The following is a 447979-nucleotide window of genomic DNA, read 5'->3' as shown; positions in this document are numbered from 1 at the left end:
CGGTGCGGGAGAAGCGGGGCGCGGGCGTCGGCTGCAGGGTGTCGTCCTTGGTGACGAAGACGCCGCGGGCCTTCAGGTGCGGGTGCTCCGCGGCCTCGCTCATCGGCAGGATGCCGGCCACGCACGCGTCGCTGCCCTCGAACACCTCGACCCACTCGGCCTGGGTTCGGGTGCGGAAGGTGTCGGCGAACAGCTGGCGCATCTCGTCGTACCGGTCGAGGTCGTACTGGCCGGGGACCACGTCCTCGACGCCGAGGAGCTTGATGAACGTCGCCCAGAACTGGGGCTCGAGCGCGCCGACGGACATGTGCCGGCCATCGCTGGTCTCGTAGAGGTCGTAGAACGGCGCGCCGCCGTCGAGCAGGTTGGCCGCGCGCTCCTCCTTGAACGTGCCGGCCCCGACGAACGCGGCCGTCATCGCGTTGAGGTGGGCGGTGCCGTCGACGATCGCCGCGTCCACCACCTGCCCCTGCCCGCTGACCTTCGCCTCGAGGAGCGCGGCCAGGATCCCGATGACGAGGTACGTCGAGCCGCCGCCGAAGTCGCCGAGCAGGTTGGTCGGGAAGTGCGGCTTGGTCTTGTCCTGCCCCAGGCCGAACAGCGCGCCGGTGATGGCGACGTAGTTCATGTCGTGCCCGGCGGCGTGCGCCAGCGGTCCGTGCTGCCCCCAGCCCGTCATCCGGCCGTAGACCAGCCGCGGGTTGACCTCCGCGAAGTCGTCCGGACCGATCCCGAGCCGCTCCGCCACCCCCGGCCGCATCCCCTCGACCAGGACGTCGGCGTCCCGCACCAGCTCCCTGATGGTGGCGATCGCCTCCGGGTCCTTCAGGTTCAGCGCCACGCTGGGACGGCCGCGGTTGAGGATGTTCTTGGCCCCGCCGGCGAGCAGCTGCCCGCCCGGACGCTCGACCCGGATGATGTCGGCCCCCAGGTCGGCCAGGATCATGCACGCGTGCGGGCCCGGCCCGATCCCCGCGATCTCCACGACCTTGACGCCCTTCAGCGGGCCGGTTCCCTGTCCCAGCTCTACCGTCATGCGGTTGATGATGACAGTTTTACTGTCACGTTTGTAGGGGGTCTCGGTGGGTGGTGGCGGGCCGGCCGTCGGTTCCGGGCACAGCGGTGAGTAGTCCACCGTTCCGGGCCGGCCACTGGTGGATCAGCCACCGGCGTACCGGCGTGTTGCGGCGACACGCCCGGGGGGCGGTGAGCTGTCCACCATCCGCGACGGCGAAACGGTGGACTGCTCACCGCCACCATGCCGGCCCACCCCACGTCCACAACGCATCCCCGCGAGCACGCCGTCCACAGGCCCCGCGCAAGCCGACCCGCGACTGTCCCACACGAGCTGCGATGGTCGGATGCGAGCACTTCCCGATCTCCTGCTACACGGTCCGTTCACCCGGGCGACCGCCCGCGAGCTGAAGGTCAGCGACCGGATGCTCGAGGGCCGTCGCTTCGTGCGGGTGCTTCCCCGGGTCTGGCGGCACCGTGACCATGTCATGACGGAGGAGGACTGGGTGCTCGCCGCCCGGCTCGCGCTGCCCGACAGAGCCCGCCTGACCGGCATCAGCCGCATCCAGCAGCTCGGCCTCGACTTCGGGCCACGACTGCCCGTTCGGTTCGTCGTCGAGGGCGACCTGCACCTCGCGCACCACGAGGTCTTCCTCCACCGGACCGTGCGGCTGCCACCGACCGACGAGGTCGGCGTGACCCCGGCGGCCGCCTACCTCGCCTACTGCGCCCGGGCTCGGGTGGTCGACGCGATCAAGGTCGGCGACTGGCTGCTGCGCCACGGGCACGTCACCCGCGACGAGATCCGTGCCCTCGCCGCAACCCAGCTGTGGCGCGACGGGGCGAACGAGGCGATCTGGGTCCTCGACCATCTCGACGGTCGGGCCCGGTCGCTCCCGGAGTCCGAGACCCGGGCCGTCCTGGTGTTCGCCGGTCTTCCGGTCCCCGAGGTCAACGTGGCAGTGCCGGTCGACGAGGACGTCGAGGTGGTCGTGGATCTCGCCTACCGCGTCTACCGGCTGCTGGTCGAGTACGAGGGCAGCCAGCACCAGGAGGACCGCGACCAGTACAACTCCGACATCGACCGCTACGCCGTGTTGCGGGACGCGAGCGCCGGCTACGGCTACGTCCAGGTCACCCACGAGAAGCTCCGGCACGCCCGCACGTTGGTTGGCGAGGTCTTCCGCGCACTGGTCCGCCGCGGGTACGACGGCCCACCGCCCACCTTCGACGGCCTCTGGCCCCTGCTCTTCAGCCGCCTGTCGACGGCTGTCGGCCCGCGAGAGCGTCCGTACTCCTCGGCCAGCGGTGAGTGATCCACCGTTCGCTCGGGCGATTCGGTGGGCAGCACACCGCCGTACCGGCGTTTCTCGCTGACGCGCCGCGCGGGCGGTGAGTCAACCACCGTTCGGGGGCGCAGAACGGTGGATAGCTCACCGCCCCCGGGGGCACGCACCGCCACCCCCCCCCCCCCCCCCGGCCCAGCGGGACGGCCCCTACAGCACCCGCCGCAGGAACTGCCGCGTCCGCTCCTCGCGCGGGTCGGAGAAGATCTCGGCGGGCGGGCCCTGCTCGAGGATCCGCCCCTGGTCGAGGAAGCAGACCTTCGTGGCGACCTCGCGGGCGAAGGCCATCTCGTGGGTGGCCAGGACCATGGTCATGCCGGCGGCGGCCTCGGCGCGGACGATCGCGAGGACCTCGCCGACCAGCTCGGGGTCGAGGGCGGCGGTGATCTCGTCGAGGAGCAGGACCTGGGGGCGGGTGCAGAGGGCGCGGACCAGGGCGGCGCGCTGCTGCTGACCGCCGGAGAGGCGGTCGGGGTGCTGGTCGACGTGCTCGCCGAGGCCGAAGCGGGTCAGCAGCTCGCGGGCCTGCGCCTCGGCCGCGGACCGCGAGATGCCGTGGACGCGGCGCGGGGCGAGGGTGCAGTTGTCGAGGACCGACAGGTGCGGGAAGAGGTTGTAGGCCTGGAAGACCATGCCGATCTGCTTGCGGACCTCGCGCGGGTCGACCAGGGGGTCGGAGATCTCGCGGCCCTCGAAGCGGATGACGCCGTCGTCGATCTCCTCGAGCAGGTTCAGGCAGCGCAGCAGGGTCGACTTGCCGGAGCCGGACGCGCCGATCAGGCAGACGACGTCGTGCGGCGCCACGGTCAGGGCGATGTCGTCGAGGACGACGCGGTCGCCGTACGACTTCCGCAGGCCGGAGACCTCCAGCAGCCCGGTCACAGCGCCCCCGCCCTCTCGCGCGCGAGCGCGCGGCGCCCGAGCCAGTCGGTCACGCGCGCCAGGGGGATGGTCATGGCGATGAACATCGCGGCGACCACGACGTACGGCGTGTAGTTGAAGAGGTAGCCGGTCGAGTCACGCGCGGCGAAGACCGCGTCGAACACGCCCACGATCGAGACCAGTGCGGTGTCCTTCTGCAGCGAGATGAAGTCGTTGAGCAGCGGCGGGGCGACCCGGCGCACGGCCTGCGGTACCACCACGAACCGCATCGACTGGGCGCGGCTGAGACCGAGCGCGGAGGCGCTGTTGAGCTGCGAGGGGTGGATCGACTCGATGCCCGAGCGGAACACCTCCGCGACGTAGGCGCCGTACGAGAGCACGAGGGCGACGCCGGCCCAGACGTACCGGTCGTTGGTCAGGCCCTGCAGCTCCAGGGCGGGTACGCCGAAGCCCAGCAGCAGGACCAGCAGCACGGTCGGGACGCCGCGGAACAGGTCGACGTACAGCACGGCCAGCACCCGCGCCGGCGTGAGCCACGGCGAGCGCGCGGTCCGCGCGAGCGCCACCGCCAGACCGAGCACGAGGATGAACACCTCGCAGATCAGGAACAGCTTGATGTTGATCCACAGGCCGTCGAGGATCGCCGGGAAGGTCTCCCGGGCGACCCCCGCGTCGAAGAAGGTCGAGCGCACCGTGGCCCACCCCGGCGACGAGGTCAGCCCCACCGCCACCGCCGCGAAGACCGCGACGGTGACCGCGGTGGCGATCAGCACCGACCGCCGGCGCAGCGACCGGCGGACCTGCCGGCGCTCGAGCTCCCGGGCGCTGGGCTGCCAGGTGCTCACTGGAGCTCAGGCACGTCCACGACGTCGGAGAGCCACTCCTGCTCGATCTCGTCGAGGGTGCCGTTCTCGCGCAGCGCGGCGAGGGCGTCGTTCACGCACGGCACCAGCTCGCTGCCCTTCTCGAAGAGCAGGCCGAACTCCTCGGTGTCGCCGACCTCGGGCTGGAACTGGCCGACGATGGTGGAGTCCTCGATCTCGACCGCGGAGATGTAGAACGCGGTCGGCAGGTCGGCGAGGACGGCGTCGATCTGGTCGTTCTGGAGGGCCTGCTTGGCGGCGTTGGTGTCCTCGAAGACGGCCGGGTCGGTGCCGGGCTCGATCACGTCGCGGATGGCGGTGAGCGAGGTGGTCCCGGTCTGGGCGCCGAGGCGCAGGTCCTTCAGCTCGGCCAGCGTGGTCGCGTTGGCGGCCTTGCTGCCCTTGAGCGCGACGACGGCCTGGGCGGCGGAGTAGTAGCCGTCGGAGAAGTCGACGACCTCGGCCCGCTCCGGGGAGATCGAGATCTGGTTGATGTCGAAGTCGAAGTTCTTCTCGCCCGGCGCGTACGACGTGTTGAAGGGCACCTTCACCCAGGTGACGTCGTCCTTCGCGAAGCCGAGCTCGTCGGCCACGGCGTACGCCACGGCGGACTCGAAGCCCTTCTCGTTGGTGGGGTCGTTGTCGGTGAACCACGGCTCGTACGCCGGGGAGTCGGTGCCGATTGTCAGCTGGCCGTCCGTCTTCAGCGCCAGGTCGTCGACGCCGCAGGCCTCGCCGCTCGCGCCGGAGTCGCCGGAGGAGTCCGCGGCGGAGTCGCTGTCGTCGACCGGCGCGCAGGCGGAGGCGGCGGCGAGGGTCAGCAGGACGGGCACGGCGAGGGCGGTACGACGCAGGCGCATGGAGGAATCGTAGGGCCGCAGGTCGGCACCTCGGGCCAGCCCTCCGGCACTTGAGGTGGAGGTCACGTCCCCACCGGACCGGCGAGCGTGGTCGCATGACGATCCTCCTGTCCGACCCGCGGGTCGCCGCGGTCCCGGTCCACGAGTGCGGCGAGCCGCTGGTCCGCCTCGACGCCGGCTTCGGCCCGGCGCGGGCGCTGGTGCGCGCCGGCCTCGCCGACCGCCTGGTCGCGGCCCGGCACGCGCTCCCACTCGGCGTCACGCTCCGAGTGGTCGAGGGCCACCGCTCGGTGAGCGACCAGCGGGCCATCATCGAGCGGTACGACGCCGAGGTGCGCGCGGCCCACCCGCACGCCGACGCGACCGAGCGGGCCCGCCTGGTGAGCCGGTTCGTCTCCCCCGTCGACGTCGCGCCGCACGTCGCGGGCGCCGCCGTCGACCTGACCCTGGTCGACGCCTGCGGGGACGAGCTCGACCTCGGCACGGCGATCGACGCGACCCCGGAGCAGTCCGACGGCCGGTGCTTCACGGCCGCGGCCGGCATCGGCGCCGACGCCCGGGCGCACCGCGACCTGATGGCGCGCGTGCTGGGCGGGGCCGGGCTGGTGAACTACCCGACCGAGTGGTGGCACTGGAGCTTCGGCGACCGCTACTGGGCGCTGGCGACCGGCGCCGCGGCGGCGTCGTACGGACCGCTCGACGTGGCAGTCGCGGCATGAGCGCCGTGGCCGCGACGACGTACGCCGCCCCGCGGGTGAGCGCCCCGCAGCTCGTCGTCGACCCCGCCGCGATCGCGGCCAACACCCGCCTGCTCGCCGCTCGCGCGACCGGCGAGCTGATGGCCGTGGTCAAGGCCGACGGGTTCGGGCACGGCGCCGTCACCGTCGCTCGCACCGCGCTGGCCAACGGCGCCACCGGCCTGGGCGTGACGAGCATCGCCGAGGGCCTCGCCCTGCGCGAGGCCGGGCTGCGGGCGCCGGTGCTGAGCTGGCTGAACCCGGTCGACGCCGACTTCGCCACGGCCGTGGCCGCCGATCTCGACCTGGCCGTCCCGAGCGCCGCACACCTCGACGCGGTCGTCCGGACGGCGCCCGGCGCCCGCGTCCACCTGCACCTCGACACCGGCCTCGCCCGCGACGGAGCGGAGCCGACCTCGTGGGCCCGCCTGTGCCGCACCGCCCGGCGGGCCGAGCAGGCCGGGCTGCTGACAGTTGTGGGCGTGATGGGCCACCTGGCCTGCGCCGACGAGCCCGGCCACCCGTCGAACGCGACCGGTCGGACCCGGTTCGCCTGGGGCCTGGAGACCGCCCGGGCGACCGGGCTGCGGCCCGTCGTACGGCACCTCGCCGCGACCGCGGCCACTCTCACCGATCCGCGCAGCCACCACACCACGGTGCGGGTGGGCGCCGGCCTGGTCGGCATCGACCCGTCGGGGAGCACCGAGCTGACCTGGGCGATGACCCTGAGCGCCCCGGTCGTGTCCGTCCGGCGGGTCCGCGCCGGGACGCCGGTCGGCTACGGCCACAGCTGGACCACGCCGCGCGCGACCACGCTGGCCCTGCTCCCCCTCGGGTACGCCGACGGCCTGCCCCGCGCCGCGTCGGGGCGCGCGGAGGTGCTGCTCCGCGGGCGCCGCTGCCCGGTCGTGGGCCGGGTGTCGATGGACCAGGTGGTCGTCGACGTCGGGGACGAGCCGGTGCTGGCCGGCGAGACCGCGACGGTGCTCGGCCCCGGCACCGCCGGCGAGCCGACCCCCGCCGACTGGGCCGCCTGGTCCGACACCCTCCCCCACGAGGTGGTCACCGGCTTCGGGCCGCGGATCACCCGCGGCACCGTCGTGTCGTCGCTGCGAGGCGTGCGATGACCCGCGTGGCCGTCATCGGCGGCGGCGCGAGCTGCGAGCACGACGTCTCGTTGGCCTCGGCCGCCGGCGTCGCGGACGCCCTCGAGGAGCGGTACGACGTCGTCCGCCTCACCGTCGGGCGGGCCGGCGAGTGGGAGGGCGGCCTCCCCGCCGCCGTGGCGCAGCTGCAGCGCTGCGACGCCGTGGTCCCGGTCGTGCACGGCCCGCTCGGCGAGGACGGCACCCTGGCCGCGCTCTGCGAGCTGGCCGGCGTGCCCTACGTCGGCTCCGGGGTCGGCGCCGGCGCGCTGGCGATGGACAAGTGGGCGACCAAGCTGGTGGCGAACGCGGTCGGCGTCGCCACGGCGCCGGGCGTGCTGCTCACGGCGGCCACCGCCGCGGCGTACCGGTTCACGCACCCGGTCGTCGTCAAGCCGGTCGCCGCCGGCTCCAGCCACGGCGTCTCCCTCGTCCGGACCGCCGAGGAGCTCGCGCCGGCGCTGGCCGCCGCGCTCGCGCTCGACGACCGCGTGCTGGTCGAGGAGCTCCTGGTCGGTCGGGAGATCGACGTCGCGGTCCTGCGGACGCGGGACGGGCTCGTCGTCTCGCCCGCCCTCGAGATCGTGGTGGACGGGCTCTTCGACTTCGACGCCAAGTACGGCGGGTCCGCCGACTTCCGGGTCCCGGCCGTCCTCGAGGACCCGGACCGCAAGGCGCTGGAGGACGCCGCCGTCGCGGTGTACGACGCCCTCGGCTGCGCCGGCGTGGCCCGCGTCGACTTCTTCTGGACCGCCGACGGTCCGGTGCTCAACGAGGTCAACACGATGCCGGGCTTCACCGAGCACTCGCAGGTCCCGCGGATGTTCGCCGCCGCCGGCCTCGCCTACGCCGACCTCGTCGACCTGCTGGTCCGGGACGTCCTGGCGTGAGGATCCAGGGCCTGGACCTGCTGAGAGGGATCGCCGTGGGGCTGGTGGTGCTCCGGCACGCCCTCCCCGACCTCGCGCCGGGCGCCGGCGTGGTCGGGGTGGTGATGTTCTTCGCGCTGTCCGGCCACCTGATCACCGGGGTGCTGCTCGGCGAGCTGCAGCGGACCGGGCAGGTCGACCTGCGGCGCTTCTACGTACGCCGGGCCCGCCGGCTGGTGCCGGCCCTGCTGCTCGTGGTGGCCGGGGTGGCGCTGGTGACCCTGCTGCTGGACCCCCTCGGCGACCGGTCGTCGCTGGGCAAGGACGTGCTGGTCGCCCTCACCTGGACCGGCAACCTCCCGCGCCTGACCCCCGACGGCGCGACCTTCCACCTGTGGACGCTGGCCACCGAGGAGCAGTTCTACCTAATCTGGCCGGCGCTGCTCGCCCTCGCGTTCCGGCGCCGGCTGGTGCTGGTGCTGCTGGTCGCCGCGACCGCCGTCTGCCTGGCGGCCTGCCTGGTGACCGTCCTCTGGCTGCACGCCGAGCCCGATCTGGCCTACGCGCTGCCGACCTCCTGGGCGGTCTGCTTCGTGATCGGCGCGGCGAGCCGGATCCTGTCGCCGCGGCTCGCCGTACCGTCGTGGGCGCCGGGGGCCGCGCTCGCCGGCCTGGCACTCCTGAGCGTGATTCCATTGCGGGGTCATGCGCTCACCTACCTCGTCGCCGGCCCGGCCGTCGCGCTGCTCACCGCCGTGCTGCTCCTCGCCTGGCGCGACTGGACCGACGTGACCGCGCCGACCCTGCGACCGCTGGTCGCCCTCGGCACGATCTCGTACGGCGCCTACCTGTGGAACTACCCGCTCACCCTCTGGCTGCGCCCGCACGGCGAGTACGCCGGCCTGCTCGCCGCGGCCCTGACCGTGCCGCTGGCGCTGCTCAGCTGGCACCTGGTGGAGAAGCGGTTCGCCCCCGCCCGCACCCTGGTCGCCGCGTGAACGAGCAGCAGTGGCAGCGCTGGCTGCCCGACGCCGCGCTCGGGCTCGCCGTCCTGGTCGCCGGGCTGGTGGAGGCCACGGGCCGCGACTACGTCACGACGTACCGCCCTGCCCTGGTGCTCGTCGCCCTGGCGATGGGCCTCGCGGTCGGCCTCAGCCGGGCGGCTCCGGCCGCCGCGCTGACGCTCGTCTGGGGCATGGGCGTGCTGCAGGTCGCCGGGAGCGTCGACCTGATGATCGTCGAGCTCGCCATCGCGGTGGTGGCCTTCGGCTGCGCCCGCTGGGGATCGACGGCGACCGTGTGGCTCAGCGCCCTGTCGATCCCGGCCGCCGCCGCCATCACGGTCGTCTACATCGGCCTCTTCGGACTCGGAGTCCTGGCGGAGAACGCCGGCCTGGAGACGCTGGTCCGGCAGAACTACAGCTACGACGACGCCTGGCAGGTCGCCGCGGCGATCATGGGGATGTCGCTGCTCGGCGTCCCGTGGCTGGCCGGCCTCGCCCTGCGGTACGTCGCCCGCGCGCAGTCCTCGCAGGCCTCCCAGGAGGTGGCCGAGGACGAGGCCGCCCGGGCCGTGCACGACCGCGAGCAGGCCGAGGAGATCGCCCGGCTCCGTGAGCAGCAGACCCGGCTGGCCCGCGACGTGCACGACGTCGTGGGGCACTCGCTGGCGGTGATCCTGGCCCAGGCCGAGTCCGCGCAGTACCTCCCCGACGCCGACACCCAGGCGCTGAAGAGGACGATGGAGACCATCGCGACCTCGGCCCGGGCCTCGCTGCAGGACGTCCGCCAGGTGCTGACCACCACCCAGCAGCCCGCTCCGACCCGGCCGGGCGGGCTGGACAGCCTGATCGAGGGCGTCCGGGCCAGCGGCCACGAGGTCGCCGCGACCGAGGTCGGGCAGGTGCAGCCGCTGCCGCCCGAGCTGCAGACGGTCGCCTACCGGGTCCTGCAGGAGATGCTCACCAACGCCATCAAGCACGGCCGCCGCGACGCGCCGGTCCGGGTCGAGCGGCACTGGCCGGACGGGTCGTGGGAGCACGAGCTGCGCCTCGAGGTCCGCAACGTCAGCCCGGCCCCCGACGAGACCCAGCCGCTGAGCGCCGTCGACGACGGCTCCGGCCAGGGCCTGGAGGGGATGCGCCGCCGCCTCGACTCGATCGGCGGCCGCCTCGACGTACGGCGGCGCGAGGAGCCCGAGGGGCCGACGTTTACGGTGACGGCGTGGATACCGGTGCGACCGACGTGACCGCAGACCCCGAGGGCATCCGGGTGCTGCTCGTCGACGACCAGGAGCTCTTCCGCGCCGGTGTGGCGGTGATCGTCGACGCCCAGGACGGCATGAGCGTCGTCGGCCAGGCCGGCGACGGCCTGGAGGCGGTCCGGCTGGCCGACGAGCTGCAGCCCGACGTGGTGCTGATGGACGTGCGGATGCCCGAGATGGACGGCGTCGAGGCGACCCGGCAGCTGTTCCTGCCCGACCGGGTCTCGCGCCGGGCGAAGCCGCTGCGGGTCGTGGTGCTGACCACCTTCAACCTCGACGACCGCGCCGCCACGGCCATCCGGTACGGCGCCAGCGGGTTCCTGCTCAAGGACACCACCCCGGTGATGCTGCGCGACGCGATCCGCACCGTGCACGCCGGCAACGCCGTGCTCGCCCCGCAGGACCTCTCGACGCTGCTCGACGGCCAGTTCCAGGCGGCGGCGCCGACGCCCGCGTCGTACCTCTCGCTGACGGAGAAGGAGCGCGAGGTGTTCGCCGCCGTCGCCCGCGGGCTCTCCAACACCGAGATCGCCGGGCTGGTCTTCGCCAGCGAGTCGACGGTGAAGACCCACGTGGGCGGGATCCTGCGGAAGCTGGCGCTACGCGACCGGGTCCAGATCGTCGTCTTCGCGCACCAGCACGGGCTGTCAGAGACGCGCTAGCGGATCTGACGTTGGTGGTCGAGCGAGCCGCGCGACTGAGGAACGAAGTCGCGGCCGGCGTGTCGAGACCCGTCAGTCCGTAGCAGCCCCGCCCATCGCACCGCCAGCACGCAGAGCGCGGCGGGCAGGACCAGCGCGAGGGTGAGCGAGGTGCCGGCGGCCAGCCAGCCGATCAGCGCCGGGCCGGCGAGCAGGCCGAGGTACCCGGCGCCGACGATGCGGGACATGATCACGCCGCCCCCGCCGGCCGACATCGCGCCGGCGGCGCTGAAGATCTGCGGGACGGTGCCGGACAGACCGAGGCCGAAGAGCGCCCAGCCGACCAGGGTCAGCGGCAGCGCCGGCGACAGCACGGCGACGAGCATCCCGGCGCCGGCGACCAAGGCGCCCCAGCGGACGACGGCCACCGCGCCGATCCGGGCGGTCACCCGGTCGGCGACCAGCCGGCCGGCGGTCATCGCGACGGCGAAGGCGGCGTAGGCCAACGCGGCCAGCGACCCGGCGTCGAGGTGGTCGCGGGCGTGCAGCGCGCTCCAGTCGGCCGCCACGCCCTCGGCCAGCATCAGCACGAAGGCGAGCAGGGCCAGCCCGACGATCCGCCGCGTCTCGGGAGGGACGACGGCCACCGGCTCCACGGCCTCGTCGGCCGCGGCCGCGTCGTACGGCGGCAGCAGGCCGGGCAGCGTGACCGCGGCGACCGCGGCCCCGGCGATCGCCGAGCCGGCCAGGTAGGGACCGAGCGGCACGTCCTGGCCGCGCGCGATCGCCCCCACCCCGGCGCCGATCGCCCCGCCGATCGACCAGCAGGCGTGGAACCCGGACATCAGCGGCCGACCGTGGGCCCGCTCGACCTGGACCGCGTGGGAGTTCATGGCCACGTCGAGCGCGCCGTTGCCGAGCCCGATGGCCAGCACGGCGAGGGCCAGCGTTCCGGCACCGGTCGCGAGCGACGGCAGCGTGACCGCGACCGCGAGCATCGCCACCGCCGTCATCGTGACGACCCGGCTGCCGACCCGGTCGACGGCCCAGCCGCCGACCTGCATGGAGACGAAGGAGCCGAGCCCGAGCAGCAGCAGGATGCTGCCGAGGCTGGCGTGGCTCAGCCCGGCCCGGTCCTCGACCTGCGGGATGCTCACCACCCACGAGGCGAGCAGGAAGCCGTTGACGCCGAAGGCCGCGATCACCGCGATCCGGGCGCGGAGGATCCGGGTGTCGGTCGAGGTCATGCCGCCACCACCCGGACGCCGAGCTCGTCGAGCCGGGCCGCCTCGTCGGCGGTGAGGACCTGGTCGGTCACCAGCACGTCGAACTCCCCCGGGTCGGCGAACCAGGCGAAGGCGGAGCCGCCCCACTTGCTCGCGTCGCAGACCAGCACCCGGCGCTCGGCGGCGCGCATCGCCGCCTGCATCACAGCCGCGTCGCCCAGGTCGAAGGCGGTCGCGCCGCGCAGGTCGAACCCGCAGGGCGAGACGACGGCGGTGTCGACCCGCAGCCCGGCGAGTGCGCGTTCGGTCATCGGCCCGACGAAGGACAGCGACCCGGGGCGCAGGTCGCCGCCGGGCACGGTCACGTCGAGGCCGTCCCGCCCGGCGAGCGCCTCGGCCACGGTGAGCGAGAGCGGGACGACGCGGTGCGGACCGGTCAGGCTGCGGGCCACCTCGGTGCCGGTGCTGCCGCTGTCGAGGATCACCGCCTCGCCGGGGGCGAGCAGGGCCGCCGCGGCGTGGGCGACGCGGTCGCGGCCGGCCGCGTTGGGGTGCGGCTGCGCGCCCGGCACGACGTCCACGCCGCGCAGCCCGGGTCGCCGGGCGCCGCCGTGCACCCGGCGTACGGCGCCGCGCTCGTCGAGCTCGGCCAGGTCGCGCCGGACGGTGGCCTCGGAGGCGCCCACCAGGGCGACCAGCTCGGCCACGGTGGCGCTGCCGGTGGCCAGCACCCGGTCGGTCAGGGCCTGCTGGCGCTCGTCGGTCCGCATGCCGCGACCTTAGACGCCATCTGATCGAACGGTCAAAGCGTGCGCGAACGCTCAGACCGAGCGGGTCACCCGTGCCGGGTTGCCGACCGCGATCACGCCCGCCGGCAGGTCCTTGGTCACCACCGACCCGGCCCCCACCACGGTGTCCGCGCCGATGGTGACCCCGGGGCAGACGATCACCCCGCCCCCGAGCCAGACGTTGTCGCCGATGGTGATCGGCTCGGCCGCCTCCCACTTGTCGCGCCGCGGCCCGGGCTCGACCGGGTGGGTCGGCGTCAGCAGCTGCACGTTCGGCCCGATCTGCACGTCGTCGCCGATCTCGATCCGGGCCACGTCGAGCGCGACCAGCCCGAAGTTCACGAACGTCCGGGCGCCGATGCCGATGTTGCGGCCGTAGTCGACGTACAGCGGCGGCCGGATCTCCGTCTCCGCGCCGATCGCACGGAGCAGCTCCACCAGCAGCTCGCGGCGCCGCGCGCCCTCCCGCGGCCCGGTCGCGTTGACCGCGGTCATCAGGTCGCGGGCGGCGTACGACGCCTCCTCCAGCTCGGGGTCGTCGGCGATGTAGGCGTCGCCCGCCTCCATCCGCTCGCGCATGGTCCGGTGGTCGCGCTCGTAGGCCGTCATGGGCCCGACGCTAGCGACTAGCCCGTGGACCGCGTCTGGGCGGCGATCGTCTCGGCGTACCACTGGAACGACCGCTTGGGCGTCCGGTCCTGGGTCTCCGGGTCGACGTGCACCAGGCCGTACTTCGAGCGCAGCCCGTCGGCGGACTCGAAGCTGTCGAGGAGCGACCAGTAGTAGTAGCCGCGCACGTCGACGCCGCGCTGGACGGCCTCGGCGACCGCCCGCAGGTAGACGTCGAGGTAGTCGATGCGCACCTGGTCGTCGACAACCCCGTCGGGGCCCGGCGGGATCGAGTACGACGCGCCGTTCTCGGTGATGATGATCGGCGGCAGCGCGGCCCGGAAGCGGGCGCGGAAGATGATCAGCCACTCGCGCAGCGAGTCGGGCACGACCGACCAGCCGGCGTCGGTGACCGGGTAGCCCAGCAGCGGCCGCCACTCGAAGGGGAGCAGCGCGTCCTCGCGGGTCGCGCCGACCCGCTGCGGGCTGTAGTAGTTGAGGCCGTAGAAGTCGAGCGGCTGGCGGATGGTGACCAGATCGCCGGGCTCGATGAACTCCTCCATCATCGGCGCCAGGTCGACGGGGTAGCGGCCGAGCAGCATCGACTCCAGGAACACGCCGTTCCAGATCGCGTCGAAGAGCTTGGACGCACCGACGTCGGCGGGGTCGTCGCTGGCCGGCCAGATCGAGGCGTGGTTGTTGGCGCAGCCCACGCTGGTCGCCCCCGCGCCCCGCAGCGCGATCGCCGCGCGGCCGTGGGCCACCAGCAGGTGGTGGGCGACGACGAGGGAGTCGAAGAGCATCTCGCGGCCCGGCGCCTGCTGGCCGAGCCCGTAGCCGAGGTAGGCCGCGTTCGCCGGCTCGCTGACCGGCACCCAGTGCTCGACCCGGTCGGCGTACCGCTCGCCCATGGCGGCGGCGTACTCGGCGAAGCGCTCGATGGTGACCCGGTTGAGCCAGCCGCCGTCGTCCTCGAGCGCCTGCGGGAGGTCGTAGTGGTAGAGCGTCACCATCGGCTGGATGCCGGCCTCGTTGAGGGCGTCGAGGAGTCGGTCGTAGTAGTCGAGACCCGCCTGGTTCCACGCGCCCGAGCCGGTCGGCTGGACCCGCGACCAGGAGATCGAGAGCCGGTGGCCGGTGACCCCGAGCCGCTTCAGCAGGTCGACGTCCTCGGCCCAGCGGTGGTAGCTGTCGGCAGCCACCGCGCACGTCGTGCCGTCGGCGACCTTGCCCGGCTGCTGCGCGAAGGTGTCCCAGATGCTCGGGCCCCGCCCGTCGGCGTCCGCCCCGCCCTCGACGGCGAACGCCGCCGAGCTGGTCCCGAACCGGAACCCTGGAGGGAGCACCGGGAACGTTCGACTTTCGGACTCTTCCCCCATGACACCATCATGGACGTGACGGTCGAGATCCGCCGGGCTTCCGCTCGTTTTACCGAACGTGCGTCAGGCCGGGCCACCCAGCACTCCTTCTCCTTCGGCAACCACCACGACCCGGAACGCCTGCGTTTCGGGCCCATGGTCTGCCACGACGACCACCTGCTGACGGCCGGTGAGGGCTTCGACACACATCGCCACTCGGGCGTGGCGATCGTGTCCTGGGTGGTGAGCGGCGGGCTCGCCCACACCGGCGTCGGCGACCCCCTGGTCGTGGCGCCCGGACAGGTCGCGGTCCTCCAGACCGGCGACGGCGTCGACCACCCCGCGGTCGAGCACAGCGAGGTGGCCGCCGAGCCGCGGACCCGGTTCGTGCAGGTCTGGCTGGCGACCGACGAGCCCCCCGCGCCGTCGTACGACGTCTCGACGCCGACGCTCCTGCCCGGCGCCCTGACCGAGGTCGCGGCCCCGCTGCCCGGCGCCCGGTTCTCGGTCGCCCGGCTCGGGATCGGCGACACCGTCGAGCTGCCCGCCGCCGGCCGCGTCCACGCGTACGTCGCCACCGGCGCGCTGACCCGGTCGTCGCTGGCCGAGCCGCTCGTCGCCGGCGACGCGTTCGAGATGGTCGACCATCCCGCGGTCTCCGTCACCGCTGCGGTCCCCACCGACCTGCTGGTCTGGGCCTTCGGAACACCCTCGCCGGTCGAGTAGTCCGCAAGGAACGAGCGGACGTCTCGAGACCCACCGACGGGTCTCGATACGCTCGCTGGCGCTCGCTACTCGACCGACGACACCGGCCGCCGGCGCTCGCTACTCGACCGACGACACCGGCCGCCGGCGCTCGCTACTCGACCGACGACACCGGCCGCTGGCGCTCGCTACTCGACCGACGACACCGGCCGCCGGCGCTCGCTACTCGACCGACGAGACCGGCCGGACGACCACCAGGGCGGCGGGCAGCACCTCGACCACGGCAACCGGGTCGGCGAGGGTCGGCAGGTCGCCGAGCGGCTCGCCGTCCGCGCCGACGGGGATGCCGCCGCGAGCGGTGCCGTGCAGCTCGACCCGGCGTCCGGTGAGCACCGTGACCTCGTCGAGCGCGACGTGGCCGCCGTCGTAGACCTTCGGCAGGGAGCGGACCAGCTCCAGCCGGGAGGCGGCCTCGATGACGACCACGTCGAGCAGGCCGTCGTCGACCGCCGCGGCGGGCGCGATCTTCATGCCCTTGCCGTAGTACGCCGAGTTCGCGACCACGACCGTGGCCGCGGAGAAGGCGTGGGTCGCACCGTCGACGGTCACCGAGAACCGCCCAGGCTGGTAGGTGGCCAGCGAGCGTACGGCGGCCCAGGGGTACTGCAGCTGCTTCGGCGTCCACCGCATCCGGTGCACGAGCGCGGCGGCGCGGGCGTCGACCCCGGCGTAGACGGAGCCGGCGACGACGCGGGTCGTCGTGCCGGGGACGGTCCAGCCGAGCAGGTCCACCGGCGAGGCCGGGCCGTGCAGCAGCAGCTCCGCGACGTCGGGGGAGGCGGTCGGCAGGCCGAGCATCCGCGCGAAGTCGTTGCCCCGGCCGGCGGGGAGCACGGCGAGGGTGCCGCCGGCGGCCGCGACCTGGCCGGCGAGGTGCGAGAGCATCCCGTCGCCGCCGACCGAGACGACCACGTCGCCGCGACCGACCGCCTCGGTGACCAGCTCGCCCATGGCCAGCGGCCCGGGCGAGTAGGTCACGTCGACCGTCGCCCCCGCGTCGCGCAGCAGCCGCGCGACAGGTACGACGGCCGCGGGCGCCGCCCCGCCCCCGGAGGCCGGGTTGACCAGGAACGTGAAGGAGCGCATCAGTCCACCAGCACCCCGGGGTTGAGGATGCCCGTCGGGTCGAGGTCGGCCTTGACCGCGCGCAGCACCGAGACGCCCAGCGCCCCGATCTCGGCGGCCAGCCACGGCTTGTGGTCGGTCCCGACGGCGTGGTGGTGGGTGATCGTCGCGCCGGTCGCGACCAGCGCGTCGCTGGCGGCCGCCTTCGCCGCCGCCCACTGGGCCAGCGGGTCGTCGGACTCCTGGGCGGCGACGGTGAAGTAGAGCGAGCAGCCGGTCTCGTAGACGTGCGAGACGTGGCAGAGCACCAGCGTCGAGGTCCCCAGGGACGCCACGAGCGCGGCCTTCACGTCGGCGTAGAGCCGCGGCACGTTCGACCAGAAGGTGGCCGTCTCGAGCGTCTCGACCAGCACCCCGACGTCGAGCAGCGAGTCGCGCAGGTACGGCGCGCGGAAGCGCCCCTCGACCCAGGCAGGACCCACACCGGCGTCGGCCGTCAGACCGCCGAGACCGGTCAGGACCCGCGTGACGGCGTCCCGCCTGGCCGCGACCGCCTCGGGTGTCCCCTCGTAGCCGGTGATCATCAGGCACCCGCCGTGCGACGAGTCGCCGATCGCGTCCGGCCGGGCCAGGTTGATCGAGGTCTCGGCCTCGTCGGAGAGCCGCAGCACGGTCGGCAGCAGCCCCGCCTGGGCGAGGGTCCGCATGGCGTCGCGGCCGGCCTCGAAGGACGGCCAGTGCCAGCCCTCGTAGACCTTCTCGGCGGGCAGCCGGCGGACCCGGACGGTCACCGCGGTGATCACGCCGAAGGCGCCCTCCGAGCCGAGCAGCAGCTGGCGCAGGTCGGGGCCGGCGGCGTTGGCCGGGGAGCTGCCGAGCGCGAGCTCGCCGCGCGGGGTGGCGGCGCGCAGCCCGACGACCAGCGCGTCGAAGCGGCCGTAGCCGGCGCTGGACTGGCCCGAGGAGCGGGTCGCGGCGAAGCCACCGATCGAGGCGTGCTCGAACGACTGCGGGTAGTGGCCGAGCGTCAGCCCCTCCGCCGCGAGCAGCGCCTCGGCCTCCGGCCCGCGCAGCCCCGGCTCGAGGGTGGCGGTCATCGAGGTGTGGTCGACGGCCACCAGCCGCTTCATCCGGACCAGGTCGAGCGAGACGACGCCGGCGTACCCCGCGCGCCGGGCGACCAGGCCGCCGGTCACCGACGTACCGCCGCCGAAGGGGACGACGGCGAGGTGGTGCTCGACGGCGAAGGCCAGCAGCGCGGCGACCTCGTCGTGGCCGTCCGGGCGGACCACCACGTCGGGGGCGTCGGACAGGTCGCCGGCCCGCTGCCGGAGCAGGTCGGGGGTCGACTTGCCGCGGGTGCGCAGCCGTCGTACGGCGTCGTCGGTGAGCACGTGCTCGGCCCCCAGCAGGTCCACGAGCCCGGCGAGCAGGGCGGGCGCCAGCCCCGACGGCGGTACGACGACCTCCGCCACGGCCGGGCGGTCGGTCAGGCCGAAGACCAGCTCGACCAGGTCCCGGGCGGCGTCGGGCAGCGGGGCGGCCTGGGCCGGGTCGCCCCAGCGGGAGGGGTGCATCTCAACCGTCATGCGTTACAATGTGACACATGACGTCACTTCGTCACAACCCCGAGTCGGCCGCCAGCCCCCGCGACGGCTACCTGGACGCCGCCCGGGCCTGCATCCTCGACGTCGGCTGGCGCCGCACGACCCTCACCGAGGTCGCGCGCCGGGCCGGGGTGTCGCGGATGACGATCTACCGCACCTGGTCGGACATGCCGCAGCTGCTGGGCGACCTGATGACCCGCGAGTGGACCGGGATCGTGGCCGGCACGACGGGGACCGAGGGGCTGGTCGAGCGGATGGTCGCCACCATCCGCGCGCTGCGCGAGAACGAGCTGTTCGTCCGCATCGTCGAGCTCGACCCCGAGCTGGTCCTGCCCTACCTGCTCTCGCGCCGCGGCCGCTCGCAGGACCTGATCCTGGCCATCGCCGAGGAGGCGATCACCGCCCGGCAGGCCACCGGCGACGTCCGGGCCGGCAACCCCACGGCGATCGCCCGCGCGCTGGTCCTCGCGGCTCACGGGTTCGTGCTCTCGGCCCACACGATGGTCGACGACCGGGTCGGGATGCGCGACCTCGACGGCGAGCTCGAGCTCGCCCTGACCCGGATCCTGCAGCCGTGATCACCCCGGGCCTCGAGGGAGCCCCCGACGAGGTCGACCTGGTCGTCGTCGGCCTCGGGGTCACCGGCGCCGGGGTCGCGCTCGACGCGGTCACCCGCGGCCTGAGCGTGCTCGCGGTCGACGCCCACGACCTGGCCTTCGGCACCTCCCGCTGGTCGTCCAAGCTGGTGCACGGCGGGCTGCGCTACCTCGCCAACGGCCAGGTCGCCGTGGCCCACGAGAGCGCGGTCGAGCGCGGCGTCCTGATGGAGGTCACCGCCCCCCACCTCACCCGCCCGATGCCGTACGTCGTGCCCTTCGACTCGAGCGTGGGCCGGCTGATGGCCGGCGTGACCCGGGCCGGCATGTGGGCCGGCGACGCCCTGCGCCGCGGCGCCCGCACCGACCACGAGACGCTGCCCAGGCCTCGGCGGCTGACCGCCACCGAGACCCTGCAGATGGCCCCGGCCCTGCGCCGGGCCGGGCTGCGCGGCTCGATGATGGCCTGGGACGGCCAGCTCGAGGACGACGCCCGCCTGGTCACCACGATCGCGCGGACCGCGGCGTCGTACGGCGCCCACGTCCGCACCCGGGCCCGCGTGCTGAGCGCGACCGGCACCCGCGTCGAGCTGCGTGACGAGCTGACCGGCGCCACCCGCACGGTCACCGCCCGGGCCGTGGTCAACGCCACCGGCGTGTGGGCCGACACCCTGGCCGCCGAGGTGACCCTGCGGCCCAGTCGCGGCACCCACCTGGTGCTCCGCGGCGACGCGGTCCCGGGCCTGCGCGCGGCCGTCTTCTGCCCGGTGCCGGCGGCCACGAACCGGTTCGTGATGGTCCTGCCCCAACCCGACGGCACCCTCTACGTCGGCCTCACCGACGAGCCGGTCGACGGCGAGGTGCCCGACGTCCCGGAGCCGACCGAGCCCGAGATCGGCTTCCTCCTCGACGTCGTCTCCGCCGCGTTCGCCCGGCCGCTGCACCGCGCCGACGTCGTCGGGGCGTACGCCGGGCTGCGGCCGCTCCTGCACGCCGAGGACGGCTCGACCGCCGACCTGTCCCGTCGGCACGCGGTGCTCACCGGGGCGTCCGGGCTGCTCACCGTCGTGGGCGGCAAGCTGACGACGTACCGCCGGATGGCCGAGGACGCCGTCGACGCCGCCGTCGCCCAGGCCGGTCTCGACGCCGAGCCCTGCCGGACGGCCCGGCTCCCGCTGCTCGGCGCCGCTCCGCGGCGGGTCCTGGCCGAGCTGGAGGAGCCGGTCCGGCTGGTCCGGCGCTACGGCACCGACGCCGCCCTGGTCCTCGCCAGCGCCCGCGAGGTCAGCGGGCTGGGCCACGAGGAGCTGCTCGCCCCGGTCGCCGACGGCGTGCCGGTGACGCTGGCCGAGCTGCTCTTCGGCGTGACCCACGAGGGGGCGGCCGACGTGGGCGACCTGCTCGACCGGCGCACGCGGGTCGGCCTGGTGGCGGCCGACCGGGCGCTCGCCGTACCCGCCGCGGAGCGGGCGCTGGAGATCTGCGCCGCGCACCGATGACTTTCGGGGTCGACCGCTGTCGGTAGGTGGAGGCAGACTGGACGACCGGAGGATGAGGTGCGATGACCACGATCAGCGAGCTCGACGACTTCCCCACGCTCACCGAGCGCTACCAGCGCGAGCTGCTGGCCCACTGCTACCGGATGAGCGGGTCGGTGCACGAGGCCGAGGACCTGGTCCAGGAGACGTTCCTGCGCGCCTGGAAGGCCTCGGCCGACTTCCAGGGCCGCTCGTCGGTCCGCACCTGGCTCTACCGGATCGCCACCAACGTCTGCCTGACCAACCTCGAGGGCCGCCCGCGCCGGCCCCTCCCGACCGGGCTCGGCACCCCCGACGCCGTCGCCGGCGACGCGCTCGAGGCCAACAACGAGATCGCCTGGCTGGAGCCGGTGCCCGACGCCGCGGTCGTGGTCGCCGAGCGCGACTCGATCCGGCTCGCCTTCGTCGCCGCCCTCCAGCACCTCCCGGCCCGCCAGCGCGCGGTGCTGATCCTGCGCGACGTGCTCCGCTGGAGCGCCGCCGAGACCGCCGAGGCGCTCGAGACCACCACCGCCGCGGTCAACTCCGCCCTCCAGCGCGCGCACGCGCAGTTCAAGGACCGCGGGCTGACCGAGGAGAGCGTCGAGCAGGACCTCAGCCCTGAGCAGCTGCGGCTGCTGGACCGCTACGTCGAGGCGTTCTGGCGCAAGGACATCGACCAGATCGTCAGCCTGCTGACCGCCGAGGCGGTCTGGGAGATGCCGCCGTTCACCGGCTGGTACGTCGGCGCCGCGACCATCGGCGAGCTGATCGCCACCGCCTGCCCGGGCGGCAGCTACGACATGCCGATGATCGCGACCTACGCGAACGGCCAACCGGCCTTCGGCCTCTACATGCGCACCCCGGACGGCCACTTCGTGCCCTTCCAGCTCCAGGTGCTCGAGCTGGACGGCGACCGGGTCCGGCACGTGCACGCGTTCTTCGACAGCTCGCTCTTCGCGAAGTGCGGGCTGCCGCTGGACCTGCCGGCCGACTACGAGCCCGCCCAGCTGCCCGTGGGCGCCAGCCGGGGTCCGGCTCCGCAGTGACCCCGCGGCTCGACGACGCCGTCGAGCTGCTGGACCGGTCGCTGGCCTACGCCAGCGGCGCGCTGACCGGCGTCTCCACGGTCGACCTGGACCGCCCGACGCCGTGCCACCGGTGGTCCCTCGGCTCGCTGCTCGCCCACATGGACGACTCGCTCGACGCCTTCCTCGAGGCCGCCGAGGGCGTCGTCGCGGTGGCCCCGCCCGCCCCTGCCCCGGACCGGGTCGGGACGCTGCGCGAGAAGGCCTGCGCCCTGCTGGGCGCCTGGGTCGGGCCCCGGCCCGGCGAGGTCCTGGTCGGCGACGCCGCCGTGGCCAGCCGGGTCCTGGTCGCCGCCGCCGCCCTCGAGATCACCGTGCACGGCTGGGACGTCGCCGAGGCCACCGGCTCGCCCCGCCGGGTGCCCGCCGAGCTGGCCGCGGGCCTCCTCGACGCGGCCGGCGCGCTGGTCGACGCCCGCGACCGCGGGGTCCGCTTCGGGCCCGCCTACGCGGTCCCCGGCGACGCACCCCCCGACGTACGGCTGCTCGCGTTCCTGGGTCGCCGCGGCGTCGTGAATGTGACGTAGCACCTGACTGGTCCACCTGGTCGGATCCGGCCGTTCCGGCCCGAGCGGCGCCCGGCATTCCTAGGCTCATGCCCATGCGCTCGCCCGAGGTGCCCGACGAGGCTGGTCTCGCCGGGGCCCTGGGCACGGCACTCGTGCACGTCCGGGCCGGCCGGATCCAGGAGGGTCTGGCGTCGCTGACCGTCCTGCGGGAGCACCCGGACGCCTCCGCGGACCCGATCGCCGCCAGCCTGATCGCCGCCAGCCTCATCGACTGCCGGCTCGCCCGCGGCGACCTGGCCGAGGCCATGGGCGTCGGGGTGACACTGGAGCCGCTGCTGGACCGCGCCGGTCCGGCCGGTGCGGTCGCCCACCACGCCCGCGGCGAGCTGGCGACCGCCCTCGGCGAGGCCGAGACCGCCGTCGAGCACTTCTTCGCGGCCGGCGAGCGACTGGCCGAGACCGAGCAGCTGGCCGATCCCGCGCTGGTGCCCTGGCGCGCGAGCGCGGCGGTCGCCCTGGTCCGGGTCGGCCGGCACCGCGAGGCGGTCGGGCTGGCCGAGGAGTGGCGCGGGGTCGTCGCGGCCTCCGGGTCGCCGTACGCCCACGCCCACGGGCTGCGCACCCTCGCCACCGTCGGAGTCGGCGGCGACCGGATCGTGCTGCTGCGCGAGGCCCGGGCCACCCTGACCGAGGTCGTGGCCGAGCGGCTCGCCGCCCAGATCGACACCGACCTGGCCGGCCTGCTCCTGCTGGACCCCGAGCGCGCCGGCGAGGACGAGGCGCGCCAGCTCCTCCGTTCCGCCGAGGAGTACGCCGGCCGCCAGGAGCTCTGGCCGCTCCAGGGCCGGGTACGACGCCTGCTCGACCGGCTGGGCGAGCAGCCTCGCCGGGTCCGGTCCGAGGCGATGGCCACCCTCACCGCGGCCGAGCGCCGGGTGGCCCTGCTGGCCGCCGACGGGCTGACGAACCGGCAGATCGCCGAGGAGCTGGTGGTGACCGTCAAGGCGGTCGAGTGGCACCTCTCGCACATCTACCGCAAGCTCGGGATCCCCTCCCGCTCCCGCCTCGCCGAGACGCTCGGCACCCCCGTCTGAGCCGACCGATCCGACGGTAAAGCACCACCATCGGGCTCGGGGGCGCATACTCGAGGTGATGACCACCTCTCCCGGGGCGAAGCGCAGACACCTCGCCAGCAGTCCGTTCAAGCCCGATCCCGAGCCTGTGATCGAGGAGTTCACGGTCGGTGACCGCGTCTCCCACGACTCCTACGGCCTCGGTCGGGTCACCGCGGTGCACGCGAGCGGGGTGACGGTCGACTTCGGTGACCAGACCCTGCACATCCGCAGCCCGTTCACCGGGATGTCCCCGCTCTAAGCGGCCTCGTCGCGCAGCGGGTGCGCGATCTCGTCGGCCGGCAACCGGGCGGCGACGGTCGCGACCACCGCCGCGACCCCGGGCACCAGCCCGGCGATCAGGAACGTCGTGCGCAGCCCGAGCAGCTCGCTGACCGGTCCGGCGAGGGCCATCGAGACCGGCATCAGGCTCACCGACACGAAGAAGTCGAGCGAGGCGACCCGACCCAGCAGGTGCGGCGGGACGCGGCGCTGCAGCAGCGTCCCCCAGATCACCATCGGGAACGCGAACATCGCCCCCAGGACGAAGGCCGCGACGACGACCACCCAGATCTCGGTCGCCAGCCCGATCACCACGAGCGGTAGGCAGCCGACGCCCCAGCCGACGTTCATCACCGTGAGGTAGCGCCGCGGCATCCGCAGCGAGGCCATGGTCAGCGAGCCCACCGCGCCGCCGATGCCGAAGGCGGCCAGCACCAGCGCGTGGTCGCCCGGACCGCCGCCCAGCTTGTCCTTGACCAGGAACGGCACCAGCACCTCGAGCGGGCCCATCATCGCCAGCACCATCAACGAGGCGAAGAGCAGCGTGGCGAGCAGCCACGGCGTCCGCACCAGGTAGCCGAACCCCTCGCGCAGGTCGCCCAGGACCGACCCGTGCGGGCCCTCCTCACGCCGGACCGGCGTCAGGGGCACCAGCGTCAGGGCGACGATCGCCGCCAGGCACGCGGCCGCGGCCACCCCGAGGGCCGCCCCGGAGGACGCCACGCCCACGACCACCCCGGCCACGCCGGGCCCGACCGCCTGGCCCACCGTGGGCCGGACCATCCCCTCGAAGCCGTTGACCGCCAGCAGGTCGCGCTCCTCGACCAGCGCGGGCAGCCAGGCGGAGTACGCCGGGTAGTAGAAGGCCATCGCCGCGCCGATCACGAACGACACCGCTGCGAGGTGCCAGACCCGGGTCAGGTCGGCCGTCGACAGGGCCGCCACCAGTGCCATGCCGGCCAGCTCGACGGCGGCCACGCCCAGCAGGACCAGCTTCTGCGGGACCCGGTCGGCGACCACGCCGCCCAGCAGCGCGGGGAGCAGCACACCGACGGCGCCGGCGGTCGAGACGAGCGACAGCTGGCCCGGGCCGCCGCCGATCCGGATCACCTCCCAGACCAGCCCGACGACCCAGACCCCGGACGCGAAGGTCGACAGCACCAACGCGAGCGCCAGGCGTCGGTAGCCGGGGCTCCGGAACGGCGTCAGCGCGCGCGGCAGGCTCCGCTCGGGCGCGTCGGTCAGCTGCTCGGTCATGTCGGGGAAGACCCTGCCACGACCGGACTCTCATCGGTCACCAGGACGACCTTCCCCAGGGCCCGGCGGCCCTCGAGGTCGGCGTGGGCGCGCGCCGCGTCCGCGAGCGGGTACGTCGACACCAGCGGCCGCCAGTCGCCCGCCGCGACCCGGTCCAGGGCCCGGGCGGCCAGCCCGGGGATCCCGCCCGGCAGCGCGGCCATCCGCGGGCCGAGGCTCCAGCCGACCGTCAGCCCGCGGGCGACCACGTCACCTGTGTCGAACCGGGTCGGGGCGCCCGCGCTGAACCCGAACATCACCTGGCGACCGCCCGGGGCGAGCAGCTCCAAGGCCGCGCGGCCGACCGCACCGCCGACGCCGTCGTAGACGAGGGTGACGGGGGTCAGGGCCTCCCTCCAGCCCGGCTCGGCGTAGTCGGCCACGGCGTCCGGCTCGAGGGCGGCGAGGGCCGCGACCCGGTCCGGGCCGCCGGCGGCGGCGACCACCCGGGCGCCCGCCGTACGGGCCGACTGCGCGAGCAGCCAGCCCAGGCCGCCCGCGGCGGAGAGCACCAGCACGGTGTCGCCGGCGCGCGGCGGCTCCAGCTCGACGACGCCGAGCGCGGTCCGGCCGGTGCCCACCGCCGCGACGGCGTCGGGGAACGGGACGTGGTCCGGTACGGCGAGCAACGTGCCCTCCGCGGTGACGGCCTGCTCGGCGTACCCGCCCGGGACCATGCCGAGGTGGGCAACCACCCGGCGCCCCAGCCAGGCCCCGTCGACGCCGGCGCCGACCCGGTCGACGACGCCCGCGACCTCGCGACCGGGGACGGTCGGCAGGTCGGGCGGCGGCATCGGCCCGCCGCTCTCGCCGCGACGCAGCGAGGTGTCGAGCAGGTGCACCCCGGCGGCCGCGACGGCGACCCGGACCTCGCCCGGGGCGGGCTCGAGGTCGGGGAGCTCGTCGAGGACGAGGTGGTCGGGCGGGCCGAAGGCGTGGAGCCGGATCGCGTGCATGAGCCGATCGAACAACCTCAAGTTAAGTTGAGGTCAAGCGAGCCAGCGCATCGAGCGGCCGTGCCCGTGCGTCCAGGCCACGGCCCGCCCGTCCACGCCGAGCACGAACGTCGCGCGCTCCTCGGGCACCGGAGGCCCGGTCGCCGTCACCCGGGGCAGCACTCGCTTGCCCTCGTTGCTCACCCAGCGGCAGGCGCCGTCGGCCACCAGGCCGGCCATCAGATCGTGGAATCGCTCGCGGTCCGGGTCCGTCAGGTAGGCGATCACCGCCGTGTGGAAGACCACCACCGGCCCGTACGACGACGCCTCCGCCACCAGCGCCGGCAGCTCCTCCAGCAGGTCGCCGGTGCGCAGGTCCGGCGGATCGGCCCGGGCCACCTCGATCGCCTGCTGCAGCTGGGCGCGGCGCGCGTCCTGCTCGGGCCAGACCAGCGTGGCCAGCCAGGCCATCGCGTCGGCGTCGGCGACGTCCAGCGGATGGAGGTCGACGCCGCCGCGCCAGGCGACCCGCGGCAGCTCGGCGGGCAGCGGCGCCGGACCGCGCACCCGGCAGCGCAACGCCGTCCCGGTCCCGGCCGCGACGGTCCCGTCCTCGGTCTCCCAGGCGTAGGACCATCGGTCCGGGTAGAGCACCAGCCCCGCGCTCGGCCCGACCTCCAGCAGCGCGACCGGCTCGACGATCCCCAGCGTCGCGAACGCGGGGACCAGGGTGGCCAGTCGGCCCACCTCGTTGGTCTGGGTACGGCGCTCGAGGATCGTCGCGCGGATCCGGCCGTCGTCGCCGAGCAGGGCGTCGCGCAGCGCGTCGTACGGGCCGGGGGCGGGGACGCCGTGCCAGCGGGCGGCGGCGAACACGAGGTTGGGCTGGGCCTTGCCGGGCGGCAGCGCGCCCAGCCAGGCGAGGACCTCGGGGTCGTCCGCGACAGCGGCCGCCCAGGCGCCGAAGCAGGCCGAGTCGGCGGCCGCGTAGCGCCCGAAGTCGGCGTACTGGTCGACCAGCTCTCCGTAGACGTCCACGAGGGCATCATCACGCCTGGCCGATTCGACTCGCGTGCGGGTCGCGGCCGTGTGACCATCTAGGCATGGCCTGGGGGGGCAGGAGCAGGACGACGGCTGCCGTCATGACGGCAGCGGTCCTCCTCGTCGTCGCCACCGGCTGCTCGAGCGAGGTCGACCGGGGGGCGGGCATCCGCAACGACCTCGCGACCCACGCGGCCGTCGCCGAGGTCCAGGTGGACGATCAGGGCGCCCACCTGGAGATCGGCCTCACCCCCGGGCTCGCCGAGGCCGCCGTCGTCGCGCTGGTCGCCGAGGTCGACCGGGTGACGGCCGAGCAGGGGGAGCCGTCGTACCTGCTGGAGCTCAGGGAGACCGACGCCCCCGACGTCCTGGCGGTCGACGAGGCCTTCGCCGCGGACGCGCGGGCGGCCGAGGTCGTCGCGGCCTGGCGGCGCTCGGCCGCTGCCTTCGTCGGCGAGACCCGGGTGACCTACGAGAGCGGCCGTACCACCGTGGAGGTCGCCTCGGGCGGCGGGCTCGCCCACGACGTCACCGAGTCCAGCCGGCTCCCGCTGCCGCCGCAGCCGGTGACCTGGCGCTACACGAGCGGCGCCGGGACCGTCGTCCTGGACGGGAAGGTGTCCGACGGCGACATCGACCTGGTCGAGCGGGTCCAGCGCGGCGTCTCCTCCCCCAGCCTCCCGCTCGCCGCCGCCAGCTGGCGGCTCGAGCGGGGCCGGTCCCAGGTCCGGCTCGACCTCGGGACCGACCTCGGCCCCGTCGCCCCCGCCGACGTCACCCCCGCCGCCTGGGGTGGCCGGATCGCCCCGCTCGCACGGAGCGGCGTCGCGGCCCTCGGCCGTCAGCGCCGCCCGGTCGTGGTCCGGCTGTCGCACCCCGTCGGCGAGCGCGCCGACGTCTTCGCCTGGTGGACCTCCGACCGCCCACCGGCCGACGGCCGGGACCGGCTCGCCCGGGGCTGGGACGCCTGGCTGGTGGCCCAGTCCCGAGCGATCTGATCGACCGGACCGAGCCCGCGGACTCGGCGGAGCCCGTCAGGCTCACTCGCGGGCGCGGCCGCGTTCTCGGAGGTAGCGCGCGGCCCGCTCCTGCGGACTTTCTCCCGGCGTCTCGGCTGCCCGCTGATCGGGCGTCGGCGCCTGGCTCGGCACGGCGGTCTCGTCGTCGGGGGTGGGCGACTCGCCGACCTGGAGGTGCCGGTAGAGCTCGGGGAACGCGACTAGCTCCTTGGGCCGTCCGGCAGCGGCCCGTGTTCACGTCATGACAGCTCCAGTCGAGTGGCAGTACCCCGCCTGAGAGCGAGACATGGATAGTTGTCGATGTTGATGTCTGGCCCTGTGGCGCGTCGTATCGACGTATGTCAACATTCACGTATGTCGAAGTCATCGCAGGACGAGTGTGGGCCGCTCACGGTCGACGGGCTGGCGTGCTGCGTGCCGCTGGCTCGGGAGCCCATCAGCGCCGACCAGGCCGCCGGAGTCGTAGCGATGCTGAAGGCCATGGCCGACCCCGCCCGGTTGCGGCTGCTGTCGCTGGTGCTCTCTCATGAGGGCGGCGAGGCGTGCGTGTGCGACCTGCTGCCGCACTTCGACCTGACCCAGCCGACCATCAGCCACCACCTGAAGGTCCTCCACGAGGCCGGGCTGCTGAACCGCGAGAAGCGCGGCACCTGGGTCTACTACATCGCCCGCCCCGAGGCGATGGCCGCGCTCGGCGCCCTCTTCGCCACCGGCAACCCGGCAAGTTCCGCAACGCCCCAGACAGAGATGGCGGGGGCGTCGGCATGAGCGACACCGTCCACGAGACCACCGGCAGCGGCGCCGACAGCCCGGTACTGCAACGCCTCTCGACCCTCGACCGATTCCTCCCGGTCTGGATCGGCGTGGCCATGGTCGTGGGTCTGGTGCTCGGCCGGCTCGTCGACGGACTCGACGACGCACTCGCCGCCGTCGAGATCGGCTCAGTCTCCCTCCCCATCGCCATCGGCCTGCTCGTGATGATGTACCCGGTCCTCGCGAAGGTCCGCTACGACGAGCTCGGCCACGTCACCGGGGACCGCCGGCTGCTGGCGACCTCCATCGTCCTGAACTGGCTGCTCGGCCCGGCGCTGATGTTCGCGCTGGCTTGGCTGCTGCTCCCGGACCTGCCGGAGTACCGCACCGGCCTCATCATCGTGGGCCTCGCCCGGTGCATCGCGATGGTGCTGATCTGGAACGACCTCGCCTGCGGCGACCGTGAGGCCGCCGCCATCCTGGTCGCGCTCAACGCCGTCTTCCAGATCCTGGCCTTCGCGGTTCTCGGCTACTTCTACCTCCAGGTCCTTCCCGGGTGGCTCGGCCTGGACCAGACCGACCTCGACGTGTCCATGTGGGGCATCGCGAAGTCCGTCCTGGTCTTCCTCGGCATCCCACTCGCAGCCGGGTTTCTCACCCGCACCCTGGGTGAGCGCGCCAAGGGCCGCGACTGGTACGAGACCACCCTGCTGCCCCGCATCGGACCCCTGGCGCTCTACGGGCTGCTGTTCACCATCGTCCTGCTCTTCGCGCTCCAGGGCGACACCATCACCAACCAGCCCCTCGACGTCGTCCGCATCGCCCTGCCGCTCCTGGTCTACTTCGCCCTCATGTGGGGCGGATCCATGCTCCTCACCCGGGCGCTCGGGTTCGACTACCAGCGCGCCACCGCCGTCTCCTTCACCGCCGCCGGCAACAACTTCGAGCTCGCCATCGCCGTGGCCATCGGCGTCTTCGGCGTCGCCTCCGGCCAAGCCCTCGCCGGCGTCGTCGGCCCCCTCATCGAGGTCCCCGTCCTCGTCGGCCTCGTCTACGTCAGCCTCTGGGCCCGCAAGTTCTACCCCGACTGCAGCACGATCCACTCCGCCGAGACCGACTCCTCAGGAGCGACCCGATGACCGACCCCACCAGCATCGACGCAACGGCTGGGCAGCCCGACGTACCCCAGGTCGTGTTCGCCTGCGTCCGCAACGGCGGCCGCTCCGTCATCAGCAGAGTCCTCACCGAGCACTACGCCGGCGGCCGCGTCCGGGCACTCTCCGCCGGCACCCAGCCCGGTGAGCACATCCACGCCGAGGTCGCCGACGTCCTCGAGAAGCTCGGCCTCGACACCTCCGGCGAGCAGCCCAAGCTCCTGACCCGCGACACCATCGCAACCAGCACCATGGCCATCACCCTCGGCTGCGGCGAGGAGTGCCCGTACGTCCCCGGCGTGAAGTACATCGACTGGCCCGTCGCCGACCCCGGCGGCCAGGACGAGGCCACCGTGCGCGCCATCATCGCCGACATCGACGGACGCGTCCGCGACCTGCTCGTCGACCTCGTCCCCGACATCGAACTCCCGCCGTCCGTCCTCGACCCAGCCTGATGAGAGAGCGGCTGTGACCGACAAGCCGAGCGTCCTGTTCGTCTGCGTCAAGAACGGCGGGAAGTCACAGATGGCCGCCGGCCTCATGCGGCACCTGGTAGGCGACCGCGTCCACGTCGACTCCGCCGGCACACGCCCAGGCGCCAATCTCAACGAGCTATCGGTGACGACCCTGCGCTAGATCGACGTCGACACGACCGGACGGAAGCCGAAGCCCGTCGCTCCCGCCCTCCTCAGAGCGGCCGACCTGGTCGTCATCCTGGGAGGCGAGGCCAAAGTCGAACCCGTCGACGGCACCCGCTTCGAGGTCTGGGAGACCGACGAACCGTCCGATCGAGGCATCGAAGGCGCTGAGCGCAGGCGTCTGATTCGGGACGACATCGCGACACGAGTGCGGCAACTCGCCCGCGAACTTGGGCCACTGAAGCAAGCCTGAGCTGCCGCCCCTCCACCGGTGAGGCCGACGACAAGGAACCACTTCGACCACGGTTCGACCCACCCAGAGCGCACCCTTCTGCCGCCGAGAGTGCGCGGTCCTGGCACCCTCTGAATCGAAGAGTCGCCGTGGAGGGTGCTTACGAGGGCTGGGTCTCCTGCTTGAGGAGCCCGATGAACTCATCAGCCATCTCCAGGTGCTGCACGAGCTTCAGCCGCCGCTTGCCAGCATCCTCTTGCACGGCTTTCAGCCGGGATCGCGCCTCATCGCGGACCTGCGAGGACACCTCGGCATCGCGTAGCGCCTCGATGTCGGTCATGGCTGCCTTCATCTCTTCCAGACTGAAGCCGAGTGGCTTCATGCGCCGAATCACCAGGATCTTCTCGACGTCGGTCTCGGTGTACAGCCGGAAGCCGCCATCGGTTCGTCCCGACGGGACCAGCAGCCCCACTTCTTCCCAGTGCCGGAGGCTGCGGAGCGAGAGGTCCGTGCGGGCCGCGACCTCTCCGATGTGCATGAAGCCGGTCGTCACCTCGTCTGTCGCCTGGACGCTTGTGGGGGCACCTTCAGAGCTGGATATGCCGTTCACCGTAGTCCCCCTCACTCTCTGACGACTACAACTCTAACCTCACGTAAGGGTAGAGTTGCACACAGACTTTCGCCGGCGACGACGCCAGCACGCGCACCATGGTCCCCCATCGCTCCCCCGATCGGACGATCCGGCGCGCCCCGAACACACCTACCCCTCTCTCGAACGGAGCACCCCTGCCTTGAGCGCGCCTGCACCTGCCCCTGCACCGCCGCACGTCCCCGACGACACCGTTCGGACCGCGCTACGCCGCCCGAAGCTGCTGCGCACCGAGGCTCTAGCCGGCCTCGTCGTTGCCCTCGCGCTGATCCCCGAGGCCATCTCGTTCTCGATCATCGCCGGCGTCGACCCGCGCGTCGGACTGTTCGCCTCGTTCACGATGGCGGTCGCGATCTCCTTCCTCGGCGGGCGCCCGGCGATGATCTCCGCCGCGACCGGCGCCATCGCCCTGGTCATCGCGCCGGTGATGCGCGACCACGGGTACGACTACCTCATCGCCACGGTGCTTCTCGGCGGGCTCATCCAGATCGTCCTGGCCCTGGCCGGCGTCGCGAAGCTGATGCGGTTCATCCCGCGCTCGGTCATGGTCGGGTTCGTCAACGCGCTGGCCATCTTGATCTTCGAGGCCCAGGTCGACCACATGCTCGACGTTCCGTGGGCGGTCTACCCGATGATCGCGGTCGGCATCGCCGTCATCGTCGGCTTCCCCCGGGTCAACAAGATCATCCCGGCCCCGCTCGTGGCCATCGTCGCCCTCACCGGGTTCACGCTGCTCGCGGCGATCGACGTCCCGAACGTCGGCGACGAGGGCGAGCTCCCCGACAGCCTCCCGTCGTGGTTCGTGCCCGACGTGCCGTTCAATCTCGACACGCTGCAGATCATCGCTCCCTACGCCCTGGCGATGGCACTGGTCGGCATCCTGGAGTCGCTGCTGACCGCCAAGCTCGTCGACGACATCACCGACACCCCCTCCGAGAAGACCCGCGAAGCGCTCGGTCAGGGCGCGGCGAACGTCATCACCGGGTTCTTCGGCGGCATGGGCGGCTGCGCGATGATCGGCCAGACCATGATCAATGTGAAGGCGTCCGGTGCGCGCACCCGGATCTCCACGTTCCTCGCCGGCGTCTTCCTGCTCATCCTCGTCGTCGGGTTCGGCGACATCGTCGCGAAGATCCCCATGGCGGCGCTGGTCGCGGTGATGATCATGGTCGCGGTCGGCACCTTCGACTGGCACTCCATCCAGCCCACGACTCTGCGACGGATGCCGAAGTCCGAGACGACCGTCATGGCCGCCACCGTCATCGTCACCGTGGCCACCCACAACCTGGCCATCGGTGTCGTGGTCGGCGTCCTGGTCGCCATGACTCTCTTCGCCCGCCGGGTCGCGCACCTCACCCAGACCCACCGCGAGCTTGTCGAGGACGCCCAGGGCCGGGGGACCGCGGTCTACCGGGTCACGGGCGAGCTGTTCTTCGCCTCGTCCAACGACCTCTACACCCAGTTCGACTACACCGAAGACCCCGACCAGGTCGTCATCGACCTCACCGACTCCCACATCTGGGACGCCTCCACCGTCGCCTCCCTCGACGCCATCACCACCAAGTACGAACGCAAGGGCAAGAGCGTCACCATCATCGGCCTCAACCCCTCCAGCGCCGACCGCCACGAGCGTCTCACCGGGCAGCTCGCCTCACACTGAGCATGACCGGGAACCGTCGCGATCTGCCGCGTCCCTCGGGAGGGTCTGCTCACGCGATGCTGGCGACGTGGTTGCTGGCAGAGGCGTCCGCGGCCACGTTGTACAGGACCCGGTTGATCTGTCGGTCGCCCGTCCGGGACAGCCGGTAGCGGACCTGATCGCCGGAGGAGGCTTCGATCGGCGCGGTGCCGTTCCACGACGCGACGTGCGCCTCGGACCGGAACCGGGCGCGGTCGCCGACCTCGACCAGCAACCTGGCGGCACACGTCGGCCCGATGACGTGCAGGTCGGGCAGGTCGGGCAGGCCGGTGCCGATGGGTGGTCACGAGCTCGGTCGGCTATGTGGTTCGCGGCCTTCGTCCGCGCGTAGACACGCCTGATTCCGGCGTGTTCGGGGCAAGGTCACGAAGCACCCCGCGTCCTGCGCGGATCGATCCGCGATGGGTACCTGACAGGTGATCGGTGAACCCGATCGCGGTGCGCCGGGAAGTCTGGTCGGCATAGTCCCGTCGACCCCTGGTGAAGTTCCCCGATGCCCATTCCCGCCCCGTCCCGCCACGAGCCTCCGGCTTCCACGCCGACAACGCGGTTGTTCTCCCGAGGCTCATTCCTCGAGCATTCCCGCATCGCGAGCGTGCTCCGTGCCGAGACCACGGGCGGGCTGCTCCTCCTCGCCGGCGCCCTGATCGCCATCGTCTGGGCCAACACCCCCTGGGCCTCGCTCTACGAGGACCTACGCGACCTGCGGATAGGCCCGTCCGCGGTTCACCTCGACCTCACCCTCGGCACATGGGCCGCTGACGGACTGCTGGCCATCTTCTTCTTCGTCGCCGGCCTGGAGCTCAAGCGCGAGTTCGTCTCCGGCGACCTACGCGACCCCCGCCGCGCCGCGCTCCCCGTAGCCGCCGCCGTCGGCGGGATGGCCGTCCCTGCCCTGATCTTCGTGCTGTGGAATCTCGGCCCCGACGGCGCACTGACCGGGTGGGCGATCCCGACCGCCACCGACATCGCCTTCGCCGTCGCTGTCCTCGCGGTCATCAGCACCCACCTGCCCAGCGGGCTACGCACCTTCCTGCTGACCCTGGCCGTGATCGACGACCTGTTCGCCATCACGATCATCGCGGTCTTCTACACCGACGAGCTCCAGCTCTCCTACCTTGCCCTCGCCCTCGTGCCGATCGCACTGTTCGCGCTGCTCGTACAGAAGCGGATCCGCACCGCCTGGCTGCTCGTCCCGCTCGCCGGCCTCGCCTGGGTGCTGGTCCACGAATCGGGTGTCCACGCGACCGTGGCCGGTGTCCTGCTGGGCTTCACCGTGCCGGTCATCCGCAGCGCGGCCGCAGGCGGACCCGACGCCGGACCCGGACTGGCCGAGCACTTCGAGCACCTCGTCCGACCCATCAGCGCCGGCATCGCAGTTCCCGTCTTCGCCTTCTTCGCCGCAGGCGTCACGGTGGGCGGCCTCGACGGACTGTTGGACTCCCTCCGCGACCCCGTCGCCCTCGGCATCGTCACCGGGCTCGTGATCGGAAAGACCATCGGCATCGCCGGCTCGACCTGGCTTCTCTCAACCTTCACCCGCGCCGACCTCGACGACGAGCTGTCCTGGCTCGATGTCATCGGCCTCTCGATGCTCGCCGGCATCGGCTTCACCGTCTCGCTCCTCATCGGCGAGCTCGCCTTCGGCACCGGCAGTGAACGCGACGACCACGTCAAGGTTGGCGTCCTCCTCGGATCCGTCCTGTGCGCACTCCTCGCCTCGATCCTGCTCCGCGCCCGCAACCACCACTACCGACGCATCTGCGAAGCAGAGAAGGTCGACGCAGACGCCGACGGCATCCCAGACCTCTTCGACGACCACCCCCGCCCCTCAACCGCAGACTGAACAGCGTCCGTCACGCACGCGTGTTCCAGTCGATCCCGGGGCTCCCCGCTGCCGGCATGCGCCCTCTCATGCCGCGATCCGCGCGCGTTGAAGTCCGACATGTGTGGCCGCGTCGCGACGACATCACCCCCGGTGCCCGGGTCACCTTTCACCGCATCGCCACTCCGACGACGACGGCAGCCAGGACCAAGCGCTGCTGACGAGTGGGGACGTCCTGGCTCTGTCGAGTCGTGATTCACGGGGACCGGGAGACCTCTGCCGTGGCGATCGAGCCACGTGCCAGATCGTGACGGGCTCTCCTCGGCGTTGACGTCGGGTCAGCCGGCCGGCAGGGCGACGTACGTCGTCTCGAGGTACTCCTCGATGCCCTCGAAGCCGCCCTCGCGCCCGAAGCCGCTGGCCTTCACGCCGCCGAACGGGGCGGCGGGGTTGGAGATCAGACCGGTGTTGATGCCGACCATGCCGTAGTCGAGCGACTCGGCCAGCCGGATGGTGCGGGACAGGTCGCGGGTGTAGGCGTACGACGCCAGCCCGTACTCGGTGTCGTTGGCCCGCGCGACCGCCTCCTCCTCGGTCTCGAAGGTGGTGATCGGCGCGACCGGCCCGAAGATCTCCTGGACGTTGATCGCGCTGTCGGCGGGCACGTCGAGCAGCACGGTCGGGGTGAAGAAGTAGCCCGGACCGTCGGGGGCCGAGCCCCCGGTGACCACCGTCGCGCCGTCGTGGACGGCGTCGGTGACGAGCTGACCGACCGACTCGACGGCCTTCTCGTCGATCAGCGGGCCGACGTCGACGCCGTCGTCCTGGCCGCGGCCGACCCTCAGGGCCCCCATCCGCGCCCCGAGCTTCTCGGCGAACTCGGCGGCGACCGAGGAGTGCACGAGGAACCGGTTCGCGGCGGTGCAGGCCTCGCCCATGTTGCGCATCTTGGCCACCATCGCGCCGGCGACCGCGGCGTCGACGTCGGCGTCCTCGAAGACCAGGAACGGGGCGTTGCCGCCGAGCTCCATGCTCACCCGCTGCAGCTGGTCGGCGGACTGGCGCACCAGCACCTTCCCGACCGCCGTCGACCCGGTGAAGCTGACCTTGCGCAGCCGGTCGTCGCCCTGCAGCGCCCGGCTGACCTCCGCCGCCCGCGTGGTGGGGACGACGTTCAGCACGCCCGCCGGGAGCCCGGCCTCCTCGAGGACGCCGGCCAGGGCCAGCATCGTCAGCGGCGTCAGCTCGGCCGGCTTGACGACCATCGTGCAGCCGGCCGCGATCGCCGGTCCGATCTTGCGGGTGCCCATCGCGAGCGGGAAGTTCCACGGCGTGATGAACAGGCACGGGCCGACCGGCTTCTTGATGGTCAGCAGCCGACTGCCGCCCGCCGGCGCCTGCATCCAGCGGCCGTGGATGCGGACCGCCTCCTCGGCGTACCAGCGGAAGAACTCGTTGCCGTAGGCCACCTCGCCCTTCGCCTCGGCGACGGTCTTGCCCATCTCGAGGCTCATCAGCTCGGCGAAGTCGTCGGCGCGGTCGGCGATCAGCCCGAACGCCGTGCGCAGGATCTCCCCGCGCTCGCGGGGCGCCGTACCGGCCCAGTCGGCCTGCGCGGCGACGGCCGCGTCGAGGGCTTCGACGGCGTCGGCGACGGACGCGTCGGCGACATCGGTGAGGACGCTGCCGTCGGCCGGGTCGAGCACGTCGAAGCGGCGGTCCTCGTCGGCCTCGCGCCACGCGCCGCCGATGAGGAGGCCCCGCTGGTGGGGGCTCAGGAGATCCAGTCCAGTCATGGTCCCCAGCCTGTCACCCGGCTGATCACCCGCACCAGTTCCAGGAAATCGATGACAGGTGTGGAGGCCCGTGGAACCATAGAGGAGTCGACTTCGGAGGGAGCACTTTGAAGGCGACCGAACCCCTTGCCGACCCCATGCGGCGAGGGGTTCTCCCTTGTCCGGGAACGGTCCCCACCGCCCCGGACGCCAAGAGGCGCGGGTCCCCGGTTCCTCACCGGGCACCCGCGCCTCTCGCTCGTCGTGGGGCTATTCCGGCGCAGCCGGCACCAGCAGCGCGGCGAGCTGGGTGCGGGAGCGCACGTCGAGCTTGCGGTAGATCCGGGTCAGCGTGGCCTCGACGGTCTTGACGCTGACGTAGACCCGCTCCGCGATCTCCCGGTTGCTGGCGCCCTGGGCGACCGCCCGCGCGATCCGCGCCTCGGTGTCGGTCAGCCGGTCCAGCGCGGGGTCGTCGCTGACGTCGGCGCGGGTCGGCTCCAGCTCGGCGCCGACCTGCTCGGCCCACGAGCGGGCGTGGAGGGAGACGAACAGGTCGCGGGCCTCCTCGAGCGCGGCCCGCGAGGCGGCCGCCCGGCGCCGGCGCCGTTCGAGGTGGGCGCGGCTGACCAGCGCCCGGCCGAGCTCGATGCGCAGGCCGACGTCGGCGAAGACCTTCGCGGCCCGGTCGAGCAGCAGCAGCGCCCCGTCGGCGTCGCCGCGGGCGTTGAGCAGCTCGGCCTCCGCGCGGTCGAGCTGGGCCGAGACCCCCTCGGTGCCGGGCCGGCCGTCCAGGCCGTGCCGGGCCTCGGCGACCAGGTCCTCGGCGTCGTCGAGCTGGCCGAGCCGGACCAGCGTCTCGACCAGCTCGGGCTGCCAGCGGTTGACGGTCGGATCGCCGATGCCGTGCGCGCGCTCGATGGACCGGATCCGGGTCAGCGCCTCCCGAGCGCCCTGGGCGTCGCCGGAGCGCAGCCGGGCCTGACCCAGGAGCAGCAGGTGTCGCTGGAGGTAGCGCGTGTCGCCGCGCTCCTCGGAGGCGAGCACCCCGCGCTCGGCCAACGTGCGGGCCGTGGACAGGTCACCGCCGGCCAGCTCGGCCAGGGCCTGGATGAACCAGCTGGTGTGCAGGTCGAGGGCGAACTCCTCACCGACCCGGGCCGCGCGGGCGGCGTACTCGAGCGCCTCGCGGCAACGGCCGGACCGGGCACCGACCTCGACCAGGCAGCGCAGCACGTGGACCTGGTCCATGCCGGCGCCGCGCTCCACCTGGGCGAGCATCGCGAGGTAGGCGGCCCAGGCCTCGTCGAGGCGGTCGTCGTAGAAGTCGAACCGGGCAGCCATGTAGGCGGGCGAGGTGTGCACGAACCCGGTGCTGCCGCCGCTCGTCCCGCTCTCGGCCAGGCGTACGGCGCGGTCGATCGGACCGCGGTGGTCGCCGCCGGTCCAGCGTCGCGAGACCGCCAGCGCGGTCAGGGCCACCGCGGAGCTCTCGACGTCGCCGGCCCGGTCCAGCAGCGTGACCGCCTGCTGGGCGCCGTGGGCCGCGGCGTCCGGACGCGACTCCATCAGCGCCACGCGCGAGCGCTGCAGCAGCACCATCGCCACCAGCCGGTCGTCGTCACCCGCGTCGGCGAGGGCCGCGGTGAGCACCTCGTCGAGCGCGGTCACGGGCGAGCCGGCGAGCTCCGGCAGAGCGAGCCGGACCCGCACCGTCTGGGCGGGGCTCGCGTTCGCCTCCAGGATCTCGGCCAGCGCCTCCTGGACGATCTCGACGTGGTTGCCGGGGGCCGCGGTCTCGATCGCCGAGGCCAGCCACTCCACACGCTCCTCGGCCAGCTCCACCGGCGCCCGGTCGGCGGCCAGCAGGTAGAGCTCGGCGGCGATCTCGCGGCCACCGGCCTCGGCCGCCTCGCGGGCGGCGACACCGAGCTCGCGGGCCAGGTCGTGGTCGGGCCGCGGGTCGGCGAGGGCCTGGTGACGGATCCGCTCCGCCTCGGTGGTGGCGACCGCGGCGAGCTCGCGGTGCAGCTCGCCCCGACGGTGCGCGGGAGTCAGCTCGGCGGTCACCGAGCGGAGCACCGTCGGCGTGAACCGCAGGGCGCCGTCGGTCCGGACGAGCACGCCGGCCTGCACCAGGCGTCGTACGTCGTCGTCGGCGGCGATCCGGCCCGCGCGCTCGAGCTGGCGCAGCGTCGGCCGGTGCAGCAGCGCGGCGTGCACCAGGGTCTCGCGCAGGTCGTCGGGCAGTGCCGCTACCCGGTCGCGCAGCACCCGCTCGATGCTCGCCGGCAGCGGGCTCGGCCCGCCGAGGAGGGTCGGCCGCTCCCGGATCGCGCCGCAGAGGGCCAGGGCCAGCGCCGGAACCCCGCCGGACTCGGCGTGCACCCGCTGCGCGACGTGGGCGGGCAGGCCGTGGCTGCCGAGCAGCTCGATCATCGTGGGCGCGTCGAGCGGAGGTACGTCGAGCGCGTGCAGGTCGGTCACGTCGATGCCGGTGCCGGCGTCCGGACCCACCGCGACGACCATCCGGACCCGCCCCGGCAGCCGCCGGCGGCTGTAGCCGAGGACGCAGGCCGACTCGGGGTCGAGCCACTGGACGTCGTCGAGGAGCACCAGCACCGGCCCGCGGCGCGAGACCACGTCGAGCAGGCCGTGCAGGACCGCGCAGAGCGACGACCGCATCTCGTCGGAGGAGTCGAGCCCCCCGAGGCCGGTCGCCAGCCGGTCGCGGGCCTCGTCGGGCAGGCTCGCGAGCAGACCCGGCGGCAGCTGGTCGACCAGATCGCGCAGTGCCGCGAAGGGCAGCGAGTGCTCGGCCGCCGCGCCGCTGGCCCGGAGCACCAGCGTCGTCCCCTCCTCGCGGGCCTCGGCCTCGAGGATGTCGAGCAGCGCGCTCTTGCCGATCCCCGCAGGGCCGTGGAGGGCGACCGGCAGTCCCTGCCCGAGGAGGTCGTGCACCTCCCCCAGCAGGTCCGGCCTACCCATCACCCGAGACATGGAACGACCACGGTACGTCCGCGCCTCCGGCCCCCGACAGGCGTGCGCCGTGTGAAATGGGCCCACCGGGGGTGGAAGGTTCCGGACCTCGCCGATAGTCGCTGACGTTCGGCAGGAACGGGAGCGGCAGGACGTCAGGGACTATCGCGCCGCTCGGAGGAACTCCTCCAGGATCGGGCCGGCGGTGCGGGAGCCGGACTCGCCGACCTCGACGAAGACGGCGACGGCCAGGTCACCCTGGGCGGCGATCATCCAGGCGTGGGTGCGGACCGGGTCGCTGCCGAACTCGGCCGTGCCGGTCTTGGCGATCGCGGCCGGGCCGGGCAGGTCGGCCAGGGCGCGGCCACTGCCGTCGGTGACGACGCCGCGCAGCATCCCCTTCAGGGCCTGGGCCTCGGCGGCGCTCAGCGGCTGGGCGCCGTCGGGCGCGCTCACCTCGACCGAGGGGACCAGCTGCGGGATCACCAGCGAGCCCCGCTGGACCGAGGCGATGACCGTGGCCATCACCATCGGCGAGGCCAGGACGGTGCCCTGGCCGATGGTGTTGGCCGCCGCCTCGGTCTCCGAGCCGGCCGCCTTCACGCTGCCGAGGAAGGCCGGGAAGCCCAGGTCGTGGTCGAGACCCATGCCGAGGGACACGGCGGCGTCGTAGAGGCCGGTGCCCCCGAGGCGGTCGGTCTGGGAGATGAAGGCGGTGTTGCAGGAGTTGGCCACCGCGGAGCGCAGCGGGATGCGCCCGGTCGCGCCGCTCGGGTAGTCGGAGTAGTTCTTGAACCGCTTGCCGTCGACCACGATCGTGGAGGTGCAGGGCACCCGGGTGTCGGGCGTCAGTCCGGCCCGCAGCAGGGCCAGGCTGGTGACGGTCTTGAACGTCGAGCCCGGCGCGAACTGGCCGAACGTCGCCATGTTGTAGCCGTCGGTGCCCGGCCCGTTGGCCGCCGCGAGGATCGCCCCGGTGCTGGGCCGGATGGCCACCAGGGCACTGGCGGGCCTCACGTCGGCGAGCAGCCCCTCGGCGGCCAGCTGCAGGTCGGGGTCGAGGGTCAGCTCCAGGGTGCCGCCAGTCCGGGCATTGGCACGGAACAGCTCGCGCTCCGCCTCGCCCTCCTCGCCGGCGTCCGTGACCGCACTGACCACCACACCGGGCTCGCCCTGGAGCAGGTCGTCGTAGCGGGACTGCAGCCCGGACAGACCGGCCTGGTCGCCGGCGGCGTACTTCTCCGGCTCGTCCTTGACCATCTCGGCGGTCACCTCGCCGACCGTGCCGAGGATCGGTGCGGCGAACTCACGGGTCGGCGCCAGCGGCTGCTCGTCCTGGACGGCCAGGACCGCGGGGTCCTGCTCGGCCAGCCGGGCCGCGGCCGCGGGGACGTCCTCGCGGCGGTAGGTGATCGCCTCCACGAACGCCGCGTCGCCGGCCTTCGCCACCTCGTCGGCGTACGACGCCGCGTCGATGTCGACCACGCGCGCCAGGCCCCGCGCGGCCTCGACGGCCTGGGCCTTCGGCACGGCCGACCGGTCGACGCCGAGTCGTACGACGGGCCGCAGCGTGACCAGGGTCTGCCCGCCGTCGCCGGTGATGTCGCCGCGCCGGGCGGCGATCGTCGTGGTGTCGAGCACCTCGCCCTCGGCCAGCGACGGCTCTACCAGCGTCGGCGACCAGGCCACCCGCCACTCGTCGTCGACCAGCTCCAGCGGCGCCTCCGTGGTGTAGGTCCACGGCTGGGCGCCCACCGGCCAGGACCAGGCGAGGGTCGCCGTCGACGCGCCGTCGGTCGCGTCGGCGACGTCCTCCACGGTGATCGTGGGCTCCACGTCGCCGAGCCCCTCCACCACCGAGGAGTACGACGCCGTCGCCTCCGCCGCCGTGGCGTCGGTGAACACCACCTGGGCCAGGTCGCCGCCGGCCAGGCCGGTGGCCAGGTCGGCCGCGGCCTGGTCGGGCTCGGGGTCCGCGAGCTGCTCGGCCACCTGGTCGCAGGAGCTGAGCAGCCCGGTCACCAGGAGCACGGCGGTCGAGGCCAGGAGCACGCGTCGCATGGCCCCTCTTCTACCAGCCGGCACCGACCGGACCGTGCTGCGGACGCCTCAGGGGTGTCGCCTCAGCCAGGCCTCGAGGTCGATGCCGTGACGTCGGGCGGCCCGCCTGGCCTGCTTCGTGCGCGGGTCGGGCTTGCGGAACGGCGCGACCCGCGTTCCCGCCGTCCGCGCGAGGGGAGCCGGGCTCGCGACCCCGGTGCGGGCGGCCGGCCCGGGTCCCCGCAGCAGCGGTCGCACCACGGGCAGCAGGCCGGCGGCGTGCCCCGCGCGGTTGGGGTGGTAGCTCTCGCCGACCGGCACCGAGAGCCCGTTGAGCCACGCGGGGTCGTCGCAGACGGCGTGCCCACCGAACCGCTTCGTGGGGTCGGCGAAGGCGAACCCGGCGGCCCGGGCCGCGGCGGCGATCCGGGCGTTGAGCAGGTCGCCGGTCGCGTTCAGCTGCTGCTGCTCGGCTCGGGTGAACCAGGTGCCGAGGTCGCAGTCGGTCCCCTGGAACACGCGCGGGTAGCCGACCACCACCACGCGGGCGCGCGGCGCCCGGGACCGGACCTCGGCGTACAGGGCGCGGAGGCGGGCCGGCAGGGTGTCGCGGATGAAGGCCCGCGCCCGGGCGACGGCGGGGTCGCAGTCGAGCAGCCACCACGGGGTCGCGCAGGTGGTCAGCACCCCCGCGAAGCCGGCGTCGTTGCCGCCGACCGAGAGGGTGACGAAGCGCGTCCGGCTGGTCAGGGCCGCCAGCTGCGAGGCGCGGACGTGGGCGATCGTCGCGCCGGAGCAGGCACGGAAGCGCAGCGTCCAGCCGCGCGCCTTCGCCAGCAGCGCCGGATAGGCGTACGACGACCGCTGGCAGTCGCTGCCGTCGAGGTAGCGGCCGGTGCCGACCCCCGACGCGTAGGAGTCGCCGAGCGCGGCGTAGACCGGCGGCGCGGCGGCCTCGGCCGGCGGCGCGGCGGTCAGGAGGGAGAGGAGCAGGCCGAGCACGAGCCCGGCGGTGGTGAGGGGACGGCGCACGAGCGACCTCCGAGATCCGGCGGCCGCCCCGATGCGGCCGCCGGATCACTGAAGCACTCGGCTCCGACGGCCGCCACCGACGTCAGCGCGCCTGGGGAGGAGCGCGGAACGGGTCCTGCTCGATGACCGCGTCGCGGTCGGCGTACCGGCGCTGCTCGCGGGTCTGCGCGGGCGCGTCGGCAGCTGCGTCGCGCCGTACGTCGGCGGTGACGCGGAGCCCGGAGCCAGTGAGCAGCGGGGCCACGAGCGGCGCGTAGCCGTCGGCGTGACCGGCGACGTTGGGGTGATAGCTCTCGTCGATCGGGCTCGAGAAGCCGTTCAACCAGGCCGGCTCGTCGCAGACGGCGTGGCCGGTGAACGCGGAGGTGGGATCGGCGAAGGCGAAGCCCGCGCCGGAGGCGGCGCTGGCCAGCACGCCGTTGAGCTGGTCGGCGGTCTGGTTCAACAGCGCCTCGTCCTCCGGGGAGAAGAAGGTGGCGGCGTTGCAGTCCTCGCCCATGAAGACCCGCGGGTAGCCGACCACTACGACCTGCGCCGCCGGGGCTGCGGAACGGATCGAGGAGTAGAGGCCGCCGAGCGCGCCGGGCAGGGTGCCGGACACGTAGGCCTGGGCCCCGGCCACCGCGCCCGCACAGTCGCTGGCCCACGCCGGCAGCGCGCACTCGGTCAGCACGTCGGCGAAGCCGGCGTCGTTGCCCCCCACGGAGATCGTGACGTACGACGTCGACCCGCTCAGCGCGTCGAGCTGCGTGCTCGCCACGTCGGGAACGGTCGCCCCCGAGCAGGCGCGCAGGTTGAGCGCCAGGTCCTGCGCCGCGGCGATCAGCCCGGCGTACGACGAGGTCGAGCGGCGGCACTCGCTGCCGTCGTCGAGGTAGCTGCGGGTGCCGAGGCCGGAGGAGTACGAGTCGCCGAGGGCGACGTACTCCTCACCGGCGGCGGAGGCGGGCGGTGGCGCCAGGGAGACCAGGGCGACGGTGGCGGTGAGGGACACGAGGGCGGGACCGAGACGGGGCACCGGTCGAACGTAGGACGGTGCCGCGCGCGCCCGGAAGGGCGCGGCGCGAGGACAAGGGGAACCCCTACGCGGCCGCCTCGACCAGGTCCGCGACGAACCGCTGGAAGTTGGGGCAGGTCGCGACGTCGTGGGCCCGGCAGGACAGCGCGTGCTCGGTCATCTCGCGCGAGCGCTCCATCTCGGCCATCCGCCGCGCGAGGTCGTCGAGGTGCGCCTGCAGCACCCGGTGCCGCTCGGGCGCGTCCGCGTCCAGGAGCACGGCGATCTGGTCGAGGCCCATGCCGGCGTCCTTGCTCCGGACGATCGTGGCGACCCGGGAGAGGTCGTCGATCCCGTAGCGCCGACGGCCCGCGCCGTCGCGCGCGGGCCGCAGCAGGCCGACGTCCTCCCAGTGCCGCAGGACGTGCGTGGCGAGCCCGAACTTGGCCGCCACGTCGCCGACCGACCAGGGTGTCCCCTCACGACTTGACTTCATGTTGACATGAAGTCACATCCTCGTTCCCATGACAACTCCTGAGCTCCTCGACCCCCCTGTCGACGTCGTCGTGATCGGCGGCGGACCCGCCGGCCTGCAGGCCGCCCTCACCCTCGGCCGGATGCACCGGACGGTCGTGCTCCTCGACTCCGGGGAGTACCGCAACGCCCCCGTCGAGCACCTGCACAACTTCGTCACCCACGACGGCCGCGACCCGGTCGAGTTCCGCGCCCTGGCCCACGCCGACCTGGCCGCCTACGACACCGTCGAGGTACGGCGCACCGCGGCCGCCGTGGTCTCGGAGGAGGACGACCTCTTCTGGGTCGAGCTCGCCGACGGCTCGGCCCTGACCGCCCGCAAGGTCGTGCTGGCCACCGGCGTCCGCGACACCCTCCCCGACAAGCCGGGCCTGACCGAGCTCTTCGGGACCGTGGCCGCGCACTGCCCGTTCTGCCACGGCCACGAGTTCGCGGGCCAGCACGTCGTGCTGCTCGGCGCCGGTCCGCACGCGCCCCGGATGGCGGCCATGCTCGGCCCGATCGCGGGCCGGCTGACCGTCCTCACCGACGGCGCACCGGTCGACCCGGAGATCGGGGACGCGCTGGTGGCCGCGGGCGTGGCGGTCCGGACCGAGGAGGTGGCCGGCTTCTGCCGCAGCGCCACCGGCGCGACCGTGTCCTTCGCGAGCGGCCCGGCCGAGGAGGCCGGCGGCCTCTTCGTCGCGACCGCCTTCGCGCAGTCCGCCCCCTTCGCCGAGCAGCTCGGCCTCGACCTGCTGCCGTCCGGCTGCGTCCGCATCGACGCCTTCGGCCGCACCAGCCGCCCCGGTGTGTTCGCCGCGGGCGACCTCGCCCACCTGGAGGAGCTGCCGATGCCGATGTCGGCCGTGCTCACCTCCGCCGCGGCCGGCCTGGTCGCCGGCGCGGCGGCGGTGCAGGAGCTGGCGGTCGGCTGACGGGACCCGTCAGCCGAACGAGAACGTCGCGGCGGCGACGACGACCAGCGTGTGCAGGAAGCTCGCCGTCAGCACGGCCGCCAGACCCAACCAGGGCAGGACGGCACGCCCCCGCGTCTCGAGGACCGCGACGACGGTCCCGACCACCAGGGCCGCCAGCACCACGAGCGGCAGGACCAGCTCGATCGCGGGCCCGCGCGCCGGGACCACGGACGGGGGCGCCACGGACCAGGCGAACCAGACGGCCGTGGCCGCGATGCCCAGCAGCGGCACCCCGACGTCGACGACCCGCCGTTCGCTGCTCACGCAGGCATGGTGGCAGAGATCGGCGGGCCTTCGCAGGCTCAGCGAGCCTTGTGGCGCGGCTTCCGGTCCGGGCGGTCGTCGTACGACGGGCGGCTGGTCGGGCGGGGGCCGTTGTCCTTCTGCAGCTCGATCAGCTTGCCGGAGATCCGGGTGCCGCTGAGCGCGTCGAACACGGTGCCGGGCAGGTCGGCCGGGAGCTCGACGAGCGAGAAGTCCGGGCGGATCTGGATCTGGCCGAAGTCGGCGCGGCGCAGGCCGCCCTCGTTGGCGATGGCGCCGACGATCTGGCGCGGCTCGACCTTGTGACGCTTGCCCACGTTGATCCGGTACATCGCCATCGGGACGTCGCTGCGCGCACCCCGGCGCTCGCGGGACGCGGACCGCTCGGGGCGCTCGCGCTCCTCGAAGCGGGGCTCGCGGATCGGCTTCTCGGCGGCGGGGTCGAGCAGCAGCGGCTCGTCGCCCTGGGCCACGACGGCCAGGGCGGCGGCGACGTCGGCCTCGGGTACGTCGTGGTGGCGGACGTAGTGGTCGATGATGTCGCGGAACCGCTCGATCCGGGCGGTCTGCTCCAGCGCCGCGGTGATCTGCTCGTCGAAGCGGGTGAGCCGGGTGACGTTGATGTCCTCCGGCGAGGGCAGCTGCATCTGGACCAGCGGCTGGCGGGTGGCCTTCTCGATGTGCTTGAGGAGGTAGCGCTCGCGCGGGGTGACGAAGGAGATCGCGTCGCCGCTGCGGCCGGCGCGACCGGTGCGGCCGATCCGGTGGACGTAGGACTCGGTGTCGGTGGGGATGTCGTAGTTGACGACGTGGCTGATCCGCTCGACGTCGAGGCCGCGGGCGGCCACGTCGGTGGCGACCAGGATGTCGAGCTTGGCCGCCTTCAGCTGGTTGACGGTCCGCTCGCGCTGGGCCTGTGCGACGTCGCCGTTGATCGCGGCGGCGCTGAACCCGCGGGCCCGCAGCTTCTCGGCGAGGGTCTCGGTCTCGCTCTTGGTGCGGACGAAGACGATCATCCCCTCGAAGTTCTCGACCTCGAGGATGCGGGTGAGCGCGTCGACCTTCTGCGGGTAGCTGACCATCAGGTAGCGCTGGGTGATGTTGGCGGCGGTCGCGGTCTTGCCCTTGACCGTGATCTCCTGCGCGTCGTTCAGGTACTTCTTCGAGATCCGGCGGATCTGCGCCGGCATGGTCGCGGAGAACAGCGCGACGTTCTTGTCCTCGGGCGTGCTGGCCAGGATCGTCTCGACGTCCTCGGCGAAGCCCATGTTGAGCATCTCGTCGGCCTCGTCGAGGACCAGGAAGCGCAGCTCCGACAGGTCGAGGGTGCCCTTGTCGAGGTGGTCCATGATCCGGCCCGGGGTGCCGACCACGATGTGCACGCCGCGACGCAGCGCGGACAGCTGCACGCCGTACGCCTGACCGCCGTAGACGGGGAGCACGTGGACGCCCTTGAGGTGGGCGGCGTACTTCTCGAACGCCTCGCAGACCTGGAGCGCGAGCTCACGGGTGGGGGCGAGGACCAGCGCCTGCGGCGACTTCTGGCGTACGTCGAGCCGCGACAGGATCGGCAGCGCGAAGGCCGCCGTCTTGCCGGTGCCGGTCTGCGCCAGGCCGACCACGTCGCGGCCGGAGAGCAGCGGCGGGATGGTCGCGGCCTGGATCGCCGAGGGCGTCTCGTAGCCCACGTCCTTCAGCGCGCGGAGCACGGCGTCGTCGAGGCCCAGGTCCGCGAAGGTGGTCTGCTGGGCGGGGGTCTCGACTGCTTGGTCCTCGGTGCTCACCCGTCAACGGTAGTGGTATACGCCTCAGCCGCCACCTTCGTGGTCGCGGTGGGCTGGGTCACGCGCCTCTCGCGCGCCCTCACTCCACCGTCACGGACTTCGCCAGGTTGCGCGGCTTGTCGATGTCCAGACCCAGGTGCAGCGCCGCGTGGTAGGCCAGCAGCTGCAGCGGGACGGTCAGCAGGATCGGGTCGAGCTCGCGCTCGTTGCGGGGCACGGCGATGCGCACCGCGTCCAGCTCGCCGAGGTCGACGTCCTCGTGGGTGACCACGACGAGCGGACCGCGCCGGGCCGCGATCTCGTGCAGTGCCCCGACGTTGCGGTCGGTCAGCTCGTCGCTCGGGACGACCGCGACGGTCGGCAGCGCCTCGTCGATCAGCGCCAGCGGACCGTGCTTGAGCTCGGAGGTCTGGTAGGCCTCGGCGTGCCGGTAGCTGATCTCCTTGAACTTCTGCGCCCCCTCCCGCGCGACCGGGAAGCCGCGGACCCGACCGATGAAGAAGAGGCTGTCGGCCTCGGCCAGGCGGGCGGCCGCGGCGGCCAGCTCCTCCTCCTGCTCGAGGATCTCCGCGATCTGGCCGGGCAGCCGGTTGAGGCCCGCGATCAGCCGCTTGCCGTCGGCGATCGACAGGTCGCGCACCCGGCCGAGCTGCAGGGCGAGCAGCGCGAACCCGACGAACATGTTGGTCAGCGCCTTGGTCGAGGCCACCGCGACCTCGGGGCCGGCGTGCAGGTAGATGCCGCCGTCGCACTCCCGCGCGATCGCGCTGCCGACGACGTTGACCAGTCCGATGACCCGGCCGCCCTTGCGCCGGATCTCCTGGACGGCGAGCAGCGTGTCGATGGTCTCGCCGGACTGGCTGACCGCAACGTAGAGGGTGTCCGGCTCGATGATCGGGTTGCGGTAGCGGAACTCGCTGGCCGCCTCGGCGTCGGCGGGGATCCGGGCCAGCTCCTCGACCAGCGAGGCGCCCATCTGCCCCACGTAGTACGCCGAGCCGCAGCCGAGGATCTTCACCCGGCGGATCGCCCGGGTCTCGCGCGGGTCCATGTTGAGCCCGCCGAGGTGGGCGGTGCCGAACCGCTCGTCGAGCCGGCCGCGCAGCGCCCGCTCGGTCGACTGCGGCTGCTCGTGGATCTCCCGGTGCATGAAGGAGCCGCCCGCGGCGTGCACGGCGTCGTTCGCGTCGTACGCCGAGGGGTCGATGTCGACGGTCCGGGCCAGGGTCGCGGTCGCCGTCAGGTCCTGGCGGTACGTCGTGAAGCCGGTCGCGGTCAGCGTGGCCATCTCGCCGTCGTCGAGGTGGGCGACGGTGGTCGTGTAGCGGACCAGGGCGGCCAGGTCGGAGGCGACGTGCATCTCCTTGTCACCGACGCCGATGATCAGCGGGCTGCCGTTGCGGGCCACCACGATCCGGTCCGGGAAGTCGGCGTGCACCACGGCGACGCCGTACGTGCCCTCGATCACGGCGAGCGCGTCGGCGACCCGGCCCTCGAGGGTGTCGGCGTCGGAGCGGGCGACCAGGTGGGCCAACACCTCGGTGTCGGTGTCGCTGACCAGGTCGACCCCGTCGTCGGCGAGGAGCTTCCGCAGCGCGGAGGCGTTGTCGATGATCCCGTTGTGGACGACGGCGACGTCGCCCTTGGTGTCGGTGTGCGGGTGCGCGTTGGCGTCGGTGGCCGGGCCGTGGGTCGCCCAGCGGGTGTGGCCGATGCCGACCTTGCCGGCGAAGCGCTTCGGCAGGTCCTCGGCGAGGTCGCGGACCCGGCCGGCCTTCTTGGCGACCTTCAGGGCGCTGCCACTCGCCCCCAGGACGGCGACGCCCGCGGAGTCGTAGCCGCGGTGCTCGAGGCGGGTCAGGCCCTCCAGGAGCAGCGGGGCCGCCTGCTGGGTGCCGATGTAGCCGACGATGCCGCACATAAAGAACCTCTTTCGGTGATCGAGTAGCGGCCGACGAAGGAGGCCGCGTATCGAGATCAGGTGTAGACGATGCGCCGCAGCTGGCGCTCACTGAGCTCGGGTGCGCCGACGACGCGATCGGCCAGCTCGGCCGCGATCTGCGCGAAGATCTCGGGGTTCTTCGCGCCGTACGTCTTCAGGTGCGCGTGCCGCCGCCGGACGTAGGCCTCCACCGGCTCGGCGTGGAACGCGACGACGTCCTCGACGACGCGTTCGGCCTCGGCAGTGGTGAGCCCGGTCGTGGCCACGAGGTGGGCGACCAGGTCCGGATCAGCGGGCACGACAGGCACTCTGACCATTCATCGGCACGTCGTGCAACTTCCTGCCCGAAATCGGGCAGGAATCGTCAGTTGTGGGTATTGGGTAGCCACCCTCCGACCGAGTGGGGGACCGGCGGTGCGCACACCCCGCTTCCAGGGTCGAAATGGAGGAGCGGGCACCAATTCTCGGCTCTTCTGGCTATCCGCGTGGGGATCGGGTACCTTAGGTGAACAGAAGATGAACAGGAGGTGTCCCATGAAGGAATCCACGATGACCGGCGAGCTCGAGATACACTGGATCTCCGTGCTCGGCCCGGACGGCCGGACCCGCATGGAGGCGCGCTGGCTGGTGGTCGGCGAGGCCGACGCGCTGGCTCCCCACGCCGCCTGACGACCCACACGTCCCACGCCGACGAGGCCGTGAACCCACCCGGGTTCACGGCCTCGTCGCACGTCCGCACGCAGAAGTTCCGAGAAAAGTCGGGTGCGAGGGAATAGATCCGGACGATGGTCCGGTTAGGGTGGTTGAACTTTGTACGACCCTCACCACCACCACCCAGGAGCACACCCGTCATGAGCATCTTCTCCCGCAAGCCCGCCGCTGCCGAGTCCGACTTCGACGCGGCCACCACCGCCGTCGACGACATCTCCGGCGACTACACGATCGACGCCTCGCACAGCCGGATCGGCTTCAGCGCCCGCCACGCGATGGTCACCACCGTCCGCGGCGCCTTCAAGGAGTTCGAGGGCACCGCCCACATCGACGCCGCCAACCCGGCCGCGTCGTCGGTCTCCCTGACCATCAAGACCGCCAGCGTCGACACCGGCTCCGCCGACCGTGACGGCCACCTGTCCTCGGCCGACTTCTTCGACGCCGCGGTCAACCCCGACATCACCTTCGTCTCGACCAAGGTCGAGAAGGTCGACGACGACACCTGGGCGATCACGGGCGACCTGACGATCAAGGGCATCAGCAAGCCCGTCACCGTCGCCTTCGACGAGACCGGCTCCGCCCAGGACCCGTTCGGCAACCTGCGCGTCGGCTTCGAGGGCGCCACCTCGATCAACCGCAAGGACTGGGACCTGACCTGGAACGCGGCGCTCGAGACCGGCGGCGTGCTCGTCTCCGAGAAGATCAAGCTCGAGTTCGACGTCTCGGCGATCAAGAACGCCTGACGCACTCCCGTTCTCCTGCTGACGGCCCGGCCCCTCTGGGGTCCGGGCCGTCGGCGCGTCCGGAGCAGCAAATGACCGCGCGCGATCGGCGGCACCTCGTCCACACTGGCCCGCATGTCCGCCGTACCGCCTGCCGTGCTGCCGGCCGGCCTCACCACCCGGCCCCTCGTCCCGACCGATGCCCGCGCCGTCTACGAGCTGATGGCCGCCCAGGAGCTCGCCGACATCGGTGAGGTCGTCATCGAGGAGGCCGACATCGTCTCCGACTGGGCCCGCCCCTCCTTCGACCTGACCGCCAGCGCCCTCGGCGTCCTCGACGGCGACCGCCTGGTCGGGTACGTCGAGGTGTCCGGCCGGGACCGCGGCGACGCCGCCGTCCACCCCGACGTGCGCGGGCGGGGCCTCGGGACGTGGCTCGCCCACCGGATGCAGGACCTGGCCCGCGGCCAGGGCTCGACCGTGATCGGCATGCCGGTCCCGGCCGGCTCCCCGGGGGACCGGCTGCTCGAGGAGCTCGGCTACCGGGTCCGCTGGACCAGCTGGGTGCTGCAGCTGCCCGAGGGCCGCACCGTCCCCGCGCGCGACCTGCCCGACGGGTACGTCGTCCGCGCGGCCACCGAGGCCGAGCACCGGGCCTGCTGGACGGTCGTCGAGAACGCCTTCCTGGAGTGGTCGGACCGCGAGCGCCAGTCCTTCGAGGACTTCGCCGCGGGTGTGATGCTCCGCCCGGGCTTCGCGCCGTGGCAGCTGCGGGTGGTCGTCGACCCGGCCGGCGAGGTCGTCGCGGTGGCGATCGTGTTCCTCGGCGAGGCGGCCGCCTACGTCGACCGGCTCGCCACCCGCCGCGACCGGCGCGGCCGGGGCCTCGCCCAGGCGTTGCTGGTCGACTCCTTCGCCGTCGCCCGCGAGCACGGCGCGACCCGCTCGGAGCTCTCGACCGACTCCCGCACCGGCGCCCTCGGGCTCTACGAGAAGGTCGGCATGGAGGTCACCTCCACCTGGGTGAACCGGGCGGTCGACCTGTGAGCGTCCCGTCCCCGTTCACGACCCGGCCGCTGACCCTCGACGACGCCGTCGCGGTCCAGGGCCTGATCGCCGCCGAGGAGTTGGTCGACCTGGGCGAGGTCGAGATGACCCTGGAGGACGTCCTGGCCGACTGGCAGCGGCCGTCGTACGACGTCGCGACGAGCACGATCGGCGTGCTCGACGGCGACCGGCTGATCGCGTACGGCGACCTCAGCGGGCCGGGGACCGCCTACGCGGCCGTGCTGCCGTCGTACCAGGGGCGTGGCATCGGTACGGCGATCGCGCGGTGGCTGCAGGCGGCCGCGCGCGAGCGGGGCTACGCCTCGATCGGCGCGCAGACGCCGGCGGGCAGCGCGGCCGACCGGCTGATGGCCGACCTCGGCTACACCGAGCGCTGGACGGCGTGGGACCTGGAGCTGCCGTCCGGAGCCTCGGTGGTCGCGCGGCCGCTGCCCGACGGGTTCACGATCCGCGACGCCGCTCCGGACGACCACGCCGCGACCTGGACGCTGGTCGAGGACGCGTTCCTGGAGTGGTCGGACCGCGAGCGGACGACGCTCGAGGACTTCGGCGCGCGGGTCTGGGGCCGGCCGGGCTCCGCCCCGTGGAACCTGCGGCTGCTGGAGAGCCCCGCCGGCGAGCTGGTCGGGGCCGTGCACGTGTTCCTCGCGGGCGGGGCGGGCTACGTCGCGCGGGTCGCCGTCCGCCCGGACCACCGGGGGCGCGGGCTCGCGCCGGCGCTGCTGGTCGACGCGTTCGCGCGGGCGCGGGCGCACGGGGCCGACCGGTGCTACCTGTCGACCGACACCCGGGCGGGAGCGCGGGGGCTCTACGAGAAGGTCGGCATGGTCGTCTCGTCCACCTGGATCAACCGGGCCCTGGAGTTGTAACGCGTTCTAGATTCGCCCCATGGCCACCAGCTTCGTCACCCGCTACGACCTGCGCGCCCCCGGCGCCACCCCCGAGCAGCGGCAGGAGCTGTTCGGCCGCGCGGTCGAGCAGGCGGCGTACGTCGACGCGCACGGCCACGACGCGATCATGGTGTCCGAGCACCACGCGGCCGACGACGGCTACCTGCCGAGCCCGCTGCTGGTCGCCTCGGCCTTCGCGGCCGTCACCTCGCGGGTGCCGATCACGGTCTCGGCGCTGCTGGTCAACCTCTACGAGCCGGTCCGGCTGGCCGAGGACGTCGCGGTGCTCGACCTGCTCTCGAAGGGCCGGGTCAGCTACACGCTGGGGCTGGGCTACCGGCCGGTGGAGTACGAGCTCTACGACCGGCCCTGGTCGACCCGCGGGCGCGACATCGAGGAGCGGATCAGCGCGCTGCTGTCGCTCTGGGCGTCCGGGGCCACCACGCCCGGGCCCTACTCGCAGCCGCACCCGTTCCTCTTCTACGGCGGCGGCTCCCCCGCGGCGGCCCGCCGGGCGGCCCGGCTCGGCCTGGGCTTCCAGCCGCAGCACGGCGACCGCGCGCTGAAGGACCTCTACGACGAGACCTGCCGCTCGCTCGGCCGCGAGCCCGGCTTCGTGCTGCGCGCCCCGGACGACGGCCCGGCCAACGTGTTCTGCGCCGACGACCCGGACGAGTTCTGGGAGCGCTTCGGCCACCACCTGCTGGCCGACGCGCTCGCCTACCAGGAGTGGCACGGCGAGGCCGGGTCGTACGTCGTCGACCACTCGCGCACGGTCGAGGAGATGCGCGCGGCCGGCGTCTACCTGGTCACCACGCCCGACGACCTGGTCGACCGGTGCCGTGCCGGGCTGCGGCTGGTCACCAGCCACCCGGCCTGCGGCGGGCTGCCCGCGGAGCCGTCCTGGGCGAGCCTGCGGGCGGTCAGCGAGACGGTGCTGCCGGCGGTGCCGGGCTGACCACCGTCGTCACCACGTCGGTCACCGACGGCCGGCGCGGGGTGGAGGAGAACCCGAAGCGCGGTGCCGGGTCGACCGGGGCGAGGGTGCCGAGGTCGACGCCGTCGAACGCCCCTCGCGCAGCGGTCAGTCGTCGCACGCCGGTGGCGCCGTAGTACTCCCGTCGCCCGCCGCCGGCGCTCCCCCGGGTGCGGACGCCGCGCAGCACCACCCGCGCCACCGGGTCGGTCACCGTGCACCACCAGGGAGCGGTGGCGATCCCTCGCGGCACCAGGCGGAGCAGCTGCCCCAGCAGCGTGGGACCGCCGATCGCGACCGTCAGGTCCAGCGAGTCCGACCGGACCGTCCACGATCCGTCCACCGCGCTCACCGCGAACGGCTCGACCCGCACCTCGTCGAAGGAGTACGTCGCCGCCACGAAGTCGGCCACCTCCCGGCTCGGCGCCAGCAGCACCCGGTGACCGGTTCCGGTCTCGACCATCGCGTCCGCGAAGGCGCCGTACGGCGACGTCGGCCAGCGGCCGACCACGACGCGGACGCCGGACGTCGTCCCGACGCCGGCGATGGCGCCCTCGAAGCGGGACCTCACGGGCTCCTCCGGATCTGTCGCAGCCGCGCGAACGGCAGCGGTGGCTGGGCGAGCGGGTTCTGGTCGGCGACCTCGTCCATGGCGTCGACGAGGTTGCGCAGGTTGACCACGAGCCCGCCGTACACCGGCCAGAGACGGGGCGCGGGCTGTGTCCGGGCGAGCTCATCGACGAGGCGGTCCAGGTCCTCCCAGGCGGCCAGCAGGGCGGAGCGATCGGCGCGGAGGAGGCCGTCGCCGACCTGGCGGAGGGCGGCGGCGTAGGCGTCGCGGAACCGGGGCTGCCACTCGGCCTCGTCGACCTGGTCGTAGGAGACGGTGCGGGCGAGGCTGCGGATCTCGGCCAGGGCCTGCTCCATCCGGCGCAGCAGCTGCACCCACTCACGCGGGTCGCGCAGCTCGCCGGCCCCGCGTCGCGGGTTCATCAGCGCGCTCTCGCGGGCCTGCCGCACCAGTGCCCAGGCCCGGTCCAGGTCCTCGTCGAGGCCACGGCTCCGCTCGACCCAGTCGGCGACCTCGTCGGCGCGGAAGCCGTGCTCGACCCCGTCGGCCATGTCGACCAGCAGCTGTCCGATCCGGCCGTCGAGCGCGTCCAGCGCCGCGATCGCCGTACGACGGCGCAGCGGCGGCCAGACCAGCGCGTTGACGACCAGTCCGACCGCGATCCCGATGCCGGTGTCGGCCAGTCGCTCGAGCAGCGCCAGGTCGTCGTCGGCGAAGCCGGTCGTGAGCACGATCAGCGCGGTGGCCGCGATCGTGGTGCCCTCCTCGCGCAGCCAGGCGACCGCGCCGATGACAAGCCCGACAGCGACCGCGAGGCCGACGGACACGGAGTCCAGGCCCAGCGAGGCACCGACCAGCCAGGCGACGACGACGCCGGCGACGGCGGCCACGACCTGGCGCAGCCCCTGCGAGAAGGTGCGGTAGACGGTGGCGTGCACGACCAGCAGCGCCGACCACGGGGCGAGGAACGACTGCGAGAGGTCGAGCACGTGGGTGGCGAGCACCCAGGCCACGACCACCGCGCCGACCGTCTTGACGAGCTGGGTGACGTCGGTCCAGAAGACGGGGTCGCGGAAGCGGTCGCGCTCGCGCCGCCGACGCGTCGTCCCGGCCTGGTTCATGTCACCGGATGGGTGCCCCCGAGATCGTCCGGGCAATCACCAGTCGCTGGATCTCCGAGGTGCCCTCGAAGATCGTGTAGATCTTGGCGTCCCGGGCCCAGCGCTCGACGGGGTACTCCCGGGTGAAGCCGTTGCCGCCGAGGATCTGCATGGCCTGCCCGGTCACCTTCACCGCGGTCTCGCCGGCCATCAGCTTCGACATCGAGCCCTCGGCGGCCTCGAACCGCTTGCCGGTCGCCGCCATCCAGGCCGCGCGCCAGACCAGCAGCCGCGAGGCGTCGATGGCGGTCTTCATGTCGGCGAGGGCGAAGGCGATGCCCTGGTTCTCGATGATCGGCTTCCCGAACTGCTCGCGGGTCCGGGCGTAGTCGAGCGCCACCTCGTACGCCGCCCGCGCGATGCCGACCGCCTGCGCGCCGACGGCGGGGCGGGTGCGCTCGAAGGTCGCCATGCTCGCGTTGCCTCCTCGTTCCCCGGTTCCTGAGGAGGCGAGGGACGAGCCGTCTCGAAGGGCGCGAGCGCGGGCCAGCCGGGCGTCGAGCTTCTCCTTGCCGCCGAGCAGGCACCGCCCGGGCACCCGCACCCGGTCGAGCACCACCTCGGCCGTGTGCGAGGCCCGGATGCCGTGCTTGTGGAACTACTGGCCCTGGCTGAGCCCCGTCGTCCCCGGCGGTACGACGAAGCTCGCCTGGCCGCGGGTGCGCAGCTCCGGGTCGACCACGGCCGTCACCACGTGGACGTCGGCGATGCCGCCGTTGGTGGCCCAGGTCTTGGTGCCGTTGAGGACCCACTCGTCGGTGGCCTCGTCGTAGGTGGCCCGGGTGCGCATCGCGCCGACGTCCGAGCCGGCGTCGGGCTCGGAGGAGCAGAAGGCGCCGAGCTTCAGGTCGCCCGGCTCGCCGTACATCTCAGGGATCCACTCGCCGACCTGCTCGTCGGTGCCGTTGGCCCGGACGCCGGCCGCGGCCAGCGACGTGCCGACGATGGAGAGGCCGATGCCGGCGTCGCCCCAGAAGAGCTCCTCCATGGTGACCGGGAAGCCGAGGCCGGTGGCGTCGAAGGCCTGGGTGGCCACGAAGTCGAAGGAGTAGAGGCCGATCTTGGCCGCCTCCTCGACGACCGGCCAGGGGAACTCCTCGCGCTCGTCCCACTCGGCCGCGGCCGGGCGGACCACGTCGGCGGCGAAGCTGTGCAGCCACTGCTGCAGCTCGAGGTGGTCGGGTCCGAGCTCGAAGGAGGGCGTCGTCATGACCGGACGGTAACCGGACCTGACCAGACCACGCTGCCGCCGGAACTAGAACAGGTTACCGTGACGCGCGTCACATGGGGACCCGGGGGGACGACCGAGGGAGCCACCGCATGTCCGACCACTCACTGTCCCGCCGCCGGGTCATCCAGGGGGCCGCCGCCGTCGGCGCGCTCGCCTGGGTCGAGGCGCACCGCATCCCCGCCGCGTCCGCGGCGCTGCCGACGCCGCCGGGCTTCCCCGCCGGCATCCCGCTCTTCCAGCAGGCCTACACGAACTGGGCCCGGGACATCGCCGTCGCCGGCGTGTGGACCTGTACGCCGGCCACGCCGGCCGACGTCGTGACGCTCGCGAACTGGGCCCGTTCGAAGGGCTGGCGGCTGCGGCCCAAGGGCAGCTCCCACAACTGGTCGCCGCTCACCCTGGCCGCGGACGGCAGCGACGCCCCGAACGTGGTCCTGGTCGACACCAGGACGAACCTGAAGGCGGTCAGCGTCGACACCGCGACCTCGCGGGTCCGCGCGCAGGCCGGCATCACGATGGAGGCGCTGCTCACCGCGCTCGAGGCCCAGGGCCTCGGGCTGACCGCGACCCCGGCGCCGGGCGACCTGACCCTCGGCGGCGTGCTGGCCATCGACGGGCACGGCACCGCGGTGCCGCGGACCGGCGAGGTGAAGCCGGCCGGCCACACCTACGGCTCGGTGAGCAACCTGGTCCAGGAGGTCACCGCGGTGGTCTGGGACACCGCGACCTCGTCGTACGTCCTGCGGACCTTCGCGCGCAGCCACGCCGACGCGGGCGCGCTGATGGCGCACGTCGGCCGGGCCTTCGTCACCGAGGTCGTGCTGCAGACCGGCGCCAACCAGCGGCTGCGCTGCCAGAGCTGGTTCAACATCCCCGCGACCGAGCTGTTCGCCCCGGCCGGCTCCTCGGGACGCACCGTGCAGAGCTACCTGAACAGCGCCGGCCGGATGGAGGCGATCTGGTTCCCCTACACGCCGAACCCGTGGCTGAAGGTCTGGAGCGTCGCGCCGTCCAAGCCGCTGCTGTCGCGGCAGGTGAACGCGCCGTACAACTACACCTTCAGCGACAACCTGCCGCAGTCGTTCTTCGACCTCGCCGGGGCGATCGTGTCGGGCAACCCCGGGGGTACGCCGGACTTCGGGCTGACCAACTACAACATCGTCGCGGCCGGGCTGGTGACCACGCTGACCTACGACATCTGGGGCTGGTCGAAGAACCTGCTGCTCTACGTGCGGCCCTCGACCCTGCGGGTGACGGCCAACGGCTACGCGATCCTCTGCAAGCGCGCCGACGTGCAGCGGGTGATCAACGAGTTCACCACCCGCTACCGCACCCGGCTCGCGGCCTACCAGGCGAGCGGCAAGTTCCCGATGAACGGCCCGGTCGAGATCCGGGTCACCGGCCTCGACCACCCGGGCGACATCGGGGCGACCCGGTCGCCGCAGCTCTCCGCCCTGCGGCCGCGGCCGGACCGCACCGACTGGGACTGCGCGGTCTGGCTGGACATCCTCACCCTGCCGGGCACGCCGTACGCCGACGACTTCTACACCGAGATCGAGTCGTGGGTGCTCAGCAACTACGCGTCGTACGCCGCCGTACGGCCGGAGTGGTCGAAGGGCTGGGGCTACACCGCGGCCGGGGCGTGGACGTCGAGCGCCGTCGTCGACACCGCCGTCCCCGCGGCCTACCGCGCCGGGCAGCCCAGCACCGACCGCTGGGACACCGCGATCGCCACCCTCGACCGGCTCGACCCGCACCGGGTGTTCACGAGCGACTTCGTGGACCGGCTGCTCTCCTGAGCCGCCGGCCCGAGCCGACCATCAGCGCCGCGCCGGCGGCCACGGCGAGGCCGGCCAGCACGAGCAGGCCGCGGCGGGGTCCGCCGGTGTCCGGGAGGGTGGCACCGGCGGGCGCGGCGTCCTGCGGCTGGGCGCTCGCCGATTCGCCCGGTCCGGTGGACGGCTCGGGCGACGGGTCGGCCGACGGCTCCTCGCTCGGGGACGGGGACGGCGTGGGCTCAGCCGGCGCGGCGATCAGCGCGAAGTCGAGCCCGCCCACCACCTCGCCCGCGGCGGTGATCGTGAAGTCGACGCTGGCCGGACCGTCGACGTCGAGGCCGTCCGGCGGGGTCACGGTCGCGGTGTAGCTGCCGGGCGGCAGCGCGCCGAGGTAGAAGCCGCCCTCGCCGTCGGTGGTCAGCGGGACCGGGGCGCCGGGACCGTCGACGGTCACCGTGGCGCCGGGCACCGGACCGTCCGGTCCGGTCACCGTGCCGGCCGCGGCGCCCGGGCGCGGCAGGACGAAGTCGACACCGGTCACGTCGGTCGTCGTGACGGTGACCGGCCGGGCTGCGACGGCGTCGTACCCCTCGGGCGGCTCGACGGCGACGGTGTAGCCGCCGGCCGGGAGTCCGGGGGCGGAGTAGCGGCCGTCGCCGTCCGTGACGACCGCGACCGCGGGGCCGCCGCCGAGCGGCGTCAGCACGACGCGGACCCCGCCGAGCCCGTTCCCGCCGCCGGTCACCTGTCCCGAGACCGACGGCAGCGCCTGCACGACGAAGTCCTGGCCGGTCACCGGCGTGGTCGCGATCTCGATGCCGGTGCGGGTCGTCCCACCCGGACCGGCGGCGTAGCCGTCGGGCACGGTCAGCACCACCTGGTAGCCGGTGCCGAGGGCGTTCTCGTCGACGAGGTAGGTCCCGTCCGGCCCGGTCGTGGTGGGCACCGAGCCGCCGCCACCGGGGCGCACCACGGTCACGGTCGCCCCGGCGACCGGGTTGCCGTCGGCGTCGCGGACCGTGCCGCTGATCGGCTGGGGAACGATCTCGCGGACCTCGAACTCGGCCCGGGAGTCCGTCGACCCGTCGTTCCCACGGTTGTCGACGACGTCCTCGACCGCGCCGGACGCCGAGCACGTGGCCGGCGGCGTGAGGCGGACGACGTACCCGTCCTGGGTGGCGAACTCGCCGAGGTCGTAGCTGCCGTCGGCGGCCGGACGAGTGGTCGCGAGCTCCTCGCCGTACGGCGAGACCAGGGTGAGCACGGCGTCCTCGACCGGGCAGCTCCGGCCCGGGGCCGAGACGTCGTCGACCCGACCGCTGATCGGCCGGGCCCGGCTCACGAACCAGGTCTGGTAGACGGGGAAGCCCGCGCGCCGGGTGAAGACGAAGGTCAGGCTGGAGAGGCGGACGTCGGGCTCGAACCAGCCGGACGCGCCGTCGGTGTCGAGGGCCGCGGGGTTGCCCGTCAGCGTGGAGGTGCCCGCGTTCCAGCTCGGCTGGTCGGTGCCGCCGGCGTGGTTGAACGTCCCCTGGAACCAGCCGTCGATGTCCGCCGCCGGTACGGCGCTGCCGTCCGCCGCGGTGGCCCGGACCCGCACCTGGTCGGCGTCGACGTCGCCCAGGACGAAGCCCCAGCCGGTGTCGGGCGTGGGGTGGTCGAAGCTGTAGGTCGTCGTCGACGGCGCGGTCGGGGTGTCCGCGCGCGGCCGCAGCACGAGGTACGGCGAGCCGAGGCTCGAGCCGTACTTCGCACCGGGCGGCGTGGTCGCCCGCAGGTAGGTGCTCGTCCCGGCGGCCAGCTGGACGTTGCCGCGCGAGTCGGACGCCACCGCCGCGGCCGGGAAGCCGGGGGAGCGCTGCTCCATCCGGGTCGTGTAGTCGTTGGACGACCCTGCGATCGGCGCCCATGCCGACCAGCGGTCCGTCATCGCGTGGGCCGGCGCCGCGGTCGCGACCACCAGTGCGGCCACGCACGCCAGCGCCGACGCGCCCCTCAGTTTCCGACGCCGAGTCATCGGTCCCCCCGCTCCGCCCGGCCGAGCGTCGGGCGATCCGAGGCTAACCCGAGCGGTCGCTATCCGAACAGGGTCAAGTCCGGGGCCGCACTCCGGTGAGGTGGCCGAAGACGACCAGGCGACGGTCGCTGTGGAAGAGGTCGGCGCAGGTGACCAGGGTGATCAGCCGGGTGGCCCCCGTCTCGGGCCCGGGCCCGGACGCGTCCGGATTGACCGGGCTGGCGGCGAGCACCCAGGAGGCGGTGAAGGGCAGGTCGAGGTCGTCCCCACCGGTGTCGAGCCGGTAGACGTAGGTGTGCGTGCGGGTCTCGACGAGGACCTCGTCGCCGGGTTCGAGGTCGGGGAGGTCGGCGAACGGCTCGCCGTGGGTCACCCGGTGGCCGCTGACGACGAGGTTGCCCTCCTCCCCGGGCTCGGCCCCGTCCTCGGAGCGGCCCAGCCCGCTCGCGAGCACGTCGTCGGACGTGCCGTCCAGGAGCGGCACCACCCAGTCCTCGCCCAGGGCGGGCACCCGGACCAGGGCGGTGGCGGTCCCGAGGTCGTCGACGCTGGCGGTGTCGGTCCCCGCGTCCCACGCTCCCCGGAGCTCGTCGGCCACGGCGTCGTGGCGGCGCTCGGAGACCCAGGTGGTGCCCCAGTACTGCCAGGCCACCCAGCCACCCAGCAGCACCCCGGCCACGAGCAGCACGAGGCCCGACCACCACGCCCAACGGATCCGGCTCACCGTCCCATCGTGCCCGGGAATCCCCGACCGACGCTTGACCTTGCCCCTGGGGTCAGGGTCGAGGGTGAGGTGTGAAGGAGGCAGGCATGCGGATCGGCGAGGTCGCCCGCGCGGCGGGCGTGACGGTGAAGGCCGTGCGCTACTACGAGTCGCTCGGGCTGGTCCGGGCCGACCGGCTGCCCAACGGCTACCGGGAGTACGACGACGCGCAACTGCTCCGGATCCGCGAGATCCGGACCCTCGGGGAGCTCGGTGTGACCGCGGAGCGCACCCGGCCGTTCCTCGACTGCCTGGCGTCGGGCGCCGCGTCCGGCGACGACTGCCCCGCCTCCCTCGACACCTACCGCGAGGCGATCGTCGACCTCACGTCCCGCATCGACCGGCTGGTCGAGCGGCGGGACGCGCTCGTCGTACGCCTCGCGGACGCCACCGCCCGCACCGCACCCGCCCCGCGCTGCGAGCTCGTCCCCGAGGAGATCCGATGACCACCCTGACCGACCTGCCCGCCGTGACCGACGAGACCTTCGCCCGGGAGGTGCTCACCGCCCCCGGAGCCACCGTCGTCGACGTGTGGGCCGCGTGGTGCGGCCCCTGCCACCAGCTGACGCCGGTGCTCGTCGACGTCGCGGCCGAGCTGGGCCTGCGGGTGGTCGCCCTGAACGCCGACGAGAACCCCGTGACCGCGGCCGAGCTGCGGGTGCTCGGGCTGCCGACCGTGCTGGTGGTCCGCGACGGCGAGGTGGTCGGGACGCTCGTCGGCAGCCGGCCGCGACGGGCCCTGCGCGAGCAGCTGGAGCGGGTCCTGGCACCGGCCTGAGCGGAGTTGCCGGCTCGGACGTGGCGGATCTCATCCCGTCCGGGGTCGCGCATTCGCGCGGAGTGTCCGAAAATGTTGGTTCCCCACCCGTTTTACTTCAATTCGAAGGAACCACCGTGTCGTCCGAGCTCAGCGCCGCCCTGCACGACTTCGCGGGCTCCGACCCCGCCGCCGCCGAGGAGCTCCTGGCCCTGATGACGCGGGTGCACCTCGAGCGCGGCTCCATCCTGTTCGCCCAGGGCGACCCGGGTGCCTCCATGTACGTCGTCGCCCGCGGCAGCCTGAAGGTCACCCGCGCCGACGCCCAGTCCCGCCCGACGATCCTGGCGGTGCTCGGCACCGGAGACGTGTTCGGCGAGATGTCCCTGCTCGACGCGAACGACCGCGACGCGACCGTCACCGCCGTCGCCGCGACGACCCTGCTGGAGCTGTCCCGGGCCCGCTTCGACGAGGAGCTCGGACGCCGGCCCGACCTGGTCCGGGCGCTGCTCGGCCACCTCGCCCGCCGGCTCCGCTCGTCCAACGACACCGTCTCCGACCTGGTCTTCGCCGACGTGCCGGCCCGGGTCGCGCGGCTCGTGGTCCGGCTCGGCGAGCGGTTCGGCGTCCCCGCCGAGGACGGCTCGCTGGTCGTCGAGCACCAGCTGACCCAGTCCGAGCTGGCCCAGCTCGTCGGGTCCGCCCGCGAGACGGTCAACAAGGCCCTGGCCCGGTTCGCGGCGCAGGGCTGGATCGACGTCCAGCAGCGGGTCATCACGATCCGCGACCAGGACCGGCTGCGCGCGTTCTCGTCCTGAGCCTTCCCCACCTGACATCTGTCATGGGGTTCTGCTGACGCCACGCACTACTGGGCGGCTCCCGGTGGCGTGAGGCTGGAGGCATGGACAACCACACGACACCCGCTCTGGAGATCCGCGGGCTCCGCCGTACCTACGGCACCGGCGAGTCCGCCTACGAGGCCGTCCGCGGCGTCGACCTGACCGTCGAGCGCGGCACGCTGCTCGCCCTGCTCGGCACCAACGGTGCCGGCAAGACCTCCACCATGGAGGTCGTCGAGGGCCTGGCCGCCGCGAGCGGCGGCTCGGTGCGCGTCTTCGGCCTCGACCCCGTCGCCGACCGCGCCGAGGCCCGGCGCCGTACCGGCGTGGTCCTGCAGGTCAGCGGCTTCTCCGGTGACCTCACCGTCGCCGAGACCCTGGAGATGGAGGCCGCCACCGTCACCGACCCGCGGCCGGTCTCCGAGGTCGTCGCGCTGGTCGACCTCGAGCACCGCGTCGACACCAAGGTCCTCTCGCTCTCCGGCGGCGAGCGCCGCCGGCTCGACCTGGCCTGCGCCCTGCTCGGGAAGCCCGAGCTGCTGATGCTCGACGAGCCCACCACCGGTCTCGACCCCGAGAGCCGGCGCCGGGTCTGGGAGCTGGTCCGGAACCTCCGCGACGAGGGCGCCGCCGTCCTGCTCACCACTCACTACCTCGACGAGGCCGAGGAGCTGGCCGACCAGATCGCGATCATGCACGCGGGCCGGATCGTCCGCGAGGGCACCCTCGCGGAGGTCGTCGGCCAGCAGCCGTCGACCGTCCGCTACACGACGCCCGACGGCGAGACCACCACCCTCGAGACCGAGGACCTGCAGACCACCCTCACCGAGGTGCTCACCTGGGCCGCGGAGCACGGCGTACGCCTCTCCGGGCTGGACGCCCGGCACGCCTCGCTGGAGTCCACGTTCCTCGCGATCGCGGGCACGCCCCGGTCCGATGACACCCCTGCCACCGACGCCAGCACCGACGACCTCGAAGGAGCCGTCCGATGACCACGATGACCTTCTCGTCCACCTCCCCCGCGCTTCGTCGTACGACGGGGCTGACCAAGGCCAACGGGCGGCTGATGCTGCGCAACCGGCTCAACCTGGCCTACGGGTTCGTGCTGCCGCTGCTGCCGCTCGCGTTCCTGCTCGTCGGCGACCGCGGCGATGTCGGCTCGGCCGGCATGGCGCTGGTCTCCGTCATCGTGATGGCCGCGCTCTTCCCCGTCTACTACAACGTGCTGTCGATGACCGTCACCCGCCGAGACGAGCTCGTCCTCAAGCGGATCCGCACCGGGGAGACCCGCGACCTGGAGCTGCTGACCTCGCTGGCGCTGCCCGGCGTGGCGGTGGCGATGATCGTCGGCCTGGGCGCGATCCCGCTCGCCCTCGCGCTCGGCGCCCCGGTGCCGGTCAACCCGGTGCTCTTCGTGGTGACCGTGCTGGTCTCGGCGCTGGTCTTCGCCGTCCTGGCCTTCTGGACCGCGGCCTGGACCAAGAACGCCGAGGCGGCCCAGATCACCAGCATGCCGGTGATCCTGCTGGCCGTGGTCGGCCAGGTGGCGATCAGCTTCCCCGAGGAGGTCCGCCGCTGGATCGACCTGACGCCGGGCGCCGCGATCACCGACCTGGTCCGCTCCTCGTGGCTCGGCCTGGACGGCCCCTCGACCGACCCGTCGCTGTCCTTCGGCGAGACCTGGGCCGCCGCCGGCCAGCCGCTGCTGGTGCTCGCCGCCTGGGCCGCCCTCGCCGCCTGGCTCGCCGCGCGGTCGATGCGGTGGGAGCCGCGTTCGTGACGACCGGTCCCGGGGCAGGCTGTGCGGCATGAGCTCCCACCGGTGGTGGTCCTGGGCCGACCGGGACCAGGTCGCCCGCGTCGACATGTACACCCGCCAGTCGCTCTATGCGCTGCTGTGGAGCTTCTTCGTGATCTTCGCGATCCAGGCGTTCAACGAGGTTCCCGCCGGGGACCGTGACCTCGCGGTCGCGGTCCTCGTCGGGGGCACCGTCGTCACGTACGCCGGCCACCGGGTGCTCAGCGACGTGATCGCCCTCTACCCCGCCACCCGCCCCGTCCCCTGGCGCAGCCTCGGGCCCTTCCTCGGGCTCGAGGCCGTCGGCTTCCTGGCCTCGCTCGGGCTGCCCAGGGAGGTCCGCGGGCTCGCCGTCCTCGTGCTCTGGTCGGCCTTGGCCTGGTCGCTCGTCGGGCTCCGCGGGCGCCGTACGACGATCGCGGTGCTGGTCGGTCTCGCCGGGGCGCCCGCCCTGGCCGCCCGCGAGCCGTGGTTCCTGGTCGGCGGGCTCGGCATCGCGCTGTTCTTCATGTTCACCGTGCGGGCGTCGCTGTGGATGCTGGGCGTGGTCCGCGAGCTCGACCGGGCCCGCGCCACCCGCTCCGCGCTGGCCGTGGCCGAGGAGCGGCTGCGGTTCTCGCGCGACGTCCACGACGTGATGGGCCGACGGCTGTCCGCGATCGGGCTGCAGGCCGAGCTGGCCGCGACCCTCGCCCGACGCGGCGACCCGACCGCCGCCGACCGGATGCTCGAGGTCCGCGAGACCGCCCACGAGACGCTGCGCGAGGCCCGGGAGCTGGCCCGCGGCTACGGCCGGACCGACCTGGGCCAGGAGCTGGACGGGGCCCGGTCGCTGCTGCGCTCGGCCGGCATCGCGGTCTCGCTCTCCGTGGACTCCTTGCCGCAGGCGTGGCACGAGCCCGCCGGCTGGGTGGTCCGCGAGGCGGTCACCAACGTGCTGCGGCACTCCGACGCCACCACCGTCACCATCGCCTACGACGTCGGCACGCTGCGGGTCACCAACGACCGGCCCAGGCCCGGCGGCGACGCGTCCGGCACCGGGCTGAGCGGCCTGGCGGCCCGGCTGGCCGGCGTCGGCGCGACGCTCGAGATCGACGCGGACGAGACGTCCTTCGCGGTCGTCGTACGGCTCTCGTCGGTGGAGGTGCCGGCATGATCCGGCTGCTGCTCGCCGACGACGAGCACCTCATCCGCACCGCCCTCGCCCAGCTGCTCGAGCTGGAGGAGGACCTCACCGTGGTCGCGCAGGCCGCGTCCGGCGACGAGGTCGTCGCGGTGGCCCGTGCCGAGTCGTTCGACGTCGCGGTCCTCGACCTGCAGATGCCCGGCCGCGACGGCATCAGCGCCGCGACCGAGCTGCTGCGCCTGCAGCCGGGCTGCGCGGTCGTCATCGTCACCGGCCACGGTCGGCCCGGTCACCTCAAGCGCGCCCTGTCCGCCGGCGTCCGCGGCTTCCTGCCCAAGACCACCTCGGCCGCGACCCTGGCCTCCGTCGTCCGCTCGGTCCACGCCGGCGGCCGGTACGTCGACCCCGAGCTCTCCGCGGAGGCGATCGCCGCCGGCGACAGTCCGCTCACCCCCCGCGAGGCCGACGTCCTGGAGCTGGCCGCCGACGGCGCCCCCGTCGACGAGATCGCCCGCCGCGCGTCGCTCTCACCCGGCACGGTGCGCAACTACCTCTCCAGCGCCGTCACCAAGCTCGACGCCGCCAACCGGCACGACGCCGCCGCCACCGCGCGGCGGCTGGGGTGGATCTAGCGAGGACGCGCCAGCGGACTCGCTGTCGGTGGTCGAGCGAGCGCTCTGACTGAGTTTGCGAAGTCAGAAGGCGCGTGTCGGTCCGGGACGCGTCAGCGGACCGGACGTCGGTGGTCGAGCGAGCGCTCTGACTGAGCCTGCGAAGTCAGAAGGCGCGTGTCGAGACCCCGCCCGGGTCTCGCGAGCACGTCAGCGCCAGCCCAGCTGCGGCGGCCCCGACCGGCGGTGCCGCCGGCGCGACATCACGAAGACCGCGACCAGGACCCCCACCAGCACGAACGGCAGGTGGGTGAGCACGGTCAGGGTGATCAGCACGCCGAGGACGAGGAGCAGCGGGCCGGGGAAGATCCTCGGCCCGCCGCTCCAGTAGCCGCGGGGCGCCGTACGACGGGGGTCGCGGTGGCCCGGGAGGTCCCGGAAGACCGGGGCCAGATCGGCGCGGGTGCGTGCGGCCCAGACCCGGTCGAGCCGGTCGCCGTGCTCGTCGGAGCTCAGCCGGCCCTGGGCGAAATGGTCGCCCAGGGCGGCCGCCGCCTGCTCGCGCTCGGCGTCGCCGATCCGCAGCTGGGCGTCGTTCATCGCTCGTCCGCCTCCTCGGCGGCGTCGCCCTCGGCGAGGATGCCGTAGAGCTTGCGGCGGGCGTCGACGAGGACGTCGACGGCGGCCCGGCGCTGCGCCTCGGAGCCGGTGGTGACGACCTGCCACACCGCCCCCATGACCTGACCGATCTCGGGCTTGAGGTCGGCGAAGTCGCTGCTCGCCTCGCGCTCGCGCGCCTCGAAGGGCGCCCACACGGCCGCGAGCTCGTCGGCGTGCTCGGCGACGTACGTGGCGCCGTCCTCGGTGAGCCGGACGGTACGACGCTTGGTCTCCTCGTCGACCTCGACCAGGCCCTCGTCCTGGAGCTGCTGGATGGTCGGGTAGACCGAGCCCGGGCTGGGGCGCCAGGCCTCGCCGGACTTCTCGGCGATCTGCTGGATCACCTGGTAGCCGTTGACCGGCTCACCCTCCTGCGCCGTGCGGAGCACGTCGAGGATGGCGGAGCGGACGTCACCGCGCCGGACCCGCGGGCCCCGGCGCCGGTCGCCCTGGTCGAGACCGAACAGGCCCGCGACCCACGGCGGGGGGCCCTGACGGCCGCCACCCCAGCCGGGGCCGGCGGCGCCCCACGGTCCGTCGAAGGGGCCGCCGCGTCCGCCGCGACCCCGGTGCTGCTGCATCTGGTCGTCGGCGTACCGCGACCACTGTCGGTTGAATCCTCGCTGTCCCATCGTGGGACTCCTTCCTGATCTGGAGTACCGCGGTCGGCCTGGCGGTCCGAGTGACTGTCGGCAACTGTTCGCGATATATCGTGAGCGTACGCCGATGTGTTGCTGGGCTCAAGCAGGGTCGCCTACTTACCCGGATCACCGGGTAAGTAGGACGTTCCCGGGCAACGCAACCCCCAGGAACGTCCTAGTTACCCGGTGAACCGGGTAACTAGGACACCGGCCCTACCGCGCCAGCCAGGCCGCGAACGCGTCGAAGGAGTACGGCCGGCCGAGGAAGTCGGCGACCAGGTCGGCGGCGTCCTGCGCGCCGCCGGGGGCGAGGACGCGGTCGCGGTAGCGGCCGGCGACCTCGGGGTCGAAGAGGTTGTCGGGGTCGAAGGCGCTGAAGAGGTCCTTCGCGATGACCAGCGACCACATGTAGGTGTAGTACGCCGAGGAGTAGCCGCCGAGGTGGCCGAAGCTGGCGAACATGTGGGTGCCCTCGACGTAGGGGAACGGCGAGTAGCGGGCCTGGAGCTCGCGCATCGCGGCCGTCAGGTCGTCCGGCCGCGAGGTGTGGAACCAGTAGGACATCGACGCGTAGAACATCTGCACCCGCGCGTAGATCCCCTTGCCGTAGTCGTCGGCGGCGCGCATCCGGGCGACCAGGTCGGCGGGGATCGGCGTACCGGACGCATCGGTGGCGAAGGTGGCGAGGATGTCGGCGTCCCAGGCCCACTCCTCGAGCATCTGGCTGGGCGCCTCGACGAAGTCCCACTCGGTGGCGACACCCGAGAAGCGGGCCCACTCCCCGCGGCCGCCGAGGACGTGGTGGACCAGGTGGCCGAACTCGTGGAACAGGGTGACGACGTGGTCGTGCTCCATCAGTCCGCGCGCGAAGTTGCAGACCAGCACGCCCTCGGGGAGCTGCCGGCCGGCGACGCCGTCGGTGAGGGTGAACTGGGCGGCGTGCTTGTACTTGCCCTCGCGGGGGTGCAGGTCGAGGTAGATCCGCGCGAACGGCTCGTCCGAGCCCGCCTCGACGACGTCGTAGGCCGTGACGTCCTCGTGCCAGACGGGCGCGTCGGCGACCTCGACGTACGACAGGCCGAACAGCCGGCCGGTGACGTCGAGCAGGCCCTGGCGGACCTTGGCGAAGTCGAAGTAGCGGCGGACCTGCTGGGCGTCGACGTCGTACTGCTCGCGGCGCACGACCTCCTGGTAGTACGACGCGTCGCTGCCCGGGATCTCGGTCGCGTCGGGCCGGTCCTGGCGATAGCGCTCCATGAGGACGACGAGGTCGCGCTCCATCGGCTCGGTCGCCGCGGCGGAGATGCGGTCGATGAACTCGGGGATGGCCGGGCCGGAGTCGATCATCTTCACGTCGGCGTCGTACGACGCCCAGTCGGCGTAGCCGACCAGGGTGGCCAGCTCGTGGCGCAGCGCGAACAGCTCGTGCAGCAGCGGCTCGTTCTGGGGGTAGCCACGCGTGAGGAAGGCGACCGACATGTCGTGGCGCAGGTCGGCGTCGTGGGCGAACATCCGCACCGGGACGGAGTCGGGGTAGTCGGTGGTGGCGGTGACGTCGCCGTGCTCGTCGGCGGGATGCGCCTCCAGCCAGTCCTCGGGGAGGCCGGCGAAGCGCGCGGCCGGGGCGGTGACGGTGCGGACGTCGTCGCGGGTGTTGCGGCCGAACTCCTGGTCGAGCGCGGTCAGTCGCTCGTTGATCACGGCCAGCCGGGCGCGGGTGGCGTCGTCCCGGTCGACGCCGGCCCGGCGGAAGTCGGCCAGCACCTTGTCGAGCAGCCGGGCCGCCTGATCGTCGAGACCGGCCGGGTCGAGGCCGTCGAAGACGTCGAAGAGCGCGCGGTCCTGGCGCAACGAGGTGGCCAGGCGGTCGACCTCGACCTCGGCCTCCTCGCAGCTGGTGCGGACGTCCTCCTGCGGGTGCACGTTGGACAGCAGCGAGCCCAGCGCCGCCACGTTGCCGAGCTGGCGGTTGATCTCGTCCCACTGGCGCAGCGCGTCGCGGGTGTCGGCCGGCGGGGTCGCGCGCAGCTCGTCGACCAGGCGGCGAGCGGTCGTCAGGCCGTCGGCGGCGTAGGCCCGCACCCACGCCAGGGCGTCGTCGGGACCGGGCAGGGCGAGCGGCGAGAGGGTCACGCGGGCAAGCGTAGGACGCGCCGCCGACCGGCGAGGCAGAGTGCGAAGCCGGCCGCGAGCAGCAGGGTCAGCAGCAGGGCGAGCCGGGCCAGGAAGACCCCGGACGCGGCAGGATCGAGCGCGTCGTAGACGGCCAGGTCGGCGGCGACGTACCAGCCGAGGTACGCCGCGGGCGCGACCAGCCAGGTCAGCGGGTGCCACCAGCGCAGCCCACCCTGATTGACCCCGACCAGCAGGAAGTCGGCCAGCACCAGCCCCGGCGTGACGACGTGCTCCAGCAGCGACCAGGGCTCGAGCAGGTTGCCGTTGGCCATCGGCAGGTAGGCCAGCGCGACCAGCAGCATCACGCTGGTCAGCCCGCCGCGCAGCCAGGGCGAGCGCGGCTCGCGCACCGCGAGGCCGACGTACGACGCCGCGACCGCCAGGTTGGCCAGCTGGCTCAGCGCGGTCCACCACACGTCGTACTGCTGGGCCGCGAGCCAGACCCCGGTCGCCGCGCTCGCGGCTACGGTCAGTCGCCAGAGCGTCACGCCGGGTCCGTTCACCGGACCAGGGTGCCACGTTCATCTTGCGTTCATGTGACGAACGGGTCAGGCGCTGAGCTGGTCCCGGCGCCGGGTGAGGTAGGCCCGCTCGGCGGAGTTCTCGGTGGCGGCGAGGGCGGCGTCGTACGCCTCGCGGGCCTCGGCGCTGCGGCCGAGGCGGCGCAGCAGGTCGGCGCGCGTGACGTGGAAGGCGTGGTACGACGTCAGCGGCAGCCCGTCGACGAGCGCCAGCGCCACCTCCGGTCCGTCGAGCTCGGCCACGGCGACCGCGCGGTTGAGCTCGACGAACGGGCTGGGCGCGATCGAGCCCAGGTGGGTGTAGAGCGTGACGATCTGCGACCAGTCGGTGTCGGCGACCGTGGCGGCGTCGGTGTGGACGGCGTTGACCGCGGCGAGCAGCTGGTACTGGCCCGGGCGGTTGCGGGCCAGGCACTCGCGGACCAGGGCGTGCCCCTCGCCGATCAGCGCGCGGTCCCAGCCGCCGCGGTCCTGCTCGGGCAGCGGGACCAGCTCGCCGCCGGCGACCCGCGTCGTGCGGCGGGCGTCGGTGAGCAGCATCAGCGCGAGCAGACCAGCGACCTCGGGCTCGTCGGGCAGCAGGCTGCGCAGGATCCGGCCGAGCCGGATCGCCTCGTCGGTGAGCTCCTCGCGCAGCGGCTCGGCGTCGGCCGACGAGGAGAGGTAGCCCTCGTTGAAGACCAGGTAGACCACCGCGAGCACGCCGGCCAGCCGCTCGGCCAGGTCGGCCGCGGCGGGGACCCGGAAGGGGATGCGGGCGCCCTTGATCTTGGCCTTGGCGCGGGTGATCCGCTGGGCCATCGTCGTCTCGGGAACGAGGAACGCCGCCGCGATCTCGGCGACCGTGAGGCCACCGAGCAGCCGGAGGGTCAGGGCCACCCGGGCCTCGGGGGCGAGGGCGGGGTGGCAGCAGGTGAAGACCAGCCGGAGCCGGTCGTCCTCGACCAGGCCGGTCGCTTCGTGGGGGGTGTCGTCACTGATCATCAGGGCCGCCTGGTGCTTGACGTCGCGCTGCCGCTCGCGGCGGATCCGGTCGATGGCCTTGTTGCCGGCCGTGGTGGTCAGCCAGGCGCCCGGGTTCGGGGGGACGCCGTCGACCGGCCACCTCTCGAGCGCGACCAGGAGGGCCTCGCTGGTGGCGTCCTCGGCGACGTCGAGGTCCCCGAAGCGCCGGGCCAGTGAGGCGACCACCCGGCCGTGCTCGTCACGGAAGATCCGCTCGATCGCGGAGGTCATTCCGACTGGAAGGGCCGCACCTCGACCTTGCCCTCGCAGGCGGCCGAGCCCTCGGTGGCCCACTGCAGCGCGGCGTCGAGGTCGGCGGCCTCGATGATCCAGAACCCGCCGAGGTACTCCTTCGACTCGGCGAACGGGCCGTCGGTGACGACCGGCTTCTCGCCGGTGGCGTCGACGCAGGTGGACTGCTCGATCGGCTGCAGGCCGCCCGCGAAGACCCACGCGCCCGCGGCCCGGAGCTTGTCGTTGAACGCGCCGACCTGGGTGAACATGCGCTGCAGGTCGTCGTCGGTCAAGGCCTCCATCTCGGCCTGGCCGGCCTCGTCGTGGTGGACGGACAGGAAGTACTGGGTCATCGCGTTCTCCTCGGTGGACGGCGGCCGCTGCTGGCTGCCTCTCACCCGGTCTACGAGCGACGAGCACCGGGTACGACAGCCGTGAGCGAACTTTTTCAGACTTTCTCGGAGGGGCCGTGACCGCGCCCGTGTTCCGCCTCGCCAGCACCGTCCTCGGCAGCCCCGACCCGGTCGGGCTGGCCCGGTTCTACGCCGACCTGCTCGGCTACCGGTTCCGCGACGGCGAGCCGGCGGCGGGCGACGACTGGGTGGTCCTCAAGCCTCCCGGGTACGACGAGGGCGCCGGGCTGGCCTTCCAGCTCGAGGAGGACCACGTCCCGCCCACCTGGCCGGCCGGCCCGGGCGACGTCGCGATGCAGCTGCACCTCGACGTCGCGGTCGACGACCTGCCCGCGGCGGTCGCCCGCGCGCAGCAGCTCGGTGCGCGGCCGGCGTCGTACCAGCCGCAGGAGCTGGTGCGGGTCATGCTGGATCCGGCGGGACACCCGTTCTGCCTCGTCGCACCCGGAGGTTGAGATGTCGGACTGGGGCTCGCTCTACCGCGGCAACGCGGAGGCGGTCGCGGCGCTCGGCCGTGGGCTGACGCCGATCCAGCTCGCGACCGCGGTCCCCGCGTCTCCTGCCTGGACCGCGCAGGAGGTGTTCGCGCACCTCGCGGGCGGGCCCGCCGACCTGGTCACCGGCCGGATGGACGGCGCGCCCGGCCCGGAGTGGACGGCCCGGCACGTCAACGAGCGGATGCACCTGCCCGTGGCCGACCTGGTCGAGGAGCTGCTGTCCCACCAGGGCGCGGTCATCGCGTCCACCGTCGACACCCCGCGCCCGGCCATCGTGTGGGACATCGCCGTCCACCACGCCGACCTGCACGAGGCGTTCGGGCTCGGGATCCCGCCGGAGCGGCTGTGGCGACCGGTCCTCGACGCGGTCGCGCCGATGATGCTGGGGGACGTCGCCGCGGAGGGCGTGGCGCCGTACGAGCTGTTCCGAGGGCTGTTCTCGCGGCGCTCCCGGGCGCAGATGGCGGCCTGGGGGCTGCCGCTCGACCAGGACCAGCTCGACGTGATCTGCGTCTTCGGTCCTCGCGAAGACGACCAGCCGACGCCGTAGGCCGCTTACCCTGGACGGGTGCTCCCACGTCGCCTCGCCCTGCTCGCGGCCGGTCTGCTCCTGACCGCGCCGCTCCACGCCGTGACCCCGGCCTCCGCCGAGGCCGCGCCGGTGGCCGCACCGGTCGAGAAGGTCGTGGCGAAGAAGAAGGCCAAGGACCCGCGCAAGCGGCTCGGGCTGTTCGTCGACCCGCGGATGCCGGCCGCCCAGCAGGGGTCGGCGTACCAGCCCATCGCGCGGCAGCCGCAGGCGCTGTGGTTCACCGACTACTACGCGACCGGGTCGGTCGCGGGCGCGGCCCGCGACTACCTCGGCCGGGCCAAGGCCGCGCGGAAGACACCGATGATGGTCGTCTACGCCATCCCCGGGCGCGACTGCGGCCAGCACTCCGCCGGCGGCCTGCGCACCCCGGCGGCCTACAAGAAGTGGGTCCGCCAGGTCGCGAAGGGCATCAAGCGCAGCCAGGCCAAGCCGCTGCTGATCCTCGAGCCCGACGCGATCGGGTTCTACGCCGACAACACCTCGTGCGCCGGCACCCGCTCCTGGCCCGCGCTGCTCAGCTACGCCTCGCGCACCCTGACCAAGGCCGGCGCCTGGGTCTACCTCGACTCCGCGCACTCCAACTGGTCCAACGCCAACGGCGGCGTGCCCGGTCGGGCCGCGCTGCTGAAGCGCTCGGGCATCCGGTGGGCCCGCGGGTTCAGCACCAACGTCTCCAACTTCCGCACCACCGCGGCCGAGCAGGCCTACGCCAACACGCTCCTGCGCGAGCTGCGCAAGGTCGGTGTGAAGGGCAAGAAGTACGTCGTCGACACCTCCCGCAACGGCCGCTCCGGCGGCCCGCTGGACGGCCGGGTCATCAACCCGACCTGGGCCCGCCTCGGCGCCGCGCCGAAGCTGCGCTTCAAGGGCGCCTTCGACGGCACCCTCTGGGTCAAGCACCCCGGCGAGTCCGACGGCCCCGAGTGCGGCGGGCCGTCCTCGGGCCAGTGGTCGAACCTGCTCGCCGACCGGCTGCTCGGCCGGGTCCCCGACGGGGGCTGCTGAGCCTCACCAGCCCGTCGAGCCCGGGATCCCCTTGAACGGGCCGACCACGGTCGAGGTGACCCAGCCGCCGTAGAACCCGCCGGGCTGCGGCTCGACCACCTCGCCGTCGACCAGGCACCGGTCGGTCGCCGCGGCCATCACCGCGATCGCCCCGGCGATCGGCTCGAACCCGGCGGTCGGCGTCAGGTAGGTCCAGGCCGCCCGCGGCGCGACCGCGTCGCCCCCGACCAGGTCGAGGTACGACGCCTGCCCCTTCCACTCGCACCAGCTCGACCCCGCCGCCTCGCGGAGCGCGCCCTCGAGGAACGCCGCGCGCGGCAGGTAGTACGTCGGCGGGTGGCTGGTCTCCAGCACCCGCCAGCCGCGGGTCGTCCGGGCCACCTCGACACCCCCGAGCTCGATCACCAGCGACCCGGCGTACTCCTCCAGGCGCGGGGGCCGGGGATAGTCCCACACCGACTCCTGGCCCGGGCCGGGTCGCTCGGGCACGGGGCGGCGCATCAGCGGGTCCGGGTGGTCGTCATGAGGTCCAGGGTGCCAGGGGGGCGGGCGGGCCGAGCCTCACCCGCGGTCCTCCTGCAGCGTGTGCGCGACCAGGGCGTTGGCGTGGCCGTGGCCCATCTCGTGCTCGGCCTTCAGCCAGGAGACCAGCTCCATGTGCCTGGCCTCGGCGTACCCGTCCCTCGCGCGCAGCAGCGCCTTCCACTCGGTGATCGGTCGCCCGTACTTCTTCTCGATCGAGGGGAAGTACGACGCCGGCCCCTGCACCTTCGCGCTCTTCTGCTCCGTCATGGTGTCCATGGTTCTACAGACCGGACCGGTCCGTGGCCCTCATCGCCGCGCGCGTAGCGTTCTGCGTCGTGTCGCGTCTCCGGGGTCTGGTCGCCGACACCCGCCCGTTGCAGGAGCCGCACTTCCGGCGGCTGTGGCTGGCCAACATCGTCACCGTCGTCGGCGCGCAGCTGACGGTGGTCGCGGTCCCCGCGCAGATCTACGCCGACACCGGCTCCTCGGCGTACGTCGGGCTCACCGGGCTCTTCGGCCTGGTGCCCCTCGTCGTCTTCGGCCTGTACGGCGGCGCGCTGGCCGACCACTTCGACCGTCGCTCGATCCTCGTGGTGACGACGCTCGGGCTGATCGGGACGAGCGGGCTGTTCTTCGTGCAGGCCGCCCTCGGGTCGACCAACGTGTGGCTGCTCCTGTCGCTCTTCGCGGTGCAGCAGGCGTTCTTCGCGGTCAACCAGCCGACCCGCAGCGCGCTGCTCCCGCGATTGGTCCGGACCGAGCTGCTGCCCGCGGCGAACGCGCTCAACACGACGGTCTTCCAGGCCGGGGCGATCGCCGGTCCGCTCCTCGCGGGCGTGCTGATCCCGTTCGTGGGCTTCGCCTGGCTCTACCTGGTCGACACCGTCACGCTGTTCGCGACGCTGTCGGCCGTCGTACGCCTGCCGCGGTTCGGGGCGATCGCGACGGGCGCGGCGCCGGGCGTGCGGGCCGTGATCGACGGGTTCGCCTACCTGCGGCACCAGCCGGTGCTGCTGATGAGCTTCGTCGTCGACCTGATCGCGATGGTCTTCGGCATGCCGCGGGCGCTCTTCCCCGAGATCGCCCACCTCGACTTCGGCGGGCCCGACGAGGGCGGCCTGGTCTTCGCGCTGCTGTTCGCGGCGATCCCCGCCGGCGCCGTGATCGGCGGCGTGCTCAGCGGCTGGGTCTCGCACGTCGACCGGCAGGGCCGCGCGGTGATCGTCTGCATCCTGCTGTGGGGCCTGGCCATGGTGGGCTTCGGCCTCGCGGTGGGGCTGGCCGACCGGTGGCGAGGTCCGATGCTGGTGGCCGCGCTGGCGATGCTCGTGGTCGGTGGCGCGGCCGACATGGCGTCGTCGGCGTTCCGCTCCTCGATGCTGCTCGCCGCGGCGACCGACGAGATGCGCGGCCGACTCCAGGGCGTGTTCATCGTGGTCGTCGCGGGCGGCCCGCGGATCGCCGACGTGCTGCACGGCGCCAGCGCGGCCGCGGTCGGTACGGCGGCCGCCGCGGCCGGGGGTGGCGTCCTGGTGGTGGTCGGGACGGTGGTCGCGGCGCTCGTCGTACCGTCGTTCGTCCGTTATCGGATCACCCGCACCCCGGCCTAGAATCCCTCCGGTGCCCACCCCTGAAGAGCTCGACGGGATCGACCCCGCCGACCTCGCCACCACCGTGCGGGTGCTTCGCCAGCTCCACGAGCTGCCGTCCGACCACCCGGACATCACGACGGTCAAGCACGCGGCGTCGCACATGTACAAGGCGCTCAAGGCCGAGCGTCGTACCCGCAAGCGCGAGGCCGAGCTGGCCCACGACCGGGCGATCACCGAGGCGACGGCGACCGGATCGGCGCTGCGGATCGACGACGAGACGGCCGGCATCCCGCTGGTGTCCTCGACGACCGGCGCCTTCGCGGGCGAGCTGATCAACGCGCGCGGCTGCTACATCTGCAAGAACGACTACACGCTGGTCGACGCGTTCTACCACTGGCTCTGCCCGACCTGCGCCGCGCTCTCGCACGCCAAGCGCGACGCCCGCACCGACCTGACCGGCAAGCGAGCCCTGCTCACCGGCGGCCGGTCCAAGATCGGCATGTACATCGCCCTGCGGCTGCTGCGCGACGGCGCCCACACGACGATCACCACCCGCTTCCCGCGCGACGCCGTACGACGCTTCGCCGGGCTCGAGGACTCCGCCGACTGGCTGGACCGGCTGCACGTCGTCGGCATCGACCTGCGCGACCCGACCCAGGTCGTGGCCCTGGCCGACGAGGTCGCCGAGGCCGGGCCGCTCGACATCCTCATCAACAACGCCTGCCAGACCGTACGACGCTCCCCGGGCGCCTACTCACGACTGGTCGAGATGGAGTCCGCGCCGCTGCCGACCGATGTCGCGCTGCCGTCGATGGTCACCTTCGACGGCGTGAGCGAGGCGCACCCCGCGATGATCGCCGGCGCCCTGGAGGAGCACGTGCACTCCCACCCCGAGTCCGGCTCCGCCGTCGCCGCCCGCACCGCCGCCGACCTGACCGCCTTGGCCCTCACCGCCGGCCACGCGTCGCTCGAGAAGCACCTCGACGGCACCGCCGTCGACGCCGGCGGCCTGCTGCCCGACCTACAGCGCACCAACTCCTGGACCCAGCACGTCGACGAGGTCGACCCGCTGGAGCTGCTGGAGGTCCAGCTCTGCAACCAGACCGCGCCGTTCCTGCTCATCTCGCGGCTGCGCGCATCGATGCGGGCGGCGGTCGCGGCCGGCGCGCGCCGCGCGTACGTCGTGAACGTGTCGGCGATGGAGGGGCAGTTCTCGCGCCGCTACAAGGGCCCGGGCCACCCGCACACCAACATGAGCAAGGCCGCGCTCAACATGCTCACCCGGACCTCGTCCGGCGAGATGTTCGAGACCGACAAGATCCTGATGACCGCCGTCGACACCGGCTGGATCACCGACGAGCGCCCGCACCAGGAGAAGCTCCGGATCGCCGCCGAGGGCTGGCACGCCCCCCTCGACCTGGTCGACGGCGCCGCCCGCGTCTACGACCCGATCGTGCAGGGCGAGGCCGGAGTGGACCTCTACGGCCACTTCCTGAAGGACTACGTCCCCAGCCCCTGGTGACCGGGTCGGCCGGGCCTCCGCCGGGCCGCCGCCGGGCCGCCGCCGCAGCTGTAACGCGACGTTCGCTGCTCTGGGGACGCGCTGCAGCGCGTACCTAGTGCGGCGAACATCGCGTTACAGCTGCGGCGCGTTCGGATACCGGAGCGCCGTGGCCATCCCCTTCCTGAATCCGATCAGCGTGCTCGACCAGACCGTCCGGCAGGCGCTCGGACTGCTGCCTCGCGCGACGGCGCTGGTGAGCGGGGCCGAGGCGCTCCTCGCCGACGTACGGCGGCTGCTGGACCGGATCGAGGCGACGCGGGCCGACGCGGGGTTCGTGATCGCGGCGGTCGACGAGACCCGGGAGCGGGCCGACCTGCTGCTGGGGTCGGTGCAGGGGCCGGTCGAGCGACTGCTGCCCCTGCTGGAGCGGCTGGCCGAGACGACCGACCCGCGCGAGGTCGACGCGATGGTGGACCTGATCGACCGGCTCCCGGTGATCGCCGACGCGGTCCAGGCCGACGTGATCCCGATGCTCCGGACCCTGTCGACGGTCGCCCCCGACCTGCACGACCTGCTCGACGTCAGCCGCGAGCTGAACGAGATGCTGGCGAAGCTGCCCGGCATGGGACGGATCAAGCGGAAGGTCGACGAGGAGCAGGAGCTGGAGGCGGCTACGCCCCCAGCAGCCCCCTGACGTACGCCGCCTGACCGACGTGCTGGGTGTCGTCGTTGACCACGCTGACCAACCGGACGCCGAGCGTCACCGGCGGGTCCCAGCGCTCGTCGACGACCCGGTCGAGGTCGTCGGCGGACAGGCCGCGGAGGTAGGAGACCGTCTGCGCGTGCACCGCGGAGAGGTACGACGCCAGCAGGTCGGCGTCGGCGCGGACCTGGCCGACCTGCTCGCTGCTGTGCCCGTAGCCGATGTCGCCGACCTCGAACGGCAGGCCGAAGCGGTCGGCGTACCCCTGCGCCGTCCAGACCTGCTCGGTCCCCGCGACGTCGGCGACGTGGTCGTCCTGGACGCGGGCGAGGTGCCAGACGAGCCAGCCGATCGGGTTGGCGTCCGGGGCGGGCCTAGCGGCCAGCTGGTCGGGCGTGAGGCCGTCGACGACGGCGCGACCGCTCTCGAGGACGCGCTCGAGGGACTCGGTCAGGAGCTCGGCGGGAGTCATACCTTCGGACGGTACGACGGGGACCCAATGCGGGTTACCGGGAGGCCATGACGTCCTTCGGCTACACCCTCATGACCGAACAGAGCGGCCCCCGCGAGCTGGTGCGGTACGCCGTCGCCGCGGAGCAGGCCGGCTTCGACTTCGAGGTCTCCAGCGACCACTACTCGCCCTGGCTCACCGAGCAGGGGCACGCGCCGTACGCCTGGACGGTGCTGGGCGCCGTCGCCCAGGCGACCGAGCGGGTGGGGCTGATGACCTACGTGACCTGCCCGACGCTGCGCTACCACCCGGCGGTGGTCGCCCAGAAGGCGGCGACGCTGCAGATCCTCGCCGAGGGCCGGTTCACCCTCGGGCTGGGCAGCGGCGAGAACCTGAACGAGCACGTGGTCGGGGCCGGCTGGCCGGCGGTCGGCGTACGCCAGGAGATGCTGCGCGAGGCGATCGAGATCATCCGCGAGCTGCACGGCGGCGAGCTGGTCGACTACCGCGGCGCGCACTTCGACGTGGAGTCGGCGCGGATCTGGGACCTGCCCGAGCAGCCGGTCGAGATCGGCGTCGCGGTGTCGGGCGAGCGGTCGATCGAGGAGTTCGGGCCGATCAGCGACCACCTGGTCGCCGTCGAGCCGCGCGAGGACCTGGTGCGGGCCTGGAACGCGACCGAGGGCACGACCACGATCGGCGACGGCGCCCGCGCGGTCGGCCAGATCCCCATCTGCTGGGCGCCGACCGAGGAGGAGGGCGTCGCGCTGGCGCACGAGCAGTTCCGCTGGTTCGCGGGCGGCTGGAAGGTCAACGCCGACCTGCCGACCCCGGCCGGCTTCGCGGGAGCCTCCCAGTTCGTCCGGCCGGAGGACGTGGCCAACCAGATCCCCTGCGGGCCCGACCTCGACGCGATCGTGGCGTCGGTCCAGCCGTTCTGGGAGGCCGGCTTCACCGACGTCGCGCTGGTCCAGGTCGGCGACCGGCTGCAGGAGCGGTTCCTCGACGAGGTGGCGCAGCCGCTGCTCGAGAAGCTGCGAGCGGCGTCGTCGTGACCCGCGGGCGGGTGCTCGTCACCGGCGGCAGCATCGCCGGACCCGCGACGGCGTACTGGCTCACCCAGGTCGGGTACGACGTCACCGTCCTGGAGCGCACGGACGGTCCGCGCGAGGGCGGCCAGAACGTCGACGTCCGCGGCCAGGCCCGGGACGTGCTCGTCCGGATGGGCCTGGAGGACGTGGTCCGCGCCGCCGGGACCGGCGAGGTCGGCACCCGCTTCGTCGACGAGGACGGCGGGACGGTCTCGGAGTTCCCGACCGACGCCGAGTCCGGCGACGGCCCCACCGCCGAGCTGGAGATCCTGCGCGGCGAGCTGGCCCGAGTGCTGGCCGAGGCCTGCGGCGACCGGGTCGCCTGGTGGTACGGCGACCAGGTGGTCGGGCTGGACCAGGACGACGCGGGGGTCGACGTACGGCTGGAGAGCGGGGAGTTGCGCCGCTTCGACCTGGTCGTGGTCGCCGAGGGCGCCGGCTCGCGCACGCGGTCGCTGGTGCTGACCGGCGACGACGCCCCGCAGCTGGACCGGCTCGGCATGCACATCGCCTGGGGCACGATCCCGCGCACGCCGGATGACGACGACTGGTGGCGCTGGATGAGCGTGCCCGGGTCGCGGTCGATGTCGCTGCGGCCGGACAACCAGGGCACGACCCGGGTCATGCTGAACTGGATGGGCGACGACACCGGCTTCGTCGACCTCCCTCTCGACGAGCAGCGCGCGGGCCTGCGCGAGCGGTTCGGCGACCTCGGCTGGGAGGTCCCCCGCGTCCTCGACGCGCTCGACGACGTCGACGACCTCTACGTCGAGGACCTCACCCAGGTCCGCTGTCCGACCTGGTCGGTCGGCCGTGTGGTCCTCACCGGCGACGCTGCCTGGTGCATCACCCCGGTCGGCGGCTTCGGCACCTCGCTCGCGCTGATCGGCGGCTACGTCCTCGCCGCGTCCCTGGCCCGGGAGTCCTCGCCCGCGGCGGCGTTCGCGTCGTACGAGGAGTGGATGCGGCCGATGGTCACCGACGCCCAGGACCTCCCGCCGGGCGTGCCGCGCGTCGCCAACCCGAAGTCGCGGCTCGGCGTCGCGCTGTTCCGGACCGGCACGAAGCTCGCCGCGTCCCGGCCGGTGCAGGCCGTGGCCTCCCGGATCGGGTCCGGCTCCGAGCCGGATCGCGAGCTGCCGGAGATCTGAGGTCGTGACGCTGCCCGCTCAGGCGCGCAGCTTCTCCAACCGCTGCCGCAGCAGCGGGGCCCGGTGGGCGTTGCCGTGCAGGTCGACGTACCGCTCCTCGAAGACGGCGAGCAGCGCGTCGTCGAGACGGCGTACGGCGCCGGGCGGGTAGCGGTAGTCCATCCGCTCGCTGAGGGCCATCGTCGCGGTCGGGCGGAGCGTGTCGGCGAGCTCGTCGAGGGAGGTGATGCCGAGCTCGAGGAGCAGGCCGGAGATCCAGGCGTAGTGGTCGGTGCGCGACCAGCCCGCGTCGGCGTACTGGCCCGCGAGGAAGGCGGCCAGCTCGCGCGGGTCGAGGCGCGGGTCGTCGTCGGGGACGGCGACCGTGGGCGTGGCGGCCTCGCGGAGCTTGTCGCGGATCGCGGAGAACTCGCGGTCGGCGAGCTCGAGGAGGCCCGCGGCCAGCGTGAAGCGGCGGTCGAAGTCGCGGGCGTGCTCGGCCGGCATCTGGCCCTTGTAGCGGATGTCGTGCTCGAACTCGGCCCAGGCGTGCTGCAGCACGGTCCGCACCTGGACCTGGACGACGCGGCCCACGCCGACCTCGACCAGCAGGTGCCGGCTGGCGTAGCCGAAGCGGCCCTCGCTGGCCGTCTCGCGGCCCATGTCGCGGTCGTCGACGACGACCACCTGGTCGGCCAGCAGCCGGGCGACCGCGTCGACGTCGCTCTGGGCGTAGGTGATGACGCGCAGGCCGATCTGGTCGGTGATCTCGCGCAGCGGGTCGGAGTAGAGCGGCTTGCCGTCGGCCATCCGGCCGGCCTTCTCCGCGAACGACGACACGCTCTTGGTGCGGCCGGTGACGCTGAGGTAGTTGATGCCGGCCTCGTCGAGGATCGAGGTCACCAGCCCGAGCGCCCGCTCCCCGGCCGCGACCAGGCCGGCGTGGCTGGCGGCGTACTCCTGCACGGCGCGGCCGATGACCGCGCTCTCGTCGGGCAGCGCGGGAGTGACGATGTAGCCCGTCTCGAGGTCGCCGTACGTCGTGGTCCGGTCCGGCCAGCGGTCGGCGAACAGGCCGACGTAGGCGCAGACCACGGCGTCGACCTGGTCCTCGACGACCCGCAGCTCGCTCTTGCGGGCGGCCTGCTCGACCTGGCGGCGCAGCGCCTGCCAGGTCTCGTCGACGGTCACGACCGACTCGACGTGCCGCATCAGCTCCAGCAGCTCGGAGCGGAGCAGCTCGAGGTCGCGGCCGGTCTTGTGCTTGTACTTCAGCGTCCGGCCCAGCCCGAACAGCACGATCGTCGCCGGGTGCGGGTAGACCTCGATCGCCCGCCGGGCCCGGCCCGAGCGCGGGTTGACGTCAAGGCCGTGCCGCTTGGCGAGCTGCCACGCGCGGCCGCCGTCGGCGAACTCCGGCTTGCCGGTGTTGGACGGGTGGGTGCCGGCCTCGAAGCGCCGGAAGTCCTTGGACAGTGCCTTCTCGGCCGGCCTCGAGCCGGTCGGGTTGCGCACGATCAGCGGCGCGTCGATGGCCACCAGGCAGGCCTCACCGACGTACGGCGCCAGCGCGGCGTCGATCTCCTCGTCGCTGCGGCGGGTCGACACGTGCAGCAGGCGCGCCTCGGGGTCGATCACCGCCACGCCGGTCGGACCCTTGGGGCCCCAGGCGAGGTCGAGGCCGATGTAGTGGACGGGCTGCTGCACGAGGCACAGCCTGCCCTACCGGTGGTCCCCGACCCACCGGTCTGGACACCTCCTCCTTCTCCCCCGCAGGTGGGTACTGCCGCTGGCGGCGGCCGTGACACGATTCACCGGTCAACAAGAAGTGAGGAGCACGCGCAGGTGTCTGAGGAAACGTACGACTGGGTCCGACTTCTCCAGGAGAACCGCGACGACGTCCTGGACCGCTGGACCGAGATCGTCCGCGGCAGCCTCGCCGGCCGGATGAGCGCCACGGAGTCGTCGCACGACCTCCGCGAGGTCCTCGACGCGCTGCTGGCCGGCCAGGGCAGCACCGACGTGCGGTCCCCGTCGTACGACGGTCTCCGCTCGCTGCTGGCGGAGCTGAGCCGGACCCGCGCGCGCCAGGGCTTCACGCCCACCGAGACCGCGGTCAGCGTCTTCGCGCTCAAGGAGGCCGTGCTCGGCCTGCTGCAGGCGTCGGGCGACCTGCGCGGCTACCGCGCCTTCGCCGACCTCTCCGGCCTGGTCGACGAGCTCGGGCTGTTCATGGTCGAGACCTACTCCGCGACGCGCGAGACGGTGATCGCCGAGCAGGCCGAGAGCCTGCTGGAGCTGTCGACGCCGGTGGTGAAGCTGTGGGACGGCATCGTCGCCCTGCCGCTGGTCGGCACCCTCGACTCCGCCCGCACCCAGGTGGTCATGGAGGCGCTCCTCCAGGCGCTCGTGGACACCGGCTCCGAGCACGCGATCATCGACATCACGGGTGTCGCGGCCGTCGACACCCAGGTCGCCCAGCACCTGCTGAAGACCGTGCAGGCCGCCCGCCTCCTCGGCGCCGAGTGCATCATCTCCGGCATCCGGCCGCAGATCGCCCAGACCGTCGTCGCGCTCGGGATCGAGTTCGGCGACATCCAGACCAAGGCCAACCTGTCCGACGCCATGCTGCTGGCGCTGCGCCGGTCCGGCCACGACGTCATCAAGACCGGACGGGGTCGCGGCTGATGGACCGGGTGCCGATCCTGCGCATCGGTGACGTGCTGCTGGTATCGATCCAGGTCGACCTTCAGGACGACATCGCCCTCGCGCTCCAGGACGACCTCAGCCAGCGGATCGTCGACACCGGCGCCAAGGGCGTGCTGATCGACATCTCCGCGCTCGAGATCGTCGACAGCTTCGTCGGCCGGATGATCTCCACGACCGCCGCGGTCTCGCGGGTCCTGGACGCCGAGACCGTCGTCGTCGGCATGCAGCCGGCCGTCGCGATCACCCTGGTCGAGCTGGGCCTCACCCTGAGCGGGGTCCGCACCGCCCTCGACGTCGACCGCGGTCTGGCCATCCTGGCCGGGCGCCAGAGCGGCGTGGTCGCCGAGGCGGACGACGATGACCAGCTCGACGACTGAGCCCACGACGTACGCCGTCGCCGCGGACGCCGACGTGGTCCGCGTCCGCCAGGCGGTGCGGGACCTGGCCGTGCAGGCCAAGTTCTCCCTGGTCGACCAGACCAAGCTGGTCACCGCCACCAGCGAGCTGGCCCGCAACACCCTCGTGTACGGCGGCGGCGGCGAGGCCCTGGTCGCCCTCCTCGACAAGGCCGGCCGGCCCGGGATCGAGATCTGGTTCCGCGACGAGGGGCCGGGCATCCCCGACCTGAACCTCGCGCTGACCGACGGCTGGACCAGTGGCGGCGGGATGGGTCTCGGGCTGTCCGGCGCCAAGCGGCTCGTGGACGACTTCGAGGTCGACACCGCTCCGGACCGCGGCACGCGGGTCCGGATCGTCAAGTGGAGACGATGACCTCGGCCGACGGGTCCGGTGTCGTCCACGACGACCTCTGGATCCCCGTCGACGAGACCGCAGCGGTCGCCGGCGCCCGGCGCCGGGCAGGTGCCCTGGCCACGGCCGCAGGGCTGTCGGCCGACCGGGTCGGCGAGGTCGAGATCGTCGTCAGCGAGCTGGCGACCAACGTGGTCAAGCACGGCGGCGGCGGGGACCTGGTGCTCCGCCGCCTGCCGGAGGCCGACGGTGGCGGCCTCCAGGTCGTGGCGGTCGACGCCGGCCCGGGCACCCGTCACCTCGAGGCGATGGCCGGGGACGGCCGGTCGAGCGCCGGCACGCTGGGCGTCGGCCTCGGCGCCGTACGGCGGCTCTCGGCGCGCGTCGGCATGTGGTCGGCCCCGACCCGCGGCACCGTCGTGGTCGCCGGCCTGACCGCCGACGGCAGCGACCACGAGCCGCTGGTGGCCGAGCTGCGCCGGCCGCTGCGCGGCGAGACGGTCTGCGGCGACGCGGTCGGGCACCGCGAGGTCGACGGCCGCACCCTGTTGGTGGTCGCCGACGGCCTGGGGCACGGGCCCCTCGCGGCGCAGGCGTCGTCTCGCGCCCTGGAGGTCTTCCACACGGCCTCGTCCACGTCGCCCGCCGACCTGGTGCGGCGGATGCACCAGGCCCTGTCGGGCACCCGCGGCGCGGCGATCGTGGTCTGCCTGGTCGACCCGGCTCGGCGGACCCTGGTGCACGCCGGCGTGGGCAACGTCAGCTGTCGGCTGGTCGGGGGACGCCGGGCGCGCTGGCTCCCGTCGCAGCCCGGCATCGTCGGGCACAACCTGCCCCGCGTGCAGGAGCAGCCGGTCGACCTGGACGACTCCCAGCTGGTGGTCCTGCACAGCGACGGCCTGACCGAGAAGTGGTCGCCCGAGGACCTGCCCCCCGTCACCCGGCACGGCGCGACCGTGGTGGCCGCGGCGCTGCTGCGGGACGCGGGCACGCGCCGCGACGACGCGAGCGTGCTGGCGATGCGGGTCAGCGCATGAGCCCGCAGCACGACCTGACCACGCTGGTCCTGGCCGAGGACGCCGACGTCTTCACGGCCCGCCAGCTCGGCCGCGAGCTGGCGAGCTCGCTCGGTCTCGACCGGCTGGACGCGACCCGGGTCGCCACCGCGATCAGCGAGCTCTCCCGGGTCGCCGTGGCGGTCGGCGGCGGCCGGGTCACGTACGCCGTGCGCGAGTCCGGGGAGCTGGTCGCGGTCGTGCGCGCCGCCGCGGGTCTCGGGCCGGACGACGAGAGCGTCCGGGCGGCCACCCGGCTGGTCGACTCGCTCGTCCACGAGCGCCAGGGCGACCACGTGACGGTGGTCGTCACGAAGGTGCCGCCCACGCCGTCCGTGCTCTCCCCCGCGCAGGTGCAGCAGCTCCGCGGGCGGGTGAGCCTCCACGACCAGAGCACCCCGATCGAGGAGCTGCGCCAGCAGCACGCCGAGCTGGTCTCGGTCCTGGAGGAGGTGCGCGCCAAGAACGTCGAGCTGGAGACCCTGAACCGGGAGCTCGAGGAGACCAACCACGGCGTGATGGCGCTCTACCACGAGCTGTCGGGCGAGCTCGAGCGCACCAACCAGGGCGTGGTGGCGCTCTACGCCGAGATCGACGACAAGAACGACCGGCTGAGCGCGGCCAGCGAGGCCAAGAGCCGGTTCCTGCGCAGCATCAGCCACGAGCTGCGCACGCCGGTCAACTCCGTCCTCGGGCTGACCCGGCTGCTCACCGACCCCGGGGCGGGCAGCCTCAGCCCGGAGCAGGCCGAGCAGGTCGGCTTCATCCGCACCAGCGCCACCGACCTGCTCGGGTTGGTCAACGAGCTGCTCGACCTGGCCAAGGCCGAGTCCGGTCGGCTGGTCCCCGACCCGCAGGACCTCGTCCTGCGCGAGCTGTTCGACGACCTCGCGAACATGACCGGCCCGCTGCTGCGCGACGGCGTACGCCTCGTGGTCGACGCGGGCGGGCCCGGCGCCGTCGTGCACACCGACCCCGACATGGTCCGGCACGTGCTGCGCAACCTGCTCAGCAACGCCGCGAAGTTCACCGAGGCCGGCACCGTCACCCTCGCGGCCGACCAGGACGCCGACGGGACGACGATCAGCGTCACCGACACCGGGGTGGGCCTGACCGAGGAGGACCGCGAGCGGGTCTTCGAGGAGTTCTTCCAGGCCCGCACCCCCCTCCACGCCACGGCCCGCGGCACCGGCCTCGGCCTGCCCTTCGCGCTCGGGGTCGCCCAAGCCCTCGGCGGCGACATCGAGGTCACCAGCACCCCGGAGCTCGGCAGCCGGTTCGCCCTCCGCCTGCCCCTGCGGCCGCCGGAGCCCGCCCCGTGAGCACCCCGACCGTGCTGGTCTGCGACGACACCCCGGCCAAGCGCTACGTGCTCGCGAGCTGGCTGCGGCGCTCCGGGTACGGCGTGGTCGAGTGCGACACCGCCGCCGGCGCCCTCGAGCTGCTGCACCACGAGCCGGTCGACCTCGCCGTGCTCGACATCCACCTGCCGGACGGCAACGGCCTGGACATCACGCGCGCGCTCCGCGCCGACCCGGTCCTGGCCTCGACCCCGGTCGTGCACGTGTCCGCGGTGGCGATGGAGACCTCCGACAAGGTGACCGCGCTGGACCAGGGCGCCGACGCCTACCTGGTCGACCCGATCGAGCCGGAGGAGCTGCTCTCGACGGTGCGGGCGCTGCTGCGCTCCTTCGGCGCCCGCCGCGACGCCGAGCTGCTCGCCACCCGGCTCGGCCGACTCAACCGCGCCGTCGTCCGGCTGCACGTGGCAGCCAGCCCGGCCCGGCTCGCCGAGGCCAGCGCCCGGGCCGCCGCCGAGGTGGTCGGCGGGGCCGCCGCGGCCCAGCTCGTCGACGACCAGGGCACCGCCTGGCGGACCGTCGTCACCGGGCCGGAGTCCGACGCCGTCGCGACGTCGACCGCGCTCCCGGACCCCGACCCGGAGGCCTGGACCGACCGGCTGCCCACCGTCGCCGGCGGCTGGACCAGCTGGGCGATCGCGACCGACCGCGGGGCGATCGGGGCGGTCGCCGTACCGGCTGCCGGGCCGGACGACGACGAGGACCAGGTCGATGTGCTCCTGCAGCGGCTGGCCCAGGCGACCGCGGTCGCGGCCGAGAACCTCCGGGCGCTCGAGCTCGAGCACCGCACCGCCCTGATGCTCCAGCGCAGCCTGCTCCCCGGTGTGCTGCCCGAGCCCGAGGGCCTGGTCCTGGCCGCGCGCTACCGCGCCTCCCAGCAGCAGGCCGAGGTCGGGGGCGACTTCTTCGACGCGTTCGAGGTCGACGGCCGCTGCCTCCTGGTCATCGGCGACGTCCAGGGCCACTCGCTCGAGGCGGCGGTGGTGATGGCCGAGCTGCGCTACTCCCTGCGCGCCTACGCGTACGACGGCCACGGCCCGGAGGCCGTCGTCGACCGGCTCGACCGGCTCCTGGACCGCTCCGGCTCCGGCCTGATCGCCACCATCGCCGTGCTCGCGGTCGCCGCCGACCGGCGCTCGGTCGAGGTCGTCTGCGCCGGCCACCCCGCCCCGCTGCTCGTGCGGTCCGGCACCGCCCGCCCCGTCGAGGCCCGCGGCCCGCTGCTCGGGGCGATGATCGGCGGGCACCCGTCGACGACGTACGAGCTGGAGGCGGGTGACCGCCTGCTGCTCTTCACCGACGGCCTGGTCGAGCGCCGCCGCGAGCCGATCGACGTCAACATCGACCGGCTGGCGGCCCAGGCGGCCTCGGCCGGCGGCTCGCCCGAGGAGCTCGCCGACGCCCTGGTCGCGACCTGGGGCGACAGCGAGGACGACGTCGCGCTGCTGGTCGTCGACGTGCTGGGTCAGCCCGCGTAGGCCGCCGCGATCGCCGCACCGAGGCGGGCGTTGGCGCGCACCAGCGCGATGTTGGCGGTGAGGCTGGCGCCACCGGTGATCTCCACGATCCGACCCAGGAGGTACGGCGTCGCCTCCTTGCCGTGGATGCCGAGCGCGTCCATGTCGGCCAGGGCCTGGTCGATGATCCCGCCGATCTCGGCGGCCGGGATCTCGTCCTCGACCGGGATCGGGTGCGCGACGACGACGCCGCCGCCCAGGCCGAGGTCCCACTTGGCCCGCAGGACCGCGGCGACCTGCTCGGGGCCGTCGACCCGCATCGGGGCGGCGTGGCCGCTGGAACGGGAGTAGAAGGAGGGGAACTCGTCGCTGCCGTCGACCAGCACCGGGACACCGAGGGTCTCCAGCGTCTCGAGGGTGAGCCCGATGTCGAGGATGCTCTTCACGCCGGCGCTGACGACGGCGACGTCGGTCTGGCCGAGCTCGGTGAGGTCGGCGCTGATGTCGAAGGTCTGCTGGGCGCCGCGGTGCACGCCGCCCAGGCCGCCGGTGACGAACACCTTGATGCCGGCGAGGGCCGCCAGCCGCATGGTCGCCGCGACGGTGGTGGCGCCGTGCAGGCGGCGGGCGACGACGTACGGCAGGTCGCGGACGCTGACCTTGGTGACGTCGCCGTGGCTCGCGAGCAGCTCCAGGTCCTCGGCGCTCAGCCCGATCCGCGGCGTGCCGTCGAGAACGGCGATGGTCGCTGGGACGGCGCCGTGCTCGCGGACGATGCCCTCGACCTCGGTGGCCATCGCGACGTTCTGCGGGTAGGGCATCCCGTGGCTGATGATCGTGCTCTCGAGCGCGACGACCGGCCGGCCCTCGGCGAGCGCGTCGGCCACCTCCGGGGTCACGGTCAGCATCGGGTGGGTCATGCGTGTCTCCTGACGAGGCGGTCGGTGAGGTCGGGACGGACGGTGTGGGTGCTGGCGACGGTGAGGGCGGCCGCCGCGTGCCCGTACGACGCGGCCGCGACCTCGTCCTCGCCGGCCAGCACGGCGTGGCAGAAGGCGGCGAGCATCGCGTCGCCGGCGCCGGTGACGTCGACGACCTCGGCGGCGGGGACGGCGGGGATGCGGTGGACGCCGGTCGGCCCGCTGAGCAGCGACCCCTCCGCGCCGAGGCGGACCCAGACCCAGGTCACGCCGCGCGCGTGCAGGGCGTCGGCGTCGCCGCCGAGCGCCGCGAGCTCGTCGCGGTTGGGCGTGACGGCGTACACCGGTCGGCTGGGGTCGAACAGGTCCCGCAGCTTCTCGGCCTTCGGCACGCTGACCGGCTCCAGGACGACGCGTACGCCGGCGGCCGCGGCCAGGTCGAGGGCGTAGCCCAGCGTCGGCGCGGCCAGGTTGCCGTCGAGGACCACCAGGCTCGCGGCGGCGACCAGGTCGCGGGCGGCGTCGACGTCGGCCGGGGCGAGCTCGTCGGTCGCGCGCATGTCGGCGACGGCGACCACCAGCTCGCCGTCGGCGTCGAGGACCGCGGTGTAGGTGCCGGTGCCGTGCGGGCTGCGCAGGACGTGCTCGACCCGGACGCCCGCGTCCGAGGTGGCGGCCAGGACCTGGTCGCCGAGCGGGTCGGCGCCGACCGCCGCCACCAGGTGGGTGCGGGTGCCGAGGCGGGCCAGGTTCTCGGCGACGTTGCGGCCGACCCCGCCGGCGGCGAGCGCGGAGTGGCCGGGGTTACTGGTGCCGGGCCGGGCGCTGCGGGCGCTGCGCGCCTTGACGTCCATGTTGGCGCCGCCGATCACCACGACCGAGGGCCCGTCGCCGAGCACGTAGCCGCGTCCGAGGATCACGCCCTTCTTGCCCAGGTTGGACAGGTGCACGTTGACCGCCGCGCGGGTGGTGCCGAGCGCGTCCGCGAGGGCCGCCGAGCCGAGCAGCGGGTCGCGGCGCAGCAGGGCGACGATCTCGCTCTCCCGCTCGGTCAGGCTCACCCTTAGGAGACTAAGGCATCCTTATCGGAATTAGAAGTGGGGGCCGGGACCGTGGCGACGGCGATCGCGGTCGTGACGGGGACGGCGAGGACCAGGCCGATGCTGGTGGCCAGCGTGCGGACCACCTCCTGGGCGATCTCCTCGGTGGCCAGCAGGTCGACGACCGGGAGGCCGTAGAGCTCCAGGACCAGGAGCACGGTCAGCGCCGTGCCGGCGTAGGCGAAGACGATCGTGTAGATCGTCGAGGCGATGTGGTCGCGACCGATCCGCATGCCGCTGGCGAACAGCCGCGACCGGCTCATCCCCGGCGCGGCCCCGCGCAGCTCCCAGACCGCGGAGGCCTGGGTGATGGTGACGTCGTTGAGCACGCCGAGCCCCGCGATGATCACGGCGCAGGTCATCAGGCCCGAGAAGTCCAGGTCGGGCGCGAAGCCCGACAGCACCGTCGAGCCGTCGTCGCCGATGCCGCTGAGGCTGGTCGCGCGCACGGCCAGCCAGCCGACGACCGCCGTGAGGGCGACGCCGACGTGGGTGCCGGCCAGGGCCGCGCTGGTCCGGATCGAGAACCCGTGGGTCGTGAAGAGGACGACGTACATGATCGCGGCGGAGCCGACCAGCCCGACCGCGATCGCGGGCTCGCCGACCAGCAACGCGGGCAGCACGAACTGCAACAGCACCAGACCCGCGAAGCCCAGCCCGACCAGGGCCAGCACGCCGCGCAGCCGGGCCACCGCGACCACGACCAGCGCGAACAGGCCGACCATGATCCAGATCGGCCGGGTCCGGTCGACGCCGAACCAGCTCACCCGGTCCGGCTCGCCCGTCGCGCCCGGCGTGACCACCAGCCGGACGGTGTCGCCGGCCCCGAGGTCGGAGTCGAGGACCTGCGGCGGCACCTGCAGGCCGACCTCCTCGCCGTCGTACGACACCACCAGCTGGTCGGCCTCGGTGCGGACCACCTCGGCGGTCGGGAACTCCACCCCCGGCGCCGCGAACGGCACCGAGCTGGTCAGCTCGTCGACCTTGCCGCCGTCCGGCCACAGCTGCCAGACACCCACCGCGGTCACCACCGCGACCAGCGCCAGGAAGGCCAGCAGGACCGTCCGCGGGCCGCGGCCGATGCGCAGGTCGGGGGCGTCGTGGGTGTGCGAGTGGCCGGCGTGGTCGTCACGTCGGCGCTCACGTCGGTGGGAGTGAGCGCCGGCCATGGGAGTCATTCTCCCCGGCGGTGGCTACCGTGCCTCCATGAGGCTCGCCCGCACCGTCGCCCGCGTCGCCCTCGGCTCGATCATGGTCGGTGCCGGGGTGACCCACCTGACCTCCGCCCGCCAGGAGTTCCGGGCCCAGGTGCCGGACTGGTTCCCGGTCGACGCCGACGCGGTGGTCCTCGCCTCGGGCGTCGTCGAGATCGGCCTCGGCGCCGCCTTCGTCGCCCTCCCGAAGCACCAGCGCACGGTCGGCGCGCTGCTCGCGCTGTTCTACGTCGCGATCTTCCCCGGCAACATCGCCCAGTACGTCGAGCACACCGACGCCTTCGGCCTCGACACCGACACCAAGCGCTTCGTACGGCTGTTCTTCCAGCCGGTGCTGGTCCTCTGGGCGCTGTTCGGTGGCGGCTTCGGACGCGACCGCAGGAGCTGAGCCCGTCCGGGATCCGGCTCGGCCACCCCCCGACCGGTACCTCCGGCGGGCGATCCGGTACCCCAGGCCGATGAGACGGGTCCGTGCCAGTCGAGATGATCTCCGTCGTCGGCACCCGGCCGATCAGTCGCGTCTGCCGAGCTCGCTCGGAGATCGGAGGAGGTGGCGTTGTTCGCCGAGGTCCCCGTCCTGCCCGTCGTCGTTCCGCTCGCCGCGGCCGTCCTCGCCGTGTCGTGGTGGCACCTGCAGCGACGCGCTCTGCTGACCCTGCCCCGGGCCGCCGTGGCGCTCGTCGTCAGCGTCTACGCCGCGGGGATCGTCGCCAACACCCTCTTCCCGATCTTCCTGGACAAGCCCACCAGCAACGTCCCGTGGACCCAGTTCATCAACCTCACGCCGATCGCGGGCTATGAGGCCGCCGATGCGGTGATGAACATCTGCGTCTTCGTGCCGCTCGGCGTACTGCTGTCCCTGGCCGTGCCCCGGTGGTCCTGGTGGCGCGTCCTGGCCGCGACGGCCGCTCTGAGCCTGTCCATCGAGGTCAGCCAGTACGCGACCGCCCACCTCCTCGGAGGTGGCCACATCGCCGACGTCAACGACCTCGTCTTCAACGTGATCGGCGGCGCCCTCGGCTGTCTCCTGCTCGGCGCCCTCTCGCGGGCCAGGATCCTCGCTCCCTCGATCCGGAGGTTCCGCTGGTCCTGAGGGGGCCAGGTAGCCCCCTCTGCCTACTGCTGATCGGGTCGGCGCGGCCAGCCCGACGGATCGATCCTCAGCCCCGCGACTCCAGCACGGCGACGTAGTCGGCGACGACGTTCAGCACCTCGGTCACCGCCGCAGCGAGCTCGTCCCCGACCAGCTCGGCAGACTGGAGCTCCGGCCGGTCGACGGGCGTGGCGAGCAGTGCGCGGAGACCCGCCACCTCGTCCGGGTCGAGGTCGTAGTCGTCCCACACCGCGCCGAGCGTGACGAGCAGCTCGGAGCGCCCCCAGCCGGGCTCGGCCGGGAGGACCTCTGCGGCGGCGTCGATCCAGCGCGGGTTCCGCGCCTCCGCCTCGTCGCCGACGATCGTGAAGAGCATCATCGCGGCGGAGGCCGCGGCCGGGTGCATCTCGTCGACGGCGTCGTAGGGCAGCGCCACGGCGCGGGCGACGAATCGTGCGGCGCGCTCCTCGTCGTCCGCGGCCAGCGCCTTGGCGGCCTTGCGGAGCAGGTTGTCCGCCGCCTCCCGGGCGGCCTCGCCGATCACGGGCGCGACGCTACCGGCCGCCCGCCACCTCACCGGTACGACGGCCCCGGGTCAGCCCCCGTAGTCCCCGTCCTCCAGCCCCGCCTCGATCTCGAACCGGTTCTGCGACCCGCGGTGCCGCAGCTCCTCGAGCCAGTAGCGGAACGGGAAGCTCAGGCCGTGGCGCGCCCACTGCTCGGCGTGCACGGCCTCGTGCCGGAGCATCGCCGCGTCCGGCTCGCGGCGAGCCAGGTAGACCCCGGCGTACGACGTCCCGGCCCGGACGGCGCCGAGCGGGACGCCGACCGCCACGAAGATGCCGGCCGCCTCGTCGAAGCGCACCGGTCGGCGCCACAACCGGGCCCAGGCCAGCGCCAGCACGGTGACCAGCAGGGCCTGGCGCGACCCGCGCGCGGCCCGGCGACGCTGCTCACGGGTGCTCACCATCCCCATGGTGGACTGGGAGCGTGAGCGACTCCACCCCGCCCCGCCCCGCCGAGCTGGTGCTGCAGGCGGTGACGACCGTGGCGTGGATCGCCGTGCCGGACTACGTCACCCGTCCGTGGCCGCGCCGGGTGACCCGGCTGGCGATCCTGGCCGGCACCACCGGCGCCTACCTCCTGCTGGAACGGCCCTCCCACGAGGAGCCGGACCTGCCCGATGGTCCCCCCTCGAAGCTCGCGGTCGCCAAGGTCACCGCCGCCGTGGTCGCCTCGTTCGCGACCGCGCGCGGGACCAAGCGGCTCACCGCGGCCGCCGTACGGCGTCTCGAGGCGCGAGGCGTACGACGCCCGTGGACCGTCGCCGGGGTCGGCATGGCCGCAGTGACGGCGGGGATGCGGGCCGCGGATGCTCGCCGCGTCGTACTCCACCGGGAGTAGGCGCCCCGCCGACTGCCTCCTCCGGGCGGACGCGCCGGACCCCCACGGACGGCGAGGGTCGTGGCATGAAACCAGTCGAACGGCTCCTCACCACGATCCACGCCTTCCCGCGGCGCTCGCTCGCCGCGATCCTCCTCTTCGTCGCCCTGGCCGGTGTGATCGGCGGCCCGGTCGCCGGCGCGCTGCAGAGTGACGGCGGCTTCGCGCCGGCCGACGCCGAGTCCGCCCGTGCGGTCGAGCGGATCGAGGCGGCCACCGGCCAGCAGGCCTCGGCCGGCCTCGTGCTCCTGGTGGAGCCGGCCGCCGACGCCGGGGCGGTCGCCGACGCCCTCGCCGGGATCGACGGCCTGGCCGAGGTGACCCCGGGCGGGACGTCGACCGACGGCTCGTCCGCCCTGGTCCTCGGCACGGTCACCGCCGGCGTCGACGACGAGGCGGTCGCCCACGACGTCGTCGAGGCCTTCGCCGACGACGAGGCGGTGACCGTCGGCGGGTCCGCGGTCGCCGGGCTCCAGCTCGGCGCGCAGGTCGAGCAGGACCTCACCCGCGCCGAGCTGCTCGCCCTGCCGATCCTGGTGCTGCTCTCGATCCTGATCTTCGGCGGCCGCGCGGCGGTCCTGCCCCTGGTCGTCGGGATCGCGACCGTGCTCGGCACCTTCCTGGTGCTCACCGGCGCCAACCAGGTCTACGGACTCAGCATCTTCGCCCTGAACCTGGTCATCGGCCTCGGGCTCGGCCTGGCCATCGACTACAGCCTGTTCCTGCTGAGCCGCTACCGGGAGGAGCTGCAGCGCCAGGGCCCGACCGCCGCCGCGGTCCGTACGACCATGGCCACCGCCGGGCGCACCGTCGTCTACTCCGCCGCGACCGTCGCGGTCGCGCTGGCCACCCTGGCCGTCTTCCCGATGGGCTTCCTGCGCTCGATGGGCATCGCCGGCGCCGCGGTCGCGGTCGTCGCGGCGGTCGCCTCGCTGCTGATCGCCCCCGCGATCTTCGGCCTCTGGGGGGCCCGACTGGCCCGCCGTACCCGGGGTGAGGCGGCGACCGAGGGCCGCTGGTACCGCTTCTCCCACGCCGTCATGCGCCGCCCCGGCCTGGTCGCCACCGGCACCGCCGCGGTGATGCTGGTCCTGGCCGCCCCGGCCCTCCAGGCCAGCTGGACCCCGGTCGACGGCACCGTCGTCCCCACCGACCTCAGCGCCCGCATCGTCAGCGACACCCTCGAGGCGGAGTACGACGGCGACGCCGGCACCCCCGTCACCGTGGCCATCGGCAGCGACGACCCGGCGGAGGTGGCCGCGTTCGCCACCGATGCCTCCGCACTCCCGGGCGTGCTCGCACCGGCCCAGGCGACCGAGCTGGGCAGCGGGGTCTGGCAGCTCGACCTCGTCGTCGACGGCGACCCGGCCGGCAACGCCGCCCAGGACGTGGTCGCCGAGGTGCGCGACCTGGCCGGCAGCACCGGGGCCGACGCCCTCGTGACCGGGCCGGCCGCAGAGTTCGTCGACCAGCAGGCCGCGATCGCCGACAGCCTTCCGCTCGCGGTCGGGCTGCTCGTCGTGCTCACCATGCTCGTGCTCTGGCTGATGACAGGCTCGGTGGTGCTGCCGGTCAAGGCGGTGGTGATGAACGTCCTGACGGTCGGCGTCGCCCTCGGCGCGATCGCCTTCATCTACCAGGGCGGGCGGCTGACCGGCCTGCTCGGCTACACGCCCAACGGCGGCATCGAGCCCACCAACTTCCTGGTGGCCGCCGCGCTGGTCTTCGCCCTCTCGACCGACTACGGCGTCTTCCTCCTCGGCCGGATCAAGGAGGCCCGCGACTCCGGCCTGACCGAGCGCGAGGCGGTCGCGACCGGCCTGGGCCGCACCGGCGGCATCGTGACGGCGGCCGCGATCCTGCTCGCCGTGGCCATCGGGGCCTTCAGCACCAGCGAGATCTCCTTCATGCAGCAGATCGGCATCGCGACCGCGGTCGGCGTCCTGGTCGACGCGTTCGTCGTCCGGTCGCTGCTGGTGCCGGCCCTGATGGGCCTGATGGGCAAGTGGAACTGGTGGGCGCCGATGTGGCTGCGCCGGGTCCACGACCGGGTCGGCCTCTCCGAGGGCGAGAAGCCGGTCGACCGCCTGGTGCTCACCCCGTGACAGCCCCCCGAACCGGGTCGCCCGCGACTACCGTTGCGCGGGTGACCCGGTTCGGCCTGACGCGCCTCGACGCCGCCCTCGCCGCCCTGTGCGCGGGGGCGATGCTGGTCGAGCTGTGGGTCGGACCCAAGGCCGAGCCGAGCGTGCTCGCCGTGGTGACCATCCTCGCCGCCTCCCTCCCCGTCCTGGTACGACGGCGCTGGCCGGTCGGCACGTTCGTCGCGGTCCTCGCGCTGCTGTTCCCGGTGATGGAGACCTGCAGCGTCTACAACACGATCCCCACCCCGGCCGTGATCTGCGCCTTCACCCTGGCCGATCAGCGCGGCCGTCGTACGGCGGCGCTGGTCGCGGCCCTCGCGCTGCCCCTCACGCTCGTGATCCTGCAGATCTACAGCCCGCACGTGCTGCTCAGCTGGCCGACGGCGAGCTACCTCGCGGCGGTCGGGCTGCCGTTCGCGCTCGGCGTCGCCAACCACGAGCGCCGCGCCTACACCGCGGCGCTGGTCGAGAAGGCCGGGTCGGCGGAGCGGCTGCGGATCGCCCGCGACGTCCACGACGTCGTCGCCCACGCCATGGTCAGCATCAACGTCCAGGCGGGGGTCGGGGCGCACCTGATCGACCGCGACCCGGCCCAGGCGCACGCCGCGCTGCGGGCGATCAAGCAGGTCAGCGGCGACGCGCTGACCGACCTGCGCGCGGTCCTCGGCGTCCTGCGCGACGCCGAGGCCGGCGCCGACGGCGTCGCGCTGCCGGTGCAGCGGCTCGCCGACCTCGCCGACCTGGAGGGGACCGGCCTCCGGCTGAGCGTCGACATCGACGACGCGGCCCGGGCGCTCCCGGCCTCGGTCGACGCGACCGGCTTCCGGATCGTCCAGGAGGCGCTGACCAACACCCTCAAGCACTCCGGTACGACGTCCGCGCGGGTGCGGGTCACCCGCCAGGGGGACCACGTGGTCATCGAGGTCGTCGACGACGGCGGCAGCGCCCCGGCGCCGCTGCGGGCCACGGGCACCGGGGCCGGCGTGGCGGGCATGCGCGACCGTGCCGTCGCGGTCGGCGGCTCGCTGGAGGCCGGACCGCGCCCCGAGGGCGGCTGGCGGGTCGCGGCCACGCTGCCCGTCGAGGTGTCGGTGTGATCCGGGTGCTGCTGGTCGACGACCAGGCGCTGGTGCGCGCCGGCTTCCGCGCGCTCCTCGACTCCGACCCCGACCTGCAGGTCGTCGGCGAGGCCGCCGACGGCGAGGAGGCGGTCCGGCTGGCGACGGAGACGGCCCCCGACGTCGTGCTGATGGACGTCCAGATGCCCCGCGTCGACGGCCTCGCGGCCACCGCGCGGATCACCGGCACCGCGGCGCTGGCCGCCACCAGGGTGGTCGTGCTGACCACCTTCGAGCTCGACGAGTACGTCTTCGGCGCCCTCCGCGCCGGCGCCTCCGGCTTCCTGCTCAAGGACATCGAGCCGCAGGCGCTCCTCGACGCCGTACGCCTGGTCCACGACGGCCAGGCGCTGCTGGCCCCGCAGGTCACCCGCCGCCTCATCGAGGCGTACGTCGCCGCGCCCGCGACGCCGGTCCCCGCCCCGCCGGTCGCGCTCCCCGACCTGACGCCGCGCGAGCGCGAGATCCTCGCCCTGGTCGGCCGCGGCATGTCCAACCACGAGATCGCCGCGCACCTGGTGCTGTCGCCGCTGACGGCCAAGACCCACGTGTCCCGGATCCTCACCAAGCTGGGCGCCCGCGACCGCGCGCAGCTGGTCGTCACCGCCTACGAGGCCGGCCTCGTGAGCGCCGGCTCGTGAGCCGCCCGGACGTCCCGGCCGCCTGGGTACGACGCATCGCCGCCGTCCTCGAGGCACTGCCCGAGTGCGAGCGGGTCGAGGCCTGGGTCGGCGTGCAGTGGCAGGTGGCGTCGAAGAGCGTCGCGCACGCGTTCGGCGGCGAGGACGGGCTGGTCCGGATCACCTTCCGCGCCGAGCCCGACGAGGTGATGGCCTTCCAGCACCTCGGGGCGCCGTACTTCCGGGCCGGCTACGGCCGCGACGTCGTGGGCCTGGTGCTCGACGACGGCACCGACTGGGACGAGCTGGCCGAGCTGCTGACCGACGCCTACTGCCTGCGCGCGCCCGAGCGGCTCGCGACCCTCGTCCCGCGGCCGCCCTCACCCGGTTCGGGTGGCCCGCCCTGAGCGGAGACGGGCCACGATCGCGCCCATGGACTCGTTCTGGGACTTCTTCTGGTTCACCGTGTCGTTCTTTCTGCTGATGGCCTACCTGGTGGTGCTCTTCCAGGTGATCACCGACCTCTTCCGGGACCGCGACACCAGCGGCCTGGTCAAGGCCGTCTGGGTCTTCTTCCTCGTCGTCCTCCCGCTGCTCACCTCGCTGGTCTACCTGGTCGCCCGTGGCCAGGGGATGGCGGAGCGCAGCGCGGCCGCGGCCCGCCGGGCGCAGGACGCCACCGAGGACTACATCCGCTCGGTCTCGGCCGGCTCGACGTCGCCGGCCGACGAGATCGCCCGAGCCAAGGCGCTGCTGGACGAGCGGGTGATCGACCAGCGCGAGTTCGAGGGGCTCAAGGCCCGGGCGCTGGCGGGGTAGCGGGCTCGATCCGGATCCACCCGGTCCAGCCCCGCTCCGCGAGGAGCTCCCGCAGCCGCTCGACCAGCGGGTGCGAGGCGTCCGCCCAGGCGTCGAGCAGGTCCACGACCGTGTCGTCCGACATGGCCGTGACGTCGCCGGTCCCTCCCCCGGCGACGTACTCGGCCATCTGCTGGGCCATCAGGTCGGCCAGCTCGACCAGCCGGTCCTCGTCCAGGCCGTGCTCGATCAGCTCGCCGAGGATCCGGTAGAGGCGCACCGTGCGCGGGTCGTCGAGCTGGGCGTTCTTGTCCGCCATGAAGGAGCCCATCTGCTCGGGCCAGCGCGCGGCGATGACGATCCAGGCGTCGCGCTCGCCCGCCACCATCGCCTCCGGTACGCCGAGGGATCGCAGCCGGTCGAGGTACGCGACGACCGCGGGCGGCAGCGCGAGGCTGTCGCCCGCGGCCAGCCGGGCGATCCGCCGGCGGTGCTCCTGCAGCTCGCGCACCTGGGCCCGCAGCCGCCGGTCGAGGTCGGCCACCGCCGCCGCGAACTCCTCCTCGCCGGCCTCGAGCAGGTCCTGCACCCGAGCCAGCGGCACCCCGGCCTCGGCCAGCGTGCGGATCCGGACCAGGCGTACGACGTCCGGCGCCGTGTAGGTGCGGTAGCCGGAGGCGTCCCGCTCGGGCTCGGGCAGCAGCCCGACCTGGTGGTAATGCCGCACGGCGCGGATGGTCACCCCGGAGTACGCCGCCAGCTGGCCGATCGTCAGCACGCGCTCAGCCTGCCCGAGCCGCCGTGAAGAGGCGACGCGCCCCGGCGTACGACGCGACCGTGATCAGCACGCACCAGGCGACCGCCCACCCGGCCGCGTCGCCCGGCGAGGTCCCGGCCAGGCAGGCGCGGAGGGTGTCGATCATCGGGGTGAACGGCTGGTTCTCGGCGACCCAGGCCAGGCCGGCCGGCATGGTGTCGGTCGGGACGAATCCGCTGGAGAGGAACGGGAGCAGCACCAGGAACATCGGGGTGTTGCTCGCCGTCTCGACGCTGCCCGCGGCCAGGCCGAGCAGCAGGCAGAGCCAGGTGAACGCGACCGTCATCAGCAGGAGCAGGCCGAGCGCGCCCAGCCAGCCGCCGGGCCCGGCCTCCGGCCGGTAGCCGAGCAGCAGCGCGACGCCCAGCACCACGACCAGTGCGACCGCGGTCTGCACGAGCGCGCCGAGCACGTGACCGGTCAGCACCGACGCCTTCGCGATCGGCAGGGTGCGGAACCGGTCGATGATCCCCTCGGTGGCGTCCTTCGCGATGTGGATGGCGGTGCTGAGCGCCACCGAGGCCACCGTCATCACCAGGATCGCCGGCGAGATGTAGTCGAGGTAGTCGGCGCGTCCGTCGCCGCCCGGGAGTCCGGCGCCCATGGTGCCGCCGAAGACGTAGACAAAGAGCAGCAGCAGGAGCACCGGCTGCGCGATCAGCATGATCGTCAGCGACGGGTAGCGGCGCAGGTGCTTGAGCTGGCGGCCCAGCATCGTGGCCGAATCGCGAGCGGCGAGAGTCATCGTGCTCATCGGGCCGCCTCCTGGTCCGGCTCCGGCGTGACGCCGTGCCCGGTCAGGGCGAGGAACACGTCGTCGAGCGTGTCGCCGCCGGCCCGGGCCTTCAGCTCCGCCGGCGTCCCCTCGGCGACCAGCCGGCCGCCGTCGAGCAGCCCGACGGTGTCGGCGAGCTGGTCGGCCTCCTCGAGGTACTGGGTCGTCAGCAGCACCGTCACCCCGTCGGCCACCAGCTCGCGCACGATCCGCCACAGGTCGCGGCGGCTGCGCGGGTCCAGCCCGGTGGTCGGCTCGTCGAGGAAGATCACCTGCGGCCGGGCCACCAGCGTCATGGCCAGGTCGAGGCGCCGCTTCATCCCCCCGGAGTACGTCGCCGCCCGCCGGTCGGCCGCCTCGGTCAGGTCGAAGCGCGCCAGCAGCCCCTCGACCCGCGCGGCCCCCGCGGACCGCGGCAGGTGGGCCAGGGCGGCCATGAGGCGTAGGTTCTCGCGGCCGGTCAGCAGCTCGTCGATGGCGGAGAACTGACCGGTCAGCCCGATCGCGCGGCGGACGCCGTCGGGCTCGCGACGAACGTCGTACCCGGCGACGCGGGCGGTGCCCGCGTCAGCAAGGGTGAGCGTGGACAGGATGCGGACCAGGGTGGTCTTGCCGGCGCCGTTGGGCCCGAGCAGGGCGTAGACGGTGCCGGTCGGCACGGTGAGGTCGATGCCCGTCAGGACGGCGTGGTCGTCGTACGACCTGGCGATCCCGGCGACCTCGATCGCGGTGGTGGAAGGGGTCATGCGAGCAGCGTGCGGGGTTGACGCTGCGTCAGGGTCAAGCCCCTTCCCGCACCGTGCTTGCTACTCGAGCACCTGCGGTGCTGCGTCCTCGATCTCGTCCACCCAGTCCTCGGTGAACTCCGACCCCTGACGCTGGGCCTCGCGGTCCTTCGCCTTGCCGGACCGGCCACCGGCCCCGGCACCGGACGCGGCACCGGCCCGTGAACCGGCCTTGCCCGCACCCGCGGCGGCTCCGGCCCGTCGTCCGCCGGCCTTCCCCGCTCCGCCGGCGGTGCGCGCGCCGCCCGCCTGCCCGGTGCCGGCCACGGGCCCGCGGCCGAGAGCGCCGCTGGTCCCGGCCCGGCCGCCCGCGCCGATCTGCCGGGCACTCCCGGCACCGGCCGACCGGCCGGTCGGGCTGCCGGCACTGCCGGTCGGGACCGCCGTCGGTCCGCCGCGCAGACCACCGGCGGCGAGAGCACCGGCGCCGATGCCGGCGGCACCGGCCGCGGCACCCGCGCCGAGCCCGCCGGCCGACGCGGCCGGCGTCGGGCTGCCGAGCGCACCCGGACCGCCCGCGCCCGGTCCAGGCGTGACGGGGGTGTCCCCGGGGCCGAGAGCGCCTCCGCCCCCGCCGCCGCCCGGAGGCAGGGGTGTCGTGGGAGTCGTGGGAGTCGTCGGGGTCGTGGGGTTGGGCTGTTCGGTCTCCTCCGGCACAGGCACCTCGGTCGATCCGTCCCCGCCGCCCGAGCCGTTCCCGCCTCCGCCTCCGCCCCCGCCTCCGCCGACGTGGACAGGAGGAGTCGATCCTCCGCCGACCGGCGTCCGTCCACCGGGTCCGGGCTGCTTCTCGTCTCGCGGAGGCGGCGGGATCTCGGTGTCGGGGACGCCGTGGATCTTCTTCATCGTCTCGGCGGACGCGTCGTAGGTCAGGTCGAGCTGGTCCGCGGCCTTGCGGAAGGCCTCTTCGCGGTCGGCCACCGCACGCTCGTACGCCTTCTGGTCGGCGCGGTCCTTGGCCTCGGCCCGCAGCGCCTCCTCGGACCCCGGGTCGGGGTGCGGCTTGGTCACCGGCGCCTTCGGGGCGTCGGACTCGCCCTTCCGCACAGCCTCGGCCGCGTAGACCGCCATCGCCGCGTTCGCGAGGGCCGTGCCCCCGTCGGTGAGGTGTTGGGCGCGCTTGCGCATCCCGGCGGCGCTCTCGTCGAAGGCCTTGTGCATGGCCTCGGCCGTCAGGTGCCCGAGCTCTCCGGGCTCCACGGGCATCCGGGCGTTGGCCAGGTCGTCGGCGATGTTGTTGAGCAGGGCGGCGCAGTCCGCCCACTCCTTGGCATCGGCGTCGATGAGCTCGGGCTTCGCACCACCGAGCGCCTGCTGGAGTCGGAGCTCCTGGGGTCCGGCCATCAGGAATCTCCCTCGTCGTCGGAGCCGGCGAGGTCCTCGGGGGACGGAGCCGCGCAGGTCGTGGGCTGCTGGTTGCGGAAGTCGGTGCCGCCGGCGCAGTCGAGGGCGGCATCCGTGCGCTGCTGGATGCGCGTGGTATCCACCTGTGCGGTGTCGTCGGCGTCGACGACGAAGCGGCCGAAGTCGCGCACCCCGAGGTGGAAGTTCTGCAGTCCCGCGACCATCTCGTTGAGAGCCTCGACGACGTGCTGGTGGGCGGTCGAGGCGTGGTGGTCGAGGTTGGCACCCGCGCCGGAGCCGCCGAACTTGCCGGCGGAGGCGTTCACGGGCTGCTGGCGACTGAGCTTGGTCGAGTCGACCTCCAGCATCCGTTCGATCTTCGCGAGCAGCGCCTCGTCGACGCCGACTCCGCGCAGGATGTCCACAGCAGCGAGCATGGCGGTGCCTCCTCATCGAGCCCCGGGATGGTGACCTTCGGCTGTCCAACGCGGGCGAACGGGACGGGTCACGGCTGACGTGTCTGGAGATTCCCGGGACGGTGTGCGACCAAACCTGCGCGGGTATGCCTCCTCCATCGGATGTGAGACGACCCACTCGGGAGAGCGAGAGCTGCGTGAAACGACGACCTGGACCACTGCCTGCGGGGCGCCCTCGCCGCGCGCTCCGTACGACCGCCGGGTCGGTGCTCGTCGTACCGCTGCTGCTGGCTGGCTGCAGCGACAGCAGCTCCAGCCCCGAGGCCGACCCGACCGCCAGCTCGTCGGCCGCCGCGCCTCCCACGACCTCACCTGACGAGTCGGCGAGTACGACCCCGTCCACTTCGCCGACCCCGCCTCCGTCGACGGCACCGCCGGTGGATCCGAGTCGGCTGATGGTGGAGGAGGACGTCACGTTCACCTTCCCGGAGGGCTGGACGGTCGAGGAGAGCAACGTGTCGGCCGACATCTCTTCGGCGACCGACGGGACCACCGGGAGCCGGGTGTCGCTCAGCGACTCCCCCGACAGCGCCGCCCCCTCGCTCGACCAGGCCGCCGAGAACGCCCTGAAGGCCTACGACGACCCGGCCCTGAAGCGCGTGGAGAACGTCACGATGGGCGGCGGCGCCGAGGCCTACCAGATCCGCGGCAAGCGGGGGATGGCCGACTTCTGGGAGTTCGGCACCATCCACAACGGAGCTCGCGTCTACCTCGGCTTCACCCTCGCGCCGATGCTGTCGGCCCGGGAGAAGCGGGAGCTGATCGACTCAGTCCTCGCGTCCGCGCAGTGGGCGGCCTGACAGACGAGCCGTCGTTGACGCTCAGTGGGCCATGTCGACGAACCGCGAGTAGTGGCCCTGGAAGGCGACGGTGATGTCGCGGGTGGGGCCGTTGCGGTGCTTGGCGACGATCAGGTCGGCCTCGCCGGGGCGGGTCGACTCCTTCTCGTAGACGTCGTCGCGGTGGAGCAGGATGACCATGTCGGCGTCCTGCTCGATGGAGCCGGACTCACGCAGGTCGCTGACCATCGGCCGCTTGTCGGCACGCTGCTCGGGACCACGGTTGAGCTGGGAGAGCGCGATGACCGGGACCTCGAGCTCCTTGGCCAGGAGCTTGATCTGGCGGGAGAACTCCGAGACCTCGAGCTGGCGGGACTCGACCTTCTTGCCCGACGACATGAGCTGGAGGTAGTCGATCACGATCAGCCGGAGGTCGTGGCGCTGCTTGAGGCGCCGCGCCTTGGCCCGGATCTCCATCATCGTCATGTTGGGTGAGTCGTCGATGAACATCGGGGCCGACGAGACCTCGCCCATCTTGCGGGCCAGCTTCACCCAGTCGTCGTCGGTCATGTTGCCGTTGCGGATGTGGTTGAGCGGCACCTTGGCCTCGGCCGAGAGGAGTCGCATGGTGATCTCGGCGCGCGTCATCTCGAGGCTGAAGAAGCAGCTGGCCAGGTTGTTGTGGATCGACGCGGCACGGCAGAAGTCGAGGGCCAGGGTCGACTTGCCCATGGCGGGACGTGCCGCGACGATGATCATCTGACCGGAGTGGAGACCGTTGGTGAGCTCGTCGAAGTCGGCGAAGCCGGTCGGGACGCCGTAGATGCCGGACTCACGGTTGCTGATCGCCTCGATCTCGTCGAGGACGCCGGTCATGATCTCGCTCAGCGGCGCGTAGTCCTCGCCGGTGCGCTTGTCGGCGACCTTGTAGACCTCGGCCTGGGCCTGGTCGACGACATCGTCGACCTGACCCTCGCCGGCGTAGCCGATCTGGACGATCTTGGTGCCGGCGTCGACCAGCCGGCGCAGGATCGCCTTCTCGCGCACGATCTCGGCGTAGTAGCCGGCGTTGGCCGCGATCGGGACGTTGGCCGAGAGCGTGTGGAGGTACGACGCGCCGCCGATGCGCTGGAGCTCGCCGCGACGCTGGAGCTCGGCGGCGACGGTGACCATGTCGACCGGCTCGCCTCGCCCGTAGAGATCGATGATGCCGTCGTAGATGGTCTCGTGGGAGGGGCGGTAGAAGTCGGTCCCGCGGATGTTCTCGGTGACGTCGGCGATGGCGTCCTTGGAGATGAGCATCGCGCCGAGCACCGACTGCTCGGCGGCCATGTCCTGGGGCGGGGTGCGGTCGCCCGGCGAGGTCGGTCGCTCGCCCGGGGCGTACGAGACGGGGCCGTCGCCCCAGTCCTCGAACGACGGCTCCGGGAACTCTCGGCCGGACTGCTCGGTGACGCTCAACGTGCCCTCCCACGATCGTGCCCGGATCGACCTCGGATGATGGTGCCGAGGGTAGGGACGACCACCGACAGCGGCCGCCGCGGGCGACGACGACCGGGGGACCGTACGACGTTCGCCTGGCCCGGCGACACCACCTTGTCCACAGGACCTGGGGATAACTCGGTCGGGGGCGTGGACGACACGCACGGAGATGTGCACAGGATGGGGAGGACGCTGTGGACGACACGCCGCGCGAGGCCGCCATCACCGCTCTGACCTGCGTAAACACGCTTCTCCACGTGTGGATGAAGAAATTCTTCTCGCAGCCTCGTTCACCTGACCGACATCTGGACGTAGCCCGTCGCCATGTCGACAAAGCGCCCGGTCCGACACTCCGTCCACAGGGTGATGTGGGTTATCCACCGCCTCCGGTGACTAGTCACGTCGGGGTCAGAAGCGGCGCGTGGTCCTTACATGACTAGGCTCTCCCGGGTGCGGCGCGCTCACGACCGGGAGATCCTGCGGCTCGCCGTACCCGCGTTCCTGGCGCTGGTCGCCGAGCCGCTGTTCCTGCTCTCCGACGCGGCGATCGTCGGCCACCTCGGCACCCCCGAGCTCGCCGGACTCGGCGTCGCCGCCGTGGTCCTGCAGACCGTGGTCGGGCTGTGCGTCTTCCTGGCCTACGGCACCACGGCCGGTGTCGCCCGCCGGCTCGGGGCCGGCGACCGGCGCGGGGCGCTCGCCCAGGGGGTCGACGGCCTCTGGCTCGCCGTGGTCATCGGCGCCGTCGCGACCGTCGTCGGCATCGCCGCCAGCGGACCGGTCGTCGCGGTCTTCGACCCGTCGCCGGTGGTCGCGGACCATGCGACGACGTATCTGCGCATCGCCTTCCTCGGGACCGTCCCGCTGCTGATCATGCTCGCCGCGACCGGGGTGCTCCGGGGCCTCCAGGACACCCGCACCCCGCTGGTCGTCGCCGTCGGTGGCAACGCGCTCAACATCGTGCTCAACCTGCTGCTCGTGTACGGCGCCGGCCCGGTGGCCGGCCTGGGCCTGCCCGGGTCGGCCATCGGCTCGGTGCTCGCCCAGGTCGCGAGCGCGGCCGCGCTGCTGACCGTGGTGGTCCGTGGCGCCCGACGCGAAGGGGCGTCGCTGCGGCCGCACGTCGCGGGCATCCGGGCCGCCGGGCGGGCCGGGGTGCCGCTCGTCGTCCGCACCCTCACCTTGCGGGCCGCGCTGCTGGTCACGACGTACGCCGTCACCCTCGGGGCGGTCGACGCCACCGACTCGTCGGTCGACCTCGCCACCCACCAGCTGGCGCTCACCCTGTGGACCTTCCTGGCCTTCGTGCTCGACGCGATCGCCATCGCCGCCCAGGCGATCACCGGCCGGCTGCTCGGCGCCGGCGACGCGACCGGGACCCGGGAGGTCACCCGGCGGATGGTGCAGTGGGGCGTCGGCAGCGGGGTGGTGACCGGGGTGCTGCTCGCCGCGGGCAGCCCGCTGCTCGGCCATCTCTTCACCGGCGACCCGGCGGTGCGCGACGCGCTGGTGCCCGTGCTGGTGGTCGCCGCGCTCGCCCAGCCGATCGCCGGCGTGGTCTTCGTCCTCGACGGCGTGCTCATCGGTGCCGGCGACGGGCGCTACCTGGCTCGGGGCGGGGTGGTCACGCTGGTCGTCTACGCGCCGGTCGTGCTCCTGGTCGCGGGCCTCGCCGGTGGCGGGCTGGTCGCCGTCTGGCTGTGCTTCGCCTTCCTCTTCATGGGCGCGCGCCTGGTGGTCCTGCTGCACCGCGCCCGCGGTGACGCCTGGCTGGTCACCGGTCCAGACCGGTCGAGGCTCTGAGCACTCCGCCGTAGCCGATCGGGTTCGGAACCCGTTGGGACGGGAAGTGAGACCGGGGTCACATCCGAGGAGGAACCACGTGAGCCATCGGCGACGCCGCACCATCGTCCTCGCACTGCTGCTGGGCGGCTCCGTGCTGCCGCTGGCCACGGCCACGCCCGCGCAGGCCGCCCCGGGATGCCTGCAGGACGTCCCGGTCGTCCCGATCCTGACGCCCGGTGGGTGCGACGACACCACCCCGCCGGTGACCGAGGTGGGCACGACCGCGCCGCGGATCACGGCGAGTGGGTGGATCAACAAGCGGACCCTGCGCGTCGGCTACACGGGTCGGCACACCGACGCCGACCCCGACCCGATCGCGTTCCAGTGCTCCCTGGGCACCGACCCCGCGGTGCCCACCGACCAGGAGTGGTACGACTGCCCGGAGGACCGGGTCTTCCGCCGGATCACGCCGAGCACGACGCCGTACGTCCTGTGGATCCGGGCCGTCGACAGCGCCGACCTCTCGGTCCGCTGGTCCGACGGGAACCTGCTCTCGTCGAACGACGAGCCGGTCGACGACGTCGACCCCACGCCGGTCCGGCTGACCTTCCGGATCGACAACGTCGCGCCGGACACCCGGGTCGCCGGACTGCCCCAGGACCCGTTCCGCCCGGAGCTGCCCATGGTCGGCACCGCCCGCCCGCGCCTGCGGCTGAGCGCGACCGAGGCGGCGACCTTCCAGTGCACCGTCAACAGCGTCGACGTGCCCTGCACCGGCGGTACGACGACGCTGCCGGCCCTCCGACCAGGCGACCAGGTGCTGCAGGTGGCGGCCGTCGACCGGGCCGGCAACGTCGATCCTTCGCCCGCCACGGTGCGGTTCGCCGTACCGGCCAACCTCGCGCCGCGCGGTCGCACCCCCGGCTGGAAGCAGGTACGGCGCCGCGGCTACCTGGGCGGCGACTACCTGCGGTCGAGCCGTCCGGACGCCCGCATGGTGCTGCGCGTCGGCCGGTTCCGCGAGCTCCGGCTGCTCGCCACCACCGGTCCGCGCGCGGGGGTCGTGGAGGTCAGGCTCGGCCGGCGCTGGCAGCGGGTCGACCTGCGCCGCACGACCAGGACCGTCCACGACCAGGTGCGGGTGCGCGACCACCGCGCCGCTCCGCTCCCGGGCCGGGTCGAGATCCGGGTCGTGCGCGGGCGGGTCCAGCTCGACGGGATCCTGGCGCATTGAGAACGAGCAAGGGCCCGTCCCTCCACGAGGAGGGACGGGCCCTGCTGGGTGCTGCGGGGTCGGCCTGGATCAGGCCGGGATGACGTTGAGGGCCACCGTGGCGGACACCTCGTCGGTCAGCTTGACCGAGACCTCGTGCGAACCGAGCGCCTTGATCGGGTTGCCGAGGACGATCGTGCGCTTGTCGACCTGCTCGCCGGAGGCGTCCGTGAGCGCGCCGGCGATCTCGGAGACCGTGACGGCGCCGAAGAGGCGGCCGCCCTGGCCCGAGCGGACCTTGACCGAGACCGGCTGGGCCTCGAGCTTGGCCTTGATCTCGGCAGCGTGGTCGTGGTCGCGCACCGCGCGGCTCGCCCGGGCGGCCTTGATCGACTCGACGGTCTTCTCGGCACCCCGGGTCCACCGGATCGCCACGCCGCGCGGGACGAGGTAGTTGCGGCCGTAGCCGTCCTTCACCTCGACGACGTCGCCGGGGCCACCGAGACCGGTGACCTCCTGGGTCAGGATGATCTTCATGTCTCCGTCCCCTCTCAGCGACCGGTGGAGGTGTAGGGCAGCAGCGCGACCTCGCGGGCGTTCTTGACCGCGATGGCGACGTCCCGCTGGTGCTGGACGCAGTTGCCGGTCACGCGACGCGCACGGATCTTGCCGCGGTCGGAGATGAACTTGCGAAGCAGGGTGGTGTCCTTGTAGTCGACACCGCCCGCCTTCTCCTTGCAGAACTGGCAAACCTTCTTCTTCGGCTTGCGAATCACTGCCTTGGCCATTGTGGTGCTTCCTTTCTAGAAGCCCGGCTCGCGCCGGAATGGTTGAGGGTGTTCGGATTGAATGCTCGATCTTGAAGCTGAGGCTCAGGTCTCGATACGCCCGTCACGACTTCGCTTCGCTCAGTCGTGGGGCTACTCGTCCTTCCCGCCTGATTCCGCTGCCTCGCAGGCTCGGCAGCGGGGCGTCAGAACGGCGGCTCCTCCGAGCCGACGCCGGGGGCGCCCCACGGGTCGTTGGCGGGAGCACCGCCACCGCCGCCGGAGCCGCCACCCTGAGGAGCCGGGGTGGCCCAGGGGTCGTTGCCGCCGGACTGCTGGGGACGGGACTGACCGCCCCCACCGCCGCCGTACCCGCCGCCACCGCCGCCGCCCGAGCGCGAGGCCCGGGTGACCTTGGCCGTGGCGAAGGCGAGAGCGGGACCGACCTCGTCGACCTCGAGCTCCACGACGGTGCGCTTCTCACCCTCGCGGGTCTCGTAGGACCGCTGCTTCAGCCGGCCCTGGACGATGACGCGCATCCCCCGCTGGAGCGACTCGGCGACGTTCTCCGCCGCCTGCCGCCAGACCGAGCAGGAGAGGAACAGCGCGTCGCCGTCCTTCCACTCGTTGGTCTGCCGGTCGAAGGTGCGCGGCGTCGAGGCGATCCGGAAGTTCGCCACTGCCGCACCCGAGGGGGTGAAGCGCAGCTCCGGGTCGTCGACGAGGTTGCCCACCACCGTGATGACGGTCTCGCCTGCCATGAGGTCTCCTCAGCTTCTTGTCTGATCGTGTCCGGTCGTCGTCGCGCCCATCGTGGTGCAGGGCGCCGACAGCCGGAAGGGGTCGTCCACAGGCGATGCTTGCTGACTGCCTGCCGACTGCCTGCCGACTGCTCAGTGAGCGTCGGGGCGGATGACCTTGGTGCGCAGGATCGACTCGTTGAGCGTGAGCTGGCGGTCGAACTCCTTGACCGTGGCCGGCTCGGCGTTCAGCGTGATGATCGCGTAGATGCCCTCGGCGTTCTTCTTGACCTCGTAGGCCAGCCGGCGGCGACCCCACACCTCGACGGACTCGACCGAGCCGCCGTCCTTGCGGATCACGTTGAGGTACTTGTCGAGCGACGGCTCGATGGTCCGCTCCTCGAGGCTCGGGTCGAGGATGACCATGACTTCGTAAGCGCGCAAAGCGCGTCCTCCTTTGGACTCAGCGGCCACGGTCTCTCCGTGGCAGGAGGGGGTTCGTTCCCCGTCGAGACCGAGGTCGTGACGGGAGTCGCGCGGCGACCTGGTCCCGTCGGTGGGCAGGGCGCAGCGGACAGCACAGGCTAGCAGCGGCGTCGTACCCCCTCCCAATCCTGTGGAGAGAGGTCCGCACCCGTCGGCGGCCGCGCCTAGCGTCGAGGTCGTGACCCGCACCCGCAGCCCGGCCCTGGTCGGTCGCTACCGCCTCGCCGACCCCGTCGGCGTGGGTGGTTCGGGCACGGTCTGGCGGGCCTGGGACCTGCGGTCCGAGCGGTGGGTCGCGGCCAAGCTCCTGCGGCGGTACGACGAGGAGCTGCTGCTGCGGTTCGTGCGCGAGCAGGCCGTCCGGATCCGTCACCCCCACGTGCTCGCTCCTCGCGGCTGGGCGGCCGAGGACGGCGTCGCCGTGATCGTCAGCGACCTGGTGCGCGGCGGCTCGGTGAGCGACCTCCGGAGGTCCGCCGGGCCTCTGCCGAAGGGGTTCGTGGTCGCCCTGCTCGACCAGGCGCTGCAGGCCCTGGTCGCCGTGCACGCCGGCGACGTCGTGCACGGCGACGTCAAGCCGGCCAACCTGCTGCTCGAGCCCACCGGGTCGGGCCGCCCGCACCTCCGGCTGGCCGACTTCGGGGTCGCGACCGGCCGCGACGACCGGGTGGTCTTCACCGGCGCGGGTCCGGTGGGCACGGCCGGCTACCTGGCTCCGGACCAGGAGTCGGGCGCGCCACCGGAGCCGGCGCAGGACCTCTACGCGCTCGGGATCACCGGCCGCCGGCTGCTGGCCGGACCCGCCCCGGTCGCGACCCTGCTCGACTCCCTCGCCCGGCCCGAGGCCCGGTTGCGTCCCAGCGCGTCGGACGCGCTCGACCGGCTCCGGTCGCTGCCGGTCCGCCGGGGTCCGGCCTGGCCTGCGGTCCGCGACCGGCTGGGCCCCGACCCCGTCGTACGACGGGCGTGGCTGCGCTGAGCGTGTTTCACGTGCAACCGGATCAGGAGCGCCGTACGTCCACGCCGGCGGCCCGGAGCTCGGCCACCCCGCGCTCCGGGGCGGCGGCGTCGGTGAGCACCGCGGTCACGTCGGCGAGCGGGACCACCTCGAAGGGGGACGCGGCGCCGATCTTCTCTCCGCTGCCGAGCACGTAGGTCTCCGCTGCCCGGCCGACCCACGCCCGCTTGACGGCGGCCTCGTCGGCGTCCCCGGTGGTCAGCCCGGCCGTCGGGTGGATGCCGGTGACACCCAGGAAGAAGGCGTCGACGGACACCCGGCCGATCGCCTCGTGGGCGGCGGCGCCCGCGGCCACCACCGAGTGCTTGAACAGCCGCCCGCCCACGATGATCACCTCGACCGTCGGGTGGGTCGCCAGCTCCACGGCGACCGTCGGGCTGTGCGTGACGACCGTGGCCCGGAGGTCGGGCGGGAGCCGGCGGGCCAGCTCGCGCGCCGTCGTACCGCCGTCGATGGCGACCGTCTGGCCCGGGCGCACGAGGGACGCCGCCAGCCGCGCCACCTCGGACTTCGCGTCGGTGGCGATCGCGGTGCGGGCGGTGAAGTCGGCGACGGCCGGCGAGGCCGGGAGGGCTCCGCCGTGCACACGGTGCAGCAGCCCGTCGGCGGCCAGCTCGCGCAGGTCGCGGCGGACCGTGTCCTCGGAGAGGTCCCAGGTCGCGGCCAGCTCCTTGGCGACGACGCGACCGTCGGAACGGAGGAGGTCGAGGATCCGGTCCTTGCGCTGAGCGGCGAGCACGGGACCACTCTAGACGGTCTGCACGAAATTGCTTGAGTCTGCACGTTTCTGCACGTTAGTGTCGGCGGCATGACGAAGCCTCTGATGATCCTGATCGCCGGCCCCTACCGCTCCGGCACCGGCGACGACCCCGCCCTCCTCGCCGCCAACCTCCGCGCCCTCGAGTCCGCGGCCTGGCCGGTCTTCCGCGCCGGCCACGTGCCGATGATCGGCGAGTGGGTCGCCCTCCCCGTGCTGAGCAGCGCCGGGGCCGACGGGCTGGCCGATCCGCTGGCCGAGCAGGTCATGTACCCGACCGCCCACCGCCTCCTCCAGCACTGCGACGGCGTCCTCCGGCTCCCCGGCGCCTCGACCGGCGCCGACCAGGACGTCGCCATCGCGCGCGAGCGCGGGATCCCGGTCTGGCACGCGGTCGAGGAGATCCCGGGGTACGTCGCGGCCTGAGCGCCGGCTGTCGGCGGGCCTTCCTACGATGGCCCCATGACCCAGCTCGCCATCGGTGCCCACGTCGACCAGACCGACCCGATCGCCGAGGCCCGGGCGCGCAACGCGCCGCTGGTGCAGTTCTTCCTCGGCGACCCCCAGGGCTACCAGGGCCCCGAGTTCGCGTACGCCGGGGGCGCCGAAGGCCTGAAGGCGGACGCCGAGGCGGCGGGCATCGACCTCTACGTGCACGCGCCGTACATCGTGAACGTGGCGACGACCAACAACCGGATCCGGATCCCCAGCCGCAAGCTGCTCCAGCAGCACGTCGACGCCGCGGCGTCGATCGGGGCCAAGGGGCTGATCGTGCACGGTGGTCACGTCAACAAGGCCGACGACCCGGCGAAGGGGTTCGACAACTGGCGCAAGGCGATCGAGGCGACCGACCTCAAGCTGCCGCTGCTGATCGAGAACACCGCCGGCGGCGACCACGCGATGACCCGCTACCTCGATCGCATCGAGGGCGTCTGGGCGGCGATCTCCGGCACCGAGCAGGCCGACCTCGTCGGGTTCTGCCTCGACACCTGCCACGCCCACGCCGGCGGCAACGCGCTGGAGACCGTGGTCGAGGACGTCCGGCGGATCACCGGCCGGATCGACCTGGTGCACTGCAACGACAGCCGCGACGAGTTCGACTCGGGCGCCGACCGGCACGCCAACTTCGGCGCGGGCAAGATCGATCCCGACCTGCTGGCCGCCGTGGTGCGCGACGCCGGGGCTCCGGTGGTCTGCGAGACTCCCGGACCGGCCGACGCACACGTCGCCGACTTCGCCTGGCTGCGCGAGCGCCTCTGACCTCGGGGCGAGCGACGCCTGCGGGCCGGCCACCCCCGCGAGCGGCCGACCCGCAGGACCCGTCCCGTGGGGGGTCGGTCCGGTGTCAGGACACCGTGACGGTGAGGCACCGGACCTCGGACGAGTCCGGCCGGCCGCTGCGCTGGCGGACCAGCCGCAACGTGCTGCCGACCGGCCCCAGCGCGGGCTGCTCCGGGCCGAAGACGAGGAACGCGAAGTCGTGCCCGTTCTCCTCGATCGGCACCAGGTGCGCCGGCCGGTCCAGGACCTGCCACCGGCTGTCCCCGAGGTGGCGCCGGAAGCTCACGCGCACGCAGCTGCCGACACCCGCGTCGATCACCTGCCCCGACGCGGGGTCCTCGAGGACGTGACGGCTGATCCGCTGCTGCACTCCGACCGACATGACTGCCTCCTCGCCCTGGGTTGTCGAGGCTGAGGAGCAGTGCCCGTCCACGCTGATACGTCGGAGTGGGGGCAGGATCAGCCGAAGCAGACCAGCGGCACCGGGGCGGTGCCGGTCGAGACGGCCGGCACCGCCGCGGCCAGGGCCGTGGCCGGGTCCACGCCGGCCGCGAGCTGCTGGTGCACGGCGACCAGCACGTCGTACGCCGCGGCGTCGTTGACCGCGGCCGCCGACGCGATCACGCAGCGGGCGCCGGCGTGCAGCCAGGCCGCCGACATGCCGATCAGCTCCTCGCCCCAGCGCACGGTCGAGCGGCCGACCTCGCAGGCCGACAGCAGGACGACGTCGGGGACCGAGCGGAGCCGGTCGACGTCGTACCCGAACCAGGAGCCGTCGGCGAGCAGCAGGCCGGAGAAGAGCGGGTTCTCGGCGGAGTGCCGCCCGTGAGCGGCCACGTGGAGGACGTCGACCTGCTCGGCCAGCCCCGAGACGGCGTCGGCCGTGGCGTCGGTGCCGACCAGCACCCGGGCGTCGCGCCACTCCTTGGCCGCGGCGTTGACCTCGTCCTCGGCGCGCACCACCCGCGGGCCGGCGACGAAGCCGGCGGTCGCGGTCCGCAGCGGCGTCGTACGGCGCGCCAGCCAGGACGTGGCCGACTGCGCGACGGTGACCGGCCGTCCGACGTACCCGGGCAGCAGGGTCCACGGCACCCCGGCCAGCACGCCCGACGGCGTCAGCACCACCCGCCGGTCGCCGACCGCGTCGAGGACCGGGGCCACGAGGAGACGAGCGAGCTCGTCGAGACGTACGGCGAGCGCGCCCCGGACCGCGCCCGCCACGGGCTCCGGCAGGTCGGCCGCCGCGACGTCGAGGTCGGGCAGCAGGCCGCCGAGCAGGGCGTCGAGCTCGGCGCGACCGCCGAGGTCGACCCAGCTGCTGGCGTCGGAGGTGACGACCAGCGCCACGATCGCGTCGGCGGTGACGACGTAGGCGACCAGCGCCGAGTCCGCGTCGAGGGCCTCGCGCAATGCGTCGAGCGTGACCGGGTCGGCCACCTCGCCGGACCCGCGGTGCTGCCAGGCCCGCTCGCGGACGCGCCGGCGCAGCTCGGCCTCGCGCGCCGCCGACGGCCCGCCGCGCAGCTCGGCCAGGTCGGCGGCCAGGGCGGGATCCTCGGGGGCCCGCACCGGCTGCACCCGGCTGGCCAGCATCCGGGCCCGCTCCGACCACTCCAGCAGTACGGCGGGCCGCCGCGACTCCACGGCCAGCGCCAGCCCGCGCACCCCCAGCCGGACCCCCGCCCCGGCCACCCCGGTCTGCAGGTCGAGCGAGCCGAAGGAGCTCTGCCACGCGTGCAGATCGGCCAGGCCGGCGCGGAGGTGGCCCAGGGCACGGGCACTGCGCCCGGCCACCTCGTCGATCGTCGCCGCCGTCTCCGCGTGCACGAGGCGGACCGAGAGCGGGGCCTCCCGTCGACGGGGCGTGCGGCGGATGCGCTCGCGCGCCTCGACGAGATCACCTCTCGCCGCCGCGACGGCAGCGGCGTGGAGACCGACGACGACGGCGTCCCAGCGGGCGCCGTCCTCGGCGAGTGCCGAGGCGAGCTCGTCCGCGTCCGTCAGCCAGCGGGTCCGCGTCCTTCCTGACCGTCGCTCGGCCGCCAGCCGGACCGCCTCCGCGCGGCGGGCCATCGCCGGCGCGCCGGCGTCACGGAACCGCCGTGCCGAGGACCGGGCCAGCCTGCCCGCCTCGTCCGGTCCGGCGGCGACCAACGCGCGGGCCAGGGAGAGCTCGGCCTCGCCCTGACGGCGCCGAAGCCGCCGCGAGCCGTACGCCCGCGCCGCCGCCTCCAACGCCCGACGTCCCTCTCCCACGAGCCCGGCGGCGAGGAGCGCCTCGGCCCGGTCCTGCTGGCCCACCGCCTCGCTGACGGGACTCAGCGGAGCCAGCACCGGCGCCGCCGCGTCCATCAGGCCCAGCGCGGTGACGAGGTCACCGGCCAGGAAGCGGCAGTATCCCAGGTTGTGCCGGGCCATCGCCGCCTCGATCGGCATCCCGGCCCGGAGCAGGTGGGGGGTGGCCGCAGCGAAGTCGCGCTCGGCCGCCGGCAGGTCCTCGTGGCGCAGGTGCACGCCACCCCTGTTGAGGTGGATGCGCCCCAGCAGGTCGTCCTCGTCGTCCAGCAGCTCGCCGGCCGTGTCGAAGTCGGCGAGAGCCTCCTGCGTCCGACCGGCCAGCATGAGGAGCATGCCGCGCTGGCTGAGAACGGACGCCCGCGTCACCTGCGGCAGGCTCGCCCGGTCCAGGACCGCGCCACACCGCTCGAGAGCGGCCTCGCTGTCCCCGGTCTCCGCCTCCAGGTGCGCCAGGCTCGACTCCACCTCGGCCGAGAGACGTGGATCGTCACCGACCCGGGTGAGGGCCAGCCGCAGCAGTCGCCGCGCCGTGGCGTAGCGGCCCGCGTTCGTCGCGACGACACCCCGCTGATGGAGCTCCCCGGCAGACAGCACTCGCTCAGTCTGGACTGATTCCCGTCAGGTTCTCCACCACCGCCCACCCGCGGCTGACGGCGGTGGCGGGCTCCTCGCCCGTCCCGAGCTCGGCCGCGATCAGCGTGGCCAACCGGCCGGCCAGCAGGGGCGCCGCGAACGAGGTCCCGCTCCAGACGGCGAAGCCGCCGCGGAAGTCGTCCGGATCGATCGCCTCCCGCACCCGGCCGAAGGCGGACATCCGCGCCGGCGGCAGCAAGCCGCCCTGGAAGGACGGCATGGTGCTCACCAGGGCGGCACCCGGCACGTGGGCACGAACCCACGGGCCGGCGTTGGTGAACAGCGCGTCGGAGGCCAGGTTCGGGTTGAGGGCGCCGACCGAGACGATCGGCGCGACCTCGCGGGACGCCCCGTACGGCCCGGCCCCGTCGGCCCACGGCGCGAAGGCGGCGGGAAAGCTGGGTCGGCTCGTGGCGTCGTTGCCGGCGGAGCAGACGACCACCGTGCCGCCCGCAGCGAGGTCCCTGAGGATGTCGAACAGCGTCGGGTCGAAGAGCTCGTCCTCGGGCGTCTCGTGGTAGTAGCCCATGGACAGGCTCAGGACGTCGATGGCCTGGCCGCCGGGCCCTCCCTCACGGTGCCGGCGCGCCAGCTCGGCGATCTGGGCGAGCGAGGCGACCAGGTCGGACTCGAGGATCGGGCCGGCTGACGGGACGACGCGCCAGGCGATGATGTCGGCGTCCGGGCACCCCTGGTGCACGAGTCCGGCAATGAAGGTCCCGTGCCCCGACAGAGGATCGATGACGCCGTCGAGCGGGCCCGCCAGGTCGCCGTGCGTCTCCGGATCGGTGTCCGGATCCACGTAGCCGATCGGAGTGCCGTCGAGGGTGACCTCGGTGCGCACCACGTCGTCGAGCCACGGGTGCGATCCGCACCCGGTGTCGAGCAGCGCCACGACGGGCCTGCGGGTGGGCCCGTCGTCGCTGCGCACGGGGGCCGGACCGACGTAGGCGACGGGCTGTCGCCCGCCGGACCCGGCGGCGCCGTACGACGCGACCGGTGACGACGCGTCGGCCGCCGGGTTGCCCGAGTGGTAGGGGTTCCCCGAGTGGTAGGGGTTCCCGGAGTGGTACGGGTTGCCCGAGTGGTACGGATTGGCCTCGAGGGAGCCCGAGAACACCACGTGCTCCAGCCCCACCCCCCGGACCGACTCGACGCCGAACTGAGCCCGGGTCTGCTGCAGCAGCGTCCACCCGTCGGGCGCGATCGTGGCGCGGTCGGACGCGACCACCAGCCGGACCGGCCGGACGCCGAAGCGCAGGTTCACCGTGCGCGGGTCCTCGCGCTCGGCGACGACGTCCCAGCCGAGCGGCTTCGCCACGGCGCGCAGCACCGCCAGGGCACCGTCGACGTCGACCGACTTCGAGATCAGCAGCCGCGGGCCGACGTACACCGTGGGGCGCGGGCGCACGCCGCGCACGGTGAGGGCGGTGGCGGGGTCGAGGACCCGGCCCTCGACGCCGGCGATCACCCCGGGGCGGGGCGGGTTGGGGTCGCGGTCGAGCGGCTTGCGAGGCGCCGGGCGCTTCTCGTCGTCGGGCAGGGCCATGCTTCCTCAGATCTCGAAGGTGGGGGTGGAGAAGGCCGGGCGGGTGATGTCGTGCGGCTCGAGGCTGAGCCGGTGCAACCCGAGAGGCAGGCCGGTGAGCTCGAAGCGGCCGGTGTCGGTGACGCTGGCGACGAAGGTGCCGGCCCGCACGGTCATCGCCTCCGGCGGCACCACCCAGCCGTCGATGCGGGACGCGCCGTCCTCGACGGCGACGCGCACCAGCAGGTCGGTCTCACCGTGCACGAACCGCAGCGTGTACGTCGCGGTGCCGCGCGCGCCGACCAGCTCGTCAGAGCGGTCGACCAGCTCCATCAGGCCCAGCAGCTCCGCGTCCAGGTCGCTCGCGGCGAACGCGGCGGCGGCCTGCATGCGGGTGACCAGGTCGTCCGGGACGGGGTCACGCTCCTCGTGTACCCGTCGTACGACGTCCAGCAGGTCCTCGCGGCTCATCTCGCTCATCGGGGTCCCCTCGAGGTTGTCGGACGGAGGAGCGCAGCGGGGGAGGACGAGAACTTCGTGGGGTGGTTCATCAGATCTCTCCCGCCTGCACCAGGGCGACCCGCAGCTTGGCCAGGCAGCGGCCGCGGGTGGGCCCGATGCTGCCGATGGGCATGTCGAGGTCGCTCGCCAGCGACTGGTAGTCGGGTCGCCGCTCGAAGGCGACCACGCGCAGCAGCCGCTGGCAGCGCTCGGGCAGCGCGTCGACCGCGGACCAGATCCGGTGCCGCGAGTCGGCCTCGACCGCGGAGGTCTCGGCGGAGGACTCGGCGGGCAGCCGGGCGGCCAGCTCCTCGTCGGCCGCCGGCGCGACGTGCTGGCCGGCCTTCGCCACCCGCCAGGACTCGCGCCGCGCGGTCGTGGTCAGCCAGCCGCCCACGGCGGCCGGGTCCGCGATCGCCGTACGACGGCGCACCAGCGCGAGCCACGTGGACTGCACGACGTCCTCGGCCGCCTCCTGCGGCAGCCGGTAGGCGCGCACCACGTGCCACAGCACCGGGGTCATGACGGCAACCAGCTCGTCGAGACCGGCCGGGTCGCCGTCGAGCCAGCGCACGAACGCCCGGCTCGCGTCGGCCCACAGCCCGTCGGGCGGGGCGCTCGCCCCGGTCACGACCCGCGCGGCCGGTCGTCTCGCCGCCATCCTCGCCTCCGTCACCATCACGCCCCCGAGGAGCAGGGGGTCCGGGTCCTGATACGTCCGCCTCCATGGTGGTGCAGACCACCTCCGCCCGCCACGGGGTTCAGACCAGTCGGCAGGCTCGTCTAGCCTCGGGCCCCATGGACGTGCGCACGATCAGCCCCGCGGAACACCTGGCGTTCCTGCGCACCCGCTCGTCCGCCTCCTTCCTCCAGACGCCCGCCTGGGGACAGGTCAAGGCGGAGTGGCGGCGCGAGTCGCTCGGCTGGTACGACGGCGACCGCCTCGCCGGCGTCGCGCTCGTGCTCTACCGCCAGCTGCCGAAGGTCAAGCGCTATCTCGCCTACCTGCCCGAGGGTCCGGTCATCGACTGGGACACCGAGCAGCTCGCCGCCTGGCTCACCCCGCTGGCCGCCCACCTGAGGAAGCAGGGGGCGTTCGGCGTCCGGATGGGCCCCCCGGTCGTCACCCGCCGCTGGACCGCCGCCCAGGTGAAGGAGGGCATCGCCGACGCCGGCGTACGACGCCTCGGCGACCTGCCGCCCACCGAGCGCGACGCCACCGGCGCCCGGGTCGTCACCCAGCTCCACGAGCTGGGCTGGCGCCCCCAGGTCACCGACGGCGGCTTCGCCGCCGGGCAGCCGCAGTACGTCTTCCAGGTCCCGCTCGTCGACGCCGACGGCAAGCCGCGCTCCGAGGACGACGTCCTCAAGGGCATGAACCAGCTCTGGCGCCGCAACATCAAGAAGGCGGCCAAGGAGGGCGTGACGGTCACGGTCGGCACCGACCTCGAGGCCTTCCACGAGCTCTACGTCCACACCGCCCGGCGCGACCACTTCACCCCGCGTCCGCTGTCGTACTTCCGCACCATGGTCGACGCGCTCAGCGCCGAGGACCCCGACCGGATCCGGCTCTGGTTCGCCCACCACCAGGGCGACCTGGTGGCCGCGACCATCGCCGTCCGCGTGGGCACGCACGCCTGGTACTCCTACGGCGCCTCCTCGACCGAGAAGCGCGAGGTCCGCGGCTCCAACGCCGTGCAGTGGGCGATGCTGCAGGACGCGATCGCCGCCGGCGCCGAGGTCTACGACCTGCGCGGCATCACCGACACCCTCGACGCCGAGGACTCCCACGTCGGCCTGATCCAGTTCAAGGTCGGCACCGGTGGCGAGGCCGTCGAGTACGCCGGCGAGTGGGACCTGCCCCTCAACCGGGTCCTCTACCAGGCCTTCGACCTCTACATGAAGCGGCGCTGAGCATGTCCCTCACCCTGACCGTCGACGGCGACCGCTGGCGTGCCCACCTGCGTGCGGTCGCCGAGTCCAACCCCGGCCTGACCCCGGTCGTGAAGGGCAACGGCTACGGCTTCACGCTCGGCCGGCTGGCTCGCAAGGCCGCCTGGCTCGGGGTCGACACCATCGCCGTCGGCACGTACGACGAGCTGCCCCACGTCAGCAGCCGCTTCGACGGCGACCTCCTCGTGCTCACACCCTGGCGGCCGTTCGGCGCGGCCCTCGAGACCGACCCGGCCCTGGCCGGCCGGATCGTGCACACCCTCGGCCGGGTCTCCGACGTGTCCGACCTGCTGGCCCGCCAGCCCGACGCGCGATTCGTCCTCGAGCGGACGACCAGCATGCTGCGCCACGGCCTCTCGGCCCGCGACCTCTGGGCCGCCTCCCGGGTGCTGCACGACCAGCACCCCGGCGCCCGGGTCGAGGGCATCGCCCTGCACCTGCCGCTGGCCCAGGGCTCCCACCTCTCCGAGGTCGGCCGGCTGATGAACGACGTCGTCGCCGCCGAGCTGCCGACCCGGACGATCTGGGTCAGCCACCTCACCGACGCCGAGCTCGCCCAGCTGCGGGCGTCGTACGCCGACTACGACATCCGCCCGCGGATCGGCACCGGTCTGTGGCTCGGCGACCGCGCCGCGCTGCGCGTGACCGCGACCGTGCTCGACGTGCACGAGGTCGAGCGCGGCGACGCGTTCGGCTACCGCGGCCGCACCGCGCCCAAGTCCGGCCACCTGCTGATCGTCAGCGGCGGCACGGCCCACGGCATCGGGCTCGAGGCGCCGACCGGCGACCAGAGCATCAAGGCCCGCGCCGCCACCCTGGCCCGCGGCGGCCTGGACGCGGTCGGCTTCGTGCGCTCGCCGTTCTCGATCGACGGCAAGCAGCGGCTCTTCGCCGAGCCGCCCCATATGCAGGCCTCGATGCTGTTCCTGCCCCACGGGCCCCGGGTGCCCGAGGTCGGCGAGCAGGTCGACGTGCGGGTCCGCTACACCGCGACGGCGTTCGACCGCGTCGTCGTGTCCTGAGGGGACTTCGGCGTCAGTTGCAGGCGCCGGCAGAGTTCCAGTGACCGTCGATGATCACGCCGCCCTGGCCGTCGTTCATCCGCGACAAGGCGTAGACGCAACGGGCGGAGTAGTAGATCGGCCCGGCGTACTCCTTGAACATCCCCTCGTCCACGGCCGTGCACTGCTGACGGGCCGTGTTGCACAGCTTCAGGCTCATGAACTTCGACCGACCGGCGTACTTGTTCTTCGCCACCAAGCTGACGCAGACACCGTCGGCCGTCTTGTAGGTCTGCAGGGCGGCAGCGACGACTCCAGCACTGTCGCGGTACTCACGCCAGCTGTCTCGATTACCCGGGCAGCCGTAGGTGGCGGCGGCCGGGGCCGAGGGAATGGCGACGAGGGTGGAGCCGATCAGCACGGCGAGGAACAGGATTCTTCGCAACACGAGATCTCCCGAGATGGAGTGGGTGAACGCGACGCGGAGCGCGCCGCGCCTAGCGGTCAAGCACGCCCTGGGCCCGCTTAACGTCGATGGCCACGCGGCGCCGCCGCGCGCTGAATGGATCCACGCTCGTCCCCGGGCCCCGGTCGGGACGAGTCGACCAACCGGCCAGCTTGGCCGCGACGTCGCTGAGTGCGCGATCGCCCGGCTCGACCACGATCTGAAAGTGGGACTGCTTCTCCGGAACCGCGTCGGCGCCCCACCCGACGACGCCCTCGCACTCCGCCAGAATGTCGCGAACGACGGTCGCGTCTCTCGTGGCCAGCCCGTCGGGAGCGCCGATCGGGTATGCCCGGGGGCGGATGGCCAGTGCGGTGCCGGAGAAGTGGTTGCTCTCGAAGTCGGCGCCCACCGAGCCGCGGGGAATCCAGCCCACGACGTCCTCCGGACGCAATTGGTCGTCGATCTCGTAGACGTAGCGGCGCAAACAGTGCACCAGCACGGCGCTGACCGGGCCGGCCGCCACGGCGAGGCGCAGGTCGCTGCCCTCAACCCGGGTGAGCGGAGCCTCCATGAGCACCGGCCATCCGTTGGCCGAAACCGGACCGGTCCAAGTCCCCGTCGTCCCAGCTGGGCTCGCGGCGGATGCAGACGCTCGTCCGGCCGCGGTCAGCGCTGCGAGGGAGGCCGACGAGGCGATCAACAAGCCGCGTCGTGCCATCGACCAAGATCCGGTGGTCGGGACGTGCTCGGTCATCGACGTGCCTCCAGGTTGACGATGTCCTCCAGGACGGAGGCGAATCCGTCCGCGAAGTCCTCCAGCACTCCATCCGGCAACAGGACAGGTGGAGCGGCGCCCGGGTCGGTCTGCTGGATGAGCGCTTCGCGCGGGACGGCGACAGGCGTGTCGTTGGTCGTGAGCAACGCCATGGCGGTGTCGTAGGCGCCGGTTCGGGTGCCGAAGCGCTGTGACCAGAAGTCGCTCATGCGCCGCTGGTAACCCCCGTTGAGGAGGTGCTGGCGCACGAGGCTCGCGAAGCTTCCGCTCCCGGCCCGCAGCTTGCGACCCACGACGAACGCGTCGGCGTCCTCGACGAGGTCGTTGAGCTTGAACGTGCTGGCCACGTCGAGCTTGGCCAACCGCTGCGTCGAGTAGACGTAGCCGGAGGCATAGGAGTCGGAGTCGCGGCGCCACTCGCCGTAGAAGGTGCACAGGTCGCCACCCCACCCTCCGATGTCGCCCTTATTGACGGCGCCGCGGTCGGGCGCTCCCTGGAGGTAGAGGGCGTTGCACGAGGCGGCGAAGTGGGCTGTGTCGATCTCGATCCCGTAGAAGGGGTCGGTGTAGGACTTCACCCGCTGGAGGCCGGTGCTCTCGACGTGGTCGATGAACTCCTCGTCGACGTGGCCGAAGAGACTGACCCAGGTGTAGCCCGTGTAGTTGGGGTGGCGCAGGTACTCCATCGTCAACCGGCTGGCGACGGACGGGTTCCAGGCTTGGGCGAGTGCTTGAACCGCCTCAACGTGCTCGACGTAGCTGCGAACGTCACCGACCGAGCCGCCGACCGATCCCACGCCCGGGTCCGCCCCGGTCTTCTGCACGTTCTTGTCGATTGAGACCGAGCCCGATCCGCTGCCGACGGTCACGGTCTGAATCTGGTTGAAGGACCAGTTCGCCGGCAGGGTGAACCCCAGATTGCCGGAGTAGCCCGTCGACATGCCGAGCACGAAGGACCACCTGGCGCTCGTCGTCCGTGTCACCTCGCTGCACACGTTGCGGGAACCGTAGACCCCGTGCAGATAGTGCTTGCCCTGCTCGGCCAAGCCGGTGGCGACGCCCCGGAAGTAGGGGACCACGTAGGCGTCGATCTCTGGCTGCGTCGCGTCGTAGTCGACCGCGAAGTAGATCACGGTGCCGCGCGGGAACCCGTGTCCTCGGGCGATGTCGTGGGCGCGTAGTGCGTCCGCGCGTCCCCGGGCGTAGGTGAAGGCGGTGACACTGTTGTTGGCGTACTGCTGGATCGGGAAGACCCGGAGGCCAGCGCCGAAGATCGTCGCCAGCTCACCGGGCTGAATCTTCTTGTTGAGCGGGTTGGCAACCGCAGCGTTGTCGAGATAGCGGCCGACGACGCGGTAGCCCGCGTCGTGGATGGCCCGGGCCTTCGCGCCATCGAGGGGCGTGGCGGTGTCGGAGGCACGACCGGCACGGTTCGGGTCCCCGGTGGAGACGAGCAGCTGAGCCCAGGTGGCGAAGTCACCAGTGCCGCTCTGGTCCAGCTCCGAGAACCTCTGGAACGTCCGCAGTTGACCGGCGAGCTCGCTGGTGAAGGTCGAGGAGAAGGAGCCGTACCCGTTGAAGACCATGGCGGCGGTGAACAGGCTCGCCCAGACCCCGCTGGTGGCGGTGCTCACCGGATGTGATCGCAGACCCGACTGGGTTCCGGGACCGAAGGTGCCGGTGGCCTGGTCGTCGGTCATCCCCAGCTCGAACTGCACCGCTCGGAGGAAGGACTTCTGCACGTCGCGAGAGAAGTTGCCGTCACAGGGCGTGTAATAGAAGTCCCGCCGACCGATATAGCGCTGGTTCATCCACTGCTGGATGCTGCGCACTGCCGTCGATCCCCCGGCCACGATGACGAACGCGTCCATGGTCAGCAGCGCCTTGACGAACTTGGCCGACATAGGGTCGGCGTACGACTGCGGCACCCCGGCGTCGAGAGACATGCGTCCGGTAGCGGCGATGGTGTCGTTGTAGACGCCGTTGATGACGCCCGCGTTGTAGCCCTTGCACCAGTAGGCGCATTGGATGATCTTGACGATGTTGGTGTTGGTCTCGCCCGAGTGGATCCCCCCGCGGGCGGTGATCCGCGACATCGTCGTCGGACCGAAGTTGTCCGACAGTGTCGTGATGCCGAGCTCGTGCTGGAGGGCACGGGTCAGCGAGTACATGACGGACCACGCCGTCTTCCCGTCCTCGCGACAGGGCACAAATCCGCTCACTGAACGGTAGGTGGCGTTCACCCATTGCTGGGCAGCCAGGACCATCTCGTCGACCATCATCGTGTCCTCACCCGAGAGCGCGGCGGTGGCCGCTGAGAACGGCGCCAGATTGCGCCGGCTGGATAGTGTCACGTCCGTCACCACCCGTCCAGCGACCCCGACCCGGAGCACCCGTGCCCCACCGTTCCCGCCGCCGCGCCCCGCTCGCGGTTGTGATCGTGCCGCTCGTGGCGTGGTGCGCGGTCATGGGCTACGGCTTCTTCCGCGCCCAGCTGGTCTGGGACCCGGCGGAGGCGTGCGGGCTGCGCGGACAGACCTACGACCCCGACTACGTCGCTGCCCATGACCCACCGTGGTGGGCGTTCCGCAATCCCTGCAACGCCGGTCACGACCTCGTGGCGGGGTGGGTCACTCCGACCGCCTGGGCTCTCGCCGTCCTGACGCTCCTCGGTCTCGCCGTCCTCGTCAGCGCACGGCTGCGCTCGTGGCGACCGTGATGTCGTCGGTGCTCTCGTCGCGCCGTACCGGGTCGTGGTGCGGCAGCCAGACGTCGCGGACGACCAGCGCGACGAGGTAGAGCTCACCGGCGAGCCGCAGGATGATCGCCATCCAGTAGAAGCCGGAGTCCCCGCCGCCGCCGGGCGCGAGGTAGCCGCCGAGGTACCACCAGACCGAGGCGAAGTAGAAGACCTCGGTGGCCTGCCAGACGATCTGGTCGCGCCAGCGCGGACGAGCCAGAACGGCGAGCGGCAGCAGCCACAGGACGTACTGCGGCGAGTAGACCTTGTTGACCAGCAGGAAGCCCGCCACGATCAGGAAGCCGAGCTGGGCGAAGCGCGGCGTCTCGGGCGCCAGCACGCCGAGCACGAACACCCCGACGCACCAGGCGCCGAAGAACAGCCACGACCACGTGTTGATGGTCGAGACGTCGACGCCGTCGGTGGCCTGCGAGATCACCAGCCAGATCGAGCCGAGGTCGGCGGCCCGCTCGGAGTTGAAGGTCCAGAACACCTTCCACTCGTCCGGTCCGGTGAGGTACGCCGGCGCGTTCGCCAGCACCCAGGCCGCGACGGCCGCGGCCGTGGTCAGCACGAAGTCGCGGACCCGCTTGTCGCACAGACAGATGACCAGCACGGCGCCCAGCAGGAACAGCGGGTAGAGCTTGGTCGCCGCCCCCAGGCCGATCAGCACTCCGGTCAGCACCGGTCTCTCCCGTGCCCAGGCCCAGGCCGCGCCCGCGACCAGGACGACGGGCAGCAGATCCCAGTTGACCAGCGCGGTCAGGGCGAGCGCGGGTGAGGCCGCGAACATCGCGGCGTCCCAGGGCCGCTTCCGGTCCACCCCGGCCAGCAGCCAGGCGGACAGCAGCACCAGGACCGCGAACCCGAGCGCGTTGACGATCACGAACGCCCGGATCTCGCGCTGGATGGTGGGGTCGCCGAAGAACTCCGAGGTGGGCCGCTGGTAGCGCTCGCCCAGGTCCGGTGAGCCGGTGATCAGGTGGGTCACGTCGGCCGTGGCCCAGGCCCAGTAGGAGATGCCGACCGGGTACTCCATCACCTCGGGGTAGCGGCCCCGGACCTCGGCGTCGTCGTCGTACGGCCAGGCCAGCTCGGCGAACCCGCGCCCGGTGTAGAGGTAGGGCAGGTCCGAGTAGCACATGTGGGTGTAGCGGGCCGTGCCGTCGGTCCAGGTGTCCTCGTAGCAGTTGCCCTTCTGGACCATCCCGAGCGCGAAGGTGAGCGCCGCGATGGCCAGCACCACCCGCACCGGCGTCCACCAGCGGTGCCCGCCCGCCCGGGTGCCGAGCGGACCGCCCACGCCGGCGCTCACCGCGGCGACGACGCCGTCGGTGCGCGTCGGCGGGACGGTCATCGGCGACGACCTGCCGCAGACGGGTCGTCGGTGGGCGTCGGCTCGTCCGTGGGCGTCGGCGTCTCGCACGGCGGCAGCAGACCACCGCAGGACGGAGTCGGGTTGGTGGGCGTCGGCGGCGGGGCCGAGGTGGTGGGCGGCGGGGCCGAGGTGGTCGGCGGCGCGGTCGAGGGGTTGCGGGTCGGCTGACGGGTCGGCTTGTCCGACGGCTTCTTCGTCGGCTTCTTCGTAGGCGACGGCGGCGGCGTGTACGGCGCGTGCCCGGTGTCCGGCGCGTCGCCGTCGACGTAGACCGCGTCGGGCAGGTCGAGCACGTCCTCGCCCTCGAGCGCCCGGGTCATCACGTCGGTCCAGGTCTGGGCCGGGTAGGTGCCGCCGAAGAAGTTCGGCAGCCAGTCGTCCAGCGGCTCGGCGCCCTTGCCACGCGTGTAGACCACCGAGGTCGCCAGTTGCGGGGTGAAGCCGGAGAACCACGACGAGACGACACGGTCGTCGTCGTTGGTCGAGGTGCCGGTCTTGCCGGCGGCCGGGCGACCGAGGGCCTGGGCAGCCCGCCCGGACCCGGCCTTGACGACCTGCTGCATCGCGTAGGAGACGTCGGCCGCGATGTCCTCGTCGAGGACCCGCTTGTCCTGCACGCGGTGCTTGTAGACCGTCTCGCCGTCCCGGTCGACGATCTTCTCGATGAGGTACGGCTCGGCGTACACGCCCTTGTTGGCGATCATCGCGTAAGCGGTGGCCATGTTGATCGGGCTCACCGTCGCGCTGCCGAGCGCGACGCCGACGCCGGGCTCGAGGCCGGGCGTCTTGTTCGGGAAGCCGGGCGAGCGGGTCGAGGGCGCCTTCTCCGGCGGGATGCCCATCGAGTTCATCATCTTGATGATCTTCTTCGGCCCGTTCGGGATGCTGTCCGTCAGGTCGATGAAGGCGGTGTTGATGGAGTCCTGGGTGGCCTTGATCAGGTTGACCCGGCCGTAGTCCTCGAAGCCCTGGTTGTTGAACTCCGTGTCGCCGATCTTGATGGGGCTGTTGCCCTCGAAGGTGTCCTTCAGCGAGAAGCCTGCCTTGATGCCGGCGGCGAGCGCGAACGGCTTGAGGATCGAGCCGGCCTGGCCGCCCGCGACCGCCCAGTTGAGCTGGGACTTCAGGTAGTCCTGGCCGCCGTAGAACCCGCGGATGGCGCCGGTGCCGGGCTCGACACTGGCCACGCCGACGTGCAGGTTCTTGTCGCTGAAGCCCTCGGGCCGGGCCTCCTTGACGCCGGCCTGGGCCGCGTCCATGTCCTTCTTGGTCAGCGTGGTCGTCACGCGCAGGCCCTTGCCGACGACCTCGTCCTCGGAGTAGCCGAGCCGGGCCAGCTCGTTCTTGACCATGGTCAGCATGTGGCCGCGCTGGCCGCCGTACGAGTCCTCCTTGACGACGGGCGGGAACTTCGGCAGCCGCTCCTTCGCCTTCGCGGCCTCGTCGGCCGTGACGTAGTCGAGGCGGGTCATCGCGTCGAGGATGAAGTCGTAGCCGGCCTTGAGGTTCGTCGCGGCGTCCTCGCCGTTGGCCGGGTCGTACGCCGTCGGGTTGTTGAGCACCCGGGCGAGCACCACGGACTGGCGCAGGTTGAGCTTGCTGGCGGGCCGGCGGAAGTAGGCCTGCGCGGCGGCCTCGACGCCGTACGCACCGCGGCCGAAGTAGATGGTGTTGAGGTAGTTGGTCAGGATCTCCTTCTTGCTCTGCTGACGCTGGATCTTCAGCGAGAGGATCGCCTCCTTCACCTTGCGGGTGTAGGAGCGGTCCTGGTTGAGGTAGAGGATCTTGACGTACTGCTGGGTGATCGTGGACGCGCCCTGCGTGGAGCCGCCGGAGGCGTTGCTGAACGCGGCGCGCAGGATGCCCTTGGGGTCGATGCCGCGGTCGGACCAGAAGGACTGGTTCTCCGCGGCGACCACGGCGTTCTGCAGGGTCTCCGGGATCTCGTCGAAGGAGATGATGTCGCGGTTCTGGGTGGCGAAGGTGCCGAGCTTGTCACCGTTCGCGTAGCTGACGACCGTGGTCTCGTCCTGGAACTTCTCGTTCGGCTTCGGGACGTCGATGGCCTGGTAGAGCGCGACGAACGAGCCGACCGCGAGCAGCGTGCAGACCAGCCCGACGATGCCGAACCACTTCGCGACCCGCAGCACCTTCTGCTTGCGGGTGCGGGGCGGCTTGGGGGTCTTCTTCGTCTTCTTCTGGGCGGGGCCTGCGGCCCGGCGCTTCGCATTCACGCGCGGTTGCTCCACGGGTCGGGGTTCGGCTGGGCCGCGTCGCCGTCGACGCGCAGCCTCCGTAGAGAGTACGCAGCAGACCGTGGCCCTGCGGATTCCGCAGGGCCACGGTCACAGACCGAGTGCTCCGCCCCGATAGCGGATCAGCGAAGACTCAGCGACGTCTCACCGGCGACCGCCGAAAGCCCACGGGGTCACTACCGGACCGAGGCCACCGCTCTTGTCGACCCAGAGCGCACGGAAGCGAAAGCTCGACGTGCGAGCGCCGAGAGCATTGGTCCACTCCGGGTCGGGATTGGACTGCATGGTGGGCTTCTTGATGGTCAGGCGCTTCCGGGGCACCCATACATAGGTGACGCTGTCTTTCTGGACGTACTCCTCCATCTCCAGGTGAACCTCCGTGCTCCAGTACGCCGCTCCGTTGCGCGACCAGGCCCAGAAGGCGTGGCAGGCCGGAGAGTAGAAGAGCCGGGTGTCGTTTCCACCTCCTGAGGCGACGTTGACACGATCGGCGAAGCAGCCGTTGCCCTTGGGACCCTGGTCGTCGCACGCCTTGCCGACGCACCCCACCGCCTGGGCCGGAGTGGCGATCACGGCTTGGAGGCCGACCAGGGTGAGGACGGCGACCGCGAGTGTGGACGCTAGCCGTAGGAGCGGGGAGACGGAGTGCGACATGGGCTTTCCTTCCGAGATGGCCAGGCTGAAGCTTGAACCTAGGAGGCCCGCAACGGCCCGTCAATGCGTCCGTTCCCGCCCTGAGTCAAGGTTTCGATGCGATGCGAATTCACGTCGCGTGGATATATCGCTACGATAGGTCTCATGGCACGTCGCGCAGAGACCATCGAGCTGGCAGTCCTCGGACTGCTGCACGAGGGTCCGATGCACGGCTACGAGCTGCGCAAGCGGCTCAACCTGATGCTCGGCTGGGGCCGGGTGCTGTCCTACGGTTCGCTCTACCCGACCCTGAAGAAGATGCTGAAGGGGTCCCTCATCGAGGAGACCACCGCCACGGTCACGCCGGTCACCCGGCGCCCGCGCATCGTCTACGAGGTCACCGAGGCCGGCACCCGTGAGTTCGAGCGTCTGATGTCGGAGGTCGGGCCCACCGCCTGGGAGGACGACAACTTCGACATCCGGTTCGCCTTCTTCGGGCGCACCGACATGGAGATCCGGCTGCGCGTCCTCGAAGGGCGCCGGATCCGGCTGCAGGAGCGGCTCGACCGCGTGCAGCGTGAGCTGAACATGACGGAGCAGGAGGTCGACCGCTACGCCGCCGAGCTGCAGCGGCACGGCGTCGAGTCCGTCGAGCGCGAGGTCCGCTGGCTCTCCGACCTCATCAACGCCGAGCGAAGTGCCGGCATGCCACCCCCCGCGGCGCCGCCGGTTCCGCCAGCACCACAGTCCTAACAATCAACGTCATTCAGCGTCATTCAGCCAGTGGCAGGAGAGGAATCCCGATGGGTTCGGTTCGCGTAGCAATCGTGGGAGTCGGCAACTGCGCCAGCTCCCTCGTCCAGGGTGTCGAGTACTACAAGGACGCCGACCCGTCCGGCTCGGTCCCCGGGCTGATGCACGTCGCCTTCGGCGACTACCACGTCAAGGACGTCGAGTTCGTCGCGGCGTTCGACGTCGACGACCTGAAGGTCGGCAAGGACCTCTCCGAGGCCATTAACGCCTCGCAGAACAACACGATCAAGATCGCCGACGTCCCGACCCTGGGTGTCGAGGTCCAGCGCGGCCCGACGCTCGACGGCCTCGGCAAGTACTACCGCCAGACCATCGACGAGTCCAGCGCCGAGCCGGTCGACGTCGTGCAGATCCTCAAGGACCGCCAGGTCGACGTGATGGTGTCCTACCTCCCGGTGGGCTCCGAGGACGCCGACAAGTTCTACGCGCAGTGCGCCATCGACGCCGGCGTCGGCTTCGTCAACGCCCTGCCCGTCTTCATCGCCTCCGACCCGGTCTGGGCCAAGAAGTTCGAGGACGCGGGCGTCCCGATCGTCGGCGACGACATCAAGTCCCAGGTCGGCGCCACCATCACCCACCGCGTGATGGCGAAGCTGTTCGAGGACCGCGGCGTGGTGCTGGACCGGACCTACCAGCTCAACGTCGGCGGCAACATGGACTTCAAGAACATGCTCGAGCGCGAGCGCCTCGAGTCCAAGAAGATCTCGAAGACCCAGGCCGTCACGTCCAACCTGACCGGCGAGCTCGCGGGCAAGATCCACGACAAGAACGTCCACATCGGCCCGTCCGACCACGTCGAGTGGCTCGACGACCGCAAGTGGGCCTACGTCCGCCTCGAGGGCCGCGCCTTCGGTGACGCCCCCCTCAACCTCGAGTACAAGCTCGAGGTCTGGGACTCGCCCAACTCCGCCGGCATCATCATCGACGCGCTCCGCGCCGCCAAGATCGCCAAGGACCGCGGCATCGGTGGCCCGATCATCAGCGCCTCGTCGTACCTCATGAAGAGCCCGCCGGTGCAGCTGCCCGACGACGAGGGTCGCCGCCGCGTCGAGGCCTTCATCGCCGGCGAGGAGTGAGCAGGTCCCTCGCGAGGAACGAGCGAGGGACCGTCGCGAGCGAAGGTTGAGCAAGCCCCGCGGCTGAGGAACGAAGCCGCGACGGCCGCGTCGAAACCCACCAGCGTCAAGCGAGCACAGAAGCCCCGTCCGACCAACCAGGGTCGGGCGGGGCTTCGCCGTTCGACGATCATCGGCGGCGACCGGTGCCGAACATCCCGCGGGCGATCTCGCGGGCGGCGGTGCGGGCGAACTGCTTGAAGGCGGACGAGCCGACGACCTGATCGACGACGCTCTTCTCCGCCTTCTTCCGCGGGGCGGGCCGAGGCTGCTCCGGGCGTCGCGGGGCGGGGGCCGTCGGCTCCTCCTCGGCCTTCGCCGCACCCGCCTCGAGGCGCTTCGCGAGCAGCTCGCGGGCCGACTCACGGTCCACGGCGGCGGCGTACGACGCCTGCCGCGGGCTGGCGGCCACCGTGGCGGCGAGCAGGTCGAGGTCGCAGGGGGACATCCGGGCCTGGGGCGCGCGCAGCCGGGTCCAGGCGACCGGGGTCGGGGCGCCGTCCTCGTCCATCACGGTGACGACCGCCTCGCCGGTGCCGAGGCCGGTGATGACGGCGCCGAGGTCGGCGTACCCGCTGGTGGGGTAGGTGGCGACGGTCAGCTTCAGCGCCTGGGCGTCGTTGGGGGTGTGCGCGCGCAGGGCGTGCTGGACGCGCGAGCCGAGCTGGGAGAGGACGTCGTCCGGTACGTCGGTCGGCCGCTGGGTCACGAAGAAGATGCCCACCCCCTTGGACCGGATCAGCCGCACCGTCTGGGCGACCTGGTCGAGGAAGTCCTCGGAGGCGTCGTCGAAGAGCAGGTGCGCCTCGTCGAAGAAGAAGACCAGCTTGGGCTTCTCGACGTCGCCGACCTCGGGCAGGTCGTGGAACAGGTCGGCCAGCAGCCACATCAGGAAGGTCGAGAAGAGCGCGGGCCGGTCCTGGAGCTGGGGCAGCTCGACCAGCGAGATCACGCCCCGGCCGTCGTCGGCGAGCGTCAGCAGGTCGGCCGAGGCGAACTCGGGCTCGCCGAAGAACGCGTCGGCGCCCTGGTCCTGCAGCCCGATCAGCTCGCGCAGGATGACGCCCGCGGTGGAGGACGAGAGCCCGCCGAGCTCCTTCAGCTCGCCCTTGCCCTCGTCGCTGAGCAGGTGGCCGACGACCGCGCGCAGGTCGGCGAGGTCGAGGAGCGGCAGGCCGGCGCGGTCGGCGTAGTGGAAGACCAGGCCGAGGCTGGACTCCTGGGTGTCGTTGAGGCCGAGCACCTTGCTCAGCAGGACCGGGCCGAAGGCGCTCATCGTGACCCGCAGCGGCACGCCCTGACCCACCCCGCCCAGCGCGTAGAACTCGACCGGGAAGCCGGTCGCCTGCCACTGCTGACCGAGGGTCGACGCCCGCGCGGTCAGCTTCTCGCTCGCCTCGCCCGGCTGGGCCAGCCCCGACAGGTCGCCCTTCATGTCGGCGGCGAAGACCGGGACGCCCTGCGCGCTCAGCTGCTCGGCCAGCAGCTGCAGGGTCCGGGTCTTGCCGGTGCCGGTCGCCCCGGCCACCAGGCCGTGCCGGTTGAGCATCGCCAGCGGCACCCGGACCGGTACGCCGGCGAGGCTGCCGTCCTCGAGCACCAACCCGCCGAGCTCGAGGGCGGCGCCGTCGAAGGCGTAACCCTCCGCCACGGCCTGGGCGATCGGGTCGTCGGTCACGTCCGTCACCCTACGACCGTTCGGTCCCCGTCGAGTGACGAAAATCGGCTGCCCCGGACCCACCGGGGCAGCCATCTCGCGTCACTCGACGGAGCGGGCCGCCCACCACGCACGCAGCTCGGCCTCGGCGACCTCGGGCTCGAGCGGGCCCCGGTCCATGCGCAGCTCGAGCAGAAACTGATAGGCCTGGCCGATCTCGCGGCCCGGGCCGATCCCGAGGATGCCCATGATCTGGTTCCCGTCGAGGTCGGGCCGCATCGAGGCGAGCTCCTCCTCCTCCGACAGCCGGGCGATCCGCGCCTCGAGGTCGTCGTACGAGCGGCGCAGGCGGTCGGCCTTGCGCTGGTTGCGGGTCGTGCAGTCGGCCCGGGTCAGCACGTGCAGCCGCTCGAGCTGGTCGCCGGCGTCACGGACGTAGCGGCGTACGGCGGAGTCGGTCCACTCGCCGGTGCCGTAGCCGTGGAAGCGCAGGTGCAGCTCGACGAGGTGCCCGACCGCCTCGATCTGGTCGTTGGAGAAGCGCAGCGCCTTCATCCGCTTGCGGGTCATCTTGGCGCCGACCACGTCGTGGTGGTGGAAGGTCACGGTGCCGTCGTCGACGAAGCGTCGGGTGCGCGGCTTGCCGACGTCGTGCATCAGCGCGGCGAAGCGCGAGATGAAGTCCGGCTCGCCGCCGAGCCGGTCCTCGAGGTCGATGGCCTGCTCCAGGACGGTCAGGGTGTGCTCGTAGACGTCCTTGTGGCGGTGGTGCTCGTCGCGCTCCAGCGCCAGCGCCGGCAGCTCGGGCAGCACGTGGGCGGCCAGGCCGGTCTCGACGAGGAGGGCCAGCCCGAGCCGGGGGTACGGCGCGCAGACCAGCTTAACCAGCTCGTCGCGGACCCGCTCGGCCGAGATGATCAGGATCCGGTCGGCCATCGCCGTCATCGCGGCCACGACCGACGGGTCGACGCCGAAGCCGAGCTGGGCGGCGAACCGGGCGGCCCGCATCATCCGGAGCGGGTCGTCGGAGAAGGAGTCCTCGGGGCGGCCGGGGGTGCGGAGCACCCGGTGCGCCAGGTCGACGACCCCGCCGTACGGGTCCTCGACCTCGCGGCCCGGCACCCGAACCGCCATCGCGTTCACGGTGAAGTCGCGGCGGCCGAGGTCGCCGGTCAGCGAGTCGCCGAAGTCGACGTCGGGCTTGCGGGAGGTGGGGTCGTAGGTCTCCGAGCGGTACGTCGTCACCTCGACCACCCACTCGCCCTTCCGGCAGCCGATGGTGCCGAACGCGCGCCCCATGTCCCAGGTGGCGCCGGCCCACTTCTTCAGCAGCCGCTCGGTCGCGTCGGGCCGGGCCGAGGTCGCGAAGTCCAGGTCGTTGTGCCGGCGGCCGAGCATCGCGTCGCGCACCGGCCCGCCGACCAGCACGAGCTCGTGGCCGGCCGCCTCGAAGAGGGCGCCCAGCTCGTCGATGACGGGGGCGATCCGGTCGAGCTCGGACGCGACGGAACGCTGCACCTCGACGAGGTTCAGGGGCGGCAACTCGACGTCGGACACGGGCGGTGAGTCTAGAGGAGACGTCGTCGGGCCTCCGACTCGCGACGACCCCCGACGGATAGAGTCGAGCGCATGCTCCGCCCCCTGTCGCTGCTGCCTGCCCTCATGGTGGTCGCGGCGACGACGTGGGCCGGGCTGGTCGGTCCGGCCCCGGCCCAGGCCGCCCAGGCGGCTCCCGCCGACCCGGACGCCCCGCTCTCGGTGAGCATCGAGCGCATGTCGCCCGCGACGGTCCCCGAGCGCGGACGGGTCACCATCCAGGGCCGGGTGACCAACGACGACGACGTCGCGTGGTCGACGATCAACCTCTACCCGTTCATCTCCGCGCAGCCGCTCACCACCCGCACCGAGATCGCCGAGGCCGCCCTCACCGAGCCGTCGGCCCCGGTCGGCGACCGGGTCACCACCGGCGGCCCCTACGACACCATCGACGAGCTCCAGCCCGGGGAGTCCCTCGGCTACACCGTGAGCGTCCGCGCCCGCGACCTGCGCGCCCACGTCGCCGCGCAGGGCGGCGACCTGACCAGCGCTGCGGGCGTCTACTGGTTCGGCGTGCACGCCCTCGGGCGCAGCGCCGACGACGCCGGCGACGGCGGCGCACCCACCGCGGACGGCCGGGCCCGCACCTTCCTCCCGCTGATGGGCGGCTCGAAGCGCCAGGTGAAGACCGCGCTCGTCGTCCCCCTCCGCTCCGCGATCCCGTACGACGCCGACGGCTCGCTGGCCGACCCGGCCTCGTGGACCGAGTCGCTGGCTCCGGACGGCGACCTGGGCTCGGTCGTCGGGCTGGGCGAGGCCGCCGGCAGCCGGCCCCTGACCTGGCTGGTCGACCCCGCGCTCACCGACGCCACGGCCCGGCTCGCGGCCGGCAACCCGGGCCGCTCGCTCGGCGCGACCGTCGACCCGGAGGCGACGGAGGATCCCGACCGCCTGCTCGCCGACCCCGAGGACCCGGAGGCCACCCCGTCCGCCGAGCCCGAGACGGCGCTGCCGTCGCCCGCGACGTCCACCGCCCCCGAGGAGACCCAGGACGAGGAGGCCGACGAGACGGAGGCCCCGAGCCCCGCCGAGGCGGATGCGGCCGCGGCGGCGACCGGGTGGCGGGAGCGGTTGGCCACCGCCCTGGACCGCTCCCAGGTCCTGGCCCTGCCGTACGGCGACCTCGACGTCTCGGCGGCCGCCGAGCACGACCCCACCGCCTACACCCGCGCCCGGCAGCGGTCGGGCGACACCCTGCCGCCGACCGAGGGCGGCACCGCCCCCGGTCTCGGGGGCCGGGCCTTCCTCAGCCTCGACGCGATCGAGATGGCCGAGGAGGACGAGCGGCTGATCGGGACCGACCTGATGGTCGCCGGCCTCGGCGACGCGGCCCCCACCGTCGCCACCATCGCCGGCCACCGGCTGGTCCTCGCCTCCACCGGCGCCGCGAGCGGCGGGCCCGGGCCCGACGACCCGCAGGCGGGCGTCGCCGTACGCCAGCGGATCCTGGCCGAGGCCGCCGTACGACGGCTGTCGCGGCCCCGTGAGCCGCTGGTCGTCGTGCTCCCCGGCGGCTGGGTGCCGGCCGACCCCGACGGCTTCTTCGCGGGGCTCGACCAGACCTGGCTCGACCTGACCACCGTCGACGACATCCGCGACGACCGCTCCACCCCGGTCGACACCGCCGAGCTGGTCTACCCGCGGGTGCAGCAGCGGCGGGCGCTCGACGCGGCCGACTTCGCCTCCGCGACCTCGCTCGCCCAGGCCGGCACCACCCTGCAGTACCTCCTCACCCGCAACGACACCGTCGGCCGCGAGGTCGCCGACCAGGCGTTCGCCTCGCTCGGCTACGCCAATCGGGTCGACCCGGGCGCCGCCCGCGCCAGCAACGCGCGCTCACGCGCCGTCATCCAGGAGTCGCTGGACGGCGTGCGGATCGAGGGGCCCCCGAAGGTCACCCTCTCCAGCAACAGCGGACGCTTCTCGGCCACCCTGGAGAACACCCTCGACCAGCCCGTGACGGTGAAGGTCCGCGCCGTCGCCGACGAGGTGGTCACGATCTCCATGGCCGAGGAGGACGTCACCCTCCCGCCGCGCAGCCGGCGCAGCGTCCTGCTCACGGCAAGCACCGGCCAGCAGGGCGTCCACAACATCACCCTGCAGGTCACCGACCTGGCCGGCACGGCCGTCGGCTCCAGCGACCGGCTCCCGATCCGCGCCGCCCAGGTCAGCGACGTGATCTGGCTGATCATCGGCACCGGCGGCGCACTGCTCCTCGGCGCCATCGGCGTCCGGCTGGTCCGCCGGTTCCGCGCGGCCCGTCGTACGCCCGCCGAGCCGGTGGCCGCCGAGCAGGCGCCGGCTCCCGCATGACCGCGACCGACGCCGACGCAGCCGTCGAGGCTGCCGAGGCCGACCGCAAGGTCCTCGCCTCCAGCGCGGTGATGGCCGCCGGGACGATCGTGTCCCGGCTCAGCGGCTTCGTCCGGGCCGGGCTGCTCCTGGCGGCCCTCGGCACCGGCGTCCACAGCGACGTGTTCTCGGTCGCCAACACCGTCCCCAACATGCTCTACATCCTGCTGGCGGGTGGCGTGTTCAACGCCGTGCTGGTCCCGCAGCTGGTCCGCGCGATGCGCAACGACGAGGACGCCGGTGCGGCGTACACCTCGCGGATCATCACCGCCGCCCTGCTCTTCCTGGGTGCGGTCACGGTGGTGCTGGTCCTCGCCGCGCCCGCGGTGGTGACGCTCGCCCTCTCGGGCACCGTGCCGGACGCGGGGCGCGAGTCGGCGATCGCGCTGGCGCGCTACTGCCTGCCGCAGGTGTTCTTCTACGGCGCCTTCGTGCTGGTCGGCCAGGTCCTCAACGCCCGCGGCCGCTTCGGCCCGATGATGTGGGCGCCGATCGCCAACAACGTCGTGTCGGTCGCCGTCCTGGCCGGCTACCTCGTCGTGTACGCCGGCGAGGAGCCGCTCGCGGACGGCGGGTTCACCTCCACCCAGGAGCTGATCCTCGGCGTGGGCTCGACGCTCGGCATCGTGGTCCAGCTGCTCGTGCTGATGCCCTACGTCCGCGCGGCGGGCATCAGCCTGCGCCCGCGGATCGACCTGCGGGGCACCGGCCTCGGCCACACGCTGCGCCTCGGCACCTGGACGGTGCTCTTCGTGCTGGCCAACCAGATCGCCTACTTCGTGGTGGTCCGCCTCGGCACGAGCGGTACGGCGGCCGGCGACGAGGCCGGCACGGGCATCTTCGTCTACTCGACGGCGTTCCTCATCGTGATGGTGCCGCACTCGGTCATCACCGTCTCGCTGGCGACGGCCACCCTGCCGCGGCTCTCGCGGCTGGCCGCCGACGGCGACCTGGACGGCATGGGCGCGCGGGTGGCCACCACCCTGCGGACCGCGCTGGCGGTCGTCGTCCCCTTCGCCGCGCTGCTCCCCCTGGTCGCGACCGACCTGGCCAAGCTGATCGCCTACGGCAAGGCCGCGGACACCTACGAGAACCTCGTCCCGACGATGATGCTGTTCGGTCCGGCGGTCGTGCTGTTCACGGTCCACTACGTCGTGCTCCGCGGCTTCTACGCCGTCGAGCGGACCCGCACCGTCTTCCTCATCCAGGTCTGGGTGGCGGCGACCAACATCGTCGTCGCCGTGCTGCTGGTGCGCGCCACCTCCGACGCCGCCACCGCCCCGTCCCTCGTGATCGCGTACGCCGCCGCCTACCTCGTGGGCTCGGTGCTCTCCTACTCGGTGCTCTCCCGCAGCCTCGGCGGTCTGCGCTCGGCCCAGCTGGTCCGGTTCCTGGTGCGGACCGCCGTCGCGATCGTCGTCGCCGGCGCCGCGGCGTACGGCGTGCACCTCGCGCTCGCGGGCCCGGTCGGCGACGACCCGTCGTACGTCGGGGCCGCGGTGCGGCTGGTCGCCGTGGGCGTGGTCGACGTGGTCGTGTTCCTCGTGGTGGCGACGCTGCTGCGCCTGCGCGAGGTGACCTCCGTGATCGACACCGTCCTGCGGCGACGTCCGCCCGCGCACCGGGCCTGACCGTCCTACGATGACCCGGGGACCGGGCCCGGTCCCCGCTGCCCTCCAGGCGTCGGGAAGGAGTCGCTGAGCGGTGCCGCACTCGAACCGACCCGGCGACGTCCTCGCCGGCCGCTACCGGCTGGTCGACCTCCTCAGCGAGAGCGGCAACGGCCGGTTCTGGCGCGCACACGACCGGGTCCTGGAGCGGCACGTCGCGCTCCACGTGATCGCCGAGGACGACGACCGCGCCGCGGGGCTGGTCGAGGCGGCCCGCCGCTCGGCGACGGTGCTCGACCCGCGGATCCTGCGCGTGCTCGACGCCGAGCGCACCGGCGGGCTCTGCTACGTCGTCAACGAGTGGGGCTCCGGCACGTCCCTCGACATCGTGGTCGCCACCCACGGCGCGCTGCCCCCGCGCCGGGCGGCCTGGCTGGTGGCCGAGGTGGCCGACTCGGTCGCGGTCGCGCACGCGGCCGGCGTGGCCCACGGGCGGCTCGCGCCCGAGAACGTCCTGATCGACCAGACCGGCGCGGTGAAGGTGATCGGCTTCTCGGTCGACGCCGCCCTGCACGGGCTGGCCCCCGGCCGGACCGCCACCGACGTGACCGACCTCGCCGGGCTGCTCTACTGCGCGCTCACCGGCAAGTGGGCCGGCGTGTCGACGTCCGCCGTACCCCCGGCTCCGCAGGAGCACGGCCGGGTGCTCCGGCCGCGCCAGGTGCGGGCCGGCGTACCCCGTCCCCTCGACGCGCTCTGCGACGAGGTCCTCAACCCCTACTCCGGCGGCCGCCAGCGTGACGACGTCGACCTCGAGACGGCGCGCGGGATCGCCGACCTGCTCGCCGACTTCGTGGGCGACCCCACCGGGCTTCCGGAGCAGCTCGCGCTGTCCAACCTGCGCCCGGGCGAGACCGTCGTCCTCCCGCAGGTCCCCGAGATCCCCGTCCGCGAGGCGGACCCGGAGCCCGAACCCGAGCCGACACCCGAGCCGACACCGGTCCCCGAGCCGGAGCCCACCCAGGCCGGCCTGCCGATCTTCGACGACGAGCATGACGACGTGTCGTGGCTGGAGGCTCCCGAGACCCCGTCTCCCCCGCCGCCCCCCTTCGAGTCGCCCCCGGAGCGCCCGCTCTTCGCGCCCGAGCCGGCCGACGGGGGACCGGCGCGCCAGGTCCGCCCGACCGTGACCGCGCGCGAGGCCCAGGACCGCGCCGAGTACTGGCCCTGGGGCGGCGACGGTCCGCCCACCTCCGGCACCGGGATCACGCCGGCCGTCGAGGACGTCCCAGGCCGGAGCTGGCTGCGGCTGGCCTTCGGCATCGGCGCCGCGCTGCTCCTGCTCGTCGCCGTCGTGATCGCCTTCAACCTCGGCCGCGGCAAGACGCCTCTCGGCGCCGAGCCCGACGACGACCCGACCACCACCCCGTCGGCCAGCGCCACCCCGTCGGCCACGCCCAGGCCGATCTCCGGGCTGCGCGCCACCGACCTCGACCCCGCGGGCAACCCGCCGCGGGAGAACCCCGACACCGTCGGGCGGGTCGTCGACGGCGACCCGGAGACCACGTGGCGGACCTCGACGTACAACGAGCAGTTCGGCCCGGGCGGCCTCAAGGACGGGGTCGGCGTCGTGGTCGACCTCGGCCGCTCGTACGACGTCGCGCAGGTCGACCTGCGTCTGGTCGGCCGCCCGACCGTGGTCTCGCTCTACCTCACCGACGAGGCGCCCTCCGATGTCGAGGGGCTGACGCCGTTCCTGGCCGACCAGCGGGTCGGCACCGAGGCCTCGCTGGCACCGGACGCCCCCGTCGCCGGCCGCTATCTCACCGTCTGGCTCACCGCGCTGCCCTCGGTCGAGGACGGGTTCCGGGGCGAGGTCGCCGAGATCGCGGTGCGCGGGTGACCGCGTCCCCGGAGCGCAGCGACGCCGCGCTCCTCGCCGACCACGTCGCCGGCGACCGGGCGGCCTTCGGGGTGCTCTTCGCGCGCCACCGCGATCGGTTGTGGGCGGTCGCGCTGCGCACCATGGGCAACCCCGAGGACGCCGCCGACGGGCTCCAGGACGGCATGATCGCCGCCTACCGCCGCGCCGGCTCGTTCCGCGGCGAGGCGGCCGTGACCACCTGGCTGCACCGCGTCGTCGTGAACGCCTGCCTCGACCGGCTCCGGGCGGCCAAGGTCCGTCGTACCGAGGCGCTGCCCGACGACCTCGAGGAGTACGCCGGCCGCGGCTCGGTCGCCTCGGCCGCCCCGGAGGTCGACGACCCCGCCGACGTGTCGCTGCGCTCCGAGCAGCGCCGCGCGGTGCTCGCGGCGCTGGCCGAGCTCCCGGACGAGCAGCGTGCCGCGCTGGTGCTGGTCGACATGGAGGGCTACCCGGTGGCGGAGGCCGCGCAGATCCTCGACTGCGCCGTCGGCACGGTGAAGTCGCGCTGCTCGCGCGGTCGGCACCGGCTGGCCGGGCTGCTGGTCGACCTGGCTCCGGGCCGTGACGCGGGGCACGCGGAGCCGAGGAACCCGCTGCCGCCGCCGGCCGTCCGACCCCAGGAGGACACCAGGGCCCCTCCGTAGGCTCGAGCGAGGCCCCTGTTCCCACCCACCCGACCCGCCGAGAGGAGGCGCACCCATGACCGACGACCGTCTCGACCCCGAGCGCGAGGCCGACGTGCGCCGCCTCCTCGCCGGGGCGCGGTACGACGAGCCGGTGCCCGACGACGTCGCCGCGCGCCTCGACCGGGTCCTGGCCGAGCTGGTCGCGGAGGGGCCGCCCGAGATGGTCGCCGACCAGCACCGCACCATCGACCTGGCCGCGCAGCGGCGCCGGCGGCGGGTCCGCCGGCTGCTGGTCGCGGCCGTCGCGGTCGGGGTGATCGGCGTGGGTCTCGGGCAGGTCGGGCTGCCGTCGTCGTCCCAGGACGACATGGACGGCAGCAGCGCGGGTGGGTCCGCCGCGGACTCGGGAGGTGACTCGGCCGAGGCCGAGGCCGACGGACCGGCCGCTGCTGCCGAGGCCCCGAGCGCGTTGGAAGAGGCGAGCCCACTCGAGCGGGACGCCCCGCTGGCTCTCACGGCCGAGCCCCTCGTCGTCGACGACGAGGACTTCGCGAGCGAGGCCCAGTTGAAGTCGCTGCGCCGGACCACCCTCCAGGACCTCGATGCGATCCTCTCCCAGGACGCCCGGAGCTCGACAGCTCCCGAGAGCGACGAGTCCCGCTCGACGGAGGGATACGCGGCGACGCCCACCTGGTTCACCTGCAAGCCCGGCCCCTTCGGCGCGGGCCGCCTGGTCGCCGTCCAGTACGACGGCCAACCGGCCGTGCTGGCCGTCCGGCCGTCCACCGGCGACTCGGCGGTGGTGGAGCTGCTGCGCTGCGGCAGCGGCGCCGTACTCCGTTCGGCGACGGTTCCCGTCCCGTAGGGCCGAGCGGGCCCGCGGCGGGGAATCTTCCTCGCCTACGATCGGTTGTCGCAGGAGCAACCACCGACTCGAGAGGACGTCATGTCCGAGACCCGCAACGTGATCATCATCGGCTCCGGGCCGTCCGGCTACACCGCCGCGGTGTACGCCGCACGCGCCAGCCTGCAGCCCCTGGTCTTCGAGGGCTCGGTGACCGCGGGCGGCGCGCTGATGAACACCACGGAGGTCGAGAACTTCCCCGGCTTCCGCGACGGCATCATGGGTCCGGCTCTGATGGACGAGATGCGGGCCCAGGCGGAGCGCTTCGGTGCCGAGCTGGTCGCCGACGACGTGGTCGAGGTCGACCTGACCGGCGACCTCAAGATCGTGAAGACCGCCACCGACACCTACACCGCCCGCGCGGTCGTCCTGGCCACCGGCTCGGGCTACCGCAAGCTGGGCCTGCCCAACGAGGAGGAGCTCTCGGGGCGCGGGGTGTCGTGGTGCGCGACCTGCGACGGCTTCTTCTTCCGCGAGCAGCACATCGCGGTCGTGGGCGGCGGCGACTCCGCCATCGAGGAGGCCACCTTCCTCACCCGCTTCGGCTCGAAGGTCTCCCTGATCGTGCGCCGCGACGAGCTGCGCGCCTCCAAGATCATGCAGGAGCGCGCGTTCGCCGACCCCAAGCTCGAGATCGAGTGGAACTCCGTCGTCGAGACCATCAACGGCTCCGACCGTCTGGAGTCGCTGACCCTGAAGGACACCGTCACCGGCGAGACCCGCGACCTGCCGGCCACCGGCCTGTTCATCGCGATCGGTCACGACCCGCGCTCGGAGCTGCTGGCCGGCCAGGTCGACCTCGACGACGACGGCTACGTCCAGGTCCAGCACCCCTCGACGGCCACCAATCTGCCCGGCGTCTTCGCGGCCGGCGATCTGGTCGACCACCACTACCGGCAGGCCATCACCGCGGCGGGCACGGGCTGCTCGGCCGCGCTCGACGCCGAGCGCTACCTCGCCGAGCTCGATCACTCGGCCCACACGGCCCAGCAGGCGCAGGACGGCGTGGCCGGGTCGGCGCTGTCCGAGCAGGTGCAGACCGCCGGTCTCTGACCGACCGGGTTCGGGGAACATCCTTCCCCGGACCGATGTTCAGGTAGTACAGACTTCCCGTCGCAGCAGTCATCGAGAGAGAGGCACAACCGTGGGCAACATCTCCGCCGTGACCGACGCCGAGTTCGAGGCGCAGGTCCTGAAGTCCGACAAGCCGGTCCTCGTGGACTTCTGGGCCGAGTGGTGCGGTCCGTGCCGCCAGGTCGCCCCGATCCTCGACGAGATCGCCGGCAGCCACGGTGACAAGATCACCTTCTTCAAGATGAACGTCGACGAGAACCCCGTCACGCCGTCGTCGTACCGCGTGACCGGCATCCCGACGATCAACGTCTACCAGGGCGGCGAGGTCGTCCGCACGATCGTCGGCGCCCGCCCGAAGGCCGCGCTGCTCAACGAGCTGTCGGAGTTCATCGGCAACTGACGCCCCCCGGGCGTCCGCTCAGTCCTGAGAGGCCCTCGGCACGCTTCCGCTCACGCGGGAGGGTGTCGGGGGCCTCATCGGTTTCGGCGCCGGCCGGACGACGCCGACGAGCCGCTCCAGGGCGGACTCCACCTCCTCGCGCCAGGTCAGGGCCGTGCGCAGGTCCATCCGCATCCGGGGGGTCGTCGGGTGCGGCCGCTGGGTCTTGAACCCCACGCTGCCGAGGAAGTCGGCGGGCACGGTGCACTGCGCCACCCCGCGCCGGGTGCGGTGGCCGAAGGCCTCGACGGCCGACACCCCGCCGCGCCCGATCAGGTCGCGTGCCATGCCCTGGACCAGGAGCCGGCCCAGGCCGCCCCCGGTGCGCGCGGGATCGACGTACACGGTCGCGAGCAGGATGGCGTCCGGGGACACGGGCGCCGTGGGGAAGCCCGCCGCCCCGGGCAGGAACGCCTCCGGGGCGTAGACCGCCAGGCCGGCGACCTCGTCGTCGACCAGGACCACGCGCCCGCAGGACCCCCACTCGCGCAGCACCTCGCTGAGCCAGGCCTCCTTCTCCTCGGCGGCCTCCTCGGGGCGAACCCGGGACCGGCGTACCGGGTCGAGCTCCCAGAACAGGCAGGTCCGCACCGGGTCGGGCAGGCGGGCGAGGTGGTCGACGGTGAGCCGGACCACCTTGCGGGACATGACACCTCCCAATCCGCGGGCCGCGGGTGCGGACGACCGCTGCATCATTCATGCTAGGGAGATCATGGAGAACACGCCCGCACGTCCGCCCAGCGCCCGGCTCGACTCGTACGTCGACCGCTACGCTGCGCGGACCGCGGGCATGACGGCCTCGGAGATCCGGGCCCTGTTCGCGGTGGCCTCGCGGCCCGAGGTGGTGTCGCTCGCCGGCGGCATGCCCAACATCTCCGGCCTCCCCCTCGACGTGGTCGGCGGCGCGATCGCCGACCTGGTCGCCACCCAGGGTCCGGTCGCGATGCAGTACGGCTCCGGTCAGGGCGTCCCCGAGCTGCGGGAGCAGATCACCGACGTCATGCGGCTCGAGGGCATCGAGGCCCACCCCGACGACGTCGTGGTCACGGTCGGATCCCAGCAGGCGGTCGACCTGGTCACCCGGGTCTTCTGCGACCCCGGCGACGTGGTCATCTGCGAGGCTCCGTCGTACGTCGGCGCGCTGGGGGTCTTCAAGTCCTACCAGTGCGACGTCGTGCACGCCGAGATGGACGCCGACGGTCTGGTCCCGGAGGCGCTGCGGCAGGCGATCGCCGCGGTCAAGGCGGCCGGCAAGACCATCAAGTTCCTCTATACGATCCCGAACTTCCACAACCCCGCCGGCGTGACCCTCGCGGCCGAGCGCCGCACCGAGATCCTGGACATCTGCCGCACCGAAGGCGTCCTGGTCCTGGAGGACAACCCCTACGGCCTCCTCGGCTTCGACCGCGAGCCGATGCGCGCGCTGCGCGCCGACGAGGCCGAGAACGTCATCTACCTGGGCTCCTTCTCCAAGACCTTCGCCCCCGGCTTCCGGGTCGGCTGGGCGCTGGCTCCCCACCCGGTCCGCGAGAAGCTGGTCCTGGCCCAGGAGTCGGCGACGCTCTGCCCGCCCCAGTTCTCGCAGATGGCGGTCTCGGCCTATCTCGCGAAGCACGACTGGCAGGGGCAGATCAAGCAGTTCCGCGAGATGTACCGCGAACGCCGCGACGCCATGGTCTCCTCGCTGGCCGACCTGATGCCCGCCGCCTGCCAGTGGAACGTCCCCTCCGGCGGCTTCTACGTCTGGCTCACCCTCCCCCCGGGCATCGACGCGAAGGGCATGCTCCCGCGCGCGGTGACCGCCCGGGTCGCCTACGTCCCCGGCACCGCCTTCTACGCCGACGGCTTCGGCAGCTCCCACATGCGGCTGTCCTTCTGCTACCCGACCCCGGAGCGCATCCGCGAGGGCGTGCGCCGCCTGGCCGGCGTCCTCGAGGCCGAGATGGAGCTGCGGGCCACCTTCGGCCCCGCGGTCCCCGCGCGTCAGGTCAGACCCCAGGGGTACGACGGCCCCAGCACCGACCTGAGCTGACTCCCCGCGCGTCCAGCGCTGTAGGTTCGGTCCGTGCTGGACCTCACCTATCCCCCGATCATCGTCGCCGCCAAGACCGGTTTCCGGCTCCTCGGCCAGCGCATCGTGCTGAACGGCACCGAGAACGTGCCGCGCTCGGGTGGGGTGATGCTCGCCTTCAACCACATCGGCTACGTGGACTTCGTGTACGGCGGCCTCGCCGCCAACCCGTCGAAGCGCCTGGTGCGCTTCATGGCCAAGCGGGAGATCTTCGACCATCGCATCGGTGGCCCGGTGATGCGGTCGTTCCACCACATCGAGGTCGACCGCGGTGAGGGCCTGAAGTCCTTCAGCACGGCGGTGGACTTCCTGAAGAAGGGCGAGGCGGTCGGCATCTTCCCGGAGGCGACCATCTCGCGCTCCTTCGAGCTGAAGGAGTTCAAGACCGGAGCGACGCGGATCGCCGCCGCGGCCGGCGTTCCACTGCTGCCGGTCGTGCTGTGGGGCACCCAGCGGATGATGACCAAGGACCACCCCCGTGACTTCTCGCGCGGCAAGACCATCGCGATCTCCGTCGGGGAGCCGCTGCACCCGACCGGTGAGGATTCGGTCGCGGAAACCGCTCAGCTCCGCGGGGCGATGAGCCGATTGCTCGACCAGACCATCGCGGACTACCCCAGCGACGAGCAGCCCCCGGGCTCCTGGTGGCTGCCGGCCAGGCTCGGTGGCTCCGCACCGACTCCCGACGAGGCCACCCGCCTCGACGCGGAGGAGAAGCGCCGCCGAGCCGAGAAGCGCCGGGCAGCCAAGGATTGATCTAGTCATTCATCAACAAGCCGATAAGTCGCTTTGTCGACTTATCGGCTTGTTGCTTTAAATGGGCCGGTCGTCCCGATTGCGCGGGTCCATCACGTCCACGATGCGCCGCAGGTCGTCCAGCGAGGCGAACTCGACGGTGATCTTGCCCTTGGTGCGTCCCAGGTCGACCTTCACGCGAGTCTCCAAGCGGTCGGACAGCCGCTCAGCCAGGTCCGCCAGGCCAGGGGCCGTCGGCTTGTTGCGGCGCGAACGGCGCTGGGCGCCGCCGTGCTCGCCGACCGCGACGATCTCCTCGAGGCCACGGACGCTGATCCCCTCGGCCACGACGCGCTGGGCCAGCCGGTCCTGGATCTCGGGGTCCTCCACGGCCAGCAGCGAGCGCGCGTGGCCGGCCGAGAGGACGCCAGCGGCGACTCGTCGCTGAACCTCCGGGCTCAGCCGGAGCAGCCGCAGGGTGTTGCTGATCTGGGGGCGGGAGCGCCCGATCCGACCGGCCAGCTCCTCGTGGGTGCAGCCGAAGTCCTCCAGCAGCTGGGAGTAGGCCGACGCCTCCTCCAGCGGGTTGAGCTGCGAGCGGTGCAGGTTCTCCAGGAGCGCATCCCGGAGCATGTCGGTGTCGTCGGTCTCCCGGACGATCGCGGGGATGGTCTCCCGGCCGGCCTCCTGGGACGCGCGCCAGCGCCGCTCCCCCATGACCAGCTCGTAGGCGTCCGGACCGGAGCGTCGGACCACGATCGGCTGCAGCAGGCCGATCTCCTTGATGGAGTGCACCAGTTCGGCCATCGCCTCCTCGTCGAAGACGGAGCGCGGCTGGACGTGGTTGGGAACGATCTGGCCGATCGGCAGCTCAGCGAAGTAGGCGCCCTCGACCGGGGCCAGGTCGCCGGGCTGTGGCTCCTGGCTCGCGCCCGCTTCGTCCGCCCGGGCCGACGGCGGCGGGGCGGTCGGGATGAGCGACCCGAGGCCACGACCGAGACCGCGGCGCTGCTGGGGACGGCTGGCGTTCACGGGCGGGCTCCCTTGGTGGCGATCTCGCGTGCGGCTTCGAAGTAGCTGAGCGCTCCGGGCGAGCCCGGGTCGTAGGTCATCACCGTCTGGGCGTACGACGGCGCCTCGGAGACCCGCACGGATCGCGGGATCGCGGTCTGCAGGACCTGGTCGCCGAAGTGCTCGCGCACCTCGTCGGCGACCCCGGCAGCCAGCCGCGTCCGTGCGTCGTACATGGTGATCAGGATCGTGGAGACCGCGAGCTCGGGATTGAGGTGGGCCCGGACCATGTCGACGGTCTCGAGGAGCTGACCCAGCCCCTCCAGGGCGTAGTACTCCGCCTGGATCGGGATCATCATCTCGTCGCCGGCGACGAGCGCGTTCAGCGTCAGGAGTCCCAGGGACGGCGGGCAGTCGATGAGCACGTAGTCGTAGCGCTCCTCGCCGATGCTCTCGTCGCCGACCAGGGGGTGTCCGTGCACCGCCCGCCGCAGCCGGCCCTCACGCGCCACGACGCTGACCAGCTCGATCTCCGCGCCGGCGAGGTCGATGGTCGCCGGGACCACGTCGAGGCCGGGCACGTCCGGGCACGGCGTCGTCACGTCGGCGAGCATGGCGCCGTCGACGAGGAGGTCATAGGTCGACGGCACACCCCTCCGGTGCTCGATGTTCAAGGCCGTGGAGGCGTTGCCCTGGGGGTCGAGGTCGATGACCAGCACCTTCTGACCGAGCTGGGCCAGGGCGGCCGCGATGTTGACCGTCGAGGTCGTCTTCCCGACACCCCCCTTCTGGTTCGCCACCACGAAGACCCGGGTCGCGGTGGGTCGGGGCACGGCTCGCCGGTTCGGTCCCGTCTGCCTGGCCATCACGATGTGCTCGGCGGCCCGGGCCAGCGGGGTGCTGTTGTCGGCCAGGTCGGACGCGTACGGCGCCACGTCCCCGGCCGTGCGGATCCGAAAGGTCACGGGTGTCTCCTCGGGCGTTTCACGTGAAACATCGTCCGGCTCGCCCTGTGGAGAACTACCGGCAATCTGTGGATGGGCACGCTCAGAAGGGCGGTCCGGACCGGTGGAAAACTCTCCGGGGGACCGATCCTCCTGGCTACCGTCCGGCGGAACTGGATGGATCACGGGTTCTGCCTTCGCTGGGGTCGACGGGGCTTGCGGCGCGGACGTGCAGTCGGCTTCGGACCCGCGACAGGCGCAAGCGGCCACGATACTTGAGTGGGATTGGCCCACACCACTCGCAGAGCCACCGTGCTGGAGGACAGCACCTCGCCACCCAGCACCCGGACCTCCGGCTCGGCACAGTCCCACCGCTCCAACGCATCTCGTGAGGAAGCAATCTCGTCCTCGACCGACGAGCCCTTCATCGCCACCAACGCGCCCGCGGGCGCCACCAACGGCATCGACCAGTCCAGCAGACGGCCGAGGGGAGCCACCGCCCGCGACGTCACCACGTCGAACACCCTGGTCCCGTGCAGCGAGTCAGCTCGGCCACGCACCACCTCGACGTGATCGAGCGCCAGCTCGTCAACGACCTCCTGCAGGAACGCGGTACGACGCAGCAGCGGCTCGACCAACGTGATCCGCAGGTCCGGCCGGGCGATGGCGACCACGAGGCCCGGCAGGCCAGCACCCGACCCGATGTCGACGACGGACGCGCCCGAGGGGAGAAGCTCGGCCAGCACCGCACAGTTCAGCAAATGCCGATTCCAGAGCCGGGGGGCCTCACGAGGTCCGATCAGGCCACGCACCACACCGTCGGTCGCCAGTCGAGCCGCGTAGGCCTCGGCCAGCGGAAGTCGCTCAGACGAGAACACCCTCCGCGCCACGTCGGGTGCGGAGGGTGTTTCACGTGAAACATCGTCCATCGGTCAGCTCGGCAGGATCACCACGTAGCGGCGCGGCTCGACGCCCTCGGACTCCGAGGAGAGCCCGGCCGCGGCCACAGCATCGTGGACGACCTTCCGCTCGAACGGGGACATGGCCTTCAGGGAGACCGACTCGCCGGAGGTGCGAGCCTCAGCGATCTTCTCGGCCGCCAGCGCCTCCAGCTCGGCGCGCCGCGCAGCACGGAAGCCCGACACGTCGAGCATCAGACGCGAGCGCTCGCCCGTCTCGCGGTAGACCGCGAGCCGCGTCAGCTCCTGCAGCGCGTCGAGGACCTCGCCCCGGTCGCCGACCAGCTGGGAGAGGTCAGCCCCCACGATCGACACCGCCGCCCGGTCGCCCTCGACATCCATGTCCAGGTCGCCGTCCAGGTCCGCGATGTCCAGCAGCTCCTCGAGATAGTCGGCAGCGATGTCGCCCTCCTGCTCGAGGCGGTCGACGCGCTCGTCAGTCGACGGCGTCTCCTGCTCGGTCGACTCCTCCACGGCCGGGGCCTCGGTGATCTCGTCGGTCACGACTCTTCTCCCTTGCTGGGGTTCTTCTGGTTCGGCTTCGCCTGCGCGCTGCCCGGCGGGCGCGTGCCGCCCTGCCGTCGCTGCTGGCGGGTCTGCTTCTTGGGCTGCTGACGGCTCGCCGCCCGCGGCTTCTCCTCGACGGCCGGGGCCTCAGGCTCGGCGACCAGCAGGCCCTTCCGCTCGGCCTTGGCGCGGTCCCGGTCGACCTTGGCCTGGAAGGCCGGCGTACCGGGGGCCGGGTTGTTCCGGATCACGTAGAACTGCTGGCCCATCGTCCACAGGTTCGACGTGGTCCAGTAGAGGAGCACGCCAATCGGGAACGCGACACCACCGAGCCCGAAGGCGACCGGCAGGACGTAGAGCAGCATCTTCTGCTGCTGGGCGTACGGGCCGCTCAGCGCGTCGGCCGGCATGTTCTTGCTCATCAGCTGGCGCTGCGTCGTGAAGGTGGTCGCGGTCATCGCCAGCACCAGGATCAGGGCGAGCACCATCACCGCGCCATCGGGCTCGGAACCCCAGACCCTGGCCTGCCAGAAGCTCTCGGAGATCGGGAAGACCCCGAAGATCTCGGACGCACCGAACTTGCGCGCCAGCTCCTCGGTCAGCAGACCGTGCGCGGTGCCGTTCTTCGCCGCCTGGTCGAGCAGCCGGAAGAGCGCGAAGAAGATCGGCATCTGCAGGAGCAGCGGCAGGCAGGAGGCGAACGGGTTGGTGCCCGTGTCCTTGTAGAGCTTCATCGTCTCCTGGGCGAGACGCTCCCGGTCGTGGCCGTACTTCTTCTGCAGCTCCTTGACCTTCGGCTGGATCAGCTGCATGTTCCGGCTGGACTTGATCTGCTTCACGAACAGCGGGATCAGCAGGATCCGGATCACCAGGGTCAGACCGATGATCGACAGCGCCCAGGAGGCGCCGCCCTCGGGGTCCAGGCCGATCTGCGTGAACAGCCAGTGCCACGAGAGCATGATCGCCGAGATCGCGTAGTACAGCGGCGTCATGATCAGGCTGCCGATGTCGCTGAAGATGCCCACGGATCAGGCTCCTTGCTGGGGTGAGGGTGCGGCCACGCCGGAGCGCGGAGGACGGGTTCGGGAGGGCACCGGGTCGTAGCCACCGGCGGCCCAGGGGTGGCACCGGCCGAGCCGACGCGCCGCGAGCCAGGAGCCCCGGACGCTGCCGTGTTCCTGCACGGCCTCCAGGGCGTACGCCGAGCAGGACGGGTGGTAGCGGCAGACCTGGCCGTACAGCGGGCTGATCACCGCGCGGTAGACACGGAGCAGGGCCACCAGGACGTGCTTCACGACAGCACCCGGCCCAGACAACGCGTCAGGTCCTCACCCAGCTCGTCGTACGACGACGACGCGGCCGCCGGAAGCGCCCGGACCACGAGCACAGCAGAGCCCGGGAGCACAGCGAGGTGCTCCCGGGCCAGGTGTCGAAGACGGCGCTTCACGCGGTTGCGGACGACGGCATTGCCGACGGCCTTGCTCACGACCAGCCCAACTCGGGCCGGCACGCCGCTCTCCTCGGCAGTGCCGAGGTGGACGACGAGGGTCCGCGAACCCGAGCGCCGACCCCTGCTCGCGGCGCGGAACTGGTCCGCATCCGTGAGACGGTGGTCCGGCGACAGCAACGCAGCTCCCGCGAGGACGGCCGGGCGGCCGTCAGATAGCCAGGTTCTTGCGGCCCTTGCGGCGGCGCGTCGACAGGATCGCGCGACCCGCACGGGTGCGCATGCGCAGGCGGAACCCGTGCACCTTGTGGCGACGACGGTTGTTCGGCTGGTACGTACGCTTGCTCACGAGCTTCTCTTTCGGTGGGTGTTCAGGCCTCAGGGCCCGGCGGATCGGCGCTGCCCGTCGACTGCTCGACGACAGGCGATCGACACCGGATGACCGGCCAACGGTACGCGCTGCGATTCCGCAGGGTCAAACCGACGTCGGGCGCCGACGGAGCCAGCGTACGGACCATGCCCCAAGCCTGTGGATGACGGTTTGCCGCAGCGCGAGCGCCCGGGTTAGGTTCGCCGCACCGAGGTTCCCCGCCAGCCAGCGGACACAATCCTCACGAACGCGACTCAGATCAGCCCGCAGATCCGGCAGAACGGCCTCTGAGCAGCGCGAACGTGGAAGATGACTCGCGCCGGCTGCGTCTCGGACACACCTCCCCAACCGAGTGGCCGCCAGGTTCACAGCCTGTGGACAAAGTTGTGGAAACAGACTCGACCGTCGGGCCGCCGGCGTGTCGAGAGCCCCCCACCAGCACAGAGAAAACGGGAACCGTGGACCAGGACATCCAGCACGACGCCGACCCCGCCGCCGACCTCGTCGTGGCCTGGTCCCGCGTCGTCCGGGAGCTCCAGCCCAACCAGCGGGCCTGGCTGCGAGCCAGCGAGCCGGTGACGCTGCACGGCAACACCGCGATCATCGCCGTGCCCAACGACTTCACCCGCGGTCAGCTCGAGGGCCGCCTGCGCGCGCAGCTCGAGGACGCGCTCACGGTCGCCTTCGGCCGCGAGATCCGGATCGCCGTCACCGTGAACCCGCTCCTCGAGGACGCCGCGCCCTCGGTCGCCGACGACGATCTCACCGACGACCAGGAGCCCGAGGCCGCTCTGTCGACCAACGGCGTCGGCCGGTCCGGCCCGAGTCAGGTCGTCTCCGGACAGGGCGAGGTCCTGGCCGACCCGTTGCACGCCGGTCCCACCAAGCCGTCCGCCCTCGAGACGCGACTGAACCCCAAGTACACGTTCGAGACCTTCGTCATCGGCTCGTCCAACCGCTTCCCGCACGCAGCCGCGGTGGCCGTCGCCGAGGCACCTGGCAAGGCCTACAACCCGCTGCTGGTCTACGGCGACTCCGGCCTGGGCAAGACCCACCTGCTGCACGCGATCGGCCACTACGTCCGGAGCCTCTACACCGGCGCGAAGGTGCGCTACGTGTCGAGCGAGGAGTTCACGAACGAGTTCATCAACGCGATCCGCGACGACCGGCAGGACCGGTTCAAGCGGCGCTACCGCGACGTCGACGTCCTGCTGATCGACGACATCCAGTTCCTGGAGGGGAAGACCCAGACCCAGGAGGAGTTCTTCCACACCTTCAACACGCTCCACAACGCCAACAAGCAGATCGTGCTCACGTCCGACCGCGCCCCCAAGCGCCTCGAGGCACTCGAGGACCGGCTCCGCAACCGGTTCGAGTGGGGGTTGATCACCGACGTCCAGCCGCCGGACCTCGAGACCCGCATCGCCATCCTCCGCAAGAAGGCCGCGATGGACCGCCTCACGGCTCCGCCGGACGTCCTGGAGTTCATCGCCTCCAAGATCCAGACCAACATCCGCGAGCTCGAGGGTGCGCTGATCCGGGTCACGGCCTTCGCCAACCTCAACCGCCAGGAGGTCGACATGACCCTGGCCGAGATCGTCCTCAAGGACCTGATCCCCGAGGGCGGCGAGCCCGAGATCACGGCGGCGCTGATCATCGCCCAGACCGCCGCCTACTTCGGTCTCTCCATCGAGGAGCTCACCGGACCCAGCCGTGGGCGACACCTCGTGATGGCGCGTCAGATCGCGATGTACCTCTGCCGCGAGCTGACCGACCTGTCGCTGCCCAAGATCGGCGCCCAGTTCGGCAACCGCGACCACACGACCGTCATGTACGCCGACCGCAAGATCAACCAGCTGCTCGCCGAGCGGCGTGCGGTCTTCAACCAGGTCTCCGAGCTGACCAACCGGGTCAAGATGCAGGCGCGTCAGTCCTAGCGGAGGACCCCAGGTTCTCCAGGAGCACCCCGAGCCGCTCGCGCAGCTCGACCAGCTCCGCCAGCTCCAGACCCATCGCGGCGAACAGACGCGCCGGCACCTCGGCGACCTCTGCCCGCAGCTGCTCGCCCCGCTCCGTGGCCGACACCAGCACGCGCCGCTCGTCCCGCTCGTCGCGTCGCCGTACGACGTGACCGGCCGCCTCGAGCCGTTTCAGCAGGGGCGTGAGCGTCCCCGAGTCCAGCATCAGCCGGTCGCCGAGCTCGCGCACGCTCCGCGGCTCCTCGGCCTCCCACACCGCCAGCATCGTGAGGTACTGCGGGTAGGTCAGCCCGACCTCGGCCAGCAGGTCCGCATAGGCACGCGTGACCGCCCGTGTCGCGGCGTAGAGCGGGAAGCAGACCATGTCGTCCAGCGACAGCTGCGGAGTGGTGGCGGACATGCCCGCATCATACGCTTGCGCAATTCGATTGCGCACAATATGTTTGTGCACATGGAACCTATCTACACCGCCACCGCCGTCGCCACCGGGGACGGCCGCAACGGCCACGTCCACTCGACCGACGACCAGATCGACCTCGACGTCCGCGTCCCGAAGGAGATGGGTGGCGCCGGCGGTGCCACCAACCCCGAGCAGCTCTTCGCCGCGGGGTATGCCGCGTGCTTCCACGGCGCGCTGCGCCTGGTCGCCGGGAAGGCCGGAGCGGACCACTCCGACTCCGAGGTGGTCGCGGACGTCTCCATCGGCGACAACGGCGCCGGGGGATTCCAGCTCGCTGTGGGCCTGGAGATCACGCTGCCGAACGTCGACGCCGACCAGGCGCAGCAGCTGGTCGAGCAGGCGCACCAGGTGTGCCCGTACTCGAACGCGACGCGGGGCAACGTCGAGGTCACTCTCACGGTCGCCTGAGCCTCTCGGGCGACGCCCTCGCCCTGTGGACTTCCTGTGGTGCCACGCCGTGGTTCGTCCACAAGGGCTGGGGAGGAACTACACACTCAGCGACGGCCCGGGCCTGCGTCCACACGCAGGCTCGGGCCGTCCGTCGTTCCTCCACACCCGTTGTGCACAGTCCAGACACCCTCTGACCTGCGAAGATGCCCCCTGTCCACAGATTCCACCCTTGCTCTTACTACGACGTACCTCTAGCCATCACGATCCTCGGTCAACATCCATCCGGGCCCCGACCTGGGGACAACCAGACCGCACCTCCCCCCGCGACCCGCGCCATGGCAGGATGCGCATCCCTGGATCCGAGTCGAAGGACGACACATCGTGAAGTTCCGCGTCGAGCGCGACGTGCTCGCCGATGCCGTTGCCTGGGCCGCGCGCAGCCTGCCGGTCCGGCCGAGCGTCCCCGTCCTGGCCGGCCTGCTGATCGAGGCCGGTGACGAGGGCCTGGTGCTCTCCACCTTCGACTACGAGACGTCGGCGCGAGCCACCCTCAAGGCCGACGTGGCCGAGGACGGCCGGGCCCTGGTCAGCGGACGACTGCTCGCCGACATCTGCCGCAGCCTGCCCGCCAAGCCCGTCGACATGGTCCTCGACGGCTCGCGGGTCTCGCTGACCTGCGGGTCGGCCCGGTTCAGCCTGCAGACCATGCCGGTCGAGGACTACCCGACGCTGCCCGACATGCCGGCCGCGACCGGCACGGTCCAGAGCGACGTCTTCGCCCACGCCGTCGCCCAGGCGGTCACCGCCGCCGGCCGTGACGACATGCTCCCCGTCCTGACCGGCGTCCGGATCGAGATCGACGGCTCGTCGATCTCCCTGCTGGCCACCGACCGCTTCCGGCTCTCGCACCGCGAGCTCGGCTGGGACCCGCGCACGCCCGACGAGGCCGTGGCCGCGCTGGTGCCCGCCAAGGTGCTCGGCGACACGGCCAAGTCGCTCACGGCCGGCTCCGAGGTCACCATCGCGCTGGCCGCGGGCGGATCGGGCGAGGGCATCATCGGCTTCGAGGGCGCGGCCGCCGGCGGCGTGCGCCGTACGACGACGCGGCTCCTCGACGGCGAGTTCCCCAAGGTCCGCAGCCTGTTCCCGTCCGAGCACCTCACGGTCGCGACGGTGAAGAAGTCCGAGCTGGTCGAGTCGGTCAAGCGGGTGGCGCTGGTCGCCGAGCGCAACACCGCGGTCCAGTTGGCCTTCAGCGACGGCGTGCTGACCCTCGACGCCGGCTCCGGCGACGAGGCGCAGGCGTCCGAGTCGATCGAGGCCGACATCAACGGCGAGGACATCACGACGGGCTTCAACCCCCAGTTCCTCCTCGACGGGCTCACCGCCATCGACCAGGAGCAGGTCGAGCTCGCGTTCACGCAGGCCTCCAAGCCGGTGGTGATCAGCGGGGCGACGGCGGAGGGTGCGGACGACCCCGGCTTCCGCTACCTGCTCATGCCGCGCCGCCTGCTCTCCTGACGCTCGAGCACCGGCTCTAGGCTGGTGCCACCGTCCATCCTCAGGAGGAGCACTCGATGCACATCGGACTCGTCGGCCTCGGCAAGATGGGTGGCAACATGCGCACCCGCATGCGTGACGGCGGCGTCACCGTCGTCGGCTTCGACCGCAACCCGGACGTCTCCGACGTCGGCAGCCTCGAGGAGCTGGTCGAGGCCCTCCCCTCGCCCAAGGTGGTCTGGGTGATGGTTCCGGCCGGCGACCCGACCCGCGAGACGGTCCGCCAGCTCGGCGAGCTGCTCGGCGAGGGCGACCTGGTCGTCGACGGCGGCAACTCCAAGTACACCGACGACCAGCTCAACGCCGAGCTCCTCGGTGCGAAGGGGATCGGCTTCGTCGACTGCGGCGTCTCCGGCGGTGTCTGGGGCCTCCAGAACGGCTACGCCCTGATGTGCGGCGGGTCCGACGAGGACGTCGCCAAGGTGCAGCCGGCCTTCGACGCCCTCAAGCCCGACGAGGGCGGCTTCGTGCACGCCGGCAAGAAGCCGGGTGCCGGGCACTTCGCCAAGATGGTCCACAACGGCATCGAGTACGCGATGATGCAGAGCTACGCCGAGGGCTGGGAGCTGCTCGAGAAGGTCGACCTGGTCGACAACGTCACCGAGGTCTTCGACTCCTGGCGCTCCGGCACCGTCATCCGCTCCTGGCTGCTCGACCTCCTGGTCGCGGCCGTGGAGGAGGACCCGCACCTCGACAAGATCGCTGGGTACGCCGAGGACTCCGGCGAGGGCCGGTGGACCGTCGAGGCCGCGATCGAGAACGCCGTCCCGATGCACGTCATCGCGGCGTCCCTCTTCGCCCGGTTCACCTCCCGTCAGGACGACAGTCCTGCGATGAAGGCGATCGCCGCGATGCGCAACCAGTTCGGCGGTCACGCCGTGCACACCGAGCCGCCGGTGGGCGGAGACGCCAACCCCGGCTGACCGGCCGTGCACGTCTCCCACCTCTCCCTGCACGACTTCCGCTCGTACGCCGTCGCGGAGGTCCCGCTCGAGCCGGGCGTCACCGCGTTCATCGGGCGCAACGGGCAGGGCAAGACCAACCTGGTGGAGGCGATCGACTACCTCTCGCGGCTGAGCTCGCACCGGGTCGCGACCGACGCACCCCTGGTGCGGGCCGGTGCCGAGCAGGCCGTGGTCCGCGCGGCCGTCGTACGCGACGGGCGGACGGCGGTCCTCGAGATCGAGCTCAACCCGGGCAGGGCCAACCGGGCCCGGGTCAACAAGTCGCCGCTGCCCCGGGCCCGCGAGCTGGTCGGCCTGGTCCGCACGGTGGTGTTCTCGCCCGAGGACCTCACCCTGGTCAAGGGCGACCCGTCCGACCGGCGGCGGTTCCTCGACGACCTGCTGGTCCTGCGTGCGCCCCGCCTGGCCGGCGTGCGATCCGACTACGACCGGATCCTGCGCCAGCGCAACTCGCTGCTGAAGACCGCCGGCGCGGCCCGGCGCGGGAGCTCGTCGCAGGAGGGCGCTCTCTCGACCCTGGGCGTCTGGGACGACCACCTCGCCCGTACCGGCGCCGAACTGCTGGCCGAGCGACTGTCCCTGGTCGAGGCGCTGCGGCCCTACGTCGGCAAGGCCTACGAGACCGTCGCCCGCGGCGCGACCCGCGACGACGCCGAGATCGAGTACCGGCCGTCGTGCGACCTCGGCGGAGCCACGGATCGCGAGGCCCTCGCGGGGGTGCTGCTCGCCGAGGTTGAGCGCCGGCGCAAGGACGAGCTGGACCGCGGGATCTCGCTGGTCGGCCCGCACCGCGACGACCTGCTGCTGACGATCGGTCACGGACCGGGCGAGGGAGCGCTGCCGGTCAAGGGCTACGCCTCGCACGGTGAGTCCTGGTCCTTCGCGCTGGCCCTGCGGCTGGCGTCGTACGACCTGCTGCGCGCCGACGGCGACGACCCGATCCTGATCCTGGACGACGTCTTCGCCGAGCTCGACACCGAGCGACGCGCGCAGCTGGCCGAGCTCGTCGCGGGTGCGGAGCAGGTGCTGGTCACCGCGGCCGTCGCCGACGACGTCCCGCCGGCCCTGGCCGGGGCGCGCTTCCTGGTCAAGGGCGGCGAGGTCACCCGTGAGCAGTGACGACGACGCTCCGGAGGAGGCGGTCGAGCCCGAGCGCCGCGACGACGGCCTCGACCTGGCCAAGGCGTTCACCCGGGCCAACGCCCGCTCAGGCGGCCCGGCCCGGCGCAAGCCCCGGACCGGTCCCCGTCGGGCCACCGGCAGCCGGGTGTCCGGCTCACACCCCGACGAGCGCGACCCGCAGCTGCTCGACGCCACCCTCGGCCGGCTGGTCCGCGACCACGGGTGGGAGCTCGACCTGCGGATGCAGGGGGTCTTCGGCCGCTGGGCCGAGCTGGTCGGTGACGAGGTGGCGGCCCACTGCACGCCCGAGACGTTCGCCGACGGCAAGCTCGTGGTCCGCACCGACTCGACCGCCTGGGCGACCCAGCTGAAGCTGCTGGCCCCCACCGTCGTACGCCGGCTCAACGAGCAGCTGGGGCACGGCACGGTGGCCCTGATCGACGTCCTCGGACCGAACCTGCCGACCTGGAAGAAGGGTCCCCGGTCGGCGCGGGACGGCCGCGGGCCCCGCGACACCTACGGCTGAGCCCGGATCGGGCCGACGGGGCGATCTGCGGGCGCCTCGGGCGTACCGGGACCCACCCGACCCCCTCCCGAGCCGTCTCGGACGCCCGCAGGGGGCGCTCACGGGACGATTTCCTCCACAGACACCCCCCTGTGGGGGTGCAGACCGTGGAATCAGGCCTTCTGGGGGCTATCATGGAGGTCGGCCGCCACGCATTCACGCACGCGGCCTTCTCCATGTCACGACCGTCCGCAGAAGAGGTGCGCGTGAGCGACGTCAACCCGGTCCAGCCCGACGAGACCCCCACCGCACCGCCCCCCGTCTCCTCCTCCCGCGTCGACAGCGAGTACGACGCCTCCGCGATCCAGGTCCTCGAGGGCCTGGAGGCGGTCCGCAAGCGCCCGGGCATGTACATCGGCTCGACCGGCGAGCGCGGCCTGCACCACCTGATCTGGGAGATCGTGGACAACGCGGTCGACGAGGCGCTGGCCGGCCACTGCGACCGGATCGTCATCACCCTGACCGAGGACGGCGCGATCCGCGTCTCCGACAACGGCCGCGGCATCCCGACCGACACCGCGCCCGGCCAGGAGATGCCCGCCGTCACGATGGCCCTGACCCTGCTCCACGCGGGCGGCAAGTTCGGCGGCGGCGGCTACAAGGTCTCCGGCGGTCTGCACGGCGTCGGCGTCTCGGTCGTCAACGCGCTGTCCGACCACCTCATCGTCGAGGTGAAGAACCGCGGCCACCTGTGGCGCCAGGCCTTCAGCCTGGGCGTGCCGGACGCCGACCTCGAGCAGGTCCGCCCGCTGGAGCCCGGCGAGGAGAGCGGCACCACGGTCACCTACTGGGCCTCGCCGACGATCTTCGAGACGACGACGTACTCGCTCGAGACGATCACCCACCGGATCCGCGAGATGGCCTTCCTCAACAAGGGTCTCGAGATCGTCGTCCGCGACGACCGCCCGGCGGCCGGCGACATCGCCGAGGCCGTCGCCGACTCGACCATCGACCCCGAGGTCGACGGCGGGCCGACCGGGATCAAGAAGGGCGAGGGCGGCGGCCTCGAGCAGGTCTTCAAGTTCGACCGCGGCCTGGTCGACTTCGTCGAGCACCTCAACCGCAGCAAGCAGATCGCGAACCCGACGGTCATCTCCTTCGAGGCCGAGACCCCGGAGTCGCAGGAGAACCACATGTCGCTCGAGGTGGCGATGCAGTGGAACACCTCGTTCACCGAGTCGGTGCACACCTTCGCCAACACCATCAACACCCACGAGGGCGGCACCCACGAGGAGGGCTTCCGCGCGGCCCTGACCTCACTGGTCAACAACTGGGGCGGCGTGTGGGGCTTGATGAAGAAGCCCGAGGACCGGGTCACGGGCGACGACATCCGCGAGGGCCTGACCGCGATCATCTCGATCAAGCTCGGCGAGCCGCAGTTCGAGGGCCAGACCAAGACCAAGCTCGGCAACACCGAGGCCAAGGGCTTCGTCCAGCGCCTGGTCAACGACCAGCTCGGCGCCTGGTTCGAGGAGAACCCGGCCGAGGGCAAGGACATCGTCCGCAAGAGCCAGGCCGCGGCCCAGGCCCGGATCGCGGCCCGCAAGGCCCGCGACCTGGCCCGCGGGCGCAAGGGACTGCTCGGCGGCGGCGGCCTGCCCGGCAAGCTGTCGGACTGCCAGTCGACCAACCCCGCCGAGTGCGAGGTCTTCATCGTCGAGGGCGACTCGGCCGGCGGCTCGGCCCGTCAGGGCCGCGACCCGCGCATTCAGGCGATCCTCCCGATCCGCGGCAAGATCCTGAACGTCGAGAAGGCGCGCATCGACAAGGTCCTGGGCAACCAGGAGGTGCAGTCGATCATCTCCGCGCTGGGCACCGGCATCCAGGAGGAGTTCAACGAGGAGAAGCTGCGCTACCACAAGGTGGTGCTGATGGCCGACGCCGACGTCGACGGCCACCACATCAACACCCTGCTGCTGACGCTGCTCTTCCGCTTCATGCGCCCGCTCATCGAGCACGGCTACGTCTACATGGCCCAGCCCCCGCTCTACCGGCTGCGCTGGAACAAGCCGGCCGAGCACGAGTTCGTCTACTCCGACGCCGAGCGCGACGCGCTGCTGCGCGACGGCCAGGCCGCCGGCAAGAAGCTGCCCAAGGAGAACCCGGTCCAGCGCTACAAGGGTCTCGGCGAGATGAACGCCAAGGAGCTGTGGGAGACCACGATGGACCCCGACCAGCGGCTGATGCTGCAGGTCACCCTGGACGACGCGGCGCACGCCGACGAGATCTTCTCGATCCTGATGGGCGAGGACGTCGAGCAGCGCCGCTCCTTCATCCAGCGCAACGCCAAGGACGTTCGATTCCTGGATATCTAGCTCTCTAGCGAGATCCCTAGATTCCAGTAGAGCCGACGAGAGAGACCGAGAACGTGACTGAGACCCCCACCCCCGGCGGCCGGATCGAGCCGGTCGAGCTGCAGACCTCGATGCAGCGCGCCTACATCGACTACGCGATGGCCGTCATCGTCGGTCGCGCGCTGCCCGACGTACGCGACGGGCTCAAGCCGGTGCACCGCCGCGTGCTCTACGCGATGTACGACGGGGGCTACCGCCCCGACCGCGGCTTCTCGAAGTGCTCGCGCGTCGTCGGCGATGTCATGGGTCAGTACCACCCGCACGGCGACACCGCGATCTACGACACCCTGGTCCGCCTCGCCCAGCCCTGGGTGATGCGCGCGCCGATGATCCAGGGCCAGGGCAACTTCGGCTCGCCGGGCAACGACGCCGCCGCAGCCATGCGGTACACCGAGTGCCGGATGGCCCCGCTGGCCCTCGAGATGGTCCGCGACATCGACAAGGAGACCGTCGACTTCCAGCCCAACTACGACGGCCGCTCGCAGGAGCCGGTCGTCCTCCCGTCGCGGATCCCCAACCTGCTGGTCAACGGCTCGGCCGGCATCGCCGTCGGCATGGCCACCAACATCCCGCCGCACAACCTGCGCGAGGTGGCCGAGGGCGCGACCTGGGCCCTCGAGCACCCCGACGCGACCCGCGAGGAGCTGCAGGACGCGCTCATCGAGCGGATCAAGGGCCCCGACTTCCCGAACGGCGCCCTGATCACCGGCCACACCGGCATCGAGCAGGCCTACCGCACCGGCCGCGGCTCGATCACCCAGCGCGCGGTGATCGAGGTCGACGAGGACAGCAAGGGCCGCACCTGCCTGGTCATCACCGAGCTGCCCTACATGGTCAACCCGGACAACCTGGCGCTGAAGATCGCCGAGCTCGCCGACACCGGCCGGGTGCAGGGCATCTCCGACGTCCGTGACGACACCTCCGACCGCACCGGGCAGCGCCTGGTGGTCGTGCTGAAGCGCGACGCCGTCGCCCGGGTGGTCCTCAACAACCTGCTCAAGCACACCGAGCTGCAGACCAACTTCAGCGCCAACATGCTGGCCCTGGTCGACGGCGTCCCGCGGACGCTGTCGATCGACCAGTTCATCTCCAACTGGGTCACCCACCAGCTCGAGGTCGTGCGCCGTCGTACGGAGTTCCTGCTCCGCAAGGCCGAGGAGCGCGCCCACATCCTGCGTGGGCTCGTCAAGGCGCTCGACGCCCTCGACGAGGTCATCGCCCTGATCCGGCGCTCGCCCGACGTGGCCGAGGCCCGCGTCGGCCTGATGCAGCTGCTCGAGATCGACGAGCTGCAGGCGACCGCCATCCTCGACATGCAGCTGCGGCAGCTCGCCGCCCTGCAGCGCCAGAAGATCATCGACGAGCTCGCCGAGATCGAGCTGCAGATCGCCGACTACGAGGACATCCTGGCCAACGTGTCGCGCCAGCGGCAGATCGTGGTCACCGAGCTGGGCGAGATCGTCGAGAAGTACGGCGACGACCGCCGCACGCAGATCATCGCGGCCGACGGGGACCTCTCGATGGAGGACCTGATCCCCGACGAGGACCTCGTCGTCTCGATCACCCGCGGCGGCTACGCCAAGCGCACCCGGGCCGACCAGTACCGCACCCAGAAGCGGGGCGGCAAGGGCGTACGCGGCGCGACCCTGCGCGGCGACGACGTGGTCGAGCACTTCATCTCGACCACCAACCACCACTGGCTGCTGTTCTTCACCACCGCCGGGCGGGTCTACCGCACCAAGGCCTACAACCTCCCCGAGGCGTCGCGGGACGCGAAGGGCGGGCACGTGGCCGGCCTGCTGAGCTTCCAGCCGGACGAGAACATCGCCCAGGTGCTGGCCATCCGCGACTACGAGCAGGCGCCGTACCTCGTCCTGGCGACGCGCAGCGGCCTGGTCAAGAAGACCCGCCTCGGCGACTACAACAGCCCGCGGCAGGCCGGTGTCATCGCGATCAACTTCCGCGAGGAGGACGACGTGCTGATCGGGGCCGAGCTGGTCAGCGGTGACGACGACATCCTCCTGGTCTCCCGCAAGGGCCAGGCCATCCGGTTCCGTGCCGACGACGGCCAGCTGCGCCCGATGGGTCGCGCGACCTCGGGCGTCACGGGCATGAAGTTCAAGAGCCCCGAGGACTCCGTGCTCTCCATGTCGGTGATCCGCGCGGCCCAGGTCGCGGCCGAGGAGGCCGCCGGGCTCAGCGAGGAGACCGAGGACTCCGCCGACGTCGAGGCGACCAGCGAGCAGGTCGCCGAGGTGAAGCCGCAGTACGTCTTCACCATCACCGACGGTGGCTTCGCCAAGCGCAGCCGGATCAGCGAGTACCGCATCACCGGTCGCGGCGGGCTCGGCGTCAAGGCGATGACCCTGGCCAACGAGGACCGTGGCGGCCTGGTCGGCGCCTTCATCGTCGAGGACGGCGACGAGGTCCTGTCGATCACCCAGGCCGGCCAGGTGGTCCGCAGCCCGATCAACGCGGACTTCCGCCCGACCGGCCGCTCGACCCAGGGCGTGCGCTTCGTGACGCCCAAGGGCAAGGACTCCGTCGCGGTCGTCGCCCGATCGGTCGAGGCCAAGGTCGACGAGGCCGAGGAGGAGGACGCGCTCGCTGAGTCGTCCGATGTGGACGCGGATGCAACAATCGATGCGACCACGACGACGGACCAGCCCGGGGATGAGGACGCATGACGGACCGTTCAGCCGAACGCGCCCCGGCGCGACCGGCCCGTGACGCGGGCCGCGAGCGCTCCAGCGACGAGACCGCCGTACGACCGCCCCTGAAGGAGCGGGTCCAGGCCAAGCTCGGCAGCGCGGCTGACGAGCACAAGGCGAATTCCGCGCCGGAGTCGACCAAGGCGGCGAAGAAGGCCGCCCGGGGCGGGCGTCCGCCGCGGCGGGCCCGGCTCCGTCTGACCCGGATCGACCCGTGGTCGGTGATGAAGACGTCGTTCCTGCTCTCGATCGCCTTCGGCATCGTCACGATCGTGTCGGTGCTGATGGTCTGGAGCGTGCTCGACGCCGCCGGTGTCTGGGACTCGATCAACACCTCGGTCCGCGACATCCTCGGCGGCGACACCGCCCAGGACTTCGACGTCGAGAACTACGTCGGCACCTCGCGCGTCGTCGGCTTCACGATGCTGATCGCCGTGGTCGACGTGGTGCTGCTGACCGCGATCGCGACTCTCGGGGCCTTCCTCTACAACATGGCCGCGGCCCTCCTGGGCGGCATCGAAGTCACCCTGGCCGAGGACAACTGACCTGCGGCTTCCTCGTTTTGTCGGGCTCCTCAGGGGTGGGGTAGTGTCACCCCTCGGTCGCCCGGCGACCGCCTCCGGCCCTGGCCGGGAGCGGGCCTATAGCTCAGACGGTTAGAGCGCTTCCCTGATAAGGAAGAGGTCACAGGTTCAAGTCCTGTTAGGCCCACCAGCACCACCCCGCCCCGCGCACCAAGGAGCCGCTGTGAAGAAGCTCGTCCTCCTCGCGCTGGCCGCCGCCGGCGCCGTCCTCGCTAAGAGGAAGATCGACGAGGGCAAGGCCGAGCAGGCCCTCTGGGCCGAGGCCACCGACGCGGTCACTCGCAAGGCCTGACCGCCCACCCTGCTTCACCATGAGGGGCCTTGGCGCAATTGGTAGCGCACCTGCTTTGCAAGCAGGGGGTTAGGGGTTCGAGTCCCCTAGGCTCCACCAGACCTCCCGTTCGTCGGACTTGGCCTTGGCGCAACTGGTAGCGACTCTGCCGATCTTGGGCTTGGCAAGCAGGGGGTGAGGGGTTCGAGTCCCCTAGGCTCCACCAGTTCCTGACAGCGCGGCGTACTCCGCCGGGTCGTGGGCGGAGAAGACCGTGACGTCGTCACGGTGCGCGGCGTACAGCTCGCGGAGCCGCTCCTGGTTGCTGTGCCGCAGGTGCGAGTCGGCCTGCGTGAGGCTCTGGAAGAGGCGGAGTCCCGGCGGGCAGGTGCGTGGTGTCTCCTTCTCGCCCGCCGCGAAGTAGGCGTCACCGGCGTGCAGCAGCCATCCACCTCCGGGCCGGGCCACCGCCACCGCGCTGTGGCCGCGGCTGTGGCCGGCCAGCGGGACCAGCAGGACGTCGTCGCCCAGGACGGTGACCGACTCCAGGCCGAGCCAGGAGTCACCCGCGGTGTGGTGGCGGACCCAGCGCGGCCCGTGGGCCCACTGGGGGGAGCGGTAGCGGCCGCGCTCCTTCAGGGTGGGGTGCAGGGCCGCGTCCAGTTCGGCGGCGTGCACGTGGACCCGGGCGAACGGGAAGTCACCGATGCCGCCGGCGTGGTCGAGGTCGAGATGGGTGAGGACGACGTCGGTGACGTCGGCGGGATCGTGGCCCAGCCGGCGCAGCTGGGCGATCGCGGTCTCGGCTGGGTCGAGGACCGGGCGCAGGATCGCCCGGAACGGCTGGCCGAGCCGCCTCGGGTCCGCAAGGTCGCCCGTGCCGAAGCCGGTGTCGACGAGGAGCAGGCCGTCGGGCCGCTCGACGAGCAGGCAGTGCGCGACCACGGTCCTCGGCATCGCGCGACCACCGAAGGTCAGCGCGGGGCGGAAGGACGCGCAGTTCAGGTGGGTGACGCTCACGGGGGCATCGTGACGGCCGACAGGCGTCTAGTCCAGGGCGACCAAGAGTGAGGAACCGTCTCACAGAAGGTCCGCGAGCCCTAGCATCCGAACACGTGGACTCCCATCTGAAGAAGAACCCTCTGCGACGCGGCCTCGTGGCCGCCCTGGCCGCTGCGGCCCTCCTCGTCCCGGTCGTCTCGGCCGGACCGGCCGCAGCCGTGCCGGACGACGGGCGTGGCGTCGTCGTCGTCAAGGTCGTCGACCAGGCCGGCAAGCCGGTGACCGCCATCGTCGAGCTGTACAAGTCCGGCGAGGCCGACCCCGATGGACTGACCGGGACCTTGACGCCGCCCAACACGACCACGTTCGATGCCACCGAGGTGGGTCGGTACGGCGTGAGCACCATGAGCCCCTGGGGCGGCCTGAGCTGCCACGGAGTCACCCCGTGCAACTACCTGGGGATGCAGGGCGCGCCGGGTGCCACGACCGTGTCGGTCCCCGGCGTCCTCCCGGTCACCGACTCCGAGACCCCGGCCGTCTACACCGTCCGTCTGGCCGCGCCCGGGACGATCACCGGGACGGCCGCCGTCGGCAAGCGCCTGACCATGACCTGGTCGCCGACCATGAAGAACCTCATCGACACCTACACCCTGGTGGGCGCCGGTGCGCTCGCCCCCGGCGTCCAGTGGCTCCGCGACGGCGTGGCGATCCCGAACGCGATCGGCAACACCTACGACCCGACCGGGGCCGACGCGGGACGCGTGGTGTCCGCTCGGCTGAGCTACCCGAGCTCGGTCGTCCTGGTGCCGGGGGCCGGCTTCGATGCCGCCCCCCGCACCATCGGGGGTCGGAGGGTCGCCCGGGCCACGAGCGTCACCACCGTCGACGTCTTCCGCAAGAAGGTCGTGCAGGGCCGCTCGCCGGGTCTGCGAGTCGACGTGACGGCCGGCGACCTGCCCGCCACCGGCAAGGTCAAGATCAAGATCGGCAAGCGCACCTACCAGAAGACGCTGCGCAACGGCTCGGCGCGGGTGCCGGTCCCGGGCACGCTCAAGCCGGGTCGCTACAAGGTCGTCGCCACCTACCTGGGCAACGCGTCGTACAGCGCCTCGAAGGGCACCGGCCGTTTCTCGGTCGTGCGCAAGGGCTGACGCACCCGAGCTCGGGCACCCCCGCGCCCTGCGGGGGTGCTCGACGCCGCACCCGGACGACGCCCGAGTCGCCGGCCTCCCTCCTGGAGCACTCGATGAAGAACCCTCTACGCCGGCGTGCCGCCGTCGTGATCGCATGCGTCCTCGCCTCGACCCTCGGCGCCCTTCCGGCGATGGCCGAGGAAGGTGATGGCAAGGGCTCGCTGCGCGTCACGATCCTCGATCCCACCGGTGCGCCCGTCGACGCCCAGCTCTTCCTGATGAAACAGGGGGCGGGTCCCGGCAGCGGCGGTCTCAACGGCGTGCGGGTCGCGCCGGGGACCTTCGACTTCGTCGACGTCCCCGCCGCTCGGTACGGCGCCTACACCATGTCGCCCTGGGGTGGCATGACCTGCGCCGGGATCGATCCGTGCGACTACTTCAGCCTGCAGGTCGAACCCTCCCCGGTCTCGGGAGCCGTGACGGTGGACGACGTCGAGACGCCCGCCCGGCTCACCATCCGCCTGGCCCCTCCCGCGGCCGTCAGCGGGTCGCGGGTGATCGGCCAGCGGCTGCGGGTGACCTGGTCCCCGCAGATGGCCACGATGATCGCCGAGCTGAGCGCTTCCGGAGGGATCGCGCTGCCGACCGTGCAGTGGCTCCGGAACGGCGTGGTCATCCCACACGAGCTCGGGGTCACCTACGAGACGACCCGCGCCGACCTGGGTCGCGTCCTGAGCGTGCGGCTCTCCTACCCGGCGGGCAGCTTCTGGGACCACCGGAGCGAGGACTGGTCGCCCCGCACGGTCGTCGGCGGAAGGATCGCCAAGATCACCAGCCGTACGACGGTCGACGTGTTCCGCAAGAAGGTCCTCCCGGGCCGCACACCCGGAATCCGGGTCGAGGTGAGCGCCGGGAACCTGCCCGCGACCGGCAGGGTGCGGATGAAGCTCGGCCGGCTCACCGTCACCAAGACGCTGCGCAACGGGTCGGCACGGTTGGCGGTCCCGCGCAGCCTGAAGCCACGTCGCTACCGGGTCGTCGCGACCTTCCTCGGGAGCTGGTCGTCCAGCCCCTCGACGGGGACCGGCACGTTCAAGGTCGTTCGCCGGCGCTGATCCACCGGTCGAGCCGTCGGGGCACCCCCGTAACCTGAGGGGGTGCCCCGACTGCTCGCCCCACGCTTCTGGGGCGCGCACCTGCTGGCGCTGGTCCTCGTCGGGACGGCGTGCCTGCTGGGCTACTGGCAATACGACTCGTGGCAGGAGCGCCGGGCCGCGGAGGCCGCGGACCTGAGCGATCTCGAGCCCGAGCCGCTCGTGGACGTGCTCGGTCCGGACGACCCCTTCCCCGGCGACAAGGTGGGGCAGCCGGTCGAGGTCAGCGGCACCTGGGTGCCGTCGGGCACGGTCTACGTCTCCGGGCGCGAGCACGCCGGGGTGGACGGCTACTGGGTCGTCACGCCGCTGGCCGTAGGAGCTGCGGACGCGCCCGCGCTGCCCGTCGTACGCGGGTGGGTGGCCGAGCCGGACGAGGCGCCGGCTCCGCCGAGCGGTACGACGGACCTGGTGGCCTGGCTGCAGCCGACCCAGGGCACCAACGAGGTCGACACCGACCGGAGCGACGACATCCTCCCGCAGGTCCGCACCGCCGACCTGATCCAGCGCGTCGACCAGGACCTGTACGGCGCCTACGGCGTCGCCACCGAGCCCCTCGACGGGCTCGAGCCCGCCACGCTCGAGCAGCTGCCCCCGGCCGGCACCTTCACCGCGCTGCGCAACCTGCTCTACGCGATCGAGTGGTGGGTCTTCGGCGCGTTCGCGGCCTTCATCTGGTGGCGCTGGGTGCGCGACGTCACGCGCGCGGAGGACGACGCCGAGTCCGCCGGGACCCGGCCGGAGCCCGACCCGGTACCGTCGGAGCCGTGAACCGGAACCTCGCCGCCTACCGGGTGATGGCCTCGATCGTCGGCGTCCTGCTGGTCGTGCTGATCCTGGTCGGCGTGCCGCTCGCCAACTTCGACGGGTCCGGCATGTGGGGCGTCTTCGGGGCCACGCCCTCCCTGGTGACGCCCGGCTCCGACGTCCAGCAGGTCGGCGAGGCGATCACCGAGTACCTCGGGGTCGCCCACGGGTGGCTCTACATGATCTTCCTGGTCAGCGCCTTCCTGCTGGCCCGCAAGGAGGCGTGGGAGCCGTCCTTCACGATCGTCACGCTGGTCTGCGGCACCATCCCGGTGCTGAGCTTCTGGGCCGAGCACCGGGCGACCAGGCGGGTCCGCCTCCAGGCCGCCGCCGACGCGCACGCCGACCAGCCGGTGACCTGAGCCCATGACCACCGCGTTCGTGCTCGGAGGCGGTGGCGTGCTGGGTGCGGTCGAAGTCGGGATGCTGCGCGCGCTCCTCGAGCGCGAGATCGTCCCCGACCTGGTGCTGGGCACCAGCGTCGGCGCCCTCAACGGCGCCCTGGTCGCGCGCGAGCCCGCGCTCCCGGTCATCGAGCGGATGACCGACCTCTGGCGCACGGCCAACGACGCCGGCCGCCAGGTGTACGGCGACAAGCCGCTGCGGACCGTGCGCCGCGCCGTGTCGAGCGGCGGCACCCACCTCTACTCCTCGAAGCCGTTGAAGCAGCGGCTGGCCGACGAGCTCGGCGACGTCACCTTCGAGGAGCTGCCCGTCCGCTTCCAGGTCTGCGCCGCCAGCATCGAGCGGGCCGCCGAGCACTGGTTCAGCACCGGACCGGTCGTGGACGCCGTGGTGGCGAGCGCCGCCGTACCCGGGCTGCTGCCGCCGGCCGAGGTCGGCGGGGAGCACTACCTCGACGGCGGCATCGTGAACTCGATCCCGCTGGGCCGCGCCGTCGCGCTCGGCGCGACCCGGGTGTTCGTCCTCCAGGTCGGCCGCTTCGACCGGCCGCTGAGCGTCCCGCGCCGGCCGTGGGAGGTCGCCCGGGTGTCCTTCGAGATCGCCCGACGGCACCGGTTCGTGCGCGAGCTCGACGAGCTGCCCGCCGGCGTCGACGCGCACGTGCTCCCCGCGCGCGGCACGTCCACCCGCGACGACACCTTCTTCGGCAGCAAGGACTTCTCGACCGTCCAGCGGCGGATCGACGCGACGTACGACGCCTGCGCGGCGTACCTCGACGAGCAGGGCTGAGCCGTGCTCATCTGGGCCGTGCGTCGCTTCGTGGTCGCGCCGGCCGTGGTCGGCCTGACCGTGCTGATGTGGATCTCGCTGCCGCTGTGGCTGGTCGGGGCCGCGGCGCTGTCGCCGCTGCTACCCGGACGGTGGCGGGCGCTGCGCGTGCTCTGGCTGGTGGTCTTCTACCTGAGCATCGAGACGGTCGTGCTGCTGATCATGTGGGGCGCCTGGTTCGCCTCCGGCTTCGGCCGGGCCATCCGCCGTCCCTACTGGGAGGGGATCCACTACGACCTGGTGCAGGGCGTGATGTGGGTCTTCTTCCGCGAGTCCAGGCGGGTGCTCCGGCTGAGCATCGAGACCGACGGGCCCACGCCGGACGCGCACCCCGGGGTCCCGATCCTGGTCTGCTGCCGGCACGCGGGACCCGGCGACTCGTTCACCCTCATCCACGCGCTCATGCACTGGTACGGCCGGGAGCCGCGGGTGGTCCTCAAGGACACCCTGGCCTGGGACCCGATGTTCGACGTGGTGCTCAACCGGATCCCGGCCCGCTTCATCACCCCGAACCCGGCGGAGGGCGAGGACCTCGAGTCGCAGATCGCCGCGCTGGCCGACGGGCTCGACGAGAACGACGCGTTCGTGATCTTCCCGGAGGGCGGCAACTTCACCCCACGGCGCCGGGACCGGGCGATCGCCCGGTTGCGCCGGATCGGCATGGAGCGGATGGCCGAGCGGGCCGAGTCGATGATCCACGTCCTCGCGCCCCGGCCGGGCGGCTTCCTCGCGGCACTGGACGCCGCGCCCGACGCCGACGTCGTGCTGGTCGCGCACACCGGGCTCGACCATCTGCTCACCGTCGGCGACGTGTGGCGCGAGCTGCCGATGGACAAGCGGATCGTGATGCGGTGGTGGCAGGTGCCGCGCGCCGAGATCCCCGAGGACCGCGAGGAGCGGATCGACTGGCTCTACGGGTGGTGGGAGCGGATCGACCTCTGGATACAGCAGAACCGGCCCGAGGATCTCCCCTCGGACCGGTCCTGACCTGCTGCTGCTACTTCTTGCCCTCGTCGATCGAGACGACCTCGGCCGGCTCGTCGGGCGTGGTCACGTCGTGGGCGCCCTCCGCCTGGTCGGCGATGGCCTCGTCGGGGGCCGCGCCCGCCGGGTCGTCGGCCGGGGTGACCTTGGGGGCACCCGGGGCCTTCGGGGAGGTCGGGCCCGCCGGCGGCGGTGCCGGGACGTACGACGACTGCCAGCTGTCGCTCTGCTTGCCGCCCTGCAGCTTCTTGGCCGCATAGCCGACGCCGCCGGCGACGATCGCGAACAGCGCGATCTTCTTCAGCTTGCCGCCCTTCTTCTTCGGCGGCTCACCCTTCAGCTCGGCGACCTTCTGGTCGGCGAGATCCTTGACGGCGCTCGCCTTCTCACCGGCGATCGCAGCGCCGGAGGCGATCAGCGGCACCGCGCGGGCGCGCGCGTCCGCGACGACGGGAGCCGCCTTGTCCTTCGCGTCGCTGGCTGCCGCGGCGGCCCGGACCCGGGCGTCGGCGAGCGCGGGGCCCGCCTTCTTCTGGGCGTCGTGCAGGGCCGGCCGGGCGGTGTCGTTGACGAAGTCCTCGACGACGTCGACGGCCTGCGCGAACGCGGCCTCCACCTGGGGGCGGACCGAGTCGACGTAGTCCGAGGCCTGGTCGAGGAGGCTCTTCTTCTTGCGGAGACGCATCGCGTCACTTCCTCTCGTTCGGTCGTTGCCATTCGATCATGTCGCGCAAGCGGCGACCTGCGCGGCGAGCACCCACTCCGAGGGGATGCTTGCGGACCGTGCGAGGATCGACGAGGCACGACGAGAGATCGTCGTGCCCTCCGCAGTACCCACTTACCCCCGCGTCGTCACACCAGAAGGGCAGTCATGGCTGACCAGCAGGCCATCCTCCACACCAACAAGGGCGACATCGTCATCACGCTCTTCCCGAACCACGCGCCCGAGACGGTCGCCAACTTCGTCGGCCTGGCCACCGGCGAGAAGTCGTACGACGCGGGCAACGGCAAGACCGGCCCGTTCTACGACGGCCTCGGCTTCCACCGCGTCATCGACGGCTTCATGATCCAGGGCGGCTGCCCGCTCGGCACCGGCACCGGCGGCCCGGGCTACACGTTCAAGGACGAGCCGCACCCCGAGCTCACCTTCGACAAGCCCTACCTGCTCGCGATGGCCAACGCCGGCCCGGGCACCAACGGCTCGCAGTTCTTCGTCACCGTCGGGGCGACGACCTGGCTGAACTTCAAGCACACGATCTTCGGCGAGGTCGCCGACCAGGCCTCGCGCGACGTCGTCGACGCGATCGCCAAGGTCAAGACCGGTCCGATGGACCGCCCGGTCGAGCCGGTCGTGTTCGAGTCGGTCGAGATCGTCAACGCCTGACCCTCTCCGTCCGTGACCCAGCCTCCGATGCCCCAGGCCGGGGTGCCCACGTGTTACCGGCACCCCGGCCGGGAGTCGCACATCCGCTGCCAGCGCTGCAGCCGGCCGATCTGCCCCGACTGCATGCGCGACGCCGCCGTGGGCTTCCAGTGCCCTGAGTGCGTCGCGGAGGGACGTCGTACGACCCGCCAGGCCCGCACGGCGTACGGCGGGCTCCGGCCCACCAACGCCTCGATCACCACGATGGTGCTGATCGGCCTCAACGTGGCCGTCTTCGGGATGATCCAGCTGACCGGGCGCTACGGCTCCCGGCTCTACGAGCTCTTCGCGCTCACCCCCACCGGCACGTGCAGCGTGAGCGACGGGTCGGGGTACTTCCCCGGCGTCACGTCGGAGGGACTGTGCAGCACCGTCGCCGGGACCCGCTGGGTGCCCGGCGTGGTCGACGGCAGCTACTGGCAGCTGGTCACCACGATGTTCACCCACGTGGAGATCTGGCACATCGGGCTGAACATGCTCGCGCTCTACATGCTCGGTCCGCAGATCGAGCTCGCGGTGGGCCGGATCCGGTTCCTCGCCCTCTACCTGCTGTCCGGCCTGGCCGGCTCGGCGCTGGTCTACTGGCTCGCCGACCCGGAGGGCTCGACCGTCGGAGCCTCGACCGCGGTCTTCGGCCTGATGGGCGCGCTGCTCGTCATCGCCCACAAGGTCGGCGGCGACGTGCAGCAGATCCTGCTGCTGCTCGCGGTCAACGCGGTGATCACCTTCACCATCCCGAACGTCTCCTGGCCCGGTCACCTCGGCGGCTTCCTGGGCGGGGTCGTCATCTCGGGCGTGCTCGTCTACGCGCCCCGCGGGCCACGGCGCGCGGCCTTCCAGGCCTGCGGTCTGGTCACCGTGACCGCGCTCCTCGCGCTCGCGGTCATCGCCCGGTCGGCCGCACTGGCCTAGACCGAACCGCGCCCGCAGGAATCGAGCCCTGGCCTCCCGGATACCGGGGGGCCAGGGCTTCGTCGTATGCCCCCCGTGTTCTCCACAGCTGTGGAACAACATGTGGAGAACTACACCGATGTAGTTCTCCACAGGCTTGTCCCCAGGTGTGCAAAAACCGCCCGCCACCACGGAGGTGACGGGCGGTGCGTGTCGTGCTAATCGCGGAACCAGGGTGGGTCTCGTCATCCCCGTCGCGGCCTCGTTCCTCAGCCGCGGGGTCTCCTCGACCGTCTCCGGAGACGGCAGCTCGCTCCTTGGTCGCGACCTGCCTGCCGGCTCACTCCCAGCGCGTGGCGAAGGTGAAGCCGATCGCCATGAAGCCGATGCCGACGAAGAGGTTCTTCTGGCCCAGGTCGTTGAGGATCGGGATGCCGCCGGTGTCGGCGGAGTCGCTGAACACGTAGAACGTGCAGATCCAGATCAGGCCGATCAGGAAGCAGCCCAGCATGCCCACCACGACGCCGCGGCCGCGGCCGAGCGGGGTGGAGGGGTGGGCCGAGACGGCCAGGCCCAGCAGCAGGGCGCCGAAGCCGATCAGGTAGTTCCAGTCGCCAAGGTCGGCCATGAACTTCGGGCTGCCGGCGTCGGGCACCGGAATCGCGGTGGGATCGACCCGGACGGCGATGTAGTAGTACGCCATCCAGGCGATGCCCAGCACGATCAGCACCAGCGCGACGACGAACCGTGCCGAGAGCACGGGCCCACGGGCCGGGTCGGCAAAGGTCGGGGTGGCCTTCGACTTGGACACTGGTCTTGCTCCTCGGTTCGCGACGCGCCCGGGACGTCCGCCCACGGGTCGCGGGCTACCTTAGTCGGCGTGACGTCCGAGCACCCGCACGCGGGTACCTCCCGCTGGCGCAGGCTGCTGCGTTTCCGGGGCCCGTGGACCCTCGGGACGCCCGTGGTGGTGCTGCTGTGCGGGTCGCTCTTCGTCGTCAGCGCCCAGAACAGCGACGGCACCGACCTGCGTCCGGGGCGCTACACCGATCTCGCCGACCTGGTCCGGGCGGAGTCGGACCGCTACCAGCGGCTCCAGGACCGGGTCAGCGACCTGACCGAGGACGTCACCGCGCTGACCGAGTCGGTCAACGACCGGAGCGTCAACCGCTATCGCCGCCAGATCGCCCGCTTCGAGGACCCGGCCGGCCTGGTCGAGCGCTCGGGGGAGGGTCTGACCATCACCCTCACCGACTCGCCCGAGGAGCTGGTCGAACAGGCCACCGCGACCGGTGGTCGGCTCAGCAACTACGTCGTGCACCAGCAGGACATCCAGGCCGTGGTCAACGCGCTCTGGACCGGCGGGGCCGAGGCGGTCACGGTGATGGGCAAGCGGATCGTGTCGACCACGGGCATCAAGTGCATCGGCAACTCGGTGTTCCTGCAGGGCCGGCCCTACTCCCCGCCGTACGTCATCTCGGCGGTCGGGGACCAGGACGCCCTGCTGTCGTCGGTCGCCGACGACACGAACCTGCAGACCTACCGTCAGCAGGCCGACGACCCCGAGATCGCCATCGGCTGGGAGCTGGAGGTCGAGGACGACGTCACCGCCCCGGCTTACGACGGCCTGCTCGACCTGTCGTACGCCGAGCCGATGGAGTGACCGGTCCGGTCGAGCGCTCGGTGCCCGGCAGGCCGTCCGTCGGGTCGGTGGGGTCGGTCGGGACGCCCGGGTCCGTGGGGGTCGGCGTGGGGGTCGGCGTCGGGGTGGGCGTCGGGGTCGGCTCGACGTAGGTCGAGACGGTGAGGTAGACGATCGTCTGGTCGTCGTACTCCTTGCCGGCGGCGGGGTCCTGCTCGAAGACCTGGCCGTTCGGGACGTCGGGGTTGCCGTCGTCCTCGAAGAAGCGCGGGACGAAGCCGAGGTCCTTGACGATCTGCTCGGCCTCCTGACGGGTCCGGCCGACCAGGTCGGGCAGCGTCTCACGGCCGTCGGAGAAGTAGACGGTGACCGTGGAACCGGTGGTCACGGGCGTGCCGGGCGGCGGTGCGGTCCGGATCACGACGTCCTTGTCCTCGTCGGACTTCTCCTCCTTCTCATCCGGCACCAGGCCCAGCTCCGCGAGCCGTTGCTTGACCTCGTCGCGACTCTGGCCGACCAGGTCCACGGGCACGTTGACCTGGGGCCGGCCGGTGGAGATGGTGAAGCCGACGGTGGTGCCGGGGTCGACGAACAGGCCGGCCGTCGGCTCCTGAGAGCCGGGGATGACCCGGTTGGCGGGGACCTCGGTGCTGGCCTCGCGGGCGATCGTCCCCACGGCCAGGCCGGCGTCCCCGATCGCCGCGCGGGCCGCGCGCTCGGTCATCCCGGCCAGGTCGGGGACCTCCTCGTCCTGGGGAGCCGGCGGGAAGAGCTTGGGCCACAGCAGCACGCCACCGACGATCAGCGCGATCAGCAGCAGGCCCAGGCCGACGAGCAGGCCGGTGCGCGGACCGGTGCGCTCCTCGGCCTCCGGGAGCGGGGTGGCGGCGGTCGTCGGACCGGCGACCGGCGCGACGACGGTGGTGGCCGAGGTCGGCGGGGCCGGGGGAGGCACGGTGGCCTGCACCGGACGGCCGGCGAGGTAGCGCTCGATGTCGCTGCGCATCGCCGCGGCCGACTGGTAGCGGTCCTCCAGACGCTTGGTCAGCGCCTTCATCACGATGGCGTCGATCTCGGGGGCCAGCGAGGTGTCGTGGTCGGACGGCGGCAGGGCCTGCTCGCGGACGTGCTGGTAGGCGACCGCGACCGGGCTGTCGCCGACGAACGGCGGGCGCCCCGTCAGCAGCTCGTAGAGCAGGCAGCCGGCGGAGTAGACGTCCGAGCGGGAGTCGACGGTCTCGCCGCGGGCCTGCTCGGGGGAGAGGTACTGGGCGGTGCCGACGACCGCGGCGGTCTGGGTCATCGTGTTGGCGGCGTCGCTGATCGCCCGCGCGATCCCGAAGTCCATCACCTTCACGTCGCCGCTGGGCGTGAGCATCACGTTGCCGGGCTTGATGTCGCGGTGGATGATCCCGGCGCGGTGGCTGTAGTCGAGGGCGGCGAGCACGCCGCTGGTGATCTCGAGCGCGCGCTCGGGCAGGATCTTGCGGCCCTCGCGCAGCACGTCGCGCAGCGTGCGGCCGGCGACGTACTCCATCACGATGTAGGGCTGGGAGACGCCCGAGCCGTCGCTCGCGGGCTCCTCGCCGGTGTCGTAGACGGCCACGATCGAGGGGTGGTTGAGCGAGGCCGACGACTGCGCCTCGCGGCGGAACCGGGCCTGGAAGGTGGCGTCGCTGGCCAGGTCGGTGCGCAGCCGCTTCACGGCGACGACCCGGCCCAGGCGGGTGTCGGTGCCCTTGCGGACCTCCGCCATCCCTCCTCGGCCGAGGAGCTCGCCGAGCTCGTAGCGTCCGCCGACCGTCGTCGGCTGTGGGCTGCTCATCGGGGTGCGACCTCCCGGTCGGTCTGGGGGCTCTGGCCGGCGGCGGGGGTGCTCGCACCCGCCGCGGGTGCGGACTCGGTGGGGCTCGGGGTCTCCGACGGGGTCGGCGTCTCGGACGGAGTCTCGCTGGGCTCCTCGGACGGCTCCTCCGACGGCGTCTCGCTCGGCTCCTCGGTGGGCTCGGGCTCCTCGGACGGGGTCGGCTCCTCGCTGGGCTCCTCCTCGGGGACCGGGCCCCAGTAGGAGACCCGGACCTGCTCACCCTCGTCGAGCCGGCCCGACGGGTCGACCGACGAGACGTTGCCCTCGGTCCGGTCGCCGGGGTTGTCGACCTCCCTGGTGTCCACCCGCAGGCCGAGCTCGCCCAGCTCGTCGGCCACCTCGCCGACCGGGCGACCGACGTAGTCGCTCTCCCGGATCGTGATCTCCCCGGTGTCGGCCGGCGGGGACGAGCTGTCGTCGTCGCCACCCCGGGTGGCGAGCACCGCGGCGGTCACGGCGACGACGCCGAGCAGGACCAGCAGCAGCACGACCAGCCAGCGGGTACGACGGCCGTCGCTCGCGTCGTCCTGCGCCGGCGTGGTCGTCGTCGGCGCCGGGGTCGGAGCCGGCACGGGAGCGCCGAGCACCTGCGTCTGCTGGGTGGGGGGCGCGACCACGGGCGCGACGACCTGGGTCGCGGCGTCGGCCGCGGGGTCGCGGAGCGCCGCGGCGAACGCGGCGCCGTCGGCGTACCGCTCCGCGGGGTCCTTGGCCAGCGCCCGTCGTACGACGCGGGCGAGGTCGTCCGGCACGCTCGCCGGGAGGTCCGGCACCGGGTCGTGCAGGTGCGCGAGCGCGGTCGCGACCGGCGACTCCTTGTCGAAGGGCCGGCGACCCACCAGGCACTCGAACGCGACCACGCCCAGCGCGTAGACGTCGGAGGCGGGGGTCGCGGTCTCGCCGCGGGCCTGCTCGGGGGAGAGGTACTGCGGCGTGCCCATGACCTGGCCGGTCTGGGTGATGCCGAGCCCCTCGGTGGCGCGGGCGATGCCGAAGTCGGTGATCTTCAGCTGGCGGTCGGGCGTGACCAGCAGGTTGGCGGGCTTCACGTCGCGGTGCACGATGCCGGCGCGGTGGGCGACGCCGAGCGCGTCACCGGCCTGGGCGAGCAGCTCGCGGGTCGGCACCGGGTCGAGCCCGGAGCCGACGCGCAGCAGCGCGGACAGCGGCTGGCCGTCGACCAGCTCCATCACCAGGAAGGGACGGGGGATCCCGGAACCGTCGGCCGCGTCGGCCTCGCCGAAGTCGTAGACCGAGGCGATGTTCGGGTGGTGCAGGGCGGCGGCGTGCCGGGCCTCGGTCTCGAAGCGCGAGCGGAAGGCAGGGTCGTCGGCGTACTCGGTCTTGAGGAGCTTGACCGCCACCTCGCGGCCCAGCGTGGTGTCGGTCGCCCGCCACACCTCGCCCATGCCGCCGGTCGCGATCCGGCTGCGCAGCAGGTAGCGCCGCGCGTCGTCGGCGTACGTCTCGGGGGTTCCGGTCGTCACTTGATCACCGCTTCCATGACCGCCTTCGCGATCGGTCCGCCGATCACGCCGCCGCCGATCTCGCCGCGCGGGATGTCGGCCTTCTCGATCATCACCGCCACCGCCACCTCGGGGTCGTCGGCGGGGGCGAACGACACGAACCAGGCGTACGGCGAGACGTCGTCCTGGCCACTCTGCGCCGTGCCGGTCTTGCCCGCCACCTGGACGCCGGGGATGGCCGCCGGGCTCGCGGTGCCGTCGTTGACCGTGTAGGTCATCAGGTCGGTCAGCACCTTGGCCGTCGACGACTCCACCGCGCGCGAGAACTCCTCGGGCTGGGTGGTCTCCACGACGTCGAGGTCGGCCGACTGCACCTCGTCGACGACGTAGGGCCGCATCACGACGCCGTTGTTGGCGATCCCGGCCGCGACCATCGCCATCTGCAGCGGGGTCGCGCGGACCTCGTACTGGCCGATGCCGGCCTGGCCGGTCTGCGGCTCGTTCGCGCCGTCGGGGAACACCGACGTGGCCTGCGGGCGCAGGTCCTCGAGGTAGTCCTGGTTGAAGCCGAAGGCCTCGGCCTGCTCGCGCAGCTTGTCCTCACCGACCTGGACCGCCAGCTGGGCGAAGGTGGTGTTGCAGGAGTTGCCGAGCGCCTGGGTGAACGGGATCGTGTCGGTGCCGCAGGAGCGGCCCTCGTTGTCGATCAGCCCGGTGTCGCCGGAGGTCTGAGGCAGCTGGTACTCCGTGCCGCCGGGGACCTGGTCGTCGGCCGACTCGGCCAGCCCGTCCTCGATCGCGGCGGCCGCGGTGACCAGCTTGAAGGTCGAGCCGGGCGGCAGGGTCTTCTGGGTGCCGCGGTTGAGCATCGGCTCGGAGTCGTCGGTGGTCAGCTGCTTCCAGGCCCGGTCCACGGAGGCCTTGTCGTGGGAGGCCAGCTTGTTGGGGTCGTACGACGGAGCGGTGACCATCGCCAGGATCTTGCCGGTCTTGGGCTCCAGCGCCACGACCGAGCCCTCGACGTCGCCCGGCACGTTCGACAGCGCCTCCGCGGCCGCGTCCTGGGCGGCCGGGTCGATGGTGAGCCGGATGTTGCCGCCCTGGGTGCCCTTGTTGCTCAGCAGGTCGACCAGCCGGGTGACGAAGAGGCGGTCGTCCTCGCCGGAGAGCACGTCGTTCTGGGTGCGCTCCAGCTGGCTGGCGCCGTACGCGTAGGCGAAGAAGCCGGTGAGCGGGGCGTACTTGAAGGGGGCGTTGTAGGTGCGCTGGAACTCGTACTGGTCGTCGACCGGGACGCTCTCGGCGATCGCCTCGCGGCCGACGATGATCGAGCCGCGCTCGCGCGAGAAGGCGGCGTCGAAGACCCGCTGGTTCTCGGCCCGGTCGTTGAGGGCCTCGCTGCGGAAGTACTGGAGGTACGTCGCGTTGGCCATCAGTGCGAGGAACAGCACGAGGCAGAAGATCGAGATGGTGCGGATCGGCTTGTTCACAGTCGGATCACCTGGGTCGACTCGTCGTCGGCGGACTCGTCGTCGGTGGAGAGGTCCGGGAGGGGGCGGCGGGCCAGGTCGGAGACGCGCAGCAGCAGCGCGATGATCACCCAGTTGGCGATCAGGGACGACCCGCCGGCGGAGAGGAACGGGGTGGTCAGGCCGGTGAGCGGGATCAGCCGGGTGACGCCGCCGATGACCACGAAGACCTGGAGGGCGAAGACGGCGGCCAGGCCGGTCGCGAGCAGCTTGCCGAACCCGTCGCGGGAGATCAGGGCCGCGCGCAGGCCACGCTCCACGATGAGGCCGTACATCACCAGCACGGCGAGGACGCCGGTCAGGCCGAGCTCCTCGCCGATCGCGCCCATGATGAAGTCGGAGTTGGCGAACGAGATCCGCCACGGGCTGCCCTCGCCGAACCCGCGGCCGAGCAGGCCGCCCCAGGCCATGCCGAACATCGACTCGACCAGCTGGTCGCTGGTCGGTCCGGACTCGGGCCGGTAGTAGCTGAAGGGCGAGAGCCAGATGTCGAAGCGCTGCTGGACGTGGGAGAAGGCGTAGTAGCCGCCGGCGGCGCCGAGGGTGAACAGCATCCCGCCCACGACCAGCCAGCCCGGCCGCTCGGTGGAGACGTAGAGCATCACCAGGAACAGCCCGAAGAAGAGCAGGCTGGAGCCGAGGTCGCGCTGGAAGACCAGGACGCCGAGGCTGATCAGCCACATCACCAGGATCGGGCCGAGATCGCGGCCGCGGGGCAGGTCGACGAAGAGCACCCGGCGCCCGGCCAGGGCGAGCGCGTCGCGGTGGAGGACGAGGTAGCCGGCGAAGGTGATGACGAGCAGCAGCTTGGCGATCTCGCCCGGCTGGAAGCTGAACGGCCCGACGCCGATCCAGATCTTGGCGCCGTTGATGGTCTTGCCGAGGCCCGGGACCATCGGCAGCAGCAGCAGCACGATCGCCGCGAGGCCGCTGGTGTAGGTGAACCGGGTCAGCCGGCGGTGGTCGCGCAGCACGATCAGGGTCACCGCGAAGAGGATCACGCCGAGGGTCATCCAGGTGAGCTGCGCCCGGGCGACGTCCTTCGACGCGCTGCCCGCGGCCAGGTCGAGGCGGTGGATGACGGCCAGCCCGAGGCCGTTGAGCGCCGCGACGACCGGCAGCAGCACGGGGTCGGCGTACGGCGCGACGAAGCGGATGACCAGGTGGGCGGCGATGGTCAGGGCGGCCAGCCAGCTGCTGTAGCCGACCATGTCGGCCGGGACCTCGCCCTTCACGCCGATGCCGACGGCGGCGTACGCCCCGACGCCGACGGCGAGGGCGAGGACGAGCAGGAAGAGCTCGGCACCGCGCCGGCGGCGGTGCACGAAGCCCATCAGCCCGGACGTGCCGGGGGAAGCGGTCGGGGTGCTCATGGCGTCGACTCCGCCGGGGCCATCCGCTCGACGAGGTTCTCGACGATCTGGTGGGCGTCGTCGAGGGAGCCGTTGCCCATGCCCTCGCCCAACTGCTGCTGGTAGGTGTCGGCGAGCCGGTCGATCTCGACGTTGGTGGTCTCGTAGGGCTCCGAGAGCGAGAGGCCCGGCAGGTCGGCGTTGACCCCGCGGAAGATGACCACCTCGCCGTTCTCCTCGGCGACGTAGTACTGCTGCTGCGTCCACGACCAGGCCGCCGCGACGGCGATCCAGAGCAGGCCGAGCAGGGCCAGCGTGAGCAGGAGCCGCGAGAGCCAGACGAACCGCACCGGGGCGCGGGGGGCGTAGCGGGCCTGCTCGGGGTCGATCGGGTCGGCGTGGATCGCGTGGACGTCGTCGGGCAGGTCGGCGGGCACGGGCTCGAGCTCGCCGGTGTCGCCGGCGCGGCCGCGGAACATGCCGCCCGTGCGCGGGGCCCGGGTCGGCCGCCGGCGGAGCTCGGCGGCGGCGCCGACGAGCTGCGGCTGGAGCGGCTCGCCGTCCGCGTCGGTCGCGGGCGAGCCGTCGGACTCGACGACGTCGGCGACGATGCAGGTGACGTTGTCGGAGCTGCCGGCCTCCAGGCTGGCGCGGACCAGCTCGACCGCGGCGAAGTCGGGCGTGCCGGTGGCGAGGATCTCGGCCAGCCGGGCGTCGTCGAGCACGCCGCTGGCGCCGTCGCTGCACAGCAGCAGCCGGTCGCCGGCGACCAGCTCGAGGACGAACAGGTCGGGTTCGGCCTCGCGGACCCCGTCGAGGGCCTTGAGGATGATGTTGCGGTGCGGGTGGACCCGCGACTCGGCCTCGGTGATCCGGCCCTCGTCGATGAGGCTCTGGACGAAGGTGTGGTCGACGGTGAGCTGGCTCAGCTCGCCGTCGCGCAGCAGGTAGGCGCGGCTGTCGCCGACGTGGCCCAGGCCGATCCGCTGCCCGTCGAACAGCGCGACGGTGGCGGTGGTGCTGGTGCCGTTGAGCGCGGGGTCCTCGTCGACCAGCTCGGCGATCCGGTCGTGGGCCCGGTGCAGCGCCCCGGCGACGGCACCGAGCAGGTCCTCGCCCGGCTGCTCGTCGAGCTTGCGGAGCTGCTGCACGGCGGTGCTCGAGGCGATGTCGCCGCGGGCGGCGCCCCCGACCCCGTCGCAGACGGTGAGGAGCCAGGGGCCGGCGTACCCGGAGTCCTGGTTGTCGCGGCGGACCCGACCGACGTCGGAGAGCGCGGCGTACTGGAGGCGCAGCATCAGGGGAGACCCGTCACTTCCGGAGCTCCAGGATGGTCTTGCCGATCCGGACCTGGGTGCCGAGCGTGATCGTGGTCGGCTGGGTGATGCGGACGGTGCCGATGTAGGTGCCATTGGTGGAGCCGAGGTCCTCGACGAACCACTGGTCACCGGACGCGGCGATCCGGGCGTGCCGGGTCGAGACGTAGTCGTCGTCGAGGCGGATCGCGGCGTCGCTGCCCCGGCCGATCAGCACGGGCGCCAGGTCGAGGTCGGCGCGCTCGCCGGCGCTGGAGCCCTCGACGACCAGGACGTGGGTGGGGGCGCCGCGGCGCTTTGACGGGGGCTTGGCGGCCTTCTCCTTGCGGCGCGGCGCCTTGGCGCGCGCGGCCTCCGGGACCCGGGCGCCGAACATGTCGGAGCGGATCACCGAGATGGCCGAGAGCACGAAGATCCACAGGATCGCCAGGTAGGCGATCCGGACCAGCAGCAGGGTCAGCTCAGACATGACCGTCCTCCTCGACCACCCGGACGGTCATCGTGGTGTTGCCGATGCGGACCGTGGAGCCGTCGTCGAGCGGCGAGCGCTTGACCTTCTGGCCGTCCACGAGCATGCCGTTGGTCGAGCCGAGGTCGTGCACCTCGACCTGCACCTCTTCACCGCGGTCGGTGTGGCGCGTGTGCACCACGAACTCGACGTGGCGGCGGCTGACTCCGGGGTCGTTGATGCGCACGTCGGCCTCGGTGCCCCGCCCCACCACCAGGCTCGGCGGCTGGAGGGGGTGCTGGGTGCCGTTGATCTCGAGCATCGCCCGCGCGCGCCGTACCTGGGTGTAGGTGGAGCTGCCGGTGACCTTGGCCTGGGCCTGCCCCTTCACCCGGAATCGGCCGGTGGTGAGGTCGTCGGCCGCCTCGAACGCGATGGACACCGGGCCGGGGAAGACGTAGCCCTGGGTCTCGGCGTGCAGCGTCACCTGGGCGACCAGCTCGTCGGCCATCGCCGTGTCGTAGGGCGCGAGTCGGTCCAGGTCGACCGACGACAGCTCGACGTGGAAGTCGTTGGGGACCATCCGCCGGTCGCGGGAGAGGATCTGCGCGTTGTTGTCGCACTCGCGCTGCAGGGCCGCCGCGATCTCGACCGGCTGCACCGCGGAGCGGAACGCACGCGCGAAGGCACCGGAGATCATCTGCTCCAAGCGCTGCTCGAACTTCTGGAGCCCGCCCATCCGCGTTCCCCTCTCGTCCTCGCGCCCTGCCCCCACGGCAGGCCAACCGCCCCGACCTGGCGCCGGGTTGCGACCGATCGTAACGGGGTGCCGAGAGCGGGTGCCGGACCGCCGCACGCCGGTTTGGGAATGTGTCAGCGCCTGGGATACCGTGAGGCCGCTTCACGCGCGAGTGGCGGAACGGCAGACGCGCTGGCTTCAGGTGCCAGTGTCCGAAAGGGCGTGGGGGTTCAAATCCCCCCTCGCGCACGTGAAAGAAGGCCCCGGACGAGAGTCCGGGGCCTTCTGCTTTCCCGTTCCGCGACGCCGGACGGTGCGGCGGGCCCTAGGGTCAGCGACGTGAGCAACGAGGAGACCCGCAGCGACGCGGCGCAGGACCGAGGCAAGCAGGACGGGCGCAGTGGGTTCGACCGGTTCGTGGAGTCGGCGTACTTCCAGGTGAGCCGGGCGCCGTTCTTCGGCCTGTGCCTGCTGATCGTCGTGGCCTGGGCGGTGAGCTTCCCCCTCTTCCCGGACGCCAAGTCCTGGCAGGTGGTCATCCACACCGTCTCGAGCGTGCTCTCGCTGATGCTGCTGGTGCTGCTCGAGAACGCCGGACGGCGCAGCGAGGAGGCCGCGCAGGAGAAGCTGAACGTGATCGCCGAGGCCCTCTCGGACCTGATGTCGTCGCGGGCCCAGCAGGACCCCACCCTCGAGGAGTCGGTACGCCGGCTGCGCGACGCCGTGGGCCTCGAGGAACGGCACTGAGGAACGGCACTGAGGAACGGCACTGACGAACTTTCTCGGCCCGTGATGTCGAGAACGCCGGGACGGCTCCGTCCCTGGGGTGAGGACACCGACGACGGGGTCCCGGATCGAAGGAGACCGAGATGGCGAAGTACCTGCTGCTGAAGCACTACCGCGGCAACCCGACCCCGCACCCCGACGCGACGGTGCTGATGGACCGGTGGACGCCGGAGGAGATCGACGCGCACATCGCGTTCATGAACCACGTGGCCGACACCTTCCGCGAGCGCGGCGAGTTCGTCGACGCGCAGGCGCTCTCGCCCGAGGGCACCTTCGTGCGCTTCGGCGGGGAGGGGCGGCCGCCGGTGACCGACGGGCCCTTCGCGGAGACCAAGGACCTGATCGCCGGCTGGATGGTCATCGACGTCGACAGCCTCGAGCGGGCGCACGAGGCCGCGGCGTTCCTCTCCTCCGCCCCCGGCCAGGGCGGTCGGCCGCTGCACGAGTGGATCGAGGTCCGGCCCTTCCTCGACCACGATCCCTGCACCGTCACGGAGTGAGCGTGGACGACCTGCTGCGGGACCTGGCGCCGCAGGTCCTGGGCGTCCTGGTCCGTCGCGGGGCCGACTTCGCGACGGCCGAGGACGCCGTGCAGGAGGCCCTTCTCGAGGCGGTACGACGCTGGCCCGACGACCCGCCCGCGGACCCGCGGGCGTGGCTGGTGACGGTCGCGTGGCGGCGGTTCCTGGACGCGACGCGGTCGGACGCGGCCCGTCGTACCCGGGAGGAACGGGTGGCCGACGAGCCCGCGGCGGGGCCCGCGGAGGAGCACGACGACACCCTGCTGCTGCTCTTCTGGTGCTGCCACCCGGCGCTCAGCCCGGCCTCGGCGGTCGCGCTGACCCTGCGCGCGGTCGGCGGGCTGACGACGGCGCAGGTGGCGTCGGCGTACCTGGTGCCGGAGGCGACCATGGCCCAGCGGATCAGCCGCGCCAAGCGCACCGTGGCCGCGGAGGGGGTCGGGGCCCCGGGAGACCTGCGGCGGGTGCTGGCCGTGCTCTACCTGATGTTCAACGAGGGGTACGCCGGCTCGGTGGACCTGGCCGCGGAGGCGATCCGGCTCACCCGGCCCTTGGCGCGGGCCAGCGCCGAGCCCGAGGTGGCGGGCCTGCTCGCGCTGATGCTGCTGCACCACGCCCGGCGGGCCGCCCGCTTCACCGCCGACGGGTCGCTGGTGCCGCTGGCCGAGCAGGACCGCTCGCGCTGGGACACCGCGCTGGTCGCGGAGGGGGTCGAGGTCCTGCAGGCGGCGCTCGCGGTGGACCGGCTGGGCGAGTACCAGGCTCAGGCCGCCATCGCCGCGCTCCACTGCGACGCCCCGAGTGCCGCCGAGACCGACTGGCCCCAGGTCCTCGAGTGGTACGACGAGCTGCAGCGGCTGGTCGACTCCCCGGTCGTCGCGCTCAACCGGGCCGTCGCCGTGGGTGAGGTCGACGGCCCGCTGGCCGGGCTGCGCGCCCTGGAGCGCGTGCCGGCCGACCTGCCCCGCCGTACCGCCGTGGAGGCGTGGCTGCGCGAGCGGGCCGGCGAGATCGTCGCCGCCCGCGAGCTCTACGTCCGGGCCGCCGACCAGGCCACCAGCGTCGCCGAGCGGACCCACCTGACGCGGCAGGCGGCCCGGCTGGTGAGTTTCATCGGCTAGCCGACGAACCTCACGCTGGGACGACGAAGGTTCATCGTCCAGGGATGAGCTTTATCGGCTAGCCGATGAAACTCACACGGCGAGCTCCAGCACCTCCGGCCGCACCTGGCCGGCGACGATCGCGGCGTAGGCGTCGAAGCACCGCTGGTCGCTGAGTCGCTGGCGCTGCCGCAGGATCCGCTCGGCGTGCTCCTCGCGCAGCTCGAAGGCGGCCTCCCAGCCGGCGGCGACCGAGGTGGCGTCGCGGTCGACCACCAGGCGGCGGTCGCCGACCATCGCCGCGGCGTCGCCGACGTCGGTGGTGACGGGGACGGCGCCGCAGGCCATGCCCTCGAGCAGCGACAGCGGCGCGGCCTCGCCGTACGCGCTGGTGAGGACGACGAGGTCGGCGGCGTTGTAGAGGCGGGGCATGTCCTCGCGGATGCCGAGCAGGTGCACCTGGCGGTGGGCGCCGTCCCAGCAGCGCAGACCGGTCGTGAGCAGGTCGGTCAGGTCGCGGTTGGCGGGGGACATGCCGGCGCCGCAGAGGACCAGGTGGGCGTCGGGGTAGCGGGCGGCGAGGACCGCGGCCGACCGCACGAAGAGGCCGACGTCCTTCATCGGGTCGAAGCGGGCCGCGAGCAGCACCACGGGGGCGACGCCGACCACGCCGAGCTCCCGTCGTACGGCGCTGCGCTGGTCGGCGTCCGGGCGGAAGCGGTGCAGGTCGACGCCGTTCGGCACCACGGGCAGCTGCTCGAGGGGGATGCCGGTCGCGGCGTGGTAGGCCGCCTGGGTGGAGCGGGCGCAGCAGATCGCGGTCGTCACGACGCCGCGCTCGACCAGGGAGACGAGGGTCTCCAGGCCGGGGCCCTGGTGCTCGGGGTCGGAGCGGTGCAGGCAGGTGACCACGGGCCGGGTGACCTCCACCCGGGTCAGCGCGGCCAGCGGCTGCTCCTTCAGGGACAGCACCACGTCGGCGCCGGCCACCGCGCGCTCGAGGGAGGCGAGGTGGGCGGGGCGCAGCGGGTCCGCGGGCGCTCGCGGCAGGAGCGATACGGGTACGCCGGCCGCGCGGAGTCGGCGGTAGCTCGCGTCCTCACGGGCCAGCTGGACCGTCGCCTCGCGGTGCACGCGGTCGCTGAGGCCGAGGACGGCGTGCCGCTGGCTGGTGGTGGCCTCGAGGCTGCGGACCACCGCGGTGTGCAGCATCCGGGCCCCGCCCGCGAAGAAGCCGTCGTACACCGACAGCACCCGGGGGCCGTCCTCGAGGAACGTCACCTTCTCCATGCGCGCGACCGTAGGAGCGGCCGGGGGCGGGCGCCGGGTGGATCAGGTGAGCACCGGTCGACCGGACGGTGACATCTTGGTCCGCATGAGCGAGCAGACACCCGTGCGCCAGCTCCGGCTGGTCGTGGAGGCGACGGACTACGACGAGGCGCTGCGGTTCTTCCGCGACGTCCTCGGGCTGCCGGAGCAGGCGGCGTACCAGGGGGAGGGCGACGCGCGCGTCGCGATCCTCGACGCGGGCCGGGCCACCCTGGAGCTGGCCAACCCCGCGCAGACCCGGATGATCGACGACGTCGAGGTGGGCCGGCAGACCGGCGTGCGGCTGCGGGTGGCCTTCGAGGTCGACGACACCGAGGCCCGCACCGAGCGGCTGGTGGCCGGTGGCGCGGAGCTGGTCGCCCCGCCCGTCGAGACGCCGTGGCGCTCGCTCAACTCGCGTCTCGAAGCGCCGGCCGGACTGACCGTGACGCTCTTCCAGGAGCTGGACGCTCAGACCCAGTAGGTGTCGTGGCGGAGCATGAACTCCGACCGCTCCTCCTCGGTCATCGCCTCGCCCCGGGCGAAGGTCTCGAAGTAGTCCTCGCGGGGCCCGCCGGGAGCGAACATCAGCAGCATCTGCGCGTGGTCTCCGCCGCGGAAGCCGTGGACGCCGCCCTCGGGCACGTAGAGGAACTCGCCCGGGCCCGCCTCGATCCAGCCGCGGCCGTCGTAGAGCAGGACCGTGCCGGCCAGGACGTAGAACTGCTCGGAGATCGAGCGGTGGAAGTGGGCATCGGGCCCGGACTCGTCGGCGCCGAAGGTCCAGCGGTAGAGGCCGAAGCGGCCCTCGGTGCGGTCACCGGTGGCGAGGTACTCGCAGGTGACGCCCCCGGCGTTGCGGGTGTCGGGCTCGCCGCCGGGGCGGTGCAGCCAGGCGCTGGTCTCGCCGGTGCTGCCGCGGTAGCGGTCCGGGGGGTAGTGCCGGTGCAGCGGGCCGGTCACGGCTGCGTCCGGGGGACGAGGGTCAGCACGGTGATGCCGGACGCGAACGACGTCCGCTCGGCGACCGTGAGGTGGGTGGGCCCGTCGAGGACGCCGTCGAGGATCCGGTCGCCGGAGCCGGCGACGGCCGGGAAGATCCACAGGTGCAGCTCGTCGAGCAGGCCGTGCTCCAGCAGGGTGCGGTCGAGCTCGCCGGTGCCGTACTTGAGCAGGTCGGCACCGTCCTGCTCCTTCAGGGCGCGCACGGCACCGGCGACGTCGCCGTCGAGCAGGTGGCCGTTCCACTCGGTGATCTCGGTGCGGGTACGCGAGGCGACGTGCTTGGGCAGGGCGTTCATCGTGTCGGCGCCGGGGTCGCCGGCCATCGACGGCCACACCTGGGCGAAGCCCTCGAAGGTCTCGCGGCCCAGGACCAGGCCGCCGGCCCGGGCCATCAGGCCAGCGTTGTAGGAGTCGTGCTCGGCGTCCCAGTACGGCGACCCCCAGACGTGGGGGTCGGACACGACGCCGTCGAGGGTGACGAAGGTGGACTCGATCAGCTTGCGCATGGGGTGCTCCGGGAGGTGAGGCCCGCGGCTCGGGCCGGTGACCACACCCTGACCGGTCCTGAGAGGGCTGCCTATCCTTTCGACGTGGATCGAAAGGTCGTCGAGTTCCGGCTCACGCCCGGAGACATCTCAGCCATCCGGTTCGGCGTCTCGCCGGGCATGGAGCTCGCCGGCGCGGTCCGCACCCTCGTCGATCCTGGTCGGCACCCGCTGCACTGGGGCTGGGTGCGTGCGGTCCGTGACCAGGTCCCGGCCCGAGCCTTCGCGCTCCTGGGCACGCTGATCCGCAGCGACGGCTACCTCCCCGACTTCCTCACCTCGACGCCGGGCTGGGAGCTCAGCCCCGAGGCCGAGCTGGAGCGGCTCGCGGCCACCGACCTGGACGGCGTACGGCGCGACCTGGCCAAGGTGCTGGAGCGCTCGTCCGGTCGGGGGCGCGGGCTCGTGGCCGACCTGGCCGAGGACCCGGCCCGCACCCGCGCGGCGGTCGCGGAGGCGTGGGAGCAGACCTGGACGGCGTTGATGGCGCCGCACTGGCCGGCGTTGCTGCGGCTGCTGCGGGCCGATATCGGCACCCGCTCCCGGCGGATCAGCGAGCACGGGCTGGCGGCGATGGTCGACACCCTGCACGACCAGGTCGCCTGGGACGGTGACGCCGTGCTGATCACCCTGCGCGCGCATGGCGAGGTCGTCGACTGCACGGGGACCGGTCTGATGCTGGTGCCGTCCGGGTTCCTGCGGTCCTGCGCCGCCGTCACCGAGCTGCCGGCCCATCCGATGCTCTTCTACCCGGCCCACGGCGTCTCCGAGACCTGGTCGCGATCCGGCTCCGACGGCGCAGCGGCGCTGGCCGCCCTGCTCGGCGAGGGACGGGCGCGGGTGCTCGGAAGTCTCGCCGAGCCGCTCTCGACCTCTGAGACCGCCCAGGCGTGCGGGCTCGCCGTGTCGACGGCCTCCCACCACCTGGCCGTGCTGCGCGAGGCCGGCCTGGTCGACAGCCGTCGTACGGCGCGGATGGTGGTCCACGCCCGCACCCCGATCGGGGATGCCGTGGTCGCGGCTCCGGGTCGCTCAGCCGGCCTCGAGGACGCGTGAGAGGAACCGTCTGGTCCGCTCCTCCCGCGGGTCGGTGAGCACCTCGGCGCCACCGCGTTCCGCGACCACGCCCCCGTCGAGGAAGAGCACCTGGTCGGCGACGTCGCGGGCGAAGCGGACCTCGTGGGTGACGATCAGCATCGTCCAGCCGTCGGCCGCCAGGTCGCGGACGACGGCCAGCACCTCGCCGACCAGCTCCGGGTCGAGGGCGGAGGTCGGCTCGTCGAGGAGCAGCACCTCCGGCTTCAGGGCGAGCGCCCGGGCGATGCCGACCCGCTGCTGCTGCCCGCCCGAGAGCTGGCTGGGGTAGGCGTCCTCGCGGCCGGCCAGGCCGACCCGCTCCAGGAGCTGCCGGGCGTCGGCGGTCGCCTCGTCGACCGGGCGGCCCTGCACCTGGACCGGCCCCTCGAGCAGGTTGCCGAGCGCGGTCTTGTGGGGGAAGAGGTGGTGGCTCTGGAAGACCATGCCGCTGCAGGCCCGCAGCGCGGCGATCTGCCGGCGCCGCGCGGCCTTGTCGCGGGGGAGGTCGTCGAAGTCGACCGTCGCGTCACCGATCCGGACCCGCCCGGCGTCCGGGGTCTCGAGCACGTTCAGCGAGCGCAGGACGGTCGTCTTGCCGGAGCCGGACGGGCCGAGCAGCACGGTCGCCGTACCCCGCTCGGCGGTGAAGTCGACGCCGCGCAGGACCGTCTGGTCGCCGAAGGACTTGGTGATGCCGTGCGCCTCCACGAGCGTCATACGGCGTACCTCCCGAGACGGCGCTCCAGCGGCTGCTGGGCGAGCGAGACCAGGTAGCAGATCACCCAGTAGTAGAGCGCGGCGAAGCAGTAGAGCGGCAGGTACTCGGTGCTCAGCGCCGCCGCGTCCTGCGCGGCTCGGAACAGCTCGGGCGCCAGCACCACCGAGGCGAGCGCGGTGTCCTTGATGAGCGAGAGCAGCGTGTTGCCGAGCGGGGGTACGGCGATCCGCGACGCCTGGGGCAGCACGATCCGGCGCATCGTCTGCCAGGAGTCCATGCCAATCGTGGTCGCCGCCTCGAACTGCCCGCGCGGCACCGAGAGGATCGAGGCCCGGATCACCTCGGCGGCGTAGCCGGCGACGTTGAGGCTCAGCGCCAGGCAGGCCGCGGCGAAGCTCGGCAGCTTCAGGCCGACCTGCCCGAGTCCGTAGAAGACGATGAACAGCTGCACCAGCAGCGGGGTGCCGCGGATCAGCGAGACGTAGGCCCGGGCCGGCCAGTCGAGGAGCCGTACGCCGGAGAGCCGCGCGAGCGCGAGGGCCAGCGCCAGGGCCAGGCCGGCGACGAAGCTGATCACGGTCAGCGGGATGGTGCCGACCAGCGCCCCGCGGAGCATCGGCCAGGCCGCGTCCCGGACGACGTCCCAGCGGCTCCGGCCGCTGTCGGAGCCGGCGACGTCGAGGTCGGCGTCGTTCTCGACGGAGACGTCGGCGCCGAAGTAGTCCTCGGAGATCTCCGCGAGCGTGCCGTCGGCGGCCAGCTCCCGCAGGGCGGCGTCGGCCTCGTCGCGCAGCGCCTCGTCGCCCTGCCGGAAGACCAGCGCCTGCCGGCTGACCTCCTCGCCCGCGTCGCCGGCGATCTTGATCTCGTCGCTGCCGGTGGAGGCCAGGTAGTCGAGGACCGCGATGTTGTCGTTGACGATGGCGTCGACCCGGCCCTGGACCAGCAGCTCCGCGGCCGGCCCGAACCCCTCGACCGACTGCACGTCGGCCCCGGCGTCGCGGGCGACCTGGGCCCAGTTGCTGGTCTCGGACTGGGCGGTGGTGCGCCCCTTCAGATCGGCGAGCGAAGTGATGTCGTCGGTGTCGGTCGCGGTCACGATCACGCCGCGGGAGAACGTGTAGGGCTGCGTGAACAGGTAGCGGGCCTCGCGCTCGTCGTTGATCGTCACCTGGTTGGCGATCACGTCGATCCGCTCGGCGTCCAGCGCCGGGAAGAGCGCGTCGAAGGTGCCCTGGGTGAACCGCAGGTCCCAGCCGGCCCTCGCGCCGACCGCCTTCATCACCTCGATGTCGTAGCCGGTCAGCTCATCGGTGTCGGGGTCGGTGAACGTGAACGGCGGGTAGGTGCCCTCGGTGCCGACCCGGACCACGCGCCGCTCCCCGTCGGCCGCGGCCTGGTCCTGCCCCGCAGCCTGCACGGGTACGGCGCCGACCGCCGTCAGCAGCGCGGTCGCGACCAGGAGCAGCAGCAGCCGGACGGCGGAGGGTGGACGGGACACCTGGACGACGTACCCATCTGGACCTTTGCGCCAACTGTCATCGCCCCGAAACAGTCCGCGGCTACCCTCATCCGAACAGGTGGTCCGGCCGCATCGCCAACGGGGGGCGACGCCGGGGGGACGGTCACCTCAACCTCGGTCTCGCACGCCCTCGACCCGGAGCAGATGCCCCATGCCTCACACCCGCGCCCGTCGCGCCAGCCACGACGCCGGGATCGACAGCCTCTTCGAGTTCCTCCTGGCCCGGGTCGGGGAGTCGGTCAGCGAGGCGTCGCTGCGCGGCGACGGTCCGGCGGAGCGGTTCTCGCGCCAGAGCCTGTCGATCCTCAAGAGCATGCGGAGCGACCTCGCCGAGGAGCCGCGGCGGGCCGACGAGGTCGCGCGGTTCCTCTACCGGATGTCCGCGGCCTACGTCGACCACCCCGACTACCGCAGCTACTGGACGCTCTTCAGCGCTCCCTGATCGCGGCCAACACCGCCGGGTCCTCGCAGGCGCGGGCGAAGGCGGCGATCCGGGCCCGGATCTCGCGGCCGAGCAGCGCCCGCCCGACCCGGTCGGCGACGGGGGCGAGCCAGGCCGGGCGGCCGGCCCAGGTGTACTTCCAGACCGCGCGGGTGCCGGCGACGCCGTCCCGCTCCTCGGGGGTGAACCGCCAGCCGCCGCCGAAGGACGCGAAGAACCAGGGCCCCTGCTCCATCGTCATGCCCACCGACGTCGGCGGGCGGTAGGAGACGTAGCGGCTGACCATCGACGGCCCGACCCGGGCGCGGGTGAAGGTGTGCACGTCCTTGCCGGGCCGCTCGGCGTCGATCAGCCGCTGGTGCCGGATGAACGGGTCCCAGGAGAGGCGGACCTCGCCGGTGGTCTGGGAGACGGCGAAGGCCGTCTCCGGCGGGACCGGCACCCACGTCTCGGCTGTCACCTGCGGCATGGGAGGAGCCTGCCCCCGCCCGGCTGTGGAGAACCCCGCCGAGTCAGCACTACTGGTGCTGACTCGGCCATGCCGGGGTCAGGTGGGGGGTCAGGGGAGGTCTAGGTGGCGGGTGAGGAACTGGTTGTGGAAGGTGCCCTCCGGATCGAGGCGGGCGGCCAGGGCGCGGAAGTCGTCGAAGCGGGGGTAGAGCGGGCGGAGGTCGGCGGCGGGGGCGACGAAGCACTTGCCCCAGTGCGGGCGGGCGCCGAGGGGGAGCAGGGCCGCCTCGATCGCGGGCAGCACGCCGTACACGCCCGGGACGTCGCGGAGCCAGGTGAAGTGCAGGGCGACGACGTCGACGTCGTACGCCGGGCTGAGCCAGAGCGGGTCGGCGGCGACGGTGCGGACCTCGGCGACCTGGAGCAGCGGCGCGAAGGAGGGGGCCAGGCTCAGGAGGGCCGACACGGCGGCGGGGGCGTGGGCGCGCGGGACGAGGTACTCGCTCTGCAGCTCCTCGCCGCGGCTGGGCGTGAAGGCCATGCGGAAGTGCGGCAGCCGCTCGTGCCACGGCCCGATCACGCCGCCCTGCTCGGTCACCGCGGCGGTGTCGGCGCCGACGAGCATGTGCAGCGTGCCGGTCGCCGCCGCGGCGCCGTACAGCGTGGGCGGCGGCTCGGCCCCGCGGCTCTTCACCCACACCTGCGCGACCCGGCCGCTGGCCCAGTCGGTGAACAGGCTGACGCTCGAGCCGGTCGCGGTCAGCGCGTCCAGGTTCGCGAGCGCGACGTCCCAGGGCAGGTCGACGTACAGGTCCTGGCGGACGTCGTACGACGGCTCGACGTCGAGCGTGACGTGGGTGGTCACGCCGAGGGCGCCCAGCGCCACGACCGAGCCGTCGAAGTCGACGTCCCCCCGTCGGACGGACCGGAGGGCGCCCGACGCGTCGACGTACTCGAGCCCGGCGACGGCCGCCGCCAGCGACCCGGTCCGGTCGCCGGAGCCGTGCGTGCCGGTGGCGACCGCGCCGGCGACCGAGATGTGCGGCAGCGAGGCCATCGTCGCCAGCGCCCAGCCCTCGGCGTGCAGCCGCTCCGCCAGCCGGCCGTACGTCGTCCCGCCGCTGACCCGCACCTGCCGGCGCGCCGGGTCGACCTCGACCGACTCCGGCAGCGCGTCGGTCGCCACCAGGTCGCCGGGCGTGTCGGCCACGTCGGTGAACGAGTGCCGCGAGCCGAGCGCGTGCACCCGCTCGGCGCCGGCCACCACAGCGGCCAGCTCGTCGACCGAGGTCGGCCGGTGGACCCGGGCGGCGGCGTAGGGGTGGTTCCCGGACCAGTTCGTCAGCACCCGCACATCCTCCTGGTTACCTGGTGGCATGGCGATCACCGACCTCCTCGACACGGCGCTGGACCGCTCCGTCGTCCTCGGCTACACCTCGCTGGGCTCCCGGCTGCGCCGCCGCTGGTGGCCCGCCGACCCCGCGCCCGGCTCGCTGGCCGGCAAGCGGGTGCTGGTCACCGGGGCAACGTCGGGGATCGGCGAGGCGATGGCCGGCTCGTTCGCCCGGCTCGGCGCGACCGTGCACGTGCTCGGGCGCAACGCCGACAAGCTCGCCGGCGTGGCCCGCGAGCTGCGGCTGGAGCACCCGAACGCCACGATCGTCGAGGAGGTCTGCGACGTCGGTGACCTGGACGCCGTCCGGGACTGGGGCGAGGCGTTCGCCGACCGGGTGCCGGGGCTGGACGGGCTGGTCCACAACGCCGGCACGATGACCGACACCCGCACCGAGAGCCCGCAGGGCCACGAGCTGCAGCTCGCCGTGCACGTGCTCGGGCCGCACCTGATGACCGAGCTGCTGCTGCCGGCGCTGACCGCCGCGCGGGGGATCGTGGTGTGGATGTCGACCGGCGGCATGTACGGCGCCGCGCTGCCCGACGGCGAGGACGCGATCGAGTACCGCGACGGGACCTACCGCGGCGTCTCGGCGTACGCGCGGACCAAGCGGATGCAGGTGGTGCTGGCCGACGCCTGGGCCCGGCGGTACGACGGCACCGACGTCCGGGTCGAGAGCATGCACCCCGGCTGGGTCGAGACGCCTGGCGTGGCCACCCACCTGCCGCGCTTCCGATCGCTCACCAGGCCGCTGCTGCGGACTGCCGAGGACGGCGCCGACACGGCCGTCTGGCTGGTCGCCACCCGACCGCCCTCCGAGCCCGGCCACTTCTGGCACGACCGCGCCCAGCGCCCCACGACCTTCGGCTGGCAGCGCGACCAGGATCCGGCCGCGGTCGCCCGGTTCCTCGACTACGTCGCGATCAGCACCGAGACGCCGCCCGACTGGGACTGACGCCCGAGGTGCCGACAGGGCCGGCCCCCGCGCGGGGACCGGCCCTGTCGAGGGAGGTACGGCGTCAGCTGACGCGGATCCTCCGGGCCCGGTCCTGACGGACCAGCTTGCGGAACTTCTTCTTGATGGTGACCCGCACCCGCTCGGTGTGCCCGCCGACCACCCGGTAGCGCGCCGAGCCGATCACGACCCGCTTCGCTCGGGCGTAGCGCTGCGGCACGACGGCCGTCAGCGTCACCGTGCCGGTGCAGACGCCGGTGCCCTGGCAGGCCACCCGGACGTTGGCGCCCCGGCCGGCCGAGCCGACCTGGAAGGCCTTCACGACCGAGGACGGCGCGACCGGGGCCGGGACCGGCGTGGGGGTGGGCGTCGGGATGGGCGTCGGGGTGACGCTGCCGGCGGCCCGGGCCACGGTGACCGTCGCCGAGCTGGTGTCGTTCGACGCGTCCGCGTCGTACGTCGTGGTGGCCACGCCGGCCGTGTTCACCACGGTCAGCACCTCGCCGAGCGCCTTGCTCGTCCGGACCGCCACGCACTCGAGGTCGAGCAGCACGTCGACGTTGCCGCCGGTCGTGTTGAGCAGGCGGAAGTCCCGGTTGACCGGCTGCGGGGAGGTGCCGAGCAGCACCACGCCCGCGGGCAGCTCGTAGGTGGCCGTGATGCCCTTGTAGAGCGTCGGGCAGCCGACCCGCTCGACGCTCTCGCCGGGCGCGAGCGTCACCGTGCGCTTCACGTGCTGGAGGTCCAGCGCGTGCAGGTGCGTCGGCGAGCCGGCGAGGCCGGTCCGCGCCCGCAGGGTCCGCAGGCTCAGGTCGACCGTGGCCGGGGCCAGGACGTCGACCGTCAGCCTCCAGCCCCCGGAGACCGGCTCGGCGCCGACCAGCCGGGCCTGGCCGCTGAGGACCTGGATACCCGGCGCCACGCCGCGCGTGCCGCCGGCGACCGGGATCGTGAACGACTGGCGACCGACCGGCAGGGCGGTCGGCGTGCCCACCGACAGGACGGTCGGCGCGCTCACCTCGATGGCGTGGGCGTGGCCCTCGACCGGCGTGGTCTCGGCCGCGAGGCAGGTGCCGAACAGCTTCACCTGCGCCTGGCCGGAGGTGCCGTTCGCGACGACGAACCGGTAGCTGCCGAGGCCGGTCGAGCGGGCCTCGCGGACGACGACGTCGGTCTTGGCGCCGGCGCCCTGGTCGACGCTCATCACCTCGACCGAGCCGTCGGTCATGGTCGCGCCGCCGGTGCAGGACAGGTCCTGCGTCCGGGTCTCGCCGGCCTGCAGCGAGACCGACTGCTCGACCTTCGACACCTCGACCTGGTGGTCGTGGGTGTCGTCGGCCGGGAGCGCCGGGGTGCCCTTGGCCTTGGCCCGGATCGTCACCGTCTGCGACGCGCCCGGGGCCAGCGCCCCGAACGCGCAGCTGACCGTGCCGGCGGTCTCCGTGCAGGTCGGCGCCCCCGGGGTGACCGACACGAAGGTCAGGTCGGTCGGGATCGGGTCGGTCAGCGTCACCGCCGCTGCGGTGGACGGACCGGCGTTGCGGGCCACCAGCGTGTAGGTGACGACGTCGCCACCGTGGAACTCGGTGCCGTTCGACGTCTTGACCACCGACACGTCCGAGACCGGGGTGACCGGGGTGGTCACCTCGCTGTGGTTGTTCGCCGGGGTGGTGTCCGGCGTCGTGGTGGCGACGTCGGCGGCGTTGGTGGCCGCGGCCGTGCGGGCCGGGTCGACCAGCACGGTGACCTCGACCGTCCGGGTCGCGCCCGGGGCGAGCGTGCCGTACGAGCAGGTGATCACCTGGCCGAGGACCGAGCACCGGTCCGGGTCCTCGAGCTCGACCAGCGTCAGGTACGACGGCAGCGTGTCGGTGAGCACCGAGGCCCGCGCGTCCGACGGCCCGACGTTGGTGGTGGTGAGCGTGTAGACGAGCTGCTCACCGGCCCGCACCGAGCTCTTCGACGCGGTCTTGACGACCTTCAGGTCGGTCCGGGTCCCGACGACCAGCGAGCCGGTGTCGGTCTTGTCGGTCGGCACCTCGTCGGCGTGCGTGGACGCCGTGTTGGTGAGCGTGGTGCCGGTGTCGACGTCCGCGCCGACCCGGGCGACGACCGTGATGGTCGCCGTGGCGCCGGGCGCCAGGCTGCCGATCGTCCAGTCGACGGTCTGACCCGAGGCGGTCCCGGCCGGCGAGCTGCTGACGTAGGTCAGGCCGGTCGGGAGCACGTCGCGGAGCACGGTGCCGTGGGCGGTGGCGCGGGCGTCGGTGTTCTTCACCTTGATCGTGAAGGTCGCGTCCTCACCGGCCGTCGCGGCGCCGTTGTCGGGCGTCTTGACGATGGTGAGCTCCGGCTTCGCCACGGTCAGGGTGACCGTGTCCTGCGGGCCGGCGTACTCGCGCCACGGGTTGTCGCTGTCGCCGGTGCGCTCGGCGGTCGGGGCGCCGTAGTAGCGCGGGACGGCGGCGGTGTTGACGACCTGGTCCCCGGCCGCGAGCTGGGCACCCGGCTTGACCTTCGCCGTGTAGGTGAGGGTCACCGTGGCGCCCGGCGCGATGCCGCCCGGGATCAGCCAGGCCAGGTCCGGGTCGCCCGCGGTCCAGCCGTCGGTGCTCCGGGAGGCGCCGTCGACGAGCGTGACGTCGACCAGCTCGCTGTCGGGCTGGTCGGTGACGACGACGTCGTACGCCGGCCAGGTGCCGGTGTTCTTGATCGCCAGCGAGTAGGTCACCAGGTCGTTGCCCTCGACGTAGGGCCCCCGGTCGGCGGACTTGTCGAGGGTGAGGACCGGCTCCCGGACGGCGGTGGTGGCCGAGGCCGGCCCGACCGTGTCGGCGTACGACGCCGCGACGGCGCTGGGGGCGGCGGGCAGGGTGTCGACCCGGTTGGTCCGCACCCGCGCGGTGTTGGTGAGCGACACCGGCGCGGTGAGCGCGCCGCCCGCCCGCTTGGTCGCGATCACGTGGCCGGTCAGGACCAGGGCGTAGGTGCGCTTCTGCGGCGCCGCGGCCAGGTCGCCGAGGAACCAGGCGGCCTGCTGGGTCGCGCCCGCCGTCGTCACCGCGAAGGCGGTGACGGCCGGGTCGGTGCCGGGGCAGCCCGCGGTGCAGGTGATCGCGCCGTACCCGTCGACGGCGAGGCCGTCGGGGACGCCGTCGACCACGGTGGTGTCGAGGTAGCGGACCCCGGCCGGGATCTCGACCCCGACCGTCCAGGTCACGTTGCTGCCGATGGTGGCGGTCGCCGGGTCCACGGTCTTGGTGACGGTGGGCAGCACGACCTTCAGCGTGTCGGAGGCGGTGGCGGCGTAGTCACCGGCCGTGGAGGCCGTCGACGACGAGGTGCGCGCGCCCGGGACGGTGCCCAGGCTGCGGGCGGTCTCGGCCACGTTGTTGGGGTACGTCGTGCCGCCGATCGGCGGCGACTCGACCTGGACGTCGTAGGTGAGCGCCTTCGAGGCACCCGGGGCGATCGACGCGACCGTCCAGGTGATCGTGCGCGCGGCTGCGTTCCAGACACCGCCGTCGTGGATCGTCACCGGGTCGGTGCCGAGCGGAAGGGTGTCGACGACCACCACGTCGTGGGCGGTCGAGACGTTCGTCGCCGACGAGTTCGAGGCGGTGACGGTGAACGTCTTCACCTCGGCGGCGGTGACCGTCGCGGACCCGGCGTGGGTCTTGGTGACCGCGATCTTGGGCTCCACGATCGTGGTGCTGACCGAGCCGGCCCGGGTGCGCGACTGCCCGTCCTGGTCGGTGTAGGCCAGCGTCGCGGTGTTCCCGAGCGAGGCGCTGCGGACGTTGGCGGCGACATCGAGCACGGTCGCCTGGAAGGTCACGACTAGGACGCCGTCGGCGCTCGTCGGCTTGTACGGCGTCGGCAGCGTCGCCCGGACCGTGTTCGCCGGCGACTCGCCGACCCCGCCGAAGGGGTTGCCGTCGAGGGTGCAGCCGTTCACGCAGAGGCTGCCGGGCACCAGGGTCTGCCGCGAACCGAGCGGGTCGGTGACCGTGGCGCCGTACACCGTGGTGTTGCGCGGGATCGTGGTGGTGACCGTGTAGGTCACGACCTCGCCGATGGTCGCCTGGCCGGCGCTGTTGCCGGACTCCGTCACCGAGGTGGTGCGGGTCTTGACCACTCCGGCGCTGGGGGTCTGGATCTGCTCGGTGGCCTCGGCGGCGGGCATGTTCGGCGTCGGGAGGGCCGGGTCCTTGACGACCGGGTTGTTCGGCACCAGCTGGTACGTCGTGCCGTGGTTGGTCGTGTAGCCGTACTCCACGACGCCGACCCGGTTGGTGTAGGTGATGCCCGGGCTGACGCCGGCCGGGACGGTCAGCGTGTAGGTCACGTTCTTCGTGGCCCCGGCGGCGACGTCGAGCCCGGTCCAGGTGATCCGCCCGGCGGCGCACGTGCCGCCGTCGGACACGGCGCTGATCGCGGCGCAGGTGAGGCCGGACGGGAGCACGTCCCAGACCCGGGCGTCCTCGGCGCGGGCGGCGCCGGTGTTCTGGACGCCGACCGTGTAGTGGACGGCCTGGCCGGCCTCGACCGACTCGTCGTCGGCGGCCTTGGTGACGCCGACCTCGGGGAGCTTCAGGGCGAAGTCGACCTTGTCGCGCAGCGTGAACGCCTGGCCCGCGGTGTTCTGGTACGAGAACTTCTGCAGGTTGCCGTCGACGTCACCGGAGTGGTGGCCGAGCGGCGAGCCGACGGTGGTCTTGAAGGTGACCTCGAAGACCTGGCCGCCGGTGTCGACGTCGGTGTCGCCGGCGCCGATCTTCCAGCTCAGCCGGCCCGCGGTGTCGTCGGCGGTGTCGTCGAACGCCCCCACGGGGACGTCGTTGTTGACGGTCTTCTTCCAGCTGCCCGCCACGTAGCTGAGCGTGTCCGGCAGCACGTCGAAGACGTCCTGGCTGTAGGTGTCGAGGTTGGTCGGGAAGACCAGCCGCAGCTTCCAGCAGACGAAGTCGCCCGGGCCGTAGACCGGCACGGTCTTGCCGTAGCTCGCGGTCGCGAGGTCGTCGCAGTCCCCGCTGGCGGGGTACGTCGCCGCGACCTGCTTGAGGATCGACGGGCCCTCGGCGGCCTTGCCGGACTGGGAGACGTCGTAGTCGAGCTCGCCGTCGGTCTCGTCGTGGTCGATCTTGGTGCCGGTGCCGCCGCAGGTGGGGTCGGCGGGCGCGCAGCGGACCCAGTCGACGCCCTCGGTCGCGATGTTGTTGGTGACCGCGTCCTTCGACAGCACCGGGGTGCTGTCGGCGAAGCCGGACTGGTAGTTGGCGCGGGTGCGCGTCCAGAAGGTCAGCTGGCGGGTGCCGCTCGGGGCGATCCGCGCGAGGGACGGGAAGTTGCTCTCGTCCCAGACGACGGCGAAGGTGCCGTCCGACTGCTCGTCGACCGAGGTGTAGGGCTGGCTCGGCAGCTTGCCCGCGGTCGGGGCGCACTCGGCGTCGCTCGCGCTGTTGCCGGTCGTCAGGTTGGTGGTGCCGAGCGGGCACAGGCCGTTGGGGACGGTGTCGCGGATGACGACGTGGTCGACGTAGCGGTACTCCGAGACCTGCAGGTCGACCGTCCACTTGGTCAGGTCGCCCTGCTCGAGCCCGTTGTTGTCGTTCGACTTCTGGATCGCGATGTCCTCGGCGGTGCGCAGCAGCGTGCCCTCGTCGGACACGGTGCGCGGGCCGTTGACCGGCGACTGGTAGGTGCCGGCGGCGATCGCGCCGTTCAGCAGCGGCTGCTCGTCGTACGTCTCGGGGCCGGTGTTGTTGTCGAGGTTCGCGGTCTGGGCGCCGGTGGTGGCGGGGGTCGCGCCGGGCCAGGTGACCGTGTTCTCGCGGATCGGGATGGCGGCGGCGTACCTGATCTTCTTCACGCCGTTCGCGGCGAAGCCGCCGAGGTGGGTCCAGCGGACGTGGGTGTAGACGCCGGCGGGGAGGGGGCCGGAGCCGTCGGGGTCGGTGTCGACCGTCTCGACCAGGACCGGGTCCACGCAGTCGGTGGTCGGCGCGGTGACGACGATCGGGCCGGAGCCGGCGTACTCCTGCGTGGCGCTGTGGTCGGCCTGGCCGGCGCAGCCCAGGAACTCCAGGCCGGCGGGCAGGTAGTCGTCGACCGTGACCCCGGTCGTCGGGTTCACCTTGTTGTTCGTCACCGTCAGCGTGTAGACGGTCTGGTGGTCGTGCACGCCGCGCGGGATCTCGCCCTCGGGGTGCGGCTCGTCCTTGACGATCTCGACCGCGGTGAGCTGGGTGGTCGTCGACTTCTCGGCGTACCCGCTGTAGGAGTCGGCGCCGGTCTGCGGCACGCCGACGGCGCTGAAGTCGGCCTCGTCGCGGGGGTCGGTCGAGAGGTAGGCGCCCATGTCGACGGCGATCGGGTCGCCGACGTCGAAGCGGGGGGCGGCGACACCGGTGTCGCGGTAGGCGATCGCGAAGGCCAGCGTGTGGCTGGCGTTGGCGACCAGGTCGTAGGTGTTCGGCCAGATCAGCGTGGTCTTCTGGCTGGTCGGCGCGTTCGCGATCACCGTCGGCTCGCCGGCCTCGGACCCGGCCGAGCCGCCGACGTACGACGTGCCGGCGGGCAGCACGAACCGGTAGGCCAGGTTGTAGCCCTTCGGTGCGCCCGCGGGCAGCGAGGCGGTCAGCGACACCGGGACGGTCTCGCCGTAGAGCACCTCGGCGGCCGGACCGCCGCTCAGCTGCAGGTCCGGCGTACCGGCGGCCTGCGCGGGCGCGGCGCCGAGCACCGCCGCGGTCACGGCGAGCATGCCGCTCACCACCGCCGTGATGACCAGTTGCGTCAACAGCCTGATGACGCGCGTGCGCGCAGCAATAGAACGACTCATCGTCGAAGGCCCCCCAGCCACTTGCAGGTCCTGCTCGTCGACCACGCCGAGTCGTGGTGCTCGGTGCCTGACGGGCACGAGCCTCCCGATGCTCCCAGCCCGGCTGGGCCATGGGCAATGGCCCGGACGGGTCATCGAGGGGTGAAGGCCGGGGTGACCCGCATACTGCTGCCATGTCCTCGTCGATGTCCTCGTCGACCCCGGAGCGCCGCGCGGGCGGGGGCGGTCGGCTCGGCCTGATGCTGGTCGCGGTCGTGCTGCTGATGGTCAACCTCCCGTTGGCGCACAGCACCTGGCTGCGCTGGCAGCTCGAGCGCTCCGGTGTGGAGGTGACGGCCCGGGTGGTCGCCGACACCGTCCAGGACGGCCGCTCCTACGTCGGCTTCGCGCTGCCGGAGGACGTCGCCGGCGAGCAGCTGGACGAGGACGAGCGCGGCTGGACGGTCGAGGTCTCCGAGGACGTCCGCGAGCAGGCGGTGGCGGCCGGCGAGATCGAGGTCCGCGTGCTGCCCGAGCGGCCCTCGTCGTACGCCGTGGAGGGGGAGGTGCGCGGGTCGGGCGCGCTGGTGGTGACGCTGGTCGCGGACGTGCTGCTGCTGGCCGGCGGGCTGCTGCTGTGGCGCTACCGGCAGGGGATCCGGCCGGAGCTGCGGCTGGTGGCCCACGGCGACGTCGAGCGCTGCCCGCCCGGCGCGGTGCTGGATCGCCTCGAGGGCGACGAGTACGTCGTCGCCGGCGAGGTCGAGTCGATCGCCGACGACCGTTTGGTGCTGCAGGTCGCCGGCCGCCGCGTCGTCGTGGAGCTCGCCGGGCACCACAACCCCGTCGGCCACCAGCAGAGCGCGCGGGTGCGCGGCCGGATGGTCGGCTGAGCGGGACCTCCCGCCCCGGTCAGGCCACCGCTGGCAGACTTGTCACATGTCAGGAAACGCGGGGCCGGCGACGCTGGCCGACTTCGACGCTCGCTCCATCGACGGCCAGGAGATCGACCTGGCGTCGTACGACGGGCAGGTGGTGCTGGTCGTCAACACCGCCTCCCAGTGCGGCTTCACGCCGCAGTACCAGGGCCTCCAGGCGCTGCACGACCAGTACGCCGAGCGCGGCTTCGCCGTCCTGGGCTTCCCGTGCGACCAGTTCGGCCACCAGGAGCCGGGCAGCGACGAGGAGATCTCGGGCTTCTGCGAGCGCAACTTCGGCGTGACGTTCCCGCTGTTCTCGAAGATCGACGTGAACGGCGACGACGCGCACCCGCTCTTCCAGTGGCTGCGCTCCGAGAAGGGCGGCGTCCTCGGCGACCGGATCAAGTGGAACTTCACCAAGTTCCTGATCGGCCGCGACGGCACGGTGATCAAGCGCTACGCCTCGACCACCAAGCCCGAGAAGATCGCCTCCGACATCGAGAAGGCCCTCGCCGGGTAACCACCGGGCATGACCCGGTTCAGTGCGAAGACCTCGGCGGAGGCGGTCGTGGCCGCTCCGCGCCAGCAGATCTGGGACGTCCTGGTGGACCCCGACAAGATCGCGGCGCTCACACCGTTCCTGAAGCGGGTGACCGCCGACGGCGAGCACTGGCGCTGGGAGATGTCCGGCCTCGACGTCCTGGGCGTGAAGGTCGCGCCCGCGTTCACCGAGCGGATGGTCTTCGACGACCTCGAGCGGATCGAGTTCCACCACGACCCGCCGGCCGGGGAGAAGGAGCGCTCCGGCGTCGAGGGCTGGTACGACCTCTCCGACGCCCCTGACGGCGGCACCCACCTGGCCACCAGCCTGGAGATCACCCTCGACCTCCCGCTGCCCAAGCTCTCCTCGCCCGCCGTCGTCGCGACCATGAAGGGTGTGATCGGCCAGATGGGCGACCGGTTCTCGGCAAACCTGCTGCGGGAGCTGGGAATCGGATAGTCCCTGACGTCCTGCAGCGGTCGGGCCGGCAGGACGTCAGGGACTATCGCTCAGACCTGGACCGACTCGGCCTCGGACTGCTGGCCGTCGAGCGCGCCGTCGGCGTAGGTCCGCAGGTACGGGCGGTCGAGCTTCTCGCCCTCGACGTCGACGTCGGGCAGGATCCGGTCGAGCCAGGCGGGGAGCCACCAGGCCTTCTCGCCCATCAGGTACATCAGGGCCGGGATCAGCGTCATCCGCACGATGAAGGCGTCGAAGAAGACCGCCACGGCGAGGGCGAAGCCGATCGAGCGGATGATCGGCTCGTCGATCAGGATGAAGGCGGAGAACACCGCGATCATGATCGCCGCGGCCGCGGTGACGACCCGGGCGCTGTTGCGGAAGCCGTCGACGACGGCCTCGCGGGTCGACATGCCGTGGACGTGGGCCTCACGCATCCGGGTCACCAGGAAGACCTGGTAGTCCATCGCCAGCCCGAAGACCAGGCCGATCAGGAAGATCGGCATGAAGCTGACGATCGGCTGGCCCTCCATGATCCCGAAGGCGCCCTCCTGGAAGACCGCGACCGTCGCGCCCAGGGTGGCCAGCACCGTGAGCAGGAAGCCGAGCGTCGCCGTGAGCGGGATGAGGACCGAGCGGAAGACGATCATCAGCAGGATGAACGCCAGCCCGATGACCACGGCGAGGTAGATCGGCAGCGCGCCGCTCAGTCGCTCCGAGACGTCGGTCGTGATGGCCGTCAGGCCGGTGATGCCGGTGGTGGTCCCGGTCTCCGCCTCGATCTCGTCCTGCCCGTCGCGCAGCGCGGTGAGCAGGTCCTCGGTCGCGGTGTCCTCGGGTCCGGTCTCGGGCGTGATCAGCACCTGGGCACCCGTGCCGTCGTCGTTGGTGCCGATCAGCTGGGCGTTGCGGACGTCGTCCTGACCGGCCGCCCAGGCCACGACGTCGGCGTACGCCGACGTCCGGGTCTCCTCGTCCGGCAGGTCCCGGCCGTCGATGACCGCGATCATCGGCGCGTCCCGACCGGGGCCGAAGGACTCGGCGATCAGGTCGGACGCCTTGCGCTGCGTGGTCTCGGGAGAGGCCGTGCTGTCGGTCGGGAAGGCGAGGTGCAGGCTGCTCAACGGCAGGGCGAGGGCGCCGAGGGCGACGACCGTGAGGAGCACGGCGGTGATCGGCCGACGGCCGACCAGGCGGGCCCAGCGGACGCCGTTGTTCTTGACCAGGCCGTCGGTGTCGCGCTCGGGCTGGTAGCGGCGGACGGTGCCGGCGAAGGCGCGCTTCTTCAGCAGGCCGAGCACGGCCGGGAGCAGGGTCAGCGCGACCAGGACGGCGATCAGCACCGTGGCGCCGGCGGCGAGGCCCATGGAGGTGAGGAAGGGGATCCGGACCAGGGCCAGGGCCGAGAGGGCGATGAGCACGGTCAGGCCGGCGAAGACGACCGCGGAGCCCGCCGTACCGACGGCGACGCCGACGGCCTCCTCGCGGTCTTCGGTGTGGTGCAGCTCGGTGCGGTAGCGGGCCAGGATGAACAGCGTGTAGTCGATCCCGACCGCGAGCCCGATCATCGTGGCGAGCATCGGGGTGGTCGAGCCGATGTCGAAGAACGCGGTGCTGGCGGTGATGCCGGTGATGCCGAGGCCGACGCCGAGCAGCGCGGTGACGATGGGCAGGCCCGCGGCCATCAGCGAGCCGAAGGTGAGGACGAGCACGAGCAGCGCGACGGCGATGCCGATCAGCTCGGAGGTGCCGCTGATCTCCATCATCCCGGCCGATCCGGACCCGTTGGCCTCGACGACGAGGCCGTTCTCGCTCGCGGCGTCCATCGCCTTGCCGAGGTCGGTGATGGTCTCCGGCTCGACGTCGGCGACCGTCTCGACGTCGAAGTCCCAGGTGATCGTGCCGACCCGGCCGTCCTCGGAGAGCGGCGACAGCGCCTGCGCGTTCTCCCGAGCGGCAGCCACGTCGCCACCGGCCTCGGTGGCGGCTTCGACGACGGCCTGCTGCTGGTCGGCCGCCGCGGTGACCGGGTCGACCAGCGGGGTGTCGGGCATCTGCGGGAGGGCCTCGAGGTCGCTGATCAGGTCCTGGACCTGCCCGGCGTACTCCGGGTCGGCGAGGGTGCTGCCCTCGGGCGCGGCGACCACGACCTTCACCGACGCCTGGTCGAAGGCGTCGACGGCGCCCGGGAAGAGCTCGGCCTGCAGGTCCGCGGCCTTCTCCGACGGGATCCCGGGGATCGAGAAGGCGTCGGTCATCGGCTTGGACATGGTGCCCGCGAAGATGCCGACCGCGACGAACGCGACGAGCCACGCGGCGATGAAGAACGGCCAGCGGCGGTAGGCCGTCTTGCCGAGTCGGTGGAGCAGGGTGGCCATGGGTGGTCTCCTGGAGGAAGAGGGAGGAAGCGGGTGGTCAGGCGAGCAGGGTGCGGGCGGTGCGGAGGTTCTCGTCGAAGAGCTCGTCGACCGGGCGGTCGTCGCCCGCCACGAACTGGGTCATGGCGCACTCGAAGAGCGTCACCAGCAGCCGGATCAGCAGTCGGGCCTCGGTCGGGGTGATGCGGTCGCCCTCGCGCTCGAGGATCAGGTCGGTGAGCTGACCGAGGACGGTCTCGAAGCGCTCGTGGGCGATCGGCAGCAGCCGGGGCTCGCCGATGATCACCCGTTTGGCCAGCTCGACGTCCTCACGGTCGACGTCGTGGGCGTCGAGGATCTCGTCGGCCAGGGCGGAGAGGTCGTCGATCAGGTGGCCCGTCGGGCCCCCGGCGACGAAGACCCCGCAGGCCTCCTCCGACAGTGGCGGCACCGGACCGAGGACGGCGTCGTTCTTGCTGGGGAAGTAGTTGAACAGGGTGCGCCGCGAGACCTCGGCGCGCTCCGCCAGCTCGTCCATGGTGAAGCCGTCGAGGCCGCGCTCCTGGGTGAGCTGCTGCGCGCAGCGGCTGATCCGCCGCTCCGTCCGCAGCCGCTTCACCTGGCGAGTCGTTGCACTTTCGGTCACAGAGTGCATTCTTGCACTCTGATCCAAAGAGTGCAAAATTGTGACGGCGGTCACCCGTACGGCGGTTCTGGTCGTTGTGGTCGGTCCCCGACTTGCCGGTAACCGACGACCGGGCGGAAAGTGTCCGGGTGTCCTCCCCGCGCACCGCCACCACGTCGTCGTACTCGATCACCATGCGGTTGCACACCGTCCCGGACCACGCGGTGGTCGGGGCGGTCGCGACGGCCATCGCCGCGCAGGGCGGGATCGTGACCGCCATCGACGTCACCGAGTCCAGCCATGTGCGCCTGGTCGTCGACGTGACGTGCTCGGCCTCGGACGCCGACCACGCGAAGGAGCTGGAGAAGGCGGTCGACGCGATCGACGGTGTCGAGGTCTACCGGACCTCCGACCGGACCTTCCTGCTCCACATCGGCGGCAAGATCGAGGTCTCCTCCAAGGTCCCGCTGCGCAACCGCGACGACCTGTCGATGGCCTACACCCCCGGTGTCGGGCGGGTGTCGAAGGCGCTGGCCGAGAACCCCGAGGACGTGCGTCGGCTGACCATCAAGGGCAACTCGGTCGCGGTCGTGACCGACGGCTCCGCGGTCCTCGGCCTCGGCAACATCGGCCCCGGTGCGGCGCTGCCGGTGATGGAGGGCAAGGCGGCGCTGTTCAAGCGGTTCGCCGACATCGACGCCTGGCCGATCTGCCTCGACACCCAGGACACCGACGAGATCGTCCGCGCGGTCGAGCTCATCGCCCCCGGCTTCGGCGGCATCAACCTGGAGGACATCGCCGCGCCCCGCTGCTTCGAGATCGAGCGCCGGCTGCGCGAGTCCCTCGACATCCCCGTCTTCCACGACGACCAGCACGGCACCGCCATCGTCGTCCTGGCCGCGCTGACGAACGCCCTGCGCGTGGTCGGCAAGCAGCTGGGCGAGGTCCGCCTCGTCGTCTCCGGCGCCGGCGCGGCCGGTACGGCGATCGTGACGCTGCTGCTGGCCGCGGGCGTCCAGGACGTCGTGGTCTTCGACCGCCTCGGCTGCCTGGTCCCCGACCTCGAGGGTCTCTCGCCGGCCCAGGTCGAGCTGGCCCGGGCGACCAACCCGCGCGGCGTGACCGGCGACCTGCGTACGGCGCTCGCCGGTGCCGACGTGTTCATCGGCGTCTCCGCCCCCGGCGTGCTGCAGGCCGAGTGGATCCAGGACATGGCCACCGACCCGGTCGTCTTCGCGCTGGCCAACCCCGACCCGGAGGTCGACCCCGCCGAGGCCGGCAAGTACGCCGCCGTGGTGGCCTCGGGCCGCTCGGACTACCCCAACCAGATCAACAACGTGCTGGCCTTCCCGGGCGTGTTCCGGGGCCTGCTCGACGCCCGCGCCACCGACGTGTCCATCGAGATGCTGCTGCGCGCGGCCGAGGCGATCGCCCTGGTCGTCACCGACGACGAGCTGAACGCGTCCTTCATCATCCCGACGGTCTTCCACCCGGACGTGCCGAAGGCGGTCGCGGCCGCCATCCGCGGCGACCGGTAGCGGGTCGGCTCGGGGTCAGCTCGTCGCGTAGAGCGCCGCGCCGACCACGCCGGCCCTGTTGCGCAGCGTCGCCGGGACGATCTCGGTGTCGAGGTCGAGCAGCGGCAGGAACTCGTCGGCGCGCTTGCTGATGCCGCCGCCGACGACGATCAGGTCGGGGGAGAACAGCTTCTCCAGGGTGCGGTAGTAGCGGGTCAGCCGCTTCGCCCAGTGCTCCATGCTCAGGCCCTCGGCCTCGCGGGCGCTGTTGGCCGCCCGGGACTCGGCGTCGTGACCGTCGACCTCGAGGTGGCCGAGCTCGGCGTTCGGCACCAGGACGCCGTCGTGCACGAGGGCCGAGCCGATGCCGGTGCCGAGGGTGGTCACGATGACCAGGCCACCCCGGCCCGCGGCGGCGCCGTACCGCACCTCGGCGAGGCCGGCCGCGTCGGCGTCGTTGACGACGTGGACGTCGCGGCCGGTGGCCTTCGTGAACAGCGCGTCGGCGTCGGTGCCGAGCCAGGCCTTGTCGATGTTGGCGGCCGAGCTGACGACACCGTGGCGGACCACACCGGGCACCGTGACGCCGACCGGCCCGGTCGAGTCCGGGAACGCCGCGAGCAGCTCGACGAACACCTCGGCGACCCGCTCCGGGGTCGAGGGGCTGGGGGTCTTGATCCGGAACCGCTCGGCCGCGAACTCGCCGGTCTCGAGGTCGACCGGGGCGCCCTTGATGCCGGTGCCGCCGAAGTCGATGCCGAACGGGAGGTGGGTCGTGGACATCCCACGACCCTAGGACACGCGAGGCCCGCGACCTCATGGCCGGCCCACGAACCCCAGGGAATCAGCTGGTCTTGTCCAGGGGTCGCCGCAGGTGTGACGGGGCGCACACTGGGGACGTGTCCTATGGCGTGATCGGCTCGAAGAGCGCCCACCTCCTCGTCGAGACGACCGCGGGAGCCGGAGGGTCCGAGGCCGACCTGGCGCTCGACCGCCTGCAGGAGCGGTACGGCGCCGTCTGGATCGCCGGACGGATCACCCTGACCCGGCTGCACCTCGGCTTCGTGCCGACCCGGCTCGGCCGGGGCCTGGCCATCACCGAGCTGCACCTGCGCGACGTGACGAGCGTCGAGATCGGTGGCGGGCGCGTGTCCCGGGTCGTCGGCATCGGCACCGCGCGGCACGTCGTACGGGTGCGGACGACGGGGGCGCAGCAGTTCGCCCAGGCGGTCGCGCAGGGCGCCGAGGACGTACGCCGAACGCCACGGCTGGTCTGAGCCCACTGCCCGCCCGACCACCGATGATTCCCCGTCGGCGGCCGGGTCTGTGCCGTGCGCGCAATTGCGTTGACCGGAGCCCGTCGTCCGACGGACGGTCTAGCCAGGTACACACCAACGCGGAGGGCAGCGGATGATCACCGCACGAGGGCTCGTGCAGACGTTCCACACCGGGCAGGGCCGGAGGAAGACGGCCGTGCAGGCGGTCAACGGCATCGACCTCGACGTGACCGAGGGCGAGGTGGTCGGCTTCCTCGGTCCCAACGGCGCCGGCAAGACGACCACGCTGCGGATGTTGACCACGTTGCTGAAGCCGACGGCCGGCACCGCCACCGTGGCCGGGTACGACGTCGCGACGCAGGCCGTCGACGTACGACGGAGCATCGGCTACTGCTCGCAGGTCGGGTCGACGTTCTCGGGCGCCTACGCCGGCGACGAGGTCGTCGACCACGGGATGCTCTACGGGATGTCGCGCAGGGACGCGGTCGCCCAGGGCCAGGCGCTCTTCGAGCGGCTCCAGCTCGACGGCCTGTGGCGGCGGATGCCGAAGAACATGTCGGGCGGGCAGAAGCGTCGCCTCGACATCGCCATGGGGCTGATCCACTCGCCGTCGCTGGTCTTCCTGGACGAGCCGACGACCGGCCTGGACCCGCAGGCGCGGGCCAACCTGTGGGAGCACATCGCCGACCTGCGCACCAGCCAGGGGGCGACGGTCTTCCTCACCACCCACTACCTCGACGAGGCCGACGCGCTGGCCGACCGGATCGTCATCATCGACCGGGGCGACATCGTGGCCAGCGACACCGCCGACAACCTCAAGGCCCAGGTGGCCGGTGACCTGGTCGCCCTGGAGGTCGGCTCCGACGAGCAGGTGCCCGCGGCCCGCGAGCGGCTCGGCTCGGTCGCCGAGACCGTCGAGGTCGAGGGCCGCCAGGTCCGGGGCCGGGTGGCCCGGGCCGGGAAGGTGGTGCCCGGCCTGCTGCGCGACCTCGAGGCCGCCGGCGTCAGCCTCGAGTCGATCGAGATCGCCCGCCCGACCCTCGACGACGTGTTCCTCACCCTCACCGGCCGGACCCTGCGAGACGCCGAGGCCGACGTACCGACCACCGAAGGAGCCGAGCTGTGACGACCTTCCTCCGCGACAGCGGCATCGTCTTCCGGCGCCAGATCCGGATGAACCTGCGCAACCCCGCCTGGGTGATCATCGGGATGCTGCAGCCGGTGCTCTACCTGCTGCTCTTCGGACCCCTGCTCGAGCCGGTGATCAGCCAGCTCGGCGGCAACAAGTACACCTGGTTCGTCCCGGGCATGCTGGTCCAGCTCGGCATCTTCGGCGCGTTCTTCGCGGGCTTCAGCCTGATCGGCGAGTGGCGCGAGGGGGTCATCGAGGCCGAGCGGGTGACTCCGGCCAGCCGCGCGGCGCTGCTCTTCGGCCGGCTCTACCGCGACCTGCTCCAGCTCTTCGTCCAGGCGGTGATCCTGGTCGGCCTCGGTCTGGCCCTGGGCATGGACTTCAACGCTGCCGGCATCGTGCTCGGCGTCGTCCTCACGATCCTGCTCGGGGGCGCGTGCGCGGCGGCCTCCAACGCCTTCGCGCTCACCGTGAAGAGCGAGGACGTGATGGCCCCGGTGATCAACCTGGTGATGATGCCGGTGCTGCTGCTGTCGGGGATCCTGCTGCCGATGAGCTTCGGCGCCGCCTGGCTCGACAACCTCGCGAACTTCATGCCGATCCGGCACGTCGTCGACGCCGTGCGCGGCGCGTTCTTCGGCGACTACGACCTCGGCACCATCGGCTGGGGCGTCGGCTGGACGGTCGCGCTCTTCGGGCTCGCGGTCTGGTGGGGGGTCTCGGTCTTCCGCAAGGAGAACGCCTGAGGAACCGCGTCCCGGCCGGCGGCGTCGGAGGCACATGCGCCCCCTGGTCCCCGCCCTCCTGTGTGCCACCCTCGCCGTCGCGCTCGCCGGGTGCTCCGGCACCGAGGGGGACGAGGAGACCTCCGTCAGCGGGGACGTCCAGCCGGACGACTGGTACGACGAGGAGCAGCCCGCCCCGGCCGACGGTGGCTTCGTGCCCGCGGAGCGCGACGCCCGCTCGACCTTCGGGCTCGACGTCGACACCGGCTCGCTCGGCCTGGCCCGCCGGCTGCTGGCCGAGGGCTCGCCCGTGCCGCCGGACACCGTCCGCCCGGAGGAGTGGGTCAACGGCTTCCCGTACGGCGACCCGGCGCCCACCGACGCCGACCTCGCCGTCACCGCCGAGACCGGTCCGTCCCCGACCCTGGACGGGGCCGAGGTCGTGCGGGTCGCCGTGACGGCCCGCGAGGTCGCGCCCGAGGACCGGCCGCGGGTGCACGTGACCCTGGTCGTCGACCGCTCGGGCTCGATGGCCAGCGAGGAGCGGCTCGGACGGGTGCAGGACTCCCTGACCGTGCTCGCCGACCGGCTCCGCCCGGACGACACGGTGGCGGTCGTGTCCTTCGAGGACGAGGCCGTCCCGCTCCTGCCCCCGACCCCGGTGGCGGAGCGGGAGGCGGTGGTCGGGACGATCGACGACCTCACCCCCGGGGGCAGCACCAACCTGGCCGACGGACTGCTGCTCGGCTACGACCAGGCTCGCCGCTCCTACGACCCCGACGACGTCAACCTCGTCGTCCTCTGCTCCGACGGCATCGCCAACGTGGGCCTCACCGAGCCCGAGGAGATCACCCGCCGGGTCGCCGACGAGGCCGCGGACGGCGTCCACCTCGTCACTGTGGGCTTCGGCATGAACGGCTACAACGACCGTTTGATGGAGCAGCTCGCCGACCGGGGGGACGGCTTCTACTCGTACGTCGACACCTTCGCCGAGGCCGAGCGGCTCTTCGGCTCGGAGCTCACGACGACCCTGGTCCCGGTCGCCGAGGAGGCGCGGGCCCAGGTCGCCTTCGACCCGGGGGCGGTGACGTCGTACCGCCTGGTCGGCCACGCGAACCGAGCGCTGGCCGACGAGGACTTCGACGACCTCGACGTGGACGCCGGGGAGCTCGGGGCCGGTCACCGCGCGACCGCTCTCTACGAGGTCGAGCTCGCAGACGGGGTGGAGCCGGGTGACGTGCTCGGCACGGCTCGGGTGCGGTGGCGCACGCCGGGCGGCGAGTCGGCCCACGCCCTGGCCGACGTGGTGGCCGCCGACCCGGACGACGAGCCCTCGGGCGACCTCCAGCTCGCCACGACCGTCGCCGACCTGGCCCAGCTGCTGGGCCAGGACCCGTCGTACGTCGACCGCGGCGTCGACCTCGACGATCTCGGCGACCGGGCCCGGGCGCTGCTCCGGCGCGAGCAGCCCGGCGCCGACGACCTCCTCCGGCTGGTGGAGCTGGCACGCACGCCGGCCTGGTGATCAGCCGCCGGTCTCCTGGCGGACCCAGGCGGCGAAGCCGGGCACGGTGAACCGCAGCGCGCCGCGGCCGGCCACCTCGATCAGTCCCTTGTCGAGCAGCCCGCGCCGCGGGACGCTCAGGTCGTTGCTCGTCACGCCGAGGTGGTCGGCCACCTCGCCTCGGCGGACGTCGGCCTCCGCCGGCCCGGCCAGCTCGGCCATGCCGGTCAGCACACGCTGCTCGCCGGGGGTCGCCTTCACCCAGCGGGCCCGGAACATCGTGGCCAGCTCCTCGTCGACCCGGGCGCGGGTGCGGTCGAGCAGGTCGGGGCCGAGGGTGTCGCCCTCCGCGGGCGCGGCCTCGCGCCACACCGCGTCGCCGTAGAGCTGGAGGAAATAGGGGTAGCCCTGGGCCAGCCCCACCACCTCGGCGAGCAGGCCGGCGTGCCAGTCGACCCGGTGCTCGCGGGCCGGCGCCTCGAGCACCTCGGCCGCGTCGGCGTCGTCGAGTCGCTCCAGGGTCCGGAACGCGAACCGCTCGCTGAACGTCACCGCCGCCGTCAGCACGTCGGGGGTGTTGGGGAGCCCGGCCGCGATCACCACGGCGGCCGGCTCCGGGCTTGCCTGCTGGAGCTCCTGCCAGGCGTAGGCGAGGGTGCGCAGGTCCTCGCGGGGCGCCGCCTGGATCTCGTCGACCAGCAGGCAGAGCCCGGCTGAGCCCCGCTCGCGGGCGGCGGCGGCCGCGAGGGTCACGAAGTCTCCGAACGCGGCCGAGGCGGCCCCGGCTCCGGGTGCCGGGGCCGGGCTGACGTCGAGCTCGACCCCGGCACTGGCCGGTCCGGCACCGAGCTCGAGGCTGAGCGACTGGAGCCGGTCGCGCAGCCGCGAGCGGCGGGTCACGTCGACCCCGATGCCGTCGAGGGACCGGGCGAGGGCGGCGACCAGCCCCGCCACCAGGCTCTCGTCGCCACGGGCGGTCACCCAGGCCACCACCGCGCCGGCGCGCGTCGCCTCGTCGCGGACCGCCTTCAGCAGCGACGTCTTGCCGACCCCGCGCGAGCCGACGTGCACCCGCACCCGGCCCAGGAACCGGCCGTAGGTCGCGAGCAGGGCCAGGTCGGCCTGGGCGTCGGCGAGCTGCGCGCCCCGGCCGACGAGGACGGGCGGCGTCTCGCCGGGGGTGTAGGGGCTGGGCAGCGGATGGCTCACACGGTTCCTTATGAAGGGCGATGTTCATCAGGAACCGTAAACCCGGCCACCGACCTTGACATGCGGGCACCTCTTGTCAAGCGAGGTTTACATCTCCTATGGTCCTGTAAACCGGCAGTGATGCCGACCGAGGAGGCAGCACGATGGACACCGTCGCCAACAGCACCGTCCCCGAGGGCTCGACCGAGACCTGGCGCGACCCCAAGCGCTACCTGTGGCTGATCGGTCTGGTCGTGCCCTCCCTGGCCTTCGTGGCGTACGGCGCCTGGGCCGCGACCGGGGTCGGCGCGTTCTTCTGGATCGGGCCGGTGGTGATCCTGGTGGTCGTCCCGGCCATCGACCTGGTCGCGGGGCTGGACCGCTCGAACCCGCCCGACGACGTGATCGACCGGCTCGAGAAGGACCGCTACTACCGCTGGATCACCTACCTGTTCCTCCCGGTCCAGTACGCCGGCTTCCTCGGCGCGATGTACCTCATCACTCACGGCGACCCACTCGGGTTCCAGCAGGACCTGACGGTCCTCGACAAGATCGGGCTCGCGATCTCGATCGGCTGCATCGGGGGGATCGGCATCAACACCGCCCACGAGCTCGGCCACAAGAAGGAGGCCAACGAGCGCTGGCTGTCCAAGATCGCCCTGGCCCAGAGCTTCTACGGTCACTTCTACATCGAGCACAACCGCGGCCACCACGTCCGGGTCGCGACCCCGGAGGACCCGGCGTCGTCCCGGGTCGGCGAGAGCTTCTACGCCTTCTGGCCACGCACCGTCCTGGGGTCCCTGAAGAGCGCCTGGCGGATCGAGAAGCGGCGCTACTCACGCAAGAAGAAGCACCCGTTCCGGATCGGCAACGACGTCCTCAACGCCTGGCTGATGTCGGCGGTGCTCTGGGGCGCGGTCGTCGCCTGGCTGGGGGTCGGCGTGCTGCCGTACCTCGTCGTCCAGGCCGTCGTCGGCTTCTCGCTGCTCGAGGTCGTCAACTACATGGAGCACTACGGGATGCTGCGTCGACGAGTGGGCGTCGGCGAGCGGCAGCGCTACGAGCGGGTCGACCCGTCGCACTCCTGGAACTCCAACAACATCGCGACCAACGTGCTGCTCTACCACCTGCAGCGGCACAGCGACCACCACGCCAACCCGACCCGGCGCTACCAGACGCTGCGCGACTTCGAGGAGAGCCCGGTGCTCCCGACCGGGTACGCCGGGATGATCGTGCTCGCGCTCGTCCCGCCGGTCTGGCGCCGGGTGATGGACCCCCGCGTGCACGCGCACTTCGGCGGCGACCTGTCGCGGGCCAACCTCCAGCCCGGCAAGCGGGAGCGGATCCTGGCGTCGTACCCGCCGCCGGCGGTGGAGCTCTCCGCCGCCGAGCGGGCCGAGCTGGTGCCCGGGGCGGTCGACGAGGTGCTCGCGGCCCGCTGCCCCGGCTGCGGCTACGTGTACGACGTCGCCGCGGGCGACGAGCACGAGGGCTTCGCGGCCGGCACCGCCTGGGCCGACGTCCCCGCGGACTGGTGCTGCCCCGACTGCGGGGTGCGGGAGAAGGTCGACTTCGTGCCGCTCGCGCGCAACGAGGTCGCCTGAGCGGGTGGGGTGAGACTGAATTCTCGTCCCGGCAGCCTTCAGCGCAAGGGACGTTGGCCGACAAGTGTCGTATGACTTCTCGCTTCTCCCTGTCCTCGTGGCGGCTCCGGCACCGCCTGATCGCCCTCGGCGCGGGCAGCGTCGTCGTCACGGCGGGGGTCCTCGTCGGCGCCGGCGCCTGGCAGAGCGACCGGTTCACCGAGCAGGCGGGTGAGCGGGTCGACGAGCTCACCGAGTCCGACCTGAGCCACGTCACCGACGGTGTCGACCGGCTCGCGACGGCCGTCGGCGAGTCGGTGCTCCAGGCCCAGGACCGGAGCATGGGCGTGGCCCGCGCGGTGGTCGCCGCCAGCGGCGGCGTCGGGCTCGACCGGGAGGCCACCGCGACCTGGCGGGCGACCGACCAGGTCAGCGGTGAGGTCAGCACCGTCTCGCTGCCCCGGGTGGAGGTGGACGGCGCCTGGCTGGGCCAGAACACCGACGTCGACACCCGCACGCCGCTGGTCGACGAGATCCGCCGGATGGTCGGCGGCTCGGTCACGGTCTTCCAGCGGATGAACGCGCGCGGCGACCTGCTGCGGGTGGCCACCAACGTCGAGAACGCCGAGGGGCAGCGGGCGATCGGGACCTACATCCCGGCCGTCAACGCCGACGGCAGCGCGAACGCCGTCGCGTCCGCGATCGCCGCCGGCGACTCCTACCGGGGCGTCGCCAAGGTCGTCGACACCTGGAACGTCGCCGCCTACGACCCGCTCCGCGACGCGTCCGGCCGGGTGATCGGTGCGGTCTTCGTCGGCGTGCCGCAGGCCGAGGCCATCGCCGCGCTGAGCGGCGCGCTCTCGGACATGACGGTCGGCGAGCACGGGACGGTCTCCATCCTCAGCACCGCGTCCGCTGACCGCGGCCGCGTGATCGCCTCGACCGACGACGCGCTCGTCGGCGGCGAGCTCGAGGCCGAGGACGCCGAGGGCGTGCCGTGGGTCGAGCAGGTCCTCGCCGGCGCGGTCGAGCTGGACGAGGGCGAGCTGGCCTCGGCGTCGTACCGCCTGGGCGGTGGGGGCGCGGCCCCGGCCGAGAGCACCGTCTACTCGGCGTACTACCCGGCGTACCAATGGGCGATCGTCGTCCAGGCCTACGGGCCCGACTACGCGGCGGCGGCCGAGGCGCTGGCCGAGGGGCGCAGCACCATGATGCGGATGTTCGTCCTGGTCGGTCTCGGGCTGGCCGTGGTCGGTGCGGCCGTCGCGTGGCTGGTGGCGACCCGGATGTCGCGCCGGATGGCGCGGCTGACCTCGGCCATGACCTCGCTCGCCGAGCGGGACCTGACGGTCGAGGTGCCCGAGGACGGCACCGACGAGATCGGCACCATGAGCCGAGCGCTCAATCGGGCCGTCGGCCAGCTGCACGGCCTGCTCACCGACATCACGGCCGAGGCCGGTCGCGTCGACGCGGCCGCCCACCGCCTGGGCGGCGTCGGTGCGGACCTGACCAGCTCCGCGGACGAGGCGACCCGGCTCTCCGGGGCCGCGGCCGCGTCGGCCGGACAGGTCTCCGACAACGTGGCGACCCTCAGCGTCGGCTCGGAGGAGATGACCGCCTCGATCGGCGAGATCTCCGGCAGCGCCCAGGAGGCCGCCGCCGTCGCCCGGGAGAGCGTCGCCCTGGCCGGCGACGTCGAGCGGGTGATGAAGACCCTCAGCGAGTCCTCCAGCCGGATCGCCGACGTGGTCGACGTGATCACGTCCATCGCCGAGCAGACCAACCTGCTCGCCCTCAACGCGACCATCGAGGCCGCCCGCGCCGGCGAGGCCGGCAAGGGCTTCGCCGTCGTCGCCGGCGAGGTCAAGGAGCTCGCGACCCAGACCGCCCAGGCGACCGACGAGGTCACCAGCCGGGTCGCCACGATCAAGAACGACACCGCCAGCGCGACGGCCGCCATCGAGGCGATCACCGAGACGATCGGCCGGGTCGACGGCTACCAGACGGCGATCGCCGCGGCCGTCGAGGAGCAGACCGCGACCACCAACGACATGTCGCGCAACGTCGCCTCCGCGGCCGCGGGCAGTGGCCTGATCTTCGACAGCCTCGGGGAGGTCGAGACCACCATGGGCCGCACCCGCGAGGCCGTCGCCGAGTCCCGGCAGGCCACCGAGGACCTCGGGCACACCGTGGCCCGGCTCGGGGAGCTGGTGGGCGCCTTCCGGGTGTGAGGTCGGGCCCTTCCTAGACTGATCCCATGGTCACCACCCGGGAGCGCGTCGTCGCGGCGGCCGTCGCGATGACCGTCGAGATCGGCTGGTCGCAGGTGACGATGGCCAAGCTCGCCGACCGGGTGGGGGTCAGCCGGCAGACGGTCTACAACGAGATCGGCACCAAGCCCGGACTGGCCGAGGCGATGATCCTGCGCGAGCTGGCCCGATTCCTCGACGTCGTCTCCGCCGCGTTCGACGAGCACCCCGACGACCTGGTCGAGGCGATCCGCGCGAGCGCCCGCGGGGTCCTCGAGCACGCCCACGACAACCTGCTGCTACACGCCGTCGTCTCGGCCACCCACGGGGCCGACACCGAGCTGCTGCCGCTGCTGACCACGCACGGCGAGTCGCTGCTGGCCGCGGCCAAGGGCGTGGTCGCGACGCGGCTGGCGCCGTACGACGTGGGGCCGGCGGGCGACCGTCTCGACGCCGCGATCGACATGGTGGTGCGGGTCGTCCTCAGCCACGTCATGCAGCCCTCGGACACCCCGGAGGCGACGGCCGACGACATCGCCTGGATCGCGGCGCGGGTGCTGCGCGACTGACGGAGGTCAGGCCGACGCGGCCGCGCGCCGGGCCTCGGCGTGCTGGACCGCCTCGCGGAACGCCGTGACGACGTACGGCGGGACCTTCAGCCCGCGCTTCTGCGCCCAGAGCAGCTCGGTCTCGACGCGGGAGATCTGGCGCGCGAAGTCGTCGAGCTCGGCGGTGATCCCGAGGGTCTCCATCAGCTCGCCGAAGTCGGCCTTCTGCCGGTCGTTGTTGGCGCCGACCGGGGCGAAGGACAGGGTGCGCAGCTTGCGGACCAGCCACTTCTGCCAGCCGGCCAGCTCGGCCCACAGCCCGCGCGCGGACAGCTGGTAGAAGGCGTAGTGGCCGGGCTCCTGGCGCTTGATCGGCGCGATGATCGTCTCGGCCATCGCGTCCTCGCGCATCTCGACGACGCCGTCGTGCAGCAGGTTGTAGGCGAGCACCGCGGAGCGCTCGGTGGCCATGCCGGTGAGGTAGTAGATCATCCGGCTGACGTCCTGGAACGCCGGCCAGCGCCCGAGCGCCCCGAGTATCTTCAGCTTGCTGCCGATCGAGGACAGGTCGGCGTCGGCGGGTTCGCGGCCGAGCTCGACCTGGAGCCGGTCGAGGATCAGGCCGTGCCGGGTCTCCTGCGGCTGCCAGACGTCGGCGTAGAAGCGCCGGTCGATCTCGGGCGGGTCGGGGAGCATCGTCATCAGCTCGAGCACGTTGCGGTCGACCTCGAGCTCGACGCGCGCCATGTAGTCGAGGACGTGGCCGAATCGGGCCTCGAACTCGACCGGCCGGCTGACCGTCCAGTCGACGCTCTCCAGGTCGATCGGGGGGTGCTCGGCCTCGAGCCGGTCGACGTGCTGGGCGAGCCGCGCCGCGGTGGTTAGGGTCCCCTCAGCCATGGAGGAAGGCTACCGTTCGGACGTGGTGCATCAGGCGGCGGCCGGCGTCGTACGCATGGGTTCGCCGGGCGGGCGCGCGGTCGTCGCGGCGGCGGTCCTCGGCTCGGGCATCGCGATGCTCGACGGGACGGTCGTCAACGTCGCGCTCCGCACCATCGGCGAGGACCTCGACGCGTCGCTCGCGCAGCTGCAGTGGATCACCAACGGCTACCTGCTCTCCCTGGCCAGCCTGATCCTGCTCGGGGGCTCGCTCGGCGACCGGTTCGGCCGGCGGCGGGTGTTCGTCTGGGGCACGGTCGGGTTCGCGCTCGCGTCCCTCCTGTGCGGAATCGCGCCCACCGCGGAGGTGCTGATCGGCGCCCGGGTGCTGCAGGGCGTCGCCGGCGCGCTGCTCACCCCCGGCAGCCTGGCGATGATCCAGGGCGCCTTCGTGAAGGAGGACCGGGCCGCGGCCATCGGCGCCTGGTCCGGGCTGGGCGGGATCGCCGCGGCCATCGGGCCGTTCGTCGGCGGCGCGCTGGTCGAGTACGTCCACTGGCGCTGGATCTTCCTGATCAACCTCCCCCTCGCGGCGCTGGCGGTCGTGATCGCGACGCGCTCGGTGCCGGAGACCCGTGACCCGCACGCCTCCGCCCACTTCGACCTCGTCGGCGCGGTGCTGGCCGCGGCCGCGCTCGGCGGTACGACCTACGCCCTGATCGAGTGGGGCGGACCGCTCGCCCCGTGGGCCGGGGCGGTGGCGGTGGTGACCGCGGTGCTGTTCCTGGTCGTCGAGCGGCGCGAGCGCGAGCCGATGCTGGAGCTCTCGATCTTCCGCGACCTGACCTTCAGCGCCGCCAACCTGATGACCTTCCTCGTGTACGGCGCCCTCGGCTCGGTGCTCTTCTTCCTCACCCTGCAGCTGCAGACGGTCGGCGGGTACGGCGCCCTCGCGGCCGGGCTGGCCAGCCTGCCGCTGACCGTCTGCATGCTGCTGCTCGCCGCGCGCGGCGGCCGGCTCGGGGCCCGGATCGGACCGCGCGTGCCGATGACCGCCGGCCCGCTGGTGACCGCCGCGGGGACCCTCCTGCTCCTCGGCGTCGACGCGGACGTCGTCTACTGGCGCGACGTGCTGCCCGGCATCACCGTCTTCGGCCTGGGGCTGGCGCTGATGGTCGCGACGCTCACCGCGACGGTGCTCGCCGCCGCGCCCGACGAGCACGCCGGCATCGCCAGCGGCGTCAACAACGCCGTCGCCCGCGCCGGCTCGCTGCTCGCCGTCGCCGCGCTGCCGGTCGTCGTCGGCCTCGGCGGCACCGAGTACGCCGACCCGGACGCGTTCGACGCGGCGTACGGCTCGGCGATGGTGATCGCCGCGGCGCTGCTCGTCGTCGGGGGGCTGGTGTCGTGGTTCACGATCCGGAACGGGGTGCTGCGGGAGGGGTGACCTAGTTACCCGGATATCCGGGTAACTAGGACGTTCCCGGGCGAAGCATCCCCCCGGAACGTCCGGTTCTCCCCGAGAACCCCGCGACCGCGTCCGGCGTTCGCCCGTGCGGATTGGCCGGCCCACCTACCCTGAGAGATCGGCGCAGGTTCGGGGGAGGGACAGATGCGACTGCGGCAGGCACTCGGGGCCGCCGGGCTGACCGGCGTGCTCGCGCTGGTCGCTGCCTGCGGGGGCGGTGACGGGAGCGGCACGGCCGAGCCCGACGCATCACCCAGCACGGTGGGTGCCTCCGCCTCCCCCACCGCCGACGACTCGACCGGCGATCCCAGCGGGGATCCCAGCGCGGGGGCCGGCGGGGACCCGCTGGCGCCGTACGCGATGGACGCGCCGGGGCCGCGCACCGGCCGGCTGACCTACGCCGACATCCTGGTCAACGGCCGCGAGTCGATCACCGACCAGACCCTCGCGGCCGTGCGCGCGGTCCCGAACGTCGCGGCGGTGGAGCGGATCTCGCTGGCCCAGGTCAGCATCGACAACAAGCTGCTGACGGTCGCCGCGGTCGACCCGGCGTCGTACCGCAACTTCGCCGACGCGGGCAGCGCCGACACCCAGCAGGTCTGGGACCGGGTCGCGGCCGGCGAGATCGCCGTCGACCCCGCCGTCCAGGCCGAGCTGCCGGTCGACGCCGACGGGTTCCTCAAGCTCGGCAGCGACAAGCAGGCACCACGCGCGCACGTCGGCTCGTACGCCCCGCAGGTCGACGGCGGCATCGACGCGGTCGTCAACGAGAAGTGGGCCGACGAGCTCGGGATGACGACCGGCAACGCGCTGCTGGTCGCCGCGCCCGGCTTCGACCCGCAGGACGTCGGCAAGCAGGTGCGGACCGCGGTCGGGAAGGAGCGGCCGCTGAGCTTCGTCGACGCGGTCGCCCGCTTCGGCCTCGAGCCCGGCGCCCAGCAGGTCGCGGTCGTCGTGGGTGCGACCGCCCAGGCGGTCGGCACCTTCACCTACACCGTCCTCGGCGGCGGCCGGGTCGCGCCCGACCCCGCCTGGGTCCGCGAGCACATCGCCACCGAGCCGGTCCCGATCCTCGGCTCGGTCACCTGCAACAAGCTGCTCTTCCCCCAGCTGCGCGCGGCGCTGGAGGAGATCGTCCAGCGCGGCCTCGCCGACAAGATCGACCCCAATCAGTACGCCGGCTGCTACTACCCGCGCTTCATCGCCGGGTCCTCCAAGCTCTCCAACCACGCCTTCGGCCTCGCGCTCGACCTCAACACCTCCACCAACGGCCGCGGCATCCCCGGCGACATGGACCGCACCGTGGTCTCGATCTTCAAGAAGTGGGGCTTCGCCTGGGGCGGCGACTGGAACTACACCGACCCCATGCACTTCGAGATGAACGCGCTCGTCGCCCCGCGCTGACCCCGCGGGCTAGCCTCGGCCGCATGCGAGCCGTCCAGGTCATCACGCCCACCGGTCCCCGCGACGTCGAGCTGCGCGACGTCCCCGAGCCCACACCGGGTGACGGCGAGGTGCTGGTAGAGGTGCACAGCGTCGGCATCTCGTTCCCGGACCTGCTGCTGAGCAAGGGCGAGTACCAGCTCAAGCCGGAGCCGCCGTTCACCCTCGGCGTCGACTTCGCGGGCACCGTCGTGAGCGGCGCCGGCTTCGAGCCCGGTCAGCGGGTCTGCGGCGTCGGCGGATGGGGCGGCGCGGCCGAGCTGGTGGCGAACCCGGCCGGCTTCACCTTCGCGCTTCCCGACACCACGTCGTACGACGAGGGCGCCGCGCTGCCGATGAACTACCTCACCGCCGACTTCGCCCTGGCCGAGCGGGGCGGGCTGCGCGCGGGCGAGACCGTGCTGGTGCACGGCGCGGCCGGTGGGGTCGGCACCGCGTCGATCCAGGTGGCCAAGGGCATGGGCGCGCGGGTCATGGCGGTGGTCAGCACCGACGAGAAGGCCGAGGTCGCGCGGGCCGCGGGCGCCGACGAGGCGGTGCTGCTCGACGGGTTCAAGGACGCGGTCCAGGGGCTGACCGGCGGCGCGGGCGTGGACGTCGTGGTCGACGTGGTCGGCGGGGACGCCTTCACCGACTCGCTGCGCGTGCTGGCGCCGCAGGGCCGGCTGCTGGTCGTCGGCTTCGCGGCCGGGGCGGGCATCCCGCAGGTCAAGGTCAACCGGCTGCTGCTCAACAACGTCGACGTGCGCGGTGTCGGCTGGGGCGCGTACGCGATGGCCCGGCCCGGCTACATGGCCGAGCAGTGGACCCGGCTGCTGCCGATGCTGGAGTCGGGGGTCGTGAAGCCGCCGGTCGGCTCGACGTACCCGCTGGAGGACTTCGGCCAGGCCCTCGTCGACATGGACGAGCGGCGCACGCTCGGCAAGTCGGTGGTCCACGTCCGCCCCGTCGAGTGACGCGAGATGGCTGGATAAGACCGGTCTTGGCGACCATCTGACGTCACTCGACGACGAACGCCGCGGACCGACCCGGCAGGATGGTCCCATGAGCGAGCACCAGCACGATCACGACCACAGCGACCACGACCACGGCGACGACGGTCCCAGCGACGACCTGGTCCGCCGGGCCGGCCACATCATCCTGGACGGCGTGACCGCCGCCGACGTCGACAACGAGGACGCGATGGAGCTGGCCTTCGGCCGGCTCCTCGAGATCGACGCCATCGAGGTGACGATGGACGAGGACGAGGGGGAGCTCGAGCTCGACATCTCGCCCTTGATGAGCGGCGTGCTGCTGGTCGTCACCGAGCTGGTCAACGAGATCGCCGAGCGCGACGGCAGCTCCCCCGAGGACGTCCTCGCGCGGATCCGCACGCGCATCGACGGCTGACCCGCCGCACACCTCTTCGTTAGGGTCGTCCCCGTGACGATCCTCGACGACGCCCGCGAGGGCATGAACCCCGACATCCGTCCCCAGGACGACCTGTTCGGCCACGTCAACGGGCGCTGGCTCGACGAGACCGAGATCCCCTCGGACCGCTCGAGCTGGGGCCCGTTCGTGCAGCTGGCCGACGGCGCGGAGAGCGACGTCAGGGCGATCATCGAGGACCTGGCGGCCGGGGACGCGGCGGCCATGACCGACGACGCCCGCAAGATCGGCGACCTGTTCGCCTCGTTCATGGACACCGACGCCATCAACGCCAAGGGGCTGCGCCCCGTCCGCCCGCTCATCGACGCGGTCGACGCGCTGCGCGACGTGCGCGACCTGGCCGCCTTCCTGGGCGAGTTCGAGCGGATCGGCGGGCACGGCCTCTTCGGCTCGTACGTCGACTCCGACGACCGCAACTCCGACCGCTACCTCTTCCACCTGGTCCAGGGCGGTCTCGGGCTGCCGGACGAGTCGTACTACCGCGAGGAGAAGTTCGCGGAGGTCCGGGAGAAGTACGTCGGCTACCTCACCCGGCTGCTCACGCTCGCCGAGCACCCCGACGCCGCGGGCGCGGCGAGCACCGTGCTGGCCATCGACACCAAGCTGGCCGCCGGCCACTGGGAGCGCGCGGACACCCGCGACGTCCAGAAGACCTACAACCTGCTCACCGCCGACGAGCTGAAGGCGCTCTGCCCGTCCTTCGACTGGGACGCCTACGTCACCAACCTCGGCGGCAACGAGCTGACGGTCGCCGAGTCGTGCGTCCGGCAGCCGTCGTACTTCGGTCACCTCTCGACCGTCCTCGACGAGGTGCCGATCACGGAGTGGAAGGCCTGGCTGCTCACCCACGTCCTGCGCAGCGCGGCGCCGTACCTCACCGACGACTTCGTCGAGGCCAACTTCGACTTCTACGGCCGCACCCTGAACGGCACGCCCGAGCTGCGCGCCCGCTGGAAGCGAGGCGTGGCCCTGGTCGAGGGCGCGCTCGGCGAGGCCGTCGGCCAGGAGTACGTCGCCCGGCACTTCCCGCCGACCTCGAAGGCGCTGATGGACGACCTGGTCGCCAACCTGCTGGCGGCGTACCGGGTCTCCATCGAGGCGCTCGACTGGATGACCGACGAGACCAAGCAGCGGGCCTACGCCAAGCTGGAGACGTTCCGGCCCAAGATCGGCTACCCGGAGAAGTTCCGCGACTACTCGGGTCTCCAGGTGAGCGCCAATGACCTGCTCGGCAACGTGGCGGCGTCATCGTCGTTCGAGACCGACCGCCAGCTGGGCAAGCTCGGCAACCCGGTCGACCGCGACGAGTGGTTCATGCTCCCGCAGACCGTGAACGCCTACTACAACCCCGGCACCAACGAGATCTGCTTCCCGGCCGGCATCCTGCAGAAGCCGTTCTTCAGCCCCGACGCCCTCCCGGCCGAGAACTACGGCGGCATCGGCGCGGTGATCGGCCACGAGATCGGCCACGGCTTCGACGACCAGGGCGCCCAGTACGACCCGCACGGCAACCTCGAGGACTGGTGGACCGCCGACGACAAGGCGGCCTTCGAGGTGAAGACCAAGAAGCTCGTCGAGCAGTACGACGGCTTCGAGCCGCGCAACCTGCCCGGCGAGAAGGTCAACGGCTCGCTCACCGTCGGCGAGAACATCGGCGACCTGGGCGGGCTGACCATCGCCCACAAGGCCTACCTGATCTCGCAGGGCGGCGAGGCGTCGGTCGAGGACCGGCGCCGGCTGTTCAGCAACTGGGCCTACGTGTGGCGCACCAAGCGTCGTACGGAGCAGGAGCAGCAGTACCTCACCATCGACCCGCACTCCCCGCCGGAGTTCCGGGCCAACATCGTGCGCAACCTCGACGAGTTCCACGACGCGTTCGAGACCGCGCCCGGTGACGGGCTGTGGCTCGACCCCGAGGCCCGCGTCCGCATCTGGTAGTGACGGGATCGGTGGTCGAGTAGCCCGTGAGGAACGAGCGGGCGTATCGAGACCCGGAGCGAAGGGGCGTGACGCGTATCGAGACCACCAACCCCGCCTGGCAGCAGGCGTCGTACGACGTCCGCTTCGACTGGGGCCCGACCGGCGCGGCGGCGGTCGCGGCCGACGTGACGGTGGTGGTCGACGTGCTGTCGTTCACCACCACGCTGTCGGTCGCGGTCGAGCGGGGGATCGAGGTCTTCCCGTTCGGCTGGCGCGACGTGCGGGCGACGTCGTACGCGCTGACGAGGGACGCGGTGCTCGCCGTGGGGCGCAGCCAGGCCGGGCCGGGCGAGGTGAGCCTGTCGCCGCTGAGCGTCCGCGCCGCGAGCGGCGTCGAGCGGCTGGTGCTGCCCAGCCCGAACGGGTCGAGCATCTCCTTCGCCCTGGCCACGGCCGGTGGGGAGGTGCTCGGCGGCTGCCTGCGCAACGCGAGGGCCGTGGGCGCGGTGCTCGCGGAGCGGGTCCGGGCGGGCGCCTCGGTCGCCGTCGTGGCCGCGGGCGAGCGGTGGCCGGACGGGACGCTGCGGCCGGCGGTCGAGGATCTCTGGGGCGCGGGCGCGATCCTGGCCGCGATCGGTGCCGGGACGCCGAGCCCGGAGGCCCGCCTCGCCGTCACGGCGTACGACGCGGTCGCGGCGGACGTGCTCGCCGCGCTGCGCGCATGCGCCAGCGGGCGCGAGCTGGTGGCGGCCGGCCACCCCGGCGACGTCGAGGTCGCGGGCGAGCTCGACGCGACGGACGTCGTACCGGCGCTGCGGGGCGAGTCCTTCGTGGCATCCTGACCCGATGCCCGTCCTCCGCGTGATCGCCGCCGCCGTCCTGCGCGCGGCCCTCCTCGTCGCGGTGTACGCCGTGTTCCTGCTCGTGCTGGACCGCACCGACGGCGGGGACGCGCTCGGGGCGGGACTGCTCTACTTCGTGCTGGTGATGGCCATCGGCTTCGCCTGGGCCGTCTGGGACGGCTCGCGGCGTCCCTACCCGGCCGCGGCCGCGGTGTGGGTGCTGGCCGGGATCGGGACCACGGTCGGCATCGCGCTCACCGCGGTCCTGCTGGAGCCCGACGCCTCCGGTTCCTTCGGCGAGGAGCTGGGTGACGGATTCGTGTTCCTGACCCTGCTGGTCGCGCTCCCGGCGCTGGCCGGCGCCGCGCTCGGCGCCCTGATCCGCCGGTCCCGCACCGCCTGATCACCCCTGCCAGGGCGGGGCCACTCCCCAGCCCCAGCGGGGGACCGGCGCGTCCTCGACGGGCGTCGCACCGGGCTGGGAGTTCTGCTGGGCCAGGCGGGTGCCCCACTCGACGTACCCGACGATCGCGGCGCGGAACTCAGGGTCGTCCGGCAGTCCTGCGTCGTCGGCGGCCAGGCTCATGGTGGCGGCGAACCGGTGCCGCTGCTCGGGCGTGATGGCCAGCCCACGGTGACGGTCGAGCATCGCCGGATAGCCCCCGAGGTCGTCGGTGTACGACGCCGCGCCGCCGAGCACCTCGCACCACCAGGCGGCGACGTGGGCCCGGTGTCGCTCGTCGACGCCGCCCGGAAAGAACCCGGCCAGCAGCGCGTCGTCCTCGACCCGGTCGTAGAAGGCGTCGATCAGCGCGCGCACGGCGGCGTCGCCGCCCGCCCACGCATGGAGGGTCGGGAGACCGGGCTCGTCGACGCCCATGTCCGCACTCCTTGGTTCTGGTGCTGCAAAGGTGTAAGCATGTAATCATGATTCAGGACGAGACGCGAGAGCGGATCCGCGGCTGGTTCGCCGGTCGACTGCCGGAGGCCTGGTCGGCGGCGCCGGCCGAGGTGACCGTGGACCGCGAGGAGGTGACGGTGCTGCTCGCCGTCCCCGACGTGACGACCGCCGAGGACGCCTCCGCGGTCGAGGTCGCCGAGACCCGGGCCGGCCGGGCGAAGGCGTTCCGCGAGGAGACCCGCGAGACCCGGATGGCCATCGCCCGCGAGGCCGAGCACCGCTACGGGCGCAAGGTGTCGTGGGGCGTGCGCCTCGGGGAGGGCGACGACGCCCACGGCGAGCTGTGGACCCACGTGTCGACGCCGGTGATGACCCGGCTGCGCCAGCCGCAGCGCCTGGTCCTCGACACCCTCGTCGACGCGGGCGTGGCCCGGTCCCGGGCCGACGCGCTGGCCTGGTGCGTCCGGTTGGTCGGCCAGCACGAGGGCGACTGGCTCGCCGAGCTGCGCGACGCCACCGGCCGGGTCGCCGACGTCCGGGCGAAGGGGCCAGCGGCCTAGGCTGCCGCCGTGACCTTCCCCGAGTCCGTCGTGACCGCGGTCCTCGCGCACATGAACGACGACCACACCGACGACAGCCTGCTGATCGTTCGCGCCTTCGCGCGGCCGGACGCGACCGCGGCGGCCATGACCGGCCTCGACGGGGAGGCCGGCGTGTTCGCCGCGACCACGCCCGACGGCGACGAGGAGGTCCGGGTGGCCTGGCCGGCCGGCCCGATCAGCGAGCGGGCCGAGATCCGCCGCGAGGTCGTGGCGCTGTACGACGCCGCCTGCGCACGGCTGGGCGTCGCGCCGCGGCCGCACTGACCTCTCGGGTCAGGGCGCGAGGAGGTAGAACGGCTCGAAGCCGTATGTCCGGACGCCGGTGTTCGCGTCCCGCGACCAGGTGACGACCCGGAAGTCGGAGGACGACGGGCACCCGCTCGGGTTCGACGAGACCTCGGCGTACGTCTGGACGCCCGGGGAGGTGGAGTCCAGCGTGAAGTCCAGGGTGACCACGGCGACGGAGGTCAGGGACGAGACGCCCGGCACGCGCACGCAGGTGACACCGGTGGCGGACTGGGTGGCGGTGATCCCGCCGGACTGGCGGTTGACGGCGGTGCCGTTGACCCAGCCGTAGCCGCGGACCAGGCCGGGAGCACCGGCGGCACCGGCGCCACCGCGGAGGCCGGCGACGGTCGCGGTCGAGAGGTCCTTCGTCCGCAACGACCGGTTCTTGATGTCCTTGGTCGTGACGGTGTCGTCCTTGATCTGCCTGCCGGTGATCAGGGTGCCGGCGACGGCACCCCCGCCGGCGGTGGCGATCAGGGCGACGGTGAGCAGCAGGACGGGGGCGGCGGAGCGGAGGGAGGGACGGCGCATGCGCGACGGTAGGTCGCCGTCGCGGAGCCCGGGCATGGCCCGGACGGGTCATGGACTCCGGTGCTGGCCGGTGCTGGGCCCGTTGCTGAGCCCGGTGTCCACGTCGGCGTCGACCGGGGTCATCGGACCCGCGGCGAGGACCAGGTAGACCGAGAGCGCGAGCAGGCCCGGCAGGGTCGCGATGATCCGGCGGACGGGGTGGGCCATGGCGAGGGAGTACCCGGAACCCGCCCGCCCGAAGCAGGACCGGGCTCAGGCCGGGCTGGCGGCCGGCTCGTCGTGGTGCGCCAGGTCCCAGCGCCGACTCAGCGGACCCAGGACCGCGACCTCGAGGACGACCGTCACGAGCAGCGTGGCGCCCACGGCGAGGAGCACGTCGCCCGGGTCGGACCCACTGTCGGCGACCGCGAAGAGCAGGACCACCAGCAGCGGCAGCCAGCAGAGCAGGGCGAGGCCGCCGACCACCACGACGGCGGTGAGCGCGGCCGCGACCAGCGAGTCGAGCGGGCTCCACGGACCCCCGTCGTCCTCCCGAGCGTCCTCCTCGTCCTGCGTCGGCGGCGAGAGGTCGGCGGGATGCCGGCTGCGGTGCCACAGCCAGGACCCGACCAGCACCGCGGCCGTCAGCAGGCCCACGAGCACGGAGGTACGGCGCTCCCAGTCGACGACGAGCTCGCCGGAGAGGAGCACGGCCGCGACCGCCGGCACCACGAGGCCCAGCAGCTCGAGCGTCACCTTGCGGCGGGTCTGCCGTCGTACGTCCGTGGTCATCGCGCCTCCTCGACCGGCTCCTGGTGGGGAACAACGAGTGTGGACCATCCCGGCCCCGGCCGCGCACGGAATGTCGGGGCGCGCTGGTAGACAGGCCGCATGACCACTCCGACCACCGCGACCGACGTCCGCGCCCAGGCCGAGGCGCACCTGCGCGCCCTGGTGGGACGCGACGACGTCACCCTGCGCGAGGACCAGTGGTCGGCGATCGAGGCGCTGGCCGTGCACCGCCGCCGTTCGCTGGTCGTCCAGCGCACCGGCTGGGGCAAATCCGCGGTCTATTTCGTGGCCACGCTGCTGCTGCGCGCGGGCGGGGCGGGCCCGACGGTCATCGTCTCGCCGCTGCTCGCCCTGATGCGCAACCAGATCCAGGCCGCCGAGCGGGCCGGCATCCGGGCGGTGACGATCAACTCGACCAACATCGAGGACTGGCAGCCGATCCACGATGCGATCAACGCCGGCGAGGTCGACGTCCTGCTGGTCAGTCCCGAGCGGCTCAACAACCCGGGCTTCCGCGACGAGGTGCTGCCGAAGCTGGCGGCCACCTGCGGGCTGCTGGTCGTCGACGAGGCCCACTGCATCTCCGACTGGGGCCACGACTTCCGCCCCGACTACCGGCGCATCCGCACCCTGCTCGGTGATTTGCCGACGGGCATCCCGGTGCTGGCGACGACCGCGACCGCCAACGCGCGGGTCACCCAGGACGTCGCCGAGCAGCTCGGCGCCGACGTCCTGGTGCTGCGCGGCTCGCTGGACCGGGAGTCGCTGCGGCTGGGCGTCGTGCGGCTGAGGACGGCGCAGCAGCGGCTGGCCTGGCTGGCCGACCACCTGGCCGAGCAGCCCGGCTCCGGCATCGTCTACTGCCTGACGGTCGCGGCCACCCAGGAGATCGCCGACTACCTCCGCTCGCGCGGCCACGACGTCGCGGCCTACTCCGGCCAGACCGAGCAGACCGAGCGGCTCGCCCTCGAGGCCGACCTCGCGGCGGGCCGGGTCAAGGCGCTGATCGCCACCTCCGCGCTCGGGATGGGCTTCGACGCCACCCTCGGCTTCGTGGTCAACATGGGCGCGCCGCAGTCGCCGGTCGCCTATTACCAGCAGGTCGGCCGGGCGGGCCGCGGCACCGACGAGGCCGTGGTCGTGCTGCTGCCGGCGCTCGAGGACCGCGACATCTGGGCCTACTTCGCCTCGCTGGCCTTCCCGCGCGAGGAGCTGGTCCGCCAGACCCTCGAGGTGCTGGCCGGCGAGGCCCGCCCGCTCAGCACGGCGGCCATCGAGGCCCACGTCGACCTCAGCCGCAACCGCCTCGAGACGATGCTGAAGGTGCTCGACGTCGACGGCGCCGTCCGGCGGGTCCGCGGTGGCTGGGAGTCGACCGGGCAGCCGTGGTCCTACGACGCCGAGCGCTACCAGCGGGTGACCGAGGCCCGCGAGCGCGAGCAGCGGGCGATGCTCGACTACCTCGACACCGACGTGTGCCGGATGCGCTACCTGCGCGACCAGCTCGACGACCCCGACGCCACCGACTGCGGGCGCTGCGACAACTGCGGCGGCCTGCAGCTCTCGACCGAGGTGTCGGCCGCGGCGGTCGAGGAGGCCGACGCCCGGCTGTCCCGCCCCGGCGTCCCGCTCGAGCCCCGCAAGATGTGGCCGACCGCGCTGGCCAGCCTCGGCATCGACTGGAAGGGTCGGATCAGCGAGGCCGCCAGCGAGGGCCGGGTCGTCGCCCGGCTCACCGACCTCGGCTACGGCCAGGCGCTGCGCGAGCTGTTCCGGGCGGAGACCCCCGACGGGCCGGTCCCCATCCCGCTCGTGCAGGCGGTCGTCGCGGTCCTCGGCGACTGGCGGCCCACGGTCGACGCCGTCGTCCACGTCGAGTCCGCGACCCGGCCCACGCTGGTGGCCGACCTGGCGGCCGGCCTCTCCCGCTACCTCAAGGTCCCGCTCGCCGGCACCTTCGCGATCGTCGACCCCGACGTCGCGCCCGGCCAGGGCCAAGCCAACTCCGCCCAGCGGGTGGCTGCCGTCGGGCGGCGCTACGACCTCCACGCCGACCTGCCCCCGGACGCCCGGGTGCTGCTCGTCGACGACCTGGTCGGCACCGGCTGGACCCTCACCGTCGCCACCCGGGCGCTCCGGCGGGCCGGCGCGGCCGAGGTGCTGCCGCTCGCTCTGGCCAGCCAGAGCTAGGCCGATTCCCCGGGAGTCCATCCGAGAGGGGGCGGTACCCCCTAGGGTTTCGCCGTGATCGAGACCCCGCCGCCGCGCCCGTCCCTCGACCGAGACCGTCCGGTGGTGGCTCTCGGGGTGGCCCTCCTCGCGACCGCGGTCGTGCTGTCGGCGTTCTACTCGCGCGAGAGCGGCGAGCTCGACCTGTCCAACTTCGCGGTGGGCCTGCTGGCCACGGGCGGCCTGCTCCTGTTCGCCGTGGGGACCTACCTCCGGCTCCAGCAGGGGGACCGGGCGAGCGACCTGGTCGCCTGGCCCGGCGCGTTCGGCGGCGTCGGTGTCGGCCTGATGGTGGCGGTGGCGATGGACACCCACGACGCGACGCCGTACGTCGCGGGTCTGCTGGTCGTCCTGCTCTCCGCCGTCGGACTGGCCCTGACCCGCCGCGGGCCGTTCGTCGTCACGGGGGTGCTCGGCCTGCTGGTCGCCTACCTGCAGGGCATCGACGATGCCGTCGGCACCGGCGACGGCGAGGGAGTCCCGGGGGTGCAGATCGCCCTGGCCCTGGCCCTGTTCGCGGTGCTGGTCACCGCTGCGGGGTGGCGGCTGCCGGCGAGCCGGGTGCTGAGCGGCGCCGTGGCCGGTGGGGTCACCGTCCTCGGGTTCGCCGTGCTGACCGGGGTGCTGTCGTTCGAGCGCAGCCTCTCGGTCGCCTTCTCGGGGATGAGCTCGGAGGACGGGGTCATCTACGGGTCCTCGTTCGACGGGCCGGGGGCCGACTCCGAGAGCTACACCGCCGACGCCTGGACGGTCCTGCTGCTCGCCCTGGCCCTGGTGCTCGGCTGGTGCCTGTGCGCCGCGGTGACCGGTCACGTCGCCTACCGGCTGCTGGTGGTCGCCATGACGGTCACGATCATCCCGCTGGCCATGCAGCTGCTCACGGTCACGCACCCCAGCTGGTGGGGCGTGGTGCTGGGCGTCGCGGGCGGGGCCGTGCTCGTCCTCGCCGGGCTCCGAGCCCTGCGCCCGGCTCCCCGGCCCGAGCCGGGGCCCAAGCCCTAGGCTCGACCCATGCGCGTCGGACTCACCCTGCTCACCGACCAGCCCTGGGCCGAGGCGGCGCCGCGGTGGCGGGCCACCGAGGAGCTGGGCTTCGACCACGCCTGGACCTACGACCACCTGACCTGGGGCGGGCTGCCGGACTCGCCGTGGGCGGGGGCGACGCCGACCCTGGCGGCCGCGGCGGCGATCACCGAGCGGATCTTTCTCGGCACCCTGGTCTCGGCGCCCAACTTCCGGCACCCCTACCTGCTCTTCCGCGACGCCCAGGCGCTCGAGGACGTCTCGGGCGGCCGTTTCCTGCTCGGTCTCGGCACCGGCGGCGACCTCGACGCGCAGGTCCTCGGGGGTGCCGACCTGTCGGTGCGCGAGCGGGTCGACCGGTTCCAGGAGTTCGTCGGCGTGCTCGAGCAGCTGCGCGACGGCGACCACGTCACCACCGAGGGCCGCTGGTTCTCCACCGCCGACGCGCGCACACGGCCGGGGCTGCCGCGGACGCCGTACCTCCTGGCGGCCAACGGGCCGCGCTCGCTGCGCTTCGCCGCCGCCCACGGCAGCGGCTGGATCACGACCGGTCCGTACGCCGCCGACTCCGTCGACAGCTGGTACGCCGGCCTCGCCGAGTCGGTGCACCGCTTCGACGACGCGCTCGCCGAGGTCGGCCGCGACCCCGGCACCGTGCCGCGCTACGTCCTGCCCGACGCGACCCCGCACCTCACCGGCACCGGCCGGTTCGCGCTGTCCAGCGTGGCCTTCTTCGAGGAGGTCGCCGGCCGGGTCGCCGAGCTCGGCTTCACCGACCTGGTCACCCACTGGCCGCGCCGGGAGACGGCGTACGTCGGCGACGAGGCCGTCCTGGAGGCCGTCGCCGCCGACGTGCTGCCGGGCCTGCAGGCGGGCTAGCGGCTCGCGGCGAGCTCCCGGTCGCTGCGGTCCTCGCGCCCCTCGGCCCGCGGGCCGTCGGTGAGGTGCGCGTAGTAGTCGCGCGGCGCCCCGCGGCGGTCGATCGTCGCGAGCAGCCTCAGCCCGGCGGCCTCGACGGTGCGCGAGCTGACCCAGGCGAGCAGCACGGTGGGGACGACCACGAGCACGGCGGTGACCACGAAGAAGCTCCCGCTGCGGGCCTCGGGCAGCGCCCCGAGGTGGCCGAGCAGGCGCATCACCGGCTCGTGGATCAGGTAGACGCCGTACCCGAGACCGCCGAGCCAGGCCAGCGGCCGCCAGTCCAGCACGGCCGGCCACGGGCCGTCGTGGAGCACGATCGAGGCGAACGCCGCCGTGAGCGCGAGGGCGTACGCCGGGTGCCACCACTCGCCCGTCACCGAATCGATCGGGCGGATGAGGACCAGCCACACCAGGACGGCCACGCCACCGGTCGCCAGCGCGGCGCGGGCCACTCGGCCGAGCCGGACACCGGCGGCGGCGAGCACCGCCAGGCCCATCCCGAGGCCGAAGTCCGCGGCCCGGGAGACCGGCGAGAACCAGAGCGACCAGTCGGTGTGCGGCTGGCCCGAGAGCAGCGTCGCCCAGGCCAGGTAGGCCAGGCCGACGACCACGAGCAGCGCCGGCAGCACCGCCGCGACGGCGAGCCGGCCGCGACGGGTCGCGGCCCGTCGTACCCCGGCGTGGACGAGGGGTACGCCCAGCGCCATCACGACGTAGAAGTGGAACTCGACGCCGAGCGACCAGGCCGGACCGTTGGTCCAGAAGATGTACTCGTCGCTGTAGACGTGCGTGAACGTCAGGTGGGTCAGCAGGTCCTGCCAGTGCCCCGGCAGCTCGGGGTTGGTCGCCGTCCACACCAGCAGCACGACGACGTAGTAGAGCGGGAGCAGGCGGGCCATCCGGCGGTAGAGCAGCACCCGGCCGGGCTTGTCGGTGGCCCCGGCGGCCGCCGCCCGGGCGATCGGCAGCCAGAGCACCAGCCCGGACAGCACGAAGAACATGTCGACGAACAGGTCGGTGCCGGTCATCAGCTGGTGGGCCGTGCCCGACCACGGCCAGGTGCCCTCGGCACCGGTCCGGTTGTGCTGGTAGGCGTGGAAGAACACGACGGCGAACGCGGCCAGGGCGCGCAGCCAGCCGAGCGGGTAGCGGGGCGCGGTGGTCGTGGGGACGGTCTGGGCGCTCATGCGGCCACCTCCTCGGAGGTCTCGGGGACGTCGGTCGACCGGCTGCTGCCGGAGCTGGGGGCGTTGCGGGGCGTCACGACCCACTGGTGCTCGCCGCGCAGCTGCTTGAGGTGCGCGACCCGGGCGACGACGTTCTTGGCCTCGGTGTAGACGAGCATGTTGGCGATGGCGGCGCCGAGGAACCACCGGCCGTGGCGCCGGATCTCGGGCGCGGCCAGCCGCCAGGCGGCGAAGGTCTGCAGCGGCCCGGAGACCGTGACGAACAGGGTCACCAGCGCGAAGATCGGCGAGGTCAGGTCGAGCCCGCCGTCGCGCCACGCGTAGAAGCCGATCAGCGGCCAGGCGAGCACGGCGATCCAGGGGTAGAGCTCGCGCCACCCCAGCAGGTACGTCGCCCCGAGCTTCTGGCGCAGGGTCAGCCGGGAGGAGCGCAGGATCGGGCGCAGGTGCTTCAGCGAGACCTGGAACCAGCCCTGGGCCCAGCGCATCCGCTGCTTCCACAGCGCCTTCGGCGTCTCGGGCGCGAGCTCGCGGCTGATCAGGCCGGGGTCGTTGACGATCCGGCCGCCGGCGGCGAGGACCCGCATGGACGCCTCGATGTCCTCGGTGAGGAACGAGCCGCGCAGCCGGATCCGCTCGAGAGCGGAGGTGCGCCAGTAGCCGTTGGAGCCGCCGAAGATCCCGAAGCCGTGCAGCTGGGCCCGGCCGGGGTGCGAGACGGCGTAGATCTGCTCGAACTCGACCGCGACCAGCCGCGCGAGCGCGGAGTCGTCGCCGTTGCGGATGACGCAGTGGCCCTGCACGACGTCGACCGGGTCGCGGGTGTCGCTGAACCAGGCCCACGCGCGGTCGAACGCGCCGGCCATCGGGTGATGGTCGGCGTCGAAGATCCCGACGAACTCGCCCTCGGCCACCCGCAGCGCGGCGTTCACGTTCTGCGCCTTGGAGGTGCTGTCGGCGACCTTCAGGACGGTGAGTCCGTGGTGGTCGGCGGCGAGCTGCTCGAGCTCGGCCTCGACCGGGACCGCGACGGGGGTGTTGTAGGCGAGCACGACCTGCAGGCCGCCGGCGTACTCCTGGGCCAGGAAGGCGCGGACCGTCTCGACGATGGTGTCGGCCTCGTTGGGCAGGTACGCCGCGATCACGGCCGTCGCGCGCGGGGCCGGACCGGGGTCGGCCGGCGGGCGCGGCGGGTCGAGGGCCTGGGAGCTCTCGGCCCAGATGGTCAGCGCGGTCAGCGAGAGCGCGCCGACGAGGAACCAGTAGACGACCGTGGAGACGTCGAGCCCGACGGCGTCCAGTCCGACCAGGGCCAGGAACGGCACCAGCATGGCGCCGAGCGTCGCCCACACGATCTGGGAGCCGGCCGACCAGAGGTTGATCCGCGGCTGGCGCGTCCTGACGTCGGCGGCATGGTGACGGGGCTGGAGGTCGCGCTGGAGCAGCGACTCGGCGGCCGCGGAGGAGGCGTTCACCTCGGCCTGGCGGGCGCCCTGCTTGCGGGTGACCGGGGCCCAGCCGACGCCGAGGTCGATGACGCCGCGGCGCAGACCGTGGGCGTCCGCGACCAGGTCGAGGACCTCGACCGCGTGGTAGGCCATCTCCTGCAGGCGGACCGGGCGGGCGGCCCGCTCGCCGCGGCGCAGCCGCAGGGTGAGTCGCCCCTCGGGAGTGCCGGCCACGACCTCGCCGGGGTGCAGGAAGCGGGTGAGCCGCTCGGCGGCTTCGACGACGAGGTCGCCCGAGGCACGCACGGAGTCGCCGGCGTCGCCGCTGGGGGCGGCCCAGACCGGCTCGAGGACCGCGACGATCTCGCGGCGCGAGGGCCGGGAGCGCAGCGGCTCGGCGGAGACGACGACCTCGGGGGCCACGACACGGCCGCCCGCCAGCCGGGACGGCTGGTCGGGACGGCGCAGGGGGATGAGGGACACGGGGCACTGGCCTTTCGGAGTCGGGTACGCCGCGGCCCGCGGGTGGCGGGCGACGGTGGTGCTGACGGTCCGGGGCGCCGCAGATGGGGCGTCCGATCGGACGAGAAAGGCGCGCTGCGTGAGTCGCGCTCGTCCTCCACCGTAGGGGCGGACGGGGGGCCGGACTCAAGCCCCGGCGGGGTGGTTCCGGTCACGAGGCTCCTGGACAGCAGGTGGAACACGTTCTAGTTTGCGACCATGACCCAGCCCCTGCGCGTGATCCAGTGGACGACCGGCAACATCGGGCGGCGCTCGCTGCACGCGATCCTGGCCCGGCCCGACCTCGAGCTCGTCGGCGTCTACGCCCACGGTGCCGACAAGGTCGGCCGAGACGCCGCCGAGCTCTGCGGCTGGCCCTCGCCGACCGGGGTCCTCGCGACCAATGACGTCGCCGCGCTGCTGGCCCTGGGCGCCGACGCCTGCTGCTACAACCCGTTGTGGCCCTCGGTCGACGAGTTGTGCGCGCTGCTCGAAGCGGGGGTGAACGTCTGCTCCAGCGCGGCCTGGATCACCGGTGGGAAGCAGTCACCGGAGGACCTCGAGCGGATCCGGACGGCGTGCGAGCGGGGCGGCTCGACGATCTTCGGGTCGGGCGCCCACCCCGGCATGACCAACCTGGTCGGGATGGTGCTGAGCGGCTCCTGCGAGCAGGTCGACGAGATCAGGATCACCGAGTCGGTGGACTGCTCGACGTACGAGTCGGCCGAGACGCAGACCGCGATGGGCTTCTCGCTCGACCCCGAGACCCCCGGGCTGGCCGAGTCGGTCCGCCGCGAGTCGGAGGTCTTCGCGGAGTCGGCCGCGATGATGGCCGACGCGCTCGGCGTGACCCTGGACCGGCTGACCTTCGACGTCACCTTCACCGCAGCCACCGGCGACACCGACCTCGGCTTCATGACGATCCCGACCGGCACCGTCGGCGGCGTGATGGGCTACCACCGCGGCTGGGTGGGCGATCGCAACGTGGTCAGCGTCGGGTTCAACTGGACGATGGGCGAGCACGTCGTACCCCCGAAGCCACTGGCGCACGGCCACGTCATCCAGGTCTTCGGCGTACCCAACATGCGCACCGTCATCCACTGCCTGCCTCCGCAGGACTGGAGCGAGGGCTTCATGGACCTCGGGATGATCTACACCGCGATGCCGGTCACCAACGCCGTCCCGTACGTCGTCGCCGCGCCCCCCGGCATCGTCACCCTGAAGGACCTCCCGCCGATCACCGGCCGAGTCAGCACGAAGTGAGGCCGAGTCAGCACCAGTTGTGCTGACTCGGCCCGCAACAACTGCTGACTCGGCGGTTAGTGACCGACGAGGACGGTCGGGTCGACGGACTGCTCGGCCCTCTTGCGGGGCAGGAAGTACGCCGGGATCAGCACCAGCGCGACCATCACGGTGCCGACCCAGAAGACGCCGCTGAAGACGCCGGCCAGGTCGCCGACGGGGTCGGTGGCGCCGATGTCGTTCTTGACGCCGTTGGTGAGCAGCACCGAGAAGATCGCGGTGCCGATCGAGGCGGCGACCTGCTGGATGATGTTCATCAGCGTCGAGCCGCGAGCGATGGTGTGCTCGCGCAGGGTCTGCAGCGCGGCCGACATGATCGGCATCATGGTGGCACCCATGCCGAGGCCCTGGACGAAGAGCGCCAGCCCGAGGAACCAGTACGACGTCGTGTCGTCCAGCGTGGCGTAGAGGCCCAGGCCGACGGTGATCGTGGCGACGCCGGCCATCACGATCTTGCCGGGCCCGATCCTGTCGCTCAGCACGCCGGCGAGCGGCATGGTGAGCATCGCGCCGACGCCCTGCGGGGCCAGCAGCAGGCCGGCCATCATGGCGGACTCGCCGCGCACGCCCTGGTAGTACTGCGGGAACAGCAGGCTGGCGCCGAAGAATGCGATCGCGAACAGCGTCATGCCGATCACCGCGAAGGTGAGGGTGCGGTTGGCGAACAGGCGCAGGTCGACCAGCGGGTGCTCGTTGCGGCGGTTGAGGGCCCAGGGGACGAAGGCCGCGATCAGGACCGCGCCGATGAGCGCCGGGAGCAGGACCTTGGCGGCCCAGACGGTGCCGGTCTCGGGGATCGAGGAGACGCCGTACAGGAAGAGGGCGAGGCCGGGGGAGAGCAGCACCATGCCGAGCCAGTCGAAGGACTCCGACGGGGTCGGGGCGTCGGCCGGGAGCACCGTCCAGGCGTAGACCAGCGCGACCAGACCGATCGGCAGGTTGATCAGGAAGATCCAGTGCCAGGAGGCGTTGTCGATCAGCGCACCGCCGAGGATCGGGCCGGCGATCGGGCCGAGCAGCATCGGGATGCCCATCACGGCCATCACCCGGCCGATCCGGTCGGGGCCGGCGGCGCGGGTCAGGATCGTCATGCCGAGCGGCACCAGCATGCCGCCGCCGAAGCCCTGCACGACGCGGAAGGCGACCAGCATCTCCAGCGAGGTCGCCACCGCGCACAGCACCGAGCCGGCGGTGAACAGCACCACGGCGGTGAGGTAGAGCCGCTTGGTGCCGAACCGGTCGGACGCCCACCCGGTCAGCGGGATCACGCTCGCCAGGGCGAGCGTGTAGGCCGTCATCGTCCAGGCGACCTGCGCGGTGGTCGCGTCGAAGACGTCCTCGAAGGTGCGCAGCGCGACCGAGACGACCGTGATGTCGAGGATCGACATGATCGCGCCGACCACGACGACCCCGGCGACCAGCAGGACGTCGCGGTCGAGCTTGTCGGACGAGCCGGGGGCGGGCGGCGGGGCGCTGGTCTCGGGAGCACTGGTCACTGGCCCAGGCTAAGAGCCGGTCTCAACCGACGGCATCCGACTTTCGTCGCCCGGGCGTGTGGGCTCGCTCACGCCCGGCCGGTCAGGCGGTGATCGCCTTCACCGCGTCGACCAGGGCCGGGTCCTCGGGAACGACGCCCGGGCTGAAGCGGGCCACCACCGTGCCGTCGCCGGCGACCAGGAACTTCTCGAAGTTCCAGGTCACGTCGCCGGCCTCGCCCTGCTCGTTCGGGGTGTCGACCAGGCCCTGGTAGATCGGGTGCCGGTCGTCGCCGTTGACCTCGATCTTCTCGGTCATCGGGAAGCTCACGCCGTACGTCGCGGAGCAGAACTCGGCGATCTCCTCCGCGCTCCCGGGCTCCTGGCCCAGGAACTGGTTGCACGGCAGGCCGACCACCGTGAACCCGGCGCCGGCGTACTCCTCGTGGAGCTGCTCCAGACCGGTGTACTGCGGGGTCAGGCCGCACTTGCTGGCCACGTTGACGAGCAGGGCGGGCTTGCCGCCGGTGATCTCGCCGAGGGTGGTGGCGGTGCCGTCGAGGCGCGCGATCGGGGCGTCGAGGATGCTCATGCTCCTGACCCTAGTGTCGGACGCCCCGGCTAGCGTCTGCGCGTGAGCTTCGTCCCGACCACCGGCCCGGCGACGTTCCGTCCCGCCGAGCCGCCGCGGGAGGGGACGGTGGAGTTCAGCGACGACCGGCGCTCGGTCGTGCTGCCCATCCGCGCGGCGCTGCCGATCCTCACCAAGGCGCAGGCGCGCGACGACACCCACCCCAGCGTGGCCCTGCTGGCGGGGGCCGCGCTGCTCGGCCTGCGGCTGGTCGCCGCCGGCAAGCTGGAGCCCGCTCCGACGTCCGTCCCGAGCTGGCGGGTCGCGCCGCTGGACGCCGACGACCGCGAGCGGGTCAGCCTGCTGGCCGGCGGTCGCGGCGCGGTCGGGCTCGACCCGGCCGCCGCGTCGGCGCTGGTGCGCGACGTGCTCGCCGCCGTCGTGGACGCGGTCCCGCGCACCGCCCCCGGGCCGGCCACGCCCGAGCCGGCCCCCGATTTCCGGGCCCGCCTCCAGCGCCGCATCGAGCAGCACCGCGAGGAGCCGCCCGACCGCCGGCCGCAGCTGGTCGCGGTCTCGCTGCGGGTCGAGGCGGACGAGGAGGAGCTGGTCGGCGGCGCCGTACGCCTGGTCCTGCAGGTCCACGACGAGCAGGACCCGCTCCACGTCAGCGACGCGGCGGTGCTGTGGGCCGAGTCGGGGCCGGACGCGAGCCACGGCTTCGGCGATCGGGCGCGCACCCACGCGACCATCGCGCTGCGCGCGGCGGCCGAGGCCTGGCCGGTGCTCGACCGGATGCTCGAGCTGCGGGTGCCCGACCAGATCACCCTGGACGGGGCCGAGATCGCGAGCCTGCTCGAGGACGGGGTCGCCGCGCTGCGCGACCGCGGCGTCGACGTGCTCTGGCCGCGCTCGCTCGGCCGCGACCTCACCACCCGCGCCGTGCTCGACCGTGCGCCGTCGCCGTCGGACGGGCCCCGCGAGGAGCCGCTGCAGACCGGGCTCTTCGGCGCCGGCGAGATGTTCGCGTTCAACTGGCAGGTCGCGCTGCACGGCGACCCGCTGACCGACGAGGAGATGGAGCAGCTCGCGCAGTCGGCGTCCCCGCTGCTCAAGCTGCGCGGCAGCTGGACGGTCATCGACCCGGCCGTCGCGCGCCGCGCCCGCAAGCGGCTGCTGCGCCGCATCACCGCCGGCGAGGCGGTGGCCGCGACCCTCACCGGCACCGCCCTGGTCCCGACCCCGGGCGGGGAGGCGGTCGCCACCGAGGTGATCGTCGGTGCCACCCTGCTGAAGGTCCGCGAGCGGCTGGCCGCGGCCGCCACCCGCGAGCCGGTCCCGGTGCCGGAGGCGCTGCGGGCCACGCTGCGCGACTACCAGCGCCAGGGCCTGACCTGGCTGGCCGAGATGACCGACCTCGGCCTCGGCGCCTGTCTCGCCGACGACATGGGGCTCGGCAAGACGATCACCCTGATCGCGCTGCACCTGCACCGGGTGGCCGAGGGCGCGACCGGACCGACGCTGGTCGTCTGCCCGGCCAGCCTGCTCGGCAACTGGGAGGCCGAGATCGAACGGTTCGCGCCCGGCACCGCCGTACGCCGCTTCCACGGCGGGCAGCGCTCGCTCGAGGGACTCGGCGAGAGCGACCTGCTGAGCGGCGGCGGGCCGGGCTTCGTGCTGACGACGTACGGGACGATGCGGGTCTCGGCCGAGGAGCTGGCCGCGGTCCCGTGGGACCTGGTCGTCGCCGACGAGGCCCAGCACGTCAAGAACCCGCGCTCCTCGACCGCCCGCGCGCTGCGGGCCGTGCCGAGCGTGGGCCGGGTCGCCCTGACCGGCACCCCGGTCGAGAACGACCTGACCGAGCTCTGGGCCATCCTCGACTGGGCGACGCCGGGCCTGCTCGGCAGCCGCAACGCCTTCCGCAAGGTCTGGGCCGCGCCGATCGAGTCCGGGCTCGAGCCGACCAAGGCGAAGCAGTTCGCCGAGCTGGTCGGCCCGTTCCTGCTGCGCCGCCGCAAGTCCGACCCCGGGATCGCTCCGGAGCTGCCACCCAAGACCGAGACCGACCACCCGCTGCGGCTGACCCGCGAGCAGACCGTCCTCTACGAGGCGTTCGTGCGCGACACCATGGAGCGGATCGAGCGGGCCGACGAGGACGCCCGGCGTGGCCTGGTGCTGATGCTGCTGACCGGCCTGAAGCAGATCTGCAACCACCCGGCCCACTTCCTGAAGCAGTCCGGAGCCGCGCGGCTCACGGGGCGCAGCGAGAAGCTCGACCTCCTCGACGAGCTGCTGGCGACCGCGCTCTCGGAGGACGGCGCGGTGCTGGTCTTCACCCAGTACGTCGCGATGGGCCACCTGCTGGAGAGCCACCTGGCCCGCACCGGCGTCCCCCACCAGTTCCTGCACGGCGGCGTCCCGGTGCGGCAGCGCGACGCGATGGTGCGCGCCTTCCAGGCCGGCGAGACCCCGGTGTTCCTGCTGTCGCTGAAGGCCGGCGGCACCGGCCTCAACCTCACCCGGGCCGACCACGTCGTCCACGTCGACCGCTGGTGGAACCCGGCCGTCGAGGACCAGGCCACCGACCGGGCCTACCGGATCGGCCAGACCAAGCCGGTCCAGGTGCACCGGATGATCACCCGCGGCACGATCGAGGAGAAGGTCGCCGAGCTGCTGACGCGCAAGCGCGCGCTCGCCGACGCCGTGCTCGGCCGCGGCGAGGCGGCGCTGACCGAGTTGAGCAACGACGAGCTCCGCGACCTGGTCACGCTCAGGCCGAGCTGATGGCGCCCCGATGAGCAGGGTCCTCCACCCGCGGTTCGCCGTACGACGGGGCGCGGCGCGCGCGACCACCTGGTGGGGCAAGGCCTGGGTGCGCGCGGTGGAGGAGGCGGCGTACGCCCAGGAGGACCTGGCCGGCGCGCGCCGGCTGGCGCGCAGCGGTCGGGTCGGGCAGGTCACCGTGGAGGAGGGCGGCTACTACGCGGCCGTCGAGGACGAGGACGGCGTCTTCACGGTGGCCGGCGTGCTGCCCGTGCTCGACGCCGACGGCCGCACCGCCCTGGTCGAGGTGGTCGCGGCGGAGGCGGGCCGCATCGCCGCGCTGATGTCCGGCGAGCTGCCCCACCTGCTGGTCGAGCACGCCGACGAGGCCGGCGTCGAGCTGCTCCCGTACGGCGGGGAACTCGGTTCGGCCTGCACCTGCGACGCCTGGGCCGACCCGTGCCGGCACGCGCTGGCCGTGCTCTACCAGCTGGCCTGGCTGGTCGAGGCCGATCCGTTCGTGCTGCTGCACCTGCGCGGCCTGGCCCGCGACGACCTGCTGGCCCGCCTGCACGAGCGGGAGCAGGCCGCCCCCGCCGCGCAGGACGCCGACCTCGAGTCCGCGCTCGACGCGGCGCTGCGCGCGGCCCGGCTGCTGGAGCTGATGACCGACCCGGACAGCCGGCTCGACCACCTGCTGTGACCGCTCAGCGGTAGTCGTAGAGCGGGCAGCCGGCGGCCGTGATCCGGTTCCAGGTCGCGGCGTCGAGGATCCCGGTCTCCAGCAGCCGGGACTCCTGCTGGGCGGCGGAGATCCGGGCCGCCATCACCTCGCCGTACTTGCCCCGCACCCGGTTCCTCCCGGTCAGCCGGACCTCCGCGTCCGGGCGCAGCTCGGCGTCGATGGTGATGAGCATGTCCTGCAGCTCGCCGATCCAGACCTCGTTGCGGGGGGCGACCGCCGCTGGAGTGCGCTTCTGCAGGACCGGCGCCTCTGTCGCGGGGACCTCGCACAGGCACATCGCCCGCTCGTCGATGCCGTCGACCAGGAAGGTCACGTTGTCGCGCCGGTGGATCGACTTCTTCAGCCGGTCCAGGCACAGGTCGGTGGCGTCACCGGGCCGGTAGACCACCCAGTCGAAGGTGTCGTCGGTCGAGGACGGGGTCCAGCGGGTGGCGCACGAGCGGCTGGTCTCCAGGTAGCGGAGGTCCTCGTGCGGGGTGTTCACGACCTCGTTGCGCAGCGCGGCGGCGTTGTCGCCGAAGCCGACGACCATCACCGGCTCGCCGGTGCAGCCGAGGTCGACCTTCGGGATGCCGAGCCCGAGCGGGTCGGCGTACGACGTCGCGCCGCCGTCCCCACCGCCGTCGTCTCCCAGCAGCGCCGCTGCCGCGCCGCCGCCGGCCCCGAGGACGACCGCGAGGAGCAGGGCGACCAGTCGGGTCCGCATCAGCGGACCCCGAGCGCGCCCAGCGCCATCCGCACCAGCAGCTCGTGCATCGGCTCGTCGGGCAGCAGTCGGCTGTGCGGGGTGGAGTTGATCAGCCCGAAGGCCGCGTGCGCCGTGGCTCGGGCCCGGTCGAGCCCGAGGTCGGGCGAGACCCGGCGCAGCTGCTCGGCCCAGAGGTCGACGTAGGTGCGCTGGAGGGTGCGGACCTGCTCGCGGGCGTCGTCGGGCAGCGACTCCCAGTCGCGGTTGTGGACGACGATCAGCGCGCGGTGGTTCAGGGCGAAGTCGGTGTGCCACTCCACCAGCGCCCGGACGGCGGTGGCCGGCGTCGAGGCGTCCGCGACCCGCTCCTGCCCGCCGGCGAGCAGCTCCTCGCTGATCGAGACCAGCATCGCCGCGAGCACGGCGTCCTTGGACGCGAAGTGCTTGTAGAGCGCCGGCCCGGAGATGCCGCAGGCCGCGCCGAGGTCGGCGACCGAGACGCCGTGGAAGCCGCGGGCGGCGAAGAGCTCGGCCGCGGTGGCGAGGATCTGCTCGCGCCGGGTGGGGGTCCCGGCGGCGCTCGTCATGGGGTCAGGCTATCGGCGCTGCCGGTGGATACCGTGGTCACGTGCTCAGGATCGCGGTCGCGGTGCTGGTGGCCGCCGGGGTCCTCGTCCCGGTCCCGGCCGCCGGCGGGGAGCTGCCGCGCTTGCCGCGGTCAACGGTGAGCCACCGGGTGGAGACCCCGAGCCCGCGGGTCGGTCAGCGGGTCGTCGTGACCGGCCGGGTCCGGCCCGCCGCCCGTCGTCCGGTGCTGCTCCAGCGCCTGGTCGGGAAGCGCTGGGTCCGGGTCGCGACCGACCGCACGGACCGCCGCGGGCGCTACCGTCTGAGCGTGATGCCCAGCGCCGCGGGCCCGCTCCGCCTCCGGGTCCGGGTGCCCGCCGCCCGGGGCCGTCGGGCCACCGGCTCGCCGGTGATCCGGGTCCGGGTCCGGGTCGGCGCGGTCGCCTGCCGCCGCGGACCCGGTCCGGTCGACCCGGCCGCGGACGCCGCCGCCGTCGCGCTGGTCCGCACCCTCGACGACTGGCGCTGCGCCGGTCGGACCGCCCTCGGTCAGCAGGTCAACATCAGCAACGACGCCTGGGCGGACCTGCTCGACGTCGCCCCGGCCCGGTTCCGGGTGGTCGGGTTCGACCTCACCGAGCTGGCCGACGCCCTCGCGCTCGGCAAGGCCGAGCGGCTCGACCGGCTGGTCGACCTGGCCCGGGCCGGCCACGTGCTCACGGCCTCCTGGCATGCGCGCAACCCGTGGACCGGCGGCGACTGGAACGACCGGAGCGGCGCCGACCTCGGCGCGCTCCTCACCCGCCGGAGCGGCGGCGACGCGGCGGCGTACGACGCCTTCTGGGCCACCTGGGACCAGCACCTCGGCACCCTCGCCCAGCTGGGGGCGGCCGGCGTACCGGTCGTCGTCCGGCCGCTGCACGAGGCGGGCGGCGGCTGGTTCTGGTGGGGGCACCCCGACCCGGCCGAGTACCGCGCCCTCTTCACCCGGCTCCAGCAGCGCGCCGCCGCGCGCGGCGTCCACAACCTGCTCTGGGCGTACGCCGCCGCGCCCCGGACCTGGAGCGGCGTGCACGACCCGGTCGCGCTGGTGCCCGCGCGGGTCGACCTCGGCGGCACCGACAGCTACGACGACACCGCCGACGGCCGTCCGGCGGTGCTCGACCTCTCCAGCTACGCCGCCGTGGCCGCCCGGGTGCCGCGGATGGCCCTGACCGAGGTCGGGCCGCAGCACAGCGATGGCTCGTGGGACCCGCGGGTGGTCACCGACACCCTGCGCCGGACCCGCACCCCGGCGCTCTGGGCGATGTTCTGGTTCGACGACGCGCAGGGGAGGAAGGCGGTGCGCTCGCTGCACGGCGGCCGGACCTGGCTGGCCTCGCGCCCCGGCGGCCTCTGTCCTGGCGTGGTTGGTTAATGATCGCTAACCTGGCGTCGTGGCGAACATGAGGGAGCTGGTCGAGGAGCTGCGCGAGCGGCTGGCGGTGGCCCGGCAGGGCGGCAGCGAGGCGGCCCGGACCAAGCACACCGACCGGGGCAAGCTGCTGGTGCGCGACCGGGTCGACCGGCTGCTCGATCCCGGCAGCCCGTTCCTGGAGCTCTCGCCCCTCGCCGCCTACGACATGTACGGCGGGGGCGTGGCCGCGGCGAGCATCGTGACCGGGATCGGCCGGGTCCACGGCCGCGAGGTCGTGGTGATCGCCAACGACGCGACGGTGAAGGGCGGCACCTACTACCCGCTGACGGTCAAGAAGCACCTGCGCGCCCAGGCGGTCGCCGCCGAGAACCACCTGCCGTGCATCGCGCTCGTCGACTCCGGCGGCGCGTTCCTGCCGATGCAGGACGAGGTCTTCCCCGACCGCGAGCACTTCGGCCGGATCTTCTTCAACCAGGCCCAGATGTCGGCCCGCGGCATCCCGCAGATCGCCTCGGTGATGGGCTCGTGCACCGCCGGCGGCGCCTACGTCCCGGCCATGTCCGACGAGACCGTGATCGTCCGCGACCAGGGCACGATCTTCCTCGGCGGCCCGCCGCTGGTGAAGGCCGCGACCGGCGAGGTGGTCACCGCCGAGGAGCTCGGCGGCGGCCTGGTGCACGCGACCAGGTCCGGCGTCGTCGACCACCTGGCCGACGACGACGCGCATGCGCTGGCCATCGTCCGCGGCATCGTCGACACCCTGCGCCCGACGCCCGCGCCGCCCTGGGAGGTGCGCCCGGTCGAGGAGCCGCTGGAGGACCCGGCGTCGATCTACGACGTGGTGCCCGCCGAGGTGCGCACGCCGTACGACGTCCGCGAGGTGATCCGCCGCATCGTCGACGGCTCGCGCTTCCAGGAGTTCAAGAAGCTGTACGGCGAGACGCTGGTGACCGGCTTCGCCCACGTCTGGGGTCACCCGGTCGGGATCGTCGCCAACAACGGGATCCTGTTCAGCGAGTCGGCGCTCAAGGGCGCGCACTTCATCGAGCTGTGCAACCAGCGCGGCATCCCGCTGGTCTTCCTGCAGAACATCTCCGGCTTCATGGTCGGCCGGGAGTACGAGAACGGCGGCATCGCCCGCGACGGCGCCAAGCTGGTCACCGCGGTCGCCTGCTCGGTCGTCCCCAAGCTCACCGTGGTCATCGGCGGCTCGTTCGGCGCCGGCAACTACGGCATGTGCGGGCGGGCCTACGACCCGCGGTTCCTCTGGACCTGGCCGAACGCCCGGATCTCGGTGATGGGCGGGGAGCAGGCGGCCTCGGTGCTGGCCACCGTCGCCGGGCGCCCCGACGACGAGGACTTCGAGGCCCCGATCCGGGAGCAGTACGAGACACAGGGCTCGCCTTACTACGCGACCGCGCGGCTCTGGGACGACGGGATCATCGACCCCGCCGACACCCGCCGGGTGCTCGGCATGGGCCTCGCGGCCGCGGCCCACGCGCCGGTGCCGACCGCCTCCTACGGCGTCTTCAGGATGTAAGCCCACCCATGACGTTCTTCACTCCCCCGCTTCGCTCCTCCGTGAACAACGCCACGGGGACCCCGACCCTGCCGCTGGAGGTGCTTTCGTGAAGTCGGTGTTCATCGCCAACCGCGGCGAGATCGCGGTCCGCATCGCCCGCACCTGCGCGCGTCTGGGCATCGCCTCGACGGTCGCGACGGGCGACTACCTCGACGTCGAGGCACAGGTCGCGCAGGCGCTGGCCGCCGGAGCCGACGCCGTGCACCCCGGCTACGGCTTCCTGTCCGAGAACGCCGGCTTCGCCCGGGCCGTGATCGACGCCGGACTGGCCTGGGTCGGGCCGCCGCCGTCGGCGATGGAGGCGATGGCCCGCAAGGACGTCGCCCGCGAGGTCGCCGTCGCGGCGGGGGTGCCCGTCGTCCCCACCGACGCCGGGGCTTTCGGTGATCGAGTAGCCCGCGAGGAACGAGCGGGCGTATCGAGATTTCCCGTCCTGGTCAAGGCCGCCGCCGGTGGCGGCGGCAAGGGCATGCGCGTGGTCCGCTCGGCCGCCGAGCTGGACGAGGCCGTCGCGGCAGCCAAGCGGGAGGCGCTGGCCGCCTTCGGCGACGACACCATGCTCGTCGAGACGTACGTCGAGCGCGGTCGCCACGTCGAGGTCCAGGTCATGGCCGACGCCCACGGCACCGTGCTGCACCTGCACGAGCGGGACTGCTCGACCCAGCGGCGGCACCAGAAGGTCCTCGAGGAGGCGCCGGCCCCGACCATCTCCTCCGAGGTCCGCGCCCTGGTGCTCTCGTCCGCGGTGGCCCTGGCCCGCGAGGTCGGGTACGTCGGCGCCGGCACCGTCGAGTTCCTGGTCGACGAGGCGACGGGGGCGGCGTACTTCCTCGAGATGAACACGCGGCTGCAGGTCGAGCACCCGGTCACCGAGGCGATCACCGGCCTCGACCTGGTCGAGCTGCAGCTGCGCGTGGCCGCAGGTGAGTCACTCGGACTCACCCAGGACGACGTGCGCTGCGACGGACACGCGATCGAGGCCCGGATCTACGCCGAGGACGCCTTCGGAGGGTTCCTGCCCCAGGCCGGCACCACCTCGATCGTGCGCTGGCCGGAGGGCGTCCGGGTCGACCACGACCTGGCGTCCGAGCAGGTCGTCAGCACGTCGTACGACCCGATGCTCGGCAAGGTCGTCGTCCACGGTCCCGACCGCGAGGCGGCCCGGGCCGCCCTGGTCGACGCGCTCGACCGGACCGCGATCCTCGGCCTGACCACCAACACCGGCTTCCTGCGCGCGCTGGCCGCCTCCGACGCGTTCCGCGACGCGACGATCGACACCGCCTGGCTCGACCGGCACACCGTCCCCGAGCCCGACGCCGACCTGCCGCGGGCCTTCGTCGCCTGGGCCAGCGCGATGCTGACGGCGTACGGCGACGCCGGGCACCCGTTCCAGCCCGACGGGTTCCGGCTCGGCGGACCGGCCGCCGCGACCGTCGTACCGCTGGACCGGGAGGTGCTGGTCGACCGCGGCGCCGGCACCGTCGACGGCGTCCCGGTCCGACAGATCTCCGCCGCCGACCACGTGCTGACCCTGTCGGTGGCCGGGGACGAGGTCTCGATGGTGGTGAACGTGCAGGCCGACGGGACCGCGGAGGCGTCGTACCTCGGTCAGCGCTTCGCCTTCGAGCGCCCCGACCCGCTCGCCGACCACGGCCCCGCCGCCGGCGACGGCTCCGTCACCGCCCCCATGCCCGGCACCGTCCTGGCGGTGGGCGTCGCGGTCGGGGACGTCGTCGCCGCGGGCGACCCGCTCGGCATCCTGGAGGCCATGAAGATGGAGCTCACCCTCCGCGCGCCCTTCGCCGGCACGGTCGCGAGCGTCGACGCCGCCGTCGGCCGGCAGGTCGCCCTCGGCGCCCGGTTGTTCCACGTGGAACCGGAGGCCGCGTCGTGAGACCGGCCGCGCCGACCCCCGGAGCCCCCCGATGACCCCCGGCCTGCCCATGGTCGTGCCGGAGCCGGGACTGCCGGAGCGGGTGACGATCTACGAGGTCGGGCCGCGGGACGGGCTGCAGAACGAGCAGGCGCTGGTGCCGGTGGCGGTCAAGGCCGAGCTGGTGCAGCGGCTGGTGGCGGCCGGGCTGCCGGTGGTGGAGGCGACCAGCTTCGTGCACCCGCGCTGGGTGCCCCAGCTCGCCGACGCCGAGGAGCTGATGACGATCCTGGGGGAGGCCGGCCGGAGGCACCCGGTGCTGGTGCCCAACGAGCGCGGCCTGGACCGGGCCCTGGCCCTCGGCCTCCAGCACGTCGCGATCTTCGGCTCGGCGACCGAGACGTTCGCCCAGAAGAACCTCAACCGCACCCTCGAGACCCAGCTGGCCATGTTCGAGCCGACCGTACGGCGGGCCCGCGACGCCGGGATGGACGTGCGGGCCTACGTCAGCATGTGCTTCGGCGACCCGTGGGAGGGTCCGGTCGACCCGCAGCAGGTGGTCGACGTGGGCCGGCGGCTGCTGGACCTCGGCGCGAGCCAGCTCAGCCTGGGCGACACCATCGGGGTCGGGACGGCCGGTCAGGTGACGGCCCTCGTGCAGGCCTTCCGTGACGCCGGGGTCGACGAGGGGCGGCTGGCGATGCACTTCCACGACACCTACGGCCAGGCGCTCACCAACACCCACGCGGCGCTGCGCGCGGGGATCACCACCTTCGACGCGAGCGCCGGCGGGCTGGGCGGCTGCCCGTACGCGAAGAGCGCCACCGGCAACCTGGCCACCGAGGACCTGGTGTGGATGCTCACCGGTCTCGGCATCGAGCACGGCGTCGACCTGGGGGCCCTGGTGGCGACCAGCACCTGGCTGGCCGGGGAGCTCGGCCGGCCGAGCCCGTCGGCGGTGGTGCGCGCCCTGGCGTAGGCCACAATCAGGCTATGGCCGACGTCGTCTACCTCCACCTGGGCCTGCCCAAGACGGGCACGACCTACCTGCAGGACCGGCTGGCCCTCAACCGGACGACCCTCGCCCGGCACGGCGTCCGTTACCCCGTCGGCCCGCACGACGACATGTTCCGGCCCGCGCTCGACCTGGTCGAGCGGCGCTGGGCCGGGGTCGGGAACGACGTGGGCGGCGAGTGGGACGCGCTCGTACGACGGGTCCGGCGGGCCAAGGGGACCGTCGTGATCAGCCACGAGATCCTGGCCGGCGCGGACCGCGACCAGGTCGAGCGGGCGGTCACCTCGCTCGCCCCGGCCGAGCTCCACCTCGTCCTCACCGCCCGCGACATCGCCCGGCAGGTGCCGGCCGAGTGGCAGGAGCGGCTCAAGCACCAGGACGTGTCGTCGTACCGCCGGTTCGCGCGCCGGGTGCGCAAGAACCCGCGCTCGGACACCGCGAAGTCGTTCTGGCAGGTCCAGGACCTGACCCGGGTCCTGGAGCGGTGGAGCCGGCAGCTGACCCCCGACCGCGTCCACGTCGTCACCGTGCCGCCGCCCGGTGGGGCGCCGAGCGAGCTGTGGCACCGGTTCTGCCGGGCGATCGCCGTCGACCCCGCCTGGGCGCCGCTCGACAGCGTGCGCCGCAACCCGTCGATCGGGGCGGCCGAGAGCGTGATGCTGCGCCGGCTGAACACCCGGCTGCGCGCCGAGGGCCTGGGGTACGACGGCTACGCCGAGCTGGTCCGACAGCTGATCGTGCACGACACGCTCGCGGTGGCCGAGAACCCGCGGAAGGTGACCCTCCCGCCGGACGCCTACGACTGGGCCGACGAGGTCGCGGACCGCTGGCACGACTGGCTGGTCGGGTCGGGGGTCGACGTGGTCGGCGACCTCGCCGACCTGCGCCCGGTCCGCCCCGACCCGGACGCGCCCTGGCACGATCCCGACCGGCCGGGCCAGCGGGCGGTGGCCCACGCCACCATGGACGCGCTGGTGGCGGTCATCATGGAGGCCGACCGGCGCCCGGGGCCCGACGATCAGCTGGTGGCCCGGGTCGGCAAGGTCGCCCGCAGGCTGCGTGACCGATGAGCGGCGAGCGACGGGCCTGGGGCTGGCACGCCCACCTGCGTGCGGGCGGGACCACGCCCTGGGTCGGATGGGAGGGCGAGGCGGACCCCGTGGGCCGCTTCCTGCCCGGCGCCCAGCAGCTGGAGCTGCTGCGCCGCCTCCACCTCAGCGGTACGACGACCTCCGCGCTGACCGAGCGGGTGCTCGCGGCCGGGGCCCCGGGGCGCGGCCGTCCCGACCTGGAGCTGGTCGGCGCGGCCCGCGACCGACGGTTCGGGCCGCGACCGGTCGATCCCGCCGCGCTGCCCGACGACGAGCTGGTGCGGGTCGCCTCGGGGCTGCTCGCCGAGGACCTGGCCGGTGAGGACCTGCCCGACCCCGGGCCGGCCGCGCCCGCGCGCCGGTCGTGGCTGCGGCGCGGCCCCGGGCCGGTCCACTACCGGCTGGTCGGCGACCCCTGGCCGGCCACCCGGGCCCGCGAGCAGCTGGTCGCGCAGGGCCGTCCGCCCGGCGGGCGCGACGAGCGGGTGGTGGTCGTGGGCGGCGACCTGGCCGGCATGCTGGTCGACCTGTGGCTCGCTCGGTGCTTCTCGTCCGGCACCGCGTCCTGGCCCGAGTGGCTGGACGCGGCCACGGGTCGTCGTACGCCTCCTCGGCGGGCCGACCTGGCCCGGGTCGCCCGCTACTGGCGCGGCGAGGTCGGGGACGACCGGCTCCGCGTCGTGCTCGACCCGGCGGCGCTGCCCGGGCTGCTCGACGCCCCCGGGCTGACGCCTCCGCCGCCGGTCTCGGCCGCCGCCGGCGAGCTGGCCCGGCGGGTCGGGGAGGTGCTCGGCGTGCTGGTCGAGCGGCCGGTGCGCGTGCGGCTGCTCCGCGAGCACCTCCTGCCGCGGCTGACCGGGAGCGGCGGCCCGCCGCTGGTGGTCCCGGAGTCCCGGCACGCGTGGGTGCGGCAGCAGGCCGAGCGGCTGCACCGGACCCTGGGCGAGGAGGGCTACCCGGTCGTCGGGGACCTCGACGTCCTGCTGCGACCGCCCGGGGACGGCGTCGACGCGCCGCGCGACGGCGACGTCCTCGATCTGGCCCTGCGGCTGCTGCACGAGAACGCGACCGGAGGAGTCGGATGAGCGCGCGCGTCCTGCTGCACGTCGGCACCCCCAAGACCGGCACGTCGTACCTCCAGGACGTGCTGTTCCTCAACCGCCCGCTCCTCGCCGAGCACGGCATCCTCTACCCCGCCGAGCGCTTCGACGAGCACTTCCTGGCTGCGCTCGACCTGATGCGGCTGGCCTGGGGCGGCCTGGAGTCCGAGGCCGTCGGCGCCTGGGACCGGCTCGCTGCGGCCGTGCGCGCGCACGACGGCACCGCGATCATCAGCCACGAGATCCTGGCGACCGCCTCCCGCGCGCAGGCGGCCCGCGCCCTCGAGTCGCTCGGCCACGGCTCCGGCGCCGAGGTGCACCTGGTGCTCTCGGTGCGCGACCTGGCCCGGCAGATCCCGGCCGAGTGGCAGGAGAACGTCAAGCACCGCAGCCGGCTGAGCTACGCGAGCTTCCTGGACCAGATCCGCGACCCCGCGCGCGAGGGCCGGATCGCCACCTGGTTCTGGGGGGTCCAGGAGCTCCCCGACATCCTCGACCGCTGGGGCTTCGACCTGCCGCCGGAGCAGGTGCACCTGGTCACCGTGCCGGCGCCGGGCGGACCGCGGCACCTGCTCTGGGAGCGGTTCAGCCGGGCCTTCGGCCTCGACGACGTCCCGCTCGACCTCGACCACGCGGGCCGGGTGAACCCGTCGCTCGGCGCCGCGGAGACCGCGCTCGTGCGCCGCATCAACCGTCGGACGGACGGCGTCGTCGACTCGGCGCTCTACCGGCCGCTGGTCCGCGAGCTGCTCGCCCACCAGACGCTGTCGCGCCGTACCGACACGCCGCGCCTGGCCCTGCCGCCCGCCGTGCACCCGTGGGTCGAGGAGGTCACCCAGGTGTGGATCGACGAGATCCGCGCCCAGGGGTACGACGTCGTCGGCGACCTCGACGACCTGCGCGCGCCGCCGCCGCCGGCCACGTTCGCCGACCCCGACCGGCCGGTGCCGCGGCAGGTCGCGAGCGCCTCGCTCGACGCGATCGAGGCGCTGCTGCTGGAGAACGCCCGGATCCGCAAGGCCGAGATGCGGCTGCAGCGCGAGGTCGAGGACCTGCGCGGCGAGCTCGACCGGGCCCACCTGGACCCGACGTACCGGTGGCAGGAGCGGGTCGTGGCGCGGCTGCAGTCCGGGGCGACCGGCCAGCGCCTGCTGGGGGTCTACCGCCGGGCGCGGGGCAGGAGCTCGGAGGAGGCGTAGCGGCCGATCTTCCAGGTCGCGTAGCCGTCGGCGCCCAGGCCGACCAGCCCGCCGACGACCGGCACCCGCCGGCCGACGGTCACGGCCAGCCGCTTGCCGGCGACCCGGGCCACCATCTCGGTGCCGACCTCGGTGCTGATCCGCCGGTCGAGCTCGGGGTCGTGCTGCGGCGCGGTGGCCAGCGCCATCGGCGGTGCCGGCAGCTTGCGCTTCTTGACCAGCTTGTCGACGCTCTCGCGGCCGAGCAGGCAGGCCAGGATCGCGTTGCGGACCCGCGGGTCGTCGAGGTCGTGGCCGCGCAGGTGGGCGATCCCGGCGACCATCCGGCACTGGACGAGCGCCAGGCCGGTGACGTTCGTGGGGATGGTGAGCGCGGCGGTCACGACGCCGCCGATGTTCGTGACGAAGCCCTGCGCGCCGGCGTACCGGACGTGGTTCTCGATCACCTCGTGGATCGCCTTGTCGACGTCACCCTTCTGCTCGCGCAGCTGGGCGTCGGCAGCCTTCGACGCCGCCGGCAGCGGGCCGACGCCGGCGATGGCGCGGTGCAGCGCCTCGCGGACGAACGACGAGGTCAGCCCGGGCGCCATCGCGATCGCGCGCGGGGCCAGCTGGCGGGCGACGCCGCTGGTGACCTTGCCCTTGGTGCCCATGGCCAGATCGTACGGAGCACGTCCTAGTGCCGTGCGTCGGAAGTCGTCGACCGGTCGGCGTGCTCGGAGTGCGCGAAGCGCCCCAGGACTCTCGACGCACGGCACTAGGGTCGAGGCGTGCCGATCGAGCCGCCTGCGACGCCCTGGGTCCTGCCCGACCCGGCGCTCGCCGACGACGGGGATCTCGACGACCTGGTCGCGATCGGGGCCGACCTGGAGCCGGGGACCCTGCTGGCGGCGTACCGCTCGGGGCTGTTCCCGATGCCCGGCGCCCGCCGCGGCGACCCGACGTACTGGTTCAGCCCCGTCGACCGCGGCGTGCTGCCCCTCGACGGCCTGCGGGTGTCGCGCTCGCTGCGCCGCTCGGTGCGCGAGTACGACGTCCGGGTCGACACCGCCTTCGACGAGGTCGTCGCCGCCTGCGCGGACCCGCGGCGGCCGCAGGGCTGGATCGACCGCGACATCCGCCGCGCCTACGGCCGCCTGCACGACCTGGGCTGGGCGCACTCGGTCGAGACCTGGCAGGACGGGCGCCTGGTCGGCGGCCTGTACGGCGTCGCGATCGGCGGTCTGTTCGCGGGCGAGTCGATGTTCCACCGCGCGACCGACGCCTCCAAGGTGGCCCTGGTCGGGCTGGTCGAGCTGCTCCGCGACGAGCACGCCGACCGGCGGGTGCTCGACGTGCAGTGGCAGACCCCGCACCTGGCCTCGCTGGGGGTCGTCGAGGTGCCGCGGGCGTCGTACCTGGAGCTGTTGCGGGCGTCACTCACCGTTCCGCTGCCGGGGGTGTTCGCCGGGCACTAGCCTCCCGCCGTGGACCGCCTCCTCGTCGCAGCTGTCGCCACGGCCGCGCTCACCACCGTCGCCGCCGTCGCCGGGGTCGTGTGGCTGGTGCTCGGTTGCGCCGACACGGACGACGAGCCCTCGCCCTCGGTCCTTGTCGGGACGAAGGAGGAGTTCTGCGCAGCGTTCCTGAACCCGTTCCCGCTGATGGACGACATGGCGACGGGTGCTGCCGACTTCGCCGACAACCAGGTCGAGTACGCCGACCGGATGGCGGCCGCCGGCCTGCCCCGGGACGTCGATGCGGAGGTGCGACGCGGGCTGACGGTCTACGCCGAGAAGAACCGGTCGATCCCGTCAGGGGCGCTGGACGCCGACCTCTCGGCGCTCGACGACCTGCCGCAGCTCAGCGAGTCCGAGGACGCGGCCTACCACGCCTTCGACGACTGGGCCCGCGCCACCTGCGGTGCGCCGTACTGAGGACGGCTCAGACGACCTGCGGGTCCTGCCCGGTCTCGCTGACCATCGGCCGGCCCGCGCCGGCCCAGTCGAGCATCCCGCCGTCGAGGTTGACGACGTCCATGCCCTGCTGGGCGAGGTAGCCGACCGCCTGGCCCGAGCGGCCGCCGACCTTGCAGACCACCAGCACCTGGCCGACCGGGATCTCGTCGAGCCGCTGCGGGAGGTCCATCAGCGGGATGTGCACCGCGCCGTCGATGTGGCCGTGCTCCCACTCGACGTCCTCGCGCACGTCGAGGACCGCGAGGCCCTCCGGGAGCGGGTCCGGGACGCCGTCGATCGACACGCTGGGGATCATGGGACCACCGTACGACGGCTACTTCAGCAACCGGCTCATCCGCCGGTCGGCGAGCGGCTTGCCGCCGGTCTGGCAGGTCGGGCAGTACTGCAGGGAGGAGTCGGCGAAGGAGACCTCGCGGACGATGTCGCCGCAGACCGGGCAGGGCCGGCCGGTCTGGCCGTGCACGGCGAGGTTGGTCTTCTTCTCCTTCTTCAGCTCGCTGGCGGCGAGCCCGCGCGAGCGCTCGACGGCGTCGCCGACGGTGGTGCGCAGCGCGTCGTAGAGCGTCTGGAGGTCGTCGCCCTCGATGCTGCTCGCCGGCTTGTAGGGGGACATCCGAGCCGCGTGCAGGATCTCGTCGGAGTAGGCGTTGCCGATGCCGGCGATGGTGCCCTGGTGGCGCAGCACGCCCTTGACCTGCTTGCGGCCCTCGCGCTGAAGGATCGCGCCGAGGACGTCGACGGTGAAGTCGTCGGTCAGCGGGTCGGGGCCGAGGCTGGCGATGCCGGGGACGTCCTGGGGGTCGCGGACGACGTACATGGCCAGGCTCTTGCGGGTGCCGGCCTCGGTGATGTCGAGGCCGGACTGGTCGTCGAGGACCACCCGGACCGCCAGCGTCGACTTGGTGCTCGGCTTCGGCGGGATGGTCGGGACCTCGTCGCGCCACCGCACCCAGCCGGCCCGGGCGAGGTGGAGGACCAAATGGACGCCGGAGGCCTCGAGGTCGAGGAACTTGCCGTGCCGGGTCACGTCGTCGACCAGCGTCCCCTCGACCGCCGACAGCGGCGGGTCGAAGGTCTTCAGCGCGCTGAACTGGGCCACGTGCACCTTCGTGATCGCGCGACCGTCCAGCCGGCTCCTCAGGTCGAGGGCCAGCGCCTCCACCTCGGGCAGCTCGGGCACCCTGTGAGTCTAGGAGGAAGCACTGACAACCGGGGCCGGTCCGGAGCATGATGGGGCATGGCCGCCGCCCGTCCGCTCCCGCCACTGGGGTCGATCTACCTCGACGCCCGCGGTGCGGAGCGCGCGCTGCGGGTCTCCTGGCACCACGAGTCCGGCCTGGTCGTGCTGTCGCTGTGGCGCGACAACGTCTGCGCCGGGTCGTTCCGCCTGGCCGTCGACGAGGTGCCCGACCTGATCGACATGCTGCGCGCCGGTCTGGACCTCGCCTACGACGCCGCGGTCGGCGACCGCGACGACCCGGCCGACACGGCGCCGGTCTACGAAATTTCCTAGACACCCCGATACGGTCCTCGCGTGGACCCGATCCGGAACCCGTACGCCCCCGGCGCCGGTCAGCGTCCGCCCGAGCTGGCCGGTCGCGACGACCAGCTGCGGGCCTTCGACGTCGTCCTCGAGCGGGTCTCGCGCGGCCGGCCGGAGCGCTCGCTGGTCCTGACCGGGCTGCGCGGCGTCGGCAAGACCGTGCTGCTGAACGCGCTGCGCTCGGCCGCCGTACGACGGGGCTGGGGGACCGGCAAGCTGGAGGCGCGCCCGGACCAGTCGCTGCGCCGGCCGCTGTCCTCCGCGCTGCACCAGGCGGTCCGCGAGCTCGGCCACCCCTCGACCGACGAGGCCGACCACGTGCTCGGGGTGATCCGGTCCTTCGCGCAGCGCGAGGCCGGGCCGGACGCCAAGCTGCGGGACCGGTGGAGCCCCGGCATCGACGTACCTCCGGTGCGCGGGCGCGCCGACTCCGGCGACGTCGAGATCGACCTGGTCGAGCTGCTGACCGACGTCGGCGGGCTCGCCTCCGACACCGGCCGCGGGATCGCGGTCTTCGTCGACGAGATGCAGGACCTCGGCGCCGACGACGTCTCCGCCCTCTGCGCCGCCTGCCACGAGCTGTCGCAGAACGGGCTGCCGGTCATCGTCGTCGGCGCCGGGCTGCCGCACCTGCCGGCGGTGCTGTCGGCGAGCAAGTCCTACTCCGAGCGGCTCTTCTCCTACCAGCGCATCGACCGGCTCTCCCGCGAGGAGTCGGACCGGGCGCTGTCGTCACCGGCCGCCGAGGAGGACGCGGCGTACGCCGACGCCGCCCTGGCCGCCCTCTACGACGCCACCAGCGGCTACCCCTACTTCATCCAGGCCTACGGCAAGGCCGCCTGGGACGTCGCCCCCCGCAGCCCGATCACGGCGTCCGACATCGCCGTGGCCGCGCCCGAGGCGGAGCGCGAGCTGGCCGTCGGCTTCTTCGGCTCCCGCTACGAGCGGGCGACCCCGGGCGAGCGCGAGTACCTCCGCGCGATGGCCGACGCCGCCGGCCCCGACTCCGACGCGGTCGGCTCGGTCGGCACCGCCGAGGTCGCCGCCGTGCTCGGCAAGAAGCCGCAGTCGCTCTCGCCCGCCCGCGACTCGCTGCTGAAGAAGGGGCTGATCTACTCCGGTGAGCGGGGCCGGATCGCGTTCACGGTGCCGCACTTCGGGCGGTACCTGCGCGAGCAGGGGTAGGTCAGCGGCGCCGCAGCAGTCGGCGCAGCAGTCCCGGCCGGGCGGGAGCCGGATCGGCCGGCCGCGCGTCCGCCGCGGCGATCGCCTCGGTCCCGACGACGATCCCGTCGGTGCCGTTCGCCCGGACCGGGGCGTGGAACGTGCCGTCGCCGTCGAGGCGCACCGCCTGGACGTTGCGCCACAGGTCCTCGCCGAACGGCTTGCTCATGCCGGGAACCTACGCCGTCGATCGGGCCGGCGTCGACGGTGCGCCGCGGTCGGCCGCGGGGGTTCCTGGCCTTTCCGGGACGTTCCCGGGGATCGCGTTGGCCGGGAACGTCCTACTTACCCGGTGATCAGGGGAAGTAGGACACCCGACGCCCTCACCCCCAGAACCCCGCGTGGTGCACGGCCGCCTCGTCGGCGATGAGCGGCCCGACCACCTCGACCGGCGTACGACGAGAGCCGGCGGCGAGCACGTCGCGGCAGGGGAGGGCCAGGGTGGGGTTGTCGGGGTGGGCGCCGGTGATCTCGCGCAGGTCGGCCTCGGACATCGCGAAGACCAGCCGGCCGATGCCGGCCCAGTAGAGCGCGCCGGTGCACATCGCGCAGGGCTCGCAGCTGGTGTAGAGCGAGGCCGCGGCCAGGTCGGCCGGCGCGAGGGTCCGCGAGGCCAGGCGGACGAGGTTGGTCTCGGCGTGGCCGGTGACGTCGCGCTCGGTGACGACGGTGTTCTCCGCGGTCAGCAGCACCTCGCCGGACGGCGAGGCCAGCAGCGCGCCGAAGGGGTGGTTGCCGTGGGCCACGGCGTCGGCCGAGATCGCGATGGCGTGTCGGAGCAGTCCGGTGTCGTCCATGCCGCCATCCTCGCGGAATGATGGGCGCCATGAGGCCGCAGGTCGTCGCTCATCGGGGCGCCAGCCACGACAACGCCGAGCACACCCTGGGCGCGTACGTCGCCGCCCTGGACGCGGGGGCCGAGGGCCTGGAGTGCGACGTCCGGCTGACCGCCGACGGGCACCTCGTCTGCGTGCACGACCGCAGCCTCCGCCGTACGGCGAGCCACCGCGGCACCGTCTCCACGATGGAGCTCGCCGAGCTGGCCGAGCTCGACTTCGCGTCCTGGAAGAACCCCTGGGCCGACCTCGACGACGAGGCACCCGAGCGCGACGCCGAGCACGACAAGGTGCTCACGCTGCGCAAGCTCCTCGAGGTGGTCGCCGACTACGACCGGCGGGTCGAGATCGCCATCGAGACCAAGCACCCGACCCGGTACGGCGGCCTCGTCGAGAAGCGGGTCGTCGAGCTGCTGCGCGACTTCGGCTGGGACGGCCCCGGCACGCCGGCGCGGGTGATGAGCTTCTCCTACACCGCGCTGCAGCGGGTCGAGCGGCTGGCGCCCGACATCCCCCTGGTCATGCTGATCGACCGGGTCGAGTTCTGGCCGATGCTGCGACGGGTGATCGGCGACGACTGGATCGTCGGGCCGGGCATCGACGAGCTGACCGAGCACCCGCGGTTCGGGCAGCGGATCACCCGCAGCGGCCACGACATGCACGTGTGGACGGTCAACACGCCCACGCAGCTGGAGCTGTGCCGCGAGCTCGGCGTGAAGGCCGTCATCAGCGACCGCCCGGCGTACCTCCTCGAGCTGCTCGACAACTAGAGTCCGGCCTCATGGCCAAGAAGTCCCGCACCAAGAACCGCGACGCCGCCCCCCTCGCCGAGGGCGAGGTCGGCCCGCGCCAGCCCTGCCCGTGCGGGTCGGGCAAGCGCTACAAGGCCTGCCACGGCGCGCCCGGCGGCGCCGGTACGGCGTACGTCAGCCGCCCGTTCGAGGGCCTGCCGTCCGAGCCGGACCTGGTCGCCCTGCGCGAGCTGGTGCCCGCCGCGACCGCGCCGCTGACCCTGAAGGACGGCGACCGCAAGGTGCTGCTCGCGTCGCTGCTGCCGATGGCCGCGCCGGCGATGGTGCGCGACAGCGGCGAGGTGTGGCTGGGGCTGCAGGTGCAGCACGCCTTCGGCGACCCGTCCCGCGACCTGGCCGCCGTGCTGACGGCCGCGCTGGAGCAGGCCGAGCGTGGCGAGTCCGGCATCGTCGGGCTCACCAGCGACCCCGGCCCCGGCCCGCGGCTGCAGGACCTGGTCGAGGGCGGCGAGCTCGACATCACCGTGCACGAGGGCTTCGAGTACTGGGTCGCCGACGTCGAGGACCAGACCGGCATGGAGGCCGCGCTCGAGCAGGCCAACGGCTCGGTGCACCCGACCGCCAAGCTGACGTCGGTGCCGGCGGCGTACTGGACCAACGTCGGCACCAAGGAGCACCTGCGCTGGGTGATGCCTGAGCCCGAGAACGACCTGCTCGACGCGCTGTCGCGGCTGCACGCCGCCGGCGCCGACGTGCTGGTGCCGGACTCCCGCCTGGTCGGCATGTTCCGCGCCCACGGCCTGCTCTGCCCGGTCTGGGACCTCCCCGTCGGCACCGGCCCGGAGGCCCTCGAGGAGCCCGCCGAGAAGTTCGCGACAGCGCTCGCCGAGGCGTTGGCCGACACCTCCGACCTGACCCCCGAGCAGCGCTCCGCCCGCAGCGGGCTCGCCAACCGCCAGGTCACCATCCGCTGATCGCCGCCGGTTGAGGTGCGAGCGAAGCGAGCCTCGCTCCCGAGCACCTCAACCGGCGTGGCGCCGCAGCACGAACGGCTGCAGCTTGGCGTACCCCTTCACCGGCGTCCGCCGCAGGTGCCGGAAGACGTACGACGGGTCGCCGTCGAGGGTGTCGTGCGTGCCGCGGTCGACCAGCACCGTGCCGGGCCGGGCGACGGAGGTGAGCCGGGCGGCGATGTTGACGGTCTCGCCGAAGACGTCGCCGAGCCGCGAGACGACGTCGCCGTACGCGACCCCGGCCCGGACCTCCGGGAAGTCGTCGGCCGGGTCGGCGCCGCGCGCGGTCATGGTCAGCGCGATCTCGGCCGCGTCCGCGGCCGAGTCGGCGACCAGCAGGACCTCGTCGCCGATGTTCTTGATGATCCGCCCGCCGTGGTCGGCGACGACGCCGGTGGCGGCGTCCTCGAAGCCCTCGATCCAGCCGACCAGCTCGGCCTCGCTGAGCGCCTTGCTGCGGGAGGTGTAGCCGACGATGTCGACGAAGCAGACCGCGAGCGGGGCGGCGGGGGAGCCGACCGACTCCACCGCGAGGGTGCGCGAGGCGGCCGAGGCGAGGTGGCGGCGCCAGACGTAGGACTGCAGCGACTCGACCCGCGGCAGCACCTGCTCGGCCAGCGAGGTCAGCTGGGCGACCGGGTCGTCGGCCTCCATGGCGACGTCGGTGAGCAGCGTGGTCTGCCACTCCGCGAGCCGCGCGTAGCTGCGCCCCCACGTCCGCACCAGCGCCGCCTGCCGCTCCGGGCTGAGGATGCCGAGCTCCATCAGGTCGTGGCTGAGCCGGAGCGCCTCGACGTCGGCGGCCGTGAACGCGACGTCGTCGTCGGCCGCGTTCGGGAAGCCCATCAGCCGCCACAGCTGCTCCGCCACCACCAGCGGTACGCCGGCCTCCGCGGCCACCTCGACGCGGGTCAGGGAGGGGCGCGAGCCGAGGAGGTACTCCTCGACCGTCTCGAGCGCCCCCGAGAGGTCGGGCTGGTCGCTCACCCGAGCCGCGACTCCGCCACCCGGTCCAGGGTGGCCCGGAAGGTCGGCATCTCGTCGCAGAGCTCTCGCACCGACTCGGCGGTCAGGTGGATCAGCTCGAGCGGGGTGAGGGCCACGATGGTGGCGTTGCGCAGCTTCCGGTTCAGGATCGCCGCCTCGCCGACGATGTCGCCGGGCCCGAGCTGGGCCACCTCCGCACCGTCGCGGCGGACCGAGACGGTGCCGCCGAGGACGACGTACGCCTTGTCGGCGGGGGTGTTCTCGCCGATCGGCGACCAGCCCTGCGGGAGGGTCAGGTGGGTGCCGGCGGCGCTGATCCGTGCGACCTCCTGCGGGCTGAACGCGTCGAAGAACGATTCCGTCATGACCGCATGGTTCCCCGACTGAACCACCCGCACAACAGGCCGCGTCTACCGGACGTGATGATCGACTCCGTGGCCGGCGACGCGAGGACGGGCTCCTATGAGGAGTTCGTCGCCGCCCGCTCGGCGACCCTGTTCCGGACGGCGTACCTGCTCACCGGCAGCCGTGCCGACGCCGAGGACCTGCTGCAGGTCGCGCTCGTGAAGGTGTACGCCGCGTGGCGCCGCGTCTCCCGGGCCACCTCGCCCGAGGCCTACGCGCGGCGCACCCTGGTCAACGCCTTCGTGTCCTCGCGGCGGCCCGCGCGGTTCACCCGCGAGCGGCTGGTGCACAGCCCGCCCGACGCCGCCGTCCACGACCCGGACCCCGACGACCGGCTCGCCCTCTGGCCGCTGGTCAGCGCGCTGCCGCCGCGGCAGCGCGCGGTGGTGGTGCTCCGCTACTACGAGGGGCTCAGCGAGCGCGAGATCGCCGAGGAGCTCCGGATCGCCCCCGGCACCGTGAAGTCCACCTGCTCGGCCGCCCTGCGGTCGCTGCGCGAGACGATGGGAGAGCAGGCATGAACGACCTCGAGCAGCGCCTGGCCCGCGAGCTGGGCTCGCTCGCCACCGACCTGGACGCCCCGCACGTCGACACCCGGGGCCTGGTCGCCGCCGGTCGTCGCGAGCGGGTACGACGCCGCTCGGTCGTCGCCGGCCTGGCCGCCGCGGCCGTGGCGGTCGTGGCCGTGCTCGGGCAGACCGGGCTGGCGGGCGGCCACGACCGGGCGGTCGACCCGGCTCCGGCGCCGACGCTGGACGCCCTGGCCCGGCCCCTGGAGCTCCCGTGGTGGGGTTCCGACGACGGACAGCTGCATCTCGGCGACGCGCAGGTCGCCGTCGACGCGGCCGCGATCCTGCACACCGGTCGGACCACGCTGGTCCGGACCGATCCAGGAGCCTGGGTGCGTGTCGACCGGGGTGGTCCCAACCCCCTGGGGGACGGCCCGGTCAGCGGGACGCCCGTCATCGGCGCGGACGGGACGGTGGCCTGGGTCGAGGGTGATCCCGAGACGGACTGGTCGGTCGTGGTCAGCTCGGCCACCGGCGGGTCGGCGCTGTCGCTGCCGCCGGAGGCGGAGGGTTCGGCGGCCGTCGGCGTGCTGCCCGACGGCCGGGTGGTGCTCCGCAGCGCGGACGCCACCGAGCTCTCGACCTGGGACCCGGACGAGCAGACGATCCGGCCGGTTTCCGGCCTGAGCGCCGAAGCGCAGGTCGGTCTCGTCGGTCCGCGGCCGGGTGGCCTGGTCGCACCGCGTCCCGGGACGCTCGTGGTGGGCGAGGTCGACCACCGCAACCGGTTCCGAGCGCTCTGGGAGACCGACGGCGACGGCTCCGGAGCGTGGTCCGGCGACGGCGAGCAGTACGCCGAGGCCGCTGCCGGTGGGATCCGGATCGCGACCCGGGCTGGAGCGACCGTCGTCCCCCTGGAGCAGGGCGACCTGCGAGTCGTCGGCTGGGAGAGCGACAGCGAGGTGGTGGTGGCGCAGTACCTCGCGGAGGACGAGGCCGTCACTGGCATCTGGCGCTGCTCGGTGGTCGAGCTCCGCTGCGCGCTCGTGGAGCCGTCGCAGCCCGGCACCGACGCCTTCGTCCCGGGCGGTCGGGTCCTGCTCCCCGGCCTCTGATCAGGCCGGCAGCGGCTCCCGCGCGACCGGGCAGCTCATGCAGCGCGGCCCGCCGCGGCCGGAGCCGAGCTCGGAGCCGGCGATCCGGACCACCTCGATGCCGGCGTCCTCGAGCCGGGCGTTGGTCTCGTCGTTGCGCTCGTAGGCGACGGCGACCCGGGGGGCGAGGGCCAGGGTGTTGTTGCCGTCGTCCCACTGCTCGCGCTCGGCGGTGACCGGGTCCAGGCCGGTGTCGATCTGGTGCAGGGTGTCGATCTGCATGGCCTTGGCCGCGGCGACCAGGAACGGCTCGGCGTCGGCCACCCGCAGCGTCAGCTCGGCGTCGGACTCGGCACCCTCGGCGAGCGTCACGGCGTACGCCGTCAGCGAGTCGGCGACGTTGGGGTACATCACGATCTTGTCGACGTCGACCATCGTGCAGACCGTGTCGAGGTGCATGGTGGCGCGCTCCTGCGCGATGGGGACGGCGAGGACCGTGTGGGCCAGGTCGGCGTGGAAGACCTGGCGGGCCAGGCGCTCGACCCCGGCCGGGGTGGTCCGCTCGCCGACGCCGACCGCGATCACGCCGTCGCCGAGCAGGAGGACGTCGCCGCCCTCGACGTACTCGCTGTGCCAGCCGTGGATCTTGCGGGTGCCGCGGAAGCGGGGGTGCTCGGTGTAGATCAGCTCGGTCAGCTGGGTCTCGCGCTTGCGGGCCGGCATCGACAGCGAGGTGATCGCCACCCGGTCCTGCACCCACACGCTGGAGTCGCGGGTGAAGAGCAGGTTGGGCAGCGGGTCGACCAGGAAGTCGTGCGGGTCGAGCAGCGAGGTGACCAGGCCGAAGCCGCCGCGCACCTCGTCGTTGCGGATGCCCGCGGTGAGGTAGTCGGTCAGCTCGGCCGGCGACGCCTCGCGCAGGAAGCGGGCGAGGTAGCCGCGCATCGTGTCGCCGAGGTGCAGGCCCGAGAGGGCGGAGGTGATCGCGTGGTTGCGCGCGACCTCGCTCTCCAGGGTCTCGGTGAGCAGCTCGGTGAGGTAGAGGACCTCGACGTCGCGGTCGCGCAGGGCCTGCGCGAAGGCGTCGTGCTCCTCCTGCGCGCGGGCCACCCACGGGATGCCGTCGAAGAGGAGCTTGTCGTTGTTGCGGGGCGTCAGCCGCTTCAGCTCGTTGCCGGGACGGTGCAGCATCACCGTCTGGAGTCGGCCGACCTCGCTGCTCGCGCCGTGCTCGGCACCCGTGGACGTCATGGGAGGAGCGTAGTGCCTCCGGCGGGATTGTCAGACAATCCGTCCGTCGTACGTCGCCCGCACCTCGGCGAGCACGTCGCCCACCGACCGCCCGAGTGCGGCTGCGGCCCGCGCGACGTCGTCGTACTCCGGCTGGGCGTTGACCACCCGGCCCTCCAGCCGGGCCACCTTCACGGACACCACCTGGCCACCCACGACGACGTCCACCGAGGAGCGGTCGAGGGCGTGCTTGGCGACGTCGTACGAGCGCAGCCCGATCGTGGTCGTCTCCCGGAAGACCACGTCGCGGACGACGTCGGCCCGCTCCGGCGTGACCAGCACCGACAGGGTGTGGGCGGGCCGGCCCTTCTTCATCAGGATCGGCGTCAGCCAGGCGTCGGCGGCGCCGGCGGCCAGCAGCGCGTCCAGAACGCTCGGCCAGAGCCGGGGGTCGAGGTCGTCGACGTTGGCCTCCAGGACGAGCTCCGTGCCGGCCGAGGCAGGTGAGGACGCGCCCACCAGCAGCCGCAGCACGTTGGCGTGCCCCTCCGGGTCGCGCCCGCCCGCGCCGACGCCCACGGACGAGGTGGTCAGCAACGGTTGCGGGCCCCACGCGGTGGCCAGGGTCGCGAGCAGCGCGGCGCCGGTGGGGGTGCAGGACTCGAACGGGGCCGGCCCGGCGTACGACGGCACGCCGCGCAGCAGCTCGACGACCGCGGGCGGCGGGACCGGCAGCGTGCCGTGCGCGGCCCGGACCGTCCCCGACCCGACCGCGACCGGCGACACGGTCACCGCGGTCGCGTCGAGGTGGTCGAAGCCCGCGCAGACCCCGACCACGTCGGCGATCGCGTCGAGGGCGCCGACCTCGTGGAAGTGCACCTCGTCGGGGGTGGTCCCGTGCACGGCGGCCTCGGCGACGGCCAGCCGCTCGAACGCGGCCAGCGCCCGCTCGTGGCCGCCGATCAGCGCGCGCACGTCGCGCCAGGTGCGGTGGTGGTGGGACTCGGTGCCCTCCACGTGCACCCGGGTGGCCGCCAACCCGCTCCGGGTCACCGCCTCGACCCGCAGCGCGATCGGCTCGGGAGCCACGTCGTCGACGGCGGCCTGGAGGACGTCCAGCGGGACACCCGCCCCCACCAGGGCGCCGAGCAGCATGTCGCCGCTGGCCCCCGAGGAGGCGTCGATCCAGACGGTGCGGCTCATCGCACGGACTGCCGCGCGACCCGGGCGGCGAAGACGCCCGCGCCGTACCCGTTGTCGATGTTGACGACCGTGACGCCCGGCGCGCAGGAGTTGAGCATCCCGAGCAGCGCGGACAGGCCGCCGAAGGAGGCGCCGTACCCGACGCTCGTCGGTACGGCGACCAGCGGCACCCCGGTCAGCCCGCCGACCACCGACGGCAGCGCGCCCTCCATGCCGGCGACGACCACCAGGCAGTCGGCCTCCGCGAGCCGGTCCCGCACGGCCAGCAGCCGGTGCAGCCCGGCCACGCCGACGTCGTCGATCCGGTCGACCTCGCCGCCGTGCACCCGGATGGTCAGGGCCGCCTCGGCGGCGACCGGGGCGTCGGAGGTGCCGGCGCTGACGACCGCGACCGTGCCGGTCGGGGCGGGGATCGGGCCCAGGGTGACGGCCCGCGCGACGGGGTCGAGGACCGCGTCGGGGAGGTCGCGGGCGACGACCGCGAGCGCTTCGGGGGAGAGCCGGGTGGCCAGGACGGCCCGGTCGGGGTGCCGCTCGTGCAGGGTCCGCAGGATCGCGACCACCTGGTCGGGCGTCTTGCCCTCGCCGTACACGACCTCGGGGTCGCCGGTGCGCGCCGCGCGGTCGACGTCGACCCGGGCGAAGCCGAGGTCGGCGATACGGGGATCTGGCTCGCTCACCCGGTGAATCTATCCGGCGTCCGGCTTCCGTCAGGAACGACGTCCGTCCCGTCAGGGATCCGTCAGGACGTCACCGGCGCCCGCGCGCACGGCGCAGCATCGAGTCATGACCACCTCGCAGGAACGCACCCGCTTCGCGATCGACGACCTGGCCCGGCTCACGCAGTCGGCCCTGGCCGAGGTGGTCCGGGCGGCGGCGACGGGCGACCGCGCCGCCGCCCACCGGGTGCTCGACGGCGCGGCCGAGCGCCGGGGCGCGGTGCTGCGGGCCCGGATGGCGGTCCAGGAGGAGTGCCGCGACCAGTGGGGCACCCGCCAGCTGCCCCGGCTGGCGGGGGAGATGGACCTGGTCGCGGAGCTCGGGCGGCTGGAGGCGCAGGTCGACCGGCTGGCCCGTCAGCTCAGCGCCGGTCCAGTCGGAGCTCCAGGCCTGCGACCTGCGTCTTGAGGTCGGCGATGGCGGCCAGGATCGCCTCGGTCGACTCGTCCACGACCTCCTCGATCTCGTCGGTGACCTCCTCGGCCTCCCGGTCGAGGGCCTCGACGGCGACCGCGATGAAGAGGTTGAGCACGATGTAGGCCGACGCGACGATGTAGACGATGAAGAAGAACCAGGCGGCCGGGTAGGCCTCGACCGACGGCTTGATGATGTTGGCCCAGTCGTCGCCGGTGGTGATGGTGAACATCGCGACCAGCGAGTCGCCCAGGGAGCCGAAGCGCTCGGGATCGGCGTCGCCGAACATCTGGGTCGCCATCACCGCCGAGATGTAGATCAGCATCCCGAGCAGCGCGCCGATCGAGGCCATGCCGGGCACGGTCTTCACCAGCGCGGCGACCACCAGCCGCATCGACCGGATCGTCGAGAGCAGGCGCAGGACGCGCAGTACCCGGAGCACCCGGAGGACGGAGTACGACCCGGCGCCCGGCGTCAGCGCGATCAGCACGACGAACAGGTCGAAGAGGTTCCAGCCGCCCCGGAAGAACGAGCGGCCGTGGGCGTAGATCCGCAGCACGATCTCGATCACGAAGATCACCACGGTGACCCGGCCGACCGCGGTCGTGGCGTCGCCGTGCTCGGCCATCCAGGAGGGGGAGACCTCCGCGCCGATGACGGCCGCGTTGACCAGGATGACGCCGATGATGAACCACTGGAAGCGGGCCGACTCGACGAGCTGCAGGACCCGTTCTCTCACGAGCGGTGAGTCTGTCAGGACCGGAACGCGTCCGCCGGGTAAACCCCGAGGATCTTCACGTCCGTCGTGAAGAACGTGAGCTCCTCGAGCGCCCGGGCCAGGCCGGCGTCGGACGGGTGGCCGTCGACCTCGGCGAGGAACTGGGTGGCGGTGAACTCGCCGCCGACCATGTAGCTCTCCAGCTTGGTCATGTTGACCCCGTTGGTCGCGAACCCGCCGAGCGCCTTGTAGAGCGCCGCCGGCAGGTTGCGGACGTTGAAGATGAAGCTGGTGACCACCGGCCCGTTGCCGGGCGCCGCCTCGACCAGGTCGCGGCTGAGGACGACGAAGCGCGTCGTGTTGTGGTCCTCGTCCTCGACGTCCTCGGCCAGGATCTGCAGGCCGTAGATCTCCGCGGCCAGCGGCGGGCTGATCGCGGCCTGGGTCCGGTCGGCCATCTCGGCGACCTCGCGGGCCGCGCCGGCGGTGTCGCCGGAGATGATCGCCTTCAGGCCGTGCTCGCGGATGATCTTGCGGCACTGGCCCAGCGCGTGGACGTGGCTGTGCACCGTGGTGATCTCGTCGAGCGCGGCACCCGGCACCGCCATCAGGTGGAAGCGAATCCGCAGGAAGTGCTCGGCGATGATGTGCAGCCCCGAGCCGGGCAGGAAGTGGTGGATGTCGGCCACCCGGCCGGCGATCGAGTTGTCGATGGGGATCATCGCCAGGTCGGCCTCGCCGGCCTCCACGGCCGCGAAGACGTCCTCGAACGAGGCGCACGGCACGGACTCCCAGTCGGGGTAGTGCTGCACGCACACCTGGTGGGAGTTGGCGCCGGGCTCGCCCTGGTAGGCGATGCGTCGTCGTTCGGTCACGGCCTGAGTTTAGGGTCGGGGAGTGGTCGTCCTCGGAGTGCTCTCACTGGTCGTCGCGCTGGTCGCCCTGGCGCTGGTCCTGGTGCTGCTGCGCCAGGTCCGCAGCGGCCGTCGTACGACGTCGGCGGAGCTGCCCGAGGACGTGCACGGCCTGCGCCAGGAGGTCGCCGCGCTGCGCACCGAGGCCAAGGACGCGCTGCGCCACCTCGCGGTCGTCCGGTACGACGCGTTCGGCGACATGGGCGGCCACCTCTCCTGGTCGGTGGCCCTGCTCGACGACTCCGGGCACGGCGTGGTGCTGACCTCGATCGCCGGCCGGTCCGAGGCCCGCACCTACGCCAAGAGCATCGCCTCCTGGACCTGCGAGCAGCAGCTCTCGCCCGAGGAGCTCGAGGCGATCGACCACGCGCGCCCGAAGCGCCGCTGATAGGGCACCGGCCCTAGCCTGGGGCCCGTGAGCGGACCGGTCGGCGTGGCGCACGGGGCGTCGTACGTCCTGCAGGGGTTCTCGATGTGGCGCCGGCGTCCGGGGCTGATGCTGCTGGGCATGGTGCCGGCGCTGATCGTGCTGGTGCTGGTGACCGCCGCGCTGGTCGCGCTGGTGCTGACCGTGGGCGACCTGGTCGCGTGGCTGACGCCGTTCGCGGACGACTGGGGCGGCGTCCGGACCCTGCTGCGGGTGGGGCTGGCGCTGCTGGTGGTCGGGGGCGCCGTGCTGCTGGCCAGCGTGACCTTCACCGGGCTGACCCTGGCGATCGGCGACCCGTTCTACGAGCGGATCTGGCGCGAGACCGAGCGGATGATCGGCGGCGAGGTTCCCGAGGGCGGCGTCGGGTTCTGGCGCTCGCTGCGCGACGCGGGCGGGCTGATGCTGGCGGGCGTCGGGATGGCCCTGGTGCTCGCGGTGATCGGCTTCCTGCCGCTGGTCGGCGCGGTGGTCGGCGCGGTGCTGGGCTTCGTGGTCTCCGCGCGGCTGCTGGCCGGCGAGCTGGTCTCGCGGCCGCTGGAGTCCCGGGGTCTCGACCGGGCGGCCCGCCGGGAGGTGCTGGCCGGCCACGGCTCGTCGGTCCTCGGCCTGGGCCTGGCCACCCAGGCGTTCTTCCTGGTCCCGTTCGGCGCCGTCGCCGTCATGCCCGCCGCCGTCGTCGGCTCCACCATGCTCGTGCGGGAGATCCTGGACGGGCGCGACGTCGGGGTAGTCCGTCACACAGGGGTTGTTACCGAGGAGTAGACCAACCACCGTGTGACGGACTACCCCGACGACCTCCTCAGGGCTCCAGGGTGTACCCGAGGCCCGGGCTGGTCAGGAGGTGCCGCGGGTGGGCGGGGTCGGCCTCCAGCTTGCGGCGCAGCTGGGCGGCGTAGACGCGCAGGTAGTGCGACTCGTGCTCGTACGCCGGCCCCCACACCTCGCGCAGCACCTGCTCGCGGGTGACCAGCCGGCCGACGTTGCGGGCGAGCAGCTCGAGGAAGGCCCACTCCGTGGGCGTCAGCCGTACGTCGTCCCCCTCGCGCGCGACCCGCTTGCGCGCGAGGTCGATCACCAGCGGCCCGACCTCGACCACCGCGTCGGACGAGGAGGCCGGAGCGGAGGCGCCGCGTCGTACGGCGGCGCGGAGGCGGGCGAGCAGCTCGTTCATCGCGAACGGCTTGGTGACGTAGTCGTCCGCGCCGAGGTCGAGCGCCTCGACCTTGTCCTCGCCGTGCTGGCGGGCCGAGAGCACGACGATGGGCACGGCCGACCAGCCGCGCAGGCCGGCGATCACCTCGGTGCCGTCGAGGTCGGGCAGGCCGAGGTCGAGGAGCACGACGTCGGGGTGGGTGGAGGCGGCGGCGTCGAGGGCGGAGCGGCCGTCGGCCGCGGTGGTGACCTCCCAGCCGTGGGCGCGCAGGTTGATCGCGAGGGCGCGGGCCAGGGCCGGCTCGTCGTCGACGACCAGCACCCGGGGACTCACGGCAGCGCCCGCGGCAGGGTGAGCACCATGGTCAGCCCGCCGCCCGGGGTGTCCTCGGCCGCCAGCGACCCGCCGACCGACTCGGCCAGCCCGCGGGCGACGGCCAGGCCGAGCCCGAGACCGCCGGGCGAGGAGTCGTCGAGGCGCTGGAAGGGCTCGAACATCCGCTCCCGCTGGGCAGGCGGTACGCCGGGGCCGCGGTCGACGACGAGCACCTCCACAGTCTCCGCCAGCACGTGGGCGAGCACGCGCACCGGCTCGCCGCCGGAGAGCCGTACGGCGTTGCCGACCAGGTTGGCCACCACCCGCTCGAGCAGCCCGGCGTCGGTGAGGACGAGCGGCGCGTCCTCGTCGACCTCGAGCAAGACCAGTCCCGGGCCGTGCCCGGCGACGGCCAGCGGCAGCACCTCGTCGAGGCTGCGCGGGGTGAGCGCGGGCCGCATCAGCCCGGACTGGATGCGGGACAGGTCGAGCAGGTTGTCGATGAGCCGCTCCAGCTGCTCGGTGGAGGAGTCGACGGAGGCGACCAGCTCGGCCCGGTCCGCGGCGTCGAGGGAGCCCGAGACCAGGCCGTCGACCGAGGCCCGCATGGTCGCGAGCGGGGTGCGCAGGTCGTGGGAGACCGCGCGCAGGACGGCGGTGCTGGTCGCCTCGGCGCCTTCCAGCGCGGCCGCCTCCTCCTCGCGGCGCCGCAGCCGGCGGTACTCCAGGACCAGCCCGGTCTGCACCCCGAACGCCTCCAGGACCCGCCGGTCCGAGGCCCGCAGCGGCGACCCGCAGAGGACCAGCAGGTGGTCGTCGTCGACGGTCACCTTGGTGTCCCCGTCGTCGGGGTGCGACGCGCACGGGCCGCCGCTCGAGGCGAGCACGGTCCAGCCGGCCGCGGTGCGCTCCAGCAGCGAGACGGCGTCCTGGCCGAACGTCTCCCGCAACCGGGTGACGACGGCGTCCGCCGTGTCGGTGCCGGTCAGCACCGAGCGCGAGAGCGCGCCGAGGGTGGCCGCCTCCGCCCGCGCCCGTACGGCGTCCGCCGCCCGCCGCGAGGCTCGGTCCACGACGGTCGCGACGGCCACCGCGACCGCCACGAAGACCAGCAGCGCGACCAGGTTCTCCGGCTCGGCGACCGTGATCCGGTTCAGCGGCGGCGTGAAGAACCAGTTCATCAGCACGAAGCCGAGCACCGCCGCGAGCAGGGCCGGCACCAGCCCGCCGACCAGCGCGACCAGCACGGTCAGCGCCAGGAACAGCAGCACGTCGAGCGGCAGCTGGTCGGGCTCGTGGAAGTGGTCCAGCACGACGGTGAGCAGCACCGGCAGCAGCAGGCCGAGCAGCAGGCCGGCGTACTGACGGGTCCGGCTGAGCGGGGAGAGGTACCACCGGGGCCGGCCCGCGCGGGCGCTCTGGTCGTGGGTGACCAGGTGCACGTCGACCGAGCCCGCGAGCTGGGCGACCCGGTCGCCCGTCGTACCGGCGAAGAGCCGGCGCAGCCGGCCGTGCCGGGAGACGCCGACGACGATCATCGTGGCGTTGGCGCCGGTGGCGAAGTCGACCACCGACGTCGGGACGTCCTCGCCGACGACCGAGTGCAGGCTGCCGCCGAGGGAGTCGACGAGCTGCTGGACCTTCGCGACCCGGCGGTCGTCGGGGACGGCCAGCCCGTCGGTGGAGATCACGTGGACGGCGAGCAGCTCCGAGCCCGCGGCGCGCTGGGCGAGGCGGGCGCCCCGCCGCAGCAGGGTCTCCGACTCGGCGCCGCCGGTGACCGCGACGACGATCCGCTCCTTGGTCGGCCAGGGGTGGTCGATGCGGTGCGCGCGGCGGTAGTCGTCGAGCGCGTCGTCGACCCGGTCGGCCAGCCACAGCAGGGCCAGCTCGCGCAGGGCGGTCAGGTTCCCCACCCGGAAGTACGACGTGAGCGAGGCGTCGATGTTGTCGGCCTGGTAGATGTTCCCGTGCGCCATCCGCCGCCGCAGGGCGTCCGGCGACATGTCGACCAGCTGGATCTGGTCGGCCGTGCGGACCACCTCGTCCGGCACCGTCTCGCGCTGCTTGACGCCGGTGATCCGCTCGACCTCGTCGTTCAGCGACTCGAGGTGCTGGATGTTGACGGTGGTGATCACGTCGATGCCGGCCCGGCGGATCTGCTCGATGTCCTCGGCGCGCTTCTCGTGCCGGCTGCCCGGCACGTTGGAGTGCGCGAGCTCGTCGACGCACACGACCTCGGGCCGCCGCGCGATCACCGCGTCGGTGTCCATCTCGGTGAAGGTGGTGCCGCGGTGGACGAGCTCGCGTCGGGGCACCACCTCGAGCCCCTGGACCTGCGCCGTGGTGTGCGGGCGGCCGTGGGTCTCGACGTACCCGACGACGACGTCGGTGCCGCGCTCCCCGCGCCGCCGGGCCTCGCCGAGCATGGCGTAGGTCTTGCCGACGCCGGGCGCGGCACCGAGGTAGACGGTCAGCCGTCCCCGGCGAGGCTCGTGCACGGTCACGATCCTGCCAGCCGCCGGACCGCGAGGTTGAGCAGCAGCACGTTGACGCGCGGCTCGCCGAGCACGCCGAGGGTCCGGCCGGCGGTGTGCTCGGCGACCAGGCGTCGTACGGCGTCCTCGGACAGGTCGTTCGCGGCCGCGACCCGGGGCACCTGGAGGGCGGCGTACGCCTTCGAGATGTCGGGGTCGAGGCCGGACGCCGAGGCGGTGACGGCGTCCGCCGGGACCTCGGAGACCGCGACGCCCTCGCGCTCGGCCACCTCGGCCTGCCGCTCCTCGATGGCGGCGACGAGGTCGGGGCTCTCGGGCCCCAGGTTGGAGCCGTACGTCGACAGCGTGTCCCAGCCCTCGCCGGCGGCCGACGGGCGGGGGAAGAACAGCGCGTCGTCGGTGTTCCCCTGCCCGAGCAGCTCCGAGCCGACCGCCTCCGAGGGGTCGGTCGTGTGCGCGCCGGTCGAGGTGACCAGCGAGCCGCGGGCCTGCCAGGGCGAGGCGACGGCGGCGAAGCCGGTCATCACGAGCGGGTAGGCCAGCCCGAGCAGCAGGGTGGCGGCGACCATCAGGCGCAGCCCGGCGAGGCTCTGGCGGAACAGGTGCAGCAGGTCGGTCATGGCAGTCCTTTGCGGTGGTTGAGGAGGTCGCGCAGCGACCGTCTCGAGACCCGGTGAGCCGAGCGTGGGCCTAGAGCCCGGGGATGAGGGAGACGACGAGGTCGAGGAGCTTGATGCCGACGAACGGCGCGACCAGACCGCCGACGCCGTAGACCAGCAGGTTGCGGCGCAGCAGCGCGGTGGCCGAGGCCGGCTTGTAGTGCACGCCGCGGAGCGCGAGCGGGATCAGCGCGACGATGATCAGCGCGTTGAACACGACCGCCGAGACGATCGCCGACTCCGGCGAGCTGAGCCGCATGACGTTGAGGACGTCGATGCCGGGGAACGCGACCACGAACATCGCGGGCAGGACGGCGAAGTACTTCGCGACGTCGTTGGCCACCGAGAACGTCGTCAGCGCCCCGCGGGTGATGAGCAGCTGCTTGCCGATCTCGACGACGTCGATGAGCTTCGTCGGGTCGCTGTCGAGGTCGACCATGTTGCCGGCCTCCTTGGCGGCGGTCGTGCCCGTGTTCATCGCGACGCCGACGTCGGCCTGGGCCAGCGCCGGGGCGTCGTTGGTGCCGTCGCCGCACATCGCGACCATCCGGCCGCCGGTCTGCTCCTTGCGGATCAGCGCCAGCTTGTCCTCCGGCGTGGCCTCGGCGAGCACGTCGTCCACCCCGGCCTCGGCGGCGATCGCCTTCGCGGTCACCGCGTTGTCGCCGGTGATCATCACCGTGCGGATGCCCATCGCCCGCAGCTCGTCGAAGCGCTCGCGCATCCCCTCCTTCACGACGTCCTTGAGGTGGACGACGCCGAGCAGCCGGTCCTGCTCGGCCACCACGAGCGGCGTGCCGCCGGTCTCGCTGACCTGCTGGACCAGGACGTCGAGCCCGGGGTCGGTCCGGCCCACCCACGCGGTCACCGCGGACGCGGCGCCCTTGCGGATCGACCGGCCGTCGACGTCGAGGCCGCTCATCCGGGTGCTCGCGCTGAACTCCACGAACACCGCCCCCGCGGGCACGTCCGGCCGCTCGCCGACCAGGTCGACGATCGAGCGCCCCTCGGGCGTCTCGTCGGCCAGCGAGGCCAGCAGCGCCGCGTCGGCCAGCTCGCGCTGGGTGACGCCGTCGAGCGGCAGCAGCTCGCTGGCCCGCCGGTTGCCGTAGGTGATGGTGCCGGTCTTGTCGAGCAGGAGCACGTCGACGTCGCCGGCCGCCTCGACCGCGCGGCCCGACATGGCGAGCACGTTGCGGCGCACCAGACGGTCCATCCCGGCGATGCCGATGGCCGAGAGCAGGGCGCCGATGGTGGTGGGGATCAGGCAGACCAGCAGCGCGGTCAGCACCAGGACCGACTGCTGCGCGCCGCTGAAGTCGGCGACGAACCAGAGCGAGCCGACCACGGCCAGGAAGCAGACCGTCAGGGCGGACAGCAGCACGTTCAGCGCGACCTCGTTGGGGGTGCGCTGGCGCTCGGAGCCCTCGACCAGGGCGATCATCCGGTCCACGAACGACTGCCCGGGCTCGGAGGTGATGCGGACGACGATCCGGTCCGACAGGACCGTCGTACCGCCGGTGACCGCGGAGCGGTCGCCGCCCGACTCCCGGATCACGGGGGCCGACTCGCCGGTCACGGCCGACTCGTCGACGGAGGCGACGCCCTCGACGACGTCGCCGTCGCCGGGGATCCGCTGGCCGGCCACGACGACCACCAGGTCGTCCTTGCGCAGCGAGGTCGAGGGGACCTCCTCCACGGAGCCGTCGGGCCGCTGCCGGAAGGCGGTGGTCTCCTGCTGCAGCGCGCGCAGGCTGGCGGCCTGGGCCTTGCCGCGGCCCTCGGCGACCGACTCGGCCAGGTTGCCGAAGATGACGGTCAGCCAGAGCCAGACCGTGACCGACCAGCCGAGCACGCTCGGGTCGGTCACCGACAGGATCGTGGTGAGCAGCGCGCCGAGCCAGACGACGAGCATCACGGGGGTGCGGACCAGCTCGCGCGGGTCCAGCTTGCGGAGGGCGCCAGGGAGGGCCTGGCGAAGGGTGAGGGCGTTCACGACAGGGACTCCACGATCGGACCGAGGGTGAGGACGGGGACGTAGTTCAGGCCGACCACGACCAGGGCGACGCCCGTCAGGAGGACCACGAACAGCGGTCGGTGGGTGGGCAGGGTGCCGGCGCTCTGCGGCAGCCGCTGCTGCGCGGAGAACCGGCCGGCCAGGGCGAGGACGATGAGCATCGGCAGGAACCGGCCCAAGAGCATCAGCAGGCCGAGCAGGGTGTTCCAGAACGGCGTGCCGGAGGTCAGGCCGCCGAACGAGCTGCCGTTGTTGTTGGCGGCCGAGGCGACGGCGTACAGCGCCTCGGTGAAGCCGTGCGGGCCGCTCTCCTGGAGCCCGGCCACGCCGTCGCTCGCGGTGACGGCGACCGCGATGCCGGCGAGCAGCAGGATCGGGGTGGTCAGGACGTACGCCGCGACCAGGACGATCTCGCGCTGGCTGATCTTCTTGCCGAGGTACTCGGGCGTACGACCGACCATCAGGCCGCACAGGAAGACGGTGAGGATCGCCAGCATCAGCATGCCGTAGAGGCCGCTGCCGACGCCGCCGGGCGAGATCTCGCCGAGCATCATCCCGAACAGGGCGACGCCGCCGCCGGGGGCGGTCAGCGAGTCGTGCATGGAGTTCACGGCGCCGGTCGACGTACCCGTGGTGACGGCGGCGAACAGCGCCGAGCCGGCCTCGCCGAAGCGGGCCTCCTTGCCCTCCATCGCGGCCCCGGCGAGCTGCGGCGCCGTCCCAGGGGCCGCCATCTCGGCCCAGGTCAGCAGGCCGACGCCGATCGTCAGCAGGGTCGCCATGACCGACAGGACGGCGACGCCCTGGCGCCGGTCCTTGACGATGAGGCCGAAGGACCACGCGGTGGCGAACGGGATCAGCAGCATCAGGTAGATCGAGACCAGGTTGCTGAGCGCGGTGGGGTTCTCGAACGGGTGGGCGGCGTTCACGTTGTAGAAGCCGCCGCCGTTGGTGCCCAGCTGCTTGATCGCCTCCTGGCTCGCGACCGGGCCGCCGGTGAGCACCTGGGTCGCGCCGTCGAGGGTGGTGAGGTCGGCGTTCGAGGCGAGGTTCTGCACGACGCCGAGCAGGATCAGCACGGCGGCGCCGAGCACGGAGATCGGCAGCAGCACACGGACGACGCCGCGCACCAGGTCGGTGAAGAAGCTGCCGATCCGGGCGTGCCCCCCGCTGCGGGCGAGCCCGCGGGCGAACGCGGCGGCGACGGCCATGCCGACCGCGGCCGACACGAAGTTCTGCACGGTCAGGCCGGACATCTGCATCAGGTGGCCCAGGGCGGCCTCGCCGGAGTACCACTGCCAGTTCGTGTTCGTCACGAAGCTGACCGCGGTGTTCCAGGAGCCGTCCGGCGTCAGCGGCCCGAAGCCCAGGCTCAGCGGCAGGTGCTGCTGGAGCCGGCCGAACGCGTAGAGCACCAGGATGCCGACCATCGAGAAGCCGAGCACCGACATCGCGTAGCTGCGCCAGTGCTGGTCGGCGTCGGGGTCGACGCGCAGGACGCGGTACGCCGCCCGCTCGACCCGTAGGTGCTTCGGCGAGGTGTAGACGTGGGCGAGGTAGCGGCCCAGGAAGGGGACGGAGACGGCCAGCGCGACGACGAGCACCGCGAGCTGGCCGAGGGCCGGGGCGAGGTCGCTCACCGGTCGAGCGCCCGGGTCAGGAGCGCCATCGCCACGAAGGCGAGCAGCGTCAGGGCGAGGTAGAGAAGATCGGTCACGTCCTCATTGATAGGTCCGTCGTACGGCGTCCTCACGCGTCCTTGACGGTTCCTTGACGGCCTCCCGGTCGGCCTTGACGGGATCCGGACGGTGGGTCAGTCGTCGACCCGGCTGCCGGATGCCCGACCCGCGGTGCGCGGTCACGGGGCGAGGCGACCGTCGGCCACGAGGGTGCCCGTCCGCTTCACCACGGTGCCCCACGGCGAGATCTCGAGCGCCACGATGCCCGGCAGCGACCCGACTCCCTGGGTGACGAGCTCGTAGAGCTCACGGTGGTCGCGGGAGGTGACCGACACCAGGAGGTTGTGCTGGCCGGTGATGGCGGCGGCGTACTCGACCCCGGGCAGGTCCGCGACCCTCCGCCCGGCCGCGTCGAGGTCGCCGGGCCGGACGGTGGCCCACAGGTGAGCGGCGACCGCGCGGTCGATCACGTCCGGCGAGACGTCGACGTCGAGGTAGACCAGCCCGGCGGCGAGCAGGGACCGGAGCCGGCGGCGCGCGGCCCCGGCGGTGGTGCCGGACACGGCGGCGAGGTCGGCGTACGTCGCCCGGCCGTCCTCGCTCAGGCGCGCCAGCAGGGCGCGATCGTGGGCGTCGGGCGGGAGGAGTGGCCAGGTGGACGCGTCGGGGGCGGGGTCGGAGACGGACCACTCGGTGAGTGCGGCCCGCTGGGCGTCGTCGAGTGCGCGCAGCCCGGTCGGCTCGGAGAGCTCGACGACGTAGCCGTGCATCACCATGGCCACCTCGACGCCCAGGACCGGGCTGCTGCGCGGCAGCCGGTCGACCAGGAGGTCCTCGCGGATCCGGGCGGAGGGGCTGCGCACCGAGCAGACGACCTCGACGGCGCCAGCGGCGATCGACACCCAGGAGACGTCCTCGCGCTGGGCGAGGGCCCGAGCGAGGGCGGGCGCGCCGCCGGGGCGGCACCGGATCCGCACCACCCAGGCGGTCTCGCCCCGCCCCTCGGGCCGGCGGACGCCGAGCACCCGGACGATCCCGTCCCGGCGCATCCGCCGGTAGCGCCTCGCCACGGTCTGCTCGGAGATGCCGAGCACCCCGGCGAGCACCGCGAACGGAGCGCGGGGCGCCAGGTGCAGGCTGTGGAGGATCTGTCGATCGATCTGGTCGAGAGCGACACTTTCCTCGGGCACGGAGTCGATGATGGCAGATCGATGCGCCCACCCCGTGATGTGCGGTGGAGAGATCCCTGCCGGCCCGGAGACTTCCGACGCGGCCCGCATCCCGGCGGGCCCACGATCCGAGGAAGCCACCATGCCCACCGCTGCCGTCGCGCGAGCCGCCGACGCCCCCACCCGCGAGGCCACCCTGACGATCGGGCTCGCCGTGCTCGGCGTGTTCGTCACCTACGTCCCCATCTCGGCCACCAGCGTGGCCCTCACCACGATCGGAACCGCCACCGGCGCCTCCACCGCCGACCTGCAGTGGGTCAGCGACGCGTACGTGATCCCGATGGCCGCCACCGTGCTGTCCGCCGGGGTGCTCGGCGACCTCTACGGCCGCCGGCGGGCCTTCATCGTGGGCATGCTCCTCACCGTCCTCGGCGCGATCGTGGCCGGCAGCGCCGGGCTCGCGTCCGGCTCCACCGCGGTCCACACGCTGTGGCTGGGCCAGGCGGTCAGTGGCCTCGGCGCCGGGCTGCTGCTGCCCACCACTCTGGCGCTGATCGGCCACGCCGTGCCCGACCCGCGTCGACGCGGGCGGTTCATCGGCATGTGGGCCACCGGCCTGATGCTCGGGCTCGCCCTCGGCCCGATCATCTCCGGCAGCCTCCTCGAGGCGACCGACGACTGGGGCTGGATCTTCGCCCCGACGGCCGCGCTCGCCCTGGCCGCCGGTGGCGTCGCTCTCGCCCTGCTTCCGGAGTCGAAGGCCCCGGAGGGGCGCCGCCCCGACTGGGGCGGTCAGGCCTGCGCGACGGTGACCATCGCCTCCTCGATCTACGCCACCATCAGCGGTGGCCAGCACGGGTGGTCCGCCACCAGCACCTGGCTCGGGTACGCCGTCGCGGTCATCGCCCTGATCGGGTTCGTGGCCGTCGAGCTCACCACCGAGACGCCACTCATGGACCTGCGGCTGTTCCGCTCCGCCGACTTCACCGCGGCCGGCGTCTCCGCGCTCGTGGCGCTCTTCTCCGTCGTGGGGGCGTTCTTCCTGCTCAGCCTGTTCCTGGGCTACGTCCAGCACCTGTCCGCGCTCGAGATCGGCGGCCGGATGGTGTTCGTGACCGGCGTGGGAGCCCTGGTGCCCCCGTTCCTCGGACCCTTCCTCCACCGGCTGCAGCCGTTGCTGCTGCTCGCCGGAGGCCTGGCCGTGAGCGCCGTCGGCGTCGTCGCGCTGACCGGCATCGAGGCCGGGACCGGCTACGCCGATCTCGCCTGGCGGCTCGCGATCTTCGGCGTCGGGCTGGCGATCACGATGACCACGGTCTCCACGGCCGCCATCAACGCGGTCCCCTGGCAGCAGGCCGGCATGGCGGCGGCCACCAACACCGCCCTGCGTCAGTACGGCGGCGCCCTGGGGCCGGCGATCCTCGGCGTGGTGTTCTCCGACCGGCTGGCCGCGGGCGCGACGCCCACGGAGGCCGTGCACACGGCGCTCGTCGTCAACGCCACGTTGCTCGGCATCGCGGCGCTGCTGTGCCTGGCGGCCGGCGTGGTCGACGGCGTACGCCGGCGGGTCCGACCGTCGGTCGGCATGTCGGCGACCGACGACCGATGAACCACGCCGACTCTGCGGGTCTCAGCATCCGTGAACACGAATCCCGGACCACGAACGACGGTCGACCCGTGCTGACCGAGATCGCGACCGGCGTGCTGGTCCACCAGAGCCCGCTGCTGCGCAACAACACCGTGGTCGTCGAGGGCCGGGACGGCGTGCTGCTCGTCGATCCCGGCATCACCGGGGCTGAGATGGGCTGCCTCGCCGCCGACCTGCGCGCGCGGGGTCTGCCGGTGGTGGCCGGCTTCGCCACGCACCCGGACTGGGACCACGTGCTCTGGCACGAGGCCCTGGGCGACGTGCCCCGCTACGGCACGGCGCGCTGCGCGGGCGTCCTGCGCGAGGTCCGGTCGCACCCGGACTGGCGAGCCCGGGTGGCGGCGGGCCTCCCACCGGAGATCGCCGGGGAGACGCCGCTCGACCTCTTCGGTCTCGCCACGGGTCTGCCGGCCGGCGGGACGGAGGTCCCCTGGGACGGCCCGCCGGTGCGGGTCGTGGAGCACCCGGCGCACTCGCCCGGGCACGCGGCCCTGGTGGTCGAGGAGCAGGGGGTGCTGGTCGCGGGCGACATGCTCTCCGACGTGTTCGTCCCGATGCTCGACGACGTCGGCGCCACGAACGACCCGGTCGAGGAGTACCTCGTCGGGCTCGACGTGCTGGAGACCGCCGCGGCGGGCGTCGAGGTCGTCGTACCGGGTCACGGGTCGGTCGGTCGGGGCGACCAGGTGGACGCCCGGATCGAGCTGGACCGGGCCTACCTGCACGCCCTGCGCGAGGGGCGTCACGTGGACGACCCGCGCATCGGCCCCGCGGTCGAGCCCGGCTGGGAGTGGGTGCGCGACATCCACGAGGGCCAGGTGCGGAGCCTCGCCCGTCGGCCCGGTCAGTAGCGGACGTAGATCCTCGGCGTGCCGTGACCGGCCGCGGCCGGGACTCGACGACGAGGTGCCGCCCACCACACCGGGAACTCGGGGCCGACCACGCTCGTTCTCCCAGGACCATGCGCAAGAAGAAACCTCGACGATCCCAGGCCACCCGACTCGTTCCTGAGGCGGGTGGCCGATGACGACCATCCTCTCGCTGCTCCTGGGCCTGCTGGTGGTGCTCGCGATCACCGCGGCGACCGGCTACTTCGTGGCCCAGGAGTTCGCCTACATGGCGGTCGACCGCTCCCGCCTCAAGGCCCGCGCCGCCGCGGGTGACGCCACCGCCGAACGAGCGCTGAAGGTCACCCGCCGTACGTCGTTCATGCTGTCCGGCGCCCAGCTCGGCATCACCGTCACCGGCCTGCTGGTCGGGTACGTCGCCGAGCCGCTGATCGGTGACTCGCTCGGCGAACTGCTGGGCGGGGTCGGGGTGCCGACCGGCGTCGGCATCGCGATCGGCACCGTGCTGGCGCTGGTCTTCTCGACCCTGGTGCAGATGCTGTTCGGCGAGCTGTTCCCCAAGAACCTGGCCATCGCCCGGCCGGAGCCGGTCGCCGACCGGCTGGCGATCTCGACGCTGGCCTACCTGAAGGCCACCGGGCCGCTGATCTGGGTCTTCGACCAGTCCTCCAACCTGCTGCTCCGCGCGCTGCGCATCGAGCCGGTCCACGACGTCGAGCACTCCGCGACCGCCCGCGACCTCGAGCACATCGTGGCCGAGTCGCGCGAGACCGGCGACCTCCCGGAGGAGCTCTCGGTCCTGCTCGACCGGGTCCTGGACTTCCCGACCCGCGACGTCGAGCACGCGATGGTGCCGCGCAGCCGCGTCGACGTGGTCGCGGTCGGCACCGACGTCCCCGAGGTACGACGGCTGATGGCCACCGGCCACTCCCGCTACCCCGTGGTCGACGCGGAGCAGGGCATCGCGGGCGTCGTCCACCTCGGCGACGTCCTGGACGCCGCGCCCGGCGCGACGCTCGCCGACCTGACCCGCCCGCCGCTCGTCGTCCCCACCCGGATGGCGCTGCCGGACGCCCTGAAGGAGCTGGCCAGCACCCGCAACGAGCTGGCCGCCGTCGTCGACGAGTACGGCGGCTTCGTGGGCGTGCTCACCCTGGAGGACCTGGCCGAGGAGCTGGTCGGCGAGCTGACCGACGAGCACGACACCGACGACGAGCCGGTCGCGGTCGACGAGGCCGACGGCTCCTGGCTGGTGCCGGCCGACCTGCCGCTCGACGAGGTCGAGCGCGCGCTGGGCCAGGACCTGCCCGACGGCGACTACCAGACCCTCGGCGGCCTGGTCATCGCCGAGCACGGCCGGCTGCCCGAGGTCGGCACCGTCGTGGAGATCCGGCTGCCGGACGACCCGGCCGACCTGGTCCAGGACGGCGAGCCCGCCCCGCGCCTCGCGCGGCTGGAGGTGGTCGAGGTGGAGCAGCACGTCCCCGCGACCGTGCGCGTGACCGTCCACGCGGTCACCAACGAGGTGGAGGAGTCCTGATGGAGAACCCCGTCGTGGTGGCCGTCGCCACCGTCGTCATCATCGCCGCGAGCGCGTTCTTCGTGGCCGTCGAGTTCGCGCTCATGGCGGCCAAGAAGCACCGTCTCGAGGACGCCGCCCCGAACAGTCGGTCGGCCCGGGCCGCGCTCCGCAGCTCCTCGGAGCTGACCGTGCTGCTCGCCGGCTCCCAGCTGGGCATCACCATCAGCGTGCTGGCGCTCGGCGCGATCACCAAGCCGGCCGTCCACCACTGGCTGACCCCGCTGTTCGAGGGCTGGGGCGTCGTGCTCTGGGCCGCCGACGTCGCGGGCTTCGTGCTGGCGCTGATCGTGGTGACCTTCCTGCACCTGGTCGTCGGCGAGATGGCGCCCAAGTCGTGGGCCATCGCCCACCCGGAGCGTTCGGCCACGCTGCTGGCGATCCCGATGCGCGGCTTCATGCTCCTCACCCGCCCGCTGCTCCGCGGCCTCAACAACGCCGCGAACTGGTGTCTGCGCAAGGTCGGGGTCGAGGCCGTCGACGAGATGGCCGGCGGCCAGGACCCGGCCGGCCTGCGACAGCTCGTCGAGCACTCGGCCAACGTCGGCGCGCTGGACGCGTCGTACTCCGCCCAGCTGACGGGCGCCCTGGAGCTGGAGACCCTCACCCTGGGCGACCTGGTCCGGGCGGCCACGCCCACCGCGGTGCCCGAGGGCGCGCGGGTCGCGGACGTCCAGGCGGCGAGCCGTCGGACCGGCCACCTGCGGATCCTGGTCGGCGACGCCGACCGGACCGTGGGCCTGGTGCACGTCCGCGACACCCTCGAGGAGGACGCCGAGGGCCCGATCGCCCCGCTCACCCGGCCGGTCCTGTCGCTGCCCGCCGACACCACGGTGTACGCCGCCCTCGCGCGGATGCGGGAGTCCAGCAACCAGCTGGCCGTGGTCACCGACCCGGCCGGCCCCGACGGCGGCCCGGACCGGGTCCGCGGTCTGGTCACCATCGCCGACCTGCTCCAGCGCCTGTTCCCGCTCCGCGAGCAGCCCGCCTGACGCCGAGTCGGCGTGAGGGTGGTGCCGAGTCGGCGCGAGTTCGCGCCGACTCGGCGACCCGGCTGGGTCTCCCGCGGGAGCGGAATGGGTCTCGACACGCCGGTCGCGGCTTCGCGAGCTCAGCCGCGCGGCTCGCTCGACCACCATCAGCGAGTCCGCTGGCGCGTCCTCGCTAGCGCGGGACGCGGACGAGCAGGCGGCCGTGGACGCACTCCATGCGGAGCTCGCGGCCCAGGCCGATGGAGTCGCCGTCGAGCTGACGGGGGGTGTCGGAGCCGGCGCGGACGTGGATCGTCGCGCCGGTCATCCGGTTGATGGTGTCGTCGGTGCGCGACCGCTTGGCGAGCACCCGGAAGGCGAGCGGCACCCAGGACAGGAACCGCTGCGGGTGCAGCAGGACGACGTCGAGCTGCCCGTCGTCGATGGCGGCGTCGGGCAGCAGCGGCATGCCGGCCTGTAGCGAGCCGACGTTGCCGACCACGACGGTGCGGGCGCGGTGCTTGGTGAACGGCGCGCCGTCGACCGAGATCTCGACCTTCACCGCCGGGAACATCAGCGCCTTCATCCCGGAGAGGACGTAGGCGATCCAGCCGACCTTCTTCTTCAGGTCCTCGTTGACGCCCTCCATGATCGCGGCGTCGAAGCCCATGCCGGCCATCACCATGAAGTGGGTGTCGTCGAAGCCGTCGCCGCTGACGTTCACCAGGTCGATCGCCCGGTCCTGGCCGTTGAGGCCGATGTCGATGGCCGAGCGCAGGTAGAGCGGGATGCCGAGGTTGCGGGCCAGCAGGTTGCCGGTGCCGGCGGGGATGATCCCGACCGGGATCCCGGTGCCGGCCAGCTCCGCGCAGACCTCGCGGACCGTGCCGTCGCCGCCGCACACCAGCACCAGGTCGGCGCCGGCGACCGACGCCGCCTCGGCCATGCCCGTGCCGGGGTCCTCGATGGTCGTGAGGTGCCAGGTCGGCTCGTTCCAGCCGGCCTCGGTGGCCATCGCGGTGACGATGGCCTGGAAGGCGCCGACGTCCTCGACCTTGATCGGGTTCAGCACCACGGCGAGCTGGCGCGCCGAGCTGAACACCTCGGGCAGCGGCTGGACGCCGGACTTCACCGCGATGCTCCGCGGCAGCGGGCTGTAGATCGAGAGCCCGAGGAGCACGGTGCCGGTGCCGAGCAGCACGCCACCGACGACGTCGGAGGGGTAGTGCCGGCCGAGCAGCACCCGGTCGAGGCAGACCAGCACGGTCACCAGGCCGGCGGCGACGTACACGACCCGTCGTACGCCGGAGCGGCGCACCAGCATCAGCACCAGCACGCACACCACGCCGGCCAGCGCGGCGATCATCGTCGCGTGCCCCGAGGGGTACGACGGCGTTCCGTGCTCGTTGACCAGCACCTGCCACTCGGGCCGGTCGCGGTCCAGCAGCAGCTTGGTCAGGTGGGTCAGCGCCCGGGCGACGACCAGCACGCCGACGGCGTACCCGGCGGCCCGGCGGTGGCCCTTGACGAACAGCCCGACCGCCAGCGCGACACCGGCGACCACGATGCCGACGTCGCCGAACGCCTCCTCGACGCCGCGCAGCAGGTGGCGCAGCCAGCCCAGGTCGGTCGCCCAGGAGGTGGCCGGCCCGCCGCGGTCGTCGACGTCGACGACCGGCGCCCACCGCTGGTCGACGGCCACCGCGAGGGCCGCGAACAGCAGGTAGCACAGGGCTGCCCAGCTCAGCAGCACGACACGGGGACGATCCAGCACCGGCCAAGTATGACCAAGGGGGCATTACTCGCGTGAGCCGCCGCCGTACGCCCCGATAGCCTGACGTCATGATCGACCCCCGCATCCTCCGCGAAGACCCCGACCGTGTGCGCGCCGCCCAGGCCAAGCGCGGGCTGTCCGACGAGGTGGTCGACCAGGCCCTCGCCGCCGACGCCGAGCGCCGGCGGGCCATCCTCGACTTCGAGGGCAAGCGGGCCGAGCAGAAGCAGCTCGGCAAGCTGATCCCGCAGGCCCAGGGCGACGAGAAGCAGGCCCTGCTCGCCCAGACCAAGACCCTCGCCGCCGAGGTGAAGGCCGCCGAGGCGGCCCAGACCGCCGCCGACGAGGCGTGGAACGCCGCGCTCCTGTCGCTGCCCAACCTGGCCTCCGAGGAGACCCCGGAGGGTGGTGAGGACGACTTCGTGGTCCTGGAGACCGTCGGAACCCCGCGCGACTTCGCCGCCGAGGGCTTCGAGCCGCGCGACCACATCGAGCTCGGCAAGCTCCTCGGGGCCATCGACCTGGACCGCGGCGCCAAGGTCTCGGGCAGCCGCTTCTACTTCCTCACCGGCGTCGGGGCCCAGCTCGAGTTCGCGCTGATCAACCTGGCGATGGAGCAGGCCCGCAACGCCGGCTTCACCCAGGTCATCGCGCCCGCGCTGGTGCGCCCGCGGGCCATGGACGGCACCGGCTTCCTCGGCCAGGCGGCCGACGACGTCTACAAGATCGAGGGCGACGACCTCTACCTCGTCGGCACGTCCGAGGTGCCGATGGCGGCGTACCACTCCGACGAGATCCTCGACGGCGCCGCGCTGCCGCTGCGCTACGCCTCGTTCAGCCCGTGCTTCCGCAAGGAGGCCGGCTCGCACGGCAAGGACACCAAGGGGATCATCCGGGTCCACTGGTTCGACAAGGTCGAGATGTTCGTCTACACGACGACCGAGGACTCGTACGCCGAGCACCAGCGGCTGCTGGCCTGGGAGAAGGAGTTCCTCGACAGCCTCGAGCTCGCCTACCGCGTCATCGACGTGGCCGCCGGCGACCTGGGCCTGTCGGCCATCCGCAAGTTCGACTGCGAGGCCTGGATCCCCACGCAGGGCAAGTACCGCGAGCTCACCTCGACCTCCAACTGCACCGAGTTCCAGACCCGGCGCCTGGACACCCGGGCCCGGTACGACGGCCAGGTCGGCCCGGTCGCCACGCTCAACGGCACGCTCTGCGCGATGACCCGCACGATCGTCGCGATCCTCGAGACCCACCAGCAGGCCGACGGCTCGGTCCGGGTCCCGCAAGCGCTCCAGCCCCACCTCGGCGGCCTCGAGGTGCTGAAGCCCGTCGGAGGACTCGGTGGTTGAGGAGGTCGCGCAGCGACCGTCTCGAAACCCAGACTGGACTCCGAAGGTCGTCGCCCTCGACATCGACGGCACCCTGCTGAAGTGGATCGAGGGCGAGGGCGCCACCCGCGAGGAGATCTCCCCGGCCGTGTACGACGCCGTGCACCGCGCCCTCGACGCCGGCGCCCACGTGGTGCTGGCCAGCGGCCGCTCCCCGCACGGCATGACCCCGATCGCCGACCTGCTCGACCTGCGCGGCCAGGACGGCGACCGGCTCTGGATCGTCGCCTCGAACGGCGCGGTGATCACCCGCTACCCGCCGCTCGAGGTGGTCCGCGAGGAGACCTTCGACGCCGGTCCGGCCGTCAAGGCGGTCCTTGAGCGGCACCCGAACGCGCTGGTCGCGGTCGAGGAGCGCGGGGTCGGCTACCGCGTCACCGACCACTTCCCGGAGGGCGAGCTCTCCGGCGAGATGATCGTGACCGCGGTCGACGACCTGGTCGCCGGCCCGGTCAGCCGGGTGATCATCCGCGACCCCGAGGCGACCGCCGACGAGTTCGTGGCCCTGGCCGGCGACCTCGGCCTGCACGGCACCAACTACGTCGTCGGCTGGACCGCCTGGCTCGACCTGGCGGCCGTCGGCGTCGACAAGGCCTCGGGTCTCGCGCACGTCTGCGACGAGCTCGGCCTCACCGCGGCCGACGTACTCGCCATCGGCGACGGCCGCAACGACATCGAGATGCTCCAGTGGGCCGGTCGCGGCGTGGCGATGGGCCAGGCCATCCAGCCGGTCCTCGACGTCGCCGACGCGGTCACGGAGAGCGTCTACGAGGACGGCGCCGCGATCGAGATCGACCAGTGGTTCTCCCCGCGGTAGTCGCGACCGAGCGCCTCCGGCTGCCGCTCTGGACCGCGGACGACGTGGCCGCGATGCGCGACGGCGTACGACGCCCCGGGTGGCACGCCGACTTCCCGCGCCGGGACGACCGCGACGCCGCCACCCTGTGGCGCGCGGGCGACCCGTGGGCGCCGCGGAGCATCGTGCGGGGCACGACCGTGCTCGGCTCGATCGGCTTCTTCGGCCCGCCGGAGCCGGCCGCCGGCCTGGAGGACGGGATCGCCGAGGTCGAGGTCGGCTACGGCCTGGTCGCCGAGGCCCGCGGCTGGGGCTTCGCCACCGAGGCGCTGACCTGCCTGCTCGAGCTCACCGACGCCGCCGGGATCCGGGTCCGGGCCAGCGTCGAGCCGGACAACAAGGCCAGCATCCGGGTGCTCGCGAAGTGCCGGTTCACCCAGCTCCGGGGGGCCAACGAGGACGGCGAGCTCGTGATGGCGCGGCCCCTCCCGTCGAACGGTGGTTGAGGTGCGAGCGGAGCGAGCCTCGAAGCCTCGGCTCGTCGCCACCGACCTCGACGGGACCCTGGTCCGCTCCGACGGCTCAGTGTCCGACTACACCCGCGAGGTGCTGCTCGAGCTCGACCGCCGCGACGTCCCGGTGGTGTTCGTGACCGGCCGGCCGCTGCGCTGGGCCGCCGAGGTCTTCGAGCACGTCGGCAGCCACGGGCTGGCGATCGTCTCCAACGGCGCGCTGGTCTGGGACGTCGCCCGCGAACGGGTCGACCTGGAGCGGCCGATCGAGCCGGCGCTGGGAATCGAGGTCTGCCGGGCCGTCCGCGCGGCGGTCCCGGGGACGTCGTACGCCGTGGAGGGCCTGGACGGGATCGGCCTGGAGCCGGGCTACCTGGAGCGCTTCCCGATGCCCGAGGGGAGCCGGCGCGCCCCGGTCGAGGAGCTCCTCGACCGGCCCGCGCTGAAGCTGCTGGCCCGCCACGAGGAGCTCGACGCGGAGGAGTTCTGGGACCTGGCCGAGGTCGCAACCGAGGGCCGGCTGGTCATCACCTGGTCCTCGACGACCGCGCTGCTCGAGATCAGCGCACCCGACGTCACCAAGGCCTCCACCCTGTCGCTGCTGTGCGAGCGGCTCGGGATCTCCGCCGACGAGGTCGTGGCGTTCGGGGACATGCCGAACGACCTCCCGATGCTCACCTGGGCGGGGACGTCGTACGCCATGGCAGACGCGCACCGCACCGTCACCGAGATCGCCGACCACGTCGCCCCCGGGCATGACGAGGACGGCGTCGCGCGGGTGCTGGCTGGTGTGTTCGGGCTGTGACCTGGTTCCATGAGCGCGTGCCGACCCCGCCCGTGACGCTGCTGCGCCTCCTGGTGCTGGCCCTGCTCTCGAGCGCGCTGGTGTGGGTGGCGCCGTCCTCCGCCTCGGCCGCGTGCACCTGCACCGCCGCGGTGATCCGCTCCGACACCGAGCGGCTGGCCCGCAACGCCAACAGCGTCTTCACCGGCACGGTCGTCGGCTCCACCGTCGTCCGCACCGACGACGGCACGGCCACCGCGGTCTTCACCGCCGAGGTCACCGTCGAGCTGATCTACAAGGGCGACGTCCGCGAGTCGAGCGTCGAGGTCGAGACCGTTCGCGGGACCTCCGAGTGCGACCTGGGCCGGCTGGAGGCCGGTCGCCGCTACGCCTTCTTCGTCGAGGCCGCCGAGGACGCGCTGGTCGCCGACGGCTGCGGCGGCACCCAGCCCGCCCGGCCCAAGCTGCTCGTCGAGCTGGAGGCGCTGTACGGCGCGGGCGAGCCGCCCCCCGTCGAGGTCCCCGCCGAGACCGCCAGCATCGAGCCGGTCCCCGGCGTCGAGGACCCGCCCACCTTCACCCGCGCGGCCGCCCCCGGCGGCGCGATGGTGCTCGTCGGGCTGCTCGGGCTGGTCGTCGTACGGCGCCTGGCTCGGCGCTGATCGGCCCGCCCGCAAAGTTTCATCGGCTAGCCGATGAAGCTCGAGGCTGGACGATGAACCTTTGTCGTCCCGGGGTGAGGTTCATCGGCTAGCCGATGAACCTTTGCGGCGGCCCCCGGCGGCCCCGACGGCCCACCTACAGGTACATGCCCCCCGAGTCGCCCGGCTGTGCGCCCGGGTCCTGACCGGGCTGGACGCCCGGAGCGGCCTGCGGCGGCAGCATGCCCGAGGGCAGGCCCTTGCGGATCTGCTCGAACTGCGCCCGCGCGGCCATCTGCTGCGCGTAGATCGCGGTCTGGATGCCGTGGAAGAGGCCCTCGAGCCAGCCGACCAGCTGGGCCTGGGCGATCCGCAGCTCGCCGTCCGACGGGGTGGTCTCCTCGCTGAACGGCAGCGCGAGCCGGTTGAGCTCCTCGACCAGCTCGGGCGCGAGGCCCTCCTCCAGCTCGTGGATGGAGGCCTGGTGGATCTCCTTGAGGCGGTTGCGGCTGGCCTCGTCGAGCGGGGCCGCCTTCACCTCCTCGAGCAGCTGGCGGATCATGCTGCCGATCCGCATCACCTTCGCGGGCTGCTCGACCAGGTCGGTGATCGCGCGCTCGCCGCCCGGCTCCTCGTCGTCGGACGCGGCCTGCGCCAGCGCCGAGGCGGGTACGGCGCCCAGCGGCTGACCGTCCGGCCCGATCACGATGACCTGCTGCTCGTCCTGGCCGGACCCCTGCTGCTCGCTCATGACGTCGACCCTACCCAGCAGCCCGGAGCCGTCAGAGGGTGAGCAGGATCTTGCCGGTGTGCTCGCCGGACTCCATCAGCGCGTGCGCCTCGGCGACCTGCTCGATCGGCATCGTGCCGTGCACGACGGGCTGGACGAGGCCCTCGGCGACCAGCGGCCAGACGTGCTCGACGACGGCGGCGCAGATGGCCGACTTCTCCTCGGCCGGCCGGGCGCGCAGGGTGGTGGCGATGACCGCGCCGCGCTTGCGGAGCAGGGCGCTGATGTCCAGCTCGCCCCGGGTGCCGCCCTGCATGCCGATGATGACGAGCCGGCCCTCGGTGGCGAGCGCGTCGACGTTGCGGCCGAGGTACTTGGCGCCCATGTTGTCGAGGATGACGTCGGCGCCGCCGTGCTCCTGCACCACGGCCACGAAGTCCTCGTCGCGGTAGTTGATGGCGACGTCGGCGCCGAGCGACGTGCAGAAGGCGAGCTTCTCGGCGGTGCCGCCGGTGGTCAGCACGGTCGCGCCCAGCCGGTGGGCGATCTGGATCGCGAAGGTGCCGATCCCGCCCGCGCCGCCGTGGACCAGCAGCCGCTCCTGGGGCCGGAGCCCGGCCACCATGAACACGTTGGACCAGACGGTGGCCGCGACCTCGGGCAGCGCCGCCGCGGTGACCAGGTCGACCCCGGCGGGCACCGGCATCACCTGGCCGGCCGGGACGGCGACGAGGGCGGCGTACCCGCCCCCGGCGAGCAGCGCGGTGACCTCGTCGCCGACCGCGAGGCCGGTGACGCCCTCGCCGAGGGCGGCGACCGTGCCGCTGCACTCCATGCCGATCACGTCGGAGGCGCCCGGCGGCGGCGGGTAGAACCCCTGCCGCTGCAGCAGGTCGGCGCGGTTCAGGCCCGCGGCCGCGACCGCCACCAGCACCTCGCCCGGGCCGGCTTCGACGTCCGGGACCTCGGCGACCGACAGGACCTCGGGACCACCGGTCCCGCTCGCTACGACAGCACGCATGTCGCCAGCCTACGGACGGCTCTCAGTCGAAGCGCTCGTCCGTGTGGTCGACCCCGCTGTCGTCGGGGACCTCGTCGTCGACGTCGTCGGGGTCCGGCGCACCCGCCGGTCGCTCCCAGCCCTCGGCGAGCTGCTGCGCGCGGGCGGCCAGCTTCTCGACGGTGGTCGGGTCGGTGCCCTGGGCGCCCGCCGCCAGCCCCAGCAGGTACGCCGTCACCGGCGCCGCGGGCCGCTCGACCGTGTGCGCGACCACGCGCGCCAGGTCGAGCACCAGGGCCTCGTCGATCTCGATCTCCGGGTCCAGGTCGAGGACGTCGCTCAGCTCGTCGATCCAGTCGTGGAGGTTCACGCGTTCCAGACTCTCAGAGGTCCCGCAGGTCGGTCCAGGTGTCCACGTCGCGGTGCTCGTCGCCGGTGGCGGCGACCTCGGCCAGGTCCAGCGGACCGAGCAGCCGGTGCACGGCCATGCCGTGTGGCGCCTCGAGCCCGGGCCGTACGGCGGCCAGCCGCGTGGCGTCCAGCACCAGCGCCAGCTGGCGACGGCCGTCCGGCCCGACCAGGACGGCCCCGTCACGCGAGGAGGCGGCCTCGTGCAGCCGCCGGAACGTCAGCGCGCTCACGTGCGGCATATCGACCGCCAGCACCCCGACCGTCCGCGGCGTGCGCAGCAGCGCGTCCACGCCGGTGAGCAGACCGGCCACCGGGCCGCCGTACCGGGGGCTCTCGCGGCAGAAGGTCACCGGCCGCTCGGTCGGCACCGGGTCGCCCACGACGACCACCTCGGCGGCGTCCACGAGCGCGTCCAGCGCGTGGGTCAGCAGGGTGCGGCCGTGCAGCTCGATCGACGCCTTGTCGGCGCCCCCGAGGCGCGCCGCCGTACCGCCCGCGAGCACCACGGCGCAGAAGTCGAACGGACCCAGGTCCTCCATGACCCACCAGCGTGCCACGCTGGGGTGGTGCGCATCGCCCTGGTCCAGGAGCCCGCCGGCCTCGAGCCGGACGCCAACCGCGCCCGCCTGCGCGAGCTGACCCCGGCGGGGGTGGACCTGGTGGTCTTCCCCGAGGCCTTCGCCCGCGACTTCGGCGAGGCCGGCTCCGACGTCAGCCCGTACGCCGAGGCCGCGGACGGCCCGTTCGCGACCGCCGTCGCCGAGGTCGCCGCGGAGCGCGGCACGACGGTGGTGGCCGGCATGTTCGAGGTCGGCCCCGACCCGGAGCGCCCGTTCAACACGCTGGTGGTCCGGGGCGCGGCGAGCGCCGACTACCGCAAGGTGCACCTCTACGACTCCTTCGGCTACCGCGAGTCCGACCGGCTCTCCGCCGGTGAGATCACGCCCGCCGTCGTCGAGGTCGGCGGGCTGCGAGTCGGCCTGATGACCTGCTACGACCTGCGCTTCCCCGAGCTCGCGCGTTCCCTGGTCGACGCCGGCGCCGAGGTGCTGGTGGTGCCGGCGGCGTGGGTCGCCGGGCCGCGCAAGGTCGACCACTGGCGGACCCTGGTCCGGGCCCGGGCCATCGAGAACACCGTGTACGTCGCCGCCGCCGGCCAGCCCGGTCCGCGCTACAGCGGACACTCGCTCGTCGTCGACCCGCTGGGCGACGTGCTCGCCGAGGCCGCGGACGGGCCGGCCGTGCTGACCGCCGAGCTGGACCCGGACCGGCTCGCCGAGGCGCGTCGTACCAATCCCTCGCTCGCGAACCGTCGTCTGTAACCTTCCTCGTCGTGTCGTCCGCCGCCCCCCGCCGTCGCGCCGAGCGCCCGGCACGGGAGCGCCGCCAGCGGCGTGAGGGCCGCGAGCGCAGGCCGCTGCGCCAGCGCGCCGCCACCGTCGGGGAGTCCCGGCTGCCGGTGAGCGTGTGGGCGATCGTCGTCCTCGCGGGCGTCGGCTGCCTGGTGGCCGCGATGGTCCCGGTCGGTCCCGAGGAGCTGGCCGGTGCCGGCTCGGTCGCCGTGGCCGGTGCGTTCGCCTGGGCCCTGGCCGCCCGCACCGGAGGCCGGCCGATCCTGTTCGGCGTCCTGGCCGTCGCCTGCGGGATCGGCGTGCTGGTCGCCGACGAGGACGCGCTGCGCACCGGCGCGGCCGTGATGACCTGCGTCATCAGCGCCGTCCTGGGCGTGGTCGCGACGGTCCCCGCCCGGCGCTTCGTGGGGGCGGCCCGCGAGTGCGTCGTCGCGATCCTGATCGCGGCCGTCGGTGCGCTCGCGACCGCGGGCTTCGCGCCGACCATCGACCTGCTGCGGTTCGAGTACGTCACCCTGGTGCTGGCGCTCGCCGGCGCCTTCGGCGTGGTCTACCGCCTCGGCGCCGGCTTCCACGGCCTGGGCCGCCGCGGCGTCGCCACCGTGCTCATCGGCGCCGTCGTCCTCGCCGTCACCCTCGCGTACGCCGAGCTGCTGCGCCGCTACGGCACCCCCGGCCTGGTCGACAACCTCCTCGACGGCGTGCGCTGGAGCCGCGAGCACCTCGGCGCCTTCCCGCGCCCCATCGAGACCGTCCTCGGCGTACCCGCCCTGGTCTGGGGCACCCACATGCGCGCCCGCCGCCGCCAGGGCTGGTGGGTCTGCGCGTTCGGCGCGGCCGCGACCACCCCCGTCGCGAACTCCCTGATGAACCCCGCCATCTCCCTGTCCGAGGTCGGGCTGTCGGTGACCTACGGCCTGGTCATCGGCCTGGTCATCGGGTACGTCGTCGTCCGTCTCGACCTGCTCCTCACCGGCCCCCGGGGCCGCCGGGCGCGGCAGGCCGAGGAGGAGGCGGCGGCCCGCCCGGAGCCGGCGCGGACGAGCGCGCTGCTCTGAGTTCGGCGTACGTCTCAGTAACGGCTAGGTTCGCGACATGCCCCGCGAACAGGTCACCGAGATCGTCGCCGAGATGGTGGCCAACGTGCTGAGCGTGGCCGTCGGTCCCGGAGACGCCGTCGCCGTCGGCGACACCGTGGCGCTCCTGGAGTCGATGAAGATGGAGATCCCGATGCTGGCCGAGGTCGCCGGCACCGTGCGCGCCGTCAAGGTCGCGCCCGGCGACGTCGTCCAGGAGGGCGACGTTCTGGTGGAGCTGCTCCTCTCGTAGCGGCTCCGCGGTCCGGATCTCTTCTGGACCCTGGATGTGGTCTCGATACGCCGGTCGCGAGCTCCTTCGTCGCTCGCGCGGCTACTCGACCTCGCGGCAGGCTCCCGCCCTTCACAGGCTCAGGACGGGGCCGCAGAGTCTCGATACGCCGGTCGCGAGCTCCTTCGTCGCTCGCGCGGCTACTCGACCTCGCGGCAGGCTCCCGCCCTTCGCAGGCTCAGGACGGGGCCGCAGAGTCTCGACCTCCGTCGCTGCGCGGCTACTCGACCTCGCTGCTGACTCCCAGCCTTCGCAGGCTCCGGCTGGGGCAGCTGAAGCAGAGGGGGCGGGATTCGAACCCGCGGTAGGTCTCCCTACGACCGCTTTCAAGGCGGTTCCGATCGGCCGCTCCGGCACCCCTCCTCGCGACGCCCCGAGAGACGCCACGCGGAGGATTCTAGGCGGTCCTCACTCCGACCCGCCGAGCTCCAGCTCCACGTCGTCGTAGGCGAGGTCGTTGAGCCGCTGCACGTGGTGGTGGACGTCGCCGACCAGGCGCTTCAGCTCGATCCGGACGTCCTCGACGGCCTCGGTCTCCAGGACCACGCTGCCGAGCCGGTTGAGCCGGCCCAGGATCACGTTGCGCTCGCGGAACGCCGTACCGCCGCGGGCGGCGAGCCAGCCGTCGTCGGTGCCGACGGACTCGCCGGCCAGGGCGTCGCGCAGGGCGGCCATCCGCTGCCGGACCACCCACCGCCAGTTGCCGAGCGGGACACCCTGCTGGCGGGGCGCGTCGAGCGCCTGGTCGAGGCCCTGGAGCGCGAGCGTGAGCCGGGTGGTCATCCCCCCGGCGAGGGGGGTGGGGCTGGTGGCCATGGTGCCTCCCGGCGATGACTGGGTCTCGAGTGTGACGCGGCTCACGGACGAGGACAAGCCTACCGACGGGCGGATTGGCGGCCCCCGCGGCGGCCGTCGTTCAATAGGAGGCGTGTCCGACGCCGTCCCGCTCTCGCCGACCGACGCCACCCCCGTGGACTACCGGCTGAACCCGGCCTTCGCGGCCCGGTTCGTGGGGCTCGCGCTGGTCCTCACGGCGATCCTGATGTTCGTCGCGACCGCGCTGGTCGCCGTCCTCGACCTCCCGGCCGACGTCCTGGTCGGGCTGCTCGTGGTCAGCGTGGCCGCCGTCTTCGTCCTCGGCTGGCGGCTCCGCTCGCGCTCCTACGTCCTGCGCTGCGACCGCGACGGCTACCGGGTCGGCCTGGTCCGCGGCGCGGGCGTCACCGCGGCCCGCTGGACCGAGGTGGCCGACGCGACCACCGCGAGCCCGCGCGGCATCCCCTGCGTCGTCCTGCGCCTCCAGGACGGCCGTACGACGACCATCCCCGTCCAGGCGCTTGCCATCGACCGGGAGCAGTTCGTCCGCGAGCTGCAACGCCACCTCCAGCGCGGCCAGGGTCTGCGCCCGCTCTGAGACGCGGCATCGACACCGGGCCCACCCCAGATTCGTGCTGGACCGCACCGGCCTAGTAGCCTGTCGGCGCTGTCGAGGAGGCGTCGCCTAGTCCGGTCTATGGCGCCCGCCTGCTAAGCGGGTTTGGGGCTACAACCCCATCGAGGGTTCAAATCCCTCCGCCTCCGCCAGATGGACGTGGAAGACCCCCGGTGAGCGTCGCTCACCGGGGGTCTTCTCGTGCGGGGTCCGCGCAGGGCGGTGAGCAGCCCACCGAACCGGCCCCGCGAACGGGGGAGGGCCCACCGCGGCGCGGGGGTGACCCTCAGACCTCGACGCCCTCGACCGCGTGGTGGCGCCCGATGGGCAGCACCAGCGGCTTGCCCGAGACCGGGTCGGGAACGACGCGGGAGGTCATGCCGAAGACGTCCTGCACGGTCTGGGCGGTGAGCACCTCGCTGGGGTCGCCGGCGGCGTAGAGCCTCCCGCTGCGGACCGCGACGAGGTGGTCGGCGTACCGGGCCGCGAGGTTGAGGTCGTGCAGCACCATCACGATCGTGGTGCCGCGGCTGCGGTTGAGGTCGGTGAGCAGGTCGAGCACGTCGACCTGGTGGCTGACGTCGAGGAACGTCGTCGGCTCGTCCAGCAGGAGTACGTCGGTCTGCTGGGCCAGCGCCATCGCGATCCAGACCCGCTGCCGCTGGCCGCCGGACAGCTCGTCCACCGACCGGTCGGTGAGCGACAGGGTGTCGGTCATCGTGAGCGCCTCGGTGACCGCGGCGGTGTCCGCGGCGGTCCACCGGCTCATCACCCGCTGGTGGGGGTTGCGGCCGCGGGAGACCAGGTCGCCGACGACGATGCCCTCGGGCGCGACCGGCGTCTGCGGGAGCAGCCCGAGGGTGCGGGCGACCTCCTTGGTCGGCAGCTTGTGCAGCGCCTTGCCGTCGAGCAGCACCTGACCGCCCTTCGGGGCCAGCAGCCGCGACATGGCGCGCAGCAGGGTGGACTTGCCGCAGGCGTTGGCGCCGACGATGGCGGTGATCCGCCCCGGCGGCACGGCCAGGTCGAGGTCGTCGATGACGGTGCGGTCGCCGTACCCCAGGGTGATGCGCTCGACGAGGAGCGAGTGGGCGTCGGTCACAGCGAGCCTCCGGAACGGTTCGTGCGGATGAGCAGGTAGACGAGGTACGGCGCCCCGAGGACGCCGGTGATCACGCCGACGGGGTAGCGGTTCTCGAAGGCGAACTGCCCGAGCAGGTCGCCGGTCAGCACCAGCAGCGAGCCGACCAGCGCCGCCGGGATCATCAGCGACGTCCCGCCCCCGATGATGCGCGCCGCGATCGGACCCGACAAGAACGCCACGAAGGCGATCGGGCCCGCGGCGGCCGTGGCGAACGCGATCAGGGCGACCGCCGCGACGATGGTGACCAGCCGGGTGCGCTCGACGCGGATGCCGAGCGCGGAGGCGGAGTCGTCGCCCTGCTGCATCAGCGTCAGCCCGCGGGCCTGCGCGAGGAGCACGGGCCCGGCCACGACCAGGGCGAGGGCCAGCGGCCGTACCTGGTCCCAGCTGGCGTTGTTGAGGCTGCCGGTGAGCCAGCGCATCACGGTCTGCAGGTCCCAGACGGCGGCGCGCAGCATGAGGTAGCTGACGACGCTGTCGAGCATGGCGGCGACGGCGATGCCGATGAGGATCAGCCGGGTGCCGGCGACGCCGTCGCGGAAGGCCAGGACGTAGATCACCAGGGCGGTCGCGAGCGCTGCGGTGATGGCCATCAGCGAGACGGCCGTGCCGGTCATCTCGAGCGTGATGATCGCGAAGACGGCGGCCGCGCTCGCCCCGGAGCTGATGCCGATGAAGTCGGGGGAGGCCAGCGGGTTGCGCAGCATCGTCTGGAAGGTCACCCCGCCGACGCCGAACGCGGCGCCCGCGAGGACGGCGAGCGTGGCCCGGGGGAGCCGGAGCTCGCCGACCGTGAAGGAGGCGCCGGGCACGGTCTCGCCACGGATCACGTCCCACACCTCCCCGAGGCTGTAGACGGTGTTGCCGTAGACCAGGCTGACGACGTACAGGACGACGACGAGGGCGAGCATCACGGCGATCACCGCGGCCCGCCGTACGGCGCGGCGGCGACGGCCGCGGGCCACGACGTCGCCGGCGGACCGGACAGGCGTCTCCACGAGCGCGGTCACAGGGCACGCACCTTCTGCCGGCGGACGATGTAGATGAAGACGGGGGCGCCGAGGAAGGCGGTGACGATGCCGACGTCGATCTCCTCGGGCCGGGCCACGACGCGGCCGACGACGTCGGCCGCGGTCAGCAGCGCGGCGCCCATCAGCGCCGACAGCGGGAGCAGCCAGCGGTGGTCGATGCCGATCACCAGCCGGCACAGGTGCGGGACGACGAGGCCGACGAAGGCGATCGGCCCGGCGACGGCCGTGGCGGCGCCGCAGAGGGTGACCGCGCCGACGGCCGCGAGCAGCCGGGTCAGCCCGACCTTCTGGCCCAGGCCGGCGGCGACGTCGTCGCCGAGGGCGAGCGAGTTCAGCCCCCGGGCCGTCGCGAGGCACAGCAGCGCCCCGATGGCGAGGAACGGCAGCACCTGCCACATCCGCGAGTACGTCGCCCCTCCGACGCCGCCGATCTGCCAGAACCGGAACGTGTTCATGACGTCGACCCGCGGCAGCAGGATCGCGCTGACCAGCGAGCTGAACGCCGCGGACGTCGCCGCGCCGGCGAGGGCCAGCTTGAGCGGGGTCGCGCCGCCGCGGCCCAGGGAGCCGATGGAGTAGACGAAGGCCGCCGAGAGCGCCGCCCCGGCGATGGCGACCCAGATGAACGACCGGGGCGAGGACAGCTCGAAGAACACGATGCCGGTCACGACGGCCAGGGAGGCGCCGGTCGTGACGCCGAGGATCCCGGGGTCGGCGAGCGGGTTGCGGGTGACGCCCTGCATGACCGCCCCGGCGAGGCCCAGGGCCGCGCCGACCAGGATGGCCAGCAGGGTGCGGGGGAGGCGCCGGTTGACGGCCGCCTCGCCGACGGTGTCCGTCGCGCCGCCGAGACCGCTGAGGACGTCGTCCCAGCCGACCACCCGGGCGCCGAACGCGACCGAGGCGACGACCGCGAGCCCGAGCGCCACCACGGTGGCCAGCACCCAGAGCGTGCGCGTCGCCGCCGACCGGGCCCCGGGGGCCACGGTCGACGGCGACGCGGAGGTGAGGGTGTCGCTCACGCCTTCTCGGCCGCCGCCTCGATGACGTCGAAGTACTCGTCGATGCCCCACATGATCGAGAGGGGCGACGGGTTGGCCGAGGCCGCCAGCGGGGTCGAGTCCTCGAAGATCGCGATCGCGCCGGCCTTGACGGCCGGGATCTTCGAGAGCAGCGGGTCCGCCTGGATCATCTTCACGATGTCGCCGCCGGCCGGGTCGCCGTACGTGATGAAGACGTCGACGTCCGCGAAGTCCTCGGGGTTCTCGGCGCTGCGGGTCACGTAGAACTCGTCGCTCTCGGACGAGGCCTCCTCGACGACCGCCGGGGTCACCATGCCGGACGCGGCCAGGAAGCCGGGCCGGGTGTCGTGGGTCGTGTAGAAGCCGACCGTGCTCAGGTCCTTCGGGTCGATGTAGGCGAACATCGCGCTCTTGTCGGCCAGGCCCGGGTGGGCGGCGAAGGACTCGCTGACGCGGGCCTGCAGGTCGGCGACGAGCTCCTCGCCCTCGGTCTCCAGGCCGAGCGCCTTGCTGTTCATCAGGGTCATGTCCTCGACCGAGGTGGACCAGGCGACGTCGGGGTAGGCCACGACGGGCGCGATCTTGCTGAGGGTGTCGTACTCCTCCTGGGTGATGCCGGAGTACGACGCCAGGATCACGTCGGGCTGCGTGTCGGCCACGGCCTCGAAGTCGATGCCCTCGGTCTCGTCGAAGAGCACCGGCGTCTCGGCGTCCAGCTCCTCGAGCTTCTCCTCGACCCACGGCAGGACGCCGTCGTTGTCGTCGTCGCCCCAGGTCGCCTTGCTCATGCCGACCGGGACGACGCCGAGGGCGAGCGGGACCTCGTGGTTGGCCCAGGCGACGGTGGCCACGCGCTCGGGCTTCTCCTCGATCGTGGTCTCGCCGTAGACGTGCTCGATGGTCACGGGGAAGGCCGCGGCGGAGGAGGAGCCGCCCTCGGACCCGCCGGCGTCGGTGGCCTCGGAGTCGTCGTCGCTGCCGCAGGCACCGAGGGTCAGGGCGAGGGCGGTGGCGCTGGCGGCCGCCAGGAAGCGTGTGGAACGCATGGAGATGCTCCGATCAGGATTAGGTAAGGCAACCCTAAACGACTTTGCCTACGGCTCCCATTCGGTCCCGGTTTGCGCGTCCCCGGGCACGGGGAGGTGTTGCCAGCGGGGCGCGGCCCCACGGATAGTGGAGATCTCGGACCCCTCGGAAGGGCAACCCCATGAACCTCGCTCGCAAGGCAGCTCTCGCCGTCACCGTCACGATCATCGGCCTCGGCGTGGTCGCGGTCCCCGCGCCCGCCCAGGCCACCAGCTGGGGCTGCGGCGGCTTCTGCCGCACGGCCGGCCGCTAGCTGCCGCTGACGCCCGGGGTCTCGTTGCCCGACACCCCGCGGGTCCCCATCGTGTAGCCGAGCTGGAAGCGCGTCTCGGCGTCGTACTCCTCCTTGAGGTCGGCCACGTAGCCGGCGTACGTGCGCGGACTCACGCCCAGCCGCTTCGCGCTGACCGGGTCCGAGTGGCCCTCGATCAGCATCCGGATCGTCATCGCGCGCTGCTCGGCCGCGATGTCCTTCATCATCGACGACTCCCGGTTCGCGAACGGTCGGCCGCGCTCCCAGGTGCGCTCGAAGATGTCGACCAGGTAGGCCACCACCGACGGCTCCCGTACGGCGATCGCCGTCCGCAGGTCGTCGGCCGCCGGGATCACCGCCACCCGCCGGTCGACCACGATCATCCGGTTGAAGAACTCGTCGAGCGTGCGCACCTCGGCGCCGCGGGCGGTGACGGCGGCGACGTACTGGTGGGTGATCGAGCTGCGCCGGGCGCTGTGCTGGTAGAGCGTGCGCAGCCGGGTGCCGCGCTCCAGCATGGCCGTGTCGCGCTCGGTGGCGATCGCGAGCGACGGGGCGTCCCGGCCGGCCTGGGGCTGCGCGGTCAGCAGCTCGTCCTCCGCCTCGGCGACCAGGCCGGCGAGGAACGGGTCGATGGCCTCGCCGTGCAGGTAGGTGAACGGGCCCTGACCCGCCGACTGCGGGGAGCGCCGCCAGCTGGTGCTGAGCCCGGCGAAGGCCCGGGCCCACTGGGAGGACTCGTCGAGCAGGCGGGCGCCCTCCTGGCCCAGCGGCGAGACGACCCGGGACTGGATGGTGCCCGGGTCCTCGGCGACCCAGGTGTCGGTCGCGTCGTCGCGACGGAGCAGCCCCAGCTCGGCGAGCAGCGCGAACGGCCGGTGCCGATCGCCGCCCTCGGCGATCCGCTCGTCGCTCGCGGGGAGGCCCCCGGCGGCCAGCACCTCGTCGTACAGGGCGGTGGCCTCGGACTCGAAGAGCGCGCGCCGGTCCGGACCGTAGGTCTCGGGTCCCGGGGTCGACACGGCAGTCATGCTCGCACAACGCACGAGGGCCCCACCCGCGACGGGTGGGGCCCTTGTGAGGTGGCGTGCCTCAGCCGCCGAGCCGGGCCCGCAGGCCGTCGAGCTCGGTCCAGAGCACGGCCGGCAGGTCCTCGCCGAACTTCTCGAACCACTCCTGGATCTGCGGGAGCTCGGCCTTCCACTCCTCGGGGTCGACGGCCAGGGCGGCGGTGAGCGCCTCCTCGGTCATGTCGAGGCCCTCGGTGTCCAGCGAGCCCGGAGCCGGCACGTGGCCGATCGGGGTCTCGACCGCGGCGGCCTGGCCGTCGATGCGCTCGACGACCCACTTCAGGACCCGGCTGTTCTCGCCGAAGCCGGGCCACAGGAAGCCGCCCTCGTCGTCGCGGCGGAACCAGTTGACGTAGAAGATGCGCGGCAGCTTCGCGGCGTCGTTGTCCTTGCCGACCGTGATCCAGTGGTTGAAGTAGTCGCCGGCGTTGTAGCCGATGAACGGCAGCATCGCCATCGGGTCGCGGCGCACGACGCCGACCGCGCCGACCGCGGCGGCCGTCGTCTCGCTGGACAGGGTGGCGCCCAGGAAGGTGCCGTGGGTCCAGTCGCGGGCCTCGAAGACCAGCGGCACGGTCGTCTTGCGGCGGCCGCCGAAGAGGATCGCGTCGATCGGGACGCCGCGCGGGTCGTCGTACTCGTCGGCGAGGATGTCGCACTGCTTGATGGGCGTGCAGTAGCGGCTGTTCGCGTGGCTGGAGAGCTCCTCGGACTCGGGCGTCCACGGCTCGCCCTTCCACGAGGTGGCCTTGGCCGGCGGGTTCTCGAGGCCCTCCCACCAGATGTCGCCGTCCTCGGTGAGCGCGACGTTGGTGAACACCGAGTTGCCCTTGTCGATGGTGCGCATCGCGTTGGGGTTGGTGTGGTTGTTGGTGCCGGGCGCGACGCCGAACAGGCCGTACTCGGGGTTGACCGCCCACAGCCGGCCGTCCTCCCCGACGCGCATCCAGGCGATGTCGTCGCCGAGGGTCTCGACCTTCCAGCCCGGGATGGTCGGCTCGAGCATGGCGAGGTTGGTCTTGCCGCAGGCGCTCGGGAACGCCGCGGCGATGTACTTGACCACGCCGGCCGGGCTGGTGAGCTTCAGGATCAGCATGTGCTCGGCCAGCCAGCCCTCGTCGCGGGCCATCGCGCTGGCGATCCGCAGGGCGTAGCACTTCTTGCCGAGCAGCGCGTTGCCGCCGTACCCGGAGCCGTAGGACCAGATGGTCCGCTCCTCGGGGAACTGCACGATGTACTTGGTGTCGTTGCACGGCCAGGCGACGTCGGCCTGGCCGTCGGCGAGCGGGTGGCCGACCGAGTGCACGGCCTGGACGAAGCTCGCGTCGAGCTCCTCCATCCGGCGCAGGACGTGGCTGCCCATCCGGGCCATGACGCGCATCGAGGCGGTGACGTACGCCGAGTCGGTGATCTCGATGCCGAACATCGGGTGCTCGGCCTCGAGGTGACCCATCACGAACGGGATGACGTACATCGTGCGGCCCTTCATGGAGCCCGCGTAGAGCTTCGTCATGAGGGTCTTCATCTCGCCCGGGTCCATCCAGTTGTTGGTGGGTCCGGCGTCGCGCTTGTCGACCGAGCAGATGTAGGTCCGGTCCTCGACGCGGGCGACGTCGATCGGGTCGGACGCGGCGTAGAACGAGTTCGGCTTGATCGCCGGGTTGAGCCGGGTGAAGGTGCCGGTCGACACCAGCGCGTCGGTCAGCTCCGTCCACTCCTCGTCGGATCCGGTGCACCAGTGGATGCTGTCCGGCTGCATGAGCGCGGCGAACTCGTCGACGAAGTCGAGGATGCCTCGGTGGGTGGTCGGTGCCTGCGTCTCGGCGGTCATTGCGTGGCTGTTCCCTCTCGCGCATCGCGGGATGCTTCGGCTGCTGCCTCGGCGCCCCGGCCGTCGAGCGTGTCGACGGTGTGTCGTGGAGCTGTGTGGATCGCCCGGCTTCGTTGTCGGCGACTTTTGTGTCGTCCCCCGGAGTTGGAGACGAGGCTTCCGCACCCGTCTCGCCCCAGGATGTGGCGACGGTACCCCCGCGTTTTGGCCGCGCATATTGGATCGATCAAGGCTTCGTGGGCCGGGTCACACCGCCTGCGGACGGCACCGATTTCGGGTACAAACGGCCGTTCCGCTATCCTCGACCAGTCGTTCGGTCAGCCGGACGGATGCGCCTGTAGCTCAACGGATAGAGCATCTGACTACGGATCAGAAGGTTTGGGGTTCGAATCCCTACAGGCGCGCAGGACACGGAAGCCCCAGGTCAGCCTCGCTGACCTGGGGCTTCGTCATTCCTCGAACGTCCCGCGGGCGGGCCTCCCCCGGGCCGCGCTCGACGAGGACGGCCCGGGCCGGCGGTGAGCTTCGCCCCCGGCTGGGTACCCGGGCGTCATCTTCACCGACACCGCTCACCGGGTGGCGGCATGCTCGACACCCGCGTTGGGTGACGCGCGAAGGTGCGTGGACCTGAGGCCACCCGCTCTCCAGGTCGGCGCGATCGGGCCGCCCCCGCTCACTCGGAGAGAACCGGTCGAGTGAGCGGGGTGTGGGCTCCCGGGGCTGCCCGCCAGCGCGCCTCCGGGGTCAGCGGTCGTCGCCGAGGTCGAGTCGGGGGAGCTCTCGCCGCGACTCGGGACCGGACGTGAGCCGCTGGGCGACGGTCCGGACAGCGGGCAGCGCGGCGACCTTGGTGGCCCAACGCAGGACGCGGACGCCGGCGGCGGAGCTCGGGGCCGCGAGGCGGGGCACGCCGGGCGGGAGATCCTGGGCGTCCTCGACCAGGGGACGCATCCAGTCGTCGTACTGCTGGAAGGCGGCCAGGTGGCCACCGGCCGGAGCCTGGGAGAGGAAGGCGGCGAGGACGTAGGCGCCGGTCAGCGCCAGCGAGGTGCCGCCCCCGCCGATCGGGGTCACGCACCAGGCGGCGTCACCGAGGAGGCAGACCCGGCCGCGGTGCCAGGCGGGCGCGACGACCTGGCGCAGGTGGTCGACGTACAGGTCGTCGGCGTTCGCCAGGCCGTCGAGGATGCGGGGGACCTCCCACCCGACGTCCTCGAAACGCTCGCGCAGCGCACCGCGCAATTGCTCGTCGTCGAGCCCGTCCAGCACGGGGCCGTCGGTGAGGAAGTTCAGCATCGCCCGGACCGTCCCCACGTCGTCGGGGCGCAGGGACGCCTGGCGCGAGTCCGGGACGACGAGCACGTTCCACCAGTCGTCGTCCGTCTCGGTGCGGGCGATCGTCCCGTAGGTGACGTACATGCCCAGCGCCCGCTGCTCGGGCTCGTCGCCGAAGACCAGCTCGCGCGTCAGCGAGCCGACCCCCTCCGCCACCACGACGAGGTCGTAGGCGTCCGTGGCACCGCTCGACAGGGTCACCTCGACTCCGTCGACGCGCTCCGTCAGCGAGGTCACGCGCGCGCCGAAGCGCCAGGTGACGGTCTCGGGGCAGGCATCGACCAGGATCCGCGACAGCGCGCCCCGGAGGATCTCCAGCTCCGCGGTCGGGCCGTCGCGTCCGTCGTGGCGGTCGACCGGGAACTCCGACACGACGACGCCGCTCTTGTCGAGGAACCGGGTGCCGACCTCGCCGGTGTTGCGTGCGCGGACGGCGTCCTCGAGGCCCATCAGGCGGAGCACCTCCCGCCCGGTGGCGCGGACGTCGACGTTCTGGCCGCCCTCGCGCAGGCGGGCGGCGGACTCGACCACGGTGACGTCGAAGCCGGCGCGGTCGAGCCAGTAGGCGACGGCCGGGCCGGCGACGCTGGCGCCGGTGACGAGGATGCGGGGCGGAACGGTCATGAGGTCCTCTCGATCTGTCGGGGCCACCAGAAGCGGTCCCCGAGGAGTACGGCGATGGCGGGGACGAGCACGGTGCGGATGACGAGGGTGTCGAGCAGGACGCCGACGCAGATGACGACGCCGATCTCGGCCAGGCCGACGGCGGGCAGCAGGCCCAGGACCGTGAACACGGCCGCCAGCAGGATCCCGGCGCTGGTGATGACGCCGCCGGTGGCCCGGAGCGCGTGCAGCATCCCCTCGCGCGTCCCGCGGGACGGTGTCTCCTCGAGCGCCCGGGTGACGAGGAAGATGTTGTAGTCGATGCCGAGTGCGACCAGGAACACGAAGGCGATGAGCGGGACGTTCGTCTCGAGGCCGTCGTACCCGAGCACGGCGACGAAGATCCACCACGACGCGCCCAGCGCGGCGGCGTACGTCGCCACCACGGTGGCCACCAGGATCACCGGAGCCAGGATCGACCGGAGCAGGCCGGCCAGCACGAGGGTGACCAGGAGGACCAGGAGCGGGACGATCAGGAGCAGGTCCCGCCTGGTGGCGTCGGCCTTGTCGACGGCCTCGGCCTCGGTGCCGCCGACGAAGGTCTCCGGGTAGGGGTCGAGGTTCTCGCGCAGCGTCTCGACGGTGTCCTTCGCGGCGTCCGAGCCGGGCGCGGACGCCAGGACGGCCTCGACCAGGCTGACCCCGTCGGCCTGTTGGCTCACCGTCGTCGACTCGACCCCCTCCGTCTCGCCGACGGCCCGGAGGACAGCGTCCGGGTCGGCCTCCGTCACCACCTGGACGGGCTCGGAGGTGCCGGCCGGGAAGGACCGCGCCAGCCGCTCCGCTCCGACGATCGCCTCCGGCTTGGTCTTGAAGGCCTCGCTCGCGTCGAGGCCCAGGCTGATCCCGAAGAGGCCGGTGGACGCCACGGCGACGAGCGCCAGGCTGCCGGCCACGACGGCCCGCGGGCGTCGGGAGACGAGCCGGCTCACGCGTGCCCACACCGTTCGGTCCGCCGGACCGCCGTCCTCCGCGGTGCGGTCCGGAGCGTGGTGGGGGACCCGGGGCCAGAAGATCGGCCGACCGAAGCAGACGAGGGCCGCCGGCAGCACGACCAGCACGAAGAGCGAGGCGACGGCGATGCCGATGGCGGACGCGACGCCCAGGGCCCGGGTGCTGGGCGTCAGGGAGAGGGCCAGGGTGAGGACGCCCAGGACGACGGTGGCGGCGCTGGTCAGCACGGCCTCCGCCGTACGACGGAGCGCGACGGCCATGGCGTCGTACCGGGACTCGTGGCGCGCCAGCTCGCTGCGGTAGCGCGAGATCAGCAGGAGGGCGTAGTCCGTGCCGGCGCCGAAGACCAGGATGGACAGGATGGCGGTGGTGGCGTCGTCGAAGGCCACCCCGAGCCCGGCCATGACCTGGGTCCCGACGACGGCAGCGAGCCGGTCGGCGACACCGATGACGGCCAGCGGCACGACCCACAGCACCGGGCTGCGGTAGGTGATGACCAGCAACAGGGCCACCACGAGGGCGGTCGCCCCGAGCAACCGGGTGTTGGCGTCGTCGAAGACGGCGTCGATGTCGGTGGCCACGGCGGCGGGGCCGGTGACGGCGGCGGTCACGCCGGTCGGGGTCGACTCGGCGAGCCCCGACCGGAGGGCCTTGACCTCGGAGATCTGGCCCACCTCGTCGGTCGAGCGGATCGGGACGACGGCGAGTGCCGCCGTACCGTCCTCGGCGACCCGCACGGCCCGGTCGTCGCTCGACGTCGCGCCCAGCCGCTCCGCCAGGACCACGAGCTCCTGGACCGTGGACTCCGGCAACGTCCCGGTCTCCGCCTCGAAGAGCACGACCGCGGCGCCGTCGCTCTCCGGGAGGTCGGCGATCAGCGCAGCGGCGCCGGCGCTTCCCGATCCGGACGGGAGCGTGTCCGTCGGTCGCGCCGTCCGCTCACCGTCGCCCACCAGTCCGATCACCAGGATCGCGACGACGAGGGGCAGCAGCGCCAGGGCGGGGGCGACGCGCCGGGTGAGCACCCGGTTCACCCAGTGCGGAGGCTCGGCGTCCGCGCGCACCTCCGGCGGCGGGCCTACGGTAGGAGCAGCATTGGTCACGATGTATCCCGTCAGAAGAGAGACCCGCTGAGTAAGCCAGTGGGCAAGTTTCTTAGTCAGTGAGACACTTTGTCAGTGAGTGAGCCAGGAATCAACCCGCCGACCACGGAGGCGCTCCGTGAGCTGGTGGCCGCCGCGTTCGAGGTACGACGAGCCGTCCTCCGCCGTACCGGTCTCACCGAGGCCGAGCTCAGGGCGATCGAGCACCTGAGTGACACCCCGTCCTCGCCGGGCGACCTGGCCCGGCTCCTGCACCTGACGACCGGGGCGGCGACCGGCGTCGTCGACCGACTGGAGGGGCGCGGGCACGTCGAGCGCCGCCCGCACCCGAGTGATCGTCGTCGGATGGAGGTGCACCTGACGGCCAGTGGTCACGCGGAGGTGGACCACCAGCTGGCCCCGATGCTGGACCCGCTCACCCGACTCGACGCGAGTCTCGGCGAGGACGAGCGCGCCGTCGTCCTGAAGTTCCTGCACGACGCGGTCGAGGCGTTCCACGAGCTGGTCGACGCCGACGGCTAGCTAGATGTCCGAGGGCTGTCCCCGCTCGGCGTCGGCGGAACGGGTCTAGGGGCGCTCGCCGTCCGCGAGGACGGCCAGGGCGGCCTCGACCTGCGCGACCCGTTCCGGGCCGACCGTGTCACTCCAGCGTCGACACAGCTCGTCGAACCTGGCCGCCCCGATGGCGATCATGTCGCGGCCGCGCGACGTCACGGCCAACACCTTCCGGCGAGCGTCCTGCGGGTCCGACTCCCGGTGCACGTACCCCATCTGCTCCAGCGTCGCGATGGTCTTGGCGGCCGCCTGCTTGGAGACGCCGAGCCTGCGACCCAGGGTCGAGGCGTCCTGGGCGCCGTCGGCGATCGCGGCCAGCGCGAACTCGAGTCCCCGCGCGAGCTGGCAGCCGCGCTCCTGCCCTTCCTCGCCGACGTGGACCGGTCAGCAGGGGAGGGGGACGAGGCCGGTGGAGTGGGTCGCTGAGGACGCCGGTCGAGTGGCCTCTAGCCGAGGGTCGCCGTGACGGCGGTGAGCGCGGTGCGGATGACGCCGAGCTCGGCGGCCACGTCGCGGCACGGACCGCAGGTGCGCAGGTGGGGCGCCGTGTGGGCGGGGGTGGCGTCCCGGGAGCGGGCCGCCGCGACCAGGGCGGCACGACACGCGGTGCATGCGTCGTCACCGGTCGCGGGGACGTGGAGGCGGAAGTAGGCGTCGCGCAGGCCCTCACGGGCCCGGAAGGCGAGGGCGGCCGCGGCGTTGGCGCTGATGCCCAGCCGGGTGCCGACCTCGTGGAGGGAGCGCTGCTCGACGGTGGTCCACCACAGGACCAGCTGCCAGCGGGCCGGCAGGTCGTCGATCGCGGCGGCCAGCAGCCGGGACTCCTGGCGGACCGGGCTGTCGGGAAGGGAGTCCCCCGGGGTGCGGTCGGCGGGCTCGAGCTCGGCCTCGACGTCGTCGGTCCAGATCAGGCGTGCGTCGCGGCGGGCGAGGTCGGCCGCACAGCTGCGGACGGCGGTGATCAGGTAGGCCCGGAACGAGACGCGGGGCCCGCGCCCCTGCTGGATCTGGTCCAGGACGCGGGTGAACGCCTCGGCCACGACGTCGTCGACGTCGTCGGGGCGGCACAGGCCGTGGGCGATGCCGCGGGCCACGGAGAGGTGCAGGCGGTAGAGCTCGTCGACCGCGCCGGGATCGCCGGCCCGGGCCGCCGTGAGCAGCGCCCGGTCGCGCTCGGCGACGGACGTCATCGGGTCCGTCGGCCCCGCGTCCGGGCTCCGCGTGCCGCGTCGAGCGGAGGGGCGGAGCATCGAGAACACGGCAGTAGGCTACCGGCTGTCGACGTCCGGATCGGCTCGGGAGACGTCGGGTCGACGAGGGCGGTCCAGGTCGACGGAGGGCGGACGCGGTGGTGAGCTGGAGACGTCGCGACCCGTCGCGGACCCCGGCCCGCCGACCGGGCGAGGCACCCTCGGACCTGCGGGTGCACCTTCCACTGCTGTGGCCCGCCGGGCCTGACGGCCCGGTCGACGAGGCCGCGCTCCGGGCGCTCGCCCGGGAGTACGCCCGGACCGGCCGGGGGGTGGAGGACCTGCTCGCCGACCTCGACCGGCTGTGCTCGGTGCTCGGGATCGGCGCGTCCAGCCGGATGATCGAGACGTCGTCGGTCGCCTGGGCCGATGCGTTCCTGGACACCGTCGGAGGCGTGGCGCCACAGGCCGGGGAGTCGCTCGCCGAGGTGGAGCGGCGGCTGCAGGGCGGACCCGCGGCCGACGTCCGGCTGCTCGTCGTCTCCTGGGCGGGCCGGCCGGACCCGTCCGAGCTCGGCCGGGTGGTCACGGAGATCCGGCGGATCTTCCCGGGCGCGGCGGTCGCCGAGCAGGCCGGCGCGGCCCGGGTGCTGGCCGCCGTCGACCGTGACGACGCCGGGCCCCGCACCGACCGTCTGCGGGCGCGCTGCGCCGAGCTGGGCCGTACGACGCCGCCGACGGTCGAGGTGCTCCGGGGGCCGACCGACGCGCAGCCGATGCGGGCCTTGTTCCGCGACGCGGGGTGAGGACGTGACCGATCCCGTGGAGGGCCTCCTGGAGGACGTCACCGAGATGACCCGGCAGGCGGCGGTGGACGGGCTCACCCTCGGCTCGGTCTACGCCGACGTCCGGCTGGTCCTCGACCTCGACCCGTCCGCCGACCTCCCGCCGGAGGTGCTGCGCGCCTGCGCCGTCGCCTGGTCGAGCGCGCACCGGGACCTCGACCGGCACTCCGACGTCCTCGTGCTCGGCTGGGACGAGCTCGAGGACCGGCTCTGGGACGCCTCCTCGCGCCCGGGTGCCGAGCTGCCCGACTGGGCCGTCCTGGTGGGGACGGAGAACGCCGCATCGCGACCGGCGCTGCTGCCGCCCGAGGACGTCCTGCGCGCCGCCGCGGACCTGCTCGCGAACCGGCTCGGGCGGGCGGGCGAGCACGTGGCCCTGGTCCCCCGGTCGGGTGCGGTCGCGGGTCGCGTCGTCGCCCTGGTCCAGGGCGACGTCGAGCGCGCCGAGCAGGCCCGGTCGTGGGTCCTCGACCTGGCCCCTGGGGGGACCCGGGTGGCGGCGACGCTGCACCGGCTGGTCCACCCCGACGGCGTGCTCGGGGCGCTCCGGGAGCTGGACCCTAGGGTCGCGCGCGGCGACTGAGGTCGAAGGCGGCCGCCTCCAGCAGCTCGGCCACCTCGGCGACGGAGCCGGTCCGGGTGGCGACCAGGTGGCGATCGCCGAGCCCGGTCTCGTCCAGCCACGCCTGCACGGCCGGCTCCGCGACGTCCTTGACGACGAGTGCGACCGACGACTGGTCGTACCGCCCGGTCGCGACCGCCTCGGGCCGGGGCTCCCAGGACGCCAGGGCGGTGGCGGTGTCGGCGAGCCGAGCGGGGTCTCCCGCGTCGACGAGGAGGGCGACCGCGGTGGCCTCCTGGGCGTCGGGGTGCTGTGCGGCCTCGGCCAGCGCCTGCTGGAAGGCGCGCGGGGAGAGCAGGCCGGTCGCCGGGTCGTGGGACGGGACCCGGCCCATCAGCGCCCGCCGGGTCCAGCCGGGCGCAGCGTCCGACCCGACCGGGGTGGAGCGCCGCAGGAGGCAGACCCAGCCACCGGGAGGCGCGCCGTCGGACGGCAGCCGCTGGACGTAGCCGCTCAGCCGGACGTGGTCGCTCCCGACCACCAGCGAGACGGTCACGGTGTCCAGCTCGCCGAGGTCGGCGCCGAGGAGCTCGCCGGCGTCGGTCCCCGGCTCCGGCGGGACGGCGCCCCGCATCGCGTAGAGGAGCCGCGTGGGGGCGTTGACCTCGACCAGCCGCTGCTGGGCGTCGAAGAGCAGGACGAGGGCGCCGAGGTCGTCGATCAGCGTGCCCGCCTCCGGCCGGGCGTACAGGTCGTCGCCGGCCCGGACGGCGGTGGCGACGATGACGACGAGGGTCACGGTCATGAAGAGGTCGGTGACGTTGAGCCGGAAGGCCTCGGCGATGAGGGTGACGACGGCGGCCACCAGGATGAACCGGGCCAGCCAGCGCGGCCCGCGCTCCCGGTCGTTGGCGCGTCGCGCGACCCGGACGGCGATGGCCAGCAGCAGCGTGAAGCAGTAGACGGTGTTGACGACGAAGAGCGCGAACCGTACGTCGGTGCCGCCGACCAGGCGGACGGCCAGGATGAGCGCAGGCGCGGCGAGCCAGGTGGCGGTGAGCGCTCGTCCTGGTCGCCAGTCGTGCTCGGCGAACCAGCCGGCCCACATCAGCACGGCCCCCGTCGTGAAGGCGATCGCCGGGAACCAGGGCGCCTGGTGCCAGGGGTGGATGCCCTCGTGCTTGACCGAGGCCACGCACAGGGTCCACACCACGGTGCCGACGCCGGCCCAGCCGAGGTGGGGGAGCAGGGCGCGCACCCGCGGGGGCAGGAGCAGGAGGGCGGCGGTGGCGACCACGGCCACCACGGCCGCGAGCAGGTGCACGGCCGTCACCACAGACACCCCGGTCATCGCTCGTCCCCACGATCGTCGATGGTCATCGGGCCGTCGGACCCGATGACGTCCAGCGTCGCTGGCGGGACGCACAGGGGCCGCCCATCGGCGTGCGAACCGGCCGAATTCACCCGCGGTTTCACCTGATTCGCCGCTCGGTCCCGGCACCGGCCACCCGCGGAGCGGGAGGTCGTCTAGACCATTCGACGGGTGGCGTAAGGACCCCTCTCCTGCGCCGTCACCTCTCTCGGTGCGACCGCTCGGGCGCACGCGATCGAGGTGTGGGGACGTGGATGTTCGTGGGTAGCAGCAGCTGGAGAAGGACCGTGGCGGCGCTGGTCGCCGTGGTCGTCATGGGGACGGCCGGCGGTGCGGCGGCTTTCGAGCCGGGGGAGACCGCGACGCCGGGCCCCGGGGCCACCGGAACGACGGCGTCGGCCGTCGAGCCCGACGTCGAGGAGGACGTCGACGAGCCCGACGCGACGCCCGACGCGACGCCCGAGGAGACGCCGGAGGAGACGCCGGAGGAGACGCCGGGCACGAAGCCGGACGAGGAGCGGGTCAAGGGCCCGGGTCCGACGGTCGGCCCCCCTCCGGCCGTGGCGTTCGCGGCGGCCGCCCAGTCGGTCGTCGGCATCTCCAAGGAGACCAGCCTCGACGGGGACCCGCTGGTCCCGGGCGGCCAGTTCACCTACGTCCTGACGGCGCGCTGCTCCGGCCTGACGGTCGGCTGCATCGGCCAGACGGTCACCGACGTGCTGCCCGCCGGCCTGGACGTCACCTCGCTGCCGTCTTCGACCGACACCCGCCTCGTCGAGTACGTCGCGGCGACCCGCACCCTGACCGTCACCTTCGTCGAGCCGCTCCAGGAGCCGGTCGGCGAGACCGGCCTCAACGACGGCGCCACCCGGGTCTTCGAGATCGGCATGCGGCTCCCCGCCGCCACGCCGCTCCCGGACGGCACGGAGATCAGCAACACCGCGACCACCGTGGCGGAGAACGCGGACGAGGCGACCAGCACGGCCGTCGTCGAGGTCGCGGTGCCCCGTGACGTCCGCCCGGTCGCCACGAAGACCTGGACCGACGGGTCCGCGGTCGCCGGCAGCAACGAGGCGACGACCGTGACCCTCGGGGTCCGCAACGCCTCGTCCAGCTCGGTCACCGTCGAGCGGCTGCGGGTCACCGACGCCGCGCCGGCGACGTACGAGCACTTCGACCTGACCACGGTCGACCTGGTCGCCTTCCCGGCCGGTGCGGACCGCGCGCGGCTGCTGGTCTGCACGAGCGCGGGCTCGGACTGTGCCTCGCCCTCGGCCTGGGAGGCCGGCCCGACGGTCTCGGCCACCGGCCCCCTCGCCCTGCCTGCCGGCGTGGCCGCGGACGACGTCACCGGCGTCCGCGTGGAGTTCTTCGACGCCACCGACGAGGCCCTGCCGTACGACGCCACCGGCGGCACCGTCCGCCTGGGCCTCCGGCTGCGCGAGACGCTGCGCTCCTCCGGCGACGAGCTGGCGCCGACCACGAAGCTGACCGTCAGCAACTGCGCGGTGCCCGGCGCCACGGAGCCCGACGACACCCTGACCAGCGGCGCGTCGGTCTGCGACACCTTCGACGTGCTGCCCGACACGGTGCTCGTGCACGCCACCAAGACCTACGTCGCCGACACCGACGGCGACTTCACCCGCGAGAACGGCGAGTACGCCGTGGTGGGCGAGTCGTCCCCGGTCTCCGCGACCGTGGCGATCCGCAACGACTCGGCCTTCCCGCTGCGCCACGTCCGGATCACCGAGCCCGACGCCGGCGCGCCGGCCTCCGAGTTCGAGAAGCTCGACGTCACCCGGATCCGGCTCCGCTTCCCGTCCGGCGCGACGACGGCCCACGTGGTCGTGACGTACGCCGACGGCAGCGCCGACCTCGAGCAGGACCTGACCGCCACCGGGGTCGTCGACGTCGCCCGGGCCGGCACCCGCCCGACCGGCATCGAGGTGCTCTACACCGGCGTCGACGGGGACGGGCAGCCGTCGATCGCGATCGGCGCCACGTCGTACCTCGACCTGCACGGGACGCTGAACGCCGGCGTCACCGCCGCCGACCTGGCGAGCGGGTCGTCCCCGGGCGTCGGCAACTGCGCCGCCTACCGGGCTCAGGCCGACGTGTCCGACAGCACCGGCACCACCTCCGGCAACGCCTGCGCGACGCTCAGCGTCGAGGCCCGACGGTACGGCGGCTCCGGGGTGAAGACCGTCGGCCAGACCTCGGTCCCGCCGGGTCAGCCGATCGCGTTCTCGATGACCGTGACCAACAACGGCAACGTGCCGCTGGTCGACCCGGTCGTGTCCGACCCGCCGGTCGAGGCGGACGGCACGCCCCGGACCGCCGACAACCCGTTCGCGGTCCTGCAGCTGGTCTCGGCCCAGGTCCGCAAGGACACCGGCACCCCGGACGTCGACCTGGAGGTCTTCGACCCGACCGCCGCCGCCTGGGTGGCCTACGCGGCCGGCAACGCGGCGCTGCTGACCCGCGCCACCGGCATCCGCGCCCTGGTCGACGGCGAGCTGGCCCCGACCAAGCGGGTCTTCCTCGACCTGGTGACCGAGCGGCGCACCGGTGTCGCCGACGGCATCGCCTTCCGCAACTGCTTCGTCGTGGGGGCGGTCGGCTACACGGGCGACCCGGCCTGCTCGGCCGAGATGACCACGGCCCCCGCCTCCAGCGGCGCGGTCCTGAACAAGTCGATCGCGCCGGGACAGCTCCCGGCGCCGATCCCCGGGGTCCCGGAGCAGACCGCGCAGGTGCGGCTGACCGTGGCCAACACCGGCAACGTCAGCGCCAAGCGGCTGCAGATCACCGACGCGGACGCCGCGTTCTTCGACGCCGTCGACCTCGGCCGCGTCCGGTCCGTGACCTTCCCGCTGGGCGCGAACCGGGTCCAGGTCGACGCCCGCACCGGCGCCGGCTGGGTGACGGGCACGCCCGTGGCCAGCGGCGCGTCGTACCCGCTCCCGGCGGGGGTCGCGGCCGGCGACGTCACCGGTGTCCGGGTCACCTTCACGAACAGCAGCGGGGACTACGCGCTGCTGCCCTGCGAGGGCACGCCGACCCCGACCGCGTGCACCGGTGCCGTCGTCCTCGACGTCCACCCGCGCGCCGCCCGGCGCTCGGACCCGGACGCCACGCCGCCGGCGGAGCTGGAGAACACCGCCTCCGCGGGCTTCGAGACCCGGCTGCAGACGGCGGGCGTGCTCGCGCCGGTCGACCCGGTCGACGCCTCCCTGGACCTGGTCGAGGGCGAGCCCCAGCTGGACGTCGAGAAGACGCCGAACAGCGCCATCGCGCCGGGCGAGAACGCGCCGTTCCAGCTGATCGTCACCAACTCCGGTACGGCGGACCTGCCGGGCCTCGTCGTCCGCGACCTGCTGCCGGCCGGACTGACCTTCGACGAGTCGTTCGCGAGCGGCGTCGGCTACCGGATCGTCGGCGTGCAGGTGCCGGCCGGCACCGAGGCGCTGCCGACCCCGACGTTCACCACGACGACCGACTCCGGCCGGGTCTCCGGCCTGCGCTGGTCCTTCGGCGACTGGGTGATGCGTCCGGGCGCGACCTTCACGATCGAGATCCAGGTGCGGCTGTCGCCCGGGGTCACCGAGGGCCAGGTCAGCACCAACCTGATGGGCGCCTCGTCGCCGGCCGACGGCCTGGCCTGCGCGCCCGGCAGCGGCACCTCGACCGACGGGTCCGTCGGGACCGGCACCTGGTGCACCGACACCGCTGCGGTCACGACCAAGGCCGGGGCCGCCTTCGAGGCCCGCAAGTGGGTCGCCGGCACCGACGCGCTCGGCTGGTGGGACAACCGCCACGGCGAGCAGGTCCCGGTCGGCGACGCCGCCTGCCCGGTGCGCACCGAGGCGGGCCGGACCTACACGGCGTACCCGTGCGTGGCGCTGGTGAACCCGGGGGACCGCTACGACTACCTGATGCGGATGGTGAACTCCGGCACCGAGCCGGCCACCGCGATGCGGGTCATCGACCGGTTCCCGGTCCAGGGCGACAAGGGCGTCGTGCTCAGCGGCACCGACCGCGGCACCCAGTGGGCCAACCGGCCGACGCTGGCCTCGGCGCCGGAGCTGATCGGCAGCGGGACGCTCACCACCACCTACGCCCACAGCGAGGCCGGGGTCTGCACCGCGGACCTCTCGATGACCTCGGCGTGCGGCGCCGGCACCTGGGCCGACCCGTACGGCGCGGCCGCGGTCGCCGCCCAGCTGCGCGTGCAGTGGGACACCCCGCTGGCGCCCGGCGAGGGCGTGAGCATCGTGTTCTCGATGGACACGCCCCTGGAGGTCGCCCGGGTCGCCGACCCGACGATCGCCTGGAACTCCTTCGGACACGCCGAGACCACCCGGCGCTCCAACGGCAGCACCCGGGTGCTGCCGCCCACCGAGCCGATCCAGGTCGGCGTGGCCACGGCGTACGGCGCCCTGCGCGTGGAGAAGGAGCTGGGGACCAACCCCGGTGACCTGCCGGTCGCGACGCGGGAGTTCGAGATCGACTACTCCTGCACCATCGACCCGGTCGGCAACCCGGTGCAGACGGTCGCCGAGGGCACGCTCACGCTCCGGCCCGGCGAGGACGACACGGTCACCGGATTGCCGGGTGGCGCGGAGTGCCGGGTGTGGGAGGCCGACGCCCACGGCGGCGTCACCAGCCACCCCGAGGACGACCCGGCGATCGTCACGATCGACCCGCAGCTGGGCCCCGACCCGGCCCCGGCCGCCACGGTCACGGTGACCAACAGCTACCCGCTGGCCGAGGTCGTGGTGAGCAAGGCGGTCGAGGGCGGCGCCGCCGAGCTGGGCGCGGGGACGACGTACCCGGTCGAGGTGCTCTGCGCGATGGACGGCGTGACGGCGGCCGGCTTCCCGGTCACCGTCGACCTCGTCGGCGACGACAGCGAGACGATCGACGCGCCGGTCGGCTCGACCTGCACGGCGACCGAGCTCGACGCCGGCGGCGCCACGTCCTCGTCGGTCACGCCGGCCGCGGGCGTGCTGGTCGTCCCGGGCGCGACGGCGCCGCTGACGCTCGAGGTGGTCAACACCTTCGAGCAGGCCCACCTGGAGATCCTCAAGCGGGTCACCGGCGCCGGCGGCTCCCTCCCCGAGGGCCCGTTCGAGTACGACGTCCGCTGCACCTTCGAGGGCGCCACCCTCGGCCCGGTCACCGTCGCGGTGCCCTGGCCGGCCGGCTCCACGGAGGTGGTCGAGGACGTGCCGCTGCTGCTCCCCGTGGGCGCGGTCTGCACGGTCACGGAGACCGACGACGGCGGCGCCGACGCGACCCCGGCGCCTATCACGGTGACCCTGGTCGAGAACGCGGACGACAACACGGTCCGGGCGACGTTCACCAACGAGTTCTCCGCCGGCACGGTCGCCGTCGCCAAGGAGCTCGCCGGGGCCGGCGCGACGGCGTCGTACGCGACGGACGCGGTGTTCACCGTCGACGTCACGTGCGCGCTGGACGATCCGGCGAACGTGGTGTTCTCCCAGCCGGTGGCCCTCCGCGGGGGCGAGCGCGTGGCGCTCACCGACGCGGACGGGGACCCGGTGCTGCTGCCGCTCGACACCCGCTGCTGGGCCACGGAGAGCGACACCGGCGGGGCGACCGGACACACCGTCAACGCCGGCTCGTACGACGACGCGCTGGTCGTCGTCGACGGCACGCCCGACGACCTGCAGGCGCTGGAGCTGGAGGTCGTGAACACCTTCGACCTCTCGGCGCTGGTGCTCGACAAGGTCGTGAACGGCGCCGCGGCGTCGTACGCCGCCGGCCGGGAGTACGACGTGGCGGTCACCTGCGTGCTGCAGCAGGGCGCCACCACGACGCCGCTGCTGACCGCGCAGCCCTTCACGGTGACCGCGGGGACCCCGGTCACGGTGCCGGACCTGCCCGTCGGCGCCGAGTGCTGGGCGACCGAGACCGACGCCGGCGGGGCCACCTCCTCGACGGTCGAGTTCGCGGGGCCGGCGAGCCCGGCGGTCGTCACGGCGGCCGGCACCCACCTGAAGGTCGTCAACACCTTCGACGCCGGCGAGCTGGTCGTCGCCAAGCGCGTCGTGGGCGGACCGGCGGGGCCGTACTCGTTCGCGCTCGCCTGCACCACGGACCTCGGGCCGGTGGCGCTGAGCGCGGCCGACGCCGCGTTCGAGCTGCGGGCCGGCGAGCGCCGGAAGATCGTCGTCCCGCTCGGGGCCGCGTGCACCGTCACCGAGACGGACGTCGACGACGACGTCCGGGTGACCTTCGAGGACAGCGGGCCCGGCCGGGACGACGGCGCCGTCGTGGTCGACCCGAGCGCCAAGGTGACGGTCGTCAACACCTTCCCGGAGGTCGAGGGCAACCAGGGCGAGGACGACGACCCGGGCGTCGGGGGCAACACGGCCGGCACGCTGCCCGACCTGGGTGGACCGAGCCTCTGGCTCGCCCTCCTCGGGGTGCTGCTGGCTGCCGGCGGCGTGCTGCTGCTGACCGGACGGCGGGCCCGTCGCGGCTGAGCCCCGGCAGCGCCGTGCCCGCCTCGTCGCGGGCACGGCGCTGCTGCTCCTCGGCCTGGCCGTCCTCGGCTGGTACGGCTGGCAGCTGTGGGGGACCACCTGGGTCGCACAGCGCGAGCACGCGCAGATCCGCGACGACCTCGCCGAGGCCTGGGCCGGCGGGTACGACGACGTCGTGGTGGGCGGCGCCCGGGCGACCGCGGTCGTCCGCATCCCCCGCTTCGGGGCGGACTTCGCCGTACCGCTGCTGGACGGGACGTCCGACGACGTGCTCGCCCGCGGCCTGGGCCGCTACGACGACAGCGCGCGCCCGGGCGGCCGCGGGAACCTGACGCTGGCGGGGCACCGGGTCACGCACGGCGAGCCGTTCCGCGACCTGCCGGACCTCGATGTCGGCGACGAGGTGGTGGTGGAGACCCGCGACGCGGTCCACACCTACGTCCTGGACACCGCGGGCGACGCGCTGTCGGTGCCGTTCACCGAGAGCTGGGTGCTGGACCGGCGACCGGCCAACCCGGACGGCGACGGGCCGGGGCCCGTCACCACCCCGGGGGCGCGGCTGATCACGCTCACCACCTGCGCCGAGCTCTTCCACACCGACGACCGGCTGGTCGCCTTCGGTCACCTGCTCCGCAGCGAGCCGCGGGTCCGGTGAGACGGGCCGGGCAGGGCCTCGGTGGTGCGACGCCCTGCCCGGCACCCGACCGGGACCGCGGGTCTGACTCCGCGGGCCTCGTGGACTCCGTGACGGGGACACGGAGCCGGGCACAGAGGAGACGGACTCGGCGCCCGATCCTTACGCGGCCTCGAGCTCGTTGTCGGGGAGGTCCACCGGCGTCGAGCTGCGGAAGTGCCCGGTGACGGAGAGCAGCACGCCGCCGAGGACCCAGGCGACCAGGACGACCCACTCGTGCAGGGTCGAGGCGTCGGGGAAGTAGCTGACCTCGCGGAACAGGCTCTGGGCGGCGCCGGGCACGAAGTACTGGCCGATCTCGCCCCACGGCCCGGTGATGAACTGGTACGGCGTGGTCCCGCCCGAGATCGGGTTGGCGACGAGCATGGTGAGCACCGCGCCGACGCCGATGCCCGGCGCGCCGAGGAGGGCGTTGAGGCCGACCACGGTCGAGGCGGTGCCGAGCATCGCGACGGCGAGGACCAGGGCGCTGGTCCAGAACCCGCCCGCGGCGATGCCGAGCAGCGGGCCGGTGACCACGGCGGCCAGGAGACCCGCGGCGACGGCGTACACGCCGAGGGCCAGGAGGCGGCGGGTGACGCCGGCGACGAGCAGGGAGACCAGGACGCCGCCGACGATGCCGCCGAGGACGAGCGGGAAGCCCATGGCGCTCAGTCCGGCGCCCGCGGGGTCGTCCTCGGACAGGGGGACCACGTCGGTGACGGTCGGGGTGACGCCCTGGGCGGCGCCCAGTTGGGCGCCCAGGCCTTGGACGACCGCGGTCGCGGGGGCCTGGCCGGCCCCGGCGACGAGCACCTCGGGCGCGGCCGGGTCGAGCACGAGGGCGCCGTACACCTCGCGCTCCTGGATCGCCCGGACCGCGTCGGCGCGGCTGTCGTACGACGTGGGGTCGACCGGCAGGTCGGCGCTCGCGGGGAGCTGGCCGCCGACGACGCCGACCGGGAGGTCGTGCGGCTCGGAGGTGGCGACGGGCCACAGGAAGGCCAGGACGACGAGCGCGACGACGAGCCCGGCGACCAGGCCGAGGACGGCGGCGACGGCCGGACGGGTACGGCGGGTGGTGGTGCTCATGACAGTGCTCCTAAACAGAATCAGTATTCTGTTTAGACTGTAGACCAGGTTAGGCTCCGCCGCATGCCGCGAGTGAGTGACGCGTATCGCCAGGCGCGTCGGGACGAGATCGTCGCCGCGACCCTGCGGGTGCTGCGTCGTCGTGCGCTGAACGACCTGACGATGGCCGACATCATCGAGGAGGCCGGGCTGTCGGCCGGCTCGGTGTACTCCCACTTCGCCCGCAAGGACGAGCTGATCGAGCTGGTCGCGACCGAGGTGATCGGCGCGCGTCTCGACCTGTTGACGACGCCCGACGACGGGCCGGTGCGCTCGCCGTCCGAGGTCGTGCGCTGGTGGCTGGCCGGCCTCGAGGCCGACGAGGTGCCCTTCGCGACCCTGGTGCAGCTCTGGGGGGAGGCCGCCTCCGACCCGGCGATCGGGGCGATCGTCCGGCGCCGGATGACGGACATCGAGGCGGCGTTCACGAGCGCCGCCGGGCGCTGGCTGGACGCGCAGGGCCGCGACCCCGGCGCCGCCGCGTCCACGGCGCTGGCCATGCTCACCTTCTGCCAGGGCTACATCGTCCGCAGCGCCGTGCTGGGGCCGCAGGACCTGGACGCCTCGTTGGGCGGCATCGAGCTGGTTCCGGGCGCGCGGTAGTCCGGCGATGGCGCCCGCCGCCCGACCCGGGGCGACCTGGCCTAGGCGCCGAGGCGACTGCCGGCCACCAGGTCCCGGAACCAGCGGTGGGTGGGGTCGTCGCGGCGGCTGGGGTGCCACCAGAAGGCGGTCCGGATGTGCTCCAGCTCCATCGGCCCCGGCACCTCCCGCACGCCGAACAGGTCCCCCATCTCGGCCACCAGCCGTCGCCCCATCACGGCCACCCGGTCGGTGCCGCGCAGGAAGAACGGCATGCTCATCGATCCGGTCACCGTGACGTCGATACGAGGCCGTACGCCGGCGGCGAGCACCTGCTGCATGCCGCGCGCGTACTCGCCGTCGCCCACCTGCGCGACCAGCCACGGTCGCGAGCCGAGGTCGTCCATCGTCAGGGCGACCGCGGGATCGTCCTGCGCGACGGCGAAGACCCACTGGTCGTCCAGGACGTCGATGCTCTCCAGGTGGCGGATCCACCCGTGCGGGAGGAAGACCCCGTCCATCTCGCTGGTCAGGGAGCTCTCGATCTCGGTGCTGCGCATCCGGCTCGGCTCGGTGACGCGCAGAGTGCTGTTGGGTGCGCCCTCGACCATGCGACGGCGGATGGCCGGGAGCGCGATCGCCGCCACGACCTCTCCGCAGATCACCGAGATCTGGAACTCGGAGTCGGGGTCGAAGGCCGTGTGCCCGCCCGCGACGCGGTCCACGGCCTCGAGGGCCTCGGTGAGGACCGGTCGGAGCTGCTGGGCCAGGAACGTGAGCTCGTAGCGGTTGTCGCGCCGTACGAGCAGCTCGTCGTCGAAGTGTCGGCGCAGTCGGGCGAGCGCGGCGCTCATGACCGGCTGGCTGACGTTGATGCCGGCGGCGGCGCGCGAGACGTTGCGCTCCCGCAGCAGGCTGTCGAGGGAGCGCAGCAGGTTGAGGTCCAGGCGTCGCAGACGGTGGCTCTCGGACACGGCGCCTCCTGGAGTGGTCGCGGACGACGTCGGAACGTATCAACGGCCGCGAGTGTCGGGGAAGCCATCGACCCGTCCGCGACGTCCTCGGTCGCCGAGCCCTCGTGTCACCTGAGGTTATGTGATCGACCGATAGTGCGGATCGGCACTTCGATGATCCAAGTCACCGAGAGGTGTTGCGCCCGTCACACGCGAAAAAGCAGAGTGGTGGCGTTGTCAGCCTGAAACGTTTCACGCAGTGCGCGCGACGCGGGGGGCACGGATCACCGAGTGAAGGATGCGAAGAGATGGTCAGAACGATCAGTCCGCGGAAGAGCGTGTCGAGGGGGGTGCTGGCCTTCGCGTTGTCCTCGGCGATGACCGTGACCGCGCTCGCGCCGCTGTCGGCGATGGCGCAGGAGCCGCGGGCCGCGGGGCCGGTCGCGACGGCGACCGCGAAGGCCGGGCCCGTGGCCACGACGGCGCTCGCGAAGGCGGCGCAGCAGCCGCAGAGCTCGGAGTTCGCCCAGCAGCTCGAGAGCAAGTACGTCGACCCGGACCGGGTCTACAGCACCGACGTCCGCTGGTGGCTGGGTGAGGCGGCCAACACCGACGAGTCGCTGCTCGAGGAGGTCCAGGCGCTGTACGACGCCGGCTACCGCGGGGTCGAGCTGTGCATGCAGAGCGACGCCGGCGCCCCGGACTCGGACTACGCCTACGGCTCGCCGATGTGGACGCACAAGTGGAACCTGATGATGAACAAGCTGCTCGATCTGGGGATGGCGGTCTACCTGACCTCCGGCACCAACTGGGCCACGTCCAACGTGCCCGGACTGGACCCCACCAGCCAGCAGGCCATGCAGAACCTCACCCTGGGCACCGGCACGGTCGAGGCCGGCCAGACCCTGACCACCCTGCCTGCACCGGCCGTCGCCAACCGGAAGGCCGGCGCGAGGTTCGTGACCGCCTACGCCTACAAGGTGACCGAGGGCGACACCGTCGACCCGTCGAGCTACATCAACCTCAAGCCCTCCATCACCCAGGGCGCCGACGCCTGGACCCAGAACCTGAGCTGGACCGCGCCCAACGACGGCACCTACCGCGTCTTCGGCATGTGGACCCAGGGCACGTTCCACTCCTCGAGCCCGTCCGCGCAGCCGGCCTACGCCACCAACTACTTCGACAAGCGCGGCGTGGAGGCCCTGCGGGCCTACTGGGAGGAGCACTACCTGGCCGACCCGGCGCTGCGCGAGAAGATCGCGAAGGGTGACGTCCAGCTGTTCATGGACTCCCTCGAGATCAACACCGGCACCGGCTTCACCTGGTGGTCCGAGGACATGGTGGCGGAGTTCCAGAAGCGCAAGGGCTACGACATCACGCCGTACCTCTTCCTCATCAGCGGTGTCGCCGCGACGCCCTTCACGCCGTACCACGAGGTCCGCAACACCGGCACCTACAAGCTGAACGGCCAGGAGCAGCGTCGCCAGGGCATCATCAACGACTACCAGGACGTGCTGACCCAGCTCTACCGCGAGCGCCTGCTCCAGCCGCTCAAGACCTGGCTGAACGGCGTGGGCATCGAGACCCGGGCGCAGATCTCGTACGGCCGGCCGCTGGAGATGTCGGAGCCGGCGATGGACGTGGACTACCCGGAGGCCGAGAACTTCAACCAGTACAACAACGTCGACATCTTCCGGCTCTGGACCGGTGGCGCGAAGCTGGAGAACAAGGTCCTCTCCTCGGAGACCGGCGCCCAGCTGCCGGCCTACAACGGCACCCGGCAGATGGACGTCCACGACGCCTACTCCGCCTACGCCGCCGGCTTCCAGCGGATGGTCTGGCACGTGTGGGGCTCGGGCTACAGCTACGGCAGCTACCAGTGGCCGGGCCACAACTCGACCGGCTTCCGCCAGCTCGGCACCCGCAACCCCGGCTACTCCGACTACGACGAGTTCAACGCCCACCTCGGCCGCGTGCAGCAGCTGGTGCAGACCGGCAAGAGCCGGACCGACGTCGGCTTCATCAACCAGAAGTGGGTCCACGGCGTCGCGTTCAACGCCGGCGTCGGGTCCGACAACGGCAACATGAACTGGCAGTACGCCCACCAGGGCGTCTACTACCGGTCCACGGAGCTGCAGGACAACGGCTACACCTACGACTACTTCAGCCCGAAGTTCCTCTTCGACGACGACGTCCACTTCGACGAGAGGACGAAGACGATCGAGAAGGCCGGCTACCAGGCCATCGTCCTCTACCAGAGCTGGCTCGACATCGAGGCCGCCAAGCGTGTCCTGAGCTGGGCCAAGAAGGGTCTGAAGGTCGTCATCCTCGAGGACGCCGCGTCACGCACTCCGTTCAACGACGGCAAGGACGGGGCCCTGAAGAAGGTCACCGACGAGCTGAAGACGCTCCCCACCGTGCGCCAGGCGACCGTCTACGACGACATCGACTACTTCAGCTCCGCCGCCGGCGGCTACGACGACAACGTCCTGGAGAAGCTGCAGGAGCTCGGGGTCGAGCCCTACAGCGGCTACTCCGAGCCGAACCTGCAGCTGCTCACGCAGACCCGGGAGGACGCCGAGGGCAACCAGTACCTCTACGTCTACAACTACGACCCGGCCGACTACCTCGACAAGAGCCACAAGCCGAGCGTCCGGGCCGCGACCCACGGGCAGAACATCAAGACCGACATCGTGCAGAACGGCCTGTTCGTCCCCTACACGATCGACGCCTGGACGGGTGAGACCACCGAGCGGGCCGACTACCGCTGGGAGGACGGCAAGACCATCGTCCCGATCGACCTCGACTACGACAACATCGCCCTGCTGGCCTTCGAGAAGGTCGACGGGGAGCGGCTGCACGTCCTCTCCAGCAACGCCGACTCCGCCTACGCGGTCCACCACGGCGTCGTGGTCCGCACCACCGGCAGCGGCACGGTGAACGCCGAGCTCAGCAACGGCGAGAGGATCGCGCAGGACGTCAGGGTCCCGGCGGCGTACGACATCGAGGACTGGGACCTGACGGTCGAGTCCTGGCGGCCGGGTGCCACCGCGGGTGACCTGACCCGCACGGAGACGATCGACGGCCTGACCACCACCAACCGCAAGACCTCGACGGTCAAGACCGACATCGACGTCGAGCTGGACACGCTGACGACCTGGGACCAGATCCCGGCGGTCGGCAAGGGGGTGTCCGGCAAGGGGCACTACGAGGCCAGCTTCGACTGGGACGCCGGCTCCGCGAGCGGTGCGTACCTCGACTTCGGCGACAAGCTGGAGGAGTCGATGGTGGTGTGGATCAACGGCAAGAAGGTCGGTGGCGAGGTCAGCACCAACCCGACGAAGGTCAGGAAGGACGTCGGCGGGGTCGGCAAGCCGACCATCGACGACGGTCGCGGCAACCAGGTCCCGCTCGTCGGCTCCGACCTCCACACCGGCGGCATCAGCTGGACCAAGCCGATCGCCGACGTGAGCGACTACCTCGTCGACGGCAAGAACGACATCGTCATCGAGTACTCCTCGGCGCTGGCCAACGTCCAGCTGGACCGCGGCATCGTCCCGGTGCAGACCCCGAAGGTCGGACGCAACGGCGTCCTGTGGTGGCACAACGACCAGAAGTACCTCTCCAACGGTCCGCAGCAGGCGAAGATCGTGCCGTTCGTGGACGTGGAGTACGTCGAGGCGACGGCGAGCTCGGTGAGCGCCACGCCGGTGGCAGGGACCTATGGCACGGCCACCACGGTGACCGCGACGGTGACCGGGACGGCTCCCTCAGGCACCGTGACCGTCTCGCAGGGCGCTCGGGTCCTCGGGACGGGGACGGTCAGCGACGGCACGGCCCGGATCACGCTGGCCGGGACCGCGCTGGGTGCGGGGACGCACGCGTTGACGGTGGCCTACAGCGGTGACGGGGCGAACGCCGCGTCCTCGGTGGCGACCACGGCGAGGATCGCCAAGGCCAGGTCGAGCGTGAAGGCGTCGCTGGCGCCGAAGAGGCCGAAGGCCGGCACGCGCCCCACCGTCAAGGTGGTCGTCACCGTCGCCGGGGTGAGGCCCGGCGGGAAGGTCCTGATCCGCCGTGCGGGCAGGACCGTGGAGACCGGCACGCTCAACGCGGCGGGCAAGGTCAACCTCCGCCTGCCGAAGCAGAAGGCCGGGAGTCGGAAGTACCGGGTGCGCTACCAGGGCAACGCCAACATCTCCGGCGGCAGCAAGCTGCTGACCGTCAGGGTGACGCGTCGCTGAGGCACCACCACTGAGGGAGGCGGGTCCGCGGAGCCGCCGATCGACGAGGTGAGCAGCACGTGAGGAGGGTTCGACCGTCCCGGTCGAACCCTCCTTCGCGTCCCGGTCTGACCTGCGAGGGAGAGGAACGTGAACCCAGACCGAACCATCGGCGCGCGACCCCATCCCGACTCGGGTCCGACTCCCTACCAGCGACTGTCGCGGCGGCACGACGCGGCGACCGTCCGGACCTGGGCCCGGTCCCGCGGGATGGAGCTGGCGCCCACGGGAGGCCTGCCGCGCTACGTGTACGCGCTCTACGAGGCCGAGATCGCGCGGGACGAGGCCACCGCGGTCGCCGGAGCGACGTGACGGAGACCAGGGCGCCCGCTCGGAGCCGTGGGGTGATCGGCCTCCAGGCCGGGCGGGAGGAGTGGCGGGAGACACTGTGACGTCCGGCACGCGAGCATCGAGAACCGGGGGGACGGGGTCCGTGGAACGGCGGCAGCACGCGAGCACCTGGTCGCGCCGCGCGTTGCTGGGGGCGACGCTCCTGGGCGGCGTGACGCCGCTGGCCTGCGGGTCCGACAGCGGCCGCGCACGGACGCCACCGCGGACCGATCCTCGGTCCTCGACCGTGGTCGAGCACCGCTTCGGTCGGACCGCCGTCCCGTCGCGTCCGGAGCGGATCGTCGCCCTCGGGGCCGGCGACCTCGAGACGGCGATCGCGTTGCGGGCGCCGGTCGTGGCAGGCGCGGACATGTTCGGCCACCCGCGACTGCGGCCCTGGGCCCGCAACGCGCTCGCGGGTCTCCCCGAACCCGAGGTCCTCGACGGCCGCCGGCTCGCCCTGGAGGAGATCGCCCGGCTCCGGCCGGACCTCATCCTCTACGTGAACTCCGAGACCAGCGAGACCGAGTACCGCCTGCTCTCGAAGCTCGCCCCCACGGTCGCGGCGCCGCCCGGGACCGTCCACCCCCGCGCCGTGAGCTGGCGCGACCAGCTCCGGATCATCGGGGCGGCCACCGGACGGGCCACCGTGGCGCAGGCCGTACGGCGTCGGGTCGAGGGCGATCTCCTCGCGCAACGGCGGCGCCATCCGGAGTTCTCGCAACGCACCATCAACGCGGGATTCTTCTCCGGCGGGCAGGTGACGGCCTGGCTCCCGGGCGACCGGCGGATGGGCCTGCTCCTCGAGCTCGGCTTCCGCCCGGCGGGCTCGCTGCCGACGGCCGGGCGCAACGGCGAGTCCGTCGTCGTACCCGACGAGCTCCTCACCCGACTCGACGCGGACGTCCTCCTCCTCGCGGCCGTGGGAGTGGACGGTCGGGTGGCGCCCGACCTGCTCGACCTCCCTCTCTACCGGTCCATCCCCGCGGTGGCCGAGGGGCGCGTCGCCTACCTGCCCGACGCGAGGGCCGTCACGGCCGACACCCCCGCCGGCGACTTCGGGAGCGCGTTCGCCATCGGTGGCGCGCTGGGGATCTCGACCGTGCTCGATCCGCTCTGCGAGGTCCTCGCCGAGGCGGCGGCTCGGTAGCCGCGCCCTCACCAGGACCTCGACGAGCGAGGGCCACCGCCAGGACTGGATTCATCCCATCATCCCATGATTACCTCTGCTGGTGACTGTTACGCAGACCCGCCCGTTGGTCGCCGCTTCGTCGGTCCGCGGGGCGGTCCTCGTCGCCCTGGTCCTGACGGCCCTCAACCTGCGGACGGCGGTGACCGGATTCGCCGTCCTCACCGACGCGGCGGGCAGGACGCTCGACTTCGGGCCGGTCGTGGCCGGGGCGATCGGGTCGATCGTGACCGGGTGCTTCGCGGCCGCCGCCTTCGCGGCGCCGGGCGTCGTACGACGGCTGGGGCTGGAGCGGACCGCGGCGGTCGCGCTGCTCGCGACGACCGCCGGGATCGTGCTGCGGGCGGTCGCCTGGTCGCCGGCCGCCCTGCTCGTCGCCAGCGCCGTCGCGTTCCTCGGGGTCGGCGCCTCGAACGTCATCCTGATCCCGATCGTCCGGGAGCACTTCCCCGACCGGGTCCGCTCGATCAGCCTGCTCTACCTGGTGCTGCTGCAGGTCGGGCAGCTGGTCGCGCCGCTGGTGTCCCTGCCCCTGGCGCACGCGCTCGGCTGGCGTACGGCGGCCGGCGCCTGGGCGGTGCTGACCGGGGCCGGCGCTGCGCTGTGGGTCGTCGTCGCCGTCCGCACGCGCGCCGTCGAGCGGACCGCCACCGAGCCCGTCGCGGCGGAGCCGGGCTGGTGGCGGACGCCGGTCGTCCTGGGGCTGATCGGCCTGATGTCGATGACCACGCTGCACACCTACACGCTGGTCACCTGGTTCCCGACGATGCTGCGCGACGCGGGCACGAGCGCGACGACCGGCGCGCTGATGCTGTCGTGGTTCGCGGGCCTCGGCCTGGTCGGGGCCTTCGCCGTACCGGCGCTGGCCGCACGGCTGCGCAGCACCTTCCCGATCGCGCTGGCCTGCACACTGCTGATGGCGGTCGGCTACCTGGGCATGCTCGCCGCGCCCGCGGCCGGCGCGGTCGTCTGGGCCCTGGCCTTCGGGCTCGGGGTCAGCACCTTCCCCCTCTGCCTGGTCCTCATCGCCTCGACGGCCCAGGACGCGCGGCGCGCCGGCCGGCTGTCCGGGCTCGTCCAGGGCGTCGGGTACGGCGTGGGCTGCCTCGGGCCGTTGACCCTCGGCGCGCTGAACCAGCTCACCGGCGGCTGGGACGCGGCGTACCTCCTCCTGCTCGCCACCCTCGTGATCACCGCGGTGTCCGGGTGGTTCGCCAGCCGGGGATCGCTAGAGTCCGACGGGTGACCTCGCCCGACCCGGCCGCCGGCGGCCACCTCGACCGGTCGGCGCTCGGCGCTCGGGTCACCGACCTCTTCCGGGCGCAGGTGACCGACGGCGCCTGGCCGGTCGGCAGCAAGATCCCCGTCGAGGCCGAGCTCGTCGCCTGGTCGGGAGCGGGCCGCAACACGGTGCGCGAGGCGATCGGCTCGCTGGTCCAGGCCGGCCTGTTGCGGCGCGAGCAGGGGCGGGGCACCTTCGTGGTCTCGACCTCGGACGTCAGCGCCTCGATGAGCCGGCGCGCCGCCAGCATCCCCCGGCGAGAGGGTCTGGAGCTCCGGCTCGTCCTCGACGCCGCCGCGGCGCGGATCGCCGCCGGGCGGCGCGACGAGGCCGACGTGACCACCCTGCTCGAGCTCGTCCGGGCGCGGCAGGAGGCCTGGGTCTCGGGGGACGAGGCGGCCCGGGTGCAGGCCGACTCGGCCCTCCACCTGGCCGTCGTCCGGGCCACCCACAACACCCTGCTCGTCGAGGTGTACGCCGGCCTGCTGTCGGTCTTCGAGGAGGTGCTGGTCGACGACGTCGCCTCGGAGACCGACCACCTGGCCCAGCTGCACCAGGACCTGGTGGACGCGATCGTCGCCCAGGACGGGACCGGCGCCGCCGACACCATGTCGGCCCTGCTGCAGCCGATGATCGACGAGCTCGGCTGAGCCTCGCTCAGCTCGCGCCGAGCAGCTGGGTGATCTGCGCGTAGAACTCCGCGGGGTCGCCCGCGAGCGACGCCTTCACCATCGCGGTCCAGTCGTCCACGACGACCTCGATCGCGCCGGCGGCCAGGCCGTCCAGCGAACGGCGCGGCACGTCGCGCGAGTCGATCTTCGGGCCGTCGTACCCGGCCATCATGTCGGTGTCGGCGGCGCCGAGCAGCACGCCCTGGACGAGGGTGCCCTGCGCCGCGAGCTCGAGGCGTACGCCGTTCGTCAGGTTCCACGCGGCGGCCTTGGCGGCGGCGTAGGCGCCGGAGCCGGGGGCGGCGAACCACGAGAGCGCGGACAGGACGTTCACGATCGCGCCGCCCCCGTTCGCGGCCAGGACCGGGCTGAACGTGCGGACCATGTCGAGGGTCCCCCAGAAGTGGGTGTCCATCTCGCGGCGGATGTCGGCCAGGTCGCCCGTGACCAGGCCGGCGCCGGTCGAGATGCCGGCGTTGTTGACGAGCAGGGTGACGTCGTTCGCCTCGGCCGCGGCGGCGACCACCGAGTCGTGGTCGAGCAGGTCGAGCCGCAGCGGGACGACGCGGGGGTCGTCGAAGTCGAGGGTCTCGGGGCGACGGGCGGTGGCGTAGACCCTGCTCGCGCCGCGCTCGAGGAGCTCGAGCACGAACTGGCGGCCGATGCCGCGGTTGGCTCCGGTGACGAGGGCGATCTGGTCGGTGACGTTCATGGGTCCTGGCTTCCTGGCGTGGGTTCTCTCGGGACGACGGGCCGGAATCGGCCCGTCGTGGCGACGCTAGGACCTGACGTCAGTGTGAGGGGCAAGTCGTCGGGTCCACGAAGACCCGGACCGGGTGCGCGGGACGACCGGGCCACGCCCGCAGGACCGCGTCCCGCGTGACGTCGTGGGCGAAGCGGCGGACGCCCAGGCCGGAGGCGCTCGCCCGACGGGCGGCCCGGGCGTCCCAGCCGACGACGGCCCGAGGCCGCCCGTCGTGGTCGACGACCCAGGTCTCGACCGCGGGGTGCTCCGTCGCGGGACCCGCGGTCCACCGGACCTGGGCGACGAACGCGAGGCCGGTCAGGGGGAGGCGGGCGCTCGCCCGCCCGCGCCGTCGTACCACCAGGACGCCGCCGGCGACGACGGTCCGGGCGGGCAGCAGGTCCGTCACGGACCAGCCGAGCGGCAGCGGGACGGCATCGTCGAGGCGCTCGCCGCACAGGAAGCGGGTCAAGCGGTCCGCCGTCTCGTCGTCCGTGCGCGGCGGTCCGTCGTACGACGCCGCGCCGTCGGCGCCGACCGGCTGCCAGTGGCCGCGGATCTCGGCGCGCAGGAGCTCCTCGACGGCGTCCAGCTCGTCGGCGAGGCGCGGCGGTCGGATGAACAGGAACCAGGCGGCCAGGAGGATCGCCGCGCGACGAGCAGGCCGGCGACGCCCCGCCACGGCGTGGAGCAGGCGAGCACGATGCCGAAGCCGGCGAGGACGTAGCCCAGGCGGTGCCCCGTCGACTCGACCGTGACGAGCACCCGGTCGCTCGCGTCGGGCAGGGTCGCCGTCCCGCGCGTGGTCACGACGGTGCCCCCGCCGAGCCCGGACCCGGCGTACTCCTGGACGACGAAGGTCGTCGCGTCCCGGCGCCGGAAGGCGCGCTTCGCCCCCTACGGGCCCGGGGTCGCCGCGTCCCGCTCGTTGTCGAACGCGCGCAGCCGCGCCGCCTCGGCGGCGGTGACGGTGGCGACGTACTCGCGTTTCATGGCTGCACCGTTCCCACGGCGGTCCCGGACCAGACCTCGCCCGGGCGGGTGGTCTTCACTCCGGGCCTGTGTAGGGCCGGCAGCGGCCGGATACCGGACGCCCGACGGCACCACGACAGCGACGGAAGGCGTCATGACCACCTCGGCCCTCGAGCACCACCCGCAGCGAGCGAACGGCGACCAGCGACCTCGGGTGGACGGCGACCTCTTCGCCACCGCCCTGCTCTGGGTCATCCCCGTGGCCGGCACGGTCGCGGCCTTCCTCGGCCTGGGGTAGCGCCGAGCCCCGGCCCCTGGGCTGGGAGGATGACGGCGTGCGTGAGATCCGGCAGAGCCGCAGGCTGCAGAACGTCCGCTACGACGTCCGGGGACCGATCCTGGTGGAGGCCCAGCGCCTGGAGGCCGAGGGCCACCGGATCCTGAAGCTCAACATCGGCAACACCGCGCCGTTCGGCTTCGCGGCGCCGGACGCGATCGTCGCCGACATGGTGCACCACCTGCCGGACGCCCAGGGCTACAGCGACGGGCAGGGCATCTACTCGGCCCGGACCGCGGTCGCCCACTACTACCAGGGCCACGGCCTGAAGGACGTGACGGTCGAGGACGTCTTCATCGGCAACGGCGTCTCGGAGCTGATCACGATGGCGCTGCAGGCGTTCGTCGACCCGGGCAACGAGATCCTGGTGCCGGCGCCGGACTACCCGCTGTGGACCGCCGCGGTCACCCTGGCCGGCGGCACGGCCGTGCACTACGAGTGCGACGAGAGCAACGGCTGGAACCCCGACCTCGCCGACGTCGAGTCGCGGATCACCGAGCACACCCAGGGCCTGGTGATCATCAACCCGAACAACCCGACCGGTGCGGTCTACAGCGAGGACGTCGTCCGCGGCCTGGTCGACATCGCCCGGCGCCACCAGCTGGTGGTCTTCGCGGACGAGATCTACGAGAAGATCCTGTTCGACGACGCGGTCCACCACCACGCGGCGACGTACGGCGGGGCCGACGTGCTGTGCCTGACCTTCAGCGGCCTGTCGAAGGCCTACCGGGTCTGCGGCTACCGCGCCGGCTGGCTGATGATCTCGGGTCCGCGGGAGGTCGCCGCCGACTTCCTCGAGGGCCTGGTGCTGATGGCCAACATGCGCATGTGCGCGAACGTGCCGGCGCAGCACGCCATCCAGACGGCGCTCGGCGGCTACCAGTCCGTCGAGGAGCTGATCGTCCCCGGCGGGCGGTTCTACGAGCAGAGCAAGCTCGCCAGCCGGCTGCTCAACGAGATTCCCGGCGTCAGCAGCGTCGAGCCGCGCGGCGCCCTCTACTGCTTCCCGCGCCTCGACCCGGAGGTCTACCCGATCGAGGACGACGAGTCGTTCGTGATCGAGCTGCTGCGGGCCAAGAAGCTGCTGGTGACGCACGGGACCGGCTTCAACTGGCCGCGGCCCGACCACTTCCGCCTGGTCACGCTGCCGGACGCGCAGGTGCTGGAGGAGGCGATCGGCCGGATCGCGGACTTCCTGGCCACCAAGCGGGCCTGACGCCGCATGACCCGTCCGGGCCATATCGGGACCCCGGACCGGCTTCCTAGGGTGCCGAGATGCGCCCCCGTCTCTCGCCCTCCTTCGTCGTCGCCGTCCTCGCCCTCGTCGTCGCCACCGGCGGCACGGGGTACGCCGCCGGCCTGATCACCTCGCGCCAGATCGCGGACAACACCATCCGCAGCCAGGACATCCGCAACGGCACGGTCACCGGCCGCGACCTGCGCGACCGCTCGGTGACCGGGGCGGACCTCCGGGACGGGAGCGTCACCGGCGCCGACGTACGGGACGGGTCGCTGACCGGCGCCGACCTGGCGGCCGGCTCGGTGCCCCGGTCCCGGTTGGCCATCGCCTGCGCGGCCGGCGAGGAGCACGTCTTCGGCGGTTGCGTACGCCGGGCCGCGTCCGGTCCGTCGAGCTTCCAGGCGGCCGTCGACGACTGCAACCGGCGCGACGGGCGACTCCCGACCACCCTGGAGCTGAGGTGGATCGCCGCGCACGACGAGTACGGCTGGGCCGACGGCAACGTGAGCCAGTACGAGTTCACCGGTGACTACACCGGGTCCATGCCGTTCACGCCGCTCGGCTTCGACCGGGGCGGGAACGTGATCCCGAACTCCAGCGGCCAGTTCTTCTGGCACCACTGCGTCACCGGCTGACGCGGTGCCCGGCGGCTACTGGGCGAGCGCCAGCCGCGGGCCGCTGAGCAGCAGCCGGATCGTGTCGACGGCGACCTGCACGACCTCGTCGGCCAGGTCGGCGCGCGGGCAGACGTAGAGAGCCAGCGGCTCGGCCGTGGGCAGCGCGTCGCAGGGGACCAGCCCGGCGGGGGTCTCGCCCATGGTGGCCATCAGCGCCACGCCGAGCCCGGCGCCGACGGCGGCCTGGACGCCGGCCAGCTGGGTCGCCTCGGCGCCGATCTCGGCCGGTACGCCGTGCTCGCCCAGCGTCCCCAGGGCGCGCTTGCGCAGCTCGCAGGGGCTGGAGAAGGCGACCACGGGAACCGGGTCGGGCGCGGTCGGGACCCGCCAGCCGGGGGCGGCGTACCAGGTCAGTTCGAGCTCGCCGACGTGGACCGCGCGGGGGTCGTCGACCACGTTGAGCAGCAGGGCCAGGTCGACCTGGCCGGCGGCCAGGCCCTCGCGGAGCTGGGTGCCGCGGTCGATCCGGTAGCGGAAGCGGTAGTCGCTGGCCCGTTCGAGAGCGGCCGAGAGGGTCGGGAGCAGGTGCGCGGCGGCGTGCTCGGTCGAGCCGATCAGCACGTCCTGCTGGGCGCCCAGGACGAACCCGCGCAGCGTCTCGTCGTGGAGCTCCAGGATCTGCCGGGCGCGGTCGAGGAGCCGCTCCCCGTCGGCGGTGAAGCGCGAGCCGCGGCCGTGCCGCTCGACCAGCGGCCGACCGACCGCGGCCTCGAGACGTCGTACGTGCTGGCTGACGCCGGCCTGGCTGAGGTGCAGCCGCTCGGCGGCCCGCTGGAAGCCGCCGCAGTCGGCGACCGCGACGAGGCTGCGCAGCGGTCCGATGTCGAGCGAGCGATCCATGTCCATCAGGTTACTACGGTTATTGATCACGTCCGGTGATGGATCGCATCACGAACCGGCGTTGGAGTGGCCGCTCAAACCCGACTAGATTGATAGAGAAAGTTCATTCGAGGTCAGGAAGGGTGCACATGACCGCGACGAGGCAGATCCACCTGGGCGCCGTGCCGTACGGCACCGGGGGTCCGGGTGGCCACACGCTCTGGTTCGACCCCGAGATCCCGGGCGACGCAAGCGTCAACATCGACTGGTTCGTCGAGATGGCCCAGCTGGCCGAGCGCGGGCGGTTCGACCTGGTCTTCATCGTCGACAGCCAGTTCATCACCCCGTTCTCGCCGCCCCACTACCTCAACCGGCTGGAGCCGCTCACGCTGCTGAGCGCGCTCGCGACGCAGACCAGCCGGATCGGCCTGGTCGGCACGGCCACCACGAGCTTCAACAGCCCCTTCAACCTGGCCCGCCGGCTCGGCTCGCTCGACCTGATCAGCCGGGGCCGGGCGGGCTGGAACGTCGTCACCACCGGCGATGCCGGCACGGCCGGCAACTACGGCCTCGACGAGCACTACGACTACGACACCCGCTACGGCCGCGCGAGCGAGTACGTCGAGCTCGCGCGCGCCCTGTGGGACTCCTACGAGGACGACGCCTTCCCGCGCGACCGCGCCACCGGCCGCTTCCTCGACCCCGACAAGCAGCACGTGCTCAATCACGAGGGCACCTACTTCAAGGTCCGCGGACCGCTGAACCTGGAGCGCTCCGCGCAGGGCGGCCCGGTGATCTTCCAGGCCGGCGACTCCGACCAGGGCCGCGACCTGGGCGCCAGCGTGGGGGAGGGCATCTTCACCTTCGCCCCCGACATCCCGAGCGGCCAGGCGTTCTACGACGACATCAAGACCCGTGCCCGCGACAGGTTCGGGCGGAACCCGGACCACCTCGTGGTGATGCCCGGAATCAAGGTCGTCGTCGGCGACACCGACGAGGAGGCCCGCGAGATCGAGGCCGCGAACAACGACCGCGACCACACCTTCGGGGCGGCGCTGCGCGAGTTCGGCCGGCCCTTCGGCTGGCACGACTTCACTCAGTACGACCTGGACGCGCCGTTCCCGGCCGAGGCCCTGGTGCACGGCGAGCGGTCGTTCTACACCCAGGCCAAGGCGATCACCCAGCGCGCCGAGGACCACGGCTGGACGCTGCGCCAGGCCGTCGAGGCCACCCGCGGCTTCCGCAAGAGCGAGTTCGTCGGCTCGGCCGCGACCGTCGCCGACAAGCTCGTCGAGTGGTTCGAGGCCCGCGCCTGCGACGGCTTCAACATCGGCCTCGACCACCCCGCCAACTTCCGCCGGATCGTCGACGAGGTCGTCCCGATCCTGCAGGAGCGCGGCGTCTTCCGCGCCGACTACGACTCCACCCACCTGCGCGGGCATCTCGGGCTGCCCGTGCCTGTCAACCGGCACACCGCCGCCCGCGCGGCGAACCCCGCCTGACAGCCCCGTCCTCCTCCACCCGATCGAAAGGCCGACGCCGCACCATGACGCGCACCCGCACGCCCCTCGCCGCCACCCAGTCCCGCCGGGGCTTCCTCGGCCTCAGCCTCGCCGCGGGCCTGGTCCTCAGCCTCGAAGCCTGCGGGGGCGGCTCGTCCGGCAGCAGCGGCGGCTCCGGCACGAACACCCTGACCTGGGCCTGGCAGCTGCCGACCACCTGGGACCCGGTGACCTCCTCCGCCGGCTCCGACGTCCAGATGCTGGCCCTCGCCTACGACCCGATCACCGCGCTCGACGAGCAGGGCAACGCCGTCCCGTGGCTCGCCGAGTCCTGGGCGTACGACGCCGCCGGCACCACCGTGACCTTCACGCTCCGCTCCGGCCTGAAGTTCAGCGACGGCACCCCGCTGAACGCCGCGGCGGTCGCGAAGTCGATCGAGCGCGGGCGCAGCCAGGACGGGTCGCTGATCGCGCCGCAGATGAAGTCCATCAAGTCGGTCGCCGCCTCCGGCGAGCTCGACGTGGTGATCGAGCTGACCGAGGTCGACTACCAGTACCCGCTGCTCTTCGCCGGGAAGACCGGCATGGTCGTGAACCCGGCTGCGTTCGAGAAGGACGTCGACGCGCTCGCCACCCAGCCCGCGGGCTCGGGACCGTTCGCGGTGACGTCGTACGTCCAGAACGACCACGCGAGCCTGAAGAGGAACCCGAACTTCTTCGCCGCCGACGAGATCACCATCAAGGCGCTCGAGCTCTACCCGCAGCAGGACCCGGCGACCGTGGTCGCCGGCGTGCAGTCGGGGCAGTTCAACCTGGCCCGGATCAGCGGCGCCCAGGTCGAGGCGGCCGAGGCCGCCGGGCTCGACGTCCAGGTCATCGACTCGATGTTCGTCAGCGTGCTCGACGTGAACGCCTCGATGGCGCCGTTCGACGACCCGGCGGTCGTCGAGGCGATGAAGTTCGCCATCGACCGCGAGAAGCTGAAGGAGGTCGTCGGCTTCGGCGTCGGCGACGTCAACTACCAGCCGTTCCCGCCCGGCTACGTGGGCTACAACGAGGAGCTGGCCGACGTCTACGCCTACGACCCCGAGAAGGCCAAGCAGCTGCTCGCCGACGCCGGTCACACCGCGCCGGTCAAGGCGGTCTTCACCAGCTCCGGCCAGTCCGCCCCGGCGGTCGAGCTGATCCAGGCCCAGCTGAAGGACGTCGGCATCGACGCGACCATCGAGACGATCCCGCAGACCCAGCACACCCAGCTCGTCTACCTCGAGCACTCCAAGGCCCTGACGTACGACGGCTTCGCGGGCCGCGAGTCGCCCGTGCAGGCATTCCAGGTGCTGTTCGGCGCCGAGGGCCTGATGAACCCGGCGCGGCAGACCGACCCGAAGCTGGAGGCGCAGCTGGAGAAGGTCAAGCAGACCCCGACCGACAGCCCCGAGTACGCCGGGCTGCTGCAGGAGGCGACCAGGATCGCCGTGACGACCTTCCCGAACACCTTCCTGCAGCTGATGCCGACGATCGTGATCCGCAAGGGCGTCTCCGAGCTGCCGGCGTCGCCGAGCCTGCGCCGCTTCGAGGGCGTGACCGTGTCGTGAGCCTGACCGTGACCGCGCCGGCGACCGAGCCGGCACCCGGCGTGCCGGTCCCGGGCGACGGCGCGGTGCGCGCGGACTCCCGCGCGCGCCGGGCGCTCCCGTTCCTGCGCTCGCTGGCGAGCACGGCCCTCGTGACCGTGACCGTGCTGTTCCTGGCCTCGGTGATCACCTTCGCGCTCGGCGCGCTGAGCGACAGCAACCCGGCCGCCGCCGCGCTCGGCGAGACCGCGACCCAGGCCGACATCGACCGGCTGAACGCCGAGTTCGGCCTGGACCGGCCGCTCGTCGTGCAGTACTTCTCCTGGGTCGGCAACGCGCTCGGCGGCGACCTCGGCCGGTCCTGGTTCACCACGATCCCGGTCTCCGACAGCATCCGGCAGGCGCTGCCGGTCGACCTGTCGATCGCCGCGCTGGCCCTGGTGCTGGCCATCCTCATCGGCGGCGGTGCCGGCATCGGCGCCGCGCTGAGCAACGGTGGGATCTTCGACCGGGCCGTGACGCTGGTCTGCTCGCTGCTCGGCACCCTGCCGCCGTTCGTCATCGGCATGGCGCTGATCGTGGTCTTCGCGGTCAAGCTCCAGGCCCTGCCCGCCGGCGGCTACGTGCCGATCACGGTCGACCCGCTCGAGTGGCTCCGGTTCGCGATCCTGCCCGGGCTCGCGCTGAGCCTCGACGTCGCCGCCTCCATCGCCCGCCAGCTGCGGACCTCGCTGGTCGGCTCGCTGCGGGAGAACTACGCGGTCGGGGCGCAGATGCGCGGCTTCGGCCGCTCCCGGGTCCTCTTCGGCCACGTCCTGCGCAACGCCGCCGGCCCGACGCTGGCGGTCATCGGCCTGGCCATCCCGCTGATCATCGGCGGCGCCGTGATGACCGAGAAGCTCTTCGGCCTGCCCGGCATCGCCCAGCTCGCGCTCCAGTCGGCGGAGAAGGGCGACGTACCCGTCGTGCTCGGGACGCTGCTGGTCACCGCCGTGATCGTGGTCGCGGCCAGCCTCGTCATCAACGTGCTGCAGAAGGCGCTCGACCCGCTGGCCCGGCAGGGCAGCGCGAGGAGGGCGGCCCGATGAGCACCCTGCGCCGTCTCTGGGCCATCCCGACCGCCCGGTTCGCCCTGGTCGTGCTGGCCGGGGTCGCGTTCCTCGCGGTCTTCGGCTCGGCCCTGGCCCCCCACGACCCGCTGAAGCAGTACACCGACCGGGTCCTCGAGGGCCCCAGCGGCGACCACCTGCTTGGCACCGACTACCTCGGCCGCGACGTGCTGAGCCGGCTGATGGCCGGCACCCGGCTGTCGGTGATCGGCGCCGCGGAGGCGGTCGTCATCGGCGCCGTCCTCGGCGTCCCGACCGGCCTGGCCTCGGCCTGGGTGGGCCCGAGGCTGGAGTGGCTGGCCCTGCGGATCAGCGACACCCTGGTCATCCTCCCGTTCACCGTCTTCGCCATCGCCGTCGCCGGCACGCTCGGCAACGGGCTGCAGCAGGCGATGTTCGCGATCGGGGTGCTGATCAGCCCGATCTTCTTCCGGGTCACCCGCGCGGTCGCCCTCGGCCTGCGCACCCAGCAGTACGTCGAGGCCGCCGAGCTGATGGGCGCCTCGCAGTGGTGGACGCTGCGCACCCACATCTGGACCAAGGTGCTCCCCAACGTGGCCGTCACCTCCGCCCAGGCCGCCGGCGCGGCGCTCCTCGTGGTCGCGTCGCTGTCCTTCCTGGGCCTCGGCGTCACGCCGCCCGCGCCGACCTGGGGCGGGATGCTCGCCTCCGACCTCGGCTACCTCACCCAGCAGACCTGGGCGCCGGTCTTCCCCGGCCTGCTGATGATGGCGACCGTCGGGTCCCTCAACCTGCTCGCCGACGCCATCCGCGACGCGACCGGGGCGGGCACCTCCGCGCGCCGGCGCCGCCGTACCCCTGCGACCTCCCGGAAGGAGCGGTCCGATGCCGTCGTCTCCTGAGCGCGTCCTCGACGTCCGCGACCTCCAGGTCTCGGTCGGCGACCACCTGGTCGCCGTCCAGGACGTCTCGTTCCAGATCAGCCGCGGCGAGGCCGTCGGTCTGGTCGGCGAGTCCGGCAGCGGCAAGACGCTGACCTGCCGCGCCGTCCTCGGCCTGCTGCCCACCACCGGCGAGATCGACCACGGCCGGATCGTCCTGGGCGACGGCGCGGACGCCGTCGAGCTGACCGGCGCGCGCCGGTCGACCTGGGACCAGGTCCGCGGGGTCCGCCTCGGCGCGGTATTCCAGGACCCCGCCTCCTACCTCAACCCCTCGCTGACCGTGGGCCACCAGCTCGCCGAGCAGCTGCGGGTCAAGGCCGGGCTGTCCCGCGCCGACGCGCACCGGCGGTCGGTGGAGCTGTTCACCGAGGTCGGCCTGCACGAGCCGGAGTCGGTCTTCCACCAGTACCCGCACGAGCTCTCGGGCGGGATGCTCCAGCGGGTCCTGATCGCCATCTCGGTCTCCTGCGAGCCCGAGCTGCTGATCGCCGACGAGGCCACCACCGCGCTCGACGTGGTCATCCAGGCCGAGATCCTCGAGCTGCTGCGCCGGCTGCGGGAGACCCATGGGCTCTCGCTGCTCCTGGTCACCCACGACCTCGCCGTCGTGGCCGAGACTTGCGAGCGGATCCTCGTGATGTACGGCGGCCAGGTGGTCGAGAGCGGTCCGACCGCGGAGGTGCTGGGCGACCCGCAGCACCCCTACACCCGCGCCCTGATGGACGTCGCGACCATCGGCAACTGGGAGCGCCGAACCCTCGACGTGATCCCCGGCCAGCCGCCCGCCGCGGGCGAGCGGATGCCGGGCTGCCGCTTCGCCCCGCGCTGCCGGTACGCCGCCGCCGCGTGCGTGGCCGGCCCGGTCCCGCTGGTCGACCTGGAGACCGGCCCCGGACCAGGCCGGTCCGCGCGCTGCGTGCGGCTCGGCGAGGTCCTGACCGAGTCCGTCCTCGAGGAGGTGTCCGCATGACCGCCACCCAGGAGGTGTCCGCCACGGTGGAGTCCACGTCGCCGGTGCCGCCGCTGCTCCGGGTCACCGGGCTGTCGGTGTCCTACGCGCCGCCGCGCAAGGGGGTCAACCTCGGCACCGGCGCCGCGCTGACCGACGCCAGCCTCGAGGTCCGGCCCGGCGAGATCGTCGGCATCGTCGGCGAGACCGGCTCCGGCAAGACCACGCTGGCCCGGGCCACGGTCGGCCTGGTCCGGCCCGCCGCCGGGCGGATCGAGTTCGCGGGCCAGGACATGGGCGGCCTGCGCGGCCGGGCGCTGCGCGACTTCCGCCGGTCCGGGCAGGTGCAGCTGGTCTTCCAGGACCCGCTGCGCTCCCTCGACCCCGACCTGACCATCGGCGACATCGTGCGCGAGCCGCTCGACGTCGCCGGCACGCTGCCGCGCCGCGAGCGGGCCGACCGGGTGGCCGAGTCGCTGCGCCTGGTCGGGCTCGACCCGGAGAGCGTGACCGGCCGCCGGCCGCGCGAGCTCTCCGGCGGCCAGCGCCAGCGGGTCTCGCTGGCCCGGGCCATCTCGACCCGGCCGCAGCTGCTCTTCTGCGACGAGCCGGTCTCGGCCCTCGACGTGTCCAACCGCAACCTCGTGCTGAACCTGCTGGACCGGCTCCGCACCGAGCTCGGCCTCGCGGTCGTGATCATCGCCCACGACCTGAGCTCGCTGGCCGGCATCGCCGACCGGGTCGCGGTCTTCTACCGCAGCCGGGTGGTCGAGCAGGGCCCGGTGCAGGCCGTCCTCGGCCGGCCCGCGCACCCCTACACGGGACTGCTGACCGCCTCGGCGCCGAGCGTCGTACGGGTCGACCGGCTCCGGCCCGAGCAGCTGCGCCCCGAGCCGGGCGGCCGCGAGTGGCCGGCCCACGGCGTCTGCGTCTTCGCCCCCCGCTGCCGCTTCGCGCACGACGCGTGCGCCGAGCAGCCCGACCCGGTGCCGCTGGACGGCGAGCGCGAGGCGGCCTGCCACGTCGCCGGCCGCTGGCGCGAGCAGCTCACCTCCGACGACACCACCCCGACCCGAGAGAAGGACACCCCATGAGCACCAGCTACGACGACGTCGAGATCCTCGGCATGATCGGCACCGCCGACGGCTCCGAGATCCGGCCCGCGAGCGGCCCGGTCATCGACGCCGACTACACCGCGCGGTTCGCGCAGGCCCACGAGGAGGGCGGCTTCGACCGGGTCCTGATCGGCTACGGCTCGGGCTGGTCCGAGGGCACCCAGGTCGCGGCGTACGCCGCCGCCCACACCGAGCGGCTCGGCCTGCTGGTCGCCCACCGGCCCGGCGTCGTGCACCCGACGCTAGCGTCGCGGACCTTCACGACCCTCGACCACTTCAGCAAGGGACGGGTGGCGCTCAACATCGTCACCGGCAGCAGCAACGTCGAGCAGCGCCGCGAGGGCGACTACGTCCCGCACGACGAGCGCTACGCCCGCACCGACGAGTACCTCCAGATCCTCCGCGGCGCCTGGGACACCCCCGGCCCGCGCGACTTCGACGGCACCTACTACCGCTTCGAGGGCTTCACCCCCCAGGTGATGCCGTACGACGGCCGCCACCTCGAGCTGTTCTTCGGCGGCAGCTCGGTCCCGGCGTACTCCGTCGGTGCGAAGCACGCGGACACCTACATGCTCTGGGGCGAGCCGCTCGCCGGGACCTCCGAGCAGATCGCCACCATCGAGGCCGAGGCCGCGAAGGCCGGCCGGGCCCGCCGCCCGCGGGTGTCGGTGTCGCTGCGCCCGATCCTCGGCCGCACCGACGCCGAGGCGTGGGAGCGCGCGCACGGCATCCTCGACACCATCAACGGCGTCGTCGGCGCGCACTTCAAGGAGCGGGTCGGCCAGCTGCACCCGCCGGGCAAGGGCCCCGAGAACGCCGGCTCGCAGCGGCTGCTGGCCGTGGCCGAGCAGGGCGACCTGCACGACCGCTGCCTGTGGACGCCCACGTCCAAGGCGGTCGGCGGCGGCGGCAACTCCACCGCCCTGGTCGGCTCGCCCGAGACGGTCGCGGCCGCGCTGGTCGACTATGTCGAGATCGGCGTGAACACCATCCTGATCCGCGGCTACGACCCGCTCCAGGACGCGATCGACTACGGCCGCGACCTGCTGCCGCTGGTCCGCCAGGAGCTGGCCCACCGGGCCACGACCGCGCGTGCCTCCTGAGGCTCCCCTGGCCGGCGTCCGGGTCGTCGAGCTGGCCCACGTCGCGGCCGGGCCGTTCGCCGGGATGCTCCTGGCCGACCTGGGTGCCGACGTGGTCAAGGTCGAGCCGCCCACGGGTGACCAGATGCGGGCCTGGCCGCCCTTCGCCCGTGACGACGCGGGCGACTCGTTCAGCCACAACTTCGCCTCGGTCAACCGCAACAAGCGCAGCGTGGTCGCGGACCTGAAGGACCCCGACCAGCTGGCCTCCGTGCGCGCGCTGGTCGCGGCCGCGGACGTGGTGGTCGAGAACTACCGCCCGGGCGTGCTCGACCGCCTCGGCCTCGGGTACGACGAGGTCGCGGCCGGGCACCGCGGCCTGGTCTACGCGTCGATCTCGGGCTACGGGCTGACCAGCCCCTACGTCAACGACGGCGCCTACGACGTCGTCGTCCAGGGCATGTCCGGGCTGATGAGCGTGACCGGCGAGCCCGACGGCGGACCGGTCAAGGCGGGGGTGCCGGTGGGCGACTTCACCGCGGGCCTCTACGCCGCCTACACGATCGCGGCGATGCTGCCGCAGGTCCGCGGCTCCGGCGTCTCGGTGCGCCTCGACGTTCCCATGCTCGACTGCCTGCTCGGGGTCTCCGCGCTGCAGACCAGCGAGTACTGGGGCTCCGGCCGCGAGCCCGGCCGGCTCGGGACCGCGCACCCGCGCAACGCGCCGTACCAGGGGTTCTCGGCGGCGGACGGCGACTTCACCGTGGCCGCCGGCAACGACCGGCTGTGGGCGGCCGTGGCCGACGTGGTCGGGCGGCCCGAGCTCGCGACCGACCCGCGCTTCGTCACCCAGGCCGACCGGGTGGCCCACCAGCGCGAGCTGGCCGGGCTGCTGCAGGAGCGGTTCGCCGAGGAGAAGCGCGACCACTGGCTCACCGAGCTGCGCGCCCGCGGGGTGCCCAGCGGCCCGGTCAACACCTTCGGCGAGGTGCTCGCCGACCCGCACGTCGAGGCCACCGGCCTCGTGGGCCGGGTCGAGGTGCCGGTCGCCGGGGAGGTGCCGACCGTGGTCTACCCGGTCCGGATCTCCGGCCTCGGGCCGCGGCTCGACCGTGGCGCCCCGGCGCTGGGCGGCCATCCCGAGGTGCACGCCGAGTGGGTGCCCGCGTGAGTGTGCGACTCGACCGCGGCGACGTCTGGACGGCGACCCTGGACCGCCCCGAGCGGGCCAACGCGCTCTCGGCGGAGCTCGTCGAGGAGCTGCACGCCGTCCTCGACGAGGCCGAGGCCGCCCGCCCGCGGGCGCTGGTGCTGCGCGGCAACGCCCGGCACTTCGCCGCCGGCTTCGACCTCGGCGGGCTCGGGACGGAGACCGACGCGTCGCTGGCCCTGCGCTTCCTGCGCGTCGGGCTGCTGCTGGAGCGACTGCTGGCCGCGCCGTACCCGACGGTCGCGGTGGCCGAGGGCGCGGCGATCGGGGCGGGCGCCGACCTGGTGCTGGCCTGCGACCACCGGCTGGTCGACCCGGCGGTCACGCTGCGCTTCCCGGGCTCGGCCTTCGGCGTCGCCCTCGGCGTCGTACGACGGGCCGCGCTGGGCGACCGGCTCGTCACCGGCGTCCCCGCCGACCTGCCCGCGGTCCTGGCCGGACCGTCACCGACCCGCCCACCCCACGACGCCGACGCCGAGCTGGCCGCGCTGGCCCGCTCGGTCGCCGCTCCCGGTCTCCGTGACCGGATCGCCGCCTACGCCGACCGCACCCTCACGAAGGAGCCAGCATGAGCACCCAGACCGTCCCCGGGATCGCGACCTTCGCCGACACCGTCGCGGGTCTCGTCGCCGAGGGCCTCGACGAGCGGACCCTGACCGCCCGGATCCGCGACGAGCTGGAGGCCGCTCTGGCCGCCGGCCTGGAGCTGCCGGAGGAGGTGACCCGGCCCGACCCGGTGCGCTACGTGATGTATCCGCTGCACGTCGCCGCCGACGGCGGCTTCTCGATCGCCAGCGCGGTCTGGGACGTCGGCCAGGGCACGCCCGTGCACGGCCACGAGACCTGGGGCGTCGTCGGCATCCACAGCGGGGTCGAGGTCGAGACCCGCTACGAGAAGCCGGCGGAGCCCGACGTACCCCTGGTGCGGGAGGGGACCGACGAGTGGACCGCCGGCCAGGTCACCGTCTGCTGCACCACCGACGACGACGTCCACCAGGTCCGCTGCGGGGGTGACCGGCCGGTGGTCGGCATCCACGTGTACGGCGCCGACATCGGCACCCTGCCGCGCCGCGGCTACGACCCCGACACCGGCGCGGTGCACTGGTTCACCTCGCGCTGGGCCGACCACCACGACACAGGAGCCTGAAGATGACTGTCACCACCTGGGACGAGCCCACCGGCGCGACGCCGCGCGGCACCCTGATCGTGCTGCCCGGCCGCGGCGAGACCGACGCGTCGTATCAGCGCTTCGGCAAGCGGCTGTCGGCCGACGCCTACCGGGTCCGCCTGGTGCCCGTCGACCTCGACGACCTCGAGGGCACCCGCACGCAGGTCGAGAAGCTGATCGCCGACGAGTCGCTGCCGTCGCCGAAGGTGCTCGTCGGCACCGACTCCGGCGCCACCCTGGCCGCGACCCTGGTCGGCGAGGTGGACGCCGACGCGGCCGTGGTCGCCGGCCTGGCGCTGCCCGGCTCGACCGGCGGCGCGACCTGGGAGGACGAGGTCGACGCGCGGACGGCGTGTCCGGTGCACCGCTCGGTCCTCGACGCCGACCCCGACTTCGAGCGCGGCGCGCTGACCCGGCCGCTGCCCTGGGACGCGCTCGAGCTGACCGCGCCCGACAAGCCGGTGCTGGTGGTGCACGGCTCGACCGACCGGATCACGCCCGCCGACGACGCGGTGGCGCCGTACGTCGACGCGCCGCAGGCGCGGGTCTGGCTGGTCCAGGGCGGTCGCCACGACGTCCTCAACGACGCCTCGCACCGCTCGGTCGCGGCCACCGTCGTGCTGTTCCTGGAGTCGCTGAAGCTCGGCCGCGACCTGCCGCCCGTGCTGGTCCCCGTGGCGGCCGGCCGATGACCACCACCGCCGTGGTGGTCGGCAACCCCAAGCCGCAGAGCCGCACGCTCGCGGCCGCCACCCACGTCGCCCGCGAGCTCAGCGGCGCCGAGCCCGACCTGGTCGTCGACCTGGCCACCCTCGGTGCGGCGGTCCTGGACTGGTCCGACCCGACCGTCGCCGCCCTGGTGAAGCAGGTGGGCGCGGCCGACCTGGTGGTGGTGGCCAGCCCGACGTACAAGGGCGCCTACACCGGGCTGCTCAAGCTGTTCCTCGACCGGTTCGCCGGCGGGACGGGCCTGTCGGGCGTCGCCGTACCCCTGATGCTGGGCGGGAGCCCGGCCCACGCGCTCGCGCCGGAGCTGCTGCTGCGGCCGGTGCTCACGGAGATCGGCGGCACCGTCCCCGGCCGGGGCCTCTACGTCGTGGACGCCCAGCACGACGACCCCGCCGCGTACGCCGACTGGCTCGCCGCCACGGCGCCCGTCGTGACCGCCCTCCTGAACGGAGCCGCATGAGCCTCACGACCAACCAGGACCTCGACCCCAGCGCCCTGCGCGAGGCCTTCGGGATCTTTCCCAGCGGCGTCGTCGCGCTCGCGGCCGAGGTCGACGGCCGGCCCGTCGGCCTCGCGGCCAGCTCGTTCACCTCGGTGAGCCTGGACCCGCCGCTGGTGTCGGTGAACCTGGCCAACACCTCCAAGACCTGGCCCGACCTGCGCCGGTCGTCGCACCTGGGCGTGACCGTGCTCGCCGAGCACCACGCCTCGGTCTGCCGCGCGCTCGCCGGGCCGGTCGACCGGCGTTTCGACGACCTCGCCTACACCGTCAGCCCGGACGGCGCGGTCACCCTCGACGAGGGCCTGGCCCGCTTCGACTGCACGGTCTACCGCGAGGTCGAGGCCGGCGACCACGTCCTGGTCCTGCTGGAGCTGCACGCCGTCGAGCACGAGGGCGCGGTCGGCAGCCCGCTGGTCTTCCACCGCAGCGGGTTCGGCACGTTCCTCGACCACCAGGACGGGGGCGCCGCGCGCCGTTGACGGCGCTGGTGACCTGAGTCATACGGAAGGCTGTACGTCGGTATACCGAATACCTTATGGTGTTGTCCGCATCACACCCATCCCACCGGGACAGAACGGCGGCAGCACCCTCCATGACCCACGACCACCTGCTCCTCCTGCACACCGCGATCACGATCGTCGGCATCATCGCGCTGATCGTGGTGCTGAAGATCCACCCGGTGTACTCGCTGCTGGCCGGCGTGCTCTACCTCGGTATCGCCAGCGGGCTCGGCCTCGACGACACCCTGAGCACCCTGACGACGGGCTTCGGCGAGATCCTGGCCGAGATCGGCCTGCTCATCGCCTTCGGCGTCACCCTCGGTACGGCGATGCACGAGCTCGGCGCGATCGACCGGATCGTGCGCGGGCTGATGCGCATCTTCGGGCCGCGGAAGTCGCCGTACGCCCTCGGGGTGACCGCGGGGACCGCCCTGCAGGCGATCTTCGCCGACGTGATGCTGGTCGTCACCGCCCCGGTCGCCCGCGGCCTGGCCCGCACCTCCGGCCCGAACGGCATCCCGCGGGTCGCCTCGGCGCTGGTCGCCGGCATCCTGGTCGGTCTGACCATGATGGTGCCGAGCGTCGGCTCGCTGGCCCTGGCCGGCGTCATCGACATCCCGCTGTGGCGCTACCTGATCTTCGGCGGCATCGCCGGCGCGGTGACCATCCTGGTCACCGTCTTCGTGATGACGGTGCTGATCGAGCGCACGCCGTTCTGGAAGCCCGAGACCGACGAGGACCGCGCGACCTTCGACGCGCTCGACGGCCTCGACGGGACCGGTGCGGGCACGGCCGCCGTGGCGACCGAGCAGGTCCAGGAGGGCCGCCGGGTGCCGCTGCTGCTGGCCGTCTCGCCGGTCATCGTCTCGCTGGTGCTGGTCGCCGCCGGCTCGATCACCGACGTCTTCGACGTCGAGAACGCCGTGCTCGCCTTCCTGGCGGCGCCCACGATCGCGCTGCTGATCGGCTCGTTCAGCGCGATCATGCTGGTCCGCTTCTACCGCGGCCAGGACGGCGTCGGCCGGGCGCTCGGCACCAGCTTCTCCTCGCTCGGCGAGGTGCTGGTGCTGACCGGCCTCGGCGGCGCGCTCGCCGGCCTGGTCCGCGCGACCGGCCTCGGCGACGTGCTCGGCGACTTCTTCGCCTCCAGCTCCGGTCCGCCGATCCTGCTGGCCTGGCTGATCGCCGTCGTGCTGCACGTGGCCATCGGCTCGGTCAGCGTCGCCGCGATCACCGCGGCCGGCATCCTGGCGCCGGTGGCGGAGAGCTCGGGCATCGACCCGATGCTCATCGCGCTGGCCGCCGCCGCGGGCGCGCTCTTCCTGATGACCGTGCACAGCAACTTCTTCTGGATGGCCAAGAACCTGCTGGGGATGACCACGAGCGGCGCCGTCAAGACCGTCGGTACGTCGACCTCCGTGGCCTCCGTCGTCGGCCTCGGCGTGGTGCTGCTGATGAGCCTGGTGCTCTAGTGGTCGAGCTCCTGGAGGCGGGCGAGCCACGCGTCCGACTCGGGCGAGCCGCCGCCGAGCTGTTCGACGGCGGGCAGGAAGCTGCGGTGGCCGTGGCTGGCGAACGCCTCCAGCGCGGCGTCGAGGTCGCCGGCCTCGAGCACGTCGACCAGCACCCGGTGCCGGGCGGCGTTGCCGGCCGGCGACTCCTGGGTGCGGCTGGCGACGTTGAGGCTCATGCACAGCTCCATCTGCAGCTGCAGGCTCCGGTACGTCGCGAGCAGCCGCTCGTGGTGGGCCAGCGCGACCACGGCCTGGTGGAAGCGCAGGCCCAGCGAGACCAGGGTCGCGCCCCCGTCGCCCTGCTCGCCGGCCCGCTCGAAGTCGGCCAGCGCGGACCGCACCGGCTCCAGCCGGTCCGGGTCGGCCAGCGGCAGGGCCAGTCGCAGCGCCATCGCCTCGAGGTCGTCGCGCAGCGTGACCAGCTCGTAGACGTCGTGGCGGGTCAGCTCGCGCACGACCATCCCGCGCCGCGGGTGCGAGACGACCAGGCCCTCGTGGTGCAGGTCCTTCAGCGCCTCGCGGATCGGCGGGCGGGAGACGCCCAGCTGCTCGGTGAGCCGGGCCTCGACCAGCCGGTCGCCGGGCGCCAGCTCCCCGCCCAGGATCATCGCCCGGATCGCGTCGGACGCCAGCTGGGCCATGCTCGGCGGGGCGACGAGACGCCGGTCCGCGGTGGGCTCCATGGGCCGAACCCTAGCGGGTGACGGTCAGCACGTAGTTTGCGTACGGTATACCGAGTACCAACTCAGGAGGATCATGAACGCCCAGGCTCCCGGACCGCTCGCCGACGTACTGGTCGTCGAGGTCGGCTCCTTCATCGCGGCGCCGTACGCCGCCACCCAGCTCGCCGACCTCGGCGCCCGGGTGGTGAAGGTCGAGACGCCGGGGACGGGTGACTTCGTGCGCGGCAACGCGCCGTTCGTCGGGGGCGAGAGCTCGTCGTTCGTCCGGCTCAACCGCAACAAGGAGTCGGTCGAGCTGGACCTGAAGTCCGAGGCCGGGCGCGACGCGTTCCGCGCGCTCGTACGACGCGCCGACGTGCTGGTGGAGAACCTCCGCCCGGGCGCGATGCGCCGGATGGGCCTGGGGTACGACGACCTGGCGCCCGAGAACCCGCGCCTGGTCTACGCCTCGGCCTCCGGCTGGGGCCAGGACGGCCCGCTGGCCGACCGGCCCGGCCTCGACATCATGGCCCAGGCCCGCTCCGGGCTGATGAGCGTGACCGGCTTCCCGGACGCCGGTCCGGCCAAGGTGGGCGTGCCGATCTGCGACCTGATGTGCGCCATGTACGTCGCCCTCGGCGTCACCGCCGCGCTCCGCGAGCGGGACCGCTCGGGGCAGGGCCAGCACCTCGACGTCTCCCTCTACGAGTCCGGCGTCTCGCTCGGGGTGTGGGAGGCCGGCCGCTACTTCGGCGACGGCACCGTCCCCGGTCCGCAGGGCTCGGCCCACCAGAGCCAGGCGCCGTACCAGGCGGTCGTCACCGCCGACGGCCACGTCACCGTCGGGGCCAACACCCCGGGCCTGTGGCTCCGGTTCTGCGCGGCCCTCGGCCTGGACGCGCTGCCGGAGGACCCCCGCTTCGCCGACAACGCCGGTCGGATGACCCACCGCGACGCGCTGATCACCGCGATCGAGGCGGTGACCGCGACGCTCCCGACCGACCGGGTCGTCGAGATCCTGGACGAGGCCGGCGTCCCGTGCGCGCCGATCCAGACCTACGACCAGGTCTTCGCCGACCCGGCCCTGGCCGCCCGCGACTTCTTCTGGGACGCCGAGCACCCGACCCTCGGCCCGGTCCGGCAGATCGGCTCGCCGATGCGCTTCTCGCGTACGCCGGTGCGCCGGGACGGGGCCGGTCCGCTGCTGGGCGACAGCACCGACGCCGTCCTGGCCGAGCTGGAGGAGGCCCGATGAGCGAGCTGCTGACCGAGCTGGACGGCCCCGTCCTGCGGGTGACGTTCAACCGCCCGGAGGCGCGCAACGCGATGACCTTCGGCATGTACGAGGGCCTGGTCGCGGCCTGCGAGCGGGCCGACGCGGACGACGCCGTCCGCGTGGTGGTGCTGCGGGGGGCCGGCGGCGCCGCGTTCGTGGCCGGCACCGACATCCGCCAGTTCGCGGGCTTCGACGGCCCGCGGGGCGTGGCCTACGAGCAGGAGATCGACGCGACCATCGGGCGGCTGCTCGCCGTACGGGTGCCGGTGGTGGCCGCGGTCGACGGGTTCTGCATCGGCGGGGGCCTGGCCATCGCGGCCGCCGCCGACGTCCGGGTCGCGCACCCCGGGTCGCGGTTCGGCTACCCGATCGCCCGCACCCTCGGCAACACGCTCTCCGCCGCCAGCTATGCGCTGACCATGCGGCACTTCGGGCACGCGCGGACCATCGACATGATCCTGACCGCCCGGCTCCTCGACGCCGAGCAGGCCCGCGAGGCCGGGTTCGTGAGCCGCATCGCCGAGGACGTCACCGCCGAGACCGCGTCCGTCGTCAAGCGGATCCTCGGCCACGCGCCGCTCACCATGGCGGCCGGCAAGGAGATCCTGCGACGCTTGCACGCGGCGGCCGGCACCGTCGACGCCGACGACGTGATCGCCCAGGTCTACGGCTCGGCGGACTTCGCGGCCGGCGCGGCCGCCTTCACCAGCAAGACCACCCCCACCTGGAGCGGACAGTGACAGCACCTCTGGACGGCCCCCTCGACGGCATCGTCGTCCTCGACCTGACCCAGGCCCTGGCCGGGCCGCACGCCACGATGATCCTCGGCGACCTCGGCGCGCGGGTGATCAAGGTCGAGCGCGCCGCGGGCGACGACAGCCGTGCCTGGGGCCCGCCGTGGGTCGGCGAGGACAAGCACCGGGTCAGCACCTACTTCCTCTCGGCCAACCGCAACAAGGAGTCGGTGGTCCTCGACCTCAAGGCCGAGGCCGACCTCGACGTGCTCTGGCAGCTGGTCGACGCGGCCGACGTGCTGGTCGAGAACTTCCGGCCCGGCGTCCTCGACCGGATGGGCCTGACCGTCGAGGCGCTGCACGCGCGCAACCCGCGGCTGGTGGTCTGCTCGATCAGCGGCTTCGGCCACGACGGGCCGGAGGGCGGCCGTCCCGGCTACGACCAGATCGCCCAGGGCGAGGCCGGGCTGATGAGCCTGACCGGGCCCGGACCGGACGAGCCCACCAAGGTCGGCGTGCCCATCGGCGACCTGCTCGCCGGCCTGCACGCGGTCTACGGGATCCTCGCCGCGCTGCACGCGCGGCACACGACCGGGCGCGGCGACGTCGTACGGACCTCGCTGCTGTCGTCGCTGGTCGGGGTGCACGCCTACCAGGGCACCCGCTACACCGTGGCCGGCCAGGTCCCGCGGGCCCAGGGCAACCACCACCCGTCCATCGCGCCGTACGGTGCCTTCGCCTGCTCCGACGGCATGCTCCAGATCGCCGCGGCCAACGACTCGCTCTGGCGTCGTACGGCGGCGGTGGCGGGCGTCGACGCCGACGACCCGCGCTTCGCCACGAACGGCTCGCGGGTCGAGCACCGCGACGAGCTGATCGCGCTGCTCGAGGCGGCCTTCGCCGACCGCACCCGCGACGACCTGCTGGCCGCGCTCGACGAGGCCGGGGTCCCGTCCGGTGCGATCCGCACCCTGGACGAGGTCTACACCTCGCCGCAGGTCCGCTCGCAGGGGCTGCTGCTCGACGTCGAGCACCCCGCCCTCGGCGCGCTCCAGTTGCCCGGACCGCCGGTGCGCTTCGACAGCCACGCCCGCGCCGACCACGCCGCCCCGCCGAGCCTGGGCGCCGACGGACCCTCGGTCCTGGCCTGGCTGGCCTCGCGGAGCGAGTCGTGAGCGCGCGGCGGGTGGCCTGGGCCGGCCGGCTCCCGGAGGTCGACCCCACCGCCTGGATCGCCGACGACGTGACCCTGGTCGGCGCCACGACGATCGGGGCCGGCGCCTCGGTCTGGTACGCGTCCGTCGTACGCGCCGACGGCGACGCGATCACCGTGGGGGAGCGGAGCAACATCCAGGACGGCTGCGTCATGCACGCCGACCCCGGCTTCCCGCTGGCCATCGGGTCCGGCGTCAGCGTCGGCCACCGCGCGGTGCTGCACGGCTGCACGGTCGAGGACGACGTCCTGGTCGGCATGGGCGCCGTGGTCATGAACGGCGCCGTCATCGGGACCGGGTCGCTGGTCGCGGCCGGCGCCGTCGTCCTGGAGGGGACGGTCGTCCCGCCCGGCTCGCTGGTCGCCGGGCTGCCCGCGAAGGTGCGTCGTACGACGACCGAGGAGGAGCGGGCCGGCATCCGCTTCAACGCCGACGGGTACGCCGAGCTGGCCCGGGTCCACCACGCCGGCTGACCGCCCGCGCGGGGCCCGCGAGAGAATGGCGGTCCGCACGTCCCCTGCTCGAGGAGCCAGCCACGATGTCCCAGGTCACCGCCACCACCGAGGCGACCCTGCCCGCCACGCCCGAGGCCGCGCTGGTCGCGCTGGCCGACTACGTCGACACCCGGCCGGCCATCCTCACCGACCGCTACACCGACTACGCGGTGCAGAGCGGCGGCGTCGGCGACGGCACGGTCGTCACCTGGCGGCTGCACGCGACCGAGAAGCGGGTCCGCCACGTCGTCGCCGACGTGACGACCGACGCCACCAGCGTCACCGAGACCGACCGCAACTCCTCCCTCGTCACCCGCTACGTCGTGAGCCCGGCCGGCGACGGCAGCCGCGTGGTCGTCACGACCACCTGGGACGGCGCCGGCGGCATCGGCGGCTTCTTCGAGCGGACCTTCGCCCCCAAGGGCCTCGCCCGCATCCACGACGGGGTGCTGGCCAACCTGGCCCAGCGGCTGGCCTGAGCGCGCTCAGCGCTCCGGGACGAGGTCCTGGGTGCCGAGCACGCGGAGCAGCTCCAGCTGCTCGACCGAGGCGGTGCCCGGGACCGGCGTGAACCACAGCAGCCGCTGCCGGCCGTCGTCGCTGAGCAGGGTCAGGCAGTTGACCTCGACCACGCCGAGCCCGGGGTGCACGAGCCGCTTGCGCTCGGCCCGTCGTACGGCGACGTCGTGCTGCTCCCACAGGGTGCGGAACTCCTCCGACCGGGCGAGCAGCTCGTCGACCAGCGTCGTGGCCTCCTCGTCGCGCGGCCCGCGCCGGGCGACGGCCGCGCGCAGGTCGGCCACGAACGACGCCGCGTGCCGGTCGTGGTCGTCGGTCGGATAGAGCCCCCGCGACGCCGGGTCGGTGAACCAGCGCCACACGAAGCTGGCCTCCGGCCCGCGCAGGTGGCTCTCGGACCCGACCAGCGCGGCCGCGAGCGGGTTCTGGACGAGGGTCACGTGCAGGTCGGTGATCACCTGCGCCGGCGTACCGGCCAGGCGGTCGAGGAGGTCCAGCAGCCCCGGGTGGACGTGGGCCGCGGCCCCGCCGTCGGCCGGCAGCGCCCGCCCGGCAAGGTGGTAGAGGTGGTCGCGCTCGTCACGCGACAGCCGCAGCGCCCGGGCCAGCGCGGCGAGCATCTGCTCGGACGGCTGGACGCCGGACCCGCGCTCGATCTCGATGTAGTACTCGACCGACGCGCCCGCCAGCACCGCGACCTCGTCGCGCCGCAGGCCCGGCACCCGGCGCCGGGGCCCGGTCGGCAGCCCGACGTCGGCGGGCCGGATCCGGTCGCGCCGCGACTTCACGAAGGCGCCGAGCTCGCTGAGGTCCACGCCCCCAGTGTCCTCCGGCCCGGTGCGCTGAGGGAGGGGGTGGCGTCCCCCCGGTGAGCACACTCTGGTTCCGCCCCGCCGCGGCGAGGACGGTGGAGCCATGAACACGAACCGAGTAGCCATCGTCACCGGCGGCTCACGCGGCATCGGCCGCGCCGTCGCCCTCCACCTCGCCGCCGCCGGCCACCCCGTGGTCCTCGCCTACGCCGGCAACACCGCCGCCGCCGAGGCGACGGTCGCCGACATCGCGGCGGCCGGCGGCCGGGCGACCGCCGTACGGGCCGACGTCGCCGACGAGCACGCTGTCGCCGCCCTCTTCGACACCACCGAGGAGCAGTACGGCGGCGTCGACGTCGTCGTCCACGCAGCGGGCCGGATGCACCTGTCCCCGATCGCCGACCTGGACCTCGACGAGCTCGACGCGATGCACCGCACCAACATCCGCGGCACCGTCGTCGTCGCCCAGCAGGCCGCCCGCCGCCTCCGCCCCGGCGGCGCCCTCGTCACCTTCTCCACCTCCCAGGTCGAGCTCCGGCACCCGACGTACGGCGCCTACATCGCCTCCAAGTCCGCCGTCGAGGGCCTCACCCTCGTCCTCGCCCGCGAGCTCCGCGGCCGCGACGTCACCGTGAACGCCGTCGCCCCCGGCCCCACCGCCACCGACCTCTTCCTGGACGGCAAGGACGACGCCACCCTCGACCGGCTCGCGAAGCTCGCTCCGCTGGAGCGGATCGGTAGGCCGGAGGAGGTGGCCGAGGTGGTCGGCTTCCTGGCCTCGCCTGCTGGGCATTGGGTCAACGGGCAGGTAGTCCGGGCCAACGGCGGGATCGCCTGAAGCCAGCTTCTTTCGTGTCCGACGGCGTTCGTGCACCCGGTCTTGATGGCGATGGATTGGCCGCTCACATGTATGTAGCGAGGTGGGTCCGGTCGCAGCCAGAACTGGGCCGGGGGGCCATCACCCTGGCCCGTACTTGCCTTCCATCCATGCGACTACGTCGAACACCCGCAACGCCGAGACTTCGTCGGGCAGATCGGCGTCATGGCGTAACCGCAGCAGCCGCTCGTGCAACTCGGGTGAGGAGCTGAGCAGCGCTCGAAGTGGTTCCCACAGTTGGGTCGAGCCAACAACCTCCGCCACGACGGAGTCGTAGATCGGCCTCAATTTTGGTCGCTTGCGGGCAAGTAGCTTGCTCGCGGTCGTGGCTCCAACGCCGGGAAGACTCATCAACTCTTTCCAAAGTTGCCAACCTGCCCAGTCGTCGCCCCAGGCCTCGCTCTCTTCAATGAGATCGCGATCTTCGCCAAGTTGATCAAGGAGTTCCTGGAAGGTGTGTGCCCGCGAGTCGAGCAGCTGGATCGCAGCACGGGCGGGGACGTCCACTGAAAGGAACGTGACTGCGACGAGATCGTCCGCGGTGAAGCGGTGACGGTCGGCCCATCTGGTCCCGGAGCTGTCCCAGGCGTCGAAGCGTGAGCCGGTGAAGGGACTCGGGCGTGAGTACGCCCCCGTCCCGTAGTAGCGGGAGAGGACCGCTCGGGCACGGCGACCGTCGGAGTCCTGAAGGAGTTCGGGCAGTCGCATCACGCCAGGATGGCGTGTAGCTAGCAAGGCGTCGGGTGTTCTTGGCGGGTTGTCTAGAGCGCGAGCGGCAGTCCAGGAGGTCGTCCGTCGAGACTGGAGCAATCGCGGCGGAAAGACGTGTCCGCTTCTCGGAGCAGTTCGCCGGCCGGGCTACTCGTGTGCGCATTGGAGGACCGAAGTATCGGAGTGATGCGGGGCCGGGCAAGTGAGTAGGCGAGGCAGCGCTCGGTTGAGGACCGCTCGGCAACGCGCCGCATGGGAACATGCAGTCCCCTGGCGTAGGAGCTCATATGTCTGATTGGACGTCTACCGCTTCTGTTCTGATTGCGGCTGGTGGTCTCGCGTATACCGGGAGCCAGTTCCAACTGCTGACTCGGGACAGGAAGAAGGAGAGAAAACTCGGGATTGAAGGCGTTTGCGTGTCGTGGTTTCCCGAGCACAATCCCCGGCGGGACGAGGTGCTGAGCGACGGAACAGCGGTTTGGAAGTACGTCTTTTCCGTCTACAACCCTGGCCAATTTCCGATTAGTCAGGTGGAGGTCGACATCCACTTCGCCATGGACGTCCGGCGCGTTCGGGGACAGCATCTCGATGACGCGTCTCACACATTGCGGCTCAGACAGCCCGTCATCGCAGGTGGAGCCACCCGGCCTTGGAACCGCTACCTGCGGATCGACTATGCGGCCGCTAGCCGTTTGCGCGAGACTATCGCGGCAGTCACCTTCATCGACTCCGAGGGTAAGCATCACGAGAACACTTGGCCCAAACAGCTGGCTGGCAGGGACTGACGCGACGGAATGGGGCAGGTCAACCTGTCTGGTCCGCACGGCTGTCCAAACGGGCCGCGGCATGCCTTTCACCCTGCATGCGGCTACATCCAGGGGGCGAGGTAGCCGGTGCACTCGGCCGGCTTGGTTGTGGTGTACAGCGAGGACACGTCAACCAAGACGCGGCCCGATGCGGGAATCAGTTCTGGGTATTCTCCGGCACCGCCGACGATCTCCCCGGCCTTGTTCGTGCACACCACCTGAAACGACGCCCCATCCAGCGGCCCACTAGTCGGGTTCGTGACTTCGAACCGCGCGCCGTAGGAGTCGGAGTACTCCGGTTGGTAAATCTTGCCGGGGAACGTGCCCCAGTCCTCAGATGTCTGGTCGTCGAAGGTTCCCTCGTCCTCGACCAGGACCGTGGCCTCGACGGCTGCGGGCTTCTTCCCCTTCGGCACCTCGACCTGGGTTGCTACCGGGAGCACCTGTCCTGGCCAGCTGAAGTGAGAGACCTGGGAGCCGCTTGCAAGTAGCTCGCCGGACTCGTCCAGCAGGTTGAAGTTGACGGTGACGGTCTGGCCGGCGTGGTCGTCGTCGTTCTGCACCCTAGCGATCGTCCAGGCGTAGCCGAACTGGGCGCCGAACCCTGAGTCCACGAGCGTCCATGGCTCCTTCTCGGGCGCCGGAGCACCGCTACCAGCCTCCGTTCGTGCGGCGTCTGAGAGCTTGTCGCTGGCGTCTTCACCGAGGTCCGCGGATTTGAAGACGTCCGCGTAGGCCTCGGCGCCAGAAGGGTCCATGTTCCCCGTGACGCGCAGGAGAAGGTTATTGCGGACCGTGTTCCACTCGCTTCCCAGGAGGCTGCTGCCAGATTGCAGATCCTGGATGTACTCGGACCGCTTCTCCGCGTCCTCTTGCGAAGGCCACTGCTCGATGGTCGCGCCGCAGTCAACCCCCGGCTCGTCCGCGTCGCAGGACACTCGCGAGTCGAAGACAACCGTTGCCGCCGTGTACCCATTCGGGCGTCCGATGAGGTCGTTCGGGTCGTTGTCCTCGTCGAGCTCGATCAACTGCGTGACGTCGGGGATCTGTGACTGCAGTACCAGAGCCGCGCTCCGAGCGGTGGGGTCGCTCGAATCCGAAGAATCGTCAGAACCACCACCGCATCCGGCAAGCAGGACCAAGGCCGCGCAGACCGCGAGCATCTTTCGCATGGGTGGACCGTAGTGCAGTCGTCCGACGGCGAGGTCGCATAGTGGACGTTGAGTTCGCCGAGTTGCTTCAGGCGAGGATTCGCCGGGCCTATCCGTGCTCGGGGTTGGTTGGCCCGCTTCGTGAATAGACCGCTGTCGCGGCGGAAAGACGCGCTTGCTTACGACAACTGCTCACCGGCCCGAAGGACAATCAAGTTGAACCCGCGGGAGTCGATGACGTGCCTCCAGACTCTCCGAGCGGTCGTTGGCTTGCTGCCTTCGAAGCGCCCGTGCGCCCTCTAATCCCGCCAGTGTTCGAGACGATCGTCGAGGACACGCGCCGCCCTGAGTCGCATCGCCATCTCCGGGTTCACAGCCAACATGTCGCCGACCGTTGCCAGTGGGTCGCCGTAGCCGGGAAATCGAAGTCGGGTCCCTCGAAGGTCTTGCCACTGAGCACCCCGTTGAATCAGGGCGGTCGGGCTCGACCGGCGGGCGGACCAGCAGCGCTCAAGTGCGTCGACGATGTGAGCCACGTAGCGCACCATCGAATCGAGCAACCCCTCAAGGATGGAGGTCGAGCGATGAAGAAGCACGAGCTGCTGAATTCCCTCACGTCGGTCGACGGTGGTGTCACTCAGCGCCTCCAAGTCAGTGAAGTCAGGCTGACGGGGGAACGGGCGAAGCATGGCACCCTCGGCAGCGAGATCGCCGACTTGCATGTTCCAGTTCAGACGGTTCGCGCGATGAGTGTCGGCGTTCCTTAGTGCGAACATCCACTCCATCCAGTCCGTCGGACCGAACTTGGGAGACTCGAGGACTGTCGCGAATAGCCCATCCTGAAGCTCGCGGCCATCTGTTCCTAGTGGGTCTAGCTTGGCAGTCGTGCTAGACGCCTTCGACTTCTTCGCTAGGTCCCGTACGCCCGACCACCCCGCGTGCTTCACAGAAACTGGTGCGGCACCGACGATGACGAGACACGCGGCGAGCCGATCGAGGCACTGGACCTGATGTGCAATGGAGTGTTCGCCGGTTAGCTGGATCGAGCGCTCGCGCCGCTCGTCGAAAGCTGTGCGCTCGGACAGCGCCTGGAAGAAGCCCAGCTGGCCTCGACTCGTCTGAACCTTGCGCCACTGCGAGCGCAACCATCTGTCCTCAGAGGCGAGACTCTCGCGATGTTGCTGCGCTTCATAGGAGGCGTTAACGAGCGCAGCCGCGGCTCCCGAGATCGACTCAATGAGGTACTCGGTCAAGATGGCGAGGCGACGGAAGTCGACTTGGCCGTCCCACCACCCAATTCCGCCTACGTCCGCGTCGACGTCCTCTACCACGGCTTCGCGTAGGGCATCCAGACGCTCGGTGGCAGGGCGAAGGCGAGTTTCGTAGGGCTGCGCGGGCACCCTAGTCATTGTCGCCGGTGGGTGCCCCGCAGGCTAGCAATACGCTCCGCGCTCTAGGCAGCAGCCACAAGACGTCACGCGGCGGAATGTCGCACTGGGTGATGGTCGGGTTCAGAAGTCCTGCAGGGGTCATACTGCGCCTGTGGGTAGTGATGTCTTCCTCAGCGTTGGACGAACCTCATCGGTTGAGCAAGAGGCCGTGATCAAGGCCTTGGAGCAAGCGCTCCGAACCACTGGTGTCGCACCGAGGACCGTCGGACGCACCGACTTCTCGTCGGCGGCGCCTCTGAAACAAATCGAGAAGGTCCTCGATGAGTGCCATGGCACCGTCGTCCTCGCGCTCGAGCGGATGTCCGTCGAGAAAGCAGTCGCTCGGCGAGGTTCGCCAGACGAGTCGGCCATCTCCCAAATACGACTGCCTACCGTCTGGAACCACATTGAGGCTGCCATGAGCTATCGGCAGGGACTCCCTCTACTGATGATCGTCGAGAGAGGTCTGCTCCCAGAGGGGTTACTTGAGCCCAGCTATGACTGGTACGTCCAGACGATCGCTCCTGATCCAGCGGCGTTCCAGACCAACGAGTTTCGCGCCGTACTGGCCGACTGGGTGAAGAAGGTCGAAGCCCATGCAGCGGGGGCATCTGTCATCGATACCCCGGTTCAAGACGTAACTGCACTTCCACTCGGCGTATTGTTGAAATCGATGACGGTTCCGCAAATATGGGCGGCGCTGGGCTCCATAGGGGCACTTCTCGTCACCGTGGCGCTGGTCGCATACAAGTTGGGTGCTGCGTGACGACGGCTTCGCGGCGGACTGCACCGTCCTTGACCCAAGTCTCTGACCGTGCTGCAGCGGCTGGCGGTGCTTCTCAGACGGGCGTGACGATTACATTGATGGCCCTCAGATCGGTGTCGCCCGCCGTGTAGCGATGGTGGACGTCGGCGGGCCATGCGGCGTGCTCACCGGTGGCGATCTCGACCGACTCATCGCCGTACTCCACGCGGCACGAGCCGGCGAGGACGGTCAGCTGCTCGACGACCCCGGGGGCGTGCGCCTCCGAGGACCGCGTGACGCCGGCGTCGACCCGCAGCAGCCAGACCTCGGAGGTCGCCGACGGGGTCCGCTCGGTGTGCAGGAGGACGGTCTCGAAGCCCTCGTCCGCCACCACAGACCCGTCACGGAAGTCGACCAGTGATGCGAGTGGGACGCCGAGCGGGCCGGTGAGCGCGTAGAGGGTGTCGAGGGTGGGGTTACGGCGGCCGGTCTCCAACTCGGAGAGGGAGCCCTTCCCGATGCCCGCCGCCGCTGCGAGCGCGGAGAGCGACAGGCCGCGCTCGGTGCGCAGGGCGCGGATCCGGGCGCCGACGGCGATCCCCGGTTGGCTCGTCATGACGTCCTCCCACTAGCCTGCGTTCTGTTTACAGAACGGAGTCTGTCATGAGCCAGGTCGCGACGTCACCGCACGAGGGCACCCCGGCCGTCGCCGGGATCGTCGCTGCGGTCGTCGGCTCCAGCAGCTCCTTCGTCGTGGTGCTGGCCGGGCTGACCGCCGTGGGCGCCAGCTCCGCCCAGGCGGCGTCGGGCCTGCTGACGTTGTTCCTGACCCAGGCGCTCGGCATGCTCTGGCTGACGCTGCGGCACCGCACGCCGATCACCCTCGCGTGGTCGACGCCGGGTGCGGCGCTGCTGCTGTCGACGGGCGTGGTCACGGGCGGGTGGCCGGCGGCCGTCGGGGCCTTCGTCGTGACCGGACTCCTGATCGTCCTCACCGGCCTGGTGCCGGCGCTCGGCGACCTGATCGCCCGGATCCCCACCTCGCTCGCCCGCGCGATGCTCGCCGGCGTCCTGCTGCCGATCTGCCTCCAGCCGGTGACCGGCCTCGCGGACTCCCCGGCGTACGTCGGGCCGGTGGTGCTCGCCTGGCTGGTCATGCACCGGATCTCGCGGCGATGGGCGGTACCGGTGTCGCTCGCGGTCGCGTTGGTCGTGGTGATCATCTCGGCCGGCTCGTCGGTCGATCCCGGCGACCTGGTCCCCACGCTCACCTGGACGACGCCGCACTGGTCGGTCGCCGCGGTCGTCAGCATCGCCGTACCGCTCTATGTCGTCACGATGGCCTCGCAGAACGTGCCGGGCGTGGCGGTGACGTCGAGCTTCGGCTACCAGGTCCCGTGGCGCGAGACGATGACCGTCACCGGCATCGGCACGCTGGTCGGGGCGCCCTTCGGTGGCCACGCCATCAACCTGGCGGCGATCACCGCGGCGATGACCGCCGGGCCGATGGCCGGGCCGGACCGCGGTCGCCGGTGGGTCGCGGCGGTGTCCGCGTCCGTGACCTATCTGGTCCTGGCCCTGGCCTGCGGTGCCCTCACCGCCCTCGTGGCTGCCGCCCCCGGGGACGTCATGCAGGCGGCGGCCGGGCTGGCGCTGCTCGGCACCCTGGCCGCCTCCCTGGCCGGTGCGCTCGCCGACGAGGACGACCGGGAGGCGGCCGTGGTGTGCTTCGTGATCGCCGCCTCGGGGGTCACGATCCTCAGCGTCGGCGCGGCGTTCTGGGCGCTGCTGGCAGGCCTGGTGCTGCGTCCGCTGCTGCGACCCGTCGTCAGCGCCGTACGCCCCTGAGTGTCGGGGCGGGTCCCGGTACGTCGGTCCGGCTCGTCGGCGATGTGCGTCAGCCAGGGCTCGGGGCCGCTACCGTCGCGGTATGTCCGCCTCGCCGCCCGTGACTCCTGGGTGGAGCTCGGTCGGCCTGTGCTGGGAGGGCGAGGAGTTCGACCTGCTCGGCATCGATCCCTGGGGCCAGGACTGGGTGCCTCTGGATAGGCGGATCGTGGTCGCCCATCCCTCCCGACCGGCGCAGCGTCACTGCGTCGATGTCTGGACGGTTCGTACCCCGGAGCGCGAGGTCACGTTCGCGGCCGGCGAGATGCCGGACCTCGCCTGGGCGTTCTTCCTCCCGGACTCGCCGCGTGCGGCGAAGGGGCCGATGCCGCGATGGGTGAGGGGTGCGGTCTGGACGTCCGGGACGCTTCTTCTCGGCTTCGGCCTGTTCGTCTGGTGGCTGTCGACGCTGCCCGAGAACTACTTCTGACACGCGGTCGTCGTCACGGGCGCCGGGGTCACCGCCGCGCTCGTCCTCCTCAGTGCCAGAGCCGTCGGCGAACGATCTCGCGCGGGTCCCGACCCTCCTCCAGCAGCGCCACCAGGCAGTCCGTGACCGCCACCGTGGAGCCCGACGGTACGGCGAGGGCGACCTGGTCGGGCCATTTCTCCCCGTCGTACTGGTGGTGGAGGTGGATGACGTCGCCGTGCTGCGCCGCACGGAGGCTGAGGTCGGGGAGCCGCTCGCGGACGAGCCGGGCGACCGCGCGAGCCCGTGACTCCCAGTTGCGGTCCCTCATCGCGGCGCCGACGGCTGCGTGGTACTGCGCGGCGTCGAAGTGCACGTCCGGAAGATCGAGGCCGTCGTCCGGGTCCTCGTGCATCGTGTTGACGCTGCGAGCGGGGTCCGGGCCGTCTCTCGGGTCGGGCAGCGCGGAGTGGTAGGCGCCGGTGACGGTGCGGAAGTCGGTCCAGCTCACCAGCCCGGCGTTCTCGGTGATCAGACCCGCGACGACGAAGCACCCGAACGCTCCACAGCCGCATCCGTAGAACGCGATGCGGCGCGGTTCGGACTGGGGGACCAGCGCGCCAGTGTCCAGGATGTCGGCCGGGTCGTTGCCGTTCTCCTCGTGGCCCGGGTCCAGCACGTCGACGCCGTCGACGTGCAGGCGGACCGTCGGGTAGTTCGGAGTCGATCGCTCGACGACGACCTCGAGCGTGGAGAGACGGTCGGGCACGGACCCGACGCTACAAGGACCGCGTCGAGTCGGTGGTGACAGACTCCGGCCCGTGTCCGGGTCAGTGAGCTCTGTCGGCGGAGCTTTTCTCCGAGCGCTCCCACGGATCCTCGGCGGCATCCTCGGTCTCGCCCTCATCGGCTCGTGCGGCGCCGATCTGGGCTTCGTGGGCCTGCTGGGCGCGGTGATCCTCGTGTTGAGCGTGGGGACCAACCCCGTGGTGTGGTGGCGCTACGTCCGCACCGGCGTGCCCGCAGCCTGGATCGTGCCACCGCAGTTCACCGAGCCAGGGCCGTGCAGCGTGGAGCTGCGGAGCGCCGGCGCGCGCCGCATCGACGCGATCAAGGGGCTTCGGGAGGTCACCGGCGCGGGGCTGGTGGACGCCAAGAACGCGGTCGAGTCCGCGCCCGTCATCGTCGTCCGCCGCCTGAGCGCCGCGAGCGCCGACCGTGTCCGCGACCGGCTCGAGAGCGCGGGTGCCACGGCCGCCGTACTCACGAACGACGACTAGATGCCGGTGATCACGTCTTCGCGGTCGCGGTGAGCCACCAGTCGGGCGCGGCTTCACGGTCCTCCACGGCGTTCAGTCGCTCACGGGCGTGGGCGACCAGCACGTCCGGAAGCCGCACCGCGTGCTCGTCGATGTAGTGGGCGAGTCCCTCTGGCCAAACGTAGGTCCCATCCGTGTACTCGACGACTCCGTTGTCGACGCCGCAGATCCTGCACGGTGAGTAGCCCATGAACGTCCGGAAGAGCGTGCCGGCGGCGAAGTAGTACGACGTCGCGTCCCGCTCGTCCTGATCCCAACCGGGGTCGACCCAGTCGCGCGGATCCGGGAAGGCGGAGGTCAAGTCTCCCTCGGAGCGCCAATAGCCGATCAGCGAGAGCGAGGTCATGCCCACATCATCCGCGCAGGCGCCCGCCACGGTCGCGATCCGTGTCCGCTCGTCAGCCTTTCAGCTGCGTCCACTGCCCCTCCGACACCACCTCGACGTTTCCGTCGACCACGGCGATCGCGCTCTGGTCGTCCAACGCGTACGCCGGCCCGCCGATGCGGGCAGCCCACGCCTCCGCCTCGGCCAACGTGTTGCCCGGCTGACCGTCGCGCGCGAGGTGCGGACAGATCGAGAAGTTGACGAGACCGAGCGTGCGGTCGTTGCCACTCGGCGGCCGCCACTGGATGAAGTCGTCCCCGACCTCGGGGGTCAGCACCATGCTCCCGGCGCTCAGCCCCACCCACACCGTGTCGGACAGCGAGGGGAGCAGGTCGGCGAGGCCGGACTCCCGCATCCAGTGGCAGAGGTAGAGCACGTCGCCGCCCGCGACCAGCAGGGCGTCCGCCTCCCTGACGCGCGGGACCCAGCACGACTCGTCGATGCTCGGCAGCGCCGTGAGCTCGAGGACGCCCATCGACCGCCAGCCCAGGCCGACCATCGGGTTCTCGGACTCCCCGCTGATGAACTGCCAGGCCCGGTCGCCCGGACCGACCCGGGGGTGGCCGTACATCGCCGTGGGGATGCAGAGGGCGTCGGACTCGCTGATCGGCTTGCCCAGCATCCCGACCAGTGCCGCGTGGATGCTGGCGTTCGTGACGCCCCCGGAGGTGAGCAGCAGCTTCACGGTGTCTCCCGATCGTGGCGGACGGTACGACGTACCGACCTCTGACCACCTCGGGACTCATCGGCGGAGACGGACACAATGCGGGGCGGCAGCGCCTCGAGCGGCGTCGCCGTCCTGCCCGTCCGGGACGCTCAGTCGCGACCCACTCGCACACCGGTGCGCGCCCCACTCGTAGGGTCACGCTCGAGCCTGCTCGCCCCGCCCCCGGAAGGACCACCGCCCCGTGCCTGGCCCCCTCGTCCTGCTGCTCGTCCTCCTCGCACTGGCGGCCGCCGCGGTCATCGGCTGGTGGCTGGTACGGCGCCGCGACGACGCCGGCCCCCGCCGACCCGACGACGTCATCGGCGATGTCGACAAGGCGTCGATCGACCAGCTCAAGCAGCTCCAGGTCGGCGACATCATCGAGTTCGGGATCGAGAAGTGGTTCGTGCGCGGGTCGCTGCACCTCGACGAGCACGGCTACACCTGGGACGAGTACATGCTCGACGACGCCGACCGGAAGCGCTGGCTCGGCGTGGAGGCCGACGAGGGCTTCGAGGTGACGCTGTGGGAGGCCCTCGCCGAGGGCGACATCGAGCAGGGCTCGCCCGGTGACCGCGACGTGATCGTCGGGGCCGTGGCCTACCGACTGCAGGAGCAGGGCGAGGCGGCGTACACCGCGGCGGGCTCGACCGGCACCGCCGCCACCGGCACGATGCGCTACGCCGACTACCGCGCCGTCGACGGGCGCCTGCTCGGCTTCGAGAACTTCGGCAGCCGCTGGGAGGCCTCGCTCGGGGCCGTCGTCCAGCCCTGGGAGCTGACCGTCTTCCCGAGCACGGACCGCAAGGGCACCCTGTGACCGGGACCCTCCACACGGGGCCGCGGCACGTCGACCTCGACGTCGCGTTCCTGGACGTGCGGGCGGCCGACCTCCGGTGGGCCGTCGACCTGGCGCCGCGGTCCGCCGTCGCGGAGCTCGTCGTGACCGTGGACGACGCGCTGAGCGTCGACCTGCGCGTGCTCGGCGCGTCCCACCAGCTCCGGCTGCTCCTCGACGGGACCCAGGTGTTCAGCGAGACCGTCGCGTGCGACGTGACCGACGGTGCGCCGCTCACCGCCGCGACCGCGGTCGCCGGGTACGACGTCGAGGCGCGCGTGCACGAGTACGCGCCGACCGAGTTCGCCCGTCGCGTGCGAGCGATCGAGGACGACCTCGACTCCCGTCCCGACCACGGCCTGCTCGCCCGCTTCCCCGGGACCCCGGGCGCCGTCACGGCCCTGGTGCTGACCGATGCCGCCCCTGGGCGGCCGGTGCGGTGGGAGACCTGGCACACCTACCCGAACACCGGCGAGATCGTGCACACCCGGTCCGCTCGGGTGCTCCCGGGGACGGCGGCCGCATGAGCACCCGGACCAAGGCGGTGCTGCTCATGTGCGGGCTCGCGCTGGTCGCGCTGTTCGCCATCCCGGCCCTGGCCTCGGACAACAGCCCGAAGGACTGGCTCGACGACCACTACACCGTCACCAGCGGCGCCGACCAGGACGACGAGACGATCGCCTACCGCTCCGACGACGACCTGGACACGACCGTCAACGCCATCATCGCGGGCACCGACCCCGACGACACGACCCAGGGCGACGCCACCAGCACTCCCGACGGCAGCACTCCCGACGCCGACACTGCGCGTGCGGTCTACCTCCGGTACGACTCGGACTGGATCGTCGCCGTGACCGCCGACGGCACCGGCAGCCGGATCGAGCTCGACGAGTTCGACCGCGGCTACAACCGGCACGGTGGCGCGGTCTTCCTCGGCGTGTGGGGCAGCCACTACGGCAGGGGCGGCGGCGGCAGCTTCTTCCGCGGCGGCGGATCCGGATTCGGAAAGTAAGGACCCCATGAACGACCTCCTGAACGACCTGCTCGCCACCCTCCTCTTCGCGGTGCTGGGGATGGGCCTGCTGACCCTCGGCTACGCCGTGGTCGACCTGCTGACCCCCGGCCACCTGGGCCGCAAGGTCTTCGTCGACCACAACCGGGACGCCTCCCTGGTCCTCGGGTCGTCGCTGCTCGCCCTCGGCGGCATCATCGCGACCTCGATCTACACGACCGAGTCCGACACCTGGCACACGCTGCTCGAGGCCGGCGCGCACGGACTGATCGGCATCGTGCTCCTCGGGGTGGCGTTCCTCGTGCTCGACCTGGCCACCCCCGGCCGTCTCGGGGACCTGGTGACCGACGAGAAGGACGACCCGGCCGTGTGGGTGATCGTGGCCAGCCAGTTCGCGGTCGGCCTCATCATCGCCGCGTCCCTGACCTGACCGCCCGGTGTCCACGACCAGGGCCGCCGGCTCGCCCGTGACGCCGGAGGTCGGCCGACCGGCGCAGGCCCGGGTCCGGCGGGTGCTGCTGCTCCTGGCGGTGTTCCTGTGCGCCGCCTGCGGGCTCGTCTACGAGCTGGCCCTGGTCACGCTCGGGTCCTACCTGCTGGGCTCGTCGATCACCCAGACCTCGATCGTCATCGCCGTCACGATGTTCGCGATGGGCGTCGGCGCGATCCTGGTCAAGCCGCTGCTCGGCCGCCCGCTGCGGGCGTTCATCGCGGTCGAGATCGGTCTCGGGCTGGTCGGTGGGCTCTCCGTCCCCGTCCTCTACGCCGCGTTCTCGTGGCTGCACGTCTACACGCCGGCCATGGTGGCGGTCTCCTTCGCGATCGGAGCCCTGATCGGCGCCGAGATCCCGCTGCTGATGGCCCTGCTGCAACGCTTGCGCGCGCAGGAGGCGGCCCGCGCGATCGCCGACATCAACGCGGTCGACTACGTCGGCGCGCTGGTCGGCGGCCTGCTCTTCCCGTTCTGGCTGCTGCCCCGGTTCGGCCTGCTGGAGGGCACCCTGGTCATCGCCGCGGTCAACGTGGCCGCGGCCGGCATGGTCGCGTTCGCGTTCACCACCGGGCGGCGCCGGGAGCGGTGGACCTCGATGGCCGTCTGCCTGGGCGTCATCGCCGGCCTGGTCCTGATGGGCACCCGGGCGGCGCAGTTCGAGGCCTCGGCCCAGCAGGCGCTGTTCCGGGACCCGATCGTCCACAGCGAGCGGTCGCCGTACCAGTCGATCGTGCTGACCCGCGGGGCCGTCACGGGCGCGGACCGCGACGACCTGCGGCTCTTCCTCGACGGCGACCTGCAGTTCTCCTCCATCGACGAGTACCGCTACCACGAGATGCTGGTCCACCCCGCGCTCAACGGCTCCCACGGCCGGGTGCTCATCCTGGGCGGGGGTGACGGGCTGGCGCTGCGGGAGGTGGTCCGCACCCCGGGAGTCGAGGAGGTCACGCTCGTCGACCTGGACCCGGCCGTCGTCGACCTGGCTCGCAGCTACGAGCCGTTGCGCGAGCTGAACGAGGACGCGTGGGCCGACGAGCGCGTCACCTACCTGGCGGCCGACGCCTTCACCTGGATCCGCGACCACGGCGGTGAGCAGGCCGGGCGGTGGGACTCGATCATCGTCGACTTCCCCGATCCCGACTCCACCTCGCTCGCGAAGCTCTACTCCGTCGAGCTCTATCGGATGCTGCGGTCCCTGCTCTCCGCGGACGGTCGGATGGTCGTGCAGTCCGGCTCGCCGTTCTTCGCTCCCGAGGCGTTCTGGTGCGTCGAGGCCACCCTGGCGGAGGCGGGGTACGCGACCACGGCGTACCACGCCGACGTCCCGTCGTTCGGCGACTGGGGGTTCGTCCTGGCCATCGCCGCGACCGCCCCGAACGGGCCGCCGCCGGCCTTGGGACTCGGGCCGGACACGCCCGCCACCCGGTTCATCTCGGACGAGGTCCTGGCGGCCGCCGCGGTGTTCCCGGCCGACCGGGCGCGCCGTGACGTCGAGCCGTCGACGCTGCTCGACCCGGCGATCCTGCGGTACGCCGACCGGGGCTGGGTCGGCTACTGACGGCGGTCCGGGTCCTTCAGGACCGGGGAGCGACTGCAGGGCGCAGCCACGCGACCACGTCGGCCAACCCGGCCGCCTCGGCGGCGGCCAGGGGGCCACACCCCTCCAGCGGGGAGACCAGGGCGGGGTCGGCGCCGTGCTCCAGGAGCGCGAGGGCGACGTCCGATCGTCCCGCCTCGATCGTGGCGACCAGGGCGGTCGACATCACCTCGGGGTGGATGAAGTCGACGTCGACGCCCCGGGCCAGGTGGAAGCGGACGAGCTCGAGGTCGCCGTCGCAGGCCGCGCGGAAGAAGTCCTTGTAGTCGCCGTGGGACATGCCGGGATGCTCCCATCCCGGGAGGCCTAGAGGCTGGTCGACCCGTGGTCGGCGTCGTACGTGTCGCCGGTCAGCTTGGTCTTCAGCAGGCTGAGCACGCTGGTGACCTTGCCGCCGGGGGTGTCCCAGTACTCGCCGCCGGTGACGTCGACCCGCAGGAGTACGGCGTTCGGGTCCTCGGGGCCACCCGGGAGCCAGGCCTCGGCGAAGGTGGTCCACAGGTCGCGCAGCTTGGCGGTGTCGTCCACGACCTCCGCGCGCCCCTCGACCGCCACCCACGAGCTGCGGCTGGAGAAGGTGAGCGCGACGTGCGGCCGCGCGGCGATGTCCTGGACGTGCTTCGTGTCGCGAGCCGTGATGAACCACAGCTCGGCGGAGGGCTCGACCTCCTGGCGGGCCATCGGCACGCTGCGCAGGCTGCCGTCGGCGCCGGTGGTGGTGAGCATGCCGATGGGGAGCTCTTCCATCAGCTCGATCAGCTTGGTTCGGTCGTCGGTCATCGTCACTCCTCGGGGTCGGTGGTCCGGCTCAGAGCCGGGTGAGGTGGTCGCGCAGGCTCTCGGCGACGCGGTCGCCGAGGATCTTCAGCGCGGGCGGCAGCAGCGGCTCGGTGAGCTTCGCCGCGCCGCTGGTGGTGAACTCGGCGTGGTAGGTCAGCCGGGTCCCGGTCGCCGTCGACTCGACGGTGATGGTGTCCAGCAGGTCGAGCGACTTCCCGGCGTCGCCGGCCAGCTGCAGGCGCGACTGCGGGACGAACTCGGTGACGCGGTACTCCACCTGCGTCTCGTGGCCGAGGAACGACGACGTGTTCACGTACGTCGTCCCGACGCCGCCGTCCCCCGACGTACGCACGGTGGAGACGGTCGGCGGGTCCCACTCCTCGGTGCTGCGGAAGTCCGAGACGTAGTCCCAGACCTTCGCGATGGGCTGGTCGACCTCGATGGTGCGCTCGACGCTGGGCACGGATCCCCCTCGGTTCGCTGTTCGGTCAGGAACCCGACCGGTATCCGAGCGTCCGCCGCGGCACCCTCACCCCGCCGGGTGGCCGCCCGCGACCTCCGCCACCAGCGCGGCCACCCGCGCGACCGCGACCCCGGGCGAGGAGCGGTGCGCGAGCGCGAGCGGCACCAGTTCCGGCTCCCCGGCGAGCGGGACGTAGGCGACGCCGTCCAGCCGCAGCGCCCGGACCGACGCGGGCACCAGCCCCACCCCGAGACCCGCGGCCACGAAGACCACCAGGGTCCCGGTCTCGCCGACCTCCACCAGCTCGGGTTCCAGCCCGGCCCGCCGGTAGACCTCCAGGACCCGCGGCTGCATCGACGACCGGTGGCCGGAGGGATGGGTGACCAGCGGCTCGCCGGCCAGGTCGGCGACCGACACCGCGGGGGCGTCGGCGAGCGGGTGGTGCGCGGGCAGCACCGCCACCAGCGGCTCGCGGCGCAGCTCGCGGACCACGACCCCGTCGGGCGTCGACGACCCGGGCCGCAGCACGGCCAGATCGAGCTCGCCGGCCACCAGCGCGTCGAGCAGCGCGGGCCCGAGCAGCTCCCCGTGCAGCTCGAGACGTACGTCGGGCAGCTCGGCCCGGACCCGGCGCGCCACCGGCGGCAGCACGTCGTACGTCGCGGTCCCGACGAAGCCCAGACGCACGGTCCCGGCCAACCCGGTGGCCAACGCCGCCAGGTCGCCGGTGGTCCGGTCGACGTCGGCGATCAGCCGCAGCGCCCGGTCCCGGAGCAGCCGCCCGGCCTCGGTGAGGTCGACCCGGCGGGTCGACCGGTCCAGCAGGGTCACGCCGAGCTCGTCCTCGAGGCGGCGCAGCTGCTGGGAGAGCGCGGGCTGGGCGACGTGCAGGCGGGCGGCGGCGCGGCCGAAGTGCCGCTCCTCGGCCAGGACGACGAAGGCGCGCAGGTGCCGGATCTCCACGGGCGCATCATAGGTCATGAGTTATCAATCGGCGCCCAAGAAGTATTGGACGTGATCGATCCGCCCTGCCTACCGTCGAGGAGTGACCTCCTCCTATCTCTACGCCAGCGCGCGGACGCCGTTCGGCCGCTTCGGCGGCGCGCTCGCCGACGTCCGGCCCGACGACCTGGCCGCGACCGCGCTGACCGGCGTTCTCGCGAAGGTGCCGGGCCTCGAGCCGGCCCGGATCGGCGACGTGGTCTGGGGCTGCGCCAACCAGGCCGGCGAGGACAACCGCGACGTCGGCCGGATGGCCGTGCTGCTCGCCGGCCTCCCGGTGAGCGTCCCCGCGACCACGGTCAACCGGCTCTGCGGCTCCTCCCTCGACGCCGCGATGATCGGCTCCCGGACCGTCGAGTCCGGTGACGCCGACGTCGTCGTGGTCGGGGGCGTCGAGTCGATGACCCGGGCGCCCTGGGTGCTGCCCAAGCCGTCGCGGGCCTTCCCGGCCGGCGACGTCACCGCCGTCTCGACGACCCTGGGCTGGCGGCTGGTCAACGAGCGGATGCCCGCCGAGTGGACCGTCTCGCTCGGCGAGGCCAACGAGCAGCTGGCCGACCGGTTCGCGATCTCCCGCGCGCGCCAGGACGAGTTCGCCGCCCGCTCCCACCAGCTCGCCGACGCCGCCTGGGAGGCCGGCTTCTACGACGACCTCGTGGTCCCCGTCGGAGAGCTGACCCGCGACGAGGGCATCCGCGCCGGCTCGACGCCCGAGAAGCTGGCCGGGCTGAAGCCGCCGTTCCGCAAGGACGGCACGATCACCCCCGGCAACGCCTCGCCCCTCAACGACGGAGCCTCGGCGCTCGTCCTCGGCTCCGCGGACGCCGGCCTGGGCGTCGACCCGGTCGCCCGGATCGCCGGCCGCGGCACCCATGCCCTGGCGCCGCAGGAGTTCGGCCTGGCCCCGGTCGAGGCCGCCGAGAAGGCCCTCGCCCGCGCCGGCATCGGCTGGGACGACGTCGCCGCGATCGAGCTCAACGAGGCCTTCGCCGTCCAGTCCCTCGCCTGCCTGGACGCCTGGAAGGTCGACCCCGACATCGTCAACGCCCAGGGCGGCGCCATCGCCATCGGCCACCCGCTCGGCGCCTCCGGCGCCCGGGTCCTCGGCACCCTGGCGAAGCGCCTCGCCGTCTCGGGGGAGAGGTACGGCGTCGCCGCCATCTGCATCGGTGTGGGCCAGGGCCTCGCGGTCGTCCTGGAGAACGTCTCGTGATCACCACCATCTGCGACACGACCGCCGAGGCGGTCGAGGGCATCGAGGACGGCTCGACGGTGCTGGTCGGCGGCTTCGGCATGGCCGGCATGCCGGTCGCGCTGGTCGACGCCCTCATCGAGCAGGGCGCGAGCGACCTGACCGTGGTCTCCAACAACGCCGGGAACGGCGACACCGGCCTGGCCGCGCTGCTGGCGAAGGGCCGGGTCCGCAAGATGGTCTGCTCGTTCCCGCGCCAGTCCGACTCCTGGGTCTTCGACGGCCTCTACCGCGCGGGCCGCATCGAGCTGGAGCTGGTGCCCCAGGGCAACCTCGCCGAGCGGATGCGCGCGGCCGGGGCCGGCATCGGCGCCTTCTTCAGCCCCACCGGCGTCGGCACGCCGCTGGCCGAGGGCAAGGAGACCCGCGAGATCGACGGACGCACCTACGTCCTCGAGCTGCCGATCCGGGGCGACGTGGCCCTGGTCGGCGCCCACCGGGCCGACCGGCAGGGCAACCTGGTCTACCGCAAGACCGCCCGCAACTTCGGCCCGGTGATGGCGACCGCCGCCCGCACCACGGTCGTCCAGGTCGCCGAGGTCGTCGAGGTCGGCGAGCTCGATCCCGAGGCCGTCGTGACCCCGAGCATCTACGTCGACCGGGTGGTGGCCGTATGAGCCTGTCCAAGCACGAGATGGCCGCCCTGGTGGCCCGCAACATCCCGCGGGGCGCCTACGTCAACCTCGGCATCGGCCAGCCGACCCTGGTCGCCGACCACCTCCCCGCCGGCTCCGGCGTGGTGCTGCACACCGAGAACGGCATGCTGGACATGGGCCCGGCCCCCGCCGACGGCGAGGCCGACCCCGACCTCACCAACGCCGGCAAGCAGCCGGTCACCGAGCTGCCGGGGTCGTCGTACTTCCACTCGGCGGACTCGTTCGCGATGATGCGCGGCGGCCACCTCGACGTCTGCGTGCTCGGCGCCTTCCAGGTCTCGGCCGGCGGCGACATCGCCAACTGGCACACCGGGGCGCCGGACGCGATCCCGGCGGTCGGCGGGGCGATGGACCTGGCCATCGGGGCGCGGAGCGTGTTCGTGATGATGACGCTGTTCGCCAAGGACGGGACGCCCAAGCTGGTGGGGGAGTGCAGCTACCCGCTGACCGGCGTGGGCTGCGTCGACCGGGTCTACACCGACGTCGCCACCTTCGACCTTGGACCCGACGGCGTCGTCGTCCGCGAGACCCACGGCCTGTCGTACGACGAGCTCGCGGACCGGCTCGACGTACCCCTGGGGCGTGGTGTGGTGTCGGGCACAGGTCGTTGACCCGGGCAAGTATGTGCATGTTACACATGACGGGTGGCGTCTCCCTCCGCTCCCGTGCCCGCTAGCCCGATCGTCTCCGTCGTCGTCCTGTGCCTCGGCGGTCTCAGTGCTGCGCTGACCCAGACGATGGTGATCCCGATCCAGAGCGAGCTGCCGACCCTCCTCGACAGCACCGCCGACAACACGGCCTGGGTCATCACGATCACCCTGCTGGCCGCGGCGGTCGCGATGCCGATCGCCGGTCGGCTGGCCGACCTGCTCGGCAAGCAGCGGGTGCTCGCCGTCAGCGCCGCGATCCTGGTCGTGGGCTCGGCGGTCTGTGCGCTGGCCGGCTCGCTGGCGCCGATGCTCGTCGGCCGGGCGCTGCAGGGGCTGGCCATGGGCTTCATCCCGGTCGGCATCTCCCTGCTGCGCGAGATCACCCCTCCCCACCTGACCTCCACCGCCATCGCCTCGATGAGCGCGACCCTCGGCGTGGGCGGCGCGATCGGCCTGCCGCTGTCGGCCTGGATCGCCGACGCCCACGACTGGCACGCGATGTTCTGGGTCGCCACCGGACTGGCCGCGGTGATCCTGGTCGCCGTCGTCGTGCTGATCCCGCATGTCCACGACGCCCGCCCCGCGCGCATCGACCTGCCCGGCGCGGCCCTGCTCGCGGCCGGCCTGGTCACCTTCCTGATCGGCGTCTCGAAGGCCAACGCCTGGGGATGGGGATCGGCGCAGACCCTCGGCTGCATCGTCGGCGGCCTGGCCGTGCTCGCCGCCTGGGGCTGGTTCGAGCTGCGCCAGCCCGACCCGCTGGTCGACCTGCGCACCACCGCGCAGCTGCCCGTGCTGATGACCAACATCGCTGCGGTCGCGATCGGCTTCGGGATGATGGCCCAGTCGGTCGTCGTACCCCAGCTGCTGCAGCTGCCCGAGGCCACCGGCTACGGCCTCGGCCAGTCGATCCTCCACGCGGGCCTGTGGATGGCGCCGGCCGGGCTGATGATGATGGTCTTCGCCCCGATCTCCAGCAAGCTCATGGGCCGCCTCGGCGCCCAGCGCACCCTGATGATCGGCGCGGCCGTCCTCGGCGCCGGCTACCTCGTCGCCTTCGGGCTGATGGACGCCGCCTGGCAGCTGCTCCTCGCCTCGTGCGTGACCTCCGCCGGCGTCGGCATCGGGTACGCCGCGATGCCCACCCTCATCATGGACAACGTCCCGGCCTCCGAGGCCGGCGCCGCGGTCGGCCTGAACGCCCTGATGCGCTCGGTCGGCACCACCCTCGCCTCCGCGGTGATGGCCGCGCTGCTGACCAGCTCCGCCGTCGGCGGGCTGCCCACCGAGCGCGCGTTCCAGCTCTGCTTCCTCGTCGGTGCGGCCGCGGCCTTCCTCGGCGTGATCATCGCGGGCACCATCCCGCGCGGTCGGGGCTCGGCCCCCGGCGCTGCTCCGGTGACGGTCCAGCACGCCGGGACCCGTGCCTAGGTGCAACTCCTGGTGAGGTTCTTGCCAGGAGTGGGGACCCGGATCCTCCGGTGAGCGCGCCTTCTTGGTGGGGGACCGGCCTGGGCACCTTGTCAGGGGCCCGAACCCGGAAGTGGATCGTCGCGGGCCAGGTCTGACGGAGGTTCTGGTCTGCCGCCGAGAGTGCGCGGTCCTACCGACGTGCCGGTGAGGGGCAACTAGGCGACATGGGCTCATGCACCTGACACGGCCGGCGGTGCCCCCAACCCGCTCTGCGTCGTGTGGCTGCGGGTGTCGCTCGCTCCTCAGTCAGGCTCGACGCTCGTGCTTCATGGGTTGTAGCGCTTGAAGATCTCGAACATCGTCTGAACCTGCTGCCGACCTGGACCGGCTTGGCCGTTCGACAGCAGGAGGTAGTCGTTGAAGCCTTCGATATCTGTCGTGTCGACGTCGCTGACGTCGTTGAAGCCCATGGACCAGTCCGGGAATGCTCGTTCCTCGATGGGATCACGGAGGACCTCGATGACGCCAGTGTGGCGAGGATCGCGGGCGATGTCGGCGAAGGTGCTGGTCACCTCATCGTCCGGTCCCTCGAGGGTCTGGATGATGTTCCCGCCGCTGTAGAGCAGCAGTCCCGTGATGTGGCGCTCGTGATTGCGGGGGCGCCAGAGCACCAGCAACTCGGCCAGCTCGGTGGAGGACAGCAGGTGGGCCGCAGAGCTCAGGTACGTGAGGGAGAGCATGTTCAGCGACTTTACTTCCGTGACTTTGCTTGGCCGGCCGTCTTCTCGAAAGGCTTGCGGATGGGCGGAGGTCGGCCTTGCTGACTTGCCGAGGAGCGGGCACCTGCCTGGCACGGGATCGCCCGTCAATGGGCCTCAGTTCACGGCATGTCGCCGATGCTCGCCGGCCGCGCGTCGGGATGGGCATGCCACCACCGGTGATTGAGCGACGTTCGGGCGGACTCATAGAGGTGGTGGACGACCCAGCGTCGGGCCTCTTCCCGGGTGACGAAGTGGTGCGCGAAGTTTCGCTGGCCCCGCTCCGAGTAGAAGACCACCCATCCACCGTCCTCCGGAAGGAGGTAGAGAGCTTCGGCTCCGTCGTAGCGGTCGTCCCGGACGGACGTCGAGGCGAAACCATGCCGCGCAACCCACCGGTCGACGTCCTCCCGCGTCACCGAGATCAGGTCGATGAATCTGACATCGTCAATCGAAACGCCGGTCGGCAGGTGGTCGACGGCCCACCTGAACGTGTTCCATCCCAGAATCGCGCGAATCTGATCGTCGGGCGGCCGAGGTGTGAACTGCGGAGACACGTCTACTTCCACGCTTGAGGGCACGGGCTGTCAACGGCCCCATTCTGAACGAGTCCGCTCGTCAACGGCAGTCGCATCGAGATTCCGCTCGGTCATGCCGCGTTGAGGGCGCTTACGGTCGGTCGACCACACCTTCTCGAAGTCCTTTGCAGTTGTGACCCACGGACTCCAGTCCTCAACCTCGTCCGAACGTGCCCGCCCCAACTGCCCGAACTCGTCCTCGGGGTGGTCGGGACCGTAGCGAAGGATCGCGCCTTTGTCGTAGACCTCGATCTGACGCGTTGGCCAGCCGTCGAGGTCGACCTCGAAGTAGTAGGTCGCGAAGCCCCAAGATGAGAACTGGTCACCACGCGACTCGCTCCATCGACGCATGAACCAGCGACTCACCACGCCACTGAGCATCTCAGAATCCGCACTCAGCTAGCCGATGAGCGGGTGTCCGTACTGATCAGAGTGTGGTGCCGGTGTTGCCACGACCGGAGTCGATGGTGAGCAGGCAGAGTGCGGCCGATCTCGCGGTCCTGCTGGTTCCGACACCCAGCGCGATGGACATAGTCACGGGCCGCGTGATCGAGGCTCCGGAGTCGTGGACTACCGAGACGAAGGTGTCAGCGGCTCCGTCGAGGTCCCAGTGTTCGCGCACCAGCGCAGCGCCGAGGCACAGGTCAGGGGCTTGGGCGGGCTCGCACAGGGTCGTGATGGTGTGACGCAAGTCCGTGTCTTCCGCGATGTCGCGAGCCAACGACCTCACACGGTCCATCAACCGGTTGCATTCCTCGAGTGGGCGTGCAGCTGCGGTCCACTCGGTCCGTGCTGCGAGCCACTCGCTGATCAGATCAGCCGTGGGCAGAGCCTTCCACCGATGGCTTCACGAAGGCACTCACATGCCGCAGTCCGCACTGGCGCCGAGGCCCCGCGGTGACACGACTAGGCGCCGCTCCGATCAAGGGCGTCGTTGAACTCCCGGAGCGCCTTGACCATCTGGGTCGAGCGCTCCGGGCCGAGCGCGTCCAGGGCCGCGGAGAGCCGGTCGGCGCGCAGCTGCCCGTCGTGGCGGTAGGCCTCCTCGCCCGCGGCCGTCGGGCGCAGGACCCGACCGCTGCGGCCGGGGTCGTCGTACCGCTCGAGGAGACCGCGGTCCAGCGCGGCGGCGACCTGCCGGGTCACCGTCGAGCGCTCCAGCTGGAGGTCCTCGGAGAGCTCGCGCTGGGTGGCCGGACCGCGCTCGACGAGCAACCACAGGATCCGGAAGGCGGAGTTGTCGAGCCGCGACCCGGGGTACGACGCCGCCCGCAGCCGTCCGATCCGGAGCAGCTCCGCGCCCAGCGCGCGCAGCAGGTCGTCCTCGGCCATGGGGCGAGTCTGGCACGCCGGCCGAGGGTTTGAGCCGGGGTCGGCCTGGCCACCGGGAGCGGCGGGAAGGGGCAACCGACCACCTGGAGGAACCCGCACCATGCACACTCTCGGGAACACGCGAACCGTCCGCCTCGCCGTCGTCGGCCTGCCCGTCTCGGCCCTCACGCTCGGCGCGGGCGGCCTGGCTCCCAGCGCCGTCGCCGACGGCGGTGGACACCACGGCGACCGCGACGCCTCGGTCAGCATCGAGCTCACCGACCGCACGACCGACCGGCTCACCGCCGGCAGCTACCGGATCCGCGCGCTCGGCGCGGCCGACAAGGACGTGGACGACGGCGACGTCACGCTGTCGTTCCCGCTGCGCGACCGCCGGAAGGACCAGGACCGGAGTCGCGCGCGGCACGGTGGTGACGGTCACCGCACGGTGGTCCGGGTCGCCGGTGGCATCGGGGTGATCGGGGACGGTGCCGACGCGCGCTGGACCGGACTCCGGGTCAACCTGAAGAAGGGCACCCTCAGCGCCAAGGTCAACGGCGGCGACCGCGCGACGGTGCTGCACACCGAACGCGACCGCGGCCTCGACCGCCGCGGCGGGAGCCGTAGCTCGGATCTGGAGCTGACCAGGGCCGGCGCGCGCTCGCTGAACGACGCCTTGCCGGGCAACCCGTTCCGCGCCGGCGACACCTTCGCCGACGAGAGCGAAGGCTGCGGCCGCTAGTCCTCTGCGAGGCCGAGATCGCCGAGGACCGCCGCCCGCTGGACGTACCAGGGGTCGCGGCGGTCCCGGTGACCGGTCGGTCCCGCTGCTTCCGCCGAACGACGACGACCGGCGTCGGAGCGGGTCCACTCACGCACCGCGAAGCGCTCTGCGATCCGCCACGATCCGTCCTCGCGCACCCAGCGGTCGACGTACCGGAAGCCGGTGGTGAAGTTCAGCGCCGGCTCGTCCGGGGGCGTGCCCCAGTGCACGGCCGTCCCGTTGGTCTCGCTCAGTGCGACATCGCCGTACAGCTCGCAGAGGTGGGTCCCCAGGATGTGCATCGTCCCGTCCAGGCGCGGCAGGCCGCGGGCCAACCAGGCGACGTACTCGTCCGCCGTCCCGCTGAACCCGGTGTGGTGGTCGACGCCGTCGCGGGCGTAGACCGAGCGGACCAGGTCGAGATCGAGCCGGTCCACCCCGTGGCAGTACGACGCCAGCCGGTCGCGGATCTCCTGCCGGTCGGCCAGCGGGTCGGGCGCGCTCACGGGACCGGACCGTACCGGTCCCTGTGGGCCGGGTCACCTACCCGTCGGTACGCCGGAGTGCCTCCTAGGCTCATGGTGACCCTTGCGGGTCACTGGTGCGCCGTGGCCTCCTCCCTGGCCGCGGCGCACCGCTCGCCCTAGGGTCCCGCGGCATGACCCTCGATCGGGCCGCGCTCCTCGCGGGCGGCATCCGGCTGGCCTCCGGCATCTCGTTCCTGCTGGCCCCCGAGCGGGCCAACCGCTGGTGGGGCGACCACTCCGAGCCGGATCCCACGACCCGGCTGCTGCTGCGCTCGATGGGCTACCGCGACGCGCTGATCGGCGGCCTCCTGGTCACCGCCGCGGTGCGCGGCCGGGACACCGGCGGCTGGTTCCTCGCCTCCGGCGGGGCCGACGCCGCCGACCTGCTGGGCGGGATCAGCGTGCACGACGAGATGTCGCGCTCCCAGCAGCTGATCGGGCTCGGGGGCGCGGTGGTCGGGATCGGCGTGGGCCTGTGGGGCGCGACCCGGGGCCGACGCTCAGCCGTCTGAGGCCAGGTAGACCGTGATCGCCTCGCTCAGGCCGAGGCGGGCGGCGTCGATGTCGACGTAGGTGCTCATCGCCTGCTCGACGCGCAGCCCCCGCATCGCGGCCGGCAGCATGGCCCGGACCCGGGCCAGCCGGTCCCGGTCGACGTCGAGGCCGGCGAAGGCGTGCTCGATCGCGCTGGCCCAGTGCAGGTCCCACGCGGCGATCGCCTTCGCGGTCCGCGGGAAGGCCGTCTCGAGCTCGGTCCGGTCCTGCGGGAGCGCGGTGCGCAGCTGGTAGATCGCCCGGGAGACCGGCAGCTCGAGGGCGTTCCAGAGCAGATCGACCACCGCCTCGACCCGCTCCGCGAGATCGACCTGCTCCGGGAGGTCGGCGAACAGCGGACCGCCCTCGACGGCGACGTACTCGAAGACCGCGGCCCACAGCCCGTCGACGTCGCCGAACTGGTGCTGCACCGTTCCCCAGGTGACGCCGGCCTGGCGCGCGACCAGGTTGGCGCTCACCGACTCGGGGCCGCCCTCGGCCAGGCAGTGCAGCGCGACGCGCAGCAGGTGCCGCCGCGTCTGCAGGCCGCGCCGGTTCAGGCGCGTGCCCTTGGCGCTGAGCACCGCACCGCCTGCTCCTGTCGTGCTCTCGTCCATCGGCCCTCCCCCAGGCTTTGCCACTCCCGCGTCCCGGTCTCCGGGATCACGCCCACCATTGTCCGGATGGTCGTTGTGTGATCGTGATCACGCAAACCCGTGCGGGTGGGACCTCCCGTGTGCGATCTTCACATCGGCACCTCAATGACTATTCCCATAGTGCCCTCAATGAGGGTTTGATGTGCCGCGTTCTACACCGAGGTTTCTTTAGGGAGGGGAGACTTTGATGCGTCATCAGCGACTGGTCCGGGCGGGAGCCGCGGCCGCCAGCATCCTGCTGCTCGTGCCGGCCTGCTCGTCGGACCGCGACAGCGCAGACCCGGGCGGGGACGACAGCAGCGCCGCGCCCAAGGCGGAGCTGCCGACCGACACGTTCGGCGACCTGGAGTCGCCGTGCGGGGAGGGTGACGCATCGGGCGCCACCGAACAGGGCGTCACCGACGACTCGATCACGATCGGGTACGGCGACGACAAGGGGTTCTCGGCCACGCCGGGCCTCAACCAGGAGATGGGCGACGCCATGGACGCGTTCATCCAGTGGTGCAACGGCCTCGGCGGCATCAACGGCCGCGAGATCGTGGGCAACCGCTACGACGCGGCCATCTTCAACACCGCGCAGGTGATGAAGGAGTCGTGCAGCCAGGACTTCATGCTCGTCGGCCAGGGCTTCGGCCTCGACGAGAACGCCGAGCCCGACCGCATCAAGTGCAAGATGCCGACGGTCTCCGGCTTCACCATCTCGCCGGCCGCCTCGATGGGGCCGATGCACTACCAGGCGGTCCCGGGTCCGGTCGACGAGTTCAACCCGTCGACCCAGCAGATCCTGATGGACAACTACCCGGAGTTCGCCAAGACCGGCATGGTCAACAGCGACTCGCCGGCCGTGGCTCAGGGCCTGCTGCGCTACTTCGGCAACTTCGAGGCGGTCGGCGCCGACGCCGACGACTGCGGTGTCAGCCTGAAGTCGGCGGGCGGCGACAACTACCGCGCGATCGTGCAGAAGTACAAGGAGTGCGGGGTGACCGCGCTGTTCAGCTTCACGCCGCCGTCGCCGCCGCTGTACTCCTTCCTGGAGGCCGCGAAGGTCGAGGGTCTCGACCTGACCTTCGCCACCGAGGCGACCTGGTACAACGAGGCCGTCAGCGACGCCAACGTCGGCGACCTGACCGAGGGCGTGAAGGTCGGCATGCAGTTCCAGCCGTTCGAGAACGCCGACGAGGTGCCGGCGGTCGCCGACTACCTCTCGATCATGGACGAGTTCGGCGGCGTCAAGGCGCTGCTCGGCATGCAGACGGCCTCGTCGTTCCTGCTCTGGGCGCAGGTCGCCAAGGACTGCGGTTCGGACCTGACCCGTCAGTGCATGGTCGACGGTCTGTCGAAGGTCACGTCGTGGACCGGCGGCGGGCTGCACGCGGAGAGCAACCCCGGTGACAACCGCACGCCGATCTGCGGGATCCTCACCGAGGTCAAGGGCAAGACCTACGAGCAGATCGTCCCGGAGGCCAAGGGCGAGTACTTCTGCGTCGACAAGGCGCGTCCCGGCACCGAGGCCGAGCTCGGCGGCATCGAGCTCACCGACGACCGGATCGCCACGAAGTACCTCACCGACGACGTGCTGACGCCGTCGAGCTGAGACCGTCGTACGACGGTGCGGGGCCCGGTCGTGAACGCGGCCGGGCCCCGCACCACCACCGCAGTTCCTGGGGAGGGACGTCGTGGACCTGTTCCTGACCTACACGCTGGTCGGACTGGTGATGGGCGCGGTCTACGCGATCGCCGCCTCCGGACTGGTGCTCACCTACACCACGTCCGGCGTGTTCAACTTCGCGCACGGCGCGCAGGCGATGCTGTCGGCGTTCCTGTACTGGCAGCTGAGCGTGGGCTGGGGCCTGCCCGTGCCGGTCGCGTTCGTGCTGGTGGTGCTGGTCTTCGGGCCGCTCACCGGCGTGCTGCTCCACAAGACGCTGATGCACGGCCTGCGCGACGTCGCCGAGGTGACCAAGGTCGTCGTGACCGTGGCCGTGCTGCTCGGCATGGTCTCGCTGTCGCAGTGGATCTGGAACCCGACCGAGGCCCGCAGCGTGGCGATGCTCTGGGGCAACTCGACGTCGTTCGAGCTGCTCGGGGTGCGGATCCGCTACCACGAGCTGCTCTGCCTGGTCGCGGCCGCGGCGCTCGCGATCGGCCTGCGGCTGCTGTTCACCCGCAGCCGGGTCGGCGTCACCATGCGCGCGGTCGTCGACGACCCCGACCTGCTGCGGCTCAACGGCTACAACCCCGACCGGGTCGCGATGGCGTCCTGGGCGGTCGGCGCGTCGCTGGCGGCCCTCGCGGGCGTGCTGGTCACCCCCGTTGCGGGCGGGTCGCTGGAGGCCAACACCCTGACGCTGCTGGTGATCGACACCTTCGCGGCCGCCATGTTCGGCCGGCTGCGGAGCATCCCGCGCACCTTCGTGGGCGCGCTGTTCCTGGGCCTCGCCTCGACGTACCTGCTGGGCTACGCGCCGACCGACTGGGACTGGATCGGCAACGTCAAGACCGCCCTGCCGATGATCGTGCTCTTCCTGGTGCTGCTGGTGCTGCCCCAGGACCGGCTGCGCGGCGCCCAGCAGCGCACCCGGGAACGGACCCGGGTGCCGTCGGTGCGGTTCGCCGCCGGCTGGGCGGTGGCGTTCGTGGCCATCATGTTCGTGATCACCAAGATCGCGAACCCGCTGATGCTCGGGCCCTGGACCGCCGCGCTCGCGTTCTCGATCATCGCGCTGTCCCTGGTCCCGCTGACCGGGTACGCCGGCGAGATCAACCTGGTCCCGCTGAGCTTCGGCGCGATCGCGGTGATCGTGGCCTACCACACCGGCGTCTCCGGCACCGGTCTCGACGCCACGCTGGCCTGGAAGGGCCTGCTCATCGGCACCGTCGCCGCCGCCCTGGTGGGCGGGCTGGTCGCGCTGCCCGCGCTGCGTCTGCGCGGCCTCTACCTCGCGCTGGCCACGATGGCCTTCGGCGGCCTGGTCTCGACGCTGGTGCTCAGCGAGGTCACCCCGCGGGACTGGCCGCTCTGGGGGGAGAACACGATCTTCCCGGCGGCGGTCATCGCGATGCCGCACCTCGACGCCGGCCCGATCGACCTCGACGACGAGGCCACCTTCCTGATGGCCCTCGCCGTCCTGTTCGCCGTGCTCGGGGTCGCCCTGGTGGCGCTGCGCAACAGCGGCTACGGCCGGCGCCTGGCCGCGATGAAGGACAGCCCGGCCGCGGCCGCGATGCTCGGCCAGTCGCTGGTCCGGCTTAAGCTCAGCGTCTTCATGCTCTCCGCCGCGATCGCCGGTCTGGGCTGCATCCTGATGGCCTCCGCGGTCGGCTCGGTGGCGCCCGACAACTTCCTCATCGTCGCCAGCCTGGCCCTGGTGATGCTCACCGTGGTCGGCGGGGTCAGCTACGTCAGCGGGGCGCTCTTCGGCGGGTTCATGGTCGGCATGGGCTTCTCGCTGATCAACGGCACGTTCGGCAACCTCGAGGCCGGCAGTGACATGTACGCCGGCCTGTTCGGCTCGCTGAGCCACGTCTTCGCGATCGCCATCGCGCTGACCGGCATCGGCGTCAACCGCAACCCCAGCGGCATCGTCAACGACATCTGCGAGTCCTACCGGCCGCTGCGCAACGCCCGCCCGGTGCTGTACGTCGGGGTCGCGGCGGGTCTGGTCCTGCTGGGGTTGAACTGGGTCGAGGCGATCGGCGACTGGAGCTTCGCGATCGGGATCTTCTGCGTCGTCGTGCTGCTGCCGGTGCTCGGCCGGATCTGGATGCCGGAGCGGGTGCTGACCGAGTCCGAGCTCGCCGAGCACCGCTCCCGCGCGGCCGTCGTACCGCCGGAGCTGCGGGCGCTCGACGGTCCGCTGGACCCCGAGGAGCGCTACGACCTCGACACCTACCTGGGCCTGCCGGCCCGGGCCCTGCCCGCTCTCGACGAGGAGGTGGCCCGTGTCTGAGTCATCCGGAGGCGCACCGCTCCTGGAGACCCGCGGCATCACCGTGCGCTTCGGCGGCAACACGGCCGTCGACGACGTCAGCCTGACCGTCGCGCCCGGCTGCGTGACCGGGCTGATCGGCCCGAACGGTGCCGGCAAGACGACGCTCTTCAACACCGTCACCGGCATGCAGCGGCCGACCTCGGGCCGGGTGCTGCTCGACGGCACCGACATCACCGGCCGGCCGGTCGCCAAGCGCGCGGCGCTCGGGATCGCCCGGACCTTCCAGCGGCTCGAGCTGTTCCTGACCCTCAGCGTCCGCGACAACGTGCGGGTGGCGGGCGACATCGTGAACGCGGGCCGGCGCTTCCGCGGCGGCTCGATCGACGTCGAGGCCGAGACCGACCGGCTCCTCGAGCTGACCGGGCTGACCCCCATCGCCGACCGGGAGGTCTCGGACATCCCGACCGGCCGGGCGCGCGTGGTCGAGGTGGCCCGGGCGCTGATGACCAAGCCCCGGCTGCTGCTCCTCGACGAGCCCGCCTCGGGGCAGACCGAGCACGAGACCGACGAGTTCGCCGAGATGCTCGCCGGCCTGGCCGCGACCGGGCTCGGCATCTGCCTGGTCGAGCACGACCTGCCGCTCGTCATGAGGCTCTGCAGCACCATCCACGTCCTCGACCAGGGCCGGCTGATCGCCTCCGGCACCCCGGCCGAGGTCCAGGCCTCGCCCGAGGTCGTCGCGGCCTACATCGGCGGGGAGGTGCTCGCATGACGACCGTCGTGACCGACCGCGCGAGCGGGCCGGTGGAGCCGGAGCCGATCCCGCCGGTGCTCGAGCTGGTCGGCGTGCGGGCGGCGTACGGGCCGATCCAGGTCCTGCACGGGGTCGACCTCACCGTCCACGCCGGCCAGGTCGTCGCGCTCCTCGGTCCCAACGGCGGCGGCAAGACCACGACCGTCAAGGTCGCGGCGGGGCTGCTGCCGATGGCCGGCGGGGAGTTGCGCTACGCCGGCCAGAAGGTCAACGGGATCAGCGCCGAGACCGCGGCCGGGATGGGCGTCTGCCTGATCCCCGAGGGCCGCGGCGTGTTCGCGAACCTCACGGTCCGCGAGAACCTCTGGCTCGCGACCGGCACCGGCGCCTCCCGCGAGCAGATCGAGGAGCGGGCCTACTTCCGCTTCCCGATCCTGCAGGACCGCCGCAACCAGCTCGCCGGCTCGATGTCGGGCGGCGAGCAGCAGATGCTCGCGCTCTCGCGCGCCCTGGCCACCGATCCCGCGGTGCTGCTCCTCGACGAGCTGTCGATGGGCCTGGCGCCCATGATCGTCAGCCAGATGTACGACACGGTCGCCCAGCTGGTGGAGGAGGGGATCTCCGTGCTCGTGGCCGAGCAGTTCGCGCGGACGGTCCTGCCGATCGCCGACCTGGCCGCCGTGATGCTCCACGGTCGGATCGCCGCCGTCGGCACCCCGGCCGAGATCGACGCCGACCTGTCCACCACCTACCTGGGGGGATGACGACCCATGACCACCACCTCGACCGGCACCGCTGATCAGGAGTCCACCGTGAGCGCCCGACCCGGCAAGCGCAGCGAGACCTTCACGACCGCCGTCGCCGAGAAGAAGCTCAAGACCGGCAGCGGCTCCCGCGACGGGGCCGTCAGGGCCGGCGGCCTGGTGGCGATGATCGTCGGCGTCGTGGGCGCCTTCGTCGCCTACCAGCTCTCGCTCGGGTACGAGGACACCCGCGACAGCGTCTCCGCCCAGATCCTCGCGACCGCCTTCCTCGCCCTCGCCGTGCTCGGCGTCGGCCTCTACGTCGCCGGCGCGCTGTCGCAGCTGATGCGCCTGTGGCTGCTCCGTCAGGTCGTCGAGTCCCAGGAGCGGCACGACGAGCTCGTCGCCGCCCTGCGCGAGGGCCGCTCCTGACCGCCTGTGGATGACTCGGCGGGGTTCTCCACAGGATCGGAGATCAGGCGGGATCCCCGCGGTCGCCCCAGAAGACCGGCGTCACGAGGTGCTCGCCGCTGAGCCCCTTCAGCTCCACCGTCCGAGGCTCCTCGAGCACCAGGTCGTCGTACTCGCGGAGCGCCTCGACGACGGTGTCGCTGACCAGGATCTCGGCGCCCGCGGCCTGGGCCGCGACCCGGGCGGCCTGGGCGACGTGCCGGCCGAAGATGTCGTTGTCACGGTGGACGACGTCGCCGTGGTGGATGCCGATCCGGACCCGCAGGTCGGGCTTGCCGCCGCGGTGACCGCGGTCGAAGGCGCGCTGGACGCTGACCGCGCAGCGGGTCGCCCGCTCGGGGTCGGGGAAGGCCACCATGAAGCCGTCGCCCTGGGTCTTGACCACGTGGCCGTCGTACTTCTCGACCCGGGCGCGCACCGTGCGGTCGTGGCGGGCCAGCAGCCGCACCCACTGCTGGTCGCCGAGCTGCTCGTTGAGGGCCGTCGAGCCCTCGATGTCGGAGAAGAGGATCGACAGGCTGCCACTCGGCCCGGCCAGCCGGACCAGGTCGGGGCGCTCCACCTGCGCCCAGCCGGCGAGGTCGTCGATCGAGCTGCGCAGCGCGCCGCCGAGGCCCTTCTCGCGGACCAGCGCCGCGGTCTCCCAGACGCCCTTCACGACCTCGCGGCCGGTCGGCACCAGCCGGCGCGGCGGCTTCTCGGACGGGGTCCGCAGCCGGGCGACCTCCTCGCGCAGCAGCTGCTGGCGGCGCCGACCGACCAGCCAGAGCACCAGCAGGGTGATGGCCGCCGCACCCTCGACCGACACCGCGATCACGAGCAGGACGGTGGCCACGCGCGCATGCTGCCAGATCGCCGCCGTTTCGACCCAGGTTGAACTGGCAACTACTCTGGTGCTGAGGGGAGTACCCCACCAAGATCCGCCCGGTCAGTACGTCGCTCCCGCGAGCGACCCGGGCGGCGCCCGTCCTCGGAGACGGGTGGGGGAGACCTCAAGCTCACTGATGCTTGAGGAGACCCATGCTCGACACCATCGGCACGCCCACCCTGTGGGCGGTCACCATCGGCCTCGTCGTCGTCCTGCTCGTCGTCGACTTCATCGCGACCCGCAAGCCGCACGAGGTCTCGATGAAGGAGGCCCTCGCCTGGTCGGCGTTCTACGTCGCCCTGCCGCTCGCCTTCGGCGGCTACATCTGGGCCCAGCACGGCAGCGACCGGGGGGTCGAGTACTACACCGGCTACCTGGTCGAGAAGACGCTGAGCGTGGACAACCTGTTCGTGTTCATGCTGCTGCTCGCGGCCTTCGCCGTACCGGCGGCGCTCCAGCAGCGGGTGCTGCTCTACGGCATCGTCGGCGCGCTGGTGCTGCGCGGCATCTTCATCGCGCTCGGCGCCGCGGCGCTGTCGGCGTTCGACTGGGTGTTCCTGGTCTTCGGCCTGATCCTGCTGGCCACCGGCGTGAAGCTGCTCAAGGACGCGATCTCCGGGCACGACCACGACGAGAAGGACGTCTCGTCGATGCGCTCGGTCAAGCTGATGCGCAAGTTCATGCCCGTCACCGAGGAGTACGACGGCCCGCGGATGACCGTCATCCAGAACGGCAAGCGTGCCCTCACCCCGCTCGCGCTCGTGGTCGTGGCCGTCTTCGCGACCGACCTGGTCTTCGCGATCGACTCGGTGCCGGCCGTCTACGGCATCACCGGCGACCCCTACCTCGTCTTCGCCACCAACGCCTTCGCCCTGCTCGGTCTGCGCGCGCTCTACTTCGTGCTGCAGGGGGCGCTGGCCAAGCTGGTCCACCTGTCCTACGGCCTGGCCGCGATCCTCGGCTTCATCGGCGTGAAGCTCGCGCTGCACTGGGCGCACATGACCTGGTCGTCGGTGCCGGAGATCCCGACGCTGGCCTCGCTGGGCGTGATCGTCGGCATCCTCGCCGTCACGGTGACGACCTCGCTCATCGCGTCGAAGCGGGCCGCCGACGAGCCGGTCGAGGAGCAGGAGCCCGAGCGCGTGTGACCTGATCGGCACCGGCCGGTTGCGCCATTTCCTGGCGCGCCGGCCGGTTCTCGGGCGAGGATCTCGTTCCGCACGACGTCGGAACGGGAGGAGCTGGTGATGAGGGCACGCGTCGTCGTCCTGCTGCTCCTGCTCGTCGGGCTCGCCGTGCCGGTCACCGCCGAGGCCCAGCCCTGGAACGAGCGGATCCCGGTCGGGCCCGAGCTCACGCCGACGCCTCCGGTCCGGGTCCTGTTCGTCGGCGACTCGATCACCGCGGGCCGCAGCGGCGACACGTCGTACCGCTACTGGGTCTGGCGCCAGTTCCAGGACGCCGGGGTGCGGGCGCGGTTCGTCGGGACCACCACCGGGCGGCGCGGGGGTGACGGCTACGCGCTGACCGACCACGGCTTCCAGCCGTGGCACGCCGCCAAGGGCGGGACGACGTACGCCGACCACCTGCCCCGGGTCCGGGCGCTCGTCCGGCACCTCCGACCCGACGTGATCGTGCTCGGCCTCGGCTTCAACGACGTCAAGGTCGCGTCCCCGGCCCGGACCGCCGCGCGGGCCCGGGCCTACCTCGACCGCGTGTGGGCGGTCGACCCGGACGTGCGGGTGGTGCTCAACGAGGTCACCTTCGCCGCCCGCCCCGGCGCGTCCCGGCGCAACCTCCGCCGGACGCGGTACGACGAGCTGCTGCGCGAGATCGCCCGCGCCGACCGCCGGGTGGAGGTGGCACGGGTCGTCAGCGGGCCCTGCCCCGCCTGGGACCCCGTCGTGCACTCCTTCGACGGCATCCACCCGAACGCGCTCGGCGAGCTCGTCGTCGCCCGCCACGTGGTCGACGCGCTGGTGCGGGCCGACGTGCTGCCGTCGTACGACCGGACGGGGACGCCGGGCTACGCGACGACCTGCGTCGCACCGGCCGCCTGAGCCGGGACCCGACCCGGCCGGGCCACCAGCGCGGCGGTGGCCGCGGCCAGCACGCCGCTGAGCGCGACCAGCAGCCACGCGGTCCGGAACCCGTCGATCCCGGGGTCGGCCGTCACCACCGCGACCAGCACGCTGACGCCGAGCACCAGGCCGAGCTGACGGGCCATGGTGATGACGCCGGCCCCGGTCGAGGTCTGCTCGGGCGGCAGCGTGGCGGTCGCGGCGGCGACCAGGTTGGGCATCACCAGGCCGACGCCGATCCCGGTGACGACCCAGGCCGGCAGGAAGGTCGTCCAGTACGACGGGTCGGTGCTCAGCGACGCCGCCATCAGCACCGCTCCCGCGGCCGTGACGAGCGACCCCACGGCGACGAACGAGCTCGCCCGGGTCCGCGGGAACAGCCGGTGGGCGAGCAGCGAGGCGAGCGGCACCACGAGCGGCCCGAGCGCGACGGCCAGGCCGGTCCGCAGGGCCGGGTAGCCCCAGACCTGCTGCATCCAGAGGATGCCGGCGAGCAGGCTGGCGCCGAAGCCGGTGTTGAACAGCACGCCCGCCAGGTTGGCGCCCGAGAAGGAGCGCACCCGCAGCAGCGCGGGCTCGACCACCGGGGACTCGTGGTGGACGGTCCGCCAGGCGAAGATCGCCGTGGCGGCGAGGGCGACCGCCCAGGCGCCGAGGACCCGGCCACTGGCCCAGCCCCACTCCTGACCCTGGACCAGCCCGAGGACCAGCGCGCCCACGGCGACGGCGAGGACGACGGCGCCGACCAGGTCCGGGCGGGGTGCGTCGGTGTTGTGCCGGACGTCGGGCACGAACCGGATCGCCAGGACCACCAGCACGACGCCGAGCGGGACGTTGATCCAGAAGGCCCAGTGCCACGAGAGCTGGACCAGCCCGCCGCCGACCGCCGGACCGAAGGCGGCGGCCAGGGCACCGGTCAGCGCGAACAGCCGGGCGGCCGGCGCCCGGCGCTCGGCGGGCAGCGCGGCGAGCAGCAGGCCGAGGCTGGCCGGCGTCATGGCGGCCGCGCCGACCGCTTGGACGCCGCGGAAGACCACCAGCGCCCAGACGCTCCCGGCCAGCGCGCAGGCGGCGCTCGCGGCGGTGAAGAGCACCAGTCCGGCCACGAAGCCCGGCTTGCGTCCGTAGCGGTCGGTCAGCCGCCCGAGGGGCACGAGGAGGGCGGCGTACAGGACGGCGTAGGCGTTGAGCACCCAGCTGAGCTCGGCCAACCCGGCGCCGGACGGCCCGGCGAGGTCGCGGCCGATCTCGTCGAAGGCGACGTTGACGATGAAGAGGTCGACGCCCGCCAGGAAGGCCGCGCCGACCAGGATCGTGGTGACCAGGCCGGAGCGCTGGCTTCGGGAGCTCATAGCCAGAGGGTCGACTGCTGGCTATGGGAATGTCAAGCCAGGTCGTAGGCTGCGCGCATGACGTTCCAGCTCGCCGGCTCGCTCGCCGATCGGGGTGACCGCCCGGTGGGGGACCGCTGTCCCATCGACCGGGCGATCCAGCTCGTCGGCAACCGCACCGCCCTGCTCCTCCTCCGCGAGGTCCTGTACGGCGCCCGCCGCTTCGACCAGCTCGTCGCGCGCACCGGGGTGAGCGAGGCCGTCGCCGCGCAGCGCCTGAAGGTCCTCGTCGAGGCCGGCGTGCTGACCAAGGAGCCCTACCGCGAGGCCGGCCAGCGCACCCGCCACGAGTACGTCCTGACCGCCAGCGGCCACGCGCTCGTCCCGGCCGTGCTCGCGCTCGCGGTCTGGGGCGACGAGCACCTCCCGGGGCGCGGGCAGGTCGGGCTCACCCACGCCGGCTGCGGCGAGCCGGTCGAGGTGCGGCCGCGCTGCGCCGCGGGGCACGACGTGCCGGAGGACGAGGTCCTGGTCACCGGGTCGGCCCGGTAGCGAGGCGTCGTACTCCTGCTGTGATGGGCCGGTGAGCGGGTTCAGCGCAGCGGAGATCGAGGAGGCGTACGCCGTCTTCCACGGGCACGTCGAGGGCTTCGCGTCGTCGGGGGACTGGCACGGGTTCGCGGACCTGTTCACCGACGACGCGACGTACGTCGAGCACGCCTTCGGCACCTTCCGCGGGCGGGAGGAGATCCGGGCCTGGTCGACGCGGACCATGACGTCGTTCCCGGGTGGCGTGATGACCGGGTTCCCGCTGGCCTGGTCGGTGGTCGACGAGTCCACGTCGCGGCTGATCTGCGAGGTGCGCAACCTGATGCCCGACCCCGGCGACGGCTCGGTGCACGAGGAGTCGAACCTGACGATCATGACCTACGCCGGCGACGGGATGTTCAGCCGCGAGGAGGACGTCTACAACCCGCTGCGGTTCATGAGGATGTCGATGCGCTGGGCCGCGGTCGCCGAGGCGCACGGGAACCTCTCGGACGAGGGTCGCGCCTACGTCGCGCAGTTCGGTTCACCTGCCGGTCACTGAGCCGTGCCACCGTCGCCGAGGTGCGGCGTACGGCGATGCAGGGACTCGGCTGGGTCCTCACGATCGGCGGCGTGATCCTCTTCCCGCTGCCCGGCCCGGGGCTGCTGCTCCTGGCCGCGGGACTGGCGATCCTGGCCGAGCACCACGCGTGGGCGGAGCGGAGGGTCGACCAGGTCAAGGTGCGGGCGTGGGCGGGCGCGCGGGCCGGCGTACGGACGCCCTGGCGGACCTTCTGGACGGTCCTCGTCACGGCGCTGCTCGGGGCCTCCGGCGTGCTCTGGCTGTGGGCGCCGCCCCAGCCGGACTGGTGGGTGCTGCCCGCCTGGACCTGGCTGCCCGGCGGCGTGTGGAGCGGCGTCGGGCAGCTCCTGTCGGGGGCCGTGGCGCTCGCCCTGGTCGGCTACGCCTGGTGGCGGGTCCGGAACGAGCGCCTGGCGGACCAGGGTGATCCCCGATGTGGCGTTTGAGGTCGTCTGGGAGGCTCACTGCATGAAGGGGGCAGCGCGCAGGGTCGCGATCGAGGTCGGTGGCTGGGCGTTGGTGCTGGTCGGCATCGCCGCCCTCGTGCTCCCGGGGCCGGGGCTGCTGCTGATCTTCGCCGGCGTCGCGGTGCTCTCCCAGCAGTACGAATGGGCCGAGAAGCGCCTCGACCCGATCAAGTACCGGGCCCTCAAGGGCGCCGCCGAGAGCGTCGAGACCTGGGTCCGGATCGTCTTCTCCTCCCTCGTCGCCGTCGGACTGCTGGTCTGCGGCGTGATCTGGATCTGGAGCCCCGAGGTCCCCGACTGGTGGTCCTTCCGCGACAGCTGGTGGCTGCCCGGCGGCGTGGCCACCGGCATCACCCAGATCGCCTCCGGCCTGTTCGCGTTCGTGCTGCTCGGCTGGAGCTACCGCAAGTTCCACGGCAAGCCCGAGGCCGTCGCCGAGCTCGAGCGTGAGATCGACGAGGCCGACGAGGAGTTCAAGCAGCTGCGCGACTGAGTCGCGCTCGGGCCCTGTCGGAGCCGCGTGCGATGCTGCCGCCCGTGACCCTCCACCTGCACCGCGCCGCACGCACCGACGTGCTGGCCGATGCCCTGGGGGAGCTGCTCGCGACACCGCTCGCCGACCCGTTCGCCGAGGAGGTCGTGGTCGTCCCGGCCAAGGGGGTCGAGCGCTGGCTCTCGCAACGGCTGTCCCACCGGCTGGGGGCCGGCCCGCGCGGTGGCGACGGGGTGTGCGCGGGGGTCCGCTTCCTGACCCCACGGAGTCTGGTCAGCCTGCTGCTCGGTCGCGAGCGCGACGACCCGTGGGACCCCGAGCGGCTGGTCTGGCCGCTGCTCGCGACCATCGACGCCGGCCTCGACGACCCCGTGTTCGCCACCGTGGCGGCGCACCTCGGCCACGGGCTCGAGGGACCCGACGGCGACCTGCGGCGCACCCGCCGCTACTCCGTCGCCCTGCGGCTGGCCGGCCTGTTCGCGTCGTACGCCGTGCAGCGGCCCGCCCTCGTGACCGCCTGGCGCGAGGGGACGGGCGAGGCGGAGCTGCCGGCCGACCTGCGCTGGCAGCCCGAGCTGTGGCGCCGGCTGATCGAGCAGGTCGGCGAGCCGGCGCCCGACGTACGCCAGGCCGACACGGTGCGCCGGCTGCGCGCCGGGGCTGCGGACCTCCCGCTGCCGGGCCGGCTGACGCTCTTCGGCCACACCCGGATCCCGGTCACCGAGGTCGAGCTGCTCGCCGCCCTGGGCGAGCACCGCGACGTCCACCTCTTCCTCCCGCAGCCCTCGCCGGTGCTCTGGGACGACCTGGCCGGCCTCGGCGGGGCGGTGCCGCGCGACGAGGACGACTCGGCCGAGCGGGTCGGCCACCCGCTCCTCGCCTCGCTCGGCCGGGACGCGCGCGAGCTGCGCCGCACTCTCGACGGCGTCGGTGCCGCGCTGGTGCCCGCGCCCGAGCCCGCGACCGACACCCTGCTCGGTCGGCTCCAGGCCGACCTGCGCGCCAACCACGCGCCGACGCCGGCCGAGCGGGCCGCGCGGGTGCACGACGCCGCCGACCGCAGCCTGCAGGTGCACGCCTGTCACGGGGCCGCGCGCCAGGTCGACGTGCTGCGCGAGGTGCTGGTCGGGATGCTCCAGGACGACCCGACCCTGGAGCCGCGCGACATCCTCGTGATGTGCCCCGACATCGAGACCTACGCGCCGCTGATCTCGGCCGGCTTCGGGCTCGCGACCCACGAGGGGCACCCCGCCCACGAGCTGCGGGTCAAGCTCGCCGACCGGGCGCTGACCAGCACCAACCCGCTGCTCTCGGTCGCCGACGTGCTGCTCGAGCTGTCCGGGGGCCGGGTCACCGCCGCCGACGTCCTCGACCTGGCCGCCCGGGAGCCCGTGCGGCAGCGCTTCGGGTTCACCGACGACGAGCTCGACCGGGTCGGCCGCTGGGTCGCGCGGGCCGGGGTGCGGTGGGGACTGGACGCTCGCTCGCGGGCGGCGTTCCGGATGGACGGCTTCCCCCACAACACCTGGCGCACCGGCCTCGACCGGATCCTGCTCGGTGTCGCGATGAGCGGCGACGACCACCGCCACCTCGGCCGCGGGCTGCCGCTCGACGACGTCGGCAGCAACGAGATCGACCTCGCCGGTCGGCTGGCCGAGCTCGTCGACCGGGTCGACGCGTGCCTGACGACCCTGGCGGGCGCGCGCACCGTCGCCGACTGGACCGGCGGCCTGAGCGTCGGCGTGCGCTCGCTGACCGACGTGAGCACCGACGACGCCTGGCAGCTGCCGCAGTTCGAGCGCGAGCTGGCCCGGGCCGCCGCGTCCTCCCACGAGGCCGAGCTGGAGCTGCGGCTGCCCGACATGCGTGCGCTGCTCCAGTCCCGGCTGGCCGGCCGGCCGACCCGGGCCAACTTCCGCACCGGCACCCTCACCGTCTGCACCATGGTCCCGATGCGCTCGGTGCCCCACCGCGTGGTCTGCCTGGTCGGCCTCGACGACGGCGTCTTCCCGCGCGCGGGCGCGGTCGACGGCGACGACGTCCTCGGCCGGCGGCCGCTGACCGGGGAGCGCGACGCCCGCAGCGAGGACCGCCAGCTGCTGCTCGACGCGGTGATGGCCGCGACCGAGGCGCTGGTGATCACCTACACCGGGGCCGACGAGCAGTCGGGTGCGCGGCGGCCCCCCGCCGTACCCCTGGGGGAGATCCTCGACGCCGCCGACCGGACCACCGCCGCGCCGGTGCGCGAGCAGGTCCTGACCCGCCACCCCCTCCAGCCCTACGACGCCCGCAACTTCGCGCGGCCGCGCCCGTTCAGCTTCGACACCGCCGCCCTCGCCGGGGCCCGGTCGGCCTGGAGCGTGCGCCACGAGCCGCCGCCGCTGATCTCCGCGCCGCTGCCCGAGCGGCCTCGCGACGACGTGTCCCTCCAGGAGCTGCGCGGCTTCCTCGGCCACCCGGTCCGGGCCTTCCTGCGCGAGCGCCTCGACGTCGCCGCGCCCTTCGAGCCCGACGACCTGGCCGACGCCATCCCGGTGACGCTCGACAGCCTGGACAAGTGGAAGGTCGGCGACCACCTCCTGTCCGAGCTGCTCGCGGGTCAGGACGCCGCCGCCGTGATGACCGCCGAGCAGCTGCGCGGCACCCTCCCCCCGGGCGCCCTCGGCACGTCGGCGCTGACGGACGTCGTCGAGGAGTGCCAGCGGCTCTGGGCGCGCTCGGCGCAGGTGCGCGAGGGGGAGCGCCGCTCGGTCGACGTCGATGTCGACCTGGGCGACGGTCGCCGGCTCACCGGCACCGTGGCCGGCGTCTACGGCACCCGCGTCGTCTCCCTCGGCTACTCCCGGCTCAAGGCCCGGCAGCGGCTGACCGCGTGGGTCGACCTGCTGGCGCTGAGCGCGACGTACCCCGACCAGCACTGGACCGCCCACGCCATCGGTCGCGAGCGCGCCGGCCCCAAGCGCGCCCTGTCCGGACCGCTCGACCACCGCGCCGTCGCCTGGCTGCGCGACCTGGTCGAGCTCCGCGACCGCGGCCTGCGGGAGCCGCTGCCGATCCCGGTGGCGACCGCCTCGGCCTGGGCCGAGGCCCGGGTCCGCGAGCTGATGGGCCAGGACACCCCGCCCGTCGAGGCCGCCCGCCGGGCCTGGGAGACCGACCCCCACCACGCCTTCGGCATCGCCGGCGAGGACGCCGACGCCTTCCACCAGCGGGTCTACGGCGTCGGGGCGCCGGTCGAGCGGCTGCTCGACGCCGGCCTGGGTGAGCACGCCTGGCGGGTGTGGGAGCCGCTGCTCACCGGAGCCGAGAAGGTGGGTCCCCTGTGAGCGGTCCTGCGATCACCCCCTTCGACATCACCGACCCGCTGCCCGAGGGCACCGTCCTGCTGGAGGCCAGTGCCGGCACCGGCAAGACCTGGACGATCGGTGCCCTGGTCACCCGCTACGTCGCCGAGGGCGCGGCCCGGCTCGAGGAGATGCTGGTCGTCACCTTCGGGCGGGCCGCCAGCCAGGAGCTGCGCGAGCGGGTCCGGGCCCAGCTCGTCGAGGCCGAGCGGGTGCTCGGCGACGACCCGCTCGACGCCGTCGCCGACGAGTCCGACCTGGTGGCGCTGCTGCGCGGCTGGGATCCCGAGCGGCGCCGCCGTGGGCACCGCCGGGTCGCCGAGGCGCTGGCCGGCTTCGACGCCGCGACGATCGCCACCACCCACCAGTTCTGCTCGCTGGTCCTCGACTCGCTCGGGGTGGCCGGAGACACCGACTCCCGCGCGCGGCTGGTCGAGGACCTCGACGACCTGGTGACCGAGATCGTCGACGACCTCTACCTCCGTGCGTTCGCCTTCGACGGCGGGGGCCCGGCCTTCAGCCACGACGAGGCGCGGGCGATCGCCCGAGCCGCGGTCGGCGACCCCCAGGCCCGGCTCGAGCCCGCCGACGAGGACCCGTCGACGTCGGTCGGGCGGCGGGTGCGCTTCGCGCAGGCGGTCCGCACCGAGCTCGACCGGCGCAAGCGCCGGCTCGGCGTGCTCTCCTACGACGACCTGCTCAGCCAGCTCGCCGCCGCGCTCGCCGACGAGGACGGCGCCGCCGCCCAGCGGATGCGCGCCCGCTGGCGGATCGTGCTGGTCGACGAGTTCCAGGACACCGACCCGGTGCAGTGGCAGGTCCTCGACCGGGCCTTCAACGGGCACGCGACGATGGTGCTGATCGGCGACCCGAAGCAGGCCATCTACGCCTTCCGCGGCGGCGACGTGACGACGTACCTCCGAGCGGCGGCGACCGCCGCGCGCCAGCAGACCCTGGCCGTCAACTGGCGCAGCGACCAGCCGCTCCTCGAGGGCTTCCAGCGGCTGCTCGCCGGTGCCGCGCTCGGCGACGACCGCATCGTCGTGCGCGACGTCGAGGCCCACCACACCGGCAGCCGGTTGGTCGGTGCACCCGTGCCGGCGCCGTTCCGGGTGCGGGTGGTCCGGCGCGAGGACCTCGGGCGCCGCGGCGGCGCGACCCTCCCGGTCGGGCTGGTCCGGCCCCACGTCGCCCGCGACCTGGCCCTCGACGTACGACGGCTGCTGGCGTCGGGGGCGACCTTCGAGGGCCGCGAGCTGCGCCCGCGCGACGTCGCGGTGATCAGCTACCGCCACGCCGACCTGGCCGCGGTGCGCGAGGCGCTGCTGGAGGTCGGGGTGCCCGCGGTCATCGCGGGTGGCGGCAGCGTGTTCGCGACGCCGGCCGCGACCGAGTGGCTGACCCTGCTGGAGGCGCTCGAGCAGCCCCACCGCAGCACCCGCGTGCGCTCGGCCGCGCTGACCTGCTTCGTCGGCCGCAGCGCCGTCGAGCTCGACGAGCGCGGCGACGACCTGACCGACGAGGTGGCCGACCTGCTGCGTGGCTGGGTCGAGCTGTTCACGACCCGGGGCGTGGCCGCGGTGCTCGAGGCGGCCAACGTCGCCGGCCTGCCCGCGCGCGTGCTGGCCGAGGTCGGCGGCGACCGACGCCTCACCGACCTCCGCCACATCGGCGAGGCCCTGCACGAGGTCACCCTGACCGAGCGGCACGGCCTGGTCTCGCTGCTGACCTGGCTGCGCGAGCAGGTCACCGAGGGCCGTGCGGGCCGCGGCGTCGAGCGCACCCGCCGGCTCGACTCCGACGCGGCCGCCGTCCAGCTGGTGACGATCCACGCGAGCAAGGGCCTGGAGTACCCCGTCGTCTACCTGCCCGCCCTCGGCGACCGGTTCGTCCCCAAGCCGAGCCGGCCGCTCTTCCACGACGACGAGGGCACCCGCTGCCTCGACGTCGGGGGCGGCGGCGCCCACTGGGCCGACCACTGCCGGCGCTGGGCCGACGAGGAGGCCGGCGAGTGGCTGCGGCTGCTCTACGTCGCGATCACCCGCGCCAAGTCCCAGGTGGTCTGCTGGTGGGCGCCGACCAAGAACGCCGTCGCCTCGCCGCTGCACCGGATGCTGATGCGCGACCCCGACGAGGCGGAGGTGCCCGCCTCGCCCGCCGTGCCCGACGACGAGGCGGTGGTGACGCTGTTCGCCGAGTGGCGCGACCGCGGCGGCCCGGCCCCCGAGCCGGCGGCGCACGCCGACCCGGGCGCGGCGCCACCGCGGCCGGAGGTGCCCGCGCTGGCGGCCCGGTCGTTCACCCGCGAGGTCGACACCGAGTGGCGGAGGTCGTCGTACTCCTCGCTGAGCAAGGTGCAGGTCGCGCCCGGCCCCGCAGGGGCGGTGACCAGCGAGCCCGAGGTGAGCGCCAAGGACGACGAGGACGAGCTCGACTCGATCGTCGTCGAGGCCCCCGCGGTGCCCGGCGACCTGGTCTCGCCGATGGCCGGGCTGCCGGTCGGCGCGACCTTCGGCTCGCTGGTGCACGCGGTGCTCGAGCACACCGACCCCGACGCGCCGGACCTCCGCGCCGAGCTCCGCGGCCACGTCGAGGAGCAGCTCGGGTGGTGGCCGGTGGAGCTCGACACCGACGAGCTGGTCGAGGCGCTGGTCGCGGTCTGCGACAGCCCGCTCGGGCCGCTCGCGCCGACGACGCTGCGCGAGGTCCCGCTGGCCGACCGGCTCCGCGAGATGGACTTCGAGCTGCCGCTCGGCGACGGGGTGCTCGGCCAGATCGGTCCGCTGCTGGAGCGGCACCTGCCGGCGGGTGACCCGGTGCGCTCCTACGCCGCGGCGCTCGAGGGTCCGCTCGGCGAACAGACCCTGCGCGGCTACCTCACCGGCTCGGTCGACGTGGTGCTGCGGATGCGCACCGAGCAGGGCCCGCGCTACCTCGTCGTCGACTACAAGACCAACTGGCTCGGCCCGTTCGACGAGCCGCTGACCGCCGCGGCCTACCGGCCCGACGCGCTCGACGCGGCGATGGGCCACTCCGACTACCCGCTCCAGGCGCTCCTGTACGCCGCGGTGCTGCACCGGTTCCTGCGCTGGCGCCAGCCCGGCTACGACCCGGAGGTGCACCTCGGCGGGGTGCTCTACCTCTACCTGCGCGGCATGTGCGGGCCGGAGACCCCGCTGGTCGACGGTGCGCCGTGCGGCGTGTTCGCCTGGCGGCCGCCGGTCGCGCTGGTCGAGGAGCTGTCCGACCTGCTCGACGGAGGTGCGTCGTGACCGAGACCTTCGAGCCGGTCGGCGAGCACGACTGGCGGCTGGCCACCTCGGCCACCGGGCTGCTCGCCGAGTTCAACGCCGCCGGCCTGCTGAGCGCCGCCGACGTCCACGTCGCGACCCGGGTCGCGGCCCTGGGCGAGGAGGAGGACGAGCGGGTCCGGCTGGCGGTCGCCCTCGCGGTCCGCGCCGTACGCCGGGGGTCGGTGTGCCTCGACCTCGCGGCCGTGCCGGCCACCGCGCCGGAGCTTGCCTGGCCCGAGGCCGAGGCCTGGGCCGCGGCCGTCGCCGCGTCGCCGCTGGTCGCCGCCGGGGCGGTCCGCTGGGAGCTCGGGCTGCTCTACCTCGACCGATACCACCGGCTCGAGACCCAGGTGCACGCCGACCTGGAGGCGCGGCTGGCCCAGGCCGCGCCGGGGATCGACGAGGCCCGGCTCGACGCGGCGCTGGCCCGGGTCCGCGGCGGCCGGTTCAGCCCCGAGCAGGAGGCCGCGGTCGCGGCCGCCGTACGCCGTCGTACGACGATCCTGACCGGCGGGCCCGGCACCGGAAAGACCACGACCGTGGCCCGGCTGCTCGCCCTGCTCGCCGACCAGGCCACCGGCTCGACGCAGCGTCGCGAGGGCCGGCTCTCGATCGCCCTGGCCGCGCCCACCGGCAAGGCCGCCACCCGGCTACAGGAGGCGGTCGCCGCCGAGGTCGCCGAGGTGGGCGAGACCTGGCCCGAGGTCGCCGCCCTGGTGGGTCGGCTCCAGGGCCAGACCCTGCACCGGCTGCTCGGCTGGCGCCCCGACAACGCCACCCGCTTCCGCCACGACCGCGGCAACCGCCTCAAGTACGACGTCGTCGTGGTCGACGAGTCCTCGATGGTGGAGCTCACGATGATGGGCCGGTTGCTCGAGGCGCTGCGGCCCGAGAGCGTGCTGGTGCTGCTGGGCGACCCCCAGCAGCTGACCTCGGTCGGCGCCGGCGCGGTGCTGGGCGACCTGGTCGCGGGCTACGACGGCCGCCCGGACTCCCCGGTCGCCGCGCTGACCCGCAACTTCCGTTCCACCGACGACATCCTCGCCCTGTCCGTGGCGCTGCGGGCGGGCGATGCCGACACGGTCGTCGAGGTGCTGCGAACCCCCTCCGACGAGGTCTCCTGGGTCGACACCTCCGAAGAGGCCGAGGTCGAGGCGGCGCTGCGGCCCGACTCGCTCGCGGCCGCCCGGGCGGTGTGGTCCGCCGCGGTCGCCGAGGACCCGGCGGAGGCGATCCGGGAGCTCGACCGCTACCGGCTGCTGTGCGCCCACCGCGAGGGCCCGTACGGCGTACGCCGCTGGAACCAGCGGGTCGAGCGCTGGCTGGCCGAGGAGGTCGACGTCGACGTCCACGGCCCGTCGTACGTCGGCCGCCCGTTGCTGGTCACCAGCAACGACTACGCGCTCGACGTCTACAACGGCGAGACCGGCGTGGTGGTCCAGCAGGGCGACCGGCGTCGGGCCTTCGTGGCTGGGTCGGGGCGGCTGAAGGAGTTCGCCCCCGGCCGGCTCGACGCCGTCGAGACCATGCACGCGATGACGATCCACAAGAGCCAGGGAAGCCAGGTCGAGCGGGTGACGGTGCTGCTCCCCGAGGCCGACTCGCGGCTGCTGACCCGCGAGCTGTTCTACACCGCGGTCACCCGGGCCCAGCAGCACGTCCGGGTGGTCGGGTCCGAAGCGGCCGTGCGGGCGGCCGTCGCCACCCGTGCCCTGCGCGCGACGGGACTCCAGCAGCGGCTGCGCGAGACCGGGTCCGCACCCTGACACACGGAAACGGCGCCGCAATCTGCGCCGGTTAGGGTCGTGCCGTGCCATTTCTGCTGCGCGTCGAGCTGCCCGACGTCCCCGGGTCGCTTGGTCGTCTGGCGAGCAGGATCGGTGAGGCCGGCGGCGACATCGAGGCGATCGAGATCGTCGAGAAGCGGCACGACGGGACGGCCGTCGACGACGTACTCCTCGAGATGGCGCCCGGTTCGATGCCTGACTCGATCGTCTCCGCCTGCAACGCCATCGACGGCGTCCGGGTGGTCTGGATCAGCCGGTACGCCGCCGGCGGCAACCTGTTCCTCGACCTGGAGGCGGTCGAGGAGCTCACCGCCAACCCGGCCGAGGCGCTGGACCGGCTGATCGACCTGCTGCCGATCACCTTCCGCGCCGACTGGGCCGCGCGGGTCAGCGAGAAGGCCGGCGTGGTCTACGCGACCGAGGCCGCGCCCTCCGACCTGACCTGGGTGTCGATGGGCCGGGCCGCGCGCCTCGAGACCGACGACGACAACGTCCACTGCGGCGCCCGGCTCAACCACCACGAGGTGGTCATCATCGGCCGCCGCGGCGGCCCGGAGTTCCTCGACTCGGAGCTGGCCCGCCTGGGCCACCTGGTCGCCCTCGCGATGTCCATCGTCCGCGCCGGCTGACCCCCCCTCCCGCCGAGTCAGCAGAAACCGCGGGCCGAGTCAGCACCAGTGGTGCTGACTCGGCGAGGTCAGACGCGCTCGAGGAGGAAGACGGGGATCTCGCGGTCGGTCTTCTGCTGGTACTCGCCGTAGGTCGCCCAGGTGGCGACGGCGTAGTCCCACCACTCGGCCCGCTCGTCGCCTTCCAGGCGGCGCGCGGCGTAGGTGTGCTTCTCCGCGCCGTCCTGCAGGTCGACCTCGGGGTGCTCGACGAAGTTGTAGTACCAGGTCGGGTTCTTCGGGGCGCCGCCGAGCGAGGCGACGGCGACGTACTTGCCGTCCTTCTCGACGCGCATCACCGGGTTCTTGCGGAGCTTGCCGGACTTGGCGCCGCGGGAGGTGATCACCACGATCGGCCACTCCGGGTTGCCACGCAGGATGTTGCCGCGCTGGCCGTTCGAGGACTCGAACTCCTCGACCTGGTCGCGGACCCACTGCTCGGGGCTGGGCTCGTACTCGCCTTCAAGTGCCATGACTGTCCAATGCCCCTGGAGGGCCCGGACATTCCCACAGATAGCCTCCGACCCATGAGTGCGATCGACGGGGTGTCGGAGATCTTCGACGCCGACGCCTGGGACGTGGTGCCCGGCTTCGAGGACCTGACCGACCTGACCTACCACCGGGCGAAGGAGCACGGCACCGTCCGGGTGGCCTTCGACCGGCCGGACGTGCTCAACGCGTTCCGCCCGCACACCGTCGACGAGCTGCTGTGGGTGCTCGAGCACGCCCGCACCTCCAGCGACGTCGGCTGCGTGATCCTCACCGGCAACGGCCCGAGCGCCAAGAACGGCAAGTGGGCCTTCTGCACCGGCGGCGACCAGCGGATCCGCGGCCGCGCCGGCTACCAGTACGCCGAGGGCGAGACCGCGGCCACCGTGGACAAGGCCAAGCTTGGTCGGCTGCACATCCTGGAGGTGCAGCGGCTGATCCGCTTCATGCCCAAGGTCGTCATCTGCGTCGTCCCGGGCTGGGCCGCCGGTGGCGGGCACAGCCTGCACGTCGTCTGCGACCTGACCCTGGCCAGCACCGAGGAGGCCCGCTTCAAGCAGACCGACGCCGACGTCGGCTCGTTCGACGGCGGCTTCGGCTCGGCGTACCTCGCCCGCCAGGTGGGCCAGAAGATCGCCCGCGAGATCTTTTTCCTCGGACAGGAGTACTCCGCCGAGGACGGCGTCCGGATGGGCACGGTCAACCGAGCCGTCCCGCACGCGGAGCTGGAGGCGGCCGCCCTGGAGTGGGGCCGGCTGATCAACGGGAAGTCGCCGACCGCGCAGCGGATGCTGAAGTACTCCTTCAACGCCATCGACGACGGCCTGGTCGGCCAGCAGATCTTCGCCGGCGAGACCACCCGGCTCGCCTACATGACCGACGAGGCCGCCGAGGGCCGGGACCAGTTCCTCGAGAAGCGGGACCCCGACTGGTCGCCGTTCCCCTGGTACTACTGAGTCCGACTCACGCCAGGACGGCCGTGACCTTCAGCTCCACCAGGTGCTCGGGTACGTCGAGCGCGGCGACGCCGATCAGCGACGCCGGGGCGACCGGGACCGAGCCGAGGGCGTCCGCAGCGCGGGCCATGCCGTCGACGAGCAGCGGCATCTGGTCGGGGGTCCAGCCGGCGACGAACATCGTCAGATCGGCGACGTCGGCGAAGGTGGCGCCGACCTCGGCCAGGGCCGTGGCCACGTTGCAGTAGCACTGGACGATCTGCGCAGCGAGGTCTCCCGCGCCGACCAGGCGGCCGTCGGCGTCCCACGAGACCTGGCCGGCGACGAAGACGGTCCGGCTGCCGGTGGCGACGGCGACCTGGCGGTAGAGGGGGACCTCGGGGAGGCCGACGGGGTTGGCGAACGCGATGGGCAAGGGAGTTCCTCCGGGATTGACTTCAAGGTTGAACTGAACCTATCACGTGACTTCATGCGTGAAGCGATCCACCGTTACGGTGGAGGCATGGCGGACGAGGGCGCGGCGGACGACTTCCGGTGGCTGACGGAGCCGGAGAAGGAGGCGTGGACCGGCCTGGTCTCGCTGATGCTGCTGATGCCCGGCCCGCTGGAGGCGCCGCTGCAGCGCGAGGCCGGGCTGACGCTCTTCGACTACATGGTGCTCAGCGGCATCTCGGAGGCTCCGGACCGCGAGCTGCGGATGAGCGAGCTCGCGTTCATGACCAACGGCTCGCTGTCGCGGCTCTCCAACGTCGTCAAGCGGTTCGAGCAGCGGGGCTGGGCCTCGCGCCGGCCGGACGAGACCGATGGTCGCTACACGCTCGTGTCGCTCACGGAGGAGGGGCGCCGCCTCGTCGTGGCGGCGGCGCCAGTCCACGTCGATGCCGTACGACGCCTCGTCATCGACCCGCTCGACGAGGTCGACCAGGCCGCGTTGGCCCGCATCGCCGCACGACTTCGTACCCGGCCCAGCGACGTCCGCGACCGGCCGACCACCGGCTGAGCCGGACCCGTGCCCCTGGGTACGGGAGGTGATGCGCATCTTCTTCACCGGCGGCAGCGGCAAGGCCGGCCGGATCGTGGCCCCCTACCTCGCCGACCAGGGTCACCGGGTCACCAACGCCGACCTCGTCCCCCTCGGGCACCCGGGGGTCGACGACCTCCGGGTCGACCTCACCGACGCGGGCGAGACCTACTCCGCGCTCGCGGGGCTGGCGAGCCTCGACGAGCTGGATCTCCCCGAGTGGCCGTCGTACGACGCGGTCGTGCACTTCGCCGCGGTCCCGCGGATCGGCCTGCGGCCGGACGCGGCGACGTACGCCGCGAACGTGCTGAGCACCTATCACGTCCTCGAGGCCGCGACCCGGCTCGGTGTGCGCAAGATCGTCTTCGCCTCGTCGGAGACGGTCTACGGCGTCTGCTTCGCCCAGGGGGAGCGGCGGCCCCTCTACCTGCCGGTCGACGAGGACCATCCGACGGTCCCGGAGGACGCCTACGCGATGTCCAAGGTGGCGGGCGAGACGACGGCCCGCTCGTTCCAGGCCCGCACCGGGGCGGACGTCTACGGCCTGCGAATCAACAACGTCATCGAGCCGCACGAGTACGCCGAGCTGTTCCCGGCCTTCCTGGCCGACCCGGCGCTGCGCCGGCGCAACCTCTTCGCCTACATCGACGCCCGCGACCTGGGCGAGATGGTGCACCGCTGCCTGGCGACCGACGGGCTCGGCTACCAGGTCTTCAACGTCGCCAACCCCGACCTGTCGGTGTCGGCCACGACAAGCGAGCTGCGGGACCGCTTCTACGACGGTGTCGAGGTGCGCCGCGAGCTGGGCGACGACGAGACCTTCTACGCCATCGACCGGGCCCGCGAGCTGGTCGGCTTCGCGCCCCGGCACTCGTGGCGCGACGTGCTGCCCGGCTGAGGTGCACCCGTACCGCCGGTCCGCTCAGGCCTGAGGAGCCCACCCCTCGTCGTCGCGGATGCCGCCCAGGATCCGCCGGCTGATCTCCCGCAGCTGTCGCTTCTGGGGTGCGGTCAGTCGGTCCAGTACCAGGTGGTGGACCGACTGCACGTGACCGGGGGTCGCCTCGTCGACCTTCCGGCGGCCCAGGGCGGTGAGGACCGCGAGCGTGTAGCGCCCGTCGGCCGGGTCGGGCGTTCGTCGTACCCAGTCCTTGGACTCGAGGCGGGTCGCCGCCCGGGACAGTCGCGAGAGGGTGCTGTTCGCGTAGCCGGCGAGCACGCTCATCCGCAGGGTGTGGTCGGGCGCCTCACGGAGCGCGTAGAGGACGCCGTACTCGAAGTGGGAGAGCTGGGCGTCGCGCTGGAGCTGGGCGTCGAGCGCGCTCGGCAGCCACTCGAGGACGGTGGCCAGGGCGGCCCAGGTCGCCAGGTCGTCGCCGCGGAGCTCGTCGGGGTCCGGGAGAGGTGGCATGGCTCCATCCTAGAGCTCCTTGACTTGCTCGGGAAAGTGAGTCTGTCTACGATTGACTTTCCTGAGCAAGTCAAAGACGAGAGTGGGGACGGACGAGATGGACATGCGACTGGCACGCAGGCGCGCCTTCGTGAGCGGGTCCACGCAGGGGATCGGCTTCGCGATCGCGCGGGCGCTCCTCCGGGAGGGCGCGGCGGTCGTCGTGAACGGGCGTGCGGAGCCCCGCGTCCGCGAGGCGGTCGCGCGACTGGAGGGCGAGGTCCCCGGCGCCCAGGTGACGGGGGTGGCGGCCGACTTCGCCGACCCCGACCAGGTACGACGGCTGCTCGCCGAGCTGGGCGACGTCGACGTCCTGGTCAACAACGTCGGGCTGTTCGAGGTCGCGCCGTTCGCGGACCTCCCCGACGAGACCTGGCAGCGCTACCTGGAGGTCAACCTGATGAGCGGCGTCCGGCTCTCGCGGCACCTGCTGCCCGGCATGCTGGACCGCGGGTGGGGGCGGATCGTCTTCGTCTCCAGCGAGTCGGGCGTGAGCGTCCCCGGCGACATGACGCACTACGGGGTGACCAAGGCCGCGCAACTGGCGCTGGGCAACGGCCTGGCCAAGCTGACCCGCGGGACCGAGGTCACGGTGAACACGATCCTCGGCGGCCCGACGTACTCGGACGGGGTCGCGCAGACGGTGGAGCAGATCGCTGCGGCTCAGGGGATGCCGGCCGAGGACCTGAAGGGCGCGATCGCCGCCGGCAACCAGACGTCGCTCCTGCAGCGGTTCCTCGATCCGGACGAGATCGCGAGCCTCGCGGTCTACCTGGCCAGCCCGCTCTCGTCGGCCACGAACGGCGCTGCTGTGCGCGCCGACGGTGGCGTGCTGACCACGCTGGTCTGAGGGTGGGCCTCACGCCCAGATCGGCCCCGGCCGACCGCCGTCGAGCGGGATGACCGCGCCGTTGGCGACCGCGCCGTACGGCGAGGCCAGGAACGTGACCGCGGCCGCGACGTCGTCGGCCGTGACCGGGCGGCCCAGGCCGTTGCGGGCGGCCTGCTCCAGGTAGGCGGGGTCGCCGGCGACCCGCTCGGTGACGGTGAGGCCGGGGTGGACGCAGGCGACGGTGACGCCCTGCGGGCCGAGCTCGTCGGCGAGATTCTTGGTGATCGCGACGACCGCGATGTTGCGGACCGAGCCGGTGAGGTTGCCGGTCGCGCGGGCGTTCATGCCGCTGATGTTGACGACCCGCCCACCCCCGTCGAGGAGGTACGGCGCCGCCGCCCGCACGACGCGCGCGTAGCCGAGGGCCTTGGTGTCGACCTGCTGCAGGAAGTCGTCGTCGTCCAGCCCGGCGAGCCCCGGCGCGGGTGGTTGCGACGCGCGGGGCGCGGCCGCGTTGACGACCACGTCGAGCCCGCCGAGCGCGGCGACCGCGGCGTCGACCGCCGTACGGACGGCCGCGTCGTCGGTGGTGTCGGCGCGGACGACGACCGTCCCGGGGCCGACGGCGTCGGCCGCCGCCGACAGCGCCGACGCGTCACGTCCGAGCAGTGCGACCCGCGCGCCCTCCGCGGCCAGCGCCCGCCCGACGGCCAGGCCGATCCCGCGGCTGCCGCCCGTCACCAGCGCCCGGGCGCCGTCCAGTCCGAGGTCCATGGCGGCAAGATTGCCAGGTGAGCACCCTCTGGCAGCGCATCGCCCAGGCCCAGGCGGGCGCCGACTACGCGACGACGTACGCGGCCCGCTTCCGCCGGCTGGCCGAGCGCGGGCAGGACGTGCACGGCGAGGCGGCGCTGGTGACGCAGCTGGTCGACCCCCCGGCGCGGGTCCTGGATGCGGGGTGCGGGACGGGGCGGATCGCCGTACGCCTCACCGAGTTGGGATACGACGTCGTCGGGGTCGACGTGGACGCCTCGATGCTGGCCGTCGCGCGGGCCGAGGCGCCCGCGCTGGACTGGCGCGAGGCCGACCTCGCGACGCTCGACCTGGGGGAGAACTTCGACCTGGTGCTGCTGGCCGGCAACATCGTGCCGCTGCTGGAGCCCGGCACCCTGGCCGCGGTCGCGGAGCGCCTGGCTGCGCACACCGCGCCCGGCGGCCGGGTCGTCTGCGGCTTCGGGCTGGACGCCGCCCACCTCCCGGGCGACTGTCCCGTGACTCCGCTGGCCGAGGTGGACGCGGCCTTCGCGGCGGCGGGACTGGGGGTGGGCGATCGGCTGGCGACCTGGGACGGCGACGCCTACGACGGCGGCGGGTACGTCGTGACGCTCCACGGCAGATCTGCGGACGGCGTTTGACCGATTTCCTCGCGTGTCGTCGGCGATGCCCTCTAGGGTGTCGCTCACCTGTGAGGAGGGTCACATGAGGACCGGACGTTTCCGCTCGATGACGGTGGGCGCGGCGACGCTCGTGGTGGCGCTGGCCGGCCAGCTCGTGCTCGTGGACTCGGCGGACGCCGGTCCTGACGCGAACGCGCCCGGCACGCCGGCACTGGCGACCGAGATCACCAACAAGTTCACCACCTACGGCAACAGCACCTCGGTCGACCGCTGGACAGGTGGAGACGGGCTGGAGGCGATCGAGCTGCCCGACGGGCGGGTGCTCTGGTTCTTCAACGACTACTGGTACGGCACGGTGAAGTCCAACCTCACCCGCGGTCCCTTCCAGGCGTCGATGCCCCGCAACGGCATCGTGATCCAGAACGCCAACGGGACGATGGGCCAGACCGTCTCGGGCTCGGGTGGCGCGACCCTGATGAACACCGGCTCCGGCTGGTTGTGGGGCGGGGACCAGCGACTCCAGGGCGGCACTGTCCAGAAGTTCTACATGCGGATGGTGGCCGACGGGGGCTGGGGCTCCGCGGTCGGCGTCGAGCTGCGGACCATCCCGACCGGCTCGGTGGCCTCGCCGGGCACGTACGGCGACCTCACCGCCCAGCTGCCTGCCGACGTCCGTAGCTGCTCGGCGCAGGGCGTGGCCGGGCACTGCACCCTGTGGGGGATGGCGCTGGCCGACCACGGCTCCTACACCTACGTCTACGGTGCCGACGTCAGCTCGAGCGGGAAGGACCTCAAGATCGCGCGTGTCCCACAGGGCGACTTCGCCGGCCTCTGGGAGTACTGGAACGGTTCCGGCTGGAGCACCGACCAGGCGGACGCGATCGATACGGGCACGGTCGCCAGCGAGGCCATGAGCGTCACCTACCAGGGTGGACGCTGGGTGCTGGTCGGCCAGGACACCTACGGCGGCCTGGGTGGCAACGTGATCAGCTACTACGCCGACACCCCGTGGGGCTTCACCGCCGCCGACAAGTCGACGCTGTTCAAGATGCCCGAGACCACCGCCGACTGGAGCGTCTGGGCCTACACGCCCCGCCTGATCCCCCATCTGAGCACCGGTGGCAACCAGGTGATCATCGGCTACAGCGTCAACTCGCAGCTCAAGGACAGCTCCTGCGGTGCGCACAACTACATCGACGCGACCGTCTACCGTCCCCGGTTCAAGGCCGTCACCCTGCCGGCGACCCCCGGCGGCAGCTACCAGGCACCCAACGGGGCGCAGCCGGCGGCCAAGTGGCTGACCGCGGCGGAGCTGCCCGGGTGGTGCGCCCCCGGCACGGCCGCGGTCCCGGCCCCGACCGGCGTGACCGCGACCCCCGGGCAGGGGAACACGGCACTGACCTTCGGCTGGTCGCAGACGGCTCCGAGCTCCGACTGGAGCTACGGCTTCCAGTTCCGGGCGTCCGGCGACGCCTGGGGCACCGAGTGGCCGCTGTTCGCGCCGGCCAGCAACACGTGGACCGGTGGGCTGCTGACGCCGGCCCGGACGTACGAGTTCCGGATCCGGGCGTCGACCTGGGAGGGGCGCAACAGCGCGTGGACGACGAAGACCGTGACGATGCCGATCAACGCACCCACCGGGCTCAGCGTCGCCCGCACGGCGGCGAACAAGTGCACCCTGAACATCACCGATCCGCAGGGCGGGGTCTTCTGGCGGGTCCAGCAGCGGCAGGTCGGTGCGACCGCCTGGACGAGCCTCGGAGCGGTCGGCACCAAGACGCCGTGGTACGCGGTCACCTCGGGCGTGCGGTACGACTATCGCGTGCAGGCCTACTCGGACTACGGCAGCAGTGCCTGGACGACCGCGGCGAGGTGCAGCCTCTGACCCGGCCGTCATGATGAGCACATGAAGGTCGTCGTCCTCACCGGTGCCGGGATCTCCGCGGAGAGCGGGGTGCCGACCTTCCGCGACGCCGACGGGCTCTGGGAGGGCCACCGGGTCGAGGACGTCGCGACCCCGGAGGCCTTCGAGTGGCAGCCGTCGGTGGTGCACGCGTTCTACGACGCCCGCCGCGCGGCGCTGACCGGGGTCGAGCCGAACCCCGCCCACCGTGCCCTGGCCCGGCTGGAGGACGCGCTCGGCGACGACCTGCTCGTCGTCACCCAGAACATCGACGACCTGCACGAGCGCGGTGGCTCGCAGCGGGTGCTGCACATGCACGGCGAGCTGCTCTCGGCACTCTGCCGCGGCTGCCAGCGGCGCTCGCCGTGGAGCGGCGACCTGGCCGACCTGCCGCCCTGCCCGCGCTGCGGCGTGACCGAGCTGCGCCCGGACGTGGTCTGGTTCGGCGAGATCCCCTACGAGATGGACCGGATCTTCGCCGCCCTCGAGACCTGTGACCTGTTCGTGTCGATCGGGACGTCGGGGGCGGTCTACCCCGCGGCCGGCTTCGTGCAGGCCGCGGCGTCGTACGGCGCCCGGACGCTGGAGCTCAACCTGCTCCCCTCCGAGGGCACCGACTTCTTCGACGAGGCGCGGCACGGGCCCGCGTCGGCGCTGGTGCCGGAATGGGTCGACTCGCTCCTGGGGTAGTCCGTCAAGGGCCCGGTCCGCTGCGACGCTGGGGGAGCGGTGGGGCTCCCGCGAGGGCGACGAGGCCCCCGCAGGAATGCGCGTCGCGGAGGAGCCGAGCGGTGTGATCTGATCGAGCCCCCTGAGGAGGAGACCCGATGAAGACCCTGACCCTGGCTGCCGCCGCGCTCACCACCGTCACCCTGCTCGCCGGCTGCAGCGACGGCGACCCCGGCGACGACAGCGCGGCCGACCCCTCGCGCGAGAGCACCAGCAGCGGCAGCACCGGCGGCGGTGAGGGCGGCAACGACTTCACCGACCAGTCCGGCGAGGAGATCGCACAGACGGCCAAGGACGCCATGGCCGGCCTCGAGTCGGTCCGGGTCAGCGGCGCCATCACCAGCGACGGGCAGGAGATCGCCCTCGACCTGGCGGTCAGCACGGCCGGCGAGTGTGCCGGCACCATCAGCCTCGGCGGCGCGTCGGCCGAGCTGGTCGGCGCCGACGGCAAGGCCTGGTTCAAGCCGAGCGACGAGTTCTGGCAGGCCCAGGCGGGCGAGCAGGCCCAGACGATCATCGACCTGGTCGCGGGCCGCTGGGTCGTCATGTCGGGTGACGACGCCGGCTTCGGCGAGTTCTGCCAGCTCGACTCCCTGCTCGACGAGCTCGTCAGCGGGGAGGACGACAGCACCTACGAGAAGGGCGACGTGTCCGACGTCGAGGGCTCGGAGGCGATCGCGGTGACGAGCACCGGCGACGACGGGACCTCGGTGGGCTACGTCCAGGTCGACGGCGACCACTACCTGGTGAAGGTCGAGGTCACGTCCGGCGACGAGCCCGGGGCGATCACCTTCTCCGACTTCGACGCCGAGGTGCCCGCCGAGGCGCCGCCCGCGGAGGACACCGTCGACCTCGACGAGCTCGGCGGCTGACACCCGCCGTCGTTCACGGGCGCAGCACGTAGCGCCCGCGCACGCCGCCCTCGGCCACCAGCCGGTGCGCCTCGGCCGCCTCGGCCAGCGGCAGCTCGCCGGCGACCCGGACGGGCAGCCCACCCGCAGCCGCGCGGGCGAGGAGGTCGGCGGTGCGGGCGCCGTCCGGCACCACCTCGACGGCGGTGACCACGACGCCGCGCTCGGACGCGGGCAGCATCGCGGGCCGGACCCCGACGAACAGGCCGCCGTCGCGCACCAGGGCCACGCCGTCGGCCTGCAGCACCGCGCCGTCCGCCACGGCGTCCCAGCCGGTGGTGGTCGTGGTGGCGAAGTCGGCCCCCAGGCCGCGGACGAACTCCTCGTCGCCGGCCCGGGCGAGGCCGGTCACCTGCCAGCCCCGCTCGGCCGCCAGGGGTACGACGGCCGCCCCGACCGGCCCCGCCGCTCCGGTGACCAGCAGCGAGCGGCCCGCCCCGTCGCCGAGCAGGTCGACGAGCTGGGCGGCGGTCAGGGCGGTCAGGGCCAGCGTCGCGGCCGCCACCAGGGCGAGGTCGTCCGGGACGACGGCGACGTCGGCGGCCGGCACGACCAGCTGCTCGGCGTACGTCCCGAAGTCGCGGTCCAGGCCGCCGACCAGCCCGGCGACCCGGGTCCCGACCGCGAGGTCGACCCCGACGCCCACGGCGTCGACGGTGCCGGCGAAGTCCCAGCCGAGGCCGGTGTGCTCGGGCTGGTCGATCAGCCCCAGCTGGTGGAAGAAGCCGCCGGCCGTGCCCAGGTCGACGGGGTTGACCGGCGCCGCGGCGACCCGGACCCGGACCTCGCCGGCGCCCGGCTCGAGGAGCGGCAGGTCGACGAGCTCGATGGAGTCGGGGCCGGCCGGGGTGCGGACGACGGCGGCGCGGAAGGTGGTGGTCGTGGTGCTCATGGGGGTGCTCCTCTTGCGGATCGGATCGGACGGCTCCAGACTGGACCAGTCACTCTCCATCAGGAAGTAGGCACCTCAGAGTGCGTAACTACCCGGCCAGTCCCCAGGAGGCCCCGTGCCGACCATGACCGCAGCCCAGCAGCGCGAGCAGGCCAAGCTCGCCTACGACTCGTTCCTGGCCGAGTGCCCGAGCCGCCAGCTGCTTGACCGGCTCTCCGACAAGTGGGTCGCGCTGGTGCTCGCCGCGCTCGCCGACGAGGGCACGATGCGCTACTCCCAGCTCGCCCGCCGCCTGGCCGGCGTGAGCCAGAAGATGCTCACCCAGACCCTGCGCGCCCTCGAGCGCGACGGCCTGGTCACCCGCACGGTCACCCCGACCGTCCCGGTGACCGTCGACTACGACCTGACGCCGCTCGGCGCCTCGCTGCAGGTCGTGGTGCGCCAGGTCAAGGTGTGGGCCGAGGCCCACATGGACGACGTGCGCTCCGCGCGCGACGCGTACGACGCCCGCGGCGCCTGACCCGGTCGCGTCAGGGCGCCAGCAGGGCCCCGGCGTGCGGCGGCAGCGTGAGCGTCCCGTCTCCCAGGTCGGCCCCGGCCTCGGTCTCGAACAGCAGCCGGGTGTGCGGCAGCACGAGGGTCGCCGGTGCGTCGCCGAAGTTCACGACGACCGCCAGGTCGCCCCGGTGCATCACGAACGTGCGCGACTCCTCGTCGACCTCGCACCGCGTGCGGCCGAACGCCGGGTCGGTCAGTTCGGCGTGCTCGCGCCGGAGCGCGGCCAGGCGCCGGTAGACGTCCAGCAGGCGGGCGTGCTGCCCACCGGTCTGCTCGTCCCAATTGAGCCTGGACCGCTCGAAGCTGGCGGGGTCCTGCGGGTCGGGGACGACGTCGGGGTCCCAGCCCATCTGCTCGAACTCCGCGATCCGGCCCTCCGCCGTGGCCTTCCCGAGCTCCGGCTCCGGGTGCGAGGTGAAGAACAGGAACGGCGTGGACGCCGCCCACTCCTCGCCCTGGAAGAGCATCGGCGTGAACGGGCCCGCCATCGTCAGCAGGGCCGCGCAGGCCAGCTGGTCGGCGTCCAGGTGCTCGGTGATCCGGTCGCCCACCGCGCGGTTGCCGACCTGGTCGTGGTTCTGGGAGCAGACCACCAGCCGCCAGCTCGGCATCGCCGCGGTGTCGATCGGGACGCCGTGGTCGCGACCGCGGAAGGACGAGTAGGTCCCGTCGTGGAAGAACCCCCGCTCGCAGACCTTGGCCAGCGCCCCGAGGGGCTCGAAGTCGGCGTAGTACCCGTCGGTCTCGCGAGTCAGCGCGACGTGGACCGCGTGGTGGAAGTCGTCGCTCCACTGGGCGTCCAGGCCGTAGCCGCCGGCCTCGCGCGGCGTGACCAGCTTGGCGTCATTGAGGTCGGACTCGGCGATCAGGGTGAGCGGTCGGCGCTGGTGTGCGGAGAGCGCGGCCACCTCGACGGCCATCTCCTCCAGCAGGTGCACCGCCGACTCGTCGTGCAGCGCGTGCACGGCGTCGAGCCTCAGCCCGTCGACGTGGTAGTCGGTGAACCACATCCGGACGTTGTCGAGGATGTAGCGCCGCACCTCCGCCGAGCCCTCGCCGTCGAGGTTGACCAGGTCGCCCCAGGTGTTCCGGCCCGACTTCAGGTAGGGCCCGAAGAGCGGCAGGTAGTTCCCGGACGGACCGAGGTGGTTGTAGACCACGTCCTGGATCACGCCCAGCCCGGCGGCGTGGCAGCCGTCGACGAACCGCTGGTAGCCGGCCGGGCCGCCGTACCCCTCGTGCACGGCCGACCAGAGCACGCCGTCGTAGCCCCAGTTGTGGGTGCCGTTGAAGGCGTTGACCGGCATCACCTCGACCAGGTCGACGCCGATCTGGCGGAGGTGGTCGAGTCGGCCGAGCGCCGCGTCGAAGGTGCCTTCGGGCGTGAAGGTGCCGACGTGGAGCTCGTAGACGACCGCCCCCGCGAGCTGGCGCCCGGTCCAGGCCGAGTCCGTCCAGGCGAAGGCCGCGGGGTCGTGGGTTCGCGAGCGCTGGTGGACGCCCGCCGGCTGGCGCCGCGACCGTGGGTCGGGTCGGGGCGCGTCCGAGTCGTCGATCAGGTAGCCGTAGTCCACCTCCGAGCGTGGATCGGGCACAGGTCCCGCGGGGGTCCACCAGTCGTCGTCCCCGCGCTGCATCTCGACGATCTCTTCACCCGCCGACAGGCGGAGGCGCGCAGGACGGGGGGCCCACACGTCGTAGGGACCACGCATCAGGACTCCTCGGATCGGACCAGCAGGGCGACGGGCAGGTCGGCCAGCACCTCGGCGAGCGGGGCGGGCCCGGAGCCGGACCAGGAGCCGAGCGCGTCGGTCCAGTGGCCCGGAGGCAGCTCCAGGGTCGTCGGACCCCAGCCGCCGCGGGCGGCCAGCCCGACGGGCAGCCGGGTGGCGACGGTGACCGCCCCGCCACGGTCGAAGGCCACGACGTGGTCGGTGGCCGGACCGGAGGCGGCCACCGCGTCGTACGACGTGAACAGCTCGGGGCGGTCGCGCCGCAGCCGCAGCGAGGTCGCGGTGAGGTGCAGCTTGGCGGACCCGCCGTCGTCGAGGACCGGCTGGGGGGCCGACCAGGAGCCGGACCGGAGCAGCTCCGCCCGGGCCCCGAAGTCGACCGGCCTCCGGTTGTCGGGATCGACCAGGCTCTGCTCCCACATCTCGCTGCCCTGGTAGACGTCCGGGACGCCCGGCATCGTCAGCGCGACCAGCTTGGCCGCCAGCGCGTTGGACCAGCCGGGCGCCACGACCTGCGCGAGCAGGTCCTCGATCACGCCGCGCACGGCGGCGGAGTCGAGGGCCGCGTCCACGGCTGCGTGCACGGCGGACTCGTAGGCCTCGTCCGGCTCGGTCCAGGTGGTCCGGTCGCCGGCCTCGCGCATCGCCTTCTCGGCGTACCCGTGCAGCCGGCTCCGCCAGTCCGAGGAGGCGGAGGCCGGCCAGGCCCCGAGCACCGCCTGCCACAGCAGGGAGGCGAAGCCCGGGTCGGGCAGCGGCGCGAGCGAGAGCAGCGACCCCAGCGCCGCCTCCCACGCGGCCGGCAGCTCGGCGAGGGCGGTGATCCGGGCGCGGACGTCCTCGCCGCGCTTGGTGTCGTGGGTGGACAGCGTGGTCATCGCGTGCGGCCAGTCCCGCTGCCGCTCGGCCATGAGTCGGTGGAAGCCGGCCACGTCGAGGGAGAAGACCGACGGGTCCCCGCCGACCTCGTTGAGCGAGGTGAGCCGGGAGTAGCGGTAGAAGGCGCAGTCCTCGACGCCCTTGGCCATCACCATGCCGCTGGTCTGCTGGAACCGCTTGGAGGCGGCCAGGTCGGCGTCGAACATCCAGGGCTCGATCCGGCCGAGGGTGAGCGTCAGGTCGGGCCGTCGGCGCCGGGCCTCGGCGAACGCCTCCTCGAGGTGCGCGCGGCCCTCGGGCAGGTAGGACCGGTAGACCGGGAAGCAGGCCAGCAGCTCGGCCACGGCGTCCTCCGCCCGGAAGGCGGGTACGACGGGCAGGTGCCGCCGCAGGTCGCGCACGATCCGGCGGACCTCGCTGTTGAGGATCCCGTCCGCGACCGCCCGCTTGGTGTCGTGGATCATCTCGGCCCAGTCGACGGGACCGCCCCGCAGCCGCGCCTCGAGCGCGTCGAGCGGAGCCTGTCCTGCCGGGTCGGTGAGGACCCGGTCGATGTGCGCGAGGGCGTCGTACCCGGTGGTGCCGGCGGTGGCCCAGGACGTGAGCAGCTGCTCGCCGGGCTCGAGGATCTTCTCGACCAGGACGTAGGCGTCGCCGGTGAGCTCGGCCAGGTCTCGCAGGTAGCCGCCCGGGTCGCGCAGGCCGTCCGGGTGGTCCACCCGGAGCCCGTCGACCAGGCCCTCGTCGAACCAACGCCGGATCTCGACGTGGGTGTCCTCGAACACCCCCGGCTCCTCCACGCGGACGGCGGCCAGGGTGTTGACCGCGAAGAAGCGCCGGTAGTTCAGCCCGTCGTCGGCCTCGCGCCAGTTGACCAGCTCGTAGTGCTGCTCCTCCAGCGTGGTCGTGCCGGGCGCGAGCGGGAAGCGGTTGTCGTGGTAGCGGATCTCCTCGGCTCCGAGGTCCACCTCGATCGCGCCCTCGTCGTCGTCGCCGACGACCGGGATCTGCAGCTTCTGGTGGCTCGCGTCCCAGTCGATGTCGAACGCCGGCGCGTGCTCGGCCTCGCGCCCGTGCTTGAGCACGTCCCACCACCACGGGTCCTCGGACGGCGTCGCGACGCCGACGTGGTTCGGCACGATGTCGACCAGCACGCCCATGCCGAGTCGCCGCGCCTCGGCGGAGAGGGCCGCGAGCCCCTCCTCGCCGCCGCGTGCCGGGTCGACCCGGTCGTGGCGGATGACGTCGTACCCGTGGGTGCTGCCGGGCTCGGCCTCGAGGATGGGGGAGAGGTAGACCCAGTCGGCGCCGAGGTCGTGCAGGTAGGGCAGCAGCTCGGCCGCCCGGAAGAGGTCGAGCTCGGCGGTGATCTGCAGCCGGTAGGTGCTGGTCGGAGCGCGCACGCTCAGCCCCGCCGGGCCTGGGCGGCGACCGAGGCGGCGACCGACAGGTCGGGTTCGACCTCGGGCTCGCGGTGCTCCCGGAGTACGACGAGGCTCCGCGTCCCGAGCGGCAGCGTGGCGCCCGCCTCGCAGGTGCCGTCGGCGTCGGCCGAGCCGCCGGTGTCGATGACGACGTCCCAGGCCTCGGCGTACTCCAGCGGCGGCAGTGTCACCTCGGCGTCGCCGTCGGCGTTGAAGTAGAGCAGGAAGTGCTCGTCGGTGATCGTCTGCCCGCGGGCGTCCTTGCCGGCGATGCCGTTGCCGTTGAGGTACATGCCGATCGCCTGGGCGCCGCTGTCCCAGTCGCCGTCCTCCATCGGCCGGCCCTCGAGGTGCAGCCAGACGATGTCGTCGATCCGCTCGCCGTAGCTCCCGCGGACCTCCTCACCGGTGAAGAACCGCTTGCGGCGGAACGTCGGGTGCTGGGCCCGCAGCCGGGCGACCGCGGCGGTGAACTCGACCAGCGGCTGGTCGGCGTCCTCCCAGTGCACCCAGCTGATCTCCGAGTCCTGCGCGTAGGTGTTGTTGTTGCCCTGCTGGGTGCGGCCCAGCTCGTCGCCGTGCAGGATCATCGGGACGCCCTGGCTGAGCAGCAGGGTGGCGATCAGGTTGCGCTGCTCGCGAGCCCGGAAGGCCTGGATCTCGGGGTCGTCGGTCGGTCCCTCGACGCCGTGGTTCCAGGACCGGTTGTGACTCTCGCCGTCGTTGTTGTCCTCGCCGTTGGCCTCGTTGTGCTTCTCGTCGTAGGACACCAGGTCGCGCATCGTGAAGCCGTCGTGGGCGGTGACGAAGTTGATGCTCGCGAACGGCCGGCGCCCCGAGCGCTCGTAGAGGTCCGAGGAGCCGGACAGGCGGGACGCGAACTCGCCGAGCGAGGGCTCGCCGCGCCAGAAGTCGCGCACGGTGTCGCGGTACTTGCCGTTCCACTCCGTCCACTGCGGCGGGAACCCGCCGACCTGATAGCCGCCGGGGCCGACGTCCCAGGGCTCCGCGATCAGCTTGACCTGCGAGACCACCGGGTCCTGCTGCACGAGCTCGAAGAAGGTCGCCAGCCGGTCGACGTCGTAGAACTCGCGCGCGAGCGCGGAGGCCAGGTCGAAGCGGAAGCCGTCGACGTGCATCTCGGTGACCCAGTAGCGCAGCGAGTCCATGATCAGCTGCAGCGAGTGCGGGTGGCGGACGTTGAGGGTGTTGCCGGTGCCCGTGTAGTCCATGTAGTACCGCTGGTCGTCCTCGACGAGGCGGTAGTAGGCCTGGTTGTCGATGCCCTTGAAGCTCAGCGTCGGCCCGAGGTGGTTGCCCTCGGCCGTGTGGTTGTAGACCACGTCGAGGATGACCTCGATGCCGGCGGCGTGCATCGCCTTGACCATCGACTTGAACTCCTGCACCTGCTGGCCGAGGGCCTGGCCGGCGCGCGCGGTGGTGCTGTAGTCCTCGTGCGGGGCGAAGAAGCCCAACGTGTTGTAGCCCCAGTAGTTGCGCAGGCCCTTCTCGGCCAGCGTGCTGTCCTGGACGAACTGGTGCACCGGCATCAGCTCGATCGCGGTCACGCCCAGCTTGGTCAGGTGGGCGGTCACGGCCGGGTGCGCGAGGCCGGCGTACGTGCCTCGGATGTCCTCGGGAATCTCGGGGTGCAGCTGGGTGAGGCCCTTGACGTGCGCCTCGTAGATCACCGAGTCGTTGTAGGGGATGTGCGGGCGGCGGTCGCCCTCCCAGTCGAAGAACGGGTTGATGACCACGCCGTGGGTCATGTGCGGCGCGGAGTCGTCGTCGTTGCGGGAGTCCTCGTCGCCGAAGTGGTAGGAGAACAGGCTCGGGTCCCAGTCGATCTCGCCGGTGGTGGCCTTGGCGTAGGGGTCGAGCAGCAGCTTGTTGGGGTTGCAGCGCAGCCCCTGCTCGGGGTCCCAGGGGCCGTGCACGCGGTAGCCGTAGCGCTGGCCGGGCTGCACCTGCGGGAGGTAGCAGTGCCACACGTAGGCGTCGACCTCGGTCAGCTCGATGCGGGTCTCGACGTCGTCGGCGTCGAAGAGGCAGAGCTCGACCTTCTCGGCGACCTCGCTGAACAGGGCGAAGTTGGTGCCGGCGCCGTCGTACGTCGCGCCCAGGGGGTAGGCCTCGCCGGGCCAGGTCTCGAAGGTGGTGCTCTCGTCGCTCACAGGTCAGGTGTACCCGTGGAGTGCGCGCCGGACTCGCTCCGCGGGAGCGACGTTGGTCTCGCTGCGAGGAGTGGTCGAGACCACACCGCCCGAGTAGTTACCAGCCAGTAGGATTCATGGCATGAAGCGTGACATCTACGACGAGGACCACGAAGCGTTCCGCGGCTCGGTTAAGGAGTTCCTGGACCGGTCGGTGACGCCGTACGTCGAGACGTACGCCGCCGACAAGGCCATCCCGCGCGAGTTCTGGCTGGAGGCCGGCAAGCAGGGCTTCCTGGGCCTCGAGGTGCCCGAGATCTACGGCGGCTCGGAGGCCGGGGACTACCGGTTCAACGCGGTGCTCTTCGAGGAGCTCTCGAAGGTCAACGCCGCGCTGGCGTCCTGCGCCGGCATCCACGCCGACATCACCGCGCCGTACCTCGTCGAGCTCGGCACCGACGAGCAGAAGCAGCGCTGGCTGCCGGGCGTCGTGTCCGGCGAGATCCTGCTCGCCATCGGCATGACCGAGCCCTCCGGCGGCTCCGACCTGGCCGGGCTGAAGACCACCGCGGTACGCGACGGCGACGACTGGGTCATCAACGGCTCCAAGACCTTCATCACCAACGGCTACTCCGCCGACCTGGTCATCGTCGCCGCGCGCACCTCGCCGGAGAAGAAGGCCCGTGGCATCACCCTCTTCGCCGTCGACACGACGCTGCCCGGCTTCAGCCGCGGCCGCAAGCTCGACAAGGTCGGCCAGGACGAGTCCGACACCGCCGAGCTCTTCTTCGAGAACCTCCGCGTCACCGACGCCGAGATCGTCGGCGAGCTCGACGGCGGCTTCATCCACATGATGCAGAAGCTCCCGCAGGAGCGGCTCGGCTGCGCGATCAGCAACGTCGCGCACGCCAAGCAGATCCTCGAGGAGACGGTCCAGTACGCGAAGGACCGCAAGGCGTTCGGCCAGTCCATCGGCAACTTCCAGCACAACAAGTTCCTGCTCGCCGAGCAGGTGACGGCCATCGAGGTCGCCGAGGCGTTCATCGACCGGTGCGTCGTGCTGCACGCCGCCGGGGAGCTCACCCCGGTCGACGCCGCCAAGGCCAAGTGGTGGAGCTCGCAGGTCCAGAACGACGTGCTCGACCACTGCGTCCAGCTGCACGGCGGCTACGGCTTCATGAACGAGTACCGCGTCGCCCGCGCCTGGCGCGACGCCCGGGTCTCGAAGATCTGGGCCGGGTCCAACGAGATCATGAAGGAGCTCATCGGCCGCGACCTCGGCCTCTGACGGGCAGCGCAGGCTCCCCTTCGTTGCGAGCGGTACGGCGGGCCGCCACGATGCGGTCATGACCACCGAGGTGCCGCCCGAGCTGCACGCCCAGCACCACGACGACGAGCCGCACGACGGCGGCATCAACAACCGGCTGAACTGGCTGCGCGCCGGGGTGCTCGGTGCCAACGACGGGATCGTCTCGACCGCCGGCATCGTGATGGGCGTGGCCGGCGCGACCACCGACCGGGGCACGATCCTGGTGGCGGGCGTGGCCGGACTGGCGGCGGGCGCGCTGAGCATGGGCGCGGGCGAGTACGTCTCGGTCAGCACCCAGCGCGACTCCGAGCTGGCCCTGCTCGACCGGGAGCGGCGCGAGCTGATCGAGGACCCGGTCGACGAGCTGGAGGAGCTGGCCGCGCTGTACGTCGACCGCGGCCTCACCGAGGACCTCGCGCTCCAGGTCGCGCGCCAGCTGACCGACCACGACGCCCTCGGCGCGCACGCGGAGGTGGAGCTCGGGATCGACCCGGACGACATCTCGAGCCCCTGGAACGCGGCGCTCGCGTCGACCATCTCGTTCACGATCGGCGCGCTGCTGCCGCTGCTGACCATCACCCTGGTCGTCGCCGACGCGCGGGTCTGGGTCACCGTCGCCTCGGTCCTGGTCGCGCTGGCGCTGACCGGCTGGGCCAGCGCGAGGTTCGGCTACGGGCCGTCGGGCCGGGCCGTGGTCCGCAACGTCGTGGGCGGGGCCTTCGCCATGGCGGTCACCTACGGCATCGGGTCGCTGCTCGGGACGCACGTCTAGTCCCTGGGTGCCGATCTGCGGGCCGCAGGTACCGGACACGACCGGAGCCCTGCGGTCGTCGTACCGCAGCGCCGACGATGGTCGGGTGATCCGCTCCTCGCTCCTGGTCGTCGTCGCCAGCCTCGCCCTCGGCGCGCTCACCTCGTGGGCGCAGGGGGTGCTCCCGGACGCCCTCGCGTCGTTCGCGAACTCGCCGTCGGGCTGGACCCTGCTCACGGTGCTGCTGGTCGCGGCCGCCCGCCCGTCGCTCGCGCTGGGCGCGGTGCTCGGGGTGGCGTCGTTCGTGAGCCTGGTCCTCGGCTACCAGCTCGGTTCCGCGGTCCGCGGCCTGACCTACGACCCGACCCTGTGGGGTGTCGTCGGCGTGGTCGCCGGTCCCTTCGTGGGGGCCGCCGCGGCGGCGATCGTCGGCCGGCGGGTGCTGCCTGCCGTCCTGGGTGCCGGGGCGCTCGCGGGGGTGCTGGTCGCCGACGGCATCTACGGGCTGACCGTCGTCGCCGACTCGACCAGCCCGGTCTACTGGACGCTGTGCCTGGTCGCCGGCGCCGTGCTGGTGCTCGTGGTGGCCGCCCGGCTGCGGTCGGTCGCCGCCGGCGGCCTGCTGCTGGCCACCGCCGCGGCCGCCACAGGGGTGCTGAGCCTCGGGTACGGCGTGCTCAACGCGGGGTTCTCGGGCTGAGGGGCAGCCCCTGGGGGCAAACGGACGACGCCGGGAGCTCTGGCGGCGGCATGGCCGCACGTTCGCCCCCGTAGGGCGCCCCCGGGTGCCTCAGCCCCTGGACGGCGGCTCGGTCGTCTGGGCGCCCAGTCGGCGCAGCGCGTCGACCAGCTCCTCGGCGGGGGCGTTGCCGGAGGCGCGCAGCTTGTCGATGACGGTCGCGGGGAGCGCGTCGAGGCCGCGGACCTCCTGGTGCAGGCGCTCCATCGTGGTGTCCAGGTTGTAGGCGGTGTCCGCGGCGTCGCGCAGGCCGGCGAGCAGCTCGCCCGGCACCTCGCGGCGGTACTTGTAATAGATCTTGTGCTCGAGGCTCGCCCAGAAGTCCATCGCGACGGTGCGCAGCTGGACCTCGACCACCACCGGCACCACCCCGCCGGAGAGGAACACCGGCACCTCGACCAGCACGTGCAGGCTGCGGTAGCCGTTGGGCTTCGGATCCACGATGTAGTCGCGGACCTCGATGGTGCGCACGTCGCGCTGGGCGGTGAGCAGGTCGAAGACCTGGTAGACGTCCGAGACGAAGCTGCAGGTCACCCGGACGCCGGCGATGTCGGTGACCTTCTGGCGGACCGCGTCGTACGCCGTCGGCCCCTCGAGGTCGATGCCCTTGCGGGCGATCTTCTCGACCAGGCTCTCGGGTGACTTCAGCCGCGACGACACGTGCTCGATCGGGTTGTAGTCGTGGAGGTGGGTGAACTCGTCGCGCAGGATGTTCAGCTTGGTGACCACCTCGTCCATGCCGAACTTGTGCTCCAGCAGGAACCGGCGGAACTCGTCGTCCCAGGGCGCCACGGTCACCCGGCCAGCCTACGCAGGGAAACTCAGAGGCCCCTGAGGGCCCGGCGGACCTACGATCCTCCGGTGGTTCCCACCAGTCACCTGCTCGCCTTCGTGGTCGCGTCCGTCGTGCTGACCGCGGTGCCCGGGCCCAGCGTCCTGTTCGTCATCGGCCGCTCGCTCGCGCTCGGCCGCCGCGCCGGTCTGCTCAGCGTCGTCGGCAACACCCTCGGCCTGCTCCCGCTCGTCGTCGCCGTCGCCCTGGGCGTCGGCGCGGTCGTCCAGCGCTCGGTCGTGGTCTTCACCGCACTCAAGCTGGCCGGGGCCGCCTACCTCGTCTACCTCGGCGTCCAGGCCTTCCGGCACCGCCACCACGGGGCCGGCGACGCCGTCGACGAGCGGCCGCGCAGCGCCCGGCGGATCGTCCGCGAGGGCTTCGTGGTCGGCGTCAGCAACCCCAAGGCCGTGGTGTTCCTGGCCGCGGTGCTGCCGCAGTTCGCCGAGCCCGCGGCGGGTGCCGTCGCGGCGCAGGTCGTCGTCCTCGGCCTGGTCTTCATGGCGGTCGCGCTGCTCAGCGACGGGCTCTGGGCGGTCGTCGCCGGCACCGCCCGCGGCTGGCTCGGCGGCTCGCCCCGCCGGCTGGCGCGGATGCAGGCCGGCGGCGGTCTGATGATGATCGGCCTCGGCGGCTCGCTCGCCCTCACCGGCCAGAAGGCATGACCGGAACGAGGATGTTCGCGGCGGTCGTCCCGCCGCCCGAGGTCGTCGACCACCTCGACGCCTTCCTGGAGGTACGACGGGCCGCCGCCCCGTTCCGCTGGGCCTCCGCCGAGCAGCTGCACGTGACGGTCGCGTTCTACGCGTCCGTGCCGGACCGGGCGCTCGACGACCTGGTCGAGCGGTTGGAGCGGGCCGCGGAGCGCCGTACCGCCTTCGGGGCGCGGGTCGCCGGGGGCGGGGCGTTCCCGCACGCGGCCGACGCACGGGTGCTCTGGGCCGGCCTCGACCTGGCGGACGACGCGGGCGAGGAGCTGGACCGGCTGGCCGCCGGTGCCCGCGCCGCCGCGAGCCGGGCCGGCGTCGCGGTCGACGGGCAGCGGTTCCGCCCGCACGTCACCGTGGCCCGGCTCGGCCACCCGGCCGGGGTCACCGACTGGGTCCGGCTGCTCGACTCCTACGAGGGACCTGCGTGGACCGTGGACACGCTGACGCTGCTGGCGTCGTACCTCGGGGAGGGGCCGCGGGGCCGGCCGCGCTACGAGGTGGTGGCCGAGGTCCCGCTCCCGGGCCCCGCCGTGGTCTAGGTTCGAGCCGATGAGGATCGCGGTCGTCCGGGAGACCCGTGAGGGTGAGGCGCGCGTCGCGCTGGTGCCCGAGCTGGTCGGCAGGCTCACGGCGCTGGGGTACGACGTCGACGTCGAGCCCGGCGCGGGCCGGCGCGCGCTGATCAGCGACGACGAGTACGTCGACGTCGGCGCCGGCATCGACCCGGACGCCCTCGCCAGCGCCGACCTGGTCCTCGCCGTCCAGCCCCTCACCGCCGAGCAGGTACGACGACTGCGCGACGGCGCCACGACGGTCTCGTTCCTGCCCGCTGCCCAGGACCCCGGCCTGGTGGCCGACCTGCGCGACGTCGGCGCGACCGCGTTCTCGATGGAGCTCGTCCCGCGCATCTCGCGCGCCCAGGGCATGGACGCGCTGTCGTCGCAGGCGCTGGTCGCGGGCTACCGCTGCGCCGTCGTCGCGGCCGGGATGCTGCGCCGCTTCTTCCCCCTCAACATGACTGCCGCCGGCACCGTCCCGCCCGCCGAGGTCGTCGTCCTCGGCGCCGGGGTCGCCGGCCTGCAGGCGATCGCCACCGCCCGCCGGCTCGGCGCCGTCGTCAAGGCGTACGACGTCCGCCCGGCCGCCGCCGAGGAGATCCGCTCGATGGGCGCGCAGGCCATCGAGCTCGACCTGCCGGCACTCGAGGGCGCGGGCGGCTACGCGCGCGAGATGACCGAGGAGCGTGCGACTCGCCAGAGGCAGCTGCTCGCGCCGTACGTCGCGGCCGCGGACGCGCTGATCACCACCGCCGCCGTCCCGGGGCGGACCGCGCCGGTGCTGGTGAGTGCGGCGATGGTCGAGGCGATGCGGCCCGGCGCGGTCGTCGTCGACCTGGCCGCCGACAGCGGCGGCAACGTGGAGGGCGTGGTGGCGGGCGAGGTGGTCCGGATCGGCAACGCCCAGGTCTGGGGCGGCCGCAACGTCGCCGCCCAGATGCCCGGTCCGGCCTCGCGGCTCTATGCCCAGAACGTCGTCGCGCTGGTCACCCTGATGACCGTCGACGGCGCCCTCGCGCCCGACCTCGGCGACGAGATCCTGGCCGGCTGCTGCGTCACCCGGGAGGGCCGGATCGAGCACGAGGCGACCCGGCTGCTGGTGGAGGGAGCCTGATGAGCGACCCCGTGGTCTGGCTGACCATCTTCGTGCTGAGCGTCTTCGTGGGCATCGAGGTGATCGCCAAGGTGTCCTCGACGCTGCACACCCCGCTGATGTCGGGCGCCAACGCGATCCACGGCGTGATCCTCCTCGGCGCGGTCCTCGTCACGGGCACCACCGACAGCACCGTCGCCCTCGTGGTCGGCCTGGTCGCCATCGTGCTGGCCGCGATCAACATGGTGGGCGGCTTCGTGGTGACCGACCGGATGCTCGGCATGTTCGTCCGCCGCCGGAAGCCGGGGGACGAGCGGTGATCCCCACCTGGGCCCAGCTCGTCTACCTCGGCTGCGCGATCGGCTTCATCCTCGCGCTGAAGGGCCTCTCCGGCCCGCGCACCGCCCGGGTCGGCAACCTCGTCGGGGCGGGCGCGGCCGTGGTCGCCGTCGCGACCCCGTTCTTCTACCTCGACCTCGACCACCTGCCGCTGATCCTGGCCGCGATCGCGGTGGGCTCGCTGGTCGGCGTGCTGGGGGCGCAGCGCGTCCAGATGACCCAGATGCCCCAGCTGGTCGCGCTGTTCAACGGCGTCGGCGGTGGGGCGGCGGCCCTGGTGGCGCTGCTCGAGCTCGAGCACATGAGCAGCTTCACGACGGACTTCGACGTGGTCGCGACCGCGTTCACGATCGTCGTCGGGTCGGTGTCCTTCGCCGGGTCGGTGGTCACCTTCGCCAAGCTGCAGGAGCTGATGACCTCGCGGCCCGTCGTACCGCCCGGGCTGCCGGTGGCCTTCGTGGCCGGGCTGCTCGCGACGGTCGTGCTGACCGTGCTGGTGGTGCGCGAGCCGGTGGTGTCGACCGGGGTGGTGCTGGCGGCCGTCGGCCTGGTGCTGGGCGTGCTCCTCGTGCTGCCGGTCGGCGGCGCCGACGTCCCCATCGTCATCTCGCTGCTCAACGCCTTCACCGGCCTGACCGTCGCCGCGGGCGGCTACGTCCTCGGCAACGTCGTGCTCCTGGTGGCCGGCACCCTGGTCGGAGCCTCCGGCACCTTCCTCACCCTGCTGATGGCGCGGGCGATGGGTCGCTCGGTCGCCAACATCCTCTTCGGCGCACTGCGCGGCGGGTCGACCCTCGGCGCCGGCGAGGCCTCCGACCGGCCGGTCCGCAGCGCCGGGCCCGACGACGTCGCGATCCTGCTCGGGTACGCCGAGCGCGTCATCATCGTTCCCGGCTACGGCCTCGCGGTCGCGCAGGCCCAGCACACGCTGCGCGAGCTGGTCGACGTACTCCTGGCGCGCGGAGCGCGGGTCGACTACGCCATCCACCCCGTGGCCGGCCGGATGCCCGGCCACATGAACGTGCTGCTCGCCGAGGCCCAGGTGCCCTACGACCAGTTGGTCGAGATGGACGACATCAACGGCGAGTTCAAGCAGACCGACGTCGTCCTGGTCGTCGGCGCGAACGACGTCGTGAACCCGGCGGCCAAGACCACGCCGGGGGCGCCGATCTACGGCATGCCGATCCTCGACGTCGACGAGGCCCGCCAGGTGGTGTTCCTCAAGCGGTCGATGCGACCGGGGTTCGCCGGCATCGAGAACGAGCTCCTCTTCGACCCCCGCACCACCCTGCTCTTCGGCGACGCCAAGGACTCGCTGGCCAAGGTGCTGAGCGCGGTCAAGAGCCTGTGACCTCCCGGCCGTCCGCTCGTTGAGCGGGCATGGCTGACGACGACGAGCGGCTCGCCCGCCCCGACGGGCACCGCTACGACGCCCCCGAGTCCGACGAGGACCGGCACAGCAAGGAGTGGGCGTACGGCGCCCTCGGCCTGCTGTTCGTCGTACTGATGGTGCTGATCGTCACCGGCACCGTCCCGATCTTCCCGCACTGAGCGGCCGTCGCGACCCCGACCGGGGTCGCGAAGAGCCCGCGCGCGGTCGCGACGGCTCCGTAAGCAGCGCAATTGCGCTACTTACGGGCCGGTAGGCGACCTACCCGCCCGTAACCGGCGCAATTGCGCTGCTTGTGGGCCCGCGGCTGGCGCGCCGATCGGGCACGGGACACCCGGTGAGGTCTCGGTACGCCCGTCGCGACCTCGTTCCTCGGTCGCGGGGCTGCTCGGCCTGGCGGGCGACGGCCGCTCAGCTCAGTGCGCGAGGCCGTAGAGGCGGTCGCCGGCGTCGCCGAGGCCGGGGACGATGTAGCCCTTCTCGTTGAGCTTCTCGTCCATCGCCGCGGTCACCACGGTGACGGGGACGTCGAGGCCCTCGAGCTCCTGCTCCAGGCGGGCGCATCCCTCGGGGGCGGCCAGCAGGCAGATCGCGGTGATGTGGTCGGCGCCGCGGTCGGTGAGGAACCGGATCGCCGCGGCGAGGGTGCCGCCGGTGGCGAGCATCGGGTCGAGGACGTAGCACTGGCGGCCGGAGAGGTCCTCGGGCAGGCGCTCGGCGTACGTCGACGCCTCCAGCGTCTCCTCGTTGCGGACCATGCCGAGGAAGCCGACCTCGGCCGTGGGCAGCAGCCGCATCATCCCGTCGAGCATGCCGAGGCCGGCGCGCAGGATCGGCACCACCAGCGGCTTGGGGGTGGCCAGCCTGATGCCGGTGGTGGGCGAGACCGGGGTGACGATGTCGACCGGCTCGACCCGCACGTCGCGGGTGGCCTCGTAGGCGAGCAGGGTCACCAGCTCGTCGGTGAGGCTGCGGAAGGTCGGGGAGTCGGTGCGCTCGTCACGCAGCGTGGTCAGCTTGTGGGCGACGAGCGGGTGGTCCACGACGTGGGTGCGCATGCGCGGAACCCTAGACGAACAGGCAGTAACGGCGCCCGCCAAGGGGTTGGCGGCGCCGCGGAGGTCTGTCACGCTGAGAACGCCCGTGGATGCGGTGCGGAACCGGAGGCGTGACCATGTCCGACCAGTTCGACGACGTGGACTTCGCGCTGGCCGCCTTCCGCGAGGACGGGGCGTGGACCGTCCAAGAGCTCACCCGCCACCACCTCGTGGACGTCGAGACCCTGGGCGAGGCGCTGCGCCGGCTCCCGGGCGACTTCGGTGCGGTCGCGATGATCGCCATGGACGAGGACTTCTTCCTCGTGGTCCGGGTGGCCGGACCGTCCACCCGGGTGCTGCTCTCCGACGTCACCGCCGCCGACGAGTGGGAGCTGGCCGCCTCGGCGGTCGACTTCCTCGGGCTGCCGCAGCCGGACGAGGACGACGAGCAGGTGCCGGCCGGGGACCTGGAGCTCCTCGCCGACCTGGGGATGCACCCCGTCGACCTCGGCGTGCTGCTCGAGGACTTCGACCTCTACCCCGACGAGATGCTCTCCGACATCGCGCGCCGGATCGGCTTCGGCGAGCTCTTCGACGACGTCGTCGGCCTGACCAACGCCTAACCTGACCCGGTGCCGCACGACCTCCCGCACCAGACCTGGCGCGACCCGATGCTCGCCGCGCTCGCCGAGGCGCGCGCGGCGGTCGCGACCGACGACGTCCCCATCGGCGCCGTCGTCGTCGGCCCCGACGGGTCCGTGCTCGGCACCGGGCGCAACGTCCGCGAGGCCGAGGCCGACCCCACCGGGCACGCCGAGGTGGTCGCGCTGCGGGCGGCGGCCCGGGCCCGCGGCGAGTGGCGCCTCGACGGCTGCACCCTCGTGGTGACCCTCGAGCCGTGCACCATGTGCGCCGGCGCCGCCGTCCTGGCCCGCGTCGACCGCGTCGTCTTCGGGGCGTACGACGCCAAGGCCGGCGCGGTCGGGAGCCTCTGGGACGTCGTGCGCGACCGCCGCCTGAACCACCGCCCGGAGGTGCTCGCCGGGGTGCTGGCCGAGGAATCCGCCGTGCTCCTGGACACCTTCTTCCGCGGCCAGCGCCGATGAGCGGGCCCGATCGTTTGCCTACTGTTCGGGTTGACTTTGCCCAAGTGGCAGACCGAGTGGGAACGGCAGGGCAGAATGGCCCAGTGCGTTTCCGGGTCGTAGGTGCAGTGGCGAGCGTGCTCGCCGCGAGCCTTGTTGCCATCCCCTTCTCGGGGTCCGACTCGGCCGAGGCCGCCGCCGCCACGACCACGGTCGTCGTGCGGGGCACGGCCTTCCCCGACCCGCTGACCGCCCAGCTGTCGTTCACCGGCTACGCCACCCTGAAGGGCACCACCCCCGAGACGGTCCGGCCGATCATCGGCAACGCCGTGGTCCCGCCGTCCGGCACCCGCAGCCTCGGCTTCGACCTCGCCGGCGGCAACAACTCGGTCGGTGCGCTCTTCATGCGGCCCTCGATGCTCCAGACGACCACCGCGGAGCTGCAGGTCCACGCGGCCGCCGGCACCCGCGGTGTCGTGTACGCCGGCTACCAGGCGCCCGCCGACGCCGGCACGACCCGCGTCTGGGTCGGTCGCGCCGAGGTCGCCGTGGGCGCCGGGGCCTGGCAGCGCGTCTCGGCCCTCGGCCTCCGCTTCGCGTGGTCGAAGCGCGACCTCGCGACCGGTGCCCAGCTGGCCGCCGGGCCGGCCGCCGTGATCAACGTGCCCAGCTTCGTGCGGGGCCACGGCGGCGACGGAGCCGGGTTCTACTCCCTGGGCTTCGGCAGCGACGGCAACGCCTTCTCGATCGACACCCTCAAGGTCGGCACGGCCGGGGCGACCCGGGTCTACGACCTCGAGGGCCTCGCCACCACCACCACGATCACCGGTACGACGGGCGTCGCCCCCGGCGAGCCCGCTCGGCTGACCGGCGCCCTCCGTGACCAGAGCGGGGCCCGGGTCCCCGGCAGCACCCTGCTCCTCGAGCAGCGCGTCGGGTCGGGCCCCTGGGAGACCGTCTACCGCAACCCCGACGGCCCGCGGCCGACCGACCCGGTGGTCGTCCCGGCCGACGCCACCGACCCGCAGGTCGTGGTGACGCCCGAGCGCACCACGTCGTACCGCTTCCGCTTCGTCGACCGTCCGCTCGCCGAGGGCAGCGCGTCGGCCCCGTTCACCGTGGCCGTGACCCCGACGCTGACCGCGCGGGCGACCGCCGAGCGCCTCGTCGTCGGCCGGGTCACCCCGGCGGTCGACGGCGCCACCGTCACGCTGCGGTACGCCGACGGCGGGGGTGCCCTGGCCACGGCCCCGGTCGCCGCCGACGGGCGCTACGAGCTGGCCGTCCCGCCCGAGGTCGGGGGCGCCCTGGTGGTCCGCCTCGACGGCGTCGACGGCCTGGAGCCGGCCACGTCCGAGCCGGTCCGGGTCGAGGCGCTGGTCTCCGCGCCGCCCGCCGCCGACCCCGCGCAGCCGCCCGCCGAGACCCCGGACGAGACCCCCGCGGACGAGCCCACCGAGCAGCCGACCGAGTCCGAGGCGCCGGCGGAGCAGCCGACGGACGAGCCGGAGCAGGAGGCGCCCGCCCCGGAGCAGACGCCCACCCAGGCGCCGTCCACGCCGGCCACCCCGGCCCAGCAGCCGGCCGTCCCGGACCCCGCCACGGAGACCACCACCTCCTCTCCCTGACCGCTCTCTGACCGCTCCGCGGCCGGACCGGTCAGGATGGACCCGTGGACGACCTGGCGGACGATCTGGCGGCGCACGTCGGGTTCGCCGCCGGCCTCGTGGTGATGACCGCGGTGACGGTGGTCCTCGGCCTGCGCGCCGGGCTGGGACTGGGGTGGCTGCCGGCCCGGGCGCTGCTGCGCGCCGCCGTCCAGCTGAGCGTCGTCGCACTGCTGCTGCGCGCCGTCCTCGACGTACCCGGCCTGGTGGTCGGGTTCGTCGCGCTGATGCTGACCACCGCCACCTGGACCTCCGGCAGCCGGCTGCGCGGGCTGTGGCGGGGCCGGCTCGCGGCCCTGCTCGGGGTGCTCGCCGGCGCCACCACGTCGCTCGGGCTGATCCTGGTGCTGCGGCTGGTCGACCTCGACGTGCGGTACGTCGTCGCGACCGCTGGCATCGTCATCGGCTCCGCGATGTCGGCCGCGACCCTCGGCGGGCGTCGGTTCGCCGAGTCGGCGCGGCTGCGGCGCGACGAGGTCGAGGGCTGGCTGGCCCTGGGCGCGACCCCCGCGGTCGCGCACCGCGAGCTGGGCCGGGTCGCGGTCCGCGAGGCGGTGCTGCCCAACCTCGACCAGACCCGGTCGACCGGGCTGGTCACCCTCCCCGGGGCGTTCGTCGGGGCCATCTTCGGCGGCGCGAGCCCGGCCGAGGCGGCGCAGTTCCAGCTGGTGGTGCTCGCCGGCGTGGTGCTGGCGATGGTCACCTCGGGGATCGTGGTGACGACGGTGGCCGGGCGCTCGCCGTACGTCGTCACGGACGAGTAGCTCGTGTCCCGAGTCGGAGGTTCGCAGGCAGCCTCCGCGCCCTGAGCACGCACCTCGCCGTGTTGTCGTCACTCGGAGTGACCCGCCACGCCGTCGCTCCTCCGCCCGGCGATGCGCGCACTCAGAGCACGGATGCTGCGACCGAACGTCCGACTCAGGACACGAGCGCCGCGACCTCCTGCGCGCAGCCCCACCCGACGGTGACGCCGGAGCCGCCGTGGCCGTAGTCGTGCACGACGGGCACGGGCAGCAGCGTCTCGTCCCGCTCGAGCCGGATCTCGGGCCGCCCCGGGCGGAGGCCGACGAGGGTCTCCAGCACCGGCGCACCGGCCAGGGCGGGCGCGATCTCGACGCACCGGGCCAGGATCGCGGCGGTCTCCGCCGGGTCGGGGCGGGTGTCCCAGCGGTCGACCTCGAGGGTGCCGCCGAGGATGCAGTCGGTCGTGCGCGGGTGGACGTAGGCCCGGCCGCCCGGATGGTGCTCGTCGCGGACCGACAGGTCGAGCCCGGGGTTGGGCACCCGCACGATCTGGCCCCGGACCGGGAACATCGTGTCGTCGCCGGCCAGGGCACCCGCGCCGAGCCCGGCGGCGTTGACGACCAGGTCGGGGGCGAGGTCGAGGACGTCGTCCAGCCGCTCCAGCCGGCGCGCGACGCGGGTGCCGCCCGCCCGCGCGACCTCGGCCTCCAGGTGCGGCAGGTAGGCCGGCATCTCCACCAGCGGTACGACGAACCGCAGCCCCGCCGGGTAGCCCGGCGGCAGCTCGTCGGGCCGGGCCGGGCGCACCTCGCCGACCGCGTCAGCCCAGTCCGGCGGCGGGGCGTCCGGCTCCGGCGGCTCCCGGAGCAGGACCAGCGACTCGCGCATCACCACGCCCGGCACGCCCGCGGCCGCCTCGCCCGCGAGGACGTCGTACGTCGCCGCGCCCCAGCGGGCCACCGCGTCGGCCGGTCCCGCGGCGGTCGGGAACCACACGGCGGCCGCCACCCAGGAGACGGTCCGCTCGGGCGGCTCGGCGCTCACCACGACCACCTGGTGGCCGTCCCGGAGCAGCAGCAGCGCGCTGCTCAGTCCGCTGATCCCGGCACCCACCACGACGATCCGCACGCCGCCAGCATGCCCCGCAGCCGTCGTGCCACTCAGCTCGGCGTGAACCGCTGCCGGTACGACGTCGGCGTGGTCGCGTAGGCGGCCGCGAAGTTCTGGCGGAAGGTGACCGCACTGCCGAACCCGCAGCTGCGCGCGATCCGGTCGACCGACCAGCCGGTCGTCTCGAGGAGCCGGCGGGACTCGTCCAGGCGCCGGGCCAGCACCCAGCGGGCGGGGGTGGTGCCGGTCGTCTCCGCGAAGCGGCGGGTGAAGTGGCGCCGGCTCATCCGGGCCCGGGCCGCGAGGTCGTCGACGGTCATCGGCTCGTCGAGGTGGGCCAGCGCCCAGTCGAGGGTCGGGCCGAGGCGGCCGACGTCGCCCGGCTCGGGCAGCGGGCGGGCGACGTACTGGGCCTGGTCGCCGTCGCGGTGCGGCGCGACCACCAGGTGCCGGGCCACCGTCGCGGCCGTGGCGGAGCCGATGCGCGACCGCAGCAGGTGGAGGCAGGCGTCGATCGCGGACGCAGTGCCGGCCGAGGTGAGCACGTCGCCGTGGTCGACGTACAGCGCGGCCGCCTGGACGTCGACCTCGGGCCGGCGCCGGGCGAGCTGGTCGGTCGCCGCCCAGTGGGTGACCGCGCTGCGCCCGTCGAGGATCCCGCTGTCGGCCACGGGGAAGGCCCCGAGGCACAGGCCGGCGACGCGGGTCCCGCGGTCGTGGGCGTCGCGCACCAGGTGGAGCAGCTCGTCGTCGGGGGCGGGCAGGTCGGAGGGCCAGGAGGGGAGCACGAGCAGGTCCGCGTCCGCGACGACCTCGGGCCCGGCGACGTCGGTGATCGACACCCCCTCCGCCGTCCGGACACCGCGGCCGTCGGCGGTCCAGATCGACGTCGTCCAGCCGGTGTCCAGGCCGAGCCGGGTCACCTCGCCGAAGACGAGCAGCGGCGCGGCGAGGTGGAACATCGTGATGCCCTCGAAAGCCAGGACGGCGACGCGCAATGTTGGCCCGATCTCATCGAAGGTGGTCGTTCGTGCCACTCACTCTAGTCGCCCCGGGACGCGCACGATGGGACGAGAGCCCACGAAACCCAACCCGAGGAGCCCCCATGACCGACGCACCCCGCCGCGCGCTGATCGTCGTCGACGTCCAGCAGGAGTACGACGACGGCGTCCTGCAGATCCAGCACCCGCCGCGGGCGACCGCCGTGGCCAACGTCGTCCGGGCGCTCGACGTCGCCGAGCAGCAGGGTCTGCCGGTGGTCGTGGTCCAGCACGAGCTCCCCGAGGGTGCGCCGGTCTTCGCCGTCGGCTCGTCGAGCTGGGCGCTGCACCCCGACGTCGAGCGCCGCTTGCAGCCGTCCTGGAAGCGGGTGAGCAAGGACCGCTCGAGCGTCTTCGCCGGCACCGACGTGGCCGCCTGGCTCGCCGAGCGGGACGTCGACACCATCACGATCGTCGGCTTCATGACCAACAACTGCGACCTCGCGACCGCGGCCTCGGCCGAGGAGCTCGGACTGGCGGCCGAGGTCCTGTCCGACGCCACCGGGGCCATCCACCTGGCCAACGAGGCCGGCAAGGTCTCGGCCGAGCAGCTGCACGAGGTGCTGATGGTCCTGCTGCAGTCCAACCTCGCGGCCGTGGCCTCCACGGACGCGTGGGTCGCGGCGGTGGAGGCCGGCGCACCGCTCGCGGGCAGCGACCTCGGCACCTCGGCCACCCAGGGCCGGGCCGCCTTCGCCGGCTGACCGCGCCGCGGCGCTACGGCGCCCGGACCGGGCCGGTCGAGCCCCGGAGGACCAGCTCGGTCGGCAGCACCACCCGCGGCTGCTCCTCCGGTCGGCCCGCGGGGGCGGCCGCGTCGAGCAGCAGCTCCATCGCCACCCGGCCGACGTCGGCGTGCACGCCGCCGAGGGTGGTCAGCCCGGGGGTGCACAGGTCCGCGGCGAAGATGTTGTCGAAGCCGACCACGCTGACGTCCTCCGGCACGCGGACGCCGCGCTGGGCGAGTCGCTGCAGGACGCCGATCGCCAGCAGGTCGTTGTGGGCCACCACCGCCGTCGCCCCGGCGTTCAGCGCCCCGTCGGCGGCGGCCGGACCCTGGGCCACCTTCGGGGTGAAGGGGCCGATCCGACGGGCGGTCAGGCCGTGCTCCTCGGTCGCGGCCTGCAGGGCGGACCAGCGCGTCGCCGCCATCCACGAGTTGCGCGGCCCGGCGAGGTAGACCAGGTCGCGGTGGCCGAGCGAGGCCAGGTGCTCCACGACGCGTCGGCAGCCCTCGACGTGGTCGAGGACCACGCTGGCCAGGTCGGGCAGCTCCCGGCTGATCAGCACGACGGGGCGCTGACCGGCGACCTGCCGGAGGTTCTCGTCGGGCAGTCGGCTGGCGGCGAGCACGAACCCGTCGACCGCGGGGACCAGCCGCTGGACCTGGTCCCACTCGACGCGGGGCGACTCCTCCACGTTGACCAGCACCAGGGTGTACTCGGAGGCCTTGGCCCGCTGCTCGGCGCCGCGGATCAGCTCGAAGTAGTGCGGGTTGGTGATGTCGGAGACCACCATCGCGACGGTGTGGTGGCGGCCCGAGAGCAGGGCCCTCGCGTGCGGGTTGGGCCGGTAGCCCAGCTCGGCCGCGACGGCGAACACCCGCTCGCGGGTCGTGGCTCCCACGCGGTTGGGATTGGAGAAGGCGCGGGAGACCGTCGAGGTCGCGACCCCGGCCTCCCGGGCGACGTCGTAGATGGTGGGGCCGCTCACGACTGCACTCAAACGCGCTTGGCAACTGTTTGGCAACCCCTTGTCGTCGCTGTTGCCGGATCTCTACGGTCCGGTGCTGTGACAGCCGACACATCTCCCGAGCGGCCCGGTCACCCGGCGGTGCGCCGGGTCGCCGCCGTGTTCACCGACCCGCCCCGGTGGCTGGCCCGGTCCGTCCGCGTGGTGACCGCCCTCGAACTCGCGATCGCCGCCGCTGCCGTGGTGCTGATCCTCGTCCTGGTGCTCGTGCAGGCCGGTCAGCGCTACCTGCCCATCGACGGCTGGCCGTGGACCGGGGAGCTGGCCCGGTTCGCCCTGGTCTGGCTGACCTTCGTGAGCGCCGGCGTGCTCGTCACCAGCGACTCCCACATCGCCATCGAGATGGTCGACGGGTTCGGCGGCCCGCGGGTGCGCCGGGTGGTGCGGGTCTTCGCCTGCCTGGTCGTCGCGGTGGTCGGCTACGCGCTGTGCCTGGAGGCGCTCGAGCTCGTCGAGACCCAGGGCATCCTCCGGTCGCCGGCCATGGGGATGCCGATGTCCTGGCTCTACGGCATCTCGCTGATCGGCTTCGTCAGCACCACCGTGCGCGCGCTCGTCGCGGCCGTGCAGTACGCCGTCCTCGGCGCCCCCGAGATCACCTACGACGACGTCGTGGGGGTCCCGACCGCATGAGATCACCCCACGAGACCACTCGCTCCGCCTGCGCTTCCGCGGGGGGCCCGGCATGAGCCTGCTCGTCCTCTGCCTGCTGATCACCGCGCTGCTCGTGCTGCGGGTGCCGATCGCCTTCGCCTTCATCGGCCCGTCCCTGCTCTACATGGTCACGACCGACCAGTCCCTGGGCCTCGCGCTGCGGCTGGTCGCGAACTCGACGGCCAGCTTCCCGCTGCTCGCCGTACCCCTCTTCATCCTGCTGGGCTGCCTGGCCAACCAGGCCGGCATCGCCGACCGGCTCTTCGACTTCGCGCTGGCCCTCCTCGGCCGCGTCCGGGGCAGCCTCGGCTACGTGAGCGTCGGCGTCAGCGTCGGCTTCTCCTGGATGAGCGGCTCCGCCGTGGCCGATGCGGCCGCGCTCGGCAAGATCCAGATCCCCGCGATGCTCCGCAGCGGCTACTCCAAGCGGTTCGCCCTCGGCGTCACCGGCACCGCCGCCCTGATCGCGCCGGTCATGCCGCCGAGCATCCCCGCGGTCATCTACGCCGGCCTGGCCGGCATCTCCACCGGGGCGCTCTTCGCCGCGTCGGTGGTGCCGGCCCTGCTGATGGCGCTGGGCCTGGCGATCGTGGTCTTCCTCCTGGTCCGCCGCGACCCCAACATCCAGCGCACCGAGTTCAGCTGGGCCCGGGTCGCCCACACCGGCAAGCGGGTGATCGCGCCGCTCGGCGCGCCCGTCCTCATCCTGGGCGGCATCCTCGGCGGCTGGTTCACGCCGACGGAGGCGGCCGCCGTGGGAGCGGCGTACATGGGCCTGCTGGGCTTCGCCTACGGGACGCTGCGGGTCCGCGACCTGCCGAAGGTCCTCACCGAGACGGTCCTGACGACGGGCGCGATCATGCTCATCGTCGCCTCGGCGAACCTGCTGGGCTACGTCTTCGCCCGCGAGCGGGTGCCGCAGGAGCTCTCCGAGCTGGTGCTCGGCCTGACCAGCGACGCGACGGTCTTCCTGCTGCTGGTCTTCGCGCTCTCGCTGGTCCTCGGCACGGCGCTCGACGCGATCGCCGTGCTGACCCTGACCGTGCCGATCCTGATGCCCATCAGCGCCCAGTACGACGTCGACCCGATCGCGCTCGGGGTGCTGATGATCCTCTCGCAGATGATCGGTCTGCTCACGCCGCCGGTGGGCACGGTGATCTTCGTGCTGCAGGCGATCGCCAAGGCCCGGATGTCCGAGGTGTTCTACGGCTCGCTGCCCTTCCTGGTGCCGCTGCTCCTGATCTGCTTCGGCATCATCTTCTGGCCCGACGCGATCCTCTACCTGCCCGACAGGCTCGGGCTGTGACCGGCCGGCGGTCGTTCCTGGCCGGGCTGCTCGGCCAGGGGATCGGGCCCTCGCTCACCCCCGAGATGCACGAGCGCGAGGCGGCCCGCCAGGGCCTGCGCTACGTCTACAAGAGCGTCGACCTGGCCGACGCGGCCCTCGGCCGCGGTCACCTGGAGGCCCTGCTGGCCGCCGCGGTCGAGCTCGGCTTCGACGGGCTCAACGTCACCCACCCGGTCAAGCAGACGATGGTGCCGCTGGTCGACCGGGTCACGCCGGAGGTCGAGTCGATCGGGGCCCTCAACACGGTGCTGGTCGACGCGGGCCGGACCACGGGCCACAACACCGACGTCACCGGCTTCGCCCGTGCGTTCGCCGACCTGGCGGACGCCGCTCGCGAGGAGGTCGTCCTGCTCGGCGCGGGCGGGGCCGGCACGGCGGTCGCCCACGCCCTCGCCGCCCAGGACGTACGACGGCTCGTGGTCGTCGATCCCGACGCGTCCCGTGCCGACGAGCTCGCCGGCTCCGTACGGCGACGCGCCGACCAGGACCTCGTGGTCGAGACCGTCGGGCCGGACGCCGTCGCCGCGGCGGTCGCCGCGGCGGACGGCCTGGTCAACGCCACCCCGGTCGGGATGGCCGCCCATCCCGGCACGCCGATCCCGGTCGACCTGCTCCGTCCGGACCTCTGGGTCGCGGACATCGTCTACCGGCCCCTGCTCACCCCCCTGCTGCGCGCCGCCGCCGACCGCGGCTGCCGCACCCTCACCGGCGCCGGCATGGCCGTCCACCAGGCGGCCGACGCGTTCGAGCTCATCACCGGCCGACCGGCCGACCGGGCCGCGATGTTCCACGACTTCGACGAGCTGGTCGAGGCGGAGTCGCAGCACGGACAGCACGACGACCCCAGGTCTCGGGAACACCCCGGAGAAAGGAACCATTGAGATGGCAGCCACACACGAGGGCCTGCGACACCGACGGACGACGGCCCTGGCCGCCGTCGCGGTCCTGCCGCTGCTCGCCCTGGCCGCATGCGGCGGCGGCGACGACGAGGGGGGCGACGGCGGCGAGGTCGAGCTCTCGCTCGCCCACAGCTACACCGAGACCCAGCCCCAGCACCGCTGCGGCGCCCAGGTGATCGCCGACGAGGTCGCCGCGGCCGACGTCGGGATGAAGGTCGAGATCTTCTCGGCCAGCAGCCTGGGGGGTGACGCCGACCGGATCGCCTCGGTGGTCTCCGGTGACATCGACATCGACATCCAGGGGGCCTCGGCCCTCGGCGCGGTCTACGAGCCGGTCGCGGTCGTCGACGCGGCGTACGCGTTCGACGACGGCGAGCACCTGGCCCGCTTCTTCGACAGCGACGCCTCCGACGACCTGATCCAGGGCTTCGCCGACGAGACCGGGGTCAACACGCTCGGCGCCTGGTCGGCGGGCATGCGGCACTTCACCTCCAACGAGCCGATCCGCTCCCCGGAGGACCTGGACGGTCTGCGGATGCGGTTCCCGAACTCGCCGCAGTTCCTGATGAACGCCGAGGCGCTGGGGGCCGACGCCACCGAGGTCGCCTACGAGGAGCTCTTCCTCGCCCTCCAGCAGGGCACGGTGGACGGTCAGGAGAACCCGATCACCAACATCGCGTCCAGCAACCTGCAGGAGGTGCAGGACTACCTCAGCCTCTCCAGCCACCAGGCGAACTCCAACCTGGTGATCGTGGGCGGCGTCTGGGAGGAGCTGAACGACGAGCAGCAGGAGGCGCTCCAGGCCGCGGTCGACAGCGCGGTCGAGCAGGTGCCGGGCTGTGTCGCCGAGGACGAGGAGGCGACCCTCACCGAGTGGGCCGACGGCGACGCCCTCGAGGTGATCGACGACGTCGACGTCGACGCGTTCCGCAGTCAGGCCGACGCCTACCTGCGCGAGAACTTCGACGAGGAGCAGCTCGCCGTCTACGAGGCAATCCGGGGCACGGCCGAGTGACGGCGGCGGGGGAGGTCCAGACCTTCGGGGGAGCGGTCCCGGCGGCGGCGCTCGGGTCGACGCTGATCCACGAGCACGTCTTCGTGGGCCATCCCGAGCTCGATCTCAACCTCCCTCACCCCGAGTGGGACGAGACCGCGGCCGTCGAGGTCGCCGTGGACGGGCTGGAGCGGCTCTGGGAGCTCGGCGTGCGCACGGTCGTGGACCTCACCGTCCTCGGCCTGGGCCGTGACGTCGCCCGCGTCGCCCGGGTCGCCGCGCGGACCCGCGTGCACCTGGTCGCGTCGACGGGCTACTACACGGCCGACGTGCTGCCGGCGTACTTCTCCACGCACGGTCCGGGTCGCCTGGTCGGCGGCCCGGACCCGCTGGTGGACCTGTTCGTCCGGGACATCACCGACGGGATCGCCGGGACCGGCGTCCGGGCCGGGATGCTCAAGGTCGTCACCGACCGGGCGGGGCTGACCCCCGACGTACGACGGGTCATCGAGGCCGCCGCCGAGGCCCACCTGCGCACCGGCGTCCCGATCACCACCCACACCCATGCGCCCTCCCGCAACGGCCGCGACCAGCTGGCGCTGCTGACCGGTCTCGGCGTCGCCCCGGAGCGCCTGGTGATCGGGCACTGCGGCGACAGCGAGGACCTCGACTACCTCCGCGAGCTGATGGACGCCGGCGCCACCATCGGCATGGACCGCTTCGGGATGGAGCACGTGCTGAGCGACGACCGGCGGGTCGCCACCGTGCTCGCCCTGCTCCGCGAGGGGTACGCCGAGCGGATGGTCCTCTCCCACGACGCGGCGTTCTTCAGCCGGGTCACCCCGCCGTCGTGGCGGGCCGCGCACGTGCCGCACTGGCGGATGGACACCATCGCGACCCGGATCGTCCCCCGCCTGCTCGAGGGCGGCGCCACCGAGACCGACCTGCACCAGCTGCTGGTGCTCAACCCCGCCCGACTCCTGGAGCCGACGACATGAGCCTGCGCACCTCGATCGCCACGGTCTGCCTGAGCGGCACCCTGACCGACAAGCTGCACGCCGCGGCCGAGGCCGGCTTCGACGGCGTGGAGGTCTTCGAGCCCGACCTGGTCGCCTCGGCCGCCGGCCCCGAGGAGGTCGCGGCGCTCGCCCGCCGCCTCGGCCTCACCCTCGACCTCTACCAGCCATTCCGCGACGCCGAGGGCGTCACCGAGGAGGAGTTCGCCGACGTGCTGCGCCGGGCGCGGGCGAAGTTCCGGCTGATGCAGCGGCTCGGCGTCGACACCATGCTGGTCTGCAGCAACGTCGGGACGGCGACGATCGACGACGACGAGGTCTCCGCGAGCCAGCTGCGGAGGCTGGGCGAAGCGGCCGCGGAGCACGGCGTACGCCTGGCCTTCGAGGCGCTGGCCTGGGGCCGGTACGTCGACGACTACCGCCGCGCGTGGCGGATCGTCGAGCTCGCCGACCACCCGGCGGTCGGGACCTGCCTGGACAGCTTCCACATCCTCTCGCGCGGCCACGACCCGGCCGGGATCGAGCAGATCCCCGGCGAGAGGATCTTCTTCCTGCAGCTCGCCGACGCCCCGGCCCTGACCATGGACGTCCTGTCCTGGAGCCGCCACCACCGGCTCTTCCCCGGCGAGGGGGCCTTCGACCTGCCGGCCTTCCTCGGCCACGTCCTCCGGGCGGGGTACGACGGGCCGCTGTCCCTGGAGGTCTTCAACGACACCTTCCGGCAGACCGAGGTGCTGCGCACGGCCCGCCAGGCGCGCCGGTCGCTGACCTGGCTGGAGGACCAGGTCGCCCGGCTCCCCGACCCGCCGGTCCGCGCCGACGGCCCCACTCGGCTGCCCGACGCCGCGCCGCCGACCGACGTGGACTTCGTCGAGGTCAAGGCCGAGGACGCCGGCGCGGTCGACGTGCTGCTGCGTCAGCTCGGCTTCGACTTCCGCGGCCGGCACCGCAGCAAGCCGGTGCGCTTGTGGACCCAGGGGCGGGCCCGGGTGATCTGCAACGAGCAGCAGGCCCGCGACTGGTCGCCGACCCTCGCCGCGGTCGGCTTCGAGGTCGCCGACCCGGTGGCCGCGGCGGCCCGGGCGCGGCTGCTCCAGGCGCCGCCGGTGTTCCGCCGTACCCTCGCCGGGGAGCTGGACCTGGCCGCCTTCCGGGCGCCCGACGGCACCGAGGTCTTCCTGGCCGGTCCGGCCGACGGCGACGCCGCGTGGGTCCGCGAGTTCGAGGACGGCGAGCCGCCGGCCGACGTCCCGCTGCTGACGGGCGTCGACCACGTCAACCTCGCCCAGCCCTGGCAGCGCTTCGACGAGGCCGTGCTGTTCTACAGCAGCGTGCTGGCCCTCGACGCCGGCGCGGGCCAGGACGTCGCCGCGCCGACCGGACTGGTCCGCAGCCAGGTCGTCTGCAGCGCCGACCACGCCGTACGCCTGGCGCTCAACGTGGCCCCGCTCGCCTTCGACCACCCCGACGGCTTCCCGCAGCACGTCGCCTTCACCACCGACGACGTGCTCGCCGTGGCCCGCCGGGCCCGCGAGCGGGGGCTGCGCCCGCTGCCCGTCCCGGCGAGCTACTACGACGACCTGCAGGCCCGCTTCGACCTGCCGGACGCCACTCTCGAGGAGTACGCCGGCCTCGGGATCCTGCACGACCGCGACGGCGCGGGGGAGTTCACGCACTTCTACACCGAGACCGTCGGCGGGGTGTTCTTCGAGGTGGTGCAGCGCCGCGGCGGCTACGAGGGGTACGGCGCTCCCAACGCCCCCGTCCGGCTGGCCGCCCAGCACGAGCGGTCCCGGCGTCCCGGCTGGTGAGGCGGTTCCGCACAGGAATCGGCGATCGCTGCCGATGTGGGTACCGTGCAGTAGTACCCGACCGGCCCGTAGGGCCAGGCAGGACCACATGAGCTCTCTCGGAACCACCACGGCACCGGTCGCCCCGGAGCCGCTCGTCGAGCCCGAACGCCCCGGCCTGCTGACCATCGTCAAGCGGGTCTCGCTGAGCCTGCTGATCGCCTGCCTGGTGCCGGCCGGCCTGTTCTGCTCGGTCACCGTCCTGGTCGGCGTGTGGCCGGCGATCCTCGCCGCGCTCGCCTGGTCGTACGGCGCGATCGCGTGGCGGGCGGTCACGGGCCGTCGTACCTCCGGGCTGCTGATCCTCACCGCGATCGTGCTGACCGGCCGGACGGTGGTCGCGCTGCTCGCCGACAGCACCTTCCTGTACTTCCTGCAGCCGATCATCAGCGACGGCGTCGTCGCGGCGGCGTTCCTGCTCTCGCTGGCCACCGCCCGGCCGCTGGTGGCCCGGCTGGCCGGCGACTTCTACCCGATGGACCACGAGCTGCACCTGCGCCCGGGGATCCAGAGGCTGTTCTGGCGGCTCACCCTGCTGTGGGCGATGCTCTGCCTGGCCAAGGCCGGCGCCACCCTGTGGATGCTGCTGGCCCTCGACGTGCAGACCTTCGTGCTGGTCCGCGACGCCTCCCTGCAGACCGTGAACGTCCTGGCGGTCGCCGGCACCATCGCCCTCGCCGTACGGGTCGCCCGCAAGGAGGGCCTGCTGCACTGCGCGACCGTCCCGGCCCCCGCCGTCTGATCGGATCGGTCTAGATCACCCGTCGAGCGTCGAGGCCCGGGCGACCAGCTCGGGCGTGAACAGCACCTGCTGGTGCTGGTGGCCGTCGTTGGTCGCCTCGTCGAGGACGAGCTCGGCGGCGGTGCGGCCGAGCTCCTGGCGGGGCTGGCGCACCGAGGTCAGGGGTACGGCGGCCGCGGACGCGAAGACGATGTCGTCGTAGCCGACGATGGCCAGCTGCTCGGGGACCCGGGTGCCGGAGCCGATGGCCTGCTGGAGCAGGCCGAGGGCGAGCAGATCGTTGGCGCAGAAGGCGGCGGTGGGGCGACGGGTCGTCGGCAGCCCCGAGAGCCGCTGCCCCGCGTTGCGGCCCTCCTGGACGTCGAGGGCCTCGGTGGCCAGCACCACCAGGTCGTCCTCGGGCAGCCCGGCCGCGGCCCAGGCCTGACGGGCGCCCTCGAGGCGGTCGCGGACCTGGCCGAGGTGGATCGGGCCGCCGATGAAGGCGACCTTGGTGTGGCCGCGGTCGACGAGGTGCTCGACGGCCAGCCGGCCGCCGAGGCGGTCGTCGACGGCCACGGAGCAGAAGGACCGGTCGTCGCGGGTGCGGTCGACGATGACGAGCGGGGTGCCGCGGCGTCGTACCTCTTCGAGGACCGGGGACTCGGGGTTCACCGGCGTGACCAGGACGCCCTGCACGCGCTGCTGCTGGAGCAGCGCCAGGTGGGCCTCCTCGCGCGACGCCCCGTTGCCGCTGTTGCAGAGGACGAGCGAGAGGTCGGCGGCCTCGGCCGCGCTCTCGATGCCCTGGGCGACGTCGGTGAAGAACGGGTTGGAGGCGTCGAGCATGACGTAGGCGAGGGTCCGGCTGGTGCCGGCGCGGAGCTGGCGGGCCGACTCGTTGCGGACGAAGCCGAGCTCGGCCATCGCCTCCTGCACCCGGGTGCGGGTCGAGGCGCTGACCCGGTCGGGCCGGTTCAGGACGTTGGACACGGTCCCGAGGGAGACGCCGGCTGCTGCGGCGACGTCCTTGACGGACGCGGCGCGGCCTTCGCGCGTCACCATGAGACCTCCTGAGGAACCGTCTTGAAACGTTGCGCGAAGAATAGACCTGCCACCCCCTGCACGTCGCCAAACCAGATTTCCGGAAGATTTCTGCCCGAGCGCTTGACGCTTGTGACTGCAGTCACCTACGGTCTCCGGAGTTGAAGTGAAACCTTTCAATCAGACAGGGGAGTCAGGAATGACTCAGGCTCACCAGGCCGGTCCGGTCCTCGAGCTGGAGGACGTGTCCAAGTCCTTCGGCGCGGTGACCGCGCTGCGGTCTGCCAGCCTTTCGGTCGGCGCGGGGTCCATCCACGCGCTGATCGGGGAGAACGGCGCCGGCAAGTCCACGCTCATCAAGATCGTCGCCGGCGTGCACCGCCGCGACGGCGGGACCTTCCGGTTCCAGGGCGCGGACGTCGACTTCACGTCGACCGCCGAGTCGAAGGGCGCGGGCATCGCGGTCATCTACCAGGAGCCGACGCTCTTCCCGGACCTCTCGGTCACCGAGAACATCTTCATGGGCCGCCAGCCCCTCGGTCGTGGTCGTCGCATCGACTACGCCGCGATGTACACCGAGGCCGAGGCGCTCTTCGCCCGTCTGGGCGTCTACATCGACCCGCGGCGCCCGGCGCGGGGCCTGTCGATCGCCGACCAGCAGATCATCGAGATCGCCAAGGCCATCTCGCTCGACGCCGCGCTGCTGATCATGGACGAGCCGACCGCCGCGCTGTCCGGCGTCGAGGTCGAGCGGCTCTTCGCGGTCGCGCGGAGCCTGCGCGACGAGGGTCGCGGCCTGGTCTTCATCTCGCACCGCTTCGAGGAGGTCTTCGAGCTCTGCGACACCGTCACGGTGATGCGCGACGGCTCCTACGTCTCCACCAAGAAGATCGCCGACACCACCGTCGACGCGCTGGTCGCCGAGATGGTCGGCCGCGAGGTCGCCGACCTCTTCCCGAAGACCGTGGCCGAGGTCGGCGACGTCGTCCTCGACGTCCAGGGCCTCTCCTCGGTCGGCGTGTTCCGCGACGTCTCCTTCCAGGTCCGCGCCGGTGAGATCGTCGGTCTCGCCGGCCTGGTCGGCGCCGGCCGCTCCGAGATCGCCCGCGCCGTCTTCGGCGTGGACAAGTACGACGAGGGCAGCGTCGAGCTGCTCGGCAAGCGGGTCCCCGCGAGCAACCCCCGCGCCGCGATCAAGGCCGGCATGGCCTTCGTCCCGGAGGACCGTCGCAAGCAGGGCCTCGTCACCGAGGCCTCCGTCGCCCGCAACGTCGCCGGCGTGATCCGCCGCGGCCTGACGACCGCGGGTCTGCTCACGGGCCGGGCGGAGAACCGCGCCGCCGGACCGTGGGCCGGACGCCTCGAGGTCAAGACCAACGCCCTCGACATGCACGCCACCACCATGAGCGGCGGCAACCAGCAGAAGGTCGTCATCGCCAAGTGGCTGGCCACCGAGCCGAAGCTGCTGATCATCGACGAGCCCACCCGCGGCATCGACGTCGGCACCAAGTCCGAGGTCCACCGGCTGCTGTCCGACCTGGCCGGCCAGGGCCTGGCGATCCTGATGATCTCCTCCGAGCTGCCCGAGGTGCTCGGCATGGCCGACCGCGTCCTCGTCGTCTGCGAGGGGCGGATCACCGCCGAGATCGCCCGCGAGGACGCGACGCCCGAGAACGTCATGTTCGCCGCCACCAACGCCGTCACCCACACCGGTTCGGAGGTCCCGGCATGAGCGACACCACCCTCCGGCCCAGCGCGGAATCGCCCGTGGCCCGCACGCTCAAGACGCTGCTGCGCTCCCGCGAGCTCGCCGTCGCCATCGTGCTCGTGCTCCTGATCGCCGTCACGACGATCAAGAGCGACTCGTTCCTCTTCGGCGCGACCGGCTGGCGCGACCTGCTGCTGACGCCGTCGATGCTGATCCTGCTCGCGGTCGGCCAGACCTGCGTGATCGTGACCCGCAACGTCGACCTCTCGGTCGGCTCGACGCTGGGCCTCACGGCGTACCTCACGGGCCGCCTGTTCGTCGACACCAGCCTGCCGATCATCGCGGTCGTGCTCGCGGGCGTGCTGATGGGCGCGGTGCTGGGTCTGGTCAACGGCATCCTCGTCGCCTTCGGGCGGGTGCCGGCGCTGGTGATCACCCTCGGCACCATGTACATCTACCGCGGCGCCTTCCTCACCTGGGCCGGCAGCGACCGGATCAACGCCAGCGACATGCCGCGCGCGTTCAAGGACCTCGGCACCGAGTCGATCCTCGGCATCCCGATCCTGACCATCGTCGCGGTCGTCGTGCTGGTCATCGTCGGCTACTACCTGCGCACCGCCCGCGGCGGTCGCGAGCTCTACGCCATCGGCTCCGACCCCGACGCGGCCGAGCTCTACGGCCTGAAGGTGACCCGGCGGATCCTCGCGGCGTTCGTGCTCTCCGGCGCCCTCGCCGGCCTGGCCGGCGTCGTCTCCGCCGCGCGCTTCGGCACCGTCAGCTCCAGCGTCGGCCAGGGCATCGAGCTGGAGGCCGTCGCGGCCGCCGTCATCGGTGGCGTGGCGATCTTCGGTGGCAGCGGCACCGTCTGGGGCGCGGCCCTGGGCGCCTTCCTGCTGGTCACGATCAACCGGGCCCTGCCCGTCCTCGGCATCTCCGACTTCTGGCAGCAGGCCGTCGTCGGTGTCCTTATCGTCGGCGCGATCGTCCTTGACCGGGTCCTGGTCAGCCGCCAGGAGCGGGCGCTGATCGCCGCCAGAGAGCACGGCCCCGACACACCCTCGACCGGGTCGGGGGGCGGGCCCGCGCTGGCCCCCATCGTCCCCGGGACCCCGGCCGACCACGAGACCGGCCACGAGACCGGCACCACCGACCCGACCGACACCGAGGAGGTCGTCCGATGAGCACCCTGACCGACCACCCCGAGACGTCCGCCCGGAAGACGCGCACCTACGCGGCGTACTCCCGGCCCTTCTGGCAGCGCGTGGTCTTCAGCCGCGAGTTCGCGGTGATCGCCCTGCTGATCGCGGCGATCGTCTACTCGCGCTCGCAGGTCGACTACTTCGACGGCCCGCAGACCATGTACTACCTGTTCCGCGACTCCGCGAGCATCCTGCTGCTGGCGCTGCCGATGACGGCCATCATCATCACCGGCGAGATCGACCTGTCGGTCGCCAGCACGGTCGGTCTGACCAGCGTCGCGTTCGGCATGCTGCACTCCGACGCGGGCCTGTCGATGACCGTGGCCGCCCTGCTGGCCATCGTGATCGGCGCGGTGTGCGGGGCGTTCAACGGCTTCCTGATCGCGTACGTCGGGCTGCCGTCGATCGCGGTCACGATCGGCACCCTGGCCCTCTTCCGCGGCATCGCCGCCGGTCTGCTCGGCACCGAGTCGCGCACCGACTTCTCGGAGAAGTGGACCGACCTGGCCAAGGAGCGGATCGTCGAGGACCAGCCGTACCCGATGATCCTCATCCCGTTCGTGGTGCTGGCCATCGTGTTCGTGCTGCTGCTGCACTTCTCGCCGTTCGGCCGGGGCGTCTTCGAGATCGGCCTGAACGACGAGGCCGCGCACTTCACCGGCGTCAACGTGGCCCGCACGAAGGCGATCCTCTTCGTCCTCTCCGGTGCGGTGGCCGGCTTCGTCGGCATCTACACCACCCTCGTCACCGGCGTGGCCCGGGCCGAGAACTCGGTCGGCCTGGAGCTCCAGGTCATCGCCGCGGTGCTCCTCGGCGGCGTGTCGATCTTCGGCGGCAAGGGCGCCCTGCACGGCGTCATCGCCGGCGTGCTGCTCATCGGCGTCATCCAGCGGGCGATGCTCCTGAGCGGCGAGACCATCAACATCATCAACATCGTCATCGGAGTGCTTCTCGTGCTCTCCGTGATGTCCACCAGTCTTCTCGCCGGTGTGCGCCGTCTGGCCGCCGCGAGCAAGGGGGCGCGCTCCTCGGGCCGCACCTCGGACAGCGCCGGCAAGCGGTCGCTGAGCTGATATCCGGCAACGATGCCGGACGGAATCGAAAGGTAAGAAACATGAAGTTCCAGAACCGACGACTTGCCAGCCTCGCGGCTGTCACGCTGGTCGCCAGCCTGGCTCTGACCGCTTGCGGTGGCGACGACTCGTCGAGCGCCGACGGTGGCAGCGGTAACGGTGGGGGGGACGGCACCACGGTGACGTTCATCCCGAAGAACCTGGGCAACGCCTACTTCGACACCTCGAACGCGGGTGGCAAGAAGGCGGTCGAG

At 72.9% G+C, this 447979-nt stretch carries 446 protein-coding genes, 7 tRNA genes and 2 pseudogenes (1 of these 455 cut by a window edge); 266 read left to right on the top strand and 189 right to left on the bottom strand.

What is annotated here, in order from left to right:
- Positions 1-1036, bottom strand: partial view of a CaiB/BaiF CoA transferase family protein gene (locus V7S47_RS09855; RefSeq protein WP_336561395.1) — the 5' portion only. Its footprint begins 122 nt before the window's first position; the window shows 1036 of its 1158 coding nt (coding positions 1-1036); its start codon is at positions 1034-1036; its stop codon lies off the left edge, out of view.
- Between the two features lie 325 nt (positions 1037-1361).
- Between V7S47_RS09855 and V7S47_RS09850 the strand changes: the two genes are divergently transcribed.
- Complete coding sequence (locus V7S47_RS09850) at positions 1362-2330, top strand: hypothetical protein (protein WP_336561394.1); 969 nt, start codon at positions 1362-1364, stop codon at positions 2328-2330.
- 180 nt (positions 2331-2510) lie between these two features.
- Here the strand turns inward: V7S47_RS09850 and V7S47_RS09845 are convergent, their stop codons facing one another.
- The 3 genes from V7S47_RS09845 to V7S47_RS09835 are packed head-to-tail and all read right to left on the bottom strand — an operon-like array spanning position 2511 to position 4965.
- Positions 2511-3242, bottom strand: a complete 732-nt coding sequence (locus V7S47_RS09845) for an amino acid ABC transporter ATP-binding protein (protein WP_336561393.1) — start codon at positions 3240-3242, stop codon at positions 2511-2513.
- The gene (locus tag V7S47_RS09840) at positions 3239-4087 is read right to left on the bottom strand and encodes an amino acid ABC transporter permease (RefSeq protein ID WP_336561392.1); all 849 of its coding nucleotides are present in this window, start codon (positions 4085-4087) and stop codon (positions 3239-3241) included. Before V7S47_RS09840 ends, V7S47_RS09845 begins: the two co-directional genes overlap by 4 nt.
- Positions 4084-4965, bottom strand: a complete 882-nt coding sequence (locus tag V7S47_RS09835) for an ABC transporter substrate-binding protein (protein WP_336561391.1) — start codon at positions 4963-4965, stop codon at positions 4084-4086. The genes V7S47_RS09840 and V7S47_RS09835 overlap by 4 nt, the downstream gene beginning before the upstream one ends.
- A 95-nt stretch (positions 4966-5060) precedes the next feature.
- Between V7S47_RS09835 and V7S47_RS09830 the strand changes: the two genes are divergently transcribed.
- Genes V7S47_RS09830 through V7S47_RS09805 form a run of 6 tightly spaced genes read left to right on the top strand, consistent with a single transcriptional unit; the run spans position 5061 to position 10641 of the window.
- Positions 5061-5684: a M15 family metallopeptidase gene (locus tag V7S47_RS09830; protein ID WP_336561390.1), complete on the top strand. Its 624-nt coding sequence runs from the start codon at positions 5061-5063 to the stop codon at positions 5682-5684.
- Positions 5681-6829, top strand: a complete 1149-nt coding sequence (gene alr, locus V7S47_RS09825; protein WP_336561389.1) for an alanine racemase — start codon at positions 5681-5683, stop codon at positions 6827-6829. Before V7S47_RS09830 ends, alr begins: the two co-directional genes overlap by 4 nt.
- Positions 6826-7737, top strand: coding sequence for a D-alanine--D-alanine ligase family protein (locus tag V7S47_RS09820; RefSeq protein WP_336561388.1), 912 nt, complete (start codon positions 6826-6828; stop codon positions 7735-7737). The genes alr and V7S47_RS09820 overlap by 4 nt, the downstream gene beginning before the upstream one ends.
- Positions 7734-8714 (top strand): acyltransferase family protein, encoded by a 981-nt coding sequence (locus tag V7S47_RS09815; RefSeq protein ID WP_336561387.1) that lies wholly within the window; start codon positions 7734-7736, stop codon positions 8712-8714. Before V7S47_RS09820 ends, V7S47_RS09815 begins: the two co-directional genes overlap by 4 nt.
- Positions 8711-9964: a sensor histidine kinase gene (locus V7S47_RS09810; RefSeq protein ID WP_336561386.1), complete on the top strand. Its 1254-nt coding sequence runs from the start codon at positions 8711-8713 to the stop codon at positions 9962-9964. Before V7S47_RS09815 ends, V7S47_RS09810 begins: the two co-directional genes overlap by 4 nt.
- Positions 9940-10641, top strand: coding sequence for a response regulator transcription factor (locus tag V7S47_RS09805; protein ID WP_336561385.1), 702 nt, complete (start codon positions 9940-9942; stop codon positions 10639-10641). Before V7S47_RS09810 ends, V7S47_RS09805 begins: the two co-directional genes overlap by 25 nt.
- On the opposite strand, the gene V7S47_RS09800 is transcribed toward V7S47_RS09805, so the two are convergent.
- The 4 genes from V7S47_RS09800 to V7S47_RS09785 are packed head-to-tail and all read right to left on the bottom strand — an operon-like array spanning position 10638 to position 14589.
- Positions 10638-11867: an MFS transporter gene (locus V7S47_RS09800; RefSeq protein WP_336561384.1), complete on the bottom strand. Its 1230-nt coding sequence runs from the start codon at positions 11865-11867 to the stop codon at positions 10638-10640. The two genes, V7S47_RS09805 and V7S47_RS09800, sit on opposite strands and share 4 nt — an antisense overlap.
- A complete protein-coding gene (locus tag V7S47_RS09795) occupies positions 11864-12616 on the bottom strand; it encodes a DeoR/GlpR family DNA-binding transcription regulator (protein ID WP_336561383.1) in 753 nt (250 codons plus the stop codon). Before V7S47_RS09795 ends, V7S47_RS09800 begins: the two co-directional genes overlap by 4 nt.
- Positions 12617-12667: 51 nt before the next feature.
- Complete coding sequence (locus V7S47_RS09790) at positions 12668-13243, bottom strand: sugar O-acetyltransferase (protein WP_336561382.1); 576 nt, start codon at positions 13241-13243, stop codon at positions 12668-12670.
- A 17-nt stretch (positions 13244-13260) separates the two neighbouring features.
- The gene (locus V7S47_RS09785) at positions 13261-14589 is read right to left on the bottom strand and encodes a GH1 family beta-glucosidase (protein ID WP_336561381.1); all 1329 of its coding nucleotides are present in this window, start codon (positions 14587-14589) and stop codon (positions 13261-13263) included.
- A 48-nt stretch (positions 14590-14637) separates the two neighbouring features.
- Between V7S47_RS09785 and V7S47_RS09780 the strand changes: the two genes are divergently transcribed.
- Positions 14638-15327, top strand: a complete 690-nt coding sequence (locus V7S47_RS09780; protein ID WP_336561380.1) for a pirin family protein — start codon at positions 14638-14640, stop codon at positions 15325-15327.
- A 201-nt stretch (positions 15328-15528) separates the two neighbouring features.
- Here V7S47_RS09780 and V7S47_RS09775 read toward each other — a convergent pair whose 3' ends face one another.
- Positions 15529-16452 carry a diacylglycerol kinase family protein gene (locus tag V7S47_RS09775; RefSeq protein WP_336561379.1) on the bottom strand — a complete coding sequence of 308 codons (924 nt, stop codon included), beginning with the start codon at positions 16450-16452 and terminating at the stop codon, positions 15529-15531.
- A complete protein-coding gene (locus tag V7S47_RS09770) occupies positions 16452-18020 on the bottom strand; it encodes an FAD-binding oxidoreductase (RefSeq protein ID WP_336561378.1) in 1569 nt (522 codons plus the stop codon). The genes V7S47_RS09775 and V7S47_RS09770 overlap by 1 nt, the downstream gene beginning before the upstream one ends.
- A gap of 17 nt (positions 18021-18037) precedes the next feature.
- Between V7S47_RS09770 and V7S47_RS09765 the strand changes: the two genes are divergently transcribed.
- From V7S47_RS09765 to V7S47_RS09740, 6 genes are all read left to right on the top strand, one after another.
- Positions 18038-18616: a TetR/AcrR family transcriptional regulator gene (locus V7S47_RS09765; protein ID WP_336561377.1), complete on the top strand. Its 579-nt coding sequence runs from the start codon at positions 18038-18040 to the stop codon at positions 18614-18616.
- The gene (locus V7S47_RS09760) at positions 18613-20133 is read left to right on the top strand and encodes a glycerol-3-phosphate dehydrogenase/oxidase (RefSeq protein ID WP_336561376.1); all 1521 of its coding nucleotides are present in this window, start codon (positions 18613-18615) and stop codon (positions 20131-20133) included. The genes V7S47_RS09765 and V7S47_RS09760 overlap by 4 nt, the downstream gene beginning before the upstream one ends.
- Positions 20134-20195: 62 nt before the next feature.
- A complete protein-coding gene (locus tag V7S47_RS09755; protein ID WP_336561375.1) occupies positions 20196-21200 on the top strand; it encodes a sigma-70 family RNA polymerase sigma factor in 1005 nt (334 codons plus the stop codon).
- A complete protein-coding gene (locus tag V7S47_RS09750) occupies positions 21197-21766 on the top strand; it encodes a TIGR03086 family metal-binding protein (protein WP_336561374.1) in 570 nt (189 codons plus the stop codon). The genes V7S47_RS09755 and V7S47_RS09750 overlap by 4 nt, the downstream gene beginning before the upstream one ends.
- Before the next feature lie 74 nt (positions 21767-21840).
- The gene (locus V7S47_RS09745) at positions 21841-22842 is read left to right on the top strand and encodes a LuxR C-terminal-related transcriptional regulator (RefSeq protein ID WP_336561373.1); all 1002 of its coding nucleotides are present in this window, start codon (positions 21841-21843) and stop codon (positions 22840-22842) included.
- Positions 22843-22900: 58 nt separating this feature from the next.
- A complete protein-coding gene (locus tag V7S47_RS09740) occupies positions 22901-23122 on the top strand; it encodes a hypothetical protein (RefSeq protein WP_090851206.1) in 222 nt (73 codons plus the stop codon).
- Here V7S47_RS09740 and V7S47_RS09735 read toward each other — a convergent pair.
- From V7S47_RS09735 to V7S47_RS09725, 3 genes are read right to left on the bottom strand one after another with little or no spacing between them, the layout of a single operon-like run.
- Entirely contained in the window at positions 23119-24399 is a 1281-nt protein-coding gene (locus V7S47_RS09735; protein ID WP_090851209.1) for an MFS transporter, read from the bottom strand. The two genes, V7S47_RS09740 and V7S47_RS09735, sit on opposite strands and share 4 nt — an antisense overlap.
- Positions 24396-25394: a zinc-binding dehydrogenase gene (locus V7S47_RS09730; RefSeq protein WP_336561372.1), complete on the bottom strand. Its 999-nt coding sequence runs from the start codon at positions 25392-25394 to the stop codon at positions 24396-24398. The genes V7S47_RS09735 and V7S47_RS09730 overlap by 4 nt, the downstream gene beginning before the upstream one ends.
- A 33-nt stretch (positions 25395-25427) precedes the next feature.
- Positions 25428-26411: a DUF2332 domain-containing protein gene (locus V7S47_RS09725; RefSeq protein WP_336561371.1), complete on the bottom strand. Its 984-nt coding sequence runs from the start codon at positions 26409-26411 to the stop codon at positions 25428-25430.
- Between the two features lie 104 nt (positions 26412-26515).
- On the opposite strand from V7S47_RS09725, the gene V7S47_RS09720 reads away from it, so the two are divergent.
- The 5 genes from V7S47_RS09720 (at position 26516) to V7S47_RS09700 (ending at position 29976) form a co-directional block, all read left to right on the top strand.
- Positions 26516-27412, top strand: a complete 897-nt coding sequence (locus V7S47_RS09720; RefSeq protein WP_336561370.1) for a hypothetical protein — start codon at positions 26516-26518, stop codon at positions 27410-27412.
- 375 nt (positions 27413-27787) lie between these two features.
- Positions 27788-28201 carry a metalloregulator ArsR/SmtB family transcription factor gene (locus V7S47_RS09715; protein WP_336561369.1) on the top strand — a complete coding sequence of 138 codons (414 nt, stop codon included), beginning with the start codon at positions 27788-27790 and terminating at the stop codon, positions 28199-28201.
- Positions 28198-29325 carry an ACR3 family arsenite efflux transporter gene (gene arsB / locus V7S47_RS09710; protein WP_336561368.1) on the top strand — a complete coding sequence of 376 codons (1128 nt, stop codon included), beginning with the start codon at positions 28198-28200 and terminating at the stop codon, positions 29323-29325. The genes V7S47_RS09715 and arsB overlap by 4 nt, the downstream gene beginning before the upstream one ends.
- A complete protein-coding gene (locus V7S47_RS09705; protein ID WP_336561367.1) occupies positions 29322-29795 on the top strand; it encodes an arsenate-mycothiol transferase ArsC in 474 nt (157 codons plus the stop codon). Before arsB ends, V7S47_RS09705 begins: the two co-directional genes overlap by 4 nt.
- A gap of 13 nt (positions 29796-29808) precedes the next feature.
- Positions 29809-29976: an arsenate-mycothiol transferase ArsC gene (locus tag V7S47_RS09700; RefSeq protein WP_336561366.1), complete on the top strand. Its 168-nt coding sequence runs from the start codon at positions 29809-29811 to the stop codon at positions 29974-29976.
- Between the two features lie 394 nt (positions 29977-30370).
- Here the strand turns inward: V7S47_RS09700 and V7S47_RS09695 are convergent, their stop codons facing one another.
- Complete coding sequence (locus V7S47_RS09695) at positions 30371-30820, bottom strand: MerR family transcriptional regulator (RefSeq protein WP_336561365.1); 450 nt, start codon at positions 30818-30820, stop codon at positions 30371-30373.
- 181 nt (positions 30821-31001) lie between these two features.
- Between V7S47_RS09695 and V7S47_RS09690 the strand changes: the two genes are divergently transcribed.
- Complete coding sequence (locus V7S47_RS09690; protein ID WP_336561364.1) at positions 31002-32519, top strand: SulP family inorganic anion transporter; 1518 nt, start codon at positions 31002-31004, stop codon at positions 32517-32519.
- A 49-nt stretch (positions 32520-32568) separates the two neighbouring features.
- Here V7S47_RS09690 and V7S47_RS09685 read toward each other — a convergent pair whose 3' ends face one another.
- Positions 32569-32796 (bottom strand): IS110 family transposase, encoded by a 228-nt coding sequence (locus V7S47_RS09685; protein ID WP_336561462.1) that lies wholly within the window; start codon positions 32794-32796, stop codon positions 32569-32571.
- A gap of 255 nt (positions 32797-33051) precedes the next feature.
- Between V7S47_RS09685 and nhaA the strand changes: the two genes are divergently transcribed.
- Complete coding sequence (gene nhaA, locus V7S47_RS09680; RefSeq protein ID WP_442945341.1) at positions 33052-34404, top strand: Na+/H+ antiporter NhaA; 1353 nt, start codon at positions 33052-33054, stop codon at positions 34402-34404.
- 317 nt (positions 34405-34721) lie between these two features.
- On the opposite strand, the gene V7S47_RS09675 is transcribed toward nhaA, so the two are convergent.
- The 6 genes from V7S47_RS09675 to V7S47_RS09650 all read right to left on the bottom strand — a co-directional run bounded on the left by V7S47_RS09675 (position 34722) and on the right by V7S47_RS09650 (position 43702).
- Complete coding sequence (locus tag V7S47_RS09675) at positions 34722-36179, bottom strand: NAD-dependent succinate-semialdehyde dehydrogenase (protein WP_336561362.1); 1458 nt, start codon at positions 36177-36179, stop codon at positions 34722-34724.
- 249 nt (positions 36180-36428) lie between these two features.
- Positions 36429-39158 carry an AAA family ATPase gene (locus tag V7S47_RS09670; protein ID WP_336561361.1) on the bottom strand — a complete coding sequence of 910 codons (2730 nt, stop codon included), beginning with the start codon at positions 39156-39158 and terminating at the stop codon, positions 36429-36431.
- Positions 39159-39299: 141 nt separating this feature from the next.
- Positions 39300-41198 (bottom strand): penicillin-binding transpeptidase domain-containing protein, encoded by a 1899-nt coding sequence (locus V7S47_RS09665; RefSeq protein WP_336561360.1) that lies wholly within the window; start codon positions 41196-41198, stop codon positions 39300-39302.
- 48 nt (positions 41199-41246) lie between these two features.
- Positions 41247-42209 carry an SGNH/GDSL hydrolase family protein gene (locus V7S47_RS09660; protein ID WP_336561359.1) on the bottom strand — a complete coding sequence of 321 codons (963 nt, stop codon included), beginning with the start codon at positions 42207-42209 and terminating at the stop codon, positions 41247-41249.
- 82 nt (positions 42210-42291) lie between these two features.
- Positions 42292-43227 carry an SGNH/GDSL hydrolase family protein gene (locus V7S47_RS09655; RefSeq protein ID WP_336561358.1) on the bottom strand — a complete coding sequence of 312 codons (936 nt, stop codon included), beginning with the start codon at positions 43225-43227 and terminating at the stop codon, positions 42292-42294.
- A gap of 64 nt (positions 43228-43291) precedes the next feature.
- Positions 43292-43702 (bottom strand): MerR family transcriptional regulator, encoded by a 411-nt coding sequence (locus tag V7S47_RS09650; protein ID WP_090851244.1) that lies wholly within the window; start codon positions 43700-43702, stop codon positions 43292-43294.
- Between the two features lie 28 nt (positions 43703-43730).
- Between V7S47_RS09650 and V7S47_RS09645 the strand changes: the two genes are divergently transcribed.
- The gene (locus V7S47_RS09645) at positions 43731-44657 is read left to right on the top strand and encodes an NAD(P)/FAD-dependent oxidoreductase (RefSeq protein WP_336561357.1); all 927 of its coding nucleotides are present in this window, start codon (positions 43731-43733) and stop codon (positions 44655-44657) included.
- Positions 44658-44666: 9 nt separating this feature from the next.
- Here V7S47_RS09645 and V7S47_RS09640 read toward each other — a convergent pair whose 3' ends face one another.
- The 4 genes from V7S47_RS09640 to V7S47_RS09625 all read right to left on the bottom strand — a co-directional run bounded on the left by V7S47_RS09640 (position 44667) and on the right by V7S47_RS09625 (position 48988).
- Complete coding sequence (locus tag V7S47_RS09640; RefSeq protein WP_336561356.1) at positions 44667-44963, bottom strand: hypothetical protein; 297 nt, start codon at positions 44961-44963, stop codon at positions 44667-44669.
- Between the two features lie 38 nt (positions 44964-45001).
- Positions 45002-46747: a DEAD/DEAH box helicase gene (locus V7S47_RS09635; RefSeq protein ID WP_336561355.1), complete on the bottom strand. Its 1746-nt coding sequence runs from the start codon at positions 46745-46747 to the stop codon at positions 45002-45004.
- Between the two features lie 79 nt (positions 46748-46826).
- Entirely contained in the window at positions 46827-48668 is a 1842-nt protein-coding gene (gene glmS / locus V7S47_RS09630) for a glutamine--fructose-6-phosphate transaminase (isomerizing) (protein ID WP_336561354.1), read from the bottom strand.
- 56 nt (positions 48669-48724) lie between these two features.
- Positions 48725-48988 (bottom strand): hypothetical protein, encoded by a 264-nt coding sequence (locus V7S47_RS09625; RefSeq protein WP_336561353.1) that lies wholly within the window; start codon positions 48986-48988, stop codon positions 48725-48727.
- Between the two features lie 235 nt (positions 48989-49223).
- Between V7S47_RS09625 and V7S47_RS09620 the strand changes: the two genes are divergently transcribed.
- The 5 genes from V7S47_RS09620 to V7S47_RS09600 all read left to right on the top strand — a co-directional run bounded on the left by V7S47_RS09620 (position 49224) and on the right by V7S47_RS09600 (position 53038).
- The gene (locus V7S47_RS09620; RefSeq protein WP_336561352.1) at positions 49224-49358 is read left to right on the top strand and encodes a hypothetical protein; all 135 of its coding nucleotides are present in this window, start codon (positions 49224-49226) and stop codon (positions 49356-49358) included.
- Positions 49359-49540: 182 nt separating this feature from the next.
- A complete protein-coding gene (locus tag V7S47_RS09615; RefSeq protein WP_090851261.1) occupies positions 49541-50143 on the top strand; it encodes a YceI family protein in 603 nt (200 codons plus the stop codon).
- A 114-nt stretch (positions 50144-50257) separates the two neighbouring features.
- The gene (locus V7S47_RS09610; RefSeq protein WP_336561351.1) at positions 50258-51169 is read left to right on the top strand and encodes a GNAT family N-acetyltransferase; all 912 of its coding nucleotides are present in this window, start codon (positions 50258-50260) and stop codon (positions 51167-51169) included.
- Positions 51166-52059, top strand: coding sequence for a GNAT family N-acetyltransferase (locus tag V7S47_RS09605; RefSeq protein ID WP_336561350.1), 894 nt, complete (start codon positions 51166-51168; stop codon positions 52057-52059). Before V7S47_RS09610 ends, V7S47_RS09605 begins: the two co-directional genes overlap by 4 nt.
- 19 nt (positions 52060-52078) lie before the next feature.
- A complete protein-coding gene (locus V7S47_RS09600) occupies positions 52079-53038 on the top strand; it encodes an LLM class flavin-dependent oxidoreductase (RefSeq protein WP_336561349.1) in 960 nt (319 codons plus the stop codon).
- On the opposite strand, the gene V7S47_RS09595 is transcribed toward V7S47_RS09600, so the two are convergent.
- Genes V7S47_RS09595 through V7S47_RS09580 form a run of 4 tightly spaced genes read right to left on the bottom strand, consistent with a single transcriptional unit; the run spans position 53004 to position 55997 of the window.
- Complete coding sequence (locus tag V7S47_RS09595) at positions 53004-53627, bottom strand: hypothetical protein (RefSeq protein ID WP_336561348.1); 624 nt, start codon at positions 53625-53627, stop codon at positions 53004-53006. The genes V7S47_RS09600 and V7S47_RS09595 overlap by 35 nt on opposite strands.
- A complete protein-coding gene (locus V7S47_RS09590; protein ID WP_336561347.1) occupies positions 53624-54748 on the bottom strand; it encodes an FUSC family protein in 1125 nt (374 codons plus the stop codon). The genes V7S47_RS09595 and V7S47_RS09590 overlap by 4 nt, the downstream gene beginning before the upstream one ends.
- Before the next feature lies 1 nt (position 54749).
- Positions 54750-55346, bottom strand: coding sequence for an acyl-CoA dehydrogenase family protein (locus tag V7S47_RS09585; RefSeq protein WP_336561346.1), 597 nt, complete (start codon positions 55344-55346; stop codon positions 54750-54752).
- 39 nt (positions 55347-55385) lie between these two features.
- The gene (locus tag V7S47_RS09580) at positions 55386-55997 is read right to left on the bottom strand and encodes an acyl-CoA dehydrogenase family protein (protein ID WP_336561345.1); all 612 of its coding nucleotides are present in this window, start codon (positions 55995-55997) and stop codon (positions 55386-55388) included.
- A 110-nt stretch (positions 55998-56107) separates the two neighbouring features.
- Here V7S47_RS09580 and V7S47_RS09575 point away from each other — a divergent pair, with 110 nt between their 5' ends.
- Complete coding sequence (locus V7S47_RS09575; RefSeq protein ID WP_336561344.1) at positions 56108-57817, top strand: cholesterol oxidase substrate-binding domain-containing protein; 1710 nt, start codon at positions 56108-56110, stop codon at positions 57815-57817.
- Here the strand turns inward: V7S47_RS09575 and V7S47_RS09570 are convergent.
- Together V7S47_RS09570 and V7S47_RS09565 are read right to left on the bottom strand one after the other, a co-directional pair.
- On the bottom strand, positions 57783-59768 hold the full coding sequence (locus tag V7S47_RS09570) for a carboxypeptidase-like regulatory domain-containing protein (protein WP_336561343.1): 1986 nt from the start codon (positions 59766-59768) through the stop codon (positions 57783-57785). The two genes, V7S47_RS09575 and V7S47_RS09570, sit on opposite strands and share 35 nt — an antisense overlap.
- Before the next feature lie 118 nt (positions 59769-59886).
- Positions 59887-60537 (bottom strand): class E sortase, encoded by a 651-nt coding sequence (locus V7S47_RS09565; RefSeq protein ID WP_336561342.1) that lies wholly within the window; start codon positions 60535-60537, stop codon positions 59887-59889.
- Positions 60538-60623: 86 nt separating this feature from the next.
- On the opposite strand from V7S47_RS09565, the gene V7S47_RS09560 reads away from it, so the two are divergent.
- The 7 genes from V7S47_RS09560 to V7S47_RS09530 all read left to right on the top strand — a co-directional run bounded on the left by V7S47_RS09560 (position 60624) and on the right by V7S47_RS09530 (position 65728).
- Positions 60624-61022: a MerR family transcriptional regulator gene (locus tag V7S47_RS09560; RefSeq protein WP_336561341.1), complete on the top strand. Its 399-nt coding sequence runs from the start codon at positions 60624-60626 to the stop codon at positions 61020-61022.
- Positions 61019-61354 carry a thioredoxin family protein gene (locus V7S47_RS09555; RefSeq protein WP_336561340.1) on the top strand — a complete coding sequence of 112 codons (336 nt, stop codon included), beginning with the start codon at positions 61019-61021 and terminating at the stop codon, positions 61352-61354. Before V7S47_RS09560 ends, V7S47_RS09555 begins: the two co-directional genes overlap by 4 nt.
- 116 nt (positions 61355-61470) lie before the next feature.
- Positions 61471-62151 carry a Crp/Fnr family transcriptional regulator gene (locus tag V7S47_RS09550; protein ID WP_244509254.1) on the top strand — a complete coding sequence of 227 codons (681 nt, stop codon included), beginning with the start codon at positions 61471-61473 and terminating at the stop codon, positions 62149-62151.
- Positions 62152-62234: 83 nt separating this feature from the next.
- Positions 62235-63164, top strand: coding sequence for an ABC transporter ATP-binding protein (locus V7S47_RS09545; RefSeq protein WP_090851297.1), 930 nt, complete (start codon positions 62235-62237; stop codon positions 63162-63164).
- On the top strand, positions 63161-63952 hold the full coding sequence (locus tag V7S47_RS09540) for an ABC transporter permease (RefSeq protein ID WP_336561339.1): 792 nt from the start codon (positions 63161-63163) through the stop codon (positions 63950-63952). The genes V7S47_RS09545 and V7S47_RS09540 overlap by 4 nt, the downstream gene beginning before the upstream one ends.
- Before the next feature lie 28 nt (positions 63953-63980).
- Entirely contained in the window at positions 63981-65126 is a 1146-nt protein-coding gene (locus V7S47_RS09535; RefSeq protein WP_336561338.1) for a sensor histidine kinase, read from the top strand.
- Entirely contained in the window at positions 65123-65728 is a 606-nt protein-coding gene (locus tag V7S47_RS09530) for a response regulator transcription factor (RefSeq protein WP_090851305.1), read from the top strand. The genes V7S47_RS09535 and V7S47_RS09530 overlap by 4 nt, the downstream gene beginning before the upstream one ends.
- Before the next feature lie 189 nt (positions 65729-65917).
- On the opposite strand, the gene V7S47_RS09525 is transcribed toward V7S47_RS09530, so the two are convergent.
- The 6 genes from V7S47_RS09525 to V7S47_RS09500 form a co-directional block, all read right to left on the bottom strand.
- Positions 65918-66307 carry a DUF1707 SHOCT-like domain-containing protein gene (locus V7S47_RS09525; protein WP_336561337.1) on the bottom strand — a complete coding sequence of 130 codons (390 nt, stop codon included), beginning with the start codon at positions 66305-66307 and terminating at the stop codon, positions 65918-65920.
- Positions 66304-66999, bottom strand: a complete 696-nt coding sequence (locus V7S47_RS09520; RefSeq protein ID WP_090851311.1) for a helix-turn-helix transcriptional regulator — start codon at positions 66997-66999, stop codon at positions 66304-66306. Before V7S47_RS09520 ends, V7S47_RS09525 begins: the two co-directional genes overlap by 4 nt.
- Before the next feature lie 222 nt (positions 67000-67221).
- Positions 67222-69141, bottom strand: a complete 1920-nt coding sequence (locus tag V7S47_RS09515; RefSeq protein ID WP_336561336.1) for a M3 family metallopeptidase — start codon at positions 69139-69141, stop codon at positions 67222-67224.
- Complete coding sequence (locus V7S47_RS09510) at positions 69138-69686, bottom strand: hypothetical protein (protein WP_336561335.1); 549 nt, start codon at positions 69684-69686, stop codon at positions 69138-69140. The genes V7S47_RS09515 and V7S47_RS09510 overlap by 4 nt, the downstream gene beginning before the upstream one ends.
- Positions 69687-69731: 45 nt before the next feature.
- Entirely contained in the window at positions 69732-70940 is a 1209-nt protein-coding gene (locus tag V7S47_RS09505) for an RNA polymerase sigma factor (protein ID WP_336561334.1), read from the bottom strand.
- Entirely contained in the window at positions 70937-71296 is a 360-nt protein-coding gene (locus V7S47_RS09500; protein ID WP_336561333.1) for a YciI family protein, read from the bottom strand. The genes V7S47_RS09505 and V7S47_RS09500 overlap by 4 nt, the downstream gene beginning before the upstream one ends.
- A gap of 116 nt (positions 71297-71412) precedes the next feature.
- On the opposite strand from V7S47_RS09500, the gene V7S47_RS09495 reads away from it, so the two are divergent.
- The 3 genes from V7S47_RS09495 to V7S47_RS09485 are packed head-to-tail and all read left to right on the top strand — an operon-like array spanning position 71413 to position 73450.
- The gene (locus V7S47_RS09495) at positions 71413-71811 is read left to right on the top strand and encodes a VOC family protein (RefSeq protein WP_336561332.1); all 399 of its coding nucleotides are present in this window, start codon (positions 71413-71415) and stop codon (positions 71809-71811) included.
- A gap of 1 nt (position 71812) precedes the next feature.
- Complete coding sequence (locus tag V7S47_RS09490) at positions 71813-72403, top strand: hypothetical protein (RefSeq protein ID WP_336561330.1); 591 nt, start codon at positions 71813-71815, stop codon at positions 72401-72403.
- An 18-nt stretch (positions 72404-72421) separates the two neighbouring features.
- Positions 72422-73450 carry a glycoside hydrolase family 6 protein gene (locus tag V7S47_RS09485; RefSeq protein WP_336561329.1) on the top strand — a complete coding sequence of 343 codons (1029 nt, stop codon included), beginning with the start codon at positions 72422-72424 and terminating at the stop codon, positions 73448-73450.
- A 3-nt stretch (positions 73451-73453) separates the two neighbouring features.
- Here V7S47_RS09485 and V7S47_RS09480 read toward each other — a convergent pair whose 3' ends face one another.
- Together V7S47_RS09480 and V7S47_RS09475 are read right to left on the bottom strand one after the other, a co-directional pair.
- Positions 73454-73939, bottom strand: a complete 486-nt coding sequence (locus V7S47_RS09480; protein ID WP_336561328.1) for a DUF427 domain-containing protein — start codon at positions 73937-73939, stop codon at positions 73454-73456.
- A 72-nt stretch (positions 73940-74011) separates the two neighbouring features.
- A complete protein-coding gene (locus V7S47_RS09475; protein ID WP_336561327.1) occupies positions 74012-74242 on the bottom strand; it encodes a DUF4287 domain-containing protein in 231 nt (76 codons plus the stop codon).
- Between the two features lie 68 nt (positions 74243-74310).
- On the opposite strand from V7S47_RS09475, the gene V7S47_RS09470 reads away from it, so the two are divergent.
- From V7S47_RS09470 to V7S47_RS09460, 3 genes are all read left to right on the top strand, one after another.
- Positions 74311-75585, top strand: coding sequence for an MFS transporter (locus V7S47_RS09470; RefSeq protein WP_336561326.1), 1275 nt, complete (start codon positions 74311-74313; stop codon positions 75583-75585).
- A 10-nt stretch (positions 75586-75595) separates the two neighbouring features.
- Entirely contained in the window at positions 75596-77089 is a 1494-nt protein-coding gene (locus V7S47_RS09465) for an SDR family NAD(P)-dependent oxidoreductase (protein ID WP_336561325.1), read from the top strand.
- Positions 77090-77237: 148 nt separating this feature from the next.
- Positions 77238-77765, top strand: coding sequence for a hypothetical protein (locus V7S47_RS09460; protein ID WP_336561324.1), 528 nt, complete (start codon positions 77238-77240; stop codon positions 77763-77765).
- On the opposite strand, the gene V7S47_RS09455 is transcribed toward V7S47_RS09460, so the two are convergent.
- On the bottom strand, positions 77743-78246 hold the full coding sequence (locus V7S47_RS09455; protein WP_336561323.1) for a mycothiol transferase: 504 nt from the start codon (positions 78244-78246) through the stop codon (positions 77743-77745). The two genes, V7S47_RS09460 and V7S47_RS09455, sit on opposite strands and share 23 nt — an antisense overlap.
- Positions 78247-78293: 47 nt before the next feature.
- Here V7S47_RS09455 and V7S47_RS09450 point away from each other — a divergent pair, with 47 nt between their 5' ends.
- Positions 78294-79280, top strand: coding sequence for an LLM class F420-dependent oxidoreductase (locus tag V7S47_RS09450; protein WP_336561322.1), 987 nt, complete (start codon positions 78294-78296; stop codon positions 79278-79280).
- Positions 79277-80467 carry an FAD-dependent monooxygenase gene (locus V7S47_RS09445; protein ID WP_336561321.1) on the top strand — a complete coding sequence of 397 codons (1191 nt, stop codon included), beginning with the start codon at positions 79277-79279 and terminating at the stop codon, positions 80465-80467. The genes V7S47_RS09450 and V7S47_RS09445 overlap by 4 nt, the downstream gene beginning before the upstream one ends.
- Before the next feature lie 18 nt (positions 80468-80485).
- Here the strand turns inward: V7S47_RS09445 and V7S47_RS09440 are convergent, their stop codons facing one another.
- On the bottom strand, positions 80486-82153 hold the full coding sequence (locus V7S47_RS09440; RefSeq protein ID WP_336561320.1) for a DUF429 domain-containing protein: 1668 nt from the start codon (positions 82151-82153) through the stop codon (positions 80486-80488).
- A 138-nt stretch (positions 82154-82291) separates the two neighbouring features.
- Between V7S47_RS09440 and V7S47_RS09435 the strand changes: the two genes are divergently transcribed.
- The 6 genes from V7S47_RS09435 to V7S47_RS09410 are packed head-to-tail and all read left to right on the top strand — an operon-like array spanning position 82292 to position 87799.
- On the top strand, positions 82292-83134 hold the full coding sequence (locus tag V7S47_RS09435; RefSeq protein WP_336561319.1) for an STAS domain-containing protein: 843 nt from the start codon (positions 82292-82294) through the stop codon (positions 83132-83134).
- Complete coding sequence (locus V7S47_RS09430) at positions 83134-83532, top strand: STAS domain-containing protein (RefSeq protein WP_336561318.1); 399 nt, start codon at positions 83134-83136, stop codon at positions 83530-83532. The genes V7S47_RS09435 and V7S47_RS09430 overlap by 1 nt, the downstream gene beginning before the upstream one ends.
- A complete protein-coding gene (locus V7S47_RS09425; protein WP_336561317.1) occupies positions 83513-83926 on the top strand; it encodes an anti-sigma regulatory factor in 414 nt (137 codons plus the stop codon). The genes V7S47_RS09430 and V7S47_RS09425 overlap by 20 nt, the downstream gene beginning before the upstream one ends.
- Positions 83923-84942 carry a SpoIIE family protein phosphatase gene (locus V7S47_RS09420; protein ID WP_336561461.1) on the top strand — a complete coding sequence of 340 codons (1020 nt, stop codon included), beginning with the start codon at positions 83923-83925 and terminating at the stop codon, positions 84940-84942. The genes V7S47_RS09425 and V7S47_RS09420 overlap by 4 nt, the downstream gene beginning before the upstream one ends.
- Entirely contained in the window at positions 84939-86282 is a 1344-nt protein-coding gene (locus V7S47_RS09415) for an ATP-binding protein (RefSeq protein ID WP_336561316.1), read from the top strand. The genes V7S47_RS09420 and V7S47_RS09415 overlap by 4 nt, the downstream gene beginning before the upstream one ends.
- Positions 86279-87799, top strand: a complete 1521-nt coding sequence (locus tag V7S47_RS09410) for a SpoIIE family protein phosphatase (protein ID WP_336561315.1) — start codon at positions 86279-86281, stop codon at positions 87797-87799. The genes V7S47_RS09415 and V7S47_RS09410 overlap by 4 nt, the downstream gene beginning before the upstream one ends.
- Here the strand turns inward: V7S47_RS09410 and V7S47_RS09405 are convergent.
- Genes V7S47_RS09405 through V7S47_RS09395 form a run of 3 tightly spaced genes read right to left on the bottom strand, consistent with a single transcriptional unit; the run spans position 87787 to position 90967 of the window.
- Positions 87787-88698 carry a pseudouridine-5'-phosphate glycosidase gene (locus tag V7S47_RS09405; protein WP_336561314.1) on the bottom strand — a complete coding sequence of 304 codons (912 nt, stop codon included), beginning with the start codon at positions 88696-88698 and terminating at the stop codon, positions 87787-87789. The two genes, V7S47_RS09410 and V7S47_RS09405, sit on opposite strands and share 13 nt — an antisense overlap.
- The gene (locus V7S47_RS09400; protein WP_336561313.1) at positions 88695-89759 is read right to left on the bottom strand and encodes a carbohydrate kinase; all 1065 of its coding nucleotides are present in this window, start codon (positions 89757-89759) and stop codon (positions 88695-88697) included. Before V7S47_RS09400 ends, V7S47_RS09405 begins: the two co-directional genes overlap by 4 nt.
- A 2-nt stretch (positions 89760-89761) precedes the next feature.
- Complete coding sequence (locus V7S47_RS09395) at positions 89762-90967, bottom strand: YibE/F family protein (RefSeq protein ID WP_336561312.1); 1206 nt, start codon at positions 90965-90967, stop codon at positions 89762-89764.
- A gap of 37 nt (positions 90968-91004) precedes the next feature.
- Here V7S47_RS09395 and V7S47_RS09390 point away from each other — a divergent pair, with 37 nt between their 5' ends.
- Positions 91005-91400, top strand: a complete 396-nt coding sequence (locus V7S47_RS09390) for a DoxX family protein (RefSeq protein WP_336561311.1) — start codon at positions 91005-91007, stop codon at positions 91398-91400.
- A 168-nt stretch (positions 91401-91568) separates the two neighbouring features.
- Complete coding sequence (locus tag V7S47_RS09385) at positions 91569-92105, top strand: VanZ family protein (protein ID WP_336561310.1); 537 nt, start codon at positions 91569-91571, stop codon at positions 92103-92105.
- A gap of 67 nt (positions 92106-92172) precedes the next feature.
- On the opposite strand, the gene V7S47_RS09380 is transcribed toward V7S47_RS09385, so the two are convergent.
- Both V7S47_RS09380 and V7S47_RS09375 read right to left on the bottom strand, forming a co-directional pair.
- Positions 92173-92649, bottom strand: a complete 477-nt coding sequence (locus V7S47_RS09380) for a hypothetical protein (protein ID WP_336561309.1) — start codon at positions 92647-92649, stop codon at positions 92173-92175.
- Between the two features lie 51 nt (positions 92650-92700).
- On the bottom strand, positions 92701-93072 hold the full coding sequence (locus tag V7S47_RS09375) for a hypothetical protein (RefSeq protein ID WP_336561308.1): 372 nt from the start codon (positions 93070-93072) through the stop codon (positions 92701-92703).
- 23 nt (positions 93073-93095) lie between these two features.
- On the opposite strand from V7S47_RS09375, the gene V7S47_RS09370 reads away from it, so the two are divergent.
- From V7S47_RS09370 to V7S47_RS09345, 6 genes are all read left to right on the top strand, one after another.
- The gene (locus V7S47_RS09370) at positions 93096-93509 is read left to right on the top strand and encodes a hypothetical protein (RefSeq protein WP_336561307.1); all 414 of its coding nucleotides are present in this window, start codon (positions 93096-93098) and stop codon (positions 93507-93509) included.
- A 65-nt stretch (positions 93510-93574) separates the two neighbouring features.
- A complete protein-coding gene (locus V7S47_RS09365) occupies positions 93575-95653 on the top strand; it encodes an MMPL family transporter (RefSeq protein ID WP_336561306.1) in 2079 nt (692 codons plus the stop codon).
- 41 nt (positions 95654-95694) lie between these two features.
- Positions 95695-96789, top strand: a complete 1095-nt coding sequence (locus tag V7S47_RS09360) for a sensor histidine kinase (protein WP_336561305.1) — start codon at positions 95695-95697, stop codon at positions 96787-96789.
- Positions 96786-97451, top strand: a complete 666-nt coding sequence (locus tag V7S47_RS09355) for a response regulator transcription factor (protein WP_336561304.1) — start codon at positions 96786-96788, stop codon at positions 97449-97451. The genes V7S47_RS09360 and V7S47_RS09355 overlap by 4 nt, the downstream gene beginning before the upstream one ends.
- Positions 97448-97837, top strand: a complete 390-nt coding sequence (locus V7S47_RS09350) for an MmcQ/YjbR family DNA-binding protein (protein ID WP_244509259.1) — start codon at positions 97448-97450, stop codon at positions 97835-97837. The genes V7S47_RS09355 and V7S47_RS09350 overlap by 4 nt, the downstream gene beginning before the upstream one ends.
- A gap of 25 nt (positions 97838-97862) precedes the next feature.
- Positions 97863-98249, top strand: coding sequence for a PLDc N-terminal domain-containing protein (locus tag V7S47_RS09345; RefSeq protein ID WP_336561303.1), 387 nt, complete (start codon positions 97863-97865; stop codon positions 98247-98249).
- Here V7S47_RS09345 and V7S47_RS09340 read toward each other — a convergent pair.
- The 5 genes from V7S47_RS09340 to V7S47_RS09320 are packed head-to-tail and all read right to left on the bottom strand — an operon-like array spanning position 98224 to position 102386.
- The gene (locus V7S47_RS09340; RefSeq protein ID WP_336561302.1) at positions 98224-99006 is read right to left on the bottom strand and encodes a MerR family transcriptional regulator; all 783 of its coding nucleotides are present in this window, start codon (positions 99004-99006) and stop codon (positions 98224-98226) included. The genes V7S47_RS09345 and V7S47_RS09340 overlap by 26 nt on opposite strands.
- A gap of 4 nt (positions 99007-99010) precedes the next feature.
- A complete protein-coding gene (locus V7S47_RS09335) occupies positions 99011-99799 on the bottom strand; it encodes an ABC transporter permease (protein ID WP_336561301.1) in 789 nt (262 codons plus the stop codon).
- Complete coding sequence (locus V7S47_RS09330) at positions 99796-100566, bottom strand: ABC transporter ATP-binding protein (protein WP_336561300.1); 771 nt, start codon at positions 100564-100566, stop codon at positions 99796-99798. The genes V7S47_RS09335 and V7S47_RS09330 overlap by 4 nt, the downstream gene beginning before the upstream one ends.
- Before the next feature lie 60 nt (positions 100567-100626).
- Complete coding sequence (locus V7S47_RS09325; protein WP_336561299.1) at positions 100627-101949, bottom strand: hypothetical protein; 1323 nt, start codon at positions 101947-101949, stop codon at positions 100627-100629.
- Positions 101949-102386 (bottom strand): hypothetical protein, encoded by a 438-nt coding sequence (locus V7S47_RS09320; RefSeq protein WP_139175412.1) that lies wholly within the window; start codon positions 102384-102386, stop codon positions 101949-101951. Before V7S47_RS09320 ends, V7S47_RS09325 begins: the two co-directional genes overlap by 1 nt.
- A 434-nt stretch (positions 102387-102820) precedes the next feature.
- Between V7S47_RS09320 and V7S47_RS09315 the strand changes: the two genes are divergently transcribed.
- Entirely contained in the window at positions 102821-103225 is a 405-nt protein-coding gene (locus V7S47_RS09315) for a hypothetical protein (protein WP_336561298.1), read from the top strand.
- Positions 103226-103246: 21 nt separating this feature from the next.
- On the opposite strand, the gene dnaB is transcribed toward V7S47_RS09315, so the two are convergent.
- Entirely contained in the window at positions 103247-104536 is a 1290-nt protein-coding gene (gene dnaB, locus V7S47_RS09310) for a replicative DNA helicase (protein WP_244509276.1), read from the bottom strand.
- Between the two features lie 582 nt (positions 104537-105118).
- Between dnaB and V7S47_RS09305 the strand changes: the two genes are divergently transcribed.
- Together V7S47_RS09305 and V7S47_RS09300 are read left to right on the top strand one after the other, a co-directional pair.
- Positions 105119-106489 (top strand): MATE family efflux transporter, encoded by a 1371-nt coding sequence (locus V7S47_RS09305; protein WP_336561297.1) that lies wholly within the window; start codon positions 105119-105121, stop codon positions 106487-106489.
- 79 nt (positions 106490-106568) lie between these two features.
- Complete coding sequence (locus V7S47_RS09300; RefSeq protein ID WP_336561296.1) at positions 106569-107705, top strand: hypothetical protein; 1137 nt, start codon at positions 106569-106571, stop codon at positions 107703-107705.
- Between the two features lie 69 nt (positions 107706-107774).
- Here V7S47_RS09300 and rplI read toward each other — a convergent pair whose 3' ends face one another.
- The 4 genes from rplI to rpsF all read right to left on the bottom strand — a co-directional run bounded on the left by rplI (position 107775) and on the right by rpsF (position 109635).
- A complete protein-coding gene (gene rplI, locus V7S47_RS09295) occupies positions 107775-108221 on the bottom strand; it encodes a 50S ribosomal protein L9 (RefSeq protein WP_336561295.1) in 447 nt (148 codons plus the stop codon).
- 14 nt (positions 108222-108235) lie between these two features.
- Positions 108236-108472, bottom strand: a complete 237-nt coding sequence (gene rpsR, locus V7S47_RS09290; protein ID WP_090851440.1) for a 30S ribosomal protein S18 — start codon at positions 108470-108472, stop codon at positions 108236-108238.
- 185 nt (positions 108473-108657) lie between these two features.
- A complete protein-coding gene (locus V7S47_RS09285; protein WP_090851443.1) occupies positions 108658-109212 on the bottom strand; it encodes a single-stranded DNA-binding protein in 555 nt (184 codons plus the stop codon).
- 132 nt (positions 109213-109344) lie between these two features.
- Positions 109345-109635 carry a 30S ribosomal protein S6 gene (gene rpsF / locus V7S47_RS09280; RefSeq protein ID WP_336561294.1) on the bottom strand — a complete coding sequence of 97 codons (291 nt, stop codon included), beginning with the start codon at positions 109633-109635 and terminating at the stop codon, positions 109345-109347.
- A gap of 220 nt (positions 109636-109855) precedes the next feature.
- Here rpsF and V7S47_RS09275 point away from each other — a divergent pair, with 220 nt between their 5' ends.
- Positions 109856-110656 (top strand): serine/threonine-protein kinase, encoded by an 801-nt coding sequence (locus V7S47_RS09275; RefSeq protein WP_336561293.1) that lies wholly within the window; start codon positions 109856-109858, stop codon positions 110654-110656.
- Positions 110657-110678: 22 nt separating this feature from the next.
- On the opposite strand, the gene V7S47_RS09270 is transcribed toward V7S47_RS09275, so the two are convergent.
- The gene (locus V7S47_RS09270) at positions 110679-111434 is read right to left on the bottom strand and encodes a DeoR/GlpR family DNA-binding transcription regulator (RefSeq protein ID WP_336561292.1); all 756 of its coding nucleotides are present in this window, start codon (positions 111432-111434) and stop codon (positions 110679-110681) included.
- A gap of 69 nt (positions 111435-111503) precedes the next feature.
- On the opposite strand from V7S47_RS09270, the gene V7S47_RS09265 reads away from it, so the two are divergent.
- A complete protein-coding gene (locus V7S47_RS09265) occupies positions 111504-111878 on the top strand; it encodes a DUF4406 domain-containing protein (protein ID WP_336561291.1) in 375 nt (124 codons plus the stop codon).
- A 36-nt stretch (positions 111879-111914) separates the two neighbouring features.
- The gene (locus V7S47_RS09260; RefSeq protein WP_336561290.1) at positions 111915-112712 is read left to right on the top strand and encodes a deoxyribonuclease IV; all 798 of its coding nucleotides are present in this window, start codon (positions 111915-111917) and stop codon (positions 112710-112712) included.
- Positions 112713-112797: 85 nt separating this feature from the next.
- Here the strand turns inward: V7S47_RS09260 and V7S47_RS09255 are convergent, their stop codons facing one another.
- From V7S47_RS09255 to V7S47_RS09235, 5 genes are all read right to left on the bottom strand, one after another.
- Positions 112798-113115, bottom strand: coding sequence for a hypothetical protein (locus V7S47_RS09255; protein ID WP_090851463.1), 318 nt, complete (start codon positions 113113-113115; stop codon positions 112798-112800).
- A gap of 77 nt (positions 113116-113192) precedes the next feature.
- Positions 113193-115625 (bottom strand): CHAT domain-containing protein, encoded by a 2433-nt coding sequence (locus tag V7S47_RS09250; protein WP_336561289.1) that lies wholly within the window; start codon positions 115623-115625, stop codon positions 113193-113195.
- Between the two features lie 4 nt (positions 115626-115629).
- The gene (locus V7S47_RS09245; RefSeq protein ID WP_336561288.1) at positions 115630-117213 is read right to left on the bottom strand and encodes a S8 family peptidase; all 1584 of its coding nucleotides are present in this window, start codon (positions 117211-117213) and stop codon (positions 115630-115632) included.
- 6 nt (positions 117214-117219) lie between these two features.
- Positions 117220-117672: a hypothetical protein gene (locus V7S47_RS09240; RefSeq protein WP_336561287.1), complete on the bottom strand. Its 453-nt coding sequence runs from the start codon at positions 117670-117672 to the stop codon at positions 117220-117222.
- 70 nt (positions 117673-117742) lie between these two features.
- Positions 117743-118354 (bottom strand): RNA polymerase sigma factor, encoded by a 612-nt coding sequence (locus V7S47_RS09235; protein ID WP_336561286.1) that lies wholly within the window; start codon positions 118352-118354, stop codon positions 117743-117745.
- 137 nt (positions 118355-118491) lie between these two features.
- On the opposite strand from V7S47_RS09235, the gene V7S47_RS09230 reads away from it, so the two are divergent.
- Positions 118492-119607: a lipid II:glycine glycyltransferase FemX gene (locus tag V7S47_RS09230; RefSeq protein WP_139175413.1), complete on the top strand. Its 1116-nt coding sequence runs from the start codon at positions 118492-118494 to the stop codon at positions 119605-119607.
- Between the two features lie 2 nt (positions 119608-119609).
- Positions 119610-120668 (top strand): alanine racemase, encoded by a 1059-nt coding sequence (locus V7S47_RS09225; protein WP_336561285.1) that lies wholly within the window; start codon positions 119610-119612, stop codon positions 120666-120668.
- Between the two features lie 13 nt (positions 120669-120681).
- Here the strand turns inward: V7S47_RS09225 and V7S47_RS09220 are convergent, their stop codons facing one another.
- The 3 genes from V7S47_RS09220 to V7S47_RS09210 form a co-directional block, all read right to left on the bottom strand.
- A complete protein-coding gene (locus tag V7S47_RS09220) occupies positions 120682-121095 on the bottom strand; it encodes a hypothetical protein (protein WP_336561284.1) in 414 nt (137 codons plus the stop codon).
- A 49-nt stretch (positions 121096-121144) separates the two neighbouring features.
- Positions 121145-121666, bottom strand: coding sequence for a hypothetical protein (locus V7S47_RS09215; RefSeq protein WP_336561283.1), 522 nt, complete (start codon positions 121664-121666; stop codon positions 121145-121147).
- A 179-nt stretch (positions 121667-121845) separates the two neighbouring features.
- Positions 121846-124236: a glycoside hydrolase domain-containing protein gene (locus V7S47_RS09210; protein ID WP_336561282.1), complete on the bottom strand. Its 2391-nt coding sequence runs from the start codon at positions 124234-124236 to the stop codon at positions 121846-121848.
- Positions 124237-124310: 74 nt separating this feature from the next.
- Here V7S47_RS09210 and V7S47_RS09205 point away from each other — a divergent pair, with 74 nt between their 5' ends.
- On the top strand, positions 124311-124589 hold the full coding sequence (locus V7S47_RS09205) for a hypothetical protein (RefSeq protein ID WP_336561281.1): 279 nt from the start codon (positions 124311-124313) through the stop codon (positions 124587-124589).
- Here V7S47_RS09205 and V7S47_RS09200 read toward each other — a convergent pair.
- The 3 genes from V7S47_RS09200 to V7S47_RS09190 form a co-directional block, all read right to left on the bottom strand.
- Complete coding sequence (locus V7S47_RS09200; protein WP_336561280.1) at positions 124558-125967, bottom strand: glycosyltransferase family 87 protein; 1410 nt, start codon at positions 125965-125967, stop codon at positions 124558-124560. The two genes, V7S47_RS09205 and V7S47_RS09200, sit on opposite strands and share 32 nt — an antisense overlap.
- Entirely contained in the window at positions 125964-128222 is a 2259-nt protein-coding gene (locus V7S47_RS09195) for a transglycosylase domain-containing protein (protein ID WP_336561279.1), read from the bottom strand. The genes V7S47_RS09200 and V7S47_RS09195 overlap by 4 nt, the downstream gene beginning before the upstream one ends.
- Positions 128223-128387: 165 nt before the next feature.
- A complete protein-coding gene (locus V7S47_RS09190) occupies positions 128388-128816 on the bottom strand; it encodes a hypothetical protein (protein ID WP_336561278.1) in 429 nt (142 codons plus the stop codon).
- 225 nt (positions 128817-129041) lie between these two features.
- Between V7S47_RS09190 and V7S47_RS09185 the strand changes: the two genes are divergently transcribed.
- Positions 129042-129629 carry a PadR family transcriptional regulator gene (locus V7S47_RS09185; protein ID WP_090851492.1) on the top strand — a complete coding sequence of 196 codons (588 nt, stop codon included), beginning with the start codon at positions 129042-129044 and terminating at the stop codon, positions 129627-129629.
- Positions 129630-129679: 50 nt separating this feature from the next.
- A complete protein-coding gene (locus V7S47_RS09180; RefSeq protein ID WP_336561277.1) occupies positions 129680-130765 on the top strand; it encodes an inositol-3-phosphate synthase in 1086 nt (361 codons plus the stop codon).
- Between the two features lie 169 nt (positions 130766-130934).
- Here the strand turns inward: V7S47_RS09180 and V7S47_RS09175 are convergent, their stop codons facing one another.
- Positions 130935-132482 carry a helicase HerA-like domain-containing protein gene (locus V7S47_RS09175; protein WP_336561276.1) on the bottom strand — a complete coding sequence of 516 codons (1548 nt, stop codon included), beginning with the start codon at positions 132480-132482 and terminating at the stop codon, positions 130935-130937.
- An 81-nt stretch (positions 132483-132563) separates the two neighbouring features.
- On the bottom strand, positions 132564-134018 hold the full coding sequence (locus V7S47_RS09170) for a CCA tRNA nucleotidyltransferase (RefSeq protein WP_442945340.1): 1455 nt from the start codon (positions 134016-134018) through the stop codon (positions 132564-132566).
- Positions 134019-134090: 72 nt separating this feature from the next.
- On the opposite strand from V7S47_RS09170, the gene V7S47_RS09165 reads away from it, so the two are divergent.
- From V7S47_RS09165 to trxA, 7 genes are all read left to right on the top strand, one after another.
- Positions 134091-136370 carry a DUF6049 family protein gene (locus V7S47_RS09165; protein ID WP_336561275.1) on the top strand — a complete coding sequence of 760 codons (2280 nt, stop codon included), beginning with the start codon at positions 134091-134093 and terminating at the stop codon, positions 136368-136370.
- Complete coding sequence (gene murJ / locus V7S47_RS09160) at positions 136367-138040, top strand: murein biosynthesis integral membrane protein MurJ (RefSeq protein WP_336561274.1); 1674 nt, start codon at positions 136367-136369, stop codon at positions 138038-138040. Before V7S47_RS09165 ends, murJ begins: the two co-directional genes overlap by 4 nt.
- 73 nt (positions 138041-138113) lie before the next feature.
- A complete protein-coding gene (locus tag V7S47_RS09155; RefSeq protein WP_336561273.1) occupies positions 138114-139922 on the top strand; it encodes a protein kinase family protein in 1809 nt (602 codons plus the stop codon).
- Positions 139919-140590: an RNA polymerase sigma factor SigM gene (gene sigM, locus V7S47_RS09150; protein WP_336561272.1), complete on the top strand. Its 672-nt coding sequence runs from the start codon at positions 139919-139921 to the stop codon at positions 140588-140590. The genes V7S47_RS09155 and sigM overlap by 4 nt, the downstream gene beginning before the upstream one ends.
- 55 nt (positions 140591-140645) lie before the next feature.
- A complete protein-coding gene (locus tag V7S47_RS09145; RefSeq protein WP_336561271.1) occupies positions 140646-141437 on the top strand; it encodes a hypothetical protein in 792 nt (263 codons plus the stop codon).
- Positions 141438-141518: 81 nt separating this feature from the next.
- The gene (trxB, locus tag V7S47_RS09140) at positions 141519-142529 is read left to right on the top strand and encodes a thioredoxin-disulfide reductase (protein ID WP_090851520.1); all 1011 of its coding nucleotides are present in this window, start codon (positions 141519-141521) and stop codon (positions 142527-142529) included.
- A gap of 91 nt (positions 142530-142620) precedes the next feature.
- Positions 142621-142950, top strand: coding sequence for a thioredoxin (trxA, locus tag V7S47_RS09135; RefSeq protein ID WP_090851525.1), 330 nt, complete (start codon positions 142621-142623; stop codon positions 142948-142950).
- A gap of 18 nt (positions 142951-142968) precedes the next feature.
- Here trxA and V7S47_RS09130 read toward each other — a convergent pair whose 3' ends face one another.
- Entirely contained in the window at positions 142969-143637 is a 669-nt protein-coding gene (locus tag V7S47_RS09130; RefSeq protein ID WP_336561270.1) for a GNAT family N-acetyltransferase, read from the bottom strand.
- Positions 143638-143701: 64 nt separating this feature from the next.
- Here V7S47_RS09130 and V7S47_RS09125 point away from each other — a divergent pair, with 64 nt between their 5' ends.
- A complete protein-coding gene (locus V7S47_RS09125; protein WP_336561269.1) occupies positions 143702-145021 on the top strand; it encodes an aminotransferase-like domain-containing protein in 1320 nt (439 codons plus the stop codon).
- 33 nt (positions 145022-145054) lie between these two features.
- The gene (locus tag V7S47_RS09120; RefSeq protein ID WP_336561268.1) at positions 145055-145816 is read left to right on the top strand and encodes a lysophospholipid acyltransferase family protein; all 762 of its coding nucleotides are present in this window, start codon (positions 145055-145057) and stop codon (positions 145814-145816) included.
- Positions 145817-145873: 57 nt separating this feature from the next.
- On the opposite strand, the gene V7S47_RS09115 is transcribed toward V7S47_RS09120, so the two are convergent.
- The 8 genes from V7S47_RS09115 to rpmH form a co-directional block, all read right to left on the bottom strand.
- Positions 145874-146827: a ParB/RepB/Spo0J family partition protein gene (locus V7S47_RS09115; protein ID WP_336561267.1), complete on the bottom strand. Its 954-nt coding sequence runs from the start codon at positions 146825-146827 to the stop codon at positions 145874-145876.
- Complete coding sequence (locus tag V7S47_RS09110; RefSeq protein WP_336561266.1) at positions 146824-147771, bottom strand: ParA family protein; 948 nt, start codon at positions 147769-147771, stop codon at positions 146824-146826. The genes V7S47_RS09115 and V7S47_RS09110 overlap by 4 nt, the downstream gene beginning before the upstream one ends.
- Before the next feature lie 161 nt (positions 147772-147932).
- The gene (rsmG, locus tag V7S47_RS09105; protein ID WP_336561265.1) at positions 147933-148628 is read right to left on the bottom strand and encodes a 16S rRNA (guanine(527)-N(7))-methyltransferase RsmG; all 696 of its coding nucleotides are present in this window, start codon (positions 148626-148628) and stop codon (positions 147933-147935) included.
- A gap of 54 nt (positions 148629-148682) precedes the next feature.
- Complete coding sequence (locus V7S47_RS09100; protein ID WP_442945339.1) at positions 148683-149213, bottom strand: Jag family protein; 531 nt, start codon at positions 149211-149213, stop codon at positions 148683-148685.
- Complete coding sequence (gene yidC, locus V7S47_RS09095; RefSeq protein ID WP_442945342.1) at positions 149210-150208, bottom strand: membrane protein insertase YidC; 999 nt, start codon at positions 150206-150208, stop codon at positions 149210-149212. Before yidC ends, V7S47_RS09100 begins: the two co-directional genes overlap by 4 nt.
- A gap of 36 nt (positions 150209-150244) precedes the next feature.
- Positions 150245-150511, bottom strand: a complete 267-nt coding sequence (yidD, locus tag V7S47_RS09090) for a membrane protein insertion efficiency factor YidD (RefSeq protein ID WP_336561263.1) — start codon at positions 150509-150511, stop codon at positions 150245-150247.
- Complete coding sequence (gene rnpA / locus V7S47_RS09085) at positions 150508-150936, bottom strand: ribonuclease P protein component (RefSeq protein ID WP_442945338.1); 429 nt, start codon at positions 150934-150936, stop codon at positions 150508-150510. Before rnpA ends, yidD begins: the two co-directional genes overlap by 4 nt.
- Positions 150875-151012 carry a 50S ribosomal protein L34 gene (rpmH, locus tag V7S47_RS09080; RefSeq protein WP_336561261.1) on the bottom strand — a complete coding sequence of 46 codons (138 nt, stop codon included), beginning with the start codon at positions 151010-151012 and terminating at the stop codon, positions 150875-150877. Before rpmH ends, rnpA begins: the two co-directional genes overlap by 62 nt.
- Positions 151013-151491: 479 nt before the next feature.
- Here rpmH and dnaA point away from each other — a divergent pair, with 479 nt between their 5' ends.
- A complete protein-coding gene (dnaA, locus tag V7S47_RS09075) occupies positions 151492-152970 on the top strand; it encodes a chromosomal replication initiator protein DnaA (protein WP_336561260.1) in 1479 nt (492 codons plus the stop codon).
- Here the strand turns inward: dnaA and V7S47_RS09070 are convergent.
- On the bottom strand, positions 152945-153412 hold the full coding sequence (locus tag V7S47_RS09070) for a MarR family winged helix-turn-helix transcriptional regulator (protein WP_336561259.1): 468 nt from the start codon (positions 153410-153412) through the stop codon (positions 152945-152947). The genes dnaA and V7S47_RS09070 overlap by 26 nt on opposite strands.
- A gap of 39 nt (positions 153413-153451) precedes the next feature.
- On the opposite strand from V7S47_RS09070, the gene V7S47_RS09065 reads away from it, so the two are divergent.
- From V7S47_RS09065 to V7S47_RS09010, 12 genes are all read left to right on the top strand, one after another.
- Positions 153452-153880 (top strand): organic hydroperoxide resistance protein, encoded by a 429-nt coding sequence (locus tag V7S47_RS09065; RefSeq protein ID WP_336561258.1) that lies wholly within the window; start codon positions 153452-153454, stop codon positions 153878-153880.
- A gap of 363 nt (positions 153881-154243) precedes the next feature.
- The gene (dnaN, locus tag V7S47_RS09060; RefSeq protein ID WP_090851565.1) at positions 154244-155383 is read left to right on the top strand and encodes a DNA polymerase III subunit beta; all 1140 of its coding nucleotides are present in this window, start codon (positions 154244-154246) and stop codon (positions 155381-155383) included.
- A 56-nt stretch (positions 155384-155439) separates the two neighbouring features.
- On the top strand, positions 155440-156345 hold the full coding sequence (gene gnd, locus V7S47_RS09055; protein ID WP_090851569.1) for a phosphogluconate dehydrogenase (NAD(+)-dependent, decarboxylating): 906 nt from the start codon (positions 155440-155442) through the stop codon (positions 156343-156345).
- Positions 156346-156351: 6 nt separating this feature from the next.
- Positions 156352-157506, top strand: coding sequence for a DNA replication/repair protein RecF (gene recF / locus V7S47_RS09050; protein ID WP_336561257.1), 1155 nt, complete (start codon positions 156352-156354; stop codon positions 157504-157506).
- On the top strand, positions 157496-158035 hold the full coding sequence (locus V7S47_RS09045) for a DUF721 domain-containing protein (RefSeq protein WP_090851575.1): 540 nt from the start codon (positions 157496-157498) through the stop codon (positions 158033-158035). The genes recF and V7S47_RS09045 overlap by 11 nt, the downstream gene beginning before the upstream one ends.
- Before the next feature lie 215 nt (positions 158036-158250).
- On the top strand, positions 158251-160389 hold the full coding sequence (gyrB, locus tag V7S47_RS09040; RefSeq protein WP_442945337.1) for a DNA topoisomerase (ATP-hydrolyzing) subunit B: 2139 nt from the start codon (positions 158251-158253) through the stop codon (positions 160387-160389).
- 53 nt (positions 160390-160442) lie between these two features.
- On the top strand, positions 160443-163115 hold the full coding sequence (gene gyrA / locus V7S47_RS09035) for a DNA gyrase subunit A (protein WP_090851578.1): 2673 nt from the start codon (positions 160443-160445) through the stop codon (positions 163113-163115).
- Positions 163112-163684, top strand: coding sequence for a DUF3566 domain-containing protein (locus tag V7S47_RS09030; protein ID WP_090851581.1), 573 nt, complete (start codon positions 163112-163114; stop codon positions 163682-163684). Before gyrA ends, V7S47_RS09030 begins: the two co-directional genes overlap by 4 nt.
- Before the next feature lie 92 nt (positions 163685-163776).
- Positions 163777-163853, top strand: a tRNA-Ile gene (locus V7S47_RS09025).
- 33 nt (positions 163854-163886) lie between these two features.
- Complete coding sequence (locus V7S47_RS09020; protein ID WP_336561255.1) at positions 163887-164015, top strand: DLW-39 family protein; 129 nt, start codon at positions 163887-163889, stop codon at positions 164013-164015.
- Positions 164016-164038: 23 nt separating this feature from the next.
- Positions 164039-164114 (top strand) — tRNA-Ala (locus tag V7S47_RS09015).
- Between the two features lie 15 nt (positions 164115-164129).
- Positions 164130-164220 (top strand) — tRNA-Ala (locus tag V7S47_RS09010).
- Here V7S47_RS09010 and V7S47_RS09005 read toward each other — a convergent pair.
- On the bottom strand, positions 164208-165014 hold the full coding sequence (locus tag V7S47_RS09005; protein ID WP_170866935.1) for an MBL fold metallo-hydrolase: 807 nt from the start codon (positions 165012-165014) through the stop codon (positions 164208-164210). The genes V7S47_RS09010 and V7S47_RS09005 overlap by 13 nt on opposite strands.
- Before the next feature lie 95 nt (positions 165015-165109).
- Here V7S47_RS09005 and V7S47_RS09000 point away from each other — a divergent pair, with 95 nt between their 5' ends.
- From V7S47_RS09000 to V7S47_RS08975, 6 genes are all read left to right on the top strand, one after another.
- Positions 165110-166147, top strand: coding sequence for an Ig-like domain repeat protein (locus tag V7S47_RS09000; RefSeq protein ID WP_090851584.1), 1038 nt, complete (start codon positions 165110-165112; stop codon positions 166145-166147).
- Between the two features lie 95 nt (positions 166148-166242).
- Positions 166243-167244, top strand: coding sequence for a hypothetical protein (locus V7S47_RS08995; RefSeq protein WP_336561253.1), 1002 nt, complete (start codon positions 166243-166245; stop codon positions 167242-167244).
- Positions 167245-167286: 42 nt separating this feature from the next.
- The gene (locus V7S47_RS08990) at positions 167287-168054 is read left to right on the top strand and encodes an SURF1 family protein (protein ID WP_336561251.1); all 768 of its coding nucleotides are present in this window, start codon (positions 167287-167289) and stop codon (positions 168052-168054) included.
- Positions 168051-168452, top strand: coding sequence for a DUF3817 domain-containing protein (locus V7S47_RS08985; RefSeq protein WP_336561249.1), 402 nt, complete (start codon positions 168051-168053; stop codon positions 168450-168452). Before V7S47_RS08990 ends, V7S47_RS08985 begins: the two co-directional genes overlap by 4 nt.
- Positions 168453-168456: 4 nt before the next feature.
- Positions 168457-169284 (top strand): patatin-like phospholipase family protein, encoded by an 828-nt coding sequence (locus V7S47_RS08980; protein ID WP_336561248.1) that lies wholly within the window; start codon positions 168457-168459, stop codon positions 169282-169284.
- Positions 169285-169287: 3 nt separating this feature from the next.
- Positions 169288-170310 (top strand): 1-acyl-sn-glycerol-3-phosphate acyltransferase, encoded by a 1023-nt coding sequence (locus tag V7S47_RS08975; RefSeq protein ID WP_336561246.1) that lies wholly within the window; start codon positions 169288-169290, stop codon positions 170308-170310.
- 10 nt (positions 170311-170320) lie between these two features.
- Here the strand turns inward: V7S47_RS08975 and V7S47_RS08970 are convergent, their stop codons facing one another.
- The gene (locus V7S47_RS08970) at positions 170321-170992 is read right to left on the bottom strand and encodes a hypothetical protein (RefSeq protein WP_336561244.1); all 672 of its coding nucleotides are present in this window, start codon (positions 170990-170992) and stop codon (positions 170321-170323) included.
- A 186-nt stretch (positions 170993-171178) separates the two neighbouring features.
- Here V7S47_RS08970 and V7S47_RS08965 point away from each other — a divergent pair, with 186 nt between their 5' ends.
- Both V7S47_RS08965 and V7S47_RS08960 read left to right on the top strand, forming a co-directional pair.
- Positions 171179-171691, top strand: coding sequence for a peptidylprolyl isomerase (locus tag V7S47_RS08965; protein ID WP_090851602.1), 513 nt, complete (start codon positions 171179-171181; stop codon positions 171689-171691).
- Positions 171692-171703: 12 nt separating this feature from the next.
- Positions 171704-172642 carry a rhomboid family intramembrane serine protease gene (locus V7S47_RS08960; RefSeq protein ID WP_336561243.1) on the top strand — a complete coding sequence of 313 codons (939 nt, stop codon included), beginning with the start codon at positions 171704-171706 and terminating at the stop codon, positions 172640-172642.
- Positions 172643-172961: 319 nt separating this feature from the next.
- Here V7S47_RS08960 and V7S47_RS08955 read toward each other — a convergent pair whose 3' ends face one another.
- On the bottom strand, positions 172962-173432 hold the full coding sequence (locus V7S47_RS08955) for a cell division protein CrgA (protein ID WP_090851608.1): 471 nt from the start codon (positions 173430-173432) through the stop codon (positions 172962-172964).
- A 69-nt stretch (positions 173433-173501) separates the two neighbouring features.
- Here V7S47_RS08955 and V7S47_RS08950 point away from each other — a divergent pair, with 69 nt between their 5' ends.
- A complete protein-coding gene (locus V7S47_RS08950) occupies positions 173502-174284 on the top strand; it encodes a DUF881 domain-containing protein (protein WP_336561242.1) in 783 nt (260 codons plus the stop codon).
- Here the strand turns inward: V7S47_RS08950 and pknB are convergent.
- The 7 genes from pknB to V7S47_RS08915 are packed head-to-tail and all read right to left on the bottom strand — an operon-like array spanning position 174226 to position 182980.
- The gene (gene pknB / locus V7S47_RS08945; RefSeq protein ID WP_336561241.1) at positions 174226-176088 is read right to left on the bottom strand and encodes a Stk1 family PASTA domain-containing Ser/Thr kinase; all 1863 of its coding nucleotides are present in this window, start codon (positions 176086-176088) and stop codon (positions 174226-174228) included. The two genes, V7S47_RS08950 and pknB, sit on opposite strands and share 59 nt — an antisense overlap.
- Positions 176085-177617, bottom strand: coding sequence for a serine/threonine-protein kinase (locus tag V7S47_RS08940; RefSeq protein WP_336561240.1), 1533 nt, complete (start codon positions 177615-177617; stop codon positions 176085-176087). The genes pknB and V7S47_RS08940 overlap by 4 nt, the downstream gene beginning before the upstream one ends.
- Complete coding sequence (locus V7S47_RS08935; protein ID WP_336561239.1) at positions 177614-179086, bottom strand: peptidoglycan D,D-transpeptidase FtsI family protein; 1473 nt, start codon at positions 179084-179086, stop codon at positions 177614-177616. The genes V7S47_RS08940 and V7S47_RS08935 overlap by 4 nt, the downstream gene beginning before the upstream one ends.
- On the bottom strand, positions 179083-180498 hold the full coding sequence (locus tag V7S47_RS08930) for an FtsW/RodA/SpoVE family cell cycle protein (RefSeq protein ID WP_090851617.1): 1416 nt from the start codon (positions 180496-180498) through the stop codon (positions 179083-179085). Before V7S47_RS08930 ends, V7S47_RS08935 begins: the two co-directional genes overlap by 4 nt.
- Positions 180495-181775 (bottom strand): PP2C family protein-serine/threonine phosphatase, encoded by a 1281-nt coding sequence (locus tag V7S47_RS08925; protein ID WP_336561238.1) that lies wholly within the window; start codon positions 181773-181775, stop codon positions 180495-180497. The genes V7S47_RS08930 and V7S47_RS08925 overlap by 4 nt, the downstream gene beginning before the upstream one ends.
- Before the next feature lie 13 nt (positions 181776-181788).
- Entirely contained in the window at positions 181789-182262 is a 474-nt protein-coding gene (locus V7S47_RS08920) for an FHA domain-containing protein FhaB/FipA (RefSeq protein ID WP_090851625.1), read from the bottom strand.
- Positions 182255-182980 (bottom strand): FhaA domain-containing protein, encoded by a 726-nt coding sequence (locus V7S47_RS08915; RefSeq protein WP_090851627.1) that lies wholly within the window; start codon positions 182978-182980, stop codon positions 182255-182257. Before V7S47_RS08915 ends, V7S47_RS08920 begins: the two co-directional genes overlap by 8 nt.
- A gap of 166 nt (positions 182981-183146) precedes the next feature.
- On the opposite strand from V7S47_RS08915, the gene V7S47_RS08910 reads away from it, so the two are divergent.
- The 4 genes from V7S47_RS08910 (at position 183147) to V7S47_RS08895 (ending at position 185408) form a co-directional block, all read left to right on the top strand.
- Positions 183147-183229, top strand: a tRNA-Leu gene (locus V7S47_RS08910).
- 90 nt (positions 183230-183319) lie between these two features.
- The gene (locus V7S47_RS08905; RefSeq protein ID WP_336561237.1) at positions 183320-183727 is read left to right on the top strand and encodes a low affinity iron permease family protein; all 408 of its coding nucleotides are present in this window, start codon (positions 183320-183322) and stop codon (positions 183725-183727) included.
- 122 nt (positions 183728-183849) lie between these two features.
- The gene (locus V7S47_RS08900; protein WP_336561236.1) at positions 183850-184266 is read left to right on the top strand and encodes a YciI family protein; all 417 of its coding nucleotides are present in this window, start codon (positions 183850-183852) and stop codon (positions 184264-184266) included.
- Positions 184263-185408 carry an RNA polymerase sigma factor gene (locus tag V7S47_RS08895; RefSeq protein ID WP_442945336.1) on the top strand — a complete coding sequence of 382 codons (1146 nt, stop codon included), beginning with the start codon at positions 184263-184265 and terminating at the stop codon, positions 185406-185408. Before V7S47_RS08900 ends, V7S47_RS08895 begins: the two co-directional genes overlap by 4 nt.
- Positions 185409-185480: 72 nt before the next feature.
- Here the strand turns inward: V7S47_RS08895 and V7S47_RS08890 are convergent, their stop codons facing one another.
- Positions 185481-186677 (bottom strand): glycosyltransferase, encoded by a 1197-nt coding sequence (locus V7S47_RS08890; RefSeq protein ID WP_336561235.1) that lies wholly within the window; start codon positions 186675-186677, stop codon positions 185481-185483.
- A gap of 85 nt (positions 186678-186762) precedes the next feature.
- Here V7S47_RS08890 and V7S47_RS08885 point away from each other — a divergent pair, with 85 nt between their 5' ends.
- Entirely contained in the window at positions 186763-187179 is a 417-nt protein-coding gene (locus tag V7S47_RS08885; RefSeq protein ID WP_336561234.1) for a VOC family protein, read from the top strand.
- Here V7S47_RS08885 and V7S47_RS08880 read toward each other — a convergent pair.
- Positions 187167-187658 carry a cupin domain-containing protein gene (locus V7S47_RS08880; protein WP_336561233.1) on the bottom strand — a complete coding sequence of 164 codons (492 nt, stop codon included), beginning with the start codon at positions 187656-187658 and terminating at the stop codon, positions 187167-187169. The genes V7S47_RS08885 and V7S47_RS08880 overlap by 13 nt on opposite strands.
- Entirely contained in the window at positions 187655-188206 is a 552-nt protein-coding gene (locus V7S47_RS08875) for a dihydrofolate reductase family protein (protein ID WP_336561232.1), read from the bottom strand. The genes V7S47_RS08880 and V7S47_RS08875 overlap by 4 nt, the downstream gene beginning before the upstream one ends.
- Before the next feature lie 84 nt (positions 188207-188290).
- On the opposite strand from V7S47_RS08875, the gene V7S47_RS08870 reads away from it, so the two are divergent.
- Positions 188291-189301 (top strand): ArsR/SmtB family transcription factor, encoded by a 1011-nt coding sequence (locus tag V7S47_RS08870; protein WP_336561231.1) that lies wholly within the window; start codon positions 188291-188293, stop codon positions 189299-189301.
- On the opposite strand, the gene V7S47_RS08865 is transcribed toward V7S47_RS08870, so the two are convergent.
- Together V7S47_RS08865 and V7S47_RS08860 are read right to left on the bottom strand one after the other, a co-directional pair.
- Positions 189278-190039: an amino acid ABC transporter ATP-binding protein gene (locus tag V7S47_RS08865; protein WP_336561230.1), complete on the bottom strand. Its 762-nt coding sequence runs from the start codon at positions 190037-190039 to the stop codon at positions 189278-189280. The genes V7S47_RS08870 and V7S47_RS08865 overlap by 24 nt on opposite strands.
- Positions 190036-191541, bottom strand: a complete 1506-nt coding sequence (locus V7S47_RS08860) for an ABC transporter substrate-binding protein/permease (RefSeq protein ID WP_336561229.1) — start codon at positions 191539-191541, stop codon at positions 190036-190038. The genes V7S47_RS08865 and V7S47_RS08860 overlap by 4 nt, the downstream gene beginning before the upstream one ends.
- 172 nt (positions 191542-191713) lie before the next feature.
- Here V7S47_RS08860 and V7S47_RS08855 point away from each other — a divergent pair, with 172 nt between their 5' ends.
- Positions 191714-192004 carry a hypothetical protein gene (locus V7S47_RS08855; RefSeq protein WP_336561228.1) on the top strand — a complete coding sequence of 97 codons (291 nt, stop codon included), beginning with the start codon at positions 191714-191716 and terminating at the stop codon, positions 192002-192004.
- Here V7S47_RS08855 and V7S47_RS08850 read toward each other — a convergent pair.
- Together V7S47_RS08850 and V7S47_RS08845 are read right to left on the bottom strand one after the other, a co-directional pair.
- Positions 191991-192473: an SRPBCC family protein gene (locus V7S47_RS08850; RefSeq protein WP_336561226.1), complete on the bottom strand. Its 483-nt coding sequence runs from the start codon at positions 192471-192473 to the stop codon at positions 191991-191993. The two genes, V7S47_RS08855 and V7S47_RS08850, sit on opposite strands and share 14 nt — an antisense overlap.
- 90 nt (positions 192474-192563) lie before the next feature.
- Positions 192564-193802 (bottom strand): FAD-binding protein, encoded by a 1239-nt coding sequence (locus V7S47_RS08845; RefSeq protein ID WP_336561225.1) that lies wholly within the window; start codon positions 193800-193802, stop codon positions 192564-192566.
- Between the two features lie 28 nt (positions 193803-193830).
- Here V7S47_RS08845 and V7S47_RS08840 point away from each other — a divergent pair, with 28 nt between their 5' ends.
- Positions 193831-194802, top strand: a complete 972-nt coding sequence (locus V7S47_RS08840; RefSeq protein WP_336561224.1) for an SDR family NAD(P)-dependent oxidoreductase — start codon at positions 193831-193833, stop codon at positions 194800-194802.
- A gap of 64 nt (positions 194803-194866) precedes the next feature.
- On the opposite strand, the gene V7S47_RS08835 is transcribed toward V7S47_RS08840, so the two are convergent.
- Complete coding sequence (locus V7S47_RS08835) at positions 194867-201604, bottom strand: isopeptide-forming domain-containing fimbrial protein (protein ID WP_336561223.1); 6738 nt, start codon at positions 201602-201604, stop codon at positions 194867-194869.
- Between the two features lie 215 nt (positions 201605-201819).
- Here V7S47_RS08835 and V7S47_RS08830 point away from each other — a divergent pair, with 215 nt between their 5' ends.
- Genes V7S47_RS08830 through V7S47_RS08820 form a run of 3 tightly spaced genes read left to right on the top strand, consistent with a single transcriptional unit; the run spans position 201820 to position 203545 of the window.
- On the top strand, positions 201820-202518 hold the full coding sequence (locus V7S47_RS08830; protein ID WP_336561221.1) for a hypothetical protein: 699 nt from the start codon (positions 201820-201822) through the stop codon (positions 202516-202518).
- Positions 202519-202564: 46 nt separating this feature from the next.
- Positions 202565-203065: a glutathione peroxidase gene (locus V7S47_RS08825; protein WP_336561220.1), complete on the top strand. Its 501-nt coding sequence runs from the start codon at positions 202565-202567 to the stop codon at positions 203063-203065.
- Positions 203066-203074: 9 nt separating this feature from the next.
- Positions 203075-203545 carry an SRPBCC family protein gene (locus V7S47_RS08820; protein WP_090851854.1) on the top strand — a complete coding sequence of 157 codons (471 nt, stop codon included), beginning with the start codon at positions 203075-203077 and terminating at the stop codon, positions 203543-203545.
- Positions 203546-203595: 50 nt separating this feature from the next.
- On the opposite strand, the gene V7S47_RS08815 is transcribed toward V7S47_RS08820, so the two are convergent.
- Positions 203596-205923, bottom strand: a complete 2328-nt coding sequence (locus V7S47_RS08815; RefSeq protein ID WP_336561219.1) for an MMPL family transporter — start codon at positions 205921-205923, stop codon at positions 203596-203598.
- A gap of 37 nt (positions 205924-205960) precedes the next feature.
- A complete protein-coding gene (locus V7S47_RS08810) occupies positions 205961-206521 on the bottom strand; it encodes a TetR/AcrR family transcriptional regulator (RefSeq protein ID WP_336561218.1) in 561 nt (186 codons plus the stop codon).
- 200 nt (positions 206522-206721) lie between these two features.
- Between V7S47_RS08810 and V7S47_RS08805 the strand changes: the two genes are divergently transcribed.
- Positions 206722-208065, top strand: a complete 1344-nt coding sequence (locus tag V7S47_RS08805) for an NAD-dependent malic enzyme (protein ID WP_336561456.1) — start codon at positions 206722-206724, stop codon at positions 208063-208065.
- 15 nt (positions 208066-208080) lie between these two features.
- Here V7S47_RS08805 and ppgK read toward each other — a convergent pair whose 3' ends face one another.
- The gene (ppgK, locus tag V7S47_RS08800; protein ID WP_336561217.1) at positions 208081-208827 is read right to left on the bottom strand and encodes a polyphosphate--glucose phosphotransferase; all 747 of its coding nucleotides are present in this window, start codon (positions 208825-208827) and stop codon (positions 208081-208083) included.
- A gap of 116 nt (positions 208828-208943) precedes the next feature.
- Here ppgK and V7S47_RS08795 point away from each other — a divergent pair, with 116 nt between their 5' ends.
- The 4 genes from V7S47_RS08795 to V7S47_RS08780 all read left to right on the top strand — a co-directional run bounded on the left by V7S47_RS08795 (position 208944) and on the right by V7S47_RS08780 (position 212703).
- The gene (locus V7S47_RS08795) at positions 208944-209321 is read left to right on the top strand and encodes a hypothetical protein (protein ID WP_336561216.1); all 378 of its coding nucleotides are present in this window, start codon (positions 208944-208946) and stop codon (positions 209319-209321) included.
- Between the two features lie 133 nt (positions 209322-209454).
- Positions 209455-210447: an ATP-binding cassette domain-containing protein gene (locus tag V7S47_RS08790; RefSeq protein WP_336561215.1), complete on the top strand. Its 993-nt coding sequence runs from the start codon at positions 209455-209457 to the stop codon at positions 210445-210447.
- Positions 210444-211199, top strand: a complete 756-nt coding sequence (locus V7S47_RS08785; RefSeq protein WP_090851874.1) for an ABC transporter permease — start codon at positions 210444-210446, stop codon at positions 211197-211199. The genes V7S47_RS08790 and V7S47_RS08785 overlap by 4 nt, the downstream gene beginning before the upstream one ends.
- Positions 211200-211233: 34 nt before the next feature.
- Positions 211234-212703 (top strand): vWA domain-containing protein, encoded by a 1470-nt coding sequence (locus V7S47_RS08780; RefSeq protein WP_336561214.1) that lies wholly within the window; start codon positions 211234-211236, stop codon positions 212701-212703.
- On the opposite strand, the gene V7S47_RS08775 is transcribed toward V7S47_RS08780, so the two are convergent.
- A complete protein-coding gene (locus V7S47_RS08775) occupies positions 212704-213891 on the bottom strand; it encodes an ATP-binding protein (protein ID WP_336561213.1) in 1188 nt (395 codons plus the stop codon).
- Between the two features lie 143 nt (positions 213892-214034).
- Here V7S47_RS08775 and V7S47_RS08770 point away from each other — a divergent pair, with 143 nt between their 5' ends.
- The 3 genes from V7S47_RS08770 to V7S47_RS08755 all read left to right on the top strand — a co-directional run bounded on the left by V7S47_RS08770 (position 214035) and on the right by V7S47_RS08755 (position 218271).
- Positions 214035-215474 (top strand): fatty acid desaturase, encoded by a 1440-nt coding sequence (locus V7S47_RS08770; protein ID WP_442945335.1) that lies wholly within the window; start codon positions 214035-214037, stop codon positions 215472-215474.
- 71 nt (positions 215475-215545) lie between these two features.
- Positions 215546-217684, top strand: a complete 2139-nt coding sequence (locus V7S47_RS08760; protein WP_336561212.1) for a methyl-accepting chemotaxis protein — start codon at positions 215546-215548, stop codon at positions 217682-217684.
- Positions 217685-217710: 26 nt separating this feature from the next.
- Positions 217711-218271: a TetR/AcrR family transcriptional regulator gene (locus V7S47_RS08755; RefSeq protein ID WP_336561211.1), complete on the top strand. Its 561-nt coding sequence runs from the start codon at positions 217711-217713 to the stop codon at positions 218269-218271.
- Positions 218272-218277: 6 nt separating this feature from the next.
- On the opposite strand, the gene V7S47_RS08750 is transcribed toward V7S47_RS08755, so the two are convergent.
- On the bottom strand, positions 218278-219150 hold the full coding sequence (locus tag V7S47_RS08750; RefSeq protein WP_336561210.1) for a GTP-binding protein LepA: 873 nt from the start codon (positions 219148-219150) through the stop codon (positions 218278-218280).
- Between the two features lie 22 nt (positions 219151-219172).
- Here V7S47_RS08750 and V7S47_RS08745 point away from each other — a divergent pair, with 22 nt between their 5' ends.
- The 7 genes from V7S47_RS08745 to V7S47_RS08715 all read left to right on the top strand — a co-directional run bounded on the left by V7S47_RS08745 (position 219173) and on the right by V7S47_RS08715 (position 226633).
- A complete protein-coding gene (locus V7S47_RS08745) occupies positions 219173-220576 on the top strand; it encodes an MFS transporter (protein ID WP_336561209.1) in 1404 nt (467 codons plus the stop codon).
- Between the two features lie 165 nt (positions 220577-220741).
- Positions 220742-222001: a M15 family metallopeptidase gene (locus V7S47_RS08740; RefSeq protein WP_336561208.1), complete on the top strand. Its 1260-nt coding sequence runs from the start codon at positions 220742-220744 to the stop codon at positions 221999-222001.
- Between the two features lie 23 nt (positions 222002-222024).
- On the top strand, positions 222025-222996 hold the full coding sequence (locus tag V7S47_RS08735; RefSeq protein ID WP_336561207.1) for an NADPH:quinone oxidoreductase family protein: 972 nt from the start codon (positions 222025-222027) through the stop codon (positions 222994-222996).
- Between the two features lie 88 nt (positions 222997-223084).
- The gene (locus V7S47_RS08730) at positions 223085-223429 is read left to right on the top strand and encodes a hypothetical protein (RefSeq protein WP_090851897.1); all 345 of its coding nucleotides are present in this window, start codon (positions 223085-223087) and stop codon (positions 223427-223429) included.
- Positions 223430-223462: 33 nt separating this feature from the next.
- Positions 223463-225406, top strand: a complete 1944-nt coding sequence (locus tag V7S47_RS08725) for a M13 family metallopeptidase (RefSeq protein ID WP_336561206.1) — start codon at positions 223463-223465, stop codon at positions 225404-225406.
- A gap of 68 nt (positions 225407-225474) precedes the next feature.
- Positions 225475-226230 (top strand): 2-phosphosulfolactate phosphatase, encoded by a 756-nt coding sequence (locus V7S47_RS08720; protein WP_336561205.1) that lies wholly within the window; start codon positions 225475-225477, stop codon positions 226228-226230.
- Between the two features lie 4 nt (positions 226231-226234).
- Positions 226235-226633, top strand: a complete 399-nt coding sequence (locus tag V7S47_RS08715; protein WP_336561204.1) for a hypothetical protein — start codon at positions 226235-226237, stop codon at positions 226631-226633.
- On the opposite strand, the gene V7S47_RS08710 is transcribed toward V7S47_RS08715, so the two are convergent.
- Entirely contained in the window at positions 226634-227110 is a 477-nt protein-coding gene (locus tag V7S47_RS08710; RefSeq protein ID WP_336561203.1) for a group II truncated hemoglobin, read from the bottom strand.
- 47 nt (positions 227111-227157) lie between these two features.
- On the opposite strand from V7S47_RS08710, the gene V7S47_RS08705 reads away from it, so the two are divergent.
- Both V7S47_RS08705 and V7S47_RS08700 read left to right on the top strand, forming a co-directional pair.
- Positions 227158-227691: a hypothetical protein gene (locus tag V7S47_RS08705; RefSeq protein ID WP_336561202.1), complete on the top strand. Its 534-nt coding sequence runs from the start codon at positions 227158-227160 to the stop codon at positions 227689-227691.
- Positions 227692-227700: 9 nt separating this feature from the next.
- The gene (locus V7S47_RS08700; protein ID WP_336561201.1) at positions 227701-227997 is read left to right on the top strand and encodes a DUF2470 domain-containing protein; all 297 of its coding nucleotides are present in this window, start codon (positions 227701-227703) and stop codon (positions 227995-227997) included.
- 9 nt (positions 227998-228006) lie between these two features.
- On the opposite strand, the gene V7S47_RS08695 is transcribed toward V7S47_RS08700, so the two are convergent.
- From V7S47_RS08695 to V7S47_RS08685, 3 genes are read right to left on the bottom strand one after another with little or no spacing between them, the layout of a single operon-like run.
- On the bottom strand, positions 228007-228552 hold the full coding sequence (locus tag V7S47_RS08695) for a hypothetical protein (RefSeq protein ID WP_336561200.1): 546 nt from the start codon (positions 228550-228552) through the stop codon (positions 228007-228009).
- A gap of 48 nt (positions 228553-228600) precedes the next feature.
- The gene (locus V7S47_RS08690) at positions 228601-228759 is read right to left on the bottom strand and encodes a hypothetical protein (RefSeq protein ID WP_336561199.1); all 159 of its coding nucleotides are present in this window, start codon (positions 228757-228759) and stop codon (positions 228601-228603) included.
- A gap of 45 nt (positions 228760-228804) precedes the next feature.
- Positions 228805-229323 carry a hypothetical protein gene (locus tag V7S47_RS08685; protein ID WP_336561198.1) on the bottom strand — a complete coding sequence of 173 codons (519 nt, stop codon included), beginning with the start codon at positions 229321-229323 and terminating at the stop codon, positions 228805-228807.
- 99 nt (positions 229324-229422) lie between these two features.
- Here V7S47_RS08685 and V7S47_RS08680 point away from each other — a divergent pair, with 99 nt between their 5' ends.
- From V7S47_RS08680 to V7S47_RS08670, 3 genes are read left to right on the top strand one after another with little or no spacing between them, the layout of a single operon-like run.
- Positions 229423-231513 carry a RecQ family ATP-dependent DNA helicase gene (locus V7S47_RS08680; protein WP_336561197.1) on the top strand — a complete coding sequence of 697 codons (2091 nt, stop codon included), beginning with the start codon at positions 229423-229425 and terminating at the stop codon, positions 231511-231513.
- 54 nt (positions 231514-231567) lie between these two features.
- On the top strand, positions 231568-232554 hold the full coding sequence (locus tag V7S47_RS08675) for a hypothetical protein (RefSeq protein WP_336561196.1): 987 nt from the start codon (positions 231568-231570) through the stop codon (positions 232552-232554).
- Between the two features lie 9 nt (positions 232555-232563).
- Complete coding sequence (locus V7S47_RS08670) at positions 232564-233454, top strand: LLM class flavin-dependent oxidoreductase (protein WP_336561195.1); 891 nt, start codon at positions 232564-232566, stop codon at positions 233452-233454.
- Here the strand turns inward: V7S47_RS08670 and V7S47_RS08665 are convergent.
- Positions 233451-234683 carry an acyltransferase family protein gene (locus V7S47_RS08665; protein ID WP_336561194.1) on the bottom strand — a complete coding sequence of 411 codons (1233 nt, stop codon included), beginning with the start codon at positions 234681-234683 and terminating at the stop codon, positions 233451-233453. The genes V7S47_RS08670 and V7S47_RS08665 overlap by 4 nt on opposite strands.
- Positions 234680-236614, bottom strand: coding sequence for a glycosyltransferase (locus V7S47_RS08660; RefSeq protein WP_336561193.1), 1935 nt, complete (start codon positions 236612-236614; stop codon positions 234680-234682). Before V7S47_RS08660 ends, V7S47_RS08665 begins: the two co-directional genes overlap by 4 nt.
- 237 nt (positions 236615-236851) lie before the next feature.
- On the opposite strand from V7S47_RS08660, the gene V7S47_RS08655 reads away from it, so the two are divergent.
- The gene (locus V7S47_RS08655; protein ID WP_336561192.1) at positions 236852-237895 is read left to right on the top strand and encodes an NAD(P)H-dependent amine dehydrogenase family protein; all 1044 of its coding nucleotides are present in this window, start codon (positions 236852-236854) and stop codon (positions 237893-237895) included.
- A gap of 56 nt (positions 237896-237951) precedes the next feature.
- Here V7S47_RS08655 and V7S47_RS08650 read toward each other — a convergent pair whose 3' ends face one another.
- Both V7S47_RS08650 and V7S47_RS08645 read right to left on the bottom strand, forming a co-directional pair.
- Positions 237952-239430, bottom strand: coding sequence for a DHA2 family efflux MFS transporter permease subunit (locus V7S47_RS08650; protein ID WP_336561191.1), 1479 nt, complete (start codon positions 239428-239430; stop codon positions 237952-237954).
- Positions 239431-239512: 82 nt separating this feature from the next.
- Entirely contained in the window at positions 239513-240001 is a 489-nt protein-coding gene (locus V7S47_RS08645; protein ID WP_336561190.1) for a glutathione peroxidase, read from the bottom strand.
- A gap of 42 nt (positions 240002-240043) precedes the next feature.
- Here V7S47_RS08645 and V7S47_RS08640 point away from each other — a divergent pair, with 42 nt between their 5' ends.
- Positions 240044-242767: a DEAD/DEAH box helicase gene (locus V7S47_RS08640; RefSeq protein WP_336561188.1), complete on the top strand. Its 2724-nt coding sequence runs from the start codon at positions 240044-240046 to the stop codon at positions 242765-242767.
- A gap of 10 nt (positions 242768-242777) precedes the next feature.
- A complete protein-coding gene (locus V7S47_RS08635) occupies positions 242778-243449 on the top strand; it encodes an SWIM zinc finger family protein (protein ID WP_336561187.1) in 672 nt (223 codons plus the stop codon).
- A 4-nt stretch (positions 243450-243453) separates the two neighbouring features.
- On the opposite strand, the gene V7S47_RS08630 is transcribed toward V7S47_RS08635, so the two are convergent.
- Complete coding sequence (locus tag V7S47_RS08630) at positions 243454-244197, bottom strand: peptidoglycan-binding domain-containing protein (protein WP_336561186.1); 744 nt, start codon at positions 244195-244197, stop codon at positions 243454-243456.
- The gene (locus V7S47_RS08625) at positions 244197-244766 is read right to left on the bottom strand and encodes an SACE_7040 family transcriptional regulator (RefSeq protein ID WP_336561185.1); all 570 of its coding nucleotides are present in this window, start codon (positions 244764-244766) and stop codon (positions 244197-244199) included. Before V7S47_RS08625 ends, V7S47_RS08630 begins: the two co-directional genes overlap by 1 nt.
- 41 nt (positions 244767-244807) lie before the next feature.
- On the opposite strand from V7S47_RS08625, the gene V7S47_RS08620 reads away from it, so the two are divergent.
- From V7S47_RS08620 to V7S47_RS08590, 7 genes are all read left to right on the top strand, one after another.
- A complete protein-coding gene (locus V7S47_RS08620; protein WP_336561184.1) occupies positions 244808-246163 on the top strand; it encodes a glycosyl hydrolase in 1356 nt (451 codons plus the stop codon).
- A 28-nt stretch (positions 246164-246191) separates the two neighbouring features.
- Positions 246192-247703: a carboxyl transferase domain-containing protein gene (locus tag V7S47_RS08615; RefSeq protein ID WP_336561455.1), complete on the top strand. Its 1512-nt coding sequence runs from the start codon at positions 246192-246194 to the stop codon at positions 247701-247703.
- A gap of 88 nt (positions 247704-247791) precedes the next feature.
- Complete coding sequence (locus V7S47_RS08610; RefSeq protein ID WP_336561183.1) at positions 247792-249639, top strand: ATP-binding protein; 1848 nt, start codon at positions 247792-247794, stop codon at positions 249637-249639.
- A 31-nt stretch (positions 249640-249670) separates the two neighbouring features.
- Positions 249671-250597 (top strand): hydroxymethylglutaryl-CoA lyase, encoded by a 927-nt coding sequence (locus V7S47_RS08605; RefSeq protein WP_336561182.1) that lies wholly within the window; start codon positions 249671-249673, stop codon positions 250595-250597.
- Between the two features lie 14 nt (positions 250598-250611).
- Positions 250612-251703: a hypothetical protein gene (locus V7S47_RS08600; protein ID WP_336561181.1), complete on the top strand. Its 1092-nt coding sequence runs from the start codon at positions 250612-250614 to the stop codon at positions 251701-251703.
- Positions 251700-252809, top strand: coding sequence for a hypothetical protein (locus V7S47_RS08595; RefSeq protein ID WP_336561180.1), 1110 nt, complete (start codon positions 251700-251702; stop codon positions 252807-252809). The genes V7S47_RS08600 and V7S47_RS08595 overlap by 4 nt, the downstream gene beginning before the upstream one ends.
- Complete coding sequence (locus V7S47_RS08590; RefSeq protein WP_336561179.1) at positions 252806-254023, top strand: hypothetical protein; 1218 nt, start codon at positions 252806-252808, stop codon at positions 254021-254023. Before V7S47_RS08595 ends, V7S47_RS08590 begins: the two co-directional genes overlap by 4 nt.
- On the opposite strand, the gene V7S47_RS08585 is transcribed toward V7S47_RS08590, so the two are convergent.
- Positions 253984-254676, bottom strand: a complete 693-nt coding sequence (locus V7S47_RS08585; protein WP_090851961.1) for an EcsC family protein — start codon at positions 254674-254676, stop codon at positions 253984-253986. The two genes, V7S47_RS08590 and V7S47_RS08585, sit on opposite strands and share 40 nt — an antisense overlap.
- A 117-nt stretch (positions 254677-254793) precedes the next feature.
- Here V7S47_RS08585 and aat point away from each other — a divergent pair, with 117 nt between their 5' ends.
- A complete protein-coding gene (gene aat / locus V7S47_RS08580; protein ID WP_090851964.1) occupies positions 254794-255480 on the top strand; it encodes a leucyl/phenylalanyl-tRNA--protein transferase in 687 nt (228 codons plus the stop codon).
- 9 nt (positions 255481-255489) lie between these two features.
- The gene (locus tag V7S47_RS08575; RefSeq protein WP_336561178.1) at positions 255490-255939 is read left to right on the top strand and encodes a hypothetical protein; all 450 of its coding nucleotides are present in this window, start codon (positions 255490-255492) and stop codon (positions 255937-255939) included.
- Between the two features lie 7 nt (positions 255940-255946).
- On the opposite strand, the gene V7S47_RS08570 is transcribed toward V7S47_RS08575, so the two are convergent.
- Together V7S47_RS08570 and V7S47_RS08565 are read right to left on the bottom strand one after the other, a co-directional pair.
- Positions 255947-256276 carry a rhodanese-like domain-containing protein gene (locus V7S47_RS08570; protein ID WP_336561177.1) on the bottom strand — a complete coding sequence of 110 codons (330 nt, stop codon included), beginning with the start codon at positions 256274-256276 and terminating at the stop codon, positions 255947-255949.
- An 18-nt stretch (positions 256277-256294) separates the two neighbouring features.
- A complete protein-coding gene (locus tag V7S47_RS08565) occupies positions 256295-257161 on the bottom strand; it encodes an Fpg/Nei family DNA glycosylase (RefSeq protein ID WP_336561176.1) in 867 nt (288 codons plus the stop codon).
- A 57-nt stretch (positions 257162-257218) separates the two neighbouring features.
- Here V7S47_RS08565 and V7S47_RS08560 point away from each other — a divergent pair, with 57 nt between their 5' ends.
- Both V7S47_RS08560 and V7S47_RS08555 read left to right on the top strand, forming a co-directional pair.
- The gene (locus V7S47_RS08560) at positions 257219-257494 is read left to right on the top strand and encodes a hypothetical protein (RefSeq protein ID WP_336561175.1); all 276 of its coding nucleotides are present in this window, start codon (positions 257219-257221) and stop codon (positions 257492-257494) included.
- A 21-nt stretch (positions 257495-257515) separates the two neighbouring features.
- Positions 257516-258709, top strand: coding sequence for an ATP-binding protein (locus V7S47_RS08555; RefSeq protein ID WP_090851979.1), 1194 nt, complete (start codon positions 257516-257518; stop codon positions 258707-258709).
- A 1-nt stretch (position 258710) separates the two neighbouring features.
- Here V7S47_RS08555 and V7S47_RS08550 read toward each other — a convergent pair whose 3' ends face one another.
- Both V7S47_RS08550 and V7S47_RS08545 read right to left on the bottom strand, forming a co-directional pair.
- Complete coding sequence (locus tag V7S47_RS08550) at positions 258711-258917, bottom strand: hypothetical protein (RefSeq protein WP_336561174.1); 207 nt, start codon at positions 258915-258917, stop codon at positions 258711-258713.
- 154 nt (positions 258918-259071) lie between these two features.
- Complete coding sequence (locus tag V7S47_RS08545) at positions 259072-259545, bottom strand: nucleoside deaminase (RefSeq protein WP_336561173.1); 474 nt, start codon at positions 259543-259545, stop codon at positions 259072-259074.
- Positions 259546-259574: 29 nt separating this feature from the next.
- Here V7S47_RS08545 and V7S47_RS08540 point away from each other — a divergent pair, with 29 nt between their 5' ends.
- Positions 259575-260354 carry a glycerophosphodiester phosphodiesterase family protein gene (locus V7S47_RS08540; RefSeq protein ID WP_336561172.1) on the top strand — a complete coding sequence of 260 codons (780 nt, stop codon included), beginning with the start codon at positions 259575-259577 and terminating at the stop codon, positions 260352-260354.
- An 11-nt stretch (positions 260355-260365) separates the two neighbouring features.
- Entirely contained in the window at positions 260366-261310 is a 945-nt protein-coding gene (locus V7S47_RS08535) for a DUF5926 family protein (RefSeq protein ID WP_336561171.1), read from the top strand.
- Positions 261311-261358: 48 nt separating this feature from the next.
- On the opposite strand, the gene V7S47_RS08530 is transcribed toward V7S47_RS08535, so the two are convergent.
- Together V7S47_RS08530 and V7S47_RS08525 are read right to left on the bottom strand one after the other, a co-directional pair.
- Positions 261359-262336 carry an adenylate/guanylate cyclase domain-containing protein gene (locus tag V7S47_RS08530; protein WP_336561170.1) on the bottom strand — a complete coding sequence of 326 codons (978 nt, stop codon included), beginning with the start codon at positions 262334-262336 and terminating at the stop codon, positions 261359-261361.
- Positions 262333-262701, bottom strand: a complete 369-nt coding sequence (locus tag V7S47_RS08525) for a Crp/Fnr family transcriptional regulator (protein WP_336561169.1) — start codon at positions 262699-262701, stop codon at positions 262333-262335. The genes V7S47_RS08530 and V7S47_RS08525 overlap by 4 nt, the downstream gene beginning before the upstream one ends.
- Before the next feature lie 57 nt (positions 262702-262758).
- Here V7S47_RS08525 and V7S47_RS08520 point away from each other — a divergent pair, with 57 nt between their 5' ends.
- Both V7S47_RS08520 and V7S47_RS08515 read left to right on the top strand, forming a co-directional pair.
- Positions 262759-263262, top strand: a complete 504-nt coding sequence (locus V7S47_RS08520) for a SigE family RNA polymerase sigma factor (RefSeq protein WP_170866948.1) — start codon at positions 262759-262761, stop codon at positions 263260-263262.
- Positions 263259-264365 carry a hypothetical protein gene (locus V7S47_RS08515; RefSeq protein WP_336561168.1) on the top strand — a complete coding sequence of 369 codons (1107 nt, stop codon included), beginning with the start codon at positions 263259-263261 and terminating at the stop codon, positions 264363-264365. The genes V7S47_RS08520 and V7S47_RS08515 overlap by 4 nt, the downstream gene beginning before the upstream one ends.
- On the opposite strand, the gene V7S47_RS08510 is transcribed toward V7S47_RS08515, so the two are convergent.
- Genes V7S47_RS08510 through larB form a run of 3 tightly spaced genes read right to left on the bottom strand, consistent with a single transcriptional unit; the run spans position 264366 to position 267457 of the window.
- A complete protein-coding gene (locus V7S47_RS08510) occupies positions 264366-265595 on the bottom strand; it encodes an arginine deiminase (RefSeq protein ID WP_090852011.1) in 1230 nt (409 codons plus the stop codon).
- A gap of 30 nt (positions 265596-265625) precedes the next feature.
- Positions 265626-266777: a nickel pincer cofactor biosynthesis protein LarC gene (larC, locus tag V7S47_RS08505; protein WP_336561167.1), complete on the bottom strand. Its 1152-nt coding sequence runs from the start codon at positions 266775-266777 to the stop codon at positions 265626-265628.
- Positions 266774-267457 carry a nickel pincer cofactor biosynthesis protein LarB gene (gene larB, locus V7S47_RS08500; RefSeq protein WP_336561166.1) on the bottom strand — a complete coding sequence of 228 codons (684 nt, stop codon included), beginning with the start codon at positions 267455-267457 and terminating at the stop codon, positions 266774-266776. The genes larC and larB overlap by 4 nt, the downstream gene beginning before the upstream one ends.
- 106 nt (positions 267458-267563) lie before the next feature.
- Here larB and V7S47_RS08495 point away from each other — a divergent pair, with 106 nt between their 5' ends.
- Positions 267564-267905 (top strand): hypothetical protein, encoded by a 342-nt coding sequence (locus V7S47_RS08495; protein ID WP_090852019.1) that lies wholly within the window; start codon positions 267564-267566, stop codon positions 267903-267905.
- Here the strand turns inward: V7S47_RS08495 and V7S47_RS08490 are convergent.
- Positions 267859-268650 (bottom strand): ion transporter, encoded by a 792-nt coding sequence (locus V7S47_RS08490; protein WP_336561165.1) that lies wholly within the window; start codon positions 268648-268650, stop codon positions 267859-267861. The genes V7S47_RS08495 and V7S47_RS08490 overlap by 47 nt on opposite strands.
- Before the next feature lie 14 nt (positions 268651-268664).
- Positions 268665-269504 (bottom strand): prephenate dehydratase, encoded by an 840-nt coding sequence (locus V7S47_RS08485; RefSeq protein WP_090852021.1) that lies wholly within the window; start codon positions 269502-269504, stop codon positions 268665-268667.
- Positions 269505-269526: 22 nt separating this feature from the next.
- Here V7S47_RS08485 and V7S47_RS08480 point away from each other — a divergent pair, with 22 nt between their 5' ends.
- Both V7S47_RS08480 and V7S47_RS08475 read left to right on the top strand, forming a co-directional pair.
- On the top strand, positions 269527-269931 hold the full coding sequence (locus V7S47_RS08480; RefSeq protein WP_336561164.1) for a DUF4446 family protein: 405 nt from the start codon (positions 269527-269529) through the stop codon (positions 269929-269931).
- Positions 269932-269958: 27 nt separating this feature from the next.
- Positions 269959-270735, top strand: a complete 777-nt coding sequence (locus V7S47_RS08475; protein ID WP_336561163.1) for an EI24 domain-containing protein — start codon at positions 269959-269961, stop codon at positions 270733-270735.
- A 37-nt stretch (positions 270736-270772) separates the two neighbouring features.
- On the opposite strand, the gene V7S47_RS08470 is transcribed toward V7S47_RS08475, so the two are convergent.
- From V7S47_RS08470 to V7S47_RS08445, 6 genes are all read right to left on the bottom strand, one after another.
- Complete coding sequence (locus tag V7S47_RS08470) at positions 270773-271459, bottom strand: response regulator transcription factor (RefSeq protein WP_336561162.1); 687 nt, start codon at positions 271457-271459, stop codon at positions 270773-270775.
- A complete protein-coding gene (locus tag V7S47_RS08465) occupies positions 271456-273942 on the bottom strand; it encodes a sensor histidine kinase (protein WP_336561161.1) in 2487 nt (828 codons plus the stop codon). Before V7S47_RS08465 ends, V7S47_RS08470 begins: the two co-directional genes overlap by 4 nt.
- 2 nt (positions 273943-273944) lie before the next feature.
- Positions 273945-274559 (bottom strand): potassium-transporting ATPase subunit KdpC, encoded by a 615-nt coding sequence (kdpC, locus tag V7S47_RS08460; protein WP_336561160.1) that lies wholly within the window; start codon positions 274557-274559, stop codon positions 273945-273947.
- Between the two features lie 70 nt (positions 274560-274629).
- Positions 274630-276594 (bottom strand): potassium-transporting ATPase subunit KdpB, encoded by a 1965-nt coding sequence (kdpB, locus tag V7S47_RS08455; RefSeq protein ID WP_336561159.1) that lies wholly within the window; start codon positions 276592-276594, stop codon positions 274630-274632.
- Entirely contained in the window at positions 276591-278255 is a 1665-nt protein-coding gene (gene kdpA / locus V7S47_RS08450; RefSeq protein WP_336561158.1) for a potassium-transporting ATPase subunit KdpA, read from the bottom strand. The genes kdpB and kdpA overlap by 4 nt, the downstream gene beginning before the upstream one ends.
- Positions 278256-278473: 218 nt before the next feature.
- Positions 278474-279484, bottom strand: coding sequence for an Lrp/AsnC family transcriptional regulator (locus V7S47_RS08445; protein ID WP_336561157.1), 1011 nt, complete (start codon positions 279482-279484; stop codon positions 278474-278476).
- Positions 279485-279605: 121 nt separating this feature from the next.
- Between V7S47_RS08445 and V7S47_RS08440 the strand changes: the two genes are divergently transcribed.
- From V7S47_RS08440 to V7S47_RS08425, 4 genes are all read left to right on the top strand, one after another.
- Positions 279606-281072: an MFS transporter gene (locus V7S47_RS08440; RefSeq protein WP_336561156.1), complete on the top strand. Its 1467-nt coding sequence runs from the start codon at positions 279606-279608 to the stop codon at positions 281070-281072.
- Between the two features lie 68 nt (positions 281073-281140).
- Entirely contained in the window at positions 281141-281962 is an 822-nt protein-coding gene (locus V7S47_RS08435; RefSeq protein WP_336561155.1) for an MBL fold metallo-hydrolase, read from the top strand.
- A 172-nt stretch (positions 281963-282134) separates the two neighbouring features.
- Positions 282135-283499, top strand: a complete 1365-nt coding sequence (locus tag V7S47_RS08430; RefSeq protein WP_336561154.1) for a hemolysin family protein — start codon at positions 282135-282137, stop codon at positions 283497-283499.
- A complete protein-coding gene (locus V7S47_RS08425) occupies positions 283499-284530 on the top strand; it encodes a hemolysin family protein (protein ID WP_336561153.1) in 1032 nt (343 codons plus the stop codon). Before V7S47_RS08430 ends, V7S47_RS08425 begins: the two co-directional genes overlap by 1 nt.
- A gap of 172 nt (positions 284531-284702) precedes the next feature.
- On the opposite strand, the gene V7S47_RS08420 is transcribed toward V7S47_RS08425, so the two are convergent.
- On the bottom strand, positions 284703-286283 hold the full coding sequence (locus tag V7S47_RS08420) for a YegS/Rv2252/BmrU family lipid kinase (RefSeq protein WP_336561152.1): 1581 nt from the start codon (positions 286281-286283) through the stop codon (positions 284703-284705).
- 68 nt (positions 286284-286351) lie between these two features.
- Here V7S47_RS08420 and serS point away from each other — a divergent pair, with 68 nt between their 5' ends.
- The 5 genes from serS to V7S47_RS08395 are packed head-to-tail and all read left to right on the top strand — an operon-like array spanning position 286352 to position 290431.
- Entirely contained in the window at positions 286352-287638 is a 1287-nt protein-coding gene (gene serS / locus V7S47_RS08415) for a serine--tRNA ligase (RefSeq protein WP_336561151.1), read from the top strand.
- Positions 287631-288494: an HAD family hydrolase gene (locus V7S47_RS08410; RefSeq protein ID WP_336561150.1), complete on the top strand. Its 864-nt coding sequence runs from the start codon at positions 287631-287633 to the stop codon at positions 288492-288494. Before serS ends, V7S47_RS08410 begins: the two co-directional genes overlap by 8 nt.
- A complete protein-coding gene (locus V7S47_RS08405) occupies positions 288476-288979 on the top strand; it encodes a GNAT family N-acetyltransferase (protein ID WP_336561149.1) in 504 nt (167 codons plus the stop codon). The genes V7S47_RS08410 and V7S47_RS08405 overlap by 19 nt, the downstream gene beginning before the upstream one ends.
- 1 nt (position 288980) lies before the next feature.
- Positions 288981-289790: an HAD family hydrolase gene (locus tag V7S47_RS08400; protein WP_336561148.1), complete on the top strand. Its 810-nt coding sequence runs from the start codon at positions 288981-288983 to the stop codon at positions 289788-289790.
- 17 nt (positions 289791-289807) lie between these two features.
- Positions 289808-290431 (top strand): hypothetical protein, encoded by a 624-nt coding sequence (locus V7S47_RS08395; protein WP_336561147.1) that lies wholly within the window; start codon positions 289808-289810, stop codon positions 290429-290431.
- A 136-nt stretch (positions 290432-290567) separates the two neighbouring features.
- On the opposite strand, the gene V7S47_RS08390 is transcribed toward V7S47_RS08395, so the two are convergent.
- The 4 genes from V7S47_RS08390 to mobA are packed head-to-tail and all read right to left on the bottom strand — an operon-like array spanning position 290568 to position 293090.
- Positions 290568-291161 carry a bacterial proteasome activator family protein gene (locus V7S47_RS08390; protein WP_336561146.1) on the bottom strand — a complete coding sequence of 198 codons (594 nt, stop codon included), beginning with the start codon at positions 291159-291161 and terminating at the stop codon, positions 290568-290570.
- Between the two features lie 31 nt (positions 291162-291192).
- Positions 291193-292161 carry an NAD(P)H-quinone oxidoreductase gene (locus V7S47_RS08385; protein WP_336561145.1) on the bottom strand — a complete coding sequence of 323 codons (969 nt, stop codon included), beginning with the start codon at positions 292159-292161 and terminating at the stop codon, positions 291193-291195.
- Between the two features lie 22 nt (positions 292162-292183).
- Positions 292184-292510: a DUF6457 domain-containing protein gene (locus V7S47_RS08380; RefSeq protein WP_336561144.1), complete on the bottom strand. Its 327-nt coding sequence runs from the start codon at positions 292508-292510 to the stop codon at positions 292184-292186.
- Positions 292511-292523: 13 nt separating this feature from the next.
- Positions 292524-293090 (bottom strand): molybdenum cofactor guanylyltransferase, encoded by a 567-nt coding sequence (gene mobA, locus V7S47_RS08375; protein ID WP_336561143.1) that lies wholly within the window; start codon positions 293088-293090, stop codon positions 292524-292526.
- A gap of 27 nt (positions 293091-293117) precedes the next feature.
- Here mobA and V7S47_RS08370 point away from each other — a divergent pair, with 27 nt between their 5' ends.
- The 3 genes from V7S47_RS08370 to V7S47_RS08360 are packed head-to-tail and all read left to right on the top strand — an operon-like array spanning position 293118 to position 295232.
- Positions 293118-293873, top strand: coding sequence for a carbon-nitrogen hydrolase family protein (locus tag V7S47_RS08370; RefSeq protein ID WP_336561142.1), 756 nt, complete (start codon positions 293118-293120; stop codon positions 293871-293873).
- Positions 293874-293884: 11 nt separating this feature from the next.
- Positions 293885-294961: a hypothetical protein gene (locus tag V7S47_RS08365; protein ID WP_336561141.1), complete on the top strand. Its 1077-nt coding sequence runs from the start codon at positions 293885-293887 to the stop codon at positions 294959-294961.
- 37 nt (positions 294962-294998) lie between these two features.
- Positions 294999-295232, top strand: coding sequence for a biotin/lipoyl-binding carrier protein (locus tag V7S47_RS08360; protein ID WP_336561140.1), 234 nt, complete (start codon positions 294999-295001; stop codon positions 295230-295232).
- Between the two features lie 317 nt (positions 295233-295549).
- Here V7S47_RS08360 and V7S47_RS08355 read toward each other — a convergent pair.
- Together V7S47_RS08355 and V7S47_RS08350 are read right to left on the bottom strand one after the other, a co-directional pair.
- A tRNA-Ser gene (locus V7S47_RS08355) sits at positions 295550-295634 on the bottom strand.
- A 45-nt stretch (positions 295635-295679) separates the two neighbouring features.
- A complete protein-coding gene (locus V7S47_RS08350; RefSeq protein ID WP_336561139.1) occupies positions 295680-296087 on the bottom strand; it encodes a hypothetical protein in 408 nt (135 codons plus the stop codon).
- A 112-nt stretch (positions 296088-296199) separates the two neighbouring features.
- Between V7S47_RS08350 and V7S47_RS08345 the strand changes: the two genes are divergently transcribed.
- Positions 296200-296685, top strand: coding sequence for a hypothetical protein (locus tag V7S47_RS08345; protein WP_336561138.1), 486 nt, complete (start codon positions 296200-296202; stop codon positions 296683-296685).
- 76 nt (positions 296686-296761) lie between these two features.
- Positions 296762-296855 (top strand) — tRNA-Ser (locus tag V7S47_RS08340).
- A gap of 134 nt (positions 296856-296989) precedes the next feature.
- On the opposite strand, the gene V7S47_RS08335 is transcribed toward V7S47_RS08340, so the two are convergent.
- The 4 genes from V7S47_RS08335 to V7S47_RS08320 are packed head-to-tail and all read right to left on the bottom strand — an operon-like array spanning position 296990 to position 300946.
- On the bottom strand, positions 296990-297805 hold the full coding sequence (locus V7S47_RS08335) for an ABC transporter ATP-binding protein (RefSeq protein WP_336561137.1): 816 nt from the start codon (positions 297803-297805) through the stop codon (positions 296990-296992).
- Positions 297802-298857 carry a FecCD family ABC transporter permease gene (locus V7S47_RS08330; protein WP_336561136.1) on the bottom strand — a complete coding sequence of 352 codons (1056 nt, stop codon included), beginning with the start codon at positions 298855-298857 and terminating at the stop codon, positions 297802-297804. Before V7S47_RS08330 ends, V7S47_RS08335 begins: the two co-directional genes overlap by 4 nt.
- Positions 298854-299900, bottom strand: coding sequence for a FecCD family ABC transporter permease (locus V7S47_RS08325; protein ID WP_336561135.1), 1047 nt, complete (start codon positions 299898-299900; stop codon positions 298854-298856). Before V7S47_RS08325 ends, V7S47_RS08330 begins: the two co-directional genes overlap by 4 nt.
- Positions 299897-300946, bottom strand: coding sequence for an iron-siderophore ABC transporter substrate-binding protein (locus V7S47_RS08320; RefSeq protein ID WP_336561134.1), 1050 nt, complete (start codon positions 300944-300946; stop codon positions 299897-299899). The genes V7S47_RS08325 and V7S47_RS08320 overlap by 4 nt, the downstream gene beginning before the upstream one ends.
- 161 nt (positions 300947-301107) lie before the next feature.
- Between V7S47_RS08320 and V7S47_RS08315 the strand changes: the two genes are divergently transcribed.
- Positions 301108-301239: a hypothetical protein gene (locus tag V7S47_RS08315; RefSeq protein WP_257024105.1), complete on the top strand. Its 132-nt coding sequence runs from the start codon at positions 301108-301110 to the stop codon at positions 301237-301239.
- Here V7S47_RS08315 and V7S47_RS08310 read toward each other — a convergent pair.
- Together V7S47_RS08310 and V7S47_RS08305 are read right to left on the bottom strand one after the other, a co-directional pair.
- A complete protein-coding gene (locus V7S47_RS08310; protein WP_336561133.1) occupies positions 301236-302261 on the bottom strand; it encodes a LuxR family transcriptional regulator in 1026 nt (341 codons plus the stop codon). The genes V7S47_RS08315 and V7S47_RS08310 overlap by 4 nt on opposite strands.
- Positions 302262-302331: 70 nt before the next feature.
- The gene (locus V7S47_RS08305; protein WP_336561132.1) at positions 302332-304140 is read right to left on the bottom strand and encodes a phosphoenolpyruvate carboxykinase (GTP); all 1809 of its coding nucleotides are present in this window, start codon (positions 304138-304140) and stop codon (positions 302332-302334) included.
- Positions 304141-304471: 331 nt separating this feature from the next.
- On the opposite strand from V7S47_RS08305, the gene V7S47_RS08300 reads away from it, so the two are divergent.
- Positions 304472-304544: transfer RNA gene (locus V7S47_RS08300), tRNA-Arg, on the top strand.
- Between the two features lie 340 nt (positions 304545-304884).
- Here the strand turns inward: V7S47_RS08300 and V7S47_RS08295 are convergent.
- Complete coding sequence (locus V7S47_RS08295) at positions 304885-306099, bottom strand: FAD-dependent monooxygenase (RefSeq protein WP_336561131.1); 1215 nt, start codon at positions 306097-306099, stop codon at positions 304885-304887.
- Complete coding sequence (locus tag V7S47_RS08290; protein WP_336561130.1) at positions 306096-308126, bottom strand: MMPL family transporter; 2031 nt, start codon at positions 308124-308126, stop codon at positions 306096-306098. The genes V7S47_RS08295 and V7S47_RS08290 overlap by 4 nt, the downstream gene beginning before the upstream one ends.
- A gap of 144 nt (positions 308127-308270) precedes the next feature.
- Here V7S47_RS08290 and V7S47_RS08285 point away from each other — a divergent pair, with 144 nt between their 5' ends.
- Complete coding sequence (locus V7S47_RS08285; RefSeq protein WP_170867206.1) at positions 308271-308717, top strand: MarR family winged helix-turn-helix transcriptional regulator; 447 nt, start codon at positions 308271-308273, stop codon at positions 308715-308717.
- Between the two features lie 45 nt (positions 308718-308762).
- Here the strand turns inward: V7S47_RS08285 and V7S47_RS08280 are convergent, their stop codons facing one another.
- Together V7S47_RS08280 and V7S47_RS08275 are read right to left on the bottom strand one after the other, a co-directional pair.
- Positions 308763-309059 carry a MarR family winged helix-turn-helix transcriptional regulator gene (locus V7S47_RS08280; protein ID WP_336561454.1) on the bottom strand — a complete coding sequence of 99 codons (297 nt, stop codon included), beginning with the start codon at positions 309057-309059 and terminating at the stop codon, positions 308763-308765.
- Between the two features lie 137 nt (positions 309060-309196).
- Positions 309197-310000 carry an RNA polymerase sigma factor gene (locus V7S47_RS08275; RefSeq protein ID WP_336561453.1) on the bottom strand — a complete coding sequence of 268 codons (804 nt, stop codon included), beginning with the start codon at positions 309998-310000 and terminating at the stop codon, positions 309197-309199.
- Positions 310001-310173: 173 nt separating this feature from the next.
- Between V7S47_RS08275 and V7S47_RS08270 the strand changes: the two genes are divergently transcribed.
- Together V7S47_RS08270 and V7S47_RS08265 are read left to right on the top strand one after the other, a co-directional pair.
- The gene (locus tag V7S47_RS08270; RefSeq protein WP_336561129.1) at positions 310174-310746 is read left to right on the top strand and encodes a hypothetical protein; all 573 of its coding nucleotides are present in this window, start codon (positions 310174-310176) and stop codon (positions 310744-310746) included.
- Between the two features lie 4 nt (positions 310747-310750).
- Entirely contained in the window at positions 310751-311368 is a 618-nt protein-coding gene (locus tag V7S47_RS08265; RefSeq protein WP_336561128.1) for a hypothetical protein, read from the top strand.
- Here V7S47_RS08265 and V7S47_RS08260 read toward each other — a convergent pair.
- Positions 311346-312698 (bottom strand): hypothetical protein, encoded by a 1353-nt coding sequence (locus V7S47_RS08260; RefSeq protein WP_336561127.1) that lies wholly within the window; start codon positions 312696-312698, stop codon positions 311346-311348. The genes V7S47_RS08265 and V7S47_RS08260 overlap by 23 nt on opposite strands.
- Before the next feature lie 281 nt (positions 312699-312979).
- Between V7S47_RS08260 and V7S47_RS08255 the strand changes: the two genes are divergently transcribed.
- Together V7S47_RS08255 and V7S47_RS08250 are read left to right on the top strand one after the other, a co-directional pair.
- Complete coding sequence (locus V7S47_RS08255) at positions 312980-319231, top strand: DUF5979 domain-containing protein (RefSeq protein WP_336561126.1); 6252 nt, start codon at positions 312980-312982, stop codon at positions 319229-319231.
- 37 nt (positions 319232-319268) lie between these two features.
- Positions 319269-319886, top strand: a pseudogene (locus tag V7S47_RS08250) (class E sortase); the annotation flags it as partial.
- 141 nt (positions 319887-320027) lie between these two features.
- Here the strand turns inward: V7S47_RS08250 and V7S47_RS08245 are convergent.
- Complete coding sequence (locus V7S47_RS08245; protein WP_336561125.1) at positions 320028-320996, bottom strand: hypothetical protein; 969 nt, start codon at positions 320994-320996, stop codon at positions 320028-320030.
- Between the two features lie 63 nt (positions 320997-321059).
- Between V7S47_RS08245 and V7S47_RS08240 the strand changes: the two genes are divergently transcribed.
- Positions 321060-321638, top strand: coding sequence for a TetR/AcrR family transcriptional regulator (locus V7S47_RS08240; protein ID WP_336561124.1), 579 nt, complete (start codon positions 321060-321062; stop codon positions 321636-321638).
- Positions 321639-321679: 41 nt separating this feature from the next.
- Here V7S47_RS08240 and V7S47_RS08235 read toward each other — a convergent pair whose 3' ends face one another.
- Positions 321680-322591, bottom strand: a complete 912-nt coding sequence (locus V7S47_RS08235) for a LysR family transcriptional regulator (protein ID WP_336561123.1) — start codon at positions 322589-322591, stop codon at positions 321680-321682.
- Between the two features lie 287 nt (positions 322592-322878).
- Between V7S47_RS08235 and V7S47_RS08230 the strand changes: the two genes are divergently transcribed.
- From V7S47_RS08230 to V7S47_RS08210, 5 genes are all read left to right on the top strand, one after another.
- Positions 322879-326814, top strand: a complete 3936-nt coding sequence (locus V7S47_RS08230) for an Ig-like domain-containing protein (protein ID WP_336561122.1) — start codon at positions 322879-322881, stop codon at positions 326812-326814.
- A 129-nt stretch (positions 326815-326943) separates the two neighbouring features.
- Entirely contained in the window at positions 326944-327165 is a 222-nt protein-coding gene (locus V7S47_RS08225) for an Lsr2 family DNA-binding protein (RefSeq protein WP_336561121.1), read from the top strand.
- Positions 327166-327286: 121 nt separating this feature from the next.
- Positions 327287-328333 carry an ABC transporter substrate-binding protein gene (locus V7S47_RS08220; protein ID WP_139175788.1) on the top strand — a complete coding sequence of 349 codons (1047 nt, stop codon included), beginning with the start codon at positions 327287-327289 and terminating at the stop codon, positions 328331-328333.
- 82 nt (positions 328334-328415) lie between these two features.
- The gene (locus tag V7S47_RS08215; protein WP_336561120.1) at positions 328416-329618 is read left to right on the top strand and encodes an MFS transporter; all 1203 of its coding nucleotides are present in this window, start codon (positions 328416-328418) and stop codon (positions 329616-329618) included.
- Positions 329615-330304 (top strand): FadR/GntR family transcriptional regulator, encoded by a 690-nt coding sequence (locus V7S47_RS08210; RefSeq protein ID WP_336561119.1) that lies wholly within the window; start codon positions 329615-329617, stop codon positions 330302-330304. Before V7S47_RS08215 ends, V7S47_RS08210 begins: the two co-directional genes overlap by 4 nt.
- Before the next feature lie 7 nt (positions 330305-330311).
- Here V7S47_RS08210 and V7S47_RS08205 read toward each other — a convergent pair whose 3' ends face one another.
- A complete protein-coding gene (locus tag V7S47_RS08205) occupies positions 330312-331037 on the bottom strand; it encodes an SDR family oxidoreductase (protein WP_336561118.1) in 726 nt (241 codons plus the stop codon).
- Positions 331038-331116: 79 nt separating this feature from the next.
- Entirely contained in the window at positions 331117-331752 is a 636-nt protein-coding gene (locus V7S47_RS08200) for a hypothetical protein (protein ID WP_336561117.1), read from the bottom strand.
- Positions 331753-332196: 444 nt separating this feature from the next.
- Between V7S47_RS08200 and V7S47_RS08195 the strand changes: the two genes are divergently transcribed.
- From V7S47_RS08195 to V7S47_RS08185, 3 genes are read left to right on the top strand one after another with little or no spacing between them, the layout of a single operon-like run.
- On the top strand, positions 332197-332340 hold the full coding sequence (locus tag V7S47_RS08195) for a hypothetical protein (RefSeq protein WP_170867203.1): 144 nt from the start codon (positions 332197-332199) through the stop codon (positions 332338-332340).
- A 37-nt stretch (positions 332341-332377) separates the two neighbouring features.
- A complete protein-coding gene (locus V7S47_RS08190) occupies positions 332378-333595 on the top strand; it encodes a pyridoxal phosphate-dependent aminotransferase (protein WP_336561116.1) in 1218 nt (405 codons plus the stop codon).
- Positions 333596-333654: 59 nt separating this feature from the next.
- The gene (locus tag V7S47_RS08185; protein WP_336561115.1) at positions 333655-334254 is read left to right on the top strand and encodes a hypothetical protein; all 600 of its coding nucleotides are present in this window, start codon (positions 333655-333657) and stop codon (positions 334252-334254) included.
- A 15-nt stretch (positions 334255-334269) separates the two neighbouring features.
- On the opposite strand, the gene V7S47_RS08180 is transcribed toward V7S47_RS08185, so the two are convergent.
- Positions 334270-335136, bottom strand: a complete 867-nt coding sequence (locus V7S47_RS08180; RefSeq protein WP_336561114.1) for a LysR family transcriptional regulator — start codon at positions 335134-335136, stop codon at positions 334270-334272.
- A 128-nt stretch (positions 335137-335264) separates the two neighbouring features.
- Here V7S47_RS08180 and V7S47_RS08175 point away from each other — a divergent pair, with 128 nt between their 5' ends.
- From V7S47_RS08175 to V7S47_RS08110, 14 genes are all read left to right on the top strand, one after another.
- Positions 335265-336617: an LLM class flavin-dependent oxidoreductase gene (locus tag V7S47_RS08175; RefSeq protein WP_336561113.1), complete on the top strand. Its 1353-nt coding sequence runs from the start codon at positions 335265-335267 to the stop codon at positions 336615-336617.
- A gap of 44 nt (positions 336618-336661) precedes the next feature.
- Positions 336662-338212: an ABC transporter substrate-binding protein gene (locus V7S47_RS08170; protein WP_336561112.1), complete on the top strand. Its 1551-nt coding sequence runs from the start codon at positions 336662-336664 to the stop codon at positions 338210-338212.
- Entirely contained in the window at positions 338209-339279 is a 1071-nt protein-coding gene (locus V7S47_RS08165) for an ABC transporter permease (protein WP_211753152.1), read from the top strand. The genes V7S47_RS08170 and V7S47_RS08165 overlap by 4 nt, the downstream gene beginning before the upstream one ends.
- Positions 339276-340163: an ABC transporter permease gene (locus V7S47_RS08160; RefSeq protein ID WP_336561111.1), complete on the top strand. Its 888-nt coding sequence runs from the start codon at positions 339276-339278 to the stop codon at positions 340161-340163. Before V7S47_RS08165 ends, V7S47_RS08160 begins: the two co-directional genes overlap by 4 nt.
- Entirely contained in the window at positions 340147-341175 is a 1029-nt protein-coding gene (locus tag V7S47_RS08155; RefSeq protein ID WP_336561110.1) for an ABC transporter ATP-binding protein, read from the top strand. The genes V7S47_RS08160 and V7S47_RS08155 overlap by 17 nt, the downstream gene beginning before the upstream one ends.
- Positions 341172-342248 (top strand): ABC transporter ATP-binding protein, encoded by a 1077-nt coding sequence (locus V7S47_RS08150; protein WP_336561109.1) that lies wholly within the window; start codon positions 341172-341174, stop codon positions 342246-342248. Before V7S47_RS08155 ends, V7S47_RS08150 begins: the two co-directional genes overlap by 4 nt.
- Positions 342245-343372 (top strand): LLM class flavin-dependent oxidoreductase, encoded by a 1128-nt coding sequence (locus V7S47_RS08145; protein WP_336561108.1) that lies wholly within the window; start codon positions 342245-342247, stop codon positions 343370-343372. Before V7S47_RS08150 ends, V7S47_RS08145 begins: the two co-directional genes overlap by 4 nt.
- Entirely contained in the window at positions 343362-344522 is a 1161-nt protein-coding gene (locus V7S47_RS08140) for a CaiB/BaiF CoA transferase family protein (protein ID WP_336561107.1), read from the top strand. The genes V7S47_RS08145 and V7S47_RS08140 overlap by 11 nt, the downstream gene beginning before the upstream one ends.
- The gene (locus tag V7S47_RS08135; protein WP_336561106.1) at positions 344519-345133 is read left to right on the top strand and encodes an enoyl-CoA hydratase/isomerase family protein; all 615 of its coding nucleotides are present in this window, start codon (positions 344519-344521) and stop codon (positions 345131-345133) included. Before V7S47_RS08140 ends, V7S47_RS08135 begins: the two co-directional genes overlap by 4 nt.
- Positions 345130-345708, top strand: a complete 579-nt coding sequence (locus tag V7S47_RS08130; RefSeq protein ID WP_090860455.1) for a cysteine dioxygenase family protein — start codon at positions 345130-345132, stop codon at positions 345706-345708. Before V7S47_RS08135 ends, V7S47_RS08130 begins: the two co-directional genes overlap by 4 nt.
- Positions 345709-345710: 2 nt before the next feature.
- On the top strand, positions 345711-346421 hold the full coding sequence (locus tag V7S47_RS08125) for an alpha/beta hydrolase (protein WP_336561105.1): 711 nt from the start codon (positions 345711-345713) through the stop codon (positions 346419-346421).
- A complete protein-coding gene (locus tag V7S47_RS08120; RefSeq protein WP_336561104.1) occupies positions 346418-346918 on the top strand; it encodes an NADPH-dependent FMN reductase in 501 nt (166 codons plus the stop codon). Before V7S47_RS08125 ends, V7S47_RS08120 begins: the two co-directional genes overlap by 4 nt.
- Positions 346915-347439: a flavin reductase family protein gene (locus tag V7S47_RS08115; RefSeq protein ID WP_090860452.1), complete on the top strand. Its 525-nt coding sequence runs from the start codon at positions 346915-346917 to the stop codon at positions 347437-347439. The genes V7S47_RS08120 and V7S47_RS08115 overlap by 4 nt, the downstream gene beginning before the upstream one ends.
- A 113-nt stretch (positions 347440-347552) precedes the next feature.
- Positions 347553-348932, top strand: a complete 1380-nt coding sequence (locus V7S47_RS08110; RefSeq protein ID WP_336561103.1) for a GntP family permease — start codon at positions 347553-347555, stop codon at positions 348930-348932.
- Here the strand turns inward: V7S47_RS08110 and V7S47_RS08105 are convergent.
- Positions 348929-349657 (bottom strand): GntR family transcriptional regulator, encoded by a 729-nt coding sequence (locus V7S47_RS08105; protein ID WP_336561102.1) that lies wholly within the window; start codon positions 349655-349657, stop codon positions 348929-348931. The two genes, V7S47_RS08110 and V7S47_RS08105, sit on opposite strands and share 4 nt — an antisense overlap.
- Positions 349658-349730: 73 nt before the next feature.
- On the opposite strand from V7S47_RS08105, the gene V7S47_RS08100 reads away from it, so the two are divergent.
- The 5 genes from V7S47_RS08100 (at position 349731) to V7S47_RS08080 (ending at position 353833) form a co-directional block, all read left to right on the top strand.
- Positions 349731-350891, top strand: a complete 1161-nt coding sequence (locus tag V7S47_RS08100) for a CaiB/BaiF CoA transferase family protein (protein ID WP_336561101.1) — start codon at positions 349731-349733, stop codon at positions 350889-350891.
- On the top strand, positions 350888-351652 hold the full coding sequence (locus V7S47_RS08095; protein WP_336561100.1) for an enoyl-CoA hydratase: 765 nt from the start codon (positions 350888-350890) through the stop codon (positions 351650-351652). Before V7S47_RS08100 ends, V7S47_RS08095 begins: the two co-directional genes overlap by 4 nt.
- Complete coding sequence (locus tag V7S47_RS08090) at positions 351649-352821, top strand: CaiB/BaiF CoA transferase family protein (RefSeq protein WP_336561099.1); 1173 nt, start codon at positions 351649-351651, stop codon at positions 352819-352821. The genes V7S47_RS08095 and V7S47_RS08090 overlap by 4 nt, the downstream gene beginning before the upstream one ends.
- Complete coding sequence (locus V7S47_RS08085) at positions 352818-353333, top strand: gamma carbonic anhydrase family protein (RefSeq protein WP_336561098.1); 516 nt, start codon at positions 352818-352820, stop codon at positions 353331-353333. Before V7S47_RS08090 ends, V7S47_RS08085 begins: the two co-directional genes overlap by 4 nt.
- Before the next feature lie 65 nt (positions 353334-353398).
- On the top strand, positions 353399-353833 hold the full coding sequence (locus V7S47_RS08080) for an SRPBCC family protein (protein WP_336561097.1): 435 nt from the start codon (positions 353399-353401) through the stop codon (positions 353831-353833).
- A gap of 6 nt (positions 353834-353839) precedes the next feature.
- Here V7S47_RS08080 and V7S47_RS08075 read toward each other — a convergent pair whose 3' ends face one another.
- Positions 353840-354688 (bottom strand): MmyB family transcriptional regulator, encoded by an 849-nt coding sequence (locus V7S47_RS08075; RefSeq protein WP_336561096.1) that lies wholly within the window; start codon positions 354686-354688, stop codon positions 353840-353842.
- 100 nt (positions 354689-354788) lie between these two features.
- On the opposite strand from V7S47_RS08075, the gene V7S47_RS08070 reads away from it, so the two are divergent.
- The gene (locus tag V7S47_RS08070) at positions 354789-355523 is read left to right on the top strand and encodes an SDR family oxidoreductase (RefSeq protein ID WP_336561095.1); all 735 of its coding nucleotides are present in this window, start codon (positions 354789-354791) and stop codon (positions 355521-355523) included.
- A 120-nt stretch (positions 355524-355643) separates the two neighbouring features.
- On the opposite strand, the gene V7S47_RS08065 is transcribed toward V7S47_RS08070, so the two are convergent.
- The gene (locus V7S47_RS08065; RefSeq protein ID WP_336561094.1) at positions 355644-356270 is read right to left on the bottom strand and encodes a DUF6308 family protein; all 627 of its coding nucleotides are present in this window, start codon (positions 356268-356270) and stop codon (positions 355644-355646) included.
- 290 nt (positions 356271-356560) lie between these two features.
- Between V7S47_RS08065 and V7S47_RS08060 the strand changes: the two genes are divergently transcribed.
- Positions 356561-357058: a hypothetical protein gene (locus V7S47_RS08060; RefSeq protein ID WP_336561093.1), complete on the top strand. Its 498-nt coding sequence runs from the start codon at positions 356561-356563 to the stop codon at positions 357056-357058.
- An 83-nt stretch (positions 357059-357141) separates the two neighbouring features.
- Here the strand turns inward: V7S47_RS08060 and V7S47_RS08055 are convergent, their stop codons facing one another.
- Positions 357142-358251 carry a hypothetical protein gene (locus V7S47_RS08055; protein ID WP_336561092.1) on the bottom strand — a complete coding sequence of 370 codons (1110 nt, stop codon included), beginning with the start codon at positions 358249-358251 and terminating at the stop codon, positions 357142-357144.
- A 278-nt stretch (positions 358252-358529) separates the two neighbouring features.
- A complete protein-coding gene (locus V7S47_RS08050) occupies positions 358530-359630 on the bottom strand; it encodes a hypothetical protein (RefSeq protein ID WP_336561091.1) in 1101 nt (366 codons plus the stop codon).
- A gap of 142 nt (positions 359631-359772) precedes the next feature.
- Between V7S47_RS08050 and V7S47_RS08045 the strand changes: the two genes are divergently transcribed.
- Positions 359773-360426 carry a hypothetical protein gene (locus V7S47_RS08045; RefSeq protein ID WP_336561090.1) on the top strand — a complete coding sequence of 218 codons (654 nt, stop codon included), beginning with the start codon at positions 359773-359775 and terminating at the stop codon, positions 360424-360426.
- A 73-nt stretch (positions 360427-360499) separates the two neighbouring features.
- On the opposite strand, the gene V7S47_RS08040 is transcribed toward V7S47_RS08045, so the two are convergent.
- Entirely contained in the window at positions 360500-361021 is a 522-nt protein-coding gene (locus tag V7S47_RS08040) for an XRE family transcriptional regulator (RefSeq protein ID WP_336561089.1), read from the bottom strand.
- 47 nt (positions 361022-361068) lie between these two features.
- On the opposite strand from V7S47_RS08040, the gene V7S47_RS08035 reads away from it, so the two are divergent.
- Positions 361069-362253 carry a benzoate/H(+) symporter BenE family transporter gene (locus V7S47_RS08035; protein WP_336561088.1) on the top strand — a complete coding sequence of 395 codons (1185 nt, stop codon included), beginning with the start codon at positions 361069-361071 and terminating at the stop codon, positions 362251-362253.
- An 82-nt stretch (positions 362254-362335) separates the two neighbouring features.
- Entirely contained in the window at positions 362336-362722 is a 387-nt protein-coding gene (locus V7S47_RS08030; RefSeq protein ID WP_336561087.1) for a hypothetical protein, read from the top strand.
- Between the two features lie 49 nt (positions 362723-362771).
- Here the strand turns inward: V7S47_RS08030 and V7S47_RS08025 are convergent, their stop codons facing one another.
- A complete protein-coding gene (locus V7S47_RS08025; RefSeq protein ID WP_336561086.1) occupies positions 362772-363470 on the bottom strand; it encodes a hypothetical protein in 699 nt (232 codons plus the stop codon).
- A gap of 52 nt (positions 363471-363522) precedes the next feature.
- On the opposite strand from V7S47_RS08025, the gene V7S47_RS08020 reads away from it, so the two are divergent.
- Entirely contained in the window at positions 363523-363981 is a 459-nt protein-coding gene (locus V7S47_RS08020) for a ribosomal protein L7/L12 (protein WP_336561085.1), read from the top strand.
- Between the two features lie 10 nt (positions 363982-363991).
- Here the strand turns inward: V7S47_RS08020 and V7S47_RS08015 are convergent, their stop codons facing one another.
- Together V7S47_RS08015 and V7S47_RS08010 are read right to left on the bottom strand one after the other, a co-directional pair.
- Positions 363992-364366 (bottom strand): hypothetical protein, encoded by a 375-nt coding sequence (locus V7S47_RS08015; RefSeq protein ID WP_336561084.1) that lies wholly within the window; start codon positions 364364-364366, stop codon positions 363992-363994.
- 52 nt (positions 364367-364418) lie between these two features.
- Positions 364419-365090, bottom strand: a complete 672-nt coding sequence (locus V7S47_RS08010) for a Type 1 glutamine amidotransferase-like domain-containing protein (protein ID WP_336561083.1) — start codon at positions 365088-365090, stop codon at positions 364419-364421.
- Between the two features lie 223 nt (positions 365091-365313).
- On the opposite strand from V7S47_RS08010, the gene V7S47_RS08005 reads away from it, so the two are divergent.
- Genes V7S47_RS08005 through V7S47_RS07985 form a run of 5 tightly spaced genes read left to right on the top strand, consistent with a single transcriptional unit; the run spans position 365314 to position 369012 of the window.
- Complete coding sequence (locus tag V7S47_RS08005; protein WP_336561082.1) at positions 365314-365931, top strand: DUF4178 domain-containing protein; 618 nt, start codon at positions 365314-365316, stop codon at positions 365929-365931.
- Positions 365928-366476, top strand: coding sequence for a DUF2617 family protein (locus V7S47_RS08000; RefSeq protein ID WP_336561081.1), 549 nt, complete (start codon positions 365928-365930; stop codon positions 366474-366476). The genes V7S47_RS08005 and V7S47_RS08000 overlap by 4 nt, the downstream gene beginning before the upstream one ends.
- A complete protein-coding gene (locus V7S47_RS07995; protein ID WP_336561080.1) occupies positions 366473-366961 on the top strand; it encodes a DUF4247 domain-containing protein in 489 nt (162 codons plus the stop codon). The genes V7S47_RS08000 and V7S47_RS07995 overlap by 4 nt, the downstream gene beginning before the upstream one ends.
- Positions 366962-366968: 7 nt before the next feature.
- Positions 366969-367391 (top strand): DUF350 domain-containing protein, encoded by a 423-nt coding sequence (locus V7S47_RS07990; RefSeq protein WP_336561079.1) that lies wholly within the window; start codon positions 366969-366971, stop codon positions 367389-367391.
- Positions 367392-367398: 7 nt separating this feature from the next.
- A complete protein-coding gene (locus V7S47_RS07985; RefSeq protein WP_336561078.1) occupies positions 367399-369012 on the top strand; it encodes a polyamine aminopropyltransferase in 1614 nt (537 codons plus the stop codon).
- A 16-nt stretch (positions 369013-369028) separates the two neighbouring features.
- Here V7S47_RS07985 and V7S47_RS07980 read toward each other — a convergent pair whose 3' ends face one another.
- From V7S47_RS07980 to V7S47_RS07965, 4 genes are all read right to left on the bottom strand, one after another.
- Positions 369029-369331 carry an ankyrin repeat domain-containing protein gene (locus tag V7S47_RS07980; protein WP_336561077.1) on the bottom strand — a complete coding sequence of 101 codons (303 nt, stop codon included), beginning with the start codon at positions 369329-369331 and terminating at the stop codon, positions 369029-369031.
- Between the two features lie 26 nt (positions 369332-369357).
- The gene (locus tag V7S47_RS07975; RefSeq protein ID WP_336561076.1) at positions 369358-369831 is read right to left on the bottom strand and encodes a pyridoxamine 5'-phosphate oxidase family protein; all 474 of its coding nucleotides are present in this window, start codon (positions 369829-369831) and stop codon (positions 369358-369360) included.
- A 28-nt stretch (positions 369832-369859) separates the two neighbouring features.
- Complete coding sequence (locus V7S47_RS07970) at positions 369860-370294, bottom strand: SRPBCC family protein (protein ID WP_336561075.1); 435 nt, start codon at positions 370292-370294, stop codon at positions 369860-369862.
- A gap of 66 nt (positions 370295-370360) precedes the next feature.
- Positions 370361-371257 (bottom strand): LysR substrate-binding domain-containing protein, encoded by an 897-nt coding sequence (locus V7S47_RS07965; RefSeq protein WP_336561074.1) that lies wholly within the window; start codon positions 371255-371257, stop codon positions 370361-370363.
- 82 nt (positions 371258-371339) lie between these two features.
- On the opposite strand from V7S47_RS07965, the gene V7S47_RS07960 reads away from it, so the two are divergent.
- From V7S47_RS07960 to V7S47_RS07945, 4 genes are read left to right on the top strand one after another with little or no spacing between them, the layout of a single operon-like run.
- On the top strand, positions 371340-372509 hold the full coding sequence (locus V7S47_RS07960) for a thiolase family protein (RefSeq protein WP_336561073.1): 1170 nt from the start codon (positions 371340-371342) through the stop codon (positions 372507-372509).
- Entirely contained in the window at positions 372506-373165 is a 660-nt protein-coding gene (locus V7S47_RS07955; RefSeq protein ID WP_336561072.1) for a 3-oxoacid CoA-transferase subunit A, read from the top strand. Before V7S47_RS07960 ends, V7S47_RS07955 begins: the two co-directional genes overlap by 4 nt.
- Complete coding sequence (locus V7S47_RS07950; protein ID WP_336561071.1) at positions 373162-373815, top strand: 3-oxoacid CoA-transferase subunit B; 654 nt, start codon at positions 373162-373164, stop codon at positions 373813-373815. Before V7S47_RS07955 ends, V7S47_RS07950 begins: the two co-directional genes overlap by 4 nt.
- 33 nt (positions 373816-373848) lie before the next feature.
- The gene (locus tag V7S47_RS07945) at positions 373849-375285 is read left to right on the top strand and encodes an MFS transporter (protein WP_336561070.1); all 1437 of its coding nucleotides are present in this window, start codon (positions 373849-373851) and stop codon (positions 375283-375285) included.
- Positions 375286-375593: 308 nt separating this feature from the next.
- Here V7S47_RS07945 and V7S47_RS07940 read toward each other — a convergent pair whose 3' ends face one another.
- From V7S47_RS07940 to V7S47_RS07925, 4 genes are all read right to left on the bottom strand, one after another.
- A complete protein-coding gene (locus V7S47_RS07940; RefSeq protein WP_336561069.1) occupies positions 375594-376007 on the bottom strand; it encodes a BLUF domain-containing protein in 414 nt (137 codons plus the stop codon).
- A 140-nt stretch (positions 376008-376147) separates the two neighbouring features.
- The gene (locus V7S47_RS07935; protein ID WP_336561068.1) at positions 376148-376582 is read right to left on the bottom strand and encodes a hypothetical protein; all 435 of its coding nucleotides are present in this window, start codon (positions 376580-376582) and stop codon (positions 376148-376150) included.
- Between the two features lie 30 nt (positions 376583-376612).
- Positions 376613-376984, bottom strand: a complete 372-nt coding sequence (locus tag V7S47_RS07930; RefSeq protein ID WP_336561067.1) for a hypothetical protein — start codon at positions 376982-376984, stop codon at positions 376613-376615.
- A 525-nt stretch (positions 376985-377509) separates the two neighbouring features.
- Positions 377510-377935: a MarR family winged helix-turn-helix transcriptional regulator gene (locus tag V7S47_RS07925; RefSeq protein ID WP_336561066.1), complete on the bottom strand. Its 426-nt coding sequence runs from the start codon at positions 377933-377935 to the stop codon at positions 377510-377512.
- Positions 377936-378035: 100 nt separating this feature from the next.
- On the opposite strand from V7S47_RS07925, the gene V7S47_RS07920 reads away from it, so the two are divergent.
- Positions 378036-378656, top strand: coding sequence for a hypothetical protein (locus tag V7S47_RS07920; protein ID WP_336561065.1), 621 nt, complete (start codon positions 378036-378038; stop codon positions 378654-378656).
- Here the strand turns inward: V7S47_RS07920 and V7S47_RS07915 are convergent.
- The gene (locus tag V7S47_RS07915) at positions 378653-379183 is read right to left on the bottom strand and encodes a nuclear transport factor 2 family protein (RefSeq protein ID WP_336561064.1); all 531 of its coding nucleotides are present in this window, start codon (positions 379181-379183) and stop codon (positions 378653-378655) included. The two genes, V7S47_RS07920 and V7S47_RS07915, sit on opposite strands and share 4 nt — an antisense overlap.
- A gap of 152 nt (positions 379184-379335) precedes the next feature.
- Between V7S47_RS07915 and V7S47_RS07910 the strand changes: the two genes are divergently transcribed.
- Positions 379336-379716, top strand: a complete 381-nt coding sequence (locus V7S47_RS07910) for a DUF4267 domain-containing protein (protein ID WP_336561063.1) — start codon at positions 379336-379338, stop codon at positions 379714-379716.
- Here V7S47_RS07910 and V7S47_RS07905 read toward each other — a convergent pair.
- Complete coding sequence (locus V7S47_RS07905; protein ID WP_336561062.1) at positions 379705-380355, bottom strand: TetR/AcrR family transcriptional regulator; 651 nt, start codon at positions 380353-380355, stop codon at positions 379705-379707. The two genes, V7S47_RS07910 and V7S47_RS07905, sit on opposite strands and share 12 nt — an antisense overlap.
- Positions 380356-380581: 226 nt before the next feature.
- Between V7S47_RS07905 and V7S47_RS07900 the strand changes: the two genes are divergently transcribed.
- From V7S47_RS07900 to V7S47_RS07880, 5 genes are all read left to right on the top strand, one after another.
- Positions 380582-381988 carry an ABC transporter substrate-binding protein gene (locus V7S47_RS07900; protein WP_090860421.1) on the top strand — a complete coding sequence of 469 codons (1407 nt, stop codon included), beginning with the start codon at positions 380582-380584 and terminating at the stop codon, positions 381986-381988.
- Positions 381989-382070: 82 nt separating this feature from the next.
- Positions 382071-384344: a branched-chain amino acid ABC transporter permease gene (locus tag V7S47_RS07895; protein ID WP_336561061.1), complete on the top strand. Its 2274-nt coding sequence runs from the start codon at positions 382071-382073 to the stop codon at positions 384342-384344.
- Positions 384337-385098, top strand: a complete 762-nt coding sequence (locus V7S47_RS07890; RefSeq protein ID WP_336561060.1) for an ABC transporter ATP-binding protein — start codon at positions 384337-384339, stop codon at positions 385096-385098. The genes V7S47_RS07895 and V7S47_RS07890 overlap by 8 nt, the downstream gene beginning before the upstream one ends.
- Positions 385095-385844, top strand: a complete 750-nt coding sequence (locus tag V7S47_RS07885) for an ABC transporter ATP-binding protein (RefSeq protein ID WP_336561059.1) — start codon at positions 385095-385097, stop codon at positions 385842-385844. The genes V7S47_RS07890 and V7S47_RS07885 overlap by 4 nt, the downstream gene beginning before the upstream one ends.
- A gap of 6 nt (positions 385845-385850) precedes the next feature.
- Positions 385851-386255 (top strand): hypothetical protein, encoded by a 405-nt coding sequence (locus V7S47_RS07880; protein WP_336561058.1) that lies wholly within the window; start codon positions 385851-385853, stop codon positions 386253-386255.
- Between the two features lie 43 nt (positions 386256-386298).
- On the opposite strand, the gene V7S47_RS07875 is transcribed toward V7S47_RS07880, so the two are convergent.
- On the bottom strand, positions 386299-387129 hold the full coding sequence (locus V7S47_RS07875; protein WP_336561057.1) for an adenylate/guanylate cyclase domain-containing protein: 831 nt from the start codon (positions 387127-387129) through the stop codon (positions 386299-386301).
- 185 nt (positions 387130-387314) lie between these two features.
- On the opposite strand from V7S47_RS07875, the gene V7S47_RS07870 reads away from it, so the two are divergent.
- Both V7S47_RS07870 and V7S47_RS07865 read left to right on the top strand, forming a co-directional pair.
- Entirely contained in the window at positions 387315-388310 is a 996-nt protein-coding gene (locus tag V7S47_RS07870; RefSeq protein ID WP_090860417.1) for a TerC family protein, read from the top strand.
- Between the two features lie 99 nt (positions 388311-388409).
- Complete coding sequence (locus V7S47_RS07865) at positions 388410-389222, top strand: SGNH/GDSL hydrolase family protein (protein ID WP_336561056.1); 813 nt, start codon at positions 388410-388412, stop codon at positions 389220-389222.
- On the opposite strand, the gene V7S47_RS07860 is transcribed toward V7S47_RS07865, so the two are convergent.
- Positions 389189-390595, bottom strand: coding sequence for an MFS transporter (locus V7S47_RS07860; protein ID WP_336561055.1), 1407 nt, complete (start codon positions 390593-390595; stop codon positions 389189-389191). The genes V7S47_RS07865 and V7S47_RS07860 overlap by 34 nt on opposite strands.
- Positions 390596-390652: 57 nt before the next feature.
- Here V7S47_RS07860 and V7S47_RS07855 point away from each other — a divergent pair, with 57 nt between their 5' ends.
- From V7S47_RS07855 to V7S47_RS07820, 8 genes are read left to right on the top strand one after another with little or no spacing between them, the layout of a single operon-like run.
- Positions 390653-391126 carry a winged helix-turn-helix transcriptional regulator gene (locus V7S47_RS07855; RefSeq protein WP_336561054.1) on the top strand — a complete coding sequence of 158 codons (474 nt, stop codon included), beginning with the start codon at positions 390653-390655 and terminating at the stop codon, positions 391124-391126.
- Positions 391127-391157: 31 nt separating this feature from the next.
- Positions 391158-391664, top strand: coding sequence for a nuclear transport factor 2 family protein (locus V7S47_RS07850; RefSeq protein WP_336561053.1), 507 nt, complete (start codon positions 391158-391160; stop codon positions 391662-391664).
- Positions 391665-391684: 20 nt separating this feature from the next.
- Positions 391685-392131 carry a PGPGW domain-containing protein gene (locus V7S47_RS07845; RefSeq protein ID WP_336561052.1) on the top strand — a complete coding sequence of 149 codons (447 nt, stop codon included), beginning with the start codon at positions 391685-391687 and terminating at the stop codon, positions 392129-392131.
- A gap of 22 nt (positions 392132-392153) precedes the next feature.
- Positions 392154-392645, top strand: coding sequence for a PGPGW domain-containing protein (locus V7S47_RS07840; protein ID WP_090860413.1), 492 nt, complete (start codon positions 392154-392156; stop codon positions 392643-392645).
- 44 nt (positions 392646-392689) lie between these two features.
- Complete coding sequence (gene recC / locus V7S47_RS07835) at positions 392690-395971, top strand: exodeoxyribonuclease V subunit gamma (RefSeq protein ID WP_336561051.1); 3282 nt, start codon at positions 392690-392692, stop codon at positions 395969-395971.
- Positions 395968-399261: a UvrD-helicase domain-containing protein gene (locus V7S47_RS07830; RefSeq protein ID WP_336561050.1), complete on the top strand. Its 3294-nt coding sequence runs from the start codon at positions 395968-395970 to the stop codon at positions 399259-399261. The genes recC and V7S47_RS07830 overlap by 4 nt, the downstream gene beginning before the upstream one ends.
- The gene (recD, locus tag V7S47_RS07825) at positions 399258-401048 is read left to right on the top strand and encodes an exodeoxyribonuclease V subunit alpha (protein WP_336561049.1); all 1791 of its coding nucleotides are present in this window, start codon (positions 399258-399260) and stop codon (positions 401046-401048) included. Before V7S47_RS07830 ends, recD begins: the two co-directional genes overlap by 4 nt.
- Before the next feature lie 44 nt (positions 401049-401092).
- On the top strand, positions 401093-401698 hold the full coding sequence (locus V7S47_RS07820; RefSeq protein ID WP_090860410.1) for an amino acid-binding protein: 606 nt from the start codon (positions 401093-401095) through the stop codon (positions 401696-401698).
- A gap of 68 nt (positions 401699-401766) precedes the next feature.
- Here the strand turns inward: V7S47_RS07820 and V7S47_RS07815 are convergent, their stop codons facing one another.
- Positions 401767-402210, bottom strand: a complete 444-nt coding sequence (locus V7S47_RS07815) for a nitroreductase family deazaflavin-dependent oxidoreductase (RefSeq protein WP_336561048.1) — start codon at positions 402208-402210, stop codon at positions 401767-401769.
- Between the two features lie 54 nt (positions 402211-402264).
- Between V7S47_RS07815 and V7S47_RS07810 the strand changes: the two genes are divergently transcribed.
- The gene (locus V7S47_RS07810; protein ID WP_090860408.1) at positions 402265-403182 is read left to right on the top strand and encodes a 1,4-dihydroxy-2-naphthoyl-CoA synthase; all 918 of its coding nucleotides are present in this window, start codon (positions 402265-402267) and stop codon (positions 403180-403182) included.
- 7 nt (positions 403183-403189) lie between these two features.
- On the opposite strand, the gene V7S47_RS07805 is transcribed toward V7S47_RS07810, so the two are convergent.
- Positions 403190-403597, bottom strand: coding sequence for a RidA family protein (locus V7S47_RS07805; RefSeq protein WP_336561047.1), 408 nt, complete (start codon positions 403595-403597; stop codon positions 403190-403192).
- Positions 403598-403684: 87 nt separating this feature from the next.
- Here V7S47_RS07805 and V7S47_RS07800 point away from each other — a divergent pair, with 87 nt between their 5' ends.
- Together V7S47_RS07800 and V7S47_RS07795 are read left to right on the top strand one after the other, a co-directional pair.
- Positions 403685-404182 carry a MarR family winged helix-turn-helix transcriptional regulator gene (locus V7S47_RS07800; RefSeq protein ID WP_090860406.1) on the top strand — a complete coding sequence of 166 codons (498 nt, stop codon included), beginning with the start codon at positions 403685-403687 and terminating at the stop codon, positions 404180-404182.
- 31 nt (positions 404183-404213) lie between these two features.
- Positions 404214-405101, top strand: coding sequence for an NAD-dependent epimerase/dehydratase family protein (locus tag V7S47_RS07795; protein WP_336561046.1), 888 nt, complete (start codon positions 404214-404216; stop codon positions 405099-405101).
- Positions 405102-405125: 24 nt separating this feature from the next.
- Here V7S47_RS07795 and V7S47_RS07790 read toward each other — a convergent pair whose 3' ends face one another.
- Positions 405126-405614, bottom strand: a complete 489-nt coding sequence (locus V7S47_RS07790) for a MarR family winged helix-turn-helix transcriptional regulator (protein ID WP_336561045.1) — start codon at positions 405612-405614, stop codon at positions 405126-405128.
- Between the two features lie 130 nt (positions 405615-405744).
- Here V7S47_RS07790 and V7S47_RS07785 point away from each other — a divergent pair, with 130 nt between their 5' ends.
- A complete protein-coding gene (locus V7S47_RS07785; RefSeq protein WP_336561044.1) occupies positions 405745-406503 on the top strand; it encodes an SDR family NAD(P)-dependent oxidoreductase in 759 nt (252 codons plus the stop codon).
- Positions 406504-406512: 9 nt separating this feature from the next.
- Here V7S47_RS07785 and V7S47_RS07780 read toward each other — a convergent pair whose 3' ends face one another.
- On the bottom strand, positions 406513-407259 hold the full coding sequence (locus V7S47_RS07780; RefSeq protein ID WP_336561043.1) for an SDR family NAD(P)-dependent oxidoreductase: 747 nt from the start codon (positions 407257-407259) through the stop codon (positions 406513-406515).
- Between the two features lie 17 nt (positions 407260-407276).
- Between V7S47_RS07780 and V7S47_RS07775 the strand changes: the two genes are divergently transcribed.
- The 4 genes from V7S47_RS07775 (at position 407277) to V7S47_RS07760 (ending at position 411386) form a co-directional block, all read left to right on the top strand.
- Entirely contained in the window at positions 407277-407900 is a 624-nt protein-coding gene (locus V7S47_RS07775) for a class I SAM-dependent methyltransferase (protein ID WP_336561042.1), read from the top strand.
- 64 nt (positions 407901-407964) lie between these two features.
- Positions 407965-409767 (top strand): DUF5005 domain-containing protein, encoded by a 1803-nt coding sequence (locus V7S47_RS07770; RefSeq protein WP_336561041.1) that lies wholly within the window; start codon positions 407965-407967, stop codon positions 409765-409767.
- Between the two features lie 21 nt (positions 409768-409788).
- Positions 409789-410475 (top strand): NAD-dependent deacylase, encoded by a 687-nt coding sequence (locus tag V7S47_RS07765; protein WP_336561040.1) that lies wholly within the window; start codon positions 409789-409791, stop codon positions 410473-410475.
- A gap of 137 nt (positions 410476-410612) precedes the next feature.
- The gene (locus tag V7S47_RS07760; protein WP_090860399.1) at positions 410613-411386 is read left to right on the top strand and encodes a hypothetical protein; all 774 of its coding nucleotides are present in this window, start codon (positions 410613-410615) and stop codon (positions 411384-411386) included.
- Positions 411387-411399: 13 nt separating this feature from the next.
- Here the strand turns inward: V7S47_RS07760 and V7S47_RS07755 are convergent, their stop codons facing one another.
- Positions 411400-412317 carry an alcohol dehydrogenase catalytic domain-containing protein gene (locus V7S47_RS07755; protein WP_336561039.1) on the bottom strand — a complete coding sequence of 306 codons (918 nt, stop codon included), beginning with the start codon at positions 412315-412317 and terminating at the stop codon, positions 411400-411402.
- A gap of 124 nt (positions 412318-412441) precedes the next feature.
- Between V7S47_RS07755 and V7S47_RS07750 the strand changes: the two genes are divergently transcribed.
- Positions 412442-412837: a winged helix-turn-helix transcriptional regulator gene (locus V7S47_RS07750; protein WP_211753156.1), complete on the top strand. Its 396-nt coding sequence runs from the start codon at positions 412442-412444 to the stop codon at positions 412835-412837.
- Positions 412838-412847: 10 nt separating this feature from the next.
- On the opposite strand, the gene treZ is transcribed toward V7S47_RS07750, so the two are convergent.
- Genes treZ through glgX form a run of 3 tightly spaced genes read right to left on the bottom strand, consistent with a single transcriptional unit; the run spans position 412848 to position 419085 of the window.
- Entirely contained in the window at positions 412848-414587 is a 1740-nt protein-coding gene (treZ, locus tag V7S47_RS07745; protein WP_336561038.1) for a malto-oligosyltrehalose trehalohydrolase, read from the bottom strand.
- A complete protein-coding gene (gene treY / locus V7S47_RS07740) occupies positions 414587-416890 on the bottom strand; it encodes a malto-oligosyltrehalose synthase (RefSeq protein WP_336561037.1) in 2304 nt (767 codons plus the stop codon). The genes treZ and treY overlap by 1 nt, the downstream gene beginning before the upstream one ends.
- A gap of 2 nt (positions 416891-416892) precedes the next feature.
- The gene (gene glgX / locus V7S47_RS07735) at positions 416893-419085 is read right to left on the bottom strand and encodes a glycogen debranching protein GlgX (protein ID WP_336561036.1); all 2193 of its coding nucleotides are present in this window, start codon (positions 419083-419085) and stop codon (positions 416893-416895) included.
- 121 nt (positions 419086-419206) lie between these two features.
- On the opposite strand from glgX, the gene V7S47_RS07730 reads away from it, so the two are divergent.
- From V7S47_RS07730 to V7S47_RS07720, 3 genes are all read left to right on the top strand, one after another.
- The gene (locus tag V7S47_RS07730) at positions 419207-420352 is read left to right on the top strand and encodes an acyl-CoA dehydrogenase family protein (protein ID WP_336561035.1); all 1146 of its coding nucleotides are present in this window, start codon (positions 419207-419209) and stop codon (positions 420350-420352) included.
- A 58-nt stretch (positions 420353-420410) separates the two neighbouring features.
- Positions 420411-421145 carry a VIT1/CCC1 transporter family protein gene (locus V7S47_RS07725; RefSeq protein WP_336561034.1) on the top strand — a complete coding sequence of 245 codons (735 nt, stop codon included), beginning with the start codon at positions 420411-420413 and terminating at the stop codon, positions 421143-421145.
- Positions 421146-421230: 85 nt separating this feature from the next.
- Positions 421231-421824, top strand: coding sequence for a DUF6518 family protein (locus V7S47_RS07720; RefSeq protein WP_336561033.1), 594 nt, complete (start codon positions 421231-421233; stop codon positions 421822-421824).
- A gap of 90 nt (positions 421825-421914) precedes the next feature.
- On the opposite strand, the gene V7S47_RS07715 is transcribed toward V7S47_RS07720, so the two are convergent.
- The gene (locus V7S47_RS07715) at positions 421915-422661 is read right to left on the bottom strand and encodes a GTP pyrophosphokinase (protein ID WP_336561032.1); all 747 of its coding nucleotides are present in this window, start codon (positions 422659-422661) and stop codon (positions 421915-421917) included.
- Positions 422662-422724: 63 nt separating this feature from the next.
- Here V7S47_RS07715 and V7S47_RS07710 point away from each other — a divergent pair, with 63 nt between their 5' ends.
- The 6 genes from V7S47_RS07710 to V7S47_RS07685 are packed head-to-tail and all read left to right on the top strand — an operon-like array spanning position 422725 to position 426945.
- Positions 422725-423360 carry a LysE family translocator gene (locus V7S47_RS07710; protein WP_336561031.1) on the top strand — a complete coding sequence of 212 codons (636 nt, stop codon included), beginning with the start codon at positions 422725-422727 and terminating at the stop codon, positions 423358-423360.
- Positions 423357-423944 carry an RNA 2',3'-cyclic phosphodiesterase gene (gene thpR, locus V7S47_RS07705; RefSeq protein ID WP_336561030.1) on the top strand — a complete coding sequence of 196 codons (588 nt, stop codon included), beginning with the start codon at positions 423357-423359 and terminating at the stop codon, positions 423942-423944. Before V7S47_RS07710 ends, thpR begins: the two co-directional genes overlap by 4 nt.
- Before the next feature lie 10 nt (positions 423945-423954).
- A complete protein-coding gene (locus V7S47_RS07700) occupies positions 423955-425076 on the top strand; it encodes an NAD(P) transhydrogenase subunit alpha (RefSeq protein WP_336561029.1) in 1122 nt (373 codons plus the stop codon).
- Entirely contained in the window at positions 425076-425375 is a 300-nt protein-coding gene (locus tag V7S47_RS07695; protein ID WP_336561028.1) for an NAD(P) transhydrogenase subunit alpha, read from the top strand. The genes V7S47_RS07700 and V7S47_RS07695 overlap by 1 nt, the downstream gene beginning before the upstream one ends.
- Positions 425372-426745 (top strand): NAD(P)(+) transhydrogenase (Re/Si-specific) subunit beta, encoded by a 1374-nt coding sequence (locus tag V7S47_RS07690; RefSeq protein WP_336561027.1) that lies wholly within the window; start codon positions 425372-425374, stop codon positions 426743-426745. The genes V7S47_RS07695 and V7S47_RS07690 overlap by 4 nt, the downstream gene beginning before the upstream one ends.
- A gap of 29 nt (positions 426746-426774) precedes the next feature.
- On the top strand, positions 426775-426945 hold the full coding sequence (locus tag V7S47_RS07685) for a hypothetical protein (protein ID WP_336561026.1): 171 nt from the start codon (positions 426775-426777) through the stop codon (positions 426943-426945).
- Positions 426946-427200: 255 nt separating this feature from the next.
- Here the strand turns inward: V7S47_RS07685 and upp are convergent, their stop codons facing one another.
- A complete protein-coding gene (gene upp / locus V7S47_RS07680; protein ID WP_090860386.1) occupies positions 427201-427842 on the bottom strand; it encodes a uracil phosphoribosyltransferase in 642 nt (213 codons plus the stop codon).
- Positions 427843-427958: 116 nt separating this feature from the next.
- Between upp and V7S47_RS07675 the strand changes: the two genes are divergently transcribed.
- The 4 genes from V7S47_RS07675 (at position 427959) to V7S47_RS07660 (ending at position 431337) form a co-directional block, all read left to right on the top strand.
- Positions 427959-428444 carry a tRNA adenosine deaminase-associated protein gene (locus tag V7S47_RS07675; protein WP_336561025.1) on the top strand — a complete coding sequence of 162 codons (486 nt, stop codon included), beginning with the start codon at positions 427959-427961 and terminating at the stop codon, positions 428442-428444.
- Between the two features lie 48 nt (positions 428445-428492).
- Positions 428493-428927, top strand: coding sequence for a nucleoside deaminase (locus V7S47_RS07670; protein ID WP_336561452.1), 435 nt, complete (start codon positions 428493-428495; stop codon positions 428925-428927).
- A gap of 116 nt (positions 428928-429043) precedes the next feature.
- Positions 429044-430534 carry a hypothetical protein gene (locus tag V7S47_RS07665; protein WP_336561024.1) on the top strand — a complete coding sequence of 497 codons (1491 nt, stop codon included), beginning with the start codon at positions 429044-429046 and terminating at the stop codon, positions 430532-430534.
- A 44-nt stretch (positions 430535-430578) separates the two neighbouring features.
- Positions 430579-431337, top strand: coding sequence for an ABC transporter permease (locus tag V7S47_RS07660; RefSeq protein ID WP_336561023.1), 759 nt, complete (start codon positions 430579-430581; stop codon positions 431335-431337).
- Between the two features lie 154 nt (positions 431338-431491).
- Here the strand turns inward: V7S47_RS07660 and V7S47_RS07655 are convergent, their stop codons facing one another.
- Together V7S47_RS07655 and V7S47_RS07650 are read right to left on the bottom strand one after the other, a co-directional pair.
- Positions 431492-432445 carry an FAD-dependent oxidoreductase gene (locus V7S47_RS07655; protein ID WP_336561022.1) on the bottom strand — a complete coding sequence of 318 codons (954 nt, stop codon included), beginning with the start codon at positions 432443-432445 and terminating at the stop codon, positions 431492-431494.
- Between the two features lie 32 nt (positions 432446-432477).
- Entirely contained in the window at positions 432478-433464 is a 987-nt protein-coding gene (locus V7S47_RS07650) for a GlxA family transcriptional regulator (RefSeq protein ID WP_336561021.1), read from the bottom strand.
- A gap of 68 nt (positions 433465-433532) precedes the next feature.
- Here V7S47_RS07650 and V7S47_RS07645 point away from each other — a divergent pair, with 68 nt between their 5' ends.
- Complete coding sequence (locus V7S47_RS07645) at positions 433533-434171, top strand: isochorismatase family protein (protein ID WP_336561020.1); 639 nt, start codon at positions 433533-433535, stop codon at positions 434169-434171.
- A 13-nt stretch (positions 434172-434184) separates the two neighbouring features.
- Here the strand turns inward: V7S47_RS07645 and V7S47_RS07640 are convergent, their stop codons facing one another.
- Positions 434185-435180 (bottom strand): LacI family DNA-binding transcriptional regulator, encoded by a 996-nt coding sequence (locus V7S47_RS07640; protein ID WP_336561019.1) that lies wholly within the window; start codon positions 435178-435180, stop codon positions 434185-434187.
- Between the two features lie 78 nt (positions 435181-435258).
- On the opposite strand from V7S47_RS07640, the gene V7S47_RS07635 reads away from it, so the two are divergent.
- The 7 genes from V7S47_RS07635 (at position 435259) to V7S47_RS07605 (ending at position 442722) form a co-directional block, all read left to right on the top strand.
- The gene (locus V7S47_RS07635; RefSeq protein WP_336561018.1) at positions 435259-435852 is read left to right on the top strand and encodes a TRAP transporter small permease; all 594 of its coding nucleotides are present in this window, start codon (positions 435259-435261) and stop codon (positions 435850-435852) included.
- Positions 435853-435904: 52 nt separating this feature from the next.
- Entirely contained in the window at positions 435905-437179 is a 1275-nt protein-coding gene (locus tag V7S47_RS07630; protein WP_336561017.1) for a TRAP transporter large permease, read from the top strand.
- Entirely contained in the window at positions 437176-438102 is a 927-nt protein-coding gene (locus V7S47_RS07625; protein ID WP_336561016.1) for a shikimate dehydrogenase, read from the top strand. The genes V7S47_RS07630 and V7S47_RS07625 overlap by 4 nt, the downstream gene beginning before the upstream one ends.
- A gap of 1 nt (position 438103) precedes the next feature.
- Complete coding sequence (locus tag V7S47_RS07620) at positions 438104-439135, top strand: DctP family TRAP transporter solute-binding subunit (RefSeq protein ID WP_336561015.1); 1032 nt, start codon at positions 438104-438106, stop codon at positions 439133-439135.
- Positions 439132-440112 carry a phosphotriesterase family protein gene (locus V7S47_RS07615; RefSeq protein ID WP_336561014.1) on the top strand — a complete coding sequence of 327 codons (981 nt, stop codon included), beginning with the start codon at positions 439132-439134 and terminating at the stop codon, positions 440110-440112. Before V7S47_RS07620 ends, V7S47_RS07615 begins: the two co-directional genes overlap by 4 nt.
- Complete coding sequence (locus V7S47_RS07610) at positions 440109-441941, top strand: bifunctional sugar phosphate isomerase/epimerase/4-hydroxyphenylpyruvate dioxygenase family protein (RefSeq protein ID WP_336561013.1); 1833 nt, start codon at positions 440109-440111, stop codon at positions 441939-441941. The genes V7S47_RS07615 and V7S47_RS07610 overlap by 4 nt, the downstream gene beginning before the upstream one ends.
- 88 nt (positions 441942-442029) lie before the next feature.
- Complete coding sequence (locus V7S47_RS07605) at positions 442030-442722, top strand: VC0807 family protein (protein WP_336561012.1); 693 nt, start codon at positions 442030-442032, stop codon at positions 442720-442722.
- A 15-nt stretch (positions 442723-442737) separates the two neighbouring features.
- On the opposite strand, the gene V7S47_RS07600 is transcribed toward V7S47_RS07605, so the two are convergent.
- A complete protein-coding gene (locus tag V7S47_RS07600) occupies positions 442738-443766 on the bottom strand; it encodes a LacI family DNA-binding transcriptional regulator (RefSeq protein WP_336561011.1) in 1029 nt (342 codons plus the stop codon).
- A gap of 178 nt (positions 443767-443944) precedes the next feature.
- On the opposite strand from V7S47_RS07600, the gene V7S47_RS07595 reads away from it, so the two are divergent.
- The 4 genes and pseudogenes from V7S47_RS07595 to V7S47_RS07580 all read left to right on the top strand — a co-directional run.
- Entirely contained in the window at positions 443945-445477 is a 1533-nt protein-coding gene (locus V7S47_RS07595) for a sugar ABC transporter ATP-binding protein (protein WP_336561010.1), read from the top strand.
- Positions 445474-446634 carry an ABC transporter permease gene (locus V7S47_RS07590; RefSeq protein ID WP_336561009.1) on the top strand — a complete coding sequence of 387 codons (1161 nt, stop codon included), beginning with the start codon at positions 445474-445476 and terminating at the stop codon, positions 446632-446634. Before V7S47_RS07595 ends, V7S47_RS07590 begins: the two co-directional genes overlap by 4 nt.
- Entirely contained in the window at positions 446631-447725 is a 1095-nt protein-coding gene (locus V7S47_RS07585) for an ABC transporter permease (protein ID WP_336561008.1), read from the top strand. Before V7S47_RS07590 ends, V7S47_RS07585 begins: the two co-directional genes overlap by 4 nt.
- Positions 447726-447766: 41 nt before the next feature.
- Positions 447767-447979: pseudogene (locus tag V7S47_RS07580) on the top strand (hypothetical protein); the annotation flags it as partial.

It is taken from the genome of Nocardioides sp. CCNWLW216, assembly GCF_037120545.1.
In the GTDB taxonomy this organism is placed as follows: Bacteria; Actinomycetota; Actinomycetes; order Propionibacteriales; family Nocardioidaceae; genus Nocardioides; species Nocardioides lianchengensis.
This window is presented reverse-complemented; position numbering and strand designations above follow the sequence as displayed.

Bases quoted from the DNA above. Each gene is read 5' to 3' on its own strand.
- V7S47_RS09065 (WP_336561258.1), top strand. From the start codon at position 153,452: ATGTTTGTGCACATGGAACCTATCTACACCGCCACCGCCGTCGCCACC.
- V7S47_RS07880 (WP_336561058.1), top strand. From the start codon at position 385,851: ATGACCACCACCTCGACCGGCACCGCTGATCAGGAGTCCACCGTGAGC.
- V7S47_RS08670 (WP_336561195.1), top strand. From the start codon at position 232,564: ATGCGCGTCGGACTCACCCTGCTCACCGACCAGCCCTGGGCCGAGGCG.
- V7S47_RS09715 (WP_336561369.1), top strand. From the start codon at position 27,788: ATGTCGAAGTCATCGCAGGACGAGTGTGGGCCGCTCACGGTCGACGGG.
- V7S47_RS08600 (WP_336561181.1), top strand. From the start codon at position 250,612: ATGGCCGACGTCGTCTACCTCCACCTGGGCCTGCCCAAGACGGGCACG.
- V7S47_RS08540 (WP_336561172.1), top strand. From the start codon at position 259,575: ATGAGGCCGCAGGTCGTCGCTCATCGGGGCGCCAGCCACGACAACGCC.
- V7S47_RS09490 (WP_336561330.1), top strand. From the start codon at position 71,813: ATGTCGGACTGGGGCTCGCTCTACCGCGGCAACGCGGAGGCGGTCGCG.
- nhaA (WP_442945341.1), top strand. From the start codon at position 33,052: ATGCCCATTCCCGCCCCGTCCCGCCACGAGCCTCCGGCTTCCACGCCG.
- V7S47_RS09185 (WP_090851492.1), top strand. From the start codon at position 129,042: ATGGCACGTCGCGCAGAGACCATCGAGCTGGCAGTCCTCGGACTGCTG.
- V7S47_RS07795 (WP_336561046.1), top strand. From the start codon at position 404,214: ATGCGCATCTTCTTCACCGGCGGCAGCGGCAAGGCCGGCCGGATCGTG.
- V7S47_RS09365 (WP_336561306.1), top strand. From the start codon at position 93,575: ATGAAACCAGTCGAACGGCTCCTCACCACGATCCACGCCTTCCCGCGG.
- V7S47_RS08710 (WP_336561203.1), bottom strand. From the start codon at position 227,110: ATGGGCGTCGACGAGCCCGGTCTCCCGACCCTCCATGCGTGGGCGGGC.
- V7S47_RS07670 (WP_336561452.1), top strand. From the start codon at position 428,493: ATGCTCGCCGCGCTCGCCGAGGCGCGCGCGGCGGTCGCGACCGACGAC.
- V7S47_RS08685 (WP_336561198.1), bottom strand. From the start codon at position 229,323: ATGACCACGGACGTACGACGGCAGACCCGCCGCAAGGTGACGCTCGAG.
- V7S47_RS08730 (WP_090851897.1), top strand. From the start codon at position 223,085: ATGAGCGAGCACCAGCACGATCACGACCACAGCGACCACGACCACGGC.
- V7S47_RS07950 (WP_336561071.1), top strand. From the start codon at position 373,162: ATGAGCCTGTCCAAGCACGAGATGGCCGCCCTGGTGGCCCGCAACATC.
- V7S47_RS07815 (WP_336561048.1), bottom strand. From the start codon at position 402,210: ATGGCACTTGAAGGCGAGTACGAGCCCAGCCCCGAGCAGTGGGTCCGC.
- V7S47_RS09255 (WP_090851463.1), bottom strand. From the start codon at position 113,115: ATGTCGGTCGGAGTGCAGCAGCGGATCAGCCGTCACGTCCTCGAGGAC.
- V7S47_RS08525 (WP_336561169.1), bottom strand. From the start codon at position 262,701: ATGACGGAATCGTTCTTCGACGCGTTCAGCCCGCAGGAGGTCGCACGG.
- V7S47_RS09530 (WP_090851305.1), top strand. From the start codon at position 65,123: ATGATCCGGCTGCTGCTCGCCGACGACGAGCACCTCATCCGCACCGCC.
- V7S47_RS08155 (WP_336561110.1), top strand. From the start codon at position 340,147: ATGCCGTCGTCTCCTGAGCGCGTCCTCGACGTCCGCGACCTCCAGGTC.
- V7S47_RS08095 (WP_336561100.1), top strand. From the start codon at position 350,888: ATGAGCGAGCTGCTGACCGAGCTGGACGGCCCCGTCCTGCGGGTGACG.
- V7S47_RS07995 (WP_336561080.1), top strand. From the start codon at position 366,473: ATGAGCACCCGGACCAAGGCGGTGCTGCTCATGTGCGGGCTCGCGCTG.
- V7S47_RS09320 (WP_139175412.1), bottom strand. From the start codon at position 102,386: ATGCTCGCTGCTGTGGACATCCTGCGCGGAGTCGGCGTCGACGAGGCG.
- V7S47_RS08875 (WP_336561232.1), bottom strand. From the start codon at position 188,206: ATGCGCAAGCTGATCGAGTCCACCTTCGTCACCCTCGACGGCGTCGTG.
- V7S47_RS08350 (WP_336561139.1), bottom strand. From the start codon at position 296,087: ATGGCCACCAGCCCCACCCCCCTCGCCGGGGGGATGACCACCCGGCTC.
- V7S47_RS07645 (WP_336561020.1), top strand. From the start codon at position 433,533: ATGACCGACGCACCCCGCCGCGCGCTGATCGTCGTCGACGTCCAGCAG.
- V7S47_RS09600 (WP_336561349.1), top strand. From the start codon at position 52,079: ATGGCCACCAGCTTCGTCACCCGCTACGACCTGCGCGCCCCCGGCGCC.
- V7S47_RS09425 (WP_336561317.1), top strand. From the start codon at position 83,513: ATGACCAGCTCGACGACTGAGCCCACGACGTACGCCGTCGCCGCGGAC.
- V7S47_RS08535 (WP_336561171.1), top strand. From the start codon at position 260,366: ATGGCCAAGAAGTCCCGCACCAAGAACCGCGACGCCGCCCCCCTCGCC.
- V7S47_RS08545 (WP_336561173.1), bottom strand. From the start codon at position 259,545: ATGGACGACACCGGACTGCTCCGACACGCCATCGCGATCTCGGCCGAC.
- V7S47_RS09575 (WP_336561344.1), top strand. From the start codon at position 56,108: ATGTCCGACCACTCACTGTCCCGCCGCCGGGTCATCCAGGGGGCCGCC.
- V7S47_RS08740 (WP_336561208.1), top strand. From the start codon at position 220,742: ATGCGACTGCGGCAGGCACTCGGGGCCGCCGGGCTGACCGGCGTGCTC.
- V7S47_RS09770 (WP_336561378.1), bottom strand. From the start codon at position 18,020: ATGACGGTTGAGATGCACCCCTCCCGCTGGGGCGACCCGGCCCAGGCC.
- V7S47_RS08040 (WP_336561089.1), bottom strand. From the start codon at position 361,021: ATGACGAGCCAACCGGGGATCGCCGTCGGCGCCCGGATCCGCGCCCTG.
- V7S47_RS08865 (WP_336561230.1), bottom strand. From the start codon at position 190,039: ATGACGCTCGTGGAGGCGCACGGCATCACCAAGTCCTTCGGCGACCAG.
- V7S47_RS07855 (WP_336561054.1), top strand. From the start codon at position 390,653: ATGACGTTCCAGCTCGCCGGCTCGCTCGCCGATCGGGGTGACCGCCCG.
- V7S47_RS08630 (WP_336561186.1), bottom strand. From the start codon at position 244,197: ATGCGGACCCGACTGGTCGCCCTGCTCCTCGCGGTCGTCCTCGGGGCC.
- thpR (WP_336561030.1), top strand. From the start codon at position 423,357: ATGACCGGAACGAGGATGTTCGCGGCGGTCGTCCCGCCGCCCGAGGTC.
- alr (WP_336561389.1), top strand. From the start codon at position 5,681: ATGAGCGCCGTGGCCGCGACGACGTACGCCGCCCCGCGGGTGAGCGCC.
- V7S47_RS08750 (WP_336561210.1), bottom strand. From the start codon at position 219,150: ATGGCTGAGGGGACCCTAACCACCGCGGCGCGGCTCGCCCAGCACGTC.
- V7S47_RS09235 (WP_336561286.1), bottom strand. From the start codon at position 118,354: ATGGCGGCGAGACGACCGGCCGCGCGGGTCGTGACCGGGGCGAGCGCC.
- yidC (WP_442945342.1), bottom strand. From the start codon at position 150,208: ATGACGCCGCTGTACTACGCGATCTCGGCGATCATGCTCTCGTGGCAC.
- V7S47_RS09795 (WP_336561383.1), bottom strand. From the start codon at position 12,616: ATGCGGACCGACGAGCGCCAGCAGGCCCTGACCGACCGGGTGCTGGCC.
- trxB (WP_090851520.1), top strand. From the start codon at position 141,519: ATGTCCGAGACCCGCAACGTGATCATCATCGGCTCCGGGCCGTCCGGC.
- ppgK (WP_336561217.1), bottom strand. From the start codon at position 208,827: ATGTCCACGACCCACCTCCCGTTCGGCATCGACTTCGGCGGCACCGGC.
- V7S47_RS07900 (WP_090860421.1), top strand. From the start codon at position 380,582: ATGCGTCATCAGCGACTGGTCCGGGCGGGAGCCGCGGCCGCCAGCATC.
- V7S47_RS09130 (WP_336561270.1), bottom strand. From the start codon at position 143,637: ATGTCCCGCAAGGTGGTCCGGCTCACCGTCGACCACCTCGCCCGCCTG.
- V7S47_RS07905 (WP_336561062.1), bottom strand. From the start codon at position 380,355: ATGGACGAGAGCACGACAGGAGCAGGCGGTGCGGTGCTCAGCGCCAAG.
- V7S47_RS09260 (WP_336561290.1), top strand. From the start codon at position 111,915: ATGACCCAGCTCGCCATCGGTGCCCACGTCGACCAGACCGACCCGATC.
- V7S47_RS07620 (WP_336561015.1), top strand. From the start codon at position 438,104: ATGGCAGCCACACACGAGGGCCTGCGACACCGACGGACGACGGCCCTG.
- V7S47_RS09665 (WP_336561360.1), bottom strand. From the start codon at position 41,198: ATGCGACGCGTGCTCCTGGCCTCGACCGCCGTGCTCCTGGTGACCGGG.
- V7S47_RS09475 (WP_336561327.1), bottom strand. From the start codon at position 74,242: ATGACGGAGCAGAAGAGCGCGAAGGTGCAGGGGCCGGCGTCGTACTTC.
- V7S47_RS07780 (WP_336561043.1), bottom strand. From the start codon at position 407,259: ATGGACCTCGGACTGGACGGCGCCCGGGCGCTGGTGACGGGCGGCAGC.
- V7S47_RS09590 (WP_336561347.1), bottom strand. From the start codon at position 54,748: ATGAACCAGGCCGGGACGACGCGTCGGCGGCGCGAGCGCGACCGCTTC.
- V7S47_RS09765 (WP_336561377.1), top strand. From the start codon at position 18,038: ATGACGTCACTTCGTCACAACCCCGAGTCGGCCGCCAGCCCCCGCGAC.
- V7S47_RS09225 (WP_336561285.1), top strand. From the start codon at position 119,610: ATGTCCCTCACCCTGACCGTCGACGGCGACCGCTGGCGTGCCCACCTG.
- V7S47_RS09610 (WP_336561351.1), top strand. From the start codon at position 50,258: ATGTCCGCCGTACCGCCTGCCGTGCTGCCGGCCGGCCTCACCACCCGG.
- V7S47_RS08070 (WP_336561095.1), top strand. From the start codon at position 354,789: ATGAACACGAACCGAGTAGCCATCGTCACCGGCGGCTCACGCGGCATC.
- V7S47_RS08425 (WP_336561153.1), top strand. From the start codon at position 283,499: ATGGAGAACCCCGTCGTGGTGGCCGTCGCCACCGTCGTCATCATCGCC.
- V7S47_RS09800 (WP_336561384.1), bottom strand. From the start codon at position 11,867: ATGACCTCGACCGACACCCGGATCCTCCGCGCCCGGATCGCGGTGATC.
- V7S47_RS08145 (WP_336561108.1), top strand. From the start codon at position 342,245: ATGAGCACCAGCTACGACGACGTCGAGATCCTCGGCATGATCGGCACC.
- upp (WP_090860386.1), bottom strand. From the start codon at position 427,842: ATGCGCACCCACGTCGTGGACCACCCGCTCGTCGCCCACAAGCTGACC.
- V7S47_RS08150 (WP_336561109.1), top strand. From the start codon at position 341,172: ATGACCGCCACCCAGGAGGTGTCCGCCACGGTGGAGTCCACGTCGCCG.
- V7S47_RS08695 (WP_336561200.1), bottom strand. From the start codon at position 228,552: ATGCGCCGTCCCTCCCTCCGCTCCGCCGCCCCCGTCCTGCTGCTCACC.
- V7S47_RS09620 (WP_336561352.1), top strand. From the start codon at position 49,224: ATGAAGGAATCCACGATGACCGGCGAGCTCGAGATACACTGGATCTCC.
- V7S47_RS08160 (WP_336561111.1), top strand. From the start codon at position 339,276: ATGAGCACCCTGCGCCGTCTCTGGGCCATCCCGACCGCCCGGTTCGCC.
- V7S47_RS08495 (WP_090852019.1), top strand. From the start codon at position 267,564: ATGACCACCTCGCAGGAACGCACCCGCTTCGCGATCGACGACCTGGCC.
- V7S47_RS07925 (WP_336561066.1), bottom strand. From the start codon at position 377,935: ATGGCCGAGGACGACCTGCTGCGCGCGCTGGGCGCGGAGCTGCTCCGG.
- V7S47_RS09755 (WP_336561375.1), top strand. From the start codon at position 20,196: ATGACCACGATCAGCGAGCTCGACGACTTCCCCACGCTCACCGAGCGC.
- mobA (WP_336561143.1), bottom strand. From the start codon at position 293,090: ATGGAGGACCTGGGTCCGTTCGACTTCTGCGCCGTGGTGCTCGCGGGC.
- V7S47_RS08760 (WP_336561212.1), top strand. From the start codon at position 215,546: ATGACTTCTCGCTTCTCCCTGTCCTCGTGGCGGCTCCGGCACCGCCTG.
- V7S47_RS09285 (WP_090851443.1), bottom strand. From the start codon at position 109,212: ATGGCAGGCGAGACCGTCATCACGGTGGTGGGCAACCTCGTCGACGAC.
- V7S47_RS08570 (WP_336561177.1), bottom strand. From the start codon at position 256,276: ATGATCCCCAGCGTGTCGATCGACGGCGTCCCGGACCCGCTCCCGGAG.
- V7S47_RS08715 (WP_336561204.1), top strand. From the start codon at position 226,235: ATGCCCGTCCTCCGCGTGATCGCCGCCGCCGTCCTGCGCGCGGCCCTC.
- V7S47_RS08245 (WP_336561125.1), bottom strand. From the start codon at position 320,996: ATGAGCACCACCACCCGCCGTACCCGTCCGGCCGTCGCCGCCGTCCTC.
- V7S47_RS08080 (WP_336561097.1), top strand. From the start codon at position 353,399: ATGTCCCAGGTCACCGCCACCACCGAGGCGACCCTGCCCGCCACGCCC.
- V7S47_RS08440 (WP_336561156.1), top strand. From the start codon at position 279,606: ATGCCCACCGCTGCCGTCGCGCGAGCCGCCGACGCCCCCACCCGCGAG.
- V7S47_RS08130 (WP_090860455.1), top strand. From the start codon at position 345,130: ATGAGCACCCAGACCGTCCCCGGGATCGCGACCTTCGCCGACACCGTC.
- V7S47_RS09245 (WP_336561288.1), bottom strand. From the start codon at position 117,213: ATGGCCCTGCCCGACGACGAGAAGCGCCCGGCGCCTCGCAAGCCGCTC.
- V7S47_RS08320 (WP_336561134.1), bottom strand. From the start codon at position 300,946: ATGCGTTCCACACGCTTCCTGGCGGCCGCCAGCGCCACCGCCCTCGCC.
- V7S47_RS09180 (WP_336561277.1), top strand. From the start codon at position 129,680: ATGGGTTCGGTTCGCGTAGCAATCGTGGGAGTCGGCAACTGCGCCAGC.
- V7S47_RS07610 (WP_336561013.1), top strand. From the start codon at position 440,109: ATGAGCCTGCGCACCTCGATCGCCACGGTCTGCCTGAGCGGCACCCTG.
- V7S47_RS08830 (WP_336561221.1), top strand. From the start codon at position 201,820: ATGTCCTCGTCGATGTCCTCGTCGACCCCGGAGCGCCGCGCGGGCGGG.
- V7S47_RS08595 (WP_336561180.1), top strand. From the start codon at position 251,700: ATGAGCGGCGAGCGACGGGCCTGGGGCTGGCACGCCCACCTGCGTGCG.
- rplI (WP_336561295.1), bottom strand. From the start codon at position 108,221: ATGAAGATCATCCTGACCCAGGAGGTCACCGGTCTCGGTGGCCCCGGC.
- V7S47_RS09730 (WP_336561372.1), bottom strand. From the start codon at position 25,394: ATGCACGCGATCCGGCTCCACGCCTTCGGCCCGCCCGACCACCTCGTC.
- murJ (WP_336561274.1), top strand. From the start codon at position 136,367: ATGACCGCGACCGACGCCGACGCAGCCGTCGAGGCTGCCGAGGCCGAC.
- V7S47_RS08430 (WP_336561154.1), top strand. From the start codon at position 282,135: ATGACGACCATCCTCTCGCTGCTCCTGGGCCTGCTGGTGGTGCTCGCG.
- V7S47_RS08275 (WP_336561453.1), bottom strand. From the start codon at position 310,000: ATGCTCCGCCCCTCCGCTCGACGCGGCACGCGGAGCCCGGACGCGGGG.
- V7S47_RS08980 (WP_336561248.1), top strand. From the start codon at position 168,457: ATGACCACCGCGTTCGTGCTCGGAGGCGGTGGCGTGCTGGGTGCGGTC.
- V7S47_RS08930 (WP_090851617.1), bottom strand. From the start codon at position 180,498: ATGAGCACCCCGACCGCTTCCCCCGGCACGTCCGGGCTGATGGGCTTC.
- V7S47_RS08645 (WP_336561190.1), bottom strand. From the start codon at position 240,001: ATGAGCATCCTCGACGCCCCGATCGCGCGCCTCGACGGCACCGCCACC.
- V7S47_RS07940 (WP_336561069.1), bottom strand. From the start codon at position 376,007: ATGCTCTCCCTCACGTACCTGAGCTCTGCGGCCCACCTGCTGTCCTCC.
- V7S47_RS07770 (WP_336561041.1), top strand. From the start codon at position 407,965: ATGAGGACCGGACGTTTCCGCTCGATGACGGTGGGCGCGGCGACGCTC.
- V7S47_RS09325 (WP_336561299.1), bottom strand. From the start codon at position 101,949: ATGGCCGGACCCCAGGAGCTCCGACTCCAGCAGGCGCTCGGTGGTGCG.
- V7S47_RS07695 (WP_336561028.1), top strand. From the start codon at position 425,076: ATGAGCGACCCCGTGGTCTGGCTGACCATCTTCGTGCTGAGCGTCTTC.
- V7S47_RS09535 (WP_336561338.1), top strand. From the start codon at position 63,981: ATGAGCTCCCACCGGTGGTGGTCCTGGGCCGACCGGGACCAGGTCGCC.
- V7S47_RS08110 (WP_336561103.1), top strand. From the start codon at position 347,553: ATGACCCACGACCACCTGCTCCTCCTGCACACCGCGATCACGATCGTC.
- V7S47_RS09125 (WP_336561269.1), top strand. From the start codon at position 143,702: ATGGAGAACACGCCCGCACGTCCGCCCAGCGCCCGGCTCGACTCGTAC.
- V7S47_RS08970 (WP_336561244.1), bottom strand. From the start codon at position 170,992: ATGCGTCTCCGCAAGAAGAAGAGCCTCCTCGACCAGGCCTCGGACTAC.
- V7S47_RS08060 (WP_336561093.1), top strand. From the start codon at position 356,561: ATGTCTGATTGGACGTCTACCGCTTCTGTTCTGATTGCGGCTGGTGGT.
- V7S47_RS08885 (WP_336561234.1), top strand. From the start codon at position 186,763: ATGAGCGAGCAGACACCCGTGCGCCAGCTCCGGCTGGTCGTGGAGGCG.
- V7S47_RS07755 (WP_336561039.1), bottom strand. From the start codon at position 412,317: ATGAGCACCACGACCACCACCTTCCGCGCCGCCGTCGTCCGCACCCCG.
- V7S47_RS08920 (WP_090851625.1), bottom strand. From the start codon at position 182,262: ATGTCTGAGCTGACCCTGCTGCTGGTCCGGATCGCCTACCTGGCGATC.
- V7S47_RS07590 (WP_336561009.1), top strand. From the start codon at position 445,474: ATGAGCGACACCACCCTCCGGCCCAGCGCGGAATCGCCCGTGGCCCGC.
- V7S47_RS08550 (WP_336561174.1), bottom strand. From the start codon at position 258,917: ATGAGCAAGCCGTTCGGCGAGGACCTGTGGCGCAACGTCCAGGCGGTG.
- V7S47_RS07685 (WP_336561026.1), top strand. From the start codon at position 426,775: ATGGCTGACGACGACGAGCGGCTCGCCCGCCCCGACGGGCACCGCTAC.
- V7S47_RS09200 (WP_336561280.1), bottom strand. From the start codon at position 125,967: ATGACCGTCCCGCCGACGCGCACCGACGGCGTCGTCGCCGCGGTGAGC.
- V7S47_RS07840 (WP_090860413.1), top strand. From the start codon at position 392,154: ATGAAGGGGGCAGCGCGCAGGGTCGCGATCGAGGTCGGTGGCTGGGCG.
- V7S47_RS08855 (WP_336561228.1), top strand. From the start codon at position 191,714: ATGCCTCACACCCGCGCCCGTCGCGCCAGCCACGACGCCGGGATCGAC.
- V7S47_RS08900 (WP_336561236.1), top strand. From the start codon at position 183,850: ATGGCGAAGTACCTGCTGCTGAAGCACTACCGCGGCAACCCGACCCCG.
- V7S47_RS07600 (WP_336561011.1), bottom strand. From the start codon at position 443,766: ATGGTGACGCGCGAAGGCCGCGCCGCGTCCGTCAAGGACGTCGCCGCA.
- V7S47_RS08100 (WP_336561101.1), top strand. From the start codon at position 349,731: ATGAACGCCCAGGCTCCCGGACCGCTCGCCGACGTACTGGTCGTCGAG.
- V7S47_RS08305 (WP_336561132.1), bottom strand. From the start codon at position 304,140: ATGACCGCCGAGACGCAGGCACCGACCACCCACCGAGGCATCCTCGAC.
- V7S47_RS09215 (WP_336561283.1), bottom strand. From the start codon at position 121,666: ATGGAGGCTCCGCTCACCCGGGTTGAGGGCAGCGACCTGCGCCTCGCC.
- V7S47_RS09315 (WP_336561298.1), top strand. From the start codon at position 102,821: ATGGTGGAGGAGGACGTCACGTTCACCTTCCCGGAGGGCTGGACGGTC.
- V7S47_RS09430 (WP_336561318.1), top strand. From the start codon at position 83,134: ATGGACCGGGTGCCGATCCTGCGCATCGGTGACGTGCTGCTGGTATCG.
- V7S47_RS07630 (WP_336561017.1), top strand. From the start codon at position 435,905: ATGAGCCTGCTCGTCCTCTGCCTGCTGATCACCGCGCTGCTCGTGCTG.
- V7S47_RS09240 (WP_336561287.1), bottom strand. From the start codon at position 117,672: ATGAGCGAGATGAGCCGCGAGGACCTGCTGGACGTCGTACGACGGGTA.
- V7S47_RS08615 (WP_336561455.1), top strand. From the start codon at position 246,192: ATGAGGGAGCTGGTCGAGGAGCTGCGCGAGCGGCTGGCGGTGGCCCGG.
- V7S47_RS08820 (WP_090851854.1), top strand. From the start codon at position 203,075: ATGACCCGGTTCAGTGCGAAGACCTCGGCGGAGGCGGTCGTGGCCGCT.
- V7S47_RS08995 (WP_336561253.1), top strand. From the start codon at position 166,243: ATGAAGAACCCTCTACGCCGGCGTGCCGCCGTCGTGATCGCATGCGTC.
- V7S47_RS08815 (WP_336561219.1), bottom strand. From the start codon at position 205,923: ATGGCCACCCTGCTCCACCGACTCGGCAAGACGGCCTACCGCCGCTGG.
- V7S47_RS08735 (WP_336561207.1), top strand. From the start codon at position 222,025: ATGCGAGCCGTCCAGGTCATCACGCCCACCGGTCCCCGCGACGTCGAG.
- V7S47_RS09455 (WP_336561323.1), bottom strand. From the start codon at position 78,246: ATGACTCCCGCCGAGCTCCTGACCGAGTCCCTCGAGCGCGTCCTCGAG.
- V7S47_RS07750 (WP_211753156.1), top strand. From the start codon at position 412,442: ATGACCGCAGCCCAGCAGCGCGAGCAGGCCAAGCTCGCCTACGACTCG.
- V7S47_RS09850 (WP_336561394.1), top strand. From the start codon at position 1,362: ATGCGAGCACTTCCCGATCTCCTGCTACACGGTCCGTTCACCCGGGCG.
- V7S47_RS07730 (WP_336561035.1), top strand. From the start codon at position 419,207: ATGAAGCGTGACATCTACGACGAGGACCACGAAGCGTTCCGCGGCTCG.
- V7S47_RS08205 (WP_336561118.1), bottom strand. From the start codon at position 331,037: ATGAACGTCACCGACCAGATCGCCCTCGTCACCGGAGCCAACCGCGGC.
- V7S47_RS07725 (WP_336561034.1), top strand. From the start codon at position 420,411: ATGACCACCGAGGTGCCGCCCGAGCTGCACGCCCAGCACCACGACGAC.
- V7S47_RS09820 (WP_336561388.1), top strand. From the start codon at position 6,826: ATGACCCGCGTGGCCGTCATCGGCGGCGGCGCGAGCTGCGAGCACGAC.
- V7S47_RS08635 (WP_336561187.1), top strand. From the start codon at position 242,778: ATGAGCAGGGTCCTCCACCCGCGGTTCGCCGTACGACGGGGCGCGGCG.
- V7S47_RS09525 (WP_336561337.1), bottom strand. From the start codon at position 66,307: ATGAACGACGCCCAGCTGCGGATCGGCGACGCCGAGCGCGAGCAGGCG.
- gnd (WP_090851569.1), top strand. From the start codon at position 155,440: ATGCACATCGGACTCGTCGGCCTCGGCAAGATGGGTGGCAACATGCGC.
- V7S47_RS07980 (WP_336561077.1), bottom strand. From the start codon at position 369,331: ATGTCCCACGGCGACTACAAGGACTTCTTCCGCGCGGCCTGCGACGGC.
- larC (WP_336561167.1), bottom strand. From the start codon at position 266,777: ATGAGCCGCACCGTCTGGATCGACGCCTCCTCGGGGGCCAGCGGCGAC.
- V7S47_RS09500 (WP_336561333.1), bottom strand. From the start codon at position 71,296: ATGACCCAGTACTTCCTGTCCGTCCACCACGACGAGGCCGGCCAGGCC.
- V7S47_RS08850 (WP_336561226.1), bottom strand. From the start codon at position 192,473: ATGCCGCAGGTGACAGCCGAGACGTGGGTGCCGGTCCCGCCGGAGACG.
- V7S47_RS08625 (WP_336561185.1), bottom strand. From the start codon at position 244,766: ATGACGAGCGCCGCCGGGACCCCCACCCGGCGCGAGCAGATCCTCGCC.
- V7S47_RS08965 (WP_090851602.1), top strand. From the start codon at position 171,179: ATGGCTGACCAGCAGGCCATCCTCCACACCAACAAGGGCGACATCGTC.
- V7S47_RS09580 (WP_336561345.1), bottom strand. From the start codon at position 55,997: ATGACGACGCCCTCCTTCGAGCTCGGACCCGACCACCTCGAGCTGCAG.
- V7S47_RS08385 (WP_336561145.1), bottom strand. From the start codon at position 292,161: ATGCGTGCTGTCGTAGCGAGCGGGACCGGTGGTCCCGAGGTCCTGTCG.
- V7S47_RS09030 (WP_090851581.1), top strand. From the start codon at position 163,112: ATGACGGACCGTTCAGCCGAACGCGCCCCGGCGCGACCGGCCCGTGAC.
- V7S47_RS08510 (WP_090852011.1), bottom strand. From the start codon at position 265,595: ATGACGTCCACGGGTGCCGAGCACGGCGCGAGCAGCGAGGTCGGCCGA.
- V7S47_RS08590 (WP_336561179.1), top strand. From the start codon at position 252,806: ATGAGCGCGCGCGTCCTGCTGCACGTCGGCACCCCCAAGACCGGCACG.
- V7S47_RS08915 (WP_090851627.1), bottom strand. From the start codon at position 182,980: ATGGGCGGGCTCCAGAAGTTCGAGCAGCGCTTGGAGCAGATGATCTCC.
- V7S47_RS07760 (WP_090860399.1), top strand. From the start codon at position 410,613: ATGAAGACCCTGACCCTGGCTGCCGCCGCGCTCACCACCGTCACCCTG.
- treZ (WP_336561038.1), bottom strand. From the start codon at position 414,587: ATGCGTGGTCCCTACGACGTGTGGGCCCCCCGTCCTGCGCGCCTCCGC.
- kdpC (WP_336561160.1), bottom strand. From the start codon at position 274,559: ATGACCGACCTGCTGCACCTGTTCCGCCAGAGCCTCGCCGGGCTGCGC.
- V7S47_RS08120 (WP_336561104.1), top strand. From the start codon at position 346,418: ATGACCACCACCGCCGTGGTGGTCGGCAACCCCAAGCCGCAGAGCCGC.
- V7S47_RS08030 (WP_336561087.1), top strand. From the start codon at position 362,336: ATGTCCGCCTCGCCGCCCGTGACTCCTGGGTGGAGCTCGGTCGGCCTG.
- V7S47_RS09830 (WP_336561390.1), top strand. From the start codon at position 5,061: ATGACGATCCTCCTGTCCGACCCGCGGGTCGCCGCGGTCCCGGTCCAC.
- V7S47_RS08015 (WP_336561084.1), bottom strand. From the start codon at position 364,366: ATGACCTCGCTCTCGCTGATCGGCTATTGGCGCTCCGAGGGAGACTTG.
- V7S47_RS08180 (WP_336561114.1), bottom strand. From the start codon at position 335,136: ATGGATCGCTCGCTCGACATCGGACCGCTGCGCAGCCTCGTCGCGGTC.
- V7S47_RS08560 (WP_336561175.1), top strand. From the start codon at position 257,219: ATGGCCGCCGCCCGTCCGCTCCCGCCACTGGGGTCGATCTACCTCGAC.
- V7S47_RS08840 (WP_336561224.1), top strand. From the start codon at position 193,831: ATGGCGATCACCGACCTCCTCGACACGGCGCTGGACCGCTCCGTCGTC.
- V7S47_RS08360 (WP_336561140.1), top strand. From the start codon at position 294,999: ATGCCCCGCGAACAGGTCACCGAGATCGTCGCCGAGATGGTGGCCAAC.
- V7S47_RS09705 (WP_336561367.1), top strand. From the start codon at position 29,322: ATGACCGACCCCACCAGCATCGACGCAACGGCTGGGCAGCCCGACGTA.
- V7S47_RS07675 (WP_336561025.1), top strand. From the start codon at position 427,959: ATGTCCGACCAGTTCGACGACGTGGACTTCGCGCTGGCCGCCTTCCGC.
- V7S47_RS08925 (WP_336561238.1), bottom strand. From the start codon at position 181,775: ATGCTGCGCCTCCAGTACGCCGCGCTCTCCGACGTCGGTCGGGTCCGC.
- V7S47_RS08185 (WP_336561115.1), top strand. From the start codon at position 333,655: ATGCGCCCCCGTCTCTCGCCCTCCTTCGTCGTCGCCGTCCTCGCCCTC.
- V7S47_RS08260 (WP_336561127.1), bottom strand. From the start codon at position 312,698: ATGACCGGGGTGTCTGTGGTGACGGCCGTGCACCTGCTCGCGGCCGTG.
- gyrB (WP_442945337.1), top strand. From the start codon at position 158,251: ATGTCACGACCGTCCGCAGAAGAGGTGCGCGTGAGCGACGTCAACCCG.
- V7S47_RS09450 (WP_336561322.1), top strand. From the start codon at position 78,294: ATGACGTCCTTCGGCTACACCCTCATGACCGAACAGAGCGGCCCCCGC.
- V7S47_RS08665 (WP_336561194.1), bottom strand. From the start codon at position 234,683: ATGAGCGCCCAGACCGTCCCCACGACCACCGCGCCCCGCTACCCGCTC.
- V7S47_RS08125 (WP_336561105.1), top strand. From the start codon at position 345,711: ATGACTGTCACCACCTGGGACGAGCCCACCGGCGCGACGCCGCGCGGC.
- V7S47_RS09545 (WP_090851297.1), top strand. From the start codon at position 62,235: ATGGACAACCACACGACACCCGCTCTGGAGATCCGCGGGCTCCGCCGT.
- V7S47_RS08705 (WP_336561202.1), top strand. From the start codon at position 227,158: ATGATTCAGGACGAGACGCGAGAGCGGATCCGCGGCTGGTTCGCCGGT.
- V7S47_RS09520 (WP_090851311.1), bottom strand. From the start codon at position 66,999: ATGGGACAGCGAGGATTCAACCGACAGTGGTCGCGGTACGCCGACGAC.
- V7S47_RS09645 (WP_336561357.1), top strand. From the start codon at position 43,731: ATGACAACTCCTGAGCTCCTCGACCCCCCTGTCGACGTCGTCGTGATC.
- V7S47_RS08115 (WP_090860452.1), top strand. From the start codon at position 346,915: ATGAGCCTCACGACCAACCAGGACCTCGACCCCAGCGCCCTGCGCGAG.
- V7S47_RS08065 (WP_336561094.1), bottom strand. From the start codon at position 356,270: ATGCGACTGCCCGAACTCCTTCAGGACTCCGACGGTCGCCGTGCCCGA.
- V7S47_RS08680 (WP_336561197.1), top strand. From the start codon at position 229,423: ATGACCACTCCGACCACCGCGACCGACGTCCGCGCCCAGGCCGAGGCG.
- V7S47_RS09615 (WP_090851261.1), top strand. From the start codon at position 49,541: ATGAGCATCTTCTCCCGCAAGCCCGCCGCTGCCGAGTCCGACTTCGAC.
- V7S47_RS09775 (WP_336561379.1), bottom strand. From the start codon at position 16,452: ATGCGCTCCTTCACGTTCCTGGTCAACCCGGCCTCCGGGGGCGGGGCG.
- V7S47_RS08195 (WP_170867203.1), top strand. From the start codon at position 332,197: ATGACCACCTCGGCCCTCGAGCACCACCCGCAGCGAGCGAACGGCGAC.
- V7S47_RS09720 (WP_336561370.1), top strand. From the start codon at position 26,516: ATGACGGCAGCGGTCCTCCTCGTCGTCGCCACCGGCTGCTCGAGCGAG.
- V7S47_RS07865 (WP_336561056.1), top strand. From the start codon at position 388,410: ATGAGGGCACGCGTCGTCGTCCTGCTGCTCCTGCTCGTCGGGCTCGCC.
- rpsR (WP_090851440.1), bottom strand. From the start codon at position 108,472: ATGGCCAAGGCAGTGATTCGCAAGCCGAAGAAGAAGGTTTGCCAGTTC.
- V7S47_RS08105 (WP_336561102.1), bottom strand. From the start codon at position 349,657: ATGGAGCCCACCGCGGACCGGCGTCTCGTCGCCCCGCCGAGCATGGCC.
- V7S47_RS08055 (WP_336561092.1), bottom strand. From the start codon at position 358,251: ATGCGAAAGATGCTCGCGGTCTGCGCGGCCTTGGTCCTGCTTGCCGGA.
- V7S47_RS07765 (WP_336561040.1), top strand. From the start codon at position 409,789: ATGAAGGTCGTCGTCCTCACCGGTGCCGGGATCTCCGCGGAGAGCGGG.
- V7S47_RS09560 (WP_336561341.1), top strand. From the start codon at position 60,624: ATGCGGATCGGCGAGGTCGCCCGCGCGGCGGGCGTGACGGTGAAGGCC.
- V7S47_RS09395 (WP_336561312.1), bottom strand. From the start codon at position 90,967: ATGGCCGGCGCTCACTCCCACCGACGTGAGCGCCGACGTGACGACCAC.
- V7S47_RS07810 (WP_090860408.1), top strand. From the start codon at position 402,265: ATGAGTGCGATCGACGGGGTGTCGGAGATCTTCGACGCCGACGCCTGG.
- V7S47_RS09305 (WP_336561297.1), top strand. From the start codon at position 105,119: ATGACTAGGCTCTCCCGGGTGCGGCGCGCTCACGACCGGGAGATCCTG.
- V7S47_RS09670 (WP_336561361.1), bottom strand. From the start codon at position 39,158: ATGTCTCGGGTGATGGGTAGGCCGGACCTGCTGGGGGAGGTGCACGAC.
- V7S47_RS08175 (WP_336561113.1), top strand. From the start codon at position 335,265: ATGACCGCGACGAGGCAGATCCACCTGGGCGCCGTGCCGTACGGCACC.
- V7S47_RS08890 (WP_336561235.1), bottom strand. From the start codon at position 186,677: ATGGAGAAGGTGACGTTCCTCGAGGACGGCCCCCGGGTGCTGTCGGTG.
- V7S47_RS08770 (WP_442945335.1), top strand. From the start codon at position 214,035: ATGGACACCGTCGCCAACAGCACCGTCCCCGAGGGCTCGACCGAGACC.
- V7S47_RS09540 (WP_336561339.1), top strand. From the start codon at position 63,161: ATGACCACGATGACCTTCTCGTCCACCTCCCCCGCGCTTCGTCGTACG.
- V7S47_RS07860 (WP_336561055.1), bottom strand. From the start codon at position 390,595: ATGAGCTCCCGAAGCCAGCGCTCCGGCCTGGTCACCACGATCCTGGTC.
- V7S47_RS09650 (WP_090851244.1), bottom strand. From the start codon at position 43,702: ATGAAGTCAAGTCGTGAGGGGACACCCTGGTCGGTCGGCGACGTGGCG.
- V7S47_RS07800 (WP_090860406.1), top strand. From the start codon at position 403,685: ATGGCGGACGAGGGCGCGGCGGACGACTTCCGGTGGCTGACGGAGCCG.
- V7S47_RS08690 (WP_336561199.1), bottom strand. From the start codon at position 228,759: ATGGCCCACCCCGTCCGCCGGATCATCGCGACCCTGCCGGGCCTGCTC.
- V7S47_RS08515 (WP_336561168.1), top strand. From the start codon at position 263,259: ATGAACGACCTCGAGCAGCGCCTGGCCCGCGAGCTGGGCTCGCTCGCC.
- V7S47_RS09735 (WP_090851209.1), bottom strand. From the start codon at position 24,399: ATGACCGAGCAGCTGACCGACGCGCCCGAGCGGAGCCTGCCGCGCGCG.
- V7S47_RS09420 (WP_336561461.1), top strand. From the start codon at position 83,923: ATGACCTCGGCCGACGGGTCCGGTGTCGTCCACGACGACCTCTGGATC.
- V7S47_RS08585 (WP_090851961.1), bottom strand. From the start codon at position 254,676: ATGGGCACCAAGGGCAAGGTCACCAGCGGCGTCGCCCGCCAGCTGGCC.
- V7S47_RS09675 (WP_336561362.1), bottom strand. From the start codon at position 36,179: ATGACTGGACTGGATCTCCTGAGCCCCCACCAGCGGGGCCTCCTCATC.
- V7S47_RS09345 (WP_336561303.1), top strand. From the start codon at position 97,863: ATGGACTCGTTCTGGGACTTCTTCTGGTTCACCGTGTCGTTCTTTCTG.
- V7S47_RS07605 (WP_336561012.1), top strand. From the start codon at position 442,030: ATGAGCTCTCTCGGAACCACCACGGCACCGGTCGCCCCGGAGCCGCTC.
- V7S47_RS07920 (WP_336561065.1), top strand. From the start codon at position 378,036: ATGCACACTCTCGGGAACACGCGAACCGTCCGCCTCGCCGTCGTCGGC.
- V7S47_RS07930 (WP_336561067.1), bottom strand. From the start codon at position 376,984: ATGCTCAGTGGCGTGGTGAGTCGCTGGTTCATGCGTCGATGGAGCGAG.
- dnaB (WP_244509276.1), bottom strand. From the start codon at position 104,536: ATGGCCGCCGAGCAGTCGGTGCTCGGCGCGATGCTCATCTCCAAGGAC.
- V7S47_RS08780 (WP_336561214.1), top strand. From the start codon at position 211,234: ATGCGCCCCCTGGTCCCCGCCCTCCTGTGTGCCACCCTCGCCGTCGCG.
- V7S47_RS07870 (WP_090860417.1), top strand. From the start codon at position 387,315: ATGCTCGACACCATCGGCACGCCCACCCTGTGGGCGGTCACCATCGGC.
- V7S47_RS09405 (WP_336561314.1), bottom strand. From the start codon at position 88,698: ATGACCCACCCGATGCTGACCGTGACCCCGGAGGTGGCCGACGCGCTC.
- V7S47_RS08390 (WP_336561146.1), bottom strand. From the start codon at position 291,161: ATGAGCGAGCAGCAGGGGTCCGGCCAGGACGAGCAGCAGGTCATCGTG.
- V7S47_RS08315 (WP_257024105.1), top strand. From the start codon at position 301,108: ATGAACCTCGCTCGCAAGGCAGCTCTCGCCGTCACCGTCACGATCATC.
- V7S47_RS09265 (WP_336561291.1), top strand. From the start codon at position 111,504: ATGACGAAGCCTCTGATGATCCTGATCGCCGGCCCCTACCGCTCCGGC.
- pknB (WP_336561241.1), bottom strand. From the start codon at position 176,088: ATGAGCAGCCCACAGCCGACGACGGTCGGCGGACGCTACGAGCTCGGC.
- arsB (WP_336561368.1), top strand. From the start codon at position 28,198: ATGAGCGACACCGTCCACGAGACCACCGGCAGCGGCGCCGACAGCCCG.
- V7S47_RS08755 (WP_336561211.1), top strand. From the start codon at position 217,711: ATGGTCACCACCCGGGAGCGCGTCGTCGCGGCGGCCGTCGCGATGACC.
- V7S47_RS07700 (WP_336561029.1), top strand. From the start codon at position 423,955: ATGAGGATCGCGGTCGTCCGGGAGACCCGTGAGGGTGAGGCGCGCGTC.
- V7S47_RS09165 (WP_336561275.1), top strand. From the start codon at position 134,091: ATGCTCCGCCCCCTGTCGCTGCTGCCTGCCCTCATGGTGGTCGCGGCG.
- V7S47_RS08170 (WP_336561112.1), top strand. From the start codon at position 336,662: ATGACGCGCACCCGCACGCCCCTCGCCGCCACCCAGTCCCGCCGGGGC.
- V7S47_RS09335 (WP_336561301.1), bottom strand. From the start codon at position 99,799: ATGAGCACGATGACTCTCGCCGCTCGCGATTCGGCCACGATGCTGGGC.
- V7S47_RS09145 (WP_336561271.1), top strand. From the start codon at position 140,646: ATGACCGACGACCGTCTCGACCCCGAGCGCGAGGCCGACGTGCGCCGC.
- V7S47_RS09790 (WP_336561382.1), bottom strand. From the start codon at position 13,243: ATGACGGCCTACGAGCGCGACCACCGGACCATGCGCGAGCGGATGGAG.
- V7S47_RS09555 (WP_336561340.1), top strand. From the start codon at position 61,019: ATGACCACCCTGACCGACCTGCCCGCCGTGACCGACGAGACCTTCGCC.
- V7S47_RS09745 (WP_336561373.1), top strand. From the start codon at position 21,841: ATGCGCTCGCCCGAGGTGCCCGACGAGGCTGGTCTCGCCGGGGCCCTG.
- V7S47_RS08035 (WP_336561088.1), top strand. From the start codon at position 361,069: ATGAGCCAGGTCGCGACGTCACCGCACGAGGGCACCCCGGCCGTCGCC.
- V7S47_RS08230 (WP_336561122.1), top strand. From the start codon at position 322,879: ATGGTCAGAACGATCAGTCCGCGGAAGAGCGTGTCGAGGGGGGTGCTG.
- V7S47_RS08805 (WP_336561456.1), top strand. From the start codon at position 206,722: ATGCGGTTGCACACCGTCCCGGACCACGCGGTGGTCGGGGCGGTCGCG.
- V7S47_RS08655 (WP_336561192.1), top strand. From the start codon at position 236,852: ATGACCCAGCCCCTGCGCGTGATCCAGTGGACGACCGGCAACATCGGG.
- V7S47_RS07975 (WP_336561076.1), bottom strand. From the start codon at position 369,831: ATGACCGACGACCGAACCAAGCTGATCGAGCTGATGGAAGAGCTCCCC.
- V7S47_RS07990 (WP_336561079.1), top strand. From the start codon at position 366,969: ATGAACGACCTCCTGAACGACCTGCTCGCCACCCTCCTCTTCGCGGTG.
- V7S47_RS07885 (WP_336561059.1), top strand. From the start codon at position 385,095: ATGACGACCGTCGTGACCGACCGCGCGAGCGGGCCGGTGGAGCCGGAG.
- V7S47_RS08790 (WP_336561215.1), top strand. From the start codon at position 209,455: ATGATCACCGCACGAGGGCTCGTGCAGACGTTCCACACCGGGCAGGGC.
- V7S47_RS08240 (WP_336561124.1), top strand. From the start codon at position 321,060: ATGCCGCGAGTGAGTGACGCGTATCGCCAGGCGCGTCGGGACGAGATC.
- V7S47_RS09505 (WP_336561334.1), bottom strand. From the start codon at position 70,940: ATGACCTCCGCGATCGAGCGGATCTTCCGTGACGAGCACGGCCGGGTG.
- V7S47_RS09415 (WP_336561316.1), top strand. From the start codon at position 84,939: ATGAGCCCGCAGCACGACCTGACCACGCTGGTCCTGGCCGAGGACGCC.
- glmS (WP_336561354.1), bottom strand. From the start codon at position 48,668: ATGTGCGGCATCGTCGGCTACATCGGCACCCAGCAGGCGGCCCCGCTG.
- V7S47_RS07595 (WP_336561010.1), top strand. From the start codon at position 443,945: ATGACTCAGGCTCACCAGGCCGGTCCGGTCCTCGAGCTGGAGGACGTG.
- V7S47_RS09740 (WP_090851206.1), top strand. From the start codon at position 22,901: ATGACCACCTCTCCCGGGGCGAAGCGCAGACACCTCGCCAGCAGTCCG.
- V7S47_RS07790 (WP_336561045.1), bottom strand. From the start codon at position 405,614: ATGCCACCTCTCCCGGACCCCGACGAGCTCCGCGGCGACGACCTGGCG.
- V7S47_RS08605 (WP_336561182.1), top strand. From the start codon at position 249,671: ATGACCCCCGGCCTGCCCATGGTCGTGCCGGAGCCGGGACTGCCGGAG.
- V7S47_RS09070 (WP_336561259.1), bottom strand. From the start codon at position 153,412: ATGTCCGCCACCACTCCGCAGCTGTCGCTGGACGACATGGTCTGCTTC.
- V7S47_RS09390 (WP_336561311.1), top strand. From the start codon at position 91,005: ATGAGGCTCGCCCGCACCGTCGCCCGCGTCGCCCTCGGCTCGATCATG.
- V7S47_RS08825 (WP_336561220.1), top strand. From the start codon at position 202,565: ATGTCAGGAAACGCGGGGCCGGCGACGCTGGCCGACTTCGACGCTCGC.
- V7S47_RS07910 (WP_336561063.1), top strand. From the start codon at position 379,336: ATGACCCTCGATCGGGCCGCGCTCCTCGCGGGCGGCATCCGGCTGGCC.
- V7S47_RS09330 (WP_336561300.1), bottom strand. From the start codon at position 100,566: ATGACCCCTTCCACCACCGCGATCGAGGTCGCCGGGATCGCCAGGTCG.
- V7S47_RS09835 (WP_336561391.1), bottom strand. From the start codon at position 4,965: ATGCGCCTGCGTCGTACCGCCCTCGCCGTGCCCGTCCTGCTGACCCTC.
- V7S47_RS08295 (WP_336561131.1), bottom strand. From the start codon at position 306,099: ATGACCGTTCCGCCCCGCATCCTCGTCACCGGCGCCAGCGTCGCCGGC.
- V7S47_RS08520 (WP_170866948.1), top strand. From the start codon at position 262,759: ATGATCGACTCCGTGGCCGGCGACGCGAGGACGGGCTCCTATGAGGAG.
- serS (WP_336561151.1), top strand. From the start codon at position 286,352: ATGATCGACCCCCGCATCCTCCGCGAAGACCCCGACCGTGTGCGCGCC.
- V7S47_RS07585 (WP_336561008.1), top strand. From the start codon at position 446,631: ATGAGCACCCTGACCGACCACCCCGAGACGTCCGCCCGGAAGACGCGC.
- V7S47_RS09230 (WP_139175413.1), top strand. From the start codon at position 118,492: ATGGACGTGCGCACGATCAGCCCCGCGGAACACCTGGCGTTCCTGCGC.